Below are 461,373 nucleotides of genomic sequence, written 5' to 3' on the forward strand. Positions count from 1 at the left end.
CAACCATATCGCCATCAACGCACTGACGGCTGAACTCATCGGTTTCCACATCTGAACTCATTGAAACGCCCGCTTTCCGGTAACGCATCGGAGAAGAAACCTGGCGGCTGGCGGAGCTGTGCAGCTCACAAATCCCGGCGTCGAGAAACTTTTGCAGGTTGCTCAACCTGACGCCAGCACCGGCCATAATAATTGGACCCTCGCTGAACTCGTTAAGTTCCTTTAATAATGCAATTCCGCTTTCGGCGCTCTGCTGCTGCCCTGATGTCAGAATGCGCGCAACGCCCAAATCGGTCAATATTTCCATTGCACGTTTCGGACTGTGACAAAGATCAAATGCGCGATGAAAAGTTACCGCCATATCGCCGCACAGCGGCATGATTTCCCGCATCTTGCTGATATCTATATGCGCATCTTCGTCCAGCATGCCAAACACCACGCCCGGAAAGCCCATTTCGCGGATCAGCGCCACATCCGATTTTATCGCGGCAAATTCGCGCGAGCTGTAACAAAAATCGCCGCCGCGCGGACGTACAATGGGATGAACAGGTATATGAAGATGTGAGCGCGCCGCCTGCAACATGCCGGCAGAGGGCGTCAGGCCACCTTCTTTCGGCGCCGCGCAAAGCTCAATACGGTCAGCACCCGCCTCCTGTGCGGTCACCGCACAATCTATTCCGTAGCAGCAGACTTCCAGTTTTACCATTTCATCCTCCTGTTTAATGACTGCTGGCTGGTTTTCTGATTCTCGATTAGGCTCAGTTTGCAGGGCAGTATAATGGGAAGGTTAATGATGGCATTCAATTTTGACCAATGGATAGACCGGCATCACAGCGATAGCCTGAAATGGCGAAAATATCGCGATCGCGACGTTTTACCACTGTGGGTGGCGGATACCGATTTTCGCTCGCCGCCTGCGGTTATCGACGCGCTGCATCAGCGCGTCGAACATGGGGTATTCGGTTACGGTGCCGAGCCTGATGAGCTGTTTGCCGTAGTAAAAGCGCGTCTGGCCGAGCGCTACCAGTGGCGGATTGAGAAGGAGTGGCTGGTTCTGCTGCCGGGCGTGGTCGCCGGACTTAATCTTGCGGTACGCGCCTTTACCGCGCCAGGCGAAGGCACCCTCGCCCCCACGCCCATCTACCCGCCGTTCCGACTGGCAGCGAAATGGGCGCAACGCGATCAGCTCAATCTGCAAATGCGCCAGGAAAATCATCGCTGGGTGATGGATTTAATGGCGGCGGAGATGCAGCTGAAGGGCAATGAAAAGTTGCTAATGCTGTGCAATCCGCATAATCCCGGCGGCACGGTATATCGGCGTGATGAGCTGGACGCGCAGCTGCGTTTCGCGCAGCGCCACAATTTGATCGTTTGCTCTGATGAAATCCACAGCGAGCTGATCCTGGAACCGGGCCTGAGACATATTCCTTTCGCGACGCTAAGCGAAGACGCCGCGCAGCGTTCGGTTACGCTAATCTCGCCGTCGAAAACGTTCAATATCGCCGGCCTGGGCGCTTCGCTGGCAGTGATTCCGAATGACGCGTTGCGACAACGGTTCAATGAGGCACGGCGCGGCATCGTGCCGCAGGTAGATATTCTGGCGCTGACCGCCGCGACGGCGGCCTGGCGCGACGGTCAGCCCTGGCTGGATGCGCAGCTGGACTATCTGCGCAGCAACCGTGACTGGCTGTGTCAACAGATCAACGCCCTGCCCGGACTCAGCGTGACGCCGCCAGAAGCGACCTATCTGGCATGGGTGGCCGCACGTCTGCCCGGCGTCGCCAGCCCCGCCTCCTGGTTCGAGCAACATGGGTTGGGCTTATCGCCCGGACGGGATTTTGGCGACGACGGCTTTGTACGTTTCAATTTCGGCTGTACGCGCGCCACGCTGGAAGAGGCGGTGGCGCGGATGAAACAGGCGATTGCCGCAGCTTAACTGTCCTGCTCGCTGGCAACGATCTCTTTTAAACTCCAGGGATGGAATTTAATGGTAATCTGGCCGTCGGTCACTGCCAGAGTCGGGTTAGGCAGACGCTCTTTTTCCCCTGGGGCGAGCTGGTTTTAAATGAGATGCCAGGCTGCAACAGGCCATTGTCGGACAACAGCGCCATCGCACGGGCGCCCAACGTCTCCGGGTCGCCGCGCAGTACAATCTCAACATGCTCCCAGCCTTCATGGCGATAAAGCTTATTGCCCGGCCAGGGCAGCTCCACCACGTTGATGCGCCACGGCCCTACCGGTAACGGCTCCGTCAATTCAAATAAACAAATGGGTCGACCATTAATCAAATTTTCTGAGAAAAGGTGTCCAACCTGCATCAATCCTTGCTTCCAACGCTCCGCCGTCGTGATTTGATGACAGCGCACCGAAATATGATCAGCCTCAAGATTTTCCAGTGTTAACCCCAGCTTTTCCGCCAGGTTTGTTAGCTGTTGTTCAAAACGCGGCAGGTCATTTGCAAGATCGGACAACGCTTCCAGATTATTCCTGAATGGCACAATTACCCCTCATTTTTATTAAGTCACACTAACCATTGCTCGCTTTTTGAGCACACGTACAAGACCAGTTATAGTTATAAAAATAGTCTTTAAGTTTAAGATTATTGATAAATTGACGGAATTTATCGTATTAAAGTCCAGTTTAGCACGGTACAGAGCCAAAAAATATTTTATAAAAGCATCATTAACCTTATGTTTTTAATTACGTTTGAACGAGGTTTAAGGTAATTCCTAATTGGGCGGTATCGCAATTGCGGCTACTAAGGCTTTCTTATAGATTTACCCGAACCATCACACAAGGAATGGCTATATGTTTAAACTCATTATTATTGCAGTTCTGATCGCGCTGATGGGGTTTGCTATCTCCCGCCACTGGAAAGTGCGCAATGAAAAAACGGTAAGCAACCCGTATCGTCACCTCAGACGTCGCTAACCTTTTTTCCCGTTGGCGGAAACATACACAGCCGTGTTTCCGCCCGCAAGGGCTACTGACGCCTCCTTTCAAATCAAGTATACTTCCCCCCTTCTTTTTTCCGCGACGCCATTTTACAGCATCCTGCCAGGCTGTCTGGCGCCGCGATGATAATGCCCGTACCGCAACGCGGCGGGCAATGCAGACAGGTGAAGGTAACTCGGTGAATATTCAGGCTCTCCTTTCCGAAAAAGTTAGTCAGGCGATGATCGCCGTCGGCGCGCCGGCAGATTGCGAACCTATGGTTCGTCAGTCGGCGCGCGTGCAGTTTGGCGATTACCAGGCCAACGGCATCATGGCGGTGGCGAAAAAACTGGGCCAGCAACCGCGCCAGCTGGCCGAGCAGGTTGTGCAGCATCTTGCGCTGGACGGCATCGCCAGCAAAGTCGACATCGCCGGACCGGGCTTCATTAACATTTTCCTCGCGCCTGAGTTCCTGGCGCAGCAGGCGGAAGCGGCGCTGGCGTCGCCGCGCCTGAACGTTGCGCCGGTGCAGGCGCAAACCATCGTTATCGACTACTCCGCGCCAAACGTGGCGAAGGAAATGCATGTAGGCCATGTGCGCTCGACAATCATCGGCGATGCGGCGGCCCGCACCCTTGAATTTCTCGGTCATAAAGTGATCCGCGCCAACCACGTTGGCGACTGGGGCACGCAGTTCGGCATGCTGATCGCCTATCTGGAAAAGCAGCAGCGCGAACATCATGAAGCGATCGCGCTTTCCGATCTGGAAGCGTTCTATCGCGAAGCGAAGAAGACCTATGACGAAGATGAAGCGTTCGCCGAGCGCGCACGCGGCTACGTGGTAAAACTGCAGGGCGGCGACGAATATTGCCGCGCCATGTGGAAAAAGCTGGTCGATATCACTATGACGCAGAACCAGACGGTTTACGATCGTCTGAACGTGACGCTGACGCGCAACGACGTGATGGGTGAAAGCCTGTACAACGATATGCTGCCGGGCATCGTCGCCGATCTGAAAGCCAAAGGGCTGGCGGTGGAAAGCGAAGGCGCCACCGTGGTTTTCCTTGACGAATTTAAAAATAAAGAAGGCGAGCCGATGGGCGTCATCATCCAGAAGAAGGATGGCGGCTACCTCTACACCACGACGGATATCGCCTGTGCGAAATATCGTTATGAGCAGCTGCACGCCGATCGCGTGCTGTACTACATCGACTCCCGTCAGCATCAGCACCTGATGCAGGCCTGGACCATCGTGCGTAAAGCAGGCTACGTGCCGGAATCGGTGCCGCTGGAACACCATATGTTCGGCATGATGCTGGGCAAAGATGGGCGTCCGTTCAAAACCCGCAGCGGCGGTACCATTAAGCTGTCCGATCTGTTGGATGAAGCGGTAGAGCGCGCGACGGCGCTGGTTTCTGAGAAGAACCCGGATATGGATGCGGACGAGCTGCGCAAGCTGGCGAATATCGTCGGTATCGGCGCGGTAAAATATGCCGATCTGTCAAAGAGCCGCACCACCGATTACATTTTCGACTGGGACAATATGCTGGCCTTTGAAGGCAATACCGCGCCTTATATGCAGTACGCCTATACTCGCGTGCTGTCGGTGTTCCGTAAAGCGGGCATCGATGAGAATGCGGTGCTGGAAGGTCAGATTCAGCTCAGTGACGAGCGTGAAACCCAGCTGGCGGCGCGCCTGTTGCAGTTTGAAGAGACCATTACGCTGGTGGCGCGCGACGGCACGCCGCATGTGATGTGCGCCTATCTGTACGATCTGGCGGGCCTGTTCTCCGGCTTCTATGAGCACTGCCCGATTCTCTCTGCGGAAGACGAAGCTGTCCGTCAGAGCCGTCTGAAGCTGGCGCTGCTGACCGCGCGCACGCTGAAGCAGGGCCTGGATACGCTGGGCATCGAGACGGTCGAGCGCATGTAACTTTTACGCTTTGCCGCGCTGATTTCGCGGCGAGACTGACTGAATAAATCCACGCTCCGGCGTGGATTTTTTATTGGCGATTTGGCGCGGCGGGAGATTGCTGGCGGCGCTTGCCCTGGGTAGGTCAGCGGCGAAACTCGGCGTTGGCATCAGCGCAGCGTTGGGTAGGTCGGCGGCGAAACTCGGTGTTGACGCAAGCCCAGCGCAGCGTTGGGTGGGTCGGCGGCGAAACTCGGTGTTGACGCAAGCCCAGCGCAGCCAGCGGCGGACAGGCCGCTCCGTAAAGACGCCATGAATCCATCCCTGGAGGCTCTGCCGCGTCATCCCTGACGCGGAAGCTTTACTACGCAGCCTGTCCGCCTCGGCTTCAGCATCTGATGAAATTTGCCGCCGCTTTTCGGCATTGATATCGCTTTGATTTTTCTCCAGGCGCCATGTGACTAAAAGGCACAGAACAATGGCAATTAAAAGGTAATGTTCCGGTAGCGCAAATCTCAAGGGAGCGAGAGGAGCTGGCCGATGAGGCGGGCCTCCCGCGCCAGGGAAGGCGCGGGCGGAGGCCCCAGGGATGAGTTTATGCCGTCCCGCCGAACGGCCAGTTCCTCTTGCGACCGGCACGAAGTTGGTTTTCAACCAGCATCCCCGATATCTCTCAGCCCAACAAAATAAACCACAGGTAAGGTTCCGGCAGCGCAAATCTCAGGGGAGTAAGGGGAACTAGCCGATGAGGCGGGCCTCCCGCGCCAGGGAAGGCGCGGGCGGAGGTCCCAGGGATGGGTTTATACCGTCCCGCCGAACGGCCAGTTCCTCTTGCGACCGGCACGAAGCCGGTTTTCAATCAGCAAGACCGGCAGCAAACTGCCCTACTGGTAATTCACCATCACCTGATTGCTGAGTACGCGCAGCACCGGAAACAGCCTCCCCTGCCCAGGCACGCTATAAATAAAGCGCAGCGTATCGCCGGCAGGCACATTCGTCAGGCCGCGCGTGGCGCCGCTGGCGCCTTCGATCGGCGTACAGCGCGTGCTGGAACAGAGCTTCACCTGCATCCCCGCAGGCTGCGGGCCCGTCAGCTCAAAACGCCAGTAGATAATCGTCATCACGCCGGATACCGGCCCTGGCGGCGTAATCGCCGCCGATGAGGCCTCGACGCCGCGGTTGCTCAGACTCGCGCCGACGGCGCTCCCCTGCCACGCCCCGCCCGCCGCCTGCGCGGCTAACGGCAGCAGCAGCGCTAAAGACAACAGCGCATATTTCATCAGTGGCCTCCAATGGTCGCCGTCATACGGATATGACGGTTATCGGTCAGCTCCATATTGGAAAGCACCGCCAGCTGCGGCAAATTGCGGCGCAGGAAACGCGCCAGCAGCGCCCGCAGCGGATGATTCACCAACAGCACCGGCGGCGCGCCCAGCATCTCCTGATTTTGCAGCGCGCGCTGCGTCTGATCCAGCAGACGATCCGCCAGGCCCGGCTCCAGACCGCCGCCGCCCTGCAACGCCTGCAACAACAGACGTTCCAGCGTCGCATCCAGACCAATCACCTGCACTTCTCCATTGCCAGGGAACCACTGCTGCGTAATCGCGCGACCCAGCGCCACACGCACTACCGTCGTCAGCTCGTGCGGATCGCTCTGCACCGGCGCATGCTCCGCTAGCGTCTCGATAATGGTACGCATATCACGGATCGACACGCGCTCCGCCAGCAGATTTTGCAGCACCTTATGCAGCGTCGTCAGCGACACCACGCCCGGCACCAGATCTTCCGTCAGCTTCGGCATCTCCTGGCTCACGCGATCCAGCAACTGCTGCGCCTCCTGACGACCAAACAGCTCGCTGGCGTACTGGCCGATCAGATGGTTCAGGTGCGTCGCCACCACGGTGCTCGCTTCCACCACGGTAAAGCCCTGAATCTGCGCCTGCTCTTTCAGCGCGCTGTCGATCCAGATGGCGGCAAGACCAAATGCGGGATCGACCGTCTGTTCGCCGGGCAAGGTGCCGGCGGCGGTGCCAGGGTTGATCGCCATCCAGCGGCCCGGATAAGCGTCGCCGCTGCCAATCTCGACCCCTTTCATCAGAATGCGGTAGCGCGCCGCAGGCATATCCATATTGTCGCGGATATGCACCACCGGCGGCAGAAAGCCCATCTCCTGCGCGAACTTCTTACGAATACTGCGGATACGGCCCAGCAGCTCGCCGTCCTGCGTGCTGTCCACCATCGGGATCAGGCGGTAGCCCACTTCCATACCCAGCGAATCTTCCAGCTGCACGTCGCCCCAGGTCGCTTCCACTGTCGCCGCCGTCTCCTGCGCACGCGGGATCGCCTGCTGCGCAGCCGCCTTCGGCTTCATCTCACGACCGCGCTGCCACCAAGCCAGGCCCAGCAGCGCGGCGGTAAACAGCAGGAACACCAGGTTCGGCATCCCCGGCACCAGGCCCAACAGCCCCAGCACGCCAGCGCTCAGCATCATCACACGCGGGTTGCTGAACAGCTGGGTCACCATCTGCTCGCCCACATCCTGATCGGTGCTGACGCGCGTGACGATAACGCCCGCCGCGGTGGAAATCACCAGCGCCGGGATCTGCGCCACCAGGCCGTCGCCGATGGTCAGCAGCGTATAGCTTTCCGCCGCCGCGCCGAACGGCATGCCGTGCTGCACCACGCCCACCAGCAGGCCGCCCACGACGTTGATAATCATAATCATGATGCCAGCGATGGCGTCGCCGCGCACAAACTTACTGGCACCGTCCATTGAGCCGTAGAAATCCGCTTCCTGCGTGACTTCGGAGCGACGTTTCTTCGCTTCCTCTTCGCCGATCAGACCGGCGTTGAGATCGGCATCGATCGCCATCTGCTTGCCGGGCATCCCGTCAAGCACGAAACGCGCCCCCACTTCCGCGATACGCCCGGCACCCTTGGTGATCACCATAAAGTTAATGATGATCAGGATAATAAACACCACGATACCGATGGCGAAGTTGCCGCCGACCAGGAAGTGGCCGAACGCTTCCACCACCTGTCCCGCCGCCGCCGCGCCGGTATGCCCTTCCAGCAAAATCACGCGCGTCGAGGCAACGTTCAGCGCCAGACGCAGCAGCGTCGAGAACAGCAGAATGGTCGGGAACGCGGCGAACTCCAGCGTGCGCTGGGTGAACATCGCCACCAGCAGCACCATGATCGACAGCGCGATGTTAAAGGTAAACAGCAGATCGAGGATAAAGGGCGGCAGCGGCAGCACCATCATCGACAGGATCAAAAGAATCAGCAGCGGGCCAGCCAGCACCTTCATCTGCGTATCTTTCATGTTACCCGGTAAGCGAAATAAAGCGGCCAGATTAGCCATCAGCTCTTGTCTCTCCTGCAAAGTCCAGTTCAGCCGGTACCGGCAAGCGTTCAGGTCTCTTCGGTATCAGCCCGCCCTCGCGCTTCCAGCGTCGGAGCTGCCATACCCAGGCCAGCACTTCCGCCACCGCCGCATAGAGCGCGCCCGGAATGTGCTGTCCTATTTCACTGTGACGATAAAGGGCGCGCGCCAGCGGCGGCGCCTCCAGAATCGGCACGCGATGTTCTTTACCCAGCTCACGAATGCGCAGCGCCACGTCACCGGCGCCTTTCGCCAATACCTTCGGCGCGCTCATTCTCTTCTCGTCATACTGCAACGCCACCGAATAGTGCGTCGGGTTGGTGACGATCACGTCCGCCTTCGGCACATCGGCCATCATGCGGCGGCGAGCGGCGGCGCGCATCGCCTGACGGATGCGCCCTTTCACATGCGGGTCGCCTTCCATCTCTTTATGTTCGTCACGGATCTCCTGACGCGTCATACGCAGCTTTTTGAAATAGCTGAACAGCTGCCAGAACACGTCGAAGCCCACCATCGGCACCAGGCCCAGCACCACCAAAAAGCAACAGGCGGCGATCATATTCATGCCGTGTGCCAGGGCCTTCCAGGGCGATTCGGTAATCAGATGCAGCATATCGGGCCAGCGGCTCCAGACATACCAGCCCGCCACCGAACCGACCAGCACCGCCTTCAGCACCGCTTTCAGCAGCTCGGCCGCCGTCTGGGCGGAAAACATGCGCTTCAGTCCGCTCAGCGGGTTCAGCTTACTGAAGCTTGGGGAAAGGGATTTGCCGCTCAGCACGATGCCGCCCAGCAGCATCGGCGAGGCGATGGCGACCAACACCAGGCCCGCCATCATTGGCAGCAGCGCCGACACCGCCTGCCCCAGCAGACGGCTGATATGGCGAACAATCTGACCGGGATCGTTAATTAAACGGTGATCGAAGCTAAAGCCGGACGCGACCATTTCGGCCAGCTGTCGGGCCATCGATTCGCCGCCCATCCACAGCACCATCAGCCCCGTCACCAACATCAGCAGGGAGGTCAGCTCGCGGGAACGCGGGATCTGCCCCTCTTTACGCGCTTTTTCAAGTCGGTGGGGTGTGGGGGATTCTGTTTTTTCCTCGTCGCTATCGCTACCTTCAGCCACGTTGATAACCTGCGCCAGAATGGGGATTGCGCATAGGTTGCCAAACTTGAGCCGTTTTAATGGGACGAGTAACAGGGTTAAACAGGGGTTATTTCAGGGAATGGATAAGGCTGGCTGACGCGACGCCAGCCTGTTTGAATAAAATCGGGGCGCCGCCGTCCCATAATGCGGACGGCGGCGACCTTTCAGAAGCCCAGGCTGTCGAGCAGATCGTCAACCTGATCCTGGTTCGCCACGACGCCAGGGGCGGCGGCGTTAATCTGCGGACCGTTCAGCAGGCTGTTCTCTTCCCGCTTCTGACGCGCGTTCGCTTCCGGCATGTTCTCCAGCAGCACCATCAACAGCTGACGCTCAATCTCCTGAATCACATCCATCATGCGCTTGATCACCTGACCGGTAAGATCCTGGAAATCCTGCGCCATCATGATGTCGAGCAGCTGTGCGTTGGTAAAGGACGTGTGTTCCGGCACGGCGGCCAGATATTCGCGCGTATCCGAAACCAGTACACGGGCGTCCGCCAGCTCGATGGGGTCTTCAAACCAGGCGTCCCAGCGCGTTTTCAGATCTTTAGCACCGCTCTCCAGCGCGTCCTGACGCGGCTGTGAAGCTTCTACGCAGTTCAGCGCGCGCTCAGCGGCCTGAGCGGTCATCTGTACCACATAGTCGAGACGGTCGCGGGCGTCAGGAATCGCTTCCGCCGCTTCCGCAATCGCCTGATCCAGTCCCAGCTCGCGCAGGCTGTCACGCAGCATGCGCGTCAGGGAGCCGATGCGAGAAATAATATCTTGCGCCGAAGCCGCATCTGTCGCTGGTTTCGTAAGTTCGCTCATCACGTCTCCTTACATACCTAATTTTTCGAAGATCTTACCTAACTTCTCTTCCAGGGTCGCTGCGGTAAAAGGTTTGACGACATAGCCGCTGGCGCCAGCCTGAGCTGCGGCAATGATGTTCTCTTTTTTCGCTTCGGCGGTCACCATCAGCACCGGCAGCTTGCCCAGGGTGGCGTCGGCGCGAATGGTCTGCAGCAGCTGCAGGCCATCCATGTTCGGCATGTTCCAGTCGGAAATGACGAAATCGAAACCGCCCGCGCGCAGCTTGGTCAGCGCATCGACGCCGTCTTCAGCTTCTTCAACGTTGTTGAAGCCCAGTTCTTTCAGCAGGTTGCGCACAATACGACGCATCGTATTGAAGTCGTCCACCACCAAAAAACGCATATTCTTGTCAACCATATCTACTCCTGTGTTATCTCGTCCCGCTGGACGGGCTCGGTTAAATGCGCAATGCCTGTCCGGCGCTAATTTTTGCCAGCATGTGCTGACTGATTTGGTGCAAATCCACCACTTCACTGGCTCCCCCGTGAGCGATAGCCTCACGCGGCATGCCGAAAACCACACAACTTGCTTCGTTCTGGGCGATGGTCCAGGCGCCGGCGCGGTACATCTCCAGCAGTCCGGCCGCGCCGTCGTTGCCCATGCCGGTGAGGATCACGCCAACGGCGTTGCGTCCGGCGTGTTGCGCCACCGACTTAAACAGGACATCCACCGACGGCTTATGGCGGTTGACCGGTGGGCCGTCGTTCAGCTTCACCTGATAGTTGGCGCCGCTGCGCGCCAGCTCCAGGTGCATCGCGCCGGGGGCGATATAGGCGTGCCCCGGCAAAATACGCTCGCCGTCTTCCGCTTCTTTCACGGTAATCTGGCAAAGTTTGTTCAGCCGCTCGGCGAACGAGCGGGTAAAGCCTGGCGGCATATGCTGGGTAATCAGCAGCGCCGGGCTGGTTGCCGGCAGCGGCTGCAACACATGGCGAATCGCTTCGGTGCCGCCGGTGGAGGCGCCGATAGCGATCAGCTTCTCGCTGCTCAGCAGCGGTCCGGCCTTCAGCATCGCTGGCGCGGCCTGCGCGCCGCGCGGCACCAGACGGGCGCGGGCGGCGGCGCGGATCTTGTCGGCGATCATCTGGCTGTAGGCCATCATGCCTTCACGGATGCCCAGCTGCGGTTTGGTGACGAAATCGATCGCCCCCAGCTCCAGCGCGCGCAGTGTGACTTCAGAGCCTTTCGCCGTCAGCGAAGAGACCATCACGACCGGCATCGGACGCAGACGCATCAGTTTTTCCAGGAAATCGAGGCCGTCCATGCGCGGCATCTCGACGTCCAGCGTCAGCACCTGCGGGTTGTACTGTTTAATCAAATCGCGCGCCACCAGCGGATCGGGGGCCGTGGCCACCATTTCCATATCGGGATGGCTGTTGATGATCTCCGTCATCAGTTGACGCATCAGCGCTGAATCATCAACGCACATTACGGTGATTTTGCTCATGCTCTTTCCTTAGTCAGCCCGTAAACCGTTTGCCCGCGCAGATAGAACTCTTTGCTTATCTGGCTGAAATTTTCCGAGTGGCCAGCGAACAGCAGACCGCCGGGCTTCAGCAGCGGGACAAAGCGCCGCAGGATCTTTTCCTGGGTTTCTTTGTCGAAATAGATCATGACGTTGCGGCAAAAAATCGCATCAAACGGGCCGGGCAGTGCCCACTCGTGCGCCAGCAGGTTCAGCTGGAAAAAATTCACCGTGCTCGCCAGCTCGGAGCGCACGCGCACCATGCCGGAATGCGGGCCTGTGCCGCGCAAAAAGAAGCGCTGCATCTGCGGCTGCGAAAGCGTGCGCAGCTCCTCCTGGCGATAGATGCCCGATGAGGCCTTTTCCAGCACCTGCGTATCAATATCGCTGGCGTGAACGGAGAATTTCCCCGGTCCGGCGCCCAGCGTTTCCGCCAGCGTCATAGCGATGGAGTAAGGCTCCTCGCCGGTAGAGGCCGCCGTACTCCAGACGTTGTAGCTGCCGCCGCGCCGTTTGGCGTGTTCCGCCAGAATCGGGAAGTGGTGCGCCTCGCGGAAAAAGGCCGTCAGGTTGGTGGTCAGGGCGTTGATAAACGCCTGCCACTCCGCGCTGTTGGGATCGTTTTCCAGCAGGGCGAGATAGCGGCCAAAGTCATCAATATTCAGGGTGCGCAGACGACGCACCAGCCGGTTATAAACCATTTCACGTTTATGATCGGCAAGCACGATGCCGGCTCGCTGATAAATCAGCTGACTGATACGGCGAAAGTGCGTATCAGAGAGAGGCAAACGCTGCACCATCTGGGCCAGCAGCGTCGCGTTCTCAGGTGGTGCCAGTACTGTCGATTTCTTCATCCAGGTTCACCCAACAAAGCAGTTTAAGGTTTAAAGGCGCCACTTCCTGGCGATGGCTTGTCAGCTTCTCACCCTGCTCGCCTGCCTTACCGCCTGCGGCGCGTCGTGCGCTGCGGCTGTCTGTTCCGACTATCGGGGCGTCGCGCTAATCCGTGGCCGCTGCCGCTTCCTCATCAGCGCGGCATTTTGCTGTGTGACCTAATCTGGCTATTGACGATCGCGACGCCGGTGACGCCGCCGCGCTCTTCATTTGAAGCGGGGCAGCATTTGATGTCGCGGCGTGGCCTCTGCCTGCCGTTGCCTTGCGCCTGCGCCATCCCTCTGCCCGTCTCACCAACTTCTTCCGTCAACACGTTTTTCTTATTGTTTACCGCCTGCCTGGACGAGAATCAGAAGGTTTCCCAGTTCTCATCCGAGCCAGCGGCCTTGCGCGCTACCGGTGTCGACGCCGCGCTCTGCGGCTTTTTCGCTGCCGTATTAACGTTAACGGCGGCGGCGGCGAATTCTTTACGAATTCTGAACACCGCGACCGCCTGACTGAGACGGCTCGCCTGTTCTTCCAGCGCGGCGGCCGCCGAGGCGGACTCCTGCACCAGCGCGGCGTTCTGCTGCGTCACGCGATCCATCTCGGTCACCGCCAGGCCCACCTGGTCGATGCCGCGGCTCTGCTCGTCCGACGCCGAGGCAATTTCACCCATGATGTCGGTGACGCGGGTGACCGCGCTGACGATGTCGCTCATGGTTTCGCCCGCGCTTTCAACCAGTACAGAACCGGTATCGACACGCGCCACAGAATCTTCAATCAGCGACTTAATCTCTTTCGCCGCCTGAGCGCTGCGCTGCGCCAGATTGCGCACCTCGCCCGCCACCACCGCGAAGCCGCGGCCCTGTTCACCGGCGCGCGCCGCTTCCACCGCCGCGTTCAGCGCCAGGATGTTGGTCTGGAAGGCGATGCCGTCGATCACGCTGATGATATCGGCAATCTTTTTCGAGCTGCCCGCGATCTCGCTCATGGTTTTCACCACGCCGTCCACGACCTTGCCGCCCTTCTGCGCGGTTTCGGAGGCGCTCAGCGCCAGCTGCGACGCCTGACGGGCGTTTTCGGCGTTCTGTTTCACCGTCGCGGTCAGTTCTTCCATGCTGGCGGCGGTCTCTTCCAGCGAGGCGGCCTGCTGCTCGGTGCGCGAGGAGAGATCGTTGCTGCCGGCGGTGATTTCGCTGGCGCCGGTGTAGATGGCGTCGGAACCGTCGCGCACGTCGCTGACGGTGCGCACCAGCTCCTGCTGCATGTTTTTCAGGCTTTCCGCCAGCAGGCTCATTTCATTGCGGCCTTGCACCTCGATTGGCTGCGTCAGGTCGCCGCTGGCGATATGACGGATATGCTCGATGGTGATTTTCAGCGGACGCAGCAGGATCTGATGCATGCCGATCCAGACCAGCGCGACCACGCCCGCCAGAATCGTCAGCACGATGCCGATAATCCACAGGGAACGCTGATACGCGCTCTCGTTCTGCTCGGCGCCAGCGGTTATCAGGGTGCTGGTGGTCTGCGCCCAGGTGGCGTAGGCGCTTTCAAAATCGTTCTGGTAGCTCTGCGTCGGCTGGTCGACAAACCCTTTCAAATTACCCGCGCCCAGCATCTGCACCAGTTCGCCCAGCGCGTCATGCAGCACTTTATATTTGTCATTGATCGCCACCAGATAAGGCATATTTTTCACCTCGTCAGGCAGTATCTGGTTGTAGGCGGCAAAGTTTTTGTCCGCCGTTTGCAGCTGCTCGTTGGCCAGCGCCACCAGTTCGGCGACGGTGCTGCCGCTGCCCATATGGTTAGCATCGAGCATATAGCGGATACCGGCGCGGTTAAGGGTGTTGCGCGCCTGGATCAGCGCCACCCATGCGGCGTTGAGGTTAATCTGTTCGCGCTGGATCTCCTGCGACAGAACAAAACTTTCCCGATCCCCTTTCAGGGCGTTAAAGAACAGACCGCTGGATGCGAGCTGCAATACAGCGAAGATGGCCAGCACCATAATCAGCGCCGTCACAACTTTAATATGCTTAAACATGATGGACCTTAAAGCGTGGTTGAATGTCAGGATTATCGGCATGCCAGGCAGGATCTTTATCCTTATCTGCAATTAACTGCGGCGCGCTACGCGCCGTCAGGCAAATTTTCAGATGGAAAAAGCGAAACCGGACGCCGTCGGGCGACGACGTCCGGTTTTTACGTTAAATATCAGCGACGCGTGTGACGGATCAGAACGTTTCCCAGTTGTTATCCGCAGCGGCAGGCGCAGCGCTGGGCTTCAGCGCGGCAGGCTTGCTGAGCACAGGCGTCTTCAGCGCTGCCGGATGACCAACCTGCCCCTGACGCACTTTAAACACCGATACGGCCTGGCTGAGGCGGCTCGCCTGCTCTTCCAGCGCGGCGGCGGCCGAGGCGGACTCTTCCACCAGCGCGGCGTTCTGCTGCGTCACGCGATCCATCTCGGTCACCGCCAGGCCCACCTGGTCGATGCCGCGGCTCTGCTCGTCCGACGCCGAGGCGATTTCGCCCATGATGTCGGTGACGCGGGTGACCGCGCTGACGATGTCGCTCATGGTTTCGCCCGCGGTGCCGACCAGCGCAGAGCCGGTATCGACACGCGCCACAGAATCTTCAATCAGCGACTTAATCTCTTTCGCCGCCTGAGCGCTGCGCTGCGCCAGATTGCGCACCTCGCCCGCCACCACCGCGAAGCCACGGCCCTGTTCACCGGCGCGCGCCGCTTCCACCGCCGCGTTCAGCGCCAGGATGTTGGTCTGGAAGGCGATGCCGTCGATCACGCTGATGATATCGGCAATCTTTTTCGAGCTGCCCGCGATCTCGCTCATGGTTTTCACCACGCCGTCCACGACCTTGCCGCCCTTCTGCGCGGTTTCGGAGGCGCTCAGCGCCAGCTGCGACGCCTGACGGGCGTTTTCAGCGTTCTGTTTCACCGTGGCGGTCAGTTCTTCCATGCTGGCGGCGGTCTCTTCCAGCGAGGCGGCCTGCTGCTCGGTGCGCGAGGAGAGATCGTTGCTGCCGGCGGTGATTTCGCTGGCGCCGGTGTAGATGGCGTCGGAACCGTCGCGCACGTCGCTGACGGTGCGCACCAGCTCCTGCTGCATGTTTTTCAGGCTTTCCGCCAGCAGGCTCATTTCATTGCGGCCTTCTACCTCGATTGGCTGCGTCAGGTCGCCTGCGGCGATCGCCTGAATATGCTGCATTATGGTCTGTAGCGGCTTCAGCAGAATGCGTTGCAGGCCGAACCAGCACAGTACAATCACGGCCAGCACCAGCGTCATTACCGTGCCCAGGATCCAGAGCATGGTGTTAAAGGCGCGCTCGTTTTCCGCCAGTCCCTGCGCGGACAGCACCGCCTGCGCGCTACGCCATTCGGTATAGACCGCCTGCGCGTCATTTTGCTTCTGTTCGATGTTCTGTTTGAACATCGCCTCCAGCTGTTTTGCCGCCAGCATATCGGTCATATCGCTCAGGCTTTTCGCCAGCGCGCTGTACTTCTCTTCCATCCGCTGCGACAGGTTATCGTCCAGACCCGGCGTGTTAGGCATGCCTTTATAGTCGCGGTAGTGCTTATCCGCTTCCGCCAGCTGGTTACGACTCTGCTGCACCAGGCTATCCAGCCCGCCGCCGTTGATATTGCCCGCCATATCGCTTTGCAGACGCAGCATGCCGCGGTTAAGCGTAATGCGCACCTGGTTGAGGCCGATCCATGCATCGGTGAGCGCGGCAATGTTTTGACTCGACGTTTGCGAGACGTTGAAATTGGTTTTGTCTTTATTCAGCGCCTGGAAAAACAGCCCGCCCGAAAGCAGCTGCATCGCGCCGAAAATAACCAGCACCACAATCAGGCTGGTTACGACTTTGATTCGCTTTAACATACTTACCCCTGGTATTTAGAAATAAAGTCACTACCAGAACGTTATCGGCAAGATGACGTCAACGTTTACCGTTGGAAGGGTAAAATCAGCGGAAATAGCGGGATTTAAAGCAGAGAAGGCCATGCCGACCGCAGACGGCATGGCCAGAACAGAGAAGGACAAAACGCGATTAGAAGGTCACCCAGTTATCCTCAGCGGCGGTCTCTTTTTCCTGCGCGGCGCCCGGCTTGAGCGTCAGCGCGGGTCTGACCTGCGGTTCGCGAACCGTTTCTTCCCCGGCGGGCAGGTTAAATACCGCAACCGCTTTACCGAGGCGGCTTGCCTGCTCCTCCAGCGCGGCGGCGGCGGCGGCGGAGGCCTCTACCAGCGAGGCGTTCTGCTGCGTCACGCCGTCCATTTCCGTCACCGCCTGGCCGACCTGCTCAATGCCGCGGCTCTGTTCATCGGAGGCAGCGGCGATTTCGCCCATGATATCGGTCACGCGATTAACCGCGCTGACTATCTCGCTCATGGTTTCACCGGCGGTGCCTACCAGTACCGAGCCGGTATCAACGCAGCTGACTGACGCGACAATCAGATCCTTAATCTCTTTTGCCGCCTGGGCGCTGCGCTGCGCCAGGCTGCGCACTTCGCCCGCCACCACCGCGAAACCGCGGCCCTGTTCACCGGCGCGCGCCGCTTCCACCGCCGCGTTCAGCGCCAGGATATTGGTCTGGAAGGCGATGCCGTCGATTACGCTGATGATGTCGGCGATTTTCTTCGAGCTGTCGGCGATTTCGCTCATGGTTTTCACCACGCCGTCTACCACCTTGCCGCCGCGCTGCGCAGTTTCCGAGGCGCTCAGCGCCAGCTGCGAGGCCTGACGGGCGTTATCGGCATTCTGTTTCACCGTCGCGGTCAGCTCTTCCATGCTGGCGGCGGTCTCTTCCAGCGAGGCGGCCTGCTGCTCGGTGCGTGAGGCGAGATCGCCGCTGTCGAGAGAAATTTTGCTGGCGCTGGTGTAAATGACATCCGCCCCGCTGCGCACGTCGCGCACGGTGCGCGCCAGCGACTGCTGCATATCGCGCAGGCTTTCTGCCAGCTGGCCCATTTCGTTGCGGCCATGGATTTCGATTGTCGTCGTCAGGTCGCCATCGGTAATGCGGTTAATATGCGCCATCGCATTGTTCAGCGGACGCAGCAGAATGCGCTGCAACAGGATCCACATTCCGCCCAGCACGATGGCGATCAATACCAGCATCATGATCGCCACGCCGAGCGACTCGTTATAATTTTCCTGGCTCTCGATCAAACCTTGTTTAGCTCTCTCCCGGTTACTGGCCAGCCAGCTGTTGTAGGCCTGTTCATACGCATCCTGATAACGCTGCGTCGGCTGCGCGATGGCCGCCTGCAGATCGCGCCTGGCGAGAAACCCATGTAATTCCTGTAGCTTTTCATGCAGCGCCTTGTAGCTTTCAGTGAGTGCGATGCGGTCCGATTCATGGCCATCCAGCGGCTTCAATTTCTGGAAGTTGGCGAAATTGGCGTCCGCTTTCGCCAGATACTGTGTTGCCAGCGCCAGCAGCTGATCGGCTTCTGTATCGTTGTGATTCTCCGTGGTAAACAGGCTGATACGCAACGAAGCGCGATTCAGCGAGCTGCGCGTTTGCAGCAGATTACCCCACAGCGCGTGCAGCTGACCACGGCGTGCGCTGTCCATTTGCTCTGTTTCAATATTGCTCCGGCTTTCCCGCACTGCCTTAAAATAGAGTCCATTTGTAGACAGCTGCATAATGCCCAATACGGCCAGTATCATGAATAATACTGTCACTATCTTCATATTCTTAAACATATAAGTCCCTTATTGTTTACCGCATACCGGCAATGTTCGCAGGCGGGCTGGCGTAGCAGAAAAAAGCGTAGCGCTGGTTAATTTATCTACTCGCACAGCGTTCATTGCCTTACACCGCCTGTTTATCGGCTATTATTAAACCGCTTTTGCCGTCAGATAATTCACACCGACACTATTTTAATTCTTCGGCTCTTTAGAAAAAAACATAAATATTTTACGAGTTAAATAAATAAACCTTTGATTTTTATGAATAATTAATAAGACATCTTTGATGGGAAAATAGTGAGGAATGAGCAAATACAGGCCGTTTATAAGCTTAATAAATAGCAGACAGAAATGTGGCTTATTAGCGACTTTACGATATCGTTAATTTATGCTTCCTCCCTTTTATATAGGCGCCTTTTACATCCTTGTTTATATTTTGTTAGAAAGCATTCCATAAAAAGAGCGTGCAATTTCCTGTTTTTACATATCAGAAATGTTATTCCATCACGCTTAACACGCATGAAAGGGGCAAACGCTGGCAACGTCCCTTTTACAGAGCGGCGTGCGTAACGCTGGCAATAAAAAAGGGCGACTGACGTCGCCCTTTTTTGCTCTCTTGCGGACGTATCCGCGAAGCGCACCTGCTTACGCGCTGCGCAGCGTATCCATCAGCGCCATCTCCTCGCTGCTCAGCAGCTTTTCGATGTCAACCAGGATTAACATACGATCGCCCAGCGCACCCAGACCGGTCAGGTATTCCGTCGACATGGTCACGGCAAATTCCGGCGAAGGACGGATCTGATCGGCGGTCAGCGACAGCACGTCAGAGACGCCGTCCACCACGATACCAACGACGCGCTGCACCAGATTCAGCACGATCACCACGGTGTTATCGTTATATTCCACGCCCGGCTGCGCGAATTTAATGCGCAGGTCGATAATCGGCACGATCACGCCGCGCAGGTTGGTGACGCCTTTAATAAAGGCTGGCGTATTGGCGATGCGGGTCACCTGATCGTAACCGCGGATCTCCTGCACCTTAAGAATATCGATGCCATATTCTTCGTCCCCGAGGGTGAACACCAGAAACTCTTGTCCGACGGTTTCACCGGCCAGTTTCGTTACATTTGCCATTCCAGTCATAGCTTTGCCCTTAATTGGTTACGATTACGCGGCGCCGGCCACGCGCTTCTCACGGTTTAAAGATTGCAGTGCCGATACATCGACAATCAGCGCCACGCTGCCATCGCCGAGGATGGTGGCGGCGGAAATACCCGGCACTTTGCGATAGTTGCTTTCGAGGTTTTTTACGACAACCTGATGCTGACCAATCAGCTGATCAACCAGCAACGCATAGCGTTTTCCGGCGCTTTGCAATATCACCACGATGCCCTGGGTCGCTTCGGTTTTCGCGCCCTGAACATCAAAGACGTTCCACAGTTCCACCAGCGGCAGGTATTCGCCGCGCACTTCCAGCACGCACTCGCCGCCCGCCAGCGGTTTCAAATCTTCCGCACGCGGCTGAAGAGATTCCATTACCGCGTTCAGCGGCAGAATAAAGACTTCTTCCGCTACGCGCACCGACATGCCGTCGAGGATCGCCAGCGTCAGCGGCAGCAGGATACGGATAGTCGTGCCTTTGCCCTGCTTCGAAGCGATTTCAACGTGGCCGCCCATCTCCTGAATGTTTCGCTTCACCACGTCCATGCCGACGCCACGGCCCGACACGTCGGTCACCTGCTCGGCGGTAGAGAAGCCCGGCGCGAAAATCAGCATGCCGACCTCTTCGTCGCTCATCGCGTCGCTGACCGGCAGGCCGGATGAAAGCGCCTTCGCCAGAATACGCTCGCGGTTAAGCCCGGCGCCGTCGTCAATCACTTCGATACAGATATTGCCGCCCTGATGCTCTGCGGAGAGCGTCAGGTTGCCCACCGCACTTTTCCCAGCGGCGAGACGTTTTTCCGGCGACTCGATGCCGTGATCGAGGCTGTTGCGCACCAGGTGCGTCAGCGGATCGATAATGCGTTCAATCAGGCTCTTGTCGAGCTCGGTAGAGCTGCCCAGCAGCGTCAGTTCAACTTCTTTGCCCAGTTTGCTGGCGAGATCGCGCACCAGACGCGGGAAGCGGCTGAAGACGTACTCCATCGGCATCATACGGATCGACATCACCGATTCCTGCAGATCGCGCGCGTTGCGCTCCAGCTGCCCCATGCTGTTTAGCAGATCGCCGTGGGCGACCGGGTCAAGCGCGCCGGAACGCTGCGCCAGCATCGACTGGGTAATCACCAGTTCGCCGACCAGGTTGATCAGCTGATCGACCTTCTCAACCGCAACGCGAATGCTGCTCGATTCGCTGGTTTTCGCCGGGGCGACTTTCTTCGGCTCGCGTTTCGCCACGGGGGCCAGTTCGGTGACGTTCGCAGGCGTCGCCGCGATCTCCGCTTCCGCCATGGTGGTCGCCACGGGCGCCGGCTCGGCCGCCACCGGTTCAGCCGCGACGGGCTGCGCCGCGCCCGCTTCCGGGAAGCTGATCTGCGACTCGTCGATCACAAAGCAGAGCACAGCGACCAGATCGTCTTTGGCGACAGAGGAATCGAGCGTCGCTTCGAGGCTGTTTTCGCCTTTGATCACGTCGCTAACCGTGCCGAGGTTGCCCAGCTCCTCCAGCAGCAGCGCCACTTCGTTCGGCTTCAGCGCGCTCAGTTTCAGACGCAGGCCGGTGGCCGCAGGCGCGGCGGCTGGCTCAGCGGCGGCGGGCGCGGCGGCAAGGGTTTTCACCGGCGCGATCGTTTCGCCTTTCGCTTCTAACGCCAGTTGACGCAGCGCTTCGCAGATATATTTGAAGCTGTCGGCGTCAGGCTCCTGGCCCGCCTTATAGGCATCGAGCTGTTCCTGCATAATATCTTTGGTTTCCAAAAACAGGTTGATGATGTCAGTGCTGAGCTGCATTTCGCCCCGGCGCGCACCGTCCAGAATGTTTTCCAGAATATGTGTGGTTTCCTGCAAAACCACGAAGCCGAAGGTGCCAGCTCCGCCTTTAATGGAATGAGCCGCCCGGAAAATGGCGTTAAGCTGTTCCGAATCGGGCTCCTGCGGGTCTAAACCCAGCAGGTGTTGCTCCATGTCCGCTAACAGTTCGTCAGCTTCATCGAAGAATGTCTGATAAAAATCGCTGATATCCATGCTCACGGTTATCACCTCTGCTGTGAGTCGCCCCCAGGCTGCGGCGTGCTGACGGGAGCCGGCGCGACTTGCGTCACCGGCGGCTCCTGACTGACCGACGCGGCCTGCGAGGGTTGATGATCTGGGGTTATCGCCGCGTCAGACGGCTGAGCCGGCGCGGTAATTTGTTTAATGCTCTGCGGATCGCTCAGCTGCGTCGCGTCGCTTTCGGCATTCTCTTTTTCGATTTGCGCCTGCGTGTCGTGATTCAGCACCAGCAGACTGATGCGACGGTTGACCGCCTCATCGCCGCCGCGATTTTTCAGCTTCATGGTGTCGGACATGCCCACCACGCGCAGCATTTTGCTGCCATCGAGCCCCCCGGCCACCAGCTCACGACGTGAGGCGTTGGCGCGGTCGGCCGACAGTTCCCAGTTGCTGTATCCACGGTCGCCCGTCGCATACTGAAAATCGTCGGTATGGCCTGCAAGACTGATTTTGTTCGGCAGATCGTTCAGTATCGGCGCGATAGCGCGCAGAATGTCGCGCATATAGGGCTCAACCTGGGCGCTGCCGGTTTTAAACATTGGCCGGTTCTGGCTGTCGATAATCTGAATGCGCAGCCCCTCTTCCACCATATTGATGATCAGGTGCGGCCGCAGCGTTTTCAGCCGCGGGTCGGACTCAATCAGTTGATCGAGGCGTTCGCGCAGGCGGTTAAGACGAATCTCTTCCAGCTTGCGCTTCTCGGCGTCCAGATCGACATGCTTCTGCACTTCGCCATCCTTGCGGGTCGGGTCATCGCCGCCGCCAGGAATCGGGCTTTCACTGTCGCTGCTGCGCTGACCGCCAGACAACGCCACCTTCAGCGGCGTCTGGAAATATTCCGCGATCTGCGTCAGCTGCTTCGGGTTAGCGACCGAGATCAACCACATCACCATGAAAAACGCCATCATCGCGGTCATAAAGTCGGCGTAGGCGATTTTCCAGGAGCCGTGACCACCCTCATGTTTTTTATGCTTGCGCTTTTTTACGACAATAATGGGGTGATTTTGGTTATTCATGCGTCCTGGCCCGAAGTCTGTTTACCGGCTTTCGCGTTGCGTACATGCTCCTCCAGTTCGGTGAACGACGGACGCTCGGTGGAGTACAGGGTCTTACGGCCGAACTCCACGGCGATCTGCGGCGCATAGCCGTTCAGACTGGACAGCAGCGTAACCTTAATGCACTGCATCATCTTGGTGTTCTCCGCGCATTTCTGACGCAGCACCGACGCCAGCGGCGAGATGAAGCCGTAAGCCAGCAGGATGCCGAGGAAGGTGCCCACCATCGCATGAGCGATCAGTTCGCCCAGTTCTGCCGCCGGACGATCCGCCGAGGCCAGCGTGTGCACTACGCCCATCACCGCCGCCACGATGCCGAACGCGGGCAGCGAATCGCCCATGGCGCCGATACTTTGCGCGGGTACGTCGCACTCATGCTCGTAGGTTTCGATCTCTTCATCCATCAGCGCTTCGATTTCAAAAGCGTTCATATTGCCGCTGACCATTAACCGCATATAGTCGGTGATAAAATCCACCAACTTGTTATCGGACAAAATGCGCGGGTAATTAGCGAAAATTTCACTTTCTTTAGGATTTTCAATATCGCGTTCCAGCGACATCATGCCCTGCTGGCGCGATTTGGCCATCAGGCGATAAAGTAGCGCCATCAGATCCATATAAACCGCTTTATTATATTTAGAACCGCGGAACAGCAGCGGGAGCGCTTTTAACGTCGCCTTAATCGCTTTGCCGCTATTTCCGACAATAAAAGCGCCAATGCCGGCCCCGCCGATAATGACCAGTTCCGAAGGTTGATAAAGCGCGCCCAGGTGACCGCCGACCATCATATAGCCGCCTAACACCGAGCCAACAACGAGGATATAACCTAAAAGTACCAGCACAATAAATCCTTACGTCAGTAACGTGTTGGTGGAAGTTAAGCCAGAAAGCCGCAGGCGTTATTCAACAATGTGGAGGCAAAAAAAAAGCAGCGGTTAAAAACCGCTGCTGGATGTCATTCCACAATGCGAACAAACTTAAACAGCGTGTTTAACCTGTTCATCCAGCAGTTGTGAATGGTTATCGGCAACCTCTGCTGAAAGTTTACGTCTTTTTACCGCACGCGATGGCGGCTGGCACAGGCTGCAGGCAAAGCTGCCCGCCGGTTGATGCGCATGGTTGATAAAGCTTCCGCCGCAGCATTTGCAGTCGGAAAGTTCCAGCATGCCGCTTTCAACAAAACGCACCAACGTCCAGGCTCGCGTCAGGCCCAGCAGCGGGCCTTCATCCGACTGCGGACACTGCTCAAGATAGAGACGATACGCTTTGATGACCGCATCGACGCCACGGGTCAGTTTGCTTTTCAGCAGAAACTGCCAGGCGTTGCAGAACATCGACGCGTGAATATTCTGTTCCCACGTCATAAACCAGTCGGTTGAGAACGGCAGCATGCCTTTCGGCGGCGGGCTGCCGCGCAGTTCTTTATAGAGCTTAATTAAGCGGCCACGGCTGAGCTGTGTTTCGCTTTCCAGCATTTGTAAACGCGCGCCGAGCGTGATCAGTTCCATTGCGAGCTGAATATCGCGCGCTTCCTGAACAATACTTTTTTCGCTCATTATACCGCCCTCTTTTTCGGCGCTTCGTCTTTAGCAGCGTCGCGTAATAAACGACTGGATAATAAAATACCGGTGTGGATCTGCTGTAAATCGTCCACACGCGATTCCTGCGTCAGGCGGTTAATAATATTGTGGTCGTTGAAACGGAATTGACATACCAGCTGGTTGGTCTCAGCTAATTTAACCATCTCCGGCAGCGTTAACTGCGACAGCGCATCCGCCATTGCTTCATCGATGCCGAGGCGAAACATTGCAGAAGCTTTTTCCTGGTTAATTAAACGTTGTGCAAGCAGCAAATATGACAAATTAATATCGTAAATATGTTTTAATAATTCGGATGTACCCATTCTTTTCCCATCCTGACTAACACTACTTTTAACTGTGCGGAATGGTTACCGCATTCTTGGTTGCTGGCTGGTAAATCTAAAGATGGCAAAAAAGCAGAGGCGGAAGCCAAACGTTTTCTGAACTTGTCTCACATCCCACCGGGATCCTGAATCAGTAATAGTCATAACTCCAGGCCATGCATTACTTGAGTTCTAATCATCTTCCGTGACGTTCGCTTACAGTTTTTTTAAGATTATTCCGAAAGCAGTGCAAATGTATCCGCTCTGATTTCTACATACAACGAGCGGCAGGTAAAATTTTAGATAAAGTGTGATCCAGATCACACTTTTAAGGCAAATCAGCCTAAAAAATCCATCAGTAACGCTTGTGAATAGTGCAGAACGCAACCAATAAAGCCACTTTTTGCTAAATTTTTATCTTAAATTTAACATCTTCGTTTCAAAAGCTCGCTTTTTATCCGATTAGGGGCTGCCTGCTGGTGAAATGCGTGTTACCTGACATTAATATCTGCCAATTTTTGTAAGTGCAGCATTTAACACTGGTTTGACCGCATTAAAGTCGTCGCCATATTAATCACTTAGCGGAATCGTTTCGAACGAGGATGATTATCCAACGGAGAGAATTTGCTTGCCTTGAGGTCGTTTTAACAACGGTTCGTTAACAGTGAAGCGTAAGTGTATAGAGGGCATCAGCAGGTGTAACAAGCTGTGACATAAGGGATATGAATGTTTTGATGAAAGTACGGAACCGTACCCGATTACTATCGGCAATACCGCGCCATACTTTACCGTTCGCGGTCGCATTTCCTGAAAAAGCGCGCCGAAAGCGCAAAAAATAGCCAGATATCGCCTCTGCGCCTTTTTTTTTCTTCATTTCATTAATAAGAGAAAGCGCAGCATTTTCTGCCAGCTTTTCCGCTTCTCTACAGACTGTTCGCGCACGCTAATCTGGCGTGGCGCTAAGCCGTCTGTACGGCCGTTCGGCGCACGCTTACCATTTCCCCGTTGCGCCTGCGCCGCCGGAGATCCCGTCCGCTGCTCCTGTTATGACATAAACTACTGTCGGCCTTTTCGTCCTGCCGCCAGCGGCAGCGCAAGACAAAAGCGCAAACAGAGAAAAACAGCGAGGCGAAGAGAGGAAAGTAACGTGATAAAAAGCAGAAGGTGAAACAGGCAGAGAAATCGGGAAGCGGCAATAAAGAAGGAAAGAAAGCGCAGCGGAGCGATTACCGCATCAACGTCCTGTCGATGCGTTCGTTAAATCAATCAGGCGAGCCGGGAAAAGTTCGCCACGTTATTGTCCGCCGCATCCTGCTCGGTGCGCGGCGTAATCGCGCGCAGATCGCGCAGGAAGCTTTCCCGCCAGTGACTAATGTCGTTTTTACGCAGGATTTCCATCATGTCGTTATAGCGAGAGATGCGCTCCGTACGCGACATGGTCAGCGCCTTATCCAGCGCCGCCGCCACTTCATCGCGATCGTAAGGGTTGACGATCAGCGCGGAGGTCAGCTCGTTGGCCGCCCCGGCAAAGCGCGACAGCACCAGTACGCCAGGATCCTCAGGGTCCTGCGCCGCGACATACTCTTTCGCCACCAGGTTCATGCCGTCGCGCAGCGGCGTGATCAGCGCCACGTCGGTGAGACGGAAAATTTTCATCAGCAAACGGCGGTCGAAGTGCTGATTGAGGTAGTACAGCGGCGTCCAGCCCAAGGTGCCATATTTGCCGTTGATGCGTCCGGCCTCCGTCTCCAGCTGATGACGGATATCCTGATAGGCCTGCACGTCGCCGCGCGAGGTCGGCGCGATCTGCGAATAGCGGATTTTGCCGCGATGCTGCGGATAGTTCTCCAGCAGCGCTTCATAGGCAAGGAAGCGTTCCGGCAATCCTTTAGAGTAGTCGAGACGTTCGCAGGCGATAATGTTTTTCGCGTCGCCCAGCTCGCGCTTCATGGCGGCCATCTTCGGCGGCAGCGGGCCTTCGGCCATCTCTTTAATGCTGTCCGGCTCGATGCCGATCGGATAGACCTCCGTCGAGAAGGTGTGTCCGAAAGCGCGATGCTGTTTCGGCCCTTTCTGCTGAACCTGTGTCAGCAGCGACAGGCTTTCCAGGAACGCCTGACGATCGTTTTCGGTCTGGAAACCGAGCAGATCGTAGTCGCACAACATCTCCAGCAGTTCGTTATGCGGCGGCAGCGCGTTAAAAATTTCTGGCGTAGGGAATGGAATATGCAGGAAGAAACCAATGCGGTTTTTTACCCCGCGTTTGCGCAGCTCGGCGGCAAACGGCAACAGATGATAATCATGAATCCATAAAATATCGTCCGGCTCAATCAGCGGCAGCAGGCGTTCCGCCAGCAGCTCGTTGACATGGCAGTAGCCGTCCCAGGCTTCGCGCTGAAACTGCACTAAATCGAGACGATAATGGAATGCGGGCCAGATGACCGTGTTGGAGAACTGACAGTAATAGAGATCGTAGTCATTCTGATTCAGCGGGAAAGACGCGTAAGTGATGCCTTCATGCTTAACGATATCGACGTCTTCATTATCTTCTTCACCAATGGCGCTGATGTCGCCATTCCAGCCGAACCAGAGTCCCCCTGTCGTTTTCAGGGCATCCAGAATGCCGACTGCCAAACCACCTGCGCTGGCCCTGGAACCATCTGGTACAGCGATACGGTTAGATACGACCACTAAGCGACTCATAACCTTGACTCCTTACCGACGTTGTCTTGTCTTGCTCTAATTGTAATTTGATCTGCTCCAGCCAGGCGTGAACCTCATTAACGCCTTTCAGGCGATAACGGGCCTGGCTTGAGCCTTCACCTACCTTGACGGAAATACCCTGCAGCGCGTTGACCGCAAGAAATCCTTTTTCATCCGTCAGGTCGTCACCAATAAATACCGGAATACGACCGGCAAAAGGCGCTTCTCCCATAAAAGTCTGAATTGCCGCTCCTTTGTCCACGCCCTGTGGTTTGATCTCCACGACGCATTTACCGGGCTGCAGCGCCAGCGTCGGAAAGCGTTCAACCAGCGAATAAGCCAGCTGCATCACTTCATCTTCATACTGCACGGCGCGGCGATAATGCAGCGCAAACGCCATGCCTTTGGTTTCCAACTGCGTACCCGGCCACTTCGCCATGGCGGTATGCAGCGCCGCGCTCAGCTCCTGCCCCATGGAAGCGGGCAGAGAAACGCGGTGCAGCTCGCCGTCTGCGCCACGCCGTTCAGCGCCATGTACGCCAGCCGCCGGCGCGCGCAGCGGCGCGGCCAGCATATCCAGCTCGTGAATGGGTCGACCTGAGACCAGCGCCAGCGCGCCGTTGCTTAAGGTATAGAGCGACTGGAGCGTCTGCCGCACCGGCTCAGGGATAAAAGCTTCATCCGGGCGTGACTGAATAGCAGCCAGCGTGCCATCCACATCGAAAAAGAATGCGTAGAGGCCGCCGCTCAGGGAGGGTAGTTGTTCATTGTTTGCTGCTACAGGTGTCACACTCTTCCTCCTGTTCTGGTCAATAACCGCTGACGCTGCCTGGCTTCCCGCACAGGTAAAATCGTCAACGTAAAAGAACGGTTTGATGCAGCGGAAGGATGCGGTTGAGGGCAGATTTACAGCGTTGCTGAATGAGATGAGTAGCAAAATGCCGGATATCGAACGATGGCGACTCTCTCGCGGGTTGACCTGTTGTTTGGTCCGCCCTGAGCCGACTGCCCATCTCGCATCACTTCTGGCGAACATCGTAACAAACCAGTATAGACGCGAATCTGACGTTCGCCAGGCGTGCGCGCATTTTCAGAACAGACTGAATTTTACAAAAAAAGCTCGCTTTTTTCGTTTCAGCATAGCGGGTCGTCAATCGGCTCCACCAGCTCCGGCTGCTGATGGTGCGGGCTGCCTACCGCCCTGCTCACCGGATGCCAGCGAAACTGCTGCGGATCCATCGCCGCCTGCTGGCTCAGCGTCACCGCGCGCTCAGGCGAGGTGGCGGGATCGAGCCATTCGACGACCGCATCTGCTTCCAGCATCAGCGGACGCCGATCGTGCAGATCGACCATACCGCGATCGCTGGCGGCAGTGACAATCACAAACCCCTCTTTCTCCTGCGCGCGCGCATAAGGCGCATGACCGATCGCCGCGAAAAACAGCGGCTGACGCTGGCGCTGATAGATATAGTAAGGCTGCTTTTTATCGCCCTCGCGCTTCCATTCATACCAGCCGTCCGCCATGACCACCGCGCGGCCATGCTGCCAGAGCGGACGAAACATTTTACTTTCGGCGGCGGTTTCCACCCGCGCGTTGATTAGCGGCGCCTTATGCCACCAGGCGGGGCCGTAGCCCCAGAAAACCGGATCGAGATGCAGCGCGTCGTCACGGTGGTTCAGCAGCAGCACATTGCTGCCGGGCGCGACGTTATAGCGCCCTATCGGCTGTTCATCCCAGGCGATGGCGCGCTCCGCCTGGCCGTCGAGCATCGACAGCCAAACTTCACGCGATTGAATTTGGGTAAAGCGTCCGCACATAGCGCCTCCTTAATACCTGAGAGTATAGAAGGCGCGGCGCGAAACGCGTCAGGCGGCGGTGCGCCAGCGCTGAACAATTTCGGCGGTGGGCGCCACATAAAGGCGGTTGCCGGGCAGGATCAGATTCGCCCAGACTTCATTGTGCTGTTCGATAAGCTGCTGCGCCGTGCCCCAGCGCCGGTCGGCGGTTGTATGCGCATCCGACGCCACGCTGATGGCGTAGCCCTTGCTGCCGCCGACTTTAATCGTGGTGTCGACGCAGTAGTCGGTGGCGCAGCCGCAGATCACAAAGCCGTTGGCGTTAATTAAGTTGTTGCAGCACCGCATCCAGCCCGGTATTCCAGAAGCTGTCGCAGGCCTGCTTATTAATATAGAAGGCGCCAGGCGGCTGTTGCAGCTCCGGCAGGATTTGCCAGGCCTCATTGCCCGGCTGCATATCCGCATCTTCATGCTGAATAAAAATGGTGTGATCGGCGGCGGCAATCAGCTGATTAATACTGGCGACGCGCCCTGCCCGATCGAAACGCGGCGTAGTGAACACGCCATTTTGCATATCGACCACAATAACGATACGTGCGGACATAAAGCATTCTCAGAAAGAAAAGGAGTTCTTATCTTTAGCGATGCTGAAGGTCAGGGTCAATCCCTGCACGGGGCCCGCTTGCAAATTTGCGGCGCGCAGCGTCAGGAATGCTGGCTCCCCTGAATATATCAAGGCGCCGGGCGCGGCTGACGGCTGGGCGGCTGTGTCCCGGTAATGCGCGGCATCACCTCACGCATCAATGCAATAAACTGGCGCAGGCGCGCCGGATAGTAGCTGGCATAAGGATAAAGCAGCCAGACCGGCAACGGCGGCGCCTGCCAGCCGGGCGTCAGTTGCTGCAAGCGTCCCGCCTGCAAATCCTCTTTCACCACCCAGGCGGAAACCATCGCCGCGCCCAGGCCATCCAGCGCGGCGCGGCGCACCGCATAGAGGCTGTCGCTGCTCAGGCGCGGCACGATCGGGAACTGGAAATGTTCCCCGCTGCGCGCGTCGTTCAGGATCACTTCATTGCTGTAGAAGATGCTCAACGCCAGCCAGGGCAGCCGGGCGAGCTCGTTGACCTGCCGCACCGGCGGAAACTGCGCCAGCAGTGCAGGCGCGGCGACCACGATGCGCGGCACTTCGGCCAGCAGGATCGCCACCACCGACGGATCGGTGACGTCGCCGACATGGATCGCACAGTCGATGCCTTCCGCAATAAAATCGGGCGTCGGATCGTTAAGCGTCCACTCGATGCGGGTGCGGGGATAACGCCGCAGATAATCGCCCAGCGGCGCGATAAGCTGATCCTGACCGAAAGCGTGCGGCGCGCGCACTCTTAACACGCCGACCGGCTCATCGCTGACCGCATGCAGATCGTCCTCCAGCAGCAGCCACTGCTCCGTCAGGCGACGCGCGTGTTGATAGCAGCGTTCGCCATCGTCGGTCAGCTTCATGGTGTGGGTGGTGCGCTGGATTAAACGCGCGCCAAGCAGCTGTTCCAGCGTGCGCAGACGCCGGCTGACGGTGGGCTGACTGGTCTGCATCTGTTGGGCGGCGGCTGACAAACTGCCGCTTTCGACAATGCGTACAAAGGTATGCAGCAGCGTTATACGGTCTGTGCTAATTGCATTTAGCGCGTTCATACGCGCTACGTATAACAATTTTACCCCGACGATGGCTACCCTTCACGGCGGCGAAAGCGAAAAATAGCCCTACTTTCGCTTTCGGAGCTACCGCCATGTCAACGTTACTCACATCCGCACCCGCCGCTGAAGCCAGCGGACTTAGCCGCCGCTCGCAGTTTCTGCTGGCCAGCGGCGCCGGTCTCAGCGTCGCCTCTATTTATTACAGTCAGCCGATGCTCGGCATCATGGGCGGCAGCTTTCACGCCAGCATCGCTGATACCGGCCTGGTGCCGACGTTGACGCAGCTGGGCTACGCGCTGGGCATCCTGTTTCTGACGCCGCTGGGCGATCGTTACGATCGTCGCCATATTATTCTGCTGAAGGGGCTGCTGCTGACGCTGACGCTGCTGTTGTGCAGCGTTACCGGCACCTTCAGCATGCTGCTGCTGACCAGCCTGGCGATGGGCCTGGCGGCGACCGTGGCGCAGGACATTATTCCGGCAGCGGCGGCGCTCGCCAGCGAACAGCAGCGTGGCAAAACGGTCGGCACGGTGATGACCGGGCTGCTGGCCGGCATTCTGCTGTCGCGCGTGGTCAGCGGCGCGGTCGCCGACTGGTTCGGCTGGCGCAGCCTCTATGCCGGCGCTGCGCTGGGCGTGCTGCTGATCACCTTCGCAATCTGGCGGGCGCTGCCGCGCTTTACGCCGGGGTCGCAGCTCTCTTACTTCGCGCTGCTGCGCTCGCTGGGTCAGCTCTGGCTGCGCTACCCTTCTCTGCGCCGCGCGGCGTTGGCGCAGGGGCTGCTGTCGGTGGCTTTCAGCGCTTTCTGGTCGACGCTGGCGCTGATGCTGGCGGAGCGCTACCACCTCGGCAGCGCCACCGCTGGCGCCTTTGGCCTGGCGGGCGCTGCGGGCGCGCTGGCCGCGCCGGTCGCGGGCGCTATCGCCGATCGTCATGGCCCGAATCAGGTGACGCGCATCGGCGCGGCGCTGGTAACCCTCTCCTTCGCCCTGATGTTTATTATGCCGCTGCTGTCGCCGCCAGCGCAGCTGACCGTGATTGTTATTAGCGCCATCGGCTTCGATTTAGGATTGCAGGCGACGCTGATCGCGCATCAGACGCTGATTTACAGTCTGGACCCGGCCGCCCGCAGCCGTCTCAACGCGGTGATGTTCACGGTGGTGTTTATCGGTATGGCCAGCGGCGCGGCGCTTGGCAGCCATGCGCTGGCGCTGGCGGGCTGGAGCGGCGTGGTCGCCCTCGCTACGCTCGCGGCGGCGGGCGGCCTCGCCATTCGCCTTACCAGCCGTTAAGCCCGATTGCCTGCCGCGGCGGCTGGTGCGGATGACGCCAGCCGCTACACTGAGATAAGCGTCTCTTTCACCTGCGGAGGCATTATGACGACGTACAACAAACAGAACTTTCCAGTCGAGAAAGTGCGTAAATATCTGGAGCCGGGGCCGGTAGCGCTGGTGACATCGCAATGGGAAAACCAAACGGACATCATGACGCTCGGCTGGCACACCATTCTTGAGTTTTCGCCCTCGCTGCTGGGCTGCATGATCGCCAGCATGAACCTTAGCCACGAACTGATCCGCAACAGCGGCGAATGCGTGATTAATATTCCCACCGTCGACCTGATCGATCGGGTGGTGGCGATCGGCAACAGTCATGGCGATGAGATCGATAAGTTCGCCGTCAATCAGCTTACGGCGCAGCCCGGCAGCGTGGTGAAAGCGCCGCTGATCGACGAGTGCTTCGCCAGCTTTGAATGTCGTCTGCATGACGGCGCGCTGGTGGATACCTACAACTTCTTTATTTTCGAAGTGGTCAAGGCGCATGTGGATCCCGCCCTGACGCTACCGGAAACGCTGCACTACACCGGCGAAGGGCTGTTTCGCGTGATGAGCGACCGACTGCTTGATCGGCACCAAAACTTTAAGCCCGAAATGCTGATTTAACATGAAAGATTTTCCAGTTGGCTGCTTTGCTAAACAGAAAGAGCGGCGCGATTTGCCCGTTAACAGTCTGTTATGCGAGGATGAAAGGCTAAGCGTCAGGACCTAATCTGGAGAAGTAAAAGAATGGCAATTGAATATGCGGTAATTGCGGGTGGCTGTTTCTGGTGTACGGAAGCGGTATTCAAAGATGTTATCGGCGTGGAATCGGTAGAAAGCGGCTATACCGGCGGCAATCGCCCTAACCCGACCTATGAACAGGTATGCAGCGGCGCGACCGGCCATGCTGAAGCGATCCGCATCGGCTTCGACCCGGAGAAAGTCAGCTATGGCGATCTGCTGGATATCAGTTTCGCCACGCACGATCCGACCCAGCTGAACCGCCAGGGCAACGATATCGGCACGCAGTACCGTTCAGCCATCTTCCCGGCCAACGCTGAACAGGAAGCGGAAGCCAAAGCGGCGATCGCGCGTGCGCAGGAGGATCACAACGACCCGATCGTGACCACTATCGAGCCGCTGAAGGAATTTTACCCGGCGGAGGCTTACCACCAGGATTACTGGGAAGGCGCGGGCCAGCGAAACGGCTACTGCATGGCGGTGATCCCGCCGAAGCTGCAAAAGCTGCGTAAGAGTTTTGCGAACCGCGTGAAGTCCTCTTCATAAGCCGCTTTGCGGCGGCAGAGAAATAAGGCGAGCCTGGCTCGCCTTTTTTACGCTTTTTATTTGTTCAGGCCCAGCGCATCGCGCAGGGTGAAGAACAGATCGGTCTGATCGGTCAGGCCGCTGACATTTGCCGCATGGGGGCCATAGGCGGCGATGCGCAACTGCGTGCCGGTATGCTCCTGTGATTCCCCTTCAGAGTTGCCGTAGCTGACGGTCATCACCGCGTTATCTTTGGTATTCAGCGCCTGCGTCAGGCCCGGCGCTTTGGTGCCGTTTTCGACGATCTGGCTGGAGTGCGCATGGTCGGCGGTGACGATCACCAGCGTATTGCCATCCTTGCGCGCGAAGTCGAGCGCCTTTTGCACCGCCTCATCCAGGTCGACCGTTTCACCAATCTGACCGCACGGGTTGGCGGCGTGATCCTGTTTATCGATCGAGGCGCCTTCAACCTGCAGGAAGAAGCCCTGCGGATTTTTACTGAGCAAGCTGATGGCCTTATCGGTCATCTGCGCCAGCGTCGGGGTGCTGGCGGAGCGCTCCGGGTTGACGGCGCAGGTCACGGGGGGCTTATCGATATTGCCATGATAGCTCGCTTTCGGTCCCTGCCAGCGCACCGGCATATTGCCGTCGCTGAACAAGCCCAGCAGCGGGTGCTGCTGGTTCGCTTCGGTGACCGCCTGTAGGCCGTTCAGGTCGCTTACCAGCCGGTAGCCGCGCGCTTCCGCCTGCTCGCGCAGAGTTTTGCCCTGATAGTCGCCTGCTTTCGCCACCTCGTTAAAGGTTTTCGCGCCGCCGCCCAGTGTCACATCGGCACGGGTCACCAATAGCTGTTCCGCGATCGATCCCCTGCCGCCCTTTTCCAGCGCGTTGCTGGCGCAAAGTTCGCTGGTTTTCTCCGGGCCATAGCATTTACGCGAGGTGACGTGCGAAATCTGCGCCGCCGGTGTGGCGTCCTCTAACTCGGCGGTGGACACGTTGCCGGTCGCTTTGCCGGCGGCTTTGGCCATTTCCAGCAGCGTCATCTGATCTTTGCCGTTCACATCCACACCCAGCGCGCCGTTATACGTTTTGACGCCGGTGGACCAGGCGGTGGCCGAAGCGGCGGAATCGGTGACATAGCTCGGCTTGCGCGTCTTTTTATCGAGGGAGTAATGGGTGTACTGACCGGTCACCGGCAGCGCGTCGATGCCTTTGAAGAAGCCGCCTGCGCCCATAGCGTAGTTGCGCGCCAGGGTAATTTCCGAATCGCCCATACCGTCGCCGATAAGCAGGATGACGTTTTTCGCCCCGGCATCGCTCAACGCGGCTTTCAGCGCGTCAGTTTGATCGCCGTTAAAACGGCGCGCGCCGCCGGGCTGGGTAATATCGCCCAGCGCCGCGCGCGTGATGGTCGCCATTTCCGCTGCGGCGCTGCCGCACCCCAGCATCGCCAGTAACGAGACCGCAAATAAAGGCTGCTTTTTCATCCATTTAATCCTTGTTAACGTCGCTATTTCAATTTATGTAAAGAAGTGTGCGACAGCGAGGTGATCCTTTTTTTACGTTCGGGTTGCGTTTTTATGACACACTGGCGCGGCGTCAAGTGGTTACGCCTTAACCGGGCGTAACAAAAGAGAAAAATAGTGCTTGACCCTGTCAGGTCAACTCCCTATAGTAGCGCCCCGTTGCCACCCTGAGCGGTGGCGACAGACAATATGGTGAGGTGTCCGAGTGGCTGAAGGAGCACGCCTGGAAAGTGTGTATACGGCAACGTATCGGGGGTTCGAATCCCCCCCTCACCGCCATTATTTCACGAGAAAGCCTGAGCGAACGTTCAGGCTTTTTTGTATGCATACAGCACCCACGAGGGGGGTGATGAGAACCCCGCCGGGTTCGACAACCGGCGCAGCCGGTTGGACAGCCGCAGGCTGCCCGAAGGGCGAGCGCGTCAGCGCGAGTCAATCCCCCCTCACCGCCATTATTTCACGAGAAAGCCTGAGCGAACGTTCAGGCTTTTTTGTATGCATACAGCACCCACGAGGGGGGTGATGAGAACCCCCGCCGGGTTCGACAACCGACGCAGCCGGTTGGACAGCCGCAGGCTGCCCGCAGAGCGAGCGCGTCAGCGCGAGTCAATCCCCCCTCACCGCCATTATTTCACGAGAAAGCCTGAGCGAACGTTCAGGCTTTTTTATTTGTATAGCGCATAAAAAAGCCCGAACTTGCGTTCGGGCTTGGGCTACAGACTACTCACTCAATCAACCATACGCGTGTAGCGCGCGCTGACAGAGCGCGGAGCGCACGCAATCCTCTTTCCCAAACCGCACCACGCCCACCATTTCATCTTCGACGAAGCGATCGAGCGCGTCGGCCAGTCCTGACGTTACGCCGGCAGGCAAATCGCACTGCGTAATGTCGCCGTTCACAATCACCGTGACGTTTTCACCCAGGCGGGTTAAAAACATCTTCATCTGCGCAGCGGTGACGTTTTGCGCCTCATCAAGGATCACCACGGCATTTTCGAAAGTGCGGCCGCGCATATAGGCGAAAGGCGCGATTTCCACCTTGCCGATTTCGGGACGCAGGCAATATTGCATAAAGGAAGAGCCAAGACGTTTAACCAGAACGTCGTAGACCGGGCGGAAATACGGGGCGAATTTTTCCGAGATGTCGCCGGGCAAAAAGCCCAGGTCTTCATCCGCCTGTAACACCGGTCGGGTGACGATGATTCTGTCCACATCCTTATGAATCAGAGCCTCTGCCGCTTTGGCAGCGCTGATCCAGGTTTTACCGCATCCGGCTTCGCCGGTAGCAAAGATCAGCTGTTTTGTCTCTATGGCGTTAAGATAGTGCGCCTGAGCATCATTTCGGGCCTCAATCGGCGCACGATCGCGTGAATCACACGCCATGCCGATCGCATCCAGCCCACCCATTTGCACCAGCGAGGTGACCGATTCTTCTTCACGCTGACGATGGCTGCGTGAGTCGCTCCGTAGCACACGACGTGCTTCACGACGCGCTTTGATCACTGCTTTCTGTCTTCCCATAGTGGCACCTTACAGTTGGTTTCATTTCCCGCACCGGAGGGTCTCTGGCGCGATTACGTGAACGCTTTAGAGGTTGGCTTCCTTCAGAGCCTTACGAGCCGTTGATGAACAAGCGCACGCCGTCGGCCTGCGCCAGACTGGGTTCAGGGAGTGTGTTGAGCAATGGAGATTAAAGAAAGTGAGAAATAACCGAGAGAAAGATATGCTCTCGCGAAAAATAGTGCGATGTTTTTTATTAGCAACGGGTTGTCCAATACAGGACGTTTCCATTCGCATTCTCCATCGTGGCAACTGAACTACAGATGACCGCTATACATAAAGTGCAACAGATTCGCGTAAATTTGCAACATCAATTTTAACCGAATGGATAAAAAAACATCACATGCGTAATCACCGAAACGCAGCGGCAAGATTAACCCTTTTAAAACAATAGCTTATACAAGTAAAATAAAGCGAGAATAATTCAGAAAGTTCTCAGGGGAAATAAGAACAGAGCGCCACATGCTGCGGCTGTATAAAAAATCGCCTCCCGTCCTTTATAAAGGGACCGGAGGCTGAGTTAATCAGGCCTGAAATAATGACTGTGCCAGATATTGCTGTTTATTCGCCACGCCGGGCAGGACAAAGAAATAGCCGCCGCCCACCGGTTTAATATATTCCTCCAGCGCTTCGCCGTTAAGCCGGTTCTGTACGGTTAAAAAGCCTTTTTCTAAATCATGCTGGTAGCAAACAAACAGCAGCCCCATATCGAGCTGCCCGGAGGCGGTAACGCCAGCGGAATAGCTGTAGCCGCGTCGCAGCATCAGGCTGCTTTGCGTCTCCGGCGTGCGCGGGTTGGCCAGACGAATATGCGCATCCAGCGGGATCACTTTGCCTTCGGGGTCCTGACGGTAATCCGGCTCGTCATGCTCATGCTTCATGCCCAGCGGCGCCCCGCTCAGCTTTTCGCGGCCGAAAATCGCCTGCTGCTCGCCCAGCGGCGTGCGATCCCAGAATTCGACGCGGAACTGGATAATGCGCACCGCCTGATAGCTGCCGCCCACGGTCCAGGCGGGCTCCTGCTGATCCGGCGTCACCCACAGCACCGCATCCATCAGCGTCTGGTTGGCCGCATCGGGATTAGCGGTGCCATCTTTGAAACCGAGCAGGTTAATCGGCGTCTCTTTACCTTTGCTGCGCGCCGCATGGTTTGAAATAAAACCTTCACGTCGCCAGCGTACGCTAAGGGAGTCGGGCGTATGTTTGATAATATCGCGCAGCGCGTGGATAACGGTGTCGGGGGTATTGGCGCAGATCTGCAACAGCAGATCGCCGTGGCAAACGTTGGCGTCCAGCGCGTCATTGGGAAAACGCGTCATGGTTTGCAGCTTCGTCGGCTTCAGCGCCGCCAGGCCGTAGCGCTCATCAAACAGCGACGCGCCGACCGAAACGGTGATGGTGAGATTATCCGGCCAGATATGCTCGCCCAGAATACCTGAATCCAGCGGCGGCAGCTGCGGATTGCTGACCAGCGGCGCCTCGCCGCCTTGGGTAAGAAAGGCGATGCGCTCGGTCAGCAGCTGGAACAGCTGCGTCAGGCCCTCCTTGTCGTCGACCAGCACGTCAAAGGCCACCAGCATCATCGCCGCCTGCTGCGGCGTGGTGACGCCCGCCTGATGCGCGCCGTAAAATGGCTGCCGTTCTTCCCTTGCCGACGGGGAAACCGCCCCCGGCGAGAAGCTTTCCACCGCCGCGCCGCTGACTGGACAGCCACTGCCGACCGCCGCCGCCCCGCTTAATAAGCCGAGGCCTTTTAACAGGCGACGCCGTGAAGGCATCGCCGCGTCTGACTGCTTCTTCATCCCGCTTAATCCAGTCCCAGCGTACCGCGCAGCAGCGCCAGATCTTCCGCCAGCGCCGTGACCGGGCCTTTCAGCCGGTTACGATCGGTGAGAGTCAGCTTCTCGTAAGAGGCAAAGCCCTCCCCGACGCGGTATTTGCTCAGTATCGCATCCACTTTCTTAAAGTTGCCGTCCACCTTGCTCAGCAGCTGCGGATTGGCTTTTTCCAGCTGCGGACGCAGCAGGTTAACGATTTTTTGCGCGCCGTCGACATTGGCCTGGAAATCCCACAGGTCGGTGCGGCTGTAGCGCTCCTCCTCGCCGGAAATTTTACTGGCCGCCACTTCTTCAATCAGATCGGCCGCGCCGCCCACTACTTTGCCCGGCGGGAAAGCGAGTTCGCTGATGCGTTTTTGCAGCTCCAGCGTATCTTCATAAAGCCGATCGGCGTACTGCGCCATACCTTCGGCGCTGCGATCGCCAAACAGCGTTTTCTCCAGACGGTGGAAGCCGGTGAACTTCGGATCTTGCGCTTTCTGCTCGTAATCATCTTCACGCGCGTCGATGCTGCCGTCCAGGTCGGCAAACAGCTCGGCGATCGGTTCGATACGCTCATAGTGCTGGCGCGTCGGCGCATAGAGCGACTGCGCTTTCGCCAGGTCGCCCGCTTTTACCGCGTCGGTAAAGGCTTTGGTGCCGCTGACCAGTTGCGCTACCTCGCCCATTACCCAGGTTTTATACGCGGCGACCGGCTCGCTCAGCTGCATCAGCGACGACGATGCGCCAGTCTGCTGCGCGGCGTCGGACGCTTTGACGATCAGCTTGCCTTTCGGATTGCTGAGCAGGCCGCAGGTCATCTCATATTCGCCCGGCTCCAGGTTGGCCGTCAGCTTTTGCGTAAAGCCCGGCGCGATATTTTCGCGCTCCTCCACCACCATCACGCCTTTCAGGATTTCCCACTCCAGGCCTTTCTGGCTGTTATTGCGGATAATAAACTGCGTTTTCCCGGCGTTGACGGTCAGCGACATCGGCTCACACTGTTTATCGTTAACGCTGACGTTAACCTGCGGCACATCAGCGGCATCGGCGGTGGCGGCAAAAGCCAGCATGCAGGCCAGCACAATTTTACGACGAGTGAAAATGGTCATTGAATGAGTCCCTGTTAAAGTAATAAACCGTTGCTCAACGCGCCGGGCGTGCGGCGACGCGGGTAGCGCGAGTCGGCGTAAAAAAGAGCAGCAGCGCCGGAATAAGATAAATCAGCCATACCACCACTTCGCTGACGCTGGGCGCTTCCTGATAACCCAGCAGGCTTTCCAGCAGCGTGCCGAACAACGTATGAGTGGAGAGCGTCGCGCTAAGATCGAACGCCACCGACTGATAATGATTCCACAGCCCCGCTTCATGGAAAGCGCGGATCGCGCCTGCGGCCAGGCCAGCGGCGACAAAAATGATAAACAGGCTGGTCCATTTAAAGAATTTCGCCAGGTTGAGCCTGACGCCGCCCCAGTAAATCAGCGCGCCGATCGCCGCCGCGCATAACAGGCCCAGCACCGCGCCGACCGGCGGTGCCAGCCCAACATCCTGGGTAAAGGCGGCCAGCAGGAAAAAGACCGACTCCAGCCCTTCGCGCGCCACGGCGAGAAATACCATCAACACCAGCGCCCAGCCGTTATTGCCGCCCTTCTGCAACGCCTGATCGACCGCCTCCTCCAGCTGCGCCTTTACGTTGCGCGAAACTTTGCGCATCCAGAAGACCATCCAGGTGAGGATCACCACCGCAATCACCGCCACGATCCCTTCAAACAGCTCCTGCTGCTTTTGCGGGAATTCGCCGGTGGTGGCGTTGATAAACAGGCCCAGCGCCAGGCAGAGCGCGGCGGCGATAAATACGCCCGCCCACATGGCGCCAAACCAGCGCGTGCGCTGGGTGCGCTTCAGATAGCTGGCGATCAGGCTGACGATCAGAGCTGCTTCCAGGCCTTCGCGCAGCATAATTAAAAACGGGACGAACATGGGGTTTCCTCTGGCAGATCCGCTTTACGTAAACCGGCGTAAAGAAGCGTAAATCTAAACGATACCGATTATCATTATCAGCAAGAAAAAAACAAGTCACCCGCGGTGATTATTTGTAGGGAGGCACGAAAAGCTGGAGCAGTGAGGAAAAACGCCATACGCGGAAGCGCTGAAGACGCGCCTTGCTTACTGATGGGATAACCGATGGTCAGGCGCTCTGGCGGATGCGCCTGAATAAAAAAGGGCGCGCTACTGGCGCCCAAACGTCAGGATCAGTCCGGCCATATTGCTCGGCCCGGACTGGCGATTGCCGCAAAGTAGCCAGGGAAAACCAGTAACAGCGCATTGATATGCAGCATTATTTCTCCTTGATAAATAGCGTTCCGTCAGGGCGGCAGCGCTGCGCGCAGAGTGCGCCTCGTTTAGCGAAAACGCCGCACCTCATCCCGCGTCAGGCCGATGTCCTTCAGGCGTTCATCCGACATGCGCGCCAGAATGCGTCGGGTACGCTGCCGTTTTATCCACTGCTTGATCGCACGCGCCGGCGCGAGCAGTAAGGCAAGGCTAATCGGCTTGCCGCTGCGGTTTGCTTCATATTCCATGACGCTCTCCTCTTGGTGTTGACTAAATAGAGTGTCGCGCGTCAGGCTCTTACCATACAGAGGCAAAAATTACTTTTAATTAACATACAGAGTGAAGCATAGTGATATTGAATGGCGTTACCTCATTCGATCTGTACTGTTTTCTCTTTAGCATTTTTTACGGAGGCATACATGACGCGTTATCAGCATCTGGCCGACCTGCTTGCCGAGCGCATTGAGCGCGGTCTTTATCGCAGCGGCGAACGTTTGCCTTCGGTGCGCACGCTGAGTCAGGAACATGGCGTCAGCATCAGCACCGTTCAGCAGGCCTATTACCTGCTGGAGGAGAAACAGCTGATCACGCCGCAGCCGCGTTCCGGCTACTTCGTCGCCCCCAGTAAAGCCGCGCCGCCTCTGCCCGCGCTGACGCGACCGGCGCAGCGACCGGTAGAGATTACCCAGTGGGACGCGGTGCTGGATCTGTTGAGCGGTCGCATGGAGGAAGAGAATATGCTGCAGCTGGGCAGCGGCACGCCCGATATCTGCCAGCCGACCCTGAAGCCGCTGTGGAAGATTATCGGCAGGCTGGCGCAAAAGCAGGATGCGCGCCTGCTGGATTACGACACGCTGTATGGCGTAAAGGCGCTGCGTGAAGAGGTGGCGCGGCTGGCTATCGACAGCGGCTGCCAGCTCAGCGCGGACGATATCGTGATTACCACCGGCTGTCATGAAGCGCTGTCGATTGCGGTGCGCGCTGTTTGTCAGCCTGGCGATATCATCGCCGTCGAATCGCCCACGTTCCACGGCACCATGCAGACACTGCGCGGCTTCGGCCTACGCGCCATCGAGATCCCTACCGACGCCGTGACCGGCATCAGCCTGGAGGCCCTTGAGCTGGCTTTCGAGCAGTGGCCGGTCAAAGCGGTGGTGGTGGTGCCCAACTGCAATAATCCGCTTGGGTTTATTATGCCGGAGGCGCGCAAGCGGGCGCTGCTGACGCTGGCGCAGCGCTTCGACGCGGCGATTATCGAGGATGACGTCTACGGCGAGCTGGCCTGGGAATATCCGCGTCCGATCACCATTAAATCGTTGGATCACGACGGACGGGTACTGCTCTGCAGCTCCTTCTCCAAAACCATGGCGCCCGGCCTGCGCGTCGGCTGGATGGCTCCTGGCCGTTACCGCGATCGCGCGCTGCATATGAAATATATCGTTACCGGATCCACCGCCACGCAAACCCAGGCGGCGGTGGCGGAATTTATTCGACAGGGCTACTATCTGCCGCATCTGCGCCGTATGCGCCATCTTTATCAGCGTAACTACGAAACGCTGAGCTGCTGGGTGCGCCGCTATTTCCCCTGCGGAATTTGCGTATCGCGGCCGCAGGGCGGTTTTTTGATGTGGATTGAGCTGCCGGAAGCCTTTGACGCGGTGTTGCTGAACAGGACGCTGCGCGAGTCGAAAATTCAGATCGCCGTCGGCTCGCTGTTTTCCGCCTCAGGCAAATATCGCAATTGCCTGCGCCTGAACTTCGGCCTGACGCTGAACGATGCGACCGAACAGGCGATCGTCACGCTGGCGCAGGCGGTTGAACGCGCCATGCGCGCCTGTAGCCATTAAACGGTGAAGCAGGCGAACGGGCGCGCTGCCCGTTCGCCTGCGGCGTTCACGCGCCGCATCTTCTCGCCTGGCGCGACGCTTTGGAGCCTTTCCTTTAGCCCTGCGCCCAGACGCGCTGGCCGTTCACCTGCTGATTGCCCGACCGGGCGGTCTGCGCGGCGTTCATCACCTGGCCGGCGCCCTGCTGAACGCCTTCCTTTACGCCCTCTTTCACGCCCTGCTTCAGGCCCTCTTTCAGCCCGGCGGTCAGCGCGGCGCGGCCCGCCGTGGCCGCGAGGCCAGCTGCGCCGACGCCCGGAATCAGCACCGACAACCCGGTGGCGACATAGCTGAGAATATCCAGCAGCTTAAAGATGCCGCCGCCGCGCTGCTTCTTCGCATCGGGCTGCGTCTCCTGACCGCTGGCCATCTCCTCCTGCGCAGCAAGCTCATCCGCTGTGGTGGGCGCGTTAGCCAACTGCGGCGCGGCGGCGACCTGGTTGGAGCCTTTGCGTATAAAGGCGTCGAGATCGCCCTTGCCGATGTTATGGTCGTTGGCCTTGTTGAAGAAGTTGCCGCCCGCGCCGTGCTTGCCGTTGTCGAGCATTGAAAACAACATCGAATTCGGCTGGCTCAGCAGGTTGGCCGCGTCGCGCACCTCCTGACTGTTGTTAGGGTCGTTGGCGATTTTCACCAGCTTGTCCGGCTTGATACCGCCGTCCCTGAAGAAGATATCCTGATTATTTTTGATCGTCTCGATGGCCTTGCTCTCTTGCGGCGAAAGCTTGACGTTGTAGGCGGCCAGGTCACAGAGGCGATCGCGCGAGATGCTCGCGTTGGGATCGTCCTTGCCGGTGAACTGCTGCCATTCTGCTGGGTGGTCAGTGAAATATTTCGCGGCGGCGGCGACCTGCGGCGGACATTTCCCCATATCCTGCGAGCCGTCGGCGATCTTCTGCAACGTCTCCATACTGACCTTTTTCGGCAGGCTCTCCGAATAAAGGTAAAGCTCACGCATAGCGTCGTTGCCGCTCATCTCGCGGGCAGGCGAGCCGGGCCTGGCGTCGGAAGGCACATAGTCGTGGGTATAGGTCTCTGCTTTGGCGTCGGCATATTGACGGATAGCGGGATTTTCCTGCCACTTACGGATATCCTTCGCGCTGATTTTGCCGTCGCTTTTGCCGTTTTTGGCCGGATCGATCGCTTCAAACATCCCAGGGTTGTTCAGCAGCGTATCCAGCGCCTTTTTAGCGTCGCTCGGCGTTTGCGGGTCATCGCGCAGCTTCGCCAGTCCTTCCCGATCCTGCGGCTTTTTAAGCAAATCTTCATGGCGGCCCAGCGTGGTGATCGCCTGCTCGAACGACATCGGGCCGCCCTGCGCGCCATTGACGCCTTGCTCGCCGCCGCTCTGCGGCCAGGCGGTGACGCCGGAGCCGGTGATGCTGGAGAGCAAATCGCCGAACAGCGAGGCGATCAGCTGCCCCAGCAGCGGCGTATCAGCGAGAGCGTTTGATTGCGGCAGGTCAGCGCTTTGTCGCGGCGTCGGCAGTGAGCCGACGATGTTTTGCCTCTGCGGCGCAACGAAAGCGAGACCGTTCGCCGGGCCGCCCTTTGCGCTCGTCTGCAGCGGCGCGGCGGCGTTTTTACCGGGCGACTCGGCATCGCGCGGCGCAGTAAAACCGGATGGTGAAAAGCCTGAAAGGCGCATGGTTTCTCCCTACTCTTACTTTTACGTGTAGCCGTTATGTGGCGCGTTAATGGCGAGAGTTCCTTTCGGGCGCGGGAGAGGCCGTGTTTCAGCCAGCGTCGGTCATTTTCTTAATCGGCAGCGTCACCAGCGGTTTGATCTCTTTCAGTACGAACATGCTCTGCATTTCTTTAATGCCAGGAAGACGGCGCACCACCGACATAGCGAAATCGGCGTAGGAATCGAGATCGGAAGCGACAACCTGCAACAGGAAATCTGCATCGCCGCCAATGCTGTAGCAGGCCACCACATCTTCCAGCGCGGTCACCTCCTCCTCAAATTTTTTCGCTTCCGCCTCGCTGTGGCTGTCAATCGCGACGCGTATAAACACCATAACCCCGAGGCCAATCTTCTTGCGATTCAGCACTGCGCGATACCCCTGGATTACTTCATCCTCTTCCAGCTTGCGTACTTTTCGCCAGCATGGCGACGCGGACATGCCAATTTTTTCAGCCAGCACCTGATTAGTGACGCGGGCGTCATCCTGCAGCAGCTTGAGAATTTTCATATCTGTCGGGCTAAGCGCCATAAAGGTAAGTTCCTTTCGTTTTTACCGCGATAGAGGGTGATTTTTTCCTGTCGCGAAGGAAGAAGCAAGCAATATAGGTAACAATTTCCCGCCGGGCTGCGGCATAATACATTCGCAACTTTAATGATTAATTGAAGTAAAAGCCGCAAGGAACCGACTTATATGTTAATGCATATCGTCCTGTTTACGTTCAAAAACCCATGGAGCTGGGCCTCTATAGAAGCTATCGACGCGGAGCGATCAACGCGTGCGCACCCGAATTACATTGATGAAATTAAAGGATGGACCTGCGGACGTAATATTACCCGGCGTCATATCGCCGCTGACTTCGTGGTAATCGGTCTGTTTGAAGACCGCACCACGTTAGAGCGCTACATCGTACATCCCAATCATCAGGTCGGCGTGGCGAAATGGAAAGCGATTGCTGACTGGCAGGTGGTGGATATCGAACTCTCCAGTGACTTTACGCAAAACATGGGGCTCCTCTCTGTCTTTAACCAGCTGGCTGAAGCCTGCTGAAACCGGGAACTGAATATGAAATTTGACGCCAGCCAACATCGTTGCACGATCGTTATCGATAAAGATCTGCCTGCCGGCCTCGCCATCAACGCCGCAAGCGTTATCGGCATTAGCTTCGGCCGCACCGTTGAAAACCTTGTCGGGCCCGATATGCAGAGCGTAGATAATATTAACTACCCGGGAGTGATCTATGCGCCGCTGCCGGTTTTGCTGGCGCCAGGCGAGGTCATTCATGACCTGCAAAAGACAGCGGAGAGCGATGAAGAAATTTATATTATGCCGTTCAGCGCGCTGGCCCAGTCCTGTAAAACCTACGATGAATATAGCGAACGTATCTCGTCGGTAAACAGCAGCCAAATTGAGCTGGTCGCCGTCGGGCTTATTGGCCCTAAAAAGAAAATCACGAAAATGACGGGTAATCTGCCGCTTTATAAATAATCATCCTTATGTTGCCGAACGCCATCAAATAAGCAGTTTAATGACAAACTGCTTATTTCAGTGTACGCCTAAGCCGTTAACGTTTTATTTCTTTATTTAAGGAAAGTAACATGTACGCTATTTTTAAAGATGAGCTATACGAAAAGGCAAAAGAGATTTACCGGCAGCATCTCCGCTTCGACGCAGGCGATATAAATAACGATCAGCTTTATGCGCATCAAAATAACCGGCTACGCGAAGTCATTAAATATGTCGCCGATAATTCGCCCTTTTACCGCGAGCATTTGAAAGGATTAACGACAACAGATATTGAAAAACTCACGATCGATAATATTCACACGCTGCCCTTTACCACTAAAGAGGATTTGCGCAATCACGGCCCTTCTTTAGCTGCCGCCCCGCTGCACAAAAGCTGGATTTATTATGAAACGACCGGCACGACGGGAAAACCCACGCCTTGCCCACGTAATGAAATCGACTCGATTCATAACAATACGCCGCTGATTATTCATTATCGTCAAATCTTTGCATGCCGCCAGGCTTTCAGGAGATCGCGCCGGAGGTATATGCGGCGGTCGGGCTTTATGTCGATTCACGTCAGGCGGTATGGGATGCCTCAAGCTGACTGCAACAGGCCAGAGCGCTGGGCTTTCTGCCGCAGGCAGAGAGCGGAGTCGAACCTGGCGAACGGCCAGATGTCGCTGAAGAGCAGATCAACGCCGCGTCAAGAACCTTATTTAAATCCGTGGGGCTTGCCGCCCAGGATTTAGTTTTTGCCAGGGCGATTGTCGCCCGACAGTCGATGCGCTAAGCCCCGCTTGCGCCATTTTTCTCTTTTTGAACAGGAATCATCATGCTGGGAACCGCTCAAATCCTCTCCTATATCGCCGCGCTCGGCCTGGCTGCCGCTATCCCCGGACCCGGCATGACCGCCCTGGTCGCCCGTAGCGTCAGCTGCGGCGCGGTAACGGGCTTCACCATGCTGACCGGTCTGATTCTGGGCGATCTGATCTACCTCTCTGTCGCGGTATTTGGCCTGGCGGTGATCGCTAATAACTACAGTTCGCTGTTTACCCTGATTAACTGGGCGGCTTCGCTCTATTTATGCTGGCTCGCCTGGCAGTTCTGGCGCTATCAGCCGCAGGCGGTTGATATCGACCAGCGGGCGACGCGCAAAGAGCTGGCCTCTGCCTGGTTTTCCGGCCTGACCATTACGCTGGGCAACCCGAAAACCATCGCCTTCTATCTGGCGATCCTGCCGCTGGTGATTTCGCTGGATAATGTCTCACTGCAAATGTGGGGCATGATGTTGGTACCGCTGACCATTTTCGTACTGCTGTCGGTAGGCGCGGTATTTATCCTCGCGGCGCTGAAGATACGTCATTTCCTCACCAGCGCCGAAGCGCAGCGTCTGCTGTTCCGCTCTACGGGCCTGATTATGCTGCTGGCGGCCATCGGCATGGTCGCGAAAACGCTGTAACCGCCAGAGTTATCCACAGAAAATGGGGATACCCTGTGCATGAATCCGTATAACCCGCTTTTCACCTGGCGCCTGCGGCATAATAAATGACAAAAACGGGCCGCTGGCCCGTCCTGAAAGGCCATAAAACAAGCGAAAGGCGCGCTTCACTGACCAACCCGCTCTTTTTTACCGCTATGGATGAAAAAGCAGCGCCAGGCGAGCGCCATGCTCAGCGGATACCACGCACGCCTCCCCCGCTTTCTCCCGGCAGATAGCGCCCGCCGCGCGACGGGCTTTTTACCTCTACCGGCCCCTTCTGCGCCATGGGCTGGTGCCGGGTGCCCTGGATATGTAAAGGCGCATTCGGCCGTTTCATTCTGAAATGCGCGATCGGTTATAAAAAACGCCGCCAGTATTTTTTTTAACCGCCGGGTAGGTGCAAAGCGTCTGAAAGGGTTATAAACTCAGCACGAAGAATGGAGGTGAAAATATGAACGGTTATGTCATGCCGGAACTGACAAAAGAAGAGATCCGCAGGATGACGAAAACTGTTGTTCAACGCGTTGCGGCGAAAAAAATTGTTTCCAGCGACCCCGTTGAACGCACAGAGCAGCCGATCCGACAGGCAAGTGTTGTTTCAGCAAGCGAGCCGAAAGGCGATGCGGGTTATATCGCGCGTCATCACCTTTCGGTAAACAGGGAGCTGGCTGTCTCTGCGCTTTCCCAAAGTCGCGGCCGTCAAATTCTTAAAGACGCGTTTAAAAAGGCGCGCTGATCCTTATTGCTGCGAAAACGCCCCTTACTGGGGCGTTTTCGCTTTCAGGAGAGCTATGTCTACACAACCCAAATTATGGGTTTTTTCCTCATTGGTTCAGGACAAGGAAGACCCGCAACAGCTGATTGCCTATGCCATTTATAAATCTCATAAAGAGGAAAAAGCGCAGCGGTTAAAGCATCAGGGGAAAAGCGACGATGAAATTAAGGCTGAACTTGAAAAGTGGCATGACGAAGTGGCGTTAGATCCCAGGCTGCTGGAAAATTATCAGGAAAGAGCGTTATCCATTGTCGACGCCCTGATAGAGGGAGCAAACCAGGCGGCAGAGCAGCATTTTGACGTTATCGCTAAAGATAAAATCGACGCGCTTATCGCAACGCATTCAGATGCGATAACCACGATTTCGGCTCGCCATCAAAGCGAAGTCGATGCGCTTAAGAATCAACTCGCCGCAGCGCATGAAAAGGCCAGATTAGAGTGGGCGAATAAAATAGCGCAGTGGGTTCCTGCTCAGCATACGCCGCCAGCCTGGAAAAGATACCTGATTAAATTCGCCGCCTGGCTTGGCGCCGGGGTTTCCGGATTGTTAGGGACGGTAATAACGACGGTGCTCATTGTCGGCCTGTGCTCACTGTTTGTCACCAAAGAGGACAGAGCTGCGATGATTAACAGCACGCTCAAAAAAGGCATTGATATGCTGGTGCCTGAAAAGCCGCTCGATATACCAACCCGCCCGGGTAAACCCCACCCTAAAGAAGCCAACCCTGACGATTTCAGCAACGGCGTCGGCTCATAACGCCTCCAGAAACTCCTGCCGCCGGTTTGTATGGCTGCGGCCGCTGCGCCAGCAGGGTGAAGCGAAAAGGGGTGCTGGCCCTGCCTCCAATATAAAAAAACAGGCCCGCCGTTTCCGGCGGGCCTTTATCAACGCAGGCTAAAACAACGCTGCCAGTCTGAAACCGTTAGTGGGTGTTGTACTCCGCATCCGCCGCAGCGAAGCGCGCCTGCGCTTCAGCAGAAGGGGCACGCCCCAGCAGGCTAAATACCACGATGGCGATACTGGCGAACAGGAAGCCCGGAATGATTTCATACAAATCGAGCCAGCCGTAATGTTTCCAGACCAGTACGGTCAACGCGCCAATCACCATCCCCGCCAGCGCGCCGTTGCGCGTGGTGCGCTTCCAGCAGACAGCGAACAGCACCACCGGTCCAAACGCCGCGCCGAAGCCGGCCCAGGCGTAGCTGACCAGGCCCAATACGCGGTTTTCCGGGTTAGAGGCGAGCAGAATCGCGATCAGCGCTACCACCAACACCATCACGCGGCCGACCCACACCAGCTCTTTCTGGCTGGCGTTTTTACGCAGAAAGCCTTTGTAAAGATCTTCGGTCAGCGCGCTGGAGCAGACCAGCAGCTGACAGCTCAGCGTCGACATCACCGCCGCCAGAATGGCGGAAAGCAGAATACCGGCGATCCATGGGTTAAACAGAATGCGCGCCAGCTCGATAAAGATGCGCTCGCCGTTTTCCGATACGCCTGCCGCCTGCTCAGGATGGTTCTGGAAATAGGCGATGCCGAAGAAGCCGACCGCCACCGCGCCCGCCAGGCAAAGGATCATCCACGTCATGCCGATACGGCGGGCGGTGCGGATGGAACGGTGCGAGTCCGCCGCCATAAAGCGCGCCAGAATATGCGGCTGGCCGAAATAGCCCAGCCCCCAACCCAGCAGCGAAATAACCGCCACAAAGTTAAGACCTTTCAGCATATCAAGGTTTTCCAGGCTCTTCGCTTCGATCACGCGCAGCGAATCATCCAGCCCGCCGACGGCGATAATGACGATAATCGGCGTCAGGATCAGGGCGAAAATCATCAGGCTGGCCTGTACGGTATCAGTCCAGCTGACGGCGAGGAAACCGCCGACGAAGGTATAGAGAATCGTCGCGACCGCGCCAGCCCACAGCGCCGTTTCGTAGCTCATGCCGAAGGTGCTTTCAAACAGACGCGCCCCGGCGACGATGCCCGATGCGCAGTAGATGGTGAAAAACACCAGAATCACGATGGCGGAGATGACGCGCAGCAGTTTGCTGCGATCTTCAAAGCGGCTGGTGAAAAAGTCCGGCAGCGTCAGCGCATTGTTATGATGCTCGGTCTGCACGCGCAGGCGGCCGGCGACAATTTTCCAGTTCAGCCACGCGCCCAGCGTCAGCCCAATGGCGATCCAACTTTCCGAAATGCCAGAGAGGAAAATCGCCCCTGGCAGACCCATCAGCAGCCAGCCGCTCATATCCGATGCGCCGGCGGAAAGCGCGGTTACCACGCTGCCGAGACTGCGACCGCCAAGAATGTAGTCATCAAAATTTTTGGTTGAGCGCCAGGCGATAAAGCCGATCAACACCATGCCAAGAATATAGATGATGAATGTCACCAACATGGGTGTACTTACTGTCATCAGGTTCTCCATTTATTATCGGTATTAAGCAGAGGGTTATTTGCCCTGTCATCACCGCCGGAACGCAGCGGTGTTGTCTTTGATAAATCTGAGGCGCGCTATCCTGCCGGAAAGGTTGATCGCACACAATGCATTTAACACAGCTGTTACAGTGAATTCACTACCCCTTATAATCAGAAGTTCAGAAGGTTGCACCAGGTCACATTTCATCCGGTTACACCTGGGGAACAACCGGGAAACCATGCGAATTTTCAGGCTTCTGCAAACCTGGCGAGAAACTTGCAGCAAGTTCCGTGCCGCTTTGTAAGTGGTAACAAAAGAGGCGTTTCACAGAGTGTTATCGGGCTCACAATTAACACGGTTGCACAAAGTTGCAACATAGGTGATATTGCGCTTTACAACGGTTATATAAGGTTTTGAGGAGCGTCTAAGGCATGGGAATGACTACCATGGGTGTCAAGCTGGATGAAGCCACCCGCGACAGAATTAAACTGGCTGCGCAACATATCGATCGCACGCCGCACTGGCTGATTAAACAGGCGATTTTCAACTATCTGGAGCAGCTGGAACAGGGCGCCCAGCCGGTAGAATTCCCTTTACAGGCCGCCAGCGATAACGACGAGACGCTGGCCGACGAACCACACCAGCCTTTCCTGGATTTCGCGGAGCAGATCCTGCCGCAAACGGTGGCGCGTGCCGCCATCACCTCCGCCTGGCGCCGCCCGGAAACGGAAGCGGTGCCGATGCTGCTGGAGCAGGCGCGTCTCCCTGCCCCGCTGGCGGAGAAAACCCACCAGCTCGCCTGGTCGCTGGCCGACAAGCTGAGGCACCAAAAGGGAGCAACCGGACGCGCCGGCATGGTGCAAAGCCTGTTACAGGAGTTCTCACTCTCCTCGCAAGAAGGCGTGGCGCTAATGTGCCTGGCCGAAGCGCTGCTGCGCATTCCCGACAAGCCGACGCGCGACGCGCTGATCCGCGATAAAATCAGCAATGGTAACTGGCAGTCGCACCTGGGCCGCAGCCCGTCGCTGTTTGTTAACGCCGCTACCTGGGGTTTGCTGTTTACCGGTCGCCTGGTCTCTACCCATAATGAAGCCAATCTGTCGCGCTCCCTGAACCGCATTATCAGCAAAAGCGGCGAGCCGCTGGTGCGCAAAGGCGTCGATATGGCGATGCGTCTGATGGGCGAACAGTTCGTTACCGGCGAAACCATCGCCGAGGCGCTGGCTAACGCGCGCAAGCTGGAAGAAAAAGGCTTCCGCTACTCTTACGATATGCTGGGCGAAGCGGCGCTGACCGCCAGCGACGCCAAAGCCTATCTGGTCTCCTATCAGCAGGCGATCCACGCTATCGGCAAGGCCTCTAACGGACGCGGCATTTATGAAGGGCCGGGCATCTCGATCAAGCTTTCCGCCCTGCACCCGCGCTACAGCCGCGCGCAGTATCAGCGCGTGATGGAGGAGCTTTACCCGATCCTGAAATCCCTGACGCTGCTGGCGCGCTCATACGATATCGGCATTAATATCGATGCCGAAGAGGCGGACCGTCTGGAACTGTCGCTCGACCTGCTGGAAAAGCTCTGCTTCGAGCCGGAGCTGGAAGGCTGGAACGGCATTGGCTTTGTGATTCAGGCCTACCAGAAGCGCTGCCCGTTCGTCATCGATTCGCTGATCGATCTGGCGCAGCGCAGCCGTCGTCGCCTGATGATCCGTCTGGTGAAAGGCGCCTACTGGGACAGCGAAATCAAACGCGCCCAGATGGAAGGACTGGAAGGCTACCCGGTTTATACGCGCAAGGTCTATACCGATATCTCCTACCTGGCCTGCGCGCGCAAGCTACTGGCGGTGCCGAACCTGATCTATCCGCAATTTGCCACCCATAATGCCCACAGCCTGGCGGCGATCTACCATATGGCGGGCAACAACTACTATCCGGGCCAGTATGAGTTCCAGTGCCTGCACGGCATGGGCGAGCCGCTCTACGAGCAGGTGGTGGGCAAAATCGCCGACGGCAAGCTGAACCGTCCCTGCCGCATCTATGCCCCGGTCGGTACCCATGAAACGCTGCTGGCTTACCTGGTGCGCCGCCTGCTGGAAAACGGCGCTAACACCTCGTTCGTCAACCGCATCGCCGACAATACGCTGCCGCTCGACGAGCTGGTGGCCGATCCGGTGCAGCTGGTGGAGCGCCTGGCCGCCACTGAAGGCGCCATCGGCCTGCCGCATCCGAAAATTCCGCTGCCGCGCGATCTTTATGGCGACAAGCGCCCCAACTCCGCCGGGCTGGATCTGGCGAATGAGCACCGCCTCGCTTCGCTCTCCAGCGCCCTGCTGAGCAGCGCGGCGCAGCCGTGGCGCGCCGAACCGATGATCGAGGGCGAGCTGAGCGACGGCGTATTCCGTCCGGTACTTAACCCGGCCGACCCGACCGATATCGTCGGCGAAGTACGCGAGGCCAGCGAGCAGGAAGTGGCGCAGGCGCTGGCGGCTTCCGTCAACGCCGGGCCGATCTGGTTCGCCACGCCGCCGCAGGAGCGCGCCGCCATTTTGGAGCGCGCCGCGGTGATGATGGAAGGCGAGATGCAGACGCTTATCGGCATTCTGGTGCGCGAAGCGGGCAAAACCTTCAGCAATGCCATCGCCGAAGTGCGAGAAGCGGTCGATTTCCTTTACTACTACGCAGGCCTGGTGCAGAGCGATTTCGATAATGAAACCCATCGTCCGCTCGGCCCTGTCGTCTGCATCAGCCCGTGGAACTTCCCGCTGGCGATTTTCACCGGCCAGATCGCCGCCGCGCTGGCGGCAGGCAACAGCGTGCTGGCGAAACCGGCGGAACAGACGCCGCTGATCGCCGCGCAGGCGGTGCGCATTCTGCTGGAGGCAGGCGTGCCTGCTGGCGTGGTGCAACTGCTGCCGGGCCTCGGCGAAACCGTCGGCGCGCAGCTGACCGGCGACGAGCGCGTGCGCGGTGTGATGTTTACCGGCTCTACCGCGGTCGCCACGCTGTTGCAGCGCAACCTGGCGGGACGTCTCGATCCGCAGGGTCGCCCGACGCCGCTGATCGCCGAAACCGGCGGCATGAATGCGATGATCGTCGATTCTTCCGCCCTGACGGAACAGGTGGTGCTGGATATCGTCTCCTCCGCCTATGACAGCGCCGGACAGCGCTGCTCGGCGCTGCGTCTGCTCTGTATTCAGGACGATGTCGCCGACCATACGCTGAAGATGCTGCGCGGCGCGATGGCGGAATGCCGCATGGGCAACCCGGAGCGGCTCTCTACCGATATCGGCCCGGTGATCGATGCCGAAGCGAAAGAGAATATCGAACGTCATATTCAGGCGATGCGCGCTAAAGGGCTGACGGTGTTCCAGGCGGTGCAGGAAAATCTTCAGGACAGCAAAGAGTGGCAGTCCGGCACCTTTATTATGCCGACGCTGATCGAGCTGAACAGCATCGACGAGCTGGATAAAGAGGTGTTCGGTCCAGTGCTGCATGTGGTGCGCTTTACGCGCAGCGCGCTGCCGCAACTGATTGAGCAGATCAACGCCTCCGGCTATGGCCTGACGCTGGGCGTGCATACCCGCATCGATGAGACCATCGCGCAGGTGACGCAGCGCGCCAAAGTCGGCAACCTCTACGTCAACCGCAATATGGTCGGCGCGGTGGTGGGCGTACAGCCGTTCGGCGGCGAAGGCCTGTCGGGCACCGGTCCGAAAGCGGGCGGCCCGCTCTATCTTTACCGTTTGCTGTCGCACCGCCCGGACAACGCGTTACAGGTGACGCTGGATCGTCACGACGCCGAGCGGCCGCTGGACGCGACGCTGCGCCCTTCCCTGCTTGAGGCGCATCGCGCGTTAAGCAGCTGGGCGAAAGCGAAACCGGCGCTGGCGGATCTGTGCGCCCGCTACGAACAGCTGGCGCAGGGCGGCACCGTCCGTCTGCTGCCGGGGCCGACCGGCGAACGCAATACCTATATCCTGCTGCCGCGCGAGCGCGTACTGTGCCTGGCGGATAACGAGGCGGATGCGCTGATCCAGCTGGCGGCGGTCACCAGCGTCGGCAGCCGCGCGCTGTGGCAGGACGATGAGCTGCATCGCAAGCTGGCGCAGTCTCTGCCGGAGCAGGTGCGCGCGCGCATCGACTTCGCGCGCGATCCGCTGGCGCCGGAGCAGCATTACGACGCGGTGATTTACCACGGCGACGCCGATCAGCTGCGTCTGCTGTGCGAGAAAGTCGCGGCGCGCGACGGCGCGATTGTCTCGGTGCAGGGCTTCGCCCGCGGCGAGACCAATCTGCTGCTGGAACGTCTGCTGATTGAACGCGCCCTGAGCGTCAACACCGCGGCGGCGGGCGGCAATGCCAGCCTGATGACTATCGGTTAATAGCCGCCTTCCGCTAAGCCTGACGCCGCATGTTGAATGCGGCGTTTTTATTATCGTCTTGCCGCGTCGTCCCCTTCCGCCACTGACGCAGCTTTTCAGCGCGTATTGCTGTACGCCACAGCAATCTTTCCGAATGTTTCAGAACCCCTTCCCCATTCTTCACTGATTAAATATCACTCAACCTTATACACTCTTTAACCGGTTATTTTCATCATAAGGAAATGATGCATGGGCCTGAGCCTGCCGGATCCCAACCTTTTTTACCTGCCGCGCGATAATCTCCCGCCGGAGCAATATGAGCTGATTCTCGGTCCGCATCATGCCTGGTCACACATTGACAAGGAATATGTTTTCGATGATCGCTGGTCGGCGGGTTTTCAGCTTATCAACATGCAGCGGCACGCTGTTAACGGCTATACCAACCAACTGCCGCCTCACGGACCTCGAGAGCGGGAAAAGCTGAAAGGGATGGTTTACAGCGGCGAGGTGGTTATGCTCGGCGGCTTTTCCGTCAGGCCCGGCGCGCTGTTTTATATCAATGATGACGGGGAACTGATTTGCCGCGACCCGCTGGTTTTTACCTTTCAAGGCGCGGCGAACATTATTCGCGCCTTTCAACTTTCCGTGGCGCGCCGCGATTACAGTCAGCAGGGAGGCAAACCGCGTCCGACGCCGCTGCCGTCAACAGCGCAGCAGCCCGCTCCGCTCCAGACCATTAACAGCAAAATGGCGGGCCGTCTGCTGGCCGCTGGCGGCGTCTACCATCAGAATCCTGAGATGTTTGCAGAGACCGCGCGCAAGCTGGGCGGCGAGGCGGCACAGGGATTTGATGAGGTACTGAATGAGCAAACGGCGGGCACGTTAATCGCCCTGTCGTCGCTGCTGATGCTGGGCAAAGCATCCGTCGCGGGGCACGTCTCAGCGGCAAATCTGGAAGAGCTGAACCACTATCTGGGCAAGTCCAGAGGTGAAGTCAGGCTGTTGCATAATATTAAGGTGGTCAAAATAAATTATGTGCGCCGGGATCGCATGGAACTGGCACAGCTACGCAGACAGTTTCAAACCGTTAAGCCCAAATTTTATAAAATGCTGGCGGCGCATCCAGAGGTAAAAAGGCGATTTAACCAGGAAGAACTGACGAAGCTGGCAATGGGGCAACGGCCTGATGAAAAATGGGAGATACACCATAAACTTCCTTTGGATGATAGCGGTACGAATAATTTTAGTAACCTTATGCTGATTCGGCGCGACTATGAACACTACGTTTTTAATTCAGCGCAAAAAAGTATCACGCGTAAAATGGCGTCGGGTGAAGTAAAAGAAGTGCTATGGGCGGCCCCAGCTGGCTTAATTTTTCCTTAACGGTAGATACTATGTATATAAACGACAACATCATTAACCAGCTTAAACAGCTTATTATCAAGCGCAGAGAAAAAGTAACTCCGGCTGTCGTTTTCCCGGATGAGCTGTATGATTATAATTTTGGACGTAAAATTGGCAAAACTCCACGTCTATTTTGGGAGCAATATAAGAATTTCGTTGAGCGTTTAGACGGAATTAATATTGATGGATGTATTATTTACGGCATAAAAAACCACTTCGATTATAAGAATGACCTGTTTACATTTAATGAATTTTTAACAAAGATAGCCTCTGATTTTCCCGGGCTGATGATAGAAGAAAATTTTTACTGTATTGAAATTGGCAGCTCCTCACTGGATACCTATACCTATGATACAAGAACCAACAAATGGGAATCACGTGACAAGCAGCAGTACCAAAACCTTTTTATCTCCTGCGACACGCTGGCGGAGTTCTTGCAAGCGGTGCTGGATGATATTCGTCAGGCAGAAATTTAGCACTATAAACATAATAGCTATTTCCTGATTTTTTCTCTGTCCAGAATCACAGTAAAAAATATACTGAGAAATCCACATTTCTGAGCGATTCCATGAACAGGATATTGATGCATAGTGATTACTCAGACGGAAGGTCATAGATTGACTAACGCGCTGATATCAAACAAAGCAAAACGCCGCATTTACCTGCGGCGTTTTCCTTCACTACGTCTTGCGACAATCAGACATCAAACTTCATGCGCAGCAGACGCGGGTAGATAAACAGTGATTTCCCCAGCCCTTTGTTCAGCACTTTCCAGACGACCACTGAACAGAAGGAACAGAGCGCCACCATACCGATCGGGAAGCCTACCGCCCACAGCATCGAGAACAGGCCGGAGTTGAACAGGTGGTGATCCAGCGCGAACAGAATCGCCGTCATGCCGAAATATTCGATAAAGATACGGTGCAGCACATAAATTTGCAGCGTGTTTTTACCGATCCAGTTCATCCAGGCCATATTAAAGCGTACGTTCAACGTGCGGCACAGCGCGATGCAGGCCAGAATGGTCAGGGTACAGAGGAACAGGTTCTTCTGTAACCCCAGCAGCAGATGTACGCCCGCCAGCGCCGCCAGACCCAGCCACGGCAGCAGATTGCTTTTACGCCATTCGCTTAGCTGGATCACCTGCGCGCTCCAGAAGGAACCCATGATGAAGTAGATAAAGTATTGTGAAAGGCTCTCTGGCCCCCAGCCGGGAATGATCTTCTCCACGGCCGCATAGTTCAGCAACACCGCCACCACGACCAGCGGCAGACGCTGCTGGCGGAACAGTTTGGCGAAAAGGAAAAACAGCCCCAGCGCATAGAGATACCAGGAGCTGCTCATCGCCATCAGCATCAGCGAAATGAACTCCTGCGGCGATTCCGCGTAAGAGGAGTTAATGTTGCTGGAAATACGGTGATGGGTAATTTCCGATGAGATCCCATAAATAGAGAGCCACTGAATGACGCCCCAGAGAATATAGAGATAAAACAGGTTCGTTACCCGGCTGGTAAAAACTTTCTGCCAGGGTTTTTCATTAATGGCGCGTGCCGCCAGCATCCCTGACACAAAGAAGAAGGCAGGCATACGCAACGGCGACAGGACGGTATTAAACGCTACCCAGATATGCGCCGGCAGGCTGCCTGCCGTCAGGTATTTCAGCGTTCCTTCAAATCCCGGTAAAACCACGTGGTAGAGCACCACCAGCAGAATGCATCCGCCCTTCAGCGTATTCACCCACTGTATTTCCTCGCTTTTTTTATTGTTCATTGCTGTGTTTCCTGCTGTGTTATCAGAACTTAATGGCAAAGTAGCCAGATCAGGATTATTGGCGTGGCGGGAATGAAAAGGCTGTAGCGTTTATCTTAAAAAAAATAAGCGGCCCTAAAGGGCTAATGGCGAAAACGCGGGCGGCATAAGAAAAAAACGGGCGGGCCGTTAATCCGCCCGCCCGCTAAGGGAAAATATTTAAGACAATACTGGTTGAAACCGGCCCAGTTATTGGCTGAGGAACTTCTCAAGGAACTGACGGGTTCGCGCCTGCTGCGGGTTAGCGAACAGCGCCTTTGCCGGCCCCTGCTCCACGATCCGTCCCTGATCCATAAAAATGGCGCGGTCGGCGACGTCGCGCGCGAAGCTCATCTCATGGGTGACGATCACCATGGTGCGTTTCTCCTCCGCCAGCGAGCGTATGGTATTCAGCACCTCACCGACCAGTTCGGGATCGAGCGCCGAGGTCGGTTCGTCAAACAGGATCACTTCCGGGCGCATCGCCAGCGCGCGGGCAATCGCTACGCGCTGCTGCTGTCCACCGGAAAGACGACGCGGATAGCTCGTCTCCTTGCCGTGCAGCCCGACTTTCTCCAGCAGCGCGCGGGCGCGGGCGATAGCTTCCGCTTTCGGCTCGCCCTTTACGATTACCGGCCCTTCGATAATGTTTTCCAGCACCGAGCGGTGCGGGAAAAGATTGAAGCTCTGGAAAACGAAGCCCACCTGCTGACGCAGCTGGCGCACGCGCTCTTTCTGTTTGCCGATCGGCTGCGCCGCATCAATCTCAATGCCACCTACCTTGATGGTGCCGCTGTCCGGCTCCTCCAGCAGGTTGATGCTGCGCAGCAGCGTGGTTTTGCCGGAACCGCTCGGCCCGATAATCGCCACTACTTCGCCGGAGGCGACCTCCAGATCAATGCCGTGCAGCACCGTCTGGCCATTAAACCGCTTCACCAGCTTTTTGACTTCAATGGCGCTCATTTCTCCTCCCGATCCTGACGGTTAACATGGGCTTCCAGCCGGTTTTGCAGCGCCGACAGCACCGTCGCCATCACCCAGTAGATCAGCGATGCCGCCAGATACATGGTGAACACTTCCAGTGTGCGCGAGGTGATCAGCTGCGCCTGGCGGAACAGCTCCGGCACCTGAATGGTGGCGGCCAGCGAGGTGTCTTTCACCAGGCTGATAAAGCTGTTGCCCAGCGGCGGCAATGCGGTGCGGGCCGCCTGCGGCAGCACCACGCGCTTCAGCGTTTGCCAGCGCGTCATGCCGATGCTGGCCGCCGCTTCCCACTGGCCGCGCTCAATGGCGGCGATCGCTCCGCGTAGCGATTCGGAAGCGTAGGCGGCGGTATTCAGCGACAGGCCGATCATCGCCGAGGGGATCGGATCGAGTTCAATGCCGAACTGCGGCAGCCCGTAGTAGATCATAAACAGCTGGGCGATCAGCGGCGTGCCGCGAAAAACAGAGACGTAGAAACGCGCCAGCAGGCCGATGGGCCAGAAGGTAGAGAGGCGCATCAGCGCCAGGATAAAGCCCAGCACCAGACCGAAGAACATGCCGCCGATGCTAAGCTGCAGCGTAAAGACGGCGCCTTTTAATAAAAAAGGTGCTGAATCCAGCACCAGTTGAATACTCTCTTGCATTATTTAGTGACGTCCGCGCCAAACCATTTTTCAGAAATTTTATTCAGCGTGCCGTCTTTCTGCATCTCGCCGATCGCCGTGTTGATGGCATTCAGCAGATCTTCGTTGCCTTTACGCAGTGCGACGCCCGCTTCCTGACGGGAGAAGGCCGGGCCTGCAACTGCCATGGTGTTGCCGGTTTTCTTCACCAGATCGAGCGCGGCGAGGCGATCGACAAGGATAGCGTCAACGCGGCCAGAGCGCAGATCCTGATATTTGGTCGGATCGTCATCATAGGTACGGATATCCACGCCCTTCACGTTCTCACGCAGCCACTGCTCATAGTTGGTGCCGAGGCCGACGCCCACTTTTTTGTTCGCCAGATCCTGCGGGCCTTTGATGGAGCCCTCTTTGTCCTTGCGCGTCAACGCCTGAATACCGGAAACGGTGTAAGGCACGGAGAAATCATACTTTTTCTTACGCTCGTCGGAGATGGTCACCTGATTGATCACCACATCGATGCGTTTGGAGTCCAGCGACGCCAGCATGCCGTCCCATTTGGTCGGCTTCAGGCTCGCCTTCACGCCCAGGTGCTGCGCCAGCGCCTGCGCAAACTCTACTTCAAAGCCGGTCAGCTTGCCGTTCTCATCCTGGAAGCTGAACGGCGGATAGGTGCCTTCCAGCCCCACCAGCAGGCTGCCGCGCTCTTTTACTTTATTCAGCAGATTTTCCGCAGCGAAGGTTTTCACGTTGACGCCGGCAACCAGCGCCGTCGCCATCACGCCCAGCAGCAGCTGACGACGTACCTGAGAGAAATTCATAGTCACTCCATTTATTGTTGGATTGTTGTGCAGGCCGCTTTCCGTCTGTGCTACGGAAAGCGAGGCCGACCGGCCTGGCTAAAACGGATGGACGCCGTGCATAGCGTCGGCGGCCATCGATGGTTAAACAGGCTGATTATAAACCTTTTTCAGTTTTCAGGATTAGACGGAAGGATAATAAGCAAATAATGCCGGCGCGCCGCCGGTATGTACGAACAGCAGCGGCCCTTCGCGGCGAAAACGCTGCTGACTGATGCCGTCGATCAGGCCCGCCATCGCCTTGCCGGTGTAAACCGGATCGAGAATGATACCTTCCAGCCGCGCCAGCAGTTTTACCGCCTCCATGCCCTCTTCGCTCGGCATGCCGTAGCGCGGGGCGAAGTAGTCGTCCCAGAGCGTGATGTCGGCGCGGCTGTGTGTCTCCAGCAGTCCGTCTAGATTCTGGCGCAGCGCGCTAACCAGCGGCAGCTGATCGGCGACTTTTCGTGACACTGTCACGCCAACCAGTTCGGTTTCCGGCAGCAGCGCCTCCAGTCCTACCGCCAGGCCGGCATGCGTGCCGGCGCTGCCGGAGGCGACCACCACCGCGGCGAAATCGACCACCCCTTCGCTTTGGTGCGCGATCTCCTGCGCGCACTCGACGTAGCCCAGCGCGCCGAGCGCGTTAGAGCCGCCGACCGGCACCACGTAAGGCCGGAAGCCCTGCGCCTCCAGCCGATCGCGCAGCACGTTCAGCTGTTCAGCGGGCGCGTGCAGTGCATCAACCCGCTCAATTTCGCAGTCGAGCAGATCCAGCAGCAGGCGGTTGCCGTTGCCGAGGTAATTTTCCGCACGGGTGTCGATGGGGTTTTCCAGCAGCGCGACGCATTTCAGTCCCAGCTTCGCCGCCACCGCCGCCGTCTGGCGCACATGGTTAGACTGAATGGCGCCAGCGGTGATCAGCACGTCCGCCCCTTCCCGCAGCGCGTCCGCCGCCAGGAACTCCAGCTTGCGCAGCTTATTGCCGCCCAGCGCCAACGGAGTGATGTCGTCGCGCTTGATAAAGATGTCGCGGCCAAGGTAGTCGGAAAGACGCGGCAAATGCTCCAGCGGCGTCGGCGCCCCAATGAGTTCGAGACGAGGATATTGGATCAGATTGGACAGGGACAAAGCAGCCTCCACGCACACAGGATAAGAGCTACAGTGTTGCAGAAGATGCGGTGGGGATCTACGGTCAGTTCGTGTGATCGCGACGCAGAAAGGCCCGCCTGATGGAAAAAAGAGCGAGGCACGGATGAAAGCTCATCCGTGCCTGACGCCTAATTACGCTGCCAGCCTAAAAACTGATCGTATTTGCGCAGGGCGATGCGGTAGTTATTGTTGCCGGCATCCGGTAAATCATGTTCCAGACATTCATGCCAGCTGCAGCCGCGTAATTTTTCGGCCGGATAATTCTTTGCCGAAAGCATGTCATCCAGACGACGCAGGCGAACCACATATTCACGAATGGTGCTGTGGCTCATTTCGGTCTGTTCAAACAGATATTGTTTAAACGCCATAATGTCAAAATAATTAGGGTGGGTGTTGCAGTAAATATCGCTGCAAAACCGGCACAGCGCGGTCAGTTCATTTTGTAATTTAAGCCAGACCTGATCGTCGATCGGTTGGTCCATCCGGGAGATAGCTTCTTTATTAATGATCTGACCGCGAAAAACCAACGCCATCCTGTCGAGTATTTTTCCGCAGTGTGAACAATTGCTTTGGCTGTGTTTGTAATCTTTAAGATAACGGCTTAATGGCCTCGTTTTTAGTTTGGTTCCCATTGAGGAGACTCCCGGTTATATGTCCTCGAAAGCGAGAGCTGACGCTGTCAGCGCGCTCCCGTTAACCGGGCGCGCAGGCGTTTTATCGCCTGACTGTGCAGCTGGCTGACGCGGGACTCACCCACCTCCAACACGGCGCCAATCTCTTTCAGGTTCAGCTCTTCCTGGTAATACAGTGTCAGCACCATTTTTTCGCGTTCGGGCAGCGCCTCGATCGCTTCAATGACACGTTCACGGAGATTCCCTTCCATCAGCTGGTGAAGCGGGTTGGCCTCTTCATGGCCGTCCGTCACCAGTTCCGCACTATCGCCATGTTCTTCGCGATACTCGTCATAGGAGAAAAGCTGGCTGTTATTCGTATCCAGCAGAATCTGCCGATACTCCTCCAGCGAAACATTGAGCTGTTTAGCGACTTCCTGCTCCGATGCGGCACGTCCCAACGCCTGCTCGCACTGGTGCATCGCGCTCGCCACTTCACGCGCGTTGCGGCGCACGCTGCGCGGCGCCCAGTCGCGGCTGCGCAGCTCATCGAGCATGGCGCCGCGAATGCGCTGCACGGCATAGGTGGTGAAGGCGGTGCCCTGCAGCGCGTCATAGCGCTCCACAGCATTCAACAGTCCAATGCCGCCGGCCTGCAGTAAATCATCCAGCTCAACACTCGCGGGCAGCCGTACCTGCAGGCGTAACGCCTCATGGCGTACCAGTGGTACATATCGCTGCCACAGCGAATGTTTATCCATCACGCCATCGGCGGTATAGAGATCGTTCACTTTGACTACCCTGCGTTAGTTACGTTATCGGCATGATTATCCGATTCTGTAGGGTGATCGATTGGCGGAATAGGGATAAAAAAGACGGGTTATTTAGAAAAAGTTTGTAACCACTACCGGCGCAAGGCCGGTAAGATCACATTCTTATAATTCAAGCCGTGCGGCGTATTGCTTTCAGCTTCGCGCGCGTCGCAGGCGGCACCCGCGCCCACAGGGCGCAGACCTGGCCCTCGATGCCCTGATAAAAGGCCAGCAGTTCTTCATCAGCCTGCAGTGCCTGACGGAAGTGCACCGTGCCCCGTTCGCTGTCGATATGCAGCAGCCCGCTGATAAACAGCCGTTGTAAATCGCTGCGCAACAGTAATCCGTTATCGACGCTGTTATCGGTTAGCAGGCCTTCATCATTTTCACGCGTATCGATATGGCACGCTTCCACCCACGGCGCGGCGACATGCGCCTGTACCGTGGTGCCGGTAATGACGCAGCCGCCGTAACGCGCGTTGACCGCCGCGGCGAATTCCGCCTGGCTGGCGCGCTGCAACACTTTCGTTCTGACGCGTCGTCCCACCTGCTGACCGGCGATCACCGCGCCGGGCGTCGGCATGAGCGGTGTTTCCATCACGACCAGAAACTGCAGTGTGCGCGCCTCGCTAAAGCAGGGTTGCGCCTGCGCATCGAACAGCTGCCAGTAATCGTCGTCGCCCTGCCGACGCATCAGCGTCAGACGGTAGCCCCGGCTGGTCAGCAGGTTCTGCGCCGTGGCGGAGCCGGGATCGAGCATGGCGTACACCCGGCTCTCCCCCATCACTTTCCACAACGATTTGGCGAGGTCGTTGCGCCGCAGATAAAGGAAGGTTTGCCCGTTCTGCATATAATGCTCGAAACGGCGCAGATAGTTTTTGCGCTCGTTGTCGTCCGACACGAACAGCAGATCTTCCAGCGGACTGTTTTCCGTCTGGTGGGCGAACACCGCCCGGATAACCAGCTGACGCGGACTGGTGGAAGGACTTAATAAGCCGCGCAGCGTCAGCGCCTTCTCCGCAGGATATTTCTGCCCGTAGCGGCGGCTGATTTCCTCAAAGGTCAGGTGTTCACCTGGCAACAAGTCATAATTGAAGCGCATTAACACTCCACAAAAATAAGCGGGCCAGGCCCGTTAATCACCCTGTTTTGCACTGATTATCGGCAGCGAACGCGTTTTCTGTATCCGTAACGCGAAAACTTTCTCCGGCGCCGCGTTATCCGCAATAAAGCCCCTGCTTTGCCTCTTTATTTGCGCCATTAGCCAGTCAGGGTGAGGCGTAATCTTTATTGCATTCCCTGAGAAGGCCCTACTTACTGCTACATCGAGACTCTGTATGAAAGGTATCGTACTCGCCGGCGGCACGGGCTCCCGGCTGCATCCGGTCACCTGCGGCGTATCCAAACAGCTGCTGCCGGTGTATGACAAGCCGATGATTTACTATCCGCTCTCCGTGCTGATGCTGGCGGGCATTAGAGAGATTCTGGTGATCACCACGCCTGAAGATTTGCCGTCCTTTCAACGGCTGCTGGGTGACGGCAGCTCGTTCGGCATTCAGCTGCAGTTCGCCGTGCAGCCAAAGCCGGAAGGCCTGGCGCAGGCATTTATCATCGGCGAGGACTTTCTTGCCGGCGAAGGCTGCGCGCTGGTGCTGGGCGATAACATTTTCTTTGGTCAGAGCTTCGCCAAAAAGCTGGAAGACGTCAGCGCGCGCGACGGCGGCGCCACGATTTTCGGCTATCAGGTGATGGACCCGGAGCGCTTCGGCGTGGTGGAGTTCAATAAACAGTTCCAGGCGATCTCGCTGGAAGAGAAGCCGACGCAGCCTAAATCGAATTATGCGGTGACCGGCCTCTATTTTTATGATCAGCAGGTCTGCACGATGGCGAAGCAGGTTAAACCTTCCGCGCGCGGCGAACTGGAGATCACTACGCTGAACCAGATGTATCTGGAGGATGGGCTGCTGACGGTGGAGGTGCTGGGCCGCGGCTTCGCCTGGCTCGATACCGGCACGCACGACAGCCTGCTCGAAGCGTCGCACTTTATTCACACCATTGAGAAGCGCCAGGGTTTCAAAGTCGCCTGCCTGGAAGAGATCGCCTGGCGTAAAGGCTGGCTGAGCGGCGAGCAGCTGCGAGAACGGGCTCGCTACCTGAACAAAACGCAGTATGGCGCTTATCTCGATCAGCTGCTGGTGGAACCATGAAGGTTATCGATACGCGGATTAGTGATGTAAAAATTATTCAGCCCACCGTCTATGGCGACGCGCGCGGATTTTTCCTGGAAACCTTCGAAAAACGCCGCTACCAGCAGCTGCTGGGCATCGACGCGGAGTTTGTACAGGACAACTATTCACGCTCAGGCCGTCACGTACTGCGCGGGCTGCATTTCCAGAGGACCCAGCCGCAGGGCAAGCTGGTGCGCGTGGCGCGCGGCGAAGTGTTTGACGTCGCGGTGGATATTCGCCCCGATTCGCCCACCTTCGGCCAGTGGACCGGCGCGATCTTATCGGAAGAGAATCAGACGCAGCTTTGGATCCCGCCCGGCCTGGCGCACGGTTTTGTCGTATTGTCCGAGAGCGCCGATTTCGAATATAAATGCACCGACTATTACAACCCGCAGGATGAAGCCTGCCTGTTGTGGAACGACCCTACAATAAATATCGAGTGGCCGGTAGCTGCCCCGCAGCTGTCAGATAAAGATAAAAAAGGATTACCTCTAACGGAGCTCATGCAATGCGCATATTGTTAACCGGCGCTTACGGCCAACTGGGTCGCTGCCTGCTGGATCGTTTTCCCGCCGACTGGGTGATGCTCGCCTGCGGCTCAGCCGAGCTGGACATCACCGACCGCGCGGCGGTGGAGCGCATTGTGCGTCGCTTTCGTCCGCAGGTAATCATGAATGCCGCCGCCTATACGGCGGTCGATAAAGCGGAGATCGACCGCATCCGCGCCATGAAAATCAACGCGATTGGACCGGAGAACCTGGCGCGCGCGGCGCGTGAAGTGGGCGCGCAGCTGATCCATATCTCTACCGACTACGTTTTCGACGGCAGCAAACCGACGCCGTACATCGAGAGCGATCTCCCCTGCCCGATTAACTTTTACGGCCTGAGCAAATGGGAAGGCGAAAAGCGCGTGCAGGCGATTCTGCCGCAGGCGATCATCATCCGCACTTCCTGGGTATTCAGCGAGTACGGCAATAACTTCGTCAAAACCATGCTGCGCCTGGCGCAAACGCACGAGACGATCCGCGTGGTTAACGATCAGCGCGGCTGCCCGACCTATGCGGGCGATCTGGCGCAGGCGATGATTGCGCTGGCGGCAGAGCCTGAAGCGGCAGGCATCTATCACTACTGCGGCGATAAAGCGGTAAGCTGGTATGAGTTCGCGCAGGCGATTTTCAGCCTGCGCGGCAGCGCCCCCAGGCTGGTGCCAATCAGCAGCCGGGAATATATCACCACCGCGCCGCGTCCGGGCAACAGCGCACTGCTCGCCTCCGCCGACAGGCAGCCACAGCGTAGCTCCAACTGGCTGAGCGCGTTGGGGATAGTCAGCAGCGATGATGATATGAGCTACGCCTGTTAATAAAAAAACCGCCTTCATTGTAAGGCGGTTTTTTCTGGCGCATTCAGTAAACGCGCGACTAGCGGGACGGAATCGTTGCATCCAGCTGCGTCAGCCATTGCTGTACGGCAGCGGCGTCAAACAGTGAATGGGACAACACCTTCTCGCGCATCGCCAAACCACTTGCATAATTGGATGCCCTGTTTTCCAGCATTTTACGAATTGAGTATTTCCACAGGGATTTTTTATTTTTCAACCGTATAACCGGCGCGTCAATATAATATGCCTTCACGTCGCTGCAAAGAACGTTACAGCCCGTCGCAGCCACGGCCAACAGCATATAAGAACCGGAAGCAAAGTCATTCCCATCCCCTACCGCCGGGAAAAGCGCCAGCTCCAGATCTAATGCGCAAAGCGTCTGAGGCAGTTTTTCCACGTTCACCTTACGGTGATACTCTTTCGCCACCGCTCTTATCGCCTGGGGAAATTCGCCATAGACGATAATATCCATCTCATCAGCCAGCTCTTTCACTACAGGCAAAAGGAATTTCCAGTCGTTCTCCTGAATATCGTTCAAAAACAGCCCTACCCGCGGTTTTTGCTGATTCGCCTTTCTGACTGTCGTCTCTGCAAACGAAGGATGCAAAGCGTCAGCAAGGTAAATAGCGTTATTTTCAAAACCTGGCGGAATAGCGTCCGCGTGTTTATTACGCAGGATAATTTTATTTAACAGCGGCGCCGCCTGTAAAAAATGCGCGTCCTGCATAATATTCAGCGTATCGGCGACAAAAAGTAGAAACGCGGCGTCAGGCAAGTAGTGGCGGAGAATTTCCAGCTCTTGATAACAGGCCAGGCAGGCATTATCCAGGATAACTACCTGCGGCTTTTCCCGCAAAATTGCGATGAGATCCAGCCGCGGCGTAAAGAGCGTCAGGTTGATCTCTCCTGCATGCTCAAGCATCCGCAGATTACAAATAAACTGCGCGGCAGCAGCTTTTTCCGGCCTGGCGAACAGGCAGGCCAGGCTGCGCGTCTGGCCTTTTTTCCGGCTATGCGTGACGCCAGCAATGATCTCTGCTTCAGTATGGCGATAGACATGCTCGGAAAGGCTAAGATGCGGATGGTAAGCCGGATCGTCAGCGATAGCGTTTAACCAGCGTGCGTAAAGAATATGTCTGTCATGGTCAGAGACATGCAGCGATGACGGATTTTCCCGCTGAATGCGCGCTACGGCAAACGGCGTCATAATATTTTTCAGCCCGGCGGCGCCCAGCTGTAGGCACAGATCGTTGATGGATTCCTGAAAAGCATCGAATGATTCATCCACGCCGCCTAACGCGATCAGCCGCTCTCTTTTGATCATCAGCATTTCGCCTGAAAGCGTGCTGAAAGCATGAACCAGATTAAACCGGTGGCAATAGCCCTGCGCCCCAACCGGCTCATTAAATCCGACAGGAAAGGCGCTGTGGTGAAAGCCCATGATCATACCGGCTGAATAGATTTTTCCGCTGCTTTTGATCAGCTTGCCGGAGACGGCGCCGACATCCGACCGGAAGAGATGATCGATCAGCGTCCCAACCCAGTGCGGTTGTTCGAAACAGAGCTGCGGATCGAGCTTTAACATCACATCGCCTGTGGCGATCGCGACGGCTTGATTAAACAGGAAAGCATCCTTTTGCGGCTCCTGCGCGCTCAACACCCGAAACCGCGTCGGATCTAATTCGCTCAGCCCCTGAAACCAGGCTTCCAACACCGGCGAACGACAGCCGTTATTGATAATGATAAGTTCATAATCGTAATCCGGCACGGTTTGAATAAAGCTGGTGACGCACTGCTGCAACGCATCAAGGTCATCATCGGCAATAATGACGGCTGAAATTTTAGCCGTGACGTTACGATGATATTTGGCACGGTAGTAGGTGGAGTATTCAAGCCCAATCTCGGCGTGCTGATAACCCAGCCTGTTCAGCATCTTCTTCAAACGCGCTGCATCAGCATGATGATGCAAAACGATATTGCTCTTAACAACAAACAGCGGCTCAGGAAAATGCCGGATGGTTTCTGTCCGCCGGGTTTCAACCAGGCAGGCGATCAGCGCCAGATCGGGATTGCTAAAGGTCAGTTCCGCCTCATCCAACACCTGCTGTACAAAGGCGGTTTTATAGATCCAGTTACGCCCGCTTATCGCCGGGAGGCTGATAAACATATCCAGATCAAATGTCGGTAGCAGAGCGGCTTCGAGGCTTCCCGCTTTATCTTCAAAGAGCTTATCGCTATAAACCGCATAGCTCTGCTCACAGCCGGAGAGAAAGCGCATCAGCCAGGGATAGCTGTTCTGCGAAATTTTCTCTCCCGCCTGCATAAAAGTAAGCCATTCGGCATCCGCCCCGACCATCAGCTGACGCAGCTGCGCGTCGAAGCTGCGCTCCTCATCCAGTTGCAGGCAGCGCACGTCCTGGCGCGAGACGGGAACCGTCGCGATAACCGCAACGCGGATGAGCCGCTCGCCATACGGCTTCAGAGCGGCCAGCGACGTCAGCGTATCATCCAATTGAGCGGCGTTAAGCTCATTAGCGAGAATAATAAACAGCAGCGCTGCGCCGTCGCCGTGCGCCGGGTTGATATCAGCCGGAGGCTGATGAATCAGGCGCGCGAAATCAAGGCGTTCGGCAGCCGAGACGCTCTCCAGCCGCTGTGCCGCCTGCTGCGTTTTGGCGAAGAAGACACCCAGCTGCTGATAGAATTTATCTTCATACTTTTGCAGCTGCTCTTTTACCTTATAAATATCCTGTCTGACGGCGTCGAGAGAAGCCTCATCGTCAGACCAGCTGACGCCGGCATTGCCCATATCCGCCAACGACGCCGTTGAAATCGCCAGTTTTTCATAGCCCGGCGCAACCATCGCCACGACCGGCGTGCCGCACAGCGCCGCAAGGTTGCAGGTGCCGGACCATTCATAGGTGTACATCACCGACGCGCCTTTCAGGATCTCCGCCAGCTCATGGAGCGGCAGCGGTTTCTGCACGGAGATGATTTTTATATCGGCTGGCAGCCTGGAGAAATCGACGCAGGCTTCCGGCACGCGGTTGAGATAGAGAAGTTTGCTGGTCTTTTCCCGCCCGTCGTCGAAAAAGATGCTCATATCCGGCCCAACCAGCGTGAGAAAATCGGGGTTGGGTTCTTTGACGATCAGCTGCGAGCTGTACCAGAAAAAGAGATCGTCGACGCTCTCTTCCATCAGCGTACCGTTCAGCAAGCCTTCATGGTTGAGCATATAGCGCACGCAAACTTTCGCATTCAGCGGATTGCCGACGACGATCTCCGGGTAGACGGCGATAGCGACCTTATGGTTGACGGTATGCTCATGCATTTTTTCCATCGTCAGCACCGGCGTCTGCCAGTCCGGGTTGAACTTGCTGCACCCGACCATCCAGGCTTCGCCACCTTGTAAATTAATGCGGTGACAAAGTTTATGTAAAACCTGAATGCCGCCTGAGGACTCGCGGTAATCGGGCGACATAATATAGTAGGGATGGTTCAGCATGTTTTTCTCGTCAGTTGAATTATCCACGTTTTCAGCCCCTTACTTCGGCAGCCATGCTGAACGCCACTCATCGAGTCCGCTCTCTCTCAGATACCATTTTTGATGAATTTCATTACGCAGCAAATCCCCTCGTTTTTCTAGCCAGTTTTTTTCATTTATATGCTCCTGGATAGCAGAAACCCAATCTTTAAATTTGTTACTAACAAGCGTAACAGGCAAGCCGCAGCGGTATGGTTCGATATCAGTAGCGATAATCGGCACTCCACAAGTCCCTATTTCAAGCAACCTTAAATTGCTTTTACACTCATTAAAAAAGTTAATTTCAAGCGGTACCAGCGCCAGATCTAAATTTAAACTAGCTAATTTTTCGGGATATAAATCAAATGGAACACCCGGATGATACTCACAATGAACACCATCAGGCTTCATACCCATAAAAACCCATTCCACTTCATTTTGGAAGTGTTTAATAATGGGTTTTAAAATATCCAGGTCCCCTCGATGACTATTTCCACCAGCCCAGCCAACACGAATTTTTTTCCCTGTCAGCTTTTCGCTTTTTAGGTGCCCCCACTGATGCTCAGCTAAACGGTTATGGGCAACTCGTATATCATCATGATATGAACTATAAGCTTCAGCTAATGTATTTGTTGATACAACAACCCAATCAACACTTTCCATTACACGCCTAAAGTTCTTAATCAGATTTTTAGGAAGTCTGCTTTTTAAGTCATTTTTAACAGGCAAGTTAATTAAAAAATCGTCATACTCTACGATTATTTTAGCGGAACAGACTTTTCTGTACTCGCTAATTAATTCTGGAATAGCAGGACCTGTCACCAATTCCATTAAAATCACATCTGGCTGTAATTGTGCAACTTCTAACGTTTCGGCAATACCATAGTTTAGACCACCCTCAATTTGTGAGTGTGCCTCGAGCGCTTTAAAAGGTTGTATTATCCTATGGTTTCCACAGCCAAACCAGTTGATATGGTTAGCTAATACAACAGGATATGGTCTTCCCGGCAATGCCGCCTGAGTCCGCGCAGTTCTTGGCGACAGCGTGAAAAGCTTCCCTGATTTAGACATATGAGGATGATAAGAACTATCAGAAAATAGCTTCTCTCCCCATAGGCTTTTTAGATTTTCAATATCTTCCTTGTCTGGACAAGCTTTTACTTTAAATTTTTTGTCAAACAGGCGCGAACCCCCACCCATATGTTTTACACGTGCATATGGCGTCCATATATGGAGATATCCTTGCTGTGTTAACTTCAAAGCAAGATCGACATCTCCATAATAGAACTTAAATACATCGTCAGAAAATCCACCAACTTCATCAAAGACATTTTTACGGATCATAAGACATGAAGAGGATAGCGCTGACACATTCCGAACATTATTCAAATAAAAGAGATAACCCGGTTCCGCACTATTATATCCATCAAAAACATTTTCAACGCCATCGTTAACGCCGAGTATAAATCCGCCGTGTTGGATTCGCCCGTCATAATACTCCAGACGGGGACCTACTAATCCTACTTCTGGACGCATAACCTGCTGTAACAAAACGTCCAGCCACTGAGATTGAATAATTTCTGTATCATTATCTAAAAAAAGCAAAATTTCGCCTTTAGCCTCACGAGATGCCTGATTAGCTATTAACGAAAAATTAAATTCAGCATTCATACGTAACGCACTGATATTACTAAATATTCCCGCCTCTACTTTTTCCAGGAAAAATAGCATATCCTTGTCCACTGAACCATTGTCAGCAATCACGATTTCATAATTAAGATATCGGGTATTTTGTAACAGGCTTTCAATACAACGATTCAGTAAAGTAAAATTATCCCTGGTAATTATAATTATAGATACTAAAGGGTGGTAAGGGAGTATATACTCAATATTTTGGTTAAAATTTAAACTCCCTTCAGTAATATTCGCTTGTATGCCTATTCTTGACAAATGCTCACTTACAACACGCTTATTTTCAGTAATAATGTGTTCGCTATTTAACCATGCATCCCACCCGATACACATTTTCGTTATGACTTCAGGCAACCTTCCCAATATGGCAGGCCCTTTAATTTCAATAAGTTTCCATGTAAGATCAAGTAAAGCCAGGTTCTGATACGTTGAGCCAGCCACTCTGACCGTCTTAGCTGCATTAACGTTTATCAATAGATTTCGGCCAATATAGGGATAACTTCTGAGCAAATCTACGTTACAGTCAGGCTTAAGGATTAAACTATCGTTTTTGCTTTCATTGATAGCCAGCTCATCAAAATAACATACTAAAACCTCTGGATGACGGATGCTATATTCGAATAACAGCAACAGGGCATTTGAATTAACCTCATCACCTGCTGTAATAAAAAGCAGCGAGTTATGGTTTGTTTCTTCAAAAATACTATTAATATCATTGTATAAATGAGCCTTTAAATTATACTCACTAAATACACTTGGTAGTATTTCTTTTTCAGAAAGAAAATACAGGGTGTCTGGCATTCCCACCATACACCTCAAACTTTTAATCGTTAATGCTAAACTTCCTTCATCAGTCGAGTCACAGATAATAACTATGCCTATATTCGCTTGTTCCCTAAAAATACTTGCATATTCTAATAGCGACCGTTTTCTGGCTTCTGATATTTCTCTTTCTTTTAGCCAGTCTGTCAGGAGATAATCTTTTTCTTCATTCTCTGTCAATGACTTCGCATGTATGCTTAAAGCCAGCACTTGTTTGTTAGTAAACGATAGCTTACCTGTTCTGTCTGCTGGACAATTAATTTCTTCGACAGCCTTTTCAAAAGAGAAGGTCTTTTTTAAATTTTCTTTATTATTAAAAGTCCAAATCCTTGTCTCGGCTAACTCTTCAGCTATAACATTCCAGGCCAGCCTGGCATCGGCTACAGCAGTTAAATTATCACCCGAAAAGTGATGTCGCATGGATTCATGAAAATTAGAATCGTTGATATATCCATGAAATTTATTTTCGTTAAATATAAAAACCGGTATCCCTAAAGTAAGCACTTTAGGAACCATAAATTCCTTACAAATAACAACATCATATGAACAGATGTCTTCTGGGTAGATATTTTCAACCTCGGAAGTGTCTAACCAATTCAGAGATTTATTTTTATTTTTTAATTCGTCTAATAAATCTTCCATGACTGACGGAAAATTCGAACCAATATATAACACCTTCTCGATATCCCCTGTCTTTAATGCAGAGGGATATTCAAAGTATTGCTTGTTAGAACAAAATGGCAAGACTTTGATTCTTGCTGAATCAATGCCTTTTTTTTCAAGGCTATGCTGACTTACCTCGGATAAAGCTATCGATATGCCCGGCGAGTCATTTTCAACGTCACATCCATACGGAATATAAAGATCAGAATATTCATAAAAGTGTCTGAAATAAACATTTATGTCTTGATGGTGTTCATTGATATAAGTTGATAACTTCTCAGGGATATATCCCCTGTATACCCAGAGAGCATCATACTTTTCTTTAAAATCTGTAAAATCTTGCGCTATAAAGGTGATATTGGCTGGATTTTTATTACTAATAATATTTTTTATTGATGATTTGCATGTATGCGTATAGATATCAACGCCCCATCCTTTCTCAACATAATTATCAACGATGTCAATCACTTCACTGACAAACATATCGTATTCATTAAGTTTATCAATACTAATAAGAATGTTTTTCATAAATTAACCTTAAGATGGCATCATGAAAGGCACTGAATTTCTAGCGAACCACATGATGGGGAAAGTACTATGCTGCTTATTATCTCTCTTAAAGCGATATGCTATCTCGAAATTAGCAGGCTAATCTCCTGCCTTTTCCGCCCATAAAAAAAGGCACCCGAAGGTGCCTTGATAGCCATTGTGGCTAATACGATTAACGCAGCAGGGACAGCATGGTCTGCGGAACCTGGTTGGCCTGCGCCAGCACAGAACTGCCAGCCTGCTGCAGGATCTGCGCGCGGGACATATTGGACACTTCCGTCGCGTAGTCAGAATCCTGAATACGACTGCGCGCTGCGGACAGGTTGTTTGTCGTATTGTTCAGGTTGGTGATGGTGGATTCAAAACGGTTCTGAGACGCACCCAGCAGGCTGCGCTGAGAGTCGACAGACTTGATGGCAGCATCGATCGCTTCCAGCGGCTTGGCAGAGCCGGAGATAGAACCATCAGAAGTAACAACAGATACGCCTGTACTTGCAATACCACCGCTGGCGTTGATTTTGCCCAGCAGAACGTCAAAGCCTTCTGCCTTAACAGTACGCGCGTTGCCGTTGATTTTATTGTTGGTGCTGTCGGTTGAAGCCGTATTCAGGGTTGATTTACCGTCCGTTGCGATAGTACTTGCCAGGTCCCAGCCGGAAGCTGCAGAAACCTGGATATCAATCTTCTCGCCGTCTTTTGCGCCAACCTGGAAGCTGAAGTTCTTATTAGCGGCGTTGCTCAGGACTTTGATGCCGTTGAAGTCGGTCTGGGCAGTTACGCGGCTGATCTCTTCCATACGCTGGTTAACTTCAGACTGGATGGAGTCGATGTCAGAAGCAGAGTTGGAGCTGTTCTGCGCCTGAACGGTCAGGTCACGTACGCGCTGCAGGTTGTTGTTGATTTCGCTCAGCGCGCCTTCAGCGGTCTGCGCCAGAGAGATACCGTCGTTGGCGTTACGTGCCGCCACGCCCAGGCCGTTGATGTTGGAGGTGAAGCGGTTAGCAATCGCCTGACCAGCAGCGTCATCTTTCGCGCTGTTGATACGCAGGCCAGAAGAAAGACGCTCGATCGCGGAGCCCAGAGAAGACTGAGATTTGCTCAGGTTGTTCTGAGTAGTCAACGACAGGGTATTAGTGTTAATAACTGCCATGATAAGTATCCTTAAAGTTTAATTAGGGTTCGGCATTTGGCCTGCGGCTTCATCACCGTCATAAATGTTATCGACAACGTTAAGCAGGACTTTAGTTTTTTTTAACGCTTTCTTGAATTATTTAACGACGGTAAATAGCCTGGAAAGCGGTAAAAAAACGCCCTCGTACGAGGGCGTTGATAACAACGTAAACGGAGAACGATTAACGCAGCAGGGACAGCATGGTCTGCGGAACCTGGTTGGCCTGCGCCAGCACAGAACTGCCAGCCTGCTGCAGGATCTGCGCGCGGGACATATTGGACACTTCCGTCGCGTAGTCAGAATCCTGAATACGGCTGCGCGCTGCGGACAGGTTGTTTGTCGTATTGTTCAGGTTGGTGATGGTGGATTCAAAACGGTTCTGAGACGCACCCAGCAGGCTGCGCTGAGAGTCGACAGACTTGATGGCAGCATCGATCGCTTCCAGCGGCTTGGCTGTACCTGTAATCGCTCCACTAGCATTCACGCCGACGCCCGTAGTTGCAATACCACCGCTGGCGTTGATTTTGCCCAGCAGAACGTCAAAGCCTTCTGCCTTAACAGTACGCGCGTTGCCGTTGATTTTAATGCTGGCGCTGTCGGTTGAAGCCGTATTCAGGGTTGATTTACCGTCCGTTGCGATAGTACTTGCCATATCCCAGCCGGAAGCTGCAGAAACCTGGATATCAATCTTCTCGCCGTCTTTTGCGCCAACCTGGAAGCTGAAGTTCTTATTAGCGGCGTTGCTCAGGACTTTGATGCCGTTGAAGTCGGTCTGGGCAGTTACGCGGCTGATCTCTTCCATACGCTGGTTAACTTCAGACTGGATGGAGTCGATGTCAGAAGCAGAGTTGGAGCTGTTCTGCGCCTGAACGGTCAGGTCACGTACGCGCTGCAGGTTGTTGTTGATTTCGCTCAGCGCGCCTTCAGCGGTCTGCGCCAGAGAGATACCGTCGTTGGCGTTACGTGCCGCCACGCTCAGGCCGTTGATGTTGGAGGTGAAGCGGTTAGCGATTGCCTGACCTGCTGCGTCATCTTTCGCGCTGTTGATACGCAGACCAGAGGACAGGCGCTCGATCGCGGAGCCCAGAGAAGACTGAGATTTGCTCAGGTTGTTCTGAGTAGTCAGCGACAGAGTGTTAGTATTAATAACTGCCATGATAGATTTCCTTCAAAAAAATTGGTTCAGATTCAGGCATCTGTAAAGCGGCTTTATCACCGTCAACCTCATTATCGACACCCCTAAACCAACCTTTAGGAAATTTTTTTTGGAAAATCATAAAAGGGCAAAAGCCGGAACTGCAATAAAGAAGGGCTTTTTATCTCGCCATTGATTTTTTCCATCAGGGCTAATCTTTTGTCGGACGCTGCCGATACCCACCCCAGTGATAGTCAACCAACAAAGGATTACAACATGGCCACGATTAGCTCTCTCGGTGCGGGTACCAGTCTCGATCTGCAATCGTTGTATGACAGCCTGGAGACGTCAGAAAGAACGCGCCTTACGCCGATCACCACGCAGCAGGCCTCTTATAAAGCGAAGCTCACCGCGTGGGGCGTTGTGCAGACGTCGCTGTCAAAGTTGCAGACTGCGGCCAATGCGCTAAAAAAAACCTCCGACATCGCATCGACGAAAGTCACCAGCACCAATACCGCCTTTAGCGCGACGCTGGCTAACAACGCGACGGCGGGCAACTATTCAATCGAAGTCAGCAATCTGGCTAAAGCGCAGTCGCTGCTATCTAAATCCGCCCCCAGCAAAGATACGGACCTGGGCGACAGCTCGCTGGCCTCGCGCACCATCACTATTGCGCAGAGCGGGCAGACCACGCCAATGACCGTGACGCTGACCCAGGATCAGACCAGCCTGGCGGATATCCGCGATGCGATTAACAAACAGCAGGGCAGCGTCACCGCCAGCATTATTAAGTCTGATGACAACACCTATTATCTGTCGCTGACCTCGCGCGATACCGGCATCGCTAATGAAATGACGGTCACCACGAACGACAGCGCGCTGGCGCAGTACATCGGCTATGACAAGACGGCTTCTTCTAACGGTATGACCGAACAGGTCGCCGCCGCCGACGCCCAGCTGACGATCAACGGCGTGGCGATTACGCGCAGCAGCAACACTATTACCGATGCGCCGGAAGGCGTGACGCTGAACCTGACGAAAACTAACGTTGGTAGCCCGGAAACGCTGACGGTCGAAAAAGATAACCAGCCGATGATCGATGCGGTGCAGGCCTACGTTGACGCCTATAACTCACTGCAAACCACCATCGCTAACCAGACTAAATATACTGCGGTTGATCAAGGCAGTGACACTCAGGATACCAGCAACGGCGATCTGCTGGGCGACGGCACGCTGCGCAATATCCAGACGCGCCTGCGCTCGGTGCTGTCGTCATCGCAGAGCGGCGGCGACATCTCGCTGCTGTCGCAGATTGGCGTAACCCAGGATCTTAACGGCAAGCTGACGGTAGACAGCGACAAGCTGAACAAGGCGCTAAATGAGAAATCGACCAGCGTAGTGAATTTCCTGTCCGGCGACGGCAAAACCACCGGCTTCGCGACGCAGGCCAGCAATCTGCTGGAGTCTATTCTGGCGTCCGACGGCTCTCTGCAGAAAGCCGAAGACGGCATTAACAGCACGCTGAAGCGTCTTTCAACGCAGTACGATCAGGTGAATACCCAGATCTCCGCGACGATGGCGCGCTATAAGGCACAGTTCACCAGCCTGAGCTCGCTGGTCTCTTCCATGACGCAAACCGGGAACTACCTGACGCAGCAGTTTGCTGCAATGAGCTAATTCGAGGATTAAACATGTACGCTAAATCGGGAATTCAGGCCTACGCGCAGGTCGGTGTGGAAAGTGCCGTGATGAGCGCCAGCCCGCATCAGCTGGTGGTTTTACTCTTTGACGGCGCGCTGAGCGCGATGAAGAAAGCCACCATTTTGATGGAACAGGGTGATATTCCCGGCAAAGGCCAGGCGCTCTCTAAAGCGATCAATATCATTAACAACGGTCTGCGCGCTGGCCTCAACCATGAGGCCGGCGGCGAAATTGCCGGCAACCTCGACGATCTGTATGAATATATGACGCGTCGTCTGCTACAGGCCAACCTGAATAACGATCTCGCTGCTATTGAAGAGGTGGAAAGATTGCTGACTAATATCGCCGACGCCTGGAAAGAGATCGGACCTAACGCCAACGCCGCGCAGGACGCCTGACCATGTCAGATAACCTTGATGTGCTTCGCCGCTATCAGCAGCTGCTGATGCTTAGCAATACCATGCTCTCGCTGGCGAAACAGGGCCAGTGGGATGCGCTGATCGGCCATGAGGTCGGCTACCTGCAAGCGGTGGAGAGCATCTCGCACGCCGTGGACGCCGCCGCCCTGCCCGCCGCGGCGCAGGCGCAGATCCGGCCGCTGCTGCGGCAGCTGCTGGATAACGAAACCCTGATTAAAAGCCTGCTTGCCAACCGCATGGACGAGCTGCGTACGCTGGTAAATCAGGGTAGTCAGCAACAAAATATCACTTCCGCCTACGGACGTTTTTCCGGCAATATTCTCTACCCTTCCGACAGTTAGTTTTCGGCTTTAAGGCGGGGACGCGGAAAATTTCCGCTCTCCCCACCCGCTACGCTTCCGCTCATCCATACTTGCTGTTCAACGGGTGAGAAATGGAGCAAGGAAATGCACAACCCCACGCTACTGCAGTTTTTCCACTGGTACTACCCGGACGGCGGCCAGCTGTGGCCGGAAGCGGCCGAGCGCGCCGCCTGGCTGGCGGATATCGGCATCACGTCTGTCTGGCTTCCGCCCTGCTATAAAGGCGAATCGGGCGCCTGCTCGCCAGGCTATGACGCCTACGACCTCTTCGACCTGGGCGAATTCGATCAAAAAGGCGCCCGCGCTACCAAATATGGCGATAAACAGCAGCTGCTGAAGGCCGTAGAGACCTTGCGCAGCCATAACCTCGGCGTACTGCTGGATGTGGTGCTGAACCATAAAATGGGCGCCGACGAAAAAGAGCGTATTCGGGTTAATCGGGTCAATCCCGATAACCGGGATGAGATCGACGGCGAAGCGATTGAAGCAGAAGCCTGGACCCGTTTCACCTTTCCGGCGCGCGCCGGGAAATATTCCCGCTTTATCTGGGACTATAAATGCTTTAGCGGCGTCGACCATATCGAAAATCCCGACGAAAACGGCATCTTCAAGATTATCAACGACTATACCGACGACGGCTGGAGCGAGCAGGTCGACGATGAGCTGGGCAATTTTGATTACCTGATGGGCGCCAATACCGACTTTCGCAATCGCGCGGTGGCCGAAGAGTTAAAGTACTGGGCGCGCTGGATAATGAATGAACTGCCCTGCACCGGCTTTCGCCTGGATGCGGTCAAACATATCCCGGCATGGTTCTATAAGCAGTGGATTACGCATATCGAAGAGGTGGCGCCGCAGCCGATGTTTATCGTCGCTGAATACTGGTCGCACGATGTGGAAAAGCTGCTGCGCTATCTGCATCAGGTCGACCATAAAACGCAGCTGTTCGACGCCCCGCTGCAGCTTAACTTTCATCACGCCTCGACGCGGGGCGCGGATTACGATCTGCGCACCATCTTTAACGCCACCCTGACGGAACGCGATCCTTTTCATGCGGTGACGCTGGTAGCTAACCATGATACGCAGCCGCTGCAATCGCTGGAGGCGCCGGTAGAGCCGTGGTTCAAACCGCTGGCCTACGCGCTGATTCTGCTGCGCGAACAGGGCGTGCCGACCGTGTTCTACCCTGACCTGTTCGGCGCCCGCTATCAGGATGACGGCGACACGGGCGAGCAGTACACCGTTGAGATGCCGGCAGTGGCGGAACTGGAAGCGCTGATCCGCGCACGACAGCGCTATGCGCACGGGGCGCAGACCGACTATTTCGATCACGTTAACTGTATCGCCTTCAGCCGCAGCGGTACGGCGGAGCATCCGGGCTGCGTGGTGGTGCTCTCCAACGGCGACGATGGCGAAAAACAGGTTACACTGGGCGCAACGTTCGCGGGGAGCGCCTGGCACGACTATCTCGGTCATCGCCAGGAGGAGGTTACGCTGGATGAGAGCGGCGGCGCGCTGTTTTATTGCAACGCGGGCAGCGTCAGCGTCTGGGTAAAAGCGGATACGCTGGAAGCATAAGGCGCAGGGAGGCGGCAAGCAGAGCGCTACTGGTAAAGGGATCAATAACGAAGCCCGGATAAGGAAAAGTTCGGCTATGAAGACGGATAAAGGAAAGCGAGCAGCGAAAAAGCCATGACGCGCCAGGGCGCGTCATGATGTGAACTTACTGCTGCGTCTGGGTCGACGGTTGCTCAGCGAAAACGGCGCGCATATTTTGCGGCTCGATATTTTGGATAACCGTCGCATCCGGCTGCGCACGCATTTGTTCCAGCGCCTGCTGGCATTCCAGCGTAGGCTGATCCACTTTTTTCAACGTCAGCTTGTCGTAGTGCAGCTCGTCGCCATCCAGCTCCAGCGGCATCACACGCAGCTGTTTATTGACGTTGACGTATTGCCCATCCAGCAGCGTCAGCTTGCCCGGCTTGGCAATCACCCGCTGCCATTGACGACAGTCCAGCGTGTCGCCCTGCGCGGTAATAATCAGGCTGCCCAACGCCCGGTCGCTGATCAGGCCGCGTTGCGGGCCGGTAGTTTGCCAGTAACCCTGTAGGCTGGCCGGCGCCGGCGTTTTCACCGCCTGCTGGTATTGAGTAATCTGCGCACAGCCCGTCAGCGCCAGCGCGCCCAACAGCATCCACTTTTTCATTCTGGCTCCCTAACCTTCGTTCAATGGCGGCTACGTTATAATTTTCCCCTGGGCTGCGCAAGATGCTTAGGCCCCTCAGCGCGTGAACATGAAGCAGTATCCTCCGATCTCTCGCCGTCTGGACAACATTCCTGCAATCAAGCGGCCCTTTCCTGACAGTCGGGCCATGTCAGGTTACACTTAAAGCCATTTTGATTCACAGGTCACTTTCATGAAAACGCCCCAGGAATATTACGCGATCGCCCGCTCGATGTTTTTATCCGCTCATCCTGATTTTCAGGCGGCGCTGGATGATTTGAAACAGGAAGACGCGGACGCAATGAATATGTCGCTGCCGCAGTACCGCAGCATGCAGGCGGACAGGCTTTACGCCTCGTTTCTTCGTGCCAGAAACCAGGATGCGATTCTGTTTTCCATCCAGCTGGCGGAGCCGGATAAAGAAATAGCGATGCAGGCGATCGAATGCTATCTCAAAGAGCATGCCGCCGCGCTGGGCATGACATGGGAAGCATTTTGCGAGAAAAACCAACTGTAGTCCGTTAATCGCTTCTGCGCGACAGCGACAGGCCGCTCAACGCGGCCTGTCTCCGCGTCGAGTGGCGGACAGAACCTGACTACCGTATTACATTTTCTGCTGCGTCGGCGCAGAGGCTTCATCAACGTAACGCGTTACCGCCAGCAACCGGTTGATATGGGTCAGCAGCAGATCGACATCCGACTGCACCACATCTGACGAGGCGTGGGTGGCGGCGACAATGGCATTATTGATATTGGTTTCAATGTCGTCTGAGCCCTCTTTTCCCGCCGTCAGCAGCAGCGCTGCAATCAACAGCGACTGCGCCTCAACCTGCGCGGTGATCTCCTTGGCTTCCACATCCATTTTTGCCAACTTCATTAAAATATCGATAACGAGATTTTTCATCATTCTTCTCCCTCTGTTTGTGTAGCCGACACTAACATCAGATAGCTTCTGTCTGTATAGGACAATACGGAAAGAGGAGAAAGCGTGATTTTCTTATCGTAAGGCGTGAAAAATGCATTTGATACTGTTTACTTATCCAGTATGATAGCTGGCGCTTCACGCGGTGCGGAATCAAGAGGATTGCTACCCATGTTTGTTGAACTCATTTATGACAAGCGCAATGTTGCCGGCTTGCCTGGCGCGCACGAACTTATTCTGGAAGAGCTGCAAAAACGTATTCATCGCACTTTCCCGGATGCCGAGGTGAAAGCCAAAGCGATGCAGCGTAACGCTATCGAAAGCGATGCCAGCAAAAGCGACAAATCGATTATTATCCGCATCGTTGAAGAGATGTTTGACGAAGCGGATATGTGGCTGGTGGCGGAATAAGCCTCAGCCCAATAAAAAACCGCCCTTTGGGGCGGTTTTTTTTGGTTAGATGACCTGGCTTGGGTCCGGGTCGTCTTCATCCTCATCTTCCAGCGGATCGACACCGTCATCGTCTGCGATCTCATCAGGCGTTTGCGGTACCGGCTCATCATCTTCCAGCGGATCGACTGCATCAGGACGCTCTGACATCATAACCTCCAGTAGCCCGACAGGGGCTTTATGAGTATAGGCTGTCGCCGCACCTGTCCGATGGACAAATGTTTCTCTTGCCGCTGATGTCACAGTTGACGAAACTCACCCTTTTGCAGGCATAAAAAAAGCCCACCGAAGTGGGCTTTTTCTTTCAAACCGGCAAATGCATTATCCACCGTATTTGAGGTCACGCTGTCGTCATTGCCTTAACGCTTCACCTTCACTGCTCAGGTATTACCGTCATCGCTATCGGAAGGGGATTAAGACGAAGGCGTCTTACAGCGCAACAACGTTAGTTGCTGAAGGGCCTTTCGCGCCGTTCTCAACAGAGAACTGCACTTTCTGACCTTCATCAAGGGTTTTGAAATCGTTGCTCTGGATAGCAGAGAAATGTACGAATACATCTTTGCTGCCGTCTTCAGGAGAGATAAAACCGAAGCCTTTTTCAGCGTTGAACCATTTTACTAAACCAGTCATTTTATTAGACATAGATACTTCCTTCTTTATTGAGGAGCCAGCTTGTGTGGCATAAAAGGTCTGTATTGCAGAGAATACTTATTGGGCACTTAGAAGAGGCTCACGAAGAAGGGGTATCTGAGATAACGCTTTAAATGAGGACTGCTTTACTAAAACTGCTTTCATAAGGTCTGTCTTCCAAACCGATGCGCCATTTACTCATGGAAGCCCGTTGAGCGCAAGCTTTATTTTCAAATCTTTCTGCACGCCTAAGCCTGCAAAACAAAAAGAGATTTTTTTCCGCCACGCCATTCATTGTAAAGAAACGTCCACCCCGCCCTGCTAAAAACACGACGGATTGAGCTATTGCGCGAGAATTACGGCCTTATCGAAAGTAAAGAAACGTCGATAAATAACGCAGCGCAACCGGTTTATTCTCTTTTAAAAGCCTGGCGCCGCGCTAAATCACTACAACTACGCTGAAATGGCGGCCGCCATTTATTTTCCGCGGGATTTGAAGCTGAACCAGGCCGCCGCCGCCGCTAAAAACAGAAACATCAGACCAAATGCCGTTCCGCCCGATGACCAGCGCAAGATGGCGCCTGTAAAGAAGGCGACCGCAAGGATGGCAAAAAGGATACGTTTGTTCATAAAGCCTCCAGATTTTATCGCTTATTGGATCGTAGCAGAGCGATAACCATCATGAGGGCAAACCATGGCGCGCTTTTTCAGAACAGAACAGGAACACCACTTTCATCTTAACGTAGCGACAGCCGTAATCGCTGCTGGTGCTCCTGTTATGGTGCGCCTGTGGCAGGCGCCCGTCGCAACGCTTAGCGCGCGCTTTTACACTCGGTGGCTTTATTGCCCATCAGCTGAGTGAAGGTGCCGCTGTTGCCCTTCGTCCACCACTCATAGGCGTTGCCCACATATTTCGCGCCGCTGCCGGCAATGACATTCGCCATAACGATGGTCGGCTGCGGCCCTTTTTTTACTACTGCCAGCCTGTTCGGCTCCTGATTATAGTAGGTGACATCCAACGACTGACCATCATCACACTGATAAGTGGCATGGATCGTTTCGTTTTTGCCGCCGCCCGGCAAGGTAATGCTGGAACTACATCCGGTCAGCATGACTGCCGCGATCGCCACACCGAAATAACGTTTATACATAGCTGTCCCTCAAGCAAGGTTATTTACGGTACATAAGTATAACAGAGTTTATTGTTAATTTTAGGTCATTTCCGGTTTATGGAAAATATTACGCAACGACGGCGATAAAATCGTTACAATGTTAATCATCTTGGATTAAATTATTACCGAATTTTTTCATGCCAACAATAGATATAAATAATCTCAACATTTTCGGGTATTTTCCAGCGCAACAGTATGGCATTGGCAGCTATTAAAATCAATCCCACCACGCCTGCCAGACAAATCCGATATAAAATAAAGACGATATTTTTTAAAGCGCCTCGCCATAATAGCAGCGCTCACCAATAAGAGGAAACTGTAGTTGTTCATTAATGGTTGACGCTTCTCTGATGCCAATTTCATGCACACCCGACGGCAATATTATTCCCATTTCATTAGCCAGGCTTCTGGCCGCTATGCGACGTAAGCCGCCAACAACATGTTGAAAGTAAGGTTCGTTCTCCTGACCATCTATCCAGTGCCTGAGAGGTAACGCAGATTGAATTTATCAGTATCAGATAAGCTTGCCACCCCTAACGAGTTTTTCTATGGCTACACTACTATATTGGTATTCATCTCATCGTTCGCATTATTTAATAGCATAATGTCAATCTACTTTTCATTCCTGCCAAGTTTTTCTGCAAAATTAACACACAAGCCTGGTAATTGTTCTTTTGGCATTTACTTTGTGCACTGGCTGGCCTACTTAACACTAAAAAACAATGGTTTTATTTTACATGGCAGGTCGCTCGTCGACCCTGTTATCAATACCATTATTGTGTTTTTAATTTCTTTTACATTAATTTTTGTTGCCAGATTTTTTAAGCCATTAGGTTATTTATGCTAAATATTACCGCCCATTATGGGCGGGGTTTAACAGGCTATTGCACTACGGGCTTACCTCATTTTGATAAATAAAGGCCCACGCCAAAGAGTTTGGCGTAGGCCGCTGATGAATCAATCTGAAACTTTGTTTTTAGCTGCTGAAAACGGCAGCCGGCAGGCTTCCCGTCTTAGCTCTTTGGCTGTTCTAACGCCATCGCGCCCGCCCGTTTTTTGACACGCCAAAAGTAGATCAGCGTCAGACCTGCCAGCCAGAACAACCCGACAATCAGAGCCATTCGCGTTTCTGCCACCGCGCCCAGCACGCCGATCACCAGCAGCATAAACAGCAGCGTGATCACGGGCGCAACAGGCCAGAACGGCACAGGGAAACGAATGTCGGCGCGTTCTTGTTCCGTCAGGCTACGACGCATAGCGAAATGGGAGAGTAAGATCATCAGCCATACCCAGAGCGTGGCGAAAGCGGCCAGCGAGGCGATCAATACAAACACCTGCTCCGGGATCAGATAATTAAGCACCACCGCGCCCAGCAGCGCGACCGCCATGACCACTACCGTCATCCACGGTACGCCGTTACGCGCGATACGCAGAAAACAGTTCGGCGCCATGCCTTCGCTCGCCATGCCATACATCATGCGTCCGGCGCCGAAAATATCGCTGTTGATAGCGGAAACCGTGGCGCTAATTACAATGATATTCAGCACGCTGGCCGCGCCCTGCATCCCCAGCCCTTCAAAAATCAGTACGAACGGACTGCCCTGCTGACCGATGCTGCTCCAGGGGAAAATCGCCATCAGGATAAATAATGTGCAGACATAAAACAGAATAATGCGCAGCGGAATGGTGTTAATCGCCTGCGGGATCACCTTCTCCGGATCGCGCGCCTCTGCCGCCGTAATGCCGATAATTTCGATGCCGCCAAAGGCGAACATCACGATACCCAGCGACGCGATCACCCCGCCGAAACCTGCCGGCGCGAAGCCGCCGTGCGTCCAGAGATTCTCTACGCCAGTCGCCGGGAAGCTGTGGCCGAAGCCAAAGAAAATCACGCCCGCGCCCGCCGCTATCATGGCGATAATCGCCGCCACTTTAATCAGCGACAGCCAGAATTCCATTTCGCCAAACACCCGCACGTGGCACAAATTCAGCGAGCCGATAAAAAAGATGATGCTCAGTACCCATATCCAGCGCGGCACATCCGGATACCAGAGTCCCATATAGATGCCGAACGCGGTCACGTCCGCCAGGCAGACAATGATCATTTCGAAGGTATAGGTCCAGCCGGTGATAAAACCCGCCAGGGGGCCGAGATAGTGGCGCGCGTAGCTGCCGAACGATCCGGAAACCGGACTGCGCACCGCCATTTCGCCAAGCGCGCGCATTACAATAAATACCGCTGCGCCGCCAGCCAGGTAGGCCAGCAGTACGGCGGGACCGGCAGCCTGGATAGCGGCGGCGGAGCCATAGAATAGCCCGGTGCCTATAGCGGAGCCGAGAGCGATAAAGCGGATATGACGCGCGTTAAGCCCGCGCAGCAGGTGTGGTTTGTGTTGTTGCATATCAGGTCCTGATAAGAGTTATATGACTGCGAATATGCGTGGGACACCGGGGGATTAACCCCCGGCAGGGTACAGAGAACAACAGTTACCGATAACTGGGCAGGACGGCAGGCAGCAGCGCCGTCAGCTGACGGGCAGAGAGTAGTTCGACGGCGGCTTCAATATCCGGCGCGAAAAAGCGGTCGCGGCGGTAGTGCGCCACGCGCTCGCGCAGAATATTGCGCGCTTTTTCCAGCAGCGGGCTGGTCTTTAGCCCTTCGCGCAGGTCGATGCCTTGACAGGCGGCGAGCCACTCTATCGCGACTACGCCACGGGTATTGGCGGTCATCTCCCACAGGCGGCGCCCGGCGGCCGGTGCCATGGAAACGTGATCCTCCTGATTGGCGGAAGTCGGCAGGCTGTCGACGCTGTGCGGATGCGCCAGCGCTTTGTTCTCGCTGGCGAGCGCCGCAGCAGTCACCTGCGCGATCATAAAGCCGGAATTTACGCCGCCATTTTTCACCAGGAACGGCGGCAGCTGCGACATATGCTTATCCATCATCAGCGCGATGCGTCGCTCGGAAAGCGAACCGATTTCCGCAATCGCCAGCGCAAGATTATCCGCCGCCATCGCCACCGGTTCGGCGTGGAAGTTGCCGCCGGAGATCACATCATTCTCGTCGGCAAACACCAGCGGATTATCGGAAACGGCGTTAGATTCGGTCAGCAACACCTCTGCCGCCTGGCGAATTTGCGTCAGACAGGCGCCCATCACCTGCGGCTGACAGCGCAGCGAGTAAGGATCCTGCACTTTGTCGCAGTTTTTATGCGAGCTGGCGATATCGCTGCTGTCGGTCAGCAGATGGCGGAAAAGCGCCGCCGTATCGATTTGTCCGCGCTGACCGCGCGCGTCGTGAATGCGGGCATCAAAGGGCCGACGCGAACCCAGTACCGCTTCGGTGGTCAACGCGCCGCAAACTACTGCGGAGGCAAAGAGATCTTCCGCCTCGAACAGCCCGCGCAGCGCAAAAGCGGTAGAGGTCTGAGTGCCGTTGAGCAGCGCCAGCCCCTCTTTGGCTGCCAGCGTAATCGGTGCCAGTCCGGCGCGTTTTAATGCTTCCGCCGCGGGCAGCCATTCGCCCTGATAGCGCGCTTTGCCTTCGCCCAGTAGCGTTAATGACATATGCGCCAGCGGCGCCAGATCGCCCGATGCGCCAACGGAGCCTTTAGCAGGTATAAACGGGCAGACCTGCGCGTTGACCAGCGCCATCAGCGCCTGAATCACGCTCAGGCGTATGCCGGAAAAGCCGCGCGCCAGGCTGTTGATTTTCAGTACCATCATCAGGCGCACCAGATTATCGTCCAGCGGCTCGCCGATGCCGGCCGCATGGGACAGCACCAGAGAACGCTGTAAGTCTTCCAGTTCTTCGGCGGCGATACGTGTCTGAGCCAGCAGTCCAAAGCCGGTGTTAATGCCATAGGCGGTGCGCCCTTCGGCAAGAATAGCGTTAACGCATGCCACGCTGTTATTAATTGCCGGAATGGCGCTTTCATCCAACGTCAGCGTCACCGGATGGCTGTAAACCTCACGCAGCTGAGCCAGCGTAAGCGTACCGGGAGTCAGTATCAGGTTCATATCAGCGTTTCTCCTGGGTAGCTGGGACCATCGGCAGGTTAAGCCCCTGCTCTGCCGCACAGTTAATGGCAATGTCATAACCGGCATCGGCATGGCGCATTACGCCCGTGGCCGGATCGTTATGCAGTACGCGTGCAATACGCGCCGCCGCTTCATCGGTGCCGTCGCAGACAATCACCATACCGGCATGTTGTGAAAAGCCCATTCCCACGCCGCCGCCGTGGTGCAGCGAAACCCAGGTTGCACCGCCGGCGGTATTGAGCAGCGCGTTCAGCAGCGGCCAGTCCGATACCGCGTCGGAACCGTCGCGCATCGCTTCCGTTTCACGGTTAGGGCTTGCCACCGAGCCGGAGTCCAGATGATCGCGGCCAATCACGATCGGCGCGGAAACCTCGCCGTTGCGCACCATCTCGTTAAAAGCCAGCCCCAGTTTTTGACGCCACTCCAGCCCTACCCAGCAGATACGCGCCGGCAGCCCCTGAAAGCTAATGCGTTCACGCGCCATATCGAGCCAGTGATGCAAATGTTTGTCATCTTTAATCAGCGCTTTAACTTTGGCGTCAGTTTTGTAGATATCCTGCGGATCGCCGGAGAGCGCCACCCAGCGGAACGGACCAATGCCCCGACAGAACAACGGGCGAATATAGGCAGGGACGAAACCTGGAAAATCGAACGCGTTTTCAACGCCCATTTCTTTCGCCATCTGACGAATATTATTGCCGTAGTCAAAAGTCGGGATGCCCATCTCTTTAAACGCCAGCATTGCGCGAACGTGATCGGCCATGGCGCGTTTCGCCGCCTCGATGACCTGCTGAGGCTCGGTTTCGGCCTTGCGCTGATATTCTTCCCATTGCCAGCCGAGCGGCAGGTAGCCGTGCAGCGGATCGTGCGCGCTGGTCTGGTCGGTGACCATATCCGGGCGTACGCCGCGTTTGACCAGCTCAGGCAGGATCTCCGCCGCGTTACCGCACAGCGCCACGGATACCGCGCGCCCTTCAGCGGTATATTTTTTGATGCGGGCAAGCGCGTCATCAAGGGAGGTGGCCTGTTCGTCGACGTAACGGGTACGCAGACGAAAATCGATGCGGCTCTGCTGGCATTCAATGTTCAGCGAACAGGCGCCGGCGAGCGTCGCCGCTAAAGGCTGCGCGCCGCCCATGCCGCCAAGCCCCGCGGTCAGCACCCAGCGGCCCTTCAGATCGCCGTTATAGTGCTGGCGTCCTGCCTCCACGAAGGTTTCATAGGTGCCCTGAACGATGCCCTGGCTGCCGATATAGATCCAGCTGCCGGCGGTCATCTGGCCGTACATTGCCAGACCTTGCGCATCCAGCTCGTTGAAATGTTCCCAGGTCGCCCAGTGCGGCACCAGGTTAGAATTGGCGATCAATACGCGCGGCGCGTTATCGTGCGTTTTAAATACGCCGACCGGCTTACCTGACTGCACCAGCAGCGTTTCGTCATGCTCCAGTTCTTTTAGCGTGGCGACAATAGCGTCAAAGCATTCCCAGTTACGCGCCGCGCGGCCGATACCGCCGTACACCACCAGTTCGTGCGGATTTTCCGCCACGTCTGGATCAAGATTATTCATCAACATGCGCAGCGGGGCTTCGGTCAGCCAGCTTTTGGCATTCAACGTGGTTCCGCGTGGCGCGCGGATTTCCTGGTTGCGGTATTTGCTTTGCGACATCGCACTCTACTCCTGAAGGTTTACGTTAAATCGTCCTATCCCAACGGCCATGCCGTGAGGCGACTGCAAACATATATACTTGTATATACAAATATGAGCAAATGCTGACTTAACAATTTGTACACAATACAAACCCTTAAATATCAGTGTATTAGCTTAGTGAAATAATAGGCTGCTTTGCGAAACCGGTGAATTTTTCTTTAAAATCAGTGATTAAGCTAAAAATGATTTTTGCCTGAATTTGCGTTCGCTGTCACGCATTCACATATTTTTTACATCATGATAATCCTCATGATCACGACATAAAATGACCCTGTAAACGGTAGCGAGAGCCAGGAAAAAGCAGGCGGGCAAAGGAAACGATATGCTGTGTTGACCAGGTACGACGATTGATGAGCAGGCAGGGTTCACCCTCTTCAATCTGCAATAGCGCGCGCTCCTCAGGTGTTGCGCGTACCGCTTCCACAATATGCTCTCCTTCGGTCAGCGGCGCGACCAGCGAAAGATAAGCGTGCGGCGTGGTGCGGGAAAAATCCTGCTGAAGATAGTCCGGCGCTACCGCAGCATTTACGCAGCGATCTTCTATCTGCACCGGAATATCGTTTTCAAAATGGATGATAACCGAGTGAAAGATCGACGTGCCTTCCTCAACGCCCAGCGCCGTCGCCAGCTGGACGCTCGCATCTGTTTTTTCCAGCGTCAGGACCTCGCAGTGATGCCGGTGCCTGCGCGCGGCAATCTCGTCGGCGATGCTACGGATTTCGAACAGCGCAGACTGGCCTTTAGGCTCCGCCACAAAGGTGCCGACGCCCTGTAAACGCACCAGCCAGCCTTCGTCGGTCAGCTCGCGCAGCGCGCGGTTAATGGTCATACGGCTGAAGCCGAACTGGGCGACCAGCTCGGCTTCAGAAGGGATGCGATCGTGCGGACGCCATTCACCAGCGCTGATCTTATGACTGATAGCCTGTTTTACCTTTTCGTAAAACGGCACGGGCGCACTGACGGCGGCTGAGCGGGCGCGGGGCGAAAACATGCGGGCGTTCCTTACGATGGCTTAACCGGGTGGTCTAAGTATACCCAATTCAGGCCATTATTCAGCAATTTATCCCCACCAGTGGGTAATCTGCCAGGCAATACGTGCCGCCAGGCTGGCGCCCTGTTTATCCCGATCGCAGGCGGGATTGAACTCCACCAGATCCGCTGCCCGCAGCTTGCCGCTGCGGCAAATCGGCTCAATCATGCGCATCAGCATGGCAGCGGGAACGCCGAGCGCGGCGGGTGCGGAAACGGCTGGCATTTGCGAGGCTGGCAGCACGTCCAGATCGACCGTCAGATAGATCACCTCCAGCTCCGCCATAAAGCGATGCAGCGCGGCGAGAGCGGCATCGGGCTCGTTCAGGCAGCGCAAGTCTTCCACAATCGTCACGTTGCGCTTCGCCGTTTCATCAAGCAGCGCCTGGGTATTAGCAGCCAGGCTTAAGCCAAAACAGCCATAGTGGAAATCACGCTGCTGCGTTTCACAGTAGTGCGCCAGCTGACGAAAGGGTGTGCCTGAGGTGGCATGCGGCGCGTGCCGCAGATCAAGATGCGCGTCCAGGTTGATAATCCCGACTTTTTTCTGTGGAAAGGCATCCAGCACGCCCAGCCCGTGACCGTAAGCGGTTTCATGTCCGCCGCCCAGCACCAGCGTACGTTTTCCCGCCTGCTGGCAGGTCAGCACCGCGTCGCGCAGCGCCTGCTGCGCCTCTTCCAGCCGATTGCCTGATATAACGATATTGCCCAGATCGGTCAGTTCGCGGTGTCCCGCGTGGCTGGCCATATTCGCTAACGCCTGTCGCAGAACATCTGGCGCCTCAGCGGCGCCCGGCCTTCCGCGATTGCGCTTTACCCCTTCGTCGCATGCGAACCCCAACAGCGCGATGCTGCCTTCAGCCTGTTGAGGCGCAAAATCAGCGCAGCGGGCGACGGTCTGAAACAGACGCAGCGCATTGGCCGCTTCGGCGGTATCGTCGCGTCCCTGCCAGATATCGTGCGAAACTGCCCGCCACTGTTTCATGATGCGCTCCCGTGGGTGACCTGCCCACGATAAACTCTGGCATAAAGCGGGCTGCGGCCAGGTTCATAGACCATTTCCACCGGCTGCTCCGCGTCCCAGAGACAGAAATCGGCCATAAAGCCAGCCTTCAGCTGGCCGTGCGACGGCTCACGCCCCAGCGCCCGCGCCGCATGACGCGTCACGCCCGCCCAGGCCTCTTCCGGCGTCAGGCCGAACTGAACGCAGGCCATATTCATCGCCAGATGCAGGCTGGCGAAGGGGCTGGTGCCGGGGTTGTAGTCGGTCGCCACCGCTATTGGCACACCATGCTGGCGCAGCAGCTCGACCGGTGGCCGCTGGCTTTCCTTCAAAAAATACCAGGCGCCGGGTAACAGCACCGCCACCGTACCGCTGGCGCGCATCGCTTTTACCCCTTCTTCATCGAGATACTCAATATGATCGGCCGAAAGCCCCTGATAGCGGCTCACCAGCTGCGCGCCATCCAACAACGACAGCTGTTCGACATGACCTTTAACCGGAATGCCGTAACGCCGCGCCGCTGCAAATACCCGTTCGCATTGCTGCGGGCTGAAGCCGACGCTTTCACAAAAGACATCTACCGCTTCGAACAGTCCTTCCTGCCAGAGCTGCGGCAGCAGCGTTTCACAAATCAGCGTGATATAGCCATCCTTGTCATTTTGATATTCGGCGGGTGTGGTATGGGCTGCCAGCAAGGTTGCGCTGACTTCTATCGGAAAGTTTTGCGCCAGCTGCCGCGCAACGCGCAGCATTTTCGCTTCGCTCTCTGTTGACAGGCCGTAACCGGATTTTATTTCGATAGTGGTGACGCCTTCCTCAAGCAGACGTTGCAGCCGAGCGGCGGCAAGCCTCAGCAGCTGCTCTTCCGACGCTGAGCGGGTTGCCTGCACCGTCGCGTTAATGCCGCCGCCGCGCGCGCTGATCGCCTGATAGGACTCGCCGTTTAAGCGCTGCTCCCATTCAGCAGCGCGGTTGCCGCCAAAAACCAGATGAGTATGGCAGTCAATAAGCCCGGGCGTAACCAGACGTCCGCCTGCATCGTGAACGGTGCCGCCGGATGCTTCTCCACATGCCGTCAGCGCCAGGATTCGATCGCCGCGCAAAATGAGATCGTGATGGTCGAGCATGCCGTAAGGCTCAGGCCGTTCGGGGTCGAGGGTCGCCAGTCTGACATTCCGCCAGATCGTATCGGTAGGGAGCAGTTGCACAGTCTGTTCTTCCAGTTGTCATGTGTTGTATATACATTTATTTCTATCAATGACTGTCTGTCAACAAACCCCTGCAATGATGTTATATGTTTGTGATGGAAAACGAGGTTGCAGGAAATTTAGCCTGAGTTAAATAAAAAGAGATTTGTTAAGAGAGAAACACGATGGAAATACGTCAACCGGTGCCGCCGTTTACCCTTGAAACCGCTACGTTGAAAGTGCGCATGGCAGAAGATGCCTGGAACAGCCGCGATCCGGAAAAAGTTTCATTGGTTTATACCACCGACACGTGCTGGCGCAACCGCGCCGAATTTGTGAACGGGCGTGAAGAGGTAGTGCAGTTTCTGCAACGTAAGTGGAGCCAGGAGCTGGATTATCGGCTAATCAAAGAGCTCTGGACCTTTGATGCAAACAAGATTGCGGTGCGCTTTGCCTATGAGTGGCATGACGATTCAGGCAACTGGTATCGCAGCTTCGGTAATGAAAACTGGGCATTTAATGAGCAGGGCTTGATGCTGAGACGTTACGCTTGCATCAATGATAAGCCGATAAAAGAGTCGGAGCGCCGTTTCCACTGGCCGCTGGGCAGACGTCCGGACGAGCATCCAGGACTCAGCGAGTTGGGTTTCTGAAAAGGCCGATCAGGCGGGCTATCGTGTACCGGGCGAGCCTGCCCGTCGCCTTGTTATGGGTCTGGATGATTTTTGATAAAACGCCGCCCTTGTCCACGCTAATGGGCGGCGCCATCACATTTACCGCTGTGATTACTTATCTCGCCCTGGAATTCATTCATGCATCACGTATCAGGGGCGCACCGTGATGTTCTCTGATCTTCAGCACTCTGTAAGCCAGCGCTACCTGAGAGGGTTATGAATGACGGACGCGTTCTCCCCGCTCATCAATGACGGCTTCACCATCCTCTTTGGTAAAGGCCCCTTGCTGCGGGGCGGGCAGAATATCCAGCACGACTTCGGATGGACGGCAGAGCCGGGTGCCGAGTGGTGTCACCACCACGGGACGATTAATCAGAATGGGATGCATCAGCATAGCATTCAACAGCTCCTCGTCACTGAAGCGATCTTCCGCCAGGCCCAGTTGCTCATACGGCTCCGTATTTTTACGCAGCAGGTCACGTACGCGAATGCCCATATCCGCGATCAGTGTGCTTAGCTCATCGCGTGTTGGTGGCGTTTCCAGATAGAGAATGACTGAGGGTTCCACGCCGCTGTTGCGGATAAGTTCCAGGGTATTACGGGAGGTCCCGCACGCCGGATTGTGATAGATAGTAATGTCAGTCATAAGTGATTCTCCGTACTCAGACCGCGCGGATGCGGTCCCGGTTAATGTTAAACAGACAGGCGCAGAGCCAGCGCGGCCAGCGTGATAAAAAGCACTGGCAGGGTCATCACAATGCCCACACGGAAGTAATAGCCCCAGCCGATCGTGATATTTTTCTGCCCCAGAACATGCAGCCAGAGCAAGGTGGCCAGGCTGCCGATGGGCGTGATTTTGGGGCCAAGGTCGCAGCCGATAATGTTGGCGTAAATCATCGCCTCCTTAACGACTCCCTGCGCCTGGCTGCCATCAATAGAGAGCGCGCCAACCAGCACGGTGGGCATGTTATTCATCACCGATGAGAGAAAGGCCGTCATAAAACCGGTGCCCAGCGTGGCGCCCCAGATCCCATGTTCCGCAAACCGGTTCAGGAGCGAAGCGATAACGCCCGTCAGACCGGCGTTCCTCAGACCGTATACAACCAGATACATGCCCAGCGAAAAGATGACGATCTGCCATGGCGCCTCCTTTAATACCTTGCGGGTATCAATCACCTCTCCTTTACGGGCAACCAGCCAGAGAATAAACGCGGCCACAGCCGCTACCAGACTGACCGGCACCCCCAGTGGTTCAAGGGCAAAAAAACCGATCAGCAGCAGAAGCAGCACCACCCAGCCGGTTTTAAAAGTGCGCAGGTCGCGAATCGCTTCCCGCGGCGCTTTCAGCTTCGTCAGATCGTAGTCGGCGGGAATATCTTTGCGGAAAAAAAGATGCAGCATGACCAGCGTGGCGGCGACGGAGGCGATATTGACCGGTACCATGACCGATGCATATTCACTGAATCCCAGTTGGAAAAAATCTGCCGTCACGATGTTCACCAGGTTCGACACGATGAGCGGCAGGCTGGCGGTATCCGCAATAAAACCTGCGGCCATAACGAATGCCAGCGTGGCCCCGGGGCTGAAACCCAGCGCCAGCAGCATAGCGATAACGATCGGCGTCAGGATGAGGGCTGCGCCGTCATTGGCAAACAGCGCCGCCACCGCCGCGCCCAGCAGAACGATCCAGGTAAACAGCAGCCTGCCTTTTCCGCCTCCCCAGCGGGAAACGTGCAACGCGGCCCATTCAAAGAAGCCGGACTCATCAAGCAGCAGGCTGATGATAATAACTGCAATAAAGGTGGCTGTGGCGTTCCAGACAATCTGCCAGACCGCAGGGATATCGCCGATCTCCACTACGCCGGTCAGCAACGCCAGAGCGGCGCCCAAAACGGCGCTCCAGCCAATGCTCAGCCCTTTCGGCTGCCAGATAACCAGCACCAGCGTCAGGACAAAAATTGCGCCAGCCAGAAACATAACATCTCCTTTTGCTACTCCACCGCGGTTGATGCTGCGGCCGGATAAACCGTTAATTTTCAGATATGGTTTAACGTATATGTACAGATAAATTTTTCAAAGGCAGACGGCTTTTCCATTTGTGGTTGCATTATCGCGTTCAGACTGATGGCGCAACTGCTGAATGTCATCCCGCTGGCACAGATAAGCCTGTTCAATAACCGCCGCCGCCCAGGCGGGCATATGCGGTGACAGACGGTAATAGATCCATTTTCCGTCTCGCCTGTCGAGAAGCAGCCCGCTTTCTTTAAGCAGCGCGAGATGACGGGAAATCTTGGGCTGAGAGGCTTGCAGCGTTAATGACAGCTCGCAAACGCAAAGTTCGCCCTTTTCGCGCAGCAGAAGCACCAGATAAAGACGGGTCTCATCAGAAAGATTTTTAAAAAGCCGAAGTGGCGTAAGGTATGTCATATTGCCCCCTGTTTAAAGCGGACATCAGTGTTGCGGCATCGCTTTTTTATGTCAACTTCATATTCGAAATATTGAATATGTTTGCAGGGATGTCCGTTCCATGTATCGCGCCTGAAAACGGGACGGACAGTTTATGACGCGTTGTACGGGATGAGTCGTCATTGACCCTCTGAAAGTTTCATGTAAAGTAAAATACCGTTCTGGCCTGGCGGGTCTGTTTTGCCAGCCAGTCACTATTCGTGCCTGTCTGAGCATCCGGTTCGGCAGGTTTATCCGTTTCCTGAAGGTGTACATCTCGCACCGTAAAGGAGTTTTAAAACTATCATGCGTCTTACGCCACCCTGAGTCCTACCCTTCTCTGTCGCACTGAGTAACCTCAGCCGCGCACTCAAAAACATCCCGTCTGCGGATGTGCTTTTTCGTACATAAATTTTTTGCCCTTCCGGGCTGACTGCATTTAAAAAACTGAGAAAACACTATGTTGCTGTCCTCGACGCGTAAGGACTGGCTGGGTAATGTCCGTGGTGATGTACTGGCCGGTATTGTTGTCGCGCTCGCGCTTATCCCTGAAGCGATCGCTTTTTCCATTATCGCCGGCGTAGATCCGCAGGTCGGTCTCTATTCCGCGTTCTGTATTCCCATGGTCATGGCTGTTTTTGGCGGCCGTCCGGCCATGATCTCTTCAGCCACCGGCGCCATGGCTTTGTTAATGATCACCCTGGTCAAAGATCACGGTCTGCAGTATTTGCTTGCGGCTTCGGTGCTTACCGGTGTGTTCCAGCTGTTGGCCGGCTACCTGAAGCTGGGCAACCTGATGCGCTACGTGTCCCGTTCAGTGGTGACAGGTTTTGTGAATGCGCTCGCTATCCTGATCTTCATGGCGCAGCTGCCGGAACTCACGAATGTTACCTGGCATGTTTACGCCCTGACCGCGGCTGGCCTCGCCATCATCTACCTGTTCCCGTACATCAATAAAACCCTTCCTTCTCCGCTTGTGTGTATTGTTGTGTTGACGGTGATTTCCATGTGGCTTCATCTGGACGTTCGCACCGTAGGCGATATGGGCAAACTGCCTGACAGCCTGCCGGTATTCCTTATCCCGGCTATTCCGCTGGATCCCGACACGCTGATGATTATTCTGCCGTATTCGGCGGGGCTCGCCGTAGTGGGGCTGCTGGAATCGATGATGACCGCGACCATTGTGGATGACATGACGAATACCCCGAGCGACAAGAACCGTGAATGCAAGGCGCAAGGTATTGCCAATATCTGTACCGCGTTTATCGGCGGCATGGCGGGCTGCGCGATGATTGGACAGTCGGTGATAAACGTGAAGTCCGGTGGACGCGGACGACTTTCCGCCCTGGCCGCCGGCGCTGTGCTGCTCTGCCTTATCATCTTCCTGCGGCAGTGGGTAGCGCAAATACCGATGGCAGCACTGGTTGCGGTGATGGTTATGGTCGCCATTGGCACCTTCTCCTGGCGCTCCATTACGGATCTGCGTCGGCACCCTCTTTCGACCAGCGCGGTGATGCTGGCGACGGTAGCAGTGGTGGTGGTAACGCATAACCTGGCGTTTGGCGTGCTGACCGGGGTGCTCATCGCCTCGCTGAACTTTGCCACCAAAGTGGCCCGCTTCATGACGGTGACATCGGATCTTAACCAGGGCGTTCGGACGTATACCGCCCGTGGGCAGGTGTTTTTCGCCTCAGCTGACCGCTTCATGAATCACTTCGACTTCCGCGAGGCGCTTGAACGCGTAGTCATTGATGTGACGCAGGCTCACTTCTGGGACATTACCGCCGTGAATGCGCTGGATAAGACCGTGCTTAAATTCCGCCGTGAAGGCGTGAAAGTAGAAATCAGGGGCATGAACGATGCCACCTGCATCCTTGTTGAGCGTTTCGGGATACACAACAGGCCAGGGGGCGCTGAAAAAATGATGAAAGGTCATTAATCAACGGGGCAAACTCTTTTAACAGGTAGAGCCGGACGGCTGGCTCTGCGTTAAAAGGGGATACCGTACCCTGTCATTTGCACAATCTCTAAGAAAACCGGCATTTGCTGGTTTTCTTAGAGGGCTTTCATCCCGGCACCAGTGATGCTCGGATCCTGTTCAATAAGCCAGTCATTATTTTGCTACCTTTATTTCTGCATCGTTATTTATGAAGGGATACTGACTGAAACGGCCCGTCTGCTTGTTAATGCGTCAGGTAAAAGCCTGCGTACCCGACAGCGCAACTGCATGAAAATCCACAGACGGCCCCGGAAACGCGAGGAAAAATGAGCCAGAAACTTATCCATGATTTGAGAAAGCATATTACCGGTGAAATATGGACAGACAGCGAGGCGGGTAAAAGCCTTCAGGAGGGACTCTGGAACGGCGCGGCAGAAGTGAAGGCTGCCGTTTCAGTTCGCTGCCTGAGCGCGGATGACGTACAGCATGCCGTTCGCGTTGCGGCTGAATATGCGGTCCCGGTTTCAACCCTGGGCGGTGGTCATGACTGGTTCAGAAGAGCGATAGCGCCTGAAGGCATGACGCTCGATCTCAGGAGCCTGCGGCAGACCACCCTCAGCACGGATCGGACCACGCTTACCGTACAGGGTGGGGCCATTGTTAAAGATGCCATCGATGCATTACCTGAAGGGTGTGCGCTTGTTACCGGCGTAAGTACGCAGGTGGGGCTGGCAGGCCTGGCTCTCGGCGGGGGATACGGAAAACTGAACGCCCGGTTCGGCCTGGTGACGGACAACCTGAAAAGCGCGCGGGTCGTGCTGGCCGACGGTAGCTGTGTGACGGTCAGCCAGCAGGAGAACCCTGACCTGTTCTGGGCCCTCAGAGGTGCTGGTAAAAATTTTGCCGTACTGACCTCTGCTGAATTTTACCTCCATCGTCTTACGCCGGTGCTTGCCGCCACCGTTTTTATTGAATTACGCAACGCCCGTGCCGGCCTGAAAAATTTACAGGCGATCCTGGATGAGGCAGATGACAGACTGAGCGTGTTTTCTTCTTTTACCACGCTGCCGGGCAAAGGATTCGGCCTGATCCTGTCGCCGTTGTGGACCGGAGATGCGCCGACAGGAGAGAAATATCTTCGCCGACTCTCGTCAGTCGACGGCGCCAGCGTGGTTAAAAAGGGCTGGGTCGATTACCGGTTGACGTACGATGATGCCTCCGATCGGTCCGCCTGGCCTAAAGGGCGAGGCTATCAGATGGATGCCTTCAACCTTGACCGTCTGACTGACGCAGTGACCGATGCCATTATAGAGTGCTGCCATCAGACACCTTCAGCGCGTAACTGCATCATGCTTCACGATTTCCACGGCAAGGCAGCCCGTATTGAGGCCGGAGCCACCGCGTTTCCCCATCGTCGCAATCACTTTAATATGCAGGTTGTCGCCAGTTGGCAGCAATCTGATGAGGCCCTGAAAGGGCGGGAGTGGCTGTCCGACATCCGGAAAATCATGACGCCGCTGAGCTCCCGGGACGCCTATCCTGCTATTCTCGGTCCCGAAAGTCATGAGCGCGCCCGCGCGTTTTATGGCGACGCGACTGAAAAACTGATGTTACTGAAAAACCGTTTCGATAAAAACAACCTGTTCTGTGCTGATTATGGTCTGTTTGCGACCACCATCAGCGCGCGATAACGGATGTATGCTAAAAATGTCTCCCATGCTGGTTAAGGCGCCGGTAACCACGGCGGTGCCGCGTGATGTCTGAAGTTGCGCCTGCTGCGTCATGATGTTCACCTTGTCTGTTGTTCAGCTGATGAATTAATCGTACACAGAGCTGCGTTGTCATAAATGACGCGCAGCGTAGTGATTCAGGACATGGTACGAGAATGGAGAAGGACGCCCCTGCCGGATTCAGCCTTTGTCCGGGTGTAGCGGATTGGATACAGTTGATATACCCCTTTGCGTGACCGGATAGGGTGTGACCTTCCAGGATGAGGCCTTCCGTTAAAAAGCGGTATAAAAATCTGAGACAGAGCAGCGATGAAACGTCCCTGAATCATACCGAGGCGCCTGTTTTCCGCATGCCGGGGCGTTCCCTGTGTTAACAGTCTTTAGCATTACGTGCTACTTATTTTCTGACAAATCATTATTAATCAATCACCTGGTAACTTTCGAAGAAAAACATGCGATATTATTGCTTGCAATTATATAGCGCACTATTTAATTTCTCTTCCATACCGAATGCGCAGCGCCAGTTGCCGCCCATTTAAATAGCGTGCGATTTAATCGCAAATGAATTAAACAGGTGACATCATGAAAATTAAACAGACCGTTTTAGCGACCGCCCTGATGGCCGTTTCCGCCAGCAGCTTTGCCGAGGCTCCGCAACCGGAGCATCACGTACAGGATTTTCTCAACGCGCTGAACAGCAGCGGCGGTAAGCCCATTGAACAGCTGTCGCCGGAGGATGCGCGCCAGGTACTGATCGGTGCCCAGAAAGGCGCGGTGCTACCTGCTGCGGATGTAACGGAAAAAACCATTCAGGTAAACGGTCAGCCTCTGAAACTAAATATCGTTAAGCCGAAAGGATCGCATGGCATACTGCCGGTGTTTATGTTCTTCCACGGCGGCGGCTGGGTACTGGGTGATTTCCAGACCCATGAACGTCTGGTGCGCGATCTGGTGGTAGAATCTGGCGCGGCGGCAGTATTTGTTAACTATACCCCGTCACCGGAAGCGCACTATCCGGTGGCGATTAATCAGGCCTATGCGGCAACGCGCTGGGTCGCTGAACACGGTAAAGAAATTGGGGTGGACGGCAAACGTCTGGCACTGGCAGGCAACAGCGTGGGTGGCAACATGGTGGCGGCGGTAGCGCTGCAGGCGAAACAGCAGCATGCGCCGGCGATCCGTTATAATGTGATGCTGTGGCCAGTGACCGATGCCCGTTTCGATACCGCCTCCTATGATCAATTCCAGAACGGCTATTTCCTGACGCGCAATATGATGAAATGGTTCTGGGACGCCTATACCACTAATGAAAGCGAGCGTAACAATATTCTTGCCTCACCGCTGCGTGCTACCAGCGAGCAGCTGAAAGGCTTGCCGCCGACGCTAATCCAGACGGCGGAGCTGGATGTGCTGCGCGATGAGGGCGAAGCCTTTGGCCGCAAACTGGATGCGGCGGGCGTGGAGGTCACGGTTACACGCTATAACGGATTGATCCACGATTACGGTCTGCTGAACGGTCTCAGCAACGTGCCTGCGGTACGCACTGCGCTACGCCAGGCGGCGGAGGAACTGAAAACGCACCTGAAATAACCCGCCGGATCGGGCGCGTCCTGACCTGTCCCGCACAGAAGAAAGGCCACTGTCCGCAGCGGCCTTTTTTATTATGTGCTCTGACTGGCCGCCGCATTGGGCAGAAAGGCCTGATGGGCGCGCAACAGGGCGATAATGGCTTTCAGATGCTCACGCAGCAAGCCGTGCACCGATACGCTTTCAGTCGGCCGGATGGCTATCTCTGTCTCACCGTCAATCAGCTGCGCCGTGAGCCAGGTTTTCACGGCGGCAGGAATTTACGTCAGAAGTCCTACGCGCAATTGCGTGTGAAAATCAATGCAGCGCCTGCGCCAACCCATTAATATCCGATAGAAAAGTTAACTGTCGCAATAAGAAGAGCGCTATGTTTTCAAAGCATTATGAAGTAGACGAAGGCCATATTGATTTTCAGGGTGTGGTCGATGGGCTCTACTATCCGTTTTATATGGAGTGGACGCGTCACGCCTATATGAAGGAGGCGCTGGGCATCGATATCGAAGAGGAATTTAAACAGGGACGCCTCTACATGGTGCTTGAATATTCCCTGCGGTTTCGGAAAAGCCTGCATAAAGGGGATAAGGTTGAGGTGACCTGCGAGCTGGCCAAAAACGAAAAGCGTAACCGCGTGAATTTCGTGCAGCAGATCAAGGTGGACGGCGTCGTTTATGCAGACGCCACCTTTGTCGCAACCTGTCTCTCCAACGGCCGCCCTTCCATGCCGGATGCGGTGGCGCAGGCGTTAGCTGAATAATACCGATGCGCAGGCGCTGCGTTTTTGCGCCTGCTTTTCGTTATCGCCGCGCTCACCCTGGCACCACTCAGTGAAGCCAGGGTGAGATACGCTGCGGAGCTTGCCTGAATCGCGTCGTCCGCGCGATTTATCTGAAGCGCCGCAACAAAAAAACCGCCCGACGAAAGCAGGCCCTTTCATTTTTCTTTCAAAAGCTTAGCTACCCTCCTCTCCCTTTTTCTGGTTTCAACGTGTCCATAAAGAATGAGCCATAGTGTAAAAATGATTCATTTCTCACCTTCCCGCTTGCTGACCTACCAACAGTAACCTACATTTAGTAGGTTACTGATAACCGACAGAGGTTGATATGCACGCATTAATCGTTTTCGCTCACCCGGATTCGACTTCTCATACGCATGCCGTGGCGAAGCAGATAGCGGAAGGTATTGCGTCAGCGGGAGAAGAACACACATTTGAACTCGTCGACCTGGCGGCGGAAGGCTTCGATCCGCGCTTCAGCGCAGCGGATTATCAGCAGTTTAAAGGACAGACCGTGCTGCCTGACGATGTTAACGCGGAGCAGCAGCGGATTAACCGCGCCGATGCGCTGGTGCTGGTCTATCCCATCTACTGGTGGTCATTCCCGGCGCAGCTAAAAGGCTGGATCGATCGCGTATTTACTCAGGGTTGGGCTTATGACGAGCGGGACGGTAAGTTAGTTAAGCTGCTTGGACACCTGCCGGTGCATCTGATCGCCCTTGGCGGTGCTGACCAGCGCACTTACGCGCGTTACGGCTATTTCGGCAGCATGAAAACGCAGATTGACCAGGGTATTTTCGGCTACTGCGGTGCGCCTGTCGTTACCAGCGAACTGTTGCTGCCCTCAGACGAAGGCTATCCCGATGCGCATTACCGCGCCGCTTACCGTAAAGGTCAACAGCTGTTTCTCTCACAGAAAAAAGCATGACGATTCAGACCTCGCCGCGTCGGCGGCTGTCACTTGACGACCGACGCCGACAGCTGACAGAGGCCACATGGCACCTGGTGCGAACGGAAGGCAGCGATGCTTTGTCGCTGGCGCGCGTCGGAGAAAAGGCGGGCATGAGCAAGACGCGTATGGCGGTCCAGACCAACCTGAGCCATCTTAAAACAGAAGACCATTAAAAGGACGCCATTATGATTAAATTATGCAAGGCCTGCGGCACCTCTTATCAGGAAACTGATATTCAGATTGAACAGTGCAGGATTTGTCAGGATGAAAGACAGTACGTGCCGGTTGGTGGCCAACAGTGGATTGCGTTGTCGACGCTACAGGCGACGCACAGCAACAAATGGCAACAGCATGAAGCGGATCTTTTCAGCCTTGAAACGGTGCCCGCTTTTGCCATTCACCAGCGCGCTTTTTTACTGAGAACGCCAGAAGGCAATATTCTGTGGGACTGTATCGCCAATCTGGATGACGCAACCAAAGCGTTAGTTTCTGCGCTGGGCGGTATCAGCGCTATCGCGATTTCTCATCCTCATTACTATACGACCATGCAGGACTGGGCTGCGGCCTTCAATGCGCCGATATATCTGCACGCCAGCGATAGCGAATGGATTATGCGTGACAGTCCGGCCATTCAGCTATGGGAAGGTGATGAACTGGAACTGACCTCTGCGGTGCGCCTGTTGCGGTTGGGCGGCCATTTTCCCGGCGGCAATGTATTACACTGGGAGCGGGACAACGGCGTCCTGCTGGTTGGAGATATCGTACAGGTAACGCCGGGTGCTGATGCGGTTTCGTTTATGTGGAGCTATCCGAACATTCTGCCTCTGCCTGCCACAACCGTCAGCACTCTCACCAGCAGACTTGGCCAGATTCGTTATGAGCGGCTTTACGGCGCGTTTGCCGGGCAGAACATTACCGCGAAAGCCAGTGAGATTGTGCAGCGCTCAGGTGAAAAATATATTGCCTGTTTAAGGGCGGAGCGCCGCTAAGATGCGGGCTTTAAGGAGCCGCTTTATGCAGCTTAGTTATGTAGCGCGTTCGGCCTTAAAGATGTCGACTCAATTAAAACGCTTCTAACATAACACCGCGAGCGGTGCCGGCTCCGCTTTCAGCCTGGATCCCCTGCCCTGTTTGTTCTCACTTCTGCTTAAAACAGCGTCTAAACTTATTTTCCGAAAGAGAGCATAACGGCGAATACAGTAAAACAAGACTGGAATAAGGAATAAGCTATGCCAAAAAGCGCCTTTGTGGAGCATCGCCCGAAATCAAGCGACAAGCAAGCGTCAACTACCCATCATGTGGTTATCGTTGACGGTGAAGAAAAACATACCGCCAAAACGCAAAAAGAAGCGGCAGACTGGGCCTTTTCTCAGGGTTATACCGTTCATGTCGCGCGGGAACGCCATTTGCAGGATCGCGATCGTCCTGCCCTGTGGCGAGTCTATCCCTGACCCTGAAGCCGTTGCATAAACGAGCGATAAAATATCGCGTCGCTCTCTGCCATAACATCAGTTTTCCCGTACGTGGCTGGCCAACCGTAATTCTATTACGCCTGGCCGTAAAGGCTTTACCCGGTGCGCCGATAACGACTTGTCGGACTGTGTCCGAGGTAAAATTATTATCACCACGGGAAAAATATGAAACTCAATAACTTCAGAATCGGGCAACGGCTCGGTTTTCTGGCCGCACTTCTTTTGCTGGCGATCCTGCTGGTTGGGTTGCGGGGCATCAGCCTTAATGCTGACGGCCTGAAAAAAATAATGACATCATGGCTACGGAGACGCGCGTCGCCGAAAGCATCGATACCGCGCGTAATGCGCAGGTACAGTTTAAAATCCAGGTTCAGGAGTGGAAAAATATCCTGCTGCGCGGCGGTCAGGGAGAAGAAGCCTTTAATAAATATAAAGCGGCCTTTCTGACGCAGAGCCAGAAAACGCAGGCGCTGCTGACCCGCTTAATGGCGTTGCAATCTTCAATCGATATGGATACCGCAACGGTACGGCAAACCCTGCAATTGCATGCCCAACTTGAGCAGCAGTATCTTTCCGCTTTGCAGAGCTACAGCTTTCAGGATGCTGCCAGCGCACAGCGGGTGGACCATCTGGTGGGCGGTATTGACCGCGAGCCGACCCGCATGATCGACGAAGTTGTCAACCGCACGCTGACCCATACCAGCCGTCTGAATCAGGAGCTGACCGCGCAGAATCTGGCGCAATACCAGCAGACCCGGCTAACGCTGTGGCTGGCGATGGGCGCAGTTCTGTTAACCGGAATAGTGATTACCGTCTGGCTGATCCGCAGCATTACTCATCCGCTGCGCGAAGCGGTTAATATCGCCCGCACCGTTGCGTCCGGCGATTTACAGGCCAATATCCGTCCTGCGGGTCGTGATGAAACGGCGGAACTGATGACTGCGCTACAGGAGATGAATGTCAGCCTGACCCGCATCGTATCGGACGTGCGCAGCGGTACCGAAACGATCGCCACCGCCTCGGTACAGATTGCACAAGGCAGCATTGAACTCTCCTCACGAAACGAAGCGCAGGCCAGCGCGCTGGAGGAAACGGCAGCCTCGATGGAGGAACTGACCTCTGTAGTAAAAAACAATGCGACCCATGCCCGCGATGCCAGCAACCTGGCGCGCGATGCGCGCAAAATGGCCAGCGAGGGCGGTAATGTGGTGGAGAAAGTGGTGCACACCATGAGCGAAATCCATCACTTCTCGCAGGAGATCAGTCAGATTATCAGCCTGATCGACGGCATCGCCTTCCAGACCAATATCCTTGCCCTGAACGCAGCCGTAGAAGCCGCGCGGGCAGGCAATGAAGGCCGCGGATTTGCAGTGGTAGCTTCTGAAGTGCGGGCGCTGGCGCAGCGTTCAGCCAATGCGGCGCGCGATATTCGCGTCCTGATCGACCGTTCGGTCAACAGCATTGATGCTGGCAACGAACTGGTGAAAGGCGCGGGTATGACAATGGAAAAAATCATTGCCAGCATTAAGCAGGTCAGCGAGTTGATGGAAAGCGTTTCGGCCGCCAGCAATGAACAAAGCACCGGCATCGACCAGGTAAATCTGGCTGTCACGCAGATGGACGCCGCAACGCAGCAGAATGCCGCGCTTTCTCAGGAATCTACCGCGGCGGCGCAGGCATTGCAGGAACAAACGGAAAGCCTGCTCACCAGCGTTAGCGTATTTAAACTGCGTAACGCGATAGCGGGTTAATTTTCTGGAGGCGCTGCGAAACGGCAGCGCCTCTCGGGTTAGCATTATGACGTTATGTCGTAGGCTTCTTTATTGTATGTTGTAATTAAAAAGCTAACTACGCACCGGGATATCAGGCACATGGCGACGTAATGACTTAAATACTTCCCTGAATTTTTATTATCTGTTAGCACCCTGTACGAATAGTCATCGGCACTTTTATCCTGAGCCACGGCCCGTATTAAGCGCGCTAAACCAGAATGTTATGCGCTAAACTGCATCAATGCAGCAGAGATCTTCTTTAGAAAGGCCAGTCATCTCCATGACTGCTACTTCATTCAGGCTATAAAAGCGGCCCTTCCCTTCAGAAATGCGTTATAAAACAGGCCGTCAAAAAGAACATCCGTGTTCTGTCAGTAACACTCATCATGCAGATGCAGGAATACGTGCGATGACTTTTATTTCAAAATCAAACCCTGCCAGCCAGGTGACGCCTACCGCTGTCCAGTTGGGATAAGGCGCCTGGGGAAACAGTTCGTTCTTCACCTGCATTATCGTCGCGAACTGGTTTTCCGGGTCGGTATGGAAAGTCGTGACATCAATCAGATCGTCGAGGGTACAGCCTGCCGCCGCCAGCGTTGCCTGTAAATTGGTGAAAGCCAGCCGCACCTGGGCGGCGAAGTCAGGTTCCGGCGAACCATCCGCACGGCTGCCGACCTGGCCGGAAACAAACAGCAGATTATCGGAACGGATAGCGGCAGAGTAGCCATGCTGTTCATACAAAGCATGGCGGCTGGCCGGAAAAATCGCTTCACGTTGGGTCATAGATCCACCTTACAGAGGTTAATGTCGTCTGATATATCCGCAGTCTCTCCGTTTAAGATACACTGCGTATATGAATAGAGCATGCATACGCCTCGTATGTCAATTAAAATACGTACCGTATGTGAAAAGGAGCAGATATGGCAACAACACGTCGCGCTGAAGCAATGAAAGAAAACCGCGCCAGGCTTATCGCCGCTGCAAGAAAAGCGTTTGCGGAAAAAGGCTTTGCAGCAGCATCGATGGATGAGTTAACCGCCAGCGTTGGGCTGACGCGCGGTGCGCTCTACCATAACTTTGGCGATAAATTGGGTCTGCTGGCCGCCGTGGTGGCGCAGGTTGACAGTGAAATCGCCTTACGCGCCAGAGAACGGGCCGCCTCAGCCGCTGACGACTGGAGCAAACTGCTGGCGGAAGGCGTTGCCTATATTGAGATGGCGCTCGATCCTGAAGTGCAGCGTATTGTGTTACTGGACGGTCCGGCCTTTCTCGGCGATCCCTCTCGTTGGCCAAGCCAAAATTCATGTCTGGAAGCGACGCGCGGCATCCTGAGCGAAATGATGGATAACGGCTTATTAAAGCCCGTGGATATCGAAGCAGCAGCGCGGCTGCTGAACGGCGCCGCACTGAATGCAGCACTATGGATTGCGGCGAGCGAAAATCCGCAGGTAACGCTGCCTAAAGCGATAGAGGCGTTTACCCTGTTGGCAAGTGGCCTGCGCGCCTGAGAGAGTGCAAAGCAACAGTTGCAACACAGCGTTCAACGCGATTTTTATCTTTTACTGATGCATTTTTCTGCTTAAGCCTGCAGATGTGACGTTGTCATCTGCGGGCTTAAAAGTAAAAGCAACAGCGTCAAACTCTCAGGAAACTAACGCTTTCTTTCCCCGTGTTTTAAAGATAACCCCTTGAAAGTCATTTTGTTTAACCCGGAGTTTCAGGGTGAAATCTCCATGATTCTCACCCTGAGCCCTTTCTTTTTGGGTTGTTAGCATCCGCTTGCAGCCGTCTGCCGTCTTCTTTCAACCGTTTAAACCGTTTTAACGTTTGGCTGTTCGGGTATCTGGCATCAATAACGTCGCTAAACCCAGCAAAGGCAGAAAAGCACAGGCCTGATAGACCGAGGCGATACCATACAAATCAGCGAGTTTCCCCAGCCCTGCCGCCGCGATACCGCCTACGCCAAACATCGTACCGAACATAATCCCCGATACCATGCCCGTCCTTCCGGGCACCACTTCCTGCGCATAGACCACCAGCGCGGCAAAGGCGGAGGAAAAGATCAGCCCAATAATTACGGACAGCGTGATAGTCCAGAACAGGTCAACGTGAGGCAGCATCAGCGCAAACGGAATGACGCCAAGGAATGATATCCATATAACCGCTTTGCGCCCGATGCGGTCGCCCACAGGACCACCGATAAAGGTACCCACCGCAACCGAGGCAAGAAAGGCAAACAGACAGAACTGCGCCTGTTCAACAGGCAACTGGAAACGTTGCAGCAGATAAAAAGTGTAGTAATTGCTGATTGAGGCGATATAGCTAAATTTGGCGAAAAGAAGCACACCCACCACGCTTAACGCCAGTATCACGCGTTTACGCGGAAGAGGCGCCGCTGAAGCCGTAGCGTGTTTTTGCATATGGGCATGGCCATGCGTGGCTGACCATGCGCTCACTTTAGCGAGAACAACGATCGCCAGCAGAGCAATCAGCATCAGCCAGGCTACCGATAACTGGCCATGTGGCAGGATGAGCAGCGCCGCCAGCAGCGGACCGAACGCAGTACCCGCGTTGCCCCCGACCTGAAAGCAGGACTGGGCGGTGCCGAACCTGCCGCCGGATGCCATACGCGCTACGCGAGAGGCTTCTGGATGAAAGGTCGATGAACCGACGCCGATCAGCGCAGACGATAAAAGTAACAGGGCATAACTCCCGGCAATGGACATCAGAGCAATGCCGAGTAACGTCACCGCCATCCCCGCTGGCAACAGCAGCGGTATCGGGCGCTTATCGGTAAACAATCCCACCCAGGGCTGTAGCAAAGAGGCGGTGATCTGGTAAACCAACGCAATCATCCCTATCTGCGTATAGCTAAGGGCATAGCTGGATTTTAGTAATGGATAGATAGCGGGCAGCGTGGCCTGAATCATATCGTTGCAGGCGTGAGAAAGCGCGACGGCGCCCACTATGGAAAAAAGAAAACCCTGGGCCTCGTTATGCTTCTTGCCCGGCGTTTCTTCAATGCTTTCTGGATTGTATGACATGCGGTTTCTTCGTCAGAAAATGACGTCTCCCTGTTGGCGATTTCAAAGGACCTAATGATAAAGGCCTGGGATAAATTGCGGTAGCAATCTGAAACAGCCGCTGCCGCAATGTCAGATGGTTTGGTACCGCTAATAGCCGATCGGATCGTCGATGCAGCATAACGCGCCGCCAGCTTATTGAAAAAAATAAATAGCTTTACAGCGCGGTGATGAGGAGTGCGGCCATACTTCCCTCTGCAGAGGCCCTGGCTGACTGCTATTCTGAAACACCCCGGTATATAACAACGCATAGCTTTAGCGGCATCCGGCTGCCGTATACTTTTATCAACGAGCGAGGTTTTCATGGAATACACGAAGTTAGGCTCTACGGGGCTCGATATATCACGTCTGTGTCTGGGATGTATGACATTCGGTCAGCCTGACGCCGGCGCTCATCCCTGGACGCTTGCCGAAAATGATGCACGTCCCATATTTCGCCATGCGGTTGAACAGGGCATTAACTTCTTCGATACAGCAAACAGCTACTCTGCCGGCACGTCGGAGATGATGGTCGGTAAATTCCTGCGTGAGTTTTTTACAAACCGCGATGAAGTCGTGCTGGCGACGAAAGTGTTTTTCCCGCCGGGCGCGATGGGCAGCAAAACCAGCCCGAACGGACAAGGGCTGTCGCGTAAATCCATCATGGCGGAAATTGATAAAAGCCTGAAGCGCCTGGATACGGATTACGTTGACCTTTATCAGATCCACCGTTGGGACTATTCGACGCCCATTGAAGAAACCATGGAGGCGTTGCATGACGTTGTCAAAGCAGGAAAAGCGCGCTACATCGGCGCCTCATCCATGTATGCCTGGCAGTTTGCGAAAGCGCAGGAAACCGCACGCGCCAATAACTGGACACCGTTCGTCAGCATGCAAAATTACCTCAACCTGCTTTACCGCGAGGAAGAGCGCGAGATGCTCCCGATGTGCCTTGATCAGGGCGTGGGGCTTATCCCATGGAGTCCCCTTGCGCGCGGTAAACTTGCCCGGCCGGTTGGCGAAAGCTCAAAGCGTAATGAAACCGATCCTACTTCGCGCCTGCTTTATGCGGCAACCGAAGAAGCAGATAACAAAGTCATTAACGCGGTGGAAAAGTTAGCCGCAGCCCGTGGCGTGTCGATGGCGCAGATAGCGCTGGCGTGGGTGCTGAATAAGCAAGGCGTGTCAGCGCCCATTGTAGGCGCGTCGAAAATCGGCCAGCTGGATGATGCGATTTCAGCGTTGCAGATTGACCTGACTGACGATGAAATCGCTGAACTTGAAAAAGAGTATGTGCCTCATGTCGTAACCGGACATAGCTGATTCACCGGGATCATGTGAGCAGGCGGCTATGCCGCCTGCTTATCCAGGTCCGCTTTCCATAGTGATAATTTATTCACGCCGCGCCAGGGATTTTTCCTGCTGACGTTATACTGCCCTACTTATCATTCAGCAGCTGAAACGCCAGCCGCGAAGGCACGGTAAGCGTGCAGCGGCCGCCCAAGGATGGTGGTCAGGCGTTGAACGTCGCCAGATTCCGGCATCATCCCATCACTGACGTAACGCTCGGCCATCAAACGCATTTCATAAGCCATCCACTTCGGCATAAATGTCGCCAGGTTTTGCTCAAACCCGGCAGGATCGTCGCCACCATAAATGACCTGGCGACCCAAAATCTCTGTCCAGATAGCGGCTACGTCCATGCCGGTAAGGGTGTCAGGACCGACAAGATTGATGGTTTCAGACGCCAGTTCGCCTTGCGCCTGATCGCGTCGAATAAGTTCGATTGCAGCCACTTCGGCAATGTCTCGTACATCGACCATGGCAATGCCTTTGCTGCCAATGGGCATAGGGTAAACGCCATGATTGAAGATCACATCCTTAATCATCAGGTCATTATCGATGAAGTAGGCCGGGCGCAGAATGGTGGCGCTGAATCCCATTTTTTCGAGCATGCGTTCGGCGCCGGATTTAACCGCAAAATGCGGCACATTGACGAAGCGATCGGCATGTAACACGGAGAGATAGACGACCCGCTTCACGCCATATTCACGTGCGATATTCAGGGTGATGATTGCCTGCGTAAACTCGTCACCTGCGACCGTATTCAGCAGGAATAGCGTACTCACATTAGTGAAAGCCTTGCGTAGTGAATCAACGTCCAGCATATCGCCCTGAACAACGTCAACGCCTGACGGTAAGTTGGCTTTGGAAGGGTCGCGGGTGAGTACGCGGACAGCCGCGCCACGTTTGACAAGTTGTTTTACTACATGCTGGCCGACGCGGCCGGTTGCGCCTGTTACAAGGATGGTCATTTTGTTTCTCCTGAGAGAGGTCTGTGTGGGTGAAATGATTATTACTGATTCAAAATTGAGCGAATAGACACTATATTTAGACTCTCTGTCTCACTGGTGAAACACATGGATCTTCTGGCAATAAAAGACTTCAACCTTGTTGCACGGCATGGCGGTTTTGGAAAGGCAGCGCGCGCTACCGGGCGGCCCAAGGCGACGCTGTCGCGCCGCGTAGCTGAATTAGAGGAAAGTCTGGGGGTACGACTGTTCGAACGAGGTTCACGTAATCTCAGGTTGACGGAAGAAGGGCTGGCGCTGTTTGAACGTACGGGTCAGTTGCTTACTGAACTTGAGGAAGCGACAGTAACGATAGCGTCGGGAGGGAAAATACCGAGGGGCCGTTTGCGGATCAGCGTTCCGTTGTTGTTTGCCCAGACCGCCATGGGCAAGCTCGCAGCCGAATTTGTACTCGACTATCCCGGAATACAGCTTGAAGTCATGACCGATGACCGTGAAGTAGAGATGATCGAGGAGGGATATGATCTGGTTATACGGGTGAACCCAAAGGAAGATGAGACCTTGATTGGCCGACCATTTTTGCACGATCCGCAAATAGTGGTGGCCAACCCCCATCGGGCCTGGCCTCCTGATGAAGCTGTTATCCCGGCAGTTGTCAGAGGCTCGACCGGACAGCAGAGAAACTGGACATTAATTACGCCGGATGGAGCATCAATAATAACGGTTAATCCGGTGCTTTCGTTCTCTTCCATGACCATGATCCGTGATGCAGTAAGGCTTGATGTTGGTATAGCCTGTCTGCCGTTATCTCTGGTATTTAACGAGCTGGCCGCCGGGAGGCTCGTTAAATGGGGAGACACTGAAGGGCCTGTAACGGCTTTGTGGGTATTATATCCATCACGGCGCCTGCTCAGTCCACGCGTATCCGCCTTCCTCTCCTGGCTGAAAAAAAACTTCCCTGAAGGGACCTCAGCTGAACTGGCTAACTTTATAGAGTAAGAAGAATGCCGAAGCCCTGAAACAGGGTTGAGGAGCGGGATTTTTTAGTATTGATCGCGCCCAGAGTGCTTGCTCTGCGCCGATGGGACTGTTAATGAGCCTGGACGGTATCAAGCGCCATCCGAAGTCGCCGTGCGTCGTTTTCCTCGCCCTTCTCCTCAAAAAAAGGAACAAGCTCAGCGAGCTGGGATCGGCTCAGCCCTGTGTTCATGCTGATGCCCAGGTGCGCTTTCAGCTGCGATTCAATGCCGGTCATGGCCGAAAGCGCGCCGACGGTGGCTGAGGTGATTAACGCGCTGCGATAGCGGGAGGAATCATCAGCCCGGCGCTCGGTACCATTCAGGTTTCCGTACCGCACCCAGCGCGCCAGTCACCGGCAGCATAAGCAGACCGGCGCGACAGGCCGCAAAGCTGGCCCCATATGTCCTGCATCTGCCCTGAAGGAGAACGCCAGGCCAGGTTATTTTATTAAATTGAGTAACCTACCCCACTACACCTGCATATTCATAATTTCCTGGTAGGCGGCCACCAGTTTATTGCGCACCTGAATCCCCATCTGCATAGAGATAGAGGATTTTTGCAGATCGACCATCACATCGTTCAGCGCGATGCCCGGTTTACCCAATTCAAAATTTTGTGCCTGCGTACGCGCGCTGTTCTGCGTGTCGCTGATCTTATCCAGAGCGGCCTTCATCTGCGCAGCGAAGTCGGCGTGCGCGCTGGTGTCGGTGCTTCTGTTGCTTGCCTGCAGCGAGCCAAGCTGTAGCTGCTGAATGACGCTTTCTATCCCCTGGATTGCCATGTTAACCCTCGTTATTGGCGGCTTGTTCGATTTACGGAACAAAACTTAACACAAAGTCAATAAGACAAAGGGCGTAAATGACAGCAAAAGACATGGCTTTTTGACCCATCGAAATTGGCGAATCAGAAAATAATGGCCTCCATTGAAGTGGAACTTTTCTAAGCCGCATCAGGGAGTCAGTTTTGTCACCACTTAACACACAGTCCGGTCAACTGTCAGGCAGGAAATGGTCATGAATGCTACCGCAACTCAGGATACAGCAAATAAGAAAGGCTTCAGTGACCTTCTTGCTCGCCTGCGCGCAAATCCGCGGATACCGCTGATTATCGCGGTGGCCGCAGCCGCTGCCATCGTTGTCGCGCTGGTGCTTTGGGCGAAAACGCCTGATTACCGCGTCCTTTATAACAACCTCTCAAATGAGGACGGCGGCGCGATCGTGACGCAGCTTACTCAGATGAATATCCCCTACCGTTTCGAGGAGAACGGCGGCGCGCTCATGGTGCCCGCCGAGAAAGTGCATGAACTGCGCCTGCGTCTCGCTCAACAGGGTCTGCCGAAAGGCGGCGCTGTTGGGTTTGAACTGCTGGATAAAGAGAAGTTCGGCATCAGCCAGTTCAGCGAGCAGGTGAACTACCAGCGCGCGCTGGAAGGCGAACTGTCGCGCACTATCGAAACGCTCGGCCCGGTTAAAGGCGCGCGCGTGCATCTGGCGATGCCGAAACCAACGCTGTTCGTTCGCGAGCAAAAATCCCCGTCCGCCTCCGTCACGCTGCTGCTGCAGCCGGGACGCGCGCTGGATGAAGGACAGATCAGCGCCATCGTGCATATGGTCTCCAGCAGCGTCGCCGGGCTGCCGCCGGGCAACGTGACGGTGGTCGATCAGAGCGGTCGCCTGCTGACCCGTTCCGACGCGGCGGGCCGCGATCTCAACGATGCGCAGCTGAAATACGCCACCGAAGTAGAAAGCCGCTATCAGCAACGTATCGAAGCGATCCTCGCGCCGATCGTCGGCAACGGCAATGTGCATGCGCAGGTGACCGCTCAGATCGATTTCGACGCGCGTGAACAGACGGAAGAACAATATAAGCCGAACAGCGATCCGGCCAACGCCGCGGTGCGTTCACGCCAGAGCAGCAGCAGCGAGCAGCTGGGCGGCCAGTATCCGGGCGGCGTGCCGGGCGCGCTCTCCAACCAGCCGGCGCCAGCGAACAGCGCGCCGATCGAGACGCCGAACGCAAACGCCAACAACGCCAATGCGAATAACGCGGCGGCCAACAACGGCACCACCGCCAGCACCAACAGCAGCGCGCGCGCCGTGCCGTCCAACACGCATCACGACGACACGACCAACTATGAGCTGGATCGCACCATTCGTCATACCAAGATGAATGTCGGCAGCGTGAAACGTCTCTCTGTCGCCGTAGTGGTGAACTACCGCGCCGATGCGAAAGGCAAAGCGGTGGCGCTGACCGACGCGCAGCTGAAACAGATTGAAGATCTGACGCGCGAAGCGATGGGCTACTCCACCGATCGCGGTGACAGCGTCAACGTGGTGAACTCGCCGTTTACGCAGACCGATGAAACCGGCGGCGACCTTCCGTTCTGGCAGCAGCAGTCGTTCTTCGACCAGCTGATGAATGCGGGACGCTGGCTGCTCGTTGCTCTGGTCGCCTTCATCCTCTACCGCAAAATGGTGCGTCCGCAGCTGCTGCGCAAGCAGGAGATGGCCAAACTGGCGGCAGAGCAGGCGGCAGCGCAGGCGAAACAGCGTGAAGAAGATCAGGCCTTCTCTGTCTCCCTCAGCAAAGACGATCAGGAGCAGGAACGTAAGTCTAAACATCGCATGAGCGCCGAAGTGATGAGCCAGCGCATCCGCGATATGTCTGAAAACGATCCGCGCATTGTGGCGCTGGTTATCCGCCAATGGATGAGTAACGAACTATGAGTCTGACCGGTACTGAAAAAAGCGCCGTCCTGCTGATGACGATTGGAGAAGACCGCGCGGCTGAGGTGTTCAAACACCTCAACACCCGCGAGGTACAGCACCTCAGCGCGGCGATGGCCAATATGCGTCAGGTGTCGCACCAGCAGCTGGCCGACGTGCTGCGCGAGTTTGAAGCCGACGCCGAACAGTTTGCGGCGCTGAGCCTCAACTCCAACGACTACCTGCGTTCGGTGCTGGTGAAAGCGCTGGGCGAAGAGCGCGCGGCGACGCTGCTGGAAGATATTCTGGAAACGCGCGAAACCACCAGCGGCATGGAAACGCTCAACTTTATGGAACCGCCAGCGGCGGCCGATCTGATCCGCGACGAGCATCCGCAGATCATCGCCACCATCCTGGTGCACCTGAAGCGTTCGCAGGCGGCGGATATTCTCGCCCTGTTTGACGATCGTCTGCGTCACGACGTAATGCTGCGTATCGCCACCTTCGGCGGCGTCCAGCCGGCGGCGCTGGCGGAACTGACCGAAGTGCTCAACTCGCTGCTCGATGGCCAGAACCTCAAGCGCGCGAAGATGGGCGGCGTGAGAACCGCGGCGGAAATCATCAACCTGATGAAAACGCATCAGGAAGAGGCGGTTATGGAAGCGGTGCGCGAATTCGACGGCGAACTGGCGCAGAAAATCATCGACGAAATGTTCCTGTTCGAAAACCTGGTGGATGTGGACGACCGCAGTATCCAGCGTCTGCTGCAGGAAGTGGAGTCCGAGTCGCTGCTGGTCGCCCTGAAAGGCGCCGAACAGCCGCTGCGCGAGAAGTTCCTCAAGAATATGTCGCAACGTGCGGCCGATATCCTGCGCGACGACCTGGCCAACCGCGGCCCGGTGCGTATGTCGATGGTGGAAAACGAACAGAAAGCGATCCTGCTCATCGTCCGTCGTCTGGCGGAAAGTGGCGAAATGGTAATTGGCGGCGCCGAGGAAACCTATGTCTGATGCCTTTTCTTCCCGTCCGTGGCAGCGCTGGCAGCCTGACGATTTAACCCGGTTCGATCAGCCAGTCAGCGAGCCGCGTGCGGAGCCCGATTTCGCCTTCGTCGACAATGAAGAAGGCGAAGAGCCGTCGCAGCAGACGCAGCTGGAGCAGCTTCAGCTGCAGGCGCGTCTCGATGCGCACGCGCAGGGCTACGCCGAGGGTCAGCAAAAAGGCTTTAACGAAGGCAAGCAGGCGGGCTTCGACGCCGGTTTTCAGCAGGGCCTGACGGAAGCGCAGCAGCAGCAGGTGCCGATTCAGGCGCGCATGCAGCAATTGGTGACCGAATTCCAGCACACGCTGGAAGCGCTCGACAGCGTCATCGCTTCCCGGCTGCTGCAGCTGGCGCTGGAAGCGGCGCGCCAGGTGATCGGCCAGGCCACGGCGGTGGACGGTTCCGCCCTGCTGCGACAAATTCAGCAGATGATCCAGCAGGAGCCGATGTTCAGCGGCAAACCGCAGCTGCGCGTGCATCCTGACGATCTGCAACGCGTTGAGCAGACGCTCGGCCCGACGCTCGATCTGCACGGCTGGCGCCTGCTGGCGGACAGTTCGCTGCACCCCGGCGGCTGCAAGCTGAGCGCCGAAGATGGCGATTTAGACGCCAGCGTGGCGACGCGCTGGCATGAGCTGTGCCGCCTGGCGGCGCCTGGAGAGCTGTAATGACCACTCGTCTTTCCCGCTGGTTAGGTTCGCTGGACAGCTTTGAACAGCGCCTGGCGGAGGTGCCCACCGTGCGCCGCTACGGCCGCCTGACGCGCGCCACCGGCCTGGTGCTGGAGGCGACCGGCCTGCAACTGCCGCTCGGCGCCACCTGCGTTATCGAGCGCAACGACGGCAAACAGATCGCGGAAGTTGAAAGCGAAGTGGTCGGATTTAACGGTCAGAAACTGTTTCTGATGCCGCTGGAAGAAGTCGAAGGCATTCTGCCCGGCGCGCGTGTCTTTGCACGCGGCAACGGCGACAATGCGCAGAGCGGCAAACAGCTGATGCTGGGTCCGCAGCTGCTGGGTCGCGTGCTGGACGGCAGCGGCCGTCCGCTCGACGGCCTGCCCGCGCCGGAAACCGGCTACCGCGCCCCGCTGATCACCCCGCCGTTCAACCCCTTGCAGCGTACCCCGATCACCGACGTGCTGGATACCGGCGTGCGGGCGATCAACGCCCTGCTCACCGTCGGCCGCGGTCAGCGTATGGGCCTGTTCGCCGGTTCCGGCGTCGGTAAATCGGTGCTGCTCGGCATGATGGCGCGCTACACCAAAGCGGACGTGATCGTCGTCGGGCTGATCGGCGAACGTGGCCGCGAAGTAAAAGACTTTATCGAAAATATTCTTGGCACCGAGGGCCGCGCGCGCTCGGTAGTGATCGCCGCCCCGGCGGACGTTTCTCCCCTGCTGCGTATGCAGGGCGCCGCCTACGCCACGCGCATCGCCGAAGATTTCCGCGATCGCGGACAGCATGTGCTGCTGATCATGGACTCCCTGACCCGCTACGCGATGGCGCAGCGTGAAATCGCGCTGGCGATCGGCGAGCCGCCGGCGACCAAAGGCTATCCGCCTTCGGTGTTCGCCAAGCTGCCCGCGCTGGTCGAACGCGCCGGCAACGGCATCGACGGCGGCGGTTCGATCACCGCCTTTTATACCGTGCTGACGGAAGGCGACGATCAGCAGGACCCGATCGCCGACTCCGCGCGCGCCATCCTCGACGGCCATGTGGTGCTGTCGCGGCGCCTGGCGGAGGCGGGCCACTATCCGGCCATCGATATTGAAGCCTCCATCAGCCGCGCGATGACTGCGCTGATCGATGAAACCCACTACGCGCGCGTGCGCCAGTTTAAGCAGCTGCTCTCCAGCTATCAGCGCAACCGCGACCTGATCAGCGTCGGCGCCTATGCGGCCGGCAGCGATCCGATGCTGGATAAAGCGATCAAGCTCTGGCCGATGCTGGAAGCCTTTCTGCAACAGGGCATCTTCGAGCGCAGCAGCTATGACGATGCCTGCCTGCACCTGCAGGCGATCTTTGGTTGATGTCGCCGGGCCAGGCCCGACGCGAGGAGTGAGGTCACCTTACGATGGCAAAACCAAACAGTGCGATGGAAACCCTGCGCGACCTGGCGCAGAAAGAGGTGGAAGACGCGGCGATCCGACTGGGCACCATGCGCCGCGCGCAGCAGCAGGCTGACGAACAGCTCAACATGCTGCTGAACTACCAGGATGAATACCGCAATAAGCTGAACGACAATATGTCGACCGGCATCGCCAGTTCGCGCTGGACCAACTATCACCAGTTTATTCAGACGCTGGAAAAGGCCATTGAGCAGCACCGCCATCAGCTGGCGCAGTGCAACCAGAAAGTCGAACAGGCGCTGGACGTCTGGCGCAATAAACAGCAACGACTGCATGCCTGGGAGACGCTGCAGGCGCGCTCGCAGGCGAACGAATTATTACAGGAAAACCGTCTCGATCAGAAACGGATGGATGAGTATGCCCAGCGGGCGTCATTGAGGAAAGGTGAATGATTAAGCTGCCAACATCGGTCAACACTCTCAGCGTCGGAAGCGGCGCTGACCTTTCCGCCAGCACCGCCGGCGCGGTCGGCGGCGACAATACCGCCGCCGCAGCCGGGCAGCTGCCGGAAGCATTTCTTACCCTGCTCGGCAACCGTCTGCTGACGCTGACGAAACAGGGCGACGATAAAGCGTCGATCGCCGTCGGCGGCGATAAGGCGCAGGCGGAGAACGCGCCGACCACCGAGCTGAACTCGCTGCTGGCGGCGCTGGAAAAACCGGACGCGCTTAATGCGTTGCTGGCGCCCGAAAAGACTAAAGAGAGCGGCAAACTCGCCGATGATAAGGATGAGCTGAAACGTGACACGTTAAGCGCGGCGGACCAGCAATCTTTGCAGGCGCTGTTCGCCATGCTGCCGCAAACGCCATTTGTGCAGCAGGCGGCGAAGAGCAGCGAACTGAAACTGCAGGGCGACAGCCTTGCCGCGCCGTTGGGCGGGCAGAACGGCAGTTTAAAAGCGACGCTGGCGGCGCTGAACGCGCAGCAGCCAACAGCGGCCGACGCCCTGGCGGATAAATCCGCCAGCGTCAACGCGGCGGGTCTGACGACGGCCGCCACGACGGATAGCGGCGATATCGGCAACAGCGCCGCGTTCCAGAACATGCTGAACGGCGTAAAGCAGGATGAGGTAAAAGAAAATAAAGAGAGCCTGCCGCCGCAAACGCTGAGCGCGCTGTCGGCCGCCATGAACAGCGCTACCGCCGCCGTCGCGCAGCCTGCGGCGTCAGCCACGGCCATGACGCCGACCGCGCCGCAGATCAACGCGCAGCTGGGCAGCCCGGAGTGGCAGCAGGCGGTGAGCCAGCAGGTATTGATGTTTAGCCGCAACGGACAGCAGAACGCCGAACTGCGTCTGCACCCGGACGATTTGGGCGCGATCCAGATCAGTTTGAAGCTGGATAACGACCAGGCGCAGTTGAACATGATCTCCGGCCACAGCCAGGTGCGCGCCGCGCTGGAAGCCGCCCTGCCGCATCTGCGCACCGCGCTGGCGGAAAGCGGCATCAACCTGAGCCAGAGCAACATCGGCAGCGACGCCTTCCCGCAGAGCCAGAGCTTCGGCGGTCAGCAGGAGTCGCGCCGCGACCAGGCGCAGGGCGGATTCTCCCTGACGCCGGACAACGATAACGACGTCACGCCGCTCGCCGTTCCCGCCGCTTTACAGGCGCGCGCGGCCGGTAGCAGCGCTGTCGATACATTCGCCTGACGGCAACAAACGCCAAAGGTAAAAGCAAAAGGCGCGTCTTTTCCCCCCATTGATCGGCGAGAGACGCGGGATAATCACTCTCGGCTCGCCACTACGGCCTGCCCCAGATAATTCACAGGGTATTTCTGCAAAATGTCTGATAACGCGAAAGCCAAAGGCCGCAAACGTTCCATCCTGATTCCGGTGTTACTGGTTGTAACGCTGGCCGCTTGCAGCGTGGCAGGCTATGCAGTCTGGCGAATAATGAATAAAACCGACGGTCATCAGGGCGCTGCGAAAGTGGAACCGCCTGCCGCACCGGTCTTTTTTGCTCTTGATACATTTACGGTTAACCTGGTCAATGCGGATAACGATCCCGATCGCGTGCTGTACGTAGGCTTTACCCTGCGTCTGCCCGACGAGGCGACGCGCCTTCGCATGAACGACTACCTGCCTGAAGTTCGTAGCCGGTTGCTGCTGCTGCTTTCCCGCCAGGATTCGCTGAAGCTGGCGTCCGAACAGGGCAAGCAGGCGCTGGTGGAACAGATCAAGCAGTCGCTGGCGCCGCCGCTGGTTAAAGGTCAACCTCCGCAGGTCGTAAACGATGTACTGTTTACCGCCTTCATTTTGAGGTGAGTTAATGGGCGATAGCATTCTTTCACAAGCTGAGATTGACGCGCTTCTCAATGGCGACAGCGAAAGCGCGGAAGATGATAAGAATAAAAGTACGGGCGATGACAACATTCGTCCCTACGACCCTAATACCCAGCGTCGCGTGGTGCGCGAGCGTCTGCAGGCGCTGGAAATCATCAACGAACGTTTTGCGCGTCAGTTCCGTATGGGGCTGTTTAACCTGTTGCGTCGTAGCCCGGATATCAGCGTCGGTGCGATTAAAATTCAGCCGTATCATGAATTCGCCCGCAACCTGCCGGTGCCGACCAACCTGAACCTGATCCACCTGAAGCCGCTGCGCGGAACCGCTCTGTTCGTGTTCTCGCCCAGCCTGGTGTTTATCGCGGTGGACAACCTGTTCGGGGGCGACGGCCGCTTCCCCACGAAAGTGGAAGGACGCGAATTTACCCACACGGAACAGCGCGTAATCCGCCGTATGCTCAAGCTGGCGCTGGAAGGCTACAGCGACGCATGGAAAGCGATTTATCCGCTGGATGTTGAATATGTGCGTTCGGAGATGCAGGTGAAGTTCACCAACATCACCACCTCGCCGAACGATATTGTGGTCACCACGCCGTTTCAGGTGGAGATCGGTAACCTGGTAGGGGAATTCAATATCTGTATCCCCTTCAGCATGATCGAGCCGCTGCGCGAACTGCTGGTCAACCCGCCGCTGGAAAACTCCCGACAGGAAGATCAGCACTGGCGCGAAACGCTGGTGAAACAGGTGCAGCACTCCGAGCTGGAGCTGATCGCCACCTTCGCCGACGTTTCTCTGCGCCTGTCGCGCATACTGCAGCTGAAGCCCGGCGATGTATTACCGATTGAAAAACCGGATCGCATTATCGCCCATGTCGATGGCGTGCCGGTGCTGACCAGCCAGTACGGTACCCTGAACGGACAGTACGCGCTGCGTGTAGAACACTTGATTAACCCGATTTTGAATTCGCTGAATGAGGAACAGCCCGATGAGTGACAGCAATAACACGTCCAATGACAACATCTCTGCGGACGATCTGTGGGCTGAGGCGATGGGTGAACAAGCCGCAGCCGACAGCGCGTCATCCACGGAGAGCGTCTTCAAGTCCCTGGACAGCAAAGATATCGGTGGTTCGCTGCAGGATATCGATTTGATCATGGATATTCCGGTCAAGCTGACCGTTGAGCTGGGCCGCACCAAGATGACCATCAAGGAGCTGCTGCGTCTGACGCAGGGTTCGGTGGTGGCGCTGGAAGGTCTCGCCGGCGAGCCGCTGGATATCCTGATCAACGGCTACCTGATCGCCCAGGGCGAAGTGGTGGTGGTCAATGATAAATATGGCGTGCGCATCACCGACATTATCACGCCGTCTGAACGTATGCGTCGCCTGAGCCGTTAATGATGAATAGCCATACCCAGCAGGCCTCTTCCCTGCACGCCGCACAGCCCGCTTTCTCCACCGGTTCCGCGCTGACTCAGGTCAGCAGCGTGCTGGCGGGCATCGTGCTGCTGATCCTCGCCTGCGCCTGGCTGGCGAAACGCTTCGGCTTCGCGCCCAAGCGTCTTGGCGGCCCGCAGGCGCTGAAAATCAGCGCCAGCGTGCAGATCGGTCAGCGCGAGCGCGTAGTGATCGTCGACGTGGAAGATGCCCGACTGGTACTGGGCGTGACTGCGCAGCAGATTACCCATCTGCATACGCTGCCGCCCAAAGCTCCCGAACAACAGGATGCGCCGCCCGCCCAGGCGGCACCTGACTTCCGTCAGATTTTACAGACGTTAGTGAAACGTCCCGGAAAACCCCAATGATTCGTCGCCTGCTTCCGTTGCTGCCTCTGCTGCTGTTAGCGCCTGAGGTGCATGCTCAGTTGCCTGGTCTGGTTACTCAGCCGCTGCCTGGCGGCGGACAGAGCTGGTCTCTGCCGGTGCAGACGCTGGTGTTCATCACCTCGCTGACCTTTTTGCCGGCCATTTTGCTGATGATGACCAGCTTTACGCGCATCATTATCGTCTTCGGCCTGCTGCGCAACGCGCTCGGCACGCCCTCCGCGCCGCCGAACCAGGTGCTGCTGGGACTGTCGCTGTTCCTGACCTTCTTTATCATGGCGCCGGTGTTCGACAAAATTTATCAGGACGCCTACCTGCCGTTCAGTCAGGACAAAATCACGATGGACGTGGCGCTGGAGAAAGGCGCGCAGCCGCTGCGTGAATTTATGCTGCGTCAGACGCGCGAAGCGGATCTTGCGCTGTTCGCCCGGCTGGCGAATACGGCGCCGATCGCCGGACCGGAAGCGGTGCCGATGCGTATCCTGTTGCCCGCTTACGTCACCAGCGAGCTGAAGACCGCGTTTCAGATTGGCTTCACCGTCTTTATTCCGTTTTTGATTATCGATCTGGTCATTGCCAGCGTGCTGATGGCGCTGGGGATGATGATGGTACCGCCGGCAACGATTGCCCTGCCATTTAAGCTGATGTTGTTCGTGTTGGTGGATGGCTGGCAGCTGCTGGTCGGTTCTCTGGCGCAGAGCTTTTATTCCTGATACCCGGAGCAATCATGACCCCAGAATCGGTAATGGTCCTTGGCCACGACGCGATGAAAGTCGCCCTGATGGTCGCCGCGCCGCTGCTGCTGGCCGCGCTGGTCAGCGGCCTGATTATCAGCCTGCTGCAGGCTGCCACGCAGGTGAACGAACAGACGCTCTCCTTTATTCCCAAAATTCTGGCCGTCGCCGCGACCGTAGTGGTCGCCGGTCCGTGGATGCTGAACCTGCTGCTGGACTATATCCGCACGCTGTTCAGCAACCTGCCCTACATAATTGGCTAGCCGACGCTGTCGGCGCGCCGCCTTTCCGGTTTTAAGAGACGCGATTTATGGTAACGCTGGACAGCAGCCAACTTATGCTGTGGGTCGGTCAGTTCTTCTGGCCGCTGGTGCGCCTGCTGGCGCTGTTCAGCACCGCGCCTATTTTCAGCGAACATTCCGTCAGTAAGAAGGTCAAAATCGGTCTGGCGGTGATGATCACCTGGATACTGGCGCCAACATTACCGCCGGTTAATGTTACGCTGTTTTCCGTCGGCGGTTTTTGGTTGTTGATTCAACAACTGTTGATTGGCATTGCGTTAGGCTTCACCATGCAGTTCGCCTTTGCGGCGGTGCGCATGGCGGGTGAACTAATCGGATTACAGATGGGGCTCTCTTTTGCTACCTTCTTCGATCCGGGCAGCCGCCTGAATATGCCGGTGCTGGCGCGCTTTCTTGATATGCTGGCGATGCTGCTGTTTTTAACCTTCAACGGGCATCTATGGCTGATCTCGCTGCTGGCGGACAGTTTTCATACATTGCCGATTGGCGGAGACCCACTTAACGCCAATGCATTCCTGGCGCTTGCCAAAGCGGGGGGTTAATTTTCCTCAACGGAATGCGACTTGCGCTTCCGCTAATCATTCTGTTGCTCACCATTAACCTGGCCCTGGGTTTGTTAAACCGTGTTGCACCTCAGCTATCCGTTTTCGCGATAGGTTTCCCCGTAACCTTATCGATCGGAATTTTAACAATTGGCATACTTATGCCCCTTCTCGCTCCTTTCTGTGAGCACCTTTTCAGTGAAGTATTTGATTTACTTTCTGACATACTTTCTGAAATGCCGCAAAAGTAAACTCCAACATTTCTTAATCTGTAAGATAGCCACACTTAAGCACCCACAATGTTTCTGAGTACTTTTCGAACCATTTTTATCAGAATTTCACTGAGGAAAATCTGATAAATAGTGCCTGGTGGTGAAATTTATTCGCATTAAATGGCGCTTCGCGTATTTTAAAATGGAATTCGCAACGGGCATAAACTCAGGTCCAGCACGGGTTGAACGCGCAAGTGAATGTTTTCGAAAGGAAAAATTTTTCTGCCGTTTTTTCTTGTCTAAAATGGATTTTTACGGCATTGTCATCGCTCTCGAATTCTTCACACATTCGAGAAGTAAATGCTTTTAAGAATTGTCCTATCAGGATTATCTTAGTTGTGCGAGATAGTGACAACGTTCTTAAAAGCCGCATAAGACGTACGCCAGAGCCAAATGTCGTTACTGACAGGCCGCCTCTCGCGTTCTGCTGCGCTTAAGGCAGTGATTTATCCTGCCCTGCGAAAAATCTGCTGTAGTTACAAGGAAGAAAGATGACCTCAGCCATGCTCTGTTAAGAATTCAACACAGCTGAGTAAAATTACAAGATTGTTAATAGAAATCTTTCCCGTACCGCGAACGCGTATTCATCGTTGATTTAAACGGATAACAAATTGGTGAGGGTCGCTATCATGCCAACGATTATTATGGATTCATGCAACTACACACGTCTGGGATTAATGGACTACATGGCAACAAAGGGAGTTAAAAAGAAAAATATCTCATCCGTTAACGACATTGAACAGCTACAAATTAAGTGTCAGCAGGTAAAACCTGGCGTCGTCTTTATTAATGAAGAGTGCTTCATTCATGAGGCAGACTCCAGCGAGCGTATTCGTAATATTATTCTTCAGCACCCTGACACCATATTTTTTATATTTATGGCGATTGCCAATATCCATTTTGAGGAATACCTCTACGTTCGTAAGAACCTGATTATTACGTCAAAATCGATAAAGTCCGCCACGTTGGATAAATTATTAAGCAGCTACCTGCAAAAGAAAATCAGCGCGTCTACGCGCGCCTCTTCTGGCATCGATGTCAATCCACTGACGCTTAGCCAGACGGAATCTAATATGCTGAAAATGTGGATGTCAGGACATGACACCATACAGATTTCCGACAAGATGCAAATTAAAGCCAAGACGGTTTCGTCGCATAAAGGCAATATCAAGCGTAAGATCAAAACGCATAATAAACAGGTGATCTACCATGTGGTGCGCTTAACGGACAACGTCACGTCCGGCATCTATGTGAATGTAAGATAAAAAAAGGCCGGCTCTGCCGGCCTTTTTTATTGCTTCTCCGTTTTGCGACCTACCTCTCATTTATCCCACTAAGCCTTTTGCCGGGGTTGCCGATGCTAATACCGATCTGACATCGCCTACCTTACTTACAGAGAGCAAAAGGATATGAAAACCACCTCCCCTGACGGGGCCCACGATCGGGTCAGTTTTTGGCAGCATCTGCGTTTGGTTCCTATGTTCACGACGATTTTCACCGGTATCCTGGTGCTTTTCGCCCTGAGCATCGGCCTGTCCGGCTGGTTTTTACAGCAAAGCAACCGGTCTCTGGATGAGGCGACGCAGGAAATCCAGATTCGCATGGCGCTCTCCAACAGCTCCAACCACCTGCGCACCGCCCGGCTGCTGGTGATCCATGCCGCCGCCGCCGCGCGCATAGGCGAAATGGAGGAGTTTCGCTCTATTCTGAGCGCGGTTGAGAAGCGTCTCGGCCAGGCGCAGCAAAATTTTACTACCTATCAGAATCGTCCCAATAAAGGCGAAGCGGACAGCGCGCTGGACGCGCCGTTGCAGGCGCGTTTTAACAGCTACCTGGAAAAAGGCGTGATGCCGATGGTACAGTCCGCCAAACAGGGCAGCTTTGAAGGAGTGATTGCGCAGGAAACGGACATTACCCGCAAGCTCGACGACAGTTATAACGAAGTGCTGTTAAAAGCGATTCAGATCCGCACCGCTCGCGCCGAAGCGATCAATCAGCAGGCCACCGCGCAGTCGCATCTCGGCTACCTGATTATGGGCCTGGCGTTCGCCGTCGCGCTGGTGCTGACGCTGATGACCTTTATCTTCCTGCGTCGAGTGGTGATCCAGCCGCTGCATCAGGCGGGCGAAAGCATCGCGCGCATCGCCGCCGGCGACCTCACCGCCCCGCCCCGCCGCTGGGGCCGTGGCGAAATCGGCGTGCTGAGCGCTAACCTGCAGGCGATGCAGCAGGCGCTGGTGACTACCGTTGGCGTGGTGCGCGAAGGCGCGGTGGCGATCTATCAGGGTTCTGGCGAAATCAGCGCCGGCAATACCGATCTGTCGTCACGCACCGAACAGCAGGCGTCGGCGCTGGAGCAGACCGCCGCCAGCATGGAGCAGCTCACCGCCACGGTGAAACAGAACGCCGATAACGCCCATCACGCCAGCCAGCTGGCGGCTGACGCCTCCGGCAAAGCACGGGAGGGCGGCGATATCGTTAGCGGCGTTATCAGCACGATGAACAATATCTCCGGCAGCTCGAAGAAAATCGCCGAGATCACCACCGTGATCAACAGCATCGCTTTCCAGACCAACATCCTGGCGCTTAACGCGGCGGTGGAAGCGGCGCGTGCCGGGGAACAGGGACGCGGCTTCGCCGTGGTCGCCAGCGAAGTGCGCAACCTCGCGCAGCGCAGCGCTCAGGCGGCGAAAGAGATTGAGGCGCTGATCGCCGAATCGGTGCATCTGATTGGCCAGGGATCTGAGCAGGTCAGCCATGCAGGCGCCACCATGACCGATATTGTCGAGGCGGTGCGACGCGTTACCGATATTATGGCGGAGATCGCCGCCGCCTCCGACGAGCAGAGCCGCGGCATTCAGCAGGTCAGCCTGGCGGTAACGGAGATGGATAACGTGACGCAGCAAAACGCCTCGCTGGTAGAAGAAGCCTCATCTGCCGCCGCCTCGCTTGAGGAACAGGCCGCGCGCCTGACGCAGGCCGTCGCCGCGTTTCGTCTGTCACAGCAGGAAACCGCTTCGTCACCGAAAGTCGCCGCGCCGCAGAAAGCGCCGCCAGCAGCGAAGCTGCGTCCTGCGCTGGCTGAAAATGAGAACTGGGAAACCTTTTAATCAGGCGTGATGCGCTGAGATAAAAAAACCACCTTCTGAGAGGTGGTTTTCTTTATTCGCCGCCTGAAGCGGGCTCGACGAAAATGCCGTCGTCGTGTCCGGTTTCGTTAAAAAACCAGATCCCCAGCGGATAATCCTCCAGCGCCACCAGATACATGGTGCCTTCATTAAAATCCTCTACCGCCAATACGGTGCCGGGCCGCCGCGGACCGCCATCGGTTTTTACCGTAACGCGATCGTTTACCTTCATGTTTATTATGTTCCCCTGCTCAGGCCATTACCGTTACAGCGGAGAATAAACGGCGAATTAACGCCGCGCAATAACCCAGACCGCATGAATGATGCCGGGGATATAGCCCAACAGCGTTAGCAGGATATTCAGCCAGAATGCGCCGCCAAAACCTACCTGTAAAAAGACACCCAGCGGCGGTAACAAAATGGCGATAATAATGCGCAATAAATCCATAACTTCTCCTGTTTTGTAGATTTTATCCATGGGTAAGTGTAGCAGGAAGGTTATTAATTGCCTGTAAGGTCTGGTAAAGGTTAAGAAATATGGCATCGGACATTTTCATTTTCTTAACGTTTTCCCGCAAGACTTCAGACACGCTTTTTGCCTACACTTATCGCCACTGCACCAACCCCACAGGCGCAGTCAACCTAAAAGTAACAAGGATTTTGCCCGCGCTTCGCGGGCTTTTTTTTAGGTATTTTCTTATTTGTTCCCTGCCGCGATCCCGCTCGCAACAACCTGGCCCGCATCGCCTATACTTTTTGCGTCCATCCTGGCGTCGGAGGCGGTTATGAACAGTGACTCTCGCTACAGCGGCTCGTCGTCTGACAGTGCTGAACCGCGTTCCCCTTTCGCTGGCGCGCAATGTTTTAACCGCATGGATGAAGGAAATGAATGGGAGCAACAGGATGCTGAAAGGCGCGCGCGTGGTCATTCAGCGCTGGAAGAAGCGTTTGAACTCGATATTCATGATTGTTCGGTCAGCGAAATGCATCGTTAACAGCGGTATACGCGGGATCGTACATAAAAAAATCCCGGCCTGTTAGGGCCGGGATGACAGAGTCGTCAATGAAATTCGTTACACCAGGAAATTCCCTTACGCTGCCAGAGTACGTTAAACATCCCTTAAGATAAATCTTATTCATTCTGCATAATGCCGCCTTTTCCGCCCTGTTTTCTCACGCCGCGCTGGAAAAGCAGAGAGATTTCACTTTATTAGGCGCGCTTAGCATTTCGCCTTTTCTGACAACAAACGCGCTATTTTCCAGAATTTTCTGAGCCTGCACGAAACGCGCCTTTTATCTCCACGTCCCTCACAATTAACAACTCTCGTTATACTTAGGCAGAGCATTTACCCCATCGGACGCCGTTATCATGAGGACTTTGGCATGCCGAATTTGCAAGATCCCTTAATGATCGTCACCGACCTCGACGGATCGCTGTTAGATCACCACACCTACAGCTGGCAGCCGGCGGAACCCTGGCTGGCGCGGCTGCGTGACGCGCAGATCCCGCTGGTGATCTGCACCAGCAAAACCTCAGCGGAGATTATTCCGTTGCAGCAGCGGCTCGGCTTTCCCGGCGCGCCTTTTATTGCTGAAAACGGCGCGCTGGTGCAGATCGATAATGCGCAGGGCGAGATGGTGCGTCACCACGCGGGCAAAGACTATAGCGAAATCTGCCACTGTCTGCGCCGCTTGCAGCAGCAGCACCATTTCCGCTTTACCGGCTTTAGCGATTTTACCGAGAAAGAGCTGGCGGCCATTACCGGTCTGCCGCCCGCCGAAGCGGCGCTGGCGCGCATGCGCGAGGCGTCGGAAACGCTGGTCTGGCGCGACAGCGATGAACAGCTCGCCCTCTTCCGCCAGGCGCTGGAACAGGCGTCGCTGATGCTGGTGCAGGGCGGCCGTTTCTGGCACGTCATGCCGAAAGGCAGCGGCAAAGGCGAGGCGCTACGCTGGCTGTTGCAAAATATGACCACATCGGGAGGAAAACGCTTTATTACCGTCGGGCTTGGCGACGGCCCGAACGACGCGCCGATGCTGGACAGCGTCGATTACGCCGTCGTCATTAAGGGATTCAGCAAAAGCCCGGTTGAGCTGACGCGCCAGGATGAGCGTCACGTCTATCAAACCACGGAATATGGCCCCGCTGGCTGGTGCGAAGGCCTCGACTATTTTATCTCACAGGAATGACCCAGGCGCGGCGTTAACGCCCGCCTTTATGTGGAGCCAGATATGAGTGATTTTTTCCAGAACGGTGTCATAACGAATTTTCATAACCTGACCGGCCGCTCAACCGAGGCGCTGGAAAGTGAGATGGTACAGTTTGCGCGTAAACGCAAGATGGGTTTGATTCTGCCGTCGCTGTTTTCCGAACTGGAAGGCCCGGCGCTGAGCCATATTGTTGATGAGCTGGCGAAAGTGCCCTACCTGGAGGAAATCGTTATTGGGCTCGATCGCGCCGATCGCGATCAGTTTCTTTTCGCGCGCGACTTCTTTTCACGCCTGCCGCAGCGCCACCGTATTTTGTGGAACGACGGTCCGCGCCTGAAGGCGATCGATGCAGAGCTGGATAAAGAGGGCCTGTCGCCCACGCAGCCGGGCAAAGGCCGCAACGTCTGGTTTTGTACCGGCTATACGCTCGCTTCAGACCGCAGCAGCTGCGTCGCGCTGCACGACTGCGATATCGTCACCTATGAGCGCGGCATGCTGGCGCGCCTGCTCTATCCGCTGGCGAATCCGGCGTTTCAGTATGAGTTCTGTAAAGGCTTCTATGCGCGCGTCGCGAACAACAAACTCAACGGGCGCGTGGGCCGCCTGCTGGTAGGACCGCTGCTGCGCTCTTTGCAGCAGGTGTATGGGCATTCCGATTATCTCGACTACCTCACCAGCTTCCGCTATCCGCTCTCCGGCGAGTTCGCCATGCGCACCCACGTGCTGAACGGCATTAAAATCCCCGGCGACTGGGGTCTGGAAATCGGCGTGCTGTCGGAGATCTACCGCAACTACACCACGCGGCAGACCTGTCAGGTCGAGATCGCCCATAACTACGATCATAAACATCAGCCGCTGTCGGAAGAGGACGGCACCGGCGGCCTGCGTCGCATGAGCAACGATATTGTGCAGTCGCTGATGCGCAAGCTGGCGACCATGGGCGTGAACCTGACCAGCGACTCCTTCCGCGTGCTGAAGGCGACCTACTACCGCAACGCGCTCGATATGATGGAAATTTACAGCCACGAGGCGAGCATGAACGGGCTGCATTTCGATCAGCACAGCGAGGAAGCGGCGGTCGAGATGTTCACTCAGGCGATCCTGGATGCCGGACTGGCGTTTATGGAGCGGCCTAACGATAAGCCGTTTATCCCCAGCTGGAGCCGCGTCCAGTCCGCCTTCCCCGATATTTTGCAGCGTATCTATCAGGCGGTGGAAGAGGATAACCAGGGCAAGGTGTAAGACGACGGCAAAGCGAGCCGCCTCCTACCGGAATAAAGAAGCCCGCTATCAAGGCGGGCTTCTTATTGGGCGCAGGCATAAGCGGCTTCCCTACTCTTTTGGACGATTTTGCGCGGGCGATTTGGTTTCAATGCGGCGCAGCTTCTTCCACGCCTGCCGCACGCCGCGCTGCGCCATCTGACGGGTATAGCGCTCAAATATGGCGGTGCGACGGCGCTGTTCCGTGCGGTTGTCATACCACATCATACCGCCGCGCAGCATGGCGAAGGCCACGCCCAGCAGATAGCCCCACTCCTGTAGCGTCAGGCGGGTCACACAGCCCTTCACGATGCCTAACAGTAACAACAGCGCGTTCATTAACATCTCCATCCCTCTTCTCCCAGCGATAAAAGGATGAATTAATAATGAACCAATAGTACATAAATAACAAGAACAATTAGTTCATTTTGTTAATGAGATCGCTTAACCTAAATTTTCCCATTTTGCTTCCACCACCACGCCGATGATGCGGCAATCATCATGAATTTCCTGCATTTTATATTCGGGATTCAACGGCTTAAGGTATTTGCGCCCGCCATCTTCGATATAGCGCTTAAAGGTCGCTTCGTTGGCGTTGATTAGCCTGGCAACCACCAGCTTGCCTGATGTGGCGGGGATATCGGGATCGACCAGAATCATCATCCCTTCCGGGATGCTCAGGCCGACCGGCGACGTCATCGAATCGCCTTTCACCTCCAGCCAGAAGCTGTTTTCGCTGACGTGGCGCGTGGTGGCGGGCCAGCGGTCGATCTCCGCGCGCGACCAGGGTTCGACCGCTTCGCTCCAGAGCCCGGCGCTGACCCAGCTGATCAGCGGATAGCAGCGCATAGCGGGCGCCTGGGTAACGCTGCGCACGTTGTTATCCAGCCGCGTCGATCCCAGCTGTAGCCATTCGCGGCTCACGTCAAGATAGTCGGCCAGCGCCTGGATCTTGCCGTCGCGCGGCAGCGCCTCGCCGTTCAGCCATTTGCCCACCGCGCGCGGCGTTACCGCCAGCGCGCGCGCCAGGGCGACGCCGCGCCCATGCGCTTCCAGCCCTTTGCGATTGCAGGCTTCGATAAGCCTGGCGGAAAAAGCCTGACGATACGTTTCTTCTGACATAGTTCACCTGGTTCATCAATAGCGCGCCAAAACGCGAAAAATGCGTAATAATGAACCAAATGTACAAAATCGTCGCCCGCCAGTCAAGACCGGCGGGCACGCAGGAAAGGGATTTAGCTGGCGAGCTGACGGGAAATGTTCACGGGAGAAAGTTCTTCTTCACGGAACGCTTCGCGGCGGACGCTGTAGCCATCGTACCAGCGACACTCAACCATTCCGCTGGCGATGCCAGTGACGATCATGGTTTGACCACCCTCTTTATGCTTCACTTCATCGCTGACGCTGATAAACATAACGCGGCCTCCTTAGTTAGGTTAAAAAGCACCCATTATGTATAGCAGGCAGCACCTGGATTTTCCTCCAGCGCAGATAAAAAGCCGGAGCTGACACGCAACAGCCAGTGAAAAATAAGGAATATAAACAAAGCGCGTAAAAATTGACGCTGCCGTTTAATATTTATAGCCCACTGAAAAAAGGGCATAAAAAAACGGACCTGAGTCCGTTTTTGCGCGTTTTGATCACGACCGTCGCCAGCCGATCCCGGCTTAAATTCAGATTTTGCAGCCTTCGCAGTCCGCTTCGTCATCCATCAGCTCAGGCAGTTCGCTCGCTTTCTTTTCCGCGTTGGCCTGCGCCTCTTCCAGCTGGGCGTCAATATCAAACTCAAACATATCGTCGTTCATGGCATGCTCCCGTTAATCAAATTTCGCCGCTCTTTATACCTTAAGCGCGCAGCTTCGCAATCAGATTTACCGCCAACAGCACGATCGACCCAATGATGAAGCCGATAACCAGGTTGGCGCCGTTTTCCAGCAGCGTGGCGATGAAGCCGCCAAAGCCTTCGCTGAAATGGGTAATGGCGTGATGCAGCGCCGGAACGCCATGCACCACGATGCCGCCGCCCACCAAAAACATCGCCAGCGTGCCGACCACCGACAAGATTTTCATCAGCCAGGGCGCCGCCACCAGCAGCATCCTGCCGATGCCCTGCGCCACCGCCGACGATTTCTCGCTCAGCCAGTAGCCGAGATCGTCCAGCTTAACGATGCCCGCCACGATGCCGTAAACGCCGATAGTCACCAGAATGGCGATGCCTGCCAGAACGATCACCTGGTTCAGCAGCGGCGCGTCGGACACAATGCCCAGGGTGATGGCGACGATTTCCGCCGAGAGAATAAAATCGGTGCGCACCGCGCCTTTGATTTTCTTTTTCTCATAGCCAGCCGGGTCCTGCTCCACCAGCTTCTTCAGCCGCAGCTGCCGCGCCTCCGGCGATTCGGCGTTCTTATCGCGATGCAGGCTGTGCATCACCTTTTCCACGCCTTCATAACAGAGATAAGCGCCGCCGATCATCAGCAACGGCGTAATCGCCCAGGGCGCGAAGGCGCTGATCACCAACGCCAGCGGCACCAGGATCAGCTTATTTAAAAACGATCCTTTCGCGACGCCCCAGACCACCGGCAGTTCGCGGTTCGCCTTAACGCCCGACACCTGCTGCGCGTTCAGCGACAGATCGTCGCCCAGCACGCCTGCGGTTTTCTTCGCGGCGACCTTGCCCATAACGGAAATGTCATCCAGCAACGTCGCAATATCATCAAGCAATGTCAGTAAGCTACTTCCAGCCAAGTTAAATTCCTTATATTACAGTTCATCATGCTGACAACAGGGGCAAACCTGTATCTCGCTGACCGCCATATCAGCTATCCCTTCACAGTCCCACTCAACGCGCACCGGCCCTTCTCCGGCATGATGGTGCAGATATTTACTGACCGCGCTTTCCGTCATGCCGGTGATCTCTTCCGTCGCCACCAGCGTATCGCCAACATACACCCGCGCCGTCGCGCGCGTGTTGACCATGCGCTCTCCTTGTAGCTTATAGAGTCGCCGTACCGTCAGCTTAATGCTGGCCATGCTCTCCCCAGAGTGTTCAGGCTAAAACAGCGATCTAAGCAATTATGGTTCGCTTTGGCAAACTTTGCGCCAAATCACACGGCGGCCCCGGCAAAAAAGCAGGTAATTTTGCCAGGATCATGGCAGATTAAAAGCCTTTTATTACAGACGGATTGAAAAAATGTCGCGTTCCGCTGCCGCGCCGCTGCCCTTAGCGCTGGCGCTGTTTACTTTATATATTGTCTGGGGTTCTACCTATTTCGCCATTCGCCTCGGCGTGGAGAGCTGGCCGCCGATGATGCTGGCGGGGCTGCGCTTTTCGCTGGCCGGGCTGATTCTGCTGGCGTTCCTGCGCTGGCGCGGACAGCCGCTGCCGGGACGTCGGGCCGCGCTGAATGCGGGCCTGATCGGTCTGCTGCTGCTGGCGGTCGGCAACGGTCTGGTGACGCTGGCGGAACATCAGCAGGTGCCCTCCGGCCTGGCGGCGGTGATGGTGGCGACGGTGCCGCTGTTTGCGATGTGCTTCAGCCGTCTGTTCGGCATTCGCACGCGAAAAATCGAATGGCTTGGCATTCTGGTCGGGCTGGCGGGCATTATGCTGCTGAACAGCGGCGGCCACCTGGCGGGCAATCCACAGGGCGCGATTTTAGTGCTGATTGCGGCGCTCAGCTGGGCATTCGGTTCGGTGTTGGGGTCGCGCATCCTGCTGCCGCAGGGGGCGATGGCGGGCGCAATTGAGATGCTGGCGGCGGGCGCGGCGCTGCTGTTGGCCAGCGCGCTGAGCGGCGAACGCTTGAGTGCGCTGCCCGATCTTCAAGGTTTCCTGTCGTTAGGCTACCTGATGCTGTTCGGCTCGATTATCGCCATCAACGCCTATATGTATCTGATCCGCAACGTCTCGCCGGCGATCGCCACCAGCTACGCCTACGTTAATCCGGTGGTAGCGGTGCTGCTCGGCACCTCATTCGGCGGCGAAACGCTTTCCCCGCGCGAATGGCTGGCGCTGGCGGTGATCATCTTCGCCGTGGTGCTGGTGACGCTGGGCAAAACGTTGTTCCCTGAGCGCCGCGCCGTCACCGAAGAAAACGACAGATAATCCGTTTACCTGTGAAAAAGCCGGCCTTACCCGGTCGGCAGCGTTAACGGATGCATTCCCTGGTGATCGATAGCGGCGTTGCTGTCGCTCGCCAGGAGCCACTCTTCCAGGCGGCTGATCATCGCCTCGTCATCCAGCTTCAGTTTGCCGCGCAGCGCGCATTCCCAAACCACCAGCACTTTCCACTGCTGCTGCGTCAGCTGGGCGATATGCCGTCGGTCGCGCTCCACGTTGCTGCCTATCTTTCCCATCCAGAATGCGGTGCGGGTGGCGGGCACCTTAAACAGATAGCAATGATGGTGATGCCAGAAACAGCCGTGAACAAAAATAATCGCCCGCTGTTCATCAAGGACAAAATCGGGCCGTCCCGCCAGATTCTTATCCTGTACCCGGTAGTGAAAGCCGCGATCGGTCAGCAGCTCGCCCAGACGCTGTTCAATGGCAGTATCGCGCGTGCGGATCGCGCGCATATTTTTGCTGCGTACGGCGGCGGAATGCACATCGGCCATAGCAATATCTCCTTGTTGTCTGTTAACAGTGTATGCGCCGTCGGGAGAAACCGGCAAACCGCCGCTGCGTCTGCCGCAATAATTTACAAGCCAACCGTTGCGCAAACTGCCAAACTGAATTTTTTGTTGAGGAGAAGAGAGATGACGCACCTGCTATGCCATACCGGTCCTGAGACGACGCGCTGCGACGCGAAAATTACCGCCTGGGGAGAGGATGAAAAGGGAAACTGGATCGCCGTCGACCGCACGGTTTTTATCCGCAGGGCGGCGGCCGGATGTCCGACCGCGGCACGCTGACGCTGGGCGAACAAACGCTGACGTGCCAGCTGGCGCTGCAACGCGACGGCGCGGTGCGCCACTACCTGACGGATCTGCCGGATAACCTTAAACCTGAAGCGCCGCTGCGGCTGGCTATCGATGCGCCCTTTCGTCTGATGGCGTCACGCTCGCACAGCGCCGGGCATCTGATTTCGCATGTGGTGGAAACGCTGCGTCCCGGCCTCATTCCCGACAAGGGCCACCACTTTTTGCCGGGCGCGTACGTGGCGTTTCAGGGCGAACTGGCTGACGACGCGGAACGTTTTTTACGACTGGTGCAGCAGCAGGTCGAGGCCGCCATCGCCGCTTCGCTGCCTGTTCGCATCGGCGCCGGTTCATTTAGCGATATCGCCGCGCTGCGTCCCGAACTGGCGGATAAGATCCCGCAGCAGGCGCAGATCCGCACCGTGACCATTGGCGACTATCGCCCCTTCGCCTGCGGCGGCACGCATGTCCCCCACAGCGGCGCGATCGGCGCGCTGGCGCTGCGGAAAATCAAAGTGAAGAACGGCATGCGCATCAGCTATGAGCTGTTAACTGACTGAAGGCGACGCTGATTATCGCTTGCTTACCGCCTCGGCGATCCAGGGCCGCAGCAGCTGCGCCACGGCGGCAAAGACCGGCACAATCACCGAGTTGCCGAACTGGCGATAGGCCTGCGTATCGGATACCGGAATGCGGAACGGCTGGCCTTCCGGCGTCTCGAAACCCATCAGCCGGGCGCATTCGCGCGGCGTCAGCCGCCGTGGCCGCCGCTGCTGATTATCGGGATGATCGAAATCCGCCTCGCCGAGGGCGCGATCCCAACCGCGGTCGATCAGGATCTCCGAGCCATCTTTGTAATAGCGCGCCGAAAGGGTGCGCACCACGCCGTGCGTGCTGGCAGGATCGAACAGGCCAAAGCCGAAGCCGTTGCCGCGCGCCTGATGCTTACGCGCATAGTTATAGAGATACTTCCAGAGCGTCGGCGTCAGGATATATTTTTCATCGACCTGCGGCTCCAGCAGCTCCGCCAGCGTACGACGACGCTGCGGCCAGTAGCGGGCGATATCGCGCAGCGTAAAGCCCGGCTTCAGCCCCAGCTCGCGGCGAAAGCCCACCAGCACAATGCGTTCACGGTGCTGCGGCAGAAAATGCTGGCCATCGATGATTTTCGGGTCTGGCCCGACGGCATCGGCGTCCGCCACCTCATAGCCCAGCTCATCCAGCGTCTGCATTATAATGCGGAAGGTGTTGCCCTTATCGTGGCTTTTCAGATTCTTCACGTTCTCCAGCACGAAGATGGCTGGCTTCTTGGCGGCGATAATGCGCGCCACATCGAAAAAGAGCGTGCCCTGCGCCTCGCAGGCGAAACCGTGCGCACGGCCCAGCGCGTTTTTTTTGGAAACGCCGGCCAGCGAAAAAGGCTGGCAGGGAAAGCCCGCCAGCAGCACGTCATGATCGGGAACCGTCTCATCGATATGCCGCCAGGCGGTCTGCTCATCGACGTCGGCGCGCTGACTTAACGTGACGTCGCGGATATCCTGATTAAAGCGGTGCTGCTGTTCATCACAGTACCAGTTAGCTTTATAGGTGCGCACCGCATGTTTGTTCCATTCGCTGGTAAATACGCACTGGCCGCCGATCGCTTCAAAGCCGCTGCGAATGCCGCCGATGCCGGCGAAAAGATCGATAAAGCGAAAAGCATAGTTGGGATGATGCGCGGGCGGCGCGGGCAGCATCTGCCGCAGCTGCGCTGTTTCTTCATCAGTCAGCAAACGCGACTGACCCTGGCCGTTTTGCCAGCGAGTGAGCGATTCGCGCGTCCATTCATACTGGCCGAGCTGGCGCAAACGGGCCGCCACGGTTTTCCGATCGTATACCGCCAGCACCTTTTCTAGTAGCTGCATATCCTCAATGCGCTTTTTCTGCGCATCAGCCTGCGCCTGTTGCGCCAGCGGCGGCGCCAGTTCGTCAAATTCGCTCATAACTTTGCTGTTCAGGAAAAAAGTGGCGCAAGTGTAACATCTGTTTGACCCGGCGCTCCATCAGTTAGCGACGCGCCTTGCCGGGTTTGCGAAGTGACAAGCCCTGGATGCGCGCCATGCTGGCGATGAAGAAAATTAACCTCGCCGTTTCTGCCTGCGATTTGTCTTAATTCAGCCAGAGAAACTAAAACTGCTTTCGGCGCGGCCGCTGTCACAAAATTGACATCGGCCGCGCCAATACTCCTTTTTATTTTTTTGGAAAGGATTATGTCGCTACTATCAGTGCTTCCCCTGCGTCTGTCGCGCCTGGCGCGTCGTCCCGCTTTTCGCTTGCCCGCCTTTTTATTCAGTCTCAGCGGCGGATTCTGGACCTTTCTGGCTCTGTTTTGCCTGTTGCAGTGCGCCAGCGTGCTGATGATTACCCTGTCGGTGAATCACAGCCACGCCACGGTGGAAACCGCGCGGCAGCTGCATACCCGTCAGGCGCTGCTGGAAAACGCGCGCGTCGCGCTGCTGACCGCCAGCGACAACAGCCATCGCGCCGGCATCTGGTTTATGCAGGATAAGGAGACCGGATCGGTCGACAGCTGGAAGCCGCTCGCAGCCAGCGCGGCGACGGCGTTGGCCGAGGCGCAGTCGCTGTTCTCCCGCTACGGCGCGCCGAAGGAGAGCGCGCTGTCGCAGAGCTTCAATCAGCTGACGGAAGGGTTGCAGGAGCAGCTGAAAAGCCTCAACGACAACACGATCGACGGCTTTTTTATGGTGCCGATGGAGGCGTTTCAACAGCAGTTCAGCGAGGCATGGCGCGCCACGCTGACCGAGGCCGATCGTCAGGCTGGCGTAACCAACGACGCGACGCTGCATTCGCTGACCGAAAGCCGCAACCTGCTGCTGTTCTTCTCGCTGCTGTTGCTGGCGATGCTGGCGACGGCGGGATGGCTGCTGCTGCGCGGCGTGCTGCGGCCGCTGAATCAGGCGGCCAGCGAGCTGAAACATATCGCCATCGGCAATTTGAATCAGCCGCTGGCGCAGCGCGGCCGCCAGTCGCATGAGATGGCGCAGCTGTGGCAGGCGATGACGCAGATGCAGCAGGGATTGCAGCATATCGTGCGCGAAATCAACGCTATTGCTGACGCGGTGATGCAGAGCGCGGAAGGCATGGTGCGGCAGAGCGACACGCTTAACCACAGCAATCAGCAGCAGAGCAGCGCCTTTGCCCATATCTCCGCGCGCCTGTCGCGCATGGCTGAAGAGGTAGAGAACAGCAGCCGCTTTACCCATCATGCCACTCAACAGGTGCAGCATACCGACAGCCTGACGCAGCGCTGCGGCGAAATGGTGAGTCAGGTCGATACGCATATGCAGGATATCGTGCTGGCCTCCGGCGAAATCGCCGGCATCGTCAATCTGCTGGAAGGGTTGTCGTTGCAAACGCGAATGCTGGCGCTGAATGCGGCGATCGAATCGGCGCATGCCGGCGTCTACGGACGCGGTTTTTCCGTGGTGGCTAAAGAGATTGGCCTGCTGTCGAACCAGAGCAGCCATTCCACGCGCGAGATCGATCGCCGCATTCAGCATACGCATCAGCATATCGCTACCGGGTCGGAACGCGTGCAGGCGCTGGAGGCGCTCTATGGCGAGATCCGCACCGAGGTGTCGGGCGTTGTGGTGCTGTTAGCGGAGCTGGAGCAGAACGCGGCGGCGCAAAGCCAGCGCGTTGGTAAGATCGCTGCGGAGATTGCGCGCATGGCGCAACAGGTGGAAGAGAACGAAGCGCTGTCGCAGCAAAGCGCCCTCGCCTCACAAACGTTGATCCAACAGGCGCAGCGCCTTTCGCAAAGCGTGCGCCAGTTCAGTCTGTAGCTACTTCTTCTTTTTGTTTTTCTTCAGCAGCGAACGGATCTGTTTCAGTTCGCTGCTGGTCAGCTGCGGCGCCTCATCTTCCTGCGCCGCTTCCGGCACGCTTTCCTGCGCCGCCTCCGGGAAAGTTTCCTGCACGCCTTCCTGGGTGTGCTGGGAATCGATCGCCGGATGCGGTTGAGTCAACAGGCTGGCTTGCAAACGCTGGCTGACTTCCTGACTCAGCGAAAGCTGGTTTTCCAGCGCCAACGTTTTCAGGGTCTCTTTTAAGGCGGGATCAATTTTAATCGTTAAGCTAACCGTGTCAGTCATACCATTCCTCCTGGTTGTTTGGGTCAACGTAGCGGAACGGGATAGAATTTAACATACTGTCACAAAAATTTAATATTCATCCATCACCGGCGTAAAGTCGCGCAATACAGATTCATCCAGCGAAACCAGATCGCCCTGCAGCTCGGCGCACAGCTTAGCCATATAGGTGACCAGAAACGCGACGTTGTGTTGCGCCAGACGTTTCCCTTCTGCGGTCTGCATCGTGTCGGGCAGACGCAGCAGCTTCTTCTGAAAGTGATCCAGCGTCCAGCTGGCATCATCCAGTTGACGATCGCGTCCTAACGGATCGTCGCTGTCGAACAGCGCCCTGCCCAACGCGCCTGAGGTGTAGAACACCCGCGCCAGCCCGATGGCGCCCAGCGATTCCAGCCGATCCGCATCCTGCACAATGCGCGCTTCCAGCGTTTCCGGCTTAATGCCGGCGCTGAAGCTGTGCGCCTGTATCGCGTGGGCCACGGCGTTATGCAGTTCAACGGGAAAATCGATAAAATCTTCGCTCAGAATACGGCGCGTTTCCACCGCCGCCTTGCTGGAGGCGAGATGCCGCTGCGGATGATTCTTCGGCAGGTTGACAACATCGTGAAAATAGCAGGCGGTTAACACCACCAGCGGGTCCGCCTCGGTGCCCTGCATAATATGCTGCGCGGTTTTCCAGACACGACGAAAATGCGCGATGTCGTGCGCCTTATCATCCTGCGGCCAGGAGGTATGCAGCCAGTTTTCAAAGCGGGATTGCCAGAGTGTCAGGGACATCATCTACTCCTTCTTATTATTAGCGGAGATGCTGAATGGCGAGACGGTAAACAAGCGTGGAGCGATAGATCTGTTGCGGATATACCGTTCTTTTGTGACAACGTAATGACGCCATCGACATTGTCACTTGTGTAAGTCTTTCATTAAAATTGCGATCTACATCAAGTTATAGTGACCACCCTACAAAATAACAACATCAATGCAACATCCTTCTTTTCCCGTCTCTCAGGATATCTCCTAAAAAATATAAGAAATCGTAATGATGCATGCATAAATCAGACAACAGGAGTACTGCATGTCCGACCAGCCTGTGCGATATTGTTGCCGTCGTGACTTAAGTCAAACTAATTAACGAAAACGGTGTCTCTGCGCATTACAGCCAGGTAAGCTACTGTAAAAATATACAATAAAGCACTGAGACGCGTATGTCATTTATCGTAAACGGTAATATTTTCTGACGGGGAGACGTCAGTCCCCTTTTCCCTGACAGGCGGTGCAGTTTGATAAGGGGTTCTCATGAATAATTATTGAAATGATTGCCCCCTTTTATCATGAGTAATGTTAGGATTTATCTTATTGCCTGTTCCACACAGTCATTACCGGGTACTTAAGAAAAGAAGAAAAACGAGGTATATCATGAAAGAAAGGCCAATTCTGTTCTCTGAACAACGCGTGCGCGCCCTGTTGGCAGGCCAGCAAACTCAAACCCGGCGGATTATGAAGTCGCAGCCTTTCGGCCCCGGACAGGATAATCACGAAGGGTGCTATGTCGTTGACGTGACCAGCAACTATCTCCACGGCAAAAAGATGATGAGCATGGCGAACCTGAGCTATCAGTGTCCTTATGGCCAGCCGGGCGATCGGCTGTGGGTGCGCGAAACCTGGCGCGGCCCGATTGTGCCGACGGCGGAGCTGGAGGCCTATGAACGCGCGCCCGCTAATTTCCGTCAGGCGAAATATTGCCAGTATCGCGCCGACAGCCGCGAGTTAGGGCAGCAGCATGACGAGGAGAGCGAAACCTTCGGCTGGCAGACCGGCATCCATATGCCGCGCTGGGCCAGCCGCATCGATCTGTTGATTACCGGCGTGCGCGCGGAGCGCATTCAGGAGATCAGCGATGATGACGTTATGGCGGAAGGCGTGCAGACCGATTCACATTTCCTGAACCACTTTTTCACCATGAACCATGAATCGATCGCCCCGAAAGAGGCCTACCGCAAAGCCTGGGAAAAACAGTACGGCGGCACCAGTTGGGAAGTGAATCCGTGGGTATGGGTGATCGAATTTCGCCGCGTCTGATCGCAGGCTGTGACGTCTTTCCGCTTTAGCGCGTTCAACGGTTGCGTGAAAAGTCGGGCTGCGGCATGGTACGCCGTTAATAACGTTTCGCCGAGTGAGTATTGCGATGATCAAATGGCCGTGGAAAGAAAAAGTTTCTCCTGCGCCTTTGCCCTGGCAACAGGCGCTGGCGTCGCCCATCTTTGCGTCACTCCAGCCGGATGAAGAGCAGACGCTGGTTCAGCTGGCGCAGCGATTTTTGCAGCACAAGCGGCTGGTGCCGCTGGCCGGTCTGGAGCTGGACGCTCTGCATCATGCACGTATCGCTCTGCTGTTCTGTTTACCGGTGCTGAAGCTGGGGCTGGAGTGGCTGGATGGATTTCATGAAGTGCTGATCTATCCCGCGCCGTTTGTCGCTGAAGATAGCTGGCAGGATGAAGACGGGCTGGTGCACAGCGATCGCAGCGTGCAGTCAGGCCAGAGCTGGCAGCAGGGGCCGATTATTCTCAACTGGCTCGATATTCAGGACTCATTCGATCTCAGCGGCTTCAACCTGATTGTTCATGAAGTGGCGCACAAGCTGGACGCGCGCGGCAGCGGCTATACCAACGGCGTGCCGGCGATCCCGCTGCGCGAGGTGGCCAGCTGGGAACAGGATCTGCACGCCGCGATGGAAGCCATTCAGGAGGAAGTCGATCTGGTGGGCGAAAACGCCGCCACCATCGACGCCTATGCCGCGACCGATCCGGCTGAATGCTTTGCGGTGCTGTCAGAATACTTTTTCAGCGCGCCTGAGTTGCTGGCGCAGCGCTTTCCCTCTTTCTATCGACGCATGACCCATTTTTACCGGCAGGACCCACTAGGACGTCTGCGTCCGCAGGCGGAACCGCTACAGGAGGATCTGCCGCAGGCGTGAATTGCTGCAAAGCTAGCCAACTGAATAGTAATAGTTTTTTTACTGTTGACAGCCCGGTAAGCTGACGGTAATATTCGCGCCACTTAACCGATTCCTCTGTAGTTCAGTCGGTAGAACGGCGGACTGTTAATCCGTATGTCACTGGTTCGAGTCCAGTCAGAGGAGCCATATTTAGAAAAGCCCGCTCAGGGAAACCTGAGCGGGCTTTTTGCATTACGCACCGCAAGCAACCTGTCACGCCGGGCCCTCGCCGCTTTTCAGAAACGGCCTCTCTTTTCAGACGGCCGCTGACAGTGCGCGATGCCCGCCCGCCACCACAGGATCAATGCGGCCAGCGCCACCGCTCCCAGCCCCGCGCGCCATGAAGCGCGCGCAACGATAGCGCCAGCGAGCGCTGGACTGAATACGGCACCTGCACCCTGTCGCCGACTCGACCAGGGAAATGCCCGCTCAGCGTTGCCTGAACGAGCTTTTGCTTCCTGGCCATGTTAACAACGGCTCTGGCGCCTGTGCCTGCTGACCTTTAACAGGCAGCCCGCGTCGCGACTGCTAAAACGTGCGGCGCGCAAAGGCCAGCATCTTTTCTGCCAGCGCCTGCGGCGTCTGCATCGGCATCAGATGCCCGGCGCCGTCGATAATTTCCAGCTCGCCCTGCGGCAGATGCGTGCGCATTATCTCCCGCTGCGCCTCGACGCCCGGCACATTGCCATCCTCACTGCCCAGCACCATCAGCGCGGGCAGTTCAAGGCGGCCAATGCGGTCACGCCAGTCTTCGCGGCTGCCGTGCAGCGGCCACGCGTGCCAGGCCGCGAGGCTGGCGCGTTGCGCATCGGCGACGGCCACCTCACGCAGCGCATCCGGCAGACGCGCAGAACAGGCGCCGTCGACGAAGGTTTCAGCCTCCTGCCGTGTCCCCTGATATGCCGCCTGCGCCTGACGATCCTCTTCGCTCATCGGCTGCGGACCCGGCGGCGAAGGCGCTACCAGCACCAGCCGCGCCAGATAATTGGGCTGTTCAGCGGCCAGCGCCAGCGCTACTTTGCCGGTCATCGAGTGGCCGACCAGAGTCACCTTTTTCAGCCCCAGCGCCCTGATGGTCTCGTCAACCTGTCGCGCCATTGAAGCGACATCATAGCCATCCCTTTCCGACGCATCGCCAAAGCCCGGCGTATTGAGCGCCACGCAGCGAAAATCGCGATCGAGATAAGGCAGCGTGGGGAACCAGGTGCGATGCGAGCCGCCCAGGTAATGCATCAATACAAAGGTGGTTTCACCCTGCCCCTGTATACTGTATGGCAGCATAAAACCTCCTAACGCAACGTTCCTTCCGGATCGCCCAGACGAGCGATCTCCACCTCGTTATAGCCAGCCTGACGCAGCGGCGTCACCACGTCACGCGCCAGATCCGGCACGTAGCCAATCAGCAGTTCGCCAGCCTCGCTCAGCGTCGCCTCTTTCAGCGCGGCGGGCAGCAGCAGCGATTCGGCGCGTCCTAACTCAACGCTGACGCCGTTCGCCTCAACCGTCAGCGGGTCGCCGAGGTTGGAGAGGATGCGCGCGCTGTCGAAGCTAAAATGCTGCGGCTGGCTAAAGCGCCAGCGCTCCAGCGCGAAGTAAGGCCCGGCACAGCAGAACAGCCGCGTCAGATCTTTCTCTTGCCGTTCAAGTCCGCGCTGCGGCGCGCAGCGCAGTTCAGGACGCAGCTCCTCTAACAGCGCATCGATATTTTTCTCCCACTCTTCGCGGGAGAGACGCGAGCCATCTTCCATTTTCCACGGCATCGCGTGCTGCTGGATATTGGAGGTCTGCTCGATTTCATAGATCAGCGTGTCGGGGCCGAAGCTGTGCAGCAGACCGCCGGGCACATAAAAGGTATCGCCGGTTTTCACCGGCACGCGATGCATCACCGCATCATAATCTTCCGCCAGCAGCGCCGCCTTCAGCTGCGCATTATCGACGCCCGCGCGTACGCCCAACAGACAGGTGGCGTCCGACGCCGCCCACAGAATATGCCAGGCTTCGGTTTTACCGTTTGGCTGCTGTTCCAGTTTCTGCGCCAGCGCATCGTTGGCGTGCAGATGAACCGGCAGCATGCCGGTTCCGTCAATAAATTTGCTGAGCAGCGGGAAATGCGGACCGCGCCAGCCGGGCGCGACCATTTCATCAGGATAGCGTTCGGTCAGCTCGCGCAGGGATTTACCCGCCAGCTCGCCATTGGTGACGGAGGCGATCATGCCGTCCACGTCGCTGATCTCCCAGGTTTCGGCAACGCGCGATTCAGGCAGGCCCGCTTTGCCAAGCTGCTGTCGGATTCGCTGGCCGCCGAAGATATGCGTCGCCAGCGGCGTCGTCAGCTTTAAAGGATAGGCTTTCATCATTCCTCCTTGCGCACGCTTAAATGACCGCGACGCCGCCTGTCACGGCGATGGTGGCGCCGGAGATATAGCTTGCTTCATCGCTCGCCAGCATCACATAAGCGGACGCCAGCTCGGCAGGCTGTCCCATGCGTTGCAGCGGCACTTCACCGCCAAAGCTTTCCACCTGTTCCGGCGGCATCGTCGACGGGATCAGCGGCGTCCAGATCGGGCCTGGCGCGACGGCGTTGGCGCGAATGCCCTTCTCCGCCAGCAAGGCCGCAAGGCTGCCGGAAAAGTTAACGATGGCGGCTTTGGTCGCTGAATAGGCGATCAGCTTCGGCTTCGGCTGATCGGCATTTACCGAAGCGGTATTGATAATCGAACCGCCGGAAGGCATATGCGGCACCGCCGCCTTACAGATATGGAACATGGCGTAGAGATTGGTTTTCATGGTGCGATCGAATTCGTCATCGCCGATCTCGTCCAGCGACTCGCGCGTCATCTGATACGCCGCGTTATTCACCACGATATCGATTTTGCCGAAGCGTTCAGCCGCCTGCGCCACAATGTGGCGGCAGTGTTCCGCCTCGGTTATATCACCGGCGATCAGCAGCGCTTTCTGCCCTGCCTCTTCCACCAGCCTGGCGGTATCTTTAGCGTCGTCATGCTCGTCCAGATAGGCGATCACCACGTCCGCACCTTCGCGGGCATAGGCAATCGCCACGGCGCGACCGATCCCGGAATCGCCGCCGGTAATCACGGCGGTTTTTCCTTTCAGGCGGCCGGAGCCTTTATAGCTGGTTTCACCGTGATCGGGTTTTGGCTGCATTTGCAGGAAGCTGCCGGGCCAGGTTTGCTGTTGCGCCTGCTGAGGATGTTGTGGACGCTCTGTCATACGCTGTCTCCTTTATAAAAGGTAAATCGCCTGATAAAAACAGGCTTTTTACCTGGGTGAACGGGAGCTGAATCGTTACCAGCCACATTTAAGAAGTGTAGCAGCCGTCACAAAAACGCAAGGGCGGTTACGTAGCGTAACAGTTTGACTGGAAAACTATTTTTGGCAAAAAGCGTGCAAAAAGAGAGGTTAAGTACGAACGCATGCGCGGAAAAGCCACGAAAGCGGAAGTTTAAAGAAAGGCGGCGGAATAGATCAACGGGTCGTCAGCGCCTGGCGCCATAAATAACAGAAACCGATAAAAACGAGCGGGCCGCGCTGAACCGGTTTCCCGCTTACTGTCCAGACGCCTGTAAAGCGCAAGCGGCGACGGAGACGCTACGCTCGCCTTCGCCGCGACCGTCTATACTGTGCTGTACGTTTAAAAAATGTTACGGAGGCATCATGGAAAGTCAAAGTGAGGTTTACACCCGTCCTGAACCGATTGTGGAATTACCGGAAGCGGTATTCAACCGGCTGCGCGGCGAAATTACGCCCCAGCCGGTGAACGAGGCGGTGCGTCTCTCCACCGTTGATGCCGAAGGCTGGCCGCATGCCGCCCAGCTCAGCCTGGGCGAAGTGTTCGCTATCGACCGTCAGACGTTGCGCGTCGCGCTCTGGCCCGATTCGCAGACCAGCGAAAATCTGCGCCGCGATGGTCGTCTCTCCGTCGCGCTGGCCTACGATAAAGGCATTATCGAGATGCGTGGCCGCGCGATCCAGATCGCGGAAAACCAGACCGATCTGAATCTCGCGGTATTTGAGATCGATATCGGCAACATCATGGTGCATCGTTCTGACTATGCCGAAGTCGCGACCGGCGTCACCTTTAACATCCACGATCCTGAAAAAGTGGCGGCGCGCTGGCAAGAACAGCGTCATATGCTCTCTTCGCTGGAATAATCTGGCTGACGGAAAAAAGCCCCGCCTGTGCGGGGCTTTTTTTGCCGCGACATAAAATATTATATTGCCGCCGCGGTAAAGTCAGGTCGCGCTCTACTTCGCCACAGGCCGGTATTTTTGCAGCCATTTGCCGCTGATCAGTCGACGCCAGAAACAAATGCCGCGCACCAGCCAGTCGAGGAACATCCCCAGCCAGACGCCCACGACGCCCATGCCCAGCACGATCCCCAGCAGGTAGCCCGCCACCACGCGCGCCCCCCACATGCTCAGCATCGAAACATACATGGTGTAACGCGCGTCGCGCGCGCCCTTTAGCCCGGCGGGCAGCACCCATGAGGCGGCCCAAATCGGCATACAGGCGGCGTTCAGCCAGACCAGATGCTTCACCACCTGGATCACGTCCTCTTCGCGCGTATAGAAGCGCGCCAACAGTCCGGCGAACGGCGCGGAGAGAAAGGCCAGCGCGCACAGGCCGAAGGTCGCCAGCCAGAAAATATGCTTCAGCTGGCGCGTTGCCTGTCCGATCTGGTTTTTTCCCAGCCGCGTGCCGACGATAATGGTGGAGGCGGAGCCGAGCGCGTTGCCCGGCAGGTTAATCAACGAGGCGATAGAGAAAGCGATAAAGTTGCCGGCGATTTCACTGGTGCCCATACCGGCGACAAACACCTGCGTCAGCAGCTTGCCGCCGTTAAACAGCACCGACTCGATGCTGGCCGGTACGCCGATGCCCAGCACCTCCATCAGGATTTTGCTGTTCCAGCGGCTGAAGTAGCTGCGCAGCGGAATACGCAGCGCCGGATTAAAGCCCACCATCAGCACCACGATCACCCCGATGGCGCCGATATAGCGTGAAATGGTCAGCCCCAGTCCGGCGCCGACGAATCCCAGCCCTTCCCAGGAGAAGCAGCCGTAGATCAGCACGCCGCTGATAACGATATTCAGGATATTCATGCCGCCGTTAATCAGCATAGGGATCTTGGTATTGCCTGCGCCGCGCAGCGCGCCGCTGCCGATCAGGGCGATCGCCGCCGCCGGATAGCTCCAGGCAGAGGTTTGCAGATAGCTCAGCGCCAGCTCTTTCACCTGCGGCGAGGCGCTGCCCGCAATGCCGTCGATAATGACGTGGCCGTAGAACTCAATCACCCCCACCAGCAGCAGCGACATCACCGTCATCAGCGCCAGCGACTGGCGCGTCGCCGCGCGGGCGCGCTCGCCGTCGCGCTTGCCAAGACTAAAGGCCACCACCACCGTGGTGCCGAGATCGACCGCGGCAAAGAAAGAGATCACCACCATATTAAAGCTATCGGCCAACCCGACGCCCGCCATCGCCTCTTTTCCCAGCCAGCTGACCAGGAAGGTGCTCAGCACGCCCATCAGCAGCACGCAGAGGTTTTCAATAAAGATCGGCACCGCCAGCGGCGTGATTTCACGCCAGAACAGCACCCGATAAGAGCGCCGTTTTGGATACCACGTTGTGCCTTCAATGGCGCGCCGTAGTTTGACGAGTAAAGTTTGCAAGATCGACCCAATGACTTGATGAAGGTGAGAATTATGATGATGGGCAATGGTCAACGATTATGCAAAATCTTTCCGGTGCGGTTTAACGCTTTATTACAACTTCGGTTTTATCGCCGCCGACGCTGGCAACATTTGCCCCGCGTGCATCATACGCCGGTTTTCGCCTTACGCCAGCGCGGCAATATGGCAAAAAAGCAACAAACCCGACGGTTTCTGCTGGTTAAAACGGCAAACTGCTTATGCTTTCTGCAAACGACACCACGGAATGCAAAAAGGGTTTTGACATAAGCGCGGAAATCAGTAATATGCGCGCCATCAACCGATTCCTCTGTAGTTCAGTCGGTAGAACGGCGGACTGTTAATCCGTATGTCACTGGTTCGAGTCCAGTCAGAGGAGCCAAATTCAGAAAAGCCTGCTTTCGAGCAGGCTTTTCGCTTTTTGTCTCTCCGGGCGTTTCAGAGCCGGTCAACCGCAGCATCGCTTGTATTTCTTTCCGCTTCCGCACGGACACAGATCGTTACGCCCTACCGCTTCGGCTGCTTTGGGCGTGTTCTGCGCCAGCCACGGCATGATCGCGGAGGGTGGATAACCTTGAGCCAGCAGCTCGCGCCATACATTCATATAGCGGCTGATATGCTGGAAAAAATGTTGATAGCCCGCGCAAAGGTAGTTATGGCTGGGAAGGCCGGACGGCGATACTGCAAAACGATGTTTCGGACAACCACCGTGACAGGCAAAGCGATAATCACAGCGCCGACAATCCGCGGTTAACCGCTCCCGTTTCGCCTCGCCAAAAACGATGGCCCGCTCGCTGTTATTCATCGCCTGGATGCTCTGTTGATGAATATTGCCCAGCAGGTGTTCCGGATAGACATAATGGTCGCAGTTATAGAGATCGCCATTTGCTTCCAGCGCAAACGCATGACCGCAGGTTTCTGCATGCACGCACAGCACAGGAGGCTGCCCCATCCAGGCGGCCAGCGCGAGATCAAACATCTGGACATAGACACGATCTACGTCACGACGAACCCAGACATCAAAAATCTGATTAAGGAACTCGCCGTACTGCCAGGCGGGTACCGTCCAGGGCGCCAGCGTCGCAGCGCTTTCCCCCGGCATCACCAGTTTCAACCGGCTGGACGCGTTGATGCTTATCCGCTCCACCAGCGGGATAAACTGAATATAACGGGAACCCGCCGCCAGCAAAAAATCATACACTTCCCGCGCATGGTCAACGTTATGTTTGCCCACCACCGTCAGGGTATTGAATTCGACCTTATGTGCCTTCAGCAGCGCCATCGCCGCCATTGTTTGTGCGTGCGTCCCCTTTCCGGCGCGATTGACCCGATACTGGTTATGCAGATGTGCCGGGCCGTCAAGCGACAGGCCAATCAGAAAATTTTCTTCTGCGAAGAAAGCCGCCCACGCCTCATTGAGCAGGATCCCGTTGGTTTGCAGTGTATGTGTCATTCTCCTGCCGTTAGCGTATTGCTTACACAGCGCCACCACGCGCTGGAAAAACGACAATCCCATCAGTGTCGGCTCGCCGCCCTGCCAGGCAAAATTAATCTGCTCGTCACGCTGCGCGGCGATATGCTGGCGGATAAACTGCTCCAGCGTCTCATCCGTCATGCGCCAGTTTTTATTGCGCTCCGGGTAAAGCGCCGCTTTTTCAAGATAGAAGCAGTAGGTGCAATCAATATTGCAGACCGCGCCGCTCGGTTTCGCCATCACGTGACAATCCGCAACCACCATGTCCGATCTCCTTATTATCTGTTACCGCTGTAAAACGGCGCAACGGGATAGCACAATGGCCTGTGTACCGTTTTTCAATGCCGGTAAAAAATAGCCCTGTTATACGTTAACCCCGCCTAAACCTTTTTTTTGCTGCGCAGACAATACCTCAATTAATTAGATTATTTTACGCCTTTATTTAACACGACCGTTTAATTACAAATTTTTATGCATAACGACCCGTGGGCGTCAGCATAAAATAATAACTTACACGCCACGACAACATGCCAGTTATTCCGCAACCTTGTTATAAATCAATCTTTACCATTAAAAATAACAAAGCCTATGAAGGAGATCACAATAATAAACCCCATACTTGCAATTTAATTTAAAAAGCGGATGTTAACGAGGCGATCGTAACTCAAATTATGAGGCGAAACCTGATGCTGGCCCATATGTGCCATCGTCAGGTTTTTTTATGCTCGCAATAAATATCTTCAGGGAATAACGCATAAACCATTTTATCTGCTGTTTTAAACATTAACCGATACAGGACTGATTCATTGTACGCATTAACGTTACTGTAAAAGGGAGAAAACATGAACGCTAAATTAAGCCTGGCGGCGGTAAGTCTGGCATTAATAGCGGCGCCTGCGCTGGCAAGCCCTGCGGCTGCGCCAGCCCGCCCGAATATTATTTTACTGTTTGCTGATGATATGGGCTGGGCCGATATCTCCGTTCAGGGTGCGAAAACCCCTACCGTGCATCTTGACCAGCTGGCGGCGACCGGTCAGCGCTGGACCCATTTTTATGTCTCTTCCCCGGTCTGTTCGCCCAGCCGTGGCGGGCTGATGACCGGCAGACTGGAGACGCGCACCGGGCTGTACGGCGCACAAACGCCGGTGCTGCTGGAAAAAGATCCCGACGGTTTTCCCGCCGATGAAATAACCATCGCCGACTCACTGCGACAAAATGGCTACCACACCATCATGTACGGAAAATGGCATCTGGGTAATCAAGCGCAGGATTTCCCTACCCGCCACGGCTTTGATGAGTGGTTCGGCATTCCCATCAGCAACGACTGCTATAGCACCCAGGTCGATCTGTTTGACGGTTTAACCTCCTCCGACCCGCAAATATTTAAAAATACCCTTGCGGTGGTGGAAAAGAGCAACAGCCAGCCGCGTCAGGCGTACTGGAACGTTCCGCTCTATCACTCTTATCGTTATAAAGGCAAGCAGGTCGACTATCTGATACCGCAGGGTTTTCAGCAGTCCAGTTTTACGAAAGTGGTCACCGAGAAAGCGGTCAACTACATCGGCGAGAACAAGAACCGCCCTTTCTTTATGTATATGGCCTACCCGCAAACCCATGTGCCGCTGTTTGGCTCGCCAGAGTTTAAAGGCAAAGGCCATAACCGCTACGGCGATATCATGCTGGAGATTGACTGGTCGGTAGGCCAGATCCGGCAGGCGCTGAAGAAAAATAATCTGGCGGAGAACACCATTATTATCTTTACCTCCGACAATGGCCCCTGGCTGATGTATGACAAATATGGCATCTCCGGCTCGGCGCTGCCGCTGCGTGATGGGAAGAGTACGCCCTGGGAAGGCGGCCAGCGCGTGCCGTTTATCATTAACTGGCCTGGCAAAATCAAGCCTGCCGTGGTGGAAGATATCGGCAGCACGCTCGATCTGCTGCCTACGCTAATGAAGATCACCGGCAGCACTCATGCCCAGAAAACCCTGGACGGCTTTGATTTAAGCGCCGCCTTTTTACAGCGTCAGCCCAGCCCACGTACCTTTATGCCCTATTTTTACAAAGGCGAAATGGAGGCGTGGCGCGAAGGCGATTATAAGCTGGTCTTTACGCAGTATGACGGCGGGCAGCCGAAACGCCTGCAACAGCCGCTGATGTTTAATCTGCGCACCGATAGCAGCGAGCAGCATAATATCGCCGCGCAGGAGCCAGAGCGTTATCAACGCCTGATAAAGAACGCGCAGGACTATCTGCAGTCGCTGGGAGAAAAGCGCGCGCCCCTGTTTGATATTTAACGACATCCGCCCGCTCAGCTTTCCTGGGCGGGCAATGATTTCCTCCTGAAACAGTCCCTGAAGAAGAGAAAGTTCTCGCTTTAGGAATAATTTTCATTATCATTTAACCCGACCATTAATTACTGAAAACACAACAATAATTTTTATGAAGGGTAGCGTTAAATGAAGAGAGCCATCTGCGCAGCAGGGTTAATGTTTGCCTCAGTCAGTTCTGCGTTTGCCACCACTTACCCGCTGACCATTGAAAATTGCGGCTATCAACAAACCTTTGCCGCCGCGCCCGAACGCGTGGTCGCATTAGGCCAAAACACCGCAGAAATTTTAATGCTGCTGGGGCTACAGGATAAAATGGTGGCCACCGCCTTTTGGCCGTCGAAAGTGTTGCCTCAGCTGGCGGAAAAAAACAGTAAAATAAAAACATTAACCGTTGAAATCCCTACCCTTGAATCGGTTCTGGCGCAAAATCCTGATTTTGTCGCCGCGCAGCTGCCCCTGCTCATGGGACCAGAAAGTAAAGTCGTTAAACGTGAAGACCTCGCCACTTTAGGCGTAAACAGTTATATGTCGCCGGGCATGTGCGCCACGAAAAAAGCTGTCGGGGATATGTATGGCAGCCGCCAGAAACTGTGGGATATGACTTATCTCTATAAAGAGATAGAAGATTTCGCGAAAATTTTTAATGTGGAAGCGCGTGGTCAGGCGTTAATTGCCGATTTTAAACAACGTGAGATAAATTTACGTCAGGAGTTTGCCAACCATAAGAATCGCGCTTTTGTTTTCTGGTTTTCCAGTTCCTCGCCCTCTGCTGACGCTTACGTCGGCGGAAAAAACAGCGCGTCAGGCTTTATCGCTAATGTGTTAGGCGGCCATAACGCGATAACCTCCGAGGCGGAATGGCCAACCGTTGGCTGGGAAAGCATTATTGCCGCCAATCCCGATGTGATTGTGGTTTCCAGTCTCGATCGTAATCGCTGGGCGCTCGACAATGCGCAAGAAAAAATCAAATTTCTTAACAGCGATCCTACCGTCAGTCAGCTTGATGCGGTGAAAAAAGGTCACATTGTGGTTATGGATGGCCAGGCGATGAACCCGACTATCCGCACCCTGTATGGCGCTGAACAGATCGGCGAACAGCTTAGAAAAATGGAATTGAATTAATGGCCACTGTTGTTCAACAGGCGCGACGCGGCCTGTTTCTGACGCTGTCTGGCGTGCTTTCATTGGTGCTGTTAGCGCTGGTTATTGCGCTTGGGGTGAGCGTTGGCGAGCTCTCTATTCCGCTCAGCAGCGTAGTAGGCGCGCTGGGTAATAAAACAGGCTTAACCCATGTTCCGCTGAATCGTATCCATGAAAGCGTCATTTGGGATTTTCGCTTAAGCCGGGCGCTGGTGGCCGCCTGCTGCGGCGCCGGGCTGGCTATTTGCGGCGCGGTATTGCAAAGCCTGCTGAAAAACGCCCTTGCCGAACCCTATGTGCTGGGCGTCTCCGCGGGCGCGTCAACCGGCGCGGTCTCGGTGGTGGTGTTGGGTATCGGCTCTGGCGCCGTCACGCTTTCAGCGGGCGCCTTTGCCGGCGCCTTCGCCGCCTTCGCCTTTGTTGCGTTTCTGACCAACGGCGCGCGTGGTGGTAATGAGCGCACTATCCTCGCTGGCGTCGCCGCGTCACAGCTTTTTAATGCCATTACCGCCTATACCATCAGTACTTCCGCCAGCGCTCAGCAGGCGCGCGACGTCATGTTCTGGCTGCTTGGCAGCTTTAGCGGCGTAAGATGGCCTGAATTTCAGCTGGTGCTGGTGGTGGTGCTGGTCGGCCTGGCTATCTGCCTTTACTACTCACGGGCGCTTGATGCCTTTACCTTTGGCGACGATGCCGCGCTTTCGCTTGGCATCCCTGTCGCCTGGGTACGGCTAAGCCTGTTTACCACCACCGCGCTGATTACCGCCACCATTGTCAGCATGGCCGGATCGATTGGCTTTGTGGGATTGGTTGTCCCGCATGTTATGCGCTTCTTTTTCGGCCCGCTGCATCGCACCTTGCTGCTCGCCAGCGCGCTGGCCGGCGCGATTCTGATGGTATTAGCGGATATCGCTTCGCGCCTGCTAATCGCCCCGCAAAGCCTGCCGGTTGGCGTGGTTACCGCCCTGGTCGGCGTGCCGTTTTTTGCCATCATTATTTACCGTTCAGGGAGCAAGTCATGAGTATCGGCGCTGAAAACGTCTCCTGGAAGGTCGGTAACAAAGTTATCGTCGACAATGTCTCGCTCACGGTTTCCCCAGGCACAACCGTCGGGCTACTCGGCCCTAATGGCTCTGGAAAGTCTTCACTGTTGCGCCTGCTTGCTGGCATTCGTCGCCCGCACGCGGGTACGGTTACGCTGGATGGCAAGGCGATGCGCCATATTGCCAAAAAACAGCTGGCCCGCCGTATCGCCTACGTTGAGCAGCACGCAGCAACCGAGGCGAATATGCGGGTGCGGGAGGTGGTGAAATTGGGCCGCATCCCGCATCACTCTCCCTTTTCCAGCTGGAGCCGGGAGGACGATAAGATTGTCGATGAAGCGCTGGAAAGAGTGGATATGCTGAAATGCAGCGATCGGGGATGGCAAAGCCTGTCGGGCGGTGAGCGTCAAAGGGTGCATATCGCCAGAGCCCTGGCGCAAACGCCCGGCGAGATATTGTTAGATGAACCGACCAATCATTTGGATATCCATCACCAAATCCAGTTAATGAAGCTTATCAGCGAGCTGGCGGTAACCAGTATCGTCGCTATTCACGATCTCAACCATGCTGCAATGTTTTGCGATGCGCTGATCGTCATGCAGAATGGCAACGTTATCGCCAGAGGAACGCCGGAACAGGTGCTTACCGAGTCACTGCTGTGGCAGGTGTTTCAGGTGGAAACGCGTATTGAGGTTTCCCCTTACCATGGCAAAAAACATATCCACTTTATTTCGTAACAGCAGGTCATTTCATGTTTTTGCCTTCCCTGCGACCGATGACGCAAATCTGGCCGCCTGTTTTATTAGGCAGCCAGTTTGTTTTCAATATTGGTTTTTATGCGGTTGTGCCCTTTTTAGCTCTGTTCCTGCGCGACGATATGCTGTTATCCGGCGGCGTCATCGGACTGGTGCTTGGGTTGCGCACTTTTTCACAGCAGGGGATGTTTATCGTCGGCGGGGCGCTATCGGATCGCTTTGGCGCGCGTATCGTTATACTTTGGGGCTGTTTTATCCGCATAGCAGGATTTCTGCTGCTGGCGTTGGGGCACTCCCTTTGGCCAATTGTACTTGGCGCCTGCCTGACCGGCGTTGGCGGAGCGTTGTTTTCCCCCTCTATTGAAGCGTTGCTCGCTAAAGCGGGCCAGCAAAGCGAGGCTAGCGGTAAACGCAGCCGCGCCGAATGGTTCGCTCTTTTTGCCGTATGCGGCGAACTGGGCGCGGTATTAGGCCCGGTATTGGGGGCGCTATTTGCCGGGCTGGGCTTTCGTCTGGTTGCGTTCGCCGGCGCCGCTGTTTTTTTACTGGCGCTGATCGTGCTCTCTTTTTCACTGCCGCCCACACAGAAAAAACCCGCTTCCATGCGGCCCATTCCCTGGTGGACCGCATTGCGCCAGCCGCGGTTTGTCGCGTTTATTGTTGCGTACAGCGCCTGGTTATTAAGTTACAACCAGCTTTATCTGGCTTTGCCGGTGGAAATACAACGCGTCGGCGGAAGCGAAAAAGATCTGGGGCCGCTGTTTATGCTGGCCTCGTTATTAATCATTACCTTTCAACTGCCGCTGGCCCGTTTGGCTCGCGTCGTCGGGCCGGTCTGGAGTCTGCCCACGGGCTTTGCGTTGGTATCCGCCTCTTTTCTGAGCGTGGCGTTTTTCGCCGCCGATGCTCCCTCAACCAGCGGGCTTCGCCTGCTGCCTGCGGCTTGCTTTGTCACCTTACTCACCGTAGGGCAAATGCTGCTGGTACCTGCGGCGAAAGACCTTATTCCGCATTTTGCTGAAGAAGCCACACTCGGCGCGCACTATGGCGCCCTTGCCAGTGCCGGCGGTTGCGCGGTGCTGATCGGCAACTTTCTCTTTGGCAGCCTGCTGGATCTTGCGCTGGTGCCGTCTGCGCAGGCCAGCTATCCCTGGCTGCTACTGGCGCTGTTTCCGCTGTGTAGCGCCGGGGTATTACTGGTCATTTGTCGCCGGATGCGCGAACAGATCGGTCATAGCAGACTGGGTAACTGACCGCTTCTGCCGGGCAAAAGCCGCAGACAAAAAAGCCCGCTCAGGCAACCGTGAGCGGGCTTTTTATCACTGGCGCGTTTATGGCATCAGGCCAGCACTTTCAGTTTTGTTACCTGTAGTTCGGCGCGATCTTTAATGGTTTCCATCAGACGCAGGAACGGCGCCGCTTCACTGTGCTGCTGAATATGCGCTTCTGATTCCCAGCGCTCCAGCAAAACAAAGTGTTGCGGATTTTCCAGATCCTGATGCAGCTGATACTGCTGGCAGCCCGGCTCGCCCTGTACTTCGCGCTCTACGGTGCGCAGCGCCTGCTCAACCACATCCGCCTCGCCTGCTTTCGGGATCACGGTGGCGACAATAGCGATAACTTCACTCATTTTGTTTCTCCTTCGATCGGTTTGATACATTGCGTCAGGTCAGAATAGACGATATTGCGCCGCAATCGCATAGCGATTCCCGCAAGGAGGCACGCAGCGCTTAAATTTACGAATGACTGCTGATTTTTTATGCTTGAAATTCCTTGATTGGCCAATATATAGCGTTCAGGATTATCTGGAATTCGTTTGTCAGGAGCCTCGCGTATGAAACCGTGCGATGAAACCTTATCTCAGCAGCCGCAGAAAATCGTTGCGGCCGCGAATCAGGACTCCGTCCAGGAGCTGTTAAGCCTGCTGCAACAGCAAAATATGCCGCCGGAAACCGCGCTGGCTAACCTGGCGGTGGCGATGTCGCAACTGATGGCCAGCACCGGCTGCCATCAGTTTGTGCTCAGCAATCCGCTGTCGCAGCTGCTGGTGCTGCTGCAAACCGGCGCACCTGGGCACAGCCATATGATTCATTAATTCGCGCGCCGTCCCTACCCTTGCGGACGGCTGCGCCATCTTTTGCCGCCCCTGCGCGGCGGCTCGCGCCTGCCGCTTCCCCTGTTCGCCCACAGAGCGTCTACACTTATCCCTTTACATAATAAGGTCGCTACAGCGGCCCTTTTCGCTCTCTTTTGAACGCAATGTGGACAGCGTTGCCCGGCGCTGAAGCGCGACGGCCGCCGTCATCCTCCATCCTGTAACCGGAGTTCGATATGGCTCAGCAACGAGTGATGCGGCTGCGCATCAACGGCAAAGATCATCCTCTCGCGCTGGATACGCGAGTCACCCTCCTTGACGCCCTGCGCGAACACGCCCACCTCACCGGCGCGAAAAAAGGCTGCGATCACGGGCAATGCGGCGCCTGTACGGTGCATATTGACGGCGAACGCGTACTGAGCTGCCTGACGCTGGCGGCACAGGCGGAAGATCGCGAGATCACCACTATCGAAGGGCTTTCCGGGCCGGACGCGACCCTGCATGCGGTGCAGGCGGCCTTTTTACGCCACGACGCTTTCCAGTGCGGCTACTGCACGCCGGGCCAGATTATGTCCGCCGTCGCCTGCATCAACGAAGGCCATGCCAACAGCGACGATGAGATCCGCGAATACATGAGCGGCAATATCTGCCGCTGCGGCGCTTATCCCTTTATCGTCGCCGCGGTACGCGAAGCGGCGCAGCAGCTGAAAGAGGAGCAGACGGCATGAGAGAATTTGACTATCAGCGCGCCGCCGATATCAGCGAGGCGACCGTGGCCGCCAGCGCGCCGGGCCATCGCCTGCTGGCGGGCGGCACCACGCTTATCGACCTGATGAAGTGCGACGTGGAACAGCCCGACGCGCTCATCGATATCACCCGGCTGACCGGCCTTGCAGAGATCGCGGTCAGCGACAGCCTTATCCGCATCGGCAGCCTGAGCAAAATGAGCCAGGTGGAGCAGCACGCCGCGCTGCAAAAGGCGGCGCCGGCGCTGACGCAAAGCCTCACCAGCGCCGCCTCCGCGCAGCTGCGCAATATGGCGACCATCGGCGGCAACATCATGCAGCGCACGCGTTGCAGCTATTTCCGCGACGCGCACGGCTATCACGCCTGCAATAAACGTCAGCCCGGTTCGGGCTGCGCCGCCCTGAGCGGTCATAACGCGAACCATGCGGTGCTGGGCAACAGCGATCGGTGCGTGGCGGTCTATCCCGGCGACCTGGCGGTAGCGCTGACCGCCTTCGACGCCACCCTGCTGCTGCGGGCGCCGGACGGCAGCGAACGCCGCGTGGCGGTGGAAGACTTTCTGCTGCTGCCGGGCGACCGACCCGATCTGGAGCAGGATCTGCATGCGGGCGAGATCATTACCGCCGTCGAGCTGCCGGTCACGCCCGCGCTGCGTCGCTCGCACTATCTGAAAGTGCGCGATCGCAGCAGCTATGAATTCGCTACCGCCAGCGCCGCCGTCGGGCTGGCGCTGGAAGAGGATGGCGTCACGCTGCGCGATGTGCGCATCGCGCTGGGCGGCGTGGCGACCAAACCCTGGCGCGCCCGCGCGCTGGAGCAGGCGCTGCGCGGCAAACCCTTTAATGAGCAGCAGCTGCGCGATCTGGCGCCGCTGGCGATGCAGGACGCCTGCGCGCTGGCGGATAACGGCTATAAAATCACCCTGGCGCCGCGCGTGATCGTGCGGGCGCTGCTGGCGGCGGGAGGCCAGGCATGAGCGACATTCTGACGCAGCGCAACATCGCCAACGGCGAAGCGATGATTGAAGGGCTGGGCGCGCGCCGCGATCGCGCCGACGGCCGGCTAAAAGTTCAGGGGCTGGCGCGCTACGCCGTAGATCATCCGGTGGAGAATCTTTGCCACGCCATAGTGGTGCAATCCACGATTCCTGAAGGAGAAATTACCCATATCGATTGTGACGCCGCGCGTCAGATGCCCGGCGTGCTGGCAGTTTACACCCACGAAAGCGGGCTGACGATTCATCCGGCGGCCACCTTCGCCAGCGGCGGCGCGGCGGCGCAATCTTTCGTGCCGCTACAGGGGCCGGGCGTGCGCTGGAACGGGCAGCATGTGGCGCTGGTAGTGGCGGAAACGCTGGAACAGGCGAAAGCGGCGGCGGCCACCATCCATATCGACTATGAGGTGCGGCCCGCCATTATTCATCCTGACGACCCTCTCGCTCAACCGAAACCGGTCGGGGATTTGGATATTGAGTGGGGCGACGCGCAGCAGGCGCTGCGTGAGGCGAGCGTGACGGTCAGCGGCGTCTACACCACGCCGCGTGAATATAATCTGCCGATTGAGCTGCACGGCTGCATCGCCGACTGGCGCGACGGTGAAATCACGCTTTGGGAGCCGAGCCAGTGGGTCGGCGGCGCGCGCAGCGTGGTGGCGCAGTGGATGGGCATCGATATTGAGAAAGTGCGCGTGCTGTCGCCCTTCACCGGCGGCGGTTTCGGCTCGAAGGGCGGCATCCAGCCCCACTCCGCGCTGGCATGCGCCGCCTCGCGCGCGCTGGGCCGTCCGGTGAAGCTGGTGCTGACGCGCGGGCAGACCTTTACCGGCTTCGGCGGGCGACCGCGCACGCGCCAGGCATTGCAGCTGGCTGCCGACAGCGAGGGCAAACTTCAGGCGATCGTCCATGAAAGCTGGAATGAAACCGCGCGCGACGATACCCATCTGGAACCCTGCAACTCGGTCACCGCCATTATGTATGCGGTGCCTAATTTTATCTCCCGCCATCAACTGGTGCCGGTCAACACCGTTAATCCCGGCTGGATGCGCGCGCCGGGCGAAAACCCCAGCAGCTGGGCGATTGAGGTGGCGATGGACGAGCTGGCGTACGCGCTGAAGCTTGACCCGCTTGAGCTGCGGCTGCGCAACTATGCGGATGAAGATCCGCAGGCGAAGATCCCCTGGAGTTCGCGGCGGCTGCGCGAGGCGTATCAGGCCGGGGCGCAGGCCTTCGGCTGGGCGCAGCGCCCGCAGGAACCAGGCACGTTGCGTGAAGGCCGTCAGCGCATCGGCTGGGGCATGGCCTCCGGCAGCTACCCGGTGCGGCGTACCCCCGGCGAGGCGGCCATCCGGCTGAATCAGGACGGCACGCTGGAGGTGCGCAGCAGCGGTGCCGACATCGGCACCGGCACCTACACCATTCTGGCGCAGACCGCCGCCGAGGTGTTGAGCGTCGCCTCCGATCGCATCAGCGTCAGCCTCGGCGATACCGATCTGCCGCGCGCGCCGGTAGCAGGCGGCTCGCAGCTGGCGAACCTGCTGACCGCGGCAGTGTATAAAACCGCGCTGAAGCTGCGCGAGGAGCTGATTACGCTGGCGGTCGGCAGCGCCGAATCGCCGCTGTTCGGCGCACGCCGCGAAGATGTCATTCTTGAGCAGGGCCAGCTGCGGCTGTTCAGTCAGCCCGGCAGCAGCCTGAGCTTCGCCGATCTGCTGCGCTGCGCCGGACGCGACGCGCTGGAGACGCATGCCGACACTTTTCCGCCCGACGCCACGCAGCAGGATCGCGAGGCGGCCGACCGCACCTCGTCGAAGATGATTCCACCAACCGCAGGCGGCTACTCCGCGCACAGCTGGAGCGCCATTTTTGTCGAGGTAGCGGTGGATGAAGATTTCGGCACGGTGCGTGTGCGGCGTATTGTCGGCGCCTTCGACAGCGGCCGTCTCTATAATCCGAAACTGGCGGAAAGCCAGTGGATCGGCGCGATGGTGATGGGCATCGGCCAGGCGCTGCTGGAAGAAGGCGAGATCGACGATGGCAACGGCCGCATTCTCAATGCCAGCCTGGCGGACTATCTGGTGGCGGTTAACGCCGATATCCCGGATATGGCGGTGATCAACGTCGGCGAGCCGGACTATCAGGCAAGCGCGCTGGGCGGCAAGGCGGTGGGCGAACTGGGAATAGTCGGCGTGGCGGCGGCGATCGCCAACGCGGTATTTCATGCCACCGGCAAACGCATTCGCGATCTGCCGATTACGCTGGAAAAAATGTTAGCCGACTAATCGGTATCAGCGGAATGGTTCTAAGCTATAGTGCAACGCAGAGCTGAAAACCTGAGGAGGCACAATGGCCACTGCCCATTCCGCTAATGGATTAACCACCGCGCAGGCGCTGGAGCGACTGGATGCACTTTACTACCAGGCCGTAAACGCCCTGCGCAATGCGATTAAAACCTTTATTGAAGAAGGCTCGCTACCCGACGCGCAGGCGCGCGCCGACGGCCTGTTTGTTTACCCGGAGCTGCGCATCAGCTGGGACGGCGCTTCGCCGCATAAAAACCGCAGCCGCGCCTGGGGTCGATTCAGCCATGCCGGTAGCTACGCCACCACCATTACCCGCCCGGAACTGCTGCGCCACTATCTGCGCGAACAGCTGTCGGTAATCGAGCGCGACTATGAGGTGACGATCGAAGTGTGCCCTTCGCGTCAGGAGATCCCCTTCCCTTACGTGATTGACGGTTCCGATCTCGAACTGGATCGCACCATGAGCAGCGCGCTGTCGAAGCATTTTCCTACGACCGATCTGGCAAATATCGGCGATGAAACGGCGGACGGTATCTTCAATACCACCAGCATTTTCCCGCTCAGCCATTTCGACGCGCTGCGCACCGACTTTTCGCTGGCGCGCCTGCGCCACTACACCGGCACGCCGCCGGAGCATTTTCAGCCCTTCGTACTGTTTACCAACTACACGCGCTACGTCGATGAGTTTGTGCGCTGGGCCTGCGAGCAGATCGCCGATGAAAACAGCCCTTATACCGCACTCTCCTGCGCTGGCGGCGCCTTTATCACCAAAGATACCGAAAATGCGGAAGCGGCGCTCTCCGATCTGGCGTGGAAAAAGCATCAGATGCCCGCCTGGCACCTGACCGCGCCCGACAGACGCGGCATTACGCTGGTGAATATCGGCGTCGGCCCCTCCAACGCCAAAACCATCTGCGATCATCTGGCGGTGCTGCGTCCGCACGCCTGGCTGATGATTGGTCACTGCGGCGGCCTGCGCGAAAGCCAGCAGATCGGCGACTACGTGCTGGCGCACGCCTATCTGCGCGACGATCATGTGCTGGACGCGGTGCTGCCGCCCGATATCCCGATCCCCAGCATCGCCGAGGTGCAGCGCGCGCTGTATGACGCCACCAAGGAGATCAGCGGCATGCCGGGCGAGGAGGTCAAAATGCGGCTGCGCACCGGTACGGTGGTGACCACCGACGACCGCAACTGGGAGCTGCGCTACTCCGCATCCGCGCTGCGTTTTAACCTCAGCCGCGCGGTCGCCGTCGATATGGAAAGCGCCACTATCGCCGCTCAGGGCTATCGCTTCCGCGTGCCCTACGGCACCATGCTGTGCGTTTCCGATAAGCCGCTGCATGGCGAAATTAAGCTGCCGGGTCAGGCGAACCGCTTTTATGAAGGGGCGATCTCCGAACATTTGCAGATCGGCATTCGGGCTGTAGAGCTGCTGCGCGCCGAAGGCGACAAGCTGCACTCGCGTAAGCTGCGCACCTTTAACGAGCCGCCGTTTCGCTAAGCGTTTCTTACTTTTCGCCAGGCATAAGCATCCACAAAAAAAGCGCCCACGGGCGCTTTTTTATGTACGACGCTGAGCGCGCCGGGATGAGGGCGCTCTCTGTCGTGCTGTCACGTCAGGGAGCGTCCGGCGCGTCAGGCCAGCTTGATCATCATCATGCCGATCAGCAGCAGCGACAGACCAATCCAGCCGCGTGGACGCAAACGCTGACCAAACAGAATCCAGCCCGCCGCCAGCGTAGCGAGCACGCCGAAGCCGCCCCACAGCGCATAGGCGACCGCCAGATCGATCCCTTTAACCGCCTGGCCCAACGCGGTGAACGCGCCCATTACCAGCAGCAGCGACAGCAGGCCCGGCAGCCGTTTACGGAAGCCGTCCGAATATTTCAGGAAAATATTGGCGGCGATCTCCAGCACCACCGCCAGCATTAAAAACGCGATATGACCGTAATTAAGCGTTTGCATGGTGGCCTCCTTTTTCCGCTTTACGCGCACGCGTTTTCTCCGTGCCGCCGTTCAGCAGCACGATGCCCGCAATCAGCACCAGCAAACCGCACGCTTTCAACAGCGGCAGCGGCTCCGCAAACCAGGCGACGCTGCACAGCGTAATCAGCAGCACGCCGATCCCTTCCCACAGCGCATAGGCTACCCCAGCGCGATGCGCTTGATCGCCATCGACAGCGCAATATAGGAGAGCGTCACCATGACATACATCACCAGATGACCGGCCTGTCCGCCGTACAGGCTGGCAAACTTCATCGACAGCGTACCCGTCACTTCCGCAACGATCGAAAAAAGTAAAAATAACCAATACTTCATTCTCTTGACCTCAAAACGATAAAAAACAACCAAACACTCCCCTGAAGCCGACAGAAAGCCGCCCGACAATGGGAAATGAATAAAAAATCCAGAATGTTGGATAGCTAGCCAGTCACTCCGCAGGGGCGATGCGCCAGGCATTCAGCCGCGCAGGCGGGCGGTGGCTAAAGAGAAATGAAGAAAGCTACAGCTCGCTGCACCAGTGGGTTTCGCAAAGGAAGGCCGGGGCAGCCAGGATGAATACGGAGACGTTAGGGGAAAATCTCTTACTACCTGTCAGCATATTTTTTCACTGTGTCAGTAAGTAAAAATGACCTGTTTCAGTGCCTCATTAATTGATTAAATAACGTTTTATGCAGCAAATATAGCATGAAACCGCTGTTTAAGTAAGCCTGCCATTATTAATGGTTATTTTTACTGACCTGCGTCAATGAATACTGGGCTTTTTCCGGCAAGAGAGAACGTCAAAAAATGGGCAGCGGAACGTTGCCGCGCGCGGCTTATCAGACTGACATAAGCGCTACAATAGCGGCCTCAGAAGGGAGAAACAGGCCGCCGGAAGAACGCGGCGGCCAAAGGGATCAGGCGCTCAGCCAGCCGAGTTTAATGACAAACAGCGCTGACAGTACGATCAGCGCGGCGTTGAGCTCATGACGACGCCCGCTCAGCAGCTTCACCAGCGTCCAGGTGATAAAGCCGAAGGCGATGCCGTTAGCGATCGAGTAGGTCAGCGGCATGGTCAACGCGGTAACGGTCACCGGCGCGGCGGTAGTGATATCTTTCCAGTCGATCTCCGCCAGGCCGGAGGTCATCAGCACGGCGATAAACAGTAGCGCGGGCGCGGTAGCGTAGACCGGTACGCTGGAGGCGAGCGGCGCGAAGAACAGGCTCAGCAGAAACAGCGCGGCGACGACAACCGCCGTCAGCCCGGTGCGGCCGCCAGCGCTGACGCCCGCCGCCGATTCGATATAGCTGGTGGTGGTGGAGGTGCCCAGCAGCGAGCCAAACAGCGCGGCGGCGCTGTCTGCGATCAGCGCTTTGCCCATTTTCGGGATATTACCCTGCTCGTCCGCCAGCCCGGCGCGTTTCGTCACGCCGATCAGCGTCCCGGAGTTATCGAAGACATCGACAAACAGGAAGGCGAAGATCACGCCCACCAGCGAAATATCGAGCGCGCCTTTGATATCAAGCTGCATAAAGGTCGGCGCGATAGAGGGCGGCGCAGAAAAGACGCCCGCAAAGGGCGACAGACCGAGCGCCATTGAGAGAAAAGTTACCGCCAGAATGCCGATCAGCACTGCGCCGGTTACGCGCCGCGCTTCCAGCACCACGATGATGATAAAGCCCAGCATCGCCAGCAGCGGGCCGGGCTTCGTGAGGTCGCCGATGCCCACCAGCGTCGCCGGATTGCCGATCACGATGCCTGCACCCTGCAGGGCGATGATCGCCAGAAACAGGCCGATGCCCGCCGCGATGCCGGATCGCAGCGGCAGCGGAATGCTGGCGATGATCCATTCACGGATTTTAAAAATGGAGAGCGCAAAAAAGATCAGCGCTGACAGAAATACCGCGCCCAGCGCGATCTGCCATGTGTAGCCCATATGCAGCACGACGGTATAGGTAAAAAAGGCGTTCAGCCCCATGCCCGGCGCCAGCGCAATAGGATAATTAGCGATCAGTCCCATCAGCAGCGATCCGATTGCCGCCGCCAGGCAGGTCGCGACGAATACCGCGCCTTTGTCCATTCCGGTGGCGCTGAGAATGGTGGGGTTAACAAACAGGATATAGGCCATCGCCAGGAAGGTGGTGAAACCGGCTATTACTTCGGTGCGCACCGTGGTGTTGTGTGCTTTTAATTGAAATAGTTTTTCTGGCATGCTGCTTCTCTCGTAGCGTTAGCGTGGTCACTTGCGTGAGGTTTCTCTTGCCGAAATAAAAGGAATAAGAGCATTCCTGATTAGCAAGCGCTATGCCACAGCTGTCGCCCTGCCTTGCCCTTTGTCACGCCGTTCACCTTACAGAGACCCTGCACCACAACAAGGCCCCCAAAATGCGCATTGCACTAAAAGGGAGAACAACCTATGCCGCCGAAGCAAATCTTACTACAGCAGCGGGTTCCATCCTCTCTTATACGTCTGGCGGCTTATTCGCAGCTAAAAGCGCACGGTAGCTTTATATTTATTATTAACAAGATAAAAATCTTATCGTGCTGATTCAGATATTTTTAATGATAAATCCAGGTTATTACACTCTTTTTATCTTGTTAACGTCAAATTAATAAACCTCGTCATAAATCATAAAGTCGCCCCGATTAATCGTCCTGAACAATCAATAACGTAATTAATAACAATAATTTGATTCGTTATTTTAACCTTATGTTTACATTGCTCTTTTTGACATCAGCGTAATCGTCTATTACTGTTAACTGGATATTTAAGACAAATCTTAAATATCGCTTAAGGAGAGAAAAGGAAAGAACAATAAAAATGGAGACCTGATTATTATGCCAATCCCCTGCTTCCCGTTTCGATTTTCTTTATTAGCCCGCTTTGTTTCTTCAACCCTGGGCCTGACTATAGCGTTATCCGCGCCTGCCCAGGCGAACGGCCTGCTCTGTTTTAATAACAGTTCGTGCCACCAGATCGAAGACTGGATCGCCTCCGGGTATAAATTTGTAACGGGCGTGAACGAGAGTTCGCCAGACCCGGAATTTCCCGACAATACGGTTTACTCGCTAAATATTGTTAACGAAGCAGAGAACCTGGGCATGGTTTTTGAAAGCGATGCGACGCTTATCCTCAACGCAGGCGACCTGTTAACGCTTAACGATCAGGGTAAAGCGGTGAATGCTCCCGGCACGCTGACGGTCGGCACTGCGGCGACGAATGGAAAACTGGAGCTGGCCAGCAACGTGACCATTATCTCATCAAGAGAAAACCTCGCTGAAAAAAATAACAGCCCTTATTCAAATTCTGGCGTCTATTTAATGACGGGAAGCAAGCTGTCCATTGGCGGTAACCTGAACCTCCATAATCAGTTTGAAACGCAGGGCATTAATAACGAGAACGGTAATCTGCGCGTTCAGGGTGGCGTCAGCGTACAACGACAGCCGGGAGAACAGTTTCAGGCGCCGGAAAAGTTTACTGCGATTGAAAACACAGGAAATATCGATATTGGCGGCATGCTCACCCTGCTCTCAAAGCCAGCGAGCGCAACCGACAGCGGCGCGTTCTATGGTATCAAGAATAACGGCGGGAAAATCACCGTCGGCGGCCTTTTGGCTGTGGATGTAACCAATAGCGCCGCCAGTCAAACCTATTACGGCTTAAAAAACAGCGGCGACGTCAGCTTAACCGGCATGGCCGCCGTGCTGTCACGCGCGCAGGAAAACGACGAAGGCAAGCGCGATTTTTACCATATTGATAACAGCGGCACGCTCGATATTAACGGTCAGGTTTTTCTCGACAGCCAAAGCCTGGTGAATGCGGAGCGTAACGATCGCTTTATCAATGACGTTTACGCCATTTATTCAACGGGCGAAACCACCCTCAACGCCACCAGCCTGCTGCTGAATGGCAAAATGGTTGCCGACGGCGGTGCCATCACTCTCGCCAACGACCCGGCCTACAGCGGTTATATTACCGGTCTGACCGAAACGCAAAACGGCGGCACGATTAATATGACGCTCGCAGGCGCAAACAGCATCTGGGCGATGACGGGCGACAGCTCGCTGACTAACCTGAGCCTCAATAACGGCGCAACGCTCAATTTCGGCGGCAACCAAAGCGCCGTGTTCCGCACGCTAACGGTGGAAGGCAACTACCATGGCGACGATGCGCTGCTGGTGATGAATACCCAGCTGGGCGGCGATGCTTCGCCCACTGACAGGCTGGTTATTCAGGGCGACACGTCCGGCAGAACCTTTGTGCAGATCAATAACCTTAACGGTCTGGGAAGCGAGACGGAAAACGGGATAGAGTTGATTAGCGTCGGCGGCGTTTCAGCAGGCACGTTCGATCAGAAAGGCCGTACTACCGCCGGACTGTATGATTACTTCCTGCGGAAGAAAGAGAACAATTGGTATTTAACCAGCCAGTATGAGACGCCGGAGCCAGAGCCAACCCCTGAACCTGCGCCGGAACCGGCACCTGAACCCGCGCCTGTGCCCGCGCCTGAACCTGCGCCCAAACCTGACCCGGCGCCCGCGCCTGAACCCGCGCCCGCACCTGAACCTGCGCCCGCACCTGAACCCGCGCCCGCGCCTGAACCCGCTCCCGCACCTGAACCCGCTCCCGCACCTGAACCTGCGCCCGCACCTGAACCCGCGCTCGCGCCGGAACCGACGCCCGCGCCCGCCAAACGGGCCTGGCGACCGGAAAGCGGAAGCTATATGGCAAACATCGCCGCAATGAACAGCCTGTTTTTGCTGCAATATCACGATCGCCTCGCGCAGCAAACGCGTCAGAGTCTGGCGAACGGGGAAACCCACGGCGCGCTGTGGCTGCGTCAGACCGGCGGCCGCGACCGCAACATCGATCTTAGCGGCCAGCTAACGACGCGCGGCAACAGCTATGTGACGCAGCTCGGCAGCGATCTGCTGACGTTCAGCCACGGCGAAAGCGCCTTCACCGTCGGCGCCTTTGCCGGATATGGCCACCACCGCAATCATACCCGCGCGTCGCTCACCGGTTACCGCTCACGCGGCCAGGTGAACGGCTACAGCCTCGGCCTTTACGGCAGCTGGCTGAACAACGGCGCTTATATCGACAGCTGGCTTCAACACACCTGGTTTAACGGCAGCGTGAAAGGCGATGAGCTGGAGAATCAGGTCTATAAAGCCAAAGGCTACCTGGCCTCTATAGAGAGCGGCTACGCAATGCGCGCCGGCGCCGTCACCCTGACGCCTAAAGCGCAGCTGGCCTGGCTGGGCGTCAAGGCGGATACCTTTACAGATAGCCAGGGAACCCGAGTAAAAAGCAAAGGCGACGGCAGCCTGTTGACCCGCCTGGGGGCGCGCGTCGCGCTGACCGAAGGCAGCCTCGTCACGCCCTACATCGAGGCCAACTGGCGGCATCACACACAGCCTTTCGCCGTGCAGATGGGCACCGGCGAAAACCAGCCGTCAGGCGCGCGTAATCTGGCGGAAGTGAAACTGGGAGGAGAAGCGCGTCTGGCGCAGCGGCTGACTGGCTCTGTCGATGTGACGCACGCGGCGGGCGCGCATCGTTATCAGGAAACCTCAGGAAGGCTGAATCTGAGCTGGACGTTCTGAAAGCGGCAGCAGGCCCCCGACTAAGGGGGCCTGCTCTGCCCCCTTTTCACCAGGCGCGCGGCGATGAATTAGCATACGGCGACCTGAGCGGTGCGCGGCAGCACCATCATCATTTCGCCACAGGTCAGCATCAAATTCACGCCCTGGCCGTTAAGCGGCCATTCGCGCAGGAAAGCGAGCGTCTTCGGCGGCAGCTGCGGCGCGATGGCGCGGCGTTCCTGAATGCCCGGACCGCGCAGACGCAGCGTCAACCCACCGTTCAGCGCAGGCACTTCCAGAATTACCGTCGCGCCAGGCGCGCAGATTGCCGCCAGGTCAGGATCGCTGTCGCTGTGCAGCAGCGCAAATGCAGCAGGTTGTTCCGAGGTCAACGGCGCGCCGTTGTTCCGATGCAGGCTGTCGCGCAGCGCGGACGTCTCCAGCATAGGATCAATAAACAGCGGCGTATCCGCCTCATTCAGCGTGGTCAACAGCGCAGTAGCAGCCGGAGAGATGCCCGCCCACTGTTCTGTGCAGGGCAGCATAACCGCTGCGCCGGGTTCGCTCATCGCTTTCAAAATACGACGCAGCACGGGCTGCGTTTCAACTACGGGGCGGTTTAAGCTCGCCAGTAAACTCATTGTTCTTCTCCATTATTCTTCGCCGAATGCTCAAGCGTTAATTCTGTCATATCGCCGCGCGCCAGGCTGACGGCATATTCCGCCAGGCGGCCATCGGCGGCCCGGCTCAGGGTGCGGACGGAGAGCAGCGGCGCCTGTAGCGGCACGGCCAGCAGTCGACACTCTTTCGCCTGCGCGCGACGTGTAGTGATACGGGTTTGCACTAAAGTAAGCGGCTGGTCGCGCTGCTGCAAAAAGTCATGCAGCGCGCCGCTGCGGTAGTGCTGAAGCTGCGGCCACCAGGCAAGCTGAGGCAGGAAATGGTTGGTCACGCAGACCGGAACGCCCTCCATCCGACGCAGCGTGCGCAGATGGATAACCTGTTCGCCTTCCCTGCAGGCCAGTGCGGCCGCCACTTCCTGGCTGGCCGGACGCAGCACCGCCAGCAGGCGTTCGCTGGCGGCATCGCTACCCTGCTGCCGTAAATCATGGCTAAAGCGGGCGCGCGTATAGTGAGGATAGTTGACGGAATGCATCAGCACCAGTACGCCAACGCCGGGACGACGTAAAACCAGACCTTTACTTACCAGCTCATCCACCGCCCGACGCAGCGTATGCCGGTTTACCGCAAAGCGCGTCGCCAGCTGCTGCTCCGGCGGCAGATAGTCGCCCGATTGATAACGGCTCAGCACCTCCTGCTCCAGCTGTGCGGCAATGGCCTGATAAACGCTGGTCGGATGTCTGGATAGCTCGTTCATAACCGATTCCTCATGCCGCCGCGTCCGGTTCGGCGCGGCTTATGACGCTACTCTGGCGGGACAACATGACAGACGGGTGACGCGCCGGTGGCAGCGCGATGAATTTGCGTTAAGTTTGATTAGCTGAACGCAAAAAAAATTAGCCATATTAATCAGTAATTATATATTGCTGACAGCCTGAGCCAACCTCATTTCAGCGGGTGCGCCTGATGTAGCAAAGCGAAGCCCCCTTTTGTATGTCACACTTAAAGAACGGTTTTTGGTACAGCGAGAGCTTGAATGTTTAATAAAGATCAACACCCAGAAAGTTTTCGCCACGAGTTTGTTCGGGAGGTCCTCTTTCCGTTAGTGGCGGTGCTGATCATTATCTGGTCTGCCGCCAGCTTTAGCCTGCTATGGACCTCGCATCACAATAACGCTGAGGCGGTGACGCAGCAGGAAAGTATTATTAAAACCGCCTTCGTGCAGAGCATGACGGAGCATCAACGTCAGCTGCACAGCCTGACCAACTGGCCGCCGTTTGGCCAGCTTTTGCAACAGCCGCAGATCGATCTGGGCTGGCTGGATGATAATGTCGGCCGCTGGCTGTATGAGATGTTCGGCCATCAGGACATTTTCATTATCGATCCGCAGGAAACGATTCTGGCGGGCTGGCAAAACGGCCAGCGCATCGACAACAGCCGTTGGCCCGCGTTTGAAAAGGCGTTGGCGCCATGGCTACAGGGTCACAGCACGGAAGATAAAGTGGATTTCACGCGCGTTCAGCAGCGAGCCGCGATGGTCGCCATCGGCGATATCAGCGCTGGTGCCAGCGAAAGCGGCTATCGGCTGGTCAGCATTAAGTATCTGGACGATGGCTTTTTGAAAGCGTTAGCGCAGCGCAGTCTAATCAAACACCTGCACTATATCGGCGACGCCGCCGCGCCGCCGGGCCTGGCGCGCTTTGAGCTTTTCTCGCGTCTCGGCATATCGGCGGGCTATTTTGCCTGGACGCCGGAGCGGCCTGGCACAGAGATGCTGAAGCTGCTGATCCCGCTGCTGGCGGCCGTGCTGCTGTTAACCACGCTGGTGTGCGTGGTGATGATGTATCGCCTGTGGCGCCTGCGGCTGCGGCTGTCGCAGTCGATGCTGCAACTGGGCGCCAGCGAAGCGCAGGCGCAGCACCTGGCGTTTCATGATGTGCTGACCGGGCTGGCCAACCGCGCGCTAGTCGAGGAGCGTCTGACGCAGGCGCTGGCGCGCGCCATGCGCAACGGCAGCCAGACGGCGCTGCTGCTGCTTGACCTCGATCGCTTTAAAAATATCAACGATACCTATGGTCATCACGCCGGAGACGATCTGATTATCTCGGTGGCGCATCGTCTCTCCGCCCTGCTACGCGAAAGCGATACCGTCGGACGCAGCGGCGGCGATGAATTTGTTATCGTACTGGAAGATATTGCGGAGATAGATGAGGTCGACCGGCTATGTCAGGGGGTTATCGATGCGCTGGGACAACCTTATATTCTGCTTGGCAGCGAAACCTGGGTCGGCGTCAGCATTGGCGTCGCGATCGCGCCGCAGGACGGTCTGGATCGTCAGGAGCTGATGCGCAAGGCGGATATCGCGCTCTACGAAGCGAAAAACGAAGGGCGCGGCCAGTATCGCCTGTTTGCGCGCGCGATGGATGAATCGGTGCAAACGCGTCAACAGATCGCCGCCGATCTGCGCATCGCACTCCAACAGCAAGAGGGGCTGGAAGTATGGTATCAACCCCTGATGGATGTGACCGGCGAGCAAATTGTCGGTTTTGAAGCGCTGCTGCGCTGGCACCATGCGCAACGCGGCGCCATTCCGCCCTCCGAATTTATTCCCATCGCCGAAGAGACGGGGTTGATTTTACCGATTGGCGAATGGGTACTGCGCGAAGCGTGCCGCGTTGCGCTACGCTGGCCTGCGCTGATCATCGCCGTCAACGTATCGCCGATACAGTTTCGCGCCTCCGGGTTTGTGCAGCGTTTTAAAGAGATCGTGCTGGCGGAAGGCGCCGAGCCGCGCCACATTGAACTGGAGATTACCGAAGGGGTGCTGATCGAGGATGAGCGCGAGGCGCGCAATATCATTATCGCGCTGCGCGAGGCGGGCTTCCGTATTGCGCTGGATGATTTCGGCACAGGCTACTCCAGCCTCAACTACCTGAGCAACTTTCCGGTGGACAAAATTAAGATCGACCGCTCTTTTACCCAGTCGCTGGGCATTGCGGAAAATTCAACGGCAATTATCGAATCGGTGGTGCGGCTGGGTCATGCGATGGGATTGACCGTCACGGCGGAAGGGGTGGAAACCAGCGGGCAGATGTCGGCGCTGGCGGAGGCGGGCTGCAACCAGCTGCAGGGCTATCTGTTCAGCAAGGCGGTGCCGCCTGAGAAAATTGCGGCGATGCTGGAAAAACGTAAGGCGGGATAAAAACGCATCCCGCCTTAACGCGTCGGACGGGAAGCCCGCCCGGTTTCAGCCGTCACTGTCACTCAGGAAAGTCGGTGCCGAGAGTGGTCTCTTTCCACGCTTCAATCTGCGCCAGCCGCTCGCGCAGCTTGCTGGTCACCGCCTCGAAGCCAAACGCGCCCATCACCAGATGGCGCGGCGGATTCTCCTGTTCGGTAATGGCGATCATCGCCGCCGCCGCCCGCGCCGGATCGCCCGGCTGTTTGCCGCTGTAGCCTGCGGTGTTTTTCATCCGCGCGCCGGCGGTTTCCGCATAATCCGCGATGCGGTTTTCAGTCTGATGCAGCGAGCGCCCCGCCCAGTCGGTGCGGAACGGGCCCGGCTCGACGCAGGTGACTTTAATCCCCAGCGGCGCGCCCTCTACTGCCAGCGCGTCAGACCAGCCTTCCACCGCATGTTTGCTGGCGGCGTAATAGCCGGAGCCGGGGAAGCCGATCAGCCCGGCGACGGAGGTGATATTGATGATATGTCCGCGGCGCGCCTGGCGCATCGCTGGCAGCACCGCGCGCGTCATGGCGAACAGGCCGAAGACGTTAGCGTCGAACTGCGCGCGGATTTCCGCCTCTACGCCCTCTTCCACCGAAGACTGATAGCCGTAGCCAGCGTTATTCACCAGCACGTCGATGGCGCCGAATTTCTCCAGCGCCGCCTTGACCGCGCTGTCGATGGTGGCGCTGTCGGTCACGTCAAGCGCCAACGCCAGCGCGTGCTGTTCGTTGCCCTGCACCAGGTCGGCGACTTTCTGCACGTCGCGCGCCGTCACCACCACGTTAAAGCCGCGCTCGATCGCCTGTTGCGCCAGTTCACGGCCAAAGCCGGTTGAGCAGCCGGTAATCAGCCAGACCGGGGTGTTTGCCTTCATTAAGTTATCCTCTTTCAGGGTATCTTTTCTGTCTCACGATAGGCCCAACCGCGCAGGCGGCCAGGCTAACGAGCAGCATACGCTATCGCCACCGCCCGTTAATAAGCGTCTGATGCGTCGGATTATTTCTTCTTGCCCGGCAACACTTCGTTCAGCAGCTGGCTGGCGGTATCGCCAATCACCTGCGCGGCGCCGCGATCGCCTTTGACCATGGAAGCCATAAAGGCTTTTGCCTGTTTAAAGGTGATATGCGGCGGCAGCGGCGCGACTTCAGGATCGGTTTTCACCTCCAGCACCACTGGCCGGTCGCTGGTTAATGCTTCCTGCCAGGCGCCGCTCAGCTTTTCGGGATCGTCAACGTAGATGCCTTTCAAACCGAGCATTTCGGCGAAAGCGGCATAGTGCACGTTGGGGATAGACTGGCTGGCTTCAAAACGCGGGTTGCCTTCCATTACGCGCTGCTCCCAGGTGACCTGATTCAGGTCCTGGTTATTGAACACGCAGACCACCAGCCGTCCGTCGCCCCAGCTCTTCCAGTATTTCTGGATGGTGATCAGCTCCGCCATGTTGTTCATCTGCATCGCGCCGTCGCCGACCAGCGCCACCACCGGCCGGTTGGGGTAAGCAAACTTCGCGGCGATAGCATAGGGCACCGCCGCGCCCATACAGGCGAGGCCGCCGGAGAGCGTGGCGCGCTGTCCCTGTTTCACCCGATAGTCGCGGGCAAACCAGTTGGCGCAGGAGCCGGAGTCGGAGGTGACGATGGCGTCTTCCGGTAGCAGCGGCGACATCTCCCACACCACGCGCTGCGGGTTGACCGGGCTGGCGGGCGCCATCGCTCTCTCTTCCATCACCTGCCACCAATCCTGCACCTGGCGTGCGATATCCTCCTGCCAGCTGCGGTCTTCTTTACGTTTCAGCAGCGGCAGCAGCGCGCGCAACGTTTCCGCCGCATCGCCATGCAGATTCACTTCGCAGGGATAGCGCAGGCCGAGCATTGCCGGATCGATATCGATCTGTACGCCGCGCGCTTTGCCCTCTTCCGGCAGGAACTCGGTCCAGGGGAAGCCGCTGCCGATCATCAGCAGCGTATCGCAGTTTTTCATCATCTCTGATGACGGCTTCGTGCCCAGCAGACCGATGGAGCCGGTGACGAACGGCGCATCGTCCGGCAAGACATCTTTGCCCAGCAGCGCCTTCGCCACGCCTGCACCAAGCAGGTTAGCCGCCTGCACCACTTCTACCGCCGCGCCGCGCGCGCCGGAACCGATCAGAATCGCCACTTTTTTACCGGCGTTCAGCACCTCGGCGGCGCGCAGCAGATCCTCATGGTAAGGGACAATTTTCGGCCGCTGATAGCCGGGGCCGGAGTGAGTAAAGCCGTGCAGATGCTGCGGCGCCTGCCAGGGCTCATCCTGTAAGTCCTTCGGTAGGATCAGCACCGCCACGCCGTTTTGCGCTTTGGCGATGCGCACGCCGCGATCGACCAGATGCTGTACCTGCGCCGGGGCCGCCGCCTCCTGAACAAAGTTCGCCACGTCGGAAAAGACGCGATCAAGATTCAGTTCCTGCTGATAGCTGGCGGCGCGGGAGGTGGTTTCCGCCTGGCCGGAGATCGCCAGCACCGGCGCATGGTCAAGTTTGGCATCATACAGGCCGGTCAACAGATGGGTGGCGCCGGGGCCGCCGGTAGAGAGGCAGACGCCCAGCTCGCCGGTGAATTTGGCATGGCCCGCCGCCATAAACGCCGCCATCTCTTCATGGCGCACCTGAATAAATTCGATGCCCGCGCCCTTTTTATTGGCGCGCTGGATGGCCCCCAGGACGCCGTTAATGCCGTCGCCGGGGTAGCCGTAAATGCGGGTTACGCCCCACGCTTTCAGGCGCTGCACGAAAAAATCGCTGGTCTTCATTGCCATCGTCTGTCTCTCCCTCTCAGATTACACAGACTTTAAGCATAGCCGACCTCGTCAGAAGGCAACCGCAGCGATTAGCCCATCGCCTGACTCATGACGCTCCAGGCAATCATTCCCTGCGGCCGCCACTCTTGTCCGCGCACCATGCGCAGCGGCGCGTCCACCGGTTGCAGGCCGCAGCGTTGCAGCCAGGGCCCTAAGCCGCAGCTGCGGCTGCTGTCGATGCGCACGAACCCGCCCGCCAGCGGCTGCATCGCCTGCGCAATCAGTCGCTGCGCGTCTGACGCGTCGGCGGCGATCGTCGGACCAATCACATAACCATGACCAAAGCGCCTGGTGACCGCAAAGCCGGTCGGCACGTCGTTTTGGCGCGTGACAATAATGCTGGCGCCGTCGGCGAACAGCCGCTCCAGCAGCGCCAGACGCTGAAAGCCGTTAGCACGGTAGTCGAGCTGCGCCAGCGCGGGCAGATCGCCGCGCCTCGCCAACTGCGGCGGCTCAGCCGGCGGCGGCGGGATTAATGATGGGGTTTGATACTGGATAATCTCGCCGGTTTCGACAAATCCGACCCGACGATAGAGCGGCGCGCCCGCCTCGGTAGCGTGCAGATGCAGTTCCATACCCGCCAGCCGTTCGAGCGTCTGCCGCAGCAGCGCGCCGCCGACGCCCTGACCGCGCGCGGCCTCCGCCACGATAATCACGCCGATGCTGGCGCGCTGCGCTCCCCAGCGCCAGAAAAGGGTGCTGCCGATAACCTGGCTATCCTGCTCCGCCACCAGCCCTTCGCCCAGCGCCAGCATCAGCTGCCAGTCGGCGAGGCGGTGCGGCCATTTAACTTCCTGCGTCAGCGCCACGCAGGCGGCGAGATCCTGCGGCGTCATGGTACGTATTTTCATTGTCGGCGCGCTCCGTTAAGGTAAAAAAACACCTTAATCGCTGTGGCGAAGAACGGCAATGCGCGTCAGATCTGAAAATCGATCGCCGGCTCCTCCTCCTGGGTATTCAGCGCCTGACGTTTCATCTCCTCCAGCGACAGGTTGGCGTTGCAGAGTTCAAGGAATTGCCAGACGTAGTTGCGTTGCAGCTGTCCGCGTTTCAGGGCGAGCCAGACGGTGCTGGGCTCAAACAGATGGCGCGCGTCGATGCGCGTCAACGCCGCCTCCGCCGCCAGCTGGCACGCCTGATCCGCCAGGATGCCGACGCCCAGCCCCAGCTCGACATAGGTTTTCACCACGTCCGAATCCTGCGCGCTGAGCACGATGTCGGGCTTCAGTCCGGCGGCGTGAAAGGCGCGGTCGACGCGCGAACGGCCGGTGATGCCCTGACGGTAAGTGATCAGCGGATAGCGGCTGAGCGCGGCGAGGGAAACAGGGCTCTCCTGTTCCAGCGCGTGCCCTTTCGGCACCAGCAGCGCGTGGTGCCAGTTAAACCAGGGAAAGGCGGCCAGCGACGGCTGATTGACCAGCTGTTCGCTGGCGATGCCGATATCCGCCTCGCCAGCGGTGACCATGGCGACAATCTCCTGCGGCGAGCCCTGATTCAGCTCCAGCCGCACCTGGGGCCAGATGGCGCGAAAGGCTTTAATCACCTTCGGCAGGCTGTAGCGCGCCTGGGTGTGGGTGGTGGCGATGGTCAGCACGCCGCTGGTCTCATTGGTGAAAACATCCGCCAGCCGCCGCACCCGGCTCGCCTCGTCAAGAATGCGTTCGGCGATGGTAAGCAAGGCTTTGCCCGGCTCCGTCATACCCAGCAGCCGCTTGCCGCGCCGTACGAAGATATCCACGCCCAGCTCATCTTCCAGATCGCGTATATGTCGGCTGACGCCGGACTGAGAGGTAAAGAGCGTGTTCGCCACTTCCGTCAGGTTAAATTCACAGCGCGCAGCCTCACGAATAATTTTAAGCTGTTGAAAGTTCATAGCGCCTCTCCTTCTCTTCCGGTCAATGTTGCCTTTATGTTATGCAGGCACATTGATAGCAACAAATAATAAAAAAGGGTTTGTTATGCAATTAAGTGATAAAGGGAGCGGCGCGGCGGGCATAAAAAAGGCGCACCGGGTGCGCCTGTAGAAGCGGTAGAAAAGAAAGAAATTAGCTAACCAGCATGAGTTCGCGCGCCTCCGGCATCGGCCGGTTCTGCAACGTCAGCAGAATATTTTTTACCGCCTGCGCCGATGGCGACAGCGGCAAACGCGAGGAGATATTCAGCGACAGCGGCAGATTCAGCGAGGGAGAACTGATGCGCGCCATCCAGCCGTTAGTGGCGTTGACCAGCGCCCGCGCCGCCGATTCCGGCAGTACGGTGACGCCCATGCCGCTGGAGAGAGCGGCAGTCAGCGTCGAGAGCGATTCGATTTCGCCGATAATGCGCGCGCTCATACGGCGCAGGGAAAAGGCCTCGTCCACCCGCTTGCGCACTGCGCTGTAGTCGCGCGGCAGGAAGAGGTTCATTTGCGCCACCTCGGCCAGATCGACCGTTGCGCCGGGGGCGTCGTGGGCGCCTACCAGCCAGAGCTCCTCTTTCATCAGCGGCGTGCTGGCGATACCGGCCGTCGGCGTGCGGTCATACAGCACCGCCATATCAAGCTGGCCATTCATCACTTTTTCATTTAACGAGCTGCCGCTGTTTTCATGCAGGTAAACCAGAATATCAGGATGCTGTTCGCGCACCGTCTGCAACAGCGGCATGGTCAGCGACGAGGCGGCGGCGCCCGGCGCCAGGCCAATGGAAACCTGTCCGTTGAGCGTCTGGCCGGCATTGCTGACTGCCGCCTGCGCCTGTTCGCACTGGCGTAAAATCGTGCGCGCATGAGCATAGAGGATCTTGCCCGCCTCGGTGGGCGTGACGCCGCGCTTGGTGCGGATCAGCAGTTGCTGATCCAGCTCATTTTCCAGCGTGGCAACCTGCTGACTCAGCGCCGGTTGCGCAATGTGCAGGACCTCCGCTGCCTGAGTCAGGCTGCCGATATCGACGATTTTCACAAAGTATTTCAGTCGTCTTAAGTTCATATTGCCTCCATCACGGGTTCCCGCATGCTGTAAAGGAAGTGTCGCGCCTGGCGCGGCTGTGAAGAAGGATTGCAATATGCAGGCCACTTTTTTCAACCGGACTTCTGACCTTAAAACCGCTGCCCTAACCCCCGATAAAATAAGAGAAACTGATTACCTCGCAAGAGGTAATCGCCGTTCATAAACAGCGCGCCGTACAGATTAACGCCGATGTTGCACCATTAGCGTGCGGCCGCTGCGTTGGTGCCGTGCAGGTGCCGACGACGCTTTTTTGCGGATCGCAGTCACAAAACGATGATGCCGTACCGTTCAAAACATGAGTTCCGTCACTTTCTCCGGTTTGCCGCATGGCAAATGTAAAATTTATGTTATTACTTTATTTCATAAAATAATTTGAAAAACAGCGAGTTATTACAAATGAAACGATTACTTAGTTAACATTTCCCATCGCCTGCCGGTGCTTCGATAACTTTACGTCATGTCTGGCGTTCCCTCGCCATGCAATACAAGCGGTATTGCGCTTTCTGTTTTCCGCTACTTCAGAAGGAAAGAATTTTGCTGACTGTGCTGGGTTTTTCGATGGTGATCTGCTTTATGTATCTGATCATGACCAGGCGGATGTCGGCGCTGATCGCGCTGATTATCGTGCCAACGCTGTTTGCGCTGATTGGCGGTTACTGGCATGGTCTGGGCGAAATGATGCTTAACGGCGTGAAGACGCTGGCGCCGACCGGCGTGATGCTGACCTTCTCCATTCTCTACTTTGGCCTGATGATCGACGCCGGTCTGTTCGATCCGCTGGTACGCCTGATTTTAAAAATCGTGCGCGGCGATCCGCTTAAGGTGCTGGTCGGCACTGCGGTGCTGACGCTGCTGGTTTCCCTTGATGGCGACAGCTCCACCACCTATATGATTGCGATTGCGGCCTTTTTACCGCTCTATCGGCGTCTGGGGATGAATGTGCTGGCGATGACCTGTCTGGTCAACCTCGCCAGCGGCATCATGAATCTGTCGCCGTGGGGCGGCCCTACCGCGCGCGCGGCTGCGGCGCTGCGCATCGACGCGCTCGATATCTTTATTCCGATGATCCCGGCGATGCTGCTCGCCTGCTTTACGCTGGTGGGCATGGCGACGCTGTTCGGCATCCGCGAGCGCCGTCGTCTCGGCATAATGACCATGGAAAGTCATCATCTGGAGTCGATCAGCCTGGGGCTGGGCGACGAGGATGAGTGCGCCGCCAACCGTCGGCCGAAGATGTTCTGGCCCAACTTTATCCTGACTACCGCGCTGTTGGTGTTGCTGGTAGTTGGCCTGATGCCGATCCATATTCTGTTTATGCTGGCGTTCGCCATTGCGGTGATGCTGAACTATCCCTCGCTGGAGCAGCAGAAGGCGCGCATCGGCGCCCATGCGGCAAACGTGCTGGCGGTCACCTCGCTGATTTTCGCCGCCGGGGTCTTCACCGGCATTCTTTCCGGCACCGGCATGGTGGATGCGATGGCGAAAAGCCTACTGTCGGTGATCCCGCACAGCTTCGGGCCTTATCTGGCGGTGTTTACCGCCGTGGTCAGCCTGCCGTTCACCTTCTTTATGTCTAACGACGCTTTCTACTTCGGCATTCTGCCGGTAATTGCGCAGACGGCGGCGGGCTACGGCATCAGCGCCGAAGAGATTGCGCGCGCTTCGATTATCGGGCAGCCGTTCCACCTGCTCAGCCCACTGGTGCCGTCGATTTATCTGCTGGTCGGTCTGGCGAAGGTGGATATCGGCGATCATCAACGTTTTGCGATTAAGTGGGGGATTCTGGTGAGCATGGCGCTGCTGGCGGGTGGCGTGCTGTTCGGCGCGTTCCCACTCTACCACCGTTAAGGCTTAGTCGCCGCTGGAGAAGTAAAACGTCCCGCGCCAGTAACGGCGCGGGACGGACTGTGGAAGGGATATATTGGCGGTCAGCGACGCGGCCCTCTGCCATGCCTCTGTCCTCTCGCCGCCGGGCGGCTCCAGCTAGCGTTTTTTGCGGTTACGGTGCATATCAATCGACACCGCCGCAACGATAATCACCCCTTTGATAATATCCTGCACGTAGGCGTCAACGCCGACAAAGGTAAAGCCGCTTTTTATCAGTCCCAGAATCACCGCGCCGATCAGCGTGCCGGTAATACGTCCCACGCCGCCCATCAGGCTGCTGCCGCCGATCACCGCCGCGGCGATAGCGTCCAGCTCATAGGAAAGCCCCATGCTCGACTGGCCGGTGCTGACGCGCGCCGCCAGCACCACGCCCGCCAGCCCGGCGAGGCCGCCGGCGATGGTATAGACGATGACCAGATACTTATTCACGTTGATGCCGGAAACGCGCGCCGACGTCATATTGCCGCCGATGGCGTAGACATATTTGCCGTAGCGAGTATGTTTCAGCGCGATATGAAAAATCACCGCCACCACCAGGAAAATCACCACCGGCATCGCGCCCTGTCCGATAGCGGTAAAGCCGTCGGACAAAAAGCTGATCGGGTTGCCCTGCGTGTAATACTGCGCCAGACCGCGCGCCGAGACCATCATGCCGAGCGTGGCGATAAAGGGCGGAATGCCGGTTCTGGTGATCAGTACGCCGTTGATTAAGCCGCATAGCGTACCGACGCCGATGCCGGCAACAATCGGCACCGCGGCGGGCAGATCCACCAGCGCCGGATACATCGGCGACAGACTGTCGGACGTTTGCGCCAGGCTGGCGGCCACCACCGCCGTCAGGGCGATCAGCGAGCCGGAGGAGAGATCGATGCCGGTGGTAATGATCACCTGCGTCACCCCCACCGCGATAATGCCGATAATAGCGACCTGAAGAACAATCAATACCAGCCGGTTGGTGTTCAGCAGGAAAGATTGATCGCGCACATACCAGCCCGCCAGTTCAAAAATCAACGCGATGCCCAGCATCACGATGAAAATACCGGTGTCTTTCGGCAGCCTGCCGCGCAGATGTCCGAACGGCGACGGGCGCGCCGCGTGCGGCTGTTGCGTACTTATCTTAACGTTGCTCATAACATTCTCCCGTCTCACTCAGATGCCAGCGACATAATGGTTTCCTGATCGGCCTCTTCTTTATTGAGGATGCCGGTAATCCGCCCTTCGTGCATGACCATCACCCGGTCGCTCATGCCAAGAATTTCCGGCAGCTCCGAGGAGACCATGATGACCGCCACGCCGCGATTGGCCAGCTCGCTGATCAGACGATAGATCTCCGCCTTGGCGCCGACATCGATGCCGCGCGTCGGCTCGTCCAGAATCAGAATTTTGGGCTGCGCCAGCAGCCAGCGCGCAATCAGCACCTTCTGCTGGTTGCCGCCGCTGAGGTTATTGATGATCTGATCCATGGTCGGCGTCTTGATATTGAGCCGCCGTATCTGTTCCATGCAGTCCTGGGCCATCTGCACATGGCTGACGAAGCCGCCCCGACTGCTGTACTCCGGCATATTGACGATACTCATGTTCTCCAGCACCGACAGCACCAGAAACAGGCCGGACTTTTTACGATCTTCGGTCAGAAACGCCATGCCCTTTTCAATCGCCGTGGAGGGCGAATCGATAGTGACCGGCACGCCGTCAATCAGCACTTCGCCGCTGTCAGGCGGCGCCATGCCGAACAGGCTCTCCATCACTTCGCTGCGCCCGGCGCCCACCAGCCCGGCGACGCCTAAGATCTCGCCGCGCCGCACGCTGAAGCTAACGTCGGCGAAGGCGCCGCGGCGCGTGAGCTGACGCACCGTCAGCACTTCCTCGCCGATGGCGTTGTTGAATTTTGGAAACAGCTGCGTCAGCTCGCGTCCCACCATTTGGTTGATCAATGACTGGCGCGTATAGCGGCTGGTGCTGTCGCTGCCGACCCAGCTGCCGTCGCGAAAGATGCTGACCTCGTCGGTGATAGCGAAGATTTCATCCATTTTGTGGCTGATATAGATGATGGCCTTCCCCTGCGCGCGCAGGTCGCGGATGATGGTGAACAGGTGGCCCACTTCCCCCTCGGTCAGCGCGGAGGTCGGCTCGTCCATGATCACCACATCGGCGTTCCAGGAGACCGCCTTGGCGATTTCCACCATCTGCTGACTGGCGATGCTTAGATCGCCGACCATCTGCTCCGCCTGTAAACGAATATTGAGTTTGTTCAGCAGCGCCTGCGTTTGCCGGTTGAGCTGGCGGTGATCGACCAGGCCATATTTCACCGGCTCGCGTCCCAGCCAGATGTTTTCCGCGACGGTCATCCAGGGGACCAGATTCAGCTCCTGATGAATCATCGAAATTCCGGCGCGCAGCGCGCCGAGCGTATCGTGAAACGCCACCGGTTCGCCTTTAACGCGAATAGTGCCGTTATCGGGCCGGTAGATACCGATCAGACACTTCATCAGCGTCGATTTACCGGCGCCGTTTTCCCCCATCAGGGCATGCACCGTGCCGGGCCTGACGCGCAGCGAGACGTTATCCAGCGCCTTTACTCCTGGAAAAAATTTACTGATGCCTTCGGCTTCCAGCGCATAAGCAGTCATGCGTTACCTCCGTACCGCGCGTCGCCCGACCGCCAGCGGCGCGGACGGCGGGCAAGCGCTCAGATTTATTTTTGGTTGCGGCTGACGAATGCCTGGTAGTTTTCTTTGGTGATCAGCTGATAGGGGATCATGACGTTTTTCTGCACCTTCTCACCTTTTACCAGCTTGATAGCGGTCTGCACCGCGCCTTCGCCCTGCCCTTTGGCGTCCTGGAAAACGGTGGCGATCATTCTGCCGCTTTTGATCTGCTGTAAGGCGTCAGGCGTGCCGTCGACGCCCGCAATCAGCACCTTGTTGTTTTTGCCCAGCGCCATCAGCGCGCCGATGGCCATCTCATCGTTGTTCGAGGCGATGGCGTCGATCGGGTCGCCAGCGGTCATCCAGTTGCTCACCACATCCACCGCTTCATTACGCATAAATTTCGCGGTCTGCTTCTGCACGATTTTGATCTGCGGATATTTCGCCACCACCGCTTCGACGCCTTTGGTGCGGTCGCGGGTCGCTTCATTCGCCAGGTCGCCCAGCAAAATGGCGACATTGCCTTTTTGGTTCATTGCTTTCGCCAGCGCTTCCATTTGCAGGCGGCCCGCCAGTTCGGAATCGGAGCCGACATAGGCCATTTTGTCGGTCAGCTCCGCCTGCGGGCGGCGATTGACGAACACCAGCGGGATGCCCGCTTTGCTGGCCTGATCCATAATCGGCTTCACCGCGTTGGTATCTACCGGGTTGACAATAATGGCGTCCACGCCCTGACCGATAAAACTCTGTACCTGTTGTAGCTGCTGCGCCACATCGCCTTTCGCATCCTCCATCTGCCCTTTGACCTGCGATTTATCCATCTCTTTTTGCATCTCAGTGCGCACGATGGTCAGAAAGTTGTCATCAAACAGCGCCATCGACACGCCAAGCTGGATATCTTTCGCCAGCGCGGCGGCGGGCAACAGACAGGCGATAACGGACGCGACAATCGCTTTTTTCATCTTCATAACTCACCCTTTTTCATCGTTAAGTTGCGCTGGCGGGCCGGTACCTCGAATGAAAATTATTTTTTACATTCACACAACATCACCAGGGTTTTGGACTGTCAGTAGAGATGAATCGATGCTGGCTTACTGTGCCGGCGTTTAGCCTCCTTCTTTTTTACCCGCCTGTTTCTGTTTGTTTTCATTCAGAAACTGCGTTTCACTTTCCTTAAAGACGGATAATGCAGAGATAAAATGGTTTCTTTGTTTCATAATTTACATAACTGAAATTTTCATAATGAAAGCATTGAAACGCGCGTTTTAAAATTATCAAATAACAAAAATTTGACACGCATCTAACATCGACGGCGAAAAGCGTTTAAAGTGAGATCCATGCGGCAGATTAGAAAAGCAGCAAACGCGCGGCAGTTGCCGGTTTTGCCAGCAAACGCGCGCTAAAACGGGGCACAGGCTTTGACATCATCTCCAGGGCCAGGTAATATTCGCCCCGTTCACACGATTCCTCTGTAGTTCAGTCGGTAGAACGGCGGACTGTTAATCCGTATGTCACTGGTTCGAGTCCAGTCAGAGGAGCCAGATTTAAAAAAAGCAGACGCCTGGCGTCTGCTTTTTTGCTTTCAGTCAACAGCGAACGGCCATCGCCCCTTGTTCCCTCTGTTATTTTTCCCGGTACGAAGCGGCCAGTCCGCCGACCCCCTCACGTGTTTACTGCCTGTCCGGTACCTCGCGCTGTCCGATCCGTAACCCACCGCGCTTTCGTATCTTCCGCCGAAGAAGGTAAAAGAGCGCAGAAACGCAGCCAAAAATAAAATCAGAATAAGCTCAGCTTAAATCGCGTTTTCGGCGCTTTTATTCAGGAACGTCAGCAAAAAATATTCGCGGCGGATTTACTGAAATTTTGCCTGCCCGTTCTGGTGGTGGCGCTGGTATGGACTTTTGTCAGCAATTATAAAGTCAACCTGCATGGGATAATTGCGGCAATTCTTATTTTTACCGCCGTGTCGCGCTTCTCCAGGCGTATTTCAGGCTACCTGCGCCGCTTTATTGAAAATAATTCACGTAAATATCTGGTGGTCATGGGCTGCGTTCACGGCTTATCGAATATGGGCGGCAGCCTGCTTTCCGCTTATGCGGTAACCCGACACCAGATGAAACAGGAAGTGCTGGGCTGCATCGTCACCGGCTATTTGCTTTTCGGTATTGTGCAACTTTGCACGCTGCATTATGTTAATGCATTGAATCTTAATATCACCACCCTGGCTTCCTGCCTGGCCGCCGCCGCCGCGGTTTTTTTACTGGTCGGCAACCGCATTTTAAAGCGCTGAACGACAGTTTTTATCAACATATTTTTTCCGGCTTTATGCTGGTCTATGCGGCTTTGATGATCGTTTTATAAGAGTGACGGAAGAATGAATAAGACGCCAGAAGGCATTATTTTTGATATTGACGGCACGCTGACGCTCCACGGCGAAGCGATCCCCGGCGCGGTCGAGACTATTAACCGGTTAAAAGCGGCAGGCTTCGTTTTACGCTTTATCAGTAATACCACTGGCAAAAGCGCGGCGCAGCTGGCGGAATGTCTGGGCCGGTTGGGTTTTAATATCGAGCGAGGCGAAATAGAAACATCCGTTACCGCCTGTGTTTATTATCTTGGCGCCCACTGCGCGTCGGCGAAAGGATATCTTGCCGTGCCGGAAAATATCCGCAGCCTTTTTTCTTTTGTAGAAACTGACGCGCAGCATCCCGATTTCGTCGTATTAGGCGATCTTGATGAGGCGTTCGATTACGCCATTTTAAATAAGGTATTTAATTTTATCCGCGACGGCGCGCAGCTGATCGTGTTTCATCGCAACCCCTGGTATTTCCGCGCGGGAAAAACCTGGCTCGACAGCGGCGCGTTTACGCTGGCGCTGGAGACAGCCACGCAGCGTCAGGCGGTAGTGACCGGCAAACCATCGCCAGTGCTGTTTAACAGCGCTCTCGCCTCGATGGGGCTGGATAAATCGCAGGCGCTGATGGTGGGTGACGATGTCACCACGGATATCGTCGGCGCCAGAGCGATCGGCCTGCCGACGTTGCTGGTCGGATCCGGCAAGTTCAGACCGGACGACCTTGTCCGCCACGCTATCGCTGACGAGGCCTTCCTGCCGCGGATCGCCGATCTGCCCTCTTTACTCAATCTGAAGGCGTAACGCTATGAAACTGCTTAATCTTGAGGTTACCTCGCATGGAGAGCTATTTCACAGCCGCTATGAGATTTTTCGTGAAAACGGCGCGGAGGTTTATTACCTCACCGCCTCTCAGAATAGCGTGCTCTGGCCCGGCTTCGCCGGCGTACGCGTTTTAACCGATCAAATCATCGATACGCTGATCGCCGCCGCGCGTGCATGGCGTGAGGAAATCCGTTTCGACGCGATACTGACAACTGACGAAGCCTCGGTGATCGCCACGGCCGCCGCGAGCGAGGCCCTTTCCCTGCCGGGGCTCTCCCTTGCCAGCGCCCGTCAATGCCGTAACAAATATGAGATGCGCCTCGCTCATCAACAGCATCAGGCGCCGCATCCGCCGTTCCGGCTGTGCGAAACCGTCGACCAGGCGCTGCAGGCTGGCGCACGTTCCGTTTTTACCCGAACGGCCATATCGAGAGTCAGGTTCACTATCTGTAGCCGTCGGACGGCTGCGCGCGCCGGATCTATTTCGCCAGCAGTCGGTTCACCCTCACGATCGAGCGGGTCAGCATGCTGCCGTAATGCGGATCGCCAAAGTGAAACAGCGCCGTCGCACGCCGGAAAGCGGGATCGCAGACGCCGTTGGCGTGAAAGGATCGATAGCCGTAGAAAAAGTAGATGTTGCCCGGCTGCAAATGCAGGGTCATCGGTTTTACCAGCCGGTGCTTAATCGCCCAGGTCAGCAGATGACGCGACAATGGGTTCTGCATAATGGCCTTTTCAATGACGTTAAAGAGAACGCTGCCGCGAAAGCGCCGCAGGTTGGGAAAAAGGAGCAGATCGCCGCGCGCCTCGCCCTGCTGCGGGATCTCTATCGGCAGCAGGGCGGTGATGACGCTGGCGTCATAGTGAAAAGCATTAGATTTCTTTTTGCCGCTCTGCCCCTGCACGCAGCGCAGCACCGCAAGTATCTGCTGTCTGGCCAGCGAGCGGCCCAGCGATTTTTCCGCCATCTGCCGCATCAGCTGATGAAATTCGACGTTTTCGCTCAGCTCCGCCAGCGGCGTGCGATCGATTTTTTCCACGTCGCCGAAAATGGCGTGGTAACGCTGGCCGGAATTGGCGCTGACCTCCTCAACCCACTGACGAAAACGCATTAATCCTTCCCCGGTGACTGCCTTTTCCAGTACGGCATAACCCTGTGTTTCAATATCCTCAAGTAGCTGAGGAATGCAATGCGGATCGATTGCGGCGATAAGAGACATAGTACCCTGCCCGTTAATTGTTTATGGTGCCGACGTCTGAGCGTCGTCCTGTTGTTTTTTCATATTCCGGTAACAGCTTGATGAAGCATAAAAGGTCTGCCGGATAAGGAAACCATCTGAAGAAAAATAAGAATTATTAACATTTTATGTCTGTTTTTAACTGGTCTCAGTGGGTTTTCTCCGCTGCGCTCCCTCCCCTTCTGCGGTCTGAAATCCTGTCAGCAAAGTGTGAGGCCCTGCTAAAAAAATGCAGCAAATTAAGACCAGTCATTGCTGGTTCACAGAATGTAACGCGCGCTGCGCCTGAACACTATCCAGGTAATCTTCAATCTGTTTTCGCGGCAGCGCAGACGCGGCAGCAGGCTAATCGTTAAAAAGTTAGCTTTTCTCAGCTGACGCACGGCCTTTTCCCTCCCGTCTGCGTTGTCTTTGCCCAGGCAACAGGCTACTCTGCCAGCGGTTTTAATTAACAGGAATTGCGCTCCCAATGGCTGAGCAAGCAAAACGTAAAAACGATCCCGAAGGGCTGAAAAAACGGATTATCGAGGGCGCGCTGAAGGCCTTCGCCGAATATGGCATGCAGGGCGCGCGGCTGGAGCAGATCGCGCTGAATGCGCAAACCACCAAGCGGATGGTGGTTTATCACTTCGGCAATAAAGAGAACCTCTATATTGCGGTGCTGGAGCAGGTTTACCAGCAGATCCGCCAGCATGAAACCGGGCTTAACCTCAAAGCGATGCCGCCGGAAGAGGCGATGACGCGGCTGGTGGAGGAGAGTTTCGATTATCACGCCACGCACGCCGATTTTATGCGGCTGGTATGCAGCGAAAACCTGCTGCGCGGACGCTATATCAGCCAGTCGTCGCGCATTAAGGAACTTAACCGCAGCGCGCTGGACGTGCTGGACGATATTCTGACGCGCGGACAAGCGGCGGGCCTGTTTTACCAGGATGTGAATACTATCGACGTGCATCGTTTGATCAGCAGCATTTGCGTTCACCACGTCTCAAACCGCTACACCTTTAATGCCCTGTTCAGCCCCGATAACAGCGAGGCGGAGAGCATCAAACGCAATCGTCAGCTGGCGGTGACCGCCACTCTGCGCTATCTGCGCCGCAGCGACGCGCCGCGCTGAAACCGAAGCATACCTGACGGACGCGGGCTCCACAGCGCCGCCAGGCAACATTCACAGCAGGTCGCGCCAGGAGAGGATCAGCGCCGCCGGCAGCGGATCGGCGCGCAGCGACGGCGCCGGTTGCCAGCTGTCCCAGGCGCGGAAGGCGGAAAAGTCGAGTCCCGTCAGGCTTTCCAGCCCACTGACGGTGACGCGATACTCGTCTACCTGCGGGGCCGCTTCCGCCTCCGTCCGCGGGATTACCCGCCGCGTCTCATCCAGCAGGTTGGCCTGACTGACCAGCAGCGCCGTTGCCTGCGGCGATCCGTCCGGCCCCAGACGCAGCACCACTTTCCAGTACATCAGCGGCACCTTGACGTCGCCATACTGCCGCCACGCATCGTTCAGCACCGGCCCGGTCAGCACCGTGATCTGCTTTTTCGTTTGCAGCACGCCATATTCCAGAATATAGCGTTCCACGCCCTGCCAGTATTGCAGGCTCTGGTTAAAGCGGAAATGCTGCGGCGAACAGTTGGTGAAGTGAAAGGTGTCCTTGTTGGCGCGAATCGCCTCTTGCGGCGTGCCCCAGGTAGGATGATCGCTACGGCGCGTCAGGTGGCCGCGATCGAACCAGCGGCTGAATTCGCGATAAAAGGACTGCACCAGATAGTAGCGGCTCTCCATGCGGCTGTCTTCATACCAGCTGTCCCCTTCCGGCAGCAGCGACGGCTGGCCGCTGTCGCGGTTGATATTAATATAGCGCGCGCCGTCGATATTGGTGGCGGTGAGAAAAGCGATACGCCGCTCAGCGCAAATCGCCAGCGAAAAATGCTGGTAATCCAGGATCGCTTCCGTGCCGGTGGCGCCTGAACGTAGCGGCGCAATTTCCGCCGCGCGCGGCGCGACAATTTGCGCCAGCGATACCGCGTGGCCGCCGATGAAATCGGCCTGATAGCCGTTGCGGTTAGCATAATTAGCGTCCGGCGCCGCCCGCGCCGCAACCGTCAGCGTTGCGAGCGGCTCGCCGCGCAGCGCGGCGATCAGCCGCTGCCGCGCCGTGGCGTCCAGGCTTATCGCTTCGCCTTTCAGCCAGTCAACCAGCGCGCTGACGCGAATGCCTTCATTTACCGGCGTGCCGCTCTCATCCTCCGCTGCGCCGTGATGCAGCGCCACCAGCTGCCATTCGTCATTGAAAACCGGCGCGCCGGAAGAGCCTCCGTCGGTATCCGCCGTGTAGTGCAGCACGTTGGCCGCCTCGCTCTCCGCCGCGCCGCGCGCCAGCAGAAAGTTATCGCGCAGCGCCACCTGCTGCGGCGCGCCGCCGGGATGCTGAATGATATTCACCGCCATGCCCAGCCGATGTTTATCGGCGCGATCGCTGAGGGCAATCAGCCCTAAATCCGTCAGATCGGCGTCGCCAAAGCGCCTCTCCCCCAGCGCCACCAGCGTGCAGTCCAGCGCCTCCAGCGGGCTGCTCAGCCAGAAGCTGTCGGCATCCAGCGTGTAAAGTGTCGTGGCGGGCGCCTCGCCCTGCGCATTTTGCCAGTAGCCAAACTCCACGCTGTAGCCAGCGGCGCGCTGGCGATCCGGCAGAACGTGAAAACAGGTAAGCAGTAGCCCGCCGCCAATTAAAAAGCCGGTGCCTTTCGGCACGCCATCCTCACGCACCAGCCCAACCGCCCTGGCGCGCTGCATACCTGTTTGCAGGAAATGGGTCGGCAGGAAGTCGTCCTGCGGGCCGATAATCGCCGTCTGCTGCGCCAGACGCTGAAAGGCGTAACGCTGCGCGCGTCGGCTGTCCGGCTCCGCCTCATCCGCCCGGCCTGCGGCGATCGCCTGTACGCTCTGCTTACGCTGCGCCACGGTCAGCGTCAGCCGCTGCCGCACCAGATTTTCCACCTCACTCATCATCTTCCCTTTCGCCTCGCTGTTGAACCGCCTCCCATAACCATAGTCAGCTTTACGCCTGCCGACACGATGGTTCTTTCAGCATCCGCCGCGTGGGTTGCTGAAAAGTTCAGCAGTCAGTGTTTTTTTGCGAAACAGGCTTTGACAACCTTCATCGCCCTCGATATTATGCGCCCCGTTCACACGATTCCTCTGTAGTTCAGTCGGTAGAACGGCGGACTGTTAATCCGTATGTCACTGGTTCGAGTCCAGTCAGAGGAGCCAAATTCAGAAAAGGCAGATGCTCAGGCATCTGCCTTTTTGCTTTCTGCCTTTCCCGCGCTGCCTTGCTCTCCCCCGCTATTGATCTTTCATCGCAGCGAGACGGCGTTGACGTTCAGAGGCTGAAACGAAACCGGGCCGCAAACGCGGCCCGGTGATAGTCGATCGGCAGCATAGCCAACCGCAACGGATTACTGGTTCTGGCCAGGCACTTTGTGTTCGCCCATGGCTTTCAGCTTTTTCGACAGCTCGCGACGCTCTTTAGAGAGGTCGGCATTTTTGATGATATATTCATCCACACGGTCTTCATAGTCGCTGCGCATGCTGGCGATAATTTCCTGAATCGCTTCAACACTCATGCCCGGCTTAATGTACTCACTCAGGTTATCCAGCAGCAGCACACGTTTCTGGTTGTCACGAATTTTCTTCTCAACATCGTGAATTTCGCGCTGCAGCTTGTTTTTACGGCGATACATCCGCACGAACTCCAGCACGTCCTGAAATGATTGCTTTGCATTTTCCATGTTGACACCTTTCATTAGGCCTGCCTGAACAGGCGGTATTGTCGTAGCCTTCAGCTTAGCGTTTCGCCGCGGCCGATGGCAATTTTCACATTCAAATTCGGACTGTGACACATTTTAGCGCGAAATGAGGCGCAGCCACAGCAGGTTATTGCCGAACGGTTATTTGCGCATCGCCAGCCGAATCAGATCGGACAAACGCTCCAGCTGCTTCGCCAGCTCCAGGCTAAGCCAGACATAGCCGTGAATCGGCGTCTCCACCAGCCGATCGCTGTTATTTTCGGCCATCAGCTGACGCAGCTCGCGCGTGATTTCCGCCAGCTCATGATGATTGGCCGCCACGCGATCGGTGTTGCCATTGATCAACATTTCCGCGAGCGCCTTAAAGGTATTTTCCGTCATCTGCTGCGTGCGACGCAGGGCGGATGCGTTCAGCAGAATCAGATGGCTGGCGCGCGACGACCACCAGGCGTTGATTTGCAGCTCCAGCGTGCAGAGGATATTGCGATTGGTGGTCTGGATGCCCTCCAGCACCGATTTGGGAATGCGCGTCTCTTTGCTGGCAGGCTCCAGCAGCGCGCGCATGCGCACCACGTCGGTCAGCAGGCGGCGCAGCGGCTTATCGAGACGCGGCTTTTCCACCAGGTTCGGCGAAAAGCCGGCATGGTAAATCTTCGCCAGCGACGAGAGAGAGTCGGAGAGTTGGATGCGCCAGTGGATATAGGCTTTTTGCGGCCAGATGCTGGTAAACAACAATGCCAGCAGCGAACCGAGGATCACATCCCCGCCGCGCCATAGCGCGGTGTTCATATCCCCCGCCGGCGCGCCGCATACCACCGCCAGCGTAATACCGATTAGCAGCGCCATATAGGGGCGCTTGCCAAGCGTCAGATAGCCGCAGATAAACATCACCAGCGTACACCAGGCCAGCATGAGCGGCAGTGAAATCAGCTCCAGCTTCAGGGCGATCAGCCCGGAAATCGAGCCGAAAACGGTGCCGCCGATGCGTTGTAGCGCGCGCGGAAAAACGTTGCCCCAGGAGGAGATCGGCCCCATCACCACAACCAGGGTAATCAGCGGCCAGCTGCCTTCAGGAATATCGCACAGACGAACCAGCAGAAAGGTCAGCACAAAACCCAGCGCGATGCGCACGCCGTGGACAATGCGATAATGACGATAGATGCTGAACTCGATGGCTGAAAGCGGCTTATCAGGACGCAACGCTACTCTCCGGTTTCCCTGAATAACAAGGGCGCCATGATAACCTGAAGCGGCGTGCGAGATGAGGCTTTCGTCTCTATTTTATCGTTTTCCGGCTTTATTTAACTATTCTGAAAAAACAAATCAACACAATAAAAACATTAACTTTCAGCTGCGTTCGCCTGCCATGATGCAGGCCGCTATTGCCAGGGAGATGCGCAAGAATGCGTTGGAGGTTAACGCGCGCCCGCCGCGAAACAAACGGGCGCGCAATTCAGGTTAGCCTGCGGTCAAACTGGCGGTCACCGCCGCTTGCAGATAGCCTAACAGCGTCGGCGTCAGCCAGGTGCCCTCCATGAGCTGCGGCTCCTGCTGCATCGCCTGACGAATTTTTGCCTGCATCGCCGGATCGTCGCTGGCGTAAGAGCGAAACAGCGCCAGCCAGTGCGCGCCCAGCGCCCGCGCTTCCGCCGCATCCGGCGGTACGCCGCGCGTCATGGCGTCATTCAGCTGCGCCACCAGCGCAGGCCACTCCTGCATACGATCAAAATAGTGCGCCCGCACAAAGGCGTACTCGTGCGGCTCCAGATAGCGCTGGAAAATGCTCAGCTTGCTCTCCGCAAAAGCGCGCGTGATGTATTCCAGCATCGACGGCGTGATGCCCGTTTGTTGCTGCATCGCCGGTTCCGCCAGATGCATGGTGGTCAGCCGCTGTAAAAAGGCCGGGTTATGCGCCGTATCGCGCTCCAGCGTGCGCATCCAGCGCCGCGCCAACTGCTGCGCCTGCGCCGATTCCGGGGCAACGCCGTCATCCTGCAACGTCAGCAATGCCTGCACCATCTGTTGCCATTCCGCCTCGCGTTCGGGATCGGCCTGGTAAAACGGCAGCTGTTTCAGTTCTTCTGCGCTGAAGTAGTTATCGTACATCGTCATCATCTCTAATGTGGTTAGCCAGTCCGTCAGCTCCGGTTCGCCGCCCTGACTCAGCTGCTGATGCAGCTGACCGAGTCGCTGACGCAGCTGCTGCATTTGCGCCAGCTGACGATCGAGAGCCGTGATTTGCTGAGTCAGGATCTGTGGTAACGAGAGCGTGTTATCGTTCAGCAGCGCGCCAATTTCCGCCAGCGGGACGCCAAGACGCTTCAGCGCCAGGATCTGATGCAGGCGTCGGATATCATGGCGGTTATAAAGCCGGTAGCCCGCCTCGCTGCGGGTCGAAGGCACCAGCAGTCCAATGCTGTGGTAATAATGCAGCGCGCGTACCGTAACGCCGGTTCTGCGGGCCAGCTCGCCTGCTTTCAATAACATGACTCTCTCCTTGCTCAACGATGACTAAGGCTAAAGGCTAACGCGGCGTAAGGGTCAAGTCTCGTGCTAAAAAAACGGTTAGCGGAAAAGAGATGCTGGAAAAGAGATAGCGAGAGGTAGCGGAGGCGCAGGGCGCGCCTCCGGGGTGACGTTAAAACTTCTGCTTCAGATAGTCGCCGATTTTGGTGACGATGCCGCCCTCGTCCACCTTGTTTAGCGTCATCAGCGGGTAGCTGGCCAGCACCTTATCTTTATCGACCAGCTGTATGGAGCCCACTTTTTCGCCCTGCTTCAGCGGCGCCTCAAGATCTTTACGGTCGATCACATATTTCGCCTTGATGCTCTGCATTGCGCTGCGCGGCACCGACAGCCAGATGTCCTCGGTCGTGCCGACCTCTACCTGATGCGGGTTGCCGTACCAGACGCTCTCTTTGCCCAGCGGCTTGCCCGCATGGAACAGCTGCACGGTGTCGAAGTTGTTGTTGCCCCAGATCAGCAGTTTCCGCGCCTGTTCTTCACGTCCTTTCGGGCTTTTACCGCCCATAATCACCGCAATCAGGCGGTGACGGCCGTCGAGGCTGGAGGCGATCAGGTTAAAGCCGGCGCTTTCGGTATGGCCGGTTTTCAGACCGTCAACGTGCAGATTTTTGTCCCACAGCAGGCCGTTGCGGTTTTGCTGGGTAATGCCGTTCCAGGTAAGCGATTTTTCGCTGTACATCTGATAGAAGTCGGGCTCGCCGCTGATAATGGCGCGCGACAGCACCGCCAGATCGCGCGCGGTAGTGTGCTGGCCCGGCGCATCCAGACCGTGCACGGTTTCAAAATGAGTATGCGTCAGCCCCAGCTTCGCCGCGTACTCATTCATCATTTTAACGAAGGCGTCCTGACTGCCAGCCACATAGTCGGCCAGCGCCACGCAGGCGTCGTTACCGGAATCGATAATCACGCCGCGGCTGAGATCGCGCACCGACACTTTTTCGCCCGGTTTAAGGAACATGAGCGACGAACCTTTGAAGACCGGATTGCCTGCGCCCCAGGCATCCTGTCCGATGGTGACCATATCGTCGCGGCTGATGCGATGATGATCGATTGCGCGATCGACCACGTAGCCGGTCATCAGCTTGGTCAGGCTGGCGGGATTACGTTCTTCGTCCGCATTGCCTTCAGTCAGTACCTGGCCGGTGGTAGCGTCCATCAATACCCATGAAGCGGCGTCAACCTGCGGCGGCGTCAGCGGAAAAGAGATGGCTGCTTCATCAGCATGGGTCTGTAATGCTAAAAATAATAAACCAGTAAAACTTACAAGCTGACGCCTTTTCAACGGAACACCCTCAGTCATAAACGTGAAATTTGATAAGGGCGTTGTTTTACGGGATTAAGCGGCGTTTTTGCTGAATTAATTGCAAGAAATTATGAATTTACCGCCGGATTATCTGCTGCTTTTATCGCCATTTTGCCGCTATGCGGCAGGTCGGGCGGCAATAATGATTACCGACCTTCATGCGGCTCGCGCGGAATAAAGGCGCGCGGCAGGAAATGTGCCGCGCGCCGCCATAAAAAAAGCCACCCGGAGGTGGCTTTAGCAGATAAGGTGTCAGCAAAAATCAGTGCGGGATTTCCGTCATTGATTTCACGTCGGCACGGTTAATCTGCTGCTCGTTGCCGTTGGCATCTTTATACTTAATCAAACCGGTAGCATTGTCTTCTTTCGGTTTGCCATCGCTGACGATAGTGCGGCCATCGTTAGTATGGATGGTGTAGTTACTGCTGGAGCATCCCGCCAGTGGCAGGGCCGCGGCAAACATAAATGCTAATAACGCGCTCTTTTTCATCATAACCTCCTGTTCAGATAGACTCTTTAATGTTTAGCACAGTTTAATCATTACGCAATTTATCTTCCCGTCGCGCCGCCCGCCCTTTCTGTAATATTTCGAAAGCAATTAGATCCGTTTTTCCTCACGGCTCTAACATGAAGCTGTCTGCGTGTCCTACGCTTTAGTAACAGGACATCAACAGAATGCAGAGAGTTATGAAACATCAGAATCGTACAATTGGTATTGCCCCTTATGGCGGATCGGCTGGCGGCTGGGGCGCGCTGAAAGCCGTTGCCGATGCGTTGCGCGGTCAGATGTCGGTAAAGCAGGACGTTATTGCGCTGTTTAAAGTTAACCAGCCGCAGGGCTTTGACTGTCCCGGCTGCGCCTGGCCCGATCCGCGTCACGCCTCCTCTTTTGAATTTTGCGAAAACGGCGCCAAGGCGGTTTCCTGGGAAGCCACCAGTAAACGCACCACGCCGGAATTTTTCGCCGCGCATCCCGTCAGCGAGCTGTGGCACCGTAACGCCTTTGAGCTGGAAGGCGAAGGTCGCCTGACGCATCCGATGAAATATGATGCGGCCAGCGACACCTACCAACCGATCGACTGGGAGACCGCCTTCCGCGAGATTGGCGAGAGGCTGCAAAGCTACGACGATCCCAACAGCGTGGAGTTTTATACTTCCGGTCGCGCCTCTAACGAGGCGGCGTTTCTTTACCAGCTGTTCGCCCGCGAATATGGCACCAACAACTTTCCCGACTGCTCGAATATGTGTCATGAGCCGACCAGCGTCGGGTTGCCGCAGTCAATCGGCGTCGGCAAAGGCACCGTCGATCTCGAAGATTTCGACCATTGCGATCTGGTGCTGTGCATCGGCCATAACCCCGGTACGAACCACCCGCGTATGCTCGGCACGCTGCGCGAAGTTTCTAAGCGCGGCGCCACCATTGTGGCGATCAACCCGCTGCGCGAGCGCGGTCTGGAGCGATTTACGTCGCCGCAAAGCCCGATTGAGATGCTATCGCTCGGCTCTACCGCCCTCGCCTCCACCTATTACAAAGTGCGCGTCGGCGGCGACGCCGCCATGCTGAAAGGCGTAATGAAGGCGCTGCTGGCGATGCACGATCGCGCCCTGAAAGCCGGCGAGCCTGGCGTGATTGACGAAGCCTTTATCGCCGAACATACGGAAGGCTTTGAGGCGCTGAAACAGGATCTTGATGGCACCGACTGGCAGCATATTCTGAAGGTCTCCGGCATGGACTATGAGGAGATATTGAATATCGCCCGTCTCTATGCCAAATCGGAAAAAACCATTATCTGCTACGGCATGGGCATTACCCAGCATCAGTACGGCACCCAGAACGTGCAGCAGATCGCCAACCTGCTGCTGATGCGCGGCAATATCGGCAAGCAAGGCGCGGGCATCTGTCCGTTGCGCGGCCACTCTAACGTGCAGGGCGACCGTACCGTCGGCATTACTGAGATCCCGTCGCAGGAGCTGCTCGACAGCATCGAAAACGTTTTTGGTTTTAAGCCGCCGCAGGAGCATGGACATGGCGCGGTCGCTGCGATTCAGGCGATGCGCGACGGCAAGGCGAAGGCGCTGCTCTGTCTCGGCGGCAACCTGGCGGAAGCGATTTCCGATCCGCAGGTCACCTTTGAGGCGATGCGCAAGCTCGATCTGGTGGTGCATATGGCCACCAAGCTGAACCGCTCGCATCTGCTGCTTGGCAAGCATAACTATATTCTGCCGGTGCTGGGCCGTACCGAACAGGATGTGCAGGCCTCTGGCGAACAGAGCATTACGGTAGAGGATTCGATGTCGATGGTGCACGCCTCGCGCGGCATGTTGAAGCCCGCATCACCGCACCTGAAATCGGAACCGGCGATCGTGGCCGGGCTGGCGAAGGCGACGCTGCCCAACACAAAAGTGAACTGGGACAGAATGATCGGCGATTACAGCTTTATTCGCGCGGCAATAGAGGCCGTTTTCCCGGCGTTTAAAGATTTTAACCGCCGCATACAACAGCCGGGCGGCTTCAAACTACGTAATGCGGCGGCCCATCGCGAGTGGAATACCCCCTCCGGCCGCGCGCAGTTTATGGTGATGGAAGGGGTGAACGAAGATCCCCGTTCGCTGAAGTGTCACGATTTGGTGCTGACGACGCTGCGCAGCCACGATCAGTACAACACCACGCTTTACGGCCTGAACGACCGCTACCGCGGCGTGACCGGGCGACGCGACGTGTTATTTATCAACGCGGACGAGGCGGAAAAGCGTCAGTTGCGGGTCGGCGATAAGGTGAATATTATCGCTCTCGATCCCGAAGGCAAACGTACTTCGCGCCGTATGGATAACCTGACGATTGTGGTGCTGGATATGGCCCAGGGTTCGGTGGCGGCCTACTACCCGGAAGCGAACGTGATGGTGCCGCTGGACAGCCACGACACGCAGAGCGGTATTCCCGCTTACAAAAGCATTCCGATCGAGATGGAGCCGTGCCTGGAGCCGGCGGAAACCTCCGGCGCGCGCCGCTGATGGAAATAGAGTAAACCGGCGCTGTCGGGCCAGCTGAGGCCGTTTGACTGCCGGTTAAGATAGCGCAACGGCCATCGAAAGATGGCCGTTTTTATTGTCCGAAGGACGCGCCTGAAAGGTACAGATTCTCGCAGATAAGGGCGGTTTGAGAGGAAGCAGGATTCGCCATCAGCCCACGGCGGCCAGCACACACAGCAGGAAACTGCGCCACGTTTCACCCCACAGTTCGGGTTTAAACTCACCTTCCGTTATCAGTGACATGCGATAACCTAAATCTGCATCATCTACCGTTTCAAGCATTCCACTTATTTGCATTTTCAGGATTTGCTGCGCTTCTTTGTAATGGAAATAATACTGATAGCTCTGCATGATTTCTTCAATTGCTTCACCGAAAGCGTCACAATCCTGTGGTGAGAAAAAAACACGAATCATACTACCCAGAGATGAATACTTACGGCGTAGCCGCCATTTTTGTAATCTGTTCATAATAGTTCCGGGTATGCTGTAACAATGTAATATGGCAGGCCCCGGTATTCTTTGCAGACTAACACGACCCGAACATGTGTGGCAGGCCATTTAATTTTACTGCCCTGCCTGAATCCATAACCTGTTTTTGTTCCCGCATTCCAGATTATTACCATGCCAGGACCTCTCTACCGCGCTGAGTATTAGCTCAGTGAATAATTTTAAAGCGGTTAGCCCGCAGTGCGGCGGTGATAATCTTTTCAGCCTGCTGCAAACTTTCAAATGATCAGCTGCGCGGCGTCAGTCTGTATCGTGGGTTCTGGCGCGGGGGCTGTTGTGCGACGTCCACGGCGGCCGGCTGGCCGGGGATCTCAACTCGCTTCTTTGGTCGTGCCATTCTCGCATCTCCTGCTGTTGTGAGATTTTGAATCTGCAACAGATGCGCGGTCGGAATCCTGACCAATGTGCGGGGACAAAACGCGCGTGCGCGCGAGGACAACTGTAATGTTGTTATAAAAAAAGCCCGCATGTAACGGGCTTTTCTGTGGCTGCCTTTGTTATTTGAATAGAAATCGGTAAAAAATGGCGCTCATCAAAACTCCAGTCATTCCGATCTGGAATATATTTTTTAAACTAAAGAAATCCTCAGTTTTAAAATATTTAAAAATTGAGAACATAATTATAAAAAATAATGTGCCACATAACGACTTAATAAATCTCGTTCTCGTTCTCGTTGCTACCACCAGCATGACGCTCCGTAAGTAAGTGCGCCCATGCCCGCGCCAGATATAGCCTCAGATAACCAACCCGGAATTGAACCGACAACGGGAACCGCTACACTCCCCCCGAATGCGCCGACAGCCCCTCCCATTAACGCAGAGGCAATCATATCGTGTGTAAGATCCCGAATATTACAGTTATTTAATTTGGCTGCGACAACCTGGGCAATCTCAAGATTTACTGCCATCTGATAGTTACCACCTGCACCAGCAACTTGTTGGATTTCAGTTGTAGTTAACAGTTCCATGATTATCTCCGTTGTTAAACAGGGAATTCCATATTCCGAACGATATATAAGCAACACAAATCAATTACAGTAATTTGGATGTTTACCTCCGGTAAATTATTTCCGGGGGTATACAAACCGCCTGCCGGTTTTGAATCTGCAACAAATGCGCAGTCGGAAACTTGACCAATGCGCGGGGGCTTGATGCGCAGGGGCAAAACGCGCACGAGGATAAGCTGTATCGCGCATAAAAAAGCCCGCTTGCGCAGGCTTATAATCGTTTCGCCGATATTCTATTTCAGCGCCGCCAGTACACGCAGCAGGAAGCTGCGCCACGTTTCGCCCCACAGTTCGGGATCAAATTGATTTTCAGCCAGCAACTCCATGCGTGTTGTCAGTTGGCCGTCACCTTCGGTTTTTAGCATCTCCATGATTTCATTTTTTAACCACCGCGTTGCGTTCTCCCCGTTCTCACGATAACTCTTAACTACTTCTTCAATAGTTTCACCGAAAATATCGCGATCCTGGTAATGACTCCAACTTATTGATAGTGTTTTATGTTCAGATAATGCCCGATGACTTTGTCATGCAGCTCCACCGATTTTGAGAACGACAGCGACTTCCGTCCCAGCCGTGCCAGGTGCTGCCTCAGATTCAGGTTATGCCGCTCAATTCGCTGCGTATATCGCTTGCTGATTACGTGCAGCTTTCCCTTCAGGCGGGATTCATACAGCGGCCAGCCATCCGTCATCCATATCACCACGTCAAAGGGTGACAGCAGGCTCATAAGACGACCCAGCGTCGCCATAGTGCGTTCACCGAATACGTGCGCAACAACCGTCTTCCGGAGCCTGTCATACGCGTAAAACAGCCAGCGCTGGCGCGATTTAGCCCCGACATAGCCCCACTGTTCGTCCATTTCCGCGCAGACGATGACGTCACTGCCCGGCTGTATGCGCGAGGTTACCGACTGCGGCCTGAGTTTTTTAAGTGACGTAAAATCGTGTTGAGGCCAACGCCCATAATGCGGGCGGTTGCCCGGCATCCAACGCCATTCATGGCCATATCAATGATTTTCTGGTGCGTACCGGGTTGAGAAGCGGTGTAAGTGAACTGCAGTTGCCATGTTTTACGGCAGTGAGAGCAGAGATAGCGCTGATGTCCGGCAGTGCTTTTGCCGTTACGCACCACCCCGTCAGTAGCTGAACAGGAGGGACAGGTGATAGAAACAGAAGCCACTGGAGCACCTCAAAAACACCATCATACACTAAATCAGTAAGTTGGCAGCATCACCCGCGATCCTGACCGAAATATGTTTGCGTCAGGGTGATAAGAGAAGCATTTTTCCGTTTAAAAGCGTTTACTCTCAATTTATCAAGTAATCTCATAGCATTATTCCAGGAACGGGTATGACGTCAAAATAAAATAGGGTTTGCCAAGATACTCTTGTCCTTTTAAAACTACCCGGACGCGACTGACAGCCCACTTAACCTGGCTTCCTTTGCGGAATCTATAGCCGACTGTTGTACCAGCGTCCCACGTAATTTCTAACGGCTTTTCTATTCTTCCCGTATTTGCCCAACGAATAATTTTAATGCGGTTAGCCCGCAATGCGGCACTGACAAACTTTTCGGCCTGCTCCACGCTGTGAAAAGACGTGGCTGAGCGTGCATCACGGCTGTGTGCAAGGCGCGCCAGGAGTTCTTCGTCAGTTTTTGCAATGTGCTTCCTGATGGTATGCCCGCCGATTTTCTTGACGCCTTCATGCTCCGCCAGCTTCAGCGTTCCTGCACGAACATATTTAATCCGCGACACGCCCCAGGCCAGCCCCGCCGCTGCCGGGACGGCAGCATCAACGGTCAACCCGATATACATGGCCGTGCTGTCGCCGGCGCCGGCCTCTTTCGCCAGCTTTTCGGTGAGTCGAAGTGTTGCCGTGCGGGTATCATGTCCGGTCAGGATGCGGTTGGTGGCGGCGTTAATGTTGTCCAGGCTGTGTGCGCCGGTCACCACGCACACCGCTTTTGTCAGCATCGTCGGTTCAGGCACAACGCAAAGTGCGGCGGCGCCCATGAGTTCAACGGTTCCCAGCGCCAGTTCCAGTCCGCCCAGCAATCTGTTGCCGAACGCTTCCGCCTCCGACACCGTGTGGTAGTCCAGCACGCCCGCCAGCTGCACCGGCGAAATGGCGAATTGTAATTCCGCATCCATAAAACGTTCCTTGTTAATCGTCTCTAATTCTCCGGCGCTTCCGTTCCAGCCGCTGTTTTCTTTCCCGCTTCACCCAGCCCTGCGTATTCCGCGAAAACTATCGGCTCTCCTTCCAGCCATCTCAATGCGGTGTTTCGGCAGAGCCTGCATATGGTTTACCATAGAGACCGCGCTTTTTGCGTTACTGATAGCTATAGTCATTTTATCTGCGTCGCCAAAACGCAACGCAGGCCTAACGTCAGCGGACAGTAGAAAACGCAAGCAGGCGCAAACCATCAAAAGCACGCAAAGACACCATCTAAGCAACAGATAAGGGCATTTAAAACCAGTGAGCGATAACGCGAACCAGCCAACCTTCCTCTTCCACGATTACGAGACCTTCGGCAAAAGCCCGGCGCTGGATCGCCCGGCGCAGTTCGCCGGCATTCGCACCGATATGGATTTCAATATCATCGGCGAGCCGGAGGTTTTTTACTGCCAGCCAGCGGACGATTATCTGCCACAGCCGGAGGCGGTGATGATCACCGGCATTACGCCGCAGCTGGCGCAGGCGCGCGGAGTGACTGAAGCGGAATTCGCCCGACGCATTCATGCCCTGTTTACCGTCGAAAACACCTGCGTGGTCGGCTATAACAACGTGCGCTTCGACGATGAAGTGACGCGCAATATTTTTTATCGCAACTTTTACGATCCCTACGCCTGGAGCTGGCAGAACGGCAATTCGCGCTGGGATCTGCTGGATGTCATGCGCGCCTGCTACGCGCTGCGTCCCGACGGCATCAACTGGCCAGAAAATGATGAGGGGCTGCCAAGCTTTAAGCTGGAGCTCCTGACTCAGGCCAACGGCGTGGAACACAATAACGCGCACGACGCGATGTCGGACGTTTACGCCACTATCGCCATGGCGAAGCTGGTGAAAGAGAAACAGCCGAAGCTGTTCGAGTTTCTGTTCCGGCACCGCACGAAGCAGAAGATCAATACTTTGATCGATATTCCGCAGATGAAGCCGCTGGTGCATATCTCCGGCATGTTCGGCGCGCTGAGGGGCAACACCAGCTGGATCGCCCCGCTCGCCTGGCACCCGGAAAACCGCAACGCGCTGATCGTCTGCGATCTGGCGGGAGATATCACTCCGCTGCTGGAACTGGACGCCGACGCGCTACGCGAACGGCTCTATACGCCGCGTCAGGCGCTGGGCGACAACGCGGCGGTGCCGATTAAGTTGGTGCACAGCAATAAATGTCCGGTGTTGGCGCCTGCCAATACGCTGCGCCCGGAAGACGCTGAGCGTCTGGGCATCGACCGACAGCGCTGTCTCGATAACCTGGCGCTGCTGCGCCAGCACGCCGAGGTGCGCGAAAAGGTGGTGGCGATCTATGCCGAAGCGGAGCCGTTTACCCCTTCAGAAGATGTCGACGCCCAGATTTATAACGGCTTCTTCAGCGACGCCGATAAATCGGCGATGACCATTATCCAGAAAACCGCTCCCGCCAACCTGCCGGCGCTCGATCTCACCTTTAACGATGCGCGCATCGAGAAGCTGCTGTTCCGCTATCGCGCGCGCAACTATCCCGGCACGCTGGATGACAGCGAGCAGCAGCGCTGGCTGCAACATCGTCGCGAAGTGTTGAACGGCGAACGCATCGAAGCGTTTCTGTTGGAGCTGGAGTCGCTGGCCAACCTGCACGACGGCGACAAAGAGAAGATGGCGCAGCTGAAGGCGCTGTATGACTACGCGCGCGAACTGGTCTCGTAACGGTACGCCTGCCGCCCGTAAAAAAGCCGCCCACAAAGGCGGCTTTTTTATGCTGAACGAACCTGTCCGTCAGAAGCGCAGCGAAGCGCCAATATAGGGGCCGTCGGCCAGCACGTTGTCTTTACGATCGCCTTTATTGTTCAGCTCGGCATATTTATAGCCGACGCGCACGTTTAACAGGGAGATCGGCGTAAAGCTGATGCCGCCGGAGGCTTCCTGATAGCTGTCGAGGTGATCGGTAAAGGATTCCGGCGAGTAGTAATATTCGCCGTACAGGCCCAGCATTTTGGTGATCGGGAAGCTCACGCCCGCGCCAACTGCCGCCGCGAAGCCATCTTTGCCATCTTCAGGATCGATCCACATCGCTTTGATGCCCGGCGTCAGGAAAACGGAACCGACTTCGATGTTATAGCCCAGACGCAGGCCGGAGACGTCGCCGTCGTGATCGCTGCGCATCCAGTTGCCGGACAGGCTCAGGCCAGGGGAGGTAGTGCCCAGTCCAACGTTCAGGTTGGTGTAATGTTCACCCACATCAACGCTGCCCTCGATAGCCTGCGCCGAACCTGCAACCAACGCCAGCGCCAGACCGCTGCTTACCACTACTTTTTTAAACATTGCCAACTCCATTCATTCAGGCAGTAATTGCTGGCGCAGGGTAGCGGAGCTGACTCTGAGATACAAGGCCGATAAGCGCGAAACAGCAGGATGCCGCCGTGCGACTGTCGACCGGAGAGGGCCGCCCGCCTGCGCGCCAGGCAGAAAAAAGGCCAGACAGCTGTCTGGCCTTGATGGCGTTTAACGCGTCGAATCAGAGCGATTCTTCGCTGTACTGCGGCACCGGATTACGGAAGCTGCGGGTGACGAAGGCCAGGTAAATGATACCGACTGCCGCCCAGATCAGGCCCAGCACCATCGAACTCTCTTCGAGGTTAATCCACAGCGCGCCAACCGTCAGCGCACCGCAGAGCGGCAGCACCAGATAGTTGATGTTGTCCTTCAGCGTATGGCGACGCTTCTCGCGGATCCAGAACTGTGAAATCACCGACAGGTTAACGAAGGTAAAGGCCACCAGCGCGCCGAAGTTGATCAGCGCCGTCGCCGTCACCAGGTCAAAGCGGATCGCCAGCAGCGCGATAGCGCCTACCAGCAACACGTTCAGCGCTGGAGTACGCCATTTCGGATGCACGTAGCCGAAGAAACGCTCCGGGAAGACGCCGTCGCGGCCCATCACGTACATCAGACGACTCACGCCCGCGTGGGCGGCCATACCGGAAGCCAGCACCGTCACGCAGGAGAAAATCAGAATGCCGAACTGGAAGGTTTTACCCGCCACGTAGAGCATGATTTCCGGCTGCGACGCGTCCGGGTCCTTAAAGCGCGAAATATCCGGGAAATAGAGCTGCAGGAAGTAAGACACCACGATAAAGATGATGCCGCCGACCAGCGCCGTCAGGAAGATCGCTTTCGGGATCACGCGCTCCGCATCTTTCGTCTCTTCAGAGAGCGAGCTGATGCCGTCGAAGCCGAGGAACGAGAAGCAGAGAATAGTAGCGCCGGTGATCATCGGCACCACATGCGCATTCTCCGACCAGAACGGGCGGCTGCTGACCAGCGTGCCGGCGCCTTCGCCATGCGCTACGCCGTAAATCACCATGCCCATCAGCACGATCATCACCGCCACCTGCAACACCACAATCAGGCTGTTGAAGTTGGCGACGGTTTTGATGCCGCGCAGGTTGGACAGCGTCATAAAGCCGACCAGCAGCACGACGAAAATCCATGAAGGGAGATCGGGAACCAGCGCTTCAAAATAGATTTTCGCCAGCAGAATGTTGATCATCGGCATAAACAGATAATCAAGCAGCGACGACCAGCCAACCATAAAGCCGACGTGCGGGCTAATGGTTTTCTGCGCGTAGGTATAAGCGGAGCCCGCAGATGGGAAGCGGTGTACCAGCTTACCGTAGCTCAGCGCAGTAAACAGGATGGCGATCAGCGCGAAAGCATAGGCGGTGGCGACATGTCCGTCGGTCAGGCCGGAAACGATACCAAAGGTATCAAACAGCGTCATCGGCTGCATATAGGCGAGACCAATCATCACCACCGGCATTAAAGTCAGTGTTTTTTTCAGGTGGGTACGACGCGGCTGCGCGACGTTGTTGATATTATGCGACATGGTTCAGTCCCCCCATAGCGGCGGCCTGGTGCGGGCGGACCACAGGGAAACTTCGCGTTAAGCGAGAGAGGTTCTTCAGAGGCGTGACAGAGGATGCAGGGCCGAGGCCGATTGCGCCATAATCATCACGGAGTCGAACACCAGCGAACGCTGGTGAGAAATTAACGAGTTGCCCCATCTTTTTTTCCTCAAAACCACACGGTAAACGTGTTCAGTGTGTATCTATCCGGCACGCAGGCCGGCCTCTTTTTAAATTAGCCTGGTTAAATGCAAAAAAATAACCGACGCGTAAAGCGCCGGTTATTTCTCTATTTTGCAGGGCGCATATTTTGCACCACGTGGAGGGAGGATGACAAGATATTGAGACCTTCAGTAACAATTTCTTTTTCGGCGGTAAGCGGAATTAAAAAACGAATCACGTTGGCGCGCACGCCGCAGGCGAGCAATATCAGCCCCTGACGCCCCGCCTCCTGCACCAGTGCCTGAGTCAGCGCCTTCGCCGGGCGTTGCGCGTCGCCCTCTTCCACCAGCTCCATGGCGATCATCGCGCCGACGTGACGCACGTCGCCGATACAGTCGAACTGCTCCGCCAGCTGATGCAGAAACGCCACCACCTGCTCGCCCTGTTCCTGAGCGCGCTGGTTAAGCTGCTCGCGTTCGATAATCTCCAGCACCGCCAGCGCCGCGGCGATGCTGACCGGCGAACCGGCGTAGGTGCCGCCGAGTCCCCCCGCCTGCGCTTTCTGCATCAGCGCGGCGCGGCCGACCACCGCCGACAGTGGAAAGCCGCCGGCCAGGCTTTTCGCCATGGTAATGATATCGGGCTCGACGCCGCTATGCTCGATAGCGAAGGTTTTGCCGGTGCGACAGAAGCCGCTCTGGATCTCATCGGCGATCAGCACGATGCCGTGTTCGTCGCAGATCTGGCGTAGCTGACGCAGAAAGGTCGGCGGCGCGGCGTAAAAGCCGCCCTCTCCCTGCACCGGCTCGATAATGATCGCCGCCACGTCATCCGGCGAGACGTCCGCCGCGAAGATGCCCTGTAGGGCGCCTGACGCCTGGCTTTCGCTGATGCCGGGATAGCTGACCGGATAAGGGGCATGGAAGATACCGCCGGGAAATGGCCCGTACCCTTTTTTATAGGGCTGCACCTTGCCGGTCAGCGCCATCCCCAGCAGCGTGCGGCCGTGAAAGCCGCCACGGAAGGCAATGACGCCGGAGCGTCCGGTGGCGATGCGCGCCACCTTGATCGCGTTTTCCACCGCCTCGGCGCCGGTGGTCATCAGCAGGGTCTGCGCCGGACCGGCGATCGGCGCCAGCGCGTTCAGCTTTTCCGCCAGTTCGACGTAGCTGCCGTATGGCGTCACCTGAAAACAGGGATGAGTAAAGCACTCCAGCTGTCCCTGCACCGCACGCATGACGTCCGGGTGGTTATGGCCGGTATTCAGCACCGCGATGCCGGAGGCGAAATCGATATAGCGTCGCCCTTCCACATCCCAGATTTCCGCGTTGCGCGCTTTCGCAATGTAAACCGGCAGCGCGTTGCCCACGCCGGGCGTTACCGCCGCTTCGCGCCGCGCCTGCCACTGTTGATTCGTTTGCATGATGCTCACCTCAGGCGTTTTTCAACATCCAGTCAATCTCAGTGGCGGTAATCAGCCGTTCAAACTGCATCAGCTCATGGTGTTTGCAGCTGTGCCAGACAAAGCTGAAGCGTTCCCCCAGCAGCTCGCGCAGGGCGCGGCTTTGCGCGAACTCGCCCAGCGCCTCGCTCTGACGCACCGGCAGCGGCGTGCCGTCCGACGTGTGGCCGTTGCCGGTAACCGGCGCGGGCAGCGTCAGCGGAGTATCCAGCCCGTGCAGAATGCCGGCGAAAATCGCCGCCATCACCAGCCAGGGGTTAGCGTCCGCACCGGCGACGCGATACTCAATGCGGCGGTTATCGATATCGCCGCAGGGAATGCGCAACGCCACGGTGCGGTTGTTGTGGCCCCAGGAGGCTTGCAGCGGCACGTAGGATTCGGGAATAAAGCGGCGATAGGCGTTAACGTTCGGCGCCAGCAGGGCCATCGAGGCGGGCATCAGATCGATCATCCCCGCCAGCGCGCGCTTCAGCAGCGGCGAATCGCTGCCGTCGTCGCAGGCGAAGGCATTGTGATCGGCGGCGTCCAGCATGCTGACATGCACATGCATCCCGCTGCCGGCGTACTCCTCATAGGGTTTCGCCATAAAGGTGGCGGTCATGCCGTGGTTTTCCGCCACCTGACGCACCAGCCTTTTCAGCTGTAGCGCATGGTCGCAGGCGCTCAGGACGTTGCGCGTATGATGCAGGTTGATTTCAAACTGGCCGGGCGAGGCTTCCGCCAGCGCGCCGTCGGTAGGAATACCCTGCAGCTTCGCCAGCCGGTCGATATCGCCCAGCACCTCGGCGAAATGGTCCAGGTTGTCGACGGAGTAGACCTGACTCTGCATGCTGCGCTCGTCGCTGCCGGGCGTACAGGGCGGCTGAATATAGCCTTCGGGATCGCGTTGTTTATCGACCAGATAGAACTCCAGCTCTACCGCTACCACCGGAAACAGTCCCCGGTTGCGCAAGCGCTGCCAGAGATTGTTCAGTACATTTCGGGGTTCAACGTCAAAGGGAGTGCCATCTTGATTGCGCATGGTCAACAGCAGTTGCGCAATATGGTCGGGATCGGAAGCGGCGGGAACCAGCGTGCCCTCGACGGGCGTACAGATGTTGTCCGGCTCGCCCAGCGCCTGGCCTAAACCGGCCTGTTCGACGGTGTTGCCAAGAATATCCATTGCAAAGACCGATGCCGGGAAGTAACAACCTTTTTCCAGCCTTGCAAGGCTGCTTACCGGAATACGTTTACCGCGAAAAACACCGTTCAGATCGTTAAGAAGAATATCGACATACTGTGTTTCAGGATGGCGTTCCAGATAGGCTTTTACCTCATTCTGGAACGCGCTGGTTCGCATCTCTTCACTGTGTCGCGTGAAGTCTTCTACTTCCACCAGGTTTGTCATGATCCCACCCGCCATTTACCGTTTATAAAGGTTGTGCGTACTGCTCAAAATAACGGCCACATTTAGAACATAGTCATAAGACAAAAAGTGTGCAAATGTTACAAAGCGGTTTGAATATTGAACAAAGCCTGACTAGATTGAAAATATATTGTACAAATCAGCGTCTCCGCTGCGGTTTTGTCAGAAATATTTGCCAGTTAACGTGAGGGGCAGGATGGAAAGAATAATGGACAAGCCGTTGATCGGCGTCTTGACGTGCCGCACCGTGAAAGATGGCCATCCCGCTTTTGTACTGCACCAGAAATATCTCGACGCCATTATGGATGCGGGCGGCGTTCCCGTGGCGCTGCCGCACCGCCCCGATCTGAGCGAGACTATCGCCAGACGCACGCTGCCGCTGCTGGACGGGCTGTTGCTGCCCGGCAGTCCAAGCAATATTGAACCCTGGCGCTACGCCGAGACCGGCGAGGAGGAGCTCGCCGATCCGGGCCGTGACGCGCTGGCGCTGGCGCTGATCCAGCAGGCGCTGCCGCTCAGGATGCCGCTGCTGGCGATCTGTCGCGGCATGCAGGAGCTGGTGGTCGCCACCGGCGGCACGCTGCGCCGCGCGCTGCCCGCAGAGGCTATCCGTCACCACGCCGACGACGACCGGCCGCTGGCGGAGCAGTATGCGCCGACGCATGCGATAGCGCTGACTGCCGAAGGACGGCTGTCGCAGCTGCTGCGCGGCGCCACCTCCATTGAAGTAAATTCGCTGCATAAACAGGGGGTGCTGCATCCGGGCCCGCTGTTGCAAATCGAGGCGACCGCGCCGGACGGCGTAATCGAAGCGGTCGCCGTACCGAATCATCCGTTCGCCATCGGCGTGCAGTGGCATCCCGAATGGCGCTATCAACATACTGAAGCTTCGACGCAACTGTTCGGGGCTTTTATTCACGCCTGTCATCAATTCACCCGGGAAAAACGGCTATGAACGAAGCCACACTGGCCCCAGGACGTCGGCTGTCACAGATCCGTCAGGAATTAGGTTTATCACAACGGCGCGTCGCGGAGCTTGCCGGACTGACGCACAGCGCCATCAGCACCATTGAACAGGATAAAGTCAGCCCCGCCGTCAGCACGCTACAAAAGCTGCTGAAGGTCTATGGGCTGTCGCTGTCGGAGTTTTTTTCGGAGCCCCTGAAAAATACGCCGCCGAAAATTGTGATCGAGCCGCAGGAGCTGATCGACATCGGCAGTCAGGGCGTCTCGCTGAAGCTGATTCATAACGGCAACGCAAGTCATAATCTGGCGATGCTGCTGGAAACCTATGAGCCGGGCGCCACTACCGGCGAAAAAATTCGTCATCCCGGCGAAGAGACCGGCACGCTGCTGGAGGGAGAAATCACCCTGACCATCGGCGGCCAGAGCTATCAGTTACAGGCCGGGCAGAGCTACGTTATCGATACCGGTCTGCCGCACAGCTTCAGCAATACCTCAACGCGGCCCTGTCGCATCGTCAGCGCCCATACGCCCGCCAGCTTCTGAACCGCTAAGGAGACCCGCCGTGAATTATGTCGACAGCTATTACGCCGCAACGGTTAATCCGCATCAACCCTGGCCGCACCTGGATGGCTCGGTGCAGTGCGACGTTTGCATTATCGGCGCGGGATTCACCGGCCTCTCCTCCGCGCTGTTTCTGACCGAAGCGGGCTATGACGTGGTGGTGCTGGAGGCGGCGCGCGTCGGCTACGGCGCCAGCGGGCGCAACGGCGGCCAGGTGGTTAACTCCTACAGCCGCGACATTGACGTTATTGAACAGCGTTACGGCGTCGACGCAGCGCGTATGCTCGGCAGCATGATGTTTGAGGGCGCGGACATTATCCGCGACCGCATCGATCGTTATGCTATCGCCTGCGACTACCGTCCCGGCGGTATCTTCGCCGCGTTGAATGCACGCCAGATGCAGCATCTGCGCAATCAGCAGCGGCTGTGGGAACGCTACGGCAATCATGAGCTGGAATTGCTGGACGAACGCGGCATTCGCCGTGAAATTGCAACGGAACGCTACGTCGGCGGACTGCTGGATCGTCGCGGCGGCCATCTCCATCCGTTGAATCTGGCGCTGGGCGAGGCGGAGGCGATACGACGGCACGGCGGCCGCATCTATGAACAATCGGCGGTGGAACAGGTCATCTACGGCGCGCCGCATCTGATTAAAACCGCGCGCGGCGACGTCAGCGCCAAATTTGTGATTTTCGCCGGCAACGCCTATCTGGCGCCGGAGCTGGAGCCGCGCCTGAGTCGAAAAAGCATGCCCTGCGGATCGCAGATCGTTACCACCGAGCCGCTCAGCAACGATCAGGCGCTGGCGCTGCTGCCGGACAACTACTGCGTGGAGGATTGCAATTATCTGCTGGACTACTTCCGGCTGACCGCCGACAACCGGCTGCTCTATGGCGGCGGCGTGATTTACGGCGCGCGCGAGCCGCAGGACATTGAGGCGCTGATTCGGCCCAAGCTGTTAAAAACCTTCCCGCAGTTAAAGAACGTCAAGTTGAGTCACTGCTGGAGCGGCAACTTTTTGCTGACGCTGTCGCGCATGCCGCAACTGGGGCGGCTGGAGAAGCAGGCTTACTATATTCAGGGGGACAGCGGACACGGCGTCACCTTTACCCATCTGGCGGGCAAGCTGGTGGCGGAAGCGCTGCGCGGCGACGCCGAGCGTTTCGACGCCTTCGCCAAACTGCCGCATCTCCCCTTCCCCGGCGGCCGACGCTTTAAGGTGCCGCTGACCGCCGTCGGCGCCGCCTGGTACGCGCTGCGCGATCGGCTGGGCGTTTAGCGACGCCTTACGCTGCGACAAACCGCGCTTCGCAGAACAACAGGCGGCCCGCCAGCCGCGCTGTTCCGCTGGCTTTAGCCCAGCGGCATTTTAATCGGATCGGGATAGCGATACTCAAATCCCAGCTCATCGCAAATTTTACTGCCGTCCACCAGCTTGCCCTTCTCACGCGCGGCAGGCGCGAAAGTCGGCGGCGTCAGCCCCAGCTGGCGCGCCACCGATGGATAAAAGTCCTGACGGGAAGGATGCGCCGGCGCGCAGAGATTATAGGTGCGTCCGCCCTTCGGCGTTTGCAGCAACAGAATAATCGCCTCGACCACATCATCCAGATGGACCAGATTAACGCCATGTTCGCCGTCGCGCACCTCAGTCTTGCCCGCCAGAAAGCGGCCCGGATGACGCTTCGGTCCTACCAGTCCCGCCAGCCGCAGAATATCGACCGAAGTGCCGGGCAGATCGTGCAGCCAGTTTTCCAGCTCTACCAGCGTTTTACCGGCGACGGTGACCGGCTGTAACGGGCTATGCTCTTTCACCACGCCATTGCCGTCGCCATAAACCGATGTGGAGCTGGTGAAGATGATGCGCGGCACGCTGAACGCCAGCGCGCTGTCGACCAGGTTTTGCACCGCGCGCAGATAATGTTCGCCGCCCTCCACGGTGCGGCTGGCCGGCAGCGTCACCACCAGCGCGTCCACCGCCAGCAGCGCCTCCAGCTCATCCGCATCGCACTCCAGCTCCGGCGTTAAGGTCAACTGACAGCTTTCAATGCCGCACATGCGCGCCGCCTCGACGCCGTCCGGCGTCGTTTTGCTGCCGGTAACCTGCCAGCCGCGCGACGTCAGCGCCATCGCCAGCGGCATTCCCAGCCATCCAAGACCTACAATCGCGACTTTTTTCATCTCTGCTCCTGAGGCGTCAGCCTGTTTTCTTCTAAGGCTACGCCACGCTCCTGAGCATGACAATCTTCGTTGAAAAAGAGATTTGCGCCGCGCGCGAAAAAACGGTTGCCAATCGCCCTCTTCTCCGCTAGGTTAATTGACAGGCAAATGAATATACATGCAGAGAATTTTATGACACGCGTTCAGTTCAACCATCACCACCACCATCACCCTGACTAGTCTTTCAGGCGATGTGTGCTGGAAGACAATTGATCTTCCAGTGGTGCAGAGCGCGATAAGAGCCCCGGAAGATCTTCTTCCGGGGGCTTTTTTTTGGCTGACTGCGACCGACCGGATAAATGACAAGAGGACTGGAGAGATGTTAGATAACACCCGTTTACGCATAGCTATGCAAAAATCTGGCCGTTTAAGCGATGAATCGCGCGAGCTTCTGGCGCGCTGCGGCATCAAAATCAACCTGCAGCAGCAGCGCCTGATCGCCTTTGCTGAGAATATGCCGATCGATATTTTGCGCGTGCGTGACGACGATATTCCGGGCCTCGTGATGGACGGCGTGGTGGATCTCGGCATCGTCGGCGAAAACGTGCTGGAAGAAGAGCTGCTGACCCGCCGCGCGCAGGGCGAAGACCCGCGCTACTTTACCCTGCGCCGCCTCGATTTCGGCGGCTGTCGCCTGTCGCTGGCGATGCCGGTGGACGAGGAATATAACGGCGTCCAGTGTCTTCAGGGTTCGCGCATCGCCACCTCCTATCCTCACCTGCTGAAACAGTATCTTGATAAACAGGGCGTCGCTTTTAAATCCTGTCTGCTGAACGGCTCGGTGGAAGTCGCGCCGCGCGCTGGCCTGGCCGATGCCATCTGCGACCTGGTTTCAACCGGCGCGACGCTGGAAGCGAACGGCCTGCGCGAAGTGGAAGTGATTTACCGTTCCAAAGCGGTGCTGATCCAGCGCGACGGCGAACTGTCGGCGGCGAAACAGGAGCTGGTAGATAAATTGATGACGCGCATTCAGGGCGTGATCAAAGCGCGCGAATCGAAATATATCATGCTGCACGCGCCGAGCGAGCGGCTGGAAGAAGTGATCGCGCTGCTGCCGGGCGCCGAGCGTCCGACGGTGCTGCCGCTGGCGGGCGACCAGAGCCGCCTGGCGATGCACATGGTCAGCAGCGAAACCCTGTTCTGGGAAACGATGGAAAAACTGAAGGCGCTGGGCGCCAGTTCGATCCTGGTACTGCCGATTGAGAAGATGATGGAGTAAACCCATGAGCCGCTTTGACACGCTTACCGACTGGCAGCAGTGCGACGAGGCGCAGCAGCAGGCGCTGCTGACCCGCCCGGCGATCTCCGCCTCGGACAATATTACCCAAACGGTGAAAACCATTCTTACCCGCGTCCGCGAAGCGGGCGACACCGCCCTGCGCGAATACAGCGCGGCCTTCGATAAGGCGCAGGTGGACGAACTGCGCGTCGGTCCGGCGCAGATCGCCGCGGCGGCGGAGCGGCTGAGCGACGACGTCAGGCAGGCGATGGCGGCAGCCGTCGCCAATATCGAGACCTTCCACCGCGCCCAGCAGCTGCCTGCCGTGGATATTGAAACCCAGCCCGGCGTGCGCTGTCAGCAGGTGACCCGCCCGATTCGCTCGGTCGGCCTCTATATTCCCGGCGGCTCGGCGCCGCTCTTTTCAACCGTGCTGATGCTGGCGACCCCGGCGCGCATCGCCGGCTGCCAGCGCGTGGTGCTCTGCTCGCCGCCGCCGATCGCCGATGAGATCCTGTACGCCGCGCAATTGTGCGGCGTGGAGGAGGTATTCCAGGTCGGCGGCGCGCAGGCGATCGCCGCGCTGGCCTTCGGTACCGAATCAGTACCGAAAGTCGATAAAATCTTCGGCCCCGGCAACGCGTGGGTGACCGAGGCGAAGCGTCAGGTGAGCCAGCGTCTTGACGGCGCGGCGATCGATATGCCCGCCGGGCCTTCTGAAGTGCTGGTGATTGCCGACGAGGAAGCCACGCCCGCCTTTGTCGCTTCCGATCTGCTGTCGCAGGCGGAGCATGGCCCCGACTCGCAGGTGATTCTGCTGACCCCGTCGCGTCAGCTGGCGCAGGCGGTGGCGGAAGCGGTGGAAGCGCAGCTGGCCCAGCTGCCGCGCGCCGAGACCGCGCGTCAGGCGCTCGCCAGCAGCCGCCTGATCGTGGCGCGCGATTTGCAGCAGTGCGTAGAGATATCCAACCGCTACGGACCGGAGCATTTGATTATTCAGACGCGCCAGCCGCGCGAGCTGGTGGAACAGATCACCAGCGCCGGATCGGTGTTTCTCGGCGACTGGTCGCCGGAATCGGCGGGCGACTACGCCTCCGGCACCAACCATGTGCTGCCGACCTACGGCTATACCGCCACCTGCTCCAGCCTGGGGCTGGCGGATTTCCAGAAGCGCATGACGGTGCAGGAACTGACGCCGCAGGGCTTCCTGAACCTGGCGCCGACCATTGAGACGCTGGCTGCCGCAGAGCAGCTCATCGCCCATAAAAATGCCGTTACGCTGCGCGTCGCCGCGCTGAAGGAGAAAGTATGAGTGACAATATCGTCCGGCTGGCGCGCGCCAACGTGCAGGCGCTGACGCCCTATCAGTCCGCGCGTCGTCTCGGCGGCAACGGCGACGTCTGGCTGAACGCCAACGAATATCCGCTGCCGGTACCGTTCGAGCTGTCGCAGCAGACGCTGAACCGCTACCCGGAATGCCAGCCGAAGCAGGTAATTGAACGCTACGCCGCCTACGCCGGACTGTCGCCGGAGCAGGTGCTGGTCAGCCGCGGCGCGGACGAAGGCATCGAGCTGCTGATGCGCGCCTTCTGCGAGCCGGGTCAGGACGCAATCCTGTTCTGCCCGCCGACCTATGGCATGTACAGCGTCAGCGCCGAAACCATCGGCATCGAATATCGCACCGTGGCGGCGCTGGAGAACTGGCAGCTGAACCTGCCCGCCATCGCCGCCGCGCTGCCGGGCGTCAAGCTGGTCTATATGTGCAGTCCCAACAATCCGACCGGCAACCTGATCAATAGAGACGATATTCGTCAACTGCTGGAGATGACGCGCGGCAAAGCGCTGGTGGTGGCGGACGAAGCCTATATCGAGTTCTGCCCGCAGGCGACGCTTGCGAGCTGGATCGCGGAATATCCGCACCTCGTGGTGCTGCGCACGCTGTCGAAAGCCTTTGCGCTGGCGGGGCTGCGCTGCGGCTTTACCCTAGCGAATCCGGCGGTGATCGCGCTGCTGTTAAAAGTGATCGCGCCCTATCCGCTGTCGACGCCGGTGGCCGATATCGCCGCTCAGGCGCTGAGCGCGGAAGGCATCGCCCTGATGCGCAGCCATGTGGTGGAGCTGAACGCCAACCGCAGCTGGCTGGCGACGACGCTGGCGACGCTGCCCTGCGTCGAGCAGGTCTTTCCCAGCGAGACCAACTATCTTCTGGCGCGCTTTACCGATTCGCCACGGGTATTTAAAACCCTGTGGGACCAGGGCATTATCCTGCGTGACCAGAACAAGAACCCGGGACTTGCCGGATGCCTGCGCATTTCCATCGGCACCCGAACCGAGTGCGAGCGCCTGATCGCCGCACTGCAAACCCTGCCCGGCACCGTGGAGCAAGCATGAGTCAGAAAACCCTTTTTATCGATCGCGACGGCACCCTTATCAGCGAACCGCCGCAGGATTTCCAGGTCGACCGCATGGAGAAGCTGGCCTTTGAGCCGGACGTGATCCCGGCGCTGCTGGCGCTGCAGAAGGCGGGCTACCAGCTGGTGATGATCACCAACCAGGACGGCCTCGGCACCGACAGTTTCCCGCAGGCGGATTTTGACGGCCCGCATAATCTGATGATGCAGATCCTGACCTCGCAGGGCGTGCGCTTCGACGATATTCTGATCTGCCCGCATCTGCCGGCGGATAACTGCGACTGCCGCAAGCCGAAAACCAAACTGGTAGAGGCCTGGCTGGCGGAAGGCGCGCTGGACAAGGCCAACAGCTATGTAATCGGCGATCGCGCCACCGATATCGAGCTGGCGCAGAACATGGGCATCCAGGGGCTGCGCTACAGCCAGGATGGCCTGGACTGGAACGCCATCTGCCAGAAGCTGACGCAGCGCGATCGCTATGCGAAGGTGAACCGCAACACCAAAGAAACGCAGATTGAAATCGAGGTGTGGCTGGACCGCGAAGGCGGCAGCAAAATCAACACCGGCGTCGGCTTTTTCGACCATATGCTGGATCAGATCGCCACGCACGGCGGCCTGCGCATGAACGTCGAGGTGAAAGGCGACCTTTATATCGACGATCACCACACGGTAGAAGATACCGGCCTCGCGCTGGGAGAAGCGTTGCTGAAGGCGCTGGGCGACAAGCGCGGCATCGGCCGCTTCGGCTTCGTGCTGCCGATGGACGAATGCCTGGCGCGCTGCGCGCTGGATATTTCCGGCCGTCCGCACCTGGAGTTCAAGGCGGAGTTTAACTACCAGCGCGTGGGCGATCTCAGCACCGAGATGGTCGAGCACTTTTTCCGCTCGCTCTCCTATTCGATGGCCAGCACACTGCATCTGAAAACCAAAGGCAAAAACGACCATCACCGCGTGGAAAGTCTGTTTAAGGCCTTTGGCCGCACGCTGCGCCAGGCGATTCGCGTGGAAGGCAATACCCTGCCGAGCTCGAAAGGAGTGCTGTAATGAACGTGGTGATCCTTGATACCGGCTGCGCCAATCTCTCCTCGGTAAAGTCCGCCATTCAGCGCCTCGGCTATACGCCGCAGGTCAGCCGCGACGCCGATATCGTGCTGAAGGCGGACAAGCTCTTTCTGCCCGGCGTCGGCACCGCGCAGGCGGCGATGGACCAGCTGGCGGAGCGCGAGCTGATTGAGCTGGTGAAAGCCTGCACCCAGCCGACGCTTGGCATCTGCCTTGGCATGCAGCTGCTCGGCAGCATGAGCGACGAAAGCGGCGGCGTAAAAACCTTAGGCATTATCGATCAGCCGGTTTTGCAGATGCAGGACCGCGGGCTGCCGCTGCCCCATATGGGCTGGAACCGCGTCACCCCGCAGGCGGGACACCACCTGTTTCGCGGCATTGAGGAGGAGAGCTGGTTCTATTTCGTCCACAGCTATGCGATGCCGGTTAACGCCTGCACCATCGCCCAGTGCCTCTACGGCGAACCATTTACCGCCGCGGTGCAGAAAGAGAACTTCTACGGTGTTCAGTTCCACCCTGAGCGCTCCGGCAAAGCGGGCGCGCAGCTGCTGAAAAACTTTCTGGAGATGTAACGGATGATTATCCCGGCATTGGATTTAATTGATGGAAAAGTGGTGCGTCTGCATCAGGGGGACTACGGTCAGCAACGCGACTACGGCAGCGACCCGCTACCGCGCCTGCAAGATTATCAGCGTCAGGGCGCACAGCTGCTGCACCTGGTCGATTTGACCGGCGCGAAGGACCCCGCGGCGCGTCAGCTTACGCTGTTGAAATCGCTGCTGGCGGGCGTTGAGGTGCCGGTTCAGGTCGGCGGCGGCATCCGCAGCCGCGACGACGTCGCCGCGCTGCTGAAGGCGGGCGCCGCGCGCGTGGTAGTTGGCTCGACGGCGGTCAGGCAGCCAGAAGAAGTGCAGCAATGGTTTAGCGAGTTTGGCCCAGAGGCGATTGTGCTGGCGCTGGATGTGCGCATCGACGCGGAAAACCGCAAAGAGGTGGCGATCAGCGGCTGGCAGGAAGCGGCGGGCGTCACGCTGGAGCAGGTGATCGAACAGTATCTGCCCTGCGGCCTGAAGCATGTACTCTGCACCGATATTTCACGCGACGGCACCCTGAGCGGCTCGAATGTATCGCTCTATCAGGAAGTCTCCGCGCGTTTCCCGCAGATTGCGTTTCAGTCTTCCGGCGGCATCGGCGCGCTGGCGGATATCGCCGCCCTGCGTCACAGCGGCGCGCAGGGCGTTATCGTCGGACGCGCCCTGCTGGAAGATAAATTCACGGTTTCGGAGGCGATTTCATGCTGGCAAAACGGATAATTCCCTGTCTCGACGTGCGTGACGGGCAGGTGGTGAAAGGCGTGCAGTTTCGCAATCACGAGATCATCGGCGATATCGTGCCGCTGGCGCAGCGCTATGCCGACGAGGGCGCCGACGAACTGGTGTTCTATGACATTACCGCCTCCAGCGACGGCCGCGTGGTGGATAAAAGCTGGGTCGCGCGCGTGGCGGAAGTGATCGATATCCCCTTCTGCGTGGCTGGCGGTATTAAAAGCGCCGAAGATGCGGCGCGGATCCTCTCCTTCGGCGCGGATAAAATATCCATTAACTCGCCTGCGCTGGCCGATCCGGAACTGATCACCCGACTGGCCGATCGCTTCGGCGTTCAGTGCATCGTGGTAGGAATCGATACCTGGTATGACGAGCAGAGCGGCAAATATCACGTAAACCAATATACCGGCGATGAAGCGCGCACGCGCGTTACGCAGTGGGAAACCCTGGATTGGGTGCAGGAAGTGCAAAAACGCGGCGCTGGCGAAATCGTACTGAACATGATGAATCAGGACGGCGTGCGCAACGGCTATGACCTCATTCAACTGCAAAAAGTGCGTGAAGTCTGTAAGGTGCCGCTTATTGCCTCCGGCGGCGCTGGCGCCATGGAACATTTTCTGGACGCGTTCCGCATCGCTAACGTCGACGGGGCGCTGGCCGCCTCGGTATTTCATAAGCAGATTATTAATATCGGTGAACTGAAACGGTTCCTGATCGAACACGATGTGGAGATTCGCCCGTGCTAACAGAACAGCAGCTTTCCCAACTGGACTGGGAAAAAACCGACGGCATGATGCCAGCTATCGTGCAACACAGCGTATCGGGCGAGGTCCTGATGCACGGCTATATGAACCAGGAGGCGCTGGCGAAAACGCTGAACGAAGGCAAAGTCACCTTCTGGTCGCGCACCAAAGCGCGTCTCTGGACCAAAGGCGAAACCTCCGGCCACTTTCTTAACGTAGTCAGCATTACGCCCGATTGCGATAACGATACGCTGCTGGTGCTGGCGCAGCCGATCGGCCCGACCTGCCATCTCGGCACTTCCAGCTGCTTCTCGCCCGCAGCGCCAGACTGGACCTTTCTCTGGCAGCTGGAGCAGCTGCTGGCGGCGCGCAAGCAGGCCGATCCCGACAGTTCCTATACCGCGAAGCTCTACGCCAGCGGCACCAAGCGCATTGCGCAGAAGGTCGGCGAGGAAGGCGTGGAGACCGCGCTGGCCGCGACGGTAAACGATCGCCATGAGCTGACCAATGAGGCTTCCGATCTGCTGTATCACCTGATGGTGCTGCTACAGGATCAGAATCTTGACCTGAGCACGATTATTAATAATCTGCGCGCGCGTCATAAAGCCTGACGACCAGGACGCCGCCGTTACGGCGGCGTCCTTTTTCTTTCGACACCGGTTCTGCAACATTCCGTTTTTCAACGATCGTTGGTTTCGTCTCAGCTGCTGATTGCATCTCCATATCGTATTTCCCGTTGCTACCGATTTTCTGCGTTTCCTTTCTACGATCTGCCTTTTTGTGCATGCCCTCACCTGTCCCGCCCTGCAATTTTTGCTACAGTAGCGCGGGTATAAACGGGGAGAAATACGCATCACTATGAACAGTACGTTTCATCAGCTCATAACGCTGCTGGATAAGCATCAGGCGCGCTACCGTTTAATCGAACATGCGCCGGAAGGAAAATGCGCGGCGGTAGCGCAGCTGCGGGGCACGCATCCTGAACAGGGGGCCAAGGCGCTGGTATGCCATGTAAAAGGCAACGGCATCAAACAGTACGTGTTAGCCGTGCTGCCAGCCGATTGTCAGGCGGACCTGAGCAAGGTCGCTTCCGCTGTCGGCGGCACGCGTGCTTCTCTGGCCAGCTCGGTTGAAGTAGAAAAGCTTACCGGCTGCGTGTTCGGCGCGATTCCGCCCTTTAGCTTCCACCCTGAACTAAATCTTATCGTCGATCCGCTGCTGTTTGCGCGCTTTGATGAGATTGCCTTCAACGCGGGCAGGCTGGATTGTTCAATTATCCTGAACAGGGACGATTACCGCTCACTGGCCGGATCGATGCTGGCAACATTCAGACGCGAAGATGATAACAGCTTACGACAGGCATAAAAAAACCCGGCGCTGGCCGGGTTTTTCTTTGTTCAGGTCAATCAGCTAAGCTGTTTACGTTGCCGCCATGTCGCAGCCATATTGCGTCCCAGCACAATCGCCGAACCCACAACGCCGCCCAGCAATACCGCCAGCACCAGCGTCAGTCCTTTTTTCGGGCTGTCACGACGAATAGGCAAATCCGGCTGCATGATATAGCGGAAGGATTGCAGGTTATCGACCTGGATCTTCAGATCCTTGATCAGGCGCAGCGCGCGCTGGGTGGCATAGTAGCTGTCATCCAGCGGCAACGGACGCGTCGCTTCGTTAGCGATAGCCGCATTCAACGCCTTGGTGCCCAGCATATAGAGCGTATCGTCTGATAAAAACTCCGCCTGAGTCAGCTGGGAGGTCACAATGCCTGAGCCCTCCGCCACTTTTAACGCCTGCTTCAGCTGCTCAATGCGCTGCTCTTTCTTATCCTGCGCCACCTTCAGCTGCGAGGTCAGCGAGTCGCTCAGCTCGCGTAGTTTCACATCCATATTGCGCTTGATATCGGCGCCGTAGTCATCAACCACGTCGTCGTTCACCACTTTAATAAAGTGCGTGACCTGCGCCTGCGCCTCTTTCGCCGTCTCAGCGGTAAATTTTACGCTTAAGGGCTCAGCCTGCCCCGCCGTAACCGGCGCCACGTTTAAATTCAGGGGATTTTCCAGATTCTGCAGCGAACCTGACAAGGCATAGAGCGAAGCGCTAAAGCGACCGAACAGCTGACGCTGGAGATCGACTAAGCCCGGTTTATCCTGGGGATATTGAGAATAAAGCACGTTTAACGCAGCATTATAGTTGGCCACCTGGCCCGCGCTGGGCTGGGTCACAATCGCTTCCGACGTCCACTTTTCTTTGGCGAAAAAAAGATAAATTGCCGCCAGCAGCAAAAATACAAGGACGGTTAAAATAATCGTTTTTTTACCGCTCCACAGCTGCGCTACCACATCCAGCAGGTCAAGCTCATCATCGTTGTTATAGAAGGTTTGACGAAGTAAAGACTGATCCGTAGTTGTTTTACTTTCTTGGTTCATGTTTCTGGTACGCCCAACTGATTAATTGAAAAGCGGAATAATAAACGCTAGGGAGAAAACAATAGCAAAAGGATGGGTAAAGCGTTATCTGAATTCTGTAAAAAACCTCCCAAAGGGAGGTTTTTTAGGCAACGGAGAATCAGTCCAGCCACTCGGTGTGGAACACGCCATCTTTATCGATGCGCTTATAGGTATGCGCGCCGAAGTAGTCACGCTGCGCCTGGATCAGGTTCGCCGGCAGCACCGCAGAACGGTAGCTGTCATAGTAGGCAATAGCTGCGGAGAAGGTCGGCGTCGGGATGCCATTCTGCACCGCATAGGCCACCACGTCACGCAGCGCCTGCTGATACTCGTCAGCGATATTTTTAAAGTAAGGCGCCAGCAGCAGGTTAGCGATATCCGGCGTCTCTTTGTAAGCATCGGTGATTTTCTGCAGGAACTGCGCGCGAATGATGCAGCCTGCACGGAAAATCTTCGCGATCTCGCCATAGTTCAGGTTCCAGCTGTTCTCTTCGGAAGCCGCTTTCAGCTGTGAGAAGCCCTGCGCGTAGGAAACGATTTTACCCAGATAGAGCGCGCGACGCACTTTCTCGATAAACTCAGCTTTATCGCCGTTAAAAGCCTGTGCAGTCGGTCCGCTCAGCACTTTCGAAGCGGCAACGCGCTGCGATTTCAGGGAAGAGAGGTAGCGCGCGAAGACCGATTCCGTAATCAGCGACAGCGGCTCGCCCAGATCCAGCGAACTCTGGCTGGTCCATTTACCGGTGCCTTTGTTAGCCGCTTCATCCAGGATGACGTCAACCAGATAGTTGCCCTCTTCATCTTTCTTGGTGAAGATATCTTTGGTGATGTCAATCAGGTAGCTACTCAGCTCGCCTTCGTTCCACTCACTGAAGGTTTTCGCCAGATCTTCATTGCTCAGGTTCAGCGCGTTTTTTAGCAGGGAGTAAGCTTCTGCGATCAGCTGCATATCGCCATATTCAATACCGTTATGGACCATCTTCACATAGTGACCGGCGCCGTCCGGGCCGATGTAAGTGACGCAAGGCTCGCCTTCGGCGCGCGCGGCGATTTTGTCCAGGATCGGCGCAACCAGCTCATAAGCTTCTTTCTGACCGCCAGGCATAATAGAAGGCCCTTTCAGCGCGCCCTCTTCGCCGCCGGAAACGCCGGTACCGATAAAGTTAAAGCCTTGCTCAGAAAGTTCTTTGTTGCGGCGAATGGTATCTTTATAGAAGGTGTTGCCGCCATCGATCAGGATGTCGCCCTTGTCCAGGTGTGGCGTCAGAGAAGCGATAGTTTTATCAGTGGCCTCGCCCGCCTGCACCATCAGCAGGATACGGCGCGGTTTTTCCAGCGAGTCAACAAACTCTTCGATACTGTAGTAAGGCGCGAGTTTTTTGCCCGGGTTTTCGGCGATAACTTCGTCGGTTTTTTCACGTGAACGGTTGAAAACGGATACGGTATAGCCGCGGCTCTCGATGTTAAGGGCTAGATTACGGCCCATTACCGCCATACCTACAACGCCGATCTGTTGCTTGGACATTATTTACTCCTGTCTAATATATTATATACCTAAAGCATACCCCATCGATTATACATAATAGACTCTCCACTTCCACTAACAAACTCTACTAAAAATCAAGATGGCACAAAAAGAAAAATTACCCCATAATTTTTTTACGGATAATCTTAAAAACCTTAGTCTTTTTCAGTTTCCAATATACTTTTCTGAATCTGAACTCAGCGTTAAAATTAAATTTAGAGTTAAGCATATTAACAAGATTTTGATTAACAAATTTTAGAAAATCATCTGATTGATTACAGATTTTTTCCGTCGTTTCTCCTGTAAAATTCAAGCTATTATATTCACGAGTATTTTCAAGCTCTGATTGTTGAAAAAACATTCTTTTTTTATCTCTCAATAGCATTGAGTCTATAACATGTTGTAAATTTACTCCATCATAAATAATCCAGCCACTCTGTATAAAAATTGGCGAATCCCGATATAAAAGGGTAGCAACAGGTTTACGCGAGTGCATGGCTTGTAACATAATAGAACTTGGCGTAGTTATTACAAATGAAACTTTGTTAAGGATTTCTTCAAAACTACCGCTTGTAAAATTTTTACTTTCATCAATACAAAGTGTTTTTATTATTTTTTCGTCAAATATCCTAAAACAGTAATTTTCTTTTTTTTGTTCTAAGGCATCTATAGTTTTTTTAAGTACAACACATAATCGCTCAAACTCGTCGTCGTCGTAATAAGCTGTATTAGCAGTAGTAATCAAAAAATAATTCATGCCACATTCTTCATCACTAAAATTTTCAATATAGGTATTTTTCAATACTCGTGGAGGTAAATATTTACAGGTCTTAACACCTTGAACATTAAAATAATTACTAGCACGTCTGCCTATAACGCACAAATAGTCGGAAATAACAGGATGATAATTATCAAAGCCTAGCTTGGTTATATTTTTATTTTTAGTAAAGTTACTAAATTCACAGATACCATCCATTAAAAGCATCGTAGGTATTCCATCTTTTTTGCAATTTAGAATAATTTTATTAAAAAGAGGGGATGAATAGATAGTATAAATAACTAAGTCATAATTTTTTAAGTGTGCAATGTCTTTATAGAATCCCCCCCATCAAAAGACATATCTATACTATTAAAAAAAAAAGGATCTATAAGATCTTTATAGAATTCTTCACTCTCTAAAAAAATAATTTTCCTAAACATATTTTTCAACCTCTGATATAAACTCCTTTTCGGAACGCAAGCACTCTGAGCTGACATTATCAGAGTTCAGAATAAAAGATTGTATATCGGCAGAAAGATCATGTGTTTTTTTGTTATAATCCAAAAGCAGAGACTTCGTAATATGAGAAAAAGCTTCGGGAACTCCAGCCCTATTGTAACCTATTGTTGGTAAGCCAAAAGAAGCTGCTTCCAAATAACTTAACCCATAAGACTCGTTTAATTCAGATAGCAAAATAAAATAATCATTTTCAACATAAAAATCAGGTAAGCGATCTCTTCTTACTGCGCCGTGAAAAAAAACTTTATCTTTTAAAGTGCTTAAACTAACTTTTCTTTTAAACTCAGCGAGGTAGCTACCGTCACCAATAATATTCCATTCAAAATTATCAATTTCCTCTGATAACTTCAGGAAAACCTCAAACATTTTATCGTAGCCTTTTCCTTTTACTATCCGGCTCACAGATAAAAATTTAATTATATTATTACTATTTTTGCTATAAGAGTTATTATTGCGCTCTTTTAATTCCACTCCAGAATGAATAACGACTTGATTTATTTTTTTTTCCAAATCATAAAGTTCATAGTACCTTGCCCTTATATATTCAGAAACAAAAATTGACGTCTTAGAATTGTTAACGGCTTGCAAAAACCTTTTTTTAAATTTAATTAACTTTAACCAAATTTTATTTTCATATAAATATTTTTCCTCACCGTGAATAAAGCAAATTGTTTTTCTTAATTGTTCACGCGAAAAAAAAGCTCCAGCGTTATAAATAGCAGCAGGATCATTACAAATGATTAAATCAAATTCGTAAATATGTTTCCTTAACCATTTACGGTATCCCAGAAACCATAATTGATTAGGTAGTGAAATAGTATTGATGTTTTTATTTGGATCTCTATGTGTCCTTCGCGAAGTCAAAACTGTAACTTCATACTCCTTTTTTTCCAGGCATTTTTTTAAAGAAAAAGCAACGGAACCAGCCCCACCTAAACACGGAGGATACTCATGACTAAATATTAATATTTTCTTCTTAGTCTTCATAGATACCAATATAATTATCTATCATACTTTGAAACTTGAAATTTTCGGTTAAGTTGTTTTTAGCATTTCTGCCATGTTTGTAAAGTAAATTCTTATCATCATTATATTTTTTTAAACATATTGCTAGTTCTTGATAGTTTCTTGGAGTTATCAACATACCATTAAAATCATGCTTAACAATCTCAGGTATTCCTTCAACTCTTGAGGCAATCGCGGGGATTTCATAAAAAGCAGATTCTAGCAATACCAAGCCAAAAGCTTCATAAAGAGAAGGCAAACAAAAAACATCTATAGAATTGTAGAAGTCATCTTTATTTTTAACCCATCCTACAAATTTAAAAACACTCTCAAGCGAATGCTTTTCTATAAAAATCTGGCATTCACTTTTTAATTCACCGTCTCCACCAATTAGAACTTTAATATTCTCCTTTTTAAAGAAACCATTTTCAATTCCATACAATATAGCTTTACATAACGTTAGCGGATCCTTTTGGAAATCTAACCTCGACATAAACCCAACATTTAATATACTTCCATTATTTTTATAAGACAAATTAAAATTATCTGTATTTACACAATTATGAATCGTCTTTTTATTTTTTATGTGCGGATAATACTTCAAATAATAATTATTTACACTAATCAAATAATGTGAAAAAAAGCTACAAAAAGCTTCAATTATCAAATAAATAATTCTTAATGGAAATTTTTCGAAGCGATGAAATGCTATACCATGCACCGTATGGACAATTTTTTTACATCGGGCTACTTTGGCAGCAAGCCGGGCAATAATGCCAGGTTTAGTTGAATTTGTATGGATGATATCAAATTTCATCGTATTAAATAGCTTCAAAAGATTAAAGAATGCATTGAAATCTCTAAATGAGATTTCCCTCCTTAGATCTTCGATAAAAATAACTTTTATTTTATTCCTTTCACACTCATTAATTAGCTCTTTTTCAGCCTCGTAATCGCCCCCAAATATAATATATTTATCGTAGTAGGAAGGTAGATTACTGAGTATATCCAAACTGACCCTTTGAACTCCCGATAGTTTTGGTATAACTTGTACATGTGCTATTTTTTTTTGTTTGTGACTATTCAGCATAAATTCTTCTTAACTTTTTTATTGAAATAACCTTTTCTTTTACTATATAAATAAATATCAAAAGGTGAGCACCAACGTTGTAACCTAAAACTTCACCTTTAACATTGAGAATAAGTAGTAATAGAAAAAGACACAGACAAAATCTACCTTTATATTTGTAACCGTGCAGAGAATGATATAATACTTTAATAATCAGCAAATCATACAGCACCCAAAATATCATACCTAAGCCAACAGATAAAATCATACGCATATAACCAGCATCAGTGTGCATATAATAAGAACCATCATGCTCCAAATATCTTCCATCACCATATAAAACCTGAGCTTCATTTAAAGGAAAATACATTTTTGACAAAGCTATCGTGGATGCTGTATTCACTCCATTACCTTGAACAGCATTAAAGAAAAACTCAAAAGCCCAGTTTATTGCATTTTTTATAGTTACGTTATCACTGTACAGGTAAAAGTACGCTAATAACAATAAACTAATAAAGCCAATTACTAAGAGGCGAGTAATTATTTTTACGGTTATAGATTTATTTAACACTAGCAACAAGTAAAGAAAGCTAATAGCCACTCCGATAAATACCGTTCTTGCGATAGTTAAAGAAGAAAGTAAAATTAGACAAAAGGGAAAAAGCGAACTTATTTTTACTTTATCATTCGTTAAAGAAAACATATAAAACAAGAAAAAAGTACAATATAAAACCCCCAAACCAAAGTACTGTTGTGACGAAAGAGCAAGGCCTCTAATACCTATATTTTGCTGCATAAGTGCTATTTCTCGAGCACCTTCAGATTGAAATAGCTGTACGAACCATCGGAATGAAGGGGATAAAAAAGCTAAAATTATAATTATAGCCTGAACCAGAAAAGCATTAAAAATACTTTTATCGATATTAATATTCCTCGTTTTGAGGAATAAGCAAACAAGTACCAGTATTAAAACTGATATATATACTTGATAGGAAAAAAGTGTTGATGTCAAGCTGAAATCATTACTACCATTAAGTGTAACTGAAATCAAGTACCATAAAAAAGGTATAAGAAAAATGAAATTTATGATTAAAAAATTTCGCTCTAAAAAAAAAGACTGTAAATGATAAATTTTTTTTAAGCTATAAAAAGATAAAGCGCACAAAAATCCTAAAAAAAATAAAGAATTTCCTATTATTGGCAACTTAAAATAAAAAATGCTCAAAAATATTACAATAACGCTCATATTCCTCCTGAACTCCCGTTGCGCGTTTTGTTATAAACATTGGTAATTTTTTTTATATTCCTATTTTTAGTGTAGATATCAATGATAAAAGAGGGAATCATCGTCATCAGAAGAGCCAAAAAGGAATATGAAGCAGGTAGTTTTTTTATCAGACTTAAAGCAGCTTTTTTATCATGATTTACTAAGCACTCTTTAAATAGAATCTTCTGATATTTATTAGCATCCAACCTTCTTACACTATTTAAATTTATTCGATAATATAATAAATGTTTTTTTATGAATTTATAGCGAATGTCTGATTCTCGCATTCTTAACCAAAGAGCAACATCCTCAATCCCAATATCTTTGGGATCATATCCTCCACATTTTAAAAAAAATTCTTTTTTAAACGCAACTGTTGGATGACTAATATAATTTTTCCCCGGCAGTGAATCTAATATTTTTTTCTCGGTTATTCTCAACGGTGATTTACAAATAACATTCCCATTCATATCTATCAAAATAGAACCTGAGGATATAATATTTAATGAATTATCATCATTAATTATTTTAATGATCGATTCTAAACGAGTTGGGAGAGCTATATCATCCGCATCCATTCTTGCTATATACTCAAATTTGGACAGGTTAACGGCTTCATTCAGTGAAGAAATAAGCCCTCTATTTTCTCGCGTTATAAATTTAATCCGTGGATCTTTAACTGAATATTTTTTAATTATATCCAAGGAATTATCGGATGAACCATCATTGATAATGATAAATTCGAAATCATGAAATGTTTGCAATAGAATGCTTTTTATGGCTTTATCCAGATATAGCTCACCATTATATACAGACATTACAACTGAAATCATGCGATCAACCTCTTGTAATAATTATATTTTTTCTAAAAAAATTAAATACATCTGGCTTTATATAAAATAATAAAATTATATATAAAAATAATGCTGTCGTAAGTGAACATGCTATTTTAAATATTGAAGGGGCCATGCTATTAAATATGAAGTATGAAAAGGAAGCACTAACCAATGCTAATAAGCAGATTATACCTAGTTCTTTACACTGCCTCCACATTGTTATGGATGAAAGTTTTTGCGTAACATAAGTATTTGCAAATAACTCAAATAAAGACATAATTAACAGACTTATACAAATACCAATCAGGCCAAAGTTTAAACTCAAGAGCAGTATAACGGTTGCAGCTGATTTTTTAACCAATTCTAACTTGAGGAATAAATCTGATCGACCTTTCACATGAATTAAATTAAGATTAATAGCATGTATTGGATAAAAAGCAAAAGCAAAACTTAATATTGCCAAATAGCTTATACTCTCCTGCCATTCTTTTCCAAGAATGACCCATATTAGTGAATCCGAAACAAGACTTATACCTAACATAACGGGAAAAATAGTTGCAGTCGCTATTTTAAGCATGAGAAGATAGTTCGAATCTAGCTCTTCATGATTTTTTTGTACTTTGCTTAAAACGGGGAATGTTACCCGTTGTATTATTAGTGTCAGAGTCATAGCAGGAATACTTGATAACTGACGCGCCTGATTAAAAAAACCAACTTGTGCTGAACTAAAGTACTTTCCAATTATGACAGGATAAATATTTTTATAACAACTGTCTATTAGACCAGAAATTAATAGCTTATAACTGAATCCAAACAACTGCTTAAAACTATCTTTTGCGAAATTTCCTTTTGGTAGCCAAGGTGAAAAAAAATAAAGCATGGATGTATTCAAAAATGACATTAGGACGTACTGATATACTAGAGCCCAGGCTCCATAATTGTTAAAAGCCAGAATTATACTTAATATTCCTGAGAGGAAAACGCTACAAATAGATGCTTTTGCCTGTGCTTTAAAATCAAGCGTTTTTGTCAGCCTTGCTTTTTGTACTATAGATAGAGAGTTAAATATTAATGAAAGCCCCAAAGTCATTAACATATAGCTAACTTTACTGTCATTATAAAATTTTGCGACAGGATGAGCTATACAAACCAGCATTAAAAATGCAAAAAAGCCAACTCCTACATTAAAATAAAAAGCAGTGCTATAATCATCTTCAGAACAAGATTCTTGCCTAACCAGAGAAACTAATATGCCCCCATCAACAAAAACCTGACCTATTGATATAAATACCATCATCAACGCAACAATGCCAAATGCTTCTGGCCCCAATATTCTTGCCAAAAACAGTATAATACATAATTGCATTGCTTGAGAAATAATCCTTTCTAAAGCACTCCACTTAAAACTATTAATTACGTCTCTTTTTTTATGCATCTCATTCTTCTTAATTTTTGTGACTATATATTTTCTAAAACGCTCTTAATATTATTTGCAGCAATACTTCTAATTAAGACAAAATAAAAAAACATATTAGCCAAATAAAAGAACAGATTAACTGTAGTACTGACCCTATAGAAATCAAAAACAATGCCAATAAACGAATTAATTACCGCTCCACCTGTTACACATAAAACAGACAGATGTGGTTTCATTCCATATTTCAACAACACATGATGCAAATGCTCCCGGTCCGGCTTGAACGGGCTGTCCCCTCTTCTGATGCGAGCGATCATCACGCGCAGCATATCCATCAGCGGCACGGCGATCAGCCACAGCGCGGTGACCGGCTGCATTACCGCATCGTCGCCCTGCGTGGCGACAATCAGCAGCCAAATGACGGTAAAGCCGATCAGCGTACTGCCGGCATCGCCCATAAAGACTTTAAATTTGCGTCCCCAGGGAATGCCGAGATTGAGCAGTATATACGGCAGGCAGGCGACCATCAGGCAAAGGCACCATAACGCCATCTCATCGTTCCCGCCCATCCAGAACACGGTGGCCAACGCGCCGAAGGTGACGGAGGAAAGCGCGCCCAGCAGACCGTCGATGCCGTCGACCATATTAAAGGCGTTAATCGCGCCGACCACCGCCAGCAGGGTCACGCCGTAGCCCAGCACGCCGAGAACCAGCTCGTAGCCGAACAGGATATTGCCGAGCGAATAGAGGTAGAGGCCGTTGTACATCATGATGCTGGCGACCAGCGCCTGTAGCGCCATACGCGGCATCACCGGCAGATCAAGCTTGTCGTCCAGCACGCCCACCACGATAAGCATCGTGGCGCACGCCATATAAAGGGTGAAGTCCGGCAGCCAACCCGGCTGCAGAATATAGATAATCCACAGGGAGAGATAGACCGAAACGCCGCCGACCAGCGGTATATGCCCGTTATGATGTTTCCGCGCGTTAGGTTTATCGACCAACCCTACTTTCTTCGCCACTTTGCGCGAGATAAATAGCAGCGCCAGCGCTCCCAGAAAAACAAGCACGATATCTTGCATGTGTGCACCAGTATTGAGATTGACCACAGATACTTGAAAATGTCCACGCTACCGCCCCTGGCTTTAAGCAACCAGACGCTTCAGTGGCTCAGGACTCAAACAAGCATAGCCTGTGAGAGCAACCTGGTAATTTTTTCTCGCGACGCAACCAGAAACAGAGGTAACCGTGCGCTAATAGTTTACGATTCTCGTACTATCGTCGTGCGCAGACAAGCATAAAATTGCCTGTTTTAGCGTTGACTTATGCTGTTAATACTTTTATCCGCATTGATTGTTTGCAAAGCAAGCAAAGCGCTTAAAATATCATCTCACGTCGTCATTAGGCGGGCGAATGCGAAATATCTTATTCATTGATTCAGACAATGCGCTTTTAACGCATCAGCCTGTTGCGCTAATCACACTTTTGTTTATCTGGCGTTGAACCAAAGCCTGAAACAGAAAAGGCTTCTGTTGCCAGAAGCCATAAGTTTTGTCTGTTATGTTGTCGACGCAGCCTGTTTTTTAACAGAAGCGAATAAGGCCATTGCGCGATGCAATACATTAGATCAATTTGATTTTAACGATAACCGTTCGGATTTTTCGACTGCCAGTTCCAGGTATCGCGCATCATTTCATCGATACCGCGCGTGACGCGCCAGTCCAGTTCCTTATCCGCCAGCGAGGCGTCGGCCCAAAACGCCGCCAGATCGCCGTCGCGACGCGGTTTAATTTCGTAGGGCACCGGTTTGCCAGACGCTTTTTCAAATGCTTTCACCATCTCCATAACGGAGAAGCCTTTACCGGCGCCGAGGTTATAGGCTTTGTAGCCCTGAATGCGTTCGAGATGATCCAGCGCCTTCAGGTGCCCTTCCGCCAGGTCGACGACATGGATATAGTCGCGCACGCCGGTGCCGTCTTTCGTGTCGTAATCCGCGCCGAAGATACCGAGCTTATCAAGACGGCCAATGGCGACCTGCGCAATATAAGGCAACAGGTTATTAGGAATGCCGTTGGGATCTTCACCGATTTCGCCAGACTCATGGGCGCCGACCGGATTAAAGTAGCGCAGCGCGATCGCCTTCAGCTTGCTGTCCGCTTTGGCGTAATCCTGCATGATCTGCTCGACCATCAGCTTCGAGGTGCCGTAAGGGCTGGTCGTGCCGCCGATCGGCGTGGTCTCAACATAAGGCACCGGCGCGTTGGCGCCGTAGACGGTCGCGGAGGAGCTAAAGATAAAGTTATAGATGCCGGCGTTGCGCATCTCTTCCAGCAGCACCACCGTACCGGAGACATTATTTTCGTAATATTCCAGCGGCTTGCGGGTCGACTCGCCCACCGCCTTCAAACCGGCAAAATGGATAACAGCGCTGATGGCGTGGCTGGTAAAGATATCGTGCAGACAGGCGCGATCCAGAATATCGCCCTCAACAAAGGTGGCTTTTTTTCCGGCCAGCTTCTCGACGCGGCGAATCGACTCCCGCGAAGCGTTGCTGAGGTTGTCCATTACCACAACGTCGTCGCCGCGCTGCAACAGCGCCAGCACCGTATGAGAGCCGATATAGCCCGCTCCGCCCGTTACCAAAATAGCCATGTGAACTCCTTTATGCCGCGCAGACGCGCGGCGTGAAATAGTGAGGAATTATTTTGCCAACAATTGCTTTATCGCGTCGCGGAACGCTGTGCCCTGCTGGTTATGGCGCAGACCATAGGTAACGAACGCCTGCATATAACCCAGCTTACGGCCGCAGTCGAAGCTGTTGCCCGTCATCAGGCAGGCGTCAACCGGCTGTTTTTTACTCAGGCTGGCGATCGCATCCGTCAGCTGGATACGGCCCCATGCGCCCGGCTCGGTTTTTTCCAGTTCAGCCCAGATATCCGCAGACAGTACATAGCGACCTACCGCCGCCAGGTCGGAATCGAGCTGTTCAGGATGCTCCGGTTTTTCGATAAAGCTGGTGATGGTGCTGACGCTGCCTTCGTTTTCCAGCGGTTCTTTCGTCGAAATTGCAGAGTATTCAGACAGATCGGCGCCTGGCATATGCTTCGCCAGCACCTGACTGTGGCCGGTTTCTTCAAAGCGCGCGACCATTGCGGCGAGATTATAACGCAGGTGGTCGGCGGTGGAATCATCCATGATGACGTCCGGCAACACAACCACAAAAGGATTGTCGCCGATCATAGGACGGGCGCAAAGTACGGAGTGGCCCAGACCCAACGGTTGCGCCTGGCGCACGTTCATGATAGTTACGCCCGGCGGACAGATAGACTGCACTTCGCTCAGCAGCTGACGCTTCACGCGCTGTTCCAGCAGCGCTTCCAGCTCATACGTCGTATCGAAATGGTTTTCAACGGCATTTTTGGACGCATGAGTGACCAGCACGATTTCCTTGATGCCCGACTTGACGATTTCATCAACGATGTACTGAATCATCGGCTTGTCAACGATAGGCAGCATCTCTTTAGGAATGGCTTTTGTAGCAGGGAGCATATGCATACCGAGACCCGCAACGGGGATAACTGCTTTAAGCTTGGTCATATTTTTTCCATATAATGATGTGAAGACATTACGCGATTATGCAATAAATGCATGATCGTCAAGTATAATCTTATTCTGAAAATTTTCCTGCCAGGAAAAAGCTGATGAAGTAAAAACAAAAAACGCGTTAAGGTAGGCAATTGCAATAATTAATCCATCGGGCGTGAACATCTGCGGTAGAAATTAATAGAAAACGATCTAAACAATTTTATTAATTACGGCAAGCTTTATTCGCTGAGATTAATCTGATAAGCATTGTCGCATGCGCGCAAATGTAAGAAAGCGTTTTCTTTTATCTGATTTTAAATATTACATCTTCCATTTACCATGCCGTAATGAATAATGCAATTTGGCGTAATCATTCTTATAAGGGTCAGAAATGAGCACTAATGAAAAAGCCAGTGAAGAACGCATCACCTCACGACGTAAGGCGCTGACTAAAATTCTGGTCTCTGCGGCCGCCGTCGGCACGATAGGCAGCCTGACGCGGGCGAACGCCGCCGCCGCGCCCTCCCCGGCAGCAGGCGGCGCCGCGGGGAAAATTGACGGCGCGCCCGGCATTATTCTCGACCATGCATCAACTTCCTGGGCGAAAATCCGTAGCGACAGCCGTAACGGCAACGGCCCGGTAGATAATTACGCCGCGTTTCAACAACTGGTCGAAGATAAGAAATACCTTACTATCGACACGCCGGTGAGCATTAATAAATCGGTCAAGCTAACGTTAAAAAACCAAATCATCGAAGGCCGGGGAAACGGCATCATTACCCCGCTGGGAAATATGGGTAATGAATTTTTGCTGGAGCTGAAAGCTGACGCCACCCAAATACACGGCATGGTATTTGATAACCCGATGCTGCTGAAAAGCGAAACCGGCGGCCGTCAGGGTGGATTAATGATTTCCGCCAATTACTGCCAGGTGGCGAACTGCTATTTTTATCGTATGTTGCAGTCGGTGATTGCGCCAGCTGGCTTCGGCGCCTACGGCACCAAGATTATCGATAACTGGTTTTTAGAGTGCCTGGGCGCCGGCACCGGCATGCGCGATCTGCACTCCAAGCTGGGCGAAGATCGCGGCGACGCCGTCACCATTTGGGGTTCCGGCACGATCATGACCGGCAACCACGCTTACTGCAAAGCAGGCGAGGATGCGCGTCTGGCGTTCCATGCTGAAGGGCTGCCTGGAGCGCGCAAGCATCTGCGCGATTTTGACCATAAAGATATCATCATGGTCAACAATATGGCGAAGGGCAGCTTCCGGCGCCACTTTGCGATGGAAAACATTATTGGCGGCGTATCGATTGGCAATATCTCGATGGGCGGCGCTACCTGGTGGGGTGAAGCCTACATTCAGTGCAAAAACATCAACGTTAAAAATACTATTCGCTACAGCAACAGCCCGGATATCCTGAACGGCAATGCCTGGCGCCCTATCAAAGCGGCGATCGCGGTGGTTAACTTTAATGAAGGCGTAAATATCGACAGTACGGTGCTGATCGCCAAAGGCACGAAAGCCTATGGCTTTGCTATCGCCACCCAGACTGGCGATCACGACGTAACCCTTTCCGGCAGCATGATTAATGAAGGCGCACGCACCAACACCGCCCTGTTCCTGAATCAGCCGAAAAGCTTCCGCATTAACAATCTTGATACGCGCGGCTTCGCACGTGTGGCGTTAATCACAGCTAATCCAAACGTGTTTATTTCCAGTAACAATAGCTATCACGAACTGAATGGCGAAGGCACCGGATTAGAAATGGCGCGCGGCAAAGGCGGCACCGTTACGGTAAACGGCGATACCTATCTTAACGTCAGCACCGCGTTTAAACTGCCAAATCTGGATAACCTGAGCATTAAAAACACGCAGGTGAGCGGTGAAGGACGCTTCGCTAACCTGAGCGGCATCACGAAGTCATTGACCATTAGCGATAACACCGTATTGTCGGGTAATCAAATGCCCATCGCCTATAGCAACGGCGCCTCGCCTGATATCGCCTGGAGCGTGCAGAATAATATCGGCATTACCAGCAACTTTACCTACAGCAGCGAACAGCTTGCCTCAGCCCAATCGCAGCTTAACCAGCGTAATAAATATGCCGGTAAGAATGTGTCGGTAAACAATAATTCCGTGTGGGTGGCGTTGGGCGATAATCCTGACTCTCCCTGGCTCAATCTGGCCACGCAGAAGCAGGTGAAGCCCGCATAGTAAAAAAGCCTCAGCTTTTACGCTGAGGCTTTTTTTTATCAGGCAGGTTTCTTGCGATTTCTCACCATCGCGACGGCGTTAGAAAAGATTGCCAACTTATGCCGCGGGATAAATATGAGCACATAAAGGCCATAGATAACCGCGCCAGCGGCGATATCCAGCAGCAGCTTTTCCCATCCGGTTTTCAGCCCCAGCGCGCTGTCCATGGCAAACAGCCCCAGACACATCACCAGCGAGCCAATAATCGGGCTGGTTATCTGCGCCAGATACTCTTTCCACGTCACGTTAAGCAGCGTTAGCGCACACCAGGCCGAGACCGGATAAAGCAGTAACGTACGCAGCGAATAGGAGAGCGCCATCGCCACCAGCCCGTAGCGGACAAAAATAAAGAAAACGGTAATGTTGGTGACCGCATAGAGCAGCGTCAGGCGCGACTGCCAGTCTGGACGATCGCGGGCAAACATAACGGTATGGTTGTAATAGCCGATAGAGACGATAAACCCGGTCGCGCTGACAATCTGCATAACCGGCACCGACGCCATCCATTTCTGCCCCAGCAGCAGCCAGGTAACATCGTGCGACAGATAGCAAAGGCCGATAAAGGCAGGCGCCGTCAGCAGGATGGTAAAGAACGTCGCATTCAGATAGTGCGACTTGAACTCATCCAGCTGATTTTTCACGCGGGAAAACGCAGGCAGCGAAACGCGCATCAATGCCGTCGCCATAACGGTATTCAGCGTGTTGACGATACGTTTGCCCGCCGAGTAAACCCCTGCCGCCGCGCTACCCAGATAATAGGTGATAAAGAAAATATCACTGTTCTGGTTAGCGAAGTTAGTCATGCCGCTTAGCGCGACATGGCGCGAAAAGCGCATCGACTCTTTAAATGACGCCATGGAAAAACGCAGGCGCGGCTTCCAGGGCGTCGCCAGCCACAGCGTTATCGTCGCCACGACCGAGGTCACCACCTGCTGCATCACCAGACTGGTGATGCCCATTCCTTTCCAGGCGAGATAAACCCCCACGATGCCGCCCAAACCGATAGAGGTGATCGAACGAATCGCCAACGAGCGGAACAGCAGACGATGCGTCAGCCAGGCTTCATGCACTTTGCTCAGCCCGCTGACCAGAATAATCACGCTGGTCCCACGGATCACATCGCCAAGTCCCTGGATATGCATCATATTTTCAAGGATGTTGGCGGAAAAGAAGACAATAAGAAATGCCGGCACGGCAAAAATACAGCAGCTCAAAAAAGCCGTATTGAAGTCTTCGTCAGTCGGCTCATGTTTACGTATGATCGACGTAGCGATACTTTCAAAAATCACCGTTCTGAACAGCTGAGTGATCAAAATGGAGACGCTGAGCATGCCGTAGAGATGCGGATCGAGTAAACGCGCCAGCACCAGAAAAATAACGAACGTTATCCCCTGCGCAGCGACGTTATCGAGTATCGACCAAACCGCCCCAGAAGCGATACTGCCTTTAGGCGTAGGTTTATCTGACTGTTTTCTCACTGTGATGTCCTGACGAGTGGAATATTTCAACATTACGCGCGGGCGATAAGTTCAACCTGGCGCAACCGCTCCTGTAGTTTTTCCACGTTCTCGTAAAACACGCTGTCGTCGCTGCGCTGACCGCCCAGCTGAGCCGCCTGACGCAGCTTCGCCGCCGCCTGATCGATATAGCGGTCGTTCCATTTCATATTGAAGCGTGTTTCCGCACCGGTAAACAGACGGTCAGGCACTTCATGCGAGAAGTAACGCGTGTATTTCAGATAGTGCGGCCACCACGGCGTGCTCTTCTGTTTACGTACGCGAATGAATTCCTTAATGGCGTAATCAACGTCGGCGTTTTTCAGATGGTAATTTTCCCCATAGAGCGCCAGGGTTTTATTACGCATCGATTCGCGGAATGAGCTGCTGCCCAGCACCAGCGGCTGATAATGCTGGTTGATGGTCTGCGTCCAGTCGAGCCATTTAAAGGTGTTGATCTGACTGGAGCTCACCAGCGGCACCCACGGCACCCGCATCGCATCGGCGATGATCGCCGCATGCATCGCATCCGCCAGGATCAGTTTCGCATGACGGATGCGGTTGATAATGGTTTTGGCGTCGCCCTGCGGGCTGATGTACTCCACCCCGGCGCGACGACAGGCTTCTTCCCATTGACCGGTTTTCAGCGCGTCATGATGGGGGATAAAAATAACGCCCTTACGCTCGGCTTCGGGAACAGGCTGGAATTCCGGCAGCGTACTGAGCAGCGCGGCGCCGTCGGTAATCGCTTTTTCTTTCGGCAGGCCCAGGACATGCGCCGTCAGCGGGCCACGCACGCTGAGAATATTCCAGCTTTCATTGCCGAAGTTAGCGGGCGGCACGCCATAACCGACGCCGCTACTGAATACGATCCATTTTTTAGCGGGCGGCAGCGCGGAGCTGATAATCGTACCGATGCCGGCAAAGCGGCACTCTTCGTTATCATCAAAAACCCCTGGTAATAAATCGTGCCACAGCCATTCATTTAAATCGTCGCCGAAATTGCCTGCGGCTGTTTTATAATAATGAACTTTCACTCTTTTCTCCTAAATAATCACCAAGGTTAAAAATGTTAAAAGGCTACTACATCCTTATCGACAGATATCTTCACCCTTTTTGCCAGCAGGTAAACTTATCCTCTTTTCAGAATATGCTTACCCATACGACCTAATAAAACCAACATATAGGGTGACGTGAACAGCATGACATTAAGGATATTAATTTTTTTATTTAACGTAGGCGATACAGAGTAAAACTCACGGAATGAAAGATGCGAACGGCATTTTTTAATTGCCTGCACGGCAGCGGAAAAACTGACGGCGCGTGAAACCGCCATAAACGCCACGCGCGCGATAACCGAATATTTATGACGCAGAAAAATTTTACGCTCTTCCTTATTGCTCCATGCCCTGCCTGTCAGCTGATCGGTGAGCGGCAGGTAATCCAGACGCATGGTTGCTTTATCCCATGACTTCTTGGTAAGCGATTGTGGCCGTTGGATATAATGGTAGAGAGGCTCTGAAGTGAAGGCCATAGTAATATTCTTATTAAAGATAAGTATCAGCACTTCATAATCTTCAAAGATGATTTTCTTTTCATCAAACGCGATGCCGTCAAACAGTTCACGCTTAAAGAGTTTGTTCCATAGAAAGCCCGGTATATCCCCCTCAAGCATGGCGATTAACGCCTGCTTGCCGGTCAGCGTGCCGGATGGCGCGTAGTGGTTAGTAACCTTTTTCATCGCACCGTCTTCGCTTTCATAAAAGTAAAGACACTGCGAAACATCTACCTGCTGACTTTCCAGCGTGGTGACCAGCGCCTCAATCATATTGCTTTCCAGATAATCATCAGAATCGAGGAAAGCGATATAATCACCGCTGGCAGCGGCGACCAGACGGTTGCGGGTCGCTGACACGCCAAGGTTAGGCTGATTCTTTTGGATAACGAAACGCACCTGCGGATAGCGATCCCGCAGGTTGTACACCCGTTGCAGGGTGCTATCCGTCGAGCAGTCGTCAACAATGACGATTTCAATATTTTTGTAACTCTGTTCAATAATCGAAAGCAGCGTTTTTTCGATAAACTTTTCGCAGTTGTATACCGGAATCAGTATGCTGACTAAGCGTTCCATAGACATCATGATCTCTCTAAAGCTCTTTTAACCTGTTACCAACGTGCTTGCGCTCTCAGGCATGCAGTTGACCGCTGATTAACCTGATCAGGCTGTCGTAAGATTTATTTTTATCAAACTCCTGCTCAACCTTACGACGCGCGGCCTGCAGCATTGGCGTTAAATCGGGCTTTTCATCAACAATTTTCGCAATCACGTCAGCCAGTCCGGCGGCGTCTTTTTCTTTGATTAGCCAGCCATTTCGACCATCTTCAACCAGCTCAGGTATCCCGCTGTGCCAGGTGGAGATCACGGGGATGCCGCGCGCCATCGCTTCCATCAGCGCGACCGGCACGCCTTCCATATCGCCATCTTCCGCCGTCTGGGAAGGCAACATGAAAATGTCCGATTTTTGCAGGAAGTCATTTATCACCTGCGGCGACTGGAAACCATGCAGAATAACATTCTGTTGCAGGCCGTAGCGGGCGATGGTTTGTTCGACTTCGTCGCGCTGCGGGCCGTTGCCCAGCACGTTATAGATAAACTGATAGCCGCGTTCTTTTAAAATGCGGCAGGCTTCCAGCGAGGTGAAAATCCCTTTTTTGTCGGTGAGACGCGCGATAGTCAGCAGCTGAATCGGCGACCCGATCGGCTTTGCCGGACGGAAATGGAAATTATCGGTATCAATGCCAACGCGCATAATGTGGGTACGTGCGGGATCGCCGCCCAGCGCGCGGATCTTTTCCGCCCACAGCTTACTGATAGGCAGGATAAATTTACTGTCGCGAAACAGCTCTTTGTAATCGTCGCTATAGGTTCGCAGAATACGGTGGGTGGAGATATCGTAACCATGGAAAATGGTCGCAAGCTCTCCTTTCAGCACGCCCAGCTTGCGCAGCTTGTTGGCCAGCACCCCGGCCGGACCAAAGTGCGCGATGAAGAGATCCGCTTCATAGGTCTTTTTATTGGCGGCGACAATCGCGGGCAGAGAGAGATTTTTGGCGCTATAGCCATATTTTTTGAAATTCATTGCCGGCAGCGTTCGGAGCTTGCCTCGCGCCAGCCCTTTCAGGATGGTTTTGAAGCGGCTGATGGCGCGCGCACTGTTTTTATTTTCTTCTGCAGGCAGCAAATAACGCGTTTTTTGCAGCAATCCATGCTCATCTTTCGCAGCAAACTCATCAATCATTTGTCCTGGCAGGACCGAAATAATTTCTACATCAAACCCTTTTTCAACAAAATAAATTATTTGATTTATAACAAAAGTTTCTGAAGGAACCGGAAAATTATAAACAAAAAAAGAGACTTTCATTGCCACCTCTGTTCTTGATTCCTGTTTACTTAAAAAAGGAGAAACACCGTCAACCCTGACCAGGCGCTCTCCTTAGAAAATACAGTAAAAGAAATCGTCCATTTAAAAATGGAAAAGCAGGGCAAGACAGCCGCACGTTATACAACGCTACGCCGGTTCAACCATTGCCCTGCTAAATAAAATATGCCAGACAACCCTGTCGTTATCATTCAAAAATCAGTACGCGGTTTTACTGATAAATCCTTTAAAAATGGTCAGGAAAATAATCCTCAGGTCCAGCATAATGCTCCAGTCGCGGATATATTGCAGGTCAAACTCGATACGTTTTTCCATTTTTTCCAGCGTGTCGGTTTCACCGCGCCAGCCGTTGATTTGCGCCCAGCCGGTGATGCCAGGCTTCACTTTATGGCGCAGCATGTAGCCCTGAATAATCGAGCGGTACTGTTCATTATGCGCGACAGCGTGCGGGCGCGGTCCGACAATGGACATATCGCCTTTCAGCACGTTGATGAACTGCGGCAGCTCATCCAGCGAGGTAGAGCGCAGAATGCGGCCAATGGGCGTGATGCGCGCGTCCCCTTTCGTCGCCTGGGTCACGGTGTCGCCGTTCTCCATTACCGACATCGAGCGGAACTTCCATACCTTGATCGGCTTGCCGTCCATGCCGTAGCGCACCTGACGGAAAATCACCGGGCCTGGCGAGGTGAATTTCACCAGCGCGGCGATGGTCAGCAGCGCCGGCGAGATGAACAGCAGAATGCAGGAAGAAACAACGATATCTTCGATGCGCTTCAGCACCATGTTGATGCCGTTCATCGGCGTTTCAAACAGCGGCACCACCGGCACGCCGTTAATCTCTTCGGTGCGCGACTGCAAAATGTTAAAGGTAAAGATATCCGGGATCAGCATCACCGAGCAGGTGGTGTCCGACAGTTTTACCACCAGATCGCGGATAGCCGTCTCTTCCGACATCGCCATGGCGATATAGATTTTATCCAGCTTCCCTTCGCGGGCATCGGCCAGCAGCTGGTCAAGGTTGCCACAGTAATTGATGCTTCCCGCATTACCACGAGATTCATTAGCAACGTCAGAATAGAGCCCGACAACGTTTAACCCCATCCAGGGGGCGTTAATGAAACTATTAGCAAGTGAAACGCCAATCGGCATATTGCCGACAATCGCAACGTTGCGCGTGTTGTAACCCAGCTTGCGAATAATACGGGCAAAGAAGCGAATGGCCGAGCGACAAGCGATAAACCCAACGGCGACAATACCGAACCATAACAGGTAAGCCTTGAAGTTCAGCTCCAGTTCGCTGACGAACGACATCACGCCAGCGGTGATCAGAATGCTCAGCGCCCAGTTTTGTAAAATCAGCTGTAATTCACTGGCGAAGCTGACGCCGCGCCACGACCGATAAAAGTCTGTGATACCGCCAATCATCTGGAACAGCGCTAACGCAGTGAGCGAAAGCAGCCACCAGGAAGAAGTAAAAGACTGTGATTCAATGCGGGCTAAAATATAGAGCCCCATAAACATAACAAAAATGTCAGAAAAACGCTGTATGATGGAAATAATCGACGCGTTGGTACGTGTGCGAAATCCACTAGCCGTTATCATTTTATTATCTTCCCTGCCTAATTCATGCATGATTGAAGACATGTCTTAGACCTCGCTATAGTTAATTTGGTGTTCAACGTTTGATTATGTCGGCATATAAACCATGCGTTTTGGCTATCATAGCCTGAGAAGTAAAGTTCTCTATGTATAATTGATTCCCTTTCCGCCCCATTTCACTTAAATCAGATTTATCCAAGCGATTAAACACAGAGAGTAAGGAATTAGCGTCGCCGTTTTTAAACAGATATCCCGTTTCGTTATTTATGACGACTTCCGGCAGCGAAGTGGCGTCGCTGGCGATTATCGGCAGTGAATAGCTCATCGCCTCCAGCGGTACCATGGCGAAGCCTTCCCAACGGCTTGGAATGACCAGCACGTCCGCTGCGATAAAATAAGGCTCCATCTGGCTTGCCTTCAGCCAGCCGGTATATTCCGCGCCGGGCAGCTTTTCAATCGCTTCCGAACTGTGGACACTGTCGCCAATCAGCGTTAGATGCAGGTTCGGATTCTGATTGCGCTTCATCGCCTCCAGCAGGACGTCATAGCCTTTCTGGTAATCGAAACGCCCGACGAACAGCACGTTGATGCGCGGGTCGGCGAGACGATCGGGCCGGACGACATGCCGTTCGGCGACGCCGTTATGAATGACGAAAAGCTTGTCGGCGCTGATGCCGTGTGCCTTTGCCTGGTCAGCCTCATACTGGCTGACGCAGATAATCGCATCGGTCATGGGCAGCAGGGCTTTTTCGATCAGCGAATAGATCTTTTTCTTGCCGTTGCTGGTCTGCATCAAGAAGCTGAATGCGTGCGGGCAGTAAACCACTTTAGGCCGGACAAAGGGCCACAGCAGCAACAGGCAGGCGCGGCCAATTACTCCGGCGAAGGAGCTGTGAAGATGCACCACGTCAGGCTTGAATTTCATTACCGTGCGGCAGAACGCGACGGCGAAAGAGATTAACGCCCCAACGGAGCGCCCTTTACGTTCCCATTTCACCACGTTTTCTTCATGCGCCGTATCCAGTTCACCTGCCTGATCCTCCGGGATCAGGCACTGAATGCGATAAGCGCCTTTATCATCCTGTTGTGCCGCGACGAGTTGCTTTAAAACGGTGGCGACGCCACCTTTTATTGTCTCAGCAGCATGGAGGATTTTCATTTACTCTTCCTTTTTAAATTTTCCAAAACTCAAATAGACATAAAACATTAACGGATAGAACGGCGACAGATGGCGTAAATAACTACCATAATCCGGTTCAAACAGGCTCTGAATAACCGTATAGGAAATAATAATTAATGAAAACAAGACCACCAGCGGATAGGTTCTGTCCTGTAGCGCCGCATGCATCGTCTGCCATATTCTTCTGAACATCAGAATAATAAAGGTCGAAATCACCAAATAATAAGGCGACAGCATCAATATCAGCGGGAACGGAAAGAAGAACGTTACCCAGGTCAGACTCACGTTCAGCCAGCCAAACAGCGGATTGCCCGCCGGGAACCACGGACGAATCAGCGTATTGCTGCCGTCGCCGGTATCATCCAGACGGTGCTCGTTCACCTCGTTGCGGAAGTTGTCGACATCAATGCCTAAGCCGTACTGGAAACCAAACGCCAACACCAGCAGCGAAAGCAGGCAGAGGACAAATATCCATTTTCCTTTATGCACATAGCGCGACATCAACAGCAGGCCGTAAAACTCCAGCAGGAACAAAAACCAGTATGTCCTGAAGTAGTAGGCGTAAAATATGGCGAAACAGGTCCATATCAACAGCCCGGCCGTGCGGTTTAAGAATGTTATTAATAGCGGCATCATTATCAGGAAAACGATAAAGTCTTTACTTTGCCACGTCAGGTTTATCATTGACGAAAAGCAGAAGAAAAGAAAAACGCCAATATCGAAAATATTCATTGACGCGCCGCGCACCCGGATAAAGATAAACAAAAAGGTGCTGATAATAATTACTGCCGATATCAGAGCAAACACAATGGAGCTTTGCTCAAAGCCCAACAGCTTATAGAAATAAGCGGTACTGCCGTAGGAGTTCCCCGGACCGAAGCTGTAAGTCAGTTTCATAAAGCTGAATATGGTGATTTGGTCGGAGAAGAAATACGGCTTCATCACCGACTCTTTTACCAACGCCACGGCCAACATTGTCAGCATCATGAACAGAAACAGCATAAAGGTCATATGCGGATCGAAATAGAGATAGCGATTCTTTCTTATACCTATCTTCAGTGATATAAATTTCATTATTTTATTCGCCGGTCTGATTGCTGTTTTAAATCACTTCCCCGGAACAAAACGTTTCGCGGTAATAGTGGCTAACTTTTTTACTCGTTCATTCATCATCGCCATAAAGTGGCTGAATTTAATTTTCCCCGAAAACAGGAGTTTTAAATAAATGGCAATGCCCTTGCCTTTTTCATTCGACAGCAGATAGCTGTCAGCAATGATCTTTGCGTAGAAGCCGAACCAGATGTAACTCGGCACGCGTTTTTTGATGCTCTCCAGCCAGATCAGCGATTTATCACGCTTGCCGTCTGAGGAGATGCGCGCAGTAGAATCGGAGTCGTCGTAAATGGTCAGCGGCAGATCGAGATAGTAAAAGCTGGCGCCGCGCTCCTGCAGGCGCAGAGCAAAATCCCAGTCCTGGTGCTTACGCAGCGCGGAGTCGAACTTCGCTCGTTTGGCGATATCGGCGTCCAGCAGCAGCGTGCTGGTCTGAAAATCGTTGCCCAGCAGCAGAAACTCCATAATGGAGCTGTATTTATTCACCGGCTTGTTGCGACGCAGGTGCAAACCTTCGGGACGCTTATTGTATTTCGCCGTCATGCAGACGCGATTTTTTCCCGGCTGCTGGCGTAAAAAGGCGAGCTGTTTTTCCAGCTTCTCCGGTACCCATTCGTCGTCGGAATCAAGCAACGCGATAAATTCGCCGCGACTCCGCTCAATGCCTTCGTTGCGCGGACGCGTGCCGCCACTGTTCTGTTCCAGCTGAATGAAGCGCACGCGCTCATCCTGCACGGCCGCCATCACGGCGGCGGTGTTGTCCGTGGAGGCATCGTCGACCACAAACACTTCGATATTACGATAAGTCTGGTTTAAGACGCTGTTTAGGGTTTTTAAAATGATGTCGGCACGGTTAAAGGTAGGAATAACGACGCTGATTAAAGGCGTAGACTCAGTCATAACATCAGTCTCAATGGATTCGTTTTAAAAACCTTAAAAAGCCAGCCGCGAACGGCTGGCGCTGTCGTTTTATGGCTTAGTGGATTCGTAGCTGTAGTGGTAATAACCGTAGCCGTAGTAGCTGGCGGCTTTTTTCACTACCAGGTTCAGAATGGCGCCTTTAATTTCGATGCCGTTCTGCTCAAAGCGACGTACGCTCACTTCCACTTCTTTCACCGTTGATTGCTCGAAGCCCGCCACCACCATGCTGGTGCCGGCCTGCATACCGATAATCGCAGCGTCGGTAACGGCCAGAATCGGCGGCGTATCGATAATGACGATGTCATACTGCTTCTGCACGTTGGTCATCAGGTCGATAAACTTCTGGCTCATCAGCAGCTCTGACGGATTAGGCGGCAGCTGTCCACGCGGAATAAAATCGAGTCCGCTGACGTTGGTCTGACGAATCGCCTGCTCCAGCGTCGCCTGATTTGACAGTAAGTCAGACAGACCCTTGCGGTTATCGCTGTTAAACAGCTCGTGGGAGTAGCCCTTACGCATATCGCCGTCGATAAACAGCACGCGCTGTCCTGACTGCGCCATCACGGCGGCAAGGTTAGTGCTGATAAAGGTTTTACCGATATCAGGACTGGTGCCGGAAATCATGATGATGTTGTTGCGCGCATCGAGCATGGCGAAATGCATGGTGGTGCGCAGGCTGCGTACCGCTTCAATCGCCAGGTCGGCCGGATTAGCCAGCGCCAGCAGCTCGCCGCCGCGCAGCACTTTTTTGCCCTTCTCTTTGCTCAGCGCGGTCAGCTTACGGTCGCGCTGCTGTTGCCATTCAGAAATCGGAATGCTGGCGTACACGTTGATGCCGCTGTTTTCCAACTGCTCAGGGCTTTCGATGCCGCGGATCAGGATAGTTTTCATCAGCACGTAGATGGTGGAGACCAGCAGGCCCAGCACCAGAGAGACGGCGATGATAATGGCGGAGCGCGGCGCGATCGGTTTGTTCAGCACCAGCGCAGGGTCAACGATACGTACGTTGCCGACGGTGCTGGCCTTATTGATGCTCAGCTCCTGCTGTTTGTTCAGCAGCTGCATAAACACCGCCTGGCCGGCGTCGACGTCACGCGTCAGGCGAATAATCTCCTGCTGCGTTTTCGGCAGCGCGGACACTTTGCTTTCCAGCGCTTTCTTCTCATCCCGCAGCGTCTGACGTTTTTCCAGCAGGGTGCGATAAGCCGGGTGCTCCTTGGTGTAAAGCTTGGAGATTTCCGCTTCACGGAAGGTCAGCTCGTTCAGCTGATTATCCACGTTCACCATGGTGTCCAGCATCGACTTCGCTTCCAGAGAGAGGTCGACCGAGTCATTTTGCTGACGGAACGCGTTCAGCTTATTCTCAGCGTCATCCAGCTTCTGGCGCACTTCCGGCAGTTGACGGCTGATGAAGTCCAGGCTCTTTTGCGCTTCCGCCGATTTACGTTCGACGTTCTGCAGCAGATAGTTCTCCGTAATGGAGCGCAGCGTATCCTGCGTCAGCTGCGGATCGGTGCCGTTCAGGGTCAGCGCCAGTACGCCGGTGTCTTTACCCTGATCGACCACGCTCAGACGGCCAACCAGATCGTTGTAGGTCTGCAGGTAGCCGTTTTTCTGTACGGTAAAGGTATCGCCTGGGCCTGCGTCGGTATCGGAGACCAGAATCTTCACTTTCCCCTGCGCGGCGTACTGCCCTACTTTGCCTTTTACCAACTCGCCATCGTCGCTGGAGAGGGTAAAGGTATGGTTTTCACCTATTTCCAGCTCCAGCTTCTGGCCGATTAACTCCGGCGGCAGTTCCAGACGGGAAACGGCGATTTTTTTCTGATCCTGACCCATCAGACGCGCCCAGCCTGCACCCACCACCGGCAGATATTTCGGCGTGACGGTGGTTTGCAGGTTGAGGTCGTCGATCGTTTTGCCCAGCACCATCCTGGACATGATCAGACCGATCTCAGCATCGGAAGCGGGTTTGGTGTCTGGCACCAGGCTGGAAATCTGGCTCAGCACCAGGCTGCCCTGATTTTGCTCTACCTGAACCAGCGAGTCGGCGCGATAGACCGGCGTCGCCAGAATCGAGTAGATAACGCCGATAGCGGCGAACAGCGCGGTGACGCCAATAATAAGCCAGCGATGATCGATAATTGAACCGTATAAACGGGCTACATCGATTTCATCTTTGGCATCTGCAATTTTCTGCGAGCTATCTGATTTTTTATTGACCATTATTATGCCTGATTATCGATTTAATGCGTGGGCCCATTTCTGAGCGGCGTCGTCCAGTAAAAGGTAAACAGATTCAAAAGCCTCTATGCTTTTACGATAGGGATCCGGGATTTCACGGCCGTTACACCAATGGCCGAACAGCATGGTCTTACCGCGAACTTCCGGCGCGATCTTGCCGATCTCATTGATGTGCTTCCTTTCCATCACCAGAATCAAATCGTTTTCTCTGCACATCGCTGAAGTAATTTTCCGCGCGCGGTGCCCCTCCAGCGAGAGGTCATGCTGTGCTGCTACCTTGATGGCGTTCTCATCAGCGGGGTAGTTCACCAGCGCCCCTAAGCCCGCTGATGAAACCTGTATGTGTGGACAATAATGTTTCATTAACCGCTCGCCGGTTGGCGAGCGACAAATATTGCCGACACACACGATGAGAATGGAATTAAACATACTCATCACCAGTTTCTGATGTCATGCGCCGAGTTGATGCTGTAACGCACGCTGTTGACGGTCGGCAGCAACTGGTTAATAACACGGTTCCAACGCGTCAGCGGGGTCGCGGTGACGTAAACGATGTCATACGGCTCAAGCTGGAATTCAGTGCCCAGCACCATCGCGGTCGCGTCAGAGGTGTTCAGCTGATAAACGTTGGCGATTTTGCCGCCCTGCTGACGGTTCGGACGAATGACGAAGACGCCAGTTGCGTTAGAGACTTCCTGGTTCAGGCCCTGCGCATTGCCCAACGCTTCCGTCAGGGTCATGCCGCTGCGATCCATCTTCAGGGTTTGCTGACGCGTCACTTCGCCCATCACAAAGACTTTCAGGTCATCGTTACGCGGCACATAAAGGATGTCGCCGGAATAAAGCAGGCGGTTCTGCGTCAGGTCGCCGTTCTGCATCAGCGCCTGGAGAGAAATACGCTGTTCGCGTCCGTTATGCGTCAAAATCACATTGCGCCAGTCCGCTTCTGCCGCCAGACCGCCGGCCGCATTAATCGCATCCAGCACGGTCAACGGAATGTTGGTGACCGCCTGTTTGCCGGACGTCGTCACTTCGCCGGTCACGTAGACTTTCTGAGATCGGAACGCCGCGATATTGACATCGACCTGCGGGCTTTCGATATAGCTCGCCAGACGGTTTTGAATTTCGCTGCGCACCTGTTGAATGGTTTTGCCGACAACCTTAACCCGACCGATGTAAGGGTAATAGATGGTGCCGTCTGAATGCACCCAGTTGCCGGTGTCGCTGGCGCTACGGTACTGGCCGGCAGGCGTCGTCAGCTCCGGGTGATCCCAGACGGTGACGCTTAACACGTCGCCTACGCCGATACGGTATTCATAATTCGCCAGCTCCTGGTCGAGCAAAGGATTCGGCCGCGCCACGACAGGTTTACGGCGCAGTTGCTCAACCAGCATCGGCGTTACCGGATAGACATTAACCATCTTATCGATGTCATAGTCCGCGTCCTGCTGTTTAATGACATCTTTGCCGCTGGTGGAAACATTTTGCCCTGGGACTACAGTACAGCCACTGATAAGTGAGATTGACACCAGTAACGGAGCCAACTTGAGTTTCGATTTCATCATTGAATTATCATCGCTATTGCTGATTTATTGTCTAAAGCGGTGTGTCGCCGCAAAAAAATGCTCATGAATAAACGTCAATTCACGACCAATCTGCCTCAACTATTGCTGTTCCGTCATGAGATGTTTGCCCCTCGTTTTATGCTTAAATGTCTCTGCCGCTAAAGCCGCTCTGTCGCAACGCCCAGTGTAAACAGAAGCGGCCCGCCTTCCCGCAGTTCAATCGTTGATGGTCAGCCAGAGCAGCGTGATGTCCACTGCGGCGCTATTACGCCATCGGCTATTACGCTAATCAGGCTTGTAATGAAAACCTCTATTCTGTCGTATTTATTTGGCATTAGTCTTAAAACAACAGAAAATTATAAATTACTCTTGACGGGTATATTTCGACCAGCGCGTCAGAGTTTAGGCACGCTACCGCCCCTGGCTTTCAGCTACCAATGCTGTTTAATCAGAAGCAGTGCTATTTGAGGCGCATGAATCGAACGGTCTTTATATGTTTCTTAACGCCGCCGCTTATTACGCTTTTACCGGCGCAGGGCAGCAGAGCCAGATAAATTATCACGGTTCGATCACATAAGTTATGGCTAGATTTTTATACTATTGACTGGTTGTGACAAGCATGAGAAAGCAGATCCATAGCACTTTCAGAATAAGACTAAAGAATATAAAAAATAGTTGTTTATTTTCAATGTGTTATCTCAGTAAGGCCTTTCGTTCTTTTCCAGATAATTCCGGCTTGATAATACCTTTTATTACAGGAGCCAAATAAAATACGACTATTTCACCAGCAAATGTTAATAATCCCAGCCCAGCTCCCCCGGTAAAAATCGAATAATTGCCATTCATTATCTGCGCACAGGGCCGTAAAATGAGGCTCGTCCGTTATTTGTTTAGGATTTTTCTCAGATATTATTGCGTTTTGATTATTCAGCTCCCATCATCATTCCTGACAAATAAACAAATAAAGGGTGATAAAGGGTATGGAATGGATCGCCGATCCGTCAATTTGGGCCGGGCTGGTGACGTTAATCGTGCTGGAGCTGGTGCTGGGCATCGATAATCTGGTGTTCATTGCAATTCTGGCGGAAAAACTGCCCGCCGCCCAGCGCGACCGCGCCAGGGTAACAGGCCTGCTGCTGGCGCTGATTATGCGTCTGCTGCTGCTGACCTCTATCTCGTGGCTGACAGGTCTGACGCGTCCGCTTTTTACGCTGTTTAACCATGGCTTCAGCGCCCGCGATCTGATTATGTTGGTCGGCGGAATTTTTTTGCTGTTTAAAGCCACGATGGAGCTAAATGAACGGCTGGAAGGCAGCGACCTGGATGACAAGCCGCAGAAACACGGCGCCCGTTTTTGGCCGGTGGTGGCGCAAATCGTGGTGCTGGATGCGGTCTTCTCGCTCGATGCGGTCATTACCGCCGTCGGCATGGTGGATCACCTGCTGGTCATGATGGCGGCGGTGGTCATCGCAATTTTTCTGATGATCCTCGCCAGCAAACCCTTGACGCGTTTTGTTAACGGCCATCCGACGATCGTTATTCTCTGCCTGAGCTTTCTGTTAATGATTGGCTTCAGCCTGATCGCCGAAGGGTTTGGCTTCCATATTCCAAAAGGCTATCTCTATGCGGCCATCGGTTTCTCTATTTTGATCGAATCGTTCAATCAGCTGTCGCAGTTCAACCGCCGCCGGTTTCTGTCAGCCAAAATGCCGCTGCGCAAACGTACGGCGGAAGCGGTGCTGCATCTGCTGCGCGGCGAAAACGTCGAGGCGGAGCTGGATCACGAAACCGCCTCGCTGGTCGCCGACGCGCGTGAAGAGGGCGCGGTGTTTAACAAGCAGGAGCGTCAGATGATTGTGCGCGTCATGGGCATGGCGCAGCGCAGCGTCAGCAGCATCATGACTTCGCGCCACGATATCGATCATATCGATCTCAGCGACAGTCCGGAAAAGATTATGGCGCAGCTGGATCGCAACCAGCATACGCGCATGCTGGTGACGGAAAACGGCGGCGAACCGCTGGGCGTGGTGCATGTGATCGATCTGCTGCATCAGGCGTTGCATACTCACTCTCTCGATCTGCGTGCCCTGCTGCGTCAGCCGCTGGTGTTCCCGGAGCAGCTGACGCTGCTGCTGGCGCTGGAGCAGTTCCGCAGCGCCCGCACCCACTTCGCCTTTGTGGTGGATGAGTTTGGCTCCGTAGAAGGCGTGGTGACGCTGAGCGACGTTATGGAAACCATCGCCGGCAACCTGCCTAATGAAAGCGAAGAGCTGGACGCGCGCTACGATATTTTGCAAAAAGAGGACGGCAGCTGGATAGCGAACGGCCATATGCCGCTGGACGATCTGGTGATGTATATCGCGCTGCCGCTGAATGAAAAGCGCGATTATCATACTATCGCCGGCCTGCTGATGGACCGGCTGCAACATATTCCGCAGCCGGGCGAAGAGTTGCAGGTAGGAGACTATCTGTTCCGCACGCTGGAAGTAGAGAGCCATCGCGTGCACCGGGTACAAATCGTGCCGCTTGCTCAGCCGGAGCCGGATTACGAAGTGTAGCGGCAAACGTCACCCGGCTAAACGATAAAGCGGCTGATGCGGAGCAACAGTAACGCATTCTGAACAGACAGGTTTAAGGCGATATGGATAATCGCCTTTCGCCATATTGCGAAACCCGCGATGCTCTCCAGAAAAAAGGCGCCCACGAGGCGCCTTTTTGTCATCATCCTGTTAGCGCGGCGCGTTGTCCGGCTTCGCGTTGTCGGGATGGCGCTGCTTCCACTCGTCGATGCGCGACTTCGCTTCCGTCTCCAGCCGCTGACGCAGCAGCTGATCCAACTGCAGGCTGTACTGCAAATTATCCCATCCGCCATACAAGCGCAGCGGAACCGCTGTCTGCTGCAATGCGGCGATCAGATCGCTATCCCCTTTCCAGCCGCCGGTCACCTGCACGCCGAAGGTGATATCGCACTGACGACGCGCCATATCAAGTTGCCCTGCCCCGCTCAGCTTAAAGCGCGAGGTGTCGCCTTCCATTCCCTTCAGCGCAATCAGCCCGTCATTCAGCGTCGCCTGTGCCCGCAGCTTATCGATATGGGTTTCATTGCTGTCTCCCGCTTCATCCTCGCTGCTGACACGATCGCTGTTGCGCGCCACGGCACGCTGAACCAGCTGCTGGAAGTTCATGCCGATAATACGCGCCGGGGCAAGCGACATATCCGCTTCGCCGCGCCAGTGACGATGAAAATCGTTCACGCTCAGTCCCTTGCCGCTCAGCGTGCCGGAGAGCGTCAGCTGCCCGTCAAGCGACGGCGGCAACGCGAAGGCGTTCAGCAGCGGCGCCAAAGCGATATCGCGCAGCGCCGGGCGCAGCGCGGCCTGAGCCGGCTGCTGACGCATATCGATCTTGCCAGGCAGCGAAAAGGTGCCTGCGCCGATGCGCCCGGAAAACATATTCAGGGTAATATCGCCGCGCTGATTATCCGCGTCCAGCGCCACCTGTTGAAGATCGAGGCCGCGCCAGCGCAGCGCATCCGCCTGTAGCTTAATGCTGCCCGTCAGGGCGTTGAAGAAAGCGTCATCCACGCTGGCGGGCTCGGCGATAACCGGCGGACGCGTCCCGCCCGTCGTCTGCGCGCCCGCTGGCGTCGCGCTGTTGTCGCTATTCAGCCCCGTCAGCGCATCCAGATCGAGATGCGGCGAGCGCATATCGATATTCAGTACCGGCGCATTACCCAGCTTGCCGCTGACGGCGCCGTTCAGCTGACTTTCGCCCAGCGTCAGCGCGATGTTGCGCAGGGAGAAGCGCTGGCTCTCATCCAACCACTCCGCCTGCAGGCTGCTTTTGCCTTGCAACCCCGCGGCCGGCAGGCCGGGACCATGCAGCTGCCAGGTGAGGTCCTCTACCGTGCCGTTAACGCGGCGCGGGTATTCCGCCACGTTCATCGTGCCGTTCAGTGAAAGTTGCAGTTCACGCTGATCGCGGTTAACGCGCGTGGAGAGCGTAATTGCCGCCTCGCGGCGGCTGTCCTGCGTCAGGGAGAGATTCAGATCGCGGAAGTTGATCGCTTCGCCCTGCGGCTGCTGCCAAATCAACAGGCTGTCGGCCACCTCAAGACTGCCAATATCGAAGGTCCAGCCCCGAACCAGTTCCGGCGGCGCCGAATCGGACGGCCCCACCGGAGCGTCGTCCGGTCGCTGCGCGGCGCTGTCCGGCGTCAGACGCACCACGGCGTTTTTCAGCATCACCTGCTTGACGCTGAGCTGATGGGAAAGAAGAGGAAGGAGATGGACGTCAAGCCGCATATTTTCCGCAGTGACGAGCGGCTGCTGCGCGCCCGGCGCGGTAACCGACATCCGGCCAGCCAGAATGCTGAGCTGCGGCCAGACGTGCCAGCGCAGATCGCCTTCAAGCCGCAGCTGATAGCCGCTGCGCTGCTCGACCTGCCGCACCATGTAACTGCGAAAATCGTTGGGGTTAACCAGCAATACCAGCGCTGTCATCCCTGCCACAACAACGACGAATAAAATGGCCAGCGTGGTAATTAATCGTCTCATCCCATCCCCTGTTCAAGGCAGTTAATCTTTATCGATACGACTGGCGACCGCGCCCTGCTGCCCTTTGTATTTCGCGTCTTCACGGCGGTTATAGGGGCGAGCGGCGGGGCCGGAAAGCGGCTCGAAGCTCAGCGCGCCGATCAGCATGCCCGGACGCAACGCTAACGGCAGTTTCCCTGAATTATAGAACTCCAGCACGATTCGGCCCTGCCAGCCCGGATCGATGCGGTGAGCGGTAACGTGCACCATTAAACCCAGGCGCGCCAGCGAGGAGCGCCCGTCAAGCCAGCCGACCAGATCGTCAGGCAGCGTGACCGATTCCAGCGTGACGGCCAGCGCCAGCTCTCCCGGATGCAGGAAAAACGCCTCCCCTTCCGGCAGGACGATTTCATCGCTCATCACCCGATCGAGCGCGGCGCTGACTTCATGTTTGGGGCCGCTCAGATCGATAAACGCCGCGGTATGCCCGCGGAAGGTACGAAACTGGTTGCCGAGCCGCACGTCAACGGTCGCGCCGTTGATGCGTTCAACCGGCGGGCGCGGCGTAATCGCCAGCTTGCCGTTGTCGAGCCAGGCTTCAATATCGCGATCGCATAATCTCATCGATGGTTACTCCTCTGCGTCAGCGCCGACGACCTCATTCAAAGAACTGATTGATTTTCGCTTTCAGAATATCGATGGCGATGCGGTTCTTGCCGCCGCGCGGCACAATGATGTCCGCATACTGCTTTGACGGCTCGATAAACTGTAAGAACATCGGACGTACGGTTTTTTGATACTGCGCCATCACCGAATCCATTGAGCGGCCGCGTTCGTTGACGTCGCGCTTCATGCGGCGCATCAGACAGATATCCAGCGGCGTATCGACAAAAATAGAGAAATTCATCTCTTCGCGCAGGCGCGCGTCGGTTAATAACAGAATGCCTTCGAGGATAATCACCTTTTTCGGCTTCAGATGGATGGTTTCCTGGGTACGCGTATGTTCGACGTAGCTGTAAACCGGCAGCTCGATATGCTGACCCGACTTTAACGCCTGCAGATGCTGCAACAGCAGATCGTGATCCATGGCGCTCGGGTGGTCATAGTTGGTTTTAACCCGCTCTTCCATAGTGAGATGGCTTTGGTCTTTGTAGTAACTGTCTTCAGGAATCACGCCGATATGTTCATCGCCCACCTGATCGCGAATTTCACGATAGAGCGTGCTGGCGATTAAACTTTTTCCTGATGCGGATGCGCCTGCGATACCTACAATGACGCATTGATGGGACTTGTCAGTCATAAAATTAAAGACCTGATAACTGTGTGACATGGTGGCCTCGGCGATGTGCAAACATCATCCTTAGCGTTCAGTCAGATATTGAGAGGGTTAACTGACGGCAATTATAGGGAGATCGCTGATGCGATGCCAGAAAAAAGCGGTCTGCCGCGCGCGCGTCGGCAGCGCCGCACGCGGAATGCGCGCTTTTCAGACTTTCTCCTTTGGCGCGGCCGCGTTTCACCGATAAACTGCTGCGCGTGCGTAACCTCTCACTTTCAGGTGACAGCGTAGCGACACCCCTTCCGCCAGGCGGCGAAAGGCATATTCATAAACAGAAAGGTTGGCTATGTCCTGGAGAACGATCACCTATTTTGGCGACAGCATGTTGCTGATCCCCACAGCAATCCTTATCGCGCTGATCCTGCCGTGGAAAAGCGACAAACGTCACACCGTCTGGTGCTGGGTGCTGGCCTTCGGCCTGGCGGGCCTGGTGGTCAGCGTGTCGAAAATCCTGTTTATGGGCTTCGGCATCGGCAGCGCGCGCTTTAACTTCACCGGCTTTAGCGGACACAGCGCCATGTCGGCCACGCTCTGGCCGGTGATGCTGTGGCTGCTGTCGGGCCGCCTGCCTGCCTTCTGGCGCGGCGTCGCGGTCACGCTCGGCTATATGTTGCCGCTGATGGTCGGCGCGTCGCGTCTGGTACTGCACGCGCACTCGAAAAGCGAGGTCGCTACCGGCCTGCTGCTGGGCTTTACCCTCAGCACGCTGTTTCTGATTTCGCAGCGTCATACGCAGCTCAAAGGTTTTAGCCTGCCCCAGCTCAGCGCGGCGCTGGTGCTTCCGCTGATTATTATGGGGCATGGACGCATCGCCACAACGCAAAACTTCCTTGAACATTTTTCCGCGAATATCGCCGGACTGGAGAGGCCCTGGACGCGCGCGGACTTGCTGAATCAGCGCCTGCCCGGCTATCAATCGTTTGAATAGCGTCGCTCTTTCTGCGGTTGCCAATGGGTCAGGTTAGTCACCCTGTGCTAGCATCACAACAGTGATATCACGCCTGTCAGCCATCGTTGGCAGGCAAGCCGGACTCGTGGATGACTACCGATACCTTTTCGCCCGCGCAAAACGCTCCATTTTCTTTCAGGCCTGCGCTGCTGCTGGGCCTGCTATGCTTTCTCGCCTCGCTGTTCTGCCTGGAACTGGCGGCGTTCGGTAACAAAATTTCGCCGATCTGGTACGCGTCCGCCATTATGACGGTGGCGGTTTTCCGCTGCCGGGGTCCTTCTCTGGCGCTCATACTGGCGGCCTGTCTATTCGGCACGCTGTGCGCTAACCTGCTGATGTTCGGACTGCACTGGTCGCTGCTCGCTTTCTCACTGATTAATCTGCTGCAGGGGTTAACAGGCGGTCTGCTGCTGCGCATGCTGCTGCGTCCGGACGCGCCGCTCGATTCGCTGATGAGCTGGTGCAAAATGGTGGTGGCGGTCGGCATCCTGATGCCCCTGCTGGGCGCGCTGGCGGCGATCTGGTGGCTGCATATTATCGGCGGCGCGCCGACCCTGCATTTTTTCCTCACCTGGATACTGGCGGAAGTGATCGGCATGCTGGCGCTGGGGCCAGTATGCCTGCTGTGGCAGCCTGGCTATCTGCGTCAGCAGGCGCAGCAGCACGCGCTGCTGGAGCCGCTGGCGACGCTGGTCTTTTCGCTGCTGCTCTGCTGCCTGGCGCTGCGCTTTTTACCCTGGCCGTTTACCTTCGTTATCGTCATTCTGTTCTGGGCGGCGGTGCGCCTGCCGCGCCTGGAAGCCTTCTTTGTTTTTTTCGCTAATATTTCGCTGGCGTCGCTGCTGCTGGCGTTCAATCTGATCGAGCTGCATACCGTCAATTCCGCCTTCAGGCTTACCGCGCCCTGGCTGCCTTTTCTGCTGGTGCTGATTCCGAGCCATATCATGACGATGGTGATGTTTTCGTTCCGCGAAGAGAAAAAGCATATCAGCGAAAGCGAACAGCGCTTTCGCAACGCGATGGAGTACTCTGCCATCGGCATGGCGCTGGTGACGCCGAACGGCAACTGGCTGCAGGTGAACCAGGCGCTTTGCCGTCTGCTTGGCTATCAGCCGCACGCGCTGCAAAAGCTGAGCTGGCAGCAAATCACCTGGCCTGACGATCTGGCCGCCGATCTGCAACAGGCGGAAAGCCTGCTGCGTGGCGAACAAAACTATTACACGCTGGAAAAACGCTATATCCGTCAGGATGGCGAGGTCGTTTGGGTGTTGCAGGCCGTTTCGCTGATGCGCGATCTGGAGGGCAACCCACTCTACTTTATTTCGCAAATTGAGGACATCAGCGGCCTGAAACAGAGCCAGGCGGAAAACCAGCGGCTGATGGAGCGCATCACGCTGGCTAACGAGGCGGGCGGCATCGGCGTCTGGGAATGGAACGTCGCCACGAATGAAATGAGCTGGGATAAGCGCATGTTCGCCATTTATGAACTGGAGCTTACCGATCGCCCAACGTATAAATTCTGGCTGAGGCGCCTGCATCCCGACGACCGTCCGATGGCGGAGGAAGCGGTGCGGCGCGCGCTGGAAGAGGGAGAGCCTTTTACCCTGGAGTGCCGTATCCTTACCCGCCACGGCATTCGCTATATTCGCTCGCAGGCTGACAGCCTGCTCAGTCCTGAAGGCGACATCACCCGCATGCTGGGCATCAATCAGGATGTCACCGAGCTGCGCATGCTGACCGAAGCGCTCTATCAGGAAAAAGAGCGCATGCATATTACGCTTGATGCGATTGGTGAAGCGGTGATCAGCACCGACGAAGAACTGCGCGTCACCTTTATGAATCCGGTGGCGGAGCAGATGAGCGGCTGGACGCAGGAACAGGCGGAAGGCAAGCCCATCAGCGATATACTGCGCATCACGCACGGCGCCCACGGCCCGGAAATGGAAAATATCCTGCGCAGCAACCTGCCGCAGAATGCGACCGTCACCGAACTGGACCGCGATCTGATCCTGCATAACGCTTCCGGCGAGCAGTTCGCTATTCACTACAGTCTGACGCCGCTGAAAACCCTGACGGGAGAAAATATCGGCAGCGTGCTGGTGATTCAGGACGTCAGCGAATCGCGCGAAATGCTGAAGCGTCTGCACTACAGCGCCTCTCACGATATGCTGACGCGCTTGCCGAACCGCACCAGCTTTGAGCATCAGCTGAAGCGGCTGCTGCTTTCCGCCGCAGAGCAGCAGCACGTGCTGGCGTTTATCGATCTCGATCGCTTTAAGGCGGTAAACGACAGCGCCGGCCACGCCGCTGGCGACGCCCTGCTGCGCGAGCTGGCCGAGATAATGAGTCATCTGCTGCGCGGCAACGATTTTCTGGCGCGGCTCGGCGGCGATGAATTCGGCCTACTGCTGCCCGATTGCGGCATAGGGGACGCCAGCAACGTCGTGCAGCGCATCGTCACCGCCATTAACGACTACCGTTTCCTGTGGGAAGGCAAGCTGCATCGTATCGGCGCCAGCGCGGGCCTGACGCAAATCGACGCCCATAACAACCACAGCAGCGAAGTGCTGGCGCAGGCCGATCTCGCCTGCTATAACGCCAAGCATAACGGCCGCGGCCAGCTGTCGGTTTACGAAACGCGCCTGCAGCAGTCGCAGGCGGTTACGCTCTCCCATGAAGATATCGTCAGATTAATTGAGCAGCCGATGCGCTGGCAGGCCTGGGCGGTCTGCGCGCCGCATACGACGCAGTCGGCTAACTTCCATCTGTTGCAGCCGCGCCTTACCGACAGTCAGGGACATGAAATCGATGTTGAGGCGTTCCGCGCCAGCCTGGCGGATGAAGCACTGTGCGAGCGGCTCGATCGCGCCCTGCTCGACAGCTTTTTCAGCCGTCATGCGACGGGGGTCGCCCATAAAGCGTTGAATGTCGTCCTGCCGCTGTCGGGGGAAAGCCTGCTCAATTCGCGCACGCTGAGCCAGCTGATCGACACGCTGGCCGCCGGCCCGCTGCGCGGCGAACGGGTGATCATCAGCCTCGAAACCAGCGCGCTGTTGAACCATACCGAAGCGCTGCGGCCGGTGCTGCTGCAACTGCGCCAGCTGGGCTGCCCTATTCTGCTGCGTCATTTTGGCCGTAATCTGGAGGCGTTCGAGCGTTTGCCGCAGGCAGATATCGATTTCCTGCAACTGGCGCCGGATCTGATCGCCAACGTGCATTTCAGCCTGATGGATGAAATGTTGGTCTCGATTATTCACGGGCAGGCTCAGCGGCTGAATATCGCCACCGTTGCCGGGCCGGTGGAACTGCCGGTCGCCCTGACCACGCTGGCGAGCATCGGCATCAACGCGGTCTGGGGACCGGCGGTCAACGGCGGCGAGCCGCTATGCGCGCTGCTGGAAAATAGCTTTTTCGCCATTAAATGATCCTCACCGCACAATCACGCGCGAAACATTTGCCAGTGCCGATCGGCTCCGGTAAAGTCACCCCCTTTTTTTGCTGAGGGGATATTCTGTGTTTATCGGTTTCGATTACGGAACGGCTAACTGTTCTGTCGCGGTGGTTGAAAATGGCGCGCCACGGCTGCTCAAACTGGAAAAGGATTCTCCTTATCTGCCTTCAATGCTTTGCGGCCCGACGCGCGAAGCGATCAGCGAATGGCTGTTTCGCCATCACCAGGTGCCGACGCCTGAAGCGGAAAACCAGGCGCTGCTGCGCCGCGCTATCGCCTTCAACCGCGACGAAGATATCGACGTCACGCCCGGCAGCGTCCATTTTGGCCTCGACGCGCTGGCGCAATATATGACCGACCCTGAAGAGGTCTGGTTCGTTAAATCTCCAAAATCCTTTCTCGGCGCCAGCGGCCTGAAGCCGCAGCAGATCGCCCTGTTCGAAGATCTGGTCTGCGCCATGATGCTGCATATCCGCCAGACGGCGGAACGGCAGCTGGACTGCGCCATCGATCAGGCGGTGATCGGCCGTCCGGTCAACTTCCAGGGACTGGGCGGCTCGGACGCCAATCAGCAGGCGCAGGGCATTCTGGCGCGCGCCGCCAGCCGCGCCGGTTTTCGTGACGTGGTTTTCCAGTTTGAACCGGTCGCCGCCGGGCTTGATTTCGAAGCGACGCTGAATGAAGAAAAGCGGGTGCTGGTGGTGGATATCGGCGGCGGGACCACCGACTGCAGTATGGTGCTGATGGGCCCACAGTGGCGCAACAGCGCCGATCGCGCCAGCAGCCTGCTGGGGCACAGCGGCTGTCGCGTCGGCGGCAACGATCTTGACATCGCGCTGGCCTACAAAGAGCTGATGCCGCTGCTCGGTCTGGGCGGCGAAACGCAGAAAGGCACCGCCCTGCCCGCTTTGCCATGGTGGAACGCGGTGGCGATCAACGACGTGCCGGCGCAGAGCGATTTCTACTCCTCCGCCTGCCGTAAACTGTTACAGGATTTGATCCGCGACGCCCGTCAACCGGAAAAGGTGCAGCGTCTGCTGAAAGTCTGGCAGCAGCGTCTCAGCTACCGTCTGGTGCGCGCGGCGGAAGAGAGCAAAATCGCCCTTACCGATCTGCCGGAGGTGAGCACCGCGCTGACGTTTATCGAAGCGGGCCTGGCGACGGACGTCGACCGCGCAGGGCTTGAAACGGCGATCGCCGCGCCGATTGAGCGCATTCAGGAGCAGGTCAGGCTGGCGCTGGAGACCAGCGGCACCACGCCGGACATAATCTATCTCACAGGCGGCAGCGCGCGCTCGCCGCTGCTGCGTCAGGCGTTGCAGCGGCAGCTGCCGACCATTCCGCTGGCGACCGGCGACGATTTCGGCTCCGTTACCGCCGGGCTGGCGCGCTGGGCGCAGATCGTTTTCGCCTGACGTCCGCTGGGTTGGCCCGTTCGGGCTGACCCATCTCCTCTCCGCACTGTTCAGCGCGCTTTCATCGTTCAGGGCGCAACCATCGCCGTCGCGCCCGATGCTTTACCACATTTAACGCTTTTTCTTTCCCGGCGCGTGGTAGCATTTTGTCTCTTGTCTTAGCGAAGAGATAACCTGTCGTGAGCCTGTGGGGTCTTAATTTTCAACAGCTTCTGGCTATTGCGCTGCTGCTGGTTCTGCTCTGGCGTTACACCGGCATGATGATTTGCCTGGCGGTCATCACGCTTGGCGCCTCGGTCTGGCGCTTTTATTACAGCGAACCCACGCCCGCGATGCTGGTGCTGCTGATGGTCGGCGGCGCGCTGGGAATGCTCTGTTTCTGCGTCGAACGTTATCGTACGGCGCGCGCGCCGTCGCGGTTTCCGCGCTAACGCCATAAAAAATGCGCCCGCAGGCGCATTTTTTTACCGCCGTCCTCAGTAACGGCTGGCCTGCGCCAGCTTGTCGATTTCATCAAGATTCAGCCGCAGCGTCGCCGCTTTCACCAGCTCATCCACCTGTTCCAGCGAGGTTGCGCTGACGATCGGCGCGGTAATATCGGGACGGGCGATCTGCCAGGCAAGCGCCACCTGAGCCGGCGTGACGTTGCGCGCCTGAGCGGTCTCGTCCAGCGCCTGCAGGATGCGCAGCCCGCGCTCATTGAGATATTTTTCCACCACGCCCTGACCGCGCGCGCTCTTGCTGGCGTCTTCCGGCCGACGGTATTTGCCGCTCAGGAAGCCGCTGGCCAGCGAGTAGTAGTTAATCACGCCCAGACCGTTCTCCTGCGCCACCTGCGCCAGCCCGCTTTCATACTCCTGGCGATCGTAGAGGTTATATTCCGGCTGCAACGTTTCATAGCGCGCCAGATTATTCTGCTCGCTGACCTTCAGCGCTTCCGTCAGGCGGGCCGCTGAATAGTTAGAGGCGCCGATCGCACGCACCTTCCCTGCGCGAATCAGATCATCGAACGCCTTCAGCGTCTCCTCCAGCGGCGTCTGCTCATCGTCGCGATGCGCCTGGTAAAGATCGATATAGTCGGTTTGCAGACGACGCAGAGAATCCTCAACCGCCTGACGGATATATTTCGCGGAGAGGCCGGTTTTTTCCGGCGACATCTCCATACCCACCTTGGTCGCCAGAACGATCTTGTCGCGCTTGCCGGTTTTTTTCAGCCAGTTGCCAATGATGGTTTCTGATTCGCCACCCTGATTGCCCGGCGCCCAGCGGGAATACACATCAGCGGTATCGATGAACCACAGCCCTTTTTCTACCAGCGCATCCAGCAGAGTAAAAGAGGCGTTCTGATCGACAGTCCAGCCAAACACGTTGCCGCCAAAGGTAAGCGCCGGTACTTCGATGCCGCTGCGACCCAACTGACGGGTTTCAATCTGACTCATCATTGTTCTCCTTAATTAATATATTGCCAACCTGTTGATGAGCGTAGCAAACAACCCGGCTTCTGCTTTGTCGTTTTCTGGCGCAGCTTATGCGTAAAGGAAATGACTGGCCACGCAAATTTGTCTCATCGCGCCGGATGGCGGATACTTACGCCAGCCTTACGGCGACCTTACAGTAATTCTTAATTCCTCCATTTTTTTATCTTATTTAATGACTAAACTGGTCACCTTTGCGGGCCGTGGCCTTGACGACCCGCCAGGACCTTTGACTACACTGCCGGAGAGCAATAAACCGCAATGAATGCCTCACGCCGTACTTCGAAAAAAATTTTGCTGCTGATCCTTATCGCGCTGGTCGCCGTCGCTGGCTACTTCCTGTGGCCGCGCGGCAGCGACGGCGGCGCTGAAAACGGGCAAAACGCGGGCGGTCAGACGCAGCAGCGCGGCAAAGGCGGCCGACGCAATATGCCGCTGGCGCCGGTGCAGGCGGCCACCGCAGAGACACAGAGCGTGCCGCAATACTTTTCCGGGCTGGGCACCGTCACCGCCGCCAATACCGTTACGGTGCGCAGCCGCGTCGACGGACAACTGATGGCGATCCATTTTCAGGAAGGACAACAGGTTAAGGCGGGCCAGCTGCTGGCGGAGATCGATCCACGTCCTTTTCAGGTCGCGCTCACCCAGGCGCAGGGACAACTGGCGCGCGATAAAGCGACCCTCGCCAACGCCCGGCGCGATCTGGCGCGCTATGAAAAACTGGCGAAAACCAACCTGGTTTCGCAGCAGGAGCTGGATACACAGCGTTCACTGGTGAGCGAAACGCTCGGCACCATTAAGGCGGACGAAGGCAGCGTCGCCAGCGCCGAACTCAACCTGAGCTACAGCCGCATCACCGCGCCGATAGATGGACGGGCCGGCCTGAAGCAGGTAGATATCGGCAACTATATTTCCAGCGGCGACACCACCGGGCTGGTGGTGCTGACGCAAACGCACCCGATCGACGTGCTGTTCAGCCTGCCGGAAAACACCATCCAGGCGATTATTCAGGCGCAAAAGGCAGGTCAGCCGCTGCGGGTGGAAGCCTGGGATCGCAGCAACAGCACGCTGCTGACGCAGGGCGAACTGCTGAGCCTGGACAACCAGATCGATACGACGACCGGCACCATCAAACTCAAAGCGCGCTTCAGCAATGAAGATGACCGCCTGTTCCCCAATCAGTTTGTTAACGCGCGTCTTAAGGTCAACACGCTGCACGACGCGGTGGTGATCCCGACCGCCGCTCTGCAGATGGGCAACGAAGGCAATTTCGTCTGGGTAGTGAACAGCGACAATAAGGTCAGCAAAAAAAGCGTGACGCCGGGCCTGCAGGATAGCCAAAAAGTGGTGATCAGCGCCGGACTGGACGCGGGCGAGCGCGTGGTGACCGACGGTCTCGATCGCCTGACGGAAGGCGCGACGGTGGAAGTGGTGGCGCCGCAGTCAACGCCGCTTGCCAGCGAAAAAGCGACCCAGCCGGCAAAAGGCAGTCACGCTAAAGGAGATCGCGGTTGATGCAGGTGATGCCTCCTGTCGCCACCGGCGGCCCGTCCCGTCACTTTATTCTGCGTCCAGTGGCCACCACGCTGTTGATGGTGGCGATTCTGCTGGCCGGTATCCTCGGCTATCGCTTCCTGCCGGTCTCCGCGCTGCCGGAAGTGGACTACCCCACGATTCAGGTGGTGACGCTCTATCCCGGCGCCAGTCCCGATGTGGTGACCTCGGCGATCACCGCGCCGCTGGAGCGTCAGTTCGGTCAGATGTCCGGGCTGCAACAGATGTCGTCGCAAAGCTCCGGCGGCGCGTCGGTGGTGACGTTGCAGTTCCAGCTGACGCTGCCGCTCGATGTGGCGGAGCAGGAAGTGCAGGCGGCGATTAACTCCGCCACCAACCTGCTGCCGAGCGATCTGCCGAACCCGCCGGTCTACAGCAAGGTAAACCCGGCCGATCCGCCGATCATGACGCTGGCGGTGACCTCCACCAGCATGCCGATGACGCAGGTGCAGGATATGGTGGAAACCCGCATCGCGCAGAAAATTTCTCAGGTCAGCGGCGTCGGTCTGGTGACCCTCTCCGGCGGCCAGCGTCCGGCGGTGCGGGTGAAAATGAACGCGCAGGCGCTCGCCTCGCTCGGTCTCGACAGCGAAACGGTGCGTACCGCCATCGCCAACGCCAACGTCAACTCGGCGAAAGGCAGCCTGGATGGGCCGGAGCGCGCCATTACTCTTTCGGCGAACGATCAAATGCAGTCGGCGGAAGATTATCGCCAGCTGATCGTCGCTTATCGCAATAACGCTCCGGTGCGGCTTGGCGACGTCGCCACCGTGGAACAGGGCGCGGAGAACAGCTGGCTCGGCGCCTGGGCCAACCGCCAGCAGGCGATTGTGCTCAACGTGCAGCGTCAGCCGGGCGCCAACATTATCGCCACCGCAGACAATATCCGCAGCCTGCTGCCTGAGCTGACCGCCTCACTGCCCAAATCGGTGGACGTAAAGCTGCTTTCCGACCGCACCACCAATATCCGCGCCTCGGTGCATGACGTGCAGCTGGAGCTGATACTGGCGATCGCGCTGGTGGTGATGATTATCTATCTGTTTCTGCGCAACGTGCCCGCCACCATTATTCCCGCCGTGGCGGTGCCGCTGTCGCTGATCGGCACCTTTGCGGTGCTCTATCTGCTCGGCTTTTCGATCAATAACCTGACGCTGATGGCGTTGACCATAGCCACCGGCTTCGTGGTGGATGACGCCATCGTGGTGATCGAAAATATCTCCCGCTATATCGAACAGGGCGAAAAGCCGCTGGCGGCGACGCTGAAAGGCGCGGGCGAGATCGGCTTTACCATTATCTCCCTCACCTTCTCGCTGATTGCGGTGCTGATCCCGCTGCTGTTTATGGGGGATATCGTTGGCCGCCTGTTCCGCGAGTTCGCCGTGACGCTTGCGGTAGCGATCCTGATCTCCGCCGTGGTCTCGCTGACGCTGACGCCGATGATGTGCGCGCGCATGCTGAGCGCGGAATCGCTGAGGAAACAGAACCGCTTCTCGCGCGCCAGCGAAGCGATGTTCGATCGCATTATCGCCCTCTATGGCCGTTTGCTGAAGCGCGTGCTGAACCATCCGTGGATAACGTTGGGCGTGGCGCTGGCGACGCTGGTGCTGACGGTGCTGCTGTGGGTATTGATCCCGAAAGGCTTCTTCCCGGTGCAGGATAACGGCATCATTCAGGGCACCCTGCAGGCGCCGCAGAGCGTCTCTTACGCCAGCATGGCGCAGCGCACGCGCGACGTCGCCTCGATTATTGAACGCGACCCGGCGGTGCAGAGCGTCACCTCGTTTGTCGGCGTCGACGGCACCAATCCGGCGCTCAACAGCGCCCGCGTGCAGATCAACCTCAAGCCGCTGGATGAGCGCGACGACCGTATCCCGGCGGTGGTGGCGCGTCTGCAAAGCGCGGTAGCGCGGCTGCCTGGCGTCACGCTCTGGCTACAGCCGGTGCAGGATCTTACTATCGACACCCAGCTGAGCCGCACGCAATATCAGTTCACTTTGCAAACCGGCTCGCTGGATTCGCTCAGCGAGTGGGTGCCGCAGCTGCTGGCGCGTCTGCGCACGTTGCCGCAGCTGAAGGATGTCAGCAGCGACTGGCAGGACAAAGGGCTGGAGGCATACGTGAAGGTCGATCGCGACAGCGCCAGCCGCCTTGGCATCAGCATGAGCGATATCGATAACGCGCTCTATAACGCCTTCGGCCAGCGCCTGATTTCGACGATTTATACGCAGGCCAACCAGTATCGCGTGGTGCTGGAGCAGGATACCCGTCAGTCGCCGGGGCTGGCGGCGCTGAACGATATCCGCATCGCCACCAGCGACGGCGGCGCGGTGCCGCTCAGCACCGTGGCGCAGGTGGAGCAGCGCTACGGCGCGCTGGCGGTGAATCACCTCGATCAGTTCCCCTCCACCACCTTCTCGTTCAACCTCAACGAGGGCTACTCGCTGGGCGAAGCGGTGAAGGCGATCGGCGAAGCGGAGAAAGATCTGGCGATGCCGTCGGAGATAATGACCCGTTTCCAGGGCAGCACGCTGGCGTTTCAGGCGGCGCTGGGCAGCACGGTGTGGCTGATCGTCGCGGCGATCGTGGCGATGTATATCGTGCTGGGCGTGCTGTATGAGAGCTTTATCCATCCCATCACCATTCTTTCGACGCTGCCGACGGCGGGCGTCGGCGCGTTGCTGGCGCTGATGCTCAGCGGACACGAACTGGATGTGATCGCCATTATCGGCATTATTCTGCTGATCGGCATCGTGAAGAAAAACGCCATTATGATGATCGACTTCGCTCTCGCCGCCGAGCGCGAACAGGGCAAATCGCCTTATGAAGCGATCTATCAGGCCTGCCTGCTGCGCTTCCGCCCGATTCTGATGACGACGCTGGCGGCGCTGCTGGGCGCGCTGCCGTTGATGATCAGCACCGGCGTCGGCGCGGAGCTGCGGCGTCCGCTCGGCATCGCGATGGTCGGCGGCCTGATCCTCAGTCAGGTGCTGACGCTGTTCACCACGCCGGTGATCTACCTGCTGTTCGATCGTCTTGCGCACTACGCGCGCCGTCGTCTGCAACGTGGGGAGGCGCGTTCGTGAAGTTTTTCGCGCTGTTTATCTGGCGTCCCGTGGCCACCTGCCTGCTGACGCTGGCGATTGCGCTGGTCGGCATTCTCGGTTTTCGCCTGCTGCCGGTGGCGCCGCTGCCGCAGGTCGATTTTCCGGTAATCATGGTCAGCGCCTCGCTGCCGGGCGCCTCGCCGGAGACGATGGCGTCGTCAGTGGCGACGCCGCTGGAGCGCTCGCTGGGCCGCATCGCCGGGGTCAGCGAAATGACCTCCACCAGCTCGCTGGGCAGCACGCGCATCATTATGGTGTTTGACTACGACCGCGACATTAACGGCGCGGCGCGCGACGTGCAGGCGGCGATCAACGCGGCGCAGAGCCTGCTGCCGAGCGGAATGCCGAGCCGCCCAAGCTGGCGTAAGGCCAACCCCTCCGACGCGCCGATCATGATTATGACGCTGACCTCGGAGGACTGGACGCCGGGCCAGCTTTACGACTACGCCTCGACGCAGCTGGCGCAGAAGCTGTCGCAGATCGAAGGCGTCGGCGACGTCACCGTCGGCGGCAGCTCGCTGCCCGCGGTGCGCGTACAGCTCAATCCGCAGGCGCTGTTTAATCAGGGCGTGTCGCTCGACGCGGTGCGCGCGGCGATCGCCGACGCCAACGTGCGTCGTCCGCAGGGCGCGGTGGAGAACGGCAACCAGCGCTGGCAGTTGAAAACCAACGACGAGCTGAAAACCGCCGCCGAGTATCAGCCGCTGGTGGTGCACTACAACAACGGCGCGGCAGTGCGGCTACAGGATGTCGCCACGGTGACCGATTCGGTGCAGGATGTGCGCAACGCCGGGATGACCAATGCCAAACCGGCGGTGCTGCTGGTAATCCGTAAAACCGCCGACGCCAACGTGATTCAGACCGTGGACCGCATCCGCGCGGAGATGCCGGAACTGCGCGAGATGATCCCCACCGCCGTCAGCCTGGCGATCGCGCAGGATCGCTCTCCGACCATCCGCGCCTCGCTGGAGGAGGTGGAGCAGTCGCTGGTGATCGCCGTCGCGCTGGTGATTCTGGTGGTGTTTCTCTTTCTGCGCTCCGGCCGCGCCACGCTGATTCCGGCGGTGGCGGTGCCGGTATCGCTGATCGGCACCTTCGCCGCCATGTATCTGTGCGGCTTTAGCCTGAATAACCTGTCGCTGATGGCGCTGACCATCGCCACCGGCTTCGTGGTGGATGACGCCATCGTGGTGCTGGAAAATATTTCCCGCCATATTGAAGCGGGAATGAAGCCGTTGCAGGCGGCGTTGCAGGGGGTACGCGAAGTCGGCTTTACCGTATTGTCGATGAGCGTCTCGCTGGTGGCGGTGTTTATTCCGCTGCTGCTGATGGGCGGCCTGGTGGGACGCCTGTTCCGCGAGTTCGCCGTCACCCTGTCGGTGGCGATTATGATCTCGCTGGTGATCTCCCTGACGCTGACGCCGATGATGTGCGCCTGGCTGCTGAAGGAGAAGCGCGAGGAGAAGCCGAAACGTTTCAATTTCAACCGGCTGCTGCTGGGCCTGCAAAGCGGCTATGGCCGTTCGTTGCAATGGGTGCTGGCGCGGGCGCGCTGGACGCTGCTGGTGCTGCTGGCCACCATCGGCCTGACGGTTTATCTCTACATCACCATTCCGAAAACCTTTTTCCCGGAACAGGATACCGGCCGGCTGATGGGCTTTATCTCCGCCGACCAGAGCATCTCTTTCCAGGCGATGCGCGGCAAGCTGGCGGACTTTATGAAAATCATTCGCGAAGATCCGGCGGTGGACAACGTCACCGGCTTTACCGGCGGATCGCGCACCAACAGCGGTTCGATGTTTATCTCGTTGAAGCCGCTATCCGAACGTCAGGAGAGCGCGCAGCAGATTATCGCCCGCCTGCGCGCCAAACTGGCGAAAGAGCCGGGCGCCAGCCTGTTCCTGATGGCGGTGCAGGATATTCGCGTCGGCGGACGTGAAGCCAACGCCAGCTACCAGTACACGCTGCTGTCGGACAGCCTGAGCGATCTGCGCGAATGGGAGCCGAAAATCCGTCAGGCGTTCAGCAAGCTGCCGGAGTTGACCGACGTCAGTTCCGATCAACAGGACAAAGGCGCGGAAATGGCGCTGATTTACGATCGCGAAAGCATGGCGCGGCTGGGCATTGACGTGTCGGACGCCAACGCCCTGCTGAACAACGCCTTCGGCCAGCGTCAGGTCTCCACCATCTATCAGCCGCTGAACCAGTACAAAGTGGTGATGGAGGTAGACCCGCGTTACACCCAGGATATCGGCGCTCTCGACCAGATGTTTGTCGTCAACGACGACGGCAAGGCGATCCCGCTCTCCTGGTTCGCCCGCTGGCAGCCCGCAAACGCGCCGCTGTCGGTGAACCATCAGGGGCTGTCCGCCGCCTCGACCATCGCCTTCAACCTGCCGGAAGGGGTGTCGCTGTCGCAGGCGTCGGAGACCATCGAGCGCACCATGACACAGCTCGGCGTGCCCGCCAGCGTGCGCGGCAGTTTCGCGGGCACCGCGCAGGTGTTCAAGGAGACGCAAAACAGCCAGCTCTGGCTGATAATCGCAGCCATCGCCACGGTCTATATTGTGTTGGGGATATTATATGAAAGCTATGTGCATCCGCTGACCATTCTGTCAACCCTGCCTTCGGCGGGCGTCGGGGCGCTGCTGGCGCTGGAGGGGTTTGGCGCGCCGTTCAGCCTGATCGCGCTGATCGGCATCATGTTGCTGATCGGCATCGTGAAGAAAAACGCCATTATGATGGTGGATTTCGCGCTTGAGGCGCAACGCAACGGCGGCCTGAGCGCGCGGGACGCGATATTTCAGGCGTCGCTGCTGCGCTTCCGCCCGATCCTGATGACCACGCTGGCCGCGCTGCTGGGGGCGCTGCCGCTGGTGTTAACCAGCGGCGACGGCGCGGAGCTCAGGCAACCGCTGGGGATCACCATTGTCGGCGGTCTGGTGATGAGCCAGCTGTTAACGCTCTACACCACGCCGGTGGTCTATCTCTATATGGATAAGCTGCGTCGACGCAAACAGCCGCTGACGGTCACCGGCTAACCGCCGCCGGGCCGAACGGCCCGGTCGTTCGACGCGCAACAGAGGCGAATTATGAAGCAAGCACAATCCGCATCGGTACGCTGGCAGTTATGGATCGTCGCCGTCGGCTTTTTTATGCAGACGCTGGACACCACCATCGTTAATACCGCCCTGCCCTCGATGGCGCGCGATTTAGGCGTCGACCCGCTGCAAATGCATTCGGTGGTCGTCTCCTACGTGCTCACCGTCGCCGTCACGCTGCCGCTCAGCGGCTGGCTGGCGGACCGCTTCGGCGTGCGCAACATCTTCTTTACCGCCATCGTGCTGTTCAGCCTCGGCTCGCTGTTCTGCGCGCTGGCCGGATCGCTGGATCAGCTGGTGCTGGCGCGCGTGCTACAGGGGTTCGGCGGCGCGATGCTGGTACCGGTGGGCCGCCTGACGGTAATGAAGATTGTGCCGCGCGAGCAGTATATGGCGGCGATGACGTTCGTCACGCTGCCGGGCCAGATCGGTCCGCTGGTCGGCCCGGCGCTGGGCGGGGTGCTGGTGGAATACGCCAGCTGGCACTGGATCTTCCTCATCAACCTGCCGGTCGGCGTTCTCGGCGCGATAGCCACGATGACGCTGATGCCGAACTATTCATTACAGACGCGCCGCTTCGACTTTTCCGGCTTTCTGCTACTGGCGGCGGGCATGGCGACGCTGACGCTGGCGCTTGACGGCCAGCACGGCTCCGGCAGCTCGCCGCTGGCGCTGGGGCTGCTGATCCTCGCCGGGGTTTTTTCACTGCTGTTCTACCTGATGCACGCGCGCAACAACGATAACGCGCTGTTCAGCCTGAATCTGTTCGACAACCGCACCTATTCCATCGGCCTGCTGGGCAGCCTGACCGGCCGCATCGGCAGCGGCATGCTGCCCTTTATGACGCCGCTGTTTTTACAGCTTGGGCTGGGCTACAGTCCGTTTCATGCCGGGCTGATGATGATCCCGATGGTGCTGGGCAATATGGGCATGAAGCGGATTGTGGTGCAGATCGTCAACCGCTTCGGCTATCGCAACGTGCTGGTCGGTTCGACGCTGGCGCTGGCGGTCGTGGTGCTGCTGTTTCCGCTGGTGGCGCTGATGGGCTGGGTCTGGGCGCTGCCGGTGGTGCTGTTTTTACAAGGTATGGTCAACGCCATCCGCTTCTCGTCGATGAATACCCTGACGCTGAAGGAGCTGCCGGATAACCTCGCCTCCAGCGGCAACAGCCTGCTGTCGATGATTATGCAGCTGGCGATGAGTATCGGCGTCACGCTCGCCGGTTTGCTGTTGGGCGCCTTCGGCCATCATGCCGCAGCCGACAGCGAGATGGCGCATGAAACCTTTATCTATACCTGGCTTTGCGTGGCGCTGGTAATCGCGCTGCCCGCGCTGGTGTTCTGGCGCGTGCCGAAACAGTTCAGTAAAAATGCGGCGCTGGGCCGTGGGAGATCGTCACGTTAATGGAGAGACTGCGTTTTGGCATCAGCGCGAAACTGTTTTGCGCCATTTTTTCTACCTGCATGCTGGTGCTGATCACTATGCACTGGGGCGTGCGCCTCAGCTTCGAGCATGGTTTTATCGACTACATCAAACGCGGCAACGAGCAGCGGCTGACGCTGCTGAGCGAGGCGCTGGCGGATCAGTATCAGCAGCACGGCAGCTGGGCGTTTTTACGCAACAACAACCGGCTGATGTTTTCGATCCTGCGTTCGCTTGAGCAGAACCCCGATGCCAATACGCATCTGCCGCCGCACGGCTGGCGCACCCAGTTCTGGATTATCGATCAGCGCTATCGCGTGCTGGTCGGCCCGCATTCGCCGGTGCCGCCGGAGGGCATTCGCCATACCATCACCACCGACAGCGGCCATGTGGTTGGCTGGGTCATCGGCTCGCCGCCGGAGCGTCTGACGCGCAGCGCCGACATTAATTTCGATCGGCAACAGCGGCGCACCAGCTGGCTGATCGTCGGGCTGTCGACGCTGCTGGCGGCGGCGGTCACCTGGCTGATGTCGCGCGGCCTGCTGGCGCCGGTGAAGCGGCTGGTGGCGGGCACGCACCAGCTCGCCGCCGGGCACTTCACCAGCCGGGTGGCGGTCAGCAGCAACGATGAGCTGGGACGGCTGGCGCAGGACTTTAACCGTCTCGCCAGCTCGCTGGAAAAGAATGAGAGCATGCGCCGCGCCTTTATGGCGGATATCTCCCATGAGCTGCGCACGCCGCTGGCGATCCTGCGCGGCGAACTGGAGGCGATGCAGGACGGCGTACGCAAGCTGACGCCGGAGGCGGTCAGCTCGCTGCTGATGGAGGTCGCCACCCTTACCAAGCTGGTGGACGACCTGCACCAGCTGTCGCTGTCGGACGAAGGCGCGCTCGCCTACCGTAAAAGCCCAACCGACCTGGCGGCGCTGCTGGAGTTGGTCGCCGGCAACTTCCGCGCGCGCTACGCCAGTCATGGGCTGACGCTGCGGCTGGCGCTGCCGGAGCAGGCGCCCTTTTTCGGCGACCCTGACCGGCTGATTCAGCTGTTCACCAACCTGCTGGAGAACAGCCTGCGCTATACCGATCGCGACGGCACGGTGAGCCTGGCGCTGCACGCCACCGCCTCAGGCTGGCGCCTGCTGATTGACGATTCCGCGCCGGGCGTGGCGGACGCGCAGCGCGAAAAGATTTTCGAACGCTTCTGGCGCTCCGAAGGCTCGCGCAATCGCGCCAGCGGCGGCTCCGGGCTGGGTCTGGCGATCTGCCGTAATATTGTCGAAGCGCATGGCGGCGCGATGTCTGCGGATCACTCTGATTTAGGTGGACTGCAAATCAGGGTAGAATTGCCGCACGATAAACTGTGAATAGCCAGCGATGAATGAATTTACCCATCCGTTGATTCTGATAGTGGAAGATGAGCCGAAGATCGCTCAACTGATGATTGATTATCTGCAGGCGGCCAACTACCGTACACACCATCTGGCGCGCGGCGATGAGGCGATCGCCTTTATTCAGCAGACGCCGCCCGATTTGATGCTGCTGGATCTGATGCTGCCCGGACTGGACGGCCTCTCCGTCTGCCGCGAGCTGCGACGCTTTTCCGATCTGCCGGTGATTATGGTGACCGCCAAAATCGAGGAGATCGATCGTCTGCTGGGGCTGGAGATCGGCGCGGACGACTATATCTGCAAACCGTTCAGCCCACGCGAGGTGGTGGCGCGGGTGAAAACCATCCTGCGCCGCTGCCGCCGCACGCCGGAGGAGAACGCTGCGCCGTCGCCGCTGGTGATCGACGAAGCGCGCTTTCAGGCGAGCTGGGACGGCAAAACGCTCGATCTTACGCCCGCGGAGTTTCGCCTGCTGAAAACCCTGGCGCAGGAGCCGGGCAAAGTCTTTTCACGCGAGCAGCTGCTCAACCATCTCTATGACGATTACCGCGTGGTAACCGACCGCACCATCGACAGCCATATTAAAAACCTGCGGCGCAAGCTGGAGGCGCTGGATGCCGATCAACCCTTTATCCGCGCGGTCTACGGGATGGGCTACCGCTGGGAAGCGGATCTGTGTCGTTTGATCTAGCGCAATTTACATCATGGGTTCAGCGGCTTAGAATTCTTCACCTTTAACGGGCCGTCAATTTTTCTGACGTCGCCCGTCCGCAATATCTGACCTGACATCAGACTGAGAACGCTATGTTTAAACCGGAACTCCTTTCCCCGGCCGGCACGCTGAAGAATATGCGTTACGCCTTCGCCTACGGCGCAGACGCTGTATACGCCGGTCAGCCACGCTACAGCCTGCGCGTGCGCAACAATGAATTCAACCATCAGAACCTGGCGCTGGGCATCCAGGAAGCGCATGCGCTGGGCAAAAAGTTTTATGTGGTGGTGAATATCGCGCCGCATAACGCCAAGCTGAAAACCTTTATCCGCGATTTGCAGCCGGTGATCGATATGCAGCCGGACGCGCTGATTATGTCCGATCCCGGCCTGATTATGATGGTGCGCGAGGCGTTCCCGCAGATGCCGATTCACCTGTCGGTGCAGGCCAACGCGGTCAACTGGGCGACGGTGAAGTTCTGGCAGCAGATGGGGCTGACGCGCGTGATCCTGTCGCGCGAGCTGTCGCTGGAGGAGATTGAAGAAATTCGTCAGCAGGTGCCGGAGATGGAGCTGGAGGTTTTCGTCCACGGCGCGCTCTGCATGGCCTATTCCGGTCGCTGCCTGCTTTCCGGCTACATTAACAAGCGCGACCCCAATCAGGGCACCTGCACCAATGCCTGCCGCTGGGAGTATAAGGTGCAGGAAGGCAAAGAGGATGAGATCGGCAATATCGTTCATCAGCATGAACCGATTCCGGTACAGGACGTGACGCCGACGCTCGGCGCCGGTCAGCCGACCGACAAGGTGTTTATGATCGAAGAGGCGATGCGTCCCGGCGAATATATGACCGCCTTCGAGGATGAACACGGCACCTACATCATGAACTCCAAAGATCTGCGCGCCGTGGCGCACGTTGAGCGTCTGACGCGCATGGGCGTGCATTCGCTGAAGATCGAAGGCCGCACCAAATCCTTCTATTACTGCGCGCGCACCGCGCAGGTCTACCGCCGCGCGATTGACGACGCCGCTGCCGGGAAACCGTTCGACCCGACGCTGCTGGAGACGCTGGAAGGGCTGGCGCACCGCGGCTATACCGAAGGCTTCCTGCGCCGCCATACTCACGACAGCTATCAGAACTACGACTACGGCTATTCCGTGTCCGATCGCCAGCAGTTTGTCGGCGAGTTTACCGGCGAACGACGCGGCGAGCTGGCGCAGGTGGAAGTGAAAAACAAATTCGCCCTAGACGACAGCCTTGAGCTGATGACCCCGGCGGGGAATCTGCATTTCACCCTGACGGCGCTGGAGAATAACAAAGGCCAGCCGGTCGAGGTGGCGCCGGGCAATGGACATATCGTCTGGCTGCCCGTGCCGGCGGATCTTGATATTCAATTCGCTCTGCTGATGCGCAACCTGAACGGCACCACCACGCGCAATCCGCACGGCGAGGCGAAAAGCATCGCAGCGAATTAATTTCCCGCCGTTACGGATCTTAGAATCCGATCACATTAGCCGGCGCGGTTTGCAGTTAACATCGCGCTTGCTAAAACGAGCAAAAATAAACAGCAGTCTGTACCAGGAACCACCTCCTTCGCCCGCCCGGCTCCCCCGTGCGGGTTTTTCTTTGCGTACTGCTCTTAAAGCGTCCCCCGCCCGCACCGCTTTTTTCCGCTTCTGTGCTATAAACTCAGGGATACTGCGTAATTTGCTGCCAAGGGAAATAGCATGGAAAAACAGGCTTTGACACTGGTGATCCTGAATGGAAAAGGCGCCGGCAATGAGGCGCTGCGCGAAGCGATCTCTGCGCTGCGTGAGGAAGGCCATCCGATCGCGGTGCGCGTCACCTGGGAACAGGGCGACAGCGAACGTTATCTGCAGGAAGCGGTACAGCTCAACGCCGCTACGGTCGTGGCGGGCGGCGGCGACGGAACCATTAATGAACTGGCGAACGCGCTGGTAAAAATCCCGGCGGCGGCACGTCCGGTGCTGGGCATTCTGCCGCTCGGCACCGCCAACGATTTTGCCACCAGCGCGGGCATTCCTGAAGATCCCGAAGCGGCGCTGCGGCTGGCAATCGTCGGCGAAGCCGTCAATATTGACCTGGCGTGCGTGAATCAGACGCGCTACTTCCTCAATATGGCGACCGGCGGCTTCGGCACCCGCATCACGACCGAAACGCCGGAAAAGCTGAAGTCGGCGCTGGGCGGCGTCTCCTACTTTATTCACGGACTGATGCGTATGGATACGCTGAAGGCGGACAGCTGCGCCATCAACGGCCCCAACTTCGCCTGGACCGGCGATGCGCTGGCAATCGGCGTCGGCAATGGTCGTCAGGCGGGCGGCGGTCAGCGTCTTTGCCCGCGCGCCCTGATCAACGACGGCCTGCTTGATTTAAGCGTCGTCACCTCGCAAGAGCTGCTTTCTACGCTGCTGCACTCAATAACCAGCGACGAACAGAACCCGAATATCATCGCCGCGACCCTGCCGTCGCTGACAATCACATCCCCAAACGAGATGACCTTTAATCTGGACGGCGAGCCGCTCAGCGGCACCAGGTTCCATATCGAAGTCCTTCCCGGCGCGCTGGCCTGTCGTCTGCCGCCGCAGTGCCCACTGTTAACCTGATCGTTCTCCCGCCCGCCGCTCTGCCAGGGCGGGCGCCTCGCCTTTTCTCTGCTCCGCCGGTTTGCCCCCTCTCACGTTTTTATGCTGCGCCGCGCAGTGAATAAGCCTTTTCGTCGCGCATTACCGCGCAGCAATTTGTAAAAACTGTGTGATCACGATCGATCATTCGCCCTTCTTTACTTGTATGGTAGTACGGCGACGCTTAAATTTCAGGCATTCACTGTCGCAATCCATAAAGGTCGAAAAATGAAGATTGTTAAAGCCGAAGTATTTGTTACCTGCCCCGGCAGGAATTTTGTCACGCTTAAAATCACCACGGATGAAGGCCTTACCGGCATTGGCGACGCCACGCTTAACGGGCGCGAACTGCCGGTCGCCTCCTACCTGAAAGATCATATCTGTCCGCAGTTGATTGGCCGCGACGCCCATCAGATCGAGGATATCTGGCAGTTTTTCTATAAAGGCGCCTACTGGCGTCGCGGGCCGGTCACCATGTCCGCTATCTCCGCCGTGGATATGGCGCTGTGGGATATCAAAGCCAAAGCGGCCAATATGCCGCTTTATCAGCTGCTGGGCGGCGCCTCGCGCACCGGCGTTATGGTCTACTGTCACACCACCGGCCGCACTATCGACGAAGTGCTGGATGACTATGCGCGCCATAAAGAGATGGGCTTTAAAGCGATCCGCGTGCAGTGCGGCGTGCCGGGCATGAAAACCACCTACGGCATGTCGAAAGGCAAAGGCCTGGCGTATGAGCCCGCCACCAAAGGCGACTGGCCGGAAGAACAGCTCTGGTCGACAGAGAAATATCTCGATTTCACGCCGAAGCTGTTTGAAGCGGTGCGCGAGCGCTTCGGCTTCGATGAGCATCTGCTGCACGATATGCACCACCGTCTGACGCCAATCGAGGCCGCCCGCTTCGGCAAGCGTATCGAAGATTACCGCCTGTTCTGGATGGAAGATCCGACGCCAGCAGAGAATCAGGAGTGCTTCCGCCTGATCCGCCAGCATACCGTCACGCCGATCGCCGTCGGCGAAGTCTTTAACAGCATCTGGGACTGCAAACAGCTGATTGAAGAACAGCTGATCGACTATATCCGCACCACCATCACCCATGCAGGCGGCATTACCGGCATGCGCCGCATCGCCGATTTCGCCTCGCTCTATCAGGTGCGCACCGGCTCGCACGGCCCGTCCGATCTCTCGCCAATTTGCATGGCGGCGGCGCTGCATTTCGACCTGTGGGTGCCTAATTTCGGCGTGCAGGAATATATGGGCTATTCCGAACAGATGCTGGAGGTTTTCCCCCATAGCTGGAGCTTCGATAACGGCTATATGCATCCGGGCGAGAAGCCAGGCCTCGGCATCGAATTCGACGAGAAACTGGCGGCGAAATATCCCTGGGAATCAGCCTATCTGCCGGTAGCGCGCCTTGAAGACGGCACGTTGTGGAACTGGTAAGGAGACAAGCATGAAAAGCGTTGTCATTGAACAACCGGGCGAGCTGCGTATACAAACGCGTCCGCTGCCGGAACCCGCCTCAGGCGAAGTGCGGGTAAAAGTGCGCTACGCCAGCATCTGTGGCTCCGACGTGCATATCTGGCACGGCCATAATCCGTTCGCACGCTACCCGCGCGTGATCGGCCATGAATTTTTCGGCGTGATCGACGCCGTCGGCGCGGGCGTTGACGCCGGACGTATCGGCGAACGCGTGGCGGTCGATCCGGTGGTGAGCTGCGGCCACTGCTATCCCTGCTCCGTCGGGCGTCCCAACGTCTGCCGCGAACTACAGGTGATCGGCGTTCATCGCGACGGCGGCTTCAGCGAATATGCCGTGGCGCCGGCCAGCAATGCGTATCGCGTCCCGGACAGCATCCCCGATAAGCTCGCCAGCCTGATTGAGCCGTTCACCATCGCGGCCAATATCACTGCGTTTTTGCAGCCTGCCGCGCAGGATGTGGCGCTGATCTACGGCGCCGGGCCGATGGGGCTGACGGCGATTCAGGTATTGAAAGGGGTATACGGCGTACGCCAGGTGCTGGTGGTCGATCGTCTGCCGGAACGTTTGGCGCTGGCGCAACAAAGCGGCGCCGACGCGGTCTTTAATAACAGCGAGGTGCCGCTGGCCGCGCAGCTGGAAGGCGTACAGCCGACGCTGATTATCGACGCCGCCTGCCATCCTGCGATTCTGGCAGAAGCGGCGGCGCTTGCTTCTCCGGCGGCGCGCATCGGGCTGTTGGGCTTCTCCGCCGAGCCCTGCACCGTGACGCAGCAGAGCCTGACCAGCAAAGAGCTGTCGCTGTTCACCTCGCGCCTGAACAGCCACCGATTCTCGCAGGTTATCGACTGGATCGAGCGCGGCGCTATTCAGCCGGAAAAACTGGTCACGCACTACTTCCCGCTGGCTCAGGTCGAGCAAGCGATGACGCTATTCGAGAAAGACCCACGTACCTGTTGCAAAGTCATTTTGTCCATTGAATAAGCCAGGGGTTGGGCGGCAGCGCCGCCCTTCCATTAATTATTATAATTATCAAACGATTACGGAGTTACCATGTTCAAGAACTTGCGCTGGACCATCGTACTTCTACTGTTTCTGGTCTACATGATCAATTACCTCGATCGTGTCGCCCTCTCGCTGACGGTGCCGATGATCGAAAAAGATCTGATGCTGAATGCCGAGCAGTTCGGCATGATCTTCGGCAGCTTTTTCTTCGGTTACGCCCTGTTTAACTTTATCGGCGGCCTCGCGACCGATAAATATGGCCCGACGCTGGTGCTGGGCATTGCCGTAGGCATGTGGTCGCTGTTCTGCGGGCTGACCGCCCTCGCCACCGGTTTCTGGTCGATGCTGATCCTGCGCGTGCTGTTCGGCATGGCGGAAGGACCGATCTGCGCCTCGGCCAATAAGGAGATTAACGGCTGGTTCCCGAAAAAACAGGCGGCGACCGCCATGGGCTTTCTTAGCGCCGGATCGCCGCTCGGCGGCGCGGTGGCCGGGCCGATTATCGGCTATCTGGCGTTGGCATTCGGCTGGCGTCCCGCATTTGTCATTATCTGCTCTATCGGCATCGTCTGGATGATCGTCTGGTTCTTTGTCGCCGCTGACAATCCGGCGCGCAGCAAACGCGTCTCCGACGAAGAGCGCGCGCTAATCGAAAAATTGAAAGAGGCGCAGCCAGGCGATGAACCTGAACTGGCGCAGGCTTCGCACGGACTGGGCTACTATCTGCGCCAGCCGATTATCCTGGTCACCGCCTTCGCCTTCTTCTGCTACAACTACATTCTGTTCTTCTTCCTGAGCTGGTTTCCGGCCTATCTGGTACAGGCGCACGGGCTGGATATCAAATCGATGAGCATGACTACCGTGATCCCGTGGATTGTCGGCTTTGTCGGCCTGGCGCTGGGCGGCTGGATCTCCGATAAGATTTTCAACATCACTGGCCGGCTGCTGCTGTCGCGAAAAATTGTGCTGGTGGTCGCGTTACTGGCCGCCGCCCTTTGTGTCGCGCTGGCCGGTACGGTAGAAGGAGTAACGTCTGCGGTGCTGCTGATGTCGATCTCGATCTTCTTCCTCTATATCACCGGCGCTATCTACTGGGCGATTATTCAGGACGTGGTGCATAAGAGCCGCGTTGGCGGGATCAGCGGTTTTATTCATCTGGTAGGCAGCGTGTCAGGGATTATCGGCCCGATCGTCACCGGCTTTATCGTGCAGCATACCGGCAAATTCGATAGCGCATTTGTGTTGGCCGGCGTGATTGCCGCGCTTGGCGCTTTCCTGGTGCTGTTCGTGGTGAAAAGCCCGAAAGCCAGCAGCAAACCTGTTTCCGTCTAATTTCCCGGCGCGCTCCGGCGCGCCTTTTACATTAAGTAAGAAGGACTTTCGCATGCTATCCGTCGAGAAACTGGCCAACGACGTTTCACTTCCCGATTACGACCGCACGCGGCTGCGCCCGCGTATTCTGCATATCGGCTTCGGCGCCTTTCACCGCGCTCATCAGGCGGTATGCGCCGATCGCCTGGCGCGCGAACAGCAGAGCGACTGGGGCTATATCGAGTGCGGAATCAATTTACAGGGCAACAGTAAACTGGTCAGCAACCTGCGCCAGCAGGATTGTCTTTATACCGTTACCGAGATGGCGGACAGCGGCAAAACATCACGCGCGATCGGCGTGATTTGCGATACCGTCGATGCGCGTACTGACGGCATCGAGGCGGTGATAGAGGCAATGAGCCAGCCGGAGATCGCGATTGTTTCGATAACCGTAACGGAAAAAGGCTACTGCCATCATCCCGCCAACGGCCAGCTCAACCTTGAGCATCCGGTGATTCAGCATGACCTGGCCAACCCTGACGCGCCGCACTCGCTGCCCGGCGTGATCCTCGCCGCGGTCAAGCGTCGACGCGAGCGCGGCCTGCCGCCCTTTAGCGTGATGTCCTGCGATAATATGCCGGAAAACGGGCACGTTACGCGCAATGTTGTGGTGCAGCTGGCGGAAAAGCACGATGCGGCGCTGGCGGACTATATTCGTCACCACCTGACCTTCCCTTCCACCATGGTCGATCGCATCGTACCGGCCATGACGCAGGAAGCGCTGGACGAACTCGGCGAAACGCTCGGCTGTTACGATCCGGTCGCCGTGCAGTGCGAACCCTTTTTCCAGTGGGTGATCGAAGATAATTTCGTCAACGGACGCCCGGCGTGGGAAAAAGCTGGCGCGGAATTGGTGCAGGACGTGCTGCCGTTTGAAGAGATGAAACTGCGCATGCTCAACGGCAGCCACTCGTTTCTCGCCTATCTCGGCTATCTGGCGGGTTATCAACATATCAGCGACTGCATGGCCGATGAGCACTTCCTGCACGCCGCGCGCACGCTGATGCTGGCGGAACAGGCGCCTACCCTGCGCACGCAGAATGTCGATCTTACCGCCTATGCGGACTCGCTGATCGCCCGTTATCAAAACCGCGCCATCAAGCATCGCACCTGGCAGATCGCCTCTGACGGCACGCAGAAACTGCCGCAGCGCTGGCTGGACAGCATCCGCTGGCACCTGGCGCATAACAGCCGGTTCGACCTGCTGGCGCTGGGCGTGGCAGGCTGGATACGCTACGTTGGCGGCGTCGATGAACAGGGCGCGCCTGTTGAGATCAACGATCCGCTGAAGGAGACACTGGCGCAGCGGGTAAGTGAAAGCGCCGACGGCGAAGCGCGCATTGCCGCGCTGCTTTCGCTGCAAAAAGTGTTCGGCGACGATCTGCCCGCAAACGCGCAGTTTACCGCGTGCGTGCTGCACTTTTACCAACTGCTGCAACAGCATGGGGCGAAAGAAACGGTCAAACGGGTAATAACAAGCTATTGATTATTCCTGTAATGAAAGCGCTGGCGCGGAGTTGACGGGCTGTTTAGACTGAAAGCTTTCGCGTCCAGCCAGTCCAGGAAGTTGTCGCATGTCGATACCCTACACTATCACCACCAGCGAACCGGTTAACCAGCAGATCTACCGTTTTTTGCGCCGGGAGATTGTTACCTGCATTATCCCACCGGGTTCGCTGCTGTCGGAAAAAGAAGTCTCCTGCCGTTTTAATGTTTCACGTCAGCCGGTGCGCGAAGCGTTTATTAAGCTGGCGGAAGCGGGTTTGGTGCAGATTCTGCCGCAGCGCGGCACCTTTGTACGCAAAATTTCCGCTCAGCGGGTGGCTGACGGCCGCTTTATTCGCGAAGCGGTAGAGATCGCCGTGGTGCGCCGCGCCGCCATGGAAGCGACGCCCGCCGCGCTGATGGCGCTGGAGCATAACCTGCAGCTACAAAAAATGGCGGCGCAGCGTCATGATGCGCAGGCCTTCCTGCAGCTGGACGATGAGTTTCATCGGCTGATCGCGCAGAGCATCAACTGCGAACTGGCCTGGGAGACGGTGGAGAATATCAAAGCCACCATGGATCGGGTGCGTTTTCTAACGCTCAGCAAGGTATCGCCGCCGGAAAGCCTGATCGATCAGCATGAAGAAATTCTGCATACCCTGCGTAATCACGATCCTGACGGTGCGGAAAAAGCGATGCGCCACCACCTGCAAGAGATGATTTTTTCCATTACGCCCATCGCCGAGCAGAACAGCGAATGGTTTGAGCAGGTGTAAAGAGAGGCGGGACGACGCAGCATCGTCCCGCTGACCATCAGGCGATGGTGATATTCTTCGACAGATAAACATCCTGGACGGCATTGATCAGCGCCACGCCATCACGCATCGACTTCTTAAACGCCTTACGTCCCATAATCAGCCCCATGCCGCCAGCGCGTTTATTGATCACGGCGGTGCGAACCGATTCAGCGGTATCGGTTTCGCCTGCGGAGGCGCCGCCGGAATTGATCAGCCCGGCACGTCCCATATAACAGTTCGCCAGCTGATAGCGCACCAGATCGATCGGATGCTCGCTGGTCAGCGTGTCATAGACGCGCTTGTCGGTATGACCGAATTTCAGCACGTTATAGCCGCCGTTATTTTCCGCCATTTTCTGCTTCACGATATCCGCGCCGATGGTGGCGGCCAGATGATTCGCCTGGCCAGAGAGATCGGCGCTGACATGATAGTCCACGCCATCTTTCTTGAACGCGTTATTGCGCAGATAGGCCCAGAGCACGGTCACCATGCCCAACTCATGCGCGCGCTCAAAGGCGGCGGAGATCTCTTCAATCTGGCGACGCGACTGCTCGGAACCGAAATAAATGGTCGCGCCGACGGCCACGGCGCCCAGGTTGAATGCCTGCTCCACGCTGGCGTAGAGCGTCTGGTCATACTGCGCCGGGTAGCTGAGCGTTTCGTTATGGTTCAGCTTGACCATAAATGGGATTTTATGGGCGTAACGGCGCGACACCGCCGCCAGCACACCGTAGGTTGAGGCGACGCAGTTACAGCCCGCCTCCAGCGCCAGTTCGACGATATTCTTCGGATCGAAATAGAGCGGATTGGCGGCGAAAGAGGCGCCAGCGGAATGCTCCACGCCCTGATCAACCGGCAGGATAGAAAGGTAGCCGGTGCCCGCCAGGCGACCGGTATTGTAAAGCGTCTGCATATTGCGCAGCACGGCAGGAGAACGATTGTTGTCGATCATCACCCGATCGACATAATCCGCGCCCGGAAGATAAAGGCTGTCCGCTGGAATGGTCATGCAGCGATGTTGCAGAAGGCTGTCCGCTTCGTTGCCCAATAACTGTACGATGTCCGTCATGTTAGCTCCTGAGTGTTTAAAGGGGATCGCATGCTCCGATCCGTTGTCGGGCCGCCCGACGACCCGGCACAGACTGGCCCCTTTTCAGCCGCTAACGCAAACTGCTGACTCCATTTTTCAGAAATCTCCGCCGGTAAACGTTGCGTTACGCCCTACCACCAGCGATAAAAATGGTGCACCGGCCCAATGCCTTTCCCGACTTCCAACGTATCGGCCTGCGCCAACGCGCCCTGGAGCCAGGCTTTGGCCGCCGCGATGGTGCTTTCCCAGTCGGCATGACGCGGACGCAACGCGGCAAGCGCCGATGAAAGCGTGCAGCCGGTGCCGTGGGTATTGCGCGTGGCGATGCGCGGCGCAGTAAAGCGCTGCTCACCCTGGCGCGTAAAGAGCCAGTCCGGGCTTTCGGCATCGCTGAGATGCCCCCCTTTAATCAGCACCGCCTCGCAGCCCAGCGCCAGCAGCGCTCTGCCCTGCTGTTTCATCTCCTGCTCGTCGCGCGCGTGCCCGGTTTCCAGCAGCGCCGCCGCCTCCGGCAGGTTGGGTGTAATCAGCGATACCCGTGGCAACAGCCGTTCGCGCAGCGTCGTCACCGCCTGCGGCGACAGCAGCGCATCGCCGCTTTTCGCCAGCATCACCGTATCCAGCACGACCCAGGGCACCGCGGCGCGACCGAGCCGTTCTGCCACCGCCTCGACAATATCGCTCTCCGCCAGCATGCCGATTTTTACGCTGTCGATACGCAGATCGCTCAGCACCGAATCGAGCTGCGCGGCGACAAACTGCGGTTCGATGCGATAAACCGACTGTACGCCGCAGGTGTTTTGCGCCACCAGCGCGGTAATGACGCTGGCACCGTACGCGCCCAGCGCGGAGAAGGTTTTTAAATCGGCCTGAATGCCAGCCCCGCCGCTGGGATCGGTGCCGGCGATAGTTAATGCATTGATTCTCATGCCAGCGCCTCCGCATTCAGGTTCCACAGCGCATCGAGAAACGCCGGAATAAAACTGCCCGGTCCCTGTGCGCGGCCCGCCGCCAACTCGCCTGCGCGCGCCATAACGCCACAGGCGCTGGCGATATGCTGTAGCCGATCGCCCGGCAGCGCCGCAAAGCCCGCCACTACCGCCGATAGCGCACAGCCGGTGCCGACCACCCGCGTCATCAAAGGCGATCCGCCCGGCACTTTCAGCGTGCGTTCACCGTCGGTGACGTAGTCCACTTCGCCGGTCACCACTACGATGGCGCCGCAGCGCTGCGCCAGCCGCTGAGCGGCGGAAAGCGCTTCTTCCGCCTGATGCTGCGTATCAACGCCGCGTCCGCCGCTCTGCTGAAGCGACAGCGCAAGAATTTCCGAGGCGTTGCCGCGAATGGCGGCGGGTTTCAGCGTCAGCAGCCGCTGACAAAAATCAGTGCGCAGCCGCAGCGCGCCGACCGCCACCGGATCGAGCGTCCAGGGCGTGGCGGCTTTGCGGGCCTCCTGCGCCGCCGCCAGCATCGCGTCGGCGCGCGTACGGGTTAAGGTGCCGACGTTAATCAGCAGCGCATCGGCAACGGCGCTAAACTGCGCCGCTTCTTCAGCATCAATGACCATTGCCGGCGAGGCGTGCAGCGCCAGCAATACGTTAGCGGTAAAGGTCTGAACCACATCGTTGGTCATGCAGTGAACCAGCGGCGCGCGCTGGCGGAACAGAGAGAGGGAGCGCGCGGTAAACGCGGCATCAGGCAGGTCAGGCTGTTTCATAGGTCTCCTGGCCGGCGCTCAAGAAGGCAATGCCGGACAGGCATCTGACTTCCCTACGCTGGCATTATCCAGATCAGGTAATACGGGTATTTCTCAGCCTTCACGCAGAAGGGCACCCCGAGTCAAATAACTAAAAATCAATACATTGCGATTAACGTCCCGTTAATCTCTGTTCTGGATCATGCCAGCGGGAAGTCAAAGACACAACCCCTCAAAACGGCATGTGCTCTACACCGTGTTCAAGGCTGTGGCCCAACAGTAAACGACAGACAAAAAAGCCAGGTTGCCCCAGCCTCATTTGTTGTTAATTGTCGTTGTCGCTGCTCGTGCATTTAAGACAGAATCACTTTAATAATGGGTCCTGAAAGAGGAAAAACCGAGCCATTCAGAACTTATAGCCAAGGCGCTGTCAGTATCCCGCATAAGCGTGCCATTTACATTCAGAGATCTTTCGGCATACGCCAACGAAGGAGATCGCTATGCGTAACGCCCGTTTTACTGAGCATCAGATCATTGCCGTGATTAAGTCGGTTGAAGCCGTGGAGATTCAGATGATTGCTGACCCGCTATTTTCTATAAGGCCGTCTTTTTGTGTCCTGCTTTTGGGTTAATGAAAACCTGGTGTGCATATAGCCAGCCGCCACACCCTGTGGCAGACTTAACCTTTTCTCAGGCAAAGGAATCTGCTTAATGTCCGAAAGCCACGCTGTCTGTCTTTTCACCGAAGGCCGGATAACGCTTCCTGACCAGTATCAGGACCGCACGGTGAATGTCTTTACGCTTGCCGGCGAGAACGCCCCCGCATTTAACATCTCCCGCGATACCCTCAGTAACGGTGAGGCTCTGCCGGACTATATTGACCGCCAGACAGCGCTGATGAATAAGCATCTGAAGGGCTGGAAGCTGTCGCTGCGTGAAGCTGCTGTACTGGGGGAGAATCTTATCCCCGGTGAATGTCTTCATGCCAGCTACCTTCGTGACAACAGACGGATCTTTCAGCAGCAGGCGGTATTTAACACAGCGGATAACCATATTCTGGTGTTCACCATGACCCGTATGGAAAAAATCCGGGATACGGACAGCCAGTGCTTTCAGGCACTCCTCGCAAGTTTCAGATTTAACACTAACAATTAAGGGACATTGTTATGTTTGAGGCGGCGCGTGTCGGAGACGACATCGGCCACTCCCATGGTCTGGCAGGGATGATTGCCGGGACTCTTGTCGGGGGACTGATTGCAGCGGCGGGTGGCATTGCCGCCGGAGCGCTTATGGTGGCCGGTATCGGTGCGTCCTGTCTGGGTATTGGCGTGCTTCTGGTCGGGGCCAGCCTGGCGGTGGGGTATCTGACAGGCGAACTGGCGACGGCTGCGCGGGACAGTATCGCAGACGCCGGGGCCGCCAGCATGGAAAAAGAAGGCGTTATTGCCACCGGCTCTCATAACGTGTTCATTAATGGCAGACCTGCCGCCATTGCCACCGACAGCATGGCGGAGTGCGCCAGGGACGGTGGCTCACAACAGATGGCCGAAGGCTCCTCACGTGTTTATATCAACGGTCTGCCTGCCGTTCGTACCGGTGACCAGACCACCTGTGGCGGCAAAGTCATGACCGGTTCCGGAGACGTGGTTATCGGCGGTGAACCAGAACAGACGCTGCCGATACAGTCTGAAGTCCCGGAATGGCTGTACAAAGCGTCTGACCTGACGCTGCTGTTTGCCGGACTGCTCGGCGGAGCGGGAGGCGCCGCAGGCAAAGTCGGTGCGCTGGGCAGGCTGTTCAGTAAAATTCCGGGCATCAACAAACTGGCCCGCGTCGCCTGCCGCGCTGGCGTGATGATGACGGGTGCGGCTGCCGTGGGGATTATCGCCCGCCCGGTCGATATTGTCAGCGGCCAGAAGTTTCTCTCCGGTGATGACGAGCTGGACTTCATATTACCTTCCCGTCTGCCGGTTGTCTGGCAGCGTTACTGGCGCAGCGGCCATCCCGGCGACAGCGTGCTGGGCCGGGGTTGGTCACTTTTCTGGGAAACCCGACTTGAAAAATATCAGGACGGGCTGGTATGGCGTGCGCCATCGGGAGATTACGTCTCCTTCCCGCCGGTGCCGAAAGGTCAGCGAACCTTCTGTGAACCGGAGAAGCGCTGGCTGGAACACCATCAGGACGACAGCTGGTCAGTGTATGACATCAGCGGCGAGCGCTGGCATTACTCATCTCTGCGGGACGGTTCCCCTGCCCTGCCGCTGCGCCTGACTGAACCCTGTGGTAACGATATTCTGTTCGGGTGGAACGATAACAACACGCTGCATTCACTCACCGACAGCGCAGGACAACGCGTGGTTTGCCGCTACACAACTGTCAGCGGACAGGTTCGCCTGACCGAAGCCTGGCTGGATGATGAAGTCTGCCTGGTCCGCTACAACTACGATGATAAGGCCCGGCTGCTCACCGTAACCGGGCGCGGTGAGCAAATTCGCCGCCGTTTCAGCTGGTACGACGACGGGGACGGAACGGATTTACTGCGCAGCCATGAGGACAGCAACGGGCTTCTGAATGAATATCTTTGGCGGAGCATTGATGGTCTGCCGCGCGTGGTGGCATACCGCAACAGCGCAGGTGAGCAGCTTGATTTTGAATACGATTTTGTAAACGGTACCCGCCGCGCCACCCGCGACGATGGCGCACAAGCACACTGGCTGGTTGACGACGATGACAATGTTGCACGTTTCACAGATTATGACGGTCGCCAGACCGGTTTCGTCTATCGTGATGGCGAGTTATGCGATGTTATCCTGCCTGACGGAGCCATACGACGCAGCCAGTGGGACCGTTATGGTCGTCTGATAACCGAAACCGACCCGGCGGGCCGCACCACCCGCTACCACTGGTTCCGCAGCACAGACCGTATTGCACAGACCCTTTACCCGGACGGAGCAGCGACGCGGGCCACTTACGACCTGAAAGGTCGCCTGCTGTCGGAAACCGACGCGCTCAACCAGACCACCGTTTATTACTATCCTGATGAAGAAGAAACGCTGCCGGAACGCATCACCGATGCCGGCGGCGGTGACGTGATACTGGAATGGAACCGTCAGGGACTCCTGACGCAGCGTACCGACTGCTCCGGCAGCGTAACCCGTTTCAGATATGACCGCTTTGGTCAGCTTGTCAGCAGCGAGGACGCGGAAGGTAACGTCACCCACAGGGAATGGAACAAAGCCGGACAGCTCACCGCGCTTATCCGCGCCGACGGTAGCAGGGAAACGCTGCGGTGGAACGGACATGGACAACTTGAGGCCTGGCGCGACCCACTGGAAAGTGAGGTACGCTGGCAGTATTCCGCGCTGGGAATGCCAGAAAGCGTTACCGACCGCACGGGACGAACCCGCCGCTGGCACTATGACCCGAGAGGCAATTTGCTGCGTCTGGAAAACGGCAACGGCGGTGAGTACCGGTTTACGTATGACCCGACAGGCCACCCGTTGAGCGAAGTCCGCCCGGACGGCACATCCCGGCAGATGGCATGGAACGAACGTGGACTGCTCACCACTCTCATGGAAAGCGGCAGACCAGACGACAATGGCGGCATCCCCCGACGCGCTCAGCAGTTCAGCTATGACAGCAGCGGCCTGCTGACCACCCGAACAACCCGCGATGCTCAGTACCATTACCGGCGTGACAACAGCGGGCAGCTTATCGTCCTGGAGCGCACGCCGACCGCAGCGGGCATGGCGCTGGGTATTGAAGAGGACAAAATTCAGTTTACCTTTGACGCAGCAGGAAGCCTGCTCGCTGAACAGGGTGTGAACGGTGAGCTGCATTATGCGTATGACGTTCCGGGTAATCTTACCGCGCTGACCCTGCCCGGCGGGCAGCAGATAAGCTGGCTGCACTACGGCTCCGGTCACGTCAGTGCCATCCGCTTTAATCAGCAAATCATATCTGAATTTACCCGCGACCGCCTGCACCGGGAGGTTTCACGCACTCAGGGAACCCGTGAACAGACCCGCCAGTATGACAGTCTTGGCAGGCGTACCCTGCAACGCAGTATACGCGACTCAGCGTCCGGCCTGCCGGAACAGGCCATCTTCGAACGCGCCTTCCGCTACACCGGGCGGGGAGAACTGTCTGACGTCAGTGACACACTGCGTGGCAACACGATTTATGGTTATGATGAAGAAGGTCGTCTTCTCAGGCACTACGAAGCCCGCCCGGACCACAACACCAGGACGTTCCGCTACGACGCAGCCGACAACCTGCTGCCGGACGATGGCCTGCCTGCCCGTCCACTGACGGATAACCGCCTCATGCACTGGCAGAACCTGTTTATGAAATACGACGGGTGGGGCAACCTGGTCAGTCGCCGCAGCGGCCTGTATGAACAGCATTATGAATATGACGCGGAAAACCGGCTGATAAAAGCAGAGGGCAATGGCCCGGAAGGCCGTTTCACGGCGCACTACCATTATGATGGCCTCGGACGTCGCATTCGTAAAAACGTCACCACGCAGCGCGGCACCACAGAGGCCCGTTTCCTGTGGCAGGGCTACAGACTGTTGCAGGAACAGCAGCATAACGGTCAGTGTCAGACGTATATTTACGACCCGGACGAGGCATACAGCCCGCTGGCGCGTGTTGACCATCTGGCTGACGATAAGCGGGGAGACATGCTCTGGTTCAGCACCGACCTGAACGGCGCGCCGCTGGAGGTCACGGACGGATACGGCGAACTGTGCTGGAGCGGACGCTACAGGAGTTTTGGCGAGGTTACCCGGCAGACGGAAGGCTTCTGCCGCCTGGCGCGACAAACCGCCCTGCATCACCAGCCGCTGCGTTACGCCGGGCAGTACGCTGACAGCGAGACGGGGCTGCACTATAATCTTTTCAGGTATTACGACCCGCAGACTGGACGTTTTACGGTACAGGATCCGATTGGACTGGCGGGGGGATAAACCTCTACAGTTATGCGCCGAATCCGCTGTCATGGATCGATCCGCTGGGTTTAAGTGGAGAACCGATAGGCAGTGAGAACAATCCATTTGATTCTTCTCGCGCTGCTCGGGTGATGCTGCCAACTTACTGATTTAGTGTATGATGGTGTTTTTGAGGTGCTCCAGTGGCTTCTGTTTCTATCACCTGTCCCTCCTGTTCAGCTACTGACGGGGTGGTGCGTAACGGCAAAAGCACTGCCGGACATCAGCGCTATCTCTGCTCTCACTGCCGTAAAACATGGCAACTGCAGTTCACTTACACCGCTTCTCAACCCGGTACGCACCAGAAAATCATTGATATGGCCATGAATGGCGTTGGATGCCGGGCAACCGCCCGCATTATGGGCGTTGGCCTCAACACGATTTTACGTCACTTAAAAAACTCAGGCCGCAGTCGGTAACCTCGCGCATACAGCCGGGCAGTGACGTCATCGTCTGCGCGGAAATGGACGAACAGTGGGGCTATGTCGGGGCTAAATCGCGCCAGCGCTGGCTGTTTTACGCGTATGACAGGCTCCGGAAGACGGTTGTTGCGCACGTATTCGGTGAACGCACTATGGCGACGCTGGGTCGTCTTATGAGCCTGCTGTCACCCTTTGACGTGGTGATATGGATGACGGATGGCTGGCCGCTGTATGAATCCCGCCTGAAGGGAAAGCTGCACGTAATCAGCAAGCGATATACGCAGCGAATTGAGCGGCATAACCTGAATCTGAGGCAGCACCTGGCACGGCTGGGACGGAAGTCGCTGTCGTTCTCAAAATCGGTGGAGCTGCATGACAAAGTCATCGGGCATTATCTGAACATAAAACACTATCAATAAGTTGGAGTCATTACCGTTTACGGCGTCTTCTCCGCCTGGGATACGCCAGAAACCCTCCCGGACATTACGCCAGCAAAAATCGCCCGTTCAGCAGGAGAGTAAAATGTCGCAGCCTGAATTGGCCGCCGCGCCCGCAGCGGAGCCGGAAATTATTATCGAAACCCGCGATCTGTCGCGTATTTATCCGGGCGTCGTGGCGCTGGATAATGTCAACTACCGCGTCTGGCGTAATAAAGTTAACGTCCTGATAGGCGAAAACGGCGCCGGTAAATCAACCATGATGAAAATGCTGGCGGGCGTGGAAACCCCTTCTTCCGGGCAAATATTGCTTAATGGCCAGCCCATCACGCTTAATTCAACGCACCAGGCGGAAAAACATGGCATCAGCATTATTTTTCAGGAGCTGAACCTGTTTCCCAATATGAATGTGATGGACAACATTTTTATTGCCAATGAGTTTTTTCAGAAAGGGAAAATAAACGAAAAATATCAGTATCAGTTAGCTAAAACGCTGCTTGAAAGGCTGGAGCTTGATGTCGATCCTTATACCGCGCTGGATGAGTTGGGCATTGGCCATCAGCAGCTGGTCGAAATCGCCCGCGCGCTGTCGAAAGATACACGGGTATTAATTATGGACGAGCCCACCTCGGCCCTCAGCCAGTCCGAGGTGAAAGTGCTGTTCAGCATTATCGAACAGCTGAAGCGCCGCGGCGTCACCATTATTTATATTTCGCACCGTCTGGAAGAGCTGATGGAGATCGGCGATCACATTACCATTTTCCGCGACGGGCGCTTTATCGACGAACGCAAGGTCAGCGACGCCACCATCCCGTGGATTATTGAGCAGATGGTCGGCGATAAGAAAAAACACTTCGACTATCAACCCGCGCCGCAGGGCGACGCCGTACTGGAGGTCAACGGGTTGACCGCCCTGCATCAGAACGGCGGCTACAGGCTTAACGACGTGAGTTTTAGCCTGCGTAAAGGCGAAGTTATCGGCATCTACGGCCTGCTCGGCGCAGGGCGCACCGAGCTGTTTAAAGGGCTGGTCGGCCTGATGCCCTGTCAGAGCGGCAGCATTGCGCTGAACGGACAGCGCCTGGAAAAGGCGCGCTTCCAGGCGCGTTTAAAGAAAGGGCTGGCGCTGGTGCCGGAAGATCGTCAGGGCGAAGGCATGATTCAGATGATGTCGATCCAGTCCAATATGACCCTTTCCGATTTCAGCCTGCAAGGCTTTCGCCGCGCCTGGAAATGGTTGAATCCGCAGCAGGAAAGCGCCAGCGTCAACAAGATGATCCGCCAGCTGGCGATCAAGGTCAGCGATCCTGAACTGCCCATCACCTCGCTGAGCGGCGGCAATCAGCAAAAGGTGGTGCTGGGTAAGGCGCTGATGACCCAACCGCAGGTCGTGCTGCTGGATGAGCCTACGCGCGGCATCGATGTCGGCGCTAAAACCGACGTTTACCACCTTATCGGCAACATGGCGCAGGAGGGGCTTGCCGTTATGTTCTCCTCATCGGAGCTGGATGAAGTGATGGCGCTTGCGGATCGCATTCTGGTGATGGCCGACGGCCGTATTACCGCCGATCTGCCGCGCCATGCGGCGACCCGCGAAAAACTGATCGCGGCGGCGACTCCTCAAGATTAATCAGGCGGAAATTCCCTATGAACCAGAAATATATGATTTATATGTATCTGCTGAAGGCCAGAACCTTTATTGCGCTGCTGCTGGTTATCGCCTTCTTCAGCGTGATGGTGCCGAATTTTCTGACGCTCTCTAATCTGCTGATTATGACGCAGCATGTGGCGATCACCGCGCTGCTGGCTATCGGCATGACGTTAGTGATCCTGACGGGCGGCATCGATCTGTCGGTCGGCGCGGTCGCCGGCATCTGCGGCATGGTGGCGGGCGCGCTGTTGACCAACGGCCTGCCGCTCTGGAACGGACAGATTATCTTTTTCAACGTGCCGGAAGTGATCCTGTGGACCACGCTGTTCGGCGTGGCGGTCGGGCTGATTAACGGCGCGGTCATCACCCGCTTCGGCGTGGCGCCTTTTATCTGCACGCTCGGCATGATGTACGTCGCCAGAGGCGCCGCGCTGCTGTTCAACAACGGCGGCACTTACGCCAATCTCAACGGCATCGATGCGCTGGGCAACACCGGTTTCGCCACGCTCGGTTCCGGCACTCTGCTCGGCATCTATTTTCCCATCTGGCTGATGCTCGCCTTCCTGCTGCTGGGCTTCTGGCTCACCACCAAAACACCGCTTGGCCGCTATATCTACGCCATCGGCGGCAATGAATCCGCCGCGCGTCTTGCTGGCGTGCCGATCGTTAAGGTGAAAGTTTTCGTTTACGCCTTTTCGGGACTTTGCGCCGCGCTGGTGGGGCTGATCGTCGCTTCTCAGCTGCAAACCGCGCACCCCATGACCGGCAATATGTTTGAGATGGACGCCATTGGCGCCACCGTACTGGGCGGCACCGCGCTGGCCGGAGGACGCGGGCGCGTGTCGGGTTCAATCATCGGCGCCTTCGTGATTGTTTTCCTGGCCGACGGCATGGTGATGATGGGCGTCAGCGATTTCTGGCAGATGGTGATTAAGGGCGTCGTCATCGTCACCGCCGTCGTGGTCGATCAGTTCCAGCAGCGTCTGCAAAACAAAGTGATCTTATTGCGCCGCCATGAGGTTCGCCAGGCGTCCAAAGAGCAAATGAATACGACCGCCAAATCAACCGTTTCGGGCTAGCGATTCATCCGCCCGGGCTCTCCCGCCGGGCGTCTATAAGGAGAGAACAGATGCAAAGAGATTTCCATAACAGGACCGTCGTCATCACCGGCGCGTGCCGCGGCATCGGCGCCGGCATCGCAGAGCGCTTCGCGCGCGACGGCGCCAGGCTGGTGATGGTGTCGAACTCAGAACGCGTAGAGGAGACGGCGGCGCAGCTGCGTCAGCGCTATCAGGCGGATATCCTCGCTTTACAGGCGGATGTCACCGATGAAGAACAGGTTCGCGCGCTCTATGAGCAGGCGGCCGCACGCTTCGGCACGATTGACGTGTCAATTCAGAACGCAGGCGTGATTACCATTGATTACTTTGACCGTATGCCGAAAGCGGATTTCGAAAAAGTGCTGGCGGTCAACACTACCGGCGTCTGGCTCTGCTGCCGTGAAGCCGCAAAGTATATGGTTAAACAGAATCAGGGTTGCCTGCTTAACACCTCTTCCGGTCAGGGGCGTCAGGGCTTTATTTACACTCCGCATTACGCCGCCAGCAAAATGGGCGTGATCGGCATTACGCAGAGCCTGGCGCACGAACTCGCGCCGTGGAATATCACCGTCAACGCCTTCTGCCCCGGCATTATTGAAAGCGAAATGTGGGACTACAACGATCGCGTCTGGGGCGAGATTCTTAGCTCTGAACAGAAGCGCTACGGTAAAGGCGAGCTGATGGCGGAATGGGTTGAGGGCATCCCGCTGAAACGCGCGGGTAAACCTGAAGACGTCGCCGGTCTGGTCGCTTTTCTGGCGTCGGACGATGCGCGCTATATCACCGGACAAACCATTAACGTTGACGGCGGCCTGATCATGTCATGACGCATGACGGCTGATAACCTCTTGAGCGAGAGATCGACCATGATAAAGAAAGATTTTGCGCAGCAGCTGTTCAGCCTGACCGGACGCGTTGCTTTTGTTACCGGCGCCGGAAGCGGCATCGGACAAACTATCGCTATCGCCCTGGCCAGCGCGGGCGCGAAAGTGGCCTGCTTCGATTTACGTCAGGATGGCGGGCTGGCTGAAACCGTGAAGCGTATTGAAGAGATAGAGGGCGACGCCTGCGCCTTTACCGGCGATGTACGCCAGCTGTCCGACTTGCGTGACGCCATCGCCACGGTAAAAGAACGCTATGGATGTCTCGACGTGGCGGTCAATGCTGCCGGCATCGCTAACGCCAATCCAGCGCTGGAAATGGAAAGCGAACAGTGGCAGCAGGTGATCGATATTAACCTGACCGGCGTCTGGAACGCCTGTAAAGCGGAGGCGGAACTGATGACGCAGTCGGGCGGCGGCTCGATTATCAATATCGCCTCCATGTCTGGCGTTATCGTCAATCGCGGGCTGGAACAGGCGCACTACAATTGCTCCAAAGCGGGCGTGATCCATTTATCAAAAAGCCTGGCGATGGAGTGGGTAGATAAAAACATTCGCGTTAACAGCATCAGCCCAGGCTATACGGCGACGCCGATGAATACGCGTCCTGAAATGGTGCATCAGACGCAGGCCTTTGAAAGCCAGACGCCGATGCAACGCATGGCGCGCGTGGACGAGATGGCAGGTCCCGCGCTGTTTCTCGCCAGCGACGCGGCCTCATTTTGCACCGGCGTGGATCTGCTGGTCGACGGCGGCTTCGTCTGCTGGTAACAGCGCGGAAAGCGCTCAACGCGAGCGCATACCCATGAAAAAGGCCGCAGCGGAACAGGCTGCGGCCATAATGAAACGCTGAGAAAGACGCCAGGTTTATGGCTCGCGGAGCCGTTTTCGTGGGTAAATCAGGCCAGCTGTAAACGGCCCTGCGCAGCGTCTTCTTAACCTCTGTTATCGCGCCAGCCCTACCGCTTCGCCCAGCTGCCAGACCGCCATCGCATAGTGGTTACTGTGGTTATAGCGGGTGATCACGTAGAAGTTAGGCAGCCCGTACCAGTACTGATAAGACTTGCCCATATCGAAGCGCAGCAGGCTGACCTGCGGATTGCCGTTGATCGGCGCCTGAGGACGCAATCCCGCCGCGGCCAGATTTGCGAGGCTGTAACGGGTTTTAAAGCCGGTTTCCAGGCCAGGCGCCTGTCCGCTGGCCGGTATGGCGACCGTTTCGCCCGCCTGCCAGCCGTGCTGTTTGAAATAGTTCGCCACGCTGCCGATGGCGTCGACCGGGTCCCAAAGGTTAGTGTGGCCGTCGCCGTTGAAATCCACCGCGTAGAGCTTTTCCGATGAGGGCATAAACTGGCCGTAACCCATCGCGCCCGCGTAGGAGCCGCGTAAATCCAGCGGATCGTCGCCCTCTTTACGCGCCATCAATAGAAAGGTTTCCAGCTCGCTGGTGAAATATTCCGCGCGACGTGGATAGGCGAAAGAGAGCGTCGCCAGCGCGTCGATAATACGGGTTTTGCCCATTACGCGGCCCCAGCGGGTTTCCACGCCGATAATGCCGACAATGATTTCGGGCGGCACGCCATATTCGCGCTGCGCGCGCTGGAGCGCATCCTGATACTGGTTCCAGAACGCCACGCCTTTTTGCACGTTGTCCGGCGTAATGAACTTATTGCGATAGCGAATCCAGGCGCCGTTAGGCCCCGTTGGTCCCTGATAGCTGGGGGTCGGCGCCTGGCGATCCATCAGGCGCAGCACCCAGTCGAGACGTTTGGTTTGCGCCAGCACGCTGTGCAGCTGCTGACGGTTGAAGCCATGCTCCTGCACCATTTTATCGATAAAGCGCTCCGCCGCCGGATTACCGGAGAAGTCGCCGCTCAGCGGCTGGATCTCATGGCTGGGCTTGAGTAAAAAGCCGCCGTCGCCCAGAAACGGGTTGCCGGTCTGCGTTGGCGGTGGGGAGGAAGGTTTGCTGCTACAGGCAGCCAGTAATACAATCAGCGGTAAGAGGATGCCAGGATGACGCATTGAAAGTCCATATAATCAGCGATGAAAAAGAATAATGGTAAGCAGGGATCTGCGTCAGGTAAAAGAAAATTCCTGGTTTCCGAAAAATATTTTTCCACTGGTTGAAGCGGCGCCGAAGCGCCGCCGGATAACAGCACGCATTTTACTGTCGTGCTGGCGCTTTAGGGCTTTTTGGCGTTGTTTTGCCGAAAAAGCGTCCACTCTTCAACCCGTGTGCCGTCAGGCAAATGACAGTAACCGATTACACCCTCGGGACTCTTTTCCATTTCCACTTTTCCGCCCTGCTGCACGCAGTAAACGGAAGCCGGGTTAGGCGTGCCGATTTTTTGCGGGGCGGCCGGGCGCGAAGCATGACCGCCGCAGCCGGCAAGCAGCATTACCGCTAAAGACATCAGGCTCTTTTTCATCTTCTCTCCTCGTTATATCCATGCCGCGCCGCCGACCAATGGACGACGCGGCGAACCTGTTACTGTTTCACAGCGTCGGCGATGGCGGGATCGGCCTGCCAGAGACGGTATTTCACCTCAACGTCAGCAGGCGTATACACCACGATCGGCAGCTTGCTGTTATAACGCAGCAGACCTTGCTGAAGATTAGCAGCGATAAATTCACGATGTTTGCGCTTATCCGCGCACATCATCTGCGTTGATGCAGGCGGCGTGAGACGCTTAACCACCAGATAGTCATATCCCCAGCCTTCCAGCGTGCGCTGCTCGGTTTCCGCGCCCAGCATTACCCGGTTGCAGTCTCGCTCCAGCGTTTTGCCTATCAGCAGCTCCACTTTATAGCGCTCTTCATTCTGCTGGGGCGGCAGATAAATCACCTGCCTGATCTGTCCTTTCTCCGCAGCCGGATAAGGCGCCACGCTTTCCAGTTTCGCATGCGGTCCCGCATCGGATTTAGCTCCGGCCCATGCCGAAGAGGCGATAAATAACGCGCTAAGCGCAATAGCAATATTTTTCATCTCTGTTCCCGAGTGTTTTTAAACTAATCGTCCAATCCACAACAGGATAACTTTATTTTATGCTCAAAATAAACAGTAAAATCGGATAAAAAAGCCTCCCTCTGACGTTACCGATTTTCTGGCTGGATCACGCCTGAGACCGTTACATCCCAGATAAAGCGCGATCTGCATCACAAAACCTCAGGCAGCAGCAGGAATATCCATCTCTATGGACCATTTAACATCACGCCCGCCCCAGAGAATTCTGTATGTTGCCGTATGATGCAGCATTCTCATCCTGGAGCCGTAAAATGTCTTATGTTAACAACAGCTTAGATATTGCCGATACGCACAGACGCAAGGTGCGTCGTATGAATCTGTTTATCTCTTTTTCCGCCGCGCTGGCTGGCCTGCTGTTCGGGCTGGATATCGGCGTGATTTCAGGCGCGCTGCCCTTTATTACCCACCATTTTTCCCTTACCAGCCATCAGCAGGAGTGGGTAGTGAGCAGCATGATGCTCGGCGCGGCGCTGGGCGCGCTCTGCAACGGCTGGGTCTCCTCGCGCCTGGGCCGCAAATACAGCCTGATGGCGGGCGCGATCCTGTTTATTCTCGGCTCGCTCGGTTCGGCGTTCGCCAATAGCCTGGAGGTGCTGCTGGCGGCGCGCGTGGTACTGGGCGTCGCGGTCGGTATCGCCTCCTATACCGCCCCGCTCTACCTTTCTGAAATGGCGAGCGAAAATATTCGCGGCAGAATGATCAGCATGTACCAGCTAATGATCACTTTCGGCATCCTGCTGGCCTTTCTCTCTGACACCGCGCTGAGCTATAGCGGCAACTGGCGCGCCATGCTCGGCGTGCTGGCGCTGCCGGCTGTGGTACTGTTCGCCATGGTGATCTTCCTGCCCAACAGCCCGCGCTGGCTGGCGGCAAAGGGACTGCATATCGAAGCGGAAGAGGTGTTGCGCATGCTGCGCGATACGTCGGATAAAGCGCGCGAGGAGCTGAATGAGATTCGTCAGAGCCTGCAAATGAAACAGGGCGGCTGGACGCTGTTCCGCCGCAACGGCAACGTGCGACGCGCGGTGTTCCTCGGCATGCTGTTGCAGGCGATGCAGCAATTTACCGGCATGAACATCATTATGTACTACGCGCCGCAGATCTTTAAAATGGCGGGCTTCAGCAATACCCAGCAGCAGATGATGGCGACAGTGGTGGTCGGCCTGACCTTTATGCTGGCGACGCTGATTGCGGTATTTACCGTTGATAAAGCAGGCCGCAAGCCGGTGCTGAAAATCGGCTTTACTGTGATGGCGTTCGCCACGCTGGTGCTCGGCTACTGCCTGATGCAGGCGGGCCGGGGCGAGATCACTACTGGCCTTTCCTGGCTTTCGGTCGGCATGACGATGATGTGCATCGCCGGTTACGCCATGAGCGCTGCGCCGGTGGTCTGGATCCTCTGTTCGGAAATTCAGCCGCTGAAATGCCGCGATTTCGGCATCACCTGCTCGACCACCACCAACTGGATCGCCAATATGATTATCGGCGCGACCTTCCTGACGCTGCTGGACACCATCGGCGCGGCGGGCACTTTCTGGCTCTATACCGGCTTTAATTTGGCGTTTGTGGTCATTACCTTCTGGCTTATCCCGGAAACTAAAAACGTGACGCTGGAGCATATCGAGAAGAACCTGATGTCGGGCAAGAAGCTGCGCGACCTGGGGCAATAATCCCGTGCGCTTCCTTAAAGGATGATAAGGAAGTGCGCCTTTCCCTCCTGCCAGGCGGCGCCCTCTCAGGGGTTGCCGTGGTTTCCCTTATCGCTGTAGCATCCTTTAGTATGTTGTAACTACTTATGTCGCTGTCCGCAGCGATGGCTACCCGCGCCCTCTTACCGCCTGCGCCGCGTATCTCTGTTATATCCATGCCTCACCGCGCCCCTGTGCCACACCGTTGCATAACCCCGTCAGCGTCACGCTTATGCTTTTCATCGGTCCTAAACCCCTTCTTTTTTGATACCGCACAATCCTGAGTTACCCATTTAGAGGTATACAGAACTGCTTTTTTGAACGGGTCCGATGAGCCGTTGCGATAATAACGATAACCAGGAGGTTACATGGCGAGGAAAAGGCGCCTTTTGAGCATGTCGTGGCTGAAAGGCTGGCCGGTGCTGGGGGTGATGTTACTGGGGGCGATAGCGGGCGTGGCGCTGTTTGCCGGCGGCGTCACGCTGATGCATAAAACCAGCGACAGCGAATTTTGTGTTTCATGCCACAGCATGCAGCGCCCGCTGGCGGAATATCAGGGCAGCATCCACTTTCAGAATTCGAAGGGCATCCGCGCAGAGTGCGCCGACTGCCACGTACCGCCGCAGCCGGTAGACTATCTGTTGACCAAGGCGGGCGCGCTGAAAGATGTGGTCGGCGAAATCAGCGGTAAAATCAACAGCGAAGAGAAATATAACGCCCATAAGCTGGAGATGGCGGAATCGGTGTGGAAAACCATGAAGGCCAATGACTCCGCCACCTGCCGTAGCTGCCACAGCTTCGAGGCGATGGATACGCTGGCGCAGCGTCCCGAAGCGCGCAAAGCGCATCCAACGGCGATGCGCGAAGGGCAAACCTGTATCGACTGTCATCGCGGCGTGGCGCATATCCTGCCCGACATGAGCGACAGTAACGCCAGCGGCGCGGCGCAGCTGCTGGCCGCCGCCGCCCATGCATCGGACAAGGCGAGCACGCTCTACGCCGTCGCCACGCAGCCCTTTAGACTGGCGCAGAACGGCACGGAATCCGACGGCACGCTGTTCCCTTCGACCAAAGTCACCATTCTGCAACGCGACGGCGATCAATTGCAGGCGCGGCTGGACGGCTGGCGACAGCAGGATGTGCCGGGCGCGATCTACGCCGCGCCGGGCAAACGCATCATGAGCGCCGTGCTGGACGACGCGGCGGCAAAACAGGTTGAGGTGAACGGCGGGAAAACCGACGGCGAAACCGGGCAACGCTGGGATCGGGTGTCGCTGACGCTCTGGCTGCCGACAAAAATCCTGATCGACGATCAACAGAAAATCTGGCAGTACGCCGCCGGACTGATGTCGGCCAACTGTACCGGCTGTCACGGCCTGACCGCGCTGGATCACTTCACCGCCAATCAGTGGATCGGCGTAATGAAAGGCATGGCGCCGCGCACCTCGCTGAATGAAGAACAGCTGCGCCTGCTGACGCAGTATGCGCAAAAGCACGCCAGCGACAGCATTAACCCACAGGGAAGCGAACAATGAAAAAAGATCTTCTTTCCGCCTGGTCCCGGCGACGTTTTTTACAGGCTGGCGGCGGGCTGATGGCGGCCAGCGCGCTGCACTTCGGCTACAGCAAATCCGCGCTGGCGCAGGCGATCGGCAAGGCGCTGCCGCAGTTTACCGCGCTGCGCCCGGCGCAAAAAGGGGTGCTGACCGCCGCCTACTGGGGCGCGTTTGAAGCCATTATCGAACAGGGCCGCATGGTCGGCGTTCAGCCGGTAAAAGATGACCCGGCGCCCAACGCGCTGATTGAGATGGCGCCCTGGCAGGTCTACGCGCCGAACCGCATTAAAACGCCGATGGTGCGTAAAAGCTGGCTGGAAAACGGCCCCGGCAGCCATACCGAGCTGCGCGGACGCGACGCCTGGGTGCCGGTCAGCTGGGATAAGGCGATTGATTTGGTCAGCGATGAGATCCGCCGCCTGCAACAGACATACGGCCCTTCTTCCATTTACGCCGGCTCCTACGGCTGGAAAAGCACCGGCATGCTGCACAACTGCCGCGCCTTGTTACATCGCCTGATGAATTTGGCAGGCGGCTTCCTCAGCTACAGCGGCGACTACTCTACCGGCGCGGCGCAGGTGATCATGTCGCACGTCGTCGGCTCGATGGAGGTTTATGAACAGCAGACCAGCTGGCCCAACGTGATTGAGCACAGCGAGCTGGTGATCCTTTGGGGCTGCAACCCGCACACCACGTTGAAAAACAGCTGGAACGTGCCGGATCATGTCGGCCTCGACGGTTTCGCGCAGCTGGCGAACAAGGGCACGCGCGTGATCAGCATCGATCCGGTTTATCAGCCGGGCGCGAAAGAGCTCAGCGCGCAGTGGATCGCGCCGCACGCCTATACCGATTCCGCTCTCATTCTGGGCATCGCCCATACGCTGCTGAGTGAAAACCTGCACGACGAAGCGTTTTTGCAACGCTATACCGTCGGGTTCGACCGTTTCCGCGCCAGCCTGCTGGGCGAAAGCGACGGCGTGGTGAAAAGCGCCGACTGGGCCAGCGCCGTCTGCGGCGTGGAAGCAGAGGTGATTCGTCAACTGGCGCGCGAGATGGCACGCAAGCGCACCATGATTATGGCGGGCTGGGGCATTCAGCGTCAGCATCATGGCGAGCAGCCGCACTGGCTGCTGGTGACGCTGGCGGCGATGCTGGGTCAGATTGGTCTGCCGGGCGGCGGCTTCGGCTTCAGCTATCACTACTCCTCCGGCGGCAGCCCGACGGCGCGCGGCGGCATTATCTCCGGCATCAGCGCCGGCAGCGCGCCAGCCAACGCGCCCGCGCCGATTCCGGTGGCGCGCATCGCCGATTGTCTGGCCAACCCTGGTAAAACCATTAACTTCAACGGTCGCCAGGTGACTTATCCCGATGTGAAAATGGTCTACGTGGCGGGCGGCAACCCTTTCCACCATCATCAGGACACCAACAATCTGCTGCAGGCGTGGCGGCGGCCGGACACCATTGTGGTGCAGGAGCCTTACTGGACGGCGACCGCCAAACACGCCGATATCGTGCTGCCCTGCACCACCAGCTATGAGCGCAACGATCTGGAGATGGGCGGCGACTATTCGCAGCTCTACGTTTTCCCGATGCATCAGTGCGTCGCGCCGCAGCATCAGGCGCGCAACGATTTTGATATTTTCCGCGCGCTGGCGGCGCGTCTCGGCGTTGAACAGGCCTTTACCGAAGGCAAAGATGAGATGCTGTGGCTGAAGTCGATGTACGACAATATGAAAAGCCAGGCACGCGGCGCAGGCAGCGCGCTGCCGCCGTTCGATATGTTCTGGCAGTCAAACAGCTATATCCGTTTCCCGATCCCGGAAGCGAATAAACAGTGGGTGCGCTTCGCCGATTTTCGCGCCGCTCCGCTGCTCAATCCGCTCGGCACGCCGTCGGGCAAAATTGAAATCTTCTCGCAGCGCATCGCGGGCATGAACTATCCCGACTGCCCCGGTCTGCCCGGCTGGCTGCCGCCGCTGGAGTGGCATGGCGGCGAAGCGGCCAAACGCTGGCCGCTGTCGCTGAATACCGCCCATCCTGCCCTGCGGCTGCATTCCCAGCTTGATAACACGCCGCTGCGCGAGAAGCATGCCGTCGCTAACCGCGAGGAGATCCTGATTAACGAGCGGGACGCCGCCCGGCGCGGCATCCAGAGCGGCGATCTGGTGCGCGCTTTTAACGATCGCGGTCAAATCCTGGTCGGCGCGGTGGTGACCGCCGATATTCGTCCGGGCGTGGTGCGCATCAGCGAAGGCGCCTGGTACGATCCCGCCGATCCCGCACAGCCCGGCGCGCTGTGCCGCAACGGCAACGTTAACTGCCTGACCGTGGATATCGGCACCTCGATGCTGGCGCAGGGCAACTGCGGCCATATGGCGCAGCTGGAGATTGAAAAATATCAGGGCGAGCCGCCGCCGAACCATGCGCACGCCGCCCCGCCCGGCGTGGTCTGATGGCGTTGCAGGCCCGCGTCCGGCGGGCCTGCTCTTCGAACTTTCCCCGTTTCCGTCTCTGCGAGATGTTTTTTATACCTGCCTTCCTACACGTTGCAGCATGGCGCAGTGTCTTATGCGCAGACAGTGACGCGCTTCCGATCGCTGATTAATTTTCGCGCAGCCGACCGCTCCGTTCCCGACGCTTTTGGCTAACGATGCTAGTTTTATTCACATCTGCTGTTTCAGCGCGCTGCATAAGGAGACCTCCCGTGCGCATTCGTCCCTTTACTGAAGCCGACCGCCCTTTTCTGCGGACGCTGTTCCTCGCCTCGCGTAAGGCGAACTGGACATGGCTCGATTCCAGCGCCTGGCAGCTGGAGGATTTCGATCAGGTGGTGTTAGGCGAAAGCGTGCTGGTCGCCGAGGAAGATGGACACCGGCTCGGCTTTGCCGCCTTTCTGGAGAATGACAATTTTCTGCACAGCCTGTTTGTCGATCCGCAGTTTCAGGGGCGCGGCGCGGGCAGCGCGCTGTTAAAGGCGGTGCAGGAGCGCTTTACCGCCACCGGCGCGCTGAAGTGTCTGCTGGCGAACAGCCGCGCACAGAATTTCTATCTGCGGCACGGCTGGCAGGTCATTTCCCACGGCGAAAGCGAGCAGGGAAAATATGTGCTGATGCACTTCAAGAAAGCCTCATCCTGGCCGAGAAAAGCGGAAGGGTCTTAAGTTAACATATTGATAATATTTAACTTATCCACTTAACACTGTAAAAGCGTGAGCTTTCTCCCCGCATTCTTATCTCTGTTGCCACCTTTCCCGCAGGGCTGACCGTGCGGGAAAGGTTTCCTGCGCCGCGCGACGCTACTTTTGTCTCTAACCAAAGGATGCCGAGACGGCAGCCGTTTTATTGATTACGGGAGAGAACCATGAGCTTTCAACTGGCGTTACCAGGCATCAGCCTGCACGGCTATGGCGCCATTAGCGACTTGGCGCAGCTGCTGGCGCAGAAAAACTGGGGCAAGGCGCTAATCGTTACCGACGACCAGCTCGCTGAGCTGGGACTGACGCAGAGCCTTACCGACAGTTTGCAACAGCACACTATTCCTTACGCCCTGTTTACCGGCGTGGCGCCGAACCCAACCGAAGAGCAGGTACAGGCAGGGCTGGTCGCCTTTCGTCAGCAGCAGTGCGATTTTCTGATCGCCTTTGGCGGCGGCAGCCCGATCGACACCGCCAAGGCGATTAAAATTCTGACCGCCAACCCCGGCAGAGCGGTTGATTACGCGGGCGTCGGCAAGGTGCGTCATCCCGGCGTGCCGCTGGTGGCGATCAACACGACCGCCGGCACCGCCGCCGAAGCCACCAGCAACGCGGTGATCACCGACAGCGCGCGCCAGATTAAACAGGTGATTATCGACGCGCATCTGATCCCTGATATCGCGGTGGACGACCCTGCCGTAATGCTCGGCATCCCCAGGGACATTACCGCCGCCACCGGCATGGACGCGCTGACCCATGCGCTGGAGGCGTATGTCTCGACAGGCGCGCACGTCCTGACCGACCCCTGCGCGCTGGAGGCGATCGCCCTGATTCATCGCTGGCTGCCTGTGGCGGTGGCGGATGGCGGAAATCGCGAGGCGCGCGAGATGATGGCCTGCGCGCAATATCTGGCGGGCATGGCCTTCAACAGCGCCGGACTGGGGCTGGTGCATGCGCTGGCGCATCAGCCGGGCGCCACGCACAACCTGCCGCACGGCGTCTGCAACGCCATTCTGCTGCCGGTGGTGGCGGCCTTTAATCGTCCCGCCAGCGTTAAGCGCTTCGCCCGCATCGCCGCCGCGCTGGGCGTCGATACGACGAAGATGGATGACGAAGCCGCCAGCCACGCCGCGATTCAGGCGCTGCGCCAGCTGGCTGACGACGTGGGCATTCCCGCCGGTTTCCGGCAGTTAGGCATTGAAGAGAAGGATATCGAAGGCTGGCTGGACAAGGCGCTGGCCGATCCCTGCGCGCCCGCCAATTCCCGTACCGCCACGCGCGAGCAGGTACGGGAACTCTATCAGCAGGCGCTGTAGGCCGGATTACAGGGCGCGAAAGGCGATTTCGCCGGGGATGATTTCGCCCTGCCAGTAAAGCTGGGCGGCCACCGCGCCCGCCAGCTCGCGATACAGGGCGGCGAAGCTGCTCTCCGGGCGGCGGATCACCGTCGGTTCGCCGGCGTCCAGATCTTCACGCAGCGTAATGTGCAGCGGCAGCTGGCCCAGCAGGCGGGTGTGGTATTTCTCCGCCAGCAGCTCTGCGCCGCCGCTGCCGAAAATCGCTTCGTGGTGGCCGCAGTTGCTGCAAATATGCATGCTCATGTTTTCCACCACGCCCAGCACCGGCACTTCCACCTTCTCAAACATCACGATGCCCTTGCGTGCGTCGATCAGCGCAATATCCTGCGGCGTGGTAACGACGACGGCGCCGGTGACCGGAATATTTTGCGCCAGGGTCAGTTGAATATCGCCGGTGCCCGGCGGCATATCCAGAATCAGGTAATCCAGCTCCGGCCAGAGAGTCTCATTCAGCAGCTGCATCAGCGCCTTGCTGGCCATCGGGCCGCGCCACACCATCGCGTTATCTTCCGTCACCAGATAGCCGATAGAGTTGGTAGCGAGACCGTGCGACATAATCGGCGCCATATGCTTGCCGTCCGGCGAGGCGGGACGCTGATCTTCGGCGCCCAGCATGGTCGGCACCGACGGGCCGTAGATGTCGGCGTCGAGAATGCCCACGCGCGCCCCTTCGGCCACCAGCGCCAGCGCCATATTGACGGCGGTGCTCGATTTACCGACGCCGCCCTTGCCGGAGCTGACGGCGATAATGTTTTTCACCCCGTTGACGCCCGGCTGGTTTTTCACCCGCTTCAGGGTGGCGATATCGTGACTCAGCCGCCAGTCGATCGCCTGCGCCCCGGTGATGCGCAGCAGATCGGCGCTGGTCTGCTCTTTCAGCGCCTCGAAGCCGCTGCCCCAGGCGAAGGGCATTTTAATCTCTACGTGCAGCTTGCCGTCCATCAGCGCGACATGGTGCAGCGCCTTGAGGGCAGTAAGGTTATGCTTTAGCGTCGGATGTTCAAAAGTCGTCAATGTGCCGGCGACCATCGCGCGCAGCGTATCGGGCGAAAGCGCCCCGTGGGATTGTGAACTCATCCCTTCTCCTCGTGATTCAGGTTGTTTTATGTCCGGCGTGCGGCCAGTCTCCATTACGGGAGATTATCGGACATAGTGCGATCGTCTTAAGCATACCAGAAGCCCCGGCAGATCGTGTTTGCCTGGCGATGCGCTAAATCCCTTTGTTTACGCCGGGTCGGGCTTTCGGTTAACATCTAAAGCCCTTTTTAACCAGAAGAAACATGTCCCGCTATGACTCAAGTCGCGAAAAAAATAATGGTAACGTGCGCTCTGCCGTACGCAAATGGTCCCATCCATCTTGGCCATATGCTGGAGCACATCCAGGCTGATATCTGGGTCCGTTACCAGCGAATGCGCGGCAATCAGGTATGGTTCATTTGCGCTGACGACGCGCACGGCACGCCGATTATGCTGAAAGCGCAGCAGATGGGCATTACCCCTGAGCAGATGATTGCTGAGATGAGTCAGGCGCATCAGAAAGATTTCGCTGGCTTTAACATCAGCTACGACAACTACCACTCCACGCACAGTGATGAAAACCGTGAGCTGTCAGCGCTGATCTACAACCGTTTGAAAGAGAACGGTTTCATTAAGAATCGCACGATTTCGCAGCTGTTCGACCCGGAAAAAGGCATGTTCCTGCCTGACCGCTTCGTTAAAGGCACCTGCCCGAAATGTAAAGCCGCCGACCAGTATGGCGACAACTGCGAAGTGTGCGGTTCGACCTATAGTCCGACCGAGCTGATCGATCCAAAATCGGTGGTCTCCGGCGCCACGCCGGTGATGCGCGATTCTGAACACTTCTTCTTCGATCTGCCGTCATTCAGCGAAATGTTGCAGACCTGGACCCGTTCCGGCGCGCTGCAGGAGCAGGTGGCGAACAAGATGCAGGAGTGGTTCGAATCCGGCCTGCAGCAGTGGGATATCTCCCGCGACGCTCCCTACTTCGGTTTTGAAATTCCGGGCGCGCCGGGCAAATATTTCTACGTCTGGCTGGATGCGCCGATCGGCTATATGGGTTCGTTTAAGAATCTGTGCGACAAACGCGGCGACCTGGATTTCGACGAGTTCTGGAAAAAAGATTCCACTACCGAGCTCTATCACTTTATCGGCAAGGATATCGTCTACTTCCACAGCCTGTTCTGGCCGGCGATGCTGGAAGGCAGTAACTTCCGCAAACCGAACAACCTGTTTGTGCACGGCTATGTCACGGTCAACGGCGCGAAGATGTCCAAGTCGCGCGGCACCTTTATCAAGGCCAGCACCTGGCTTGAGCATCTGGACGCCGACAGCCTGCGCTACTACTACGCGGCGAAGCTCTCTTCGCGCATCGACGATATCGACCTGAACCTGGAAGATTTCGTGCAGCGCGTTAACGCCGACATCGTCAACAAAGTGGTGAACCTGGCTTCGCGCAACGCCGGCTTTATCGCCAAGCGTTTCGGCGGCCAGCTGGCCGATCATCTGGCAGATCCGGCGCTCTACAAAACCTTTACCGACGCCTCCGCCAGCATCGGCGATGCCTGGGCCAGCCGCGAATATGGCCGCGCCATCCGCGAAATTATGGCGCTGGCGGATATGGCCAACCGCTACGTTGACGAACAGGCGCCGTGGGTGGTGGCGAAGCAGGAAGGCCGCGACGCCGATCTGCAGGCGATCTGCACCATGGGCATCAACCTGTTCCGCGTGCTGATGACCTGGCTGAAGCCGGTGCTGCCTTCGTTAAGCGAGCGCGTGGAAGCGTTCCTGAAGGCGGAGCTGCTGTGGGATGCCATTGACACCCCGCTGCTGAACCATGAAGTCGCGCCGTTTAAAGCGCTCTACAGCCGCATCGAAATGCCGAAAATCAACGCGCTGATCGAAGCCTCGAAAGAGGACGCCGCGGCCGCCGCGCAGCCTGCTGCAAGCGGCCCGCTGGCGGACGATCCCATCGGCGACACCATCACCATCGACGATTTTGCGAAGGTGGATATGCGCGTGGCGCTGATCAAAACCGCCGAACTGGTGGAAGGCTCCGACAAGCTGCTGCGTCTGGTGCTGGACGTGGGCGGCGAAACGCGCCAGATCTTCTCCGGTATTCGCGCCGCCTACCCCGATCCGTCGGTGCTGGTCGGCCGCCACACCATTATCGTCGCCAACCTGGCGCCGCGTAAGATGCGTTTCGGCGTGTCGGAAGGCATGGTGCTGTCGGCGGGTCCGGGCGGAAAAGATCTGTTCATTCTTGGCGCGGACAACGGCGCCCAGCCTGGCATGCCGGTGAAATAAGCCTCCCCGACGCCGCTCTGCTGTTAATAACGCCCCGCTCAGGGGCGTTTTTTGCCGCATCGCCTGATTATGTGAGCGGTAGCACGATTAGCCGTTTCAGCGTATGATTACCTGCGTCAAAAACAGGAGTCTGCCATGGCCGCCGTGCTCTCTGCCTGCTGGCGCTATCTGCGCGCCTTCATCATCATCTATCTCTGTCTGTATGCCGGCATCGGCATTTCATCCCTGCTGCCCATTGTTATTCCCGGCAGTATTATCGGGATGCTGATCCTCTTTCTTTTGCTGGGTTTTCAAATCGTTCCGGTAAACTGGGTGAAGCCCGGCTGCTACCTGATCATTCGCTATATGGCGCTGCTGTTTGTGCCGATCAGCGTTGGCGTGATGAACTACACCGATGTGCTCGCCGCCCAGTTTGGGCCTATTTTCGTCTCCTGCGTGCTCAGCACCCTGCTGGTGTTGATCGTCGTCGGCTACAGTTCGCATCGTCTGCACGGCAAGCCCATCGTCGGAGAAAAGCATGATGAGTGATATCTGGTGGTCGCTGCCGCTGACGCTGGCGGTGTTTTTCGGCGCGCGCTGGCTGGCGGCGCGGGTAAAAATCTCGCTCTTTAATCCGCTGCTGATCTCGATGGCGGTGATTATTCCCCTGCTGCTGCTGATCAATATGCCCTATGCGCGCTACTTTCAGGGCAGCGCTATCCTCAATAGCCTGCTGCAACCGTCGGTGGTGGCGCTGGCGCTGCCGCTCTATGAACAGCTGCATCAGATTCGCGCGCGCTGGAAATCGATTATCGCCGTCTGCTTTATCGGCAGCATGACCGCGATGGTTTCCGGCACCGCCATCGCTCTCTGGCTGGGCGCCACGCCGGAAATCGCCGCCACCGTTTTGCCCAAATCGGTCACCACGCCTATCGCCATGGCGGTCTCCGCCTCGCTGCACGGTATTCCGGCCATCAGCGCCATCTGCGTGCTGGTGGCGGGCGTGCTGGGCGCGGTGTTCGGTCATATGCTGCTGAACCTGATGCGCATAAAAACCAAAGCGTCGCGCGGGCTGGCCATCGGCAACGCTTCGCATGCCCTCGGCACCGCGCGCTGCGCCGAACTCGATTTTCAGGAGGGCGCGTTCAGTTCGCTGGCGCTGGTGATCTGCGGCATCATCACTTCGCTGCTGGCGCCGTTCCTGTTTCCGCTGCTGCTGGCGCTGTTAGGTTAAACGCGCCGCGCAACGGTTAAAATTTGCGAGAGATCGCGCAAATTGTCATTTCATTTCACGCATTACATTGCCGTAGCGACAGAGATCACATATAACCCCTGCCGGTGCTTTACAATTTTGGGATAACCCCAGCTATAAGAGGCATGCAATGCATCCACGTTTTCGTCCGGCTTTTGCCGGTTTAGCGGCCGAGCTTCAGGCCGCGCTACTTCCTGTCCTTGACGCTGACGATTTTGCCGCCTTTTTAACCCCTGATCAGGTGGCCGTACTCTGCCAGGAGAGCGGCCTGAATGAAGACGCGCTGGCGCTGGCGCTGCTGCCGCTGGCCGCCGCCTGCGCCGTCACGCCGCTGTCGAAATTCAACGTCGGCGCGGTCGCGCGCGGTCAGAGTGGATACTGGTATTTCGGCGCCAATATGGAGTTCGCCGGCGCCACTATGCAGCAGACGGTGCATGCCGAGCAGAGCGCGGTCACCCACGCCTGGCTACGCGGCGAAAGCGGTCTGGCGACCATGACCGTCAACTACACGCCCTGCGGCCACTGTCGTCAGTTTATGAATGAGTTGAACAGCGGCACGGCCCTGCGCATCAGCCTGCCGGACCGCCCGGTGGTGACGCTGGCCGACTACCTGCCTGACGCCTTCGGCCCGCGCGATCTGAACATCACTACGCTGGTAATGGATAAAGTGGATCACGGCTATCGCGCCGGGGGCAACGCGCTGGCGCAGGCGGCGATCGCCGCCGCCAACCGCAGCCATGCCCCTACAGCCAGGCGCACAGCGGCGTCGCGCTGCAAACCGCCAGCGGCGCCTGCTATCACGGCGGCTATATCGAAAACGTCGCCTTCAACCCCAGCCTGCCGCCGTTGCAGGCGGCGCTGATCCTGTTGAATATGCACGGCGAAAGCTGCCATGAGATTACACGCGCCGTGCTGGCGGAAAGCCCCGACGCGCAGCTACGTCAGCAGCCCGCCACCGCCGCGACCTTACAGGCGCTCGGCTGCCATCAACTGGAAGTGGTTGCGCTGCGAAAAGCGTAAGTCCGGGCTTCGTCTTACCGGCCGCGTCCGTCGATAACGAATGCGGCCTACTCAGCGGCGCGCCGCCCTCCGCTTTTCAGACGCTTTCCGCAAAAAAGCGTCCGCTTTTGTTAACGGCGGTTAACAAAAGCTGTACTTCTGCGTGAATTTTCTTAGGATCGTGGCACACCCTTGTTGTTATAAAAACACTGGCCACTTCCCCAAAGAGAACGTGCCTGTAACCGGAGCAAACACCGCATGGAACTCGATTACGAGAGTAAACGTCCGCTTTATATCCCTTACGCTGGTCCTATCCTGCTGGAATTTCCCCTGCTGAATAAAGGCAGCGCCTTTACCATCGAAGAGCGCAACGACTTCAACCTTAACGGCCTGCTGCCGGAAACGGTTGAAACCATCGAAGAACAGGCCGAACGCGCCTGGCGTCAGTTCCAGGATTTTAAGAACAATAACGATAAGCACGTTTATCTGCGCAATATTCAGGATACCAACGAAACCCTGTTTTATCGCCTGCTCGACAACCATCTCGAAGAGATGATGCCGATTATCTATACCCCGACGGTCGGCGTCGCCTGCGAACATTTCTCTGAAATCTACCGTCGCGCCCGCGGTCTGTTTATCTCCTACCCGAACCGCGCCAGCATTGAAGATATGCTGCAAAACGCCACCAAGCAGAATGTAAAAGTGATCGTGGTGACGGACGGCGAACGTATTCTCGGCCTCGGCGACCAGGGCATCGGCGGCATGGGCATTCCGATCGGCAAACTGTCGCTCTATACCGCCTGCGGCGGCATCAGCCCGGCCTATACCCTGCCGGTGGTGCTGGATGTCGGCACCAATAATCAGCAGTTGCTGAACGATCCGCTTTACATGGGCTGGCGTCATCCGCGCATTACCGGCGAGGAGTACGATCGCTTCGTCGACGAGTTTATCCAGGCGGTGCGCAGCCGCTGGCCGAACGTGCTGTTGCAGTTTGAAGATTTCGCGCAGAAGAACGCTATGCCGCTGCTGGAGCGCTATCGCGACCAGCTCTGCTGCTTTAACGACGATATCCAGGGCACCGCGGCGGTAACGCTCGGCACGCTGATCGCCGCCAGCCGCGCGGCGGGCAGCCGCCTGCGCGATCAAAACGTGGTGTTCCTTGGCGCAGGTTCCGCCGGTTGCGGCATCGCCGAGCAGATTATCGCCCAGATGAAGTCAGAGGGACTGAGCGACGAAGAGGCGCGCGCCAAAGTCTTTATGGTGGACCGCTTCGGCCTGCTGACCGACAAGCTGCCGAACCTGCTGAGCTTCCAGAGCAAGCTGGTGCAGAAAAGCGAAAACCTTGCCAGCTGGCATCTGGACAGCGATGCGATCTCGCTGATGGACGTAGTGCGCAACGCCAAACCTGACATTCTGATCGGCGTATCGGGTCAGCCAGGCCTGTTCAGCGAAGAGATTATTCGTGAAATGCACAGCCACTGCGCGCGTCCGATCGTGATGCCGCTCTCCAACCCAACTTCGCGCGTGGAAGCGACGCCGGCGGACATCCTCGCCTGGACCGACGGCGCGGCGCTGGTCGCCACCGGCAGCCCCTTCGCGCCGGTCACCCTGCACGATAAAACCTATCCCATCGCCCAGTGCAACAACTCCTATATTTTCCCCGGCATCGGCCTGGGCGTTATCGCCTCCGGCGCGACGCGCGTCACCGACAGCATGCTGATGGCGGCCAGCCGCGCGCTGGCGGACTGTTCGCCGCTGGTGAACGAGGGCGAAGGTCCGGTCCTGCCGGAGGTGAAAGATATTCAGGGCGTGTCGAAAGTGATCGCGATGGCGGTAGGCAAAGCGGCGCAGCTGGCGGGCGTGGCGGTCGTCACCTCGGAAGATGTGCTGTCGAAGGCGATAGCCAATAATTTTTGGATGCCGCAGTATCGTAACTATCGTCGCACCTCGATTTAACACAAACGCGATCTCCGTCATGCGTCATGGCGGAGATTGTCTAAAAAAACCGCGTCTGACCGGCGCGCGCTTGCGTCAGCTTACCGGCTCAAGTAGCCTTGAGCCATTCATTCCGCCCCGTCCAGAGCTACGCCGAACATGTTGAAACGCATGACATATGGCCTGATTATCATCCTGCTGCTGATGATACTGGCTGCGCTCGGCCTCGATCGCTGGATCGCCTGGAAAACCGCCCCGCTGGTGTATGACGATTTGACCTCGCTGCCGCATCGTCAGGTGGGCGTGGTGTTGGGCACCGCCAAGTATTATCGCGCCGGGGTGCCGAACCAGTATTACCACTACCGCATTCAGGGCGCGCTGAACGCCTACAACAGCGGTAAGGTGAACTACCTGCTGCTGAGCGGCGACAACGCCCAGCAGAGTTATAACGAGCCGATGACCATGCGACGCGATCTGATCGCCGCCGGGGTCAATCCTGCCGATATCGTGCTGGATTACGCGGGCTTCCGCACGCTGGACTCCATCGTGCGCACGCGCAAGGTGTTCGACACTAACGACTTCATTATCATTACCCAGCGTTTCCATTGCGAGCGCGCGCTGTTTATCGCGCTGCATATGGGCATTCAGGCGCAGTGCTACGCCGTGCCGTCGCCGAAAAATATGCTGACGGTGCGCGCGCGCGAAGTCGCCGCCCGTCTCGGCGCGTTGGCCGATCTTTATATTATGAAGCGCGAGCCGCGTTTCCTTGGCCCGCTGGTGCCGATTCCGGCAGTGCATGAGGTGCCGCAGGATGCGCAGAGCTATCCGGCGGTGACGCCGGAACAGCTGCTGGAGCTGGAGCAGCGGCAGAAGAAGAAATAAGGCGTTTCTGCCCTTGCGTGTACAGGGTTCAGCCGTGACCGCGCGCCATAAAAAAGCCGACCCTCAGGTCGGCTTTTTTGCAGTGGAGGACGGCGAGCTGCACCGCCGTCCTGCCGGTTACTTCTTACGCGAGTATTTCAGTGAATCCAGCGCCACGGCGAAGATAATGATGCCGCCCTTGATGATGTACTGCCAGTAGGGGTTAACGCCGATATAGGTCAGGCCGTAGTTGATAACGGTGAAGATCAGCACGCCGGTCACCACGCCAGCTACGGTGCCGACGCCGCCGGCAAAGGAGACTCCGCCCACCACGCACGCCGCAATCGCATCCAGCTCATACATAAAGCCGAGGTTGTTGGTGGCGCTGCCGATACGACCCGCTTCCAGCATGCCGCCGAAGGCGTAGAACACGCCGGACAGCGCATAGATCAGGATCAGGTTAAGCGGTACGTTAACGCCGGAGACCTTCGCCGCTTCCGGGTTGCCGCCGATAGCGAAGATGTTTTTGCCGAAGCGCGTTTTGTTCCACAGGATCCAGACAAACACGATAGCGATCACGGCGTAGAAGGTGATGTAGGAGAGTTTGAAGTCCCCGAAGCGCAGGAAGCCCTGAGCGAACTTCGAGAAGCCAGCGTCAAAGCCCGCGATCGGCGACGCGCCCACGTAGTCGTAATAGAGCGAGTTAATGCCGTAGACAATGATCATGGTGCCCAGCGTGGTGATAAAGGGCGTCACTTTCAGGTAGGCGATGATGATGCCGTTCAGCAAACCAATCAGGCCGCCGATGACGCACACCGTCAGGATCACCAGCGGAATCGGCACGGTATCCAGCTGCGGGAAAACTTTATTGGCGTTGTCCATCGCCTGCAGCATGGTGGCGGCCACCACCGCCGCCAGGCCCACCTGACGCCCGGCGGAGAGGTCGGTGCCCTGGGTCACGATCAGCCCGGCGACGCCCAGCGCGATAATAATACGCACCGAGGACTGGGTCAGAATATTACTCAGGTTCATTAAACTGAGAAAGGTCGGGTCCTGGAAAATAATAATTGCCAGCAGCACCAGCAATACGACATAGATGCCGCCCTCTTTCAACCAGGTCAGCGCATTCTTTTTCGTTGTAGCTTTCATGGTAACAACCCTTACATCATTAAAGGTGTAACGACGCTAAACGTAATATTTCGTTTTGCGTGGTAGTTTTTGTTTCGACGATGCCCGCGACCAGGCCATTGCTCATTACCAGGATGCGATCGGTAATACCCAGCAGCTCCGGCATTTCGGAAGAGATAATAATGATGCCCTTATCCTTCTTCGCCAGTTCAGAAATAAGCTGGTAAATTTCAAACTTGGCGCCGACGTCAATGCCGCGCGTTGGTTCATCCAGCATTAATATTTCCGGCTGGGTTAACAGCCAGCGACCGATAATCACTTTCTGCTGGTTGCCGCCGGAAAGCGAGCCGATAGCGGTATGATGCCCCGGCGTTTTTACCCGCATGGCGTCAATTACCCACTGGGTATCGCTTTTCATTCGGCTGTTATCCAGCAGGCCGAGCTTATTTTTATACTGGCGAATATTGGAAATTAACGAGTTAAAGCCAATATCCAGATAGGCGTAAATACCGGTCGAGCGGCGCTCTTCCGTTACCAGCGCAAAGCCGTGATTAATCGCTTCATTGGCGCTGTGATTATTAATCGCTTTACCGTGCAGCTTAATGGTGCCGCCCGATTTTTCGCGGATGCCGAACAGCGTTTCCACGATATCGGTGCGCTTGGCGCCCACCAGCCCGGCGATGCCGAGAATCTCCCCTTTATGCAGATCGAAAGAGACGTCGCGAATGGAAGGCTGACGCAGCGAGGTCAGGTTGCGCACCTCAAGGATCACTTCGCCCGGCACGTTGGTCTTATCCGGGAAGCGCTGGTTAAGGGAACGGCCAACCATCATGGCGATGATCTTATCCATATCCAGCCCTTCCAGCGGCTGGGTGCTGATCCACTGGCCGTCGCGCAGAATAGTGATTTCATCGCACAGCTGGAATATCTCTTCCATCTTATGCGAAATATAAACAATGCCGCAGCCGCGATCTTTCAGCTTACGGATAATGGTGAACAGATGATTCACCTCTTTTTCCGTCAGCGAGGAGGTCGGCTCATCCATAATCACAATTTTGGCGTCGTAGGAAAAGGCTTTAGCGATTTCCACCATCTGCATTTGCGATACGGAAAGATTCGCTACCTTATCACGCGGATCGATATCAATATCCAGCTCATCAAAAATGGCTTTGGTGTCGCGATACATTTTATCGTGATCGACAAACAGCCCTTTTTTCGGATAACGTCCCAGCCACATGTTATCCATGACCGAACGTTGCAGCACCAGGTTTAATTCCTGATGTACCATTGATACGCCATTTTCCAGCGCTTCTTTCGCGCTGGTGAAATTAATCTCTTTCCCCTGAAACAGAATTGTTCCGCTATCTTTGCTGTAAATACCAAACAGGCATTTCAGCAGCGTCGATTTACCCGCGCCATTCTCCCCCATAAGCGCGTGAACGGAATGCGGCCGGACTTTCAGATTCACATTATCCAAAGCCTTCACGCCAGGAAATGACTTACTGACATTAGTCATCTCCAGCAAGAATTCATGCTGCTGTGTTGTGTTTTCACTGGCCATAATTTACCTGGCTGAAAATTGTCTGCGTCTGGCGAATAAGGGCGCGGTAAGTGCCGCGCCCAATAGGGTTTATTTACTGAACTGAGAAAGGTTCTCTTTATCTACCGCGACGTAAGGAATACGTACGATTTTATTTTCCAGTTTGAAGTTGGTGCCGTCAGCGGCCGGTTTGCCGTCGGCCAGGTTTTTCGCCAGGTCGAAGGTGGCTTTCGCCTGGTTAGCGCCGTCATTCAGCACGGTGCCCGCCATTGCGCCCGATTTTACCATCGCCAGCGCTTCCGGCAGCGCATCGACGCCGAATACCGGAATAGCCGTTTTGTTGTGCGCCTTCAGCGCTTCTACCGCGCCCATCGCCATCGCGTCGTTGTTAGCGATCACCACTTCGATCTTGTTGGCGTTCGGGCCGGAGAGCCAGGCGTCAACCTTATCTTTCGCCTGCGCGGTGTCCCACATCGCGGTATCCATCGCCAGCTGCTGCGTTTTGATGCCGTCTTTGTTCAGGGTGTCGATAACATATTTGGTGCGCGCTTCAGCATCGGGATGGCCCGGTTCGCCTTTCAGCAGCACGAACTGAATCTGGCCATCTTTATTCAGATCCCACGCTGGCGTCGCTTTCCAGTGTTTCTCAATCAGCTGACCCTGAATCACGCCGGACTCTTTGGAGTCGGTGCCGACGTAGTAGGCTTTGTCATAGCTGGCCAGCACTTTCGCGTTTGGCTCTTTGTTGAAGAACACTACCGGCACGTCATTGCTGCGCGCTTTGTCGATCACCACGCCCGCCGCAGCCGGGTCCACCAAATTGATCGCCAGGGCTTTAACCCCTTTCGCCAGCAGCACGTCGATCTGATCGTTCTGCTTGGACTGGTCATTCTGCGAGTCATTCATCAGCAGCTGCACGCCGCCGGCGGCCTGCGCGTCTTTTTCAATATCCTTACGCACCATCGACATAAAGTTATCGTCATACTTGTAGATGGTGACGCCAATACGGGTATCTGCTGCGTGCGCCGTTGCGCCAAACATCATGCTGGCAACCAGGGCTGTGAGGGTGAAAACCTTCTTATTCATAGTATCTCCGGTTTTTGCAGGGTCGTTCTACGTCCGGTCCCTTCACCCTGTCGGGTAAAGAAAAGCGGACATTCAGTGAAAAAATCGGTTCAGGCGGGTCGCTATCGAAAGGTTACCCAAAGCCGATGGATTGCTGACACAAAACCTGACTTCCTTAATCGGTAACGCTTCCTGGAAAGTAATGACAAAATATTGCACGGCGCGCGTGAGGTGGTTTCAACCCAGTCATATCGACCGTTACATTATGTTTCAGCGCCGTTAAGACGCTGCTATCTTAGTGAGCTGGATGTTAATTAACTGTGAATTTACTCACAGATTGAAAACGGTTACATGGAGGAATCGGTTGAAATAGTGACCGGTGCCACATTTTGCCGCGCGGCGACGGAGTGACGGCGCACCAGCGTCGGCATAAAGCAGTGCTGCGCGGAAACATCCAGCTCGCCCGCCGCCCCTTTCAGCGCCAGCTCGGTGGCCAGTTTCGCCATTGAAACAATAGGATAGCGCACCGTGGTCAGCTGCGGGTCGGTGTAACGTGACATCGGAATATCATCAAAGCCGATCACGGAGAAATGCTGCGGCACCAGAATGCCGTTATCCTTCAGCGCCGTCAGCGCGCCGGCGGCCATGCTGTCGTTATAGGTGAAAATGGCGCTCAACTGTAGGTTGCGTCCCAGCAGCTCCACCATCGCCGCCTCGCCGCCTTGCATATCGGGCTCGCCGCTGCCGATCCAGACCTCAGGCGGTTCTATCCCCTGCTCGTTCAGCGCCTGCAGCCAGCCAGCGCGGCGCTGCTCCTCATCTTCAATAGGATGGCTGGAGCCGAGATAGCCGATGCGCGTATGCCCCTGCTGCAACAGCATGCGCGTCGCCATCGTCGCGCCGGTGATATTGTCCAGACCGACGCAGCGATGCGCGTAGCCTGGCAGAATGCGGTTGACCAACACCATGCCGGGCACCTGATCCATAAAGCTGGCGAGTTCAGCGTCGGACAGGGATTTGGAATGGACCACCAGCGCGTTGCAGCGCTGCCGGATCAGCACTTCGATCGCATGCCGCTCTTTTTCTTCCTGATGCCAGGAGTTGCTGATCAGCACATGCTTCTGCACCCGCTGCGCCACGGTATCGACCGCCTTCACCAGCGCGCCGAAAAAGGGATCGGAGACATCCATCACCACCACGCCGATAGTGTCGCTGACCTGCGTCGCCAGCGCCTGCGCGTTGGCGTTAGGGCGATAGCCCAGCGCTCCTACCGCCAACAGCACTGCATCGCGGGTATCGGCCGTCACGGCGTTGCTGTTGTTCAGCACGCGGGAAACCGTCGCGACGGAGACGCCTGCCTGCCGTGCGACATCGCGAATGGTAATCATGATGAATGACCTGAAAGAGAAGAGATAAATTGCATGCTTCACCTGCCGCCTGGAGTTGCTGGCGGCTATTCTGGCAGGCAAGAGCACGCGGCTACGTGAATCAGGTCACACTCATGAAAACGGTTACATACAATTTTTTAACATTTGTGATGGCGGTCATTGTCCGCGTCGCACGGGCGCCTGCGCCGCGAAAGCGGTCAGCCTGCGCCACAGCCACTCCAGCGGCCCCTGGCGGAAACGGCGCAGCCAGAGCGTCGACAGCAGCAGGTTCGCCAGCCAGACCAGCGGCACCAGCAACAGCAGATGAACACGATCAAAATGCAGGAACAGGCCGAAGCGATAGAACAGCGTCGTACAGATCAGGGATTGCAGCAGATAGTTGGTGAGCGCCATGCGTCCGACGCAGCAAACGGCGTGCGTGATTTTCAGGCGGCCCAGCTGCGGCCAGAAACCGAAGCAGAGCGCAGCGTAGCCGAGGCTGGTCAGGGGCGCGGCCAGATCGCGCGGCGCCTGCAGGTAAAAGGCCGACCAGTGAAACGCCCAGTCGAGATGCCACTGCAACAGCGTCCCTGGCAGCTGAATCAGCCAGCCCAGCGGCAGCAAAATCATCGCCGTGCGCCGGTAGTGGCGACGGCTGAAAGCGCCCTGCAGCCAGCCGTTGCGCATCAGCGCCCCGCCCATCAGCATCAGCCCGGCCAGCTGCCAGCCATACTGCGCGCCTAACGCCAGCAGCATCGATGAAAGATGATCGAGACGGTTTTCAATCGCCAGCGTGCCGCCGCTCAGCTTCCAGAAGGTTTCATACTGAATGTCCGCCGCGCCGGGCAACCAGGAGCGCGACGGCGCCGGGTCGGAGATCAGGCCGAACAGCAGCAGCACGCCGACGCCGACCAGGTAGAGCATGACGCCAGTATTGAACAGCGAACGGGTCGAGGGCACGTCGCGGATCATGCGCCAGGCGATCAGTCCGATAATTCCGTAGGCCAGCAGAATGTCCCCTTCCCACAGAAAGATGGCGTGCAGAAAACCGATGATCACCAGCCAGCTCAGGCGCGCCTGCAACCAGCGCTTGCCGCGCGGCAGCAGCATTTGCAGACCGGCGCCGAACAGCAGCGCAAACAGCGTGAGGAATTTGCTTTGCGCCAGCAGATCGAGCAGCGCCCAGCTCAGCGCGTCGCTGAACGAGGGGACGCCGTTCCAGGCGGGATTAAGGTAGGCGGCGGAAGGCAGGCCGAAGCCGCTGATATTCAGCAGCAGGATACCGAGAATGGCGAGACCACGAATAAAATCCAGCGTGATATTTCGTTGCATGCCGGTTCCTGCCGCGTTTCAAAGGGAATTAATTATGACGCACCGCGCGCAAAAATTCCTGACGCGTGTTCTGGCTCGACTTGAACAGGCCGCCCAGCGAGGTGGTGGTGGTGGCGCTGTTGGCGTCGCGAATGCCGCGCGCCTTCACGCAGTAGTGCACGGCGTCGATAGAGACCGCCACGTTGTTGGTGCCGAGCAGCGTTTGCAGCGCAATCAGCACCTGCTGCGTCAGACGCTCCTGCACCTGCGGGCGCTGAGCGAAGAACTGCACGATACGATTGATTTTCGACAGGCCGATCACCTTATCTTTCGGGATATAAGCAACGGTCGCCTTGCCGTCGATAATCACGAAGTGGTGTTCGCAGGTGCTGGTCAGCGTAATGTCGCGCACCGTCACCATCTCATCCACCTTCATCTTGTTATCGATCAGGGTGATTTTCGGGAAATTAGCGTAGTCCAGACCGGAGAAGATCTCATTCACATACATTTTGGCGATGCGGTGAGGGGTTCCATCAGGCTGTCATCGTCTAAATCGAGATTGAGCAGCTGCATAATTTCGGTCATATGACCGGCAATCAGCGTCTTACGCGTTTCGTCATCCATTTCACGTACGGGGGCACGCAACGGGGTTTCCAGTCCACGCGCAACCAACGCATCGTGAACCAGAGCGGCTTCATGACTTAACGTCGCCATGTGATGTTTCTCCAGCAGGTGTGACAGCCGACGATCGCGCCAGCGTCGTCGTCGGGATAATAATCAGAGCGCGTATTCTGAAGCACTCCGGGTCGTTTATCCAGTGAATCCCTTTAATCGGCCCTGAAATCCCTTCATGCGGCGCGGCGCCAGACCAGCGCGCCAGCCAGCAGCAGCGCCGCGCCCGCCACGAACAGCGCCGGCTCCAGCCGGTGCCATAACAGGCTGGAAAGCCAGGAGAGCAGCGGCCCTGCCAGCTGGCCGACGGCGTAGCCGGTGGTCAGCAGCCCCGCCAGATAGCGCATATGCTGCGGCGCCAGTTCGCGGCCATACTGCAACGTCAGTTGCACCACGCAGAGAAAGCCGCCGCCGGTCAGCAGCGCGCCCGCCGCCAGTCCGCCGAGGCCGGGCAGCAGGCCGCCGATAAATACGCCGATCGCCTGCGCCCACAGCGCCACCGCCAGCCGCAGATGGGCGGCGGCCCAGCGGCGGGTGAGAATGCCCAGCGCGATGCCGATCACCGCCGCGCCGCCGAAAACCGGCCAGACGAACTGCGCGAACAGGCTGTGCGGGAAACGCGTCGCCGCCAGCTGGGAAAGAAAGGTGGCGGGCAGAATATAGCCGAACCCGGCGAGGCTGTAGCTCAGCACCAGACGCTTCAGATTGCCGTCCAGCACCAGCGGCGCGGGCGCGGTTTCCGGCCGATGCAGCTCCCCGCGGCGCGGCAGATTCACCGCAATCGGCGCAATGAGTAACAGCGCCAGCGCGCCATAGGCGAGCCAGGCGGTCGCCGCCGTGACCTGCCAGCCGTTCAGCAGCACCGCCAGCAGGCCGCTGAGGAAAATGCCGATGCCCGGACCGGCGAAAACCGCCGCCGACAGCCCCGGCCTGCCGAGCTGCTGTAAACGCTCGTTGCTCCATGCCGCTACCAGCACCATCGCGCAGCCGCTGGCCCAGCCGATAATGAAACGCGCCGCGCCGTGCAGCCAGGCGTCGTTCAGCCACGCCGACAGCAACGTCAGCACCACCGCCCCCCAAACCCCGGCGTGCAGCCGCCGTTCCACATGACGGCGCGCGCGCATCGCGTCAAACGATCCGCACAGGTAGCCAAGATAGTTGAGCGCCGCTACCAGGCTGGCGCTGGAGAGCGTCAGCTGGCCATCGGCAATCATCAGCGGTACCTGCGGCGTAAAGGCGAAGCGCCCGATACCCATCGCCACCACCAGCGACAGCAGCGCGCTTAACGCAATACGCCCTGCTCCTACGGTCCGTTTCGCCTCTGTTTTCCGCATTGTGACATCATCTTTTTTGTTTAACCGTTGCGTCTATCATGCACGAGGTTTACACTCACGAAAAGTGAATGATTCTGATAAAGTTAATTACGGTAAGAGAACAGATGGATTTAGTCCAGTTACGTATGTTCTGTTCGGTGGCGGAAACCGGTTCGGTGGCGCGCGCCGCAGAGCAATTGCATCGGGTCCCTTCTAACCTGACCACGCGCCTGCGCCAGCTGGAGCAGGAGATCGGGGTGGATCTGTTTATTCGTGAAAAACAACGTCTGCGATTGTCGCCGATGGGCCATAATTTCCTTTGTTACGCGCAACGCATTCTGGCGCTGAGCGAAGAGGCGCTAAGCATGGCGCGCGCCGGCGAGCCGGGCGGCAACTTCGCGCTCGGCTCGATGGAAAGCACCGCCGCCACGCGCCTGCCGAATCTGCTGGCCGCCTATCATCAGCGCTATCCGACGGTGGCGCTGTCGCTGATCACCGGCACTTCCGGCGAGATTATCGATCGGGTGCGCGAGGGCACGCTGGCGGCGGCGCTGGTCGACGGGCCGGCTAACTATGACGAGCTGAACGGCTGCATCGCTTTTCGCGAGCGGATGACGCTGATCTCCAGCGTCGATCATACGCCGATCCGCAGCGCTGCCGACGCCAGCGGCGATACGGTTTTCGCCTTTCGCACCAGCTGCTCCTATCGCCTGTTGCTGGAAGAGTGGTACCGCGACAGCGGCGTACAGCCGCACAACGTGATGGAGATTCAGTCCTATCACGCAATGATGGCCTGCGTCGCAAGCGGCGCCGGCGTGGCGTTGATCCCGGAATCGGTGCTGGCGCAGATGCCGGCGCGCGAGCGGGTGCAGGCGCACCGGCTGCCGGACAGATTCCGCGATACCGCCACCTGGCTTATCTGGCGGCGAGATGCGTTTACCCCCAATGTGGAAGCGCTGAAATATTTAATAATTGAACAGTTTGACGACAACCCCATTAACGATGAGTTGATGCATCCTCAGGAGTGTATAAATGGAAATGATTAAGACCCGCGCCGCCGTAGCCTGGGCCCCAGGCGAGCCGCTGAAGATTGAAGAAGTGGATCTGATGCCGCCGCAACAAGGCGAAGTGCTGGTGCGCATCGTAGCGACCGGCGTCTGCCACACCGACGCTTATACCCTGTCAGGCAAAGATCCAGAAGGGGTATTCCCGGCGATCCTCGGCCATGAAGGCGGCGGCATTGTGGAAGCGATCGGCGAAGGCGTTACCAGCGTCGCAGTCGGCGACCACGTGATTCCGCTCTACACCCCGGAGTGCGGCAAATGTAAATTCTGTCTCTCCGGCAAAACCAACCTCTGCCAGGCGATCCGCGCCACCCAGGGCAAAGGCCTGATGCCGGACGGCACCACCCGTTTCTTTAAAGACGGCAAACCGATCTTCCACTATATGGGCACCTCCACCTTCTCCGAATACACCGTAGTGCCGGAGATTTCGCTGGCGAAAATCAGCAAAGAAGCGCCGCTGGAAGAAGTCTGTCTGCTGGGCTGCGGCGTCACCACCGGCATGGGCGCGGTGATGAACACGGCGAAAGTCAAAGAAGGCGACACCGTGGCGATTTTCGGTCTCGGCGGCATCGGCCTGTCGGCGATTATCGGCGCGAAGATGGCGAAAGCGGGCCGCATTATCGGCATCGATATCAACACCAGCAAATTCGATCTGGCGCGCAAGCTCGGCGCAACCGACCTGGTGAATCCGAAAGATTATGATAAGCCGATTCAGGAGGTAATCGTTGAGATGACCGACGGCGGCGTTGACTTCTCTTTTGAGTGCATTGGCAACGTAAACGTGATGCGTTCCGCGCTGGAGTGCTGCCACAAAGGCTGGGGCGAGTCGGTGATTATCGGCGTAGCGGGCGCAGGCGAAGAGATCTCCACCCGTCCTTTCCAGCTGGTGACCGGACGCGTCTGGCGCGGCTCCGCCTTCGGCGGCGTGAAAGGCCGTTCTCAGCTGCCGGGCATCGTGCAGGATTACCTCGACGGCAAGTTCCAGCTCAATGATTTTATTACCCACACTATGCCGCTGGAAGAGATCAACGAGGCGTTCGATCTGATGCACGAAGGCAAATCGATCCGCTCCGTGGTGCATTTCAGTAAATAAACGGGAGGCGTCATGCCAACAACGCTGGAATTACTGGAAGAGCATCGCCTGTTTGGCGGCTGGCAGCAGCGCTGGCGCCACCATTCATCGGTGCTGGGCTGCAATATGACCTTCGGCATTTTTCTGCCGGGGCCGACAAGCGACACCCCGCCGCCGGTGGTGTGGTGTCTGGCGGGGTTGACCTGTACCGATGAAAACTTCGTCGTGAAGTCGGGCGCGCAGCGCGTGGCGGCGGAGCTGGGCCTGGTGCTGATCATGCCGGACACCAGCCCGCGCGGCGATGAGGTGCCCAATGACGACGCCTACGATCTCGGACAGGGCGCAGGCTTCTACCTGAACGCGACGCAGGCGCCCTGGCGCCAGCATTTCCGCATGTATGATTACCTGAACGAGGAGCTGCCGACGCTGATCGCCAGCAACTTTAAGGTCAGCGATCGTCAGGCGATCATGGGGCATTCGATGGGCGGCCACGGTGCGCTGGTGCTGGCGCTGCGCAATCCGCATCGCTTCGCCTCGGTATCGGCGTTCGCGCCGATCGTCAACCCGGCGGCGGTGCCGTGGGGCGTGAAAGCGTTCAGCGCCTATCTGGGCGAGGATCGCGAACAGTGGCGGCAGTATGACAGCTGCCTGCTGATGGCGGCGTCGCCAGCGCAGCTGCCGATATTGATCGATCAGGGCGACAGCGATCAGTTCCTTGCCGATCAGCTGCAGCCGGAACAGCTGGAAGCGGTGGCGCAGCAGGCGAACTGGCCGCTGACGCTGCGCATTCAGCCGGGCTACGATCACAGCTACTTTTTTATCGCCTCTTTTGTGGAAGATCACCTGCGCTTCCATGCGCAGCATCTGCTGGCATAAAAAAACGCGCCCTGCTGTTAGTCAGGGCGCGCAGCGCTCTCTTCAGGGCGGCCATGGCCGCCCTTTTTACTTTTCTCAGAAGTTGTAATCCATCGCCAGGAAGTAGCGGCGGCCATCTTCGTTATAGCCGTAATCATCGCGGCTGAAATCCTTGTCCAGCAGATTCTGCACCCCTGCGCGCAGCTTCACCGCTTTGGTCGCCTGCCAGCTGGCGCCGGTGTTCCACAGCACATAGCCGCCCGGCGTTACGCCGTCGTTTTTCAGCGTGCGGCGCTGACCTGAGTAATTTGCCTGCAAATACACATTCCAGTCATCCAGCGGCGTCCAGTCCAACGTGCCGTTGGCGGTATGCAGCGGCAGCTCGCTCAGCGGCTTGTTGCCGCCGTTGCTGAGATCGCGTCCGTCGCTGTAGGTGTAGTTCAGCGTCAGCTTCCAGCTATCGTTGAACGGCACTTTCAGCTCGGTTTCAAGGCCGGTGATGCGCGCCTTGTTGACGTTGTAGTAGCGGAACACCGGTTTGCCGTTTTTATCAAAGCCGACAAAGTTGCTGTAGCCGGGCGCTAAAGCGGGATCGGAGGTGCGCGAGATGCTGATCATATCGTCGACGTTGTTCTGGAAGGCGGTAACGCTGCCGCTGACGCCGTCCAGCCAGCCTTCATCGCCGCGCCAGTAAAGTCCCAGCTCAAAGCTTTCGCTGGTTTCCGGCTTCAGATCGGGGCTGCCCACCACGGAACAGCTGCCACGGCAGGAATTGCTCTGCCAGTCGGGGCTGAGCTGCAACAGCGACGGCGCTTTAAAGGCATTCGCCCAGCCGCCCTTTACCGTTACGGTGTCGCTGGCGTTCCACACCAGATAGAGGCGCGGACTCCAGTGATCGCCGTAGGTTTCGTGATCGTCCATGCGCAGGCCGCCGGTCAGCGCCAGCGAATCCAGCAGCCGCCACTCATCCTCCACGAACAGCGCATACTGACTGGCGGAGGCGTCGCCGCCGCTCTTGAGGTTGACGCTGTCGCTCAGCTTATCGTGACGCCACTCGCCGCCGAAAGTGAGCAGCTGATTAATCGCCATCAGCGGCAGCACCAGCTTGCCGTCGAGGCTGTTATTGCGCGAGGTGATGACGTCGCTGGAATAGTTATCGATTTTATCGCCGTAGAAGCGCAGCTCGGTATTGCCGAAGCCCCAGCGGCCATTATGGCTCAGGCTGTAGTTTTGTCGCTCGAGGCGGTTTTTATCCAGCGAATCGGAGTCGCGGTCCTGACGGTCGAAGCCGTAGCCGAAGCCGATCTCCTGATTATCGTCGGGTGTCAGGGTAAATTCAGCGTTGCCGTTGCGGCTGGTGTAGCCCTCAATGCGCGCCGAATCGCCGCTGGCTGGCGCGTCGTCTTTTTCACGCTTGCCGAGGTTGCCGTAGACCTTCACGCCCAGCAGATCCTCAATCAGCGGGCCGCTGGTGAAGAAGTTGCCATTATAGCTGTCGCCGCGATCGCGATGCGCCTGCAAGGTGGTGTCGGCGCTCAGGGTGCCGTGCCAGGCTTTGCCGACCTTGCGGGTAATAATGTTGACCACGCCGCCCAGCGCGTCGGAGCCGTAGAGCGAGGACATCGGCCCACGCACCACCTCGATGCGCTCGATGGCGTCGACCGGGATCCAGTTGAGATCGAAATCGTTATGACGAAACACCGCGTTGCGCGAGCTGACGCGCTTGCCGTCGATCAGGATCAGGGTATAGCTGCTGTCCAGCCCGCGCAGGCTGACGCCCTTACGGTTGTCTCCTTCGTCGGTAAGCTGAACGCCCGGCACTTCGCGCAGTACTTCGCGCAGGTTTTGCACCGGCTTGCGCTTAATTTCTTCGTGGGTGATCACGCTGATGCTGGCTGGCGCATCCTGCAAATTAATTTCATTCGCCGAGGCGGTCACCACCATCGTATCGTTGTGATCTTCTCCGGCGGCGTAGGCTGGCAGCGCCAGACAAATAACGGACGTGCAAAGGCCTGCGCGCATCACACCATTTAAGCGAAACATATTTCTCTCCATGAGGTAAAAGTAACCAAAATAAATTTACGCTCATGCCCACATTGAAAAGGCGCAACCCGTCGCCTGTAAAAAAAATGATTTAAAGCGGAATACATCTATTTATTATGGGTGGAATAAATCGCCTGCTAACTGATTTATTCCACGCGTTTGCTGCGCCTGCGAATTTTATATTTAGCAGGCGCGGCGAAAATTAAATCCCTGGCTCCGCCACCAGCCCGTCAATCAGCACCTGCGGCGTGCCCTGCGAGCACAGCTCAATGCGGCCGCGCACGCCATAGACCTCGGCGAGGCTTTGGGCGGTAATCACCTTCTCCGGCGCGCCGTCGGCAATCAGCCTGCCCTGTTGCAGCATTAATACATGTTCGGCATGACGCAGCGCGATATTAATATCATGCACCACCACCACGGTGACGATATTGCGCCGCCGCGTTTCCCGCCGCACTAAATCCATCACGTGAAACTGGTAATTCAAATCAAGCGCGCTTAAAGGTTCGTCGAGTAATAATAAGTGCGGACGACGAATTAACGACTGCGCTAATCCCACCAGCTGTTTTTGCCCGCCAGAGAGCTGATCGAGATAGCTTAACGCCAGGTGAGCGATGCCCAACTGTTCCAGCAGCGCCATCACCTCCGCTTCGCTGGCCGCTCCGCCGTGACCGCCGGAGGCGCGCTGCGCGACGATGATCGATTCCAGCACGTGCAGATGCACGCCCGCCGGCAGCGACTGCGGCAGGTAAACGACCCGCTCGGCGCGGCGGGCGAACGGCAGCCCCATCAGCTCTTCGCCGTTAAGCCACAGCTCGCCGCGCGCCTGATTCAATCCCGCCAGCGCGCGCAGCAGCGTTGACTTGCCGCAGCCGTTCGGCCCCAGCAGCACGGTGATTTTGCCGCGCGGCAGCTGCGGCACGTTCAGATTTTCGATGACGTTGCGCTTCGGATAGCCGGTATGGAACGCGCGGATCTGTAAACCTTCCATCAGACATTCCCCCGGTTGCGCAGAATAATGGTCAGGAAGAAGGGCACGCCCACCAGCGAGGTGACGATGCCGACCGGAATAATGATGCCGGGAATCAGGTTCTTCGAGGCGACCGAGGCCATCGACAGCACCAGCGCGCCGGTCAGGGCGCTGGCGGGCAGATAATAACGATGATCTTCGCCGAAGATCAGACGAGCGATATGCGGCGCTACCAGGCCGATAAAGCCAATCGGTCCGACAAACGCTACCGCCAGCGCGGAAAGGATGCTGATGCGCAGCAGCGTGCCAAGACGCAGGCGCCGCACGTCGATGCCGAAGCTGACGGCGCGATCTTCGCCGAGGCGCAGCGCGGTCAGCTTCCAGGCGCTTTTTAAAGAGAACGGCAGCAGCAGCAGCACCGCAACGCTTAATATCGCCAGCTTCTCCCAGGAGGCGCGCGCCAGGCTGCCCATGGTCCAGAACACCAGCCCCTGTAGGGTATCTTCGCTGGCGATAAATTGCAGCATCGACACCAGCGCGTTAAAGGTGAATACCAGCGCAATGCCGAACAGCACCACGCCGGAGGTGGCGACGCGCGTCCAGCGCGTAACGCCATCAAGCATCAGCGCGGCGAACAGCGCGAAGATAAAAGCGTTGCCGGAGATGAACCACTGATCGGGAATGCCGGGAATGCCGATGCCGAGAATAATCGCCAGCGCGGCGCCGAACGCCGCGGCGGACGAGACGCCAAGGGTAAAAGGGCTGGCGAGCGGGTTATTGAGGATGGTCTGCATCTCCGCGCCGGCCAGGCCGAGCGCCAGCCCCACCACCACCGCCATCAGCGCATAGGGCAGACGAATTTCCCAGACGATAACTCGCGTACCGGCATCGACGCTATCGGGCTGCAACAGCGTATGCCACAGCGTGTTCAACGTCAGCCCGGAGGGGCCGAGGGTAAAATCGAGAACCAGCGAGGCCAGAATCGCCAGCAGCAAAATGCTCATCAGCAGCAGGCGCTGGCGCAGAAGCTGGCGGTAGCGTCCCATAACCGCAGCGGGCGGCGCGGTGCGGGAAACGTGCGCGGAGTCGTGTGTCACACTCATGTTAAATCCTGTCAATGTCCGTTCTTTCAGACGCGGCGGGCTCGCTTTTAACAACGTAGACTGCCCTGCCCGCTACGCGCTTCCGTCATAGAGGCGTAACGATAAGGGCTGGAACAATAAAACAAATGATAATGCTTATCAATGCAATTTATAACATCTGCGCGGATACGAAAAAAGGCGCGACCTGCGTCGCGCCTTTATGTTAACCAGCCTGCCTTCAACGTTACTCGCCGAAGCGCGGGAACTCCATATCCTTATAGCGTACAAAGCGGGTGCGGCGCGCCAGCTTATAGCCGAACCAGATCAGCAGGAACAGCGGAATGCCGATATAGGTGGCGGCCACGCCGTACCAGTCAATGGTGTCCGCCAGGAACGCCTGATAATTTTGCCCCAGGGTAATAATCAGGCAGAGAACGAAGGCGAAGATCGGTCCCAGCGGGAAAAAGCCTGAGCGATAAGGCAGATCCGCCAGGTCATGCCCCTGCATCACGTAGCCGCGACGGAAGCGATAGTGGCTGATAGCGATCCCCAGCCAGGCGATAAAGCCGGTCATGCCAGAGGTGTTCAACAGCCACAGATAAACCTGCTGGTTGCCGAATTTCGAGGTCAGGAAGCAGAGCGCCGCCACCACGGTTGTGGCGTAGAGCGCGTTGCGCGGCACGCCGTTTTTCGACAGCTTCGCGAAAATGCGCGGCGCTTTGCCCTCGCTGGCCAGCGTGAACAGCATACGGGTGGAAGCATACATGCCGGAGTTGCCCGCCGACAGCACCGCCGTCAGGATCACCGCGTTCATCACCGCCGCCGCCGAGAGCAGGCCCGCATGCTGGAACACCAGCGTGAAGGGACTGACGCTGATATCTTTCACGTCATTGCGCAGCAGACTCGGATCGGTGTAAGGGATAATCAGGCTGATGATCAGAATGGCAAAGATATAGAACAGCAGAATACGCCAGAAGACCTGACGCACCGCGCGCGGAATGTTTTTCGCCGGATCTTCCGATTCGCCCGCCGCGATGCCGATAAGCTCGGTGCCCTGGAAGGAGAAGCCGACAATCATCGCCACGCCGATCATCGCGGAAAAACCACCGGCGAACGGCGCATCGCCGATCTGCCAGTTCTGCCAGCCAGCGCTTTCGCCGCCGCGCAGAATCCCAACGATCATCAGCACGCCCAGGGCGATAAAGATAATCACGGTCGACACTTTGATCAGCGAAAACCAGTATTCCGCTTCGCCGAAGCCCTTCACCGAAATGTAGTTCAGCAGGAACATCAGGCCAAGGAACAGGGCGCTCCAGATCCAGCCCGGCGTATCCGGGAACCAGTAACTCATCACCAGCTGTGATGCCACCAGGTCAACGGCGATCGTGACCGCCCAGTTGTACCAGTAGTTCCATCCAAGCGCGAAGCCAAAACCCTCTTCGACATATTTGGCACCATAGGTGGAGAAAGAGCCGGAAACCGGCATAAAGGCCGCCAGTTCGCCGAGGCTGGTCATCAGAAAATAGACCATCAGACCGATCAGCGCGTAGGAGAGCAGCGCGCCGCCCGGCCCCGCCTGAGAGATGGTGGCGCCCGAGGCGACAAACAGCCCGGTGCCGATAGAGCCGCCGATGGCGATCATGGTTAAATGGCGCGCTTTCAATGCGCGCTGCAACCCAGGTTGTTGTGTTGTTTTTTTATCCTGAACCATATTTAAACGCTGTAAATGGGTAAAAATGAGGCGCGATTGTAGCAAGCTGTCCGGTCAAGTATAGCGATAACCTACCGTTATAAGTTACCTTCATGATGCGGCCGTGATTATTAGCAACGGCGCGCGCCGCGGCCTGCCCTACTCCCGGCAGTAGCTCAGGAAGCGTTCCAGCGCGCGCGAGATATGCTTTTGTCGATGATGAATGCGGTAAAGCGTACGCGACAGTTTGGGCAGCGGAATCGGCACTTCCACCAGCGAGCCGGTCTCCAGCTGTTCAGCGATTACCCGGCGCGACAGGCAGCTGATGCCCATGCCGTGACGCACCGCATGTTTGATCGCTTCCGAGTTGCCCAGCTCCAGCGCCAGCTGAAACTGCGGCAGATGCGACAGCAGCAGATAATCGACGATTTCGCGCGTGCCGGAGCCGTGCTCGCGCAGAATCCAGGGCGCGGCGGCCAGACTCTCCAGCGTCACCGGCTGTTGCAACAGCGGGGCCTCCGGCGCGGCGAACACCACCAGCTCATCTTCCAGCCACGGCTCGCTGACGATATCGTTCAGATGACACGGCCCTTCAATCAGCCCAAGATCGACGCGAAAATCGGCCACCGCATTGATGACGTCCTGGCTGTTGCCGACGCTCAACTCCAGCGGCAGCTGCGGATAGTCGCGCCGCCAGACGGCAAGCATGCCGGGCAGCAGATAGTTGCCGATGGTGCTGCTGGCGTAGAGCCGGATGGCGCCGTTATCTTCGCGAAACAGCTGTTCGATATCGGCGGCCTGCTCCAGCAGCCCGACCGCGCGCGGATAAAGCAGGCGGCCATGCTCATTCAGCACCAGCCTTTTGCCGACGCGATCGAATAGCTGCACGCCGAGCTGCCCTTCCAGATCGGCCAGCGCGGCGCTGACCGCCGACTGCGACAGCGCCAGCTGCTGCGAAGCCTGGGTGGTCGAGCCGCTTTTCAACACCTCGGTGAACACTTCTATCTGACGCAACGTGATATGCATGGCGCTTTCCCTATGCCATAAAATGTCTGACGCACCAGACGATAACCGCCAGCCAAATAAGCAGCACCATCACCAGTCCGGCGCGGCTGACCACCTTTTTCCCCTTGCGCCGCCGCTGCTCCGCTTTCGCTTCGCTGCTGATGCGGATCTCTTTCGGCAGCAGACGCAGCAGCAGCATGACGCCGAGCGGCACGATGATCGCATCGTCCAGCAGGCCGATAATAGGAATAAAATCGGGGATCAGATCGATGGGGCTGAAGGCGTAGGCCACCAGCACGCCGGTCATCAGCTTCAGCCACAGCGGGGTGCGCGGATCGCGACAGGCGTACCACAGCGTCAGCGCATCTCTCTTAATAAGCCGCGCCCAGCGGCGCAATCGACCAAACATAGTTTCTCCGCGCTATACCACTTATTCCGGTTAATAATAAATATATAATCAATTTCTCTTTTAAACCACTCCTGGCGCACACTCTCCGCAACAGAGAGGAGTCGAACCATGGCTGAATTAATCGTTACCAAATCACAGCATACGCCGTCACGCTGGCTGCCCGGCCTGCTGTTAACCGCAGCGATCGCCGCCGTCGCCTTGCTGGCTGGCAGCCAGCCCAGGATCGCCGCGCTGGGCCTGAGCGCGCTAACGCTGGCGATCGTCATCGGCATGATACTCGGCAACACGCTTTATCCACACCTGCACCGCGCCTGCGACAGCGGCGTGCTGCTGGCGAAGCAGCGATTGCTGCGTCTCGGCATTATTCTTTATGGCTTTCGTCTGACTTTCCAGCAGATCGCCGATGTGGGCGTCAGCGGCGTGCTGATTGACGCGCTGACGTTAAGCTCCACTTTTCTGCTCGCCTGCTGGCTGGGCCGTCGCTGGCTGCGGCTCGACCGGGAAACCTGCTGGCTGATCGGCGCCGGCAGCAGCATCTGCGGCGCCGCCGCGGTGCTGGCGACCGAGCCGGTAATCAGGGCGCAGGCGTCGAAGGTGGCGGTGGCGATCGCCACGGTGGTGCTGTTCGGCACGCTGGCGATCTTTGTTTATCCGCTGCTCTGGTCGCTGGCGCACCCGCTCTGGGCCGAACTGAGCGCGACGCAGTTCGGCATTTATACCGGCTCGACCGTGCATGAAGTGGCGCAGGTGGTGGCGGCGGGCCATGCCATCGGACCGGAGGCGGAAAACGCGGCGGTAATCGCCAAAATGCTGCGGGTGATGATGCTGGCCCCGTTCCTGCTGCTGCTTGCCGCCCGGCTGCGGCGGCTGACGCCGGGAGAAAGCAGCGAAAAGCGCGCCCTGTCCTTCCCATGGTTCGCGCTGCTGTTTATCGCCGTCGCGCTGTTTAACTCTTTCCATCTGCTGCCCGCCAGCTGGATAACAGCGATCAACGCGGTCGATACCCTGTTGCTGGCGATGGCGATGGCCGCGCTGGGTCTGACGACGCACTTCAGCGCGCTGAAACAGGCGGGCGTGCGCCCGCTGTTATTAGGGTTAATGTTGTTTCTCTGGCTCATCGTGGGCGGCGGCGCGCTTAACCTGCTGGTTCACCATTTCATGCCGCTGGCGCATCAGTTATCATGACCGGTTTGCTCAGGTAAGGCCATTAACAGGAGAACGGCATGAAATTTATCGGCGCCCATGTGAGCGCGGCGGGCGGAGTGGACCAGGCGGTGCAGCGCGCCCACGAACTGGAAGCGACCGCGTTTGCGCTGTTTACCAAAAATCAGCGCCAGTGGCGCGCGGCCGCGCTGACGCCGGCGATCATCAGCGCCTTTCGCAACGCCTGCGAAAAGTATGGCTACAGCAGCGCGCAGATCCTGCCTCACGACAGCTTTCTGATTAACCTCGGCCATCCGCAGGAGGAGCCGTTGGAAAAATCGCGCGCCGCCTTTATCGACGAGCTACAGCGCTGCGAACAGCTGGGCCTGTCGCTGCTCAATTTTCATCCCGGCAGCCATCTGAATCAGATTGACGAGGAAGCCTGTCTGAAGCGCATCGCGGAATCGGTGAATATCGCGCTGGATAAGACCCGCGGCGTTACCGCTGTGATTGAAAACACCGCCGGTCAGGGCAGCAATCTCGGCTACCGCTTCGAGCATCTGGCGGCGATCATCGACGGCGTAGAGGATAAATCGCGCGTCGGCGTCTGCATCGATACCTGCCACGCCTTTGCCGGGGGCTACGATCTGCGTAGCGAAGCGGACTGCGAGGCGACCTTCGCCGAGTTCGATCGCGTCGTCGGCTTCCGGTATCTGCGCGGCATGCACCTTAATGACGCGAAAAGCGCTTACGCCAGCCGCGTTGACCGTCACCATAGCTTAGGCGAAGGGAATATCGGCACCACGGTGTTTAGCTGGCTAATGAAAGACAGCCGCTTCGACAATATTCCGCTGATTCTCGAAACCATCAATCCCGATATCTGGAAGGATGAAATAGCCTGGCTGAAGTCACAGCAGCGCGATGCGGCCAGCGTCTGAAAGACAGCCGCGACAATATTCTGCTGATTCTGGAAACCATTAAGCCCGATATCTGGAAGGATGAAATAGCCTGGCTGAAGTCACAGCAGCGCGATGCGGCCAGCATCGACCAGGCTACGGTTTTCCGCCAGCCCGCACGGGCTGGTCTCGACCCGCCACATGCTTGCAGGCCACGGCCGCCGCCTGCTTTCTGGCATCGTTGCCGCCTGGTAAAAGGTTAAAAAAACTGAAGAATAACAGCGCAGTGCCGATAAAGGATGCCAGATTCTTTTACAGGGAGTAACACATGAAACGCGCTGTTTTTTCTACAAGTCTATTACTTGCCGCGATAATTGGCGCGCCCGCCAGCGCCGACGTCCAGCCGAAAACCATCAAGTCCGTCTGGGTTAATCCATTTATGATGATGCGCCTGCATAATCAGATCAATATAGTCACCAACATCACCTTTAGCGACAACCGACAGGTGCAGCGTTGGTCGGCGATTGACTGTACGCAGCGCCAGGCTTACCAGCTCTACTGGGATCTGCTGGATAAAGAGGGGCTAAAAGAACATCGCTTCTACGGCGAAAATCTGGCCCGCTACGCACCGCCACAGCCTGCGCCGGAAATCACGCAGGAGCAGATCGCGCAGCTCTGCGACGTGAAGCTTAAAGAGGCGGAGTGGGTTTACGTAGAGAAAAAGAACCGCTGGGATATCCCTACGCTTATCGATCGCGCCAATATTATCCGGGCTGGCGAGAGTCTTATCGTCAGGGTCGGCTTCGGCTACGATAAAATCAGCTGGGACCCGCCTTACGACGCACCCTATAATTTTAAAATCGAACTGCACTTATATCACTGCGGCAACAAGACGGATAAAGTGGTTGGCGCGCTGGATGTTGACCCACAGGGCCGGGTCACTGACGGCCTGATCGATAAAGAAGCTATCCGCCGCGCCGACAGCTTTGAAAATACGCCAGCGACCGTCGCCGCCTTTGACGCTATCTGCCAGCTCAGCGCGCCCAGCGACTTTCGCGGCCTCGGCCGTTACGTCAGTAAAAAAACGCCCGCCAGCGATGATCTGCTGAAACCGATGCTGCCGCAGTTCGGCGATAACTCAACCCAGTGGCTGACGCAGTTTCCGCTCGATGCGGCGCTGACGGCGCAGGCGCAGAAGCTGGTAAAAAACTGGGCGCCGCCAAAATTCCGCCGCCTGCGCTGGACGGAAAGCGACGCCAGCAGCGACAAGGTGAGCTATATCCTCGATGCGCGTCCCGACGGGCTGATGGTGCGCCTGGAGGACTATCGTCTGTTCAGGGGACAGCGCATCATGATAGCCAATGCCATTCAGTTGCAGTCCGCTCTTTCCATCAGCCATGTGCCTAATCAAACCCGCTCGCTGGACACGACGCTGCGCTTCCCGCTTTATCAGGGGCAGCGCTACGTCACCACGATAGAAAACGGCGACCTGGGCGAGAAGGAAAAAGTAAACAGGATGACCGATCGCTGCGAGGTGATGGAGAAAGGCGACGCCCACGCGCTGAACACCGCCTTTAGCGGCAGCTACTGGCGCGTCAGTTGTGAACAGCAAAATGATGAAGGCACCTTCAAAACCGAGTCCGCCTTCTTAAACGATCTGAATATTTTCCTGCCGCTGAAGCGCAGCGTGAAAGGCAAAATGATGGAGGTCGCCCTGAGCGACGTCACGATCGCGCGTTAAATTGTCCTGCGCCAGATAAAAAAACGCCAGCCCGAAGGCTGGCGTTTTTATTCGCATGAGAGAATCAGGCTTTCACCAGCTCCGACTCAGGACGTTTCAGCACCGCATAGGCCACGCCCGCCAGCAGCGTACCTACGACGATAGCCAGCAGGTAACCCAGTACCGGCGTAATCGCGCCTGGGATCAGCAGCACAAACAGACCGCCGTGCGGCGCCATCAGTTTCGCGCCGACCATCATCGAGATGGCGCCGGTGACCGCGCCGCCGACGATACAGCACGGCAGCACGCGCATCGGGTCGCGGGCGGCGAACGGAATCGCCCCTTCAGAGATAAAGCACAGGCCCAACACCAGCGCCGCTTTACCGCCCTCCTGTTGCCCTTTGTTGAATTTATTACGCGCCAGCAGCGTCGCCACGCCCATCGCCAGCGGCGGCACCATGCCCGCAGCCATAATCGCCGCCATCGGCGCGTAAGCCTGCGAACTCAGCAGCCCGACGCCGAACGCATAGGCCACTTTGTTGATCGGGCCGCCCATATCGGCGCACATCATGCCGCCCAGAATCGCGCCCAGCAGCACCGCGTTGGCGGTACCCATATTGCCGAGCCAGTGCGTCAGGCCTTCCATGATTTTCGCCACCGGCGTGCCGACCACGTAAATCATCAGCAGACCGGTGATCAGGCTCGCCACCAGCGGAATAATCAGGATCGGCTTCAGCGCCTCCATACTCTGCGGCAGCTTCACTTTACTGCTGAGAAACTTCGCGGCGTAACCGGCGATAAAACCGGCGATGATGCCGCCGAGGAAGCCAGCGTTGATGCTGCTGGCCAGCATACCGCCGATCAGGCCCGGCGTCAGGCCGGGGCGGTCAGCGATAGAGAAGGCGATAAAGCCCGCCAGCACCGGCACCATTAGCGCGAACGCCGTGCCGCCGCCGATCTGCATCAGCGCCGCCGCCAGCGTGCCCTGCTCTTTAAACGCGGTAATGCCGAAGGCGAAAGAGAGCGCGATGGACAGGCCGCCCGCCACCACCATCGGCAGCATATAAGAAACGCCGGTCAACAGATGACGATAGGCGCCCGCGCGCTCCTGCTGCTGCTCGCCATCGCTGGCGGCGCTCTGCGTGTTGCCTTTCGGCTGATAAGGACGCGCTTCCGCCAGCGCCTTATCGAACTCCTGCGCGGTTTTCTTCAGCGCCAGGCCGGTTGAGGTGCGATACATCGGCTTACCGGCGAATTTCGCCAGATCCACTTCGATATCGGTCGCGACGATCACCAGATCCGCTTCCGCCACTTCCTGCGGGGTGATCGGGTTGCCGGCGCCCACTGAACCGCGGGTTTCGACTTTTACCCACCAGCCGCGTTTTTTCGCTTCGGTTTCGATCGCTTCGGCGGCCATAAAGGTGTGCGCCACGCCGGTCGGACAGGCGGTAATCGCCACCACGCGCTTCGCGCCGGTCGAGGCGGCCGCGCTCACCGGCGCGGCGATCGGCTCTGCGGCGGGCGCCTGCCAGGGGTTCGCTTCCGCTTTGGCGCGCGCAAGGAACGCCTGCGGATCGCGCAGCGCCTGGGCGGCGTCGCCCTGCCATACCGCTTTGCCATTCAGGGCGCTGTCGGTCGGCATCCTGTCGCCCAGCGCGATAACCAGTTCGGCCTCGGCCGGGTTTTCCACCAGCGTCAGGCCAGCTTTGCCCGCCGCCGCCGCAAGAATTTGTTTTGCCATATAGCCGGAAGCAAGCCCCAGCGAAGGATCTGTCATCAGCAGCGTTTTCATTATGCCTCTCCTGCTGTCAGTTAAAAGGTTTCAGGTCGACGCGCGCCATCATTGCGGCCAACTGAGTACGATCGGTAACGCCTACGTTGCTCTGGCTGACTGCCAGCGCGGCGACCGCAGTCGCCAGACGCAGAGTGTGCTCGCTGGATTCGCGCATCAGCAGGCCGTAAATCAGCCCACCGACCATGGAATCGCCGGCGCCCACGGTGCTGACCACTTCACAGGCCGGCGGTCGGGCGATCCATTCCCCGGAGGCGTTCACCCACAGCGCGCCTTCCGCGCCGAGCGAAATCACTACGTGAGCAATGCCCTGTTCACGCAGGGCGTGCGCCGCTTCAATCACATCCTCCAGCGTCGGCAGCTTGCGTCCGGCCCAGATTTCCAGCTCGCGGCGGTTAGGCTTCACCAGCCAGGGCGCGGCTTTCAGACCGGCCACCAGCGCTTCGCGACTGCTGTCGAAAATAATGCACGGGCAATGAGTGCGCAGATCGCTCATCCAGCGCGTAAAGGCTTCTGGCGCGACGCCCGCAGGCAGGCTGCCGCTGACGCAGACCATATCGAACTGGCCCAGCCAGGTGAGAGAATCGGTGGTAAAGCGTTCCCAATCCTGCGCGCTGACGTCGAAGCCGGAGAAGTTTAAATCGGTAACTTCGCCATCTTTTTCCGTCAGCTTGACGTTGATGCGGGTACGGCCCGGCACCACCTGAAAACGGTTGGCGATGCCCAGCTCGCTGAACAGATGCTGAAAACCGTCCTGATTCTCTTTACCAAGGAAGCCGCCGACGGTGACGTCGATGCCTAAATCTTTCAGCACTTTCGCGACGTTAATGCCCTTGCCTGCGGCGTGCAGGCCGGTGGTCTTCACCAGGTTGACTTCGCCACGCTCGATTTCCGGGCAATAGCCGACCAGGTCATAGGCCGGATTAAGGGTAATGGTTGCGACGCGTCTGCTCATGCTGCCCCCTCGCCGAGGCCGCTGTTAATCGCCTCTTCAATGGCGTCCAGCGCCTGTTGTGCATCTTCACCGCTGGCGGTAAAGCGCAGGCGATGTCCTTTTTTCACGCCCAGCGCCACCACTTTCATCAGGCTGCGTCCGTTGGCGGGTTTGCCGCTGCCGTCAAGATTGGTGATGGTGACGTCGCAGTTAAATTGTTTGATCACGCTGACCAGCGCGGTGCCCGGGCGGGCATGCAGGCCGTGCTCGTTGCGAATGATAAACTCCGCCGTCAACACCTCTGCCTGTTCGTTCACCTCGCTGGTCATCAGCGCCAGCACGCCCGCCGCGTCCGCCTTCAGCAGGCGATCCGCTTTTTGCTTCAGCAGCAGGTCGCTGAGATAGTTCAGCACCTGCAACGGTTTATCGTCCGCCACCGCGACCGTCACCAGCATCGCTGCCGGTTCGCCGTCAACGGTGAAAGGCTGCGCGGCGCGGCTGACCGCCACGGCGCTGCCGAGGTTGCCTTCGGTGCTGTCGTTCAGCCAGATGCCCTGCCCCAGATTCAGCGGCTTCGCGCCGATCACGTGGGTGACGAAGCGCGCGTCTACGGCGCCCGCCTGCTGTAAACGACCGGCGTTAAGCGCCTTTAGCGTCATCAGATCGCCGGCATTGACGTCAAGGGCGATCAGGGAGGCGTCAAATTTAAATTCGCTGCCCTGCTTTTCGCCCATCAGCAGGCTGCGCAGCTCCTCTGCGGAGTGGGTTGTTCTCAGCTGCGCGGCCACATCGTCATCGCTCAGCACGTGCGTCAGCTGACGCAGCAGCGCCAGGTGTTCATCGGAGCGCGCGGCGATGCCGATCACCACATAAGCGGTTTGGTCGTCGCCCCAGGCGATGCCCTGCGGAAACTGAAACACCTGCACGCCGGTTTGCAGCACTAAGTCGCGCGTATCGGTGGTGCCGTGCGGAATTGCGATGCCGTTGCCCAGATAGGTTGAGGTTTGTTGTTCGCGGGCGAGCATGCCTTGCACGTAGCCTTCGCCTACGTTGCCGGCGGCGGTCAACGCGGCGGCAACCTGACGAATAGCCTCTTCCTTATTGCTGGCCGTCTGACCTGGATGAATGGCCTTAATATCGAGCTGGAACATAGTTCTCCTCTCCTGCCGAAATTGAATCGTTTCAGCTGTATTGAGAAAAAAAGCGTTATCCCATGCCAACATGACTCCCGAGATAACGCTGAAACGTTTCAATGAGTTTGGTACAGAGTGCCGTTTGCACGCAAGTTATACGTAAATTTGCGTAGCATATTTTTGAAGCAACGCACATTTCATTTACCTTTTCGGAATAAACCTGCTGTGCAGCTGATGCCTTTGCTGAAAGGAACTAAACTCAACGCTCATATTTCAGCTTTTATCAGCAGGCGGAAAACAGACGCAGGCGCACGTTCCCGTTGCGTTGTTTAACTACGCTCATGGGGCGTGAAAGCGCGCGAAAGTCACAGAGGGACCAGGGCAAGAGAGGTCAACAGGTCAGAGGTCAGCAGGTCAGCAGGTCAGCAGGTCAGCAGGTCAGCAGGTCAGCAGGTCAGCAGGTCAGCAGGTCAGCAGGTCAGCAGGTCAGCAGGTCAGCAGGATAATGTCAGGGCGCGGTCGCCGCTTCCAGCGTCAGCAGCCAGGTCATCGCCTGCTCGCGCGTCGAGGCGCACATCTCTGCGGACGGCTGTAAGCTGGCACACACTTTCGGCCGCAGCGGCGAACCGAAAATTTTGCAGCGCTGCTGCGGGTCGAGCTGAACGCAGGGCGTATTGGCCGGTTTGCCCTGCGGCATGCCGGGAATAGGCGATGAGATAGACGGCGCCGTACAACAGGCGCCGCAGGCGGTGCGACACTCCATACCTTTCCCCTTCAGAAATTTCCGCGACAATATCAGTCCACCGCCGCAATTGCCATGCGCGCCGGGAAAAATTCCATGGGGATCTTGCCTGATCAGCTGGCCGGGAGTACTTTGTCGCGATTCTTTATTTCGACACGCAGAGAGAGTTGACATGCCAAGAGCTAACGAAATTAAGCGCGGAATGGCCGTAACCTGGAACGGCAAGCTGCTGCTGGTGAAAGATATCGATATCCAGAGTCCCAGCGCCCGCGGCGCATCAACCCTGTATAAAATGCGTTTTACCGATATCCGCACCGGCCTGAAAGTGGAAGAACGCTTTAAAGGCGACGACATTCTGGACGTCATTTCGCTGAGCCGCCGCTCGGTGACCTTCTCTTACGTCGACGGCGACGAGTATGTCTTTATGGATGATGAAGACTATACGCCCTACACCTTCAAAAAAGAGCAGATTGAAGAAGAACTGCTGTTTATTCCTGAAGGCGGCATTCCCGGCATTCAGGTATTAACAATGGATGGTCAGGTGCTGGCGCTTGAACTGCCGCAGACCGTGGATATGGAAATCGTCGATACTTCGCCGGGTATTAAAGGTGCATCGGCCAGCGCGCGCACCAAACCCGCCGTAATGAGCACCGGCCTTTCCATTCAGGTGCCGGAATATCTCAGCAACGGCGAAAAAATCCGTATACATATCGCTGAGCGCCGCTATATGGGCCGCGCCGAGTAACGCCCTCACCCGGCGGCATCCCCGCCGGTACTTTTGTTATATTATAACAAAATATCTAATGTAAACTGAGCGTCACTACGCCCATTTTTTGCTGGCTGTCGAGCCAGGTTAGCTGCATATCCGCCACGGGCGTTGACCGCGTTTTTTCCAGGGCGAGTTCAGCAAGCGATTCCGCCTGTTGTCGCCATTCACCCTGTTGATAACAGCTGATGCGCAGCTCTTGCTCTATAACGAAAGAATGACAGCCGCTTTCATAAATGCTGCCGGTAAAAAGTACCATGCCGTTTCCTGCAGAAGCGGCAACACTGAACAGCATCAGGCCAGATAAAGCTACAGGCTTCATAATTACTCCAGGCGATAGGTTGGTTCATTAGTAATACGATTAACTAAAAACGCTTCTGGCTTTTTTGCGTATAAGAAAAACGCCTGATGCAGATAAAAAGAGGTAAGTATGATCAAGGTCAATTTAGTTACCGGCTTTCTCGGTAGCGGCAAAACCACCACGCTGCTGCATTTAGTGGCCAATAAGCCGGAAGGAGAAAACTGGGCGATTCTGGTGAATGAATTTGGCGAAATCGGCATCGATGGCGCGCTGCTGGCGGAAAGCGGCGCGGTGCTGAAAGAGATCCCCGGCGGCTGCATGTGCTGCGTGAACGGTCTGCCGATGCAGGTTGGCCTGAACATGCTGCTGCGTCAGCATCAGCTTGACCGACTGCTCATTGAGCCGACCGGCCTGGGCCATCCCAAACAGATCCTTGATATGCTCAGCGCCGAGGTCTATCAGCCCTGGCTAACCTTACAGGCGTCGTTGACGCTGCTCGATCCGCGCCAGCTCAGCGACGCGCGCGTGCGGGAAAACGAGAACTTTCGCGATCAGCTGGCGGCGGCGGATATCGTGGTCGCCAATAAGCAGGATCGCTGGCAGGAACAGGATCGACAGGCGCTGGCGCAGTGGCAGGCAGAGGAACTCGGCGATCGTCAACTGATCGGCACCGAGTATGGCCGCATCGATCCTGCTCTGCTGGCGCAGCCGCGCCGCAATTTGCGCGCCCTGCCGCAGAGCGAAACGCATCAGCATAGCCATCCGCGGCGCGATTCCGGTCTGGGCGCGCTGCGTCTTGACAATAATGCGCGCTGGCGGCGCGCCTTTAATCAGGGCCAGGGCTACTACGCCTGCGGCTGGGCTTTCGACAGCGAGACCGTTTTCGATACCGTCGGCGTGCTGGAGTGGGCGCGCCTGGCGCCGGTCGAACGCGTAAAAGGCGTGATGCGCATCCCCGAGGGCGCGGTCAGCATTAACCGCCAGGGCGCCGACTTTCGCATTGAAACGCGCCAGGCGCCGCCGCCGGATAGCCGCATCGAGATCATTCATCACAGCGACGCGGACTGGAATCAGCTGCAAAACGAATTGTTGAAACTCCGTTTAAGTGATAAGCGTTAACTTATGCCGTTATTTTTGACCTTTAACTTGAGTCCCTATGAACGCAAAACGGTTAGCGATTATTCTGCTGCTAAACCTGGCTGGAGCGGCGCTGTTTTTATCCTGGTATTTACCAGGCAACCACGGCCCCTGGTTCGGCATTGATAAGTCGATATTTTTTTGGTTCAACCAGCATATGGCAACCAGTTATGCTTTCGCCCTGCTGCTGGCGGTGACTAACTTCCGTGGTTTCGACGCCGTCTCTTTACTGGCGATGGGCCTGCTTTACTGGTCTTACTGGCGCAGTGAGACGCCGCAAGGGCGTCGCCGCATGCTGGCTATCGGCATCTGTATGCTGTTGACAGCGGTGATCCTGAATCAGCTGGGCCACCTGCTGCCGGTGAAGCATTCCAGTCCAACGCTGTTCTTCGATAATATCTGGCGCGTCAGCGAGCTGACCGGCATTCCGGCGAAAGATGCGTCGAAAGACAGCTTTCCCGGCGATCACGGCATGATGCTGATCATTTTTGCCTGCTTTATGCTGCGTTATTTCGGCGTTAAGGCATTTGCTACCGCGCTGGTGATTGCGGTGCTGTTTTCCCTGCCGCGCATTATGGCCGGGGCGCACTGGTTTACCGATGTGGCGGTGGGATCGCTGTCGGTTGTGCTGGTGGGACTCAGCTGGTGGCTAATCACGCCCGCCAGCGACTGGCTGGTCAACTGGCTCTATCGTACGTTGCCAGGCAGATACAAACCCGGCAGCGTCGCCTGAAAAAGGCCCGTCGGCGATGAACCGACGGGCCTTTTTTACCAGTTGATAATAAGCGTGCTAATGATAAATTCGCAAAGACGCTATTTCGGCAATATTAAACGCATATTATGACGAAAAGGCTTTTGTCCAGCCCCTACTTTCCTAAAACATCCTCAATCCGCTAAATTGGCCGGTTAAAGCCCCTTTACTCTCCCCATTATTTGCACACATTTGTCTATAAAGTAACCAAATGGTTATATATTGATTTCACATCATAAAAACCTATAAAAAAGTGCGTAAAAGCACTCGCCATGCGGCATCCGATCGGGTAACCTCAGCCACAGCCAGGCATAAGGAGCCCTAAAAAGGCGTCGCTGAAAAAGAAAAATGTGCGCATTTACACATTTTAAAGATTCAGAAATTGTCTTATGTCTTTGCACTAATTAATCTCATGCCGTTTTGCTCATTAATCAGCGACCTCAGGTCGTAAGGACTTCAAGGGATAATAAACATAATGGTCAAATCTCAACCGTTTCTGAGATATATCTTGCGGGCAATCCCTGCTGTCGCGCTGGCGACGTTACTCTCAGCATGTAGTGGTCATCACGGACAGAATGCGCAAACTGAGACCCATGCAGTTAATAACCACAATGGTTTTTTACTTCAAGCGTCTCAGGATGAATTTGAACAAATGGTGCAGAATGTCGATATTAAATCGCGCATTCTGGAACAATATGCCGACTGGAAAGGCGTGCGTTATCGTCTTGGCGGCACCACCAAACGCGGCATCGATTGCTCCGCCTTTGTTCAGGTAACTTTTCGTGAGCAGTTTGGTCTCGATCTGCCGCGATCCACATGGGAACAAAAAGATACCGGACGTCAGGTTTCACGCAGCAAGCTGCGTCCCGGCGATTTGGTCCTGTTTCGCGCCGGCTCTACCGGTCGTCACGTAGGTATTTATCTGGGCAACGATAATTTTGTCCATGCATCAACCAGCAGCGGCGTCATGATTTCCAGCCTGAATGACGCCTACTGGAAAAACCGTTATCGGGAAGCACGGCGCGTATTGAGCCGAACGCAAAGTTAATTTATCCCTGAAGTCATTTAATATTAATGAGCAATTAAAAACGCTGCCACGGCAGCGTTTTTTTCGCCCGTTATTTCCACATTCGAAAAATGTTTTGCCTGACACGTCATCAGGAATAACAAGACATCAGGTCCCCACTCGTTATATTCTCCACGTTTATTATCAGAGCCCGGCTGTACTAAATCTCACCATAAGAACAGGCCAAAGCGAGAGACGATGCCCAATGCCGTTATCCAGAGTTATAAAGCGCCATGCAGTTCACCCGCGCAGGATAGCCGGACTCAGCGCCATTACAGGCTTCGTTTTTTTCATGATATTTAGTGCCGTTGCGCTATTTATTATTCATCATAAGCGTGCGCAGCAGCATGACAGGCTGGCTAATGCCGGCAAAGCCTATATTTATGCATTATTCGATAATCTCGAAAAAAGCCTGCTGCCGCTGCTGCCCTATACTGATGGCAATTGCCAGCAGGCCAGCGGCGAACTCTCGTCACGCGCCGCCTTTACCGCCGGCGTTCGCTCGATTCTGCTGGTGCGTGCGGGCAATGTATGGTGTTCATCGGCCACCGGCGCCTTTTTACTGCCGGCGCACACATTTTCCCCATCGCTGATGCTTTCCCGCAGCCGCGACGTCAGGCTGGTCGCCGGCACGCCTAAAATTCCGCACAGGCCCGCCCTTCTGCTGTGGCTGGCGCACCCAACGCATAGTCATCAAGGGGTGCTGACCACGCTCGATTTGAATATGACCCCTCTGCTGATGCTGGCGGCGCGTCAGCATGGTATTGACGGTCTGGCGATAGCGGCAGGCAACCTGGCGCTGTTGACCTGGAATAATCACCTTATCCCGCGCGCGGCGCTGCCAACCGCGCCGCTGCGCCAGTTCACCCTGCCAGGTTATCCCTTAACTTTCTACCTGTACGGCAGCAATTTGCCGATGATGGATATGGCCATGGCCCTGCTGGCGGGGCTGTTGCTGGCGGTGGCGGTGGCTTCCGGCTGCTGGCTGATTTTTTCCCTGCGCCTGCGTCCCGGAAAAGAAATCCTGGCGGCCATCAAGCGCAATGAATTTCATGTGGTTTATCAACCTTTGATCGAAGCCGTATCCGGCCGCGTTTACGGGCTGGAGGCGCTGCTGCGCTGGACGCATCCCCTCACCGGGCCCATTCCGCCGGACGCGTTTATCAGCTACGCCGAAAGCCAGAATATGATTGTGCCGCTGACGCGCCATCTGTTTACGCTGGTGGCGCGCGACGCGCGTCTGCTCTGCCCTCATCTGCCGTCGGGCGTTACGCTGGGTCTGAATATCGCGCCTGGCCATCTGGCCGCCGACAGCTTCAGGCAGGATGTGGATGCGTGGATAGCAACGATGCCGACCGCCCATTTCGACTACGTGTTTGAGATCACCGAGCGCACCATGGTCTCTGAAAAAAACGCGGCGGAGATGTTTGACTGGCTGCGCGCGCAGCAGATCGCCATTGCGATTGACGATTTCGGCACCGGCCACAGCGCGCTTATCTATCTGGAAAAATTCTGCTTTGATTATTTAAAGATCGATCGCGGCTTTATCCAAAGCATCGGTATGGAAACCGTGACCTCGCCAGTGCTGGACGTGGTGCTGAACCTGGCGCGCAAGTTGAATCTGAAAACGGTGGCCGAAGGGGTGGAGACCGAAGAACAGGCCGCCTGGCTGCTGAAGCGCGGCGTCACGCATATGCAGGGCTATCTTTTCAGCCGCCCGCTGCCGCCCGATGAACTGATCGCCTGGCTGCAAAAGCGCCAGGCGCACTTACTGATGGCGCAGCCCGAAAATGACTGACCAGCACGCCGATGGGCGTCGCCTATTAATGCGGGAGTTTACTGACCTGATGTTACTTCGTCTGTTGATACTGATCCTGTTTTGCAGCACGGCGCTGAACGCGCAGGCAGATATCATTCGTGAAAGTTATGCCTTCGCCGAGCTGGGGAAGCCTAAATATGATGTCAACTTCACTCATTTTGACTACGTTAACCCGGCGGCGCCGAAAGGCGGCAAGATTACCCTGGCGGTGATCGGTAATTATGATAACTTCAACCGCTACGCCTCGCGCGGTTATCCCGGCATACGCACCGATGCGCTGTACGACTCGCTGTTTACCGCATCCGAAGATGAGATCGGCAGCTACTATCCGCTGATTGCGGAATATGCCCGCTATCCCGCCGATTTCAAATGGGCGGAAATCACGCTTAATCCGCGCGCGCGTTTTCAAAACAGCACGCCGATCACGGCGCAGGATGTCGCCTTTACCTTTGAAAAATTTATGACCGAAGGGGTGCCTTCGTTCCGCGTGTTCTATAAAGGCACAACGGTCAAAGCGCTCTCCCGGCTGACGGTGCGCATCGAACTGCCAAAAGCGGATCGCAGCATGATGCTGGGTCTGTTTACTTTGCCGGTGCTGTCGGAAGCGTTCTGGCGCCAGCATAAATTCAACGAGCCGCTGGGCTATCCGCCGCTCTCCAGCGGCCCTTACCGCATTACCTCTTATAAGGTCGGGCAATATATTGTCTATTCGCGCGTAAAGGACTACTGGGCGGCCGATTTACCGGTTAATAAAGGACGCTTCAATTTTGACACTATCCGCTATGACTACTACCTGGACGACAATGTCGCTTTCGAGGCGTTTAAAGCGGGCGCTTACGATTTTCGCGCTGAAGGCTCGGCAAAAAACTGGGCGACGCAGTATCGCGGCGACAGCTTCGATAAGCAGCAGATCGTGAAAGCGCCGCGTCCGAATCAGGTGACCACCGACGCCGCCTGGCTGGCGTTTAACAATGAAAAACCGCTGTTTCAGGACCGCCGCGTCCGTCAGGCGCTGACGCTGGCGTTTGATTTCGAATGGATGAATAAAGCGCTGTTTTATCACGCATACCAGCGCACCAGCAGCTATTTCCAGAACACCGAGTATGCGGCGCACGGCTACCCTGACGCCGCCGAACTGGAAATCCTGGCGCCTTATAAAGGCAAAATCCCCGACGAGGTATTCAGCCAGCGCTTTCAATCGCCGGTCAGCGACGGCAGCGGCTACGACCGCGCCAACCTGCTACGCGCGATGAAGCTGCTGGAAGAGGCAGGCTGGCGGCTGAAAAACCGTCAGCTGGTCAACACCGCAGGCCAGCCGTTTCGGTTTGAACTGCTGGTGAAAAGCGGCGGCAACATCAGCTGGACGCTGCCGTTTCAGCACAGCCTGAAGCGGCTGGGCATTATCATGGAGATTCGCCAGGTCGACAGTTCGCAATATTTGCGACGCCTGCGCCGGGGCGATTATGATATGACCTCGACGGTCTATTATGCCATGCCCTGGCCAAACAGCGGACTAAGCCAGATGTGGCAGTCGCAGTTTATCGACTCTACCTGGAACCAGGCGCGGGTGAAAAATCCGGTACTGGATGCGTTGATCGATCGCATTCTGGCGCACCAGGGCAATAAAAAGGCGCTGCTGCCGTTAGGACGCGCGCTGGATCGGGTGCTGTTATGGAACAACTATATGATTCCGATGTGGTATAGCGCGGAAGATCGCTACGCCTGGTGGAATAAATTTTCGCAACCTGCGGTCACGCCTGCCTATTCCGTAGGGCTGGATAACTGGTGGTACGATGTTAATAAAGCCGCAAAATTGCCGGCCCAACGGCGTTAAGGAGTGGGATTGGGCGCTTATCTAATCCGTCGTCTGCTGCTGATTGTGCCGACGCTGTGGGCGATCATTACGCTGAACTTTTTTATCGTGCAAATCGCGCCTGGCGGCCCGGTCGAGCAGGCGCTGGCCAACGCGCAGTTTGGGCAGACCAGCGGCCTGCCCGGAGGCGGAGAAAACGCCAGCAGCCGCGCGATGTTGAACAGTTCGCCGGGCGATAATCAGTATCGCGGCTCACGCGGGCTGGACCCCGAAGTGGTAGCGGAGATAACCAAACGCTACGGCTTCGATAAGCCATTGCATGAACGCTATTTCACGCTGCTGTGGAACTACGTGCGCTTCGATTTCGGCGACAGCCTGTTCCGCAGCGCTTCGGTGGTGCAGATGATCAAAGACAGTCTGCCGGTTTCCGTCTCGCTGGGGTTGTGGAGTACGCTGATTATCTATCTGGTGTCGATCCCGCTGGGCATTAAAAAGGCGGTGCGTAACGGCAGCGCCTTCGATATCTGGAGCAGCACGCTGATTATCATCGGCTACGCAATCCCTGCCTTTCTGTTCGCCATTATGCTGATCGTCCTGTTTTCCGGCGGCAGCTATTTCGACTGGTTCCCGCTGCGCGGCCTGACGTCGCCGCAGTTCGACCAGCTACCGTGGTATGCGAAAATCGGCGACTATTTTTGGCATATTACGCTGCCGGTGCTGGCGACGGTGATCGGCGGCTTCGCTACCCTGACCATGCTGACGAAAAATTCGTTTCTCGACGAGATCCGCAAGCAGTACGTGGTGACCGCGCGCGCCAAAGGGCTCGATGAGAAAAAGGTGCTTTACCGCCACGTCTTCCGCAACGCCATGCTGTTAGTGATCGCCGGCTTTCCGGCCACCTTTATCAGCATGTTTTTCACCGGCTCGCTGCTGATTGAGGTGATGTTTTCGCTGAACGGCCTGGGGCTGCTCGGCTATGAAGCCACCATCCAGCGCGACTACCCGGTGATGTTCGGCACGCTGTATATCTTTACGCTGATCGGCCTGCTGTTGAATATCCTGAGCGATATCACCTATACGCTGGTCGATCCCCGCATCGATTTCGAGGGACGCTGATGAGCCGTTTAAATCCGGTCAACCAGGCGCGCTGGCAGCGCTTCCGGCAGAACCGTCGCGGCTACTGGTCGCTGTGGCTGTTCGCGCTGATTTTCGTGCTGAGCCTGTGCGCCGAACTGCTGGCGAACGATAAGCCGCTGCTGGTGCATTATCAACATCGCTGGTACGCCCCACTGCTGTTCGACTATACCGAAAGCGACTTCGGCGGCCCGTTCGCCACCTCCGCCGACTATCAGGACCCCTGGCTGCAACAGCGGCTGGCGCAGGATGGCTGGGCGCTGTGGGCGCCGATCCGCTTCGGCGACAACACCATTAACTTTGCTACAAAAGTGCCCTTCCCTTCGCCGCCTTCGGCGCAGAACTGGCTCGGCACCGACGCCAACGGCGGCGACGTGCTGGCGCGCATTCTGTACGGCACGCGCATCTCACTGCTGTTCGGCCTGATGCTGACGCTGCTCTCCAGCGTAATCGGCGTAACCGTCGGTGCGGTGCAGGGCTACTTTGGCGGTAAGGTGGATCTGTTCGGCCAGCGCTTTATTGAGATCTGGTCGGGCATGCCGACGCTGTTTCTGATTATTCTGCTCTCCAGCGTGATACAGCCGGGTTTCTGGTGGCTGCTGGCGATCACCGTGGCGTTTGGCTGGATGAGTCTGGTGGGCGTCGTGCGCGCCGAGTTCCTGCGCACGCGCAACTTTGACTATATCCGCGCGGCCATGGCGCTCGGCGTCAGCGACAGCCGCATTATGCTGCGCCATATGCTGCCGAATGCGATGGTGGCGACGCTCACCTGGCTGCCCTTTATTCTCTGCGGTTCGATCACCACGCTGACCTCGCTCGATTTCCTCGGCTTCGGCCTGCCGCTCGGCTCGCCGTCGCTCGGGGAGCTGCTGCTGCAGGGGAAAAACAATCTGCAGGCGCCATGGCTCGGCCTGGCGGGATTTTTCACCCTGGCCATTTTACTGTCGCTGCTGATTTTTATCGGCGAAGCGGTGCGCGACGCGTTCGATCCCGCGAAGGTATAACTCTATGACCTCTCCCCTGCTCAGCATCAATCATCTCAGCATCGCCTTTCGTCACGGCGCAACCGAACGCCGCGTGGTCGACGATATTTCACTCTCCGTCGAGGCGGGCGAAACCCTGGCGCTGGTGGGCGAATCGGGATCGGGCAAAAGCGTGACCGCCCTTTCCGTGATGCGCCTGCTGCCTTCGCCGCCGGTCACCTGGCCGCAGGGCGAAATCCTGTTCGCCGGACAGGATCTGCTGCGCGCCGATGAGCGCGCCCTGCAACGTCTGCGCGGCAACCGCATCGCGATGATTTTCCAGGAGCCGATGGTCTCGCTGAATCCGCTGCACACGCTGGAGAAACAGCTGTACGAGGTGCTGTCGCTGCATCGCGGCATGCGGCGCGAGGCGGCGCGCGCCGAAATGCTGAGCTGTCTCGATCGGGTCGGCATCCGTAACGCCCGCGGCCGCCTTGCCGACTATCCGCATCAGCTTTCCGGCGGCGAGCGTCAGCGCGTGATGATCGCCATGGCGCTGCTGACCCAGCCGGAACTGCTGATTGCCGATGAGCCGACGACGGCGCTGGACGTGACGGTACAGGCGCAGATCCTGACGCTGCTCAAGGAGCTGAAGCAGGAACTGAATATGGGCCTGCTGTTTATTACCCATAACTTTACTATCGTCCGCCAGCTGGCTGACAGCGTCAGCGTGATGCAGAACGGCAAAATCGTCGAGCATAACCGCTGCGACACCCTGTTTAGCGCGCCGCAGCATTCCTATACGCGCCAGCTGATCGACGCGGAACCGGAGGGACGCCCCGATCCAGTCGATCTCAGCCAGCCTGCGCTGCTACAGGTAAACGGACTACAGGTCGCCTTTGCCGTCAGGCGCGGGCTGCTGCGCCGGGTGACGCATCAGCATCACGCGTTGAAAAATCTCAGCTTCAGCCTGCGCCCCGGCGAAAGCCTGGGGCTGGTCGGCGAATCAGGCTCCGGCAAAAGCACCACCGGGCTGGCGCTGCTACGGCTTATCGCCTCGCAGGGGGAGATTCTGTTCGCCGGTCAGCCGCTGCAAAACCTCAGCCGCCGACAGATGCTGCCCTGGCGGCCGCGGCTGCAGGTGGTCTTTCAGGACCCTAACTCGTCGCTGAATCCACGTCTTAACGTGGTGCAGATTATTGAAGAAGGGCTGCGCGTGCATCGCCCGACGCTGACGCCGCAGCAGCGCGAGGAACAGGTAATTAACGCGATGCGCGAAGTGGGGCTCGATCCTGAGACGCGCCATCGCTATCCGGCGGAGTTTTCCGGCGGACAGCGGCAGCGTATCGCTATTGCCCGCGCCCTGATCCTGCAGCCGGAGCTGGTCATTCTGGATGAACCGACCTCATCGCTCGATCGATCCGTGCAGAAGCAGATCCTGGCGCTGCTGAAAAAATTACAGCGGGAACATCGTATCGCCTGGATTTTTATTAGCCACGATTTGCAGGTGGTGCGCTCGCTCTGCCACCAGGTGATCGTGCTGCGTCAGGGCGAAGTGGTGGAACAGGGAGATTGCGAGGCGGTATTCGCCGCGCCGCAGCAGGCGTATACGCGCCTGCTGCTGACGCACAGCCTGAGCTGAGCGCGACGGGAAGACGCGCTATCCGTCGCAGGTGAAGGTTTCGCCATCGCGAGACGCCCGGCTTGCGTACGGCGCAGAGGCGCAACGAGCAAAGAAGTGATAGCCGCGCGGCGGCCGGCGCGGCGTTTTACGGCGATACGCGCGTTCTTAACGAACGTGGGCGGTAAAGGTTTCCGCAATCGCCACGCCCTGATTTTTCAGGCGCACGGTGGCAGCGCTCTCATCGCTGCGCTGCACAAACAGGCAGGGTTCGCCCTGCCATTCTATCACGGCGCAGTCGACCTGAATGTCAGCCAGCATGGCGCGCATTTTCTGCATAATGTCCCAGGCTGACGCGCCGTCATGGCTGAGCAAACGCAGGCCGATCAAATCATCTTCCGCCGCCAGCGTATTCAGCGCGTGCGGCTCCACTACGCCGCCCGTCAGACCGGCAACCCAGCGATAGCTTTCTGGTAAACGGTGTACCACCGACAGCTGTAGAGTGTTCAAATGCAATCCCCAGAGCATCTGATGCCCGCCGTGCTTACTGCGCGGCCGGTTTTTTACCGGGCGACGCAGAAGACGTTGAGCATTTATCGTTACGGCATTTTGAGAGTTATCTCTCATTTTGCTGCTATATGTATCGCGTTCAGGAAAGGCGCACAACCATTTTTGCTTCATTTCCGTAACTTTTACACGCGATTACTTTCACATATAATCAACAATTGGCCGTTGCGCCAGGGGGAACAGCCATCAGGCGGCAGCTGAGGATTTGCGCGTCCGGCTGGCGTAAAAATAGAGCAGCAGCGAACAGGTAGCGCACAGCGCGATGGACCACACCATCGGCCAGGCGCTGGTGAAGTTCGCCATTGAGAGCAGCGCCCCCACCAGCGCGCCGACGCCGAAACGCAGCGTGCCCGCCAGCGATGAAGCGGTGCCGGCGATATGTGGAAACTCATCCAGAATCACCGCCATGGCATTGGAAGAGACCATCGCCACGCAGCCGATAAACATCGCCACGCCGAACACCAGCGGCAAAAAGCCCAGCCCGAAAGCACTGACGATCAGCAGCCAGATGCCCATCGCAAACTGAATCACCAGCCCGAAGCGGAACATCGCCAGCGGCCCGAAGCGCCGCACCGAGCGGCTGTTAATCAGCGTCATAATAAACAGGAACACCACGTTCAGCGCAAAGTAGTAGCCGAAATGCTGCGGCGAAACGTGATTGACTTCGATATAGACAAACGGCCCGGCATTGAGGAAAGAGAACAGTCCGGCGAATGAGAAGCCGCTGGCCAGCATATAGCTGAAGGCGCGCTTATGGCGGAACAGGGACAGGAAGTTTTTCAGCGTGGTGCGCAGATGAAAACGCTGCCGCTGCGCTTTCGGCAGGGTTTCTTTGATCTGCGTGGCGACCATCAGGGTGACCGCCAGCGCCGCCAGCGATAGCGTCCAGAAAATGGCGTGCCAGCTCCAGAGCACCAGCAGCCAGCCGCCGATAATCGGCGCCAGCAGCGGCGCGATAGTGGTGACCAGCATGACGAACGACATCATGCGCGAGAACTCCTCTTTTGAAAAAGAGTCGCGCATCAGCGCATTGATTACCACGCTGGCGGCCGCGGCGGAGAGGCCGTGAAGGAAACGCATATTGATCAGCTGCTCGACGCTCTGTGACATAGCGCAGGCTGCCGCCGCCAGCGCAAAAATCAGCGTGCCGACGGTGATCACCGGCTTGCGGCCAAAGCTGTCCGCCAGCGGGCCGTAAAACAGCTGGCCAAGGGCAAAACCGAGAATATAGGCGCTGAGCGTCATCTGCACGCTGCCGGCGCTGACGCCATACTCTTTAGCGATCTGCGGCATCGCAGGCAGATACATATCGATCGATAACGGCATCAGCATCGCCAGCAGGCCGAGAATAATCACCAGCCCCGTGGATGAATTTTTATCCTTCTTCACACTCAACACTCTCCATTTGGCCCGCACAGGCAGATCAATTAACGCGGCGCGCCGATGCTGGCGATTTCTTCTTCGGTCAGAGGACGGTACTCGCCCGGCTCCAGCGTCTCATCCAGCGTAATGCCGCCGATACGCTCGCGATGCAGCGCAACCACATGGTTGCCCACCGCGGCGAACATGCGCTTCACCTGGTGATAACGCCCTTCGCTGATGGTCAGGCGCACTTCAGTCTCGCTTAACGCTTCCAGCACCGCCGGTTTGGTCAACGTTTTTTCGCCGTGCAGCTGTATCCCTTCGGCGAAAATCTGTGCGGTGTCGTCGCGCAGCGGCGCTTCCAGCGTCACCAGATAGGTTTTATCGCAGTGGTGGCGCGGCGAAGTGATGCGGTGCGACCACTGGCCATCGTCGGTCAACAGCACCAGTCCGGTGGTGTCGATATCGAGTCGACCGGCGGCGTGCAGCTTCCACGCGGTCGGCTCTTCAATAAAATAAAGAATGGTCGGATGATCGGGATCGTCGGTGGAACAGACATAGCCCTGCGGCTTGTTCAGCATAAAATATCGCGGCCCGACCTGGAGCTGCAGCAAATTGCCATCGTATTCGACCTGGTGTTCCGGCTGCACTTTAAAAGCACCGTCGCGCACGATTTCGCCGTCTACCGTTACGCGTTTCGCCCGCAGTTCCCGCGTGGCGATAGCCCGGCTGACTTCCAGTTGTTGAGAGATAAATTTATCAAGTCGCATTGCGTTCGTGAGGCCTGTTGTCTTACCTGGAGAGATGCGCGCCTGGCGCGCAGAGAAGCGCCCAGTATACCGGGAGTTGCCGACAGCGGACAGAGTGAAATGCCGTTTCACCCGCTTTCATGGCATAATAGCGTTCGGTTTCCAGAATGCGTTATCTCCATGTCGTTTACCCTGCGTCCTTATCAACAGGAAGCGGTTGCCGCCACGCTCAACCACTTCCGCCGTTCCCAACAGCCTGCGGTTATCGTGCTGCCTACCGGCGCCGGTAAAAGCCTGGTTATCGCCGAGCTGGCGCGCGTGGCGCGAGGCCGCGTGCTGGTGCTGGCTCACGTTAAAGAGCTGGTGGCGCAAAACCACGGCAAATATTGCGCGCTGGGGCTGGAGGCGGATATTTTCGCCGCCGGCCTGGCGCGTAAAGAGAGCCAGAGCAAGGTGGTGTTCGGCAGCGTGCAGTCGGTGGCGCGCAACCTGGCGCAGTTTGACAGCGCCTTTTCGCTGCTGATCGTCGATGAGTGCCACCGCATCGGCGATGATGAGAACAGCCAGTATCAGCAGATACTGACGCATCTGCGCCTGCATAATCCTCAGCTGCGGCTGCTGGGCCTGACCGCGACGCCCTACCGTCTCGGCAAAGGCTGGATCTATCGTTTCCACTATCACGGCATGGTGCGCGGCGACGAGCGCGCGCTGTTTCACGACTGCATCTATGAGCTGCCGCTGCGCTATATGATCAAGCATGGCTTTCTGGTGCCGCCGGAACGTCTTGATATGCCGGTGGTGCAGTATGATTTCAGCCGCCTGAACGCGCAGGCGAACGGCCTGTTTTCCGAAGCCGACCTCAACCGCGAGCTGAAGCAGCAGCAGCGTATCACGCCGCACATTATCAGCCAGATCGTCGAGTTCGCCGCCGATCGCAAAGGGGTAATGATTTTCGCCGCTACCGTAGAGCACGCCAAAGAGGTGCTGGCGCTGCTGCCGGACGGTAAGGCGCTGGTCAGCGCTGAGACACCCGGCCCGGAGCGCGATGCGCTGATCGACGCTTTTAAGCGGCAGCAGATCAAATATCTGGTTAACGTGGCGGTACTGACCACCGGCTTCGACGCACCGCATGTCGATCTGATCGCCATTCTGCGCCCTACCGAGTCGGTCAGCCTTTATCAACAGATTGTCGGCCGCGGGCTGCGTCTCAGCGAGGGCAAAACCGACTGTCTGATCCTCGACTACGCCGGCAACCCGCACGATCTGTTTACGCCGGAGGTGGGCGCGCCGAAAGGCAAGAGCGACAACGAACCGGTGCAGGTTTTCTGTCCGGCCTGCGGCTTCGCCAACACTTTCTGGGGCAAAACCACCGCCGACGGCATGATTATCGAACACTTTGGCCGCCGCTGTCAGGGCGTGCTGGAGGATGACGACGGCAACCGCGAGCAGTGCGACTATCGCTTCCGCTTTAAAAGCTGCCCGCACTGCAACGCTGAAAACGATATCGCCGCGCGCCGCTGCCATGAGTGCGACGCGGTGCTGGTCGATCCTGATGATATGCTGAAGGCGGCGCTGAAGCTAAAGGACGCGCTGGTGCTGCGCTGCGGCGGCATGACGCTGGAGGCGGGCCGCGACGACAAAGGCGAGTGGCTGAAGGCGACCTATTACGATGAGGACGGCACCAGCGTCAGCGAGCGCTTTCGTCTACAGACGCCGGCGCAGCGCACCGCGTTTGAACAGCTGTTTATGCGGCCGCATCAGCGCGCGCCCGGCGTTCCGCTCGGCTGGCAGACCGCCAACGACGTGGTGGCGTTGCAGCCGCTGCTGCGTCATCCCGATTTTGTAGTGGCGCGCGCCCGCGGCCAGTTCTGGCAGGTGCGCGAAAAGGTGTTCGACTATCAGGGACGCTATCGCCGCGCCAACGAGCTGCGTTGAGCGGGCGTTTGCGTCGACAGGTAAAGATGGCTATAATGCCGCGCGCTTTTGTCTGACAAGAGCTGAACAATCCTGACTGCTGCTGGGTCGCCTGTAGCAGTATCATCTATTTAAAGAGAGTTACCATGTTAACTATCAAAGCAACTGAACGTAAAGAGCAGGGTAAGGGTGCGAGCCGCCGCCTGCGCGCAGCTAACAAATTCCCGGCTATCGTTTACGGTGGCAAGGAAGCAGCTGTTTCCATCGAACTGGACCACGACAACGTGATGAACATGCAGGCGAAGCCTGGCTTCTATGATGAAGTTCTGGTTCTGGACATCGATGGCAAAGAAACTCAGGTGAAAGTGCAGGCGGTACAGCGTCATCCGTTCAAGCCGAAACTGCATCACATCGACTTCGTTCGCGTTTAATCGCAACAACGATGAAAAAACGCCGCAATCGCGGCGTTTTTTTATGCCTGCGCGCCGGGCTTCGACGCGCGGCGTTTATTTGCCGCTGGTGCGACGCTGAAGCTGATCGCGCAAATTCGGCGGCGTGCCTTTGATCGTCAGGGTATCGGTTACCGGATCCCAGAAAATGCGCTCGCCCAGCAGCATGGCGTCGAAGTTGATAGTCAGGCCGCCGCCGCTGCCGGCGAATTTGGTCAGCTGGCGCAGGGTGCTGCGGTCCGCCGGGAAACTCTCCTCCAGCTCATAGCCCTGCTCCTGAGTGAACTCGCGGAAATTCTTCTCGCCCAGCGGCGGCAGCTCGCGCGCCAGATCGTCGATGGCGATCTCTTCGCCCGCCTGCAATTGTTCATTGCAGTAGCTGTAGACCTGCTGACGGTAGTTTTGCCGCTCCGCCTTATCCAGATCGGACTCGGCGCAGTAATCGTCCACCGCCTGCAACAGCCCGCGGTTCTGCGCCTTGGTGTCCAGCCCGACGCTGGCGCCGAGGAAATCCATAAAGAAATCGGCGACCTTGCGCCCTACGCGGCCGCGCAGGAAGGTCAGATAGCGCGTCGATTCCGGGTTGGTTTCCCACTCGGTCAAATCGATGCGCGCCACGATATCGGCATGGTTGATGTCCAGATAGTGCACGCTGCTGATATCGAGCTGCTCATTGACGCGCATGCTGCTTTGGCTGCTCAGCACTGCGATCAGTAAATATTCCACCGCCAGGTAGCGATAGTGGCAGAACAGCACGATGCCGCCTTCGGCAAAGGGGTATTTCGCCAGTTCCTCACGCAGACGGCCGGTGGCGGCGCGGCTGAACGCCAGGAAATCCTGCTCACCGGCGCGGCATTCGCGTAGCGTTTGCGCCAGCTCGCTTTCGGCGTTAAACAGGCCGAACGCTTTGCTTTTCGCGCTGTAGACCCGGTGCAATTCCTCCACCAGTTCCGACACGGCCTGGGTGGTCGGCAGCAGGCTGTCGCGCAGCACCAGCTCCAGCGTTTGCTCATCGCGTTTGATCAACTGATGCAGGGCGATCTGGTCGATATCCAGACTCATGGTAGACTCTCCTTTAAGCTTCAGGCGCGTATTCAAACACCGCGCGCCGTTGCGATCAACCGGCGGATGCGCGAATGCCGTTCCCTGCCGAAGTTTAACGCCGCGCTGACGATAAAAGTGCAGAAAAAAAGGCGTGCTTACGGTAAGATACCGCCTTTTCAATACGTATTAGTTAAGGTTATGCCACAATCATCCCGTTACAGTGACGAACGCGTGGAGCAGATCCTCGCGCAGCTGGTGCAGGTGCTGGAAGAAAACCAGGCGCCAACCGATCTTTCCCTGATGGTGCTGGGAAATATGGTCACCAATTTAATCAATACCAGCGTGGCGCCCGCTCAGCGTCGTGCGCTGGCCCGTTCCTTCGCGGATGCGCTTCAGGCCTCAGTACGCGAAGATAAAGCCCATTAATGTGATGATCTGACCGCAAATATGGTTACCAATCGGCAACGCTACCGTGAAAAAGTCTCCCAGATGATTAGCTGGGGGCACTGGTTCGCGTTGTTTAACATCATTTTTGCCGCCCTGCTGGGCAGTCGTTATCTGTTGGTGGCCGACTGGCCCGGTTCGCTGGCGGGGCGTATCTACGCCTTCACCAGCTGGATCGGCCACTTCAGCTTTATCGTCTTTGCGGCCTATCTGTTACTGATCTTCCCCCTCACCTTTGTGGTGATGTCGCAGCGTCTGCTGCGCTTTTTATCCGCCATTGTCGCCACCGCCGGGCTGACGCTGCTGCTGGTCGACAGCGCGGTGTTCAACCGTTTCCACCTGCATTTGAATCCCGTGGTGTGGGAACTGGTGGTCAACCCCGACCAAAGCGAAATGGCGCGCGACTGGCAGCTGATGTTTATCAGCGTACCGGCGATTTTCCTGGTGCAAATGCTGTTTGCCACCTGGAGCTGGCAGAAACTGCGCAGCCTGAACCGACGCAGCTTTGGCAAGCCGCTGGCCGCGCTGTTTATTAGCGCCTTTTTCGCCAGCCATCTGCTCTATATCTGGGCGGACGCCAATTTCTATCGACCGATCACGATGCAGCGCGCCAATCTGCCGCTCTCCTATCCGATGACCGCGCGCCGGTTTCTGGAGAAGCACGGGCTGCTGGATGCGCAGGAGTATCAGCGTCGTCTGGTGCAGCAGGGCAACCCAGAGGCGGTCTCGGTCGCCTACCCGCTAAGCGATATCACGTTCCGCGACGGCGGCGCGGGCCATAATCTGCTGGTGATTACCGTGGATGGCCTGAACGAGCCGACCATGACCAAAGCGCTGCCGAATCTGACGCGCTTCGGCGAAAGCAACGTGCGCTTCAGCCAGCACTTTACCGCAGGCAATACGCCCGACAGCGGGCTGTTCGGCCTGTTTTACGGCATCTCGCCGAGCTATATGGACGGCGTACTGGCGTCGCGCATCCCTTCCGCGCTGATCACCTCGCTGAGTCAGCAGGGTTATCAGTTCGGTCTGTTCGCCTCCGACAGCTTCCGTTCGCCGCTTTATCGCCAGGCGCTGCTGGCCGACTTTTCGCTGCCGGTGATTGGCGATCAGCCAAACAGTCAGACCACCGCGCAGTGGCAGCGTTGGCTTGGCTCGCTGCCGTCAGGTCATGCGCCGTGGTTCTCGTGGGTCTCCTATAGCGGACTGCGCGATCTGCCCGAACGCGGCAAAGAGCGGACACAGCGCTACAGCCGCAACGCCAAAGAGGTCGACGGCGAAATAGGCCAGGTGCTGAACACGCTGGAACAGAAAGGGCTGCTGGAGAACACCGTGGTGGTGATTACCGCCCAGCAGGCGGTGGCGCTGAACGGAAAAGATAATGACGGCCGCCGCGCCGGGTTGCAGGTGCCGTTGCTGATCCACTGGCCGAATACGCCAGCACAAACCATCAGCAAGCTGACCGACCATCAGGATGTGATGACCACGCTGATGCAGCGTTTGCTGCACGTCAGCACGCCGCCAGCGGAATATTCGCAGGGCGAAGATCTTTTCACCGCCCAGCGTCGTCATAACTGGATCGCCAGCGCCGATAACAACCGGCTGGTGATTACCACGCCGCAGCTTACGCTGGTGCTGGATGCGAACGGCAGCTATAAGGCCTATAACCGCGAAGGCCAGCTGCTAAAGGATCATAAGCCCCAGCTGGCGCTGCTGTTGCAGGTGCTGACGGAAGAGAAACGTTTTATTGCTAACTGATGGCGTATCGCCCATCGACGCTCGCCCTACAGACCCGCCTGCGGCCCAGGCGGGTCTGTTTTATATAGAGGCAACGTTACTCACTTTGCACGCCGCTTCACGGGCGGCGCCGGAAAATGAATTCGCTGGACATGGGGTTGCAGGAAAGCCCTTCCAGTAAAAACAGATGCGGCGTTCTTTATCTCATCAAGCGGAGCGGATTATCGCTGTCGCTCCGTCGCTTCAACCGTCTGGATAGCAAGCTTCGCTGTCAGCCCTACTAACTGATTATTATTAAAGCAGTTAGACGCAAAGCGTCTTGCTTTTAGCAAGATTCCGGGTAGTATAACGGCCACATATCGGCACGTAGCGCAGCCTGGTAGCGCACTGTCATGGGGTGTCAGGGGTCGGAGGTTCAAATCCTCTCGTGCCGACCAAAATTCCCTAAAAAACCAATCCTTTCGGATTGGTTTTTTTATGTCTGCGTTTTAATTTACTGACATGCTGCTGAAGGGATCATTGCAGAAAAGGTGCTGGATTAGCGTTAGCTTCGGTTAAGCAAATGATATATTGGTTGCCGCATCAGCATTAGCATGCAGGCATTAAACGGGTAGATTACAAGCCAGGCAGTGACAACGTCGGTTATATTGCTCTTGCAGGTAATGCCCAAAACTTCCCCTATATGGGTGAAAATAAACAAGCAGCATATATTTGATAAACATATAGCTTCTTAATTCAGGAGAGGCGTATAGAGGCACAGATGAAAGCTTTTATTATAAATTTGAAGGAATCGGTTGAAAGACGTATAAAAATGGAAAACCAGCTTAAAAAGCTTAAGCTGAAATATGAATTTATCGATGCTGTTGATGGGCGGAAAATGTCCGAACAACAAAAAAAAAGCATCACTCAAGAGGTAAATTATGCTTTCCTGCCTGGTGAAATCGGCTGCGCTCTCAGCCATCAAAAAATTTACCAGAGAATGCTCGATGAGAGTACAGATGTTGCGTTAATCCTTGAAGACGATGTCATCTTGAATGCGGATATAAATGAAATCATTAAAAAAATCCCGATAAAAGTTGACGTGCCTACAGTGATTTTACTTAGTCGTTCTAATAAATATTTAAAAAAACCCGTTCATAAATTAACAGATAAATATTCTCTGCATAAAACGCATCATGCTACTACAACACATAGCTATATTCTGAACAAAAAAGCAGCGCAGGCACTTTTGGCTGGATTATACCCTGTATGGATGGTTGCCGATAAATGGATGCTTTTTGAAGAGCTATCTATGGTTAAAGTGTTTTCGGTTGTCCCCCATCCAGTTGAGCTTTCTACAGAAGCAGGAAATTCTACTATCAATGCTCAAAAGGGGGATCTGGAGTTGAACTTACATAAGAAATTAATCTGGAATCGCTTGATGGCACAACGATCTGTTAAGGCAAAACTCAGGGAGAAGTATCGTAGAGCAATCGTACCGATTTTCAATAAAGTTATCGATCAGGGAAAAGGTTAAAAGAGCGTAGGTTTTATTAATTTATTCCGTAGCTGGGACATGAAATATCTGCGTATACTGATTAGCTTAATAAAGCAGATTATCTGCTGTTCTGTCCATTTGCAGATACTGTGGTGATATTTTGGCTGTATAATTCTTCAGTTACCAAAATAACAAGAGCAGATCTTTGTCTGCTCCATTCTGTACCTGGGGTTTCTTACCCCCCCTACTGACGCAACAACCTCAGCCCGTTCGCCACCACCAGCAGGCTGGCGCCGACGTCGGCGAACACCGCCATCCACAGCGTGCCCATTCCCGCTAAAGTCAGCGCCAGAAACAACGCTTTAATACCAATGGCCAGCGTCAAATTCTGGATCAACACCGCATAAGTACGCCTTGCCAGACGGATAAAAAGCGGGATTTTACGCAAATCGTCATCCATTAGCGCCACGTCAGCGGTTTCAATCGCCGTGTCCGTTCCCATCGCACCCATGGCGAAGCCGACAGTGGCGCGGGCCAGCGCCGGGGCATCATTAATGCCGTCGCCTACCATGCCGGTTACGCCCTGAAGGGTGAGTTTTTCCACTGCCTGTAGCTTATCCTCCGGCAACTGTTCACTCTGCACGTTGTCAATGGCGAGCTGGGCGCCAATTGCCTGCGCCGCCCAACGATTATCGCCGGTCAGCATAACGGTTTTAACGCCCAGCGCATGCAGCTGCGCAATCGCCTCGCGGCTGCTCGCTTTAATCGTATCCGCTACCGCGAACAGCGCCAGCACGCTTTCTTCGTCACAGAGCATCACGCTGGTTTTCCCCTGCTGTTCCAGCGCGTTCAGGGTAGCCTTTGTCGCGGCGGAGCAGCCAACGCTCTCCTCAATCAGACGCAGGTTGCCTAAGCTATAGGTTTTCCCGTCTATCTCGCCGCGCACGCCGCGCCCCGGCAGCGCGGTAAAATTGTTAACGGGTAATCTGGCGCTATCTGACGCGGCAGCTAACAGCGCCTGCGACACAGGATGATCGGAATAGCTGGCCAGGCTGACCGCCAGCGCCTGACAGCGCGCCGGGTCAAGCGCGGCCAGTACGCGAATATCAGTCTGACGCGGCTTGCCGTGGGTCAGGGTGCCGGTTTTATCGAGCGCCAGCCACTTCAACCGCCTCCCCTCTTCCAGATAGATGCCGCCCTTGATCAAAATACCGCGACGCGCAGCGGCCGTCAGGCCGCTGACGATGGTCACCGGCGTTGAGATCACCAGCGCACAGGGGCAGGCGATAACCAGCATCACCAGCGCTTTATAAATCCACTCCTGCCAGCTGCCCCCCATAAACAGCGGCGGCAGCAGCGCCAGCGTTACGGCCATGGCGCAGACCGCCGGCGTATAGATACGTGAGAAGCGATCGACAAAGCGCTGTACCGGCGCTTTCGCCTCCTGCGCCTGCTCTACAACGCGGATAATACGCGCCAGTGTGCTGTTGTTCGCCGCCGCCGTTACGCGATATTCAATCGCGCCCGCGCCGTTGATGGTACCGGCAAATACCGTATCGCCCTCGCCCTTCTCCACCGGCAGGCTCTCGCCGGTGACCGGCGCCTGGTCGACAGTGGTACGCCCACGTACAATCACACCATCCAGACCGATGCGCTCGCCGGGCCTGGCTCTTACCAGGCTGTCCAGAACTACCTGTTTCACTTCCGTGTCGCGCCAGCTGCCATCCAGCTGCCACATACTGGCCGTTTCCGGCGTCAGCCGGATCAGAGAATCGATGGCGTTGCGCGCGCGATCCAGTGATTTCGCCTCCAGCAGCTCGGCCAGCGTAAACAGTGCCATCACCATCGCCGCTTCCGGCCACTGTCCAAGCACCAGCGCGCCGGTAACGGCGATGCTCATTAATGCGTTAATATTCAGGTTGCCGTTGATTATCGCGGTCCAGCCTTTTTTAAAGGTATGCAGGCCACACAGCGCGATGGCCAGCAGCGCCAGCGCCGCTTGCGCCCATTCCATCACGCCTGTCCAGCTCAGCGCCTCCGAGGCCGCCGCCGCCGCTCCGGCCAGCGCCAGCGGCCACCAGCGCGGACTTTGGGTTTCAGCCGTCGTCGGCTGTTCGCCATCATGAAGGGGTTCAGGTTCGAAACCCAGCGCGCGAATTGCATTCAGCACAGACTCTAATGCGCCCGGCGCGTATGAGACCGTCAACACGCGCTGCATCAGATTAAACTCCATCCCGCTGACGCTCTTCATTGCGCCCAGTTTTTTGCGGATCAGCGCCTCTTCTACCGGGCAGTCCATCTGCATAATGCGGATGCGGGTTTGCTCTCCTCCCGGTGCGCTGGCGTCGGCGCGCGGCGTGCTCTCTGTCGCATCTCCGACCGGCTCAAAGGCGGTAAAGCGCGCCTTGTCCTGGTTGCCCGACGTGCCGTCGCAGTTAGGTTTATTACAGCAATGACTCATCTTTTTTCCTCCCTTTCGCCTATACTGCTATTAGAAACCCTGTAGTTACTTCAGGGTCAAGCGTCAGCGAGGTGGAGAATGAAGATCGGCGAACTGGCCCGACTGGCGGGCTGCAAGGTGGAAACGGTGCGCTACTATGAACGGGAAGGTTTATTAGCGGCTCCGCTGCGCGACGGCAGTAATAACTATCGTCATTACGACAGCCATCATCTGGAAACGCTGCTGTTTATACGTCGATGCAGAACGCTGGATATGACGCACGAAGAGATTCGGGTGCTACTGCAAGCCCGCAGCCAACCTGACGCCGACTGCGGCACGGTTAATGCGCTGATTGACAGGCATCTGCATCATGTGCAGGAAAAAATCCGCGAGTTGAACGCGCTGGAGCAGCAGCTAACCGCGCTGGGAAGCCACTGCCACGCCGGGCGCGCGGCGCGACACTGCGGCATCCTGCACGAACTGGAACAGACGGACGATCTGCAGGCGGTCACTTCGCTGACGCGCGGTTTGTAAGCGTCGCGCGTTTGCCGAAGGGCAGCCGCTTCGCCGGTAACGTAATCACCATCAGACAGCCGACAATCAGGGCAACGCCCGTCCATCCGCTCAGCGACAGCCTTTCGCCGACCAGCAGCACCGCCAGCAGCGCGGCTACCACCGGCTCCAGCAGCGTAATGGTAGTGGCCAGGCTGGCCGGAATACGCGCCAGCCCATAGCCGTAGCAGAGATAGCCGATAAACATCGGGACCAGCGCCATATAGATGCCGACGGCGGCGTTATTCCATGCGGTCAGCAGCGGCGCGCCGGTAAACAGCAGCACCGGCATCAGCAGGATCCCGCCTGCGCCGAACGTCGCGCCCATCGCAGCGCGCGGCGCTATCTTCTGCTGCATCAGTCGTCGTGCGGACCAGGAGTAGAGCGCATAGGTAAAGCCCGCCAGCAGCCCCAGCAGCATGCCGACAATAGCGTGATCCGCCTCGCCGTGGCCGCCACTTTTCGCCAGGCAGAGCAGCGCCATGCCGATTAGCCCGATTAGCGCCCCGCTCGCCCACTGTTTTGTCAGACGCAAGCCGTCCAGCCGATATTCGATCAGCGCGGAGAGCAGCGGCGCGGAGCCGATAGAGATCACCGTGCCGACCGTAACGCCCGCCAGACGCATTGAGGCGTAAAACGCGAGCGGATAAATCGCTACCGCCAGGGCGCCGGTCAGCAGATAGCGCCATTGGCGGGCGATCAGCCGTCGCTGGCGCACAATGGCGGCGACGGCGATAAGCCCCTGCAACAGACCGCCGATGCCCATCGCCACCGCGCCGACCGCCAGGGAACTGAGATCGGGCGCGAAAGTAGCGGCCGTGCCGGTCGTTCCCCAAAGAATCGAGGCGATAAAAACGGCGGCGATGCCCGCCAGACGCTGTTCAGAAGCGAGCATCACAACGCCTCCATCATCTGCGCGGCCATCATCTCCGCCTGCCTTACGCAGCCGCCGTTGCCTTCCAGTCCGGCGCGCGAAATGCTGCCTTCCAGCAAAAAAGCGAAGTGGCGCGCCATCAGGCGAGCCCGCTCCGCGTTCCCATCCAGCAGCGTAAGGAGATGCCCGAGCAGAATCGCCTCCACCTCCTCTTTATGACGCCGCACCGCCTGACGACCCGGCGCGGCGGCAGGCAGTTCCGCCGCGGCGTTCAACAGGCCGCAGCCGCGAAAGCCATGTTCATAGGCATATTCCGCGTGATCCTCATAGGCTTTAAACACCGCCAGCACTTTCTCGCGCGGCGTGCTGGCGGTTTGCAGCCGCTTCTCATACAGCGCCAGCCACTCCTGATGACGCAGCGTTAGATACGTCGCGACCAGCTCATCTTTAGACGCGAAGTTGTTATACAGGCTTTTTTTCGCCACGCCGGCGCGTTTGATAATCGCGTCGATGCCGGTTGCGTTAATGCCGTGTTCATAAAACAGCACGCGCGCCGCGTTCAGCAGCTTTTCCTGGGCGGTAGACATCCTGGTTTTCCTGTCACAGAGGAAGTAGGCAGACCAGTCTACCTACTTCTCAATCAGAAGCAACGGCCAGAAAAACATCCTGAAAAAGGAGCCTTGTCGGGATATAAATCGAATAGTAAACGGCAGGCGGAGTGCCTGCGCGTTATACTTCGTGTCGAACCAGAAAATCATTCCGCCAGAGGCGGCGCCGGGCTTAGCCGTGCAGCGTCAGCCCTTTTATCGCTTTCTCTACCGCTTTCTTCGGGCCGCGCAGCGCCAGCCCGACCAGATTCAGGTTATCGGCATCCTCTGCCAGGAATGCCTGGCGATTGGCCTCGTCGTGTCCGGTGGAGAACATCGCCTGCACATAGGGAATCAGGGTCAACTCACGCTCCAGCCCCTTACGGTGCGCGCTCTGCAACTGGGCCAGATCCGCTGCGAACACCAGCATCGGTTGCCCCAGCATATTGCCGTAGCGGTGGCTTTTTGCATCAATATAGGGCGCGCCCATCATCTCCGGCGCGGCGGCGGCAATGCCGCTGGCGAGGAACGCCACCACGTTCAGCCGCTGCCATACGGCCAGGTCATCACGAACAATCAGCGCTACTTTGGTATCAAACATCCGTCAGGATCTCCATCGGTGAACAATAGAGATCATCATCAGGAAAAAGGGCGTCGTCCGTATAGAACATTTGTGCAGTGCTGCTGATAGGCGGCGGGCGTCATGCGGTAGGCGCGCCGGAACCAGCGACCAAGATGGCTCTGATCGGCGAAGCCGACCTGAGCGGCGACGCGAGCGGGATGGATGCCCTGCGCCAGCAAGGCACGGGCGTTGCGCAGGCGCAGCCTGACCAGATACGCGTGCGGCGACTGTCCGAACGCTTTTTGAAACTGTCGCGTCAGGCGAAAGCGGTCGATGCCGGCATAGCGGGCCAGATCGTCCAGCCCGATATCCTGCGCCATCGCGTCATGCAAATAATCCCTGACCCGGCACATCTGATGTGTCGCCTTATCGGTGAAAACGGGAGATGCGGCGTTGAGATGGCGCGACAGCAGGTCGATCAACCGGTCCAGGCCCTGATCGCGCGCCAGCCTGCCCTCGCCGTTATGCACGGCGTTGAACGCCTGCTGGATCGCCATATTCAGCAGGCGATCTTCAGTCAGGGTATGGCGAAACGCCGCCTGCAAAACAGAGATGTCGCCCAGCCCACGACGCTCCAGCGCGGCGGAAAGCCAGCGCTGCGGCAGATAAAGCATGCTGTAGGTAAAGCCTTCGGGATCGGGCGCATGGCCGTCATGTACCGCGCCCGGCTCAATCAGGATCACCTGTCCGGGGCTGCTGGTATGCAGAGTGCGATGGCAGTTAAAACGCTGCAGGCCTTTCTGCGTCACCCCGACCAGCATCTCATCGTGATCGTGCGGATCGTAGGCGTGACCGCAAAAATGGGCGTGAACGCTTTCGATGCCGGTTTCGCTGTCGCGCTGCAAATGCACCCAGTCGCCGGTTGATATCGACATTCCTCTCCCCCACAGGCTGAACCTGACGCTATTACCGCAGTATACGGATTGTGACGCATAACAAAACGCCGCTTTTTCTCATGACTGCTGCGGCGCTTATCGGCGTCGTAAAGGAAAAAATAATTTTTTGCAACAATCATTCATTTAACAAAAACGTAAAGAAAATATCTCCATGTTTTTTATCGCGGGCCGATAGTACAAAAGCTCGTTAATCACCCAGGTAAACTTTCATGAAATTATCAACCCGACTTGCTGCAGGATTTAGCCTGCTGGTTTTACTGTTAGTTCTTTGTGCTGGCGTGGCGCTGCATGCTCTGAATAATGCCCGGGAAGGTATGGACGATGCGGTGAACGTTAAGATGAAAAAATATCAACTGATCCTGGATATGCGGGGCAGCATCCGGGATATGGCGATCGCCGTACGCAACCTGGCGCTGCTGACCGATCCAAAAGCGATGCAGCCAGAATGGGAGCGCCTGGAAAAGCAGAAGCGTCTCTATATTCAAAACCGTGAACAGCTAACGCAAATGATGGCGATTGATTCGGTGCCTGAGGGTCGCGCCGCCTTTCGTAAGGTGCTCGACAGCGAAGATGCGGCGCTGAGCTCGTATGAAAAAGCGGGACGGCTTGGATTGCAAAACCTGCAAGAGGAGACGACCACCTATTTGATGAACGTCACGCGTCCGGCGCAAAATCAGCTGCTCGGCGCGCTGAACGCCATGACCAACGTGCAAATGCAGAACTCGCGCAACGCGGTAGCCAACAATAGCGCCGATATCAGACGCATCTCTGTTTTTCTCAGCGTGCTGGTTATCGTCTCAATTGCGCTGGCGGCGGTGACGGGCTTTATGACCGTGCGGGTGCTGATGCGCCAGCTCGGCGGCGAGCCGGCACAGGCGCAGGCGTTGGCGGCAGCCATCGCGAGCGGCGATCTTACCTCTTCGATGTCATTGCGTCCGGGCGACACCACCAGCCTGCTCGCCTCGCTGTCGCGTATGCAGTCGCGCCTGAGCGAAATGGTGACGCAGATTAAAGACGCTTCCGCCTCCGTTTCGCTCGCTTCAGATGAAATCGCGCGCGGCAATACCGAGCTGTCAGCACGTACGGAGCAGCAGGCGGCGGCGCTGCAGGAGACCGCCGCCAGCATGGAGCAGCTGACGGCGACGGTGAAAAGCAATACGGCGGGTGCCAGCCATACGGCAGGTTCGGCGCGCGACACCGCCGCTCTGGCGCGCGGCGGGGAAGACAGCGTGCGTAAAATGACCCAAACCATGGCGGACATCTCGCTCAGCGCAGCGAAGGTGCGGGAAATTACCGGCACTATCGAGGGCATCGCGTTTCAGACCAATATCCTGGCGCTGAACGCCGCAGTGGAAGCGGCGCGCGCTGGCGAACAGGGTCGTGGTTTTGCCGTCGTCGCCGGCGAAGTGCGTACGCTGGCGCAGCGCAGCGCCACGGCGGCCCGCGATATTAAAGGGCTGATCGAAGAGGCGGTGGTGCTGGTGGATGAAGGCGTCACGGTGGCAGACGGAACGGCGGCCAGCATTATGAGCGTAGTCAGCCGGGTTAGCGAACTGGCAAACGCGATGGATGAAATCGCGCTGGCCTCCAACGAGCAGATGCAGGGCATCTCCCAGATCAGCGTGGCCGTCGGTCAAATGGACGGCGTCACGCAGAGCAACGCCGCGCTGGTTGAAGAATCGACCACGGCGTCGCAGTCGCTGGCGGAGCAGGTGCATGCGCTGCGCGGCATGGTGGATACCTTCCGCGTTTAAGCCTCATCCCATCGCCAGACCTGCGCAAGCCGCGCAGGGCTGGCGCTTTTCGTCTGGCGCGGCAGGCGTCATCATGTTCTCTGCGTCGATATTTTTATTTATGAAACTTTATATTCATCAAAATTTCACATAATTGTCACACAACTGCCCTAGCCTGATGCCAGTTGAACGGAACGGGAACCAAACGATGGCAGTCGTGAAAGCAAAGAATTTGCAGGATACCGAGGCGCTGCTGCATTCGGGCATCAATAAAGTGGAGCTGGATTGGGAAATAGGCAGCGATGATTTTTTCCGTCTCGCCAGCCACTGGTGCGAACGCGGCGCGAAAATCACCCGCACTCAGCGTCATTTCGTGGTGTCGGTTAAAGGCTTCGCTATCCCGCCGAACGATTAAACCCGCCTTGCCGAACCGCGCCAACCGCAGGCCAGATTCGCTGATAGCGCTGGCCTTATCGTGCTACGCCCGCCGCCGTCAGTGCTTTTCTGCGCAGCGAACCGTGATTTCCCCGACGTCGTCATCTTTTGTCGCCCCGACCGTTATCAGGCCAGGGCGCGCTTTCGTTTAGCGTCCGGTATCGGTGCGCTGCACCGCATCCAGCGTCGCCTTCTCTCTTTCGCTGCCGGTGAGCTCATACAGCTGCCCGTCACGCATCTCCAGCAGCCGATCGGCATGGGTAAAGTAGTGATCGTCATGGCTGATGGCAAAAATGGTTTTGCCGCCCTGCTGTAGCCACGGCAGCAGCTCGCGGTAAAAAATACGGCGAAAATGCGGGTCCTGATCGGCCGCCCATTCGTCCAGCAGCAGAATATCGCGCTGCTCCGCCGCCGCCAGCAGCAGCGCCAGTCGCTTGCTCTGCCCTTTCGACAGCTGCAAATTCAGCACCCGGTTGCCTTCCAGCTTCAGCTTATCCTGCATTTTCAGCTTCTCCAGCCACTGCTGCACCAGCGCAGGATTGGCCGGTAGCGCGCCGGGGCCGATAAGCCTATCGAACAGATGCACGTCGGTAAAGACGGCGGAAAAAAGCTGACGATAGCGTTCGCTGTCGCGCATCTCTTCGCCATCCACCAGGATAGTGCCGGAAACTGGCTGATAAAGTCCGGTCAACAGCATCGCCAGCGTCGATTTGCCGCTGCCGTTGCCGCCAATTAAAAACACCAGCTCGCCGCGTTTTAAGGTCAGGTTGATCGGACCGACGCGGAAGCCGTTATGACCATAATGAAAAACGACATCGCGCAGCTCCAGCGTCTGCCAGTCGCTCACGGCCGGCAACGGCGCAAATTGCTCGCGCCACTCCGCCAGCTGGAAAGCGCGCAGTTTATTAAAAGCGACCTGCGCGCTCAGCAGCGTCGGCAGCGCGCCTACCGCCTGTAACAGCGGGGTACGCAAAAACAGCAGCGTCAGGGAATAGGTAGCGGCGACGGCGGTATTCGCCCAGCCGAGGCCGTTAGCCATAAAGAACACCATGCCGATAGCACCCAGCATCATAATATTCGACCAGTTCACCGCGCTGAGATGGTAAGTGTCGGCACGCACGATATGGTGGCGATAGGTGTTGGCGTCCTCCTGATAGACGGTGTCGTAAATCAGCTGCGCACGCTCGCGGTTCAGCGCCAGCTCTTTGCGTCCGTCGATTACCGTCTGGTAATCGGCGTAGAGGCGATCTTCCGTTTCACGCAGCGTCGCCATATGGCGATAGACGCGCGACACCAGCAGCCAGCCGCCGATAATCGTCACGGCGACCCAGATCGCGGTAATCATCAGCATGCGCGGCGAGAGCCAGGCGAGCCAGGCCGCCGAGCCGATAGTCAGGATAATGCCCTGAATTAGCTCCGGCAGGCGCACAAAGGCGATAGTGATGTTGCGCACGTCGCTGGTCAGGCCCGCCAGCAGCTGCGCGCTGCCGATCTGCTCGATGCGCTGAATTTGGGTATCAAGGATGCGCTTAATAAACTGCCCGCGCAGACGCCAGACGAAATGGTGGCCCAGCAGCGTCAGCGCCAGCTGCGACGCCAGGGTGACCGCCATCAGCAGCAGCAGCAGGCCAAGAAACTGCGGCAGCACCGTCATCGAAGCGTTGACGCTGACGATCAGCTCGCGGTTAATCCAGGCGATCATTCCAATGCCGAGCGCTGCGCTCAACAGGTTAAGCAAGATAACGGCGATAAACGGCAAACGGTACTGTTTATAAACGACTGACAGCAACTCCATAACTGCATCCTGATAAAGTCCAAAGCAGCCTGCAGTTTAATGAGAAGCCAATCGATAGCAATAATAATTCTCAACTGGCGCAGGATGAAGGAATGAGGATGGCGGCCCCGGCGCGGCGAAGGGTCGGCCGTGCGCAGCGAAGCCGAACGGCGTATGGCATCAGCGCGCGCGCCGGAAGGTCAGATTGTAACGGTAAGGTCCCGCCAGCGGATGAACGCCCGGCTTTACCGGCAGAACGCCGTGGAAGCGCAGCCGCGACGGACCGCCCCACACCACCACATCGCCATGCTCCAGCAGCACGCGCTGCACGGCGTCGCCGCGCTCGAAGCCGCCGAACTGAAATACCGCCGGCAGACCGAGAGAAACGGAAACGATCGGCTGGCGCAGATCTTTCTCATCTTTATCCTGATGCAGCGACAGCTTCGCGCCCGGCTCATAGCGATTGATCAGACAGGCGTCGGGCTGAAAGTGCTTAAAGCCCGCCTCCTGCGCCGCCGCCAGCGCCAGGGCGCGAAACGCCTCCGGCATCGGCGGCCAGCGGCGACCGGTCAGGTTATCCTCGCCGCTGTACTGATAGCCGCGCGCATCGCTGGACCAGCCAAGATCGCCGCAGTTGGTCATCGCAACCGACATGCGATGGCCGCCCGGCGTAATCCGGTGCTGAAACGGGTTTTGCTGCGCCAGCTGTTCAATCAGCGCCAGCAGCATTTCGCCCTGCGCATGGGCGCGGCGGCGCAGTATCATCGCACCCTCCGCCAGCGGCTCGGACCAGGGCGCTTCGTCGCTAAAGAGATCTAACATGGTCGCTCCGGTGTTCAGCGTGAATATAGCATCATGCTAGCGGGCGTCCGGGGCCTGCTGCAACAGAAACGCGCGAAACTGCGGCGACATCCAGCTGCTGAACCCCTTTTTTTCTTTGGTGATCAGGTAGACCGCCAGATGTTCGCGCAGCGCCAGCGCCTTCGCCTTCTCGGTGCCCAGCACCATCAGCCCGGTATCCCAGCCGTCCGCTTCCAGCGCAGTGGTGGCGATCACCGTAGCGGAAACCAGACGATGCTCGATCGGCTGACCGGTCTGCGGATCGATCACATGCGAAATGCGTCTGCCGTCCAGTTCATAATAGTTGCGATAGCTGCCGGAGGTGCTGATGCCGTGCCCCTGAAGATCGACCAGCGCCTGCGCGGCGTTTTCCTGGTCGGTGGGTTTCTGAATCGCCACCCGCCAGGCTTTGCCGCCGACGTTGGCGCCGCGCGTCAGCACCGCGCCGCCCACCGACACCAGATAGTCGGTGATCCCCTCCTCCTCCATCAGCCGCGCCAGATGATCGGTGGCGAAGCCCTCGCCCATGGTGGAGAGATCGACATACAGCCCTGGTAAATCTTTTTGCAGCCAGGCGCCGTCGGCGCGTTCGATTACCTGCAAATGCCGCAAGCCGGTAAGCGCCTTCGCCGCGGCGATATCCGCCAGTGACGGCGTATGGGGCGGCTGCTGGTCGGGGCCGAAGCCCCAGAGATTCACCAGCGGGCCGACGGTAATATCCATTGCGCCATCGGTCAGCCTGCCGATACGCAGCGCGACGGTAATAATGTCCGCCATATTGCTGCTGATCGGTTGAGGTTGCGTAGTGCGATCCTGATTGAAGCGCGACAACAGCGAATCTTTTTTCCAGGTCGAGAGTTCCTGATCATCATTATCCAGCCGCTGCTGTATTTTCTCACGCAGCGCCGCCGCCTGCGCCGCCGTCACGCCCGGCAAGCTGACGCGCCATTGCGTGCCCATGGTTTTGCCTTCCAGCACTACGCCTGTGTCGGCCTCATCTTTCTGCTGGTCGCAGCCTGCCGCCAGCAATCCCAGCAGCAACACCGCCGTCAGCGATACTCTTTTCATCTCTCGTGCCTTTATATTTCGTTTTGTTAACCGACAGTGCAAAACATAATCGGTGTAAAGTCTTTTCTGTTTGCTTGCGCGCGCAGGCGCAAGCCGTCAGACTACGCGTTGAAACGGGCGTCTCAGGGCGTTTGAACTGCAACACATAACAAGGAGAGTCTGATGCAAAGCCTTATACTGCTGCTGATACTGACCGCAGTCGCCATTTTTTCCGCTGTGAAGTATTACCGCAGCACGCGTGTCCGCACATTTCAGCGTCCGCGACGCCGCTAATCTTCGCCGCTGCACCGCAGCGGCCTGGTCTGCACCATCTTCGCCCGCGTCATATTAACAAACGTGCCTAAACGTCGTCTTAATCTGCCGCAAAATCTGGCACAGGATGTGCTTGATCCCTGTTATCTCTTAACGTAGCGGGGTCACTATGCGCGATATACAACCAGATGACTTAACAGGCGGCTTAACGAGGCTGCTGACCTGTTGCAGCTTTACGCTGAGCGGAACGGCATTTGAAGGGATGTGGGGGGCGGCGCTGGATGACGGAGAGGCGACGCAGGCCGCAGCGCCTCGTGACGTTTCCCCCGACGATCGGCCCGACGTTACAGATAAGCGCCCATAAAAAAGGCGACGCCAGGCGTCGCCATGCAGGAAACTGTCACATCAGAACTGGTAAACCAGCCCCAGCGCAACCACGTCGTCGGTGTTGATGCCGGCGGCGTCGGTGAACGCATTGTCGTCCAGCAGGTTGATCTGATAATCAACATAGGTAGACATATTTTTGTTGAAGTAGTAAGTCGCGCCTACGTCGATATATTTTTTCAGGTTCTGCTTGCCCCAACCCTCAATGTCGGTGCCGCGGGAAGTGACATACGCCAGAGACGGGCGCAGACCGAAATCGAACTGATACTGCGCAACCAGCTCCCAGTTATCCGCTTTATCCGCGAAGCCGTAAGCCGCCTGATCGGCGTCGCCGAAGCGGGTCGCGTTATAGGAACGGGTATACATCGCTGCCAGGTAGATATTGTTGGCGTCATATTTCAGGCCGCCAGTATAGGCTTCCGCCTTGTCGCCGTGGCCCAGGATCGCGCCGCTGTTCTGATAGTTGGTGCGGTCAGACTGGAACATCGCCGCGCCCAGGCCCAGGCCGTTGCCCAGATCGTAGGTGGTGCTCAGACCCCAGCCGTCGCCGTTCTGCGCGGTTGCTTTACGCGCGCCGTCCAGTTCCGGGTTGCTGTCATTTTTGCCCTGATACTGCACGGCAAAATTCCAGCCATCCACCAGGCCGAAGAAATTGTTGTTGCGGTAGGTCGCTACGCCGTTAGCGCGCTGGAACATAAAGTTGTCCGCGCCGTAGGTGTCGCCGCCGAATTCCGGCAGCACGTCGGTCCATGCGCCGATATCGTAAGCCACGCCGTAGTTACGACCGTAGTCGAAAGAACCGGCGTCGCCGAATTTCAGGCCGGCAAAGCCGACGCGGGTATAGGAATCTTTGGTGCCTTCAGCTTCAGAGTGGTTCAGGGCGACCTGATACTCCCACTGGCCGTAGCCGGTCAGCTGTTCGGAGATTTGGGTTTCGCCTTTAAAGCCGAAACGCACATAAGAGTTGTCGCCGTCGTTGCCGTCGTTGTCAGAGAAATAGTGCAGACCGTCCACTTTGCCGAACAGGTCAAGTTTGTTGCCGTCTTTATTATAGATCTCGGCTGCGCCCGCGGAGCCTGCTACCAACAGCGCCGGGACCATCAGGGAGAGAATGCGACGTTTCATTTTTGTTACCCTCTGGTTAAATTTCTTTTGATTGCCACTGCGTGCCGAATGTCTAATTTTCAGTCGGCACCTCATTGTTCAGTCACCAAGGGTAATAATCCATCACGAAAATGCTACTAAATTTCCAAAGCTGTTTCGTTATATTTTTTTAATCCTAAAAAATGTAAATAACGGGGAACTTTTACGCAGCACGCAGCGTTAAAAAATAGCGCACGTATTGATAAGAAATATCTGTAACTATAGTATTCAGCGAGTTAAACAAAGGTGCAGTTTAAGCACTGAATGATAAAAACATTCTCTATTCAGGTTATAAAATAGATCCCGCTATCATCATTTTATTTCATTATTACCTTCATTCACCCCGAATGAGCTGTTTTACCCTTATTTTCAGCCGGACATTGATTGTCCGGCTTTTTTTATTTCCCGCTATATTGTCATTTTTTGTAAAGTTAATCACCTGAATTAACGTTCTCGCATTGCCTCTTTCACTTTATTCAGCGGCTTAATCAAATAATCCATCACCGACTTCTGCCCGGTTTTAATTTCCACGTTCGCCACCATGCCTGGCACAATCGGGAATTTACGTCCGGCGCGATTAACCAACTCCGCTTTTTGCGTACGCACATAGACGCGGTAATAGTACTGATCGCGTTTCACCTCATCCTGCAACGTATCAGGTGATACGGTTTCCACTTCACCCTGCAGATCGCCATAGATAGAGGCGTCATAGGCGGTGATCTTCACCACCGCCGGCAGACCGGGACGGATATAAGCAATATCGCGCGGGTTAATACGCGTCTCGATCAGCAGCTGATCTTCCAGCGGCACAATTTCCATCAGCTTGCCGCCCGGTTGCAATACGCCGCCGACCGTGGTGATCTGTATATCCTTAACGATGCCGCGCACCGGCGAGTAGAGCGTGGCGCGCGTCAGCTGATCCTCTTTACCGGTCAGCACCTGCAGCTGCGCGTCCAGCTCGGCGTTGTTTTTCACCTGTTCTTCGCGCGCGCGTACCGCATATTCATTGCGCGCCTCATCGATTTTGCCGCGCAGCTCGCTGACCTGACGACGCAGGCGGATCACCTCCACCTCCCCCGCCGCGCCCTTCGCCACCAGCGGTTCAGTCATACGCAGTTCGGCCTGTACCAGCTTCAGCGACTGTTGCAGGTTGCTGACGGTTTCCAGCAGGTTGCGCCGCCGCGACTCAAACAGCTGCGTTTCGCGCGCCACCAGCTCCGGCTCCTGTAAGGTGTCGGCGCTGAACTGCAACGGCGCGCCGGTCAGCTCGGCGCGCAGCCGCTCCGCCGAAGCGCGCAACGTGCGCACTTTCGCCTGCGCCTCGCCGAAGTTGGACTGAAAGCGCGTCGGATCGAGGCGCGCCAGAATCTGTCCTTTGGCGACAATATCCCCTTCATGCACGTTAAGCTGGTTGACGATGCCGCCGTCCAGACTCTCGATCACCTGCGCGCGCGTCGAAGGCGTGACCTTGCCAGTGCCGACCGTCACCTCATCGAGAACGGCGAAGTGCGCCCACACCAGAAAAATCAACAGCGCCGCGCTGCAGATCCAGATAATCAGCGACGTATTGCGTTCGCGCTTTTTCAGTTCGCATTCTACCGTCACCTGGCTCATGCCGCGTCTCCTTTCGTCGGTTTTACCGCGCCGGCGGCGCGCAGTATGTCATCGCGCGGGCCGTCCGCCACAATACGCCCGTTATCCATCACCACGATCCTGTCCACCAGCTTCAGCAGCGCCGGACGGTGCGTGACCAGCACCAGCGTGCGGCCGCTCAGCCAGCTTTTCATCTGCCGAATCACATGCTCCTCCAGCTGCTCATCCATCGAGGCGGTCGGCTCATCCAGCAGCACCACCTGCGGCTGACGCAGGATCATGCGGCTCAGCAGCACCATCTGCCGCTGTCCGCCCGACAGCCCGCGTCCGCCTTCGTTGATAATGCGATCGAGGCTGGCGGCGTCCTGCTGCACCAGGCTCAGCGCCCCGCTGACGCGCAGCGCCTGCAACATCTCCTGCTCGCTGGCGTGCGGGTTGCCCAGCATCAGGTTCTGGCGCAGCGTGCCGAAAAAGAGCCGCGAATCCTGCGACAGCCAGCCGAGCTGCCGCCGCAGATCGACCGGGTCGATGCGGCTGATATCGACGCCGTCGACGATCACCTTGCCCTGCGACGCCTTCGCCTGCCCTGCCAGCAGCTTCAGCAGCGTCGATTTGCCGGCGCCCACCTTGCCCAGCAGCGCGATGCGCTCGCCCGGCTTGATCTGCAACTGCGCGATGTTCAGCACGTTTTTGACATTCTCATCGTCATAGGTGTACTGCACGTTGCGCAGATCGTAATGGCCGGTCAGCGTCGGACAGTGCGCCATTTCCGCCGCCTCCGGCTGGTCGAGCGGCTTTTTCAGCAGCTCGTCGAGACCGGTCATGGCGCTTTTGGCGTGCTGCCAGCGCGAAAAGATCATTGTCAGCTGCATCAGCGGCGCGATGGTGCGCGAGGAGAGCAGGCTGCTCGCCACCAGCGTACCGGTGGTGATATCGCCCGCCAGCACCAGATAGGTGCCGAACACCAGCATTCCGGCGTAGGTCAGCTGCTGCACCGAGGAAGCCCAGCCGGTGAGCCGCGCGCCCCACAGGCGCTGTTTCATGCCGATGGCGGCGCTGACCTCGTGCGTCTGCTCCCACTGCCGCTGAAAATAGGGTTCCGCCTGCAGCGCCTTGATGTCTTCGACGCCCTCGATGGTTTCCACCAGCACCGCGTTGCGCAGCGCGCCTTCGCGCAGCCCCTCTTTCGCCAGCCGCGCCATCGGGATCTGCACCAGCAGGCCGGGGATGACGATCAGCGGGATCGCCAGCAGCGGGATAATCACCAGCGGCCCGCCGATAAAGCCCATAATGAACAGGAACAGAATAATAAAAGGGATATCCGCCGCCGCGCCGACGGTGGTCGAGGTGAGCAGCTCGCGCACCTGGTCGATCTCGCGCAGCTGGGAGATAAAAGAGCCGGTCGATTTTGGCCGCGCCTCGTTGCGGATATTCATCGCGCGCGCAAAAAGCATCGACGAGACTTTCAGATCGATGCGCTTGCCCATCAGATCGGAGACCTGGGTGCGCATTAGCCGGATCAGGTACTCAACCGCCGCGGCGATCAGCACGCCGACGAACAGCACCCAAAGCGTCGGCTCCGACTGCGCCGGGATCACGCGGTCGTAGATCTGCATCGAGAACAGGATGCCCGCCAGCGCCAGCACGTTGCCGACCACCGAGGCAAGAGAGATCTCTGCGATGCGCCGTCCCATGCCGCGAAAGTTTTTCCAGAACCAGTGCTGTTCGTAAGGCCGCACGAACTCATCGATGCGCGCGTCGCGGCCGCGCGCCGCCACGCCGGGCACCGCCACCTGACCCTGCGCCTGCGCCAGCAGCCCGGCCAGTTCGCTTTCGCGCACCACGTCGCCGCCTTCGCTCAGCCAGTAGCGCGCGCGTCCGTCGGCGTCGATCCCTTCCACTACCGCCACGCTGCCGTTCTCCAGCAGCAGGATCACCGGCGTCACCTCCTGACGCCAGCGCAGCTTTTCACGCGGCGTCATGGTCAGGTGCAGGCCCAGCAGACCCGCCAGACGCTCCAGCTGCTGTTCCGGCGCCAGATGCTCAAACCAGCGCATCTGCTGGCGCAGCGTTTTTCCGTCAGCGGGCTTGCCGAAGCGGGCGGCGACCCGCAGCATCGCCGCAATCCAGTTTTCGGTCGAGGTTGTCATAGTAGCTGCCTTATTCATTTTTTATCGCCCGCGTCCTACTGCAATGAAGGAAGCAGATCGCCGCTGTTCTTTTCACGATCGATGCCCATCATGTCGAGCAGATTATCTACCGCCGCGGCATAGCGCACCGTGGCGTTCCAGCCGTCGTAGAGCGCGCTGATGCGCATGCTGTCGGCCTGAAACACATCCTGCTCGACGCTGAGCAGGTCGTTCAGGCTGCGTTTGCTGAGCCGGTATTCGTCGGCGTAGACCGAGCGGGTATGCTCCGCGCTTTCCAGCTGCGCTTCGCCTGCCTGCTGGCGCTGCTGCGCGCCGATCATATCGGCGTAGGCGGTGGAGGCGTGCTGGTTGATATCGAGCTTGGCGCGCTGAATCTCCGCCTGCGCCGCCTCGCGTTCCGCCTCCGCCGAACGGGTTTTGGCGTTGACCAGCCCGCCCTGGTAGATGGGCGCCTCTACCCGCAGCTGCAGTTCGTCGTCCCAGTAAGAACGAGCGTCGTTTTCATAGCGAGTGCGCCCCGCCTCAACCTTAATTGTCGGCCAGTGATTCGACGCCGCCTGGTTGATACGCTCGCGCGCCGCCTCCTGTCTCGCCTGCGCGCTGCGCACCGCCGCGCTCTTTTCATAGGCGATCTTGTCCAGCGTTATCTGCTGTTGCAGCAGCGTTTCCGGCAGCTCCGGCAGGTTGTCGGAAACCACGCCGGTCAGCACGGTGAGCTGCGCCTGGGCGGAGCGCTGCTGGGCGCGGTACTGCTCCAGCGTGGCGCGCATACCGGCCAGACGCGTGCCCGCCTGCAGCACGTCGGATTGGGAATTCAGTCCGGCGTCGGCGCGTAGCGTTGCGATTTCGCGCACATGCTCCAGCGAGGCGATGTTTTTGCGCGCCGACGCCACCAGCGCCTGATAGCGTTTGACTTCCAGATAGGTCTGCAACGTATCGGCGGCGACGGTGGTCATGGTGTCGAACAGGGCGAAACGGTAAGCATCCGACAGCGCATGCTGTTCATTGATGGCGCCGCTGGTGCGGCCAAAGTCGTAGAGCAGCTGGCTCAGCGTGACGCCGCCGGAGGCGCTGTTGTTGAGGCTGCCGGCGGAGTCGGTCTGATGCGAACGTCCGCCGGTGCCCTGTAGCGAAATCTGCGGATACCAGGCGCTTTTCGCCGCGTCCAGCTCCGCCTCGCCGACGTTAATCTGCGCGGCGGCCTGCGCGATCTGCGGGTTACGGGCGAAGGCGCGCAGGATGGCGTCGCGCAGGGTCAGCGTGGCGATCTGCTCTTCCGTGGGCGCGGCGCGCCAGTTAAATTCGGCTTTAGGCTCTGACACGGCCCAGGCGACATGCCCCGCGCAGCCCCACGCGGCGCTCAGGCAAAGAGAAACAAGGATTTTACGCATGCAGCTCGATCAACCTTTTTATTATTCGTACGCGTGAGGCGGGACCCGTTCCCTCGTGCGATACTCATATCCGGTAAAATAACATCACGAATCATTACCGAATTCCATTCATTTTATTAATCAGTTGCGTAATTTTGCCGTCAGCTATTTTGCGGTATAAATCACATTCTCACTAACTGGTATAAAGGCGCCAGTTAAAGGACAAAGGCAGCACAAGGCCGCCTAAGTCATTAAAAAAAACAATTTTGTAACATTACTTGAATATTAAAACGAACTAAACATTATTATCAGACTACCGGCTGTAAATGCTGCTGTTGCAGCAGCTCGGCCAGCGCATTTTCCGTGGTCGGCGCATGGTGAGCGGCATCCTCGCTTTGCGCCGTGCTGTAGCCGACAGCGGTCACGCCGTGCCACATATCCGCCGGAGCGGGCGGCAGCGCCGTTTCCTCATTATGGCCTGAGGTTTCTGCGCCGGTGGTTGCCTGCGTATCTGTTCTGGTCTGGGCGTCAGCATCGGTGGCGGTTAAGCGATCCACCAGCGCGGCAAGCGAGGGCTGGCTGGCGCTGTGCAGACCGAGCGACGCCGTATCCAGCGGCTGGGCGCCATCGTCAACGCCCACGGTTTCCGTGGCGGTCAACGTTGCCGCGTGCATGGCCAGCGCGTCGGAGGCGTCATGACTCTGCGTCGACTGAACATCGCTAAAGGTCATCGCGCCATCGGCATCCACGTTAATAATCTTCGCCTGCACCTGGGTCACATTCGAGCCGCTCCAGCTCAGCCAGTCGCTCATCGTGGCGACGACGGTATAGCTGCCGGGCCCGAGCGCCTCCACATCGCTGGCGGGCACGGTGACCTGCCAGTGGTTATCGTAGCCCTGCCCATCTTCGCCCGCTTCAACGACAGAGGTGTAGGTTTTGCCGTTCAGCGTAACGTACACCGTTGAGCCAATGCCCAGACCCTCGCCGGAGGAGCGGGAGGAACTGATAATCAGATCGCTATGCTTTTCCGCGCCGCTGAGATGGTTGTCGCCGCCGATCGGATCAAATTCAAACATCATGGGATAATGATAGGGATAGCTGCCCGCCGCCGTTTTAATCGCGCGCGTAGCGGCAAACTGATTGCCGTCCTGATCCTGGTAGCTGATGGTAATATGGGTCGTGGTGCCGTTTTTGACGCTAAACAGATCGGGAACATTGACGCTCCAGACGCCCTCGCTGGTAACGGTGCCGAAAAATATTTTGTCCCCGGCGGTCAATTTCACCGTACTGTCCGCCGGAATGCCGGTGGCCTGGCCGGTAATATAGAAAGGCGCCGCGATTTCACCGCCATCCACGTTGTTGTCGCCGGAAATCGTATCGATGGTTAACACCGGCGTTTCGTTGCCTTCGCCGTTATGGTTCAGCGTCAGGGTTTTCGCCACCTGCGCCACTTCCTTCGCCCCACCGTAGAACGCGGTGGCGATCAGCGTAATCTGGCCGTCCGGCAGCGCCTGTACATCTTCCTTCGGCACGGTAATCACCCAGCGGCTGTCAGTGGTGGTTTTGGTGCTGTAGGTGTGGCCGTTCAGCATCACCTGCACCTCATGTCCGCTGTCGATATAGCGGCCCCAGCCGGAAATCAGCAGCTCGCCGCCGCGCTCGACGGCGCTCAGCACGTCATCGCCGGTGACTTTATTCACCGCCAGCGTCGGTACCTTATTGCTGCTGTTGGTCAACGTAAACTGCGTGCTGACGTGATGATCCACGCCCGCGCTGTCGGTATGATCGGCGGTGACCGTCACTTTGCCGCCGGGAATGGCGGCGATATCGCTTTCCGGCACGGTGACGGCCCACATACCGTCGTTACCCAGCGTACCGCTGTAGGTTTTTCCATGCAGGGTGATCAACACGGTGTCGCCTGGCGTTCCCTGATACGCGTAGCCGGAAATGACCGTAGCGTTGCCGTGCTCATTATTCGTGATGGCGTTGTTGACTGAGATCGGATTAAACGCCAGATCGGGGTCCAGTACGGTAAAAGTCCTGGTCTGGGTGCTGTTCACACTTTCGCCCGTGTTCAGCGTGGCGTTAATCGAGGCGATCACCGTATAGCTGCCGGGCGGCAGCGCCTGTACATCGCTGGCGGGCACGGTAATCTGCCAGTGGTTATCATAATTGCCGCCTTCCACCACGCCGGTATAGGTTTTGCCGTTAAGCGTGACGTAAACCGTCTCGCCGAAGCCAAGGTTTTCACCGGAGAATTTCGAGCCGGTGATAATCAGATCGCTGTGCCCTTCCTGCGCATCGACCTTGCCGTCAACGCTGATGGTATCGATCTGAAACGCCATCGGATATTTATAAGGGTAGCTTGAAGGCACCAGATGGATTTCACGACTGGCGGCCACCTCATTGCCGTCGCTGTCCTGCCAGCTGACGACCGCATGGGTGGAATTGGCGTTTTTGGCGTTATACAGCTGTCCGACTTTGACGCTCCAGACGCCGTCGCTGGTCACTTCGCCATAAAAGACTTTATCCGCAATGGTCAGCTTAATGCGACTGCCTGCCGGAATGTTGCTGGCATGGCCGGTAAGGAAAGTCGTGGCGCCGATTTCATAGAGGCTAATGGTGTCATCTGCGGATACGGTATCAATCTCCAGCGACGGCGACGCCTTGCCCGCGCCCTCGTTATTCAGCGTCAGGGTTTTCGCCACCTCTGCGACGCGCGCCTCATGGCCGAGCGAAGCCAGCAGCGTGATCTTTCCTTCCGGCAGCGCCTGCACATCCTCCTGCGGCACGCTGATGGTCCAGCGGCTGTCTTTGGTGGTGGTGGCGTGATACTGATGGCCGTTCAGCGTTACCGTGACCTCATACCCTTCGCCGATATTGCGGCCCCAGCCGGAAATCAGCAGATCGCCGCCGCGTTCGACGGCGCTCAGCACATCGTCGCCGGTCACCTTGTTAAGAAACAGCGTCGGCACTGACGGACTTGCGGTGCCCGCCAACAGGTTAATCTGGCTGGTGGCCTCGTGCGCCACGCCCGTACTGTCGATATGAGAGGCGTTAACGGTCACTTTGCCGTTGGGGATTTGCGCGATATCGCTTTCCGGCACGGTAACGTACCACATCGCATCATTGCCCAGCGTGCCGCTGTAGCTTTTGCCGTGCAGGGTGACGGTAACGGTGTCGCCTGGATTACCCTGGCGCACATAGCCGGACACCACGGTGGCGTTGCCATGCTCGTAATAGCCGATGGTGTTATCGATGGAGATCGGGTTGATGGTGATCGTCTCGTCCGCTGCCGCCGCCGCGCGCGTCGGGGCGTCATCCTGTTGATAGCTGGATAAGGATGTCGTCGCCGCGTGCGACGAGGCGGTATCCGTTTCAGCCGCAAGACGGGTCACCAGGGTAGCGTCAGAAAAAGGAAGCGCAGCGGCGAGCCGCTGACGATCGGTGGTGTTGGCCATAATAAATCTCCTGTGGCGCCAGATGAAAAATTGCCGTGGACAGACGCACCCTGCGGCCGCAGCCGGGATGAATTGCACAGCTTTATTTATCCTTTCAAAACCTGAAAGGGAGGATTGGCGCGCACCAGAGCTGAATCAGCCCAATAACCAGGCAATGAAACATTACCTAAAAACGGTTAGTTACCGTCATATGCGACCAGATATAAAGAAAACAGGTAAGACCAGCATCTTTATCAATTTATCTTATCGATTAATAAAATTAATCGATGGCACCAGAATGGGGCAGCGCACTTTTACTTTTTTTTACATGCGCGCTGGATAAGCGCCTGATATCACGCTGTCTGCGCGCGAAGCGCCGCTGTCCTTGTTAAGCAGAGTTGCCGCTTAACACTGTGCCGTCTTTGACTGTTACGCAGCGGGAATATTTAGGAATTAACCTGGGGGCTAAAACACGGTTTCTGGCGTAGCCGACTCCCTCAATCAGCGCTTCCCGCGCTCTTTAGCCGTAGGTGAAAAATACGGCGACGCTGAGTAAATCGGCAACATCGTGTGGAATAAGAGGGCTTCGTCGGGCGACCAGTAAAAAACGGGGCGCGTCGGCCCCGTTGTTGAGTACAAGCGCAGCCTGAGGAAAGCGATCGTGCCTGTATGCGGCAGAACACTGCTACAATCTGCCGTCTGGGGTTCTGCTGCCCTCGGCGCGGTTTTCATTCACCTTTAACAGGCGCTTTCGCAGAAATGCCATTATCCTTAATTTGCCTTATGGCGAGGTGACGCGCCTGATTTTGTGACTTTTAGCCAGGAACTTTCCTGAAAAAGCGCTCCGGCGGCGAAAACTGATTAACAACCCCTGTTTTATCGTTTAATAAGCTTGCTGGCGCAGAACGGCCGTAGCCGCCCTCTTCCCGATGAAACGCTGCTCTGCCAGCTTATTCTGTGTTAAAAAGGAACCCCTTTGCGCATTACGGAAAACACTTTATGACGTCGGCAGAAGCAGGACAACCGCTGAAAAGCCAGACCGCCGCTCAGATGGCGACCCGAATGATTTTTCTGGTGGCCGGCATCGGCATGTCCACCTGGGCGCCGCTGGTGCCCTACGCGAAAGATCGTCTGGCCGTCAGCGACGCGGCGCTGGGCGGTCTGCTGCTGTTCCTGGGCGCGGGATCGTTGATCGCCATGCCGCTGACCGGCGCGCTGGTCGGCAAACAGGGCTGCAAGCGGATAATCCTTACCTCGTCCGCGCTGCTTCTGGTGCTGCTGCCGTTGATGGCCACCCTCTCCTCGCCGGTGATGCTGGCGATCGCGCTGATGCTGTTCGGCGCCGCTATCGGCACGCTGGACGTGGCGATGAATATTCAGGCCGTGGAGGTGGAAAAGGCATCGGAACGCACCATGATGTCCGGTTTTCACGGTTTTTACAGCGTAGGCGGCATTGTGGGCGCCGGGCTGGTCAGCGCCCTGCTCTGGCTCGGCCTGTCGCCGTTGCAGTCAGTGCTGGTGATTTTGCTGCTGCTGGCGCTGCTGCTGCTCGGCAGTCAGCGCTGGCTGCTGACGGAGCGGATGCACCAGCCCGATACGCCGCTGTTTGTCGCGCCGCGCGGCTGGGTGCTGTTCCTTGGCCTGCTCTGTTTTATCCTGTTTCTGACCGAAGGCGCGGTGCTGGACTGGAGCGCGCTGCTGCTGACGCAGGAACGCGCGATGCCCGCAGCGCAGGCGGGTCTTGGCTACGCCGTTTTCTCGGTCGCCATGAGCATTGGACGGCTTACCGGCGATCGCATTGTGAGCCGCTTCAGCAACAGCGCGGTACTGGCTGGCGGCTGCCTGTGCGCGGCGCTCGGCGTGCTGCTGCTGATTAGCGTGGATAACGTCGCCGTCGCGCTTCTCTCCTTTTTACTGATCGGTTTCGGCGCGGCGAATACGGTACCGATTTTATTTAGCGCCGCCGGTCGTCAGACCGACATGCCGGTAAATCTTGCTATCTCAGCCATGACAACTATCGGTTATGCCGGTATTCTGGCAGGTCCGGCGTTAATTGGTTTTGTGGCTCACGGATTTAGTCTGGTGACCGCTTTCGCGGCCATCGTGGTTCTCCTGGTGGCGGTTGCTGCCAGCGCACGGCTGGTGACACGTTAAATGATCAGGTGCTCCCTCTCACTATGATGTACAAGTTTCCTTTATCCTCCAGCAACGTTACGCGTTTCTTCGTCATGTTTATCCTGCTGCTGTTGCTGGCGCTGGGCTTTATGGTGCATAACGCGGTTAATGCCTGGCTGATGGAGAAACGCTATGCGATGGCGGATATCACTCATGCGATGCAGAAACGCATTGATACCTATCGTTTCGCCACCTGGCAGATTTATGAGAATCTGGCGGCCAGCGCCGCGGGCAGCGTGCCCTCGGCCAGCCTGCAGGAGACGCGCCTGCGTCCCGACGTTTACTATCTGGAAAAAACGCGCCGTAAAACCGAAGCGCTGATTTTCGGTTCGCACGACAGCAGCACGCTGGATATGACGCTGCGCATGTCTAACTATCTGGATACGCTTTGGGGCGCGGAAAACAGCACCTGGTCGATGTATTTTCTTAACGGACAGGATAACAGCCTGATCCTGATCTCTACCCTGCCGCTGAAAGATATGGCGACGCGCTATAAAGAGAGCGCCATCAGCAATATCGTCGAGGCGCGCCGTACCGAGATGTTGCAACAGGCGAACGCGCTGGATGAGCGGGAAAGCTTTTCGCCGCTGCGCCGTTTCGCCTGGCAAAACGATCACTACTTTACCGTGCGCACCACCTTTAATCAGCCGGGTCATCTCGCCACCGTGGTGGCGTTTGATATGCCGATCAACGATCTGATCCCGCACAATATGCCAATGGAGAATTTCCAGCTGAAGCAGGACGCGACGCTGACCGCTCCGGTGGAAAGCGACGACGAGATGCTGAATACCCGCATTACGTTTAACAACCCGAACGTGGAGATCGCCGCGTCGCTGCCCAGCACGCCGCTACAGCTGATCTACCGCATTCCGCTCAGCACCCTCGCCTGGGATACGCTGCGCAACCTGATGTGGCCGCTGCTGGCTGACCTGCTGTTGCTGCTGATGTCGCTGGCGGGGCTGTTTCTGCTGCGTCAGCAGTCGCTGCGGCCGGGCGAAAACAAGAGCGCCGAGCTGGATTCACTGCGCATGCTCAATGAAGAGATTGTCGCCAGCCTGCCGGTCGGTCTGCTGGTCTATGATTTCGCCAGCAACCGCACCATCATCAGCAACAAAATCGCCGAGCATCTGCTGCCGCATCTGAATCTGCAAAAGATCGTCAATATGTCCGATCAGCATCAGGGCGTGTTGCAGGCGACGGTGAATAACGAGGTATATGAGATCCGTCACGCCCGCAGCCAACATTCGCCGCATACGCAGCTGTTTATGATGCGCGATCAGGATCGCGAGCTGTTGGTGAATAAGAAGTTACAGAAGGCGCAGCAGGTGCTGGATCGCAACCATCAGCTGCGTCAGCAGCTGATGCAAAATCTGGGTCACGCGCTGCATCGTCCGTTACAGGAGGTGGTGACGCAGCTGCAGGCATTGAGCGACGCCAGCGACGACGCCCAGGCGCTGGACGCGCTGGAAAACAGCCAGGCGCTGGCGCGTCTGGTGGATGATATCGTGCTGCTGAATCGTCTGGAGACCCACGACTGGGCGCCGGACGCCAGTTCGTTTAATTTGCAGGAGCTTCTCGACAGGCTGACGCTGGAGCTGCTGCCGCTGTCGCGCCGCAAAGGGCTGACGCTGCTGGTGCGCAACCATCTGAACAGCGACGAGATGCGCTTCGGCGACAGCCGCGCCATCTATAAGGTGCTCTCTACCCTGCTGCACTATTCGCTGACCACCACCAGCTGGGGCAAGATTTCAGTGGAAGTCGATTCGCCCGCCGACCGTCCCGATCGGCTTAATATTCAGATCGTCGACACCGGCGCGGGGCTGACGCGCGATGAGCTGGGCAATAACGATTTCCCGTTCCTCGGCGAAACCTCCGGGGATCGCTTCGGCCAGGCTTCGGGGCTCGCCTTTTTCCTCTGCCGCCAGCTGTGCAAACAGATGGGCGGGCAGCTGGAGATCGTGGCGCGGCCTGAAATCGGCACGCGCTACAGCATTCTGCTGCACGTGCCGCCTGAACATCAACAGCAGCAGGAAGAGAAGCTGCTGGAAGATGTCACCATGCTTATCGACATCGCCGTCGATGACATCCGTAAGATCGTGACCCATCAGCTGGAAAACTGGGGCGCGAAGTGCATTACGCCGGACGAACGCGTAGCCGGCCTGACGCACGATATCCTGATCACCGACGATCCGGCGCGCCTTTCCGGCTGGTCGCTGTTGCTGACGGATAATGAACTGGGCTTTACCGCTCTGAATGAACAGCAGTACCGGGTTAATTTTAACCTCAGTAGCGCTCTGCAGGACGCGCTGTTGCAGCTGATTGAGAAGCAACTCTCACAGGATATGTCGATCATGGAGGAAGATGACGCGGAAGAGTCCGCCCCAATGTTAAGCGGCGGTTACTACCAGCTATTTGTCGAGACAGTACCGGAAGATGTTGAGAGACTGTATACTGAGGCGTCGAACAGGGATTACGCGACGCTTGCTCAGACGGCACATCGCCTGAAAGGGGTATTTGCCATGCTAAATCTGGCGCCCGGCAAGGAGCTTTGTGAAAAGCTGGAACAGCAAATTAAAACGAGTGACGATTTAAACATCAAAAATACCACCAGTGACATTGACGCCTATGTCAACGAACTGCTGCAGCAAGGTAACCAATAAGATGAATAATTTGAACGTAATTATTGCCGATGACCATCCAATCGTTCTGTTTGGCATTCGTAAATCTCTTGAACAAATTGAATGGGTCAACGTAGTTGGTGAGTTTGAAGACTCGACAGCACTGATTAACAGCCTTTCCAAACTGGACGCTAATGTCCTGATTACCGATCTCTCCATGCCTGGCGAAAAATATGGCGACGGCATTACGCTGATCAAATATATCAAGCGCCACTATCCCGATCTGTCGATTATTGTTCTGACCATGAACAATAACCCGGCAATCCTCAGCGCCGTGCTGGATCTGGATATTGAAGGCATCGTGCTGAAACAGGGCGCGCCGACCGACCTGCCAAAAGCGCTGGCGGCACTGCAGAAAGGGAAGAAATATACCCCGGAAAGCGTGGCCAAGCTGCTGGAGAAAATCAGCGCGGGCGGCTATGGCGATAAGCGCCTGTCGCCGAAAGAGAGCGAGGTTCTGCGCCTGTTCGCTGAAGGCTTCCTGGTAACGGAAATCGCCAAGAAGCTGAACCGCAGCATCAAAACTATCAGCAGCCAGAAAAAATCAGCGATGATGAAGCTGGGCGTTGATAACGATATCGCTTTGCTGAACTACCTCTCTTCCGTCAGCACCACGCCACAGGCGGATAAAGAATAAACGGCCTACGGGCCGTTTTCTGACGCGTCAGGGACGACGCGTTACGTGCACCGTCCCGCCTTTCTTACACATCACGCACTTTCCTGACGCGCTCCGCGTAGATCGCCAGCGACGTTTTCAGCGTCTCCAGCGTGACCGGCTTCGACAAACAGTTATCCATTCCCGCTTCCATACAACGCTGTTTCTCTTCCGCCAGCGCATTTGCCGTTACGCCGATAATCGGGAAGGTTTGCCCCAGCTGACGCAGACGCTGCGTCAGGCGATAGCCATCCATATTTGGCATGTTCACATCGGTCAACACGATGTCTATCTCGCTGCGGCTAATCACGTTCAGCGCATCCACGCCGTCCTGCGCGGTTTTCACCCGGTAGCCGAGCGAGCCCAGCTGATCGGAAAGCAGCATGCGGTTGATGGGGTGATCGTCCACCACCAGCACCAGAATGTCATGATTGTCGACGCCCTGCTGCGCCGGAACCGGCAGCGACGACAGGCCGTCAGGCACTTCCACCACCACGCTGTAGATGCGGCCCAGCAGCGCCGGCAGCTCATGCGGCATGGCGGTGCTGTAGATCCAGCGGCCCGGCGATAGCTCATAGGGCGTATCGATATGGGCGCCGTCGAAAACGATCACCGCGCGCGCCGGCTGTTCCGGCTGAAAATCGTAGTCGGCGATAATCACATCGTCCGGCCGCCACGCCTGTTCATCCAGCCGCGTTACCTGAATGCCGTGCGCCAGCAGCAGGCGCGTCAGGAAACTGGCGAGGAAGTCGTTGCGCAGCGCCAGCCAGACCTGTTTATCCTGGAGACCCTCATGCGGCACCGGCGTCATCATCTGGCTGTTATAGAGCGGAATGCGCACGATAAACTGACTGCCCATGCCCGGCTCCGACTCGACTTCGATATCGCCGTCCATCATATTGATCAGCTTTTCACAAATCGCCAGCCCCAGGCCGGTGCCCTGGAAGTTGCGCTGCACGCCGGTGCCCACCTGGAAGAAAGGATCGAACAGTCGGGTGATCTCTTTGGCGGCGATGCCGACGCCGGTATCGCGCACGCGCACCGCCAGATAGCCCTCTTTCACATAGGCGTGCAGGATAATGCAGCCGGTATGGGTAAATTTAATGGCGTTGTTCAGCAGGTTGGAGACCACCTGTTGCAGACGCATCGGATCGCCGTCCAGCGCCACCGGCACGTCATACTCGATAAAGCAATAAAGCGTCAGGCGCTTCTTTACCACCAGCGACAGATAGTTGGCGGTGATATGGGTGATAACCTCGCGCGGGGCGAAAGGACGCGGCTCGATCTGCAACTGCTCCGATTCGATCTTCGAGAAGTCGAGAATATCGCTGATGATTTTCAGCAGCAGGCTGGAGGAGTTGTTCATCGCCGTCACCAGCGAATCGACCCCTTTCGGCAGCTGTTTGGTTTGCAGCAGATCGAGATTGCCGATAATGCCGTAGAGCGGCGTGCGCAGCTCGTGGCTAACGGTCGCGAGGAACATCGATTTGGACTGGCTGGCCTGCTCCGCCGCCTGCGCCATCTCCTGTAGCGACTCTTCCATTTTCACGCGGGCGCTGACGTCGACCAGCACGCAGATCGCTACGTTTTCGTTGCGGTAGCGCGAATGCACGAAGCTGATTTGCAGGTTGGTGTTGCTGCCGGTCAGCAGATCGACGAAATTAACCTGCTGGCCGCTGATGATTTCCGTCAGCTTCTGTCGATCTTCCTGCGTCAGCATCGTCAGATAGTTGTGCGCCAGCTCGTTGCTGAGGATGTTGGTACCGTCGCGGGTGCGCAGAATACAGATGCCGACCGGCGCGGACGCGACGATTTTACGGTTAAACTGCTCGTGCTCCTCCAGCCGGTGCGCGTTCTCCTCCGCCGGCAGGAACATTCGACGCTCAAACAGCCAGGCAAGCGTGAAAAGAATAATCGCGCTCACCAGATTAAGCAGGATGGCGTTGATCATCAACAGCTTCAGACGGTCGACCAGTACATCGGTCGGCACCGAATAGACGATGCTCAGGTTGGAAGGATGCAGCGTTTTCTTCAGCACCAGCTGTTTATAACTGTCGACGTAGCCGAACCAGGCTTTGTCGTCGGGAAGATCGTCCAGTGAAAATCCGACGCGTCCGCGGTTTGAGGAGAGCACCGGCTGGTTCGCCTCGTCAATCAGCGTGGCGGTAACGGGCAGGCTGCCCGGCGTAACAAAATCGTCGAGGCGAATATTCTGCTCGATGCCGAGCAGCGCCTCCAGCTTGTTGGCGACGTAGATCGGCGTAATCATGTAGAAATAGCCGACGCCCGGCTGCCCGTTATTGCTGACCCAGTACAGACTGCTTTTACGCTCGTCCGCGCTGCTGTTGCGGTAGCGCAGAATACGCTCGTGCAGCGTTTTCATCGTGCGCTCGCGATCCACCGATCCGTTGCCGATGCCGAAATCGGCCATACAGAGCCCTTCGCCCCCGATAAAAAAGACGCGGTTCAGCTCGTAGGCGGAGGCAAAATTGGTTTTCCAGTAGTTAAGGAAGTAGCTGAGCGACTCCAGCGAGCTGCGCCAGGTATTGCTCATCGCCGCGCAGTTGGAATTGTCGACTAACGGATAGAACTGCGGCAGCGTCGCCTTGCCGGGAAAGACGCCGTTCAGCGGATCGGTGCCGCTGGCGCTGCTGCTCAGGCGGTTTTCCGCAATGTACTTCAGCTCCCTGGTAATATCCGCCGAGTGACGCACATACCACTGCGCCTGATCGTAGTTAAGCGTGAACTCCTGACGCACCTGCGCTTCCTGCGTATGCAGCACGCTGATAATGTAAAACGCGGTTAACAGCGCGCCCAGCGACCAGAGCATCAGCGCCAGCGCGCGAAACAGATAGCGGGAAATCCTGAGCGTAGTGCGAAACGAAACGAGATATTTCAAGGGAAACCTGGGCGCAACCGCCAATGAGTAATATTTTTTGATCCCGATACAGTAGCGTCAGGCTGTGAAAAAAGCCAGATTCGCGTCCGCTATTGTTGCTTTATCAGACTGATAGCCGGAGGGGAAAAAGCGGCGTTCAGCTTGTATCAGCGTAAAAAAAAAACCACAATTCGTAATGACAATCGTCATTACGCCGAGTGGCATAAGCTGGGAGCGCCTGTACGCGAGCAGTTAAAGAAAAAGCTGGCTGAAGTGTTAAAGGCACCACGTATTGAGGCGAATAAACTTCGGGACTGCCCGACTGTTATAAAATCAAACTCCCCTCTTCCGGTTACCGTCTCGTTTATCAGGTTCAGGATGATAAGGTCGTCGTGTTTGTTGTTGCGGTAGGGAAAAGAGAACGCAGTGATGTCTATTCTGCTGCCAGTAAACATGCACGTTGAGTCATTTATTCGAACGATAAAAAAGGCCGGTCAGACCGGCCTTTTTAGCGTCGAAGAGAGGATTACTCCTCTTCGCCGTCCGGGATCTCATCGTCGGTTTCCACTTCCGGGCGATATCCTCCTCCCCTTCCGCGACGCTGCCGTCGATGGCGTCCAGCTCTTCTTCTTCAACCGGCTCCGCCACACGTTGCAGACCGACCACGTTCTCATCCGCTGCGGTGCGGATCAGAATCACGCCCTGGGTGTTACGCCCGACCACGCTCACTTCCGATACGCGGGTGCGCACCAGCGTACCGGCGTCGGTGATCATCATGATCTGGTCGCTGTCCACCACCTGCACCGCGCCGATAACCGGCCCGTTGCGCTCGGTCACCTTGATGGAGATCACGCCCTGCGTCGCGCGCGATTTGGTCGGATACTCGCTGTTGGCGGTACGCTTGCCGTAGCCGTTCTGCGTCACCGTCAGAATCGCGCCCTCTTCCTGCGGCACGATCAGCGACACCACGCGATCCCCTTCCGCCAGCTTGATGCCGCGCACGCCGGAAGCGGTACGGCCCATGGCGCGCACTGCCTGCTCGGAGAAGCGCACCACTTTGCCTGCGGCGGAGAACAGCATCACTTCGTTGCTACCGTCGGTGAGCGCCACGCCGATCAGCTCGTCGTCTTCACGCAGGTTGACGGCGATAATGCCGGCACTGCGCGGACGACTGAACTCGGTCAGCGAGGTTTTCTTCACGGTGCCGCTGGCGGTCGCCATAAAGATATTGGTGCCTTCGGTATATTCACGCACCGGCAGAATGGCGGTGATACGCTCGTTGGCTTCCAGCGGCAGCAGGTTGACGATCGGACGTCCGCGCGCGCCACGGCTCGCTTCCGGCAGCTGGTAGACTTTCATCCAGTAGAGACGGCCGCGGCTGGAGAAGCAGAGGATCGTGTCGTGGGTGTTGGCCACCAGCAGACGGTCGATAAAATCCTCTTCCTTGATGCGCGCGGCTGATTTGCCTTTGCCGCCGCGACGCTGCGCTTCATAATCAGAAAGCGGCTGATACTTCACGTAGCCCTGATGCGACAGGGTAACGACCACATCTTCCTGATTGATCAGATCTTCGATATTGATATCAGCGGTGTTGGCGGTGATTTCCGTGCGACGCTGGTCGCCGAACTGGTCGCGGATCGCTTCCAGCTCTCCACGAATCACTTCCATCAGGCGATCGGCGCTTTCCAGAATGTGGATCAGCTCCGCGATCTGCGCCAACAGCTCTTTGTACTCATCCAGCAGCTTTTCATGTTCCAGACCGGTCAGCTTTTGCAGACGCAGATCGAGGATCGCCTGCGCCTGCTGCTCGGTCAGGTGGTAGCGGCCGTCGCGGATGCCGAACTCTTCTTCCAGCCATTCCGGGCGCGCGGCGTTGTCGCCCGCGCGCTCCAGCATCGCGGCGACGTTGCCCAGTTCCCAGGACTGCGCCACCAGGCCCGCTTTCGCTTCTGCCGGGTTCGGCGCATGACGGATCAGCTCGATAATCGGATCGATATTCGCCAGCGCAATCGCCAGACCTTCAAGGATATGGGCGCGATCGCGCGCTTTGCGCAGTTCAAAAATGGTGCGGCGCGTCACGACTTCACGACGATGACGCACGAAGGCTTCCAGAATCTCCTTCAGGGTCATGATCTTCGGCTGGCCCTGATGCAGCGCCACCATGTTGATGCCGAAGGAGACCTGCAGCTGCGTCAGCGAGTAGAGGTTGTTCAGCACCACTTCCGCTACCGCGTCGCGCTTCACTTCGATTACGATGCGCATGCCGTCTTTGTCGGACTCGTCGCGCAGCGCGCTGATGCCTTCGATACGCTTGTCTTTGACCAGCTCGGCGATTTTCTCAATCAGGCGCGCTTTGTTGACCTGATAGGGAATTTCGTGAATGACGATAGTCTCGCGGCCGGTTTTAGCGTCGGTTTCCACCTCGCCGCGGGCGCGAATGTAGATTTTACCGCGTCCGGTACGGTAGGCCTCTTCAATGCCGCGACGCCCGTTGATGATGGCGGCGGTCGGGAAATCGGGGCCGGGGATGTGCTCCATCAACCCTTCGACGCTGATGTTTTCGTCTTCGATATAGGCCAGGCAGCCGTTGATCACCTCGGTGAGGTTATGCGGCGGAATATTAGTGGCCATACCGACGGCGATGCCCGACGAGCCGTTAACCAGCAGGTTGGGAATTTTGGTCGGCAGGACTTCGGGAATCTGCTCGGTGCCGTCGTAGTTCGGCACGAAATCGACGGTCTCTTTCTCCAGATCCGCCAGCAGCTCGTGGGCAATTTTCGCCATGCGCACTTCGGTGTAACGCATCGCCGCGGCAGAGTCGCCGTCGATGGAACCAAAGTTGCCCTGGCCATCCACCAGCATATAGCGCAGCGAGAACGGCTGGGCCATACGAACGATGGTGTCGTAGACGGCGGAGTCGCCGTGCGGGTGATATTTACCGATGACGTCGCCAACGACACGGGCAGATTTTTTGTAAGGTTTGTTCCAGTCGTTCCCCAGCACGCTCATAGCATAAAGCACGCGACGATGGACCGGCTTCAGGCCATCGCGAACATCTGGTAATGCACGGCCAACGATGACCGACATGGCGTAATCGAGATAGGAACTCTTCAGTTCTTCCTCAATATTAACCGGTGTGATTTCTCTGGCAAGGTCGCTCATGGAGCCGCTATCCCTCTACATTTATCCCGGATTTAAAGGTGCGAAAGTATATCACATCGCAACCCGCCGGTGAACGGAAAGCAGCGTTTTAAGCGCGCTTTACCTTTTGCCGCGCCGTGCCGATCGCCGCCAGAAGATGTATACTCCGGGAAACTGTGTCAGGAGTGAAAAAAGATGAGTGTGAGCGCGCGTGCAAGCAATGTGGATCATGACGAAATCGCCAAATTTGAAGCGGTAGCGTCGCGCTGGTGGGATAGGGAAGGCGAATTTAAGCCGCTGCACCGCATCAACCCGCTGCGTCTTGGCTATATCGCCCAACGCAGCGGCGGGCTGTTCGGCAAGAAGGTGCTGGATGTCGGCTGCGGCGGCGGTATTCTGGCGGAAAGCATGGCGCGCGAAGGCGCGCAGGTGACCGGGCTGGATATGGGCGCCGAGCCGCTGGAGGTGGCGCGTCTGCATGCGCTGGAGAGCGGCGTTAGCGTCGACTATATCCAGCAGACGGTTGAAGATCATGCCGAACAGCATGCCGGAAGCTATGACGTCGTCACCTGTATGGAGATGCTGGAGCATGTGCCGGACCCGCGTTCGGTGGTGCACGCGTGCGCGAAGCTGGTGAAGCCGGGCGGCGAGGTGTTTTTCTCCACCATTAACCGCAACGCCAAAGCCTGGCTGATGGCGGTGATCGGCGCCGAATATGTGCTGCGCATGGTGCCGCGCGGCACCCATGACGCGAAGAAGTTTATCCGTCCGGCGGAGCTGCTGAACTGGGTGGATGAGACGCCGCTGCGCGAGAAGCACATTATCGGCCTGCACTACAATCCGCTGCGCGACAGCTTCCGCCTCGCGCCGGGCGTGGACGTCAACTACATGCTGCATACCCATCACGGCGACTAACCTTCAAGACGTCTATTAAAAAGAAACCGGCTATATGCCGGTTTTTTTATAGAGAAAATTTATAGAAATATTTATCCAGCACCTGAGCAACTTATGCAGGCGCTGTTTTACAGGGCTGGACTGCCTAATATTTATTCATTATTATTAAGCGGAATTAATTAAAAGGAACTTAATGTGGGTGATGCTGCCAACTTACTGATTTAGTGTATGATGGTGTTTTTGAGGTGCTCCAGTGGCTTCTGTTTCTATCACCTGTCCCTCCTGTTCAGCTACTGACGGGGTGGTGCGTAACGGCAAAAGCACTGCCGGACATCAGCGCTATCTCTGCTCTCACTGCCGTAAAACATGGCAACTGCAGTTCACTTACACCGCTTCTCAACCCGGTACGCACCAGAAAATCATTGATATGGCCATGAATGGCGTTGGATGCCGGGCAACCGCCCGCATTATGGGCGTTGGCCTCAACACGATTTTACGTCACTTAAAAAACTCAGGCCGCAGTCGGTAACCTCGCGCATACAGCCGGGCAGTGACGTCATCGTCTGCGCGGAAATGGACGAACAGTGGGGCTACGTCGGGGCTAAATCGCGCCAGCGCTGGCTGTTTTACGCGTATGACAGGCTCCGGAAGACGGTTGTTGCGCACGTATTCGGTGAACGCACTATGGCGACGCTGGGTCGTCTTATGAGCCTGCTGTCACCCTTTGACGTGGTGATATGGATGACGGATGGCTGGCCGCTGTATGAATCCCGCCTGAAGGGAAAGCTGCACGTAATCAGCAAGCGATATACGCAGCGAATTGAGCGGCATAACCTGAATCTGAGGCAGCACCTGGCACGGCTGGGACGGAAGTCGCTGTCGTTCTCAAAATCGGTGGAGCTGCATGACAAAGTCATCGGGCATTATCTGAACATAAAACACTATCAATAAGTTGGAGTCATTACCCTTAATGTGATGGACACAACTGAAGAACTTCATGGAACTTATTTTTATGGGGGTTTAAATAACCTCTCATCTGGAGAGTTATTTTTCTGGATTTTTCTCGATAAAGTTGACGAACATTTTTCGGGAATAAAAGATATTACAGCGGTTACTTGCATCTTACTTGGCCAGCCAGTTTTAAAAACCAGACGTAAGCCAGGCAGGACAACCAAAGGAACATCATTAGCCTCTAAATTTTCTCGCCGCTGGCTTGATATTGAATTACCGTTCAGGCTTCCTACATTTACAAATACAAGCGCCAGGCTATTAAAACCAATGATGGTAAATAATCTTGGGGCTTTTGTCGGCCGAACGGTTCCTGTTGTAGGCTGGGCTATCATTGCATACGATGTTTCGACTATCGCCTATAAAACCATGACCACCTATAACTACCTGGCAAGAAAAGAAGATAAAATATGGTAACAGAGAAGGATAAAGATGTACTGGAATTCTTCCAGCGTAATCTGCCCGCAGTCGGCACCTGGACATTCAGGAGCGTTCCTCCTGGTTTTGACGATATTTTACAGGAGATAACAGAACCTGATGACTTGATCATAGCCATAGATAAATTTGAGGATTTTTTCAACGTTGACGTGTCAAATCTGGAAATAAATAATTATTATCCCTGGAAACGACCTTATTTTTTCAGGAAATGGTTTACTAAAAACCCGGTCAGACAAACAAAAAAACCTCTGACAATAAAAATGTTTGCCGAATCCGCCAAAGCAGGCCGGTGGCTTTATGACTGAGGCGTATTATGCATCCGTTAAACGACCAGTAAAAAACGGACAGAAACTAATTAGACAAAATAATGCTGGTCACCTTAAGTGACCAGCATTAACCCGCAGGTCGCCTTTTTTATGCCCGGCTTAACGCGCCAGCCAGCCGCCGTCGACCGCCAGCGTATAGCCGCTGATGTAGTCGGCGGCAGACGAGGCGAGGAACACCACCGGCCCCATCAGATCCTGCGGCAGGCCCCAGCGTCCCGCCGGGATGCGGCTAAGGATCTCTTCGCTGCGCGCCTTATCCTCGCGCAGCTGCTGCGTATTGTTGGTCGCCATATAGCCCGGCGCGATGGCGTTCACATTGATATTGTGCGCAGCCCACTCGTTGGCCATCAGACGGGTCAGGCCCATCACCGCGCTTTTCGATGCGGTGTAGGAAGGCACGCGGATGCCGCCCTGGAAAGAGAGCATCGAGGCGATATTGATAATCTTGCCGCCGTTGCCCTGCTTAATAAACTGACGCGCCACCGCCTGCGACATAAAGAATACCGTTTTGCTGTTGATATTCATCACGTCGTCCCAGTCTTTTTCGCTGAACGCCAGCGCATCTTCGCGGCGGATAATCCCGGCGTTGTTGACCAGAATATCGATATGCCCGAATTCGGCGACCGCTTTTTCCAGCAGCGCCGGAATCCCGTCCTGCTTGCTGAGGTCCGCCTTCAGGCTTAAGAAGCGGCGGCCGGTCTCCTCAATTTTATCTGCGGTTTCCAGCGGTTCGACGACATTGATGCCGACGATATCGCAGCCCGCCTGCGCCAGGCCAATCGCCATTCCCTGCCCCAAACCGGTATCGCAGCCGGTGACGATCGCAACTTTGCCTTGCAGGGAGAATTTATCAAGAATCATGCTTTTTTCCTTTTCTGCGCGCCTGAAATGCGCCAATTGCTCAGGGAATATTCCCGCTCAGCGCATCCGTCGTTCGCCGCTGACAATCAGCGATATCGCGGATGCGCCCATTTTATTGCCGTGCAGCACGGCGTTATTGATAAAACGTTTTTTAGAAACTGTACTGAATGCCGGTGCGCATACGCGTTTGCCGTTCATCACTGTTTTTATGCACGCTGATATTGCCGACCTCAATATAAGGCGCCAGCGCCTTGCTGTATTTCCATCGCGCCTTGAGATTATGTTCATAGTCCCATTTCTTATTATCGAAACGGATCTGGTCGCTGTGCTTATAGATGTAGTTATATTCAATACGCCAGTCGGTAAAGTTATAGCCGAGCCAGAATTCGCCGCGATTGGTTTTCATATCCTCTTTGCCTGGCTTACTCTCGCGCTTATATTCATAGCGATAGCGGCCGTTAAGGTAAAAGCCGTTATTAAAATCGTAGCCGGTTAACAGCAGCGGCTTATAGATGCTGCTGTCGCTGCCCGATTCCAGCGTAAAGCCGGGCTGAAGAAACCACTGCGGCGTCACCTTATACTGCCAGTTAATGCTGCTTTCGCTGCCGTTGCTGACGGTATCGTGAAAGGCTTTATTCGGATCGTCGCCGCCTGACTTCCACTTGGTTTCCAGCGCAAAACCGACGCCGTTGGCGAAGCGGTGCGACACGGTGATGCGATCCTTATGCACCCGGCTGTCATCCTGCCATTCATGCCGGTAATCCAGCGTAACGGCTGAAGCGGAAGCCGACAGCAGCCCGCAGAAAATAACGATCTGTTTATTCATGATGCAATCCCTTTGGTAAGAATTTTTATTTTTATCTGTTTATTATTTTTCGCTTTTCAGGAAAGCGTTGCTGACGTCGATATTTCCCGTTACCGCATCGGCATACATACCGGGCTTACTGCGTAGCGAGATATTGTTTTCAAAGTTGCCCTGTTTTTCCGGCTGCGTATAGGGGCCGGGGCGGAAGATAAAATTAAAGCGTTTATTGTCAACGGCGATATTATTTTTCACCCACAGCGCGCCGGGATTAAAATTATCGGTAAAGCCGTCCATGCCGTTTTCTATCGCCACGCTGTCGGAAATACGGTGGGCCACCGGAATGCCCTCGCCGCCCAGCTTAAAGCCATTATTGACGTTGCGCAGCGCCACGCTATTTTCAATGGTGACGACGCCGTTCGGCCCGTCCTCGATCTTATTAAACAGATCGTAGCCATCATCGATATTGTCGTGGGAAAAGCAGGCCACCAGCCTGTTGCCTTCGCCGACGCGCATTTTCACCGCGAAACCGTCGGCATTGATCATGCCGGGATCTTTATTTCCCCAGGACTCCGAATGAGAGACGGTATTGTAGCTGGCCCACAGCGCGCGTCCGATGCCCGGCGGCGAGGCGATCCAGATGCCGGTGTCGTCAGCCTGCCAGGCGGTGACGCGGTTAATCAGGTTGTGACTGCCGGAGATGGAGAAGCTTTTGCTGGTGACGCCGATGCCTTCGATATCCCAGTAGCTGGCGGCCAACTGCAAGCCGTGAAACACCGCCTTGTCGCCCATTGGCCGCAGATGCTTGCGCTGTTCGGGACCGCCGCTAACCGCCGCCGCCAGCGTCGTATAGGGATAGTCGCCGTCTGCCAGCCACAGCACGCCGCCCGGCGCCAGCAGCGCCGCCGCGCTGGCGACATCAAGCGGATACGCCTGGCTGCCGTCGTTTTGCGCGCTTCCCTGCGGCGAGGCGTAGAGCGCCTTCGCGTCCGCCACCTTTTTACGGGTCACCTGTAACTGCCCGCTTACCTTCTCGCCGTCGGCCAGCGCCAGCGTATAGTTTACCGGCGTGGTTTCCGCCTTCAGCGTCAGCGACACGCTGAACATCTCGCCCGCTTTTACCGCCACGCCGCGCACGCATTCAACGCCGTCGCTGCTGACCGTCAGCACGCCGTCGCGATCGCTGCGCAGCCGGAACGCATAGTCCGACGAGGCCGCCACCGTCGCCGACGCGATCTCGACGTGCGCGGGCTGCGTTTTAGCGACAAACTTTTTACCCGGCGCGGCATGGCGCGGCGTAAGCGTCAGCTGCGCCTGATGTACCGTCATACGGGCGTTGCGCGCGGCAAAGAAGCCCACGTAGTAACGTTCATTATCCAGTACCGTTAGCCGATCCGCGTCGCCCGTTTGCTGCGTCACCCAGCTGTCGCTGCCGACAGGCGCCCATGCGGCGCTGAAGCCTTCATCGCTGCGCGCCAGACGCAGGCGAAAACGGGGCGTTTTATTGAGATCGATATTCTGCTGGTAGGGTTGGCGCTTAATCTCCACGCCGGTATTGCCCCAGCTCTGCGTCACGCCGTTGCGCGCGATCAGCATCGCCTGTACCCGATGATGCGACGCTTTATCCTGGGTCATAATGGCGTTCATCACCATATTGGAGGCGGCGGGAAACTCCTCGTAGCCGGGCTGAATGTTCTCCAGCCGCGGCTTGCCGAGTACGTCGCGCGCCAACAGTCCCGCCCCCTCCTGACCGGCGGGCTTCGCGCCGTTTTCCGGGCCGAACTGATCGATGCTGACTTCCGCCTCCAGCGTCATATTGGCGCTGGCCGGCAGCTGCGTGTAATAGAAGGTCAGGCCGTCATGGCTGTTGCCGATTTTTCCGCCGCGGCTTTCAACCGTGACGGGTAGACGCAGCCTGCCCGGCTGCGCGGCGCCCTCCCCTTCAGCGAAGGTGACCTGGTTTACGCCGATTTTTTCCGGCAGCACGTTAGTCGCGAAATTTTTATCCGTGGACTGGCCAAAGGTGATGGCGCGCCACGTCAGGTTTTCCGCCTCCGGCGGGGCGTCAGCGGCCCAGACGCTACCGACGCCGCTGACAAGCAGTAACAGAGGAATGATTTTCATCGATCTCTCCCTGAGGTTAGTGACCATGAATCAGTGAGACTCTTGCGGTTTAGTCGGCTGCGACGCGCTCTTATCATCCGTCAGCGGCACGCTATTCTCCTCAACCAGCGGCGCCAGCTTCATTTTGCGGCAGATGGCGCTGCGGCCCCAACACTCCTCGTAGGGATAGCCCACCAGCGCCTCGATCACCGCGCGCACTTCCGGCTTGATATCGCTTATCTCGCCGCCCGCTTTGATGCGCGCCACCTCTTCCAGCACCACCAGATGCGTTTTACGGTTGAGCAGCATCTGACGGCTGAAGAAAATCGCCATCAGCGCCAAGCCGATCACGCCGCCGAAAAAGACCCAGGAGATGGCGTTCATCGCCTCTGGCGGCTGAGTATGGGATTTAGACTGGAAGCCGTAGTAGCTGAGGATCGCGCCCATCACAAAGACGATAATCGAGCGGACAATCTTTCCGGAGAAGGTCATTGCGCCGGCGTAGATCCCTTCGCGGCGACGGCCGGTAAAGACTTCATCGACATCCGCCAGGAAGGTGTAGACCGTCCAGGGGATGTAGTAGACGCCGCCGGTGCCGAGACCGAAGATGACCGTGATGCCGACGATAGCGAACCAGGCCACCGGCCCGGAGAGATGCAGGAAGTGCAGCAGCGAGTAGCAGCAGACGGCGAAAATAACGATGCTGAGCGCCCAGGTGTAGGGCTTGCTGAAGCCGTTTTTCACGCACAGGCCGATAAATATCGCGGTAGAGATAAGCTGCAACACCGCGTTAAGGCTGTTCAGGCCCGCCAGAATCGCCGGATCGTAGAGCAGCACGAACACCACGTAATAGGTAAAGACCGAAGCGAACAACCACTCCGCGCCGAAGCCGAACAGGTACATACCGAGATGTTTACGGAACACGCGCAGGTAGAAGGTAGACTGCATATCGCGCGCCAGCGCGCAGACGGTTTTCCACAGCGACTGTTTCTGACGCGCGGCTTCCTCGCCCTTATCTTCACGCTCCCAGGTAAAGAGCCAGAGCAGGCCGATGGCAATAAACAGGATTGCGCCGTAGGTCAGGCCGGTATAGAAAAAGGGCCGCGCTGACTCTTTGCCGTACAGCAGAATAAACTGGCCGGGGATCAGCGCCGCGAGGAAGTTGGCGACTTTGCCGAAGATCGCTTTGTAGCCGGTCAGCTTTGAGCGCACCGCAAAATCATCGGTCATTTCGGTCGCCAACGTCTCGTAAGGCACCATTACCGAGGTGTAAATCAGTTCAAACAGAACGTAGGTAGAGAGGTAGTACCAGAAACCGAACCCCTCAACCCACAGCAGCGGATAAAAGATCATTAGCGGCGCGCCGATGAGCAAAAAGAAGCGGCGACGACCAAAGCGTTTCCCCAGCCAGGTTTTACCGAAGTTATCGGTGATATACCCCATCAGCGGATTGCTGATGGCGTCGATAATGCTGGCGACGGAGAAGATAAATGAGGCTTCCAGTAAAGAGAGGCCGCAAAAGGTGGTATAGAAATAGAGCAGCCAGGCGCCGGCGATAGCCAGCGCGCCGCTGCCCAACAGGTTACCGCCGCCGTAGGCCAGCTGATGGCCGAGTCCGACTATCCTTTTTTTTCCCGGAGAGTATGTTTGCCTGCTCATAGTAATAAATCCTTTGAAATTGAACCATTGTTTCAACTTTATTGAATATGTATTTTATAAAACCGGGAGCCAGGGAATAACGTGATGATGGTCCCAATCAGAGCAAATAAATTTCGCGTTAAACAAAGGTTAACGGGATTAACAAATTAGCTATACACCCTCCTCCAGGCGTAAAGGTGTCAGTTATTTCCGATAGCGACGATAAAAATAACCAGGAAGGCAATTAACAAAAAAGGGGGCGTCGGCAGGTAAAGATGGTTGATACAGTCAAATAATACATTAATTGTTATTTTAAATAAAAAAACAAAGTCGGCGCCAAAATAACAATTAAAACGCGTTTAATAAGTGTGCCAGCTTAAATAAACCAGCGGCTCTGCTTTTCTGGCATTACAGATGAAAAGGCGTACCCGCCAGCTCTTGCTCAAGCCAGCTTAAAAAACACTTTATCTTTTTCCGCTTTTCATGTGCATGAGGAAATACCAGATGATGCGCGCTGACTGGCATCGCATAGCTATCGCCAAATACCGATACCAGTTTTCCGGCGCGAATATAATCCTGCGCCAGCAGATTGCTCTCCAGAGAAAACCTGTTACCGCTTGGTTATAGTTACGCTGATATTTATTGTTTACGCCATTAGCGCGTTTGAGATGATCGATCGCCGTCGGCCAGGCCGACGGCGCTTTTCTCACGCGCGAGGTTAAAACTTATATTGCAGGCCGATGCGTAGCCGCGTCTGGCGTTCATCGGTGGTCTTGCGCACGCTGATATCGCCCACTTCAACATAGGGCGCCCAGCTTTGATTGAATTTCCACAGCGCCTTTATATTTTGCTCATAGTCCCACTTTTTATTATCAAAGCGAATCTGATCGCTGTGCTTATAGATGTAGTTATATTCCACCTTCCAGTCAGTAAAATCGTAACCCAGCCAGATTTCGCCGCGGTTGGTTTTCATGTCCTCTTTACCCGCCTCGCTTTCACGGGTGTATTCATAGCGGTAACGCGCGTTAATATAGATGCCGCTGTCAAACTCATAGCCGGTCATTAAAAAGGGTTTATAAATGCTTTTTTCATCGGTCGATTCAAGGGTAAACCCCGGCTGGACAAACCAGGGCTTGACCGGACGAAATTGATAGTTAAGAGTATTTTCCGTGCCGTCGCTGACCAGGTCGTGAAACGGCTTATTGGGATCGTCGCCGCCTGATCTCCATTTCGCCTCCAGGGTAAAACCAATACCGTTATCAAAACGGTGCGATATGGCGACCCGATCTTTATGCACTTTACTGTCATCCAGCCATTCGTGGCGTAAATCAATAATCACTGCCGATACCTGCGTCGTGGCCAGCAGCAACCCGCAGGCCAATAAGGTCTGTTTATTCATTGCCCGATCCCATTACGGTTATTCCAGAGGTTTTTTATCTTTTTATTAAGTTCGCAGCGTTATATTTCGCTTAATAAAAACGTTGTTTATTCCGCCTGTTCTGCCGTCGCTTTTTCCGCTCGCCATTTCCGCATAGCGCGTCACCGCCGCGCAGAGCAAAGACAGACTGTGGCTGTTTTGCAGGCGTACCCCTTCTGGCCCCCCGAAAAGGCGGACCAGAAAGACTTTCTGGGGTGAAGTTAGAGCTGCGGCGCCTGTTTTGGCTCCGTCGCCTTTTCATCGACCAGCGGCGCCAGCTTCATTTTCTGGCAGATGGCGCTGCGGCCCCAACACTCCTCGTAGGGATAGCCCACCAGCGCCTCGATCACCGCGCGCACTTCCGGCTTGATATCGCTTATCTCGCCGCCCGCTTTGATGCGCGCCACCTCTTCCAGCACCACCAGATGCGTTTTACGGTTGAGCAGCATCTGACGGCTGAAGAAAATCGCCATCAGCGCCAGGCCGATCACGCCGCCGAAAAAGACCCAGGAGATGGCGTTCATCGCCTCTGGCGGCTGAGTATGGGATTTAGACTGGAAGCCGTAGTAGCTGAGGATCGCGCCCATCACAAAGACGATAATCGAGCGGACAATCTTTCCGGAGAAGGTCATTGCGCCGGCGTAGATCCCTTCGCGGCGACGGCCGGTAAAGACTTCATCGACATCCGCCAGGAAGGTGTAGACCGTCCAGGGGATGTAGTAGACGCCGCCGGTGCCGAGACCGAAGATGACCGTGATGCCGACGATAGCGAACCAGGCCACCGGCCCGGAGAGATGCAGGAAGTGCAGCAGCGAGTAGCAGCAGACGGCGAAGATAACGATGCTGAGCGCCCAGGTGTAGGGCTTGCTGAAGCCGTTTTTCACGCACAGGCCGATAAATATCGCGGTAGAGATAAGCTGCAACACCGCGTTAAGGCTGTTCAGGCCCGCCAGAATCGCCGGATCGTAGAGCAGCACGAACACCACGTAATAGGTAAAGACCGAAGCGAACAGCCACTCCGCGCCGAAGCCGAACAGGTACATACCGAGATGTTTACGGAACACGCGCAGGTAGAAGGTGGACTGCATATCGCGCGCCAGCGCGGTCAGGGTTTTCCCCAGCGACTGCTTATGACGCAGTACGGCTGCGCCGGTATCCCTGCGCTCCCAGGTGAAAAGCCAGAGCAGGCCAACGGCAATAAACAGAATGACGCCATAAGTGATGCCGGTATAAAGAAAAGGCTGCGCGGATTCTTTGCCATATAACAGAATAAACTGGCCCGGAATCAGCGCGGCGAGGAAATTGGCGATCTTACCGAAAATCGCCTTATAGCCGGTCAGCTTAGAACGTACGGCAAAATCATCCGTCATTTCCGTCGCCAGCGTTTCATAGGGCACCATCACCGAGGTATAAATTAATTCAAAGATGACGTAAGTGGTCAGGTAATACCAAAAACCGAATCCTTCTACCCACAGCAGCGGGTAAAAGACCATGAGCGGCGCGCCAATTAACAGGAAAAAACGGCGTCGCCCGAAACGTTTGCCCAACCAGGTGTTGCCAAAATTATCGGTCAGGTAACCCATTAAGGGATTACTGATGGCATCGATAATACTGGCGACCGAGAAAATAAAAGAGGCCTCCAGTAAAGAGAGGCCGCAAAAGGTGGTATAGAAATAGAGCAGCCAGGCGCCGGCGATAGCCAGCGCGCCGCTTCCCAGCAGGTTCCCGCCGCCGTAGGCCAGCTGATGGCCCACGGTGATTCTTCTGTTTTGTCCCAGAGGTACTGATTTATTTATCATGATTTCCGGCCTTTATATAATTGAACCGATGTTTCATTTTAAATGAAGTGCTTTTTTATATATTTATAAAGGCATGAATAATGTGATTAACACCGCATTAAAAAAAAGTGACCTCCATGAAAAATCTTACTCACCTGCCCGGCGCTATCGCCCTCACATACAGGCAATAAATAGCTTAAATCATCAGGGGTTACGAAAAAAAGCGGCTGGACGGATAAGTTAAGAAGACGGGTTAAACGCGTGTTGCGGAGAAAAAAGATGTCAGTTTAGTGATAACAATCACAAACAGAAAACGGTCTGTTTTCTGGTTGATATTTTTAAAAATTAAACAGAGGCACCCAGGAATTATCTGAATAAACAGAATAAGACGGATGCTAAACGTCGGCCTGTACAGCGGAGAAAATAACCAGCTTTATTATTACAAAGTGAAATTACCCCTTTGCCCGCCGCCTGTCCGATATCAGCGCCAGACCAGCACGACGCAGACTGACGTGTAAATGGGCCGGCTCGCAGAGCGCGTAGACCCTTTTGCCAGAAAAAAAAGCGGATTTTTGCCCGCTGAGCAAGAATCAGGCGCTCGATCAAATTCTAAGTTTTTTTTTCAAACCATTGACATCCGCTGCCAGCCTTATGAGACGCGGACTTAGGAAATTAGCCAGCCTGCGATCACGAATTCGTAACGAAAATCAAGGCTTGTTAAGCAGGGATAAATTACTAGAATACTCACCATCTAGTTGTTCATTCATTCTCCACCCCCTATATATAGTGTTTATCCACAGAGTTACTCACAAAGAGCAAGCTGTGTATAAACGGGGGATATTTTTTTCACGGACAGGTAAAACGCGACATGAATCAGAGTCTGCTCGTCACTAAACGCGATGGCCGCAAAGAGCGCATCAATCTGGACAAAATCCACCGGGTTCTCGACTGGGCGGCGGAAGGCCTGCAAAACGTCTCCGTTTCCCAGGTTGAGCTGCGTTCCCACATCCAGTTCTACGACGGCATTAAAACCTCCGATATCCACGAGACCATCATCAAGGCCGCCGCGGACCTGATCTCGCGTGACGCGCCGGATTACCAGTACATGGCCGCGCGCCTGGCTATCTTCCACCTGCGTAAAAAAGCCTACGGCCAGTTCGAGCCGCCGGCGCTTTACGATCAGGTCTCACGCATGGTGGAGATGGGCAAATATGACCGCCACCTGCTGGAAGACTACAGCCGTGAAGAGTTCGAGCTGATGGACAGCTTTATCGATCACTGGCGCGATATGAACTTCTCCTACGCGGCGGTGAAGCAGCTGGAAGGCAAGTATCTGGTGCAGAACCGCGTCAGCGGCGAAATTTATGAAAGCGCCCAGTTCCTCTATATCCTGGTCGCCGCCTGCCTGTTCTCCAACTATCCGCGCGAAACTCGCCTGGATTACGTGAAACGGTTCTATGACGCGGTTTCCACCTTTAAGATTTCCCTGCCGACGCCGATCATGTCCGGCGTGCGCACGCCGACCCGTCAGTTCAGCTCCTGCGTGCTGATTGAGTGCGGCGACAGCCTCGACTCGATTAACGCCACCTCCAGCGCCATCGTGAAATATGTTTCACAGCGTGCCGGCATCGGCATCAACGCCGGTCGCATCCGCGCGCTGGGCAGCCCGATCCGCGGCGGCGAAGCGTTCCATACCGGCTGTATCCCGTTCTACAAACATTTCCAGACCGCGGTGAAATCCTGTTCTCAGGGCGGCGTGCGCGGCGGCGCGGCCACTCTCTTCTACCCGATGTGGCATCTGGAAGTAGAAAGCCTGCTGGTGCTGAAAAACAACCGCGGCGTGGAAGGCAACCGCGTGCGCCACATGGACTACGGCGTACAGATCAACAAGCTGATGTATCAGCGTCTGCTGAAAGGCCAGGATATCACCCTGTTCAGCCCGTCGGACGTGCCGGGCCTGTATGACGCGTTCTTCGCCGATCAGGACGAGTTCGAGCGTCTCTATACCAAATATGAGCAGGATGAGAGCATCCGCAAGCAGCGCGTGAAGGCAGTCGATCTCTTCTCTTTGATGATGCAGGAACGCGCCTCCACCGGTCGTATCTACATCCAGAACGTCGACCACTGCAACACCCACAGCCCGTTCGATCCGGCTATCGCGCCGGTACGCCAGTCCAACCTCTGCCTGGAAATCGCGCTGCCGACCAAGCCGCTGATGGATGTGAACGACGAGAACGGCGAAATCGCCCTCTGCACCCTCTCCGCCTTTAACCTGGGTGCGATTGAGAGCCTGGACGATCTGGAAGAGCTGGCGACCCTGGCGGTACGCGCGCTCGATGCCCTGCTCGACTATCAGGACTACCCGATTCCGGCGGCGAAACGCGGCGCAATGGGCCGTCGCACGCTGGGCATTGGCGTCATCAACTTCGCTTACTATCTGGCGAAGCACGGCGTGCGCTACTCCGACGGCAGCGCCAACAACCTGACGCACAAAACCTTCGAAGCCATTCAGTACTACCTGCTGAAAGCCTCTAACGAGCTGGCGAAGGAACAGGGCGCCTGCCCGTGGTTCAACGAAACCACCTACGCGCAGGGCATCATGCCGATCGATACCTACAAGAAAGATCTGGATGCGATCTGCAACGAGCCGCTGCACCTCGACTGGGATACGCTGCGCGCCTCGATCAAAGAGCACGGCCTGCGCAACTCCACGCTCTCCGCGCTGATGCCGTCTGAGACGTCTTCGCAGATCTCCAACGCCACCAACGGCATTGAGCCGCCGCGCGGCCACATCAGCATCAAAGCGTCGAAAGACGGCATCCTGCGCCAGGTGGTGCCGGAGTATGAGCGTCTGAAAGAGAGCTATGAGCTGCTGTGGGAAATGCCGGGCAACGACGGCTATCTGCAGCTGGTGGGTCTGATGCAGAAGTTTATCGACCAGGCGATCTCCGCCAACACCAACTACGATCCGTCGCGCTTCCCGAACAGCAAGGTGCCGATGAAGCAGCTGCTGAAAGATCTGCTGACCGCCTATAAGTTCGGCGTGAAGACGCTCTACTATCAGAACACCCGTGACGGTGCGGAAGATGCGCAGGATGATATCGCGCCTTCTATCCAGGACGACGGCTGCGAAAGCGGCGCCTGTAAAATTTAATCGGGTCTGGCCGGCGTAAACCGGCCATGACTTTTCTTCTGGCCCCGCCAGCAGGCGGAGCCGCAAACATGGCAGGCCGCGCGGCGCGCGGTCAAAACGGCTGTCAGCGCGCTGCTTTACCGCAGCGCCAGCCTGTCCCGTTAGCATGTGGAATGAACTATGGCTTACACCACGTTTTCTCAGAATAAAAACGATCAGCTGCTGGAACCGATGTTCTTCGGCCAGCCGGTTAACGTCGCGCGTTACGATCAGCAGAAATATGACATCTTCGAAAAGCTGATTGAAAAGCAGCTCTCCTTCTTCTGGCGTCCGGAAGAGGTGGACGTGTCGCGCGACCGCATCGACTTCCAGGCGCTGCCGGAGCATGAAAAGCACATTTTTATCAGCAATCTGAAATATCAGACGCTGCTCGACTCCATCCAGGGCCGCAGCCCGAACGTGGCGCTGTTGCCGCTGATCTCGATCCCGGAGCTGGAAACCTGGGTAGAGACCTGGGCCTTCTCAGAGACCATCCACTCGCGCTCTTATACGCATATTATCCGCAACATCGTCAACGATCCGTCGCTGGTGTTCGATGATATCGTCACCAACGAGCAGATCCTGAAGCGCGCCAGCGATATTTCCGGCTACTACGACGATCTGATCGAGATGACCAACTACTGGCATCTGCTCGGCGAAGGCACGCATCAGATCAATGGCAAAACCATTACCGTTAACCTGCGCGCGCTGAAGAAACAGCTTTATCTCTGCCTGATGAGCGTCAACGCGCTGGAAGCGATCCGCTTTTACGTCAGCTTCGCCTGCTCCTTTGCCTTTGCCGAGCGCGAACTGATGGAAGGCAACGCGAAAATCATTCGCCTGATCGCCCGCGACGAAGCGCTGCACCTGACCGGCACCCAGCATATGCTGAACCTGATGCGCAGCGGTGAAGACGACCCGGAAATGGCGGAGATCGCCCAGGAGTGCCGTCAGGAGTGCTACGACCTGTTCAAGCTGGCGGCGGTGCAGGAAAAAGAGTGGGCGGAATACCTGTTCCGCGACGGCTCGATGATCGGCCTGAACAAAGATATTCTTTGCCAGTACATCGAGTACATCACCAATATCCGTATGCAGGCGGTGGGCCTGGATCTGCCGTTCCAGACGCGTTCTAACCCGATTCCATGGATCAACGCCTGGCTGGTTTCCGACAACGTGCAGGTGGCGCCGCAGGAAGTAGAGGTCAGCTCCTACCTGGTGGGTCAGATCGATTCGGAAGTGGGTGAAAACGACTTCGACGATTTCCAGCTGTAATTATGGCGGGTATGAAGATCAAACTGCGCGTTTCCGGCGCGCAGCTTGAATGCACCGACGAGCATCCCTCGCTGCTGGCGCTGCTGGAAGCGAATAATATTTGTGTCGAGTATCAGTGCCGCGAAGGCTACTGCGGCTCCTGCCGCACGCGCCTGGTGAAGGGAGAAGTCAGCTACGCCGGGCAGCCGCTGGCCTTTATCCAGCAGGGCGAGATCCTGCCCTGCTGCTGTAAAGCCAACGGCGATATCGAAATCGAACTCTGAAGCGGGCCGCGGCCCGCTTTTTCTTTATAGGCCTATGCGCCTCTATAAGCGGCATCGCTCTTCTCTTCCCTTTCTCTCCTGTTCTTTTACTTTTATCCGTTGCTTTGAAAACAAAAAATTCCGTCTTATGCCGCAGGATCGGAACATCTCATTTGACGGCAATGGCCATCTCAAAAAGAATGGCTGGCGAAGGGAGCTGATTTTCTGTATGGAAACAGAAAGATGCATATTATAAAAGAAGAATATCTTGAAGATTATGCCATGAGACGGAAAAAATTCGTCTACGATCGCCGTATTCATCACAGCTATATCTTTATTGTCGGCAATGAAATATATACGGTTATTATTGGCAGCCTGACAGATAAGAACATATTTATCAGAGCGGGTTACGCTATGCCGGAAGGCGTTTCTTTTCCTGCCAACGGTATGGCGGAGGTTTATTTCGATACTTTCGACGGCATGGATTCACTCGGCGATTTCCGCCACGTTCATTTTGCAGGGCTTGGTAGTGCCGTTGTGCTGCAATCGGTTTCACTGGCATTAATTGCTCACTTTGAAGCGTTTAATATTGGCGGCTTTGTATTTCAGGCCGCTTCCGGCGGAATGATCGATTTGAACAGAAAAATTTCGCTGGAAGAGATCTATGACTACATGCTTGGGTTAAAAAACGAACCACGTTATAATCCGCTTACCGGGCTGCCCAAAAAAACACCTCGTCCGCTATTGCCAAAAGAGCTGCACGCCTGGAAATTACTGTCTGAGGGGAAAGCCTGTTATGTCGTCTTACAATAAGCACGCGCAGCCTGAACGCTTCGGCACTGCTCATCACGAGAAAAAAGCCATGCTGGAACTGCTGGCCACTGAGATGCAAATAGATTCAGACGCCGCTCTGCAAAATCTGAAAGCCAGTATTGAGGGCGATAAAAAGCACTCTTCTGCAACGCTATTACGCCGAAAACTTCAACAAGCGGCTCTTGTACGAGCGTTTCAAAACATTTAAAAAAGCTCCCCACAGCGTTCTTTATTGTCGACCTTTGGTCAACCGCCTTTGCCCTGCTGCTGTAAAGCCAACGGCGATATCGAAATCGAACTCTGAAGCGGGCCGCGGCCCGCTTTTTATGCCTTTCCGCTTATTCCTTCAGCGTTTCGACAATATCGACCCAGCCGTGGCCGGTGGTCACTTCCATACCGTGCAGCCAACGGCGCAGCATATTCATCGCCATCATCGCCACCAGCTCCTGTCGCGTTTTCAGCGTATGGCGCTGGTTGTTGAATCTTACCTGCTGAGCAAAAAGCCCATCCGGCGTTACAAGCGCAAAGCCGAGCTGCTCGTTTTGCAGCGAACCGACGCAGAGCGCGACGGCGGCCTGCTGCGTTTGCGCCCGCTGGCGCGCCCGGTGCGCCAGCTGCGCCAGGCTCTCTTCGCCAGCGGGCAGCACTTCGCCCGCCACGCTGGGCGCCTCGCCTGAAGCCAACTGCCACTGCAAAAGACCGGCGGTAAAGCGCTCGCTAATGGTCAGCGTCTGGCCGCGTTCCTTAAGCTGACGCGCCAGCAGCGCAGGCAGCCCTTCCGTGCCCTCAAACAGCGTGCATTCCGCCAGCTGTAGCCGTACCTGCTGCCACACCTGCTCCATCGCCACCCGCTGCGCGGCCGGGCCGGTCAGCTTGATTTCGATAATCGGCATCGAGGAGCGGTAGCCCATCACCACCCCGTCCGGCAGCGCCAACGGCTCCAGCTCCGCGGCCAGATCGCTCTCGCCGCGTCCGAAGGTGGTCAGCCGCAGGCAGAGCGGTGGTTCCGGCAGATCGAAACGCGCCTTCAGACGCGGCAGGATCTGCTGCTCGACCATCACTTTAAATTCCGACGGCACGCCGGGCGTAAAGAAAATCCAGCAATCATTGAGCGTGACGGCGAAACCGCAAGCAGTGCCGACCGGGTTATCGATCATCTCGCTTCCCGCAGGAATTTCCGCCTGTTTGCGGTTGCTGGGCGCCATGGGTCGTCCACGGCTGGCGAAGAAGGCTTCGATTTTCTCCAGCCACGCCGGTTGCAGCTCCAGCTCAACGCCGCAGGCGGTGGCGGCGGCCAGCGCGCTCAGGTCATCGCTGGTCGGGCCGAGGCCGCCGTTAACAATCAGCACGTCGGCGATACGACTGCGCTCCGTTAACGCCTCCACCAGCGCAGGCAGGCTGTCGCCGACGGTGGAACGGCTGCTCATCGGCAGCCCCTGCTGAAACAGCACATCCGCCAGCCACGCGGCATTGGTATCGATTATCTGGCCGTGCAGCACCTCATCGCCCGTTGAGAGCATTTCCACTCTAATCACGTCACGTCCTCCTGTGGTTAATGCTTTCACTGTAGAAAGGCGCGGTGACGAATACAACGTAAATCTCCCGGCGAGAAGCGTTTTCAGAGATGGCAGCGATAGCTTTTGCCAGATTGTCAGCGCAGCGGCTTTAACGGCAGAATGGCTTAAACAATAGGTTCCTCCAATTGAATTTTAAATTTAATTAGTTTTAACCTTTAACAATCACACCGATAGAGAACAGCCACATGAGTAAAAAAGGTCTTACTACCGCTTCAGGCGCGCCGGTTGCCCATAACAATAATTCCATGTCTGCCGGTCGCCGCGGACCGCTGCTGCTACAGGATGTCTGGCTGCTGGAGAAACTGGCGCACTTTGATCGTGAAGTGATTCCGGAGCGCCGTATGCATGCCAAAGGTTCGGGCGCTTACGGCACCTTTACCGTCACGCAGGATATCACCCGCTTTACCCGCGCTAAGCTGTTCTCTGAAGTGGGCAAGAAAACCGATCTCTTTATTCGTTTCTCCACCGTCGCTGGCGAGCGCGGCGGCGCCGACGCCGAGCGCGATATTCGCGGCTTTTCTCTGAAGTTTTACACGGAAGAAGGCAACTGGGATCTGGTGGGCAACAATACGCCGGTCTTCTATCTGCGCGACCCGCTGAAATTCCCCGATCTGAACCATGTGGTGAAGCGCGATCCGCGTACTAACCTGCGCAACCCAACTTACAAATGGGACTTTTTCTCCCATCTGCCGGAGTCGCTGCATCAGCTGACCATCGATTTCAGCGACCGCGGTCTGCCGCGCTCCTACCGTCATATTCACGGTTTCGGCAGCCACACCTACAGCTTTATCAACGAGCGGCAGGAACGCTTCTGGGTGAAATTCCATATGCGCTGCCAGCAGGGCATCGAAAACATGATGGACGACGAGGCGGCGCTGCTGATTGGCCGCGATCGTGAAAGTTCGCAGCGCGATCTGTTCGAATCGATTGAACGCGGCGATTTCCCGCGCTGGAAATTCTACGTGCAGGTGATGCCAGAGAAAGAGGCGTCGCAAACGCCGTACAACCCATTCGACCTGACCAAAGTATGGCCGCACGCTGATTATCCGCTGATCGAGGTGGGCGAGTTTGAGCTGAACCGTAACCCGGACAACTACTTCGCTGAAGTTGAGCAGGTAGCAATGAGCCCGGCGAACGTGGTGCCCGGCATCGGTTTCTCGCCGGATCGGATGTTGCAGGGCCGTCTTTTCTCCTACGGCGACGCGCACCGCTATCGTCTGGGCGTGAACCACCATCAGATCCCGGTTAATGCGCCGAAATGCCCGTTCCACAGCTACCATCGCGACGGCGCGATGCGCGTTGACGGCAACAGCGGCAACGGCGCGACCTACGAGCCGAACAGCTTCGGCGTGTTCCAGGAGCAGCCGGACTTCAGCGAGCCGCCGCTGTCGCTGGAAGGCGCGGCCGATCACTGGAACCATCGTGAAGATGATGACTACTTCAGTCAGCCGCGCGCGCTGTTTAATCTGCTGAGCGAAGAGGAACATCAGCGCATGTTCGCCCGCATCGCCGGCGAGCTGGCGCAGGTGCCGGAGTTTATCCAGCAGCGTCAGCTGGCGCTGTTCCTCCAGGTTGACCCAGCCTACGGCGCAGGCGTGGAAGCGGCATTGCGAGCGCTGAAAGGCTAACATCGGCCATATCGCGCGGTCTGCTTTTTCTGTCGCTGCGTTTATCGCTAAGTAGCCTGACAGCGGTAAAAGCCCGGCCCCGGCCGGGCTTTTTTATCTCTGCGCCGATGTCAGCGCGGCTGCGCCTGTAGCCATTGCGCCAGCCGCTGACGCGAGAGCTTAATGCCGCCGTCGCCTATATCCTCCGGCAGCCGCAGCCAGCGCTCTGGACGCTGAAAATTCGCCAGCTGCGGCTGCGCCCATTCCGCCACGCTTTCCGGTTGACAGCCCGCCGCCAATATCAGCAGCGCGACCGGCCTGGCCCCCACTCTTCATCCCGCTGCGGAATAATAAACGCCTGATTGACATCCGGGTGCCGCTGCAACAGATTTTCAATCGCTTCCGGCTGCACCGCCTCGCCGCCGCTAAAGAAAATGTTGTCCAGCCGCCCCAACACCTGCAGCTCGCCATCCTGCCAGCGGCCGCGATCGCGGGTATGAAACCAGCCCTGCGCATCGGTCAGCGGCCAGAGCCGGCCATCCCGCCAGTAGCCCTGAGCTAAGGTCGCGCCACGGAGCTGGATCTCTTCGCCGACGATACGCACTTCGCGTCCGGCCAGCGGTAATCCAACGCCCGGACGCCCATCGGCGCGTTTGGCGCACACCGTCGCCGCGCTCTCCGTCATGCCGTAGCCGCACCAGCAACGGATGCCCACCGCCTCGGCGCGCGCCACCAGTTCCGCCGGGATCGCGGCGCCGCCGAGCAGCACCGCTTTCAGCCCTGCCGGGCGCCGCGCCTGCTGCAACAGACGCCACAGCTGCGTTGGCACCAGCGAGGCGAAGCTGCATCCTTCCAGCGCCTGCGCCAGCGGCGCGCCAGCCGTCGGGATCGTCATGCAGCCGCCTGCCAGCAGCCAGCGCCAGACGATCCCCTGGCCGGAAACGTGACAGAGCGGCAGCGACAGCAGCCAACACTCCTGCGCATTGAAATTCATCAGCTGATTAACGCCCGCCGCGCTGGCGATCTGCGCGCGCAAGCTGTGCGCCGCCGCCTTCGGCAGGCCGCCGGAGCCGGAGGTCAGCGTCAGGGTAGCGATAGCGTCGGGCTGCCAGACAAGCTGCGGCGGCTGCGCCGCTGTGCGCAGCGTCAGCGCTGGCGGACCACTGACGAGCGGCTCCGCTAGGTTCAGCATAAAATCCGGCGTTAACGCCGTCAGTAGCGGATTAAGCGTTGCGGAGGGCAGCTGTGGATTGAGAGGCAGCAGCTGCGCGCCCGTTTGCAGCAGCGCCAGGCAGGCGAGCAACAACGCCAGGCTGTTTTTGCCGCGCAGCGCGACGCGCGAACCCGCGCGTACGCCCTGCTGCTGAAAGCCTGCGCTCAACCCATCCAGCCGCTGCGTCAACGCGCGCCAGCCGATCCGCTCCCCTTCGGCGCGCAGCGCAATGGCGTCAGGCGTGACAGTCGCCCAGCGGCGCCAGGGAAAATCGCCGTTCAGTAAATCTGCGTCCACTGCGCCTGCTCCTGTAACGGGCGATCGCAGCCCGGCCAGCGCCGCACCAGCTGCTGACGCATCAGCGACAGCGTGTCCAGCCCCGGCGTCGACTGCGGCGTCAACCAGCAGGCCAGCCGCGCCAGCTGCGTTAAACCCAGGCTCGACTCCAGCGCGGAACTGACCACCGCCTCCAGGCCCAACTGCCGGGCGTCAGCAATGAGTTGGCGAACGCGAGCGATGGAACCGGTCAGCGTCGGCTTAATCACTACCGCCGCCACGCCCGGCTGTGTCCGCAGCGTGAAGCCCGGCTCGCGCAGCGTTTCATCCCAGGCGATGCGGAGGTCGCAGTCGGCGGCGAAACGCAGGCTCTCTTCCGGCGTGCGGCACGGCTCCTCAATGAAAGCGATGCGCATGCGCTGCTGCGGCGTCAGCCAGCGGACAAACTGTCGCGCTTTTTCCGGCGTCCAGCTGCGGTTGGCGTCCAGCCGCAGCCGCAGCTGAGGCAGCGCGTCCAGCAACAGGCTGACCTGCATGCCGTCGCGCGCCGCTTCATACAGTCCCACTTTCATTTTGGCGCAGGGCGTAGCCTGCGCCTGTAACTGCAACAGCAGCGCATCCGGGTCGCCGTAGCACAGCGGCGCACTCTGCCAGCTGGCCGCGTTCGGCAGCACGCCATCAAGTTCGGCGCAGGCGCATGAGATGCCGAACGCCGCCGACGGCAGCGCGCTTTCTGCGGGGGACCGGCCGGTCAGCCAGTCGGCGATCCATGCAAGGCATGCCTGCTGCGCCTGCGCCAGCGTCTCGCTGCTGAAGCCCGGCAGCGGCGCGATTTCGCCCCATCCCTGGCGCCTGTTTTCCTGCAACAGCAACAGCAGCCCTTCCCGCTGCGTCAGGCGACGGTCGCGCAGCAGCACGCCGCTCTCCATCGGAATGGCGTAGCGCCACAGTTTCGCCTGGCGCATCAGGGGTTGCGCCGGAACTGGCTGAAATCGGGCTGGCGCTTCTGGTTGAAGGCGTTACGCCCCTCCTGGCCCTCTTCGGTCATATAAAAGAGCATGGTGGCGTTACCGGCCAGCTCCTGGAGTCCCGCCTGGCCGTCACAGTCGGCGTTGAGCGCCGCCTTCAGGCAGCGCAGCGCCATCGGACTGTTTCGCAGCATTTCGCGGCACCAGCGCACCGTCTCCTGCTCCAGCTGCGTCAGCGGCACCACGGTGTTGACCAGACCCATCTCCAGCGCCTGCTGCGCGTCATACATGCGGCACAGGAACCAGATTTCGCGCGCTTTTTTCTGTCCGACGATGCGCGCCATATAGGAAGCTCCCCAGCCGCCGTCGAAAGAGCCGACTTTCGGCCCGGTCTGACCAAAGCACGCGTTATCCGCCGCAATGGTTAAATCGCACAGCATATGCAGCACATGGCCGCCGCCGACCGCGTAGCCCGCCACCATCGCCACGACCGGCTTAGGGCAGCTGCGGATTTGCCGCTGAAAATCGAGCACGTTCAGATGATGGACGCCGCTCTCATCCCGATAGCCGCCGTAGTCGCCGCGCACCTTCTGATCGCCCCCGGAGCAGAAGGCCAAATCGCCTGCGCCGGTGAGGATAATGACGCCAATGCCCTCGTCGTAACGCGCATCCTGTAACGCCAGCATCATCTCCTGCACGGTCAGCGGCCTGAACGCATTGCGCACCTGCGGACGGTTAATGGTGATTTTAGCGATGCCGTCCGGCGATTTGTGATAGCAGATATCAACAAAGTCGCCGCTGCAGTCATGCCATTCAACGGGCGCCGCGAGCTGTGGGTCATCTGAGTTAAGCATTGCATTCTCCATAAGATCAGACAGGCTGACGCAGCAGCTGCGCCAGACAAAGGCTAAAGTCGACGGGGCTGGCGCGATGGGCGTTATGCCCGGCGGCGGCGATGGTATGCAGCGGCAATCGCGCCTGCTGCGCCAGCTGTAAAAACTTGCTGTCCCACTCGCCGCAGAGATAGCTGAAAGGAACCTTTAGTTCGCGCAGCTCTGGCAGCAGATTGGGCTGGCGGCTGAGCGCCGTGGCGTGCAGCATCGCCGCCAGCGACGGTCCATGCCCCGCCCCGCGCTGCGCCACCAGCTCGCTGCGCTGACGCGCGCACAGTTCGGCGAACAGCGGCTGGCGATACCAGGCCTCCAGCGTGGTGGTAAGGGGTACATCGCGGAAGCGGGCGATCCAGCGTCGTTCATGTGCCAGGCGCGCCTGACGCTCGCGTTCGTCGCTCAGGCCTGGATGTCCCGCCTCCACCACCAGCCCGCACAGACCCGGCAGCGCCGCCCGACAGGCGTAATACATCGCCACACGGCCGCCCATTGAATAGCCGATCAGCCAGTATTTACGGATCTGGTGATGGCGCAACGTAGCGCTCAGCTGTTCGCATAGCGCATCGAAGCCGCTGACGCGCTGGCTGCGCGATCCGCCGTGGCCGGGCAGATCGATGCTCAGCATCGGCCAGTCAGGGAAGGCCTGTTGCACCGACAGCCAGTCATCGGCTGAACCGAGAAAACCGTGCAGCCAGACCAGCGTCGGCTTGCAGCTGCGGCGGTGGCCCTGCCAGCGGGCATGAAGGATCATTGCTGCCCCCCAACGCCACCAGACGGGCGAACGCCTCCGCGCCGCGATCCGGCGGCACGCAGAACTCCGCCAGCGTCGCGCCCCGGCGCGTAAAGCCGCGGTGGACGGCTTCATGCAGGGTTTCCCATTTTTCAACGCGCCGGTAATCAAGGCCGAACATCTGCGCCGCCGGCGCGAAGCTGACGCCCTGCGGCAGCGTGAAAAAGGCTTCCCGTCGGTCGGGCGGCGTCGGCAGCAGGGAAAAGATGCGTCCGCCGTCGTTGTTAACCACGACCAGCACCAGCGGGATATCAACCTGGCGCAGCAGCGCCAGGCTGTTGAGATCGTAAAGGGTGGAGATATCGCCCAGCAGCGCCAGCGTGGGGCGCGGCGCGGCGCGTTGCAGGCCAGCGAAGGTGGCGATCAGGCCGTCGATGCCGCTGGCGCCGCGATTGGTACAGACCGGATAGCCCGCCGGCAGCTGCGCCAGCGCATCCGCCAGCCGCACCAGCAGACTGTTGCCGAGACACAGCTGTCCCTGCGGCGGCAGCAGTTCGGCCAGCCGGTGCGCCATCAGCGCCTCATCTTCCTCCGCCAGCAGCGCGCCGACCTGCTGCTGCATCGCGGCCGCCAGCGCGCTCAGCTCCGGCGCCCAGCAGGCGGCGTCGCGCGCCGGATGCGCCTGTAGCCAGACATCGATTTCGCTGACGATACGCCGCCCTGGCTGGCTGGCGGGATCGCGTCGTCCCGGCAGCGGGTCGATCAGCCACCACTGCTGCGGGCGCGCCTGCTGTTGCCACTGCAACAGCCGTTTGCTGACGAGGTTGCCGCCAAACTGCACCACCAGCTCCGCCTGCGCTAGCAGTCGCTGCGCGCGCGGGCTGTTGAGCCACAGATCGGCGCAGGGCAGCGGCTGACCGGTTTGCGACTGAATATCCGCCAGCAGTGGCCAGCCGAGCCTTTCCGCCCAGTTTGCCAGCGCGGCGCCCTCTTCCGCTTTTATTCTTCCTGCGATGACCACGCCGCGCTTTTCGCGCCAGCGCAGCCAGTCCGGCTGCGGCGCCTGCCCGTCGCCGACGCTGTGGCTAACCCAGGGCGTCTCCTGCTGCGGCCACTCCGCCAGCGGCGACAGCCAGTCACGCCAGGCGTCGTCCTCCGGGCCATAGAGCGGTTCGGCGAAGGGACAGTTAACATGCAATGCGCCGGCGCGGGTGGCGGCAATCGCCTCGTCCAGCGTCGCCGCCAGCCAGCGGGCGCTGATATCCGGCATCGGGCGCGGCAGATCGCAGCGGCGGGCGAAGTGCGAAAAGATGCCGGGCTGGGCGATCGCCTGGTTTGCGCCGCAGCCAATCAGCTCCGGCGGCCGGTCGGCGCTCAGGACAATCAGCCGTTCGCCGGTCAGCCGCGCCTCTATCACCGCAGGCAGCAGATTGGCGACGGCGGTGCCGGAAGTGACGATCAGCGCCACCGGCGCGTTAAGCCCTTTCGCCATGCCAAGGGCGAAAAAACCCAGTCCCCGCTCGTCAAAATGCGTGTGGCAGGCCAGCGCAGGTTCGTTTGCCGCCGCCAGCGTCAGCGGCGCGGAGCGCGAGCCGGGCGCGATGCAGATATGGCGCACCTGATGGCGCGCCAACGTCGCGATGATGACCTGCGCCCAGCGGCGGTTAAAGCTAATGACGGACATGCTTCCTCCCGAAAACCTTGACGGTAGATAACGATAAGCCGCGCCCGCGCTATTCGCCGGGCAGCAGCGCCGCCAGCGCGGCGATTTTGTTCTCCGTTTCCTGCCACTCCAGCAGCGGATCGGAACCGGCGACGATGCCAGCGCCGCCATACAGCCGCACCCGCTCGCCCAGCATCAACGCGCAGCGCAGCGTGACGCAGAATTCGCTTTTCTGTCGTGAAATAAAGCCCAATGACCCGGCGTACCAGTCGCGATCCAGCCCTTCGTGCCGCTGTAAAAAGGCGCGGGCGGCAGTGCGCGGCAGGCCCGCCACCGCCGCCGTCGGCTGTAGCCGTTGCAGACAGAGCGCATCGCTGCGGCTGCGCAGCTCGCCATGAATGCGCCGCCGCAGGTGCTGAACGTTGCGCAGGCGCACCAGCTCCACCGGCATCACCTCCAGCCCGCTGACCATGCCGTGCAGCCGCTGGCAGATATCCTCCATCACCAGCCCGTTTTCGCGGCGATTTTTCCCGTCGCGCAGCAGCCATTGCCCCTGCCGTTGGGCCACTTCCGGCTGGCTGTCGCATGCGACCGTGCCCGCCAGCGCCTCTGTCAGTAGTTCGTTCTGCTGACGCAGCCAGAGTCGTTCCGGGCTGGCGCAGACCAGCGCGCTCTCATCTTCGAGACGCAGCATGATTTGATAGCAGTGCGGATTGGCGCGGCGGCTGGCCGCCAGCAGCGCCTCAGGCGGCAGCGGACGGTCCCAGACGAGATTGGCGGTGCGCGCCAGCACCACTTTTTCCAGCACGCCAGCGTCGATGGTCGCCAGCGCGGTTTCGACCCGCCGACGCCACTCGGCCTGCTCCGGCTGGCACTGCCGTTCCCGCAGCGTTCCCGTCAGCGGCGGCAAGGGCCGTGACGGCAGCAGCTGTTGCAGAAAGCGCGCGGCGGCGCGCGCATCGTCGCGCAGGCAGCTGTCGCTGTGGAGAAACAGGGTCAGCCGATCGCCGCGGCGATCGCGTCGCCACATCAGGCGCGGCAGAAAGAAGAAGCTGTTGGCCGCCTCAAAACGGTTGCCGCCCCAGATGCGCCAGTTAACCGGCAGATGACGACATGCCTGTTCCGCCTGATATAGCGTCTGATAACGGCGAATGGCGCCGCAGAGCGCCACCTGCTCCTGGCCGGAACGGTGCTGCCACCAGAGCTGGGGCCGGTGCGGCTGAGCGCTGAGCCAGGCGAGTGAGTCGCCAGCCGCGTCAAGGGGAACGGTAAGCGAGCGACAGCCCGCTTCGACGCTATCGATCTGCGTCAGCTGAGTGAGCAATGCGGCACAGGCGGCAGGAAGCGAATACACAAAACCTCCTTAAGCAAAAAGAGGTAGATAGTGTAAAAGCGTCACCAGCGCAGAATGTTGACGCAGGACAGTTCGACCGCGGTTTGCCCTGGCGGTTTATCCAGCGTAGCGTGAGCGTGAATCAGGAAAGCAAAGGGGGTTGCAACGGTAAAAACAGACCAGCCCCTCTCCTTGCGGCCAGGGGCTGGTAAGACGGGGAAAGTTTAGCGGCGCGCCAGCAGCAGGCCGAAAACCAGACCGGCGGCTGCGCCGATGCCGATGCCCTGCCACGGTTTTTCGTGCACGTAGTCGTCGGCGCGGTAGGCCGCTTTTTTCGCACGATAGTAGTAAGAATCTGACGCTGCGCTAACGCGAGCTTTCACATCATGCAGCGCCTGCTCCGCCTTCGCCTTCAGTTCAATATATTTCTGATCGGTTGGATCGCCGGAAGATTTCAGCACCTCTTCCAGCGTTTCGGTGAGCAGGGTTAAGTCATCATCCAGGCGCGTTTCATGCGGCTCACGCGTTGCCTGAGCGTCGTCCGTTAATAGCGGATCGCGGTTTTCTTGTGAGTCAGTTGATACAGCCATTTTCTTCCTCCGTGTAAAACACATGCATGTTCAATAACTATAGACACTTTTTTCAGCGCTGCCTGTTCATCCTTCCAGGAATTCACTGATAACGAACGGCCGAAATCCGTTGGTTTATCTGAATAATCTGATAAATTTCCTGCGTACTGAATTTTTACCGCTCCCGTCTGTCGTAGCTGACTGTAGCCCGGGTCCCGCCGGGGAAAATGGGTGCAAAAGCACGACCTCTACACACTCGTTCAGCACAAGGAAATCGTTTCTGGCATGAATCGAAGAATGTTTATGAAAACGTCTATGGCATTTGCCGCCGTCAGCGGGATGTCCGGCTTATCTACGCTGTTCGCGCAGTCCGCCTGGGCGGAAGATGGCATTGCAGACGGCACCGCGACGCGCTTCGACTTTGAGGTGCTGAAGAAGAAAGCCGCCAATATGGCAAAAAAGCCCTGGGGCGGCGCGCCCGGCCCGTTGCCAGAAACGCTGGCGACCATGACGCCGCAGGCTTATAACGCAATTCAGTATGACGCCAACCACTCGCTGTGGAACGGCATCGACAACCGTCAGCTGGACGTTCAGTTTTTTCACGTCGGCATGGGCTTTAAACGCCGTATTCGCATGTTTTCGGTCGATACCGACAGCCGCGAAGCGCGTGAAATTCACTTCCGCCCGGAGCTGTTCAACTATCAAAACACCGCTATTGATACCAAACAGCTGGAAGGCAAAACCGATCTCGGCTTCGCCGGTTTCCGCGCGTTTAAAAAGCCGGAGCTGGCGCGCCGCGATATCGTCTCGTTTCTCGGCGCCAGCTATTTCCGCGCCGTGGACGATACGTATCAGTACGGCCTGTCGGCGCGCGGCGTGGCGGTAAACACCTTCAGCAACGGTCAGGAGGAATTCCCCGACTTCGTGGCGTTCTGGTTTGAAACGCCGAAAGCGGAGGATACCACCTTTACCGTTTACGCCCTGCTCGACGGCGCCAGCCTGACCGGCGCCTATAAATTCGTGATCCACTGCGAGCCGAAACGGGTAGTGATGGAGGTGGAAAATCACCTGTACGCGCGCAACGATATTCGTCAGCTCGGCATTGCGCCGATGACCAGCATGTTCAGCTGCGGCAACAGCGAACGCCGTATGTGTAATACCTATCATCCGCAGATCCACGACTCCGATCGCCTGGCGATGTGGTCCGGCAAGGGCGAGTGGATCGCCCGTCCGCTGAACAACCCGCGCAAGCTGCAGTTCAACGCCTATGAGGATGAGAACCCGCGCGGTTTCGGCCTGCTGCAGTTGAATCACGATTTTGAAGATTATCAGGATGTGATCGGCTGGTATGACAAGCGTCCCAGCCTGTGGGTAGAGCCGGTTGGCAAATGGGGCAAAGGCGCGATCAATTTGATGGAGATCCCGACTACCGGCGAAACGCTGGATAACGTCGTTTGCTTCTGGCAGCCAGCCGAACCGGTTAAGGCGGGCAGCGAACTCGCTTTCCAGTACAAGCTCTACTGGAGCGGCCTGCCGCCGGTGCAAAGCGAGCTGGCACGCGTGGAAGCCACCCGTTCCGGTATCGGCGGCTTCCCGGAGGGCTGGGCGCCCGGCGAGCATTTCCCGGATGTCTGGTGCCGCCGCTTCGCCGTCGATTTCGTAGGGGGCGATCTGAAAAACGCCGCGCCGAAGGGCATCGAGCCGGTGATTACCGTCTCTGCGGGCACCATCAAACAGGTAGAGATTCTCTACGTCGAGCCGCTGAACGGCTATCGCATTCTGTTTGACTGGTACCCCACCAGCGACGCCGTCGATCCGGTGGATATGCGTCTGTTCCTGCGCACCAAAGAGGCGACGCTGAGCGAAACCTGGCTTTATCAATACTTCCCGCCGCCGCCGGACCAGCGCAAGTACGTTGACGACCGCCAGATGACGGTCAGTTAACCTGAGCGGCGAGGGAAACCTCGCCGTTTTTATTTCTCGCGCCGGAGAGCCGCGCGTTGGCGCGATGGCTCTTATACTGAAAGGTCACTATTCATGATGGAAAAAGGTGGGGAAAAGATGAGTGAGAAAAAACAGTTCGTCACGCTGGTCGGCAGCCTGCGCAAAGGCTCTTTTAACGCGGCGGTGGCGCATACGCTGCCAGAGCTGGCGCCTGAAGGGGTGACCATCAGCCATTTAGGTTCGCCGGGCGAATTTCCTCACTATAACGCTGATTTACAGGAAGAAGGCTTTCCGGCGGCGGTGCTGGAGATGGCCGGGGCGATCGCTAAATCTGACGGCGTGATTATCGTCACGCCGGAATATAACTATTCGGTGCCCGGCGTGCTAAAAAACGCGCTCGACTGGCTGTCGCGCGTGTCGCCCAATCCTTTCGCCGCTAAGCCGGTGCTGATCCAGAGCGCCTCGCCGGGCAATATCGGCGGCGCGCGCGCCCAATATCATCTGCGACAGATTCTGGTCTTTTTTGATGCGCGTGTGATGAACAAGCCGGAAGCGATGATCGGCCAGGTGACCGATAAGGTAAAAGACGGCGTGCTGGTGGATGACGCCACCCGCACCTTCCTCAGCAAGCAGTTACAGGCGTTTGTTGATTTCAGCCGTTAAAACGCTAGCGGAGCGTCACGCTCCGCCCGCCTGAGTCTCCTGGCTCACCATGGCAATATGGGGAATATTATCCTCAAGGTAGATATCGCCAACCGACTTAAAGCCCATACGCATATAGAAAGCTTGTAAATGCGCCTGCGCGGAAAGCGCCTGCTGGCGACCGGGCCAGTGCTGCTGGCAGCTGAGCAGCACCTGCTCCATTAAGCGATAGCCCAGCTGTAAGCCGCGCGCCTCGCTGGTCACGATCACGCGGCCGATGGTCACCGGGCTGCGATCGTCAACCGGCGTCAACAGCCGCGCGCAGGCCAGTAGCCGCCCTTCGCCGGTGGCGAAGATATGGCGGTTGTCGCGCACTAAATCTTCGCCGTCGATATCTTCGTAAGGACACTGCTGCTCGACGATAAAGACCCGGTTGCGCAGCGCCAGAATCTCATACAGCTGCTGAATGTTTAATTCGCTGTGGTGCAGATCGTACCAGGTTAACTCCATTCTTTTCACTCCTGCAAACATTCCCCGGCTTTCCGGTCCGTATCCGTTTTATAACATCCCAAACGGACATAAAAACAGCGGCGGCGCTCTCGTTTCCCTGTTATATGACTGAAAAGCGCGGGCCATGGCCAAAAAAAAGCCCTGTATCGCTACAGGGCTTTTTCGTCATAACGCAGATTACATCAGCGGCTGCGCCATCTGCACCAGACTGATCAGCGGCTGAGGATAAACACCCAGCAGCAGTACCAGAATAGCGGAGATCAGCACCACCACGCCGCCTGCGGTAAACGCCCAGTTAGCCGGCGTATCGCGGGTATGCAGTTCCGGCGGGCTGAGGTAGAGGCTGACGGTGACGCGCAGGTAGTAGTAAAGGCCAATGGCGCTGCCTAAGACGACCGCGCCGGTCAGCCACCACAGCGAGGCGTTGACGCCCAGCGCGATCACATAGAACTTGCCGATAAAGCCCAACGTCATCGGGATACCCGCCAGCGACAGCATCATTACCGTCATGACCCCCGACAGCACCGGACGATGCCAGAACAGACCACGGTAGGAGTAAAGCGAATCGGCGTCCGGCCCGCGATAAGGGCTGGACATCAGGCTGACCACGCCGAACGCGCCGATGCTGCTGAACAGGTAACCGGCCAGGTAAACGCCGGCGGTTTCCAGCGACATCTGATGCGACTGCACCGCAATCAGCGCCACCATCAGATACCCGAGGTGGGAGATGGAGGAGTAGCCCAGCAGACGCTTGATGTTGCTCTGGCTGATCGCCAGCAGGTTACCAAACAGGATGGAGACCACGGCGATGATCGCCAGCACGTTGCGCACCGCTTCGCTGTCGGTGGCTGGCGCGTACATAAACAGACGCATCAGCGCACCGAAGATGGCAATTTTACTGGCGGTCGCCAGGAAGGTGGAGACCGGCGCAGGCGCGCCCTGATAGACATCCGGCGTCCAGAGGTGGAACGGCACCAGCGACAGCTTGAAGCCCAGACCGATAATCATCATTCCCAGGCCTACCAGCAGCAGCGGCTGATGCAGCATGCTGTCGGTCAGGCTTTTACCCAGATCGACAAAGCTCAGGCTGCCGGAATCGGCATAGACCAGCGCGATGCCGAACAGCAGGAAGGACGAGGCGGCCGCCGACAGGATGGTGTACTTCAGCGCCGCTTCCAGCGAGCGCTTCTGACGGAAGGCGTAGCCAATCAGACCGAACAGCGGCAGCGACAGCAGCTCTACGCCGATAAACAGCGAGGCCATGTGATTGGCGCTCGCCAACACCACGCCACCCAGCGCGGCGATCAGCACCAGCAGGTAGAACTCGTCGCAGTTATCGCTGAAGCCTTGCAGCCAGGGATAGGCGAAGGTACAGGTCGCCAGGCTCGCCAGCATCACCAGACCGGTATAGAACATCGAAAAGCCGTCGACGCGCAGCAGCGGCGTGACGTCCATCGGCCCTGCCTGGCCGACAAACCAGAGTGACAACAGCGCGAGGTTGAGGCCAATTACGGTCAGCGTCGCATTGACAAAATGGTTGCGTCGCCACGCAATGGACAGCATCACAACCACCACCGTCAATCCGACGATCAACAGCGGCAGCAGCGCGATCAATTGTTGAGGAGTTATTGTCATGGCGAATTACGGCCTTGTAGTTGAAATTGAAGCGGTATACCACTGCTGAATGTTGCTCATTGCAGCGTGTGAGGTGTCCAGAATCGGCTGCGGGTAGATCCCCAACAGCACCAGCAGAACCACCAGCACCATAATCATAATGAACTCACGCGGGGACATGCCGCGCAGCGGCGTCTCCGACTTCGGCGCACCGTAATAGGCGCGCTGCATCATGATCAGCGAGTAAACAGAGGCGAACACCAGACCGAACGTGGCGATAACGATAATGGTCGGCACGACCTGGAAGCTGCCGGTCAGGATCATAAATTCGCCAGCGAAGTTGCCGGTACCCGGCATCCCCAGGTTCGCCACCGCGAAGAACAGCGACAGACCGGGAATCCACTTGATGCGTGACCAGAGGCCGCCCATCTCGCGCATATCACGAGTATGCAGACGCTCATAAAGCTGGCCGCAAAGAATAAACAGCGCCGCTGCGGAAAGGCCGTGCGCGATCATCTGCACCACCGCGCCCTGGAAGGCCAGCTGGCTGCCGGTATAGATGGCGATCAGCACGAAGCCCATATGGGAGATGGAGGTGTAGGCGATAAGACGCTTGATATCGGTCTGCGAAAAGGCCATCCAGGCGCCGTAGAAGATGCCGATAATGCCAAGCCACATTGCGACAGGCGCGAATTCCGCCGACGCGTTCGGGAACAGCGGCAGGCTGAAGCGCAGCAGACCGTAGGCGGCGGTTTTCAGCAGAATACCGGCCAGATCGACGGAACCCGCGGTCGGCGCCTGACTGTGCGCGTCCGGCAGCCAGCCGTGCAGCGGCACCACCGGCATTTTTACCGCGAAGGCGATAAAGAAGCCGAGCATCAGCAGGTATTCCACGGTGTGCGACATCGGGGTCTGCAACAGCGTTTCATAGTTGAAGGTCCAGACGCCGGTCGCGCGGTAATGCACGAACACCAGGCCCAGAATCGCAATCAACATCACCAGGCCGCTCGCCTGGGTATAGATAAAGAACTTGGTGGCGGCGGTAATACGGGTTTTGCCGTCGGACGCCTTATGTCCCCAGAGCGCGATGAGGAAATACATCGGCACCAGCATCATCTCCCAGAAGAAGAAGAACAGGAACATATCGATAGAGAGGAACACACCGATTACGCCGCCCAGGATCCACATCAGGTTGAGGTGGAAGAAACCCTGATACTTTTCGATTTCATTCCAGGAGCAGAGCACCGCCATCAGACCCAGCAGGCCGGTCAGCACCACCATCAGCAGCGACAGACCATCCAGCGCCAGGTGGAACGCAATGCCGAAGCGCGGTATCCAGGGAACGGAAAACTCAGACTGCCACTGCGGAAGACCGGCGGCCTGGGTCAGTGAATAGCCTCCCTGCAACCAGAGCTGCAGTGAAAGCGCCAGCGTCAGGCCCATTGTAATCAGGGCGATCCAGCGCGGCGTCCTGGCGCCTAAGCGCTCGGCGAGCCAGCAGAGGAAGCCACCGACAAACGGGATAACAATTAGCCAAGGTAATAACATGGCGGTTACGGTCCCTTTTCTAGTCCTGCATGAGCCGTCGGCAACCTTTGCCGCACGCGCTCAACCTCAGGTTTTTTTACAAGCTTATCGGGTGGGATGCGGCTAACCGCATCCCGCTCACTAACCTTACATCACCAGCAGCAGCGCCAGCACCACAACGGCGCCTACGCCCATGGAAGCGACATACCAGCGCAGATAACCATTTTCGCTTACCACCAGACCTTTGTTGGCAAGGCGAGACGCCAGCGCCGGGGTATTCAGCAGCGCGTTCAGCGGATCGCGCTTCAGCAGCCAGGCAATGCCCAGGTAAGGTTTAACGAAAATTTTGTCATACAGCCAGTCGAAGCCCCATGCGGCGAACCACCAGGTGCCGAAGAAGCGGCCCGGCGCGCTGTTCGCCACGCTGGAAACCAGCGTGCGCTTGCCGAGCCACAGCCAGGCGGCGATCAGGATGCCGACGATGGCGACCACGCCTGAGGCGATCTCCAGCGCAGTTTTCCCCGCTTCGCCATGATCGCCTTCCGGCAGCACGCCCGCCAGCGGCGGCGTGATTAACGCGCCGACGAAGGTGGAGAGTACCAGCAGGACGATCAGCGGCAGATGGTGAGTAATGCCTTTGCCCGCATGCGCATGAATTTTCTCTTCGCCGTGGAAGACGATAAAGATCATGCGGAAGGTGTAAATCGAGGTCAGGAAAGCACCGACCAGCCCGGCAACCATCAGGTTGACATGGCCATTTGCCAGCGCGCCGAACAGGATCTCATCCTTACTGTAGAAGCCCGCGGTCACCAGCGGCAGCGCGGCCAGCGCGGCGCCGCCCACCAGGAAGCAGACATAGACCAGCGGGATGCTTTTACGCAGGCCGCCCATTTTGAAAATGTTCTGCTCATGGTGACAGGCGAGGATCACTGAACCAGAGGAGAGGAACAGCAGCGCCTTGAAGAACGCGTGGGTCATCAGGTGGAAAATCGCCGCATCCCACGCCTGCACGCCCAGCGCCAGGAACATATAGCCGATCTGACTCATGGTCGAGTAGGCCAGCACGCGTTTGATGTCGGTTTGCACCAGCGCCGCGAAGCCCGCCAGCACCAGCGTCACCGCCCCGACGATGCCGACCAGATGCAGTACTTCCGGCGTCATCAGGAACAGGCCGTGGGTACGAGCGATCAGGTAGACGCCCGCGGTCACCATGGTGGCGGCGTGGATCAGCGCGGAAACCGGGGTCGGACCCGCCATCGCGTCGGCCAGCCAGGTCTGCAACGGCAGCTGCGCGGATTTACCCACCGCGCCGCCCAGCAGCATCAGCGTCGCCCATTGCAGCATGTGATTGTCCGCCGCGAAGTGCGCCGGTGCCAGTTCGACCATTTCACGGAAGTTCAGCGTGCCCAGTTCGTTGTAGAGAATGAACAGCGCGAACGCCAGGAAAACGTCACCGACGCGGGTGATGATGAAGGCTTTCATCGCCGCTTTGCCGTTGTCTGGATTGGTGTAATAGAAGCCAATCAGCAGATAAGAGCAGAGGCCCACCCCTTCCCAGCCGAGATACATCAGCAGCAGGTTATCGGCCAGCACCAGAACCACCATGCTGGCGATAAACAGGTTGGTATAGGCGAAGAAGCGCGAGTAGCCCTCTTCCCCACGCATATACCAGGAGGCGAACATATGGATGAAGAAGCCGACGCCGGTCACCACCGACAGCATGGTGAACGAGAGGCCGTCGAGCGTCAGCGTGACGCCGATATTGAAGTTGCCGACATGCATCCAGGTCCAGAGCGCCTGGGTAAACGGCGCACGCCCCTGGTTAAAGAAATCGATGCCGACCCAGGCGGTGACCAGCGCCGCCAGGCCAATCGAGCCGACGCCCACGGTCGCCGACAGATTTTCCGACCAGCGGCCGCGCGAGAACGCCAGCAGCGCAAAGCCGATCAGCGGCAGCAGTATGGTTAAGTACAGAAGATTCATCCGCGCATCTCGCTTACTGTGTCAATGTTCAGGGTTTGACGACGGCGGTAAAGCTGCAGCAACAGCGCAAGGCCGATACTGGCTTCCGCTGCGGCGAGGCTGATCGCCAGGATATACATCACCTGGCCATCCGCCTGCCCCCAGTAGCTTCCCGCCACCACTAACGCCAGGGCTGCGGCATTAATCATGATTTCCAGACCGATCAGCATAAACAGCAGATTGCGACGCAGCACCAGCGAGGTCAGTCCGAGAACAAACAGCACGGCCGCCAGAATCAGTCCATGTTGCAGAGGGATCATACGCGCTCCTCCTTACTTTTTGCCGTCGCCGCATCGCTGACGCGATTGCTTAATATTTCGCCATGGCGATCTTCACGGCCGATATGGAACGCCACGACCAGGCCCGCCAGCAGCAGCATGGAGGCCAGCTCCACCGCCAGCACGTAAGGACCGAACAGGCTGATGCCGACCGCTTTCGCGTCGATCATCGTGCCGTCGATGCCCTGATCGTTGGCGGTCATGATGGCGTAGACCATCACCACCAGCAGCAGCAGCGAGACCAGGCCCGGCCCGATCCACAGTGAAGGCTGCAACCACTGGCGCTCCTGGTTTTCCACCGATTTGCCGAGGTTCAGCATCATCACCACGAAGACAAACAGCACCATGATGGCGCCCGCGTAAACGATGATCTCCAGCGCGCCGGCGAAATAGGCGCCGAGCGAAAAGAAGACGCCGGCAATCGCCAATAGCGAGATGATCAGGTACAGCAGCGCATGTACCGGGTTGGTGTGGGTGATCACGCGCAGCGTGGTTAACACCGCCACCAGACCACAAAGATAAAACGCAAATTCCATGCCGGGCTCCTTAAGGTAACAAGCCTTTGACGTCGATGGGTTTGGCTTCGTTTTCCGCTTCGCCCTTGTCTTTCCCTTCGATCGCCATGCCTGCCATACGGTAGAAGTTGTATTCCGGGTATTTGCCCGGCCCTGAAATCAGCAGGTCTTCTTTTTCGTACACCAGATCCTGACGTTTGAATTCACCCAGCTCGAAATCCGGCGTCAGCTGAATCGCGGTCGTCGGGCAGGCTTCTTCACACATGCCGCAGAAAATGCAGCGCGAAAAGTTGATGCGGAAAAATTCCGGGTACCAGCGGCCATCTTTCGTTTCCGCCTTTTGCAGCGAAATACAGCTGACCGGGCAAGCGACGGCGCACAGGTTGCACGCCACGCAGCGCTCTTCCCCGTCCGGGTCGCGCGTCAGTACGATGCGTCCGCGGTAACGGGGCGGCAGGTAAACCGGCTCTTCCGGATACATTTGGGTTTCGCGCTTGGCGAAGGCGTGCATGCCTACCATCCAGATACTGCGTACCTGAGTGCCGAAACCGACAATAATGTCTTTTAATGTCATGGTTACAACCCCTTTACTGCGCGTTGTACAGAATCACTGCGGCGGTAGCCAGCAGGTTCAACAGCGTCAACGGCAGACATACTTTCCAGCCGAAGGACATTACCTGGTCATAGCGCGGACGCGGCAGCGCGGCACGAATCAGAATGAACATCATCATGAAGAAGGCCGTTTTGATGGCGAACCAGATAAAGGGCGGCAGCCACGGGCCGTGCCAGCCGCCGAAGAACAGCGTCACAATCAGCGCGGAAACCGTAGTAATCGCCACATACTCGCCCACGAAGAACAGACCGAACTTCATGCCGGAATATTCGATGTGGTAGCCGTCCGCCAGTTCCTGCTCCGCTTCCGGCTGGTCGAACGGATGACGGTGACACACCGCCACGCCAGCGATACAGAAGGTGAGGAAGCCGAAGAACTGCGGGATGATGTTCCACAGGTGCGTCTGGTCGTTAACGATGTCGTTCATATTGAACGATCCCGCCTGCGCCACCACGCCCATCAGCGACAGTCCAAGAAACACTTCGTAGCTCAGCGTCTGGGCGGACGCACGCATCGCGCCCAGCAGCGAGTATTTGTTGTTGCTCGACCAGCCAGCGAACAGCACCGCATAGACCGCCAGGCCCGCCATCATCAGGAAGAACAGCAGCCCGATGTTCAGGTCGGTCACCATCCAGGTCGGACTGACCGGCACGATAGCGAACGCCAACAGCAGCGAAACGAAGGCGATAACCGGCGCCAGGGTGAAGATAAAGCGATCGGTAAACGGCGGAACCCAGTCCTCTTTAAAGAACATTTTGATCATGTCCGCCACCAGCTGCAGCGATCCGCCCCAGCCGACACGGTTAGGCCCGTAGCGGTTCTGGAACAGACCGAGCAGACGGCGCTCGCCGAAGCTCATAAAGGCGCCGCAGGCAACCACCACCAGCAGGATGACGATCGCTTTCAGTACGCCCAGCAAAATATCGATAACATCCGGTGTCAACCAGCTCATTGTGCCGCCTCCCGCAGAGTCTCAATGTCGGCGCCCGACAGGAACGGCGGAACGCCCGGCATGCCGAGCGGCAAGCCCACCTGCCCCGCCTGCAACGCGTCCGAGAAGCGGACGGGCAGACGCAGCGTTTCGCCGGCGCAGTTCAGCTCCAGCGCCGCGCCAGCGTTAACGCCGAGCGTGGCGGCGTCGGCCGGGTTGATCACTATCGCCGGCTGCGGCATACGCTGCTGCATCACCGGCGCGCGCTGCGACATCTCTTCGCTGCCGAACAGGTTGTAGTAAGGCGCGACGCGCCAGCCGCCGTTGCGGGCGAAGGCGGTCGGCACGCGATCGAACCAGCTAAGCTGGCCTGCGGAAGCTTCAAACAGACGCACGCCGGGATCGCCGTTGCGCAGTTTGCCGCCTACTTCATCCTGGAACTTATTCCACGCCTGCGGAGAGTTCCAGCCTGGCGCCCAGGCGAAAGGAATATCCGAGCGCGGCGCGCTGGGCTGGTTGTTGCCTTCCATCGAGAAGGAGAACATGGTATCCACATCCTGCGGCTGACGCGGCTCGTGCACGCTGATATTGGCGCGCGCGGCGGTGCGTCCGCTGGAGCGATGCGGCGAACGCGCCAGCTTCTGACCGCGAATGCGGAAAGAGGCGTCCGGCGCGGCCTCTTTAATGCCTTTCAGCTGCGGCAGCGCGAGCGCCACGGCGTCGATAACATGATCGAGCTGCGTCCAGTCGACGCGGCGGCTCTGGATGGCGCTGTGCAGCGAGTGCAGCCAGCGCCAGCTTTCCAGCATGACTACCTGATGATCGTAATAAGCAGGATCGTAAACCTGGAAGAAGCGTTGCGCGCGTCCTTCCTGGTTAATCAGCGTGCCGTCGCTTTCGGCAAAGCTGGCGCCCGACAGAATCAGACCCGCTTTTTCCATGGTCGCGGTGCGCTGATGATCGAGCACGATAACGTTGTCAACGTGGCGCAGGGCCGCGTCCACCTTCGCTTTCGGCGCGTGACGGTAGAGATCGTTCTCCATGACCACCACCGCGTCGGTGCTGCCGCTCTCCAGCTGGTTCAGCGCATCGTCAAGCGTCATGCCGCCGATCATGCCCAGGCCGACGCTGTTGGCGGCGGAGGCGATCAGCGTAATGCCGACGTCGGCGCCGCGGCCTTTCAGCGCGCGCGCTACGTTAGCCGCCGCTTCAATCATCGCTTCGCTGCCGGAATGGGTGCCGGAGATGATTAACGGTTTTTTCGCACCGGCCAGCGCCTGCACGATCACATCGACTTTGCTGTTGAGACTGCTGTCGAAATCGCTAACCGCCGGGGCGCTTTCATCAAGCGCATGGGCGATGGCGAAGCCGAGACGCGCCTGATCTTCCACCGGCGCGCGGTAGCTCCAGGCGGCGATATCATCTAAGCGGGTTTCATCGACGTTAGTGACGAACAGCGGATGTTTGGCGTGTTGGCCGATATTCAGAATGGCGGCGATCTGCCAGTCGGCGACTTTCTGCGCCGCCGCCATTTCACGCGCCTTGCCCTTCACGGCCTGACGCACCGCCAGCGCCACGCGCGCGCCGGTCTGGGTCAGATCTTCGCCCAGCACCAGCACCGCATCGTAGCTTTCGATTTCACGCAGCGCCGGCGTATGGATGCCGCCTTCGCGCAATACTTTCAGCATCAGATCCAGCCGCGCCTGCTCGCCCGCCGGCATGCCGGTGGAGAAGTTGGCCGCGCCGACCAGTTCGCGCAGGGCGAAGTTGCTTTCCACGCTGGCGCGCGGCGAGCCGATGCCGATCACTTTTTTCGCCTGACGCAGCACATCCGCCGCGCCCTGTATCGCCTGTTCAGCGTTAAGCGCCACCCAGTTGTCGCCGCGACGCTGCATCGGCTGACGCGGACGATCCTTACGGTTCACATAGCCATAGCCGAAACGGCCACGATCGCACAGGAAGTAGTGGTTCACGCTGCCGTTGTAGCGGTTTTCGATACGGCGCAGTTCGCCATAGCGTTCGCCTGGGCTGATGTTGCAGCCGACGCTGCACTGCTGGCAGATGCTCGGCGCGAACTGCATGTCCCATTTACGGTTGTAGCGTTCGGAGTGGGTTTTGTCGGTAAAAACGCCGGTCGGGCAAATTTCCACGAGGTTGCCGGAGAATTCGCTCTCCAGCGTACCCTCTTCCGGGCGGCCGAAGTAGACGTTGTCATGTGCGCCGTAAACGCCCAGATCTTTGCCGTCGGCATAATCTTTGTAATAGCGCACGCAGCGATAGCAGGCGATACAGCGGTTCATCTCGTGGGAGATAAACGGACCGAGATCCTGGTTGCGGTGGGTGCGCTTGGTGAAGCGGTAGCGGCGGAAGCTGTGGCCGGTCATCACCGTCATATCCTGCAGATGGCAGTTGCCACCCTCTTCGCAGACAGGACAATCGTGCGGGTGGTTGGTCATCAGCCACTCGACCACGCTTTCACGGAACTCTTTCGCTTCACTATCATCAATAGAAATAAAGGTGCCGTCGGCGGCGGGCGTCATGCAGGACATGACGAGGCGACCGCGGGTATCCTCAGCGTTTTGGTATTGCTTTACCGCGCACTGGCGGCAGGCGCCAACGCTTCCCAGCGCCGGATGCCAGCAAAAATAAGGAATATCCAGGCCAAGGGAGAGACACGCCTGCAGCAGGTTGTCCGCCCCGTCCACCTCATATTCTTTACCGTCTACATGAATTGTAGCCATAGTGAACATGCTTCCGTAAGGCTCGGATTTCCGAGCGTTAAACACAATTCTTTTTTACCCTTCGCCTTTCAGGCCGCAGCGGTGTTGGCTGCCTTCACTCACCGCGCTTGCTTATTTCTGTAAGCGCGGGGGACTGATTCATCGCTGCGCCAGGCGACAGGGTAAAGCGGCGCTAACCGTATTCCGTTGCTGCTCTGTTTTACCAGCGCGCTTTCAGCAGGTTAGGCTGAATGCCGTTAATATGACGGGCATTGCCAAAAACCTGCGGCGCGATGCCGGCTTCGAACTCTTTACGGAAATACTTGATGGCGCTCTGTAAAGGCTCGACCGCGCCGGGCGCATGGGCGCAGAACGTTTTACCTGGGCCGAGCTGTCGGCAGAGCTGCAGCAGCGTCTCGATATCGCCCGGCTGGCCTTTGCCCTGCTCCAGCGCGCGCAAAATTTTTACGCTCCACGGCAGACCGTCGCGGCACGGCGTACACCAGCCGCACGATTCGCGTGCGAAGAACTCTTCCAGGTTGCGCACCAGCGACACCATATTGATCTCGTGGTCTACCGCCATCGCCAGCGCGGTGCCGAGACGGCTGCCCGCTTTACCGATACTGGCGAACTCCATCGGCAGATCGAGGTGCTGCTCGGTCAGGAAATCGGTGCCGGCGCCGCCTGGCTGCCAGGCTTTGAATTTCAGTCCGTCGCGCATGCCGCCCGCGTAATCTTCCAGAATTTCACGCGCCGTAATGCCGAACGGCAGCTCCCAGACGCCAGGGTTTTTCACGCGCCCGGAGAAGCCCATCATCTTGGTGCCCGCATCGTCGCTTTTCGACAGCCCCTTGTACCACTCCACGCCGTTAGCAAGGATAGCGGGCACGTTGGAGAGCGTTTCCACGTTGTTGACGCAGGTCGGCTTGCCCCATACGCCAGCAGAGGCCGGGAACGGCGGTTTGGAGCGCGGGTTGGCGCGGCGGCCTTCCAGCGAGTTGATCAGCGCCGTTTCTTCGCCGCAGATATAGCGCCCCGCGCCGGTATGCACGATCAGCTCGAAATCGAAGCCAGTGCCGAGAATATTCTTTCCGAGGAAACCGGCTTCGGTCGCTTCAGCGATAGCGCGGCGCAGATGCACCGCCGCCTCGATATATTCGCCGCGCAGGAAGATGTAGCCGCGATAAGCTTTCAGCGCGAAGGCGCTGATCAGCATCCCTTCCACCAGCTGATGCGGCATCTGCTCCATCAGCAGGCGGTCTTTATAGGTGCCCGGCTCCATCTCATCGGCGTTGCAGAGCAGATAACGAATGTTCATCGATTCGTCTTTCGGCATCAGGCTCCACTTCAAACCGGTGGAGAAGCCTGCGCCGCCGCGCCCTTTCAGGCCGGAATCTTTTACCAGCGTGACGATTTCGTCCGGCGCCATGCCTTTCAGCGCCTTTTCCGCGCCAGCGTAGCCGTTTTTGCTGCGGTATTCGTCAAACCAGACCGGCTGCTTGTCGTCGCGCATGCGCCAGGTCAGCGGATGCGTTTCCGCAGTACGAATGATTTCTTTAACTGTCATTGATACTGCTCCAGTAACGATGGGATGTTTTCCGGCGTCAGGTGAACATGGGTGTCCTCGTCCACCATCATCGTCGGGCCTTTATCACAGTTACCCAGGCAGCAGGTCGGCAGAAGCGTGAAGCGGCCGTCGTCAGTGGTCTGACCCGGCTTGATGTTCAGCGTCTGCTCCAGCGCGGCCTGAATGCCCTGATAGCCGGTAATGTGACAGACCACGCTGTCGCAATAGCGGATAACGTGGCGCCCTACCGGCTGACGGAAAATCTGGCTGTAGAATGTCGCAACGCCTTCTACGTCGCTGGCGGGAATGCCCAGCACTTCGGCGATGGCATTGATGGCACCATCCGGCACCCAGCCGCGCTGCTTCTGCACGATCTTCAGCGCTTCGATTGAGGCTGCGCGTGCATCTTCATAATGGTGTTTTTCATGCTCTATCGCGTCGCGTTCTGCCGCACTCAGCTCAAAGACCTCATTCGGGTCGATCGTTTCGATGGCAATTTTTTGATCGTGCATAATTAGCGGTCCACGTCTGACATAACAAAATCGATACTACCCAGGTAAACGATCAGGTCGGATACCAGGCTGCCGCGGATCACCGATGGGATCTGCTGCAGATGCGGGAAGCTTGGCGTACGAATACGCGTGCGATAGCTTACGGTGCTGCCGTCGCTGGTCAGGTAGTAGCTGTTGATCCCTTTGGTCGCCTCAATCATTTGCAGCGATTCGTTAGCGGGCATCACCGGTCCCCATGAAACCTGCAGGAAGTGAGTGATCAGCGTTTCAATATGCTGCAGCGTGCGCTCTTTCGGCGGCGGCGTGGTCAGCGGATGATCGGCTTTGAACGGCCCGGCAGGCATGTTGTTCAGGCACTGTTCCAGAATGCGCAGGCTCTGCCACATCTCTTCCATTTTCAGCATTACGCGGGTGTAGGCGTCGCTGACACCGCTGCCGACGGGAATCTCAAAGTCGAAGTTTTCGTAGCCGGAGTATGGACGCCATTTACGCACGTCGAAGTCGACGCCGGTGGCGCGCAGCGCGGCGCCGGTGGTGCCCCAGGCCAGCGCTTCGTCTTTGCCGTAGGCGGCGACGCCTTTGGCGCGTCCCACCAGCACGCTGTTTTTCAGCGCGACGGTTTCATACTCTTTCAGGCGCTTCGGCATCCAGTCGAGGAACTGACGCATCAGGCGTTCCCAGCCGTTCGGCAGGTCGTGCGCGACGCCGCCGATGCGGAACCAGGCCGGGTGCATACGGAAACCGGTAATCGCTTCCACCACGTCGTAAATTTTCTGACGGTCGGTAAAGGCGAAGAACACCGGCGTCATTGCGCCGACGTCCTGAATAAAGGTGGAGATGTAGAGCAGGTGGCTATTGATGCGGAACAGCTCGGAGAGCATCACGCGAATCACGTTAACGCGATCCGGCACTACGATGCCTGCCAGTTTCTCAACCGCCAGCACGTAAGGCATTTCGTTGACGCAGCCGCCCAGATATTCCACGCGGTCGGTATAGGGAATGTAGCTATGCCAGGACTGGCGTTCGCCCATTTTTTCCGCGCCGCGATGGTGGTAGCCGATATCCGGCACGCAGTCGACGATCTCTTCGCCGTCCAGTTGCAGAATGATGCGGAAGGCACCGTGCGCCGACGGGTGGTTTGGACCGAGGTTGAGAAACATAAAGTCCTCGTTTTCGGTGCCGCGTTTCATTCCCCACTCTTCCGGTTTGAAGAGCAGCGCTTCCATTTCCAGATCTTCTTTCTGCTTAGTCAGCTCATACGGGTCGAACTCGGTGGCGCGTGCCGGGTAGTCTTTACGCAGCGGGTGGCCTTCCCAGGTCGGCGGCATCATGATGCGTGTCAGATGCGGGTGACCGTCGAACGTGACGCCGAACATCTCCCAGGTTTCACGCTCATACCAGTTGGCGTTCGGGAAAAGTTTGGTAAAAGTCGGCAGGTGCATGTCGTTTTCGGACAAAGCGACCTTGAGCATAATGTCGCGATTACGTTCAATGGACAGCAGATGATAGAAAACGGAGAAATCGGCGGCAGGCAGGCCGTTACGGTGAGTGCGCAGGCGCTCATCCATGCCGTGCAGATCGTAGAGCATCACATAGGGTTTCGGCAGTTTACGCAGAAATTCCCCAATTTCCAGCAGCTGTTCGCGTTTTACCCAAACGACCGGCATCCCGGTGCGGGTTGGCTGAACAGTAAAGGCATCCGGCCCAAAACGGTTACGCAGCTCGCCGATCACCGGATCATCCAGATGATCCCGGGTTTGCCATGCAGGCTGAGCGAGATCTTGCGTGGTCAAATCTGTCATACGTTACTCACCATTCTGGCCTGAAAACAGGCGCGAAGTCGTTGGTGTCAGGATGAGGTGCGCGCGTTGGTTTGTAATGTTATTGCGCGGCGTGTCAGGCCTCATCCATAAACAGTTGTTTTAAATTTCGTCCGGGGTGCGCAGGTTGGTCACCGCAATACGCTCGCCGCGCTTCCTTTCGCGCTCGGCCTGCATATTGGCGCGGTATACGCCCTGGTCGCCTACGACCCACGAGAGCGGACGACGCTCTTTGCCGATCGATTCCTGCAGCAGCAGCAGCGCCTGCATATAAGCTTCCGGGCGCGGCGGGCAGCCGGGAATATAGACGTCTACCGGCAGGAACTTATCGACGCCCTGCACGACGGAATAGATGTCGTACATGCCGCCCGAGTTAGCGCAGGCGCCCATGGAGATAACCCACTTCGGCTCCAGCATCTGGTCATAAAGACGCTGAATAACCGGCGCCATCTTTTTAAAGGGCGTACCGGCGACCACCATGAAGTCCGCCTGACGCGGCGAGGCGCGCAGCACTTCTGAACCGAAGCGCGCAACGTCATGCACGGCGGTAAACGAGGTGGTCATCTCCACGTAACAACAGGAAAGGCCGAAGTTATACGGCCAGAGAGAGTTTTTACGACCCCAGTTCACCATGTCGTGCAGCGCGTGTTCCAGTTTGCCCATGTAAACGCTACGGTGGACGTGCTGCTCCAGTGGGTCTGGAACGATCTCCTGTTTCTGCAGGGGATAACGGTCGTTCTCACCACCGTTGGGGTCTATGCGGGTGAGCGTATAGTCCATCTTAATGCCTCGCTGTTACTGCTTTTGAGGGTTGGTGTTAGTGACCTTGCCGGTATCAACGTCCACGCGACGACGCGCAGGCGCCCAATCCAGCGCGCCAATACGCACCAGATAAACCAGTCCAGCCAACAGCACCAAAATGAAAATTGCGGCTTCAACAAAGCCGACCCAGCCGCTTTCGCGGATCGATGTCGACCATGCGTATAAAAAGAGGGCTTCCACGTCGAAGATGACGAAGAACATCGCCACGAGATAGAACTTGGCAGAAAGGCGAAGATGCGTGCTACCAACCGGATCGATGCCGGATTCAAAAGGCGTGTTTTTATGGCGAGCGCGAGCGCGGCCGCCCAACAGCCAGCCGCCGGCCAGCATAAAGATGCACAGGCCAAAAGCGACAACGATAAAAACAGCGAATGCCCAGTGATGAGCGATAACTTCTGTGGTTGTTGACATACTCTCTGCTTACTCATCAAAAGTGGCGTTTAGCGTCCTGCGAAGCCGATGGCGAAGAACACACCACATTAATTCAAGGGAAGGATGAAAAACCTTATAAAATATGCTGTCTTTAACCTATAAGCAGCAATTTAATGGGGTTTTTTACCCCTTTCTATAACCTTTTGTCAACTTTGACAAAAGTATCCACACGTTAATTTACACTAGCATCATTTTATTAACATATGATGCGCAGAAATTAGGCTAAATCGTGTCAGTTTATGAATGTAAATTAAGTGTAGTGGGTATTTGCACGCTTGGATCGTGCATTTAACAAACATATTTTGACAGGAAAATGAAAGATTTCCTGCCCCACAACAGGGTTATTTTTTTGATCCAGGACACACTTTTACCCTTTTTGCTAAAATAACAGACAGTTCGCATGATTATTTTTTAAGCAAAATGAATAAAGTAGCCCGTTGAAGACAAGAAAAACCTTTTGGTCAAACGACCGACGCTTTTCAGCACAGCGATGCAATTAACAGCGGCAAAACAAGCAGAATAACGCCAGGAAAGCACCATAAAAAAAGCCTCCCGGCGCCATTAACGCTCGAGAGGCTTTTTTCCGGCGCTTTTATTCAAAAAACGCCATTAATAATGAGAAAAATTCTCATTATTAATACTTATTCTTCATCATCCAACAACATCGCGTCGCCCTGTGCGGCCAGCGCCAAGTTATACGGGTCGTTGCTTGATTCCATAGCGTTGAAAATCGCCAGCGCCAGTTCGTTTTCACTGTCCGGGTTACGACACAGCAGGTACTGCGTATCCGGCAGCACCGGCAGCCCTTCCGCCGCGCCCATTACGCGCAGTTCAGGACTCATCATTTCTACCGGACGCGCGGTCACGCCCAGACCCGCTTTCACCGCCGCGCGTACGGCCGCCAGCGTTGACGCGACGTAAGAGATACGCCACGGAATGCCCGCTTCGTTAAGATGGTCGATCGCCATATCGCGATAAGGGCTTGGCTCATCCAGCAGCACCAGAGGAATCGCTTCGCCGCGCTGGAAGATATAATCGGCGGCGCAATACCATAGCGTCGGCGACGTGCGCAGCACCTGATGAGTAAAAGCGCCTGGGCTGGAGGTGGTGACCACCAGGTCAACTTCGCCCTGGTTCAGCATCTCCATCATAAACGGGTTGCGTTTTACGCGAACGTCGATCGCCAGCTTCGGATAGACAGAGGTTACGCGGTTCAGCAGGAACGGCAAAATCGTATCTGATGTATCATCGGACGCGCCGATGGTCAGAACGCCCTGCACGTTGCTGTACATCAGCGAGGTACAGGCTTCGTCATTAAAACGTAAGATTTTTCGGGCATAACCGAGCAACTGAATGCCATGCTCGGTCAGCAGCTTGTTACGGCCATGGCGAGCAAACAGCTCTTTGCCCACCAGCTGCTCCAGACGCTGCATCTGCTGGCTCACCGCCGACTGCGTTCTGCAGACGGCGGCCGCCGCGGCAGCAAAGGTGTTGAGATCGGCGACTGCTACGAAGGTTCTCAGCAGATCGAGATCGAGATTGAGTATCGGACGATTTGCACTAGTCATATTTTTTTCTTCACTTATAAGTTTTTAAGAACAACTACCCTGGTGTTACTTCCGTCGATCAAATGTCAGACGGAGATAAAGCTGGCAAAAATGACGTTTCCCGTCAGGAAACGACAGCTTTAAACTGTAAAAATGAAAAGCTGCTATTCACTCTACTGCTGAAGGAGATGCATACAACTCCGCCAGTGCCGTCAGTATTTTAGGTTGACAATCATTGAGCGCATACGCGCTGAACCTAAACGCCAAACGCGTCCTGCTTATTGATGGAAACCGAGCTAACTTCAGGCGAGCTAACTTCGGGGCCGCTGGTTCATAACTTCAATATGGCACGTCAGCAAAACTGCATAACGCAAAAACATAATAACCAACCGGACTTAACATTTACTGACGCCGCTGCAGCTTTTAGCCGCAGTCTGACGTACTTATTTTTGTCACAAAGCCCGTTGATGGATATCCTGCCACAACGACGCTTACTTTTTAAGCCCCAATCGCATTTTTCTTATCAATAAAGCACCATTTTAGCATTAATACGCCTTTTTCCCTGGATTGCTTTTTGCCCTCCCTCGCCTGAAAAGCATCCTGTTGTGCGACAGGACAGATGATGAGCGGAAGGTGTCGAAAAAGAGAACGCGATGGATCGTTCTGCGCTTTTCAGGTTATCGACACTTTAAGTAGCAAAATTTAACTGTTTCGTTCCGTATCAATCTACTATTTTTATCTTACTTTACTTCTTTTTCTGATCTGGCTCGCAAACCGTTGTGCAAGGTTTACAGCAAAAACGGCGATAACAGTTATTAATGCTACTTTTTACTCGTTAAATGGTTTTTTATACCAGATAAATCATGCTGGCTAATGTTGCATACCAGCCAGCGCGACGTTGTCTCGCGGTTGCGCCAAAAGCCTGGCCCGCCCTTCAAAAGTGGATATCAGAAGAGTAAATTGAGCGGGTTTATTTCCACGGCAGGAATGCAGTTCTGTCAGTTAAGGCGCAAGTAATGAATACAATTATCGAAAAATCTTCGAAGCTGGATAACGTCTGCTATGACATACGCGGTCCGGTATTGAAAGAGGCCAAACGCCTGGAAGAAGAAGGCAATAAGGTGCTGAAGCTCAATATCGGCAACCCAGCGCCCTTCGGCTTCGAAGCGCCAGATGAAATTTTGGTCGACGTGATTCGCAACCTGCCGGGCGCGCAGGGCTACTGCGATTCCAAAGGACTCTACTCCGCACGCAAAGCGATTATGCAGCACTACCAGGCGCGCGATATGCGCGACGTCACCGTTGAAGATATCTATATCGGTAACGGCGTCTCTGAGCTGATCGTGCAGTCAATGCAGGCGCTGCTGAACAGCGGCGATGAGATGCTGGTGCCGGCGCCCGACTATCCGCTGTGGACCGCGGCGGTCTCTCTCTCCAGCGGCAAAGCGGTGCATTACCTCTGCGACGAATCCGCCGGCTGGTTCCCTGACCTGGCGGATATCCGCAGTAAAATCACTCCCCGCACGCGCGGCATCGTGATTATCAACCCGAATAACCCCACCGGCGCCGTTTACAGCAAAGAACTGCTGATGGAGATCGTGGAAATCGCGCGCGAACATAACCTGATTATTTTCGCTGACGAGATTTACGACAAAATTCTGTATGACGCCGCACAGCACCATTCGATCGCCGCACTGGCGCCCGATCTGCTGACCGTCACCTTTAACGGCTTGTCAAAAACCTACCGCGTGGCGGGCTTCCGTCAGGGCTGGATGGTGCTGAACGGGCCGAAAAAGCACGCGAAAGGCTATATCGAAGGTCTGGAGATGCTGGCGTCGATGCGCCTGTGCGCCAACGTGCCGGCACAGCACGCGATTCAGACCGCGCTGGGCGGCTATCAGAGCATCAGCGAATTCATTATGCCGGGTGGGCGTCTTTATGAGCAGCGTCAACGCGCGTGGGAGCTGATCAACGATATTCCCGGCGTCAGCTGCGTTAAGCCGCAGGGCGCGCTCTATATGTTCCCGCGCATCGATGCGAAAAAGTTTAACCTTCACGATGACCAGAAAATGGTGCTGGACTTCCTGTTGCAGGAAAAAGTGCTGCTGGTGCAGGGTTCCGCCTTTAACTGGCCGTGGCCGGATCATGTGCGCATCGTTACGCTGCCGCGCGTTGACGATCTGGAGATGGCGATCGGCAAGTTCGGACGTTTCCTCGAAGGCTACCGGCAATAGTCGGCCGCATGACGCGCGCAGCCGCTGTAGCGTGCGTCATGAAAAGGCTATACTGTGTCGCTGCGGAGATCGGGTTCGCCGGTTTCCGCAGCCGCCCTGAGGAGACGCCTTTTTCATGAAGCAGAGCCACTTTTTCGCCCATCTTTCCCGTCTTAAACTGATCAACCGCTGGCCGCTGATGCGCAACGTGCGCACGGAAAATGTCTCTGAGCACAGCCTGCAGGTGGCGATGGTCGCCCATGCGCTGGCGCTGATTAAAAATAAAAAATTCAATGGCAGCCTGAATGCGGAGCGCATCGCGCTGATCGCGCTCTATCATGACGCCAGCGAAGTGCTGACTGGCGATCTGCCGACGCCGGTAAAGTATTACAACGCCCAAATAGCCCATGAATATAAAAAGATCGAAGAAATTGCGCGCCATAAGCTGATTGAAATGTTGCCTGCGGAATTGCAGGACGCCTGGCGTCCGCTGCTGGATGAACAACAGCAAAGCGAGGAGGAAACCGCGATTCTTAAGCAGGCCGACGCGCTGTGCGCCTACCTGAAGTGCCTGGAAGAGCTTTCCGCCGGCAACAACGAGTTCCGGCGAGCGTTGGCGCGCCTGGAGAAAACGTTGCAGCAGCGGCGCAGCGAGGAGATGGATTACTTTATCGAGGTCTTTGTGCCAAGCTTCAGCCTCTCTCTGGATGAGATATCCCAGGACACCCCGCTGTAAGTCAGAAAGGAAACAGCAGCGGCACCAGCAGCACGCTGACCGCCATCACCACCAGCGTAAAGGGCACGCCGATTTTCACAAAGTCGCCGAAGCGGTAGCCGCCTGGCCCCAGCACCAGCGTATTGACCGGCGATGAGACCGGCGTCATAAAGGCGGCGGAGGCGGCGATGGCGATAATCATGGTGAAGGGATAAGGCGATACGCCCATCTGCTGCGCCGCCGCCACGCCAATCGGCGCCATCAGCACCGCCGTCGCCGTATTGGAGATAAACAGGCCGATAGTGGCGCACAGCACAAACAGGCAGAGCAGCATAACGTGCGGCCCTCTGCTGCCAGCCACATCCATCAATCCCTGCACCACCAGCGCCACGCCGCCGGTCTTTTGCAACGCCAGCGCAAACGGCATCATGCCCGCGATCAGAATCAGACCCGGCCAGTGAATGGCTTTCCAGGCGCTTTCCATATCGATACAGCGGAATTTCCCCATCAGCAGACAGGCGATTAAGGCGGCGATGGGCCCCGGAATCACATCGGTGATCATCAGCGCCACCATCAACGCCAGGCTGAACAGCGCATGCGGCGCCTGACTGTGCGCCGGTACCGCCTCATCGATCTCGGCAGGCAACGCCAGCAGCAGCAGATCGCGTTTTTGCTGTTGCAGCTGCTGGATGCAGCGCCAGTCGCCGATCGCCAGCAGCGTATCGCCTACTTCCAGCGGCTCGTCGGTCAGCGTGCCCTCCAGCAGGCTGTTGCGTCGTCGGATGCCGATGATGCTGACGCCGAAGCGACTGCGAAAACCGAGCTCGCGCACGCTTTTGCCGGTCAATTCGGAATCAGGAGTAAGCAATACCTCCGCCATGCCGACATCGCGGGCGCGGTCGGAAAAGTAGTCGCCGCGCAGGATCAGCGGCTCCAGCCGCTGCTCGCTGCAAAACTGCCGCAGATCGATCTCGGCGGCGGACATATCAATCAGCAACACGTCACGGTCGCGGAACGTCGTCTCGCCGGTCACCGTCACCATCACGCGGCGGAATTTACGCCAGCGCTCCAGGCCCACCACGTTGGCGCCATACTTTTCACGCAGTTTGAGATCGTCCAGACGACGGCCAATCAACGGCGAGCCTGCGCGTATCGCCAGACGGCGGGCGCGTCCGCTGAGACGATATTCACGGATAAGGTCGCGGAAGTTGCGGCGGCGCGGCGCGGCGGCGACGGCAGCGTCCGGCGGGGCGGCCAGCCAGTAGCGCGCCACCAGCATGTAGCCAATGCCCAGCGCCAGCACCACCAGGCCAATAGGGGTTACGGCGAAAAAGCTGAAGCCCTCCAGCCCTTCGCGCTGTAGCTCACTGTTTACCACCAGATTAGGCGGCGTCGCCACCAGCGTCATCATCCCGCTGATCAGCGCCGCCACGCTGAGCGGCATCATCAGCCGCGCCGGCGACGATCCGATTTTGGCGGCAACGCTCAGCACGACCGGAATAAAAATCGCCACCACGCCGGTGGAGCTCATAAACGCGCCCAGTCCGGCCACGGTCAGCATCAGCCAGAAAATCATTTTGCTTTCGCTGTTGCCGGCGATTTTCATGAGCCATTCGCCGGTTTGCAGGGCGACGCCGGTACGCACCAGCCCCTCGCCTATCACAAACAGCGCGGCAATCAATATCACATTGGGATCGCTGAAGCCGATGGTGGCTTCCTGCAGCGTCAGCGTACCGCTAAGTACAAACGCGATGATCACCAGCAGTGCGACGACATCCATTCGCAGCCTGCCAGACGCGAACAGCCAGACGGTCACCGCCAGCAGACCCAGCACCCACAGAAGTTGATTATTCACAGCATTCCCCGCCATCAGATGCGTCCTGAATGCGCAGCATGCCATAAAACAAACCCCGCGATAGCGGGGTTAAATCAATCAGTTTTGGGTTAGCACCGTGACCGTGCCGTCGGGCGCTTTGCTGATGCGCAGCGCGGTGAGCGTAGTGAGCTGCAACGCGGTCTCCGCCAGGCGCGGCGTATCGGCGGGCGCGTTGACGGCGATCACCGCGCAGCCGGCGGCGAGGCCGGAAAGGATGCCGGCAGGCGCGTCCTCTACCACTACACACTCTTCAGGTTTTAACCCCAGCAGCTTTGCGCCGGTCAGGTAGGCATCCGGCTCCGGCTTGCCGTTTTTCACCTGCTCGGCAGTGACAAAGTGGACCGGCAGCGGCAGTCCCGCCGCATGACGACGCGCCGAGGCCACCGGCATCGAGCCGGAGGTGACGATCGCCCAGGGAATCTCAAGCGCGTTGAGCTGCTCCAGCAGATCGCGGGCGCCAGGCAGCGCGCGGACGCCGTCGGTATCCTCCGCTTCGGTTTTCTCCAGCAGGCGAAACTCCTGCTGGATCTCTTCTTCGCTGCTGCCGCGCATAAAGTGACGCAGTGAGGTGATAGCCTGCTTGCCATGGATAAAATTCAGGATCTCATCCGCATCAATAGCGTGACGTTTGCCCCAGTGAGTCCATGCGCGTTCCACCGCCGGTAACGAATCCACCAGGGTGCCGTCCAGATCGAACAAAAAGCCTCTACACTTCACTTGCGTTTCCTTCTCAGGCGTTGATGATTTGCGCAATCTCAGTCGCGCACAGATGATACTGCCGCGGACAGGTTTGCCAGGCGGCAAGCATACGTTGATATTTTTCCCACATCGGCGTCTGAGCGTTAAAGCCGTGCGTGCCGCCGTCAAAGTGGGTATAGCGCCCTTCCACATTGATCATAAAACGCACGTAGCCCAGATAGCGCGCTTCGGTCGCCGCGTCAAAGCCGAGGAACTGTAGCCGACGCTCGTCAATGTCCGCTCTCTCCTTCAGGTTTTCCCAGGAGACCAGCAGCGCATGGTGCATTTCCATTATATTGATAATGGTGCGGCATATCTCTTCGCTCAGCTCGCCAAATTCGCGATCCAGCTCGCGCATCTGCAGACTGTAGCCTCGCTCAACAATGGTCTGCAACCGGCGATAGCGTTCGCCGTTGTCCGGGTCGAGCAGCGTCATCATTTTATACTGGTTAGAAAGAATCAAGCGCTGCGCGTGCGTCATATCCATCTTCAACTCCTGTTTCACGGCAAGGTAAAAAGATGTTCAAGAATCGCACAGCGTTCAAAAAGGCGGAATCATAAGCCCGCCTTTCTTTGATTTGAGCCAGGTTGCCGCAAAAAATTATCGGGCAACCGGCTATTCAGGCTCAGAGATCGTCGAGGAAGGTTTTGTCCAGCTGACGAAAGGCGCGCTTCAGCAGATCCGCCAACGCCTGATAGGTAGGTTTACCCTCAAGCGGCGCAATGGCCTGGCCCGCCTGCTGCAACTTCTCACGCACCTCATGGAACCAGTGCAGCAGCGTCGGCGGCAGCGGCGTGACGGAGCGGCGACCCAGCCACCACAATCCCTGCATCGGCAGGCTGCAAGCGAATAGCGCGGTGGCCACTGCCGGTCCCAGCTGGCCGCCGAGCGCGATTTGCCAGGTCAGCGTGAAAACCGCCAATGGCGGCATAAAACGGATCGCAAACCGCGTGGCGGTCGTAATGCGGTTTTCCGGGAAAATTGGCGCGAGGCGTTTATCGTTCGGCCATGTTTTCATGTAGTGCTGCCCAAGCTGGAAGGTCTTAAACCAGCCGACGCTGGATTCATTTGCCATGGCTCACCTCAACTTCTTTAGCAAGATTTAAAAAATTTAAATAACGACACAACTTTCTATAACATCCTTCAAAAAATTTTGTTTTTGCTGGGGACTGCCGTTATTCTGGGCGCGTTATCAGCGCCCGCAAAACGGGTTATCCTCATTATCCTGAGGCCGAGCCGTTGAAAGCCAAGGGACTTTCAAATTTTTACGTAAAATTACCGTCTTTTTTTGCTGTCAGATAACTTTTTGCTGGCAGTATGATGGTAATCATTAATGTACCAGCTTTCATACTTTAGGATGATAGACTGATTGCGTTTTTTTTAGCCACTTTTGACTAATAGGTACTTCCATGTCGAGTAAGTTAGTACTGGTTCTGAACTGCGGTAGCTCTTCTCTTAAGTTTGCCATTCTCAATCCGGCTGACGGAGCAGAGTACCTGTCAGGTCTGGCCGAATGTTTCCATCTGCCCGAAGCGCGCATTAAATGGAAACTGGACGGCGCTAAACAGGAAGCTGCGCTGGGTGCGGGCGCCGCGCACAGCGAAGCCCTGAACTTCATCGTTAAAAACATTCTGGCACAAAAACCGGAGCTGTTGGCACAAATCGCTGCAATCGGTCACCGTATCGTCCACGGCGGCGAAAAGCTGACGCACTCCGTCGTCATCAGCGATGAGACGGTGCAGGATATCAAAGACGCTTCGCCTTTCGCACCCTTGCATAACCCGGCGCATCTGATCGGCATCGAAGAGGCGCTGAAAAACTTCCCGCATCTTTCTGATAAAAACGTAGCGGTTTTCGATACGGCTTTCCATCAGACGATGCCTGAAGAGTCTTACCTCTACGCCCTGCCCTATCATCTCTATAAAGAACACGGCATCCGCCGCTACGGCTTCCACGGCACCAGCCACTACTACGTGTCGCGTGAAGCGGCGCGCATGCTGAACAAGCCGGTCGAAGAGCTGAATGTGATTACCTGCCACCTCGGCAACGGCGCATCGGTTTCCGCAATCCGCAACGGCGAGTGCGTCGATACCTCTATGGGGCTGACCCCGCTGGAAGGCCTGGTAATGGGCACCCGCAGCGGCGATATCGATCCGGCGATCGTTTTCTTCCTGCATGATACGCTGGGCATGAGCGTTGACGCGATCAACAAAATGCTGACCAAAGAGTCCGGTCTGCTCGGCCTGACCGGCGTTACCAGCGACTGCCGCTATGTGGAAGAGAACTACACCACCAAAGAGGACGCCAAACGCGCGATGAATGTCTTCTGCCACCGCCTGGCCAAATATATCGGCTCCTATACGGCGATGATGGAGGGTCGTCTGGACGCCGTGGTATTTACCGGCGGCATCGGCGAAAATGCGGCGATGGTGCGCGAGCTGTCGCTGGCGAAGCTCTCCCTGCTGGGCTTCGAAGTGGACCATGAGCGCAACCTGGCGGCGCGCTTCGGACAGGAAGGCTTCATTAACAAGGAAGGCACCCGTCCGGCGCTGGTGATCCCGACCAACGAAGAGCTGGTCATCGCCCGCGACGCCGCGCGTCTTACCGCATAAGTTTTTCTCCGACAGCCTCGGCTGACGGAGTTGTTTTGACACCCTGAAATACCTGAGAGGTTTACTGTGTCACGTACCATTATGCTTATTCCTACCGGCACCAGCGTCGGGTTGACCAGCGTCAGCCTCGGCGTTATCCGCGCGATGGAGCGCAAAGGGGTCCGCCTCAGCGTGTTCAAACCCATCGCCCAGCCCCGCGCCGGCGGCAATGCGCCTGACCAGACCACGACGATTATACGTAAAAACTCCTCAATCCCCGCCGCTGAGCCGCTGCAAATGTCGCGCGTTGAGTCGCTGCTCGGTTCCAATCAGCAAGATGTGCTGATGGAGGAGATCATTGCCCGCTACCATGCCAATACGCAAGACGCTGAAGTCGTGCTGGTAGAAGGCCTGGTGCCGACGCGTAAACATCAGTTCGCCAACGCGCTGAACTACGAAATCGCCAAAACGCTGAACGCGGAGATCGTCTTCGTGATGGCGTTGGGCAACGATTCCCCCGCCCAGCTGAAAGAGCGCATCGAACTGACGCAAAGCAGCTTCGGCGGCAGCAAGAATAAAAACATCACTGGCGTTATCATCAACAAACTCAACGCGCCGGTGGATGAACAGGGCCGCACCCGTCCCGATCTGTCAGAAATCTTCGATGACTCCACCAAAGCCAGCGTCGCCAACATCGATCCGAGCCAGCTGTTCGCTAACAGTCCACTGCCGGTGCTGGGCTGCATTCCGTGGAGCTTCGATCTGATCGCCACCCGCGCGATCGATATGTGCCGTCACCTGAACGCACGCGTGATTAACGAAGGCGAAATACAGACCCGCCGCGTGAAATCCGTGACCTTCTGCGCACGCAGTCTGCCGCATATGCTGGAGCACTTCCGTCCCGGTTCGCTGCTGGTCACCTCCGCCGATCGCCCTGACGTGCTGGTCGCCGCCTGCCTCGCCGCGATGAACGGCGTAGAGATCGGCGCCATCCTGCTGACCGGCGGTTATGAAATTGATGACCGTATTTACAAACTCTGCGAACGCGCGTTCCAGACCGGCCTGCCGGTGTTTATGGTTAACACCAACACCTGGCAAACCTCGCTCAGCCTGCAAAGTTTCAACCTGGAAGTGCCCAGCGACGATACGCAGCGCATTGAGAAGGTGCAGGAGTATATCGCCAGCCATATCAACAGCGACTGGGTAGAATCGCTGACGGCCGCTTCTGAGCGTAGCCGTCGCCTTTCTCCGCCAGCCTTCCGCTATCAGCTGACCGAGCTGGCGCGCAAAGCGGGCAAACGCATCGTGCTGCCGGAAGGCGACGAGCCGCGCACCGTGAAGGCGGCGGCGATTTGCGCCGAGCGCGGCATCGCGCAGTGCGTACTGCTGGGCAACCCGGACGAAATCCATCGCGTCGCGGCGGCGCAGGGCGTTGAGCTGGGCAAAGGCATTGAGATCGTCGATCCGGAAGAAGCGCGCAATAACTATGTAGCGCGCCTGGTCGAGCTGCGTAAAAACAAAGGCATGACCGAAGTGGTGGCGCAGGAGCAGCTGGAAGACAATGTGGTGCTGGGCACCATGATGCTGGAACGCGATGAAGTGGACGGCCTGGTTTCCGGCGCCGTGCACACCACCGCCAACACCATTCGTCCGCCGCTGCAGCTGATTAAAACCGCGCCGAACAGCTCGCTGGTGTCATCGGTATTCTTTATGCTGCTGCCGGAGCAGGTGCTGGTTTACGGCGACTGCGCCATCAACCCGGATCCGACCGCCGAGCAGCTGGCTGAAATCGCTATTCAATCTGCGGATTCCGCCGCGGCATTCGGCATCGAGCCGCGCGTGGCGATGATCTCCTATTCGACCGGCAACTCTGGCGCTGGCAGCGACGTGGAGAAAGTCCGCGAAGCGACGCGTATCGCGCAGGAAAAACGCCCGGATCTGGTGATCGACGGCCCGCTGCAATATGACGCGGCGATTATGGAAGACGTGGCGAAATCGAAAGCGCCGAATTCGCAGGTTGCCGGACGCGCAACGGTATTTATCTTCCCGGATCTGAATACCGGCAACACCACCTACAAAGCGGTGCAGCGTTCCGCCGATCTGATCTCCATCGGGCCGATGTTGCAGGGTATGCGTAAGCCGGTGAACGATCTGTCACGCGGCGCGCTGGTTGACGATATCGTCTATACCATCGCTCTGACCGCGATTCAGGCGTCACAGGCGCAGGAACAACAGGGTTAATGACCTCTGTTTAAAAGGCGGCCTGCGGGCCGCTTTTTTTGTTTTTCAGCTGCCACGTTCGTGATTTTCGTTAATCTGTTCTTCCCACCCTGCTACTGTCCTCCTGCGTCGATCATTAGTGCCATTATTTACTTTTCATCTCATGGAAAAATATAAAACGCCATTTTAATTAACCTGTAATTATACTGCCTGCAATAGTGAAAAATCGTTAAAAATAAACGAAGCGGTAAACTTTTGGTTTATTTTATGTCGCAAATTAGCAAATTAATTTGGTCAAATCGCTATTCCCTAACTAGCCTTAAATTGCCTGAAATAAGAGGTATCACTATTTTTCACGCAAGTTGAAAGAACAATTCTGTGGCAACGGCTTAAAAGATAAGGATAGGGAGTAAATATTATGAGTGAACATCCTGAACATCTCCGCAACCGGCATGACGCAGCCTGGGTGGACTCAGTGAATGGTGTACCGCTAAAGCGCATTTCATGGAGCGCTATCTTTGCTGGCGTTATTAGTTCCGTGGTGATCCACCTGTTATTAACCTTACTGGGCACTGCCGTTGGCACATCCAGCATCGATCCGCTGCATGAGCAAAACCCACTGGACGGTATCGGCACCGGCGCGGCGGTCTGGACCGGCATCAGCATGCTGGTTTCCATCGCCGTCGGCGCCTGGGTCAGCGGCCGACTCGCACAGCGTGAAGGCATGCTGCACGGCCTGTTAATGTTCGGCGTCAATACGCTGTTCAGCGTCTGGCTGGCGATCATGCTGGTCAACTACACCATGAGCGGCGCCATGAACGTGATGGGCGCTGGATTGAATGCTATGGGCAGCACGATTTCCGCCGTTGCGCCGAAGGCGACGCAGATGGCGAGCGACAAGCTGCAGGAGAGCGGCATTAACCTGGACGATCTGCAAAACGAACTGGAAACTACGCTGCGTCAGACCGGCAAACCTGAATTGCAGCCGGAAAACCTGCAGCAGGATGCGCAAAATGCGGCGAACAGCGCGCAGAACCAGGCGCAGGCCACGGCTAATAATCCGCAAAACGCCGACACCGATATTACCAACTGGGTGAAAGGCTTAATTAACAGCAATCAGGATACCCTGCAGGCCGCTGACCGCGACGCGCTGAAAAATATCATTAAGGCGCGCACCGGAAAAACCGACGCCGAAGCGGAACAGATTGTCGATCAGACAGAGAAAAGCTATCAGCAGGCGCGTCAGAAATACAATGAGCTGAAACAGCAGGCGGAGCAGAAAGCACGCGAAGCCGCTGATAAAGCCGCTGCCGCTACCGCGAAAGCCAGCTGGTTCGCCTTCTTTATGCTGATTATCGAAGCGATTCTGGCCGGTGTGATGGGTATGGTAGGTCGTCGTACGCAACCGCGTCAGGTGCTGAGCCATCAGCGTCCGACCAAACGCGACTAATCCGCCAGCGCATACAGCCATCTCCTCTGGGGACGGCCCTGACAAATAAGGCGACCTGCAGGTCGCCTTATTATTAACGAAATATCTTACTGGCAAAAAAGGCGCGCCTCATATATTGCGCGACGGGCCGCCTCCCGGGCCTAAAGCAGCTCGCGCGCCGCCGCTACAATATTGTGCGCCGTCAGGCCATACTCCTTTTGCAGAAAATCCTGCGTGCCGACCTGACCGTAGCGCTCCTTCACCCCCACGCGGCGCATCGGCACCGGACAGGTTTCCACCAGCACCTCCGCCACCGCCGATCCCAGCCCGTTATGAATGCTGTGGTTTTCGCAGGTCACGATGCGTCCGGTTTTTGCAGCGTATTTTTCAATTAGCGCACGGTCGACAGGCTTCAGGGTAAACATATCGATCACCGCCGCGCTGATGCCTTCCCGTTCCAGCTGGCGTGCCGCTTCCAGCGCTTCCGCCACCATAATGCCGTTGGCGATTAGCGTCATATCCTCACCATCGCGCAGCACGTTTCCTTTGCCAATGGTAAAGGTAGAGCCAGGCGCATAGATGCTCGCTGCCTGCTTCCGAATGGTGCGTACCCAATAAAAACCGTCGAGATCGATAAGCTGGCGTAAAAGATCATCGAACATGACCGCGTCGGTTACCTCCAGCACGACCGAATGCGCCAGCCCGCGCACGATGCCCATATCTTCGAACGACATATGGGTACCGCCGTTATGGCAGGCGGTAACGCCCGCGTCGGAAGCGATCACCTTAACGTTGTTGCGCTGATAATCGAGCGCCATAAACAGTTGATCGAAGCAGCGGCGGCTGGCGAAGGCGGTAAAGGTATGCACAAACGGCCTGCGTCCGGTCAGCGCCAGCCCGGCGGCGGTGCCGATGACGTTGGCCTCCATAATGCCGCAGTTAATCACATGCTGCGGATAGTCGCGCGCTACGCCGTCCATCGCCATGGAACTCATCAGATCGGCCTCCAGCGCGATAATCGGGCTTCCCGCCTCAATCTGCCGCGCCACGAAACTGGCGTACACCTTGCGCATCTCCGTCGCGTCTTTTTTCCCCGCCGGTGCGAGCTTAATCATGTGCGGCCTCCAGTTGGCGAATAGCTTCGTTAAGCGCCTGTCTTATCTCATCGGTCAGACGCAGGTGGTGAGAGTTGTTTAACTGCTCCAGATACGGCACGCCCTGCCCTTTCACGCTGTCAAGGATCACCACGCGCGGCCTGGCGTCTGCGGGCAACACCGGCTGCGCCGCCGCCAGCAGCCCGGCAATGTCGTCGCCCTTGACGGTGACGGCCTCAAAACCGAAGGCGCGAAATTTTTGCTCCAGGTTGAAGGCGCAGATAATTTCGTCCAGCTCGCCGTCAAGCTGCTGTTTGTTCCAGTCAACGAAGATCGTCAGGTTATTCAGGCGGTGATGGGCGATAAACTGAAACGCCTCCCAGCACTGTCCCTCGTTAAGCTCACCGTCGCCGACGATGCAGAATACCCGGTTTGGCCGCCCTGCCAGCCGGTGCGACAGCGCCATGCCGCCTGCGATGGAAATCCCCTGTCCCAGCGAGCCGGTCGTGGCATCCACGCCGCGGGTTTTCAGCCGATCCGGGTGGCTTGGCAGACGAGTGCCGTTCTGGTTTAGTGTGTTCAGTTCTTCAAACGGGAAATAGCCTTTGATTGCCAGCGTACTGTAGAGCGCTGGCCCCGCGTGGCCTTTCGACAGTACGAAGTAATCGCGCTCCGGCCAGTCCGGGTCCGCCGGATCGATTTTCATTACGGCGCCATACAGCACCGCCAGCGTTTCCACCACCGACATGCTGCCGCCATAATGTCCGAAGCCAAGCTGCGTCAGCGTTTTAAGGGTGGCGAGGCGAATATCGCGCGCCAGTCGGGTAAGCTCTGGTAAATTCATGATTTGGCTCCGGTGTTTTCCTGCGCGCGACTGGCCGCAGATCTGTTTTTCGCGAAAATGTTGTACGCCACCAGCAGCGCGAACAACGCAATAACCAGCCCGGTAATGGCCAGCGGCGACAGGTAGCGCGCCAGATTGCCCAGCACAATGCCGATAACGCCGAAATCAGCGTCGGAGAAGGTCGTGTTGGCGAAGCCAATCGCGCCCAGCACCGGCAGCAGCAGCACCGGCAGGAAGGTAATCAGCAGGCCGTTGGCGAAAGCGCCGATCATCGCCCCGCGCCGTCCGCCGGTGGCGTTGCCGAATACGCCTGCGGTGGCGCCGGTAAAGAAGTGCGGCACCACGCCGGGCAGGATCAACACCAGCTTCATCTGCCCCAGCAGGAACAACCCCACCAGTCCGCCTAGGAAGCTGAACAGAAAGCCGATCAGCACCGCGTTCGGGGCATAGGGATAGACCACCGGACAGTCCAGCGCCGGACGTGCATTTGGCACCAGCTTTTCCGAAAAGCCGGTAAAGGCGGGCACGATTTCCGCCAGAATCAGACGCACACCCTGCAAGATGATAAACACGCCCGCCGCGAAGGTGATGGCCATGATGATGGCGTACACCAGATAGTGCTGGCCGCTGCTGAAGGCGCTTTCGACATATTCGCGTCCAGCGCTGACCGCCATAATCAGATAGATAATCATCATGGTCAGGGAGATAGAAATAGAGCTGTCGCGCAGGAAGCTGAGATTTTTCGGCAGATTCATCTCTTCTGTCGATCGCGAGCCTTTGCCGCACAGACTGCCAATCCAGCCTGCAAGCACGTAACCCAGCGTGCCGAAGTGGCCGAAGGCAATATCATCCGTCCCGGTGATGCGCTTCATATAGCGCTGCGCCAGCGCCGGGAAGAAGGCCATCACCAGGCCTAAGATCAACGAGCCGGTAAACACCAGGCTTACGCCGTCAAATCCGGCGACGGAGAGAATCACGCCGATCATGCAGGCCATATAAAAGGTGTGATGCCCGGTCAGAAAGATATATTTCAGGCGCGTAAAGCGGGCAACGATAATATTCGCCACCATGCCGAACGCCATAATCAGCGCGGTGGAGGCGCCATATTTTTCCAGCGCTATCGAGACAATGGCTTCGTTGTTAGGAATGATCCCCTGAATATTAAAGGCGTGTTCAAACATGCCGCCAAGCGGATTTAACGATCCCACCAGCACCGTCGCGCCGCCGCCTAATACAATAAAGCCGAGAATAGTTTTAATGGTGCCTTTCACCACATCTGAAAAAGCTTTTTTCTGGGCGACCAGGCCAATTAACGCAATTAAGCCGACCAGCACCGAGGGCACTTTAAGAATATCAACAATGAAATTTAGCGTTTCAAGGATAAACATATCCACCTCGCCACAGACGCGTCACAAGTCTGCTGTCTGACGGCGCGCTCTACGGCCGCCTGGGTGCAGCAGACATGACGTGAGTTATTGTTTGTCGAACCAGGCGCGCAGTTGCGTTTCCAGTTCATGGATGTCGATGATGTTGTTGATCACCACCAGCTGACTTGTCGGCACGCTGGCGCTGGCGGCGATATCCTTCGCCATCACAAACAGGTCCGCCGCGCCGGGCACTGCCGAAGAGAGATCGGAATGTTCGACCTCCGCCTCGATCTCAAGCTTTTTAAGCACCTTTTTAATATTCATCTCAACCATAAAACTGCTGCCCAGGCCGGAACCGCAAATAGCCATAATTTTCATTGCCATCACCTTTTTTAGATACAGTGCGTCCGCATCACGCTGGCGCGTAATGTGCCGAAAAACAGGTTTGCGAAATTAAATCAGAAGCGTTCGATAATCTTTCTAATCTCCTCTAACGTTCTTGCCTGGCGTAACTGCTGCATATCCTCATCGCTGGAAAATAACGCCGCCAGCGCAGAGATCATGTCGATATGGCTGTGCTTATCGGGCGCGGCGAGCATCACGATAATATCCACCGGGTCGAACTCATCGGCGCCGAACGCTACGCCGCGCTCCAGCTTGAGCAGCGTCAGCCCTAACCCTTTCGCCCCTTCTTCTGGCCGCGCATGGGGCATAGCCAGCCCCGGCGCCAGCACGTAATAGGGTCCCAGTCTGCGATGCTGTTCGACAATTGCCGTCACATAGTCAGGCGTGATAACGCCCGATGCCAGCAGCGGTCCGGCGCAGAGCTCCAGCGCCTGCGGCCATTCCTCCACGCTGTCGCGCAGCATGATGGTGGTATCATTCAGCCATTCTTTAAGCACTTTTCTCTCCTGCCCTGTCGTCAAGGTGCACAAACTTTATGCAAGAAAGCCGCGGTTAACCGTGATCTCAATTGCAAAGATAGCGCTACCAAAACGCCGAGATATGGAATTGTGATAGCGCTATCAAATTTCAATCATGGCGTGAATTCACAGAAAAAAAAGGGAGTTAGGGCGTATACTCCCTGTCTTGTAAAGCAAAGGAAGACAATCAGCGTCTGGTCAGCAGGAAAGTGTATGTCCCTAACCCGAAAACGACGTAGTACCGGTAAAGTCACGCTTGCCGATGTCGCGCAGCTTGCCGGTGTAGGCACGATGACCGTCTCCCGTGCGTTGCGCACGCCTGAACAGGTTTCCGATAAGCTGCGGGAAAAAATCGAGGCGGCGGTACAGGAGCTGGGCTATATGCCCAACCTTGCCGCCAGCGCGCTGGCGTCGGCCTCATCGTGGACCATCGCGATGGTGGTGCCGAACCTCGCCGAAGCGGGCTGTTCTGAAATGTTCGCTGGTCTTCAGCAGGTTTTGCAGCCCGCCGGTTACCAGATCATGCTGGCGGAATCGCAACATCGCATGGAACAGGAAGAGAAATTGCTGGAAACGCTGCTGGCCTCCAATATCGCCGCCGCCATTCTGCTCAGCGTTGACCACAGCGACACTGTGCGTCACTGGCTGCAAAACGCTTCGATTCCAGTGATGGAGATAGGCGCGGTGCGCGCCGATCCTATTGATATGAATATTGGCATCGACAACGTCGCCGCCATGTATGAACTCACCGAAATGCTTATCCAGCGCGGCTATGAGAATATCGGGCTTCTCTGCGCCAATCAAGAGCAGTGGATTTTTCAGCAGCATTTGCAAGGCTGGTATAAGGCGATGCTACGCCATCATCTGTCGCCTAACCGGGTGATCAACGCCGCGTTACCGCCTGGTTTCTCTACCGGCGCGTCGCAGCTGCCGGAATTTTTGCTGGCATGGCCGGAACTGGATGCGCTGGTCTGCGTGTCTGACGAACTGGCCTGCGGCGCGCTGTATGAATGTCAGCGCAGACGAATTAAGGTGCCGGACGATCTGGCGGTGGTGGGATTCGGCGACAGCGACGTCAGCCGGGTGTGTCAGCCGCCGTTAACCACAATGGCGGTGCCGCACCGTAAAATCGGCATTGAGGCTGGTCGCGCGCTGCTGGCGCGTCTGAATGACGGAGACTGGCGCGATCGCAAGCCGATCGCCTCCAGCCTCTGTTTGCGGGACAGCTGCTGAGACGTTATTCCGTCTCCTCCGGCTTTTTCTGCTTTGCCGGTTCGTTATTGGCGTTGCGGCTCATCCACAGCGACAGCGCCTTAAGCGAATCGGGCGTGAACTCGTCGCAGCGGGCGGTGATCTCCTCCGGCGTCAGCCAGAATACCTCATCCACCTCTTCCGGCTGCATGGCGAACGGGCCGTGCGACACACAGCTGAACAGCGCGCCCCAGACGCGGCAATGCTCATCTTCAAAGTAGAACTGGCCATGCTCGGCGAA

General features: G+C 56.8%; 394 protein-coding genes, 6 tRNA genes, 16 pseudogenes, 1 riboswitch and 1 other annotated feature (2 of these 418 running past the window's edge). Of the genes and pseudogenes, 188 read left to right on the forward strand and 228 right to left on the reverse strand.

Annotated features, from left to right (window positions below; genetic code table 11):
• Positions 1-706: the 5' portion of a copper homeostasis protein CutC gene (gene cutC, locus C2E16_RS12575; RefSeq protein WP_038625588.1), read on the reverse strand. It extends 47 nt beyond the left edge of the window; 706 of the gene's 753 nt are visible here — the first part of the coding sequence; the start codon lies at positions 704-706; its stop codon lies beyond the left edge, outside the window.
• Between the two features lie 87 nt (positions 707-793).
• On the opposite strand from cutC, the gene C2E16_RS12580 reads away from it, so the two are divergent.
• Positions 794-1,936 carry a MalY/PatB family protein gene (locus C2E16_RS12580; RefSeq protein WP_084970068.1) on the forward strand — a complete coding sequence of 381 codons (1,143 nt, stop codon included), beginning with the start codon at positions 794-796 and terminating at the stop codon, positions 1,934-1,936.
• Here C2E16_RS12580 and C2E16_RS12585 read toward each other — a convergent pair.
• Positions 1,933-2,498, reverse strand: a pseudogene (locus C2E16_RS12585) (VOC family protein). The gene C2E16_RS12580 and the pseudogene C2E16_RS12585 sit on opposite strands and share 4 nt — an antisense overlap.
• Positions 2,499-2,808: 310 nt before the next feature.
• Here C2E16_RS12585 and C2E16_RS21165 point away from each other — a divergent pair.
• Together C2E16_RS21165 and argS are read left to right on the forward strand one after the other, a co-directional pair.
• Entirely contained in the window at positions 2,809-2,931 is a 123-nt protein-coding gene (locus tag C2E16_RS21165; RefSeq protein WP_257152221.1) for a hypothetical protein, read from the forward strand.
• 202 nt (positions 2,932-3,133) lie between these two features.
• The gene (gene argS / locus C2E16_RS12590) at positions 3,134-4,867 is read left to right on the forward strand and encodes an arginine--tRNA ligase (RefSeq protein ID WP_038629965.1); all 1,734 of its coding nucleotides are present in this window, start codon (positions 3,134-3,136) and stop codon (positions 4,865-4,867) included.
• A 3-nt stretch (positions 4,868-4,870) separates the two neighbouring features.
• Here argS and C2E16_RS20580 read toward each other — a convergent pair whose 3' ends face one another.
• The 23 genes and pseudogenes from C2E16_RS20580 to C2E16_RS12695 all read right to left on the reverse strand — a co-directional run bounded on the left by C2E16_RS20580 (position 4,871) and on the right by C2E16_RS12695 (position 30,645).
• The gene (locus tag C2E16_RS20580) at positions 4,871-5,500 is read right to left on the reverse strand and encodes a hypothetical protein (protein WP_133052046.1); all 630 of its coding nucleotides are present in this window, start codon (positions 5,498-5,500) and stop codon (positions 4,871-4,873) included.
• A gap of 230 nt (positions 5,501-5,730) precedes the next feature.
• Complete coding sequence (gene flhE / locus C2E16_RS12595; protein WP_038625584.1) at positions 5,731-6,126, reverse strand: flagellar protein FlhE; 396 nt, start codon at positions 6,124-6,126, stop codon at positions 5,731-5,733.
• A complete protein-coding gene (gene flhA / locus C2E16_RS12600; RefSeq protein WP_038625582.1) occupies positions 6,126-8,210 on the reverse strand; it encodes a flagellar biosynthesis protein FlhA in 2,085 nt (694 codons plus the stop codon). The genes flhE and flhA overlap by 1 nt, the downstream gene beginning before the upstream one ends.
• On the reverse strand, positions 8,203-9,360 hold the full coding sequence (flhB, locus tag C2E16_RS12605) for a flagellar biosynthesis protein FlhB (RefSeq protein ID WP_038625580.1): 1,158 nt from the start codon (positions 9,358-9,360) through the stop codon (positions 8,203-8,205). Before flhB ends, flhA begins: the two co-directional genes overlap by 8 nt.
• A 185-nt stretch (positions 9,361-9,545) precedes the next feature.
• Positions 9,546-10,190 carry a protein phosphatase CheZ gene (gene cheZ / locus C2E16_RS12610; protein WP_038625578.1) on the reverse strand — a complete coding sequence of 215 codons (645 nt, stop codon included), beginning with the start codon at positions 10,188-10,190 and terminating at the stop codon, positions 9,546-9,548.
• A 9-nt stretch (positions 10,191-10,199) separates the two neighbouring features.
• Entirely contained in the window at positions 10,200-10,589 is a 390-nt protein-coding gene (gene cheY, locus C2E16_RS12615; protein ID WP_038625576.1) for a chemotaxis response regulator CheY, read from the reverse strand.
• 40 nt (positions 10,590-10,629) lie between these two features.
• On the reverse strand, positions 10,630-11,679 hold the full coding sequence (locus C2E16_RS12620; protein WP_104951522.1) for a protein-glutamate methylesterase/protein-glutamine glutaminase: 1,050 nt from the start codon (positions 11,677-11,679) through the stop codon (positions 10,630-10,632).
• On the reverse strand, positions 11,676-12,551 hold the full coding sequence (gene cheR / locus C2E16_RS12625; RefSeq protein ID WP_038625573.1) for a protein-glutamate O-methyltransferase CheR: 876 nt from the start codon (positions 12,549-12,551) through the stop codon (positions 11,676-11,678). Before cheR ends, C2E16_RS12620 begins: the two co-directional genes overlap by 4 nt.
• 389 nt (positions 12,552-12,940) lie before the next feature.
• Positions 12,941-14,614 (reverse strand): methyl-accepting chemotaxis protein, encoded by a 1,674-nt coding sequence (locus tag C2E16_RS12630; RefSeq protein ID WP_104951523.1) that lies wholly within the window; start codon positions 14,612-14,614, stop codon positions 12,941-12,943.
• Between the two features lie 190 nt (positions 14,615-14,804).
• Positions 14,805-16,472 (reverse strand): methyl-accepting chemotaxis protein, encoded by a 1,668-nt coding sequence (locus tag C2E16_RS12635; RefSeq protein ID WP_104951524.1) that lies wholly within the window; start codon positions 16,470-16,472, stop codon positions 14,805-14,807.
• A 169-nt stretch (positions 16,473-16,641) separates the two neighbouring features.
• Positions 16,642-18,303: a methyl-accepting chemotaxis protein gene (locus C2E16_RS12640; RefSeq protein WP_038625567.1), complete on the reverse strand. Its 1,662-nt coding sequence runs from the start codon at positions 18,301-18,303 to the stop codon at positions 16,642-16,644.
• 630 nt (positions 18,304-18,933) lie between these two features.
• Positions 18,934-19,431, reverse strand: coding sequence for a chemotaxis protein CheW (gene cheW / locus C2E16_RS12645; RefSeq protein ID WP_038625565.1), 498 nt, complete (start codon positions 19,429-19,431; stop codon positions 18,934-18,936).
• Between the two features lie 24 nt (positions 19,432-19,455).
• The gene (gene cheA, locus C2E16_RS12650) at positions 19,456-21,471 is read right to left on the reverse strand and encodes a chemotaxis protein CheA (RefSeq protein WP_174705331.1); all 2,016 of its coding nucleotides are present in this window, start codon (positions 21,469-21,471) and stop codon (positions 19,456-19,458) included.
• 11 nt (positions 21,472-21,482) lie between these two features.
• A complete protein-coding gene (gene motB / locus C2E16_RS12655) occupies positions 21,483-22,514 on the reverse strand; it encodes a flagellar motor protein MotB (protein ID WP_084971409.1) in 1,032 nt (343 codons plus the stop codon).
• A complete protein-coding gene (gene motA, locus C2E16_RS12660) occupies positions 22,511-23,395 on the reverse strand; it encodes a flagellar motor stator protein MotA (protein WP_038625561.1) in 885 nt (294 codons plus the stop codon). Before motA ends, motB begins: the two co-directional genes overlap by 4 nt.
• Positions 23,396-23,530: 135 nt before the next feature.
• Positions 23,531-24,109, reverse strand: coding sequence for a flagellar transcriptional regulator FlhC (gene flhC / locus C2E16_RS12665; RefSeq protein WP_038625560.1), 579 nt, complete (start codon positions 24,107-24,109; stop codon positions 23,531-23,533).
• Positions 24,109-24,456, reverse strand: a complete 348-nt coding sequence (gene flhD, locus C2E16_RS12670) for a flagellar transcriptional regulator FlhD (RefSeq protein WP_084971407.1) — start codon at positions 24,454-24,456, stop codon at positions 24,109-24,111. Before flhD ends, flhC begins: the two co-directional genes overlap by 1 nt.
• Before the next feature lie 658 nt (positions 24,457-25,114).
• On the reverse strand, positions 25,115-25,330 hold the full coding sequence (locus C2E16_RS20585; RefSeq protein WP_146107481.1) for a hypothetical protein: 216 nt from the start codon (positions 25,328-25,330) through the stop codon (positions 25,115-25,117).
• Positions 25,331-25,722: 392 nt separating this feature from the next.
• The gene (gene otsA, locus C2E16_RS12675; protein WP_038625558.1) at positions 25,723-27,159 is read right to left on the reverse strand and encodes an alpha,alpha-trehalose-phosphate synthase; all 1,437 of its coding nucleotides are present in this window, start codon (positions 27,157-27,159) and stop codon (positions 25,723-25,725) included.
• Positions 27,156-27,949: pseudogene (gene otsB / locus C2E16_RS12680) on the reverse strand (trehalose-phosphatase). The gene otsA and the pseudogene otsB overlap by 4 nt, the downstream one beginning before the upstream one ends.
• A gap of 344 nt (positions 27,950-28,293) precedes the next feature.
• Positions 28,294-28,977: an SOS response-associated peptidase family protein gene (locus C2E16_RS12685; RefSeq protein WP_038625557.1), complete on the reverse strand. Its 684-nt coding sequence runs from the start codon at positions 28,975-28,977 to the stop codon at positions 28,294-28,296.
• Positions 28,978-29,025: 48 nt separating this feature from the next.
• Positions 29,026-29,560, reverse strand: a pseudogene (locus tag C2E16_RS12690) (isochorismatase family protein).
• 128 nt (positions 29,561-29,688) lie between these two features.
• Positions 29,689-30,645 (reverse strand): LysR family transcriptional regulator, encoded by a 957-nt coding sequence (locus C2E16_RS12695; RefSeq protein WP_038625553.1) that lies wholly within the window; start codon positions 30,643-30,645, stop codon positions 29,689-29,691.
• Positions 30,646-30,740: 95 nt separating this feature from the next.
• Here C2E16_RS12695 and C2E16_RS12700 point away from each other — a divergent pair, with 95 nt between their 5' ends.
• The 3 genes from C2E16_RS12700 to msrA all read left to right on the forward strand — a co-directional run bounded on the left by C2E16_RS12700 (position 30,741) and on the right by msrA (position 33,251).
• Positions 30,741-31,940, forward strand: coding sequence for an MFS transporter (locus tag C2E16_RS12700; protein WP_038625551.1), 1,200 nt, complete (start codon positions 30,741-30,743; stop codon positions 31,938-31,940).
• Positions 31,941-32,024: 84 nt separating this feature from the next.
• Positions 32,025-32,588, forward strand: coding sequence for a flavin reductase family protein (locus C2E16_RS12705; RefSeq protein ID WP_038625548.1), 564 nt, complete (start codon positions 32,025-32,027; stop codon positions 32,586-32,588).
• Positions 32,589-32,711: 123 nt separating this feature from the next.
• Positions 32,712-33,251: a peptide-methionine (S)-S-oxide reductase MsrA gene (gene msrA / locus C2E16_RS12710; protein WP_038625546.1), complete on the forward strand. Its 540-nt coding sequence runs from the start codon at positions 32,712-32,714 to the stop codon at positions 33,249-33,251.
• Between the two features lie 56 nt (positions 33,252-33,307).
• Here msrA and phoA read toward each other — a convergent pair whose 3' ends face one another.
• Positions 33,308-34,717 (reverse strand): alkaline phosphatase, encoded by a 1,410-nt coding sequence (gene phoA, locus C2E16_RS12715; protein WP_038625544.1) that lies wholly within the window; start codon positions 34,715-34,717, stop codon positions 33,308-33,310.
• A 230-nt stretch (positions 34,718-34,947) separates the two neighbouring features.
• Between phoA and C2E16_RS12720 the strand changes: the two genes are divergently transcribed.
• Positions 34,948-35,035: transfer RNA gene (locus C2E16_RS12720), tRNA-Ser, on the forward strand.
• 453 nt (positions 35,036-35,488) lie between these two features.
• Here C2E16_RS12720 and phoH read toward each other — a convergent pair.
• From phoH to C2E16_RS12745, 5 genes are all read right to left on the reverse strand, one after another.
• Positions 35,489-36,277, reverse strand: coding sequence for a phosphate starvation-inducible protein PhoH (gene phoH, locus C2E16_RS12725; protein WP_038625542.1), 789 nt, complete (start codon positions 36,275-36,277; stop codon positions 35,489-35,491).
• Positions 36,278-36,840: 563 nt separating this feature from the next.
• Positions 36,841-38,118: an iron uptake transporter deferrochelatase/peroxidase subunit gene (gene efeB / locus C2E16_RS12730; RefSeq protein ID WP_084971405.1), complete on the reverse strand. Its 1,278-nt coding sequence runs from the start codon at positions 38,116-38,118 to the stop codon at positions 36,841-36,843.
• 5 nt (positions 38,119-38,123) lie between these two features.
• A complete protein-coding gene (gene efeO / locus C2E16_RS12735) occupies positions 38,124-39,245 on the reverse strand; it encodes an iron uptake system protein EfeO (RefSeq protein WP_084971403.1) in 1,122 nt (373 codons plus the stop codon).
• 34 nt (positions 39,246-39,279) lie between these two features.
• Entirely contained in the window at positions 39,280-40,113 is an 834-nt protein-coding gene (gene efeU / locus C2E16_RS12740; RefSeq protein ID WP_084971400.1) for an iron uptake transporter permease EfeU, read from the reverse strand.
• A 422-nt stretch (positions 40,114-40,535) separates the two neighbouring features.
• On the reverse strand, positions 40,536-40,715 hold the full coding sequence (locus tag C2E16_RS12745; RefSeq protein WP_084971398.1) for a DUF1127 domain-containing protein: 180 nt from the start codon (positions 40,713-40,715) through the stop codon (positions 40,536-40,538).
• A 171-nt stretch (positions 40,716-40,886) separates the two neighbouring features.
• Between C2E16_RS12745 and C2E16_RS12750 the strand changes: the two genes are divergently transcribed.
• Entirely contained in the window at positions 40,887-42,314 is a 1,428-nt protein-coding gene (locus C2E16_RS12750) for an aminotransferase-like domain-containing protein (protein ID WP_084971396.1), read from the forward strand.
• Positions 42,315-42,408: 94 nt separating this feature from the next.
• Here C2E16_RS12750 and C2E16_RS12755 read toward each other — a convergent pair whose 3' ends face one another.
• Positions 42,409-44,001 (reverse strand): HrpF/NolX family T3SS translocon protein, encoded by a 1,593-nt coding sequence (locus C2E16_RS12755; protein ID WP_071883668.1) that lies wholly within the window; start codon positions 43,999-44,001, stop codon positions 42,409-42,411.
• A gap of 88 nt (positions 44,002-44,089) precedes the next feature.
• Entirely contained in the window at positions 44,090-44,569 is a 480-nt protein-coding gene (locus C2E16_RS12760; protein WP_038625528.1) for an Lrp/AsnC family transcriptional regulator, read from the reverse strand.
• Positions 44,570-44,731: 162 nt separating this feature from the next.
• Between C2E16_RS12760 and C2E16_RS12765 the strand changes: the two genes are divergently transcribed.
• The 4 genes from C2E16_RS12765 (at position 44,732) to C2E16_RS12780 (ending at position 47,006) form a co-directional block, all read left to right on the forward strand.
• Positions 44,732-45,088, forward strand: coding sequence for a Dabb family protein (locus C2E16_RS12765; protein ID WP_038625526.1), 357 nt, complete (start codon positions 44,732-44,734; stop codon positions 45,086-45,088).
• Between the two features lie 15 nt (positions 45,089-45,103).
• A complete protein-coding gene (locus C2E16_RS12770; RefSeq protein WP_084971384.1) occupies positions 45,104-45,526 on the forward strand; it encodes a DUF2000 domain-containing protein in 423 nt (140 codons plus the stop codon).
• A gap of 110 nt (positions 45,527-45,636) precedes the next feature.
• Positions 45,637-46,296 (forward strand): hypothetical protein, encoded by a 660-nt coding sequence (locus C2E16_RS21170; protein ID WP_038625525.1) that lies wholly within the window; start codon positions 45,637-45,639, stop codon positions 46,294-46,296.
• Positions 46,297-46,379: 83 nt separating this feature from the next.
• Positions 46,380-47,006 carry a LysE family translocator gene (locus C2E16_RS12780; RefSeq protein WP_084971386.1) on the forward strand — a complete coding sequence of 209 codons (627 nt, stop codon included), beginning with the start codon at positions 46,380-46,382 and terminating at the stop codon, positions 47,004-47,006.
• 211 nt (positions 47,007-47,217) lie between these two features.
• Here C2E16_RS12780 and C2E16_RS20855 read toward each other — a convergent pair whose 3' ends face one another.
• Positions 47,218-47,364, reverse strand: coding sequence for a hypothetical protein (locus tag C2E16_RS20855; RefSeq protein WP_167401670.1), 147 nt, complete (start codon positions 47,362-47,364; stop codon positions 47,218-47,220).
• 114 nt (positions 47,365-47,478) lie between these two features.
• Here C2E16_RS20855 and C2E16_RS12785 point away from each other — a divergent pair, with 114 nt between their 5' ends.
• Together C2E16_RS12785 and C2E16_RS12790 are read left to right on the forward strand one after the other, a co-directional pair.
• Positions 47,479-47,763, forward strand: a complete 285-nt coding sequence (locus C2E16_RS12785; RefSeq protein ID WP_038625520.1) for a hypothetical protein — start codon at positions 47,479-47,481, stop codon at positions 47,761-47,763.
• Positions 47,764-47,818: 55 nt separating this feature from the next.
• The gene (locus C2E16_RS12790) at positions 47,819-48,559 is read left to right on the forward strand and encodes a hypothetical protein (RefSeq protein WP_084971388.1); all 741 of its coding nucleotides are present in this window, start codon (positions 47,819-47,821) and stop codon (positions 48,557-48,559) included.
• 166 nt (positions 48,560-48,725) lie between these two features.
• Here the strand turns inward: C2E16_RS12790 and putP are convergent, their stop codons facing one another.
• Complete coding sequence (gene putP, locus C2E16_RS12795; protein ID WP_038625516.1) at positions 48,726-50,210, reverse strand: sodium/proline symporter PutP; 1,485 nt, start codon at positions 50,208-50,210, stop codon at positions 48,726-48,728.
• A 434-nt stretch (positions 50,211-50,644) separates the two neighbouring features.
• On the opposite strand from putP, the gene putA reads away from it, so the two are divergent.
• From putA to C2E16_RS12815, 3 genes are all read left to right on the forward strand, one after another.
• Positions 50,645-54,592: a trifunctional transcriptional regulator/proline dehydrogenase/L-glutamate gamma-semialdehyde dehydrogenase gene (gene putA, locus C2E16_RS12805; RefSeq protein WP_038625515.1), complete on the forward strand. Its 3,948-nt coding sequence runs from the start codon at positions 50,645-50,647 to the stop codon at positions 54,590-54,592.
• A 228-nt stretch (positions 54,593-54,820) separates the two neighbouring features.
• Complete coding sequence (locus tag C2E16_RS12810) at positions 54,821-55,954, forward strand: HNH endonuclease signature motif containing protein (RefSeq protein WP_038625513.1); 1,134 nt, start codon at positions 54,821-54,823, stop codon at positions 55,952-55,954.
• A gap of 11 nt (positions 55,955-55,965) precedes the next feature.
• A complete protein-coding gene (locus C2E16_RS12815; protein ID WP_084970896.1) occupies positions 55,966-56,451 on the forward strand; it encodes a YrhA family protein in 486 nt (161 codons plus the stop codon).
• 220 nt (positions 56,452-56,671) lie between these two features.
• On the opposite strand, the gene C2E16_RS12820 is transcribed toward C2E16_RS12815, so the two are convergent.
• The 8 genes from C2E16_RS12820 to C2E16_RS12855 form a co-directional block, all read right to left on the reverse strand.
• The gene (locus tag C2E16_RS12820; protein ID WP_038625509.1) at positions 56,672-57,745 is read right to left on the reverse strand and encodes an acyltransferase family protein; all 1,074 of its coding nucleotides are present in this window, start codon (positions 57,743-57,745) and stop codon (positions 56,672-56,674) included.
• A 228-nt stretch (positions 57,746-57,973) separates the two neighbouring features.
• Positions 57,974-58,726 carry an L-cystine ABC transporter ATP-binding protein TcyN gene (gene tcyN, locus C2E16_RS12825; protein ID WP_038625507.1) on the reverse strand — a complete coding sequence of 251 codons (753 nt, stop codon included), beginning with the start codon at positions 58,724-58,726 and terminating at the stop codon, positions 57,974-57,976.
• Complete coding sequence (gene tcyL, locus C2E16_RS12830) at positions 58,723-59,391, reverse strand: cystine ABC transporter permease (protein WP_038625505.1); 669 nt, start codon at positions 59,389-59,391, stop codon at positions 58,723-58,725. Before tcyL ends, tcyN begins: the two co-directional genes overlap by 4 nt.
• A complete protein-coding gene (gene tcyJ, locus C2E16_RS12835; RefSeq protein WP_038625503.1) occupies positions 59,391-60,191 on the reverse strand; it encodes a cystine ABC transporter substrate-binding protein in 801 nt (266 codons plus the stop codon). The genes tcyL and tcyJ overlap by 1 nt, the downstream gene beginning before the upstream one ends.
• A gap of 162 nt (positions 60,192-60,353) precedes the next feature.
• Positions 60,354-61,340 (reverse strand): D-cysteine desulfhydrase, encoded by a 987-nt coding sequence (locus tag C2E16_RS12840; RefSeq protein ID WP_038625502.1) that lies wholly within the window; start codon positions 61,338-61,340, stop codon positions 60,354-60,356.
• Positions 61,341-61,489: 149 nt separating this feature from the next.
• Entirely contained in the window at positions 61,490-61,993 is a 504-nt protein-coding gene (fliZ, locus tag C2E16_RS12845) for a flagella biosynthesis regulatory protein FliZ (protein ID WP_038625500.1), read from the reverse strand.
• Positions 61,994-62,040: 47 nt separating this feature from the next.
• Positions 62,041-62,763: an RNA polymerase sigma factor FliA gene (locus tag C2E16_RS12850; RefSeq protein ID WP_038625498.1), complete on the reverse strand. Its 723-nt coding sequence runs from the start codon at positions 62,761-62,763 to the stop codon at positions 62,041-62,043.
• A gap of 151 nt (positions 62,764-62,914) precedes the next feature.
• Positions 62,915-63,886 (reverse strand): HNH endonuclease signature motif containing protein, encoded by a 972-nt coding sequence (locus C2E16_RS12855; RefSeq protein WP_038625497.1) that lies wholly within the window; start codon positions 63,884-63,886, stop codon positions 62,915-62,917.
• 235 nt (positions 63,887-64,121) lie between these two features.
• On the opposite strand from C2E16_RS12855, the gene rfbA reads away from it, so the two are divergent.
• From rfbA to rfbD, 3 genes are read left to right on the forward strand one after another with little or no spacing between them, the layout of a single operon-like run.
• Entirely contained in the window at positions 64,122-64,991 is an 870-nt protein-coding gene (gene rfbA, locus C2E16_RS12860; RefSeq protein WP_084970886.1) for a glucose-1-phosphate thymidylyltransferase RfbA, read from the forward strand.
• Entirely contained in the window at positions 64,988-65,536 is a 549-nt protein-coding gene (rfbC, locus tag C2E16_RS12865; RefSeq protein WP_038625493.1) for a dTDP-4-dehydrorhamnose 3,5-epimerase, read from the forward strand. Before rfbA ends, rfbC begins: the two co-directional genes overlap by 4 nt.
• Positions 65,521-66,372 carry a dTDP-4-dehydrorhamnose reductase gene (rfbD, locus tag C2E16_RS12870; protein WP_084970888.1) on the forward strand — a complete coding sequence of 284 codons (852 nt, stop codon included), beginning with the start codon at positions 65,521-65,523 and terminating at the stop codon, positions 66,370-66,372. Before rfbC ends, rfbD begins: the two co-directional genes overlap by 16 nt.
• A gap of 58 nt (positions 66,373-66,430) precedes the next feature.
• Here rfbD and C2E16_RS12875 read toward each other — a convergent pair whose 3' ends face one another.
• The 4 genes from C2E16_RS12875 to C2E16_RS12890 form a co-directional block, all read right to left on the reverse strand.
• Complete coding sequence (locus C2E16_RS12875) at positions 66,431-69,922, reverse strand: glycosyltransferase family 2 protein (protein WP_084970890.1); 3,492 nt, start codon at positions 69,920-69,922, stop codon at positions 66,431-66,433.
• A gap of 12 nt (positions 69,923-69,934) precedes the next feature.
• On the reverse strand, positions 69,935-73,618 hold the full coding sequence (locus tag C2E16_RS12880; protein WP_084970892.1) for a glycosyltransferase: 3,684 nt from the start codon (positions 73,616-73,618) through the stop codon (positions 69,935-69,937).
• A 193-nt stretch (positions 73,619-73,811) separates the two neighbouring features.
• A complete protein-coding gene (locus tag C2E16_RS12885) occupies positions 73,812-74,789 on the reverse strand; it encodes a flagellin N-terminal helical domain-containing protein (protein WP_038625484.1) in 978 nt (325 codons plus the stop codon).
• A gap of 202 nt (positions 74,790-74,991) precedes the next feature.
• Positions 74,992-75,966, reverse strand: a complete 975-nt coding sequence (locus C2E16_RS12890) for a flagellin N-terminal helical domain-containing protein (protein WP_038625482.1) — start codon at positions 75,964-75,966, stop codon at positions 74,992-74,994.
• A 255-nt stretch (positions 75,967-76,221) separates the two neighbouring features.
• Here C2E16_RS12890 and fliD point away from each other — a divergent pair, with 255 nt between their 5' ends.
• From fliD to amyA, 4 genes are all read left to right on the forward strand, one after another.
• Positions 76,222-77,622 (forward strand): flagellar filament capping protein FliD, encoded by a 1,401-nt coding sequence (gene fliD, locus C2E16_RS12895; RefSeq protein WP_038625481.1) that lies wholly within the window; start codon positions 76,222-76,224, stop codon positions 77,620-77,622.
• A 14-nt stretch (positions 77,623-77,636) separates the two neighbouring features.
• Entirely contained in the window at positions 77,637-78,044 is a 408-nt protein-coding gene (gene fliS / locus C2E16_RS12900; RefSeq protein ID WP_038625479.1) for a flagellar export chaperone FliS, read from the forward strand.
• Positions 78,045-78,046: 2 nt separating this feature from the next.
• Positions 78,047-78,406, forward strand: a complete 360-nt coding sequence (fliT, locus tag C2E16_RS12905) for a flagella biosynthesis regulatory protein FliT (protein WP_038625477.1) — start codon at positions 78,047-78,049, stop codon at positions 78,404-78,406.
• Between the two features lie 105 nt (positions 78,407-78,511).
• Positions 78,512-80,005, forward strand: coding sequence for an alpha-amylase (amyA, locus tag C2E16_RS12910; protein WP_084970449.1), 1,494 nt, complete (start codon positions 78,512-78,514; stop codon positions 80,003-80,005).
• A gap of 145 nt (positions 80,006-80,150) precedes the next feature.
• Here amyA and yedD read toward each other — a convergent pair whose 3' ends face one another.
• On the reverse strand, positions 80,151-80,633 hold the full coding sequence (gene yedD / locus C2E16_RS12915; protein WP_084970448.1) for a lipoprotein YedD: 483 nt from the start codon (positions 80,631-80,633) through the stop codon (positions 80,151-80,153).
• Positions 80,634-80,844: 211 nt separating this feature from the next.
• Between yedD and C2E16_RS12920 the strand changes: the two genes are divergently transcribed.
• Positions 80,845-81,168 (forward strand): DUF6388 family protein, encoded by a 324-nt coding sequence (locus C2E16_RS12920; RefSeq protein ID WP_038625472.1) that lies wholly within the window; start codon positions 80,845-80,847, stop codon positions 81,166-81,168.
• A gap of 87 nt (positions 81,169-81,255) precedes the next feature.
• Here the strand turns inward: C2E16_RS12920 and iraP are convergent, their stop codons facing one another.
• Complete coding sequence (gene iraP / locus C2E16_RS12925) at positions 81,256-81,555, reverse strand: anti-adapter protein IraP (RefSeq protein WP_038625470.1); 300 nt, start codon at positions 81,553-81,555, stop codon at positions 81,256-81,258.
• A 189-nt stretch (positions 81,556-81,744) separates the two neighbouring features.
• On the opposite strand from iraP, the gene C2E16_RS12930 reads away from it, so the two are divergent.
• The gene (locus tag C2E16_RS12930; protein ID WP_038625468.1) at positions 81,745-81,984 is read left to right on the forward strand and encodes a DinI-like family protein; all 240 of its coding nucleotides are present in this window, start codon (positions 81,745-81,747) and stop codon (positions 81,982-81,984) included.
• A gap of 45 nt (positions 81,985-82,029) precedes the next feature.
• Here C2E16_RS12930 and C2E16_RS20860 read toward each other — a convergent pair whose 3' ends face one another.
• From C2E16_RS20860 to hutI, 10 genes are all read right to left on the reverse strand, one after another.
• Positions 82,030-82,173, reverse strand: a complete 144-nt coding sequence (locus C2E16_RS20860; RefSeq protein ID WP_167401671.1) for a hypothetical protein — start codon at positions 82,171-82,173, stop codon at positions 82,030-82,032.
• A gap of 279 nt (positions 82,174-82,452) precedes the next feature.
• Complete coding sequence (gene cspE, locus C2E16_RS12935; protein WP_038625465.1) at positions 82,453-82,665, reverse strand: transcription antiterminator/RNA stability regulator CspE; 213 nt, start codon at positions 82,663-82,665, stop codon at positions 82,453-82,455.
• 465 nt (positions 82,666-83,130) lie between these two features.
• Entirely contained in the window at positions 83,131-83,283 is a 153-nt protein-coding gene (locus C2E16_RS20865; RefSeq protein ID WP_156462401.1) for a hypothetical protein, read from the reverse strand.
• A 182-nt stretch (positions 83,284-83,465) separates the two neighbouring features.
• Positions 83,466-83,804 (reverse strand): MliC family protein, encoded by a 339-nt coding sequence (locus tag C2E16_RS12940; RefSeq protein WP_084970447.1) that lies wholly within the window; start codon positions 83,802-83,804, stop codon positions 83,466-83,468.
• 1,034 nt (positions 83,805-84,838) lie between these two features.
• Positions 84,839-86,227, reverse strand: a complete 1,389-nt coding sequence (locus tag C2E16_RS12945) for an amino acid permease (RefSeq protein WP_038625463.1) — start codon at positions 86,225-86,227, stop codon at positions 84,839-84,841.
• An 85-nt stretch (positions 86,228-86,312) separates the two neighbouring features.
• Positions 86,313-87,842, reverse strand: coding sequence for a histidine ammonia-lyase (gene hutH / locus C2E16_RS12950; protein WP_084970446.1), 1,530 nt, complete (start codon positions 87,840-87,842; stop codon positions 86,313-86,315).
• A gap of 1 nt (position 87,843) precedes the next feature.
• Complete coding sequence (hutU, locus tag C2E16_RS12955; protein WP_038625459.1) at positions 87,844-89,529, reverse strand: urocanate hydratase; 1,686 nt, start codon at positions 89,527-89,529, stop codon at positions 87,844-87,846.
• A 295-nt stretch (positions 89,530-89,824) separates the two neighbouring features.
• Positions 89,825-90,562 (reverse strand): histidine utilization repressor, encoded by a 738-nt coding sequence (locus C2E16_RS12960; protein WP_084970445.1) that lies wholly within the window; start codon positions 90,560-90,562, stop codon positions 89,825-89,827.
• A 69-nt stretch (positions 90,563-90,631) separates the two neighbouring features.
• The gene (hutG, locus tag C2E16_RS12965) at positions 90,632-91,585 is read right to left on the reverse strand and encodes a formimidoylglutamase (protein ID WP_084970444.1); all 954 of its coding nucleotides are present in this window, start codon (positions 91,583-91,585) and stop codon (positions 90,632-90,634) included.
• Positions 91,582-92,811 (reverse strand): imidazolonepropionase, encoded by a 1,230-nt coding sequence (hutI, locus tag C2E16_RS12970; RefSeq protein WP_084970443.1) that lies wholly within the window; start codon positions 92,809-92,811, stop codon positions 91,582-91,584. The genes hutG and hutI overlap by 4 nt, the downstream gene beginning before the upstream one ends.
• A gap of 164 nt (positions 92,812-92,975) precedes the next feature.
• On the opposite strand from hutI, the gene C2E16_RS12975 reads away from it, so the two are divergent.
• On the forward strand, positions 92,976-93,443 hold the full coding sequence (locus C2E16_RS12975; protein ID WP_038625451.1) for a nuclear transport factor 2 family protein: 468 nt from the start codon (positions 92,976-92,978) through the stop codon (positions 93,441-93,443).
• A gap of 235 nt (positions 93,444-93,678) precedes the next feature.
• Here C2E16_RS12975 and arsC read toward each other — a convergent pair whose 3' ends face one another.
• From arsC to C2E16_RS12990, 3 genes are all read right to left on the reverse strand, one after another.
• Entirely contained in the window at positions 93,679-94,110 is a 432-nt protein-coding gene (gene arsC / locus C2E16_RS12980) for a glutaredoxin-dependent arsenate reductase (protein ID WP_084970442.1), read from the reverse strand.
• 47 nt (positions 94,111-94,157) lie between these two features.
• On the reverse strand, positions 94,158-95,441 hold the full coding sequence (locus tag C2E16_RS12985) for an arsenic transporter (RefSeq protein WP_084970441.1): 1,284 nt from the start codon (positions 95,439-95,441) through the stop codon (positions 94,158-94,160).
• A gap of 96 nt (positions 95,442-95,537) precedes the next feature.
• Positions 95,538-95,891 (reverse strand): metalloregulator ArsR/SmtB family transcription factor, encoded by a 354-nt coding sequence (locus C2E16_RS12990; RefSeq protein ID WP_084970440.1) that lies wholly within the window; start codon positions 95,889-95,891, stop codon positions 95,538-95,540.
• Between the two features lie 478 nt (positions 95,892-96,369).
• Between C2E16_RS12990 and C2E16_RS12995 the strand changes: the two genes are divergently transcribed.
• The 10 genes and pseudogenes from C2E16_RS12995 to C2E16_RS13040 all read left to right on the forward strand — a co-directional run bounded on the left by C2E16_RS12995 (position 96,370) and on the right by C2E16_RS13040 (position 106,112).
• Complete coding sequence (locus tag C2E16_RS12995; RefSeq protein WP_084970439.1) at positions 96,370-97,848, forward strand: SulP family inorganic anion transporter; 1,479 nt, start codon at positions 96,370-96,372, stop codon at positions 97,846-97,848.
• Positions 97,849-98,174: 326 nt separating this feature from the next.
• Positions 98,175-99,539 carry an FAD-binding oxidoreductase gene (locus C2E16_RS13000; RefSeq protein WP_084970438.1) on the forward strand — a complete coding sequence of 455 codons (1,365 nt, stop codon included), beginning with the start codon at positions 98,175-98,177 and terminating at the stop codon, positions 99,537-99,539.
• 621 nt (positions 99,540-100,160) lie between these two features.
• Positions 100,161-101,168 carry an alpha/beta hydrolase gene (locus C2E16_RS13005; RefSeq protein WP_084970437.1) on the forward strand — a complete coding sequence of 336 codons (1,008 nt, stop codon included), beginning with the start codon at positions 100,161-100,163 and terminating at the stop codon, positions 101,166-101,168.
• Positions 101,169-101,281: 113 nt separating this feature from the next.
• A complete protein-coding gene (locus tag C2E16_RS21175; RefSeq protein ID WP_084970436.1) occupies positions 101,282-101,491 on the forward strand; it encodes a hypothetical protein in 210 nt (69 codons plus the stop codon).
• Positions 101,492-101,532: 41 nt separating this feature from the next.
• Entirely contained in the window at positions 101,533-101,919 is a 387-nt protein-coding gene (locus C2E16_RS13015) for an acyl-CoA thioesterase (RefSeq protein ID WP_038625440.1), read from the forward strand.
• 346 nt (positions 101,920-102,265) lie between these two features.
• On the forward strand, positions 102,266-102,865 hold the full coding sequence (locus C2E16_RS13020; protein ID WP_084970435.1) for an NAD(P)H-dependent oxidoreductase: 600 nt from the start codon (positions 102,266-102,268) through the stop codon (positions 102,863-102,865).
• Entirely contained in the window at positions 102,862-103,062 is a 201-nt protein-coding gene (locus C2E16_RS13025) for a hypothetical protein (protein ID WP_038625436.1), read from the forward strand. The genes C2E16_RS13020 and C2E16_RS13025 overlap by 4 nt, the downstream gene beginning before the upstream one ends.
• Positions 103,063-103,074: 12 nt before the next feature.
• Entirely contained in the window at positions 103,075-103,878 is an 804-nt protein-coding gene (locus C2E16_RS13030) for an MBL fold metallo-hydrolase (RefSeq protein ID WP_038625434.1), read from the forward strand.
• A 240-nt stretch (positions 103,879-104,118) separates the two neighbouring features.
• Entirely contained in the window at positions 104,119-104,340 is a 222-nt protein-coding gene (locus C2E16_RS13035; protein WP_038625432.1) for a hypothetical protein, read from the forward strand.
• A 186-nt stretch (positions 104,341-104,526) separates the two neighbouring features.
• A pseudogene (locus tag C2E16_RS13040) lies at positions 104,527-106,112 on the forward strand (methyl-accepting chemotaxis protein).
• Positions 106,113-106,517: 405 nt separating this feature from the next.
• Here C2E16_RS13040 and C2E16_RS13045 read toward each other — a convergent pair.
• Entirely contained in the window at positions 106,518-106,916 is a 399-nt protein-coding gene (locus C2E16_RS13045) for a RidA family protein (RefSeq protein WP_038625428.1), read from the reverse strand.
• 137 nt (positions 106,917-107,053) lie between these two features.
• Here C2E16_RS13045 and C2E16_RS13050 point away from each other — a divergent pair, with 137 nt between their 5' ends.
• Positions 107,054-107,641, forward strand: coding sequence for a TetR/AcrR family transcriptional regulator (locus C2E16_RS13050; RefSeq protein WP_084970434.1), 588 nt, complete (start codon positions 107,054-107,056; stop codon positions 107,639-107,641).
• A gap of 312 nt (positions 107,642-107,953) precedes the next feature.
• On the opposite strand, the gene C2E16_RS13055 is transcribed toward C2E16_RS13050, so the two are convergent.
• Complete coding sequence (locus C2E16_RS13055; protein ID WP_084970433.1) at positions 107,954-109,177, reverse strand: MFS transporter; 1,224 nt, start codon at positions 109,175-109,177, stop codon at positions 107,954-107,956.
• A gap of 342 nt (positions 109,178-109,519) precedes the next feature.
• Here C2E16_RS13055 and C2E16_RS13060 point away from each other — a divergent pair, with 342 nt between their 5' ends.
• Positions 109,520-110,518 carry an aldo/keto reductase gene (locus tag C2E16_RS13060; protein WP_084970432.1) on the forward strand — a complete coding sequence of 333 codons (999 nt, stop codon included), beginning with the start codon at positions 109,520-109,522 and terminating at the stop codon, positions 110,516-110,518.
• A 122-nt stretch (positions 110,519-110,640) separates the two neighbouring features.
• Here the strand turns inward: C2E16_RS13060 and C2E16_RS13065 are convergent, their stop codons facing one another.
• Positions 110,641-111,510 carry an SDR family oxidoreductase gene (locus C2E16_RS13065; protein ID WP_038625419.1) on the reverse strand — a complete coding sequence of 290 codons (870 nt, stop codon included), beginning with the start codon at positions 111,508-111,510 and terminating at the stop codon, positions 110,641-110,643.
• 105 nt (positions 111,511-111,615) lie between these two features.
• On the opposite strand from C2E16_RS13065, the gene C2E16_RS13070 reads away from it, so the two are divergent.
• Positions 111,616-112,506, forward strand: a complete 891-nt coding sequence (locus C2E16_RS13070; protein WP_084970431.1) for a LysR family transcriptional regulator — start codon at positions 111,616-111,618, stop codon at positions 112,504-112,506.
• A gap of 91 nt (positions 112,507-112,597) precedes the next feature.
• On the opposite strand, the gene C2E16_RS13075 is transcribed toward C2E16_RS13070, so the two are convergent.
• Together C2E16_RS13075 and fliE are read right to left on the reverse strand one after the other, a co-directional pair.
• Positions 112,598-112,864 (reverse strand): carboxymuconolactone decarboxylase family protein, encoded by a 267-nt coding sequence (locus C2E16_RS13075; protein WP_038625415.1) that lies wholly within the window; start codon positions 112,862-112,864, stop codon positions 112,598-112,600.
• Positions 112,865-112,996: 132 nt separating this feature from the next.
• Positions 112,997-113,308, reverse strand: coding sequence for a flagellar hook-basal body complex protein FliE (fliE, locus tag C2E16_RS13080; protein WP_038625413.1), 312 nt, complete (start codon positions 113,306-113,308; stop codon positions 112,997-112,999).
• A 226-nt stretch (positions 113,309-113,534) separates the two neighbouring features.
• Between fliE and fliF the strand changes: the two genes are divergently transcribed.
• From fliF to C2E16_RS13155, 15 genes and pseudogenes are all read left to right on the forward strand, one after another.
• Entirely contained in the window at positions 113,535-115,253 is a 1,719-nt protein-coding gene (fliF, locus tag C2E16_RS13085; RefSeq protein WP_084970430.1) for a flagellar basal-body MS-ring/collar protein FliF, read from the forward strand.
• Complete coding sequence (gene fliG, locus C2E16_RS13090; RefSeq protein ID WP_038625408.1) at positions 115,250-116,242, forward strand: flagellar motor switch protein FliG; 993 nt, start codon at positions 115,250-115,252, stop codon at positions 116,240-116,242. The genes fliF and fliG overlap by 4 nt, the downstream gene beginning before the upstream one ends.
• A complete protein-coding gene (gene fliH, locus C2E16_RS13095; RefSeq protein ID WP_038625406.1) occupies positions 116,235-116,942 on the forward strand; it encodes a flagellar assembly protein FliH in 708 nt (235 codons plus the stop codon). Before fliG ends, fliH begins: the two co-directional genes overlap by 8 nt.
• On the forward strand, positions 116,942-118,303 hold the full coding sequence (gene fliI / locus C2E16_RS13100) for a flagellar protein export ATPase FliI (RefSeq protein WP_038625404.1): 1,362 nt from the start codon (positions 116,942-116,944) through the stop codon (positions 118,301-118,303). Before fliH ends, fliI begins: the two co-directional genes overlap by 1 nt.
• 44 nt (positions 118,304-118,347) lie before the next feature.
• A complete protein-coding gene (gene fliJ / locus C2E16_RS13105) occupies positions 118,348-118,794 on the forward strand; it encodes a flagellar export protein FliJ (RefSeq protein WP_038625402.1) in 447 nt (148 codons plus the stop codon).
• Entirely contained in the window at positions 118,791-120,050 is a 1,260-nt protein-coding gene (locus tag C2E16_RS13110) for a flagellar hook-length control protein FliK (RefSeq protein ID WP_038625399.1), read from the forward strand. Before fliJ ends, C2E16_RS13110 begins: the two co-directional genes overlap by 4 nt.
• 132 nt (positions 120,051-120,182) lie before the next feature.
• The gene (fliL, locus tag C2E16_RS13115; protein WP_038625397.1) at positions 120,183-120,665 is read left to right on the forward strand and encodes a flagellar basal body-associated protein FliL; all 483 of its coding nucleotides are present in this window, start codon (positions 120,183-120,185) and stop codon (positions 120,663-120,665) included.
• A 4-nt stretch (positions 120,666-120,669) separates the two neighbouring features.
• The gene (fliM, locus tag C2E16_RS13120; RefSeq protein ID WP_084971315.1) at positions 120,670-121,677 is read left to right on the forward strand and encodes a flagellar motor switch protein FliM; all 1,008 of its coding nucleotides are present in this window, start codon (positions 120,670-120,672) and stop codon (positions 121,675-121,677) included.
• A complete protein-coding gene (gene fliN / locus C2E16_RS13125) occupies positions 121,670-122,080 on the forward strand; it encodes a flagellar motor switch protein FliN (protein WP_084971313.1) in 411 nt (136 codons plus the stop codon). The genes fliM and fliN overlap by 8 nt, the downstream gene beginning before the upstream one ends.
• Positions 122,081-122,082: 2 nt before the next feature.
• The gene (fliO, locus tag C2E16_RS13130; protein ID WP_084971319.1) at positions 122,083-122,487 is read left to right on the forward strand and encodes a flagellar biosynthetic protein FliO; all 405 of its coding nucleotides are present in this window, start codon (positions 122,083-122,085) and stop codon (positions 122,485-122,487) included.
• A complete protein-coding gene (gene fliP, locus C2E16_RS13135; RefSeq protein ID WP_038629957.1) occupies positions 122,487-123,218 on the forward strand; it encodes a flagellar type III secretion system pore protein FliP in 732 nt (243 codons plus the stop codon). The genes fliO and fliP overlap by 1 nt, the downstream gene beginning before the upstream one ends.
• Before the next feature lie 14 nt (positions 123,219-123,232).
• A complete protein-coding gene (gene fliQ, locus C2E16_RS13140; protein ID WP_038625390.1) occupies positions 123,233-123,502 on the forward strand; it encodes a flagellar biosynthesis protein FliQ in 270 nt (89 codons plus the stop codon).
• A gap of 47 nt (positions 123,503-123,549) precedes the next feature.
• Positions 123,550-124,334 (forward strand): annotated as a pseudogene (gene fliR, locus C2E16_RS13145) (flagellar biosynthetic protein FliR).
• A gap of 650 nt (positions 124,335-124,984) precedes the next feature.
• Entirely contained in the window at positions 124,985-125,620 is a 636-nt protein-coding gene (gene rcsA, locus C2E16_RS13150) for a transcriptional regulator RcsA (protein ID WP_038625386.1), read from the forward strand.
• Between the two features lie 144 nt (positions 125,621-125,764).
• Positions 125,765-127,465 carry a methyl-accepting chemotaxis protein gene (locus tag C2E16_RS13155; RefSeq protein WP_084971312.1) on the forward strand — a complete coding sequence of 567 codons (1,701 nt, stop codon included), beginning with the start codon at positions 125,765-125,767 and terminating at the stop codon, positions 127,463-127,465.
• A 52-nt stretch (positions 127,466-127,517) separates the two neighbouring features.
• Here the strand turns inward: C2E16_RS13155 and dsrB are convergent, their stop codons facing one another.
• Both dsrB and C2E16_RS13165 read right to left on the reverse strand, forming a co-directional pair.
• Complete coding sequence (dsrB, locus tag C2E16_RS13160; protein WP_038625382.1) at positions 127,518-127,715, reverse strand: protein DsrB; 198 nt, start codon at positions 127,713-127,715, stop codon at positions 127,518-127,520.
• Positions 127,716-127,772: 57 nt separating this feature from the next.
• Positions 127,773-127,931, reverse strand: a complete 159-nt coding sequence (locus C2E16_RS13165) for a YqaE/Pmp3 family membrane protein (protein ID WP_038625380.1) — start codon at positions 127,929-127,931, stop codon at positions 127,773-127,775.
• Between the two features lie 337 nt (positions 127,932-128,268).
• Between C2E16_RS13165 and C2E16_RS20590 the strand changes: the two genes are divergently transcribed.
• The 3 genes from C2E16_RS20590 to C2E16_RS13175 all read left to right on the forward strand — a co-directional run bounded on the left by C2E16_RS20590 (position 128,269) and on the right by C2E16_RS13175 (position 130,936).
• Positions 128,269-128,478, forward strand: a complete 210-nt coding sequence (locus tag C2E16_RS20590; protein ID WP_121495295.1) for a DUF2525 domain-containing protein — start codon at positions 128,269-128,271, stop codon at positions 128,476-128,478.
• Positions 128,479-128,866: 388 nt separating this feature from the next.
• The gene (locus C2E16_RS13170) at positions 128,867-129,673 is read left to right on the forward strand and encodes a mannosyl-3-phosphoglycerate phosphatase-related protein (protein WP_038625378.1); all 807 of its coding nucleotides are present in this window, start codon (positions 128,867-128,869) and stop codon (positions 129,671-129,673) included.
• Between the two features lie 42 nt (positions 129,674-129,715).
• Entirely contained in the window at positions 129,716-130,936 is a 1,221-nt protein-coding gene (locus tag C2E16_RS13175) for a glycosyltransferase family protein (RefSeq protein WP_038625376.1), read from the forward strand.
• A gap of 90 nt (positions 130,937-131,026) precedes the next feature.
• On the opposite strand, the gene C2E16_RS13180 is transcribed toward C2E16_RS13175, so the two are convergent.
• The 7 genes from C2E16_RS13180 to C2E16_RS13200 all read right to left on the reverse strand — a co-directional run bounded on the left by C2E16_RS13180 (position 131,027) and on the right by C2E16_RS13200 (position 133,987).
• Positions 131,027-131,293, reverse strand: a complete 267-nt coding sequence (locus C2E16_RS13180; protein ID WP_038625374.1) for a hypothetical protein — start codon at positions 131,291-131,293, stop codon at positions 131,027-131,029.
• Positions 131,294-131,398: 105 nt separating this feature from the next.
• Positions 131,399-132,076 carry a LexA family protein gene (locus C2E16_RS13185; protein WP_038625372.1) on the reverse strand — a complete coding sequence of 226 codons (678 nt, stop codon included), beginning with the start codon at positions 132,074-132,076 and terminating at the stop codon, positions 131,399-131,401.
• 113 nt (positions 132,077-132,189) lie between these two features.
• A complete protein-coding gene (locus C2E16_RS13190; RefSeq protein ID WP_038625370.1) occupies positions 132,190-132,369 on the reverse strand; it encodes a YodC family protein in 180 nt (59 codons plus the stop codon).
• Between the two features lie 35 nt (positions 132,370-132,404).
• Complete coding sequence (locus C2E16_RS20870) at positions 132,405-132,662, reverse strand: hypothetical protein (protein ID WP_133052077.1); 258 nt, start codon at positions 132,660-132,662, stop codon at positions 132,405-132,407.
• Positions 132,628-132,759 (reverse strand): hypothetical protein, encoded by a 132-nt coding sequence (locus tag C2E16_RS21180; RefSeq protein WP_257152224.1) that lies wholly within the window; start codon positions 132,757-132,759, stop codon positions 132,628-132,630. Before C2E16_RS21180 ends, C2E16_RS20870 begins: the two co-directional genes overlap by 35 nt.
• 40 nt (positions 132,760-132,799) lie before the next feature.
• Positions 132,800-133,702 (reverse strand): DUF808 family protein, encoded by a 903-nt coding sequence (locus C2E16_RS13195; RefSeq protein WP_038625368.1) that lies wholly within the window; start codon positions 133,700-133,702, stop codon positions 132,800-132,802.
• Between the two features lie 15 nt (positions 133,703-133,717).
• Entirely contained in the window at positions 133,718-133,987 is a 270-nt protein-coding gene (locus tag C2E16_RS13200; RefSeq protein ID WP_038625366.1) for a hypothetical protein, read from the reverse strand.
• A gap of 160 nt (positions 133,988-134,147) precedes the next feature.
• Here C2E16_RS13200 and yedA point away from each other — a divergent pair, with 160 nt between their 5' ends.
• Positions 134,148-135,062, forward strand: coding sequence for a drug/metabolite exporter YedA (yedA, locus tag C2E16_RS13205; RefSeq protein ID WP_084970610.1), 915 nt, complete (start codon positions 134,148-134,150; stop codon positions 135,060-135,062).
• A 26-nt stretch (positions 135,063-135,088) separates the two neighbouring features.
• Here the strand turns inward: yedA and C2E16_RS13210 are convergent, their stop codons facing one another.
• The gene (locus C2E16_RS13210) at positions 135,089-135,571 is read right to left on the reverse strand and encodes a very short patch repair endonuclease (protein ID WP_038625363.1); all 483 of its coding nucleotides are present in this window, start codon (positions 135,569-135,571) and stop codon (positions 135,089-135,091) included.
• Positions 135,572-135,712: 141 nt separating this feature from the next.
• Between C2E16_RS13210 and C2E16_RS20875 the strand changes: the two genes are divergently transcribed.
• Positions 135,713-135,868, forward strand: coding sequence for a hypothetical protein (locus C2E16_RS20875; protein ID WP_156462405.1), 156 nt, complete (start codon positions 135,713-135,715; stop codon positions 135,866-135,868).
• On the forward strand, positions 135,847-136,434 hold the full coding sequence (locus tag C2E16_RS13215) for an alanyl-tRNA editing protein (RefSeq protein ID WP_084970609.1): 588 nt from the start codon (positions 135,847-135,849) through the stop codon (positions 136,432-136,434). Before C2E16_RS20875 ends, C2E16_RS13215 begins: the two co-directional genes overlap by 22 nt.
• A gap of 12 nt (positions 136,435-136,446) precedes the next feature.
• On the opposite strand, the gene C2E16_RS13220 is transcribed toward C2E16_RS13215, so the two are convergent.
• Positions 136,447-137,856, reverse strand: coding sequence for a DNA cytosine methyltransferase (locus tag C2E16_RS13220; RefSeq protein ID WP_084970608.1), 1,410 nt, complete (start codon positions 137,854-137,856; stop codon positions 136,447-136,449).
• A gap of 267 nt (positions 137,857-138,123) precedes the next feature.
• Between C2E16_RS13220 and C2E16_RS13225 the strand changes: the two genes are divergently transcribed.
• Complete coding sequence (locus tag C2E16_RS13225) at positions 138,124-139,719, forward strand: methyl-accepting chemotaxis protein (protein ID WP_081981765.1); 1,596 nt, start codon at positions 138,124-138,126, stop codon at positions 139,717-139,719.
• Here the strand turns inward: C2E16_RS13225 and C2E16_RS13230 are convergent, their stop codons facing one another.
• Together C2E16_RS13230 and C2E16_RS13235 are read right to left on the reverse strand one after the other, a co-directional pair.
• Positions 139,720-140,028, reverse strand: coding sequence for a hypothetical protein (locus C2E16_RS13230; protein ID WP_038625358.1), 309 nt, complete (start codon positions 140,026-140,028; stop codon positions 139,720-139,722).
• A 69-nt stretch (positions 140,029-140,097) separates the two neighbouring features.
• Positions 140,098-140,802, reverse strand: coding sequence for a phosphohydrolase (locus tag C2E16_RS13235; RefSeq protein ID WP_038625357.1), 705 nt, complete (start codon positions 140,800-140,802; stop codon positions 140,098-140,100).
• Positions 140,803-141,438: 636 nt separating this feature from the next.
• On the opposite strand from C2E16_RS13235, the gene C2E16_RS13240 reads away from it, so the two are divergent.
• From C2E16_RS13240 to C2E16_RS13250, 3 genes are all read left to right on the forward strand, one after another.
• Complete coding sequence (locus C2E16_RS13240) at positions 141,439-142,101, forward strand: ASCH domain-containing protein (protein ID WP_038625356.1); 663 nt, start codon at positions 141,439-141,441, stop codon at positions 142,099-142,101.
• 106 nt (positions 142,102-142,207) lie between these two features.
• On the forward strand, positions 142,208-142,996 hold the full coding sequence (mtfA, locus tag C2E16_RS13245; RefSeq protein WP_038625355.1) for a DgsA anti-repressor MtfA: 789 nt from the start codon (positions 142,208-142,210) through the stop codon (positions 142,994-142,996).
• Positions 142,997-143,088: 92 nt separating this feature from the next.
• A tRNA-Asn gene (locus C2E16_RS13250) sits at positions 143,089-143,164 on the forward strand.
• A 381-nt stretch (positions 143,165-143,545) separates the two neighbouring features.
• Here C2E16_RS13250 and C2E16_RS13255 read toward each other — a convergent pair.
• From C2E16_RS13255 to C2E16_RS13265, 3 genes are read right to left on the reverse strand one after another with little or no spacing between them, the layout of a single operon-like run.
• On the reverse strand, positions 143,546-144,298 hold the full coding sequence (locus C2E16_RS13255) for an alpha/beta fold hydrolase (protein ID WP_084970607.1): 753 nt from the start codon (positions 144,296-144,298) through the stop codon (positions 143,546-143,548).
• 8 nt (positions 144,299-144,306) lie between these two features.
• Positions 144,307-145,371 carry a class I mannose-6-phosphate isomerase gene (locus C2E16_RS13260; protein ID WP_084970606.1) on the reverse strand — a complete coding sequence of 355 codons (1,065 nt, stop codon included), beginning with the start codon at positions 145,369-145,371 and terminating at the stop codon, positions 144,307-144,309.
• Between the two features lie 19 nt (positions 145,372-145,390).
• The gene (locus C2E16_RS13265) at positions 145,391-146,248 is read right to left on the reverse strand and encodes a glucose 1-dehydrogenase (RefSeq protein WP_038625352.1); all 858 of its coding nucleotides are present in this window, start codon (positions 146,246-146,248) and stop codon (positions 145,391-145,393) included.
• A gap of 444 nt (positions 146,249-146,692) precedes the next feature.
• Here C2E16_RS13265 and C2E16_RS13270 point away from each other — a divergent pair, with 444 nt between their 5' ends.
• Positions 146,693-147,190, forward strand: coding sequence for a pyridoxamine 5'-phosphate oxidase family protein (locus C2E16_RS13270; RefSeq protein ID WP_052133882.1), 498 nt, complete (start codon positions 146,693-146,695; stop codon positions 147,188-147,190).
• A gap of 93 nt (positions 147,191-147,283) precedes the next feature.
• Here the strand turns inward: C2E16_RS13270 and C2E16_RS13275 are convergent, their stop codons facing one another.
• Complete coding sequence (locus tag C2E16_RS13275; protein ID WP_038625351.1) at positions 147,284-148,708, reverse strand: EmmdR/YeeO family multidrug/toxin efflux MATE transporter; 1,425 nt, start codon at positions 148,706-148,708, stop codon at positions 147,284-147,286.
• 33 nt (positions 148,709-148,741) lie between these two features.
• Here C2E16_RS13275 and C2E16_RS20595 point away from each other — a divergent pair, with 33 nt between their 5' ends.
• Together C2E16_RS20595 and C2E16_RS13280 are read left to right on the forward strand one after the other, a co-directional pair.
• Entirely contained in the window at positions 148,742-148,996 is a 255-nt protein-coding gene (locus C2E16_RS20595; protein ID WP_133052076.1) for a hypothetical protein, read from the forward strand.
• A 36-nt stretch (positions 148,997-149,032) separates the two neighbouring features.
• A tRNA-Asn gene (locus tag C2E16_RS13280) sits at positions 149,033-149,108 on the forward strand.
• A gap of 66 nt (positions 149,109-149,174) precedes the next feature.
• Here C2E16_RS13280 and C2E16_RS13285 read toward each other — a convergent pair.
• Positions 149,175-150,464, reverse strand: coding sequence for an anaerobic sulfatase maturase (locus C2E16_RS13285; protein WP_038625350.1), 1,290 nt, complete (start codon positions 150,462-150,464; stop codon positions 149,175-149,177).
• Positions 150,465-151,042: 578 nt separating this feature from the next.
• Here C2E16_RS13285 and C2E16_RS13290 point away from each other — a divergent pair.
• The 5 genes from C2E16_RS13290 (at position 151,043) to C2E16_RS13310 (ending at position 156,724) form a co-directional block, all read left to right on the forward strand.
• A complete protein-coding gene (locus C2E16_RS13290) occupies positions 151,043-152,497 on the forward strand; it encodes a sulfatase-like hydrolase/transferase (protein WP_038625349.1) in 1,455 nt (484 codons plus the stop codon).
• Positions 152,498-152,659: 162 nt separating this feature from the next.
• Positions 152,660-153,655 carry a siderophore ABC transporter substrate-binding protein EitA gene (gene eitA, locus C2E16_RS13295; RefSeq protein ID WP_104951525.1) on the forward strand — a complete coding sequence of 332 codons (996 nt, stop codon included), beginning with the start codon at positions 152,660-152,662 and terminating at the stop codon, positions 153,653-153,655.
• Entirely contained in the window at positions 153,655-154,695 is a 1,041-nt protein-coding gene (locus tag C2E16_RS13300; protein ID WP_038625347.1) for a FecCD family ABC transporter permease, read from the forward strand. The genes eitA and C2E16_RS13300 overlap by 1 nt, the downstream gene beginning before the upstream one ends.
• Complete coding sequence (eitC, locus tag C2E16_RS13305; RefSeq protein WP_038625346.1) at positions 154,692-155,453, forward strand: siderophore ABC transporter ATP-binding protein EitC; 762 nt, start codon at positions 154,692-154,694, stop codon at positions 155,451-155,453. Before C2E16_RS13300 ends, eitC begins: the two co-directional genes overlap by 4 nt.
• Positions 155,454-155,467: 14 nt before the next feature.
• Entirely contained in the window at positions 155,468-156,724 is a 1,257-nt protein-coding gene (locus C2E16_RS13310) for an MDR family MFS transporter (RefSeq protein WP_038625345.1), read from the forward strand.
• 86 nt (positions 156,725-156,810) lie between these two features.
• Here the strand turns inward: C2E16_RS13310 and C2E16_RS13315 are convergent, their stop codons facing one another.
• Positions 156,811-157,101, reverse strand: a complete 291-nt coding sequence (locus tag C2E16_RS13315; RefSeq protein ID WP_038625344.1) for a putative quinol monooxygenase — start codon at positions 157,099-157,101, stop codon at positions 156,811-156,813.
• Positions 157,102-157,305: 204 nt separating this feature from the next.
• On the opposite strand from C2E16_RS13315, the gene C2E16_RS13320 reads away from it, so the two are divergent.
• The 5 genes from C2E16_RS13320 (at position 157,306) to C2E16_RS13340 (ending at position 163,114) form a co-directional block, all read left to right on the forward strand.
• Positions 157,306-157,566: a hypothetical protein gene (locus C2E16_RS13320; RefSeq protein ID WP_038625343.1), complete on the forward strand. Its 261-nt coding sequence runs from the start codon at positions 157,306-157,308 to the stop codon at positions 157,564-157,566.
• Between the two features lie 236 nt (positions 157,567-157,802).
• Positions 157,803-158,294 (forward strand): (2Fe-2S)-binding protein, encoded by a 492-nt coding sequence (locus C2E16_RS13325; RefSeq protein ID WP_038625342.1) that lies wholly within the window; start codon positions 157,803-157,805, stop codon positions 158,292-158,294.
• Positions 158,291-159,289 (forward strand): FAD binding domain-containing protein, encoded by a 999-nt coding sequence (locus C2E16_RS13330; protein ID WP_038625341.1) that lies wholly within the window; start codon positions 158,291-158,293, stop codon positions 159,287-159,289. The genes C2E16_RS13325 and C2E16_RS13330 overlap by 4 nt, the downstream gene beginning before the upstream one ends.
• Positions 159,286-161,589 (forward strand): xanthine dehydrogenase family protein molybdopterin-binding subunit, encoded by a 2,304-nt coding sequence (locus tag C2E16_RS13335; RefSeq protein ID WP_052133881.1) that lies wholly within the window; start codon positions 159,286-159,288, stop codon positions 161,587-161,589. Before C2E16_RS13330 ends, C2E16_RS13335 begins: the two co-directional genes overlap by 4 nt.
• A 64-nt stretch (positions 161,590-161,653) precedes the next feature.
• Positions 161,654-163,114: an AMP nucleosidase gene (locus tag C2E16_RS13340; RefSeq protein ID WP_038625340.1), complete on the forward strand. Its 1,461-nt coding sequence runs from the start codon at positions 161,654-161,656 to the stop codon at positions 163,112-163,114.
• Positions 163,115-163,248: 134 nt separating this feature from the next.
• Here the strand turns inward: C2E16_RS13340 and mdtI are convergent, their stop codons facing one another.
• From mdtI to C2E16_RS13355, 3 genes and pseudogenes are all read right to left on the reverse strand, one after another.
• Positions 163,249-163,578 carry a multidrug/spermidine efflux SMR transporter subunit MdtI gene (gene mdtI, locus C2E16_RS13345; RefSeq protein WP_084971525.1) on the reverse strand — a complete coding sequence of 110 codons (330 nt, stop codon included), beginning with the start codon at positions 163,576-163,578 and terminating at the stop codon, positions 163,249-163,251.
• Positions 163,565-163,932 (reverse strand): annotated as a pseudogene (mdtJ, locus tag C2E16_RS13350) (multidrug/spermidine efflux SMR transporter subunit MdtJ). The gene mdtI and the pseudogene mdtJ overlap by 14 nt, the downstream one beginning before the upstream one ends.
• Before the next feature lie 581 nt (positions 163,933-164,513).
• Positions 164,514-165,809, reverse strand: coding sequence for an NCS2 family permease (locus tag C2E16_RS13355; protein ID WP_038625338.1), 1,296 nt, complete (start codon positions 165,807-165,809; stop codon positions 164,514-164,516).
• A gap of 806 nt (positions 165,810-166,615) precedes the next feature.
• On the opposite strand from C2E16_RS13355, the gene C2E16_RS13360 reads away from it, so the two are divergent.
• Entirely contained in the window at positions 166,616-169,204 is a 2,589-nt protein-coding gene (locus C2E16_RS13360; RefSeq protein ID WP_167401672.1) for an autotransporter outer membrane beta-barrel domain-containing protein, read from the forward strand.
• 68 nt (positions 169,205-169,272) lie between these two features.
• Here C2E16_RS13360 and phnH read toward each other — a convergent pair whose 3' ends face one another.
• Together phnH and phnF are read right to left on the reverse strand one after the other, a co-directional pair.
• Complete coding sequence (gene phnH / locus C2E16_RS13365) at positions 169,273-169,824, reverse strand: phosphonate C-P lyase system protein PhnH (protein WP_084971506.1); 552 nt, start codon at positions 169,822-169,824, stop codon at positions 169,273-169,275.
• Positions 169,821-170,561: a phosphonate metabolism transcriptional regulator PhnF gene (phnF, locus tag C2E16_RS13370; RefSeq protein ID WP_038625335.1), complete on the reverse strand. Its 741-nt coding sequence runs from the start codon at positions 170,559-170,561 to the stop codon at positions 169,821-169,823. Before phnF ends, phnH begins: the two co-directional genes overlap by 4 nt.
• Before the next feature lie 279 nt (positions 170,562-170,840).
• On the opposite strand from phnF, the gene C2E16_RS13375 reads away from it, so the two are divergent.
• Entirely contained in the window at positions 170,841-173,006 is a 2,166-nt protein-coding gene (locus C2E16_RS13375) for a putative bifunctional diguanylate cyclase/phosphodiesterase (RefSeq protein WP_084971504.1), read from the forward strand.
• A gap of 58 nt (positions 173,007-173,064) precedes the next feature.
• On the opposite strand, the gene C2E16_RS13380 is transcribed toward C2E16_RS13375, so the two are convergent.
• From C2E16_RS13380 to nac, 5 genes are all read right to left on the reverse strand, one after another.
• Positions 173,065-173,907 (reverse strand): oxidoreductase, encoded by an 843-nt coding sequence (locus C2E16_RS13380; RefSeq protein ID WP_038625333.1) that lies wholly within the window; start codon positions 173,905-173,907, stop codon positions 173,065-173,067.
• Positions 173,908-174,029: 122 nt separating this feature from the next.
• Positions 174,030-175,826 carry a thiamine pyrophosphate-requiring protein gene (locus C2E16_RS13385; RefSeq protein WP_038625332.1) on the reverse strand — a complete coding sequence of 599 codons (1,797 nt, stop codon included), beginning with the start codon at positions 175,824-175,826 and terminating at the stop codon, positions 174,030-174,032.
• A 71-nt stretch (positions 175,827-175,897) separates the two neighbouring features.
• Positions 175,898-176,719 carry a GNAT family N-acetyltransferase gene (locus tag C2E16_RS13390; protein ID WP_038625331.1) on the reverse strand — a complete coding sequence of 274 codons (822 nt, stop codon included), beginning with the start codon at positions 176,717-176,719 and terminating at the stop codon, positions 175,898-175,900.
• Between the two features lie 65 nt (positions 176,720-176,784).
• On the reverse strand, positions 176,785-177,741 hold the full coding sequence (gene cbl / locus C2E16_RS13395) for an HTH-type transcriptional regulator Cbl (RefSeq protein ID WP_038625330.1): 957 nt from the start codon (positions 177,739-177,741) through the stop codon (positions 176,785-176,787).
• A 172-nt stretch (positions 177,742-177,913) separates the two neighbouring features.
• A complete protein-coding gene (gene nac, locus C2E16_RS13400) occupies positions 177,914-178,831 on the reverse strand; it encodes a nitrogen assimilation transcriptional regulator NAC (protein ID WP_038625329.1) in 918 nt (305 codons plus the stop codon).
• A gap of 555 nt (positions 178,832-179,386) precedes the next feature.
• Here nac and C2E16_RS13405 point away from each other — a divergent pair.
• Positions 179,387-180,700: a CitMHS family transporter gene (locus C2E16_RS13405; protein ID WP_038625328.1), complete on the forward strand. Its 1,314-nt coding sequence runs from the start codon at positions 179,387-179,389 to the stop codon at positions 180,698-180,700.
• Positions 180,701-180,835: 135 nt separating this feature from the next.
• Here C2E16_RS13405 and C2E16_RS13410 read toward each other — a convergent pair whose 3' ends face one another.
• The 3 genes from C2E16_RS13410 to C2E16_RS13420 all read right to left on the reverse strand — a co-directional run bounded on the left by C2E16_RS13410 (position 180,836) and on the right by C2E16_RS13420 (position 184,355).
• A complete protein-coding gene (locus tag C2E16_RS13410; RefSeq protein ID WP_084971263.1) occupies positions 180,836-181,870 on the reverse strand; it encodes an ABC transporter permease in 1,035 nt (344 codons plus the stop codon).
• Positions 181,871-181,884: 14 nt separating this feature from the next.
• A complete protein-coding gene (locus C2E16_RS13415) occupies positions 181,885-183,369 on the reverse strand; it encodes a sugar ABC transporter ATP-binding protein (protein WP_038625326.1) in 1,485 nt (494 codons plus the stop codon).
• Between the two features lie 65 nt (positions 183,370-183,434).
• Positions 183,435-184,355, reverse strand: a complete 921-nt coding sequence (locus tag C2E16_RS13420; protein ID WP_084971265.1) for a sugar ABC transporter substrate-binding protein — start codon at positions 184,353-184,355, stop codon at positions 183,435-183,437.
• A 497-nt stretch (positions 184,356-184,852) separates the two neighbouring features.
• On the opposite strand from C2E16_RS13420, the gene C2E16_RS13425 reads away from it, so the two are divergent.
• The 4 genes and pseudogenes from C2E16_RS13425 to C2E16_RS21430 all read left to right on the forward strand — a co-directional run.
• A tRNA-Asn gene (locus tag C2E16_RS13425) sits at positions 184,853-184,928 on the forward strand.
• A gap of 338 nt (positions 184,929-185,266) precedes the next feature.
• On the forward strand, positions 185,267-185,677 hold the full coding sequence (locus tag C2E16_RS13430) for a hypothetical protein (RefSeq protein WP_084971267.1): 411 nt from the start codon (positions 185,267-185,269) through the stop codon (positions 185,675-185,677).
• A gap of 84 nt (positions 185,678-185,761) precedes the next feature.
• On the forward strand, positions 185,762-186,544 hold the full coding sequence (locus tag C2E16_RS13435; RefSeq protein ID WP_084971269.1) for a TIGR01458 family HAD-type hydrolase: 783 nt from the start codon (positions 185,762-185,764) through the stop codon (positions 186,542-186,544).
• A gap of 4 nt (positions 186,545-186,548) precedes the next feature.
• Positions 186,549-186,776 (forward strand): annotated as a pseudogene (locus C2E16_RS21430) (hypothetical protein); the annotation flags it as partial.
• Here C2E16_RS21430 and C2E16_RS13440 read toward each other — a convergent pair.
• Positions 186,696-186,914: a hypothetical protein gene (locus tag C2E16_RS13440; protein ID WP_038625324.1), complete on the reverse strand. Its 219-nt coding sequence runs from the start codon at positions 186,912-186,914 to the stop codon at positions 186,696-186,698. The pseudogene C2E16_RS21430 and the gene C2E16_RS13440 sit on opposite strands and share 81 nt — an antisense overlap.
• Before the next feature lie 130 nt (positions 186,915-187,044).
• A complete protein-coding gene (locus tag C2E16_RS13445; protein ID WP_103790943.1) occupies positions 187,045-187,785 on the reverse strand; it encodes a hypothetical protein in 741 nt (246 codons plus the stop codon).
• Between the two features lie 487 nt (positions 187,786-188,272).
• On the opposite strand from C2E16_RS13445, the gene C2E16_RS13450 reads away from it, so the two are divergent.
• The gene (locus C2E16_RS13450) at positions 188,273-188,920 is read left to right on the forward strand and encodes a TetR family transcriptional regulator (protein WP_038625323.1); all 648 of its coding nucleotides are present in this window, start codon (positions 188,273-188,275) and stop codon (positions 188,918-188,920) included.
• Positions 188,921-188,971: 51 nt separating this feature from the next.
• Here C2E16_RS13450 and C2E16_RS13455 read toward each other — a convergent pair whose 3' ends face one another.
• Entirely contained in the window at positions 188,972-190,807 is a 1,836-nt protein-coding gene (locus C2E16_RS13455; RefSeq protein WP_244947419.1) for a DNA/RNA non-specific endonuclease, read from the reverse strand.
• A gap of 188 nt (positions 190,808-190,995) precedes the next feature.
• On the opposite strand from C2E16_RS13455, the gene C2E16_RS13460 reads away from it, so the two are divergent.
• A tRNA-Asn gene (locus C2E16_RS13460) sits at positions 190,996-191,071 on the forward strand.
• A 188-nt stretch (positions 191,072-191,259) separates the two neighbouring features.
• Here C2E16_RS13460 and C2E16_RS13465 read toward each other — a convergent pair.
• From C2E16_RS13465 to C2E16_RS13490, 5 genes are all read right to left on the reverse strand, one after another.
• Entirely contained in the window at positions 191,260-191,592 is a 333-nt protein-coding gene (locus C2E16_RS13465) for a DUF496 family protein (RefSeq protein WP_038629950.1), read from the reverse strand.
• 159 nt (positions 191,593-191,751) lie between these two features.
• Positions 191,752-192,810 (reverse strand): FUSC family protein, encoded by a 1,059-nt coding sequence (locus tag C2E16_RS13470; protein WP_038625321.1) that lies wholly within the window; start codon positions 192,808-192,810, stop codon positions 191,752-191,754.
• Positions 192,811-193,068: 258 nt separating this feature from the next.
• On the reverse strand, positions 193,069-194,097 hold the full coding sequence (locus C2E16_RS13480) for a MerR family transcriptional regulator (protein ID WP_038625319.1): 1,029 nt from the start codon (positions 194,095-194,097) through the stop codon (positions 193,069-193,071).
• Between the two features lie 151 nt (positions 194,098-194,248).
• Positions 194,249-195,436, reverse strand: a complete 1,188-nt coding sequence (gene dacD / locus C2E16_RS13485) for a serine-type D-Ala-D-Ala carboxypeptidase DacD (protein ID WP_038625318.1) — start codon at positions 195,434-195,436, stop codon at positions 194,249-194,251.
• A 265-nt stretch (positions 195,437-195,701) separates the two neighbouring features.
• Positions 195,702-195,929, reverse strand: a complete 228-nt coding sequence (locus C2E16_RS13490) for a YgdI/YgdR family lipoprotein (RefSeq protein ID WP_038625317.1) — start codon at positions 195,927-195,929, stop codon at positions 195,702-195,704.
• A gap of 197 nt (positions 195,930-196,126) precedes the next feature.
• On the opposite strand from C2E16_RS13490, the gene C2E16_RS13495 reads away from it, so the two are divergent.
• On the forward strand, positions 196,127-198,451 hold the full coding sequence (locus C2E16_RS13495) for an FdhF/YdeP family oxidoreductase (protein ID WP_038625316.1): 2,325 nt from the start codon (positions 196,127-196,129) through the stop codon (positions 198,449-198,451).
• A gap of 168 nt (positions 198,452-198,619) precedes the next feature.
• Here the strand turns inward: C2E16_RS13495 and C2E16_RS13500 are convergent, their stop codons facing one another.
• The 6 genes from C2E16_RS13500 to C2E16_RS13525 form a co-directional block, all read right to left on the reverse strand.
• Entirely contained in the window at positions 198,620-198,937 is a 318-nt protein-coding gene (locus C2E16_RS13500; RefSeq protein ID WP_038625315.1) for a contact-dependent growth inhibition system immunity protein, read from the reverse strand.
• Complete coding sequence (locus C2E16_RS21435) at positions 198,934-199,092, reverse strand: RNase A-like domain-containing protein (protein ID WP_162287239.1); 159 nt, start codon at positions 199,090-199,092, stop codon at positions 198,934-198,936. Before C2E16_RS21435 ends, C2E16_RS13500 begins: the two co-directional genes overlap by 4 nt.
• A gap of 560 nt (positions 199,093-199,652) precedes the next feature.
• Entirely contained in the window at positions 199,653-199,943 is a 291-nt protein-coding gene (locus tag C2E16_RS13510) for a hypothetical protein (protein ID WP_084971393.1), read from the reverse strand.
• 272 nt (positions 199,944-200,215) lie between these two features.
• On the reverse strand, positions 200,216-200,467 hold the full coding sequence (locus C2E16_RS20885) for a contact-dependent growth inhibition system immunity protein (RefSeq protein ID WP_167401691.1): 252 nt from the start codon (positions 200,465-200,467) through the stop codon (positions 200,216-200,218).
• Positions 200,464-201,161 (reverse strand): IS1-like element IS1A family transposase gene (locus tag C2E16_RS13515; RefSeq protein ID WP_233987823.1). Its coding sequence is split into 2 segments (ribosomal slippage): positions 200,464-200,912 and positions 200,912-201,161, totalling 699 coding nucleotides; the frame shifts between segments, so codons are not numbered across the junction. The genes C2E16_RS20885 and C2E16_RS13515 overlap by 4 nt, the downstream gene beginning before the upstream one ends.
• A gap of 153 nt (positions 201,162-201,314) precedes the next feature.
• Positions 201,315-202,133 (reverse strand): RNase A-like domain-containing protein, encoded by an 819-nt coding sequence (locus C2E16_RS13525; protein ID WP_038625312.1) that lies wholly within the window; start codon positions 202,131-202,133, stop codon positions 201,315-201,317.
• A 328-nt stretch (positions 202,134-202,461) separates the two neighbouring features.
• On the opposite strand from C2E16_RS13525, the gene sbcB reads away from it, so the two are divergent.
• On the forward strand, positions 202,462-203,889 hold the full coding sequence (gene sbcB / locus C2E16_RS13530; RefSeq protein ID WP_084971496.1) for an exodeoxyribonuclease I: 1,428 nt from the start codon (positions 202,462-202,464) through the stop codon (positions 203,887-203,889).
• 69 nt (positions 203,890-203,958) lie between these two features.
• On the opposite strand, the gene C2E16_RS13535 is transcribed toward sbcB, so the two are convergent.
• From C2E16_RS13535 to C2E16_RS13555, 4 genes are all read right to left on the reverse strand, one after another.
• Positions 203,959-204,504 (reverse strand): YfaZ family outer membrane protein, encoded by a 546-nt coding sequence (locus C2E16_RS13535; RefSeq protein WP_038625310.1) that lies wholly within the window; start codon positions 204,502-204,504, stop codon positions 203,959-203,961.
• 193 nt (positions 204,505-204,697) lie between these two features.
• Positions 204,698-206,065: an APC family permease gene (locus C2E16_RS13540; protein WP_084971498.1), complete on the reverse strand. Its 1,368-nt coding sequence runs from the start codon at positions 206,063-206,065 to the stop codon at positions 204,698-204,700.
• Positions 206,066-206,373: 308 nt separating this feature from the next.
• Positions 206,374-207,669 (reverse strand): 4-aminobutyrate--2-oxoglutarate transaminase, encoded by a 1,296-nt coding sequence (gene gabT / locus C2E16_RS13550; RefSeq protein WP_038625308.1) that lies wholly within the window; start codon positions 207,667-207,669, stop codon positions 206,374-206,376.
• 10 nt (positions 207,670-207,679) lie between these two features.
• Complete coding sequence (locus C2E16_RS13555; RefSeq protein WP_084971502.1) at positions 207,680-209,095, reverse strand: glutamine synthetase family protein; 1,416 nt, start codon at positions 209,093-209,095, stop codon at positions 207,680-207,682.
• A 214-nt stretch (positions 209,096-209,309) separates the two neighbouring features.
• Between C2E16_RS13555 and puuD the strand changes: the two genes are divergently transcribed.
• Genes puuD through C2E16_RS13570 form a run of 3 tightly spaced genes read left to right on the forward strand, consistent with a single transcriptional unit; the run spans position 209,310 to position 211,919 of the window.
• Positions 209,310-210,068 (forward strand): gamma-glutamyl-gamma-aminobutyrate hydrolase, encoded by a 759-nt coding sequence (gene puuD / locus C2E16_RS13560; RefSeq protein ID WP_104951528.1) that lies wholly within the window; start codon positions 209,310-209,312, stop codon positions 210,066-210,068.
• On the forward strand, positions 210,065-210,622 hold the full coding sequence (gene puuR, locus C2E16_RS13565; RefSeq protein WP_038625305.1) for an HTH-type transcriptional regulator PuuR: 558 nt from the start codon (positions 210,065-210,067) through the stop codon (positions 210,620-210,622). The genes puuD and puuR overlap by 4 nt, the downstream gene beginning before the upstream one ends.
• 19 nt (positions 210,623-210,641) lie before the next feature.
• Positions 210,642-211,919 carry an NAD(P)/FAD-dependent oxidoreductase gene (locus tag C2E16_RS13570; RefSeq protein ID WP_084971646.1) on the forward strand — a complete coding sequence of 426 codons (1,278 nt, stop codon included), beginning with the start codon at positions 210,642-210,644 and terminating at the stop codon, positions 211,917-211,919.
• A 74-nt stretch (positions 211,920-211,993) separates the two neighbouring features.
• Here C2E16_RS13570 and C2E16_RS13575 read toward each other — a convergent pair whose 3' ends face one another.
• Positions 211,994-212,818, reverse strand: coding sequence for an SDR family oxidoreductase (locus tag C2E16_RS13575; RefSeq protein WP_084971648.1), 825 nt, complete (start codon positions 212,816-212,818; stop codon positions 211,994-211,996).
• A 171-nt stretch (positions 212,819-212,989) separates the two neighbouring features.
• On the opposite strand from C2E16_RS13575, the gene hisL reads away from it, so the two are divergent.
• The 9 genes from hisL to hisIE all read left to right on the forward strand — a co-directional run bounded on the left by hisL (position 212,990) and on the right by hisIE (position 220,228).
• A complete protein-coding gene (gene hisL, locus C2E16_RS13580) occupies positions 212,990-213,037 on the forward strand; it encodes a his operon leader peptide (RefSeq protein WP_100396937.1) in 48 nt (15 codons plus the stop codon).
• Positions 213,013-213,132, forward strand: a sequence feature (His leader region). It overlaps the preceding gene by 25 nt.
• A gap of 44 nt (positions 213,133-213,176) precedes the next feature.
• Positions 213,177-214,076 carry an ATP phosphoribosyltransferase gene (gene hisG / locus C2E16_RS13585; protein ID WP_084971650.1) on the forward strand — a complete coding sequence of 300 codons (900 nt, stop codon included), beginning with the start codon at positions 213,177-213,179 and terminating at the stop codon, positions 214,074-214,076.
• Positions 214,077-214,080: 4 nt separating this feature from the next.
• Positions 214,081-215,388 carry a histidinol dehydrogenase gene (gene hisD, locus C2E16_RS13590; RefSeq protein ID WP_104951529.1) on the forward strand — a complete coding sequence of 436 codons (1,308 nt, stop codon included), beginning with the start codon at positions 214,081-214,083 and terminating at the stop codon, positions 215,386-215,388.
• The gene (hisC, locus tag C2E16_RS13595) at positions 215,385-216,467 is read left to right on the forward strand and encodes a histidinol-phosphate transaminase (protein WP_084970950.1); all 1,083 of its coding nucleotides are present in this window, start codon (positions 215,385-215,387) and stop codon (positions 216,465-216,467) included. Before hisD ends, hisC begins: the two co-directional genes overlap by 4 nt.
• Positions 216,464-217,531 (forward strand): bifunctional histidinol-phosphatase/imidazoleglycerol-phosphate dehydratase HisB, encoded by a 1,068-nt coding sequence (gene hisB / locus C2E16_RS13600; RefSeq protein WP_084970952.1) that lies wholly within the window; start codon positions 216,464-216,466, stop codon positions 217,529-217,531. Before hisC ends, hisB begins: the two co-directional genes overlap by 4 nt.
• Positions 217,531-218,121, forward strand: coding sequence for an imidazole glycerol phosphate synthase subunit HisH (hisH, locus tag C2E16_RS13605; RefSeq protein ID WP_084970954.1), 591 nt, complete (start codon positions 217,531-217,533; stop codon positions 218,119-218,121). The genes hisB and hisH overlap by 1 nt, the downstream gene beginning before the upstream one ends.
• Before the next feature lie 3 nt (positions 218,122-218,124).
• Positions 218,125-218,862: a 1-(5-phosphoribosyl)-5-[(5-phosphoribosylamino)methylideneamino]imidazole-4-carboxamide isomerase gene (gene hisA, locus C2E16_RS13610; RefSeq protein WP_084970956.1), complete on the forward strand. Its 738-nt coding sequence runs from the start codon at positions 218,125-218,127 to the stop codon at positions 218,860-218,862.
• Positions 218,844-219,620, forward strand: a complete 777-nt coding sequence (hisF, locus tag C2E16_RS13615) for an imidazole glycerol phosphate synthase subunit HisF (protein WP_084970958.1) — start codon at positions 218,844-218,846, stop codon at positions 219,618-219,620. Before hisA ends, hisF begins: the two co-directional genes overlap by 19 nt.
• Positions 219,614-220,228 carry a bifunctional phosphoribosyl-AMP cyclohydrolase/phosphoribosyl-ATP diphosphatase HisIE gene (gene hisIE, locus C2E16_RS13620; protein ID WP_084970960.1) on the forward strand — a complete coding sequence of 205 codons (615 nt, stop codon included), beginning with the start codon at positions 219,614-219,616 and terminating at the stop codon, positions 220,226-220,228. Before hisF ends, hisIE begins: the two co-directional genes overlap by 7 nt.
• Here hisIE and C2E16_RS20600 read toward each other — a convergent pair.
• The gene (locus tag C2E16_RS20600; RefSeq protein WP_133052089.1) at positions 220,197-220,403 is read right to left on the reverse strand and encodes a hypothetical protein; all 207 of its coding nucleotides are present in this window, start codon (positions 220,401-220,403) and stop codon (positions 220,197-220,199) included. The two genes, hisIE and C2E16_RS20600, sit on opposite strands and share 32 nt — an antisense overlap.
• A 72-nt stretch (positions 220,404-220,475) precedes the next feature.
• Here C2E16_RS20600 and C2E16_RS13625 point away from each other — a divergent pair, with 72 nt between their 5' ends.
• Positions 220,476-220,982 carry a YbaK/prolyl-tRNA synthetase associated domain-containing protein gene (locus C2E16_RS13625; RefSeq protein WP_084970962.1) on the forward strand — a complete coding sequence of 169 codons (507 nt, stop codon included), beginning with the start codon at positions 220,476-220,478 and terminating at the stop codon, positions 220,980-220,982.
• Positions 220,983-221,023: 41 nt separating this feature from the next.
• On the opposite strand, the gene wzzB is transcribed toward C2E16_RS13625, so the two are convergent.
• From wzzB to galF, 11 genes are all read right to left on the reverse strand, one after another.
• Positions 221,024-222,043 (reverse strand): LPS O-antigen chain length determinant protein WzzB, encoded by a 1,020-nt coding sequence (gene wzzB, locus C2E16_RS13630; protein ID WP_084970963.1) that lies wholly within the window; start codon positions 222,041-222,043, stop codon positions 221,024-221,026.
• 139 nt (positions 222,044-222,182) lie between these two features.
• Entirely contained in the window at positions 222,183-223,589 is a 1,407-nt protein-coding gene (gene gndA, locus C2E16_RS13635) for an NADP-dependent phosphogluconate dehydrogenase (protein WP_084970965.1), read from the reverse strand.
• A 118-nt stretch (positions 223,590-223,707) separates the two neighbouring features.
• Positions 223,708-224,565: a hypothetical protein gene (locus C2E16_RS13640; RefSeq protein WP_146107482.1), complete on the reverse strand. Its 858-nt coding sequence runs from the start codon at positions 224,563-224,565 to the stop codon at positions 223,708-223,710.
• A gap of 216 nt (positions 224,566-224,781) precedes the next feature.
• Entirely contained in the window at positions 224,782-225,855 is a 1,074-nt protein-coding gene (locus tag C2E16_RS13645) for a glycosyltransferase family 4 protein (protein WP_084970969.1), read from the reverse strand.
• Positions 225,845-226,963, reverse strand: coding sequence for a glycosyltransferase family 4 protein (locus tag C2E16_RS13650; protein WP_084970971.1), 1,119 nt, complete (start codon positions 226,961-226,963; stop codon positions 225,845-225,847). Before C2E16_RS13650 ends, C2E16_RS13645 begins: the two co-directional genes overlap by 11 nt.
• The gene (locus C2E16_RS13655) at positions 226,953-228,188 is read right to left on the reverse strand and encodes a hypothetical protein (RefSeq protein ID WP_104951531.1); all 1,236 of its coding nucleotides are present in this window, start codon (positions 228,186-228,188) and stop codon (positions 226,953-226,955) included. The genes C2E16_RS13650 and C2E16_RS13655 overlap by 11 nt, the downstream gene beginning before the upstream one ends.
• Entirely contained in the window at positions 228,185-229,042 is an 858-nt protein-coding gene (locus C2E16_RS13660) for a glycosyltransferase (protein ID WP_104951532.1), read from the reverse strand. Before C2E16_RS13660 ends, C2E16_RS13655 begins: the two co-directional genes overlap by 4 nt.
• 4 nt (positions 229,043-229,046) lie before the next feature.
• Entirely contained in the window at positions 229,047-230,480 is a 1,434-nt protein-coding gene (locus C2E16_RS13665; protein ID WP_084970977.1) for a lipopolysaccharide biosynthesis protein, read from the reverse strand.
• Positions 230,481-230,503: 23 nt separating this feature from the next.
• Positions 230,504-231,544: a UDP-N-acetylglucosamine--undecaprenyl-phosphate N-acetylglucosaminephosphotransferase gene (gene wecA, locus C2E16_RS13670; protein WP_084970979.1), complete on the reverse strand. Its 1,041-nt coding sequence runs from the start codon at positions 231,542-231,544 to the stop codon at positions 230,504-230,506.
• A gap of 556 nt (positions 231,545-232,100) precedes the next feature.
• A complete protein-coding gene (galE, locus tag C2E16_RS13675; RefSeq protein WP_104951533.1) occupies positions 232,101-233,114 on the reverse strand; it encodes a UDP-glucose 4-epimerase GalE in 1,014 nt (337 codons plus the stop codon).
• Between the two features lie 48 nt (positions 233,115-233,162).
• Positions 233,163-234,059, reverse strand: a complete 897-nt coding sequence (gene galF / locus C2E16_RS13680; protein ID WP_084970981.1) for a UTP--glucose-1-phosphate uridylyltransferase GalF — start codon at positions 234,057-234,059, stop codon at positions 233,163-233,165.
• Between the two features lie 379 nt (positions 234,060-234,438).
• On the opposite strand from galF, the gene C2E16_RS13685 reads away from it, so the two are divergent.
• Positions 234,439-236,265, forward strand: a complete 1,827-nt coding sequence (locus tag C2E16_RS13685; RefSeq protein WP_104951534.1) for a hypothetical protein — start codon at positions 234,439-234,441, stop codon at positions 236,263-236,265.
• 38 nt (positions 236,266-236,303) lie between these two features.
• Here C2E16_RS13685 and C2E16_RS13690 read toward each other — a convergent pair whose 3' ends face one another.
• The 11 genes from C2E16_RS13690 to C2E16_RS13740 all read right to left on the reverse strand — a co-directional run bounded on the left by C2E16_RS13690 (position 236,304) and on the right by C2E16_RS13740 (position 249,862).
• Positions 236,304-237,782 (reverse strand): lipopolysaccharide biosynthesis protein, encoded by a 1,479-nt coding sequence (locus C2E16_RS13690; protein ID WP_038625280.1) that lies wholly within the window; start codon positions 237,780-237,782, stop codon positions 236,304-236,306.
• Positions 237,783-237,814: 32 nt separating this feature from the next.
• Positions 237,815-238,837 (reverse strand): polysaccharide pyruvyl transferase family protein, encoded by a 1,023-nt coding sequence (locus C2E16_RS13695; protein ID WP_038625279.1) that lies wholly within the window; start codon positions 238,835-238,837, stop codon positions 237,815-237,817.
• A 95-nt stretch (positions 238,838-238,932) separates the two neighbouring features.
• Complete coding sequence (locus C2E16_RS13700; RefSeq protein ID WP_167401674.1) at positions 238,933-239,937, reverse strand: glycosyltransferase family 2 protein; 1,005 nt, start codon at positions 239,935-239,937, stop codon at positions 238,933-238,935.
• A gap of 49 nt (positions 239,938-239,986) precedes the next feature.
• Positions 239,987-241,099, reverse strand: a complete 1,113-nt coding sequence (locus C2E16_RS13705; RefSeq protein WP_159378786.1) for a glycosyltransferase — start codon at positions 241,097-241,099, stop codon at positions 239,987-239,989.
• A gap of 339 nt (positions 241,100-241,438) precedes the next feature.
• Positions 241,439-242,842, reverse strand: coding sequence for an undecaprenyl-phosphate glucose phosphotransferase (gene wcaJ, locus C2E16_RS13710; RefSeq protein WP_038629946.1), 1,404 nt, complete (start codon positions 242,840-242,842; stop codon positions 241,439-241,441).
• 73 nt (positions 242,843-242,915) lie between these two features.
• Positions 242,916-243,998: a glycosyltransferase gene (locus tag C2E16_RS13715; protein ID WP_104951535.1), complete on the reverse strand. Its 1,083-nt coding sequence runs from the start codon at positions 243,996-243,998 to the stop codon at positions 242,916-242,918.
• Positions 243,999-245,093: a hypothetical protein gene (locus C2E16_RS13720; RefSeq protein ID WP_144380552.1), complete on the reverse strand. Its 1,095-nt coding sequence runs from the start codon at positions 245,091-245,093 to the stop codon at positions 243,999-244,001.
• A 33-nt stretch (positions 245,094-245,126) separates the two neighbouring features.
• Complete coding sequence (locus C2E16_RS13725) at positions 245,127-246,032, reverse strand: glycosyltransferase family 2 protein (RefSeq protein WP_104951536.1); 906 nt, start codon at positions 246,030-246,032, stop codon at positions 245,127-245,129.
• A 69-nt stretch (positions 246,033-246,101) separates the two neighbouring features.
• Positions 246,102-248,279, reverse strand: a complete 2,178-nt coding sequence (gene wzc, locus C2E16_RS13730; RefSeq protein WP_084970812.1) for a tyrosine-protein kinase Wzc — start codon at positions 248,277-248,279, stop codon at positions 246,102-246,104.
• A 12-nt stretch (positions 248,280-248,291) separates the two neighbouring features.
• Positions 248,292-248,726 (reverse strand): arsenate reductase/protein-tyrosine-phosphatase family protein, encoded by a 435-nt coding sequence (locus tag C2E16_RS13735; RefSeq protein WP_084970820.1) that lies wholly within the window; start codon positions 248,724-248,726, stop codon positions 248,292-248,294.
• A gap of 5 nt (positions 248,727-248,731) precedes the next feature.
• On the reverse strand, positions 248,732-249,862 hold the full coding sequence (locus tag C2E16_RS13740) for a polysaccharide export protein (RefSeq protein WP_038625274.1): 1,131 nt from the start codon (positions 249,860-249,862) through the stop codon (positions 248,732-248,734).
• Positions 249,863-250,842: 980 nt separating this feature from the next.
• Between C2E16_RS13740 and C2E16_RS13745 the strand changes: the two genes are divergently transcribed.
• Positions 250,843-252,420: a TerC family protein gene (locus C2E16_RS13745; protein WP_038625273.1), complete on the forward strand. Its 1,578-nt coding sequence runs from the start codon at positions 250,843-250,845 to the stop codon at positions 252,418-252,420.
• Between the two features lie 171 nt (positions 252,421-252,591).
• Here C2E16_RS13745 and asmA read toward each other — a convergent pair whose 3' ends face one another.
• From asmA to udk, 3 genes are read right to left on the reverse strand one after another with little or no spacing between them, the layout of a single operon-like run.
• Entirely contained in the window at positions 252,592-254,418 is a 1,827-nt protein-coding gene (gene asmA / locus C2E16_RS13750) for an outer membrane assembly protein AsmA (RefSeq protein WP_084970814.1), read from the reverse strand.
• 21 nt (positions 254,419-254,439) lie between these two features.
• Complete coding sequence (dcd, locus tag C2E16_RS13755; RefSeq protein ID WP_038625271.1) at positions 254,440-255,021, reverse strand: dCTP deaminase; 582 nt, start codon at positions 255,019-255,021, stop codon at positions 254,440-254,442.
• A gap of 34 nt (positions 255,022-255,055) precedes the next feature.
• A complete protein-coding gene (gene udk / locus C2E16_RS13760; RefSeq protein WP_038629943.1) occupies positions 255,056-255,697 on the reverse strand; it encodes a uridine kinase in 642 nt (213 codons plus the stop codon).
• 325 nt (positions 255,698-256,022) lie between these two features.
• Here udk and C2E16_RS13765 point away from each other — a divergent pair, with 325 nt between their 5' ends.
• The 4 genes from C2E16_RS13765 to C2E16_RS13780 all read left to right on the forward strand — a co-directional run bounded on the left by C2E16_RS13765 (position 256,023) and on the right by C2E16_RS13780 (position 261,982).
• Entirely contained in the window at positions 256,023-256,664 is a 642-nt protein-coding gene (locus C2E16_RS13765; protein ID WP_038625270.1) for a phosphatase PAP2 family protein, read from the forward strand.
• Positions 256,665-256,774: 110 nt separating this feature from the next.
• The gene (locus C2E16_RS13770) at positions 256,775-260,110 is read left to right on the forward strand and encodes a diguanylate cyclase (protein WP_084970816.1); all 3,336 of its coding nucleotides are present in this window, start codon (positions 256,775-256,777) and stop codon (positions 260,108-260,110) included.
• Positions 260,111-260,198: 88 nt separating this feature from the next.
• Positions 260,199-261,551 (forward strand): molecular chaperone, encoded by a 1,353-nt coding sequence (yegD, locus tag C2E16_RS13775; protein ID WP_084970818.1) that lies wholly within the window; start codon positions 260,199-260,201, stop codon positions 261,549-261,551.
• 179 nt (positions 261,552-261,730) lie between these two features.
• On the forward strand, positions 261,731-261,982 hold the full coding sequence (locus tag C2E16_RS13780) for a hypothetical protein (RefSeq protein ID WP_038625267.1): 252 nt from the start codon (positions 261,731-261,733) through the stop codon (positions 261,980-261,982).
• A 45-nt stretch (positions 261,983-262,027) separates the two neighbouring features.
• Here the strand turns inward: C2E16_RS13780 and C2E16_RS13785 are convergent, their stop codons facing one another.
• Positions 262,028-262,990, reverse strand: a complete 963-nt coding sequence (locus C2E16_RS13785; RefSeq protein ID WP_104951537.1) for an aldo/keto reductase — start codon at positions 262,988-262,990, stop codon at positions 262,028-262,030.
• Positions 262,991-263,287: 297 nt separating this feature from the next.
• Between C2E16_RS13785 and C2E16_RS13790 the strand changes: the two genes are divergently transcribed.
• The 13 genes from C2E16_RS13790 to C2E16_RS13850 all read left to right on the forward strand — a co-directional run bounded on the left by C2E16_RS13790 (position 263,288) and on the right by C2E16_RS13850 (position 283,069).
• Positions 263,288-264,541, forward strand: a complete 1,254-nt coding sequence (locus C2E16_RS13790) for an MdtA/MuxA family multidrug efflux RND transporter periplasmic adaptor subunit (RefSeq protein WP_038625265.1) — start codon at positions 263,288-263,290, stop codon at positions 264,539-264,541.
• Entirely contained in the window at positions 264,541-267,663 is a 3,123-nt protein-coding gene (locus tag C2E16_RS13795; RefSeq protein ID WP_038625264.1) for an MdtB/MuxB family multidrug efflux RND transporter permease subunit, read from the forward strand. The genes C2E16_RS13790 and C2E16_RS13795 overlap by 1 nt, the downstream gene beginning before the upstream one ends.
• Complete coding sequence (gene mdtC / locus C2E16_RS13800; RefSeq protein WP_038625263.1) at positions 267,660-270,725, forward strand: multidrug efflux RND transporter permease subunit MdtC; 3,066 nt, start codon at positions 267,660-267,662, stop codon at positions 270,723-270,725. The genes C2E16_RS13795 and mdtC overlap by 4 nt, the downstream gene beginning before the upstream one ends.
• Positions 270,726-270,776: 51 nt before the next feature.
• Entirely contained in the window at positions 270,777-272,189 is a 1,413-nt protein-coding gene (gene mdtD, locus C2E16_RS13805; protein ID WP_084971130.1) for a multidrug transporter subunit MdtD, read from the forward strand.
• Entirely contained in the window at positions 272,189-273,571 is a 1,383-nt protein-coding gene (baeS, locus tag C2E16_RS13810; protein ID WP_038625261.1) for an envelope stress sensor histidine kinase BaeS, read from the forward strand. The genes mdtD and baeS overlap by 1 nt, the downstream gene beginning before the upstream one ends.
• 10 nt (positions 273,572-273,581) lie before the next feature.
• The gene (gene baeR / locus C2E16_RS13815) at positions 273,582-274,286 is read left to right on the forward strand and encodes an envelope stress response regulator BaeR (RefSeq protein WP_104951538.1); all 705 of its coding nucleotides are present in this window, start codon (positions 273,582-273,584) and stop codon (positions 274,284-274,286) included.
• Positions 274,287-274,399: 113 nt separating this feature from the next.
• On the forward strand, positions 274,400-275,782 hold the full coding sequence (gene trhP / locus C2E16_RS13820) for a prephenate-dependent tRNA uridine(34) hydroxylase TrhP (RefSeq protein ID WP_038625259.1): 1,383 nt from the start codon (positions 274,400-274,402) through the stop codon (positions 275,780-275,782).
• Positions 275,783-276,034: 252 nt separating this feature from the next.
• The gene (yegS, locus tag C2E16_RS13825; RefSeq protein ID WP_084971132.1) at positions 276,035-276,934 is read left to right on the forward strand and encodes a lipid kinase YegS; all 900 of its coding nucleotides are present in this window, start codon (positions 276,035-276,037) and stop codon (positions 276,932-276,934) included.
• A 246-nt stretch (positions 276,935-277,180) separates the two neighbouring features.
• Positions 277,181-278,395, forward strand: coding sequence for a D-mannonate dehydratase ManD (manD, locus tag C2E16_RS13830; RefSeq protein WP_084971134.1), 1,215 nt, complete (start codon positions 277,181-277,183; stop codon positions 278,393-278,395).
• Positions 278,396-278,405: 10 nt separating this feature from the next.
• Positions 278,406-279,416: a Zn-dependent oxidoreductase gene (locus tag C2E16_RS13835; RefSeq protein WP_038625256.1), complete on the forward strand. Its 1,011-nt coding sequence runs from the start codon at positions 278,406-278,408 to the stop codon at positions 279,414-279,416.
• Between the two features lie 69 nt (positions 279,417-279,485).
• Positions 279,486-280,769, forward strand: a complete 1,284-nt coding sequence (locus C2E16_RS13840; RefSeq protein ID WP_084971136.1) for an MFS transporter — start codon at positions 279,486-279,488, stop codon at positions 280,767-280,769.
• 52 nt (positions 280,770-280,821) lie between these two features.
• Complete coding sequence (locus C2E16_RS13845) at positions 280,822-282,294, forward strand: mannitol dehydrogenase family protein (RefSeq protein WP_084971138.1); 1,473 nt, start codon at positions 280,822-280,824, stop codon at positions 282,292-282,294.
• 88 nt (positions 282,295-282,382) lie between these two features.
• A complete protein-coding gene (locus C2E16_RS13850) occupies positions 282,383-283,069 on the forward strand; it encodes a GntR family transcriptional regulator (protein WP_038625253.1) in 687 nt (228 codons plus the stop codon).
• Positions 283,070-283,106: 37 nt separating this feature from the next.
• Here the strand turns inward: C2E16_RS13850 and fbaB are convergent, their stop codons facing one another.
• The 3 genes from fbaB to thiM form a co-directional block, all read right to left on the reverse strand.
• A complete protein-coding gene (fbaB, locus tag C2E16_RS13855; RefSeq protein ID WP_038625252.1) occupies positions 283,107-284,159 on the reverse strand; it encodes a class I fructose-bisphosphate aldolase in 1,053 nt (350 codons plus the stop codon).
• Positions 284,160-284,311: 152 nt separating this feature from the next.
• Positions 284,312-285,109 carry a bifunctional hydroxymethylpyrimidine kinase/phosphomethylpyrimidine kinase gene (gene thiD / locus C2E16_RS13860; protein WP_038625251.1) on the reverse strand — a complete coding sequence of 266 codons (798 nt, stop codon included), beginning with the start codon at positions 285,107-285,109 and terminating at the stop codon, positions 284,312-284,314.
• A complete protein-coding gene (gene thiM / locus C2E16_RS13865) occupies positions 285,106-285,897 on the reverse strand; it encodes a hydroxyethylthiazole kinase (RefSeq protein ID WP_104951539.1) in 792 nt (263 codons plus the stop codon). Before thiM ends, thiD begins: the two co-directional genes overlap by 4 nt.
• Positions 285,898-285,930: 33 nt before the next feature.
• A riboswitch (TPP riboswitch) is annotated at positions 285,931-286,027 on the reverse strand.
• 349 nt (positions 286,028-286,376) lie between these two features.
• Between thiM and C2E16_RS21185 the strand changes: the two genes are divergently transcribed.
• From C2E16_RS21185 to C2E16_RS13915, 9 genes and pseudogenes are all read left to right on the forward strand, one after another.
• The gene (locus tag C2E16_RS21185) at positions 286,377-286,508 is read left to right on the forward strand and encodes a hypothetical protein (RefSeq protein ID WP_257152225.1); all 132 of its coding nucleotides are present in this window, start codon (positions 286,377-286,379) and stop codon (positions 286,506-286,508) included.
• A 79-nt stretch (positions 286,509-286,587) separates the two neighbouring features.
• The gene (locus C2E16_RS13875) at positions 286,588-287,031 is read left to right on the forward strand and encodes a DcrB-related protein (RefSeq protein ID WP_084971644.1); all 444 of its coding nucleotides are present in this window, start codon (positions 286,588-286,590) and stop codon (positions 287,029-287,031) included.
• Between the two features lie 11 nt (positions 287,032-287,042).
• Positions 287,043-290,902 (forward strand): annotated as a pseudogene (locus tag C2E16_RS13880) (RHS repeat-associated core domain-containing protein); the annotation flags it as partial.
• Between the two features lie 108 nt (positions 290,903-291,010).
• Positions 291,011-291,708, forward strand: a protein-coding gene (locus C2E16_RS13890; RefSeq protein ID WP_233987823.1) for an IS1-like element IS1A family transposase whose coding sequence is annotated in 2 segments (ribosomal slippage) — positions 291,011-291,260 and positions 291,260-291,708 — 699 coding nt in all. Because the reading frame shifts where the segments join, the coding sequence is not laid out codon by codon here.
• Between the two features lie 9 nt (positions 291,709-291,717).
• A pseudogene (locus C2E16_RS21190) lies at positions 291,718-291,810 on the forward strand (DUF2291 domain-containing protein); the annotation flags it as partial.
• A gap of 1 nt (position 291,811) precedes the next feature.
• Positions 291,812-293,356 carry a sugar ABC transporter ATP-binding protein gene (locus tag C2E16_RS13900; RefSeq protein ID WP_038625240.1) on the forward strand — a complete coding sequence of 515 codons (1,545 nt, stop codon included), beginning with the start codon at positions 291,812-291,814 and terminating at the stop codon, positions 293,354-293,356.
• Positions 293,357-293,373: 17 nt separating this feature from the next.
• The gene (locus tag C2E16_RS13905) at positions 293,374-294,456 is read left to right on the forward strand and encodes an ABC transporter permease (protein ID WP_084970580.1); all 1,083 of its coding nucleotides are present in this window, start codon (positions 293,374-293,376) and stop codon (positions 294,454-294,456) included.
• A gap of 50 nt (positions 294,457-294,506) precedes the next feature.
• Entirely contained in the window at positions 294,507-295,304 is a 798-nt protein-coding gene (locus C2E16_RS13910; protein ID WP_084970581.1) for a glucose 1-dehydrogenase, read from the forward strand.
• A gap of 39 nt (positions 295,305-295,343) precedes the next feature.
• The gene (locus C2E16_RS13915) at positions 295,344-296,129 is read left to right on the forward strand and encodes an SDR family oxidoreductase (RefSeq protein WP_038625238.1); all 786 of its coding nucleotides are present in this window, start codon (positions 295,344-295,346) and stop codon (positions 296,127-296,129) included.
• 174 nt (positions 296,130-296,303) lie between these two features.
• Here the strand turns inward: C2E16_RS13915 and mltB are convergent, their stop codons facing one another.
• The 3 genes from mltB to eco form a co-directional block, all read right to left on the reverse strand.
• On the reverse strand, positions 296,304-297,383 hold the full coding sequence (gene mltB / locus C2E16_RS13920; protein ID WP_038625237.1) for a lytic murein transglycosylase B: 1,080 nt from the start codon (positions 297,381-297,383) through the stop codon (positions 296,304-296,306).
• A gap of 161 nt (positions 297,384-297,544) precedes the next feature.
• Positions 297,545-297,790: a putative hemolysin gene (locus C2E16_RS13925; protein ID WP_038625236.1), complete on the reverse strand. Its 246-nt coding sequence runs from the start codon at positions 297,788-297,790 to the stop codon at positions 297,545-297,547.
• A gap of 59 nt (positions 297,791-297,849) precedes the next feature.
• The gene (eco, locus tag C2E16_RS13930) at positions 297,850-298,347 is read right to left on the reverse strand and encodes a serine protease inhibitor ecotin (protein WP_038625235.1); all 498 of its coding nucleotides are present in this window, start codon (positions 298,345-298,347) and stop codon (positions 297,850-297,852) included.
• 290 nt (positions 298,348-298,637) lie between these two features.
• Between eco and C2E16_RS13935 the strand changes: the two genes are divergently transcribed.
• The 5 genes from C2E16_RS13935 (at position 298,638) to fucO (ending at position 306,139) form a co-directional block, all read left to right on the forward strand.
• A complete protein-coding gene (locus tag C2E16_RS13935; protein ID WP_038625234.1) occupies positions 298,638-300,056 on the forward strand; it encodes a sugar porter family MFS transporter in 1,419 nt (472 codons plus the stop codon).
• A 413-nt stretch (positions 300,057-300,469) separates the two neighbouring features.
• On the forward strand, positions 300,470-301,609 hold the full coding sequence (locus C2E16_RS13940; protein WP_244555306.1) for a NapC/NirT family cytochrome c: 1,140 nt from the start codon (positions 300,470-300,472) through the stop codon (positions 301,607-301,609).
• Positions 301,606-304,083, forward strand: coding sequence for a trimethylamine-N-oxide reductase TorA (gene torA / locus C2E16_RS13945; protein WP_104951540.1), 2,478 nt, complete (start codon positions 301,606-301,608; stop codon positions 304,081-304,083). Before C2E16_RS13940 ends, torA begins: the two co-directional genes overlap by 4 nt.
• Before the next feature lie 251 nt (positions 304,084-304,334).
• The gene (locus C2E16_RS13950; RefSeq protein ID WP_084970582.1) at positions 304,335-304,790 is read left to right on the forward strand and encodes a GNAT family N-acetyltransferase; all 456 of its coding nucleotides are present in this window, start codon (positions 304,335-304,337) and stop codon (positions 304,788-304,790) included.
• Between the two features lie 200 nt (positions 304,791-304,990).
• Positions 304,991-306,139 (forward strand): lactaldehyde reductase, encoded by a 1,149-nt coding sequence (gene fucO, locus C2E16_RS13955; RefSeq protein ID WP_084970583.1) that lies wholly within the window; start codon positions 304,991-304,993, stop codon positions 306,137-306,139.
• Positions 306,140-306,145: 6 nt separating this feature from the next.
• Here fucO and apbC read toward each other — a convergent pair whose 3' ends face one another.
• The gene (gene apbC / locus C2E16_RS13960) at positions 306,146-307,258 is read right to left on the reverse strand and encodes an iron-sulfur cluster carrier protein ApbC (RefSeq protein WP_084970584.1); all 1,113 of its coding nucleotides are present in this window, start codon (positions 307,256-307,258) and stop codon (positions 306,146-306,148) included.
• Positions 307,259-307,471: 213 nt separating this feature from the next.
• Here apbC and metG point away from each other — a divergent pair, with 213 nt between their 5' ends.
• The 6 genes and pseudogenes from metG to sanA all read left to right on the forward strand — a co-directional run bounded on the left by metG (position 307,472) and on the right by sanA (position 314,552).
• Positions 307,472-309,505, forward strand: coding sequence for a methionine--tRNA ligase (gene metG / locus C2E16_RS13965; protein WP_084970585.1), 2,034 nt, complete (start codon positions 307,472-307,474; stop codon positions 309,503-309,505).
• Positions 309,506-309,640: 135 nt separating this feature from the next.
• Positions 309,641-310,033 (forward strand): CidA/LrgA family protein, encoded by a 393-nt coding sequence (locus C2E16_RS13970; protein ID WP_038625227.1) that lies wholly within the window; start codon positions 309,641-309,643, stop codon positions 310,031-310,033.
• Complete coding sequence (locus C2E16_RS13975; protein WP_103790966.1) at positions 310,023-310,718, forward strand: CidB/LrgB family autolysis modulator; 696 nt, start codon at positions 310,023-310,025, stop codon at positions 310,716-310,718. Before C2E16_RS13970 ends, C2E16_RS13975 begins: the two co-directional genes overlap by 11 nt.
• 148 nt (positions 310,719-310,866) lie before the next feature.
• Positions 310,867-311,756 (forward strand): annotated as a pseudogene (gene cdd / locus C2E16_RS13980) (cytidine deaminase).
• Positions 311,757-311,993: 237 nt separating this feature from the next.
• Entirely contained in the window at positions 311,994-313,691 is a 1,698-nt protein-coding gene (locus C2E16_RS13985; protein WP_104951541.1) for an NAD-dependent malic enzyme, read from the forward strand.
• A 138-nt stretch (positions 313,692-313,829) separates the two neighbouring features.
• Positions 313,830-314,552, forward strand: coding sequence for an outer membrane permeability protein SanA (gene sanA / locus C2E16_RS13990; protein WP_038625223.1), 723 nt, complete (start codon positions 313,830-313,832; stop codon positions 314,550-314,552).
• A 117-nt stretch (positions 314,553-314,669) separates the two neighbouring features.
• Here the strand turns inward: sanA and mglC are convergent, their stop codons facing one another.
• From mglC to C2E16_RS14025, 7 genes and pseudogenes are all read right to left on the reverse strand, one after another.
• Positions 314,670-315,680, reverse strand: coding sequence for a galactose/methyl galactoside ABC transporter permease MglC (gene mglC / locus C2E16_RS13995; protein WP_038625222.1), 1,011 nt, complete (start codon positions 315,678-315,680; stop codon positions 314,670-314,672).
• A gap of 19 nt (positions 315,681-315,699) precedes the next feature.
• Positions 315,700-317,220, reverse strand: a complete 1,521-nt coding sequence (gene mglA / locus C2E16_RS14000; RefSeq protein ID WP_038625221.1) for a galactose/methyl galactoside ABC transporter ATP-binding protein MglA — start codon at positions 317,218-317,220, stop codon at positions 315,700-315,702.
• A gap of 69 nt (positions 317,221-317,289) precedes the next feature.
• Positions 317,290-318,285: a galactose/glucose ABC transporter substrate-binding protein MglB gene (gene mglB, locus C2E16_RS14005; RefSeq protein WP_038625220.1), complete on the reverse strand. Its 996-nt coding sequence runs from the start codon at positions 318,283-318,285 to the stop codon at positions 317,290-317,292.
• 326 nt (positions 318,286-318,611) lie between these two features.
• Positions 318,612-319,652 (reverse strand): HTH-type transcriptional regulator GalS, encoded by a 1,041-nt coding sequence (gene galS / locus C2E16_RS14010; RefSeq protein WP_084970587.1) that lies wholly within the window; start codon positions 319,650-319,652, stop codon positions 318,612-318,614.
• A gap of 156 nt (positions 319,653-319,808) precedes the next feature.
• Positions 319,809-320,963, reverse strand: a complete 1,155-nt coding sequence (yeiB, locus tag C2E16_RS14015; RefSeq protein ID WP_084970588.1) for a DUF418 domain-containing protein YeiB — start codon at positions 320,961-320,963, stop codon at positions 319,809-319,811.
• Positions 320,964-320,991: 28 nt separating this feature from the next.
• Positions 320,992-321,656, reverse strand: a pseudogene (gene folE / locus C2E16_RS14020) (GTP cyclohydrolase I FolE).
• Between the two features lie 134 nt (positions 321,657-321,790).
• Positions 321,791-322,948 (reverse strand): YbfB/YjiJ family MFS transporter, encoded by a 1,158-nt coding sequence (locus C2E16_RS14025; protein WP_038625216.1) that lies wholly within the window; start codon positions 322,946-322,948, stop codon positions 321,791-321,793.
• A gap of 104 nt (positions 322,949-323,052) precedes the next feature.
• On the opposite strand from C2E16_RS14025, the gene ptrR reads away from it, so the two are divergent.
• Genes ptrR through fghA form a run of 3 tightly spaced genes read left to right on the forward strand, consistent with a single transcriptional unit; the run spans position 323,053 to position 325,939 of the window.
• On the forward strand, positions 323,053-323,973 hold the full coding sequence (gene ptrR, locus C2E16_RS14030; RefSeq protein WP_038629940.1) for a putrescine utilization regulator PtrR: 921 nt from the start codon (positions 323,053-323,055) through the stop codon (positions 323,971-323,973).
• Positions 323,960-325,084 carry an S-(hydroxymethyl)glutathione dehydrogenase/class III alcohol dehydrogenase gene (locus tag C2E16_RS14035; protein ID WP_084971200.1) on the forward strand — a complete coding sequence of 375 codons (1,125 nt, stop codon included), beginning with the start codon at positions 323,960-323,962 and terminating at the stop codon, positions 325,082-325,084. Before ptrR ends, C2E16_RS14035 begins: the two co-directional genes overlap by 14 nt.
• A 12-nt stretch (positions 325,085-325,096) precedes the next feature.
• Positions 325,097-325,939, forward strand: a complete 843-nt coding sequence (gene fghA / locus C2E16_RS14040) for an S-formylglutathione hydrolase (RefSeq protein WP_038625214.1) — start codon at positions 325,097-325,099, stop codon at positions 325,937-325,939.
• Positions 325,940-326,014: 75 nt separating this feature from the next.
• On the opposite strand, the gene cirA is transcribed toward fghA, so the two are convergent.
• The 6 genes from cirA to C2E16_RS14070 form a co-directional block, all read right to left on the reverse strand.
• Positions 326,015-327,961 carry a catecholate siderophore receptor CirA gene (cirA, locus tag C2E16_RS14045; protein WP_038625213.1) on the reverse strand — a complete coding sequence of 649 codons (1,947 nt, stop codon included), beginning with the start codon at positions 327,959-327,961 and terminating at the stop codon, positions 326,015-326,017.
• 202 nt (positions 327,962-328,163) lie between these two features.
• Entirely contained in the window at positions 328,164-328,949 is a 786-nt protein-coding gene (locus C2E16_RS14050) for an ABC transporter ATP-binding protein (RefSeq protein ID WP_038625212.1), read from the reverse strand.
• Positions 328,949-330,031, reverse strand: coding sequence for a FecCD family ABC transporter permease (locus tag C2E16_RS14055; RefSeq protein WP_038625211.1), 1,083 nt, complete (start codon positions 330,029-330,031; stop codon positions 328,949-328,951). The genes C2E16_RS14050 and C2E16_RS14055 overlap by 1 nt, the downstream gene beginning before the upstream one ends.
• Positions 330,032-330,254: 223 nt before the next feature.
• The gene (locus C2E16_RS14060; protein ID WP_038625210.1) at positions 330,255-331,721 is read right to left on the reverse strand and encodes an amino acid permease; all 1,467 of its coding nucleotides are present in this window, start codon (positions 331,719-331,721) and stop codon (positions 330,255-330,257) included.
• Positions 331,722-331,859: 138 nt separating this feature from the next.
• Positions 331,860-332,726 (reverse strand): DNA-binding transcriptional regulator YeiE, encoded by an 867-nt coding sequence (gene yieE / locus C2E16_RS14065; protein ID WP_038625209.1) that lies wholly within the window; start codon positions 332,724-332,726, stop codon positions 331,860-331,862.
• Positions 332,727-332,736: 10 nt separating this feature from the next.
• Positions 332,737-333,114, reverse strand: coding sequence for a YkvA family protein (locus C2E16_RS14070; RefSeq protein ID WP_084971199.1), 378 nt, complete (start codon positions 333,112-333,114; stop codon positions 332,737-332,739).
• A gap of 108 nt (positions 333,115-333,222) precedes the next feature.
• On the opposite strand from C2E16_RS14070, the gene C2E16_RS14075 reads away from it, so the two are divergent.
• The 4 genes and pseudogenes from C2E16_RS14075 to C2E16_RS14090 all read left to right on the forward strand — a co-directional run bounded on the left by C2E16_RS14075 (position 333,223) and on the right by C2E16_RS14090 (position 336,894).
• Positions 333,223-334,299, forward strand: a complete 1,077-nt coding sequence (locus tag C2E16_RS14075; protein WP_038625206.1) for a YeiH family putative sulfate export transporter — start codon at positions 333,223-333,225, stop codon at positions 334,297-334,299.
• A 38-nt stretch (positions 334,300-334,337) separates the two neighbouring features.
• Positions 334,338-335,195 (forward strand): deoxyribonuclease IV, encoded by an 858-nt coding sequence (gene nfo / locus C2E16_RS14080; RefSeq protein ID WP_038625204.1) that lies wholly within the window; start codon positions 334,338-334,340, stop codon positions 335,193-335,195.
• Positions 335,192-335,287 (forward strand): annotated as a pseudogene (locus C2E16_RS21500) (deoxyribonuclease IV); the annotation flags it as partial. The gene nfo and the pseudogene C2E16_RS21500, both read left to right, overlap by 4 nt.
• A gap of 194 nt (positions 335,288-335,481) precedes the next feature.
• On the forward strand, positions 335,482-336,894 hold the full coding sequence (locus tag C2E16_RS14090; protein WP_084971197.1) for a hypothetical protein: 1,413 nt from the start codon (positions 335,482-335,484) through the stop codon (positions 336,892-336,894).
• A 64-nt stretch (positions 336,895-336,958) separates the two neighbouring features.
• On the opposite strand, the gene fruA is transcribed toward C2E16_RS14090, so the two are convergent.
• From fruA to C2E16_RS14110, 4 genes are all read right to left on the reverse strand, one after another.
• Positions 336,959-338,665, reverse strand: coding sequence for a PTS fructose transporter subunit IIBC (fruA, locus tag C2E16_RS14095; RefSeq protein ID WP_104951542.1), 1,707 nt, complete (start codon positions 338,663-338,665; stop codon positions 336,959-336,961).
• Positions 338,666-338,681: 16 nt separating this feature from the next.
• Positions 338,682-339,620 carry a 1-phosphofructokinase gene (gene fruK / locus C2E16_RS14100; protein WP_038625201.1) on the reverse strand — a complete coding sequence of 313 codons (939 nt, stop codon included), beginning with the start codon at positions 339,618-339,620 and terminating at the stop codon, positions 338,682-338,684.
• Complete coding sequence (fruB, locus tag C2E16_RS14105; protein ID WP_038625200.1) at positions 339,617-340,750, reverse strand: fused PTS fructose transporter subunit IIA/HPr protein; 1,134 nt, start codon at positions 340,748-340,750, stop codon at positions 339,617-339,619. The genes fruK and fruB overlap by 4 nt, the downstream gene beginning before the upstream one ends.
• A 490-nt stretch (positions 340,751-341,240) precedes the next feature.
• Positions 341,241-341,495 (reverse strand): YkgJ family cysteine cluster protein, encoded by a 255-nt coding sequence (locus tag C2E16_RS14110; RefSeq protein ID WP_038625199.1) that lies wholly within the window; start codon positions 341,493-341,495, stop codon positions 341,241-341,243.
• 151 nt (positions 341,496-341,646) lie between these two features.
• On the opposite strand from C2E16_RS14110, the gene yeiP reads away from it, so the two are divergent.
• Positions 341,647-342,219, forward strand: coding sequence for an elongation factor P-like protein YeiP (yeiP, locus tag C2E16_RS14115; protein WP_038625198.1), 573 nt, complete (start codon positions 341,647-341,649; stop codon positions 342,217-342,219).
• A 55-nt stretch (positions 342,220-342,274) separates the two neighbouring features.
• On the opposite strand, the gene C2E16_RS14120 is transcribed toward yeiP, so the two are convergent.
• Positions 342,275-342,562, reverse strand: coding sequence for a hypothetical protein (locus C2E16_RS14120; protein ID WP_133052080.1), 288 nt, complete (start codon positions 342,560-342,562; stop codon positions 342,275-342,277).
• Between the two features lie 108 nt (positions 342,563-342,670).
• Between C2E16_RS14120 and C2E16_RS14125 the strand changes: the two genes are divergently transcribed.
• From C2E16_RS14125 to yejF, 8 genes are all read left to right on the forward strand, one after another.
• Entirely contained in the window at positions 342,671-343,660 is a 990-nt protein-coding gene (locus C2E16_RS14125; protein ID WP_084970654.1) for a CobW family GTP-binding protein, read from the forward strand.
• Between the two features lie 37 nt (positions 343,661-343,697).
• Positions 343,698-344,411 carry a phosphatase PAP2 family protein gene (locus C2E16_RS14130; RefSeq protein ID WP_038625193.1) on the forward strand — a complete coding sequence of 238 codons (714 nt, stop codon included), beginning with the start codon at positions 343,698-343,700 and terminating at the stop codon, positions 344,409-344,411.
• A gap of 493 nt (positions 344,412-344,904) precedes the next feature.
• Positions 344,905-345,477 carry a bifunctional murein DD-endopeptidase/murein LD-carboxypeptidase gene (mepS, locus tag C2E16_RS14135; protein ID WP_084970653.1) on the forward strand — a complete coding sequence of 191 codons (573 nt, stop codon included), beginning with the start codon at positions 344,905-344,907 and terminating at the stop codon, positions 345,475-345,477.
• A gap of 223 nt (positions 345,478-345,700) precedes the next feature.
• Entirely contained in the window at positions 345,701-347,293 is a 1,593-nt protein-coding gene (locus tag C2E16_RS14140) for a cyclic di-GMP phosphodiesterase (protein ID WP_038625189.1), read from the forward strand.
• A 49-nt stretch (positions 347,294-347,342) separates the two neighbouring features.
• Positions 347,343-349,148: an extracellular solute-binding protein gene (locus C2E16_RS14145; RefSeq protein ID WP_084970656.1), complete on the forward strand. Its 1,806-nt coding sequence runs from the start codon at positions 347,343-347,345 to the stop codon at positions 349,146-349,148.
• A 9-nt stretch (positions 349,149-349,157) separates the two neighbouring features.
• Complete coding sequence (locus tag C2E16_RS14150) at positions 349,158-350,243, forward strand: microcin C ABC transporter permease YejB (protein WP_038625187.1); 1,086 nt, start codon at positions 349,158-349,160, stop codon at positions 350,241-350,243.
• A complete protein-coding gene (locus tag C2E16_RS14155) occupies positions 350,243-351,265 on the forward strand; it encodes an ABC transporter permease (RefSeq protein ID WP_038625186.1) in 1,023 nt (340 codons plus the stop codon). Before C2E16_RS14150 ends, C2E16_RS14155 begins: the two co-directional genes overlap by 1 nt.
• 4 nt (positions 351,266-351,269) lie before the next feature.
• The gene (yejF, locus tag C2E16_RS14160; protein WP_038625184.1) at positions 351,270-352,865 is read left to right on the forward strand and encodes a microcin C ABC transporter ATP-binding protein YejF; all 1,596 of its coding nucleotides are present in this window, start codon (positions 351,270-351,272) and stop codon (positions 352,863-352,865) included.
• A gap of 147 nt (positions 352,866-353,012) precedes the next feature.
• Here yejF and C2E16_RS14165 read toward each other — a convergent pair whose 3' ends face one another.
• The 3 genes from C2E16_RS14165 to rsuA all read right to left on the reverse strand — a co-directional run bounded on the left by C2E16_RS14165 (position 353,013) and on the right by rsuA (position 355,543).
• The gene (locus C2E16_RS14165) at positions 353,013-353,354 is read right to left on the reverse strand and encodes a YejG family protein (protein ID WP_038629937.1); all 342 of its coding nucleotides are present in this window, start codon (positions 353,352-353,354) and stop codon (positions 353,013-353,015) included.
• A 243-nt stretch (positions 353,355-353,597) separates the two neighbouring features.
• Positions 353,598-354,800, reverse strand: a complete 1,203-nt coding sequence (locus tag C2E16_RS14170; protein ID WP_038625182.1) for a Bcr/CflA family multidrug efflux MFS transporter — start codon at positions 354,798-354,800, stop codon at positions 353,598-353,600.
• Between the two features lie 38 nt (positions 354,801-354,838).
• Entirely contained in the window at positions 354,839-355,543 is a 705-nt protein-coding gene (rsuA, locus tag C2E16_RS14175; RefSeq protein ID WP_038625180.1) for a 16S rRNA pseudouridine(516) synthase RsuA, read from the reverse strand.
• A gap of 159 nt (positions 355,544-355,702) precedes the next feature.
• Between rsuA and C2E16_RS14180 the strand changes: the two genes are divergently transcribed.
• Together C2E16_RS14180 and rplY are read left to right on the forward strand one after the other, a co-directional pair.
• A complete protein-coding gene (locus C2E16_RS14180) occupies positions 355,703-357,457 on the forward strand; it encodes a DEAD/DEAH box helicase (RefSeq protein WP_038625178.1) in 1,755 nt (584 codons plus the stop codon).
• Between the two features lie 125 nt (positions 357,458-357,582).
• Positions 357,583-357,867: a 50S ribosomal protein L25 gene (gene rplY / locus C2E16_RS14185; protein ID WP_038625176.1), complete on the forward strand. Its 285-nt coding sequence runs from the start codon at positions 357,583-357,585 to the stop codon at positions 357,865-357,867.
• Positions 357,868-357,942: 75 nt separating this feature from the next.
• On the opposite strand, the gene yejK is transcribed toward rplY, so the two are convergent.
• Positions 357,943-358,947: a nucleoid-associated protein YejK gene (gene yejK, locus C2E16_RS14190; protein ID WP_038625174.1), complete on the reverse strand. Its 1,005-nt coding sequence runs from the start codon at positions 358,945-358,947 to the stop codon at positions 357,943-357,945.
• Between the two features lie 180 nt (positions 358,948-359,127).
• On the opposite strand from yejK, the gene C2E16_RS14195 reads away from it, so the two are divergent.
• From C2E16_RS14195 to C2E16_RS14210, 4 genes are all read left to right on the forward strand, one after another.
• The gene (locus C2E16_RS14195) at positions 359,128-359,355 is read left to right on the forward strand and encodes a YejL family protein (RefSeq protein ID WP_038629936.1); all 228 of its coding nucleotides are present in this window, start codon (positions 359,128-359,130) and stop codon (positions 359,353-359,355) included.
• A gap of 21 nt (positions 359,356-359,376) precedes the next feature.
• The gene (yejM, locus tag C2E16_RS14200) at positions 359,377-361,128 is read left to right on the forward strand and encodes an LPS biosynthesis-modulating metalloenzyme YejM (protein WP_084970652.1); all 1,752 of its coding nucleotides are present in this window, start codon (positions 359,377-359,379) and stop codon (positions 361,126-361,128) included.
• Between the two features lie 339 nt (positions 361,129-361,467).
• Positions 361,468-361,544: transfer RNA gene (locus C2E16_RS14205), tRNA-Pro, on the forward strand.
• Between the two features lie 323 nt (positions 361,545-361,867).
• Positions 361,868-362,623, forward strand: a complete 756-nt coding sequence (locus tag C2E16_RS14210) for a glycosyltransferase family 25 protein (RefSeq protein ID WP_084970651.1) — start codon at positions 361,868-361,870, stop codon at positions 362,621-362,623.
• A gap of 205 nt (positions 362,624-362,828) precedes the next feature.
• On the opposite strand, the gene C2E16_RS14215 is transcribed toward C2E16_RS14210, so the two are convergent.
• On the reverse strand, positions 362,829-365,045 hold the full coding sequence (locus C2E16_RS14215) for a heavy metal translocating P-type ATPase (RefSeq protein ID WP_373996394.1): 2,217 nt from the start codon (positions 365,043-365,045) through the stop codon (positions 362,829-362,831).
• A 78-nt stretch (positions 365,046-365,123) separates the two neighbouring features.
• Here C2E16_RS14215 and cadR point away from each other — a divergent pair, with 78 nt between their 5' ends.
• The gene (gene cadR, locus C2E16_RS14220; RefSeq protein ID WP_038625169.1) at positions 365,124-365,558 is read left to right on the forward strand and encodes a Cd(II)/Pb(II)-responsive transcriptional regulator; all 435 of its coding nucleotides are present in this window, start codon (positions 365,124-365,126) and stop codon (positions 365,556-365,558) included.
• Here the strand turns inward: cadR and C2E16_RS14225 are convergent.
• The 4 genes from C2E16_RS14225 to C2E16_RS14240 form a co-directional block, all read right to left on the reverse strand.
• Entirely contained in the window at positions 365,533-366,471 is a 939-nt protein-coding gene (locus tag C2E16_RS14225) for a DMT family transporter (RefSeq protein ID WP_084971222.1), read from the reverse strand. The two genes, cadR and C2E16_RS14225, sit on opposite strands and share 26 nt — an antisense overlap.
• Positions 366,471-367,037, reverse strand: a complete 567-nt coding sequence (locus tag C2E16_RS14230; RefSeq protein WP_038625165.1) for a TetR/AcrR family transcriptional regulator — start codon at positions 367,035-367,037, stop codon at positions 366,471-366,473. The genes C2E16_RS14225 and C2E16_RS14230 overlap by 1 nt, the downstream gene beginning before the upstream one ends.
• 193 nt (positions 367,038-367,230) lie before the next feature.
• Complete coding sequence (locus C2E16_RS14235) at positions 367,231-367,638, reverse strand: DUF2000 domain-containing protein (RefSeq protein ID WP_084971224.1); 408 nt, start codon at positions 367,636-367,638, stop codon at positions 367,231-367,233.
• Positions 367,639-367,676: 38 nt separating this feature from the next.
• The gene (locus tag C2E16_RS14240; RefSeq protein WP_084971226.1) at positions 367,677-368,534 is read right to left on the reverse strand and encodes an AraC family transcriptional regulator; all 858 of its coding nucleotides are present in this window, start codon (positions 368,532-368,534) and stop codon (positions 367,677-367,679) included.
• 230 nt (positions 368,535-368,764) lie between these two features.
• Between C2E16_RS14240 and C2E16_RS14245 the strand changes: the two genes are divergently transcribed.
• Both C2E16_RS14245 and C2E16_RS14250 read left to right on the forward strand, forming a co-directional pair.
• Positions 368,765-370,309 (forward strand): methyl-accepting chemotaxis protein, encoded by a 1,545-nt coding sequence (locus tag C2E16_RS14245; protein ID WP_084971228.1) that lies wholly within the window; start codon positions 368,765-368,767, stop codon positions 370,307-370,309.
• Between the two features lie 187 nt (positions 370,310-370,496).
• Positions 370,497-370,703 (forward strand): hypothetical protein, encoded by a 207-nt coding sequence (locus tag C2E16_RS14250; protein ID WP_038625157.1) that lies wholly within the window; start codon positions 370,497-370,499, stop codon positions 370,701-370,703.
• 168 nt (positions 370,704-370,871) lie between these two features.
• Here C2E16_RS14250 and C2E16_RS14255 read toward each other — a convergent pair whose 3' ends face one another.
• From C2E16_RS14255 to C2E16_RS14290, 8 genes are all read right to left on the reverse strand, one after another.
• Positions 370,872-372,518 carry a multidrug ABC transporter permease/ATP-binding protein gene (locus tag C2E16_RS14255; RefSeq protein ID WP_084971230.1) on the reverse strand — a complete coding sequence of 549 codons (1,647 nt, stop codon included), beginning with the start codon at positions 372,516-372,518 and terminating at the stop codon, positions 370,872-370,874.
• A 159-nt stretch (positions 372,519-372,677) separates the two neighbouring features.
• Complete coding sequence (alkB, locus tag C2E16_RS14260; RefSeq protein ID WP_038625153.1) at positions 372,678-373,319, reverse strand: DNA oxidative demethylase AlkB; 642 nt, start codon at positions 373,317-373,319, stop codon at positions 372,678-372,680.
• A gap of 36 nt (positions 373,320-373,355) precedes the next feature.
• Positions 373,356-374,405 carry an FAD:protein FMN transferase ApbE gene (gene apbE, locus C2E16_RS14265; RefSeq protein ID WP_038625151.1) on the reverse strand — a complete coding sequence of 350 codons (1,050 nt, stop codon included), beginning with the start codon at positions 374,403-374,405 and terminating at the stop codon, positions 373,356-373,358.
• A 657-nt stretch (positions 374,406-375,062) separates the two neighbouring features.
• Positions 375,063-376,166 carry a porin OmpC gene (gene ompC / locus C2E16_RS14270; RefSeq protein ID WP_084971232.1) on the reverse strand — a complete coding sequence of 368 codons (1,104 nt, stop codon included), beginning with the start codon at positions 376,164-376,166 and terminating at the stop codon, positions 375,063-375,065.
• 462 nt (positions 376,167-376,628) lie between these two features.
• Entirely contained in the window at positions 376,629-377,798 is a 1,170-nt protein-coding gene (locus C2E16_RS14275; protein WP_084971234.1) for an HlyD family efflux transporter periplasmic adaptor subunit, read from the reverse strand.
• Positions 377,795-379,927 (reverse strand): type I secretion system permease/ATPase, encoded by a 2,133-nt coding sequence (locus C2E16_RS14280; protein WP_038625145.1) that lies wholly within the window; start codon positions 379,925-379,927, stop codon positions 377,795-377,797. Before C2E16_RS14280 ends, C2E16_RS14275 begins: the two co-directional genes overlap by 4 nt.
• Positions 379,928-379,962: 35 nt before the next feature.
• Positions 379,963-381,318 carry a TolC family outer membrane protein gene (locus tag C2E16_RS14285; RefSeq protein WP_052133874.1) on the reverse strand — a complete coding sequence of 452 codons (1,356 nt, stop codon included), beginning with the start codon at positions 381,316-381,318 and terminating at the stop codon, positions 379,963-379,965.
• Positions 381,319-381,605: 287 nt separating this feature from the next.
• Entirely contained in the window at positions 381,606-384,758 is a 3,153-nt protein-coding gene (locus tag C2E16_RS14290) for a hypothetical protein (protein ID WP_084971122.1), read from the reverse strand.
• 978 nt (positions 384,759-385,736) lie between these two features.
• On the opposite strand from C2E16_RS14290, the gene C2E16_RS14300 reads away from it, so the two are divergent.
• Genes C2E16_RS14300 through rcsB form a run of 3 tightly spaced genes read left to right on the forward strand, consistent with a single transcriptional unit; the run spans position 385,737 to position 390,227 of the window.
• A complete protein-coding gene (locus C2E16_RS14300; protein WP_038625141.1) occupies positions 385,737-386,891 on the forward strand; it encodes an MFS transporter in 1,155 nt (384 codons plus the stop codon).
• A 23-nt stretch (positions 386,892-386,914) separates the two neighbouring features.
• Positions 386,915-389,572 (forward strand): phosphotransferase RcsD, encoded by a 2,658-nt coding sequence (gene rcsD / locus C2E16_RS14305; RefSeq protein WP_084971126.1) that lies wholly within the window; start codon positions 386,915-386,917, stop codon positions 389,570-389,572.
• Between the two features lies 1 nt (position 389,573).
• Positions 389,574-390,227: a response regulator transcription factor RcsB gene (gene rcsB / locus C2E16_RS14310; protein ID WP_038625137.1), complete on the forward strand. Its 654-nt coding sequence runs from the start codon at positions 389,574-389,576 to the stop codon at positions 390,225-390,227.
• Positions 390,228-390,291: 64 nt separating this feature from the next.
• Here rcsB and rcsC read toward each other — a convergent pair whose 3' ends face one another.
• The gene (rcsC, locus tag C2E16_RS14315; protein WP_038625135.1) at positions 390,292-393,144 is read right to left on the reverse strand and encodes a two-component system sensor histidine kinase RcsC; all 2,853 of its coding nucleotides are present in this window, start codon (positions 393,142-393,144) and stop codon (positions 390,292-390,294) included.
• A gap of 168 nt (positions 393,145-393,312) precedes the next feature.
• On the opposite strand from rcsC, the pseudogene C2E16_RS14320 reads away from it, so the two are divergent.
• Positions 393,313-393,587 (forward strand): annotated as a pseudogene (locus tag C2E16_RS14320) (type II toxin-antitoxin system RelE family toxin).
• Between the two features lie 62 nt (positions 393,588-393,649).
• Here the strand turns inward: C2E16_RS14320 and gyrA are convergent.
• A pseudogene (gene gyrA, locus C2E16_RS14325) lies at positions 393,650-396,285 on the reverse strand (DNA topoisomerase (ATP-hydrolyzing) subunit A).
• A gap of 174 nt (positions 396,286-396,459) precedes the next feature.
• Here gyrA and ubiG point away from each other — a divergent pair.
• The 4 genes from ubiG (at position 396,460) to C2E16_RS14350 (ending at position 398,909) form a co-directional block, all read left to right on the forward strand.
• On the forward strand, positions 396,460-397,179 hold the full coding sequence (gene ubiG / locus C2E16_RS14330) for a bifunctional 2-polyprenyl-6-hydroxyphenol methylase/3-demethylubiquinol 3-O-methyltransferase UbiG (protein ID WP_038625129.1): 720 nt from the start codon (positions 396,460-396,462) through the stop codon (positions 397,177-397,179).
• A gap of 232 nt (positions 397,180-397,411) precedes the next feature.
• A protein-coding gene (locus C2E16_RS14340; protein ID WP_233987823.1) for an IS1-like element IS1A family transposase occupies positions 397,412-398,109 on the forward strand; the annotation gives its coding sequence in 2 pieces (ribosomal slippage) (positions 397,412-397,661 and positions 397,661-398,109; 699 coding nt in all).
• A gap of 24 nt (positions 398,110-398,133) precedes the next feature.
• A complete protein-coding gene (locus C2E16_RS14345) occupies positions 398,134-398,583 on the forward strand; it encodes an STM2901 family protein (RefSeq protein WP_084971668.1) in 450 nt (149 codons plus the stop codon).
• A complete protein-coding gene (locus tag C2E16_RS14350) occupies positions 398,577-398,909 on the forward strand; it encodes a DUF1493 family protein (RefSeq protein ID WP_084971660.1) in 333 nt (110 codons plus the stop codon). The genes C2E16_RS14345 and C2E16_RS14350 overlap by 7 nt, the downstream gene beginning before the upstream one ends.
• Before the next feature lie 120 nt (positions 398,910-399,029).
• Here C2E16_RS14350 and kduD read toward each other — a convergent pair whose 3' ends face one another.
• The 6 genes from kduD to C2E16_RS14380 form a co-directional block, all read right to left on the reverse strand.
• Positions 399,030-399,791, reverse strand: coding sequence for a 2-dehydro-3-deoxy-D-gluconate 5-dehydrogenase KduD (gene kduD, locus C2E16_RS14355; RefSeq protein WP_084971662.1), 762 nt, complete (start codon positions 399,789-399,791; stop codon positions 399,030-399,032).
• 151 nt (positions 399,792-399,942) lie between these two features.
• Positions 399,943-400,617, reverse strand: coding sequence for an oligogalacturonate-specific porin KdgM family protein (locus C2E16_RS14360; protein ID WP_084971664.1), 675 nt, complete (start codon positions 400,615-400,617; stop codon positions 399,943-399,945).
• 42 nt (positions 400,618-400,659) lie between these two features.
• Positions 400,660-402,717 carry a right-handed parallel beta-helix repeat-containing protein gene (locus C2E16_RS14365; protein WP_084971666.1) on the reverse strand — a complete coding sequence of 686 codons (2,058 nt, stop codon included), beginning with the start codon at positions 402,715-402,717 and terminating at the stop codon, positions 400,660-400,662.
• 30 nt (positions 402,718-402,747) lie between these two features.
• Positions 402,748-404,355 carry an MFS transporter gene (locus C2E16_RS14370; protein ID WP_104951544.1) on the reverse strand — a complete coding sequence of 536 codons (1,608 nt, stop codon included), beginning with the start codon at positions 404,353-404,355 and terminating at the stop codon, positions 402,748-402,750.
• Positions 404,356-405,052: 697 nt separating this feature from the next.
• Positions 405,053-405,733, reverse strand: coding sequence for an oligogalacturonate-specific porin KdgM family protein (locus tag C2E16_RS14375; RefSeq protein ID WP_084971729.1), 681 nt, complete (start codon positions 405,731-405,733; stop codon positions 405,053-405,055).
• Positions 405,734-405,972: 239 nt separating this feature from the next.
• A complete protein-coding gene (locus C2E16_RS14380) occupies positions 405,973-407,550 on the reverse strand; it encodes an MFS transporter (protein WP_104951545.1) in 1,578 nt (525 codons plus the stop codon).
• 847 nt (positions 407,551-408,397) lie between these two features.
• On the opposite strand from C2E16_RS14380, the gene nrdA reads away from it, so the two are divergent.
• From nrdA to C2E16_RS14405, 5 genes are all read left to right on the forward strand, one after another.
• Complete coding sequence (gene nrdA / locus C2E16_RS14385) at positions 408,398-410,683, forward strand: class 1a ribonucleoside-diphosphate reductase subunit alpha (RefSeq protein ID WP_038625127.1); 2,286 nt, start codon at positions 408,398-408,400, stop codon at positions 410,681-410,683.
• A gap of 159 nt (positions 410,684-410,842) precedes the next feature.
• A complete protein-coding gene (gene nrdB / locus C2E16_RS14390; RefSeq protein WP_038625125.1) occupies positions 410,843-411,973 on the forward strand; it encodes a class Ia ribonucleoside-diphosphate reductase subunit beta in 1,131 nt (376 codons plus the stop codon).
• A 2-nt stretch (positions 411,974-411,975) separates the two neighbouring features.
• Positions 411,976-412,236, forward strand: a complete 261-nt coding sequence (gene yfaE, locus C2E16_RS14395) for a class I ribonucleotide reductase maintenance protein YfaE (RefSeq protein WP_084971567.1) — start codon at positions 411,976-411,978, stop codon at positions 412,234-412,236.
• 222 nt (positions 412,237-412,458) lie between these two features.
• Positions 412,459-413,028, forward strand: coding sequence for a hypothetical protein (locus tag C2E16_RS14400; RefSeq protein WP_084971569.1), 570 nt, complete (start codon positions 412,459-412,461; stop codon positions 413,026-413,028).
• Entirely contained in the window at positions 413,012-413,236 is a 225-nt protein-coding gene (locus C2E16_RS14405; protein WP_084971571.1) for a hypothetical protein, read from the forward strand. Before C2E16_RS14400 ends, C2E16_RS14405 begins: the two co-directional genes overlap by 17 nt.
• 130 nt (positions 413,237-413,366) lie before the next feature.
• On the opposite strand, the gene C2E16_RS14410 is transcribed toward C2E16_RS14405, so the two are convergent.
• The gene (locus C2E16_RS14410; RefSeq protein ID WP_038625121.1) at positions 413,367-414,563 is read right to left on the reverse strand and encodes a nicotinamide mononucleotide deamidase-related protein YfaY; all 1,197 of its coding nucleotides are present in this window, start codon (positions 414,561-414,563) and stop codon (positions 413,367-413,369) included.
• Between the two features lie 227 nt (positions 414,564-414,790).
• Here C2E16_RS14410 and C2E16_RS14415 point away from each other — a divergent pair, with 227 nt between their 5' ends.
• The gene (locus tag C2E16_RS14415; protein WP_038625119.1) at positions 414,791-416,233 is read left to right on the forward strand and encodes a catalase; all 1,443 of its coding nucleotides are present in this window, start codon (positions 414,791-414,793) and stop codon (positions 416,231-416,233) included.
• A 110-nt stretch (positions 416,234-416,343) separates the two neighbouring features.
• Here the strand turns inward: C2E16_RS14415 and menE are convergent.
• From menE to elaB, 7 genes and pseudogenes are all read right to left on the reverse strand, one after another.
• Positions 416,344-417,707: pseudogene (menE, locus tag C2E16_RS14420) on the reverse strand (o-succinylbenzoate--CoA ligase).
• Positions 417,704-418,666 (reverse strand): o-succinylbenzoate synthase, encoded by a 963-nt coding sequence (menC, locus tag C2E16_RS14425; RefSeq protein WP_038625115.1) that lies wholly within the window; start codon positions 418,664-418,666, stop codon positions 417,704-417,706. The pseudogene menE and the gene menC overlap by 4 nt, the downstream one beginning before the upstream one ends.
• A complete protein-coding gene (gene menB / locus C2E16_RS14430; protein WP_038625113.1) occupies positions 418,666-419,523 on the reverse strand; it encodes a 1,4-dihydroxy-2-naphthoyl-CoA synthase in 858 nt (285 codons plus the stop codon). The genes menC and menB overlap by 1 nt, the downstream gene beginning before the upstream one ends.
• A gap of 16 nt (positions 419,524-419,539) precedes the next feature.
• Complete coding sequence (gene menH, locus C2E16_RS14435; protein WP_038625111.1) at positions 419,540-420,310, reverse strand: 2-succinyl-6-hydroxy-2,4-cyclohexadiene-1-carboxylate synthase; 771 nt, start codon at positions 420,308-420,310, stop codon at positions 419,540-419,542.
• 16 nt (positions 420,311-420,326) lie between these two features.
• Positions 420,327-421,973 (reverse strand): annotated as a pseudogene (gene menD, locus C2E16_RS14440) (2-succinyl-5-enolpyruvyl-6-hydroxy-3-cyclohexene-1-carboxylic-acid synthase); the annotation flags it as partial.
• 49 nt (positions 421,974-422,022) lie between these two features.
• Positions 422,023-423,306, reverse strand: coding sequence for an isochorismate synthase (locus tag C2E16_RS14445; RefSeq protein WP_081981757.1), 1,284 nt, complete (start codon positions 423,304-423,306; stop codon positions 422,023-422,025).
• 203 nt (positions 423,307-423,509) lie between these two features.
• The gene (elaB, locus tag C2E16_RS14450) at positions 423,510-423,875 is read right to left on the reverse strand and encodes a stress response protein ElaB (protein ID WP_052133873.1); all 366 of its coding nucleotides are present in this window, start codon (positions 423,873-423,875) and stop codon (positions 423,510-423,512) included.
• 264 nt (positions 423,876-424,139) lie between these two features.
• Between elaB and C2E16_RS14455 the strand changes: the two genes are divergently transcribed.
• Together C2E16_RS14455 and C2E16_RS14460 are read left to right on the forward strand one after the other, a co-directional pair.
• Positions 424,140-425,798, forward strand: coding sequence for a glucan biosynthesis protein D (locus C2E16_RS14455; protein ID WP_104951547.1), 1,659 nt, complete (start codon positions 424,140-424,142; stop codon positions 425,796-425,798).
• 117 nt (positions 425,799-425,915) lie between these two features.
• Positions 425,916-426,461 carry an NADPH-dependent FMN reductase gene (locus C2E16_RS14460; protein WP_084970675.1) on the forward strand — a complete coding sequence of 182 codons (546 nt, stop codon included), beginning with the start codon at positions 425,916-425,918 and terminating at the stop codon, positions 426,459-426,461.
• Between the two features lie 15 nt (positions 426,462-426,476).
• Here C2E16_RS14460 and C2E16_RS14465 read toward each other — a convergent pair whose 3' ends face one another.
• From C2E16_RS14465 to lrhA, 15 genes are all read right to left on the reverse strand, one after another.
• The gene (locus C2E16_RS14465; protein ID WP_084970674.1) at positions 426,477-426,950 is read right to left on the reverse strand and encodes a GNAT family N-acetyltransferase; all 474 of its coding nucleotides are present in this window, start codon (positions 426,948-426,950) and stop codon (positions 426,477-426,479) included.
• 177 nt (positions 426,951-427,127) lie between these two features.
• Positions 427,128-428,585: an NADH-quinone oxidoreductase subunit NuoN gene (nuoN, locus tag C2E16_RS14470; protein ID WP_104951548.1), complete on the reverse strand. Its 1,458-nt coding sequence runs from the start codon at positions 428,583-428,585 to the stop codon at positions 427,128-427,130.
• A 6-nt stretch (positions 428,586-428,591) separates the two neighbouring features.
• Positions 428,592-430,112 (reverse strand): NADH-quinone oxidoreductase subunit M, encoded by a 1,521-nt coding sequence (gene nuoM / locus C2E16_RS14475; protein WP_084970673.1) that lies wholly within the window; start codon positions 430,110-430,112, stop codon positions 428,592-428,594.
• Between the two features lie 126 nt (positions 430,113-430,238).
• Positions 430,239-432,074 carry an NADH-quinone oxidoreductase subunit L gene (gene nuoL, locus C2E16_RS14480; RefSeq protein ID WP_038625098.1) on the reverse strand — a complete coding sequence of 612 codons (1,836 nt, stop codon included), beginning with the start codon at positions 432,072-432,074 and terminating at the stop codon, positions 430,239-430,241.
• On the reverse strand, positions 432,071-432,373 hold the full coding sequence (nuoK, locus tag C2E16_RS14485; RefSeq protein ID WP_013509877.1) for an NADH-quinone oxidoreductase subunit NuoK: 303 nt from the start codon (positions 432,371-432,373) through the stop codon (positions 432,071-432,073). The genes nuoL and nuoK overlap by 4 nt, the downstream gene beginning before the upstream one ends.
• A complete protein-coding gene (gene nuoJ / locus C2E16_RS14490; protein WP_084970672.1) occupies positions 432,370-432,927 on the reverse strand; it encodes an NADH-quinone oxidoreductase subunit J in 558 nt (185 codons plus the stop codon). The genes nuoK and nuoJ overlap by 4 nt, the downstream gene beginning before the upstream one ends.
• A gap of 10 nt (positions 432,928-432,937) precedes the next feature.
• Positions 432,938-433,480: an NADH-quinone oxidoreductase subunit NuoI gene (gene nuoI / locus C2E16_RS14495; protein WP_038625089.1), complete on the reverse strand. Its 543-nt coding sequence runs from the start codon at positions 433,478-433,480 to the stop codon at positions 432,938-432,940.
• Positions 433,481-433,493: 13 nt separating this feature from the next.
• Positions 433,494-434,471: an NADH-quinone oxidoreductase subunit NuoH gene (gene nuoH / locus C2E16_RS14500; protein ID WP_038625087.1), complete on the reverse strand. Its 978-nt coding sequence runs from the start codon at positions 434,469-434,471 to the stop codon at positions 433,494-433,496.
• The gene (nuoG, locus tag C2E16_RS14505; RefSeq protein WP_104951549.1) at positions 434,468-437,191 is read right to left on the reverse strand and encodes an NADH-quinone oxidoreductase subunit NuoG; all 2,724 of its coding nucleotides are present in this window, start codon (positions 437,189-437,191) and stop codon (positions 434,468-434,470) included. The genes nuoH and nuoG overlap by 4 nt, the downstream gene beginning before the upstream one ends.
• Positions 437,192-437,390: 199 nt before the next feature.
• Positions 437,391-438,737: an NADH-quinone oxidoreductase subunit NuoF gene (gene nuoF, locus C2E16_RS14510; RefSeq protein ID WP_038625083.1), complete on the reverse strand. Its 1,347-nt coding sequence runs from the start codon at positions 438,735-438,737 to the stop codon at positions 437,391-437,393.
• Positions 438,734-439,249: an NADH-quinone oxidoreductase subunit NuoE gene (gene nuoE / locus C2E16_RS14515; RefSeq protein ID WP_038625081.1), complete on the reverse strand. Its 516-nt coding sequence runs from the start codon at positions 439,247-439,249 to the stop codon at positions 438,734-438,736. The genes nuoF and nuoE overlap by 4 nt, the downstream gene beginning before the upstream one ends.
• 2 nt (positions 439,250-439,251) lie before the next feature.
• Complete coding sequence (gene nuoC, locus C2E16_RS14520) at positions 439,252-441,051, reverse strand: NADH-quinone oxidoreductase subunit C/D (protein ID WP_038625079.1); 1,800 nt, start codon at positions 441,049-441,051, stop codon at positions 439,252-439,254.
• Positions 441,052-441,171: 120 nt separating this feature from the next.
• Positions 441,172-441,849 (reverse strand): NuoB/complex I 20 kDa subunit family protein, encoded by a 678-nt coding sequence (locus C2E16_RS14525; RefSeq protein ID WP_038625077.1) that lies wholly within the window; start codon positions 441,847-441,849, stop codon positions 441,172-441,174.
• Between the two features lie 15 nt (positions 441,850-441,864).
• Positions 441,865-442,302: an NADH-quinone oxidoreductase subunit A gene (locus C2E16_RS14530; RefSeq protein ID WP_038625076.1), complete on the reverse strand. Its 438-nt coding sequence runs from the start codon at positions 442,300-442,302 to the stop codon at positions 441,865-441,867.
• A 662-nt stretch (positions 442,303-442,964) separates the two neighbouring features.
• Positions 442,965-443,891 carry a transcriptional regulator LrhA gene (gene lrhA / locus C2E16_RS14535; protein ID WP_038625074.1) on the reverse strand — a complete coding sequence of 309 codons (927 nt, stop codon included), beginning with the start codon at positions 443,889-443,891 and terminating at the stop codon, positions 442,965-442,967.
• Between the two features lie 995 nt (positions 443,892-444,886).
• Between lrhA and C2E16_RS14540 the strand changes: the two genes are divergently transcribed.
• Both C2E16_RS14540 and yfbR read left to right on the forward strand, forming a co-directional pair.
• Positions 444,887-446,104, forward strand: coding sequence for a pyridoxal phosphate-dependent aminotransferase (locus C2E16_RS14540; protein WP_038625072.1), 1,218 nt, complete (start codon positions 444,887-444,889; stop codon positions 446,102-446,104).
• Positions 446,105-446,219: 115 nt separating this feature from the next.
• The gene (yfbR, locus tag C2E16_RS14545) at positions 446,220-446,819 is read left to right on the forward strand and encodes a 5'-deoxynucleotidase (protein ID WP_038625070.1); all 600 of its coding nucleotides are present in this window, start codon (positions 446,220-446,222) and stop codon (positions 446,817-446,819) included.
• A gap of 1 nt (position 446,820) precedes the next feature.
• Here yfbR and C2E16_RS14550 read toward each other — a convergent pair whose 3' ends face one another.
• The 4 genes from C2E16_RS14550 to yfbV form a co-directional block, all read right to left on the reverse strand.
• A complete protein-coding gene (locus tag C2E16_RS14550) occupies positions 446,821-448,653 on the reverse strand; it encodes an SLC13 family permease (protein WP_038629929.1) in 1,833 nt (610 codons plus the stop codon).
• Positions 448,654-448,731: 78 nt separating this feature from the next.
• Complete coding sequence (locus C2E16_RS14555) at positions 448,732-449,391, reverse strand: sugar phosphatase (RefSeq protein ID WP_038625068.1); 660 nt, start codon at positions 449,389-449,391, stop codon at positions 448,732-448,734.
• Between the two features lie 13 nt (positions 449,392-449,404).
• Entirely contained in the window at positions 449,405-449,899 is a 495-nt protein-coding gene (locus C2E16_RS14560; protein ID WP_038625066.1) for a YfbU family protein, read from the reverse strand.
• A 139-nt stretch (positions 449,900-450,038) separates the two neighbouring features.
• Positions 450,039-450,488: a terminus macrodomain insulation protein YfbV gene (yfbV, locus tag C2E16_RS14565; RefSeq protein WP_038625064.1), complete on the reverse strand. Its 450-nt coding sequence runs from the start codon at positions 450,486-450,488 to the stop codon at positions 450,039-450,041.
• A gap of 334 nt (positions 450,489-450,822) precedes the next feature.
• On the opposite strand from yfbV, the gene ackA reads away from it, so the two are divergent.
• The 3 genes from ackA (at position 450,823) to C2E16_RS14580 (ending at position 455,674) form a co-directional block, all read left to right on the forward strand.
• On the forward strand, positions 450,823-452,025 hold the full coding sequence (gene ackA / locus C2E16_RS14570; protein ID WP_038625062.1) for an acetate kinase: 1,203 nt from the start codon (positions 450,823-450,825) through the stop codon (positions 452,023-452,025).
• A gap of 66 nt (positions 452,026-452,091) precedes the next feature.
• Entirely contained in the window at positions 452,092-454,245 is a 2,154-nt protein-coding gene (gene pta, locus C2E16_RS14575) for a phosphate acetyltransferase (RefSeq protein ID WP_425325811.1), read from the forward strand.
• Positions 454,246-454,642: 397 nt separating this feature from the next.
• Positions 454,643-455,674 carry a TIGR04086 family membrane protein gene (locus C2E16_RS14580; RefSeq protein WP_038625058.1) on the forward strand — a complete coding sequence of 344 codons (1,032 nt, stop codon included), beginning with the start codon at positions 454,643-454,645 and terminating at the stop codon, positions 455,672-455,674.
• Positions 455,675-455,814: 140 nt separating this feature from the next.
• Here the strand turns inward: C2E16_RS14580 and C2E16_RS14585 are convergent, their stop codons facing one another.
• The 5 genes from C2E16_RS14585 to C2E16_RS14605 form a co-directional block, all read right to left on the reverse strand.
• A complete protein-coding gene (locus C2E16_RS14585; protein ID WP_038625056.1) occupies positions 455,815-456,768 on the reverse strand; it encodes a transketolase family protein in 954 nt (317 codons plus the stop codon).
• Positions 456,761-457,591, reverse strand: coding sequence for a transketolase (locus C2E16_RS14590; protein WP_038625054.1), 831 nt, complete (start codon positions 457,589-457,591; stop codon positions 456,761-456,763). The genes C2E16_RS14585 and C2E16_RS14590 overlap by 8 nt, the downstream gene beginning before the upstream one ends.
• A complete protein-coding gene (locus tag C2E16_RS14595; protein WP_103790970.1) occupies positions 457,588-458,979 on the reverse strand; it encodes a PTS ascorbate transporter subunit IIC in 1,392 nt (463 codons plus the stop codon). Before C2E16_RS14595 ends, C2E16_RS14590 begins: the two co-directional genes overlap by 4 nt.
• Positions 458,980-459,063: 84 nt before the next feature.
• Positions 459,064-459,336, reverse strand: a complete 273-nt coding sequence (locus C2E16_RS14600) for a PTS sugar transporter subunit IIB (RefSeq protein ID WP_038625050.1) — start codon at positions 459,334-459,336, stop codon at positions 459,064-459,066.
• A gap of 80 nt (positions 459,337-459,416) precedes the next feature.
• Positions 459,417-459,860 carry a PTS sugar transporter subunit IIA gene (locus C2E16_RS14605; protein ID WP_084970649.1) on the reverse strand — a complete coding sequence of 148 codons (444 nt, stop codon included), beginning with the start codon at positions 459,858-459,860 and terminating at the stop codon, positions 459,417-459,419.
• A 234-nt stretch (positions 459,861-460,094) separates the two neighbouring features.
• Here C2E16_RS14605 and C2E16_RS14610 point away from each other — a divergent pair, with 234 nt between their 5' ends.
• Positions 460,095-461,114, forward strand: a complete 1,020-nt coding sequence (locus C2E16_RS14610) for a LacI family DNA-binding transcriptional regulator (RefSeq protein ID WP_038625046.1) — start codon at positions 460,095-460,097, stop codon at positions 461,112-461,114.
• Positions 461,115-461,118: 4 nt separating this feature from the next.
• Here the strand turns inward: C2E16_RS14610 and yfcD are convergent, their stop codons facing one another.
• A protein-coding gene (gene yfcD / locus C2E16_RS14615; protein ID WP_038625044.1) for an NUDIX hydrolase YfcD crosses the window boundary here: on the reverse strand, positions 461,119-461,373 show its 3' end. It continues 300 nt past the right edge of the window; only the last 255 of its 555 coding nucleotides appear in the window; its start codon lies off the right edge, out of view — the gene reads right to left on this strand; its stop codon occupies positions 461,119-461,121.

Origin of the sequence: Mixta calida, assembly GCF_002953215.1 — a bacterium.
In the GTDB taxonomy this organism is placed as follows: Bacteria; Pseudomonadota; Gammaproteobacteria; order Enterobacterales; family Enterobacteriaceae; genus Mixta; species Mixta calida.

Coding starts and splice junctions, on each gene's coding strand:
- C2E16_RS13220 (WP_084970608.1), bottom strand. CDS start 137,856: ATGAGCGAATTTGACGAACTGGCGCCGCCGCTGGCGCAACAGGCGCAG.
- C2E16_RS12920 (WP_038625472.1), top strand. CDS start 80,845: ATGAAAACGCCCCAGGAATATTACGCGATCGCCCGCTCGATGTTTTTA.
- flhC (WP_038625560.1), bottom strand. CDS start 24,109: ATGAGCGAAAAAAGTATTGTTCAGGAAGCGCGCGATATTCAGCTCGCA.
- hutH (WP_084970446.1), bottom strand. CDS start 87,842: ATGAACCTGATACTGACTCCCGGTACGCTTACGCTGGCTCAGCTGCGT.
- C2E16_RS13215 (WP_084970609.1), top strand. CDS start 135,847: ATGTCCGACCGCGGCACGCTGACGCTGGGCGAACAAACGCTGACGTGC.
- C2E16_RS13720 (WP_144380552.1), bottom strand. CDS start 245,093: ATGAAATTTATATCACTGAAGATAGGTATAAGAAAGAATCGCTATCTC.
- flhD (WP_084971407.1), bottom strand. CDS start 24,456: ATGGGTACATCCGAATTATTAAAACATATTTACGATATTAATTTGTCA.
- C2E16_RS14210 (WP_084970651.1), top strand. CDS start 361,868: ATGAAAGCTTTTATTATAAATTTGAAGGAATCGGTTGAAAGACGTATA.
- C2E16_RS14240 (WP_084971226.1), bottom strand. CDS start 368,534: ATGTCGATATCAACCGGCGACTGGGTGCATTTGCAGCGCGACAGCGAA.
- C2E16_RS14290 (WP_084971122.1), bottom strand. CDS start 384,758: ATGGCCAACACCACCGATCGTCAGCGGCTCGCCGCTGCGCTTCCTTTT.
- C2E16_RS13050 (WP_084970434.1), top strand. CDS start 107,054: ATGGCAACAACACGTCGCGCTGAAGCAATGAAAGAAAACCGCGCCAGG.
- phnH (WP_084971506.1), bottom strand. CDS start 169,824: ATGAGTTTACTGGCGAGCTTAAACCGCCCCGTAGTTGAAACGCAGCCC.
- C2E16_RS13325 (WP_038625342.1), top strand. CDS start 157,803: ATGGCTCAGCAACGAGTGATGCGGCTGCGCATCAACGGCAAAGATCAT.
- menB (WP_038625113.1), bottom strand. CDS start 419,523: ATGCTTAACTCAGATGACCCACAGCTCGCGGCGCCCGTTGAATGGCAT.
- apbC (WP_084970584.1), bottom strand. CDS start 307,258: ATGAGTTCACAATCCCACGGGGCGCTTTCGCCCGATACGCTGCGCGCG.
- wecA (WP_084970979.1), bottom strand. CDS start 231,544: ATGCAAGATATCGTGCTTGTTTTTCTGGGAGCGCTGGCGCTGCTATTT.
- yedA (WP_084970610.1), top strand. CDS start 134,148: ATGTCGCGTTCCGCTGCCGCGCCGCTGCCCTTAGCGCTGGCGCTGTTT.
- C2E16_RS14075 (WP_038625206.1), top strand. CDS start 333,223: ATGGCTGAATTAATCGTTACCAAATCACAGCATACGCCGTCACGCTGG.
- C2E16_RS14275 (WP_084971234.1), bottom strand. CDS start 377,798: ATGAGCCAGGTGACGGTAGAATGCGAACTGAAAAAGCGCGAACGCAAT.
- C2E16_RS13685 (WP_104951534.1), top strand. CDS start 234,439: ATGAGCACTAATGAAAAAGCCAGTGAAGAACGCATCACCTCACGACGT.
- C2E16_RS13480 (WP_038625319.1), bottom strand. CDS start 194,097: ATGTTATTGAAAGCAGGCGAGCTGGCCCGCAGAACCGGCGTTACGGTA.
- C2E16_RS13790 (WP_038625265.1), top strand. CDS start 263,288: ATGAATGCCTCACGCCGTACTTCGAAAAAAATTTTGCTGCTGATCCTT.
- C2E16_RS12995 (WP_084970439.1), top strand. CDS start 96,370: ATGTTGCTGTCCTCGACGCGTAAGGACTGGCTGGGTAATGTCCGTGGT.
- eitC (WP_038625346.1), top strand. CDS start 154,692: ATGAGTATCGGCGCTGAAAACGTCTCCTGGAAGGTCGGTAACAAAGTT.
- fghA (WP_038625214.1), top strand. CDS start 325,097: ATGCCAACAACGCTGGAATTACTGGAAGAGCATCGCCTGTTTGGCGGC.
- ackA (WP_038625062.1), top strand. CDS start 450,823: ATGTCGAGTAAGTTAGTACTGGTTCTGAACTGCGGTAGCTCTTCTCTT.
- C2E16_RS14560 (WP_038625066.1), bottom strand. CDS start 449,899: ATGGATATGACGCACGCGCAGCGCTTGATTCTTTCTAACCAGTATAAA.
- C2E16_RS13785 (WP_104951537.1), bottom strand. CDS start 262,990: ATGAGTCAGATTGAAACCCGTCAGTTGGGTCGCAGCGGCATCGAAGTA.
- fliZ (WP_038625500.1), bottom strand. CDS start 61,993: ATGGGAACCAAACTAAAAACGAGGCCATTAAGCCGTTATCTTAAAGAT.
- C2E16_RS13910 (WP_084970581.1), top strand. CDS start 294,507: ATGCAAAGAGATTTCCATAACAGGACCGTCGTCATCACCGGCGCGTGC.
- C2E16_RS14215 (WP_373996394.1), bottom strand. CDS start 365,045: ATGAGTCATTGCTGTAATAAACCTAACTGCGACGGCACGTCGGGCAAC.
- C2E16_RS14370 (WP_104951544.1), bottom strand. CDS start 404,355: ATGAGCAGGCAAACATACTCTCCGGGAAAAAAAAGGATAGTCGGACTC.
- C2E16_RS13255 (WP_084970607.1), bottom strand. CDS start 144,298: ATGCTGCCATACAGTATACAGGGGCAGGGTGAAACCACCTTTGTATTG.
- mdtD (WP_084971130.1), top strand. CDS start 270,777: ATGAAGCAAGCACAATCCGCATCGGTACGCTGGCAGTTATGGATCGTC.
- C2E16_RS14375 (WP_084971729.1), bottom strand. CDS start 405,733: ATGAATAAACAGACCTTATTGGCCTGCGGGTTGCTGCTGGCCACGACG.
- C2E16_RS13015 (WP_038625440.1), top strand. CDS start 101,533: ATGTTTTCAAAGCATTATGAAGTAGACGAAGGCCATATTGATTTTCAG.
- C2E16_RS13035 (WP_038625432.1), top strand. CDS start 104,119: ATGCCAAAAAGCGCCTTTGTGGAGCATCGCCCGAAATCAAGCGACAAG.
- fruB (WP_038625200.1), bottom strand. CDS start 340,750: ATGTTCCAGCTCGATATTAAGGCCATTCATCCAGGTCAGACGGCCAGC.
- C2E16_RS13745 (WP_038625273.1), top strand. CDS start 250,843: ATGGAATGGATCGCCGATCCGTCAATTTGGGCCGGGCTGGTGACGTTA.
- rfbD (WP_084970888.1), top strand. CDS start 65,521: ATGCGCATATTGTTAACCGGCGCTTACGGCCAACTGGGTCGCTGCCTG.
- wzc (WP_084970812.1), bottom strand. CDS start 248,279: ATGGTCAATAAAAAATCAGATAGCTCGCAGAAAATTGCAGATGCCAAA.
- C2E16_RS13070 (WP_084970431.1), top strand. CDS start 111,616: ATGGATCTTCTGGCAATAAAAGACTTCAACCTTGTTGCACGGCATGGC.
- fliH (WP_038625406.1), top strand. CDS start 116,235: ATGTCTGATGCCTTTTCTTCCCGTCCGTGGCAGCGCTGGCAGCCTGAC.
- C2E16_RS12810 (WP_038625513.1), top strand. CDS start 54,821: ATGGGCCTGAGCCTGCCGGATCCCAACCTTTTTTACCTGCCGCGCGAT.
- C2E16_RS12855 (WP_038625497.1), bottom strand. CDS start 63,886: ATGCGCTTCAATTATGACTTGTTGCCAGGTGAACACCTGACCTTTGAG.
- C2E16_RS13175 (WP_038625376.1), top strand. CDS start 129,716: ATGAGTGATTTTTTCCAGAACGGTGTCATAACGAATTTTCATAACCTG.
- C2E16_RS12815 (WP_084970896.1), top strand. CDS start 55,966: ATGTATATAAACGACAACATCATTAACCAGCTTAAACAGCTTATTATC.
- C2E16_RS12700 (WP_038625551.1), top strand. CDS start 30,741: ATGTCAACGTTACTCACATCCGCACCCGCCGCTGAAGCCAGCGGACTT.
- C2E16_RS14300 (WP_038625141.1), top strand. CDS start 385,737: ATGACGTCGGCAGAAGCAGGACAACCGCTGAAAAGCCAGACCGCCGCT.
- putA (WP_038625515.1), top strand. CDS start 50,645: ATGGGAATGACTACCATGGGTGTCAAGCTGGATGAAGCCACCCGCGAC.
- C2E16_RS13055 (WP_084970433.1), bottom strand. CDS start 109,177: ATGTCATACAATCCAGAAAGCATTGAAGAAACGCCGGGCAAGAAGCAT.
- hisD (WP_104951529.1), top strand. CDS start 214,081: ATGAGCCGCTTTGACACGCTTACCGACTGGCAGCAGTGCGACGAGGCG.
- C2E16_RS14035 (WP_084971200.1), top strand. CDS start 323,960: ATGGAAATGATTAAGACCCGCGCCGCCGTAGCCTGGGCCCCAGGCGAG.
- C2E16_RS13210 (WP_038625363.1), bottom strand. CDS start 135,571: ATGGCCGATGTGCATTCCGCCGCCGTACGCAGCAAAAATATGCGCGCG.
- alkB (WP_038625153.1), bottom strand. CDS start 373,319: ATGTTAGATCTCTTTAGCGACGAAGCGCCCTGGTCCGAGCCGCTGGCG.
- C2E16_RS20855 (WP_167401670.1), bottom strand. CDS start 47,364: ATGAAACGGCCGAATGCGCCTTTACATATCCAGGGCACCCGGCACCAG.
- C2E16_RS14405 (WP_084971571.1), top strand. CDS start 413,012: ATGTCGTCTTACAATAAGCACGCGCAGCCTGAACGCTTCGGCACTGCT.
- nuoC (WP_038625079.1), bottom strand. CDS start 441,051: ATGACAGATTTGACCACGCAAGATCTCGCTCAGCCTGCATGGCAAACC.
- C2E16_RS12940 (WP_084970447.1), bottom strand. CDS start 83,804: ATGTATAAACGTTATTTCGGTGTGGCGATCGCGGCAGTCATGCTGACC.
- C2E16_RS13655 (WP_104951531.1), bottom strand. CDS start 228,188: ATGAGCGTTATTGTAATATTTTTGAGCATTTTTTATTTTAAGTTGCCA.
- nrdB (WP_038625125.1), top strand. CDS start 410,843: ATGGCTTACACCACGTTTTCTCAGAATAAAAACGATCAGCTGCTGGAA.
- C2E16_RS12820 (WP_038625509.1), bottom strand. CDS start 57,745: ATGAACAATAAAAAAAGCGAGGAAATACAGTGGGTGAATACGCTGAAG.
- fliQ (WP_038625390.1), top strand. CDS start 123,233: ATGACCCCAGAATCGGTAATGGTCCTTGGCCACGACGCGATGAAAGTC.
- gabT (WP_038625308.1), bottom strand. CDS start 207,669: ATGCAAACGAATCAACAGTGGCAGGCGCGGCGCGAAGCGGCGGTAACG.
- puuR (WP_038625305.1), top strand. CDS start 210,065: ATGAACGAAGCCACACTGGCCCCAGGACGTCGGCTGTCACAGATCCGT.
- cheW (WP_038625565.1), bottom strand. CDS start 19,431: ATGACTGGAATGGCAAATGTAACGAAACTGGCCGGTGAAACCGTCGGA.
- galS (WP_084970587.1), bottom strand. CDS start 319,652: ATGATTACCATTCGCGATGTCGCACGGCAGGCAGGCGTCTCCGTCGCG.
- trhP (WP_038625259.1), top strand. CDS start 274,400: ATGTTTAAACCGGAACTCCTTTCCCCGGCCGGCACGCTGAAGAATATG.
- C2E16_RS14050 (WP_038625212.1), bottom strand. CDS start 328,949: ATGGAAGGTTTACAGATCCGCGCGTTCCATACCGGCTATCCGAAGCGC.
- C2E16_RS13725 (WP_104951536.1), bottom strand. CDS start 246,032: ATGACTGAGTCTACGCCTTTAATCAGCGTCGTTATTCCTACCTTTAAC.
- fliT (WP_038625477.1), top strand. CDS start 78,047: ATGTCAGATAACCTTGATGTGCTTCGCCGCTATCAGCAGCTGCTGATG.
- C2E16_RS13060 (WP_084970432.1), top strand. CDS start 109,520: ATGGAATACACGAAGTTAGGCTCTACGGGGCTCGATATATCACGTCTG.
- putP (WP_038625516.1), bottom strand. CDS start 50,210: ATGACAGTAAGTACACCCATGTTGGTGACATTCATCATCTATATTCTT.
- C2E16_RS13270 (WP_052133882.1), top strand. CDS start 146,693: ATGGAAAGTCAAAGTGAGGTTTACACCCGTCCTGAACCGATTGTGGAA.
- C2E16_RS13840 (WP_084971136.1), top strand. CDS start 279,486: ATGTTCAAGAACTTGCGCTGGACCATCGTACTTCTACTGTTTCTGGTC.
- C2E16_RS14285 (WP_052133874.1), bottom strand. CDS start 381,318: ATGCGTAAAATCCTTGTTTCTCTTTGCCTGAGCGCCGCGTGGGGCTGC.
- C2E16_RS14600 (WP_038625050.1), bottom strand. CDS start 459,336: ATGAAAATTATGGCTATTTGCGGTTCCGGCCTGGGCAGCAGTTTTATG.
- iraP (WP_038625470.1), bottom strand. CDS start 81,555: ATGAAAAATCTCGTTATCGATATTTTAATGAAGTTGGCAAAAATGGAT.
- mepS (WP_084970653.1), top strand. CDS start 344,905: ATGGTCAAATCTCAACCGTTTCTGAGATATATCTTGCGGGCAATCCCT.
- nuoF (WP_038625083.1), bottom strand. CDS start 438,737: ATGACAGTTAAAGAAATCATTCGTACTGCGGAAACGCATCCGCTGACC.
- C2E16_RS13230 (WP_038625358.1), bottom strand. CDS start 140,028: ATGACTGACACGGTTAGCTTAACGATTAAAATTGATCCCGCCTTAAAA.
- C2E16_RS14365 (WP_084971666.1), bottom strand. CDS start 402,717: ATGAAAATCATTCCTCTGTTACTGCTTGTCAGCGGCGTCGGTAGCGTC.
- C2E16_RS13385 (WP_038625332.1), bottom strand. CDS start 175,826: ATGGCAATGAAGACCAGCGATTTTTTCGTGCAGCGCCTGAAAGCGTGG.
- C2E16_RS14155 (WP_038625186.1), top strand. CDS start 350,243: ATGAGCCGTTTAAATCCGGTCAACCAGGCGCGCTGGCAGCGCTTCCGG.
- kduD (WP_084971662.1), bottom strand. CDS start 399,791: ATGATTCTTGATAAATTCTCCCTGCAAGGCAAAGTTGCGATCGTCACC.
- rfbA (WP_084970886.1), top strand. CDS start 64,122: ATGAAAGGTATCGTACTCGCCGGCGGCACGGGCTCCCGGCTGCATCCG.
- yfaE (WP_084971567.1), top strand. CDS start 411,976: ATGGCGGGTATGAAGATCAAACTGCGCGTTTCCGGCGCGCAGCTTGAA.
- cheR (WP_038625573.1), bottom strand. CDS start 12,551: ATGAAGAAATCGACAGTACTGGCACCACCTGAGAACGCGACGCTGCTG.
- dcd (WP_038625271.1), bottom strand. CDS start 255,021: ATGAGATTATGCGATCGCGATATTGAAGCCTGGCTCGACAACGGCAAG.
- msrA (WP_038625546.1), top strand. CDS start 32,712: ATGGCAATTGAATATGCGGTAATTGCGGGTGGCTGTTTCTGGTGTACG.
- C2E16_RS13315 (WP_038625344.1), bottom strand. CDS start 157,101: ATGAGTGAAGTTATCGCTATTGTCGCCACCGTGATCCCGAAAGCAGGC.
- C2E16_RS13045 (WP_038625428.1), bottom strand. CDS start 106,916: ATGACCCAACGTGAAGCGATTTTTCCGGCCAGCCGCCATGCTTTGTAT.
- arsC (WP_084970442.1), bottom strand. CDS start 94,110: ATGACTGACATTACTATCTATCACAATCCGGCGTGCGGGACCTCCCGT.
- mltB (WP_038625237.1), bottom strand. CDS start 297,383: ATGCGTCATCCTGGCATCCTCTTACCGCTGATTGTATTACTGGCTGCC.
- menC (WP_038625115.1), bottom strand. CDS start 418,666: ATGCGCCAGGCGAAACTGTGGCGCTACGCCATTCCGATGGAGAGCGGC.
- C2E16_RS13715 (WP_104951535.1), bottom strand. CDS start 243,998: ATGAAAATCCTCCATGCTGCTGAGACAATAAAAGGTGGCGTCGCCACC.
- fliI (WP_038625404.1), top strand. CDS start 116,942: ATGACCACTCGTCTTTCCCGCTGGTTAGGTTCGCTGGACAGCTTTGAA.
- C2E16_RS14235 (WP_084971224.1), bottom strand. CDS start 367,638: ATGTTTGATACCAAAGTAGCGCTGATTGTTCGTGATGACCTGGCCGTA.
- C2E16_RS12930 (WP_038625468.1), top strand. CDS start 81,745: ATGTTTGTTGAACTCATTTATGACAAGCGCAATGTTGCCGGCTTGCCT.
- yieE (WP_038625209.1), bottom strand. CDS start 332,726: ATGCATATCACGTTGCGTCAGATAGAAGTGTTCACCGAGGTGTTGAAA.
- C2E16_RS13490 (WP_038625317.1), bottom strand. CDS start 195,929: ATGAAAAAGAGCGCGTTATTAGCATTTATGTTTGCCGCGGCCCTGCCA.
- C2E16_RS13190 (WP_038625370.1), bottom strand. CDS start 132,369: ATGTTTATCAGCGTCAGCGATGAAGTGAAGCATAAAGAGGGTGGTCAA.
- yejM (WP_084970652.1), top strand. CDS start 359,377: ATGGTTACCAATCGGCAACGCTACCGTGAAAAAGTCTCCCAGATGATT.
- C2E16_RS13465 (WP_038629950.1), bottom strand. CDS start 191,592: ATGGAAAATGCAAAGCAATCATTTCAGGACGTGCTGGAGTTCGTGCGG.
- C2E16_RS13935 (WP_038625234.1), top strand. CDS start 298,638: ATGTCTTATGTTAACAACAGCTTAGATATTGCCGATACGCACAGACGC.
- torA (WP_104951540.1), top strand. CDS start 301,606: ATGAAAAAAGATCTTCTTTCCGCCTGGTCCCGGCGACGTTTTTTACAG.
- C2E16_RS12885 (WP_038625484.1), bottom strand. CDS start 74,789: ATGGCAGTTATTAACACTAATACCCTGTCGTTGACTACTCAGAACAAC.
- manD (WP_084971134.1), top strand. CDS start 277,181: ATGAAGATTGTTAAAGCCGAAGTATTTGTTACCTGCCCCGGCAGGAAT.
- menH (WP_038625111.1), bottom strand. CDS start 420,310: ATGATCCTTCATGCCCGCTGGCAGGGCCACCGCCGCAGCTGCAAGCCG.
- C2E16_RS20860 (WP_167401671.1), bottom strand. CDS start 82,173: ATGTCAGAGCGTCCTGATGCAGTCGATCCGCTGGAAGATGATGAGCCG.
- C2E16_RS13915 (WP_038625238.1), top strand. CDS start 295,344: ATGATAAAGAAAGATTTTGCGCAGCAGCTGTTCAGCCTGACCGGACGC.
- C2E16_RS13535 (WP_038625310.1), bottom strand. CDS start 204,504: ATGTTTAAAAAAGTAGTGGTAAGCAGCGGTCTGGCGCTGGCGTTGGTT.
- C2E16_RS20870 (WP_133052077.1), bottom strand. CDS start 132,662: ATGACGAAGCGGACTGCGAAGGCTGCAAAATCTGAATTTAAGCCGGGA.
- yfbV (WP_038625064.1), bottom strand. CDS start 450,488: ATGGCAAATGAATCCAGCGTCGGCTGGTTTAAGACCTTCCAGCTTGGG.
- nuoE (WP_038625081.1), bottom strand. CDS start 439,249: ATGCACGATCAAAAAATTGCCATCGAAACGATCGACCCGAATGAGGTC.
- C2E16_RS13240 (WP_038625356.1), top strand. CDS start 141,439: ATGAAAGAAAGGCCAATTCTGTTCTCTGAACAACGCGTGCGCGCCCTG.
- C2E16_RS13835 (WP_038625256.1), top strand. CDS start 278,406: ATGAAAAGCGTTGTCATTGAACAACCGGGCGAGCTGCGTATACAAACG.
- C2E16_RS13290 (WP_038625349.1), top strand. CDS start 151,043: ATGAACGCTAAATTAAGCCTGGCGGCGGTAAGTCTGGCATTAATAGCG.
- cheA (WP_174705331.1), bottom strand. CDS start 21,471: ATGGATATCAGCGATTTTTATCAGACATTCTTCGATGAAGCTGACGAA.
- C2E16_RS14125 (WP_084970654.1), top strand. CDS start 342,671: ATGATCAAGGTCAATTTAGTTACCGGCTTTCTCGGTAGCGGCAAAACC.
- C2E16_RS13185 (WP_038625372.1), bottom strand. CDS start 132,076: ATGTCAGAAGAAACGTATCGTCAGGCTTTTTCCGCCAGGCTTATCGAA.
- C2E16_RS13020 (WP_084970435.1), top strand. CDS start 102,266: ATGCACGCATTAATCGTTTTCGCTCACCCGGATTCGACTTCTCATACG.
- eitA (WP_104951525.1), top strand. CDS start 152,660: ATGAAGAGAGCCATCTGCGCAGCAGGGTTAATGTTTGCCTCAGTCAGT.
- C2E16_RS13770 (WP_084970816.1), top strand. CDS start 256,775: ATGACTACCGATACCTTTTCGCCCGCGCAAAACGCTCCATTTTCTTTC.
- yegS (WP_084971132.1), top strand. CDS start 276,035: ATGGAAAAACAGGCTTTGACACTGGTGATCCTGAATGGAAAAGGCGCC.
- C2E16_RS14180 (WP_038625178.1), top strand. CDS start 355,703: ATGTCGTTTACCCTGCGTCCTTATCAACAGGAAGCGGTTGCCGCCACG.
- C2E16_RS13765 (WP_038625270.1), top strand. CDS start 256,023: ATGTCCTGGAGAACGATCACCTATTTTGGCGACAGCATGTTGCTGATC.
- fliS (WP_038625479.1), top strand. CDS start 77,637: ATGTACGCTAAATCGGGAATTCAGGCCTACGCGCAGGTCGGTGTGGAA.
- hisB (WP_084970952.1), top strand. CDS start 216,464: ATGAGTCAGAAAACCCTTTTTATCGATCGCGACGGCACCCTTATCAGC.
- nfo (WP_038625204.1), top strand. CDS start 334,338: ATGAAATTTATCGGCGCCCATGTGAGCGCGGCGGGCGGAGTGGACCAG.
- C2E16_RS13355 (WP_038625338.1), bottom strand. CDS start 165,809: ATGCCAGAAAAACTATTTCAATTAAAAGCACACAACACCACGGTGCGC.
- C2E16_RS13735 (WP_084970820.1), bottom strand. CDS start 248,726: ATGTTTAATTCCATTCTCATCGTGTGTGTCGGCAATATTTGTCGCTCG.
- C2E16_RS13795 (WP_038625264.1), top strand. CDS start 264,541: ATGCAGGTGATGCCTCCTGTCGCCACCGGCGGCCCGTCCCGTCACTTT.
- C2E16_RS12765 (WP_038625526.1), top strand. CDS start 44,732: ATGTTAATGCATATCGTCCTGTTTACGTTCAAAAACCCATGGAGCTGG.
- motB (WP_084971409.1), bottom strand. CDS start 22,514: ATGAATAACCAAAATCACCCCATTATTGTCGTAAAAAAGCGCAAGCAT.
- C2E16_RS13265 (WP_038625352.1), bottom strand. CDS start 146,248: ATGACAGAGCGTCCACAACATCCTCAGCAGGCGCAACAGCAAACCTGG.
- rsuA (WP_038625180.1), bottom strand. CDS start 355,543: ATGCGACTTGATAAATTTATCTCTCAACAACTGGAAGTCAGCCGGGCT.
- dsrB (WP_038625382.1), bottom strand. CDS start 127,715: ATGAAGGTAAACGATCGCGTTACGGTAAAAACCGATGGCGGTCCGCGG.
- fucO (WP_084970583.1), top strand. CDS start 304,991: ATGAGCTTTCAACTGGCGTTACCAGGCATCAGCCTGCACGGCTATGGC.
- C2E16_RS14595 (WP_103790970.1), bottom strand. CDS start 458,979: ATGTTTATCCTTGAAACGCTAAATTTCATTGTTGATATTCTTAAAGTG.
- C2E16_RS14540 (WP_038625072.1), top strand. CDS start 444,887: ATGAATACAATTATCGAAAAATCTTCGAAGCTGGATAACGTCTGCTAT.
- C2E16_RS13510 (WP_084971393.1), bottom strand. CDS start 199,943: ATGGAACTGTTAACTACAACTGAAATCCAACAAGTTGCTGGTGCAGGT.
- hisF (WP_084970958.1), top strand. CDS start 218,844: ATGCTGGCAAAACGGATAATTCCCTGTCTCGACGTGCGTGACGGGCAG.
- C2E16_RS14465 (WP_084970674.1), bottom strand. CDS start 426,950: ATGGAGTTAACCTGGTACGATCTGCACCACAGCGAATTAAACATTCAG.
- hisA (WP_084970956.1), top strand. CDS start 218,125: ATGATTATCCCGGCATTGGATTTAATTGATGGAAAAGTGGTGCGTCTG.
- C2E16_RS13850 (WP_038625253.1), top strand. CDS start 282,383: ATGTCGATACCCTACACTATCACCACCAGCGAACCGGTTAACCAGCAG.
- nuoM (WP_084970673.1), bottom strand. CDS start 430,112: ATGTTATTACCTTGGCTAATTGTTATCCCGTTTGTCGGTGGCTTCCTC.
- C2E16_RS13845 (WP_084971138.1), top strand. CDS start 280,822: ATGCTATCCGTCGAGAAACTGGCCAACGACGTTTCACTTCCCGATTAC.
- C2E16_RS12580 (WP_084970068.1), top strand. CDS start 794: ATGGCATTCAATTTTGACCAATGGATAGACCGGCATCACAGCGATAGC.
- fliJ (WP_038625402.1), top strand. CDS start 118,348: ATGGCAAAACCAAACAGTGCGATGGAAACCCTGCGCGACCTGGCGCAG.
- nac (WP_038625329.1), bottom strand. CDS start 178,831: ATGAACTTAAGACGACTGAAATACTTTGTGAAAATCGTCGATATCGGC.
- nuoN (WP_104951548.1), bottom strand. CDS start 428,585: ATGACAATAACTCCTCAACAATTGATCGCGCTGCTGCCGCTGTTGATC.
- fliG (WP_038625408.1), top strand. CDS start 115,250: ATGAGTCTGACCGGTACTGAAAAAAGCGCCGTCCTGCTGATGACGATT.
- C2E16_RS14460 (WP_084970675.1), top strand. CDS start 425,916: ATGAGTGAGAAAAAACAGTTCGTCACGCTGGTCGGCAGCCTGCGCAAA.
- baeS (WP_038625261.1), top strand. CDS start 272,189: ATGGAGAGACTGCGTTTTGGCATCAGCGCGAAACTGTTTTGCGCCATT.
- C2E16_RS14360 (WP_084971664.1), bottom strand. CDS start 400,617: ATGAATAAACAGATCGTTATTTTCTGCGGGCTGCTGTCGGCTTCCGCT.
- C2E16_RS14415 (WP_038625119.1), top strand. CDS start 414,791: ATGAGTAAAAAAGGTCTTACTACCGCTTCAGGCGCGCCGGTTGCCCAT.
- mdtI (WP_084971525.1), bottom strand. CDS start 163,578: ATGCAAACGCTTAATTACGGTCATATCGCGTTTTTAATGCTGGCGGTG.
- udk (WP_038629943.1), bottom strand. CDS start 255,697: ATGACTGACAAGTCCCATCAATGCGTCATTGTAGGTATCGCAGGCGCA.
- C2E16_RS12780 (WP_084971386.1), top strand. CDS start 46,380: ATGCTGGGAACCGCTCAAATCCTCTCCTATATCGCCGCGCTCGGCCTG.
- C2E16_RS12945 (WP_038625463.1), bottom strand. CDS start 86,227: ATGCAACAACACAAACCACACCTGCTGCGCGGGCTTAACGCGCGTCAT.
- C2E16_RS13905 (WP_084970580.1), top strand. CDS start 293,374: ATGAACCAGAAATATATGATTTATATGTATCTGCTGAAGGCCAGAACC.
- galE (WP_104951533.1), bottom strand. CDS start 233,114: ATGGCTATTTTGGTAACGGGCGGAGCGGGCTATATCGGCTCTCATACG.
- C2E16_RS14345 (WP_084971668.1), top strand. CDS start 398,134: ATGGACACAACTGAAGAACTTCATGGAACTTATTTTTATGGGGGTTTA.
- C2E16_RS12985 (WP_084970441.1), bottom strand. CDS start 95,441: ATGTTTCTGGCTGGCGCAATTTTTGTCCTGACGCTGGTGCTGGTTATC.
- C2E16_RS12745 (WP_084971398.1), bottom strand. CDS start 40,715: ATGGAATATGAAGCAAACCGCAGCGGCAAGCCGATTAGCCTTGCCTTA.
- C2E16_RS13390 (WP_038625331.1), bottom strand. CDS start 176,719: ATGAAAATACGTACCATGACGCCGCAGGATCTCGCCGCCTGCGTGGCG.
- C2E16_RS13225 (WP_081981765.1), top strand. CDS start 138,124: ATGTCGCTACTATCAGTGCTTCCCCTGCGTCTGTCGCGCCTGGCGCGT.
- C2E16_RS14070 (WP_084971199.1), bottom strand. CDS start 333,114: ATGTTTGGTCGATTGCGCCGCTGGGCGCGGCTTATTAAGAGAGATGCG.
- yejF (WP_038625184.1), top strand. CDS start 351,270: ATGACCTCTCCCCTGCTCAGCATCAATCATCTCAGCATCGCCTTTCGT.
- C2E16_RS14025 (WP_038625216.1), bottom strand. CDS start 322,948: ATGCGGAAAACAGAGGCGAAACGGACCGTAGGAGCAGGGCGTATTGCG.
- C2E16_RS13640 (WP_146107482.1), bottom strand. CDS start 224,565: ATGGATGGTATCTGTGAATTTAGTAACTTTACTAAAAATAAAAATATA.
- fruA (WP_104951542.1), bottom strand. CDS start 338,665: ATGAAAACGCTGCTGATGACAGATCCTTCGCTGGGGCTTGCTTCCGGC.
- fliD (WP_038625481.1), top strand. CDS start 76,222: ATGGCCACGATTAGCTCTCTCGGTGCGGGTACCAGTCTCGATCTGCAA.
- ptrR (WP_038629940.1), top strand. CDS start 323,053: ATGGATTTAGTCCAGTTACGTATGTTCTGTTCGGTGGCGGAAACCGGT.
- C2E16_RS13700 (WP_167401674.1), bottom strand. CDS start 239,937: ATGTCTATGGAACGCTTAGTCAGCATACTGATTCCGGTATACAACTGC.
- efeU (WP_084971400.1), bottom strand. CDS start 40,113: ATGTTCGTCCCGTTTTTAATTATGCTGCGCGAAGGCCTGGAAGCAGCT.
- nuoH (WP_038625087.1), bottom strand. CDS start 434,471: ATGAGCTGGTTGACACCGGATGTTATCGATATTTTGCTGGGCGTACTG.
- C2E16_RS12790 (WP_084971388.1), top strand. CDS start 47,819: ATGTCTACACAACCCAAATTATGGGTTTTTTCCTCATTGGTTCAGGAC.
- C2E16_RS14130 (WP_038625193.1), top strand. CDS start 343,698: ATGAACGCAAAACGGTTAGCGATTATTCTGCTGCTAAACCTGGCTGGA.
- C2E16_RS12640 (WP_038625567.1), bottom strand. CDS start 18,303: ATGTTTAAGAATATGAAGATAGTGACAGTATTATTCATGATACTGGCC.
- C2E16_RS13495 (WP_038625316.1), top strand. CDS start 196,127: ATGAAACATCAGAATCGTACAATTGGTATTGCCCCTTATGGCGGATCG.
- C2E16_RS14230 (WP_038625165.1), bottom strand. CDS start 367,037: ATGTCTACCGCCCAGGAAAAGCTGCTGAACGCGGCGCGCGTGCTGTTT.
- C2E16_RS13000 (WP_084970438.1), top strand. CDS start 98,175: ATGAGCCAGAAACTTATCCATGATTTGAGAAAGCATATTACCGGTGAA.
- C2E16_RS14145 (WP_084970656.1), top strand. CDS start 347,343: ATGTTACTTCGTCTGTTGATACTGATCCTGTTTTGCAGCACGGCGCTG.
- rcsA (WP_038625386.1), top strand. CDS start 124,985: ATGCCAACGATTATTATGGATTCATGCAACTACACACGTCTGGGATTA.
- C2E16_RS21165 (WP_257152221.1), top strand. CDS start 2,809: ATGTTTAAACTCATTATTATTGCAGTTCTGATCGCGCTGATGGGGTTT.
- C2E16_RS12990 (WP_084970440.1), bottom strand. CDS start 95,891: ATGACATACCTTACGCCACTTCGGCTTTTTAAAAATCTTTCTGATGAG.
- C2E16_RS13110 (WP_038625399.1), top strand. CDS start 118,791: ATGATTAAGCTGCCAACATCGGTCAACACTCTCAGCGTCGGAAGCGGC.
- C2E16_RS12635 (WP_104951524.1), bottom strand. CDS start 16,472: ATGTTAAAGCGAATCAAAGTCGTAACCAGCCTGATTGTGGTGCTGGTT.
- cirA (WP_038625213.1), bottom strand. CDS start 327,961: ATGTTTCGCTTAAATGGTGTGATGCGCGCAGGCCTTTGCACGTCCGTT.
- C2E16_RS13310 (WP_038625345.1), top strand. CDS start 155,468: ATGTTTTTGCCTTCCCTGCGACCGATGACGCAAATCTGGCCGCCTGTT.
- yedD (WP_084970448.1), bottom strand. CDS start 80,633: ATGAAAAAGTGGATGCTGTTGGGCGCGCTGGCGCTGACGGGCTGTGCG.
- C2E16_RS20875 (WP_156462405.1), top strand. CDS start 135,713: ATGACGCACCTGCTATGCCATACCGGTCCTGAGACGACGCGCTGCGAC.
- apbE (WP_038625151.1), bottom strand. CDS start 374,405: ATGAAAAGAGTATCGCTGACGGCGGTGTTGCTGCTGGGATTGCTGGCG.
- phoH (WP_038625542.1), bottom strand. CDS start 36,277: ATGGGAAGACAGAAAGCAGTGATCAAAGCGCGTCGTGAAGCACGTCGT.
- gndA (WP_084970965.1), bottom strand. CDS start 223,589: ATGTCCAAGCAACAGATCGGCGTTGTAGGTATGGCGGTAATGGGCCGT.
- C2E16_RS12975 (WP_038625451.1), top strand. CDS start 92,976: ATGGAAATACGTCAACCGGTGCCGCCGTTTACCCTTGAAACCGCTACG.
- C2E16_RS13260 (WP_084970606.1), bottom strand. CDS start 145,371: ATGAAAGCCTATCCTTTAAAGCTGACGACGCCGCTGGCGACGCATATC.
- tcyN (WP_038625507.1), bottom strand. CDS start 58,726: ATGAGCGCCATTGAAGTCAAAAAGCTGGTGAAGCGGTTTAATGGCCAG.
- C2E16_RS13170 (WP_038625378.1), top strand. CDS start 128,867: ATGCCGAATTTGCAAGATCCCTTAATGATCGTCACCGACCTCGACGGA.
- C2E16_RS13335 (WP_052133881.1), top strand. CDS start 159,286: ATGAGCGACATTCTGACGCAGCGCAACATCGCCAACGGCGAAGCGATG.
- C2E16_RS12750 (WP_084971396.1), top strand. CDS start 40,887: ATGACGCGTTATCAGCATCTGGCCGACCTGCTTGCCGAGCGCATTGAG.
- C2E16_RS12760 (WP_038625528.1), bottom strand. CDS start 44,569: ATGGCGCTTAGCCCGACAGATATGAAAATTCTCAAGCTGCTGCAGGAT.
- C2E16_RS12705 (WP_038625548.1), top strand. CDS start 32,025: ATGACGACGTACAACAAACAGAACTTTCCAGTCGAGAAAGTGCGTAAA.
- cheZ (WP_038625578.1), bottom strand. CDS start 10,190: ATGAGCGAACTTACGAAACCAGCGACAGATGCGGCTTCGGCGCAAGAT.
- C2E16_RS13375 (WP_084971504.1), top strand. CDS start 170,841: ATGTTTAATAAAGATCAACACCCAGAAAGTTTTCGCCACGAGTTTGTT.
- C2E16_RS13525 (WP_038625312.1), bottom strand. CDS start 202,133: ATGGATGCGGAATTACAATTCGCCATTTCGCCGGTGCAGCTGGCGGGC.
- fliF (WP_084970430.1), top strand. CDS start 113,535: ATGGTCATGAATGCTACCGCAACTCAGGATACAGCAAATAAGAAAGGC.
- C2E16_RS13005 (WP_084970437.1), top strand. CDS start 100,161: ATGAAAATTAAACAGACCGTTTTAGCGACCGCCCTGATGGCCGTTTCC.
- C2E16_RS13065 (WP_038625419.1), bottom strand. CDS start 111,510: ATGACCATCCTTGTAACAGGCGCAACCGGCCGCGTCGGCCAGCATGTA.
- cspE (WP_038625465.1), bottom strand. CDS start 82,665: ATGTCTAATAAAATGACTGGTTTAGTAAAATGGTTCAACGCTGAAAAA.
- mglC (WP_038625222.1), bottom strand. CDS start 315,680: ATGAAAGCTACAACGAAAAAGAATGCGCTGACCTGGTTGAAAGAGGGC.
- C2E16_RS13435 (WP_084971269.1), top strand. CDS start 185,762: ATGAATAAGACGCCAGAAGGCATTATTTTTGATATTGACGGCACGCTG.
- tcyL (WP_038625505.1), bottom strand. CDS start 59,391: ATGCAAGAGAGTATTCAACTGGTGCTGGATTCAGCACCTTTTTTATTA.
- tcyJ (WP_038625503.1), bottom strand. CDS start 60,191: ATGAATTTCTCTCAGGTACGTCGTCAGCTGCTGCTGGGCGTGATGGCG.
- C2E16_RS14090 (WP_084971197.1), top strand. CDS start 335,482: ATGAAACGCGCTGTTTTTTCTACAAGTCTATTACTTGCCGCGATAATT.
- fliE (WP_038625413.1), bottom strand. CDS start 113,308: ATGGCAATCCAGGGGATAGAAAGCGTCATTCAGCAGCTACAGCTTGGC.
- C2E16_RS14255 (WP_084971230.1), bottom strand. CDS start 372,518: ATGGAGTTGCTGTCAGTCGTTTATAAACAGTACCGTTTGCCGTTTATC.
- C2E16_RS21185 (WP_257152225.1), top strand. CDS start 286,377: ATGCGTAACGCCCGTTTTACTGAGCATCAGATCATTGCCGTGATTAAG.
- hisC (WP_084970950.1), top strand. CDS start 215,385: ATGAGTGACAATATCGTCCGGCTGGCGCGCGCCAACGTGCAGGCGCTG.
- C2E16_RS14350 (WP_084971660.1), top strand. CDS start 398,577: ATGGTAACAGAGAAGGATAAAGATGTACTGGAATTCTTCCAGCGTAAT.
- hisG (WP_084971650.1), top strand. CDS start 213,177: ATGTTAGATAACACCCGTTTACGCATAGCTATGCAAAAATCTGGCCGT.
- C2E16_RS13300 (WP_038625347.1), top strand. CDS start 153,655: ATGGCCACTGTTGTTCAACAGGCGCGACGCGGCCTGTTTCTGACGCTG.
- C2E16_RS13705 (WP_159378786.1), bottom strand. CDS start 241,099: ATGATTGATGAGTTTGCTGCGAAAGATGAGCATGGATTGCTGCAAAAA.
- yfbR (WP_038625070.1), top strand. CDS start 446,220: ATGAAGCAGAGCCACTTTTTCGCCCATCTTTCCCGTCTTAAACTGATC.
- C2E16_RS14195 (WP_038629936.1), top strand. CDS start 359,128: ATGCCACAATCATCCCGTTACAGTGACGAACGCGTGGAGCAGATCCTC.
- C2E16_RS14055 (WP_038625211.1), bottom strand. CDS start 330,031: ATGAGTGTGACACACGACTCCGCGCACGTTTCCCGCACCGCGCCGCCC.
- C2E16_RS14110 (WP_038625199.1), bottom strand. CDS start 341,495: ATGGAGTGTCGCACCGCCTGCGGCGCCTGTTGTACGGCGCCGTCTATC.
- flhE (WP_038625584.1), bottom strand. CDS start 6,126: ATGAAATATGCGCTGTTGTCTTTAGCGCTGCTGCTGCCGTTAGCCGCG.
- C2E16_RS13450 (WP_038625323.1), top strand. CDS start 188,273: ATGGCTGAGCAAGCAAAACGTAAAAACGATCCCGAAGGGCTGAAAAAA.
- C2E16_RS14585 (WP_038625056.1), bottom strand. CDS start 456,768: ATGATTAAGCTCGCACCGGCGGGGAAAAAAGACGCGACGGAGATGCGC.
- C2E16_RS13975 (WP_103790966.1), top strand. CDS start 310,023: ATGATGAGTGATATCTGGTGGTCGCTGCCGCTGACGCTGGCGGTGTTT.
- puuD (WP_104951528.1), top strand. CDS start 209,310: ATGGAAAGAATAATGGACAAGCCGTTGATCGGCGTCTTGACGTGCCGC.
- C2E16_RS13650 (WP_084970971.1), bottom strand. CDS start 226,963: ATGCTGAATAGTCACAAACAAAAAAAAATAGCACATGTACAAGTTATA.
- C2E16_RS13455 (WP_244947419.1), bottom strand. CDS start 190,807: ATGAGTGAGGTGGAAAATCTGGTGCGGCAGCGGCTGACGCTGACCGTG.
- C2E16_RS13500 (WP_038625315.1), bottom strand. CDS start 198,937: ATGAACAGATTACAAAAATGGCGGCTACGCCGTAAGTATTCATCTCTG.
- galF (WP_084970981.1), bottom strand. CDS start 234,059: ATGACCAAGCTTAAAGCAGTTATCCCCGTTGCGGGTCTCGGTATGCAT.
- C2E16_RS12755 (WP_071883668.1), bottom strand. CDS start 44,001: ATGCGCCTTTCAGGCTTTTCACCATCCGGTTTTACTGCGCCGCGCGAT.
- hutG (WP_084970444.1), bottom strand. CDS start 91,585: ATGAAACAGTGGCGGGCAGTTTCGCACGATATCTGGCAGGGACGCGAC.
- C2E16_RS13200 (WP_038625366.1), bottom strand. CDS start 133,987: ATGGCCAGCATTAAGCTGACGGTACGGCGACTCTATAAGCTACAAGGA.
- rcsB (WP_038625137.1), top strand. CDS start 389,574: ATGAATAATTTGAACGTAATTATTGCCGATGACCATCCAATCGTTCTG.
- C2E16_RS13330 (WP_038625341.1), top strand. CDS start 158,291: ATGAGAGAATTTGACTATCAGCGCGCCGCCGATATCAGCGAGGCGACC.
- fliL (WP_038625397.1), top strand. CDS start 120,183: ATGTCTGATAACGCGAAAGCCAAAGGCCGCAAACGTTCCATCCTGATT.
- fruK (WP_038625201.1), bottom strand. CDS start 339,620: ATGAGCAGACGCGTCGCAACCATTACCCTTAATCCGGCCTATGACCTG.
- C2E16_RS20865 (WP_156462401.1), bottom strand. CDS start 83,283: ATGAACAAACGTATCCTTTTTGCCATCCTTGCGGTCGCCTTCTTTACA.
- C2E16_RS14140 (WP_038625189.1), top strand. CDS start 345,701: ATGCCGTTATCCAGAGTTATAAAGCGCCATGCAGTTCACCCGCGCAGG.
- C2E16_RS21435 (WP_162287239.1), bottom strand. CDS start 199,092: ATGGTAATAATCTGGAATGCGGGAACAAAAACAGGTTATGGATTCAGG.
- C2E16_RS13540 (WP_084971498.1), bottom strand. CDS start 206,065: ATGTCGCATAATATCAACAACGTCGCGCAGCCGCGTCGTACCCACCTG.
- C2E16_RS13410 (WP_084971263.1), bottom strand. CDS start 181,870: ATGAGCAACGTTAAGATAAGTACGCAACAGCCGCACGCGGCGCGCCCG.
- C2E16_RS14530 (WP_038625076.1), bottom strand. CDS start 442,302: ATGTCAACAACCACAGAAGTTATCGCTCATCACTGGGCATTCGCTGTT.
- cadR (WP_038625169.1), top strand. CDS start 365,124: ATGAAGATCGGCGAACTGGCCCGACTGGCGGGCTGCAAGGTGGAAACG.
- C2E16_RS14120 (WP_133052080.1), bottom strand. CDS start 342,562: ATGAAGCCTGTAGCTTTATCTGGCCTGATGCTGTTCAGTGTTGCCGCT.
- C2E16_RS12785 (WP_038625520.1), top strand. CDS start 47,479: ATGAACGGTTATGTCATGCCGGAACTGACAAAAGAAGAGATCCGCAGG.
- otsA (WP_038625558.1), bottom strand. CDS start 27,159: ATGAGTCGCTTAGTGGTCGTATCTAACCGTATCGCTGTACCAGATGGT.
- lrhA (WP_038625074.1), bottom strand. CDS start 443,891: ATGACTAGTGCAAATCGTCCGATACTCAATCTCGATCTCGATCTGCTG.
- efeB (WP_084971405.1), bottom strand. CDS start 38,118: ATGAAGAAGCAGTCAGACGCGGCGATGCCTTCACGGCGTCGCCTGTTA.
- C2E16_RS20600 (WP_133052089.1), bottom strand. CDS start 220,403: ATGCACAAAAAGGCAGATCGTAGAAAGGAAACGCAGAAAATCGGTAGC.
- C2E16_RS14400 (WP_084971569.1), top strand. CDS start 412,459: ATGCATATTATAAAAGAAGAATATCTTGAAGATTATGCCATGAGACGG.
- C2E16_RS14225 (WP_084971222.1), bottom strand. CDS start 366,471: ATGCTCGCTTCTGAACAGCGTCTGGCGGGCATCGCCGCCGTTTTTATC.
- C2E16_RS13340 (WP_038625340.1), top strand. CDS start 161,654: ATGGCCACTGCCCATTCCGCTAATGGATTAACCACCGCGCAGGCGCTG.
- C2E16_RS14060 (WP_038625210.1), bottom strand. CDS start 331,721: ATGGTTCAGGATAAAAAAACAACACAACAACCTGGGTTGCAGCGCGCA.
- C2E16_RS14580 (WP_038625058.1), top strand. CDS start 454,643: ATGAGTGAACATCCTGAACATCTCCGCAACCGGCATGACGCAGCCTGG.
- nuoK (WP_013509877.1), bottom strand. CDS start 432,373: ATGATCCCTCTGCAACATGGACTGATTCTGGCGGCCGTGCTGTTTGTT.
- C2E16_RS21180 (WP_257152224.1), bottom strand. CDS start 132,759: ATGAACGACGATATGTTTGAGTTTGATATTGACGCCCAGCTGGAAGAG.
- C2E16_RS13875 (WP_084971644.1), top strand. CDS start 286,588: ATGTCCGAAAGCCACGCTGTCTGTCTTTTCACCGAAGGCCGGATAACG.
- nuoL (WP_038625098.1), bottom strand. CDS start 432,074: ATGAATCTTCTGTACTTAACCATACTGCTGCCGCTGATCGGCTTTGCG.
- C2E16_RS13235 (WP_038625357.1), bottom strand. CDS start 140,802: ATGTCCCTGACACTCTGGCAATCCCGCTTTGAAAACTGGCTGCATACC.
- C2E16_RS12685 (WP_038625557.1), bottom strand. CDS start 28,977: ATGTGCGGACGCTTTACCCAAATTCAATCGCGTGAAGTTTGGCTGTCG.
- sanA (WP_038625223.1), top strand. CDS start 313,830: ATGTTGAAACGCATGACATATGGCCTGATTATCATCCTGCTGCTGATG.
- C2E16_RS13165 (WP_038625380.1), bottom strand. CDS start 127,931: ATGGATTTATTGCGCATTATTATCGCCATTTTGTTACCGCCGCTGGGT.
- C2E16_RS12770 (WP_084971384.1), top strand. CDS start 45,104: ATGAAATTTGACGCCAGCCAACATCGTTGCACGATCGTTATCGATAAA.
- C2E16_RS13645 (WP_084970969.1), bottom strand. CDS start 225,855: ATGAAGACTAAGAAGAAAATATTAATATTTAGTCATGAGTATCCTCCG.
- C2E16_RS14280 (WP_038625145.1), bottom strand. CDS start 379,927: ATGACAACCTCGACCGAAAACTGGATTGCGGCGATGCTGCGGGTCGCC.
- C2E16_RS21170 (WP_038625525.1), top strand. CDS start 45,637: ATGTACGCTATTTTTAAAGATGAGCTATACGAAAAGGCAAAAGAGATT.
- C2E16_RS13285 (WP_038625350.1), bottom strand. CDS start 150,464: ATGGTGGTTGCGGATTGTCACGTGATGGCGAAACCGAGCGGCGCGGTC.
- wzzB (WP_084970963.1), bottom strand. CDS start 222,043: ATGAACCAAGAAAGTAAAACAACTACGGATCAGTCTTTACTTCGTCAA.
- C2E16_RS12960 (WP_084970445.1), bottom strand. CDS start 90,562: ATGTTTTCGCCCCGCGCCCGCTCAGCCGCCGTCAGTGCGCCCGTGCCG.
- amyA (WP_084970449.1), top strand. CDS start 78,512: ATGCACAACCCCACGCTACTGCAGTTTTTCCACTGGTACTACCCGGAC.
- C2E16_RS13985 (WP_104951541.1), top strand. CDS start 311,994: ATGGAACTCGATTACGAGAGTAAACGTCCGCTTTATATCCCTTACGCT.
- yeiB (WP_084970588.1), bottom strand. CDS start 320,963: ATGCAACGAAATATCACGCTGGATTTTATTCGTGGTCTCGCCATTCTC.
- baeR (WP_104951538.1), top strand. CDS start 273,582: ATGAATGAATTTACCCATCCGTTGATTCTGATAGTGGAAGATGAGCCG.
- metG (WP_084970585.1), top strand. CDS start 307,472: ATGACTCAAGTCGCGAAAAAAATAATGGTAACGTGCGCTCTGCCGTAC.
- flhA (WP_038625582.1), bottom strand. CDS start 8,210: ATGGCTAATCTGGCCGCTTTATTTCGCTTACCGGGTAACATGAAAGAT.
- C2E16_RS12695 (WP_038625553.1), bottom strand. CDS start 30,645: ATGAACGCGCTAAATGCAATTAGCACAGACCGTATAACGCTGCTGCAT.
- C2E16_RS12630 (WP_104951523.1), bottom strand. CDS start 14,614: ATGTTTAAGCATATTAAAGTTGTGACGGCGCTGATTATGGTGCTGGCC.
- cheY (WP_038625576.1), bottom strand. CDS start 10,589: ATGGTTGACAAGAATATGCGTTTTTTGGTGGTGGACGACTTCAATACG.
- C2E16_RS12880 (WP_084970892.1), bottom strand. CDS start 73,618: ATGAAAAACATTCTTATTAGTATTGATAAACTTAATGAATACGATATG.
- C2E16_RS14250 (WP_038625157.1), top strand. CDS start 370,497: ATGGCAGTCGTGAAAGCAAAGAATTTGCAGGATACCGAGGCGCTGCTG.
- elaB (WP_052133873.1), bottom strand. CDS start 423,875: ATGGCTGTATCAACTGACTCACAAGAAAACCGCGATCCGCTATTAACG.
- mglB (WP_038625220.1), bottom strand. CDS start 318,285: ATGAATAAGAAGGTTTTCACCCTCACAGCCCTGGTTGCCAGCATGATG.
- hisH (WP_084970954.1), top strand. CDS start 217,531: ATGAACGTGGTGATCCTTGATACCGGCTGCGCCAATCTCTCCTCGGTA.
- nuoI (WP_038625089.1), bottom strand. CDS start 433,480: ATGACATTAAAAGACATTATTGTCGGTTTCGGCACTCAGGTACGCAGT.
- ompC (WP_084971232.1), bottom strand. CDS start 376,166: ATGAAACGTCGCATTCTCTCCCTGATGGTCCCGGCGCTGTTGGTAGCA.
- yeiP (WP_038625198.1), top strand. CDS start 341,647: ATGCCAAGAGCTAACGAAATTAAGCGCGGAATGGCCGTAACCTGGAAC.
- asmA (WP_084970814.1), bottom strand. CDS start 254,418: ATGAGACGATTAATTACCACGCTGGCCATTTTATTCGTCGTTGTTGTG.
- C2E16_RS13665 (WP_084970977.1), bottom strand. CDS start 230,480: ATGCATAAAAAAAGAGACGTAATTAATAGTTTTAAGTGGAGTGCTTTA.
- phnF (WP_038625335.1), bottom strand. CDS start 170,561: ATGAACGAGCTATCCAGACATCCGACCAGCGTTTATCAGGCCATTGCC.
- rplY (WP_038625176.1), top strand. CDS start 357,583: ATGTTAACTATCAAAGCAACTGAACGTAAAGAGCAGGGTAAGGGTGCG.
- dacD (WP_038625318.1), bottom strand. CDS start 195,436: ATGACTGAGGGTGTTCCGTTGAAAAGGCGTCAGCTTGTAAGTTTTACT.
- C2E16_RS20590 (WP_121495295.1), top strand. CDS start 128,269: ATGAACAGTGACTCTCGCTACAGCGGCTCGTCGTCTGACAGTGCTGAA.
- wcaJ (WP_038629946.1), bottom strand. CDS start 242,842: ATGATAACGGCTAGTGGATTTCGCACACGTACCAACGCGTCGATTATT.
- C2E16_RS20585 (WP_146107481.1), bottom strand. CDS start 25,330: ATGAAGAAAAAAAAAGGCGCAGAGGCGATATCTGGCTATTTTTTGCGC.
- C2E16_RS13970 (WP_038625227.1), top strand. CDS start 309,641: ATGGCCGCCGTGCTCTCTGCCTGCTGGCGCTATCTGCGCGCCTTCATC.
- C2E16_RS12620 (WP_104951522.1), bottom strand. CDS start 11,679: ATGAGCAAAATCACCGTAATGTGCGTTGATGATTCAGCGCTGATGCGT.
- C2E16_RS14590 (WP_038625054.1), bottom strand. CDS start 457,591: ATGAATTTACCAGAGCTTACCCGACTGGCGCGCGATATTCGCCTCGCC.
- C2E16_RS13025 (WP_038625436.1), top strand. CDS start 102,862: ATGACGATTCAGACCTCGCCGCGTCGGCGGCTGTCACTTGACGACCGA.
- fliO (WP_084971319.1), top strand. CDS start 122,083: ATGAATAGCCATACCCAGCAGGCCTCTTCCCTGCACGCCGCACAGCCC.
- C2E16_RS13555 (WP_084971502.1), bottom strand. CDS start 209,095: ATGACAAACCTGGTGGAAGTAGAAGACTTCACGCGACACAGTGAAGAG.
- fliM (WP_084971315.1), top strand. CDS start 120,670: ATGGGCGATAGCATTCTTTCACAAGCTGAGATTGACGCGCTTCTCAAT.
- mtfA (WP_038625355.1), top strand. CDS start 142,208: ATGATCAAATGGCCGTGGAAAGAAAAAGTTTCTCCTGCGCCTTTGCCC.
- C2E16_RS13940 (WP_244555306.1), top strand. CDS start 300,470: ATGTCGTGGCTGAAAGGCTGGCCGGTGCTGGGGGTGATGTTACTGGGG.
- efeO (WP_084971403.1), bottom strand. CDS start 39,245: ATGACCATTTTCACTCGTCGTAAAATTGTGCTGGCCTGCATGCTGGCT.
- C2E16_RS13740 (WP_038625274.1), bottom strand. CDS start 249,862: ATGATGAAATCGAAACTCAAGTTGGCTCCGTTACTGGTGTCAATCTCA.
- C2E16_RS14380 (WP_104951545.1), bottom strand. CDS start 407,550: ATGATAAATAAATCAGTACCTCTGGGACAAAACAGAAGAATCACCGTG.
- C2E16_RS20595 (WP_133052076.1), top strand. CDS start 148,742: ATGATGATGGGCAATGGTCAACGATTATGCAAAATCTTTCCGGTGCGG.
- C2E16_RS13625 (WP_084970962.1), top strand. CDS start 220,476: ATGAACAGTACGTTTCATCAGCTCATAACGCTGCTGGATAAGCATCAG.
- C2E16_RS13575 (WP_084971648.1), bottom strand. CDS start 212,818: ATGAAAAAAGTCGCGATTGTAGGTCTTGGATGGCTGGGAATGCCGCTG.
- cbl (WP_038625330.1), bottom strand. CDS start 177,741: ATGAACTTTCAACAGCTTAAAATTATTCGTGAGGCTGCGCGCTGTGAA.
- phoA (WP_038625544.1), bottom strand. CDS start 34,717: ATGAAAAAGCAGCCTTTATTTGCGGTCTCGTTACTGGCGATGCTGGGG.
- C2E16_RS21175 (WP_084970436.1), top strand. CDS start 101,282: ATGGGCGCGCAACAGGGCGATAATGGCTTTCAGATGCTCACGCAGCAA.
- nuoG (WP_104951549.1), bottom strand. CDS start 437,191: ATGGCTACAATTCATGTAGACGGTAAAGAATATGAGGTGGACGGGGCG.
- C2E16_RS13660 (WP_104951532.1), bottom strand. CDS start 229,042: ATGATTTCAGTTGTAATGTCTGTATATAATGGTGAGCTATATCTGGAT.
- C2E16_RS13320 (WP_038625343.1), top strand. CDS start 157,306: ATGAAACCGTGCGATGAAACCTTATCTCAGCAGCCGCAGAAAATCGTT.
- C2E16_RS13445 (WP_103790943.1), bottom strand. CDS start 187,785: ATGTCTCTTATCGCCGCAATCGATCCGCATTGCATTCCTCAGCTACTT.
- thiM (WP_104951539.1), bottom strand. CDS start 285,897: ATGAAACAGCCTGACCTGCCTGATGCCGCGTTTACCGCGCGCTCCCTC.
- C2E16_RS13155 (WP_084971312.1), top strand. CDS start 125,765: ATGAAAACCACCTCCCCTGACGGGGCCCACGATCGGGTCAGTTTTTGG.
- ubiG (WP_038625129.1), top strand. CDS start 396,460: ATGAGTGTGAGCGCGCGTGCAAGCAATGTGGATCATGACGAAATCGCC.
- C2E16_RS13030 (WP_038625434.1), top strand. CDS start 103,075: ATGATTAAATTATGCAAGGCCTGCGGCACCTCTTATCAGGAAACTGAT.
- C2E16_RS13900 (WP_038625240.1), top strand. CDS start 291,812: ATGTCGCAGCCTGAATTGGCCGCCGCGCCCGCAGCGGAGCCGGAAATT.
- C2E16_RS13380 (WP_038625333.1), bottom strand. CDS start 173,907: ATGAAGGCAAACACCCCGGTCTGGCTGATTACCGGCTGCTCAACCGGC.
- C2E16_RS14245 (WP_084971228.1), top strand. CDS start 368,765: ATGAAATTATCAACCCGACTTGCTGCAGGATTTAGCCTGCTGGTTTTA.
- hutU (WP_038625459.1), bottom strand. CDS start 89,529: ATGTCGCAAAGCAAATACCGCAACCAGGAAATCCGCGCGCCACGCGGA.
- rfbC (WP_038625493.1), top strand. CDS start 64,988: ATGAAGGTTATCGATACGCGGATTAGTGATGTAAAAATTATTCAGCCC.
- C2E16_RS13925 (WP_038625236.1), bottom strand. CDS start 297,790: ATGAAAAAGAGCCTGATGTCTTTAGCGGTAATGCTGCTTGCCGGCTGC.
- nrdA (WP_038625127.1), top strand. CDS start 408,398: ATGAATCAGAGTCTGCTCGTCACTAAACGCGATGGCCGCAAAGAGCGC.
- fliN (WP_084971313.1), top strand. CDS start 121,670: ATGAGTGACAGCAATAACACGTCCAATGACAACATCTCTGCGGACGAT.
- C2E16_RS13415 (WP_038625326.1), bottom strand. CDS start 183,369: ATGACTGCTTATGCGCTGGAAGCCGAAGGCATCAGTAAATTTTTTCCA.
- C2E16_RS12890 (WP_038625482.1), bottom strand. CDS start 75,966: ATGGCAGTTATTAATACTAACACTCTGTCGCTGACTACTCAGAACAAC.
- C2E16_RS14455 (WP_104951547.1), top strand. CDS start 424,140: ATGAATCGAAGAATGTTTATGAAAACGTCTATGGCATTTGCCGCCGTC.
- thiD (WP_038625251.1), bottom strand. CDS start 285,109: ATGAGAATCAATGCATTAACTATCGCCGGCACCGATCCCAGCGGCGGG.
- C2E16_RS14525 (WP_038625077.1), bottom strand. CDS start 441,849: ATGGACTATACGCTCACCCGCATAGACCCCAACGGTGGTGAGAACGAC.
- C2E16_RS13420 (WP_084971265.1), bottom strand. CDS start 184,355: ATGAAGATGAAAAAAGCGATTGTCGCGTCCGTTATCGCCTGTCTGTTG.
- yejK (WP_038625174.1), bottom strand. CDS start 358,947: ATGAGTCTGGATATCGACCAGATCGCCCTGCATCAGTTGATCAAACGC.
- C2E16_RS13440 (WP_038625324.1), bottom strand. CDS start 186,914: ATGCGGCGCCTGATGCTGTTGATGAGCGAGGCGCATCTCATATTTGTT.
- fbaB (WP_038625252.1), bottom strand. CDS start 284,159: ATGACGGACATCGTACAGTTATTGGGCAACGAAGCGGACAGCCTTCTG.
- nuoJ (WP_084970672.1), bottom strand. CDS start 432,927: ATGGAATTTGCGTTTTATCTTTGTGGTCTGGTGGCGGTGTTAACCACG.
- mglA (WP_038625221.1), bottom strand. CDS start 317,220: ATGGCCAGTGAAAACACAACACAGCAGCATGAATTCTTGCTGGAGATG.
- rcsD (WP_084971126.1), top strand. CDS start 386,915: ATGATGTACAAGTTTCCTTTATCCTCCAGCAACGTTACGCGTTTCTTC.
- C2E16_RS13180 (WP_038625374.1), bottom strand. CDS start 131,293: ATGAACGCGCTGTTGTTACTGTTAGGCATCGTGAAGGGCTGTGTGACC.
- C2E16_RS14610 (WP_038625046.1), top strand. CDS start 460,095: ATGTCCCTAACCCGAAAACGACGTAGTACCGGTAAAGTCACGCTTGCC.
- eco (WP_038625235.1), bottom strand. CDS start 298,347: ATGAAAAATATTGCTATTGCGCTTAGCGCGTTATTTATCGCCTCTTCG.